This window comes from Amycolatopsis sp. GM8 (assembly GCF_021653975.1).
Taxonomy (GTDB): Bacteria; Actinomycetota; Actinomycetes; order Mycobacteriales; family Pseudonocardiaceae; genus Amycolatopsis_E.
Window position 1 is genome coordinate 464,530 of the sequence record NZ_JAJKFK010000004.1, and the last position, 446,358, is coordinate 910,887.

The 446,358-nt window shown below is 70.5% G+C and carries 444 protein-coding genes, 1 tRNA gene, 6 pseudogenes and 1 riboswitch (2 of these 452 cut by a window edge); of the genes and pseudogenes, 176 read left to right on the forward strand and 275 right to left on the reverse strand.

The features are described 5' to 3' along the window. The 6 genes from LOZ83_RS20725 to LOZ83_RS20750 form a co-directional block, all read left to right on the forward strand. Positions 1–187, forward strand: partial view of an ABC transporter permease gene (locus LOZ83_RS20725; protein WP_236792535.1) — the end only. The gene continues 827 nt to the left of window position 1, outside the view; 187 of the gene's 1,014 nt are visible here — the last part of the coding sequence; its start codon lies off the left edge, out of view; the stop codon is at positions 185–187. Next, on the forward strand, positions 184–1,188 hold the full coding sequence (locus LOZ83_RS20730; RefSeq protein WP_236792536.1) for an ABC transporter ATP-binding protein: 1,005 nt from the start codon (positions 184–186) through the stop codon (positions 1,186–1,188). Before LOZ83_RS20725 ends, LOZ83_RS20730 begins: the two co-directional genes overlap by 4 nt. Positions 1,189–1,217: 29 nt before the next feature. After that, entirely contained in the window at positions 1,218–2,213 is a 996-nt protein-coding gene (locus tag LOZ83_RS20735; RefSeq protein ID WP_236792540.1) for an ABC transporter ATP-binding protein, read from the forward strand. A 40-nt stretch (positions 2,214–2,253) separates the two neighbouring features. After that, positions 2,254–3,747, forward strand: coding sequence for a CYTH and CHAD domain-containing protein (locus LOZ83_RS20740; RefSeq protein WP_236792542.1), 1,494 nt, complete (start codon positions 2,254–2,256; stop codon positions 3,745–3,747). A gap of 12 nt (positions 3,748–3,759) precedes the next feature. Then, entirely contained in the window at positions 3,760–4,143 is a 384-nt protein-coding gene (locus LOZ83_RS20745) for a hypothetical protein (RefSeq protein ID WP_236792544.1), read from the forward strand. Between the two features lie 340 nt (positions 4,144–4,483). Beyond that, positions 4,484–4,804, forward strand: coding sequence for a nuclear transport factor 2 family protein (locus LOZ83_RS20750; RefSeq protein WP_236792551.1), 321 nt, complete (start codon positions 4,484–4,486; stop codon positions 4,802–4,804). On the opposite strand, the gene LOZ83_RS20755 is transcribed toward LOZ83_RS20750, so the two are convergent. Together LOZ83_RS20755 and LOZ83_RS20760 are read right to left on the reverse strand one after the other, a co-directional pair. Further along, positions 4,794–5,276 (reverse strand): hypothetical protein, encoded by a 483-nt coding sequence (locus LOZ83_RS20755; protein ID WP_236792552.1) that lies wholly within the window; start codon positions 5,274–5,276, stop codon positions 4,794–4,796. The genes LOZ83_RS20750 and LOZ83_RS20755 overlap by 11 nt on opposite strands. 32 nt (positions 5,277–5,308) lie before the next feature. Continuing rightward, complete coding sequence (locus LOZ83_RS20760) at positions 5,309–5,572, reverse strand: hypothetical protein (RefSeq protein ID WP_236792560.1); 264 nt, start codon at positions 5,570–5,572, stop codon at positions 5,309–5,311. Between the two features lie 37 nt (positions 5,573–5,609). Between LOZ83_RS20760 and LOZ83_RS20765 the strand changes: the two genes are divergently transcribed. After that, on the forward strand, positions 5,610–6,572 hold the full coding sequence (locus tag LOZ83_RS20765; RefSeq protein ID WP_236792562.1) for a DNA polymerase domain-containing protein: 963 nt from the start codon (positions 5,610–5,612) through the stop codon (positions 6,570–6,572). A 51-nt stretch (positions 6,573–6,623) separates the two neighbouring features. Here the strand turns inward: LOZ83_RS20765 and LOZ83_RS20770 are convergent, their stop codons facing one another. Next, positions 6,624–8,546, reverse strand: coding sequence for a glycoside hydrolase family 3 protein (locus LOZ83_RS20770; protein WP_374202681.1), 1,923 nt, complete (start codon positions 8,544–8,546; stop codon positions 6,624–6,626). A 132-nt stretch (positions 8,547–8,678) separates the two neighbouring features. Next, complete coding sequence (locus tag LOZ83_RS20775) at positions 8,679–10,892, reverse strand: FUSC family protein (RefSeq protein WP_236792566.1); 2,214 nt, start codon at positions 10,890–10,892, stop codon at positions 8,679–8,681. Positions 10,893–10,958: 66 nt separating this feature from the next. Here LOZ83_RS20775 and LOZ83_RS20780 point away from each other — a divergent pair, with 66 nt between their 5' ends. Both LOZ83_RS20780 and LOZ83_RS20785 read left to right on the forward strand, forming a co-directional pair. After that, a complete protein-coding gene (locus LOZ83_RS20780; protein WP_236792567.1) occupies positions 10,959–11,993 on the forward strand; it encodes an LLM class flavin-dependent oxidoreductase in 1,035 nt (344 codons plus the stop codon). 54 nt (positions 11,994–12,047) lie between these two features. Next, positions 12,048–13,535 (forward strand): alkaline phosphatase, encoded by a 1,488-nt coding sequence (locus LOZ83_RS20785; RefSeq protein ID WP_236792568.1) that lies wholly within the window; start codon positions 12,048–12,050, stop codon positions 13,533–13,535. Between the two features lie 4 nt (positions 13,536–13,539). Here LOZ83_RS20785 and LOZ83_RS20790 read toward each other — a convergent pair whose 3' ends face one another. Both LOZ83_RS20790 and ribA read right to left on the reverse strand, forming a co-directional pair. Then, positions 13,540–14,343: an inositol monophosphatase family protein gene (locus tag LOZ83_RS20790; protein ID WP_236792569.1), complete on the reverse strand. Its 804-nt coding sequence runs from the start codon at positions 14,341–14,343 to the stop codon at positions 13,540–13,542. Further along, positions 14,336–14,974 carry a GTP cyclohydrolase II gene (gene ribA / locus LOZ83_RS20795; protein ID WP_236792570.1) on the reverse strand — a complete coding sequence of 213 codons (639 nt, stop codon included), beginning with the start codon at positions 14,972–14,974 and terminating at the stop codon, positions 14,336–14,338. Before ribA ends, LOZ83_RS20790 begins: the two co-directional genes overlap by 8 nt. A 53-nt stretch (positions 14,975–15,027) precedes the next feature. On the opposite strand from ribA, the gene LOZ83_RS20800 reads away from it, so the two are divergent. Next, positions 15,028–15,723, forward strand: a complete 696-nt coding sequence (locus LOZ83_RS20800) for a creatininase family protein (protein WP_236792571.1) — start codon at positions 15,028–15,030, stop codon at positions 15,721–15,723. 84 nt (positions 15,724–15,807) lie between these two features. Here the strand turns inward: LOZ83_RS20800 and LOZ83_RS20805 are convergent. The 5 genes and pseudogenes from LOZ83_RS20805 to LOZ83_RS20825 form a co-directional block, all read right to left on the reverse strand. Then, positions 15,808–16,557 (reverse strand): annotated as a pseudogene (locus tag LOZ83_RS20805) (YbhN family protein); the annotation flags it as partial. Between the two features lie 44 nt (positions 16,558–16,601). After that, positions 16,602–17,399: a class I SAM-dependent methyltransferase gene (locus LOZ83_RS20810; RefSeq protein WP_236792573.1), complete on the reverse strand. Its 798-nt coding sequence runs from the start codon at positions 17,397–17,399 to the stop codon at positions 16,602–16,604. Continuing rightward, entirely contained in the window at positions 17,396–18,424 is a 1,029-nt protein-coding gene (locus LOZ83_RS20815; RefSeq protein WP_236792575.1) for a glycosyltransferase family 4 protein, read from the reverse strand. The genes LOZ83_RS20810 and LOZ83_RS20815 overlap by 4 nt, the downstream gene beginning before the upstream one ends. Continuing rightward, on the reverse strand, positions 18,421–18,819 hold the full coding sequence (locus tag LOZ83_RS20820; RefSeq protein ID WP_236792577.1) for a 6-carboxytetrahydropterin synthase: 399 nt from the start codon (positions 18,817–18,819) through the stop codon (positions 18,421–18,423). Before LOZ83_RS20820 ends, LOZ83_RS20815 begins: the two co-directional genes overlap by 4 nt. Before the next feature lies 1 nt (position 18,820). Next, on the reverse strand, positions 18,821–19,798 hold the full coding sequence (locus LOZ83_RS20825; RefSeq protein WP_236792579.1) for a zinc-binding alcohol dehydrogenase: 978 nt from the start codon (positions 19,796–19,798) through the stop codon (positions 18,821–18,823). A gap of 37 nt (positions 19,799–19,835) precedes the next feature. Between LOZ83_RS20825 and LOZ83_RS20830 the strand changes: the two genes are divergently transcribed. The 4 genes from LOZ83_RS20830 (at position 19,836) to LOZ83_RS20845 (ending at position 23,557) form a co-directional block, all read left to right on the forward strand. Beyond that, a complete protein-coding gene (locus LOZ83_RS20830; protein WP_236792581.1) occupies positions 19,836–20,579 on the forward strand; it encodes a CDP-alcohol phosphatidyltransferase family protein in 744 nt (247 codons plus the stop codon). Positions 20,580–20,684: 105 nt separating this feature from the next. Next, positions 20,685–21,824: an alanine racemase gene (alr, locus tag LOZ83_RS20835; protein WP_236792582.1), complete on the forward strand. Its 1,140-nt coding sequence runs from the start codon at positions 20,685–20,687 to the stop codon at positions 21,822–21,824. Beyond that, a complete protein-coding gene (locus LOZ83_RS20840; RefSeq protein WP_236792584.1) occupies positions 21,824–22,903 on the forward strand; it encodes a D-alanine--D-alanine ligase family protein in 1,080 nt (359 codons plus the stop codon). Before alr ends, LOZ83_RS20840 begins: the two co-directional genes overlap by 1 nt. 69 nt (positions 22,904–22,972) lie before the next feature. Beyond that, complete coding sequence (locus tag LOZ83_RS20845) at positions 22,973–23,557, forward strand: hypothetical protein (protein ID WP_236792586.1); 585 nt, start codon at positions 22,973–22,975, stop codon at positions 23,555–23,557. Between the two features lie 77 nt (positions 23,558–23,634). Here LOZ83_RS20845 and LOZ83_RS20850 read toward each other — a convergent pair whose 3' ends face one another. After that, positions 23,635–24,060, reverse strand: a complete 426-nt coding sequence (locus tag LOZ83_RS20850) for a DUF5709 domain-containing protein (RefSeq protein ID WP_236792588.1) — start codon at positions 24,058–24,060, stop codon at positions 23,635–23,637. Between the two features lie 121 nt (positions 24,061–24,181). Between LOZ83_RS20850 and LOZ83_RS20855 the strand changes: the two genes are divergently transcribed. Further along, a complete protein-coding gene (locus tag LOZ83_RS20855) occupies positions 24,182–24,691 on the forward strand; it encodes a hypothetical protein (RefSeq protein WP_236792590.1) in 510 nt (169 codons plus the stop codon). Between the two features lie 6 nt (positions 24,692–24,697). On the opposite strand, the gene LOZ83_RS20860 is transcribed toward LOZ83_RS20855, so the two are convergent. From LOZ83_RS20860 to LOZ83_RS20870, 3 genes are all read right to left on the reverse strand, one after another. Further along, complete coding sequence (locus tag LOZ83_RS20860; RefSeq protein WP_236792592.1) at positions 24,698–25,909, reverse strand: lytic transglycosylase domain-containing protein; 1,212 nt, start codon at positions 25,907–25,909, stop codon at positions 24,698–24,700. Positions 25,910–26,053: 144 nt separating this feature from the next. Further along, positions 26,054–26,719, reverse strand: coding sequence for a hypothetical protein (locus LOZ83_RS20865; RefSeq protein WP_236792594.1), 666 nt, complete (start codon positions 26,717–26,719; stop codon positions 26,054–26,056). Positions 26,720–26,787: 68 nt separating this feature from the next. Next, entirely contained in the window at positions 26,788–27,624 is an 837-nt protein-coding gene (locus LOZ83_RS20870; RefSeq protein ID WP_236792596.1) for an alpha/beta hydrolase, read from the reverse strand. A gap of 260 nt (positions 27,625–27,884) precedes the next feature. Here LOZ83_RS20870 and LOZ83_RS20875 point away from each other — a divergent pair, with 260 nt between their 5' ends. Beyond that, positions 27,885–29,162, forward strand: a complete 1,278-nt coding sequence (locus LOZ83_RS20875) for an AI-2E family transporter (protein ID WP_236792598.1) — start codon at positions 27,885–27,887, stop codon at positions 29,160–29,162. On the opposite strand, the gene LOZ83_RS20880 is transcribed toward LOZ83_RS20875, so the two are convergent. Genes LOZ83_RS20880 through LOZ83_RS20905 form a run of 6 tightly spaced genes read right to left on the reverse strand, consistent with a single transcriptional unit; the run spans position 29,159 to position 36,046 of the window. Beyond that, positions 29,159–30,178 (reverse strand): Gfo/Idh/MocA family oxidoreductase, encoded by a 1,020-nt coding sequence (locus tag LOZ83_RS20880; RefSeq protein WP_236792600.1) that lies wholly within the window; start codon positions 30,176–30,178, stop codon positions 29,159–29,161. The two genes, LOZ83_RS20875 and LOZ83_RS20880, sit on opposite strands and share 4 nt — an antisense overlap. A gap of 10 nt (positions 30,179–30,188) precedes the next feature. Then, positions 30,189–31,193 (reverse strand): amidohydrolase family protein, encoded by a 1,005-nt coding sequence (locus tag LOZ83_RS20885; protein WP_236792602.1) that lies wholly within the window; start codon positions 31,191–31,193, stop codon positions 30,189–30,191. Between the two features lie 13 nt (positions 31,194–31,206). Then, on the reverse strand, positions 31,207–32,304 hold the full coding sequence (locus LOZ83_RS20890; protein ID WP_236792603.1) for a zinc-binding dehydrogenase: 1,098 nt from the start codon (positions 32,302–32,304) through the stop codon (positions 31,207–31,209). 18 nt (positions 32,305–32,322) lie between these two features. Beyond that, entirely contained in the window at positions 32,323–33,606 is a 1,284-nt protein-coding gene (locus tag LOZ83_RS20895; RefSeq protein ID WP_236792605.1) for a phenylacetate--CoA ligase family protein, read from the reverse strand. A 15-nt stretch (positions 33,607–33,621) separates the two neighbouring features. Further along, on the reverse strand, positions 33,622–34,587 hold the full coding sequence (locus LOZ83_RS20900; protein ID WP_236792607.1) for an LLM class F420-dependent oxidoreductase: 966 nt from the start codon (positions 34,585–34,587) through the stop codon (positions 33,622–33,624). Beyond that, the gene (locus tag LOZ83_RS20905) at positions 34,574–36,046 is read right to left on the reverse strand and encodes an aldehyde dehydrogenase (protein ID WP_236792608.1); all 1,473 of its coding nucleotides are present in this window, start codon (positions 36,044–36,046) and stop codon (positions 34,574–34,576) included. The genes LOZ83_RS20900 and LOZ83_RS20905 overlap by 14 nt, the downstream gene beginning before the upstream one ends. Positions 36,047–36,180: 134 nt before the next feature. Between LOZ83_RS20905 and mdlC the strand changes: the two genes are divergently transcribed. The 5 genes from mdlC to LOZ83_RS20930 all read left to right on the forward strand — a co-directional run bounded on the left by mdlC (position 36,181) and on the right by LOZ83_RS20930 (position 40,485). After that, positions 36,181–37,749: a benzoylformate decarboxylase gene (mdlC, locus tag LOZ83_RS20910; RefSeq protein ID WP_236792613.1), complete on the forward strand. Its 1,569-nt coding sequence runs from the start codon at positions 36,181–36,183 to the stop codon at positions 37,747–37,749. 44 nt (positions 37,750–37,793) lie between these two features. After that, positions 37,794–38,225 carry a MarR family winged helix-turn-helix transcriptional regulator gene (locus LOZ83_RS20915; RefSeq protein WP_236792615.1) on the forward strand — a complete coding sequence of 144 codons (432 nt, stop codon included), beginning with the start codon at positions 37,794–37,796 and terminating at the stop codon, positions 38,223–38,225. 13 nt (positions 38,226–38,238) lie between these two features. Then, a complete protein-coding gene (locus tag LOZ83_RS20920; RefSeq protein ID WP_236792617.1) occupies positions 38,239–38,820 on the forward strand; it encodes a cysteine hydrolase family protein in 582 nt (193 codons plus the stop codon). An 88-nt stretch (positions 38,821–38,908) separates the two neighbouring features. Next, complete coding sequence (locus LOZ83_RS20925) at positions 38,909–39,457, forward strand: UGSC family (seleno)protein (RefSeq protein WP_236792620.1); 549 nt, start codon at positions 38,909–38,911, stop codon at positions 39,455–39,457. Continuing rightward, complete coding sequence (locus LOZ83_RS20930; RefSeq protein ID WP_236792622.1) at positions 39,454–40,485, forward strand: hypothetical protein; 1,032 nt, start codon at positions 39,454–39,456, stop codon at positions 40,483–40,485. The genes LOZ83_RS20925 and LOZ83_RS20930 overlap by 4 nt, the downstream gene beginning before the upstream one ends. A gap of 150 nt (positions 40,486–40,635) precedes the next feature. Here the strand turns inward: LOZ83_RS20930 and LOZ83_RS20935 are convergent, their stop codons facing one another. The 7 genes from LOZ83_RS20935 to LOZ83_RS20965 are packed head-to-tail and all read right to left on the reverse strand — an operon-like array spanning position 40,636 to position 47,684. After that, positions 40,636–41,547: an SDR family NAD(P)-dependent oxidoreductase gene (locus tag LOZ83_RS20935; protein WP_236792623.1), complete on the reverse strand. Its 912-nt coding sequence runs from the start codon at positions 41,545–41,547 to the stop codon at positions 40,636–40,638. A gap of 8 nt (positions 41,548–41,555) precedes the next feature. Continuing rightward, positions 41,556–42,530: an ABC transporter ATP-binding protein gene (locus tag LOZ83_RS20940; protein WP_236792627.1), complete on the reverse strand. Its 975-nt coding sequence runs from the start codon at positions 42,528–42,530 to the stop codon at positions 41,556–41,558. Continuing rightward, positions 42,527–43,549 (reverse strand): ABC transporter ATP-binding protein, encoded by a 1,023-nt coding sequence (locus LOZ83_RS20945; RefSeq protein WP_236792629.1) that lies wholly within the window; start codon positions 43,547–43,549, stop codon positions 42,527–42,529. The genes LOZ83_RS20940 and LOZ83_RS20945 overlap by 4 nt, the downstream gene beginning before the upstream one ends. Beyond that, positions 43,546–44,418: an ABC transporter permease gene (locus LOZ83_RS20950; protein WP_236792631.1), complete on the reverse strand. Its 873-nt coding sequence runs from the start codon at positions 44,416–44,418 to the stop codon at positions 43,546–43,548. The genes LOZ83_RS20945 and LOZ83_RS20950 overlap by 4 nt, the downstream gene beginning before the upstream one ends. Next, positions 44,405–45,409 (reverse strand): ABC transporter permease, encoded by a 1,005-nt coding sequence (locus LOZ83_RS20955; RefSeq protein ID WP_236792633.1) that lies wholly within the window; start codon positions 45,407–45,409, stop codon positions 44,405–44,407. Before LOZ83_RS20955 ends, LOZ83_RS20950 begins: the two co-directional genes overlap by 14 nt. Before the next feature lie 38 nt (positions 45,410–45,447). After that, positions 45,448–46,566: an NDMA-dependent alcohol dehydrogenase gene (locus LOZ83_RS20960; protein ID WP_236792635.1), complete on the reverse strand. Its 1,119-nt coding sequence runs from the start codon at positions 46,564–46,566 to the stop codon at positions 45,448–45,450. Positions 46,567–46,577: 11 nt separating this feature from the next. Further along, complete coding sequence (locus LOZ83_RS20965) at positions 46,578–47,684, reverse strand: NDMA-dependent alcohol dehydrogenase (RefSeq protein WP_236792637.1); 1,107 nt, start codon at positions 47,682–47,684, stop codon at positions 46,578–46,580. Positions 47,685–47,870: 186 nt separating this feature from the next. On the opposite strand from LOZ83_RS20965, the gene LOZ83_RS20970 reads away from it, so the two are divergent. After that, the gene (locus LOZ83_RS20970) at positions 47,871–48,182 is read left to right on the forward strand and encodes a hypothetical protein (RefSeq protein WP_236792640.1); all 312 of its coding nucleotides are present in this window, start codon (positions 47,871–47,873) and stop codon (positions 48,180–48,182) included. 6 nt (positions 48,183–48,188) lie between these two features. On the opposite strand, the gene LOZ83_RS20975 is transcribed toward LOZ83_RS20970, so the two are convergent. Beyond that, positions 48,189–49,679 (reverse strand): metallophosphoesterase family protein, encoded by a 1,491-nt coding sequence (locus LOZ83_RS20975; protein ID WP_236792642.1) that lies wholly within the window; start codon positions 49,677–49,679, stop codon positions 48,189–48,191. A gap of 161 nt (positions 49,680–49,840) precedes the next feature. Here LOZ83_RS20975 and LOZ83_RS20980 point away from each other — a divergent pair, with 161 nt between their 5' ends. Then, positions 49,841–50,224 (forward strand): ribonuclease domain-containing protein, encoded by a 384-nt coding sequence (locus LOZ83_RS20980; protein WP_236792645.1) that lies wholly within the window; start codon positions 49,841–49,843, stop codon positions 50,222–50,224. Between the two features lie 20 nt (positions 50,225–50,244). Here the strand turns inward: LOZ83_RS20980 and LOZ83_RS20985 are convergent, their stop codons facing one another. Genes LOZ83_RS20985 through LOZ83_RS21010 form a run of 6 tightly spaced genes read right to left on the reverse strand, consistent with a single transcriptional unit; the run spans position 50,245 to position 56,343 of the window. Continuing rightward, positions 50,245–50,592 (reverse strand): VOC family protein, encoded by a 348-nt coding sequence (locus LOZ83_RS20985; RefSeq protein WP_236792651.1) that lies wholly within the window; start codon positions 50,590–50,592, stop codon positions 50,245–50,247. Positions 50,593–50,608: 16 nt separating this feature from the next. Beyond that, positions 50,609–51,574, reverse strand: coding sequence for an ABC transporter substrate-binding protein (locus tag LOZ83_RS20990; RefSeq protein ID WP_236792653.1), 966 nt, complete (start codon positions 51,572–51,574; stop codon positions 50,609–50,611). A gap of 18 nt (positions 51,575–51,592) precedes the next feature. After that, positions 51,593–52,582: an ABC transporter permease gene (locus LOZ83_RS20995; protein ID WP_236792654.1), complete on the reverse strand. Its 990-nt coding sequence runs from the start codon at positions 52,580–52,582 to the stop codon at positions 51,593–51,595. Continuing rightward, a complete protein-coding gene (locus LOZ83_RS21000; RefSeq protein WP_236792655.1) occupies positions 52,579–54,135 on the reverse strand; it encodes a sugar ABC transporter ATP-binding protein in 1,557 nt (518 codons plus the stop codon). Before LOZ83_RS21000 ends, LOZ83_RS20995 begins: the two co-directional genes overlap by 4 nt. Beyond that, positions 54,132–55,073 (reverse strand): aldo/keto reductase, encoded by a 942-nt coding sequence (locus tag LOZ83_RS21005; protein WP_236792656.1) that lies wholly within the window; start codon positions 55,071–55,073, stop codon positions 54,132–54,134. The genes LOZ83_RS21000 and LOZ83_RS21005 overlap by 4 nt, the downstream gene beginning before the upstream one ends. Then, positions 55,066–56,343: an L-fuconate dehydratase gene (locus LOZ83_RS21010; RefSeq protein WP_236792657.1), complete on the reverse strand. Its 1,278-nt coding sequence runs from the start codon at positions 56,341–56,343 to the stop codon at positions 55,066–55,068. The genes LOZ83_RS21005 and LOZ83_RS21010 overlap by 8 nt, the downstream gene beginning before the upstream one ends. Positions 56,344–56,472: 129 nt before the next feature. Between LOZ83_RS21010 and LOZ83_RS21015 the strand changes: the two genes are divergently transcribed. After that, on the forward strand, positions 56,473–57,222 hold the full coding sequence (locus tag LOZ83_RS21015) for an SDR family NAD(P)-dependent oxidoreductase (RefSeq protein ID WP_236792658.1): 750 nt from the start codon (positions 56,473–56,475) through the stop codon (positions 57,220–57,222). 10 nt (positions 57,223–57,232) lie between these two features. Here the strand turns inward: LOZ83_RS21015 and LOZ83_RS21020 are convergent, their stop codons facing one another. From LOZ83_RS21020 to LOZ83_RS21045, 6 genes are all read right to left on the reverse strand, one after another. Further along, the gene (locus LOZ83_RS21020; RefSeq protein WP_236792659.1) at positions 57,233–57,916 is read right to left on the reverse strand and encodes a FadR/GntR family transcriptional regulator; all 684 of its coding nucleotides are present in this window, start codon (positions 57,914–57,916) and stop codon (positions 57,233–57,235) included. Positions 57,917–58,029: 113 nt separating this feature from the next. Continuing rightward, complete coding sequence (locus LOZ83_RS21025; RefSeq protein WP_236792661.1) at positions 58,030–58,656, reverse strand: response regulator transcription factor; 627 nt, start codon at positions 58,654–58,656, stop codon at positions 58,030–58,032. Beyond that, positions 58,653–59,813 (reverse strand): sensor histidine kinase, encoded by a 1,161-nt coding sequence (locus LOZ83_RS40470; RefSeq protein WP_236792663.1) that lies wholly within the window; start codon positions 59,811–59,813, stop codon positions 58,653–58,655. The genes LOZ83_RS21025 and LOZ83_RS40470 overlap by 4 nt, the downstream gene beginning before the upstream one ends. A gap of 11 nt (positions 59,814–59,824) precedes the next feature. Next, complete coding sequence (locus LOZ83_RS21035) at positions 59,825–60,247, reverse strand: hypothetical protein (protein WP_236792665.1); 423 nt, start codon at positions 60,245–60,247, stop codon at positions 59,825–59,827. Between the two features lie 101 nt (positions 60,248–60,348). Further along, positions 60,349–60,792 carry a hypothetical protein gene (locus LOZ83_RS21040; RefSeq protein ID WP_236792666.1) on the reverse strand — a complete coding sequence of 148 codons (444 nt, stop codon included), beginning with the start codon at positions 60,790–60,792 and terminating at the stop codon, positions 60,349–60,351. Between the two features lie 131 nt (positions 60,793–60,923). After that, entirely contained in the window at positions 60,924–62,384 is a 1,461-nt protein-coding gene (locus tag LOZ83_RS21045; RefSeq protein ID WP_236792668.1) for an MFS transporter, read from the reverse strand. 85 nt (positions 62,385–62,469) lie between these two features. On the opposite strand from LOZ83_RS21045, the gene LOZ83_RS21050 reads away from it, so the two are divergent. The 3 genes from LOZ83_RS21050 (at position 62,470) to LOZ83_RS21060 (ending at position 64,803) form a co-directional block, all read left to right on the forward strand. Beyond that, the gene (locus tag LOZ83_RS21050; protein WP_236792670.1) at positions 62,470–62,874 is read left to right on the forward strand and encodes a MarR family winged helix-turn-helix transcriptional regulator; all 405 of its coding nucleotides are present in this window, start codon (positions 62,470–62,472) and stop codon (positions 62,872–62,874) included. Between the two features lie 64 nt (positions 62,875–62,938). Further along, positions 62,939–64,162, forward strand: a complete 1,224-nt coding sequence (locus LOZ83_RS21055) for a threonine synthase (protein WP_236792671.1) — start codon at positions 62,939–62,941, stop codon at positions 64,160–64,162. Continuing rightward, on the forward strand, positions 64,159–64,803 hold the full coding sequence (locus tag LOZ83_RS21060; RefSeq protein ID WP_236792672.1) for a GntR family transcriptional regulator: 645 nt from the start codon (positions 64,159–64,161) through the stop codon (positions 64,801–64,803). The genes LOZ83_RS21055 and LOZ83_RS21060 overlap by 4 nt, the downstream gene beginning before the upstream one ends. Here LOZ83_RS21060 and LOZ83_RS21065 read toward each other — a convergent pair. The 7 genes from LOZ83_RS21065 to LOZ83_RS21095 form a co-directional block, all read right to left on the reverse strand. Next, positions 64,800–65,012 (reverse strand): hypothetical protein, encoded by a 213-nt coding sequence (locus tag LOZ83_RS21065; RefSeq protein ID WP_236792674.1) that lies wholly within the window; start codon positions 65,010–65,012, stop codon positions 64,800–64,802. The genes LOZ83_RS21060 and LOZ83_RS21065 overlap by 4 nt on opposite strands. 319 nt (positions 65,013–65,331) lie before the next feature. Beyond that, positions 65,332–66,534 carry an MFS transporter gene (locus LOZ83_RS21070; protein ID WP_308190254.1) on the reverse strand — a complete coding sequence of 401 codons (1,203 nt, stop codon included), beginning with the start codon at positions 66,532–66,534 and terminating at the stop codon, positions 65,332–65,334. Between the two features lie 240 nt (positions 66,535–66,774). After that, complete coding sequence (locus tag LOZ83_RS40475; protein WP_236792676.1) at positions 66,775–68,439, reverse strand: helix-turn-helix domain-containing protein; 1,665 nt, start codon at positions 68,437–68,439, stop codon at positions 66,775–66,777. Positions 68,440–68,500: 61 nt separating this feature from the next. Beyond that, on the reverse strand, positions 68,501–69,577 hold the full coding sequence (locus LOZ83_RS21080; RefSeq protein WP_236792678.1) for an LLM class flavin-dependent oxidoreductase: 1,077 nt from the start codon (positions 69,575–69,577) through the stop codon (positions 68,501–68,503). Between the two features lie 12 nt (positions 69,578–69,589). Then, positions 69,590–71,215 carry a CocE/NonD family hydrolase gene (locus LOZ83_RS21085; RefSeq protein ID WP_236792680.1) on the reverse strand — a complete coding sequence of 542 codons (1,626 nt, stop codon included), beginning with the start codon at positions 71,213–71,215 and terminating at the stop codon, positions 69,590–69,592. 51 nt (positions 71,216–71,266) lie between these two features. Beyond that, complete coding sequence (locus LOZ83_RS21090) at positions 71,267–72,265, reverse strand: LLM class flavin-dependent oxidoreductase (protein WP_236792682.1); 999 nt, start codon at positions 72,263–72,265, stop codon at positions 71,267–71,269. A gap of 2 nt (positions 72,266–72,267) precedes the next feature. Continuing rightward, entirely contained in the window at positions 72,268–72,570 is a 303-nt protein-coding gene (locus tag LOZ83_RS21095) for a helix-turn-helix transcriptional regulator (protein WP_236792683.1), read from the reverse strand. A gap of 93 nt (positions 72,571–72,663) precedes the next feature. On the opposite strand from LOZ83_RS21095, the gene LOZ83_RS21100 reads away from it, so the two are divergent. Then, positions 72,664–73,272, forward strand: coding sequence for a class I SAM-dependent methyltransferase (locus tag LOZ83_RS21100; RefSeq protein WP_236792685.1), 609 nt, complete (start codon positions 72,664–72,666; stop codon positions 73,270–73,272). Here LOZ83_RS21100 and LOZ83_RS21105 read toward each other — a convergent pair. Then, positions 73,258–73,827: a TetR/AcrR family transcriptional regulator gene (locus LOZ83_RS21105; RefSeq protein ID WP_236792688.1), complete on the reverse strand. Its 570-nt coding sequence runs from the start codon at positions 73,825–73,827 to the stop codon at positions 73,258–73,260. The genes LOZ83_RS21100 and LOZ83_RS21105 overlap by 15 nt on opposite strands. A gap of 98 nt (positions 73,828–73,925) precedes the next feature. Between LOZ83_RS21105 and LOZ83_RS21110 the strand changes: the two genes are divergently transcribed. Both LOZ83_RS21110 and LOZ83_RS21115 read left to right on the forward strand, forming a co-directional pair. Further along, on the forward strand, positions 73,926–74,945 hold the full coding sequence (locus tag LOZ83_RS21110) for an aldo/keto reductase (RefSeq protein ID WP_236792691.1): 1,020 nt from the start codon (positions 73,926–73,928) through the stop codon (positions 74,943–74,945). A gap of 16 nt (positions 74,946–74,961) precedes the next feature. Beyond that, on the forward strand, positions 74,962–75,831 hold the full coding sequence (locus LOZ83_RS21115; protein WP_236792693.1) for an LLM class flavin-dependent oxidoreductase: 870 nt from the start codon (positions 74,962–74,964) through the stop codon (positions 75,829–75,831). Here the strand turns inward: LOZ83_RS21115 and LOZ83_RS21120 are convergent. Continuing rightward, the gene (locus LOZ83_RS21120; protein ID WP_236792695.1) at positions 75,828–76,487 is read right to left on the reverse strand and encodes a TetR/AcrR family transcriptional regulator; all 660 of its coding nucleotides are present in this window, start codon (positions 76,485–76,487) and stop codon (positions 75,828–75,830) included. The genes LOZ83_RS21115 and LOZ83_RS21120 overlap by 4 nt on opposite strands. Before the next feature lie 78 nt (positions 76,488–76,565). Here LOZ83_RS21120 and LOZ83_RS21125 point away from each other — a divergent pair, with 78 nt between their 5' ends. Beyond that, positions 76,566–76,964 carry a nuclear transport factor 2 family protein gene (locus tag LOZ83_RS21125; RefSeq protein ID WP_236792696.1) on the forward strand — a complete coding sequence of 133 codons (399 nt, stop codon included), beginning with the start codon at positions 76,566–76,568 and terminating at the stop codon, positions 76,962–76,964. A 13-nt stretch (positions 76,965–76,977) separates the two neighbouring features. Continuing rightward, on the forward strand, positions 76,978–77,355 hold the full coding sequence (locus tag LOZ83_RS21130; protein ID WP_236792698.1) for a VOC family protein: 378 nt from the start codon (positions 76,978–76,980) through the stop codon (positions 77,353–77,355). An 18-nt stretch (positions 77,356–77,373) separates the two neighbouring features. Here LOZ83_RS21130 and LOZ83_RS21135 read toward each other — a convergent pair whose 3' ends face one another. Continuing rightward, complete coding sequence (locus tag LOZ83_RS21135) at positions 77,374–82,014, reverse strand: RHS repeat-associated core domain-containing protein (protein ID WP_236792700.1); 4,641 nt, start codon at positions 82,012–82,014, stop codon at positions 77,374–77,376. A gap of 232 nt (positions 82,015–82,246) precedes the next feature. Continuing rightward, entirely contained in the window at positions 82,247–82,621 is a 375-nt protein-coding gene (locus LOZ83_RS21140) for a DUF5997 family protein (RefSeq protein WP_236792702.1), read from the reverse strand. A 45-nt stretch (positions 82,622–82,666) separates the two neighbouring features. Between LOZ83_RS21140 and LOZ83_RS21145 the strand changes: the two genes are divergently transcribed. Beyond that, positions 82,667–83,350 (forward strand): LysR substrate-binding domain-containing protein, encoded by a 684-nt coding sequence (locus LOZ83_RS21145; RefSeq protein ID WP_236792704.1) that lies wholly within the window; start codon positions 82,667–82,669, stop codon positions 83,348–83,350. Between the two features lie 60 nt (positions 83,351–83,410). On the opposite strand, the gene LOZ83_RS21150 is transcribed toward LOZ83_RS21145, so the two are convergent. The 10 genes from LOZ83_RS21150 to LOZ83_RS21195 all read right to left on the reverse strand — a co-directional run bounded on the left by LOZ83_RS21150 (position 83,411) and on the right by LOZ83_RS21195 (position 100,766). Continuing rightward, positions 83,411–83,839: a hypothetical protein gene (locus LOZ83_RS21150; RefSeq protein WP_236792705.1), complete on the reverse strand. Its 429-nt coding sequence runs from the start codon at positions 83,837–83,839 to the stop codon at positions 83,411–83,413. Between the two features lie 23 nt (positions 83,840–83,862). Beyond that, positions 83,863–86,973 (reverse strand): WXG100 family type VII secretion target, encoded by a 3,111-nt coding sequence (locus LOZ83_RS40285; RefSeq protein ID WP_304512157.1) that lies wholly within the window; start codon positions 86,971–86,973, stop codon positions 83,863–83,865. Continuing rightward, entirely contained in the window at positions 86,973–87,290 is a 318-nt protein-coding gene (locus LOZ83_RS21160; RefSeq protein ID WP_236792707.1) for a hypothetical protein, read from the reverse strand. Before LOZ83_RS21160 ends, LOZ83_RS40285 begins: the two co-directional genes overlap by 1 nt. Before the next feature lie 177 nt (positions 87,291–87,467). Further along, positions 87,468–93,002, reverse strand: a complete 5,535-nt coding sequence (locus LOZ83_RS21165; protein WP_236792709.1) for a carboxyl transferase domain-containing protein — start codon at positions 93,000–93,002, stop codon at positions 87,468–87,470. 162 nt (positions 93,003–93,164) lie between these two features. Beyond that, positions 93,165–95,180 carry a glycosyltransferase gene (locus tag LOZ83_RS21170; RefSeq protein ID WP_236792710.1) on the reverse strand — a complete coding sequence of 672 codons (2,016 nt, stop codon included), beginning with the start codon at positions 95,178–95,180 and terminating at the stop codon, positions 93,165–93,167. After that, the gene (locus LOZ83_RS21175) at positions 95,177–95,788 is read right to left on the reverse strand and encodes a DUF998 domain-containing protein (RefSeq protein WP_236792712.1); all 612 of its coding nucleotides are present in this window, start codon (positions 95,786–95,788) and stop codon (positions 95,177–95,179) included. The genes LOZ83_RS21170 and LOZ83_RS21175 overlap by 4 nt, the downstream gene beginning before the upstream one ends. Positions 95,789–95,948: 160 nt before the next feature. Continuing rightward, the gene (locus tag LOZ83_RS21180) at positions 95,949–97,862 is read right to left on the reverse strand and encodes a potassium transporter Kup (protein WP_236792715.1); all 1,914 of its coding nucleotides are present in this window, start codon (positions 97,860–97,862) and stop codon (positions 95,949–95,951) included. A gap of 21 nt (positions 97,863–97,883) precedes the next feature. Then, positions 97,884–98,855, reverse strand: coding sequence for a magnesium transporter CorA family protein (locus LOZ83_RS21185; RefSeq protein WP_236792717.1), 972 nt, complete (start codon positions 98,853–98,855; stop codon positions 97,884–97,886). A gap of 21 nt (positions 98,856–98,876) precedes the next feature. After that, positions 98,877–100,298 (reverse strand): NAD(P)-dependent oxidoreductase, encoded by a 1,422-nt coding sequence (locus LOZ83_RS21190; RefSeq protein ID WP_236792718.1) that lies wholly within the window; start codon positions 100,296–100,298, stop codon positions 98,877–98,879. A 39-nt stretch (positions 100,299–100,337) separates the two neighbouring features. Continuing rightward, entirely contained in the window at positions 100,338–100,766 is a 429-nt protein-coding gene (locus tag LOZ83_RS21195; protein WP_236792720.1) for a hypothetical protein, read from the reverse strand. 229 nt (positions 100,767–100,995) lie between these two features. Between LOZ83_RS21195 and LOZ83_RS21200 the strand changes: the two are divergent. Beyond that, positions 100,996–102,620 (forward strand): annotated as a pseudogene (locus LOZ83_RS21200) (HAD-IC family P-type ATPase). A gap of 233 nt (positions 102,621–102,853) precedes the next feature. Here the strand turns inward: LOZ83_RS21200 and LOZ83_RS21210 are convergent. From LOZ83_RS21210 to LOZ83_RS21230, 5 genes are read right to left on the reverse strand one after another with little or no spacing between them, the layout of a single operon-like run. After that, complete coding sequence (locus tag LOZ83_RS21210) at positions 102,854–103,858, reverse strand: sugar phosphate isomerase/epimerase (protein WP_236792722.1); 1,005 nt, start codon at positions 103,856–103,858, stop codon at positions 102,854–102,856. A gap of 17 nt (positions 103,859–103,875) precedes the next feature. Continuing rightward, the gene (locus tag LOZ83_RS21215; RefSeq protein WP_236792723.1) at positions 103,876–105,021 is read right to left on the reverse strand and encodes a Gfo/Idh/MocA family protein; all 1,146 of its coding nucleotides are present in this window, start codon (positions 105,019–105,021) and stop codon (positions 103,876–103,878) included. A gap of 27 nt (positions 105,022–105,048) precedes the next feature. After that, positions 105,049–106,098, reverse strand: coding sequence for a substrate-binding domain-containing protein (locus tag LOZ83_RS21220; protein WP_236792724.1), 1,050 nt, complete (start codon positions 106,096–106,098; stop codon positions 105,049–105,051). A 36-nt stretch (positions 106,099–106,134) separates the two neighbouring features. Further along, positions 106,135–107,097 carry an ABC transporter permease gene (locus LOZ83_RS21225; RefSeq protein WP_236793513.1) on the reverse strand — a complete coding sequence of 321 codons (963 nt, stop codon included), beginning with the start codon at positions 107,095–107,097 and terminating at the stop codon, positions 106,135–106,137. 59 nt (positions 107,098–107,156) lie between these two features. Next, positions 107,157–108,668, reverse strand: a complete 1,512-nt coding sequence (locus tag LOZ83_RS21230) for a sugar ABC transporter ATP-binding protein (RefSeq protein WP_236792725.1) — start codon at positions 108,666–108,668, stop codon at positions 107,157–107,159. A gap of 131 nt (positions 108,669–108,799) precedes the next feature. Here LOZ83_RS21230 and LOZ83_RS21235 point away from each other — a divergent pair, with 131 nt between their 5' ends. Continuing rightward, entirely contained in the window at positions 108,800–109,975 is a 1,176-nt protein-coding gene (locus LOZ83_RS21235; protein ID WP_236792726.1) for an ROK family transcriptional regulator, read from the forward strand. Between the two features lie 134 nt (positions 109,976–110,109). On the opposite strand, the gene LOZ83_RS21240 is transcribed toward LOZ83_RS21235, so the two are convergent. From LOZ83_RS21240 to LOZ83_RS21300, 13 genes are all read right to left on the reverse strand, one after another. Beyond that, on the reverse strand, positions 110,110–110,898 hold the full coding sequence (locus LOZ83_RS21240; RefSeq protein ID WP_236792727.1) for an inositol monophosphatase family protein: 789 nt from the start codon (positions 110,896–110,898) through the stop codon (positions 110,110–110,112). Continuing rightward, positions 110,895–112,073 (reverse strand): alpha-D-ribose 1-methylphosphonate 5-triphosphate diphosphatase, encoded by a 1,179-nt coding sequence (locus LOZ83_RS21245; RefSeq protein ID WP_236792728.1) that lies wholly within the window; start codon positions 112,071–112,073, stop codon positions 110,895–110,897. The genes LOZ83_RS21240 and LOZ83_RS21245 overlap by 4 nt, the downstream gene beginning before the upstream one ends. After that, positions 112,070–112,819 (reverse strand): ATP-binding cassette domain-containing protein, encoded by a 750-nt coding sequence (locus LOZ83_RS21250; protein WP_236792734.1) that lies wholly within the window; start codon positions 112,817–112,819, stop codon positions 112,070–112,072. The genes LOZ83_RS21245 and LOZ83_RS21250 overlap by 4 nt, the downstream gene beginning before the upstream one ends. A gap of 2 nt (positions 112,820–112,821) precedes the next feature. After that, on the reverse strand, positions 112,822–114,624 hold the full coding sequence (locus tag LOZ83_RS21255) for an alpha-D-ribose 1-methylphosphonate 5-phosphate C-P-lyase PhnJ (protein ID WP_236792736.1): 1,803 nt from the start codon (positions 114,622–114,624) through the stop codon (positions 112,822–112,824). Continuing rightward, positions 114,624–115,736: a carbon-phosphorus lyase complex subunit PhnI gene (locus tag LOZ83_RS21260; RefSeq protein WP_236792737.1), complete on the reverse strand. Its 1,113-nt coding sequence runs from the start codon at positions 115,734–115,736 to the stop codon at positions 114,624–114,626. Before LOZ83_RS21260 ends, LOZ83_RS21255 begins: the two co-directional genes overlap by 1 nt. Then, entirely contained in the window at positions 115,736–116,308 is a 573-nt protein-coding gene (phnH, locus tag LOZ83_RS21265) for a phosphonate C-P lyase system protein PhnH (RefSeq protein ID WP_236792739.1), read from the reverse strand. Before phnH ends, LOZ83_RS21260 begins: the two co-directional genes overlap by 1 nt. After that, positions 116,305–116,739, reverse strand: coding sequence for a phosphonate C-P lyase system protein PhnG (locus LOZ83_RS21270; RefSeq protein ID WP_236792742.1), 435 nt, complete (start codon positions 116,737–116,739; stop codon positions 116,305–116,307). The genes phnH and LOZ83_RS21270 overlap by 4 nt, the downstream gene beginning before the upstream one ends. Next, positions 116,736–117,461, reverse strand: coding sequence for a GntR family transcriptional regulator (locus LOZ83_RS21275; protein ID WP_236792744.1), 726 nt, complete (start codon positions 117,459–117,461; stop codon positions 116,736–116,738). Before LOZ83_RS21275 ends, LOZ83_RS21270 begins: the two co-directional genes overlap by 4 nt. Before the next feature lie 108 nt (positions 117,462–117,569). Further along, positions 117,570–118,100, reverse strand: coding sequence for an HD domain-containing protein (locus tag LOZ83_RS21280; protein WP_236792746.1), 531 nt, complete (start codon positions 118,098–118,100; stop codon positions 117,570–117,572). Positions 118,101–118,114: 14 nt separating this feature from the next. Continuing rightward, on the reverse strand, positions 118,115–119,701 hold the full coding sequence (gene phnE / locus LOZ83_RS21285) for a phosphonate ABC transporter, permease protein PhnE (protein ID WP_236792747.1): 1,587 nt from the start codon (positions 119,699–119,701) through the stop codon (positions 118,115–118,117). Further along, on the reverse strand, positions 119,698–120,456 hold the full coding sequence (gene phnC / locus LOZ83_RS21290) for a phosphonate ABC transporter ATP-binding protein (RefSeq protein WP_236792748.1): 759 nt from the start codon (positions 120,454–120,456) through the stop codon (positions 119,698–119,700). Before phnC ends, phnE begins: the two co-directional genes overlap by 4 nt. Further along, positions 120,453–121,391 (reverse strand): phosphate/phosphite/phosphonate ABC transporter substrate-binding protein, encoded by a 939-nt coding sequence (locus LOZ83_RS21295; RefSeq protein WP_236792749.1) that lies wholly within the window; start codon positions 121,389–121,391, stop codon positions 120,453–120,455. The genes phnC and LOZ83_RS21295 overlap by 4 nt, the downstream gene beginning before the upstream one ends. A 128-nt stretch (positions 121,392–121,519) precedes the next feature. Further along, complete coding sequence (locus LOZ83_RS21300; protein ID WP_236792755.1) at positions 121,520–122,632, reverse strand: CapA family protein; 1,113 nt, start codon at positions 122,630–122,632, stop codon at positions 121,520–121,522. A gap of 168 nt (positions 122,633–122,800) precedes the next feature. Here LOZ83_RS21300 and hypF point away from each other — a divergent pair, with 168 nt between their 5' ends. Then, on the forward strand, positions 122,801–125,029 hold the full coding sequence (gene hypF / locus LOZ83_RS21305) for a carbamoyltransferase HypF (protein ID WP_236792756.1): 2,229 nt from the start codon (positions 122,801–122,803) through the stop codon (positions 125,027–125,029). Here hypF and hypB read toward each other — a convergent pair. The 16 genes from hypB to LOZ83_RS21385 form a co-directional block, all read right to left on the reverse strand. Beyond that, positions 124,992–125,699: a hydrogenase nickel incorporation protein HypB gene (gene hypB / locus LOZ83_RS21310; RefSeq protein ID WP_236792757.1), complete on the reverse strand. Its 708-nt coding sequence runs from the start codon at positions 125,697–125,699 to the stop codon at positions 124,992–124,994. The genes hypF and hypB overlap by 38 nt on opposite strands. 1 nt (position 125,700) lies before the next feature. After that, positions 125,701–126,030: a hydrogenase maturation nickel metallochaperone HypA gene (locus tag LOZ83_RS21315; RefSeq protein WP_236792758.1), complete on the reverse strand. Its 330-nt coding sequence runs from the start codon at positions 126,028–126,030 to the stop codon at positions 125,701–125,703. Continuing rightward, complete coding sequence (hypE, locus tag LOZ83_RS21320) at positions 126,030–127,097, reverse strand: hydrogenase expression/formation protein HypE (protein ID WP_236792759.1); 1,068 nt, start codon at positions 127,095–127,097, stop codon at positions 126,030–126,032. The genes LOZ83_RS21315 and hypE overlap by 1 nt, the downstream gene beginning before the upstream one ends. Then, the gene (gene hypD, locus LOZ83_RS21325) at positions 127,094–128,221 is read right to left on the reverse strand and encodes a hydrogenase formation protein HypD (RefSeq protein WP_236792766.1); all 1,128 of its coding nucleotides are present in this window, start codon (positions 128,219–128,221) and stop codon (positions 127,094–127,096) included. Before hypD ends, hypE begins: the two co-directional genes overlap by 4 nt. Positions 128,222–128,231: 10 nt before the next feature. Continuing rightward, positions 128,232–128,504 (reverse strand): HypC/HybG/HupF family hydrogenase formation chaperone, encoded by a 273-nt coding sequence (locus LOZ83_RS21330; protein ID WP_236792774.1) that lies wholly within the window; start codon positions 128,502–128,504, stop codon positions 128,232–128,234. A 93-nt stretch (positions 128,505–128,597) separates the two neighbouring features. Further along, a complete protein-coding gene (locus tag LOZ83_RS21335; protein WP_236792776.1) occupies positions 128,598–129,077 on the reverse strand; it encodes a hydrogenase maturation protease in 480 nt (159 codons plus the stop codon). Next, the gene (locus LOZ83_RS21340; RefSeq protein ID WP_236792778.1) at positions 129,074–130,165 is read right to left on the reverse strand and encodes a hypothetical protein; all 1,092 of its coding nucleotides are present in this window, start codon (positions 130,163–130,165) and stop codon (positions 129,074–129,076) included. Before LOZ83_RS21340 ends, LOZ83_RS21335 begins: the two co-directional genes overlap by 4 nt. Continuing rightward, positions 130,162–130,800 carry a DUF6084 family protein gene (locus LOZ83_RS21345; protein ID WP_236792780.1) on the reverse strand — a complete coding sequence of 213 codons (639 nt, stop codon included), beginning with the start codon at positions 130,798–130,800 and terminating at the stop codon, positions 130,162–130,164. Before LOZ83_RS21345 ends, LOZ83_RS21340 begins: the two co-directional genes overlap by 4 nt. Next, complete coding sequence (locus LOZ83_RS21350) at positions 130,793–131,383, reverse strand: DUF5947 family protein (RefSeq protein ID WP_236792782.1); 591 nt, start codon at positions 131,381–131,383, stop codon at positions 130,793–130,795. The genes LOZ83_RS21345 and LOZ83_RS21350 overlap by 8 nt, the downstream gene beginning before the upstream one ends. Next, positions 131,380–131,877, reverse strand: a complete 498-nt coding sequence (locus LOZ83_RS21355; RefSeq protein ID WP_236792783.1) for a NifU family protein — start codon at positions 131,875–131,877, stop codon at positions 131,380–131,382. Before LOZ83_RS21355 ends, LOZ83_RS21350 begins: the two co-directional genes overlap by 4 nt. Before the next feature lie 4 nt (positions 131,878–131,881). After that, on the reverse strand, positions 131,882–133,672 hold the full coding sequence (locus LOZ83_RS21360) for a nickel-dependent hydrogenase large subunit (RefSeq protein ID WP_236792790.1): 1,791 nt from the start codon (positions 133,670–133,672) through the stop codon (positions 131,882–131,884). A gap of 21 nt (positions 133,673–133,693) precedes the next feature. Next, a complete protein-coding gene (locus LOZ83_RS21365) occupies positions 133,694–134,731 on the reverse strand; it encodes a hydrogenase expression protein HypE (RefSeq protein WP_236792791.1) in 1,038 nt (345 codons plus the stop codon). Next, positions 134,728–135,375, reverse strand: coding sequence for an SIS domain-containing protein (locus LOZ83_RS21370; protein ID WP_236792793.1), 648 nt, complete (start codon positions 135,373–135,375; stop codon positions 134,728–134,730). Before LOZ83_RS21370 ends, LOZ83_RS21365 begins: the two co-directional genes overlap by 4 nt. 5 nt (positions 135,376–135,380) lie before the next feature. Next, positions 135,381–135,605 (reverse strand): HypC/HybG/HupF family hydrogenase formation chaperone, encoded by a 225-nt coding sequence (locus tag LOZ83_RS21375; protein WP_236792795.1) that lies wholly within the window; start codon positions 135,603–135,605, stop codon positions 135,381–135,383. Next, a complete protein-coding gene (locus tag LOZ83_RS21380; protein WP_374202682.1) occupies positions 135,602–136,222 on the reverse strand; it encodes an SIS domain-containing protein in 621 nt (206 codons plus the stop codon). Before LOZ83_RS21380 ends, LOZ83_RS21375 begins: the two co-directional genes overlap by 4 nt. Before the next feature lie 69 nt (positions 136,223–136,291). Further along, the gene (locus LOZ83_RS21385; RefSeq protein WP_236792796.1) at positions 136,292–137,356 is read right to left on the reverse strand and encodes an aldo/keto reductase; all 1,065 of its coding nucleotides are present in this window, start codon (positions 137,354–137,356) and stop codon (positions 136,292–136,294) included. A gap of 117 nt (positions 137,357–137,473) precedes the next feature. Between LOZ83_RS21385 and LOZ83_RS21390 the strand changes: the two genes are divergently transcribed. Continuing rightward, positions 137,474–138,307 carry a helix-turn-helix domain-containing protein gene (locus tag LOZ83_RS21390; RefSeq protein ID WP_236792798.1) on the forward strand — a complete coding sequence of 278 codons (834 nt, stop codon included), beginning with the start codon at positions 137,474–137,476 and terminating at the stop codon, positions 138,305–138,307. A 6-nt stretch (positions 138,308–138,313) separates the two neighbouring features. Here the strand turns inward: LOZ83_RS21390 and LOZ83_RS21395 are convergent, their stop codons facing one another. Beyond that, positions 138,314–139,315 carry a YbhB/YbcL family Raf kinase inhibitor-like protein gene (locus LOZ83_RS21395; RefSeq protein WP_236792800.1) on the reverse strand — a complete coding sequence of 334 codons (1,002 nt, stop codon included), beginning with the start codon at positions 139,313–139,315 and terminating at the stop codon, positions 138,314–138,316. 114 nt (positions 139,316–139,429) lie between these two features. On the opposite strand from LOZ83_RS21395, the gene LOZ83_RS21400 reads away from it, so the two are divergent. Beyond that, positions 139,430–140,059 carry a GntR family transcriptional regulator gene (locus LOZ83_RS21400; RefSeq protein WP_236793517.1) on the forward strand — a complete coding sequence of 210 codons (630 nt, stop codon included), beginning with the start codon at positions 139,430–139,432 and terminating at the stop codon, positions 140,057–140,059. Between the two features lie 64 nt (positions 140,060–140,123). Beyond that, the gene (locus tag LOZ83_RS21405; protein ID WP_236792802.1) at positions 140,124–140,600 is read left to right on the forward strand and encodes a cupin domain-containing protein; all 477 of its coding nucleotides are present in this window, start codon (positions 140,124–140,126) and stop codon (positions 140,598–140,600) included. 3 nt (positions 140,601–140,603) lie between these two features. Here the strand turns inward: LOZ83_RS21405 and LOZ83_RS21410 are convergent, their stop codons facing one another. Together LOZ83_RS21410 and LOZ83_RS21415 are read right to left on the reverse strand one after the other, a co-directional pair. Then, positions 140,604–141,827, reverse strand: a complete 1,224-nt coding sequence (locus LOZ83_RS21410; RefSeq protein WP_236792803.1) for a flavin-dependent oxidoreductase — start codon at positions 141,825–141,827, stop codon at positions 140,604–140,606. A gap of 104 nt (positions 141,828–141,931) precedes the next feature. Continuing rightward, complete coding sequence (locus LOZ83_RS21415; RefSeq protein ID WP_236792805.1) at positions 141,932–142,756, reverse strand: endonuclease/exonuclease/phosphatase family protein; 825 nt, start codon at positions 142,754–142,756, stop codon at positions 141,932–141,934. A gap of 95 nt (positions 142,757–142,851) precedes the next feature. Here LOZ83_RS21415 and LOZ83_RS21420 point away from each other — a divergent pair, with 95 nt between their 5' ends. The 3 genes from LOZ83_RS21420 (at position 142,852) to LOZ83_RS21430 (ending at position 145,650) form a co-directional block, all read left to right on the forward strand. Further along, positions 142,852–143,856, forward strand: a complete 1,005-nt coding sequence (locus tag LOZ83_RS21420; protein ID WP_236792807.1) for an alpha/beta fold hydrolase — start codon at positions 142,852–142,854, stop codon at positions 143,854–143,856. Between the two features lie 112 nt (positions 143,857–143,968). Beyond that, complete coding sequence (locus LOZ83_RS21425) at positions 143,969–144,685, forward strand: hypothetical protein (protein ID WP_236792809.1); 717 nt, start codon at positions 143,969–143,971, stop codon at positions 144,683–144,685. After that, positions 144,682–145,650, forward strand: coding sequence for an LLM class flavin-dependent oxidoreductase (locus LOZ83_RS21430; RefSeq protein WP_236792811.1), 969 nt, complete (start codon positions 144,682–144,684; stop codon positions 145,648–145,650). The genes LOZ83_RS21425 and LOZ83_RS21430 overlap by 4 nt, the downstream gene beginning before the upstream one ends. On the opposite strand, the gene LOZ83_RS21435 is transcribed toward LOZ83_RS21430, so the two are convergent. Continuing rightward, complete coding sequence (locus LOZ83_RS21435; RefSeq protein WP_236792813.1) at positions 145,647–146,570, reverse strand: patatin family protein; 924 nt, start codon at positions 146,568–146,570, stop codon at positions 145,647–145,649. The two genes, LOZ83_RS21430 and LOZ83_RS21435, sit on opposite strands and share 4 nt — an antisense overlap. A gap of 37 nt (positions 146,571–146,607) precedes the next feature. On the opposite strand from LOZ83_RS21435, the gene LOZ83_RS21440 reads away from it, so the two are divergent. Beyond that, entirely contained in the window at positions 146,608–147,972 is a 1,365-nt protein-coding gene (locus LOZ83_RS21440) for an aminotransferase class V-fold PLP-dependent enzyme (protein ID WP_236792815.1), read from the forward strand. A gap of 7 nt (positions 147,973–147,979) precedes the next feature. Here the strand turns inward: LOZ83_RS21440 and LOZ83_RS21445 are convergent, their stop codons facing one another. From LOZ83_RS21445 to LOZ83_RS21455, 3 genes are all read right to left on the reverse strand, one after another. Further along, the gene (locus LOZ83_RS21445) at positions 147,980–148,978 is read right to left on the reverse strand and encodes an alpha/beta fold hydrolase (RefSeq protein ID WP_236792816.1); all 999 of its coding nucleotides are present in this window, start codon (positions 148,976–148,978) and stop codon (positions 147,980–147,982) included. Positions 148,979–149,075: 97 nt separating this feature from the next. Next, on the reverse strand, positions 149,076–152,969 hold the full coding sequence (locus LOZ83_RS21450; RefSeq protein ID WP_236792817.1) for an NB-ARC domain-containing protein: 3,894 nt from the start codon (positions 152,967–152,969) through the stop codon (positions 149,076–149,078). Positions 152,970–153,031: 62 nt separating this feature from the next. Then, positions 153,032–153,709 (reverse strand): GPR1/FUN34/YaaH family transporter, encoded by a 678-nt coding sequence (locus LOZ83_RS21455; protein WP_236792818.1) that lies wholly within the window; start codon positions 153,707–153,709, stop codon positions 153,032–153,034. Between the two features lie 156 nt (positions 153,710–153,865). Between LOZ83_RS21455 and LOZ83_RS21460 the strand changes: the two genes are divergently transcribed. The 5 genes from LOZ83_RS21460 to LOZ83_RS21480 all read left to right on the forward strand — a co-directional run bounded on the left by LOZ83_RS21460 (position 153,866) and on the right by LOZ83_RS21480 (position 158,251). Beyond that, complete coding sequence (locus LOZ83_RS21460) at positions 153,866–154,216, forward strand: YciI family protein (RefSeq protein WP_236792819.1); 351 nt, start codon at positions 153,866–153,868, stop codon at positions 154,214–154,216. 130 nt (positions 154,217–154,346) lie between these two features. Then, complete coding sequence (locus tag LOZ83_RS21465) at positions 154,347–155,549, forward strand: RNA polymerase sigma factor (RefSeq protein WP_236792820.1); 1,203 nt, start codon at positions 154,347–154,349, stop codon at positions 155,547–155,549. Between the two features lie 201 nt (positions 155,550–155,750). After that, positions 155,751–156,455, forward strand: coding sequence for a FadR/GntR family transcriptional regulator (locus LOZ83_RS21470; protein WP_236792821.1), 705 nt, complete (start codon positions 155,751–155,753; stop codon positions 156,453–156,455). 76 nt (positions 156,456–156,531) lie between these two features. Further along, positions 156,532–157,449, forward strand: a complete 918-nt coding sequence (locus LOZ83_RS21475; RefSeq protein WP_236792822.1) for an acetamidase/formamidase family protein — start codon at positions 156,532–156,534, stop codon at positions 157,447–157,449. Between the two features lie 19 nt (positions 157,450–157,468). Next, positions 157,469–158,251: a hypothetical protein gene (locus LOZ83_RS21480; protein WP_236792824.1), complete on the forward strand. Its 783-nt coding sequence runs from the start codon at positions 157,469–157,471 to the stop codon at positions 158,249–158,251. Positions 158,252–158,356: 105 nt separating this feature from the next. Here the strand turns inward: LOZ83_RS21480 and LOZ83_RS21485 are convergent, their stop codons facing one another. After that, positions 158,357–160,594, reverse strand: coding sequence for a transglycosylase domain-containing protein (locus LOZ83_RS21485; RefSeq protein WP_236792826.1), 2,238 nt, complete (start codon positions 160,592–160,594; stop codon positions 158,357–158,359). A 113-nt stretch (positions 160,595–160,707) separates the two neighbouring features. Next, positions 160,708–161,928 carry a formaldehyde dehydrogenase, glutathione-independent gene (gene fdhA, locus LOZ83_RS21490; protein WP_236792828.1) on the reverse strand — a complete coding sequence of 407 codons (1,221 nt, stop codon included), beginning with the start codon at positions 161,926–161,928 and terminating at the stop codon, positions 160,708–160,710. A gap of 182 nt (positions 161,929–162,110) precedes the next feature. On the opposite strand from fdhA, the gene LOZ83_RS21495 reads away from it, so the two are divergent. The 5 genes and pseudogenes from LOZ83_RS21495 (at position 162,111) to LOZ83_RS21515 (ending at position 167,009) form a co-directional block, all read left to right on the forward strand. Then, positions 162,111–162,560: a DoxX family protein gene (locus tag LOZ83_RS21495; RefSeq protein WP_236792830.1), complete on the forward strand. Its 450-nt coding sequence runs from the start codon at positions 162,111–162,113 to the stop codon at positions 162,558–162,560. A gap of 74 nt (positions 162,561–162,634) precedes the next feature. Continuing rightward, a pseudogene (locus tag LOZ83_RS21500) lies at positions 162,635–163,221 on the forward strand (nitroreductase family protein). A 25-nt stretch (positions 163,222–163,246) separates the two neighbouring features. Further along, entirely contained in the window at positions 163,247–165,532 is a 2,286-nt protein-coding gene (locus tag LOZ83_RS21505) for an MMPL family transporter (protein WP_374202683.1), read from the forward strand. Positions 165,533–165,619: 87 nt separating this feature from the next. Further along, complete coding sequence (locus LOZ83_RS21510) at positions 165,620–166,111, forward strand: hypothetical protein (RefSeq protein WP_236792832.1); 492 nt, start codon at positions 165,620–165,622, stop codon at positions 166,109–166,111. Beyond that, positions 166,098–167,009 (forward strand): hypothetical protein, encoded by a 912-nt coding sequence (locus LOZ83_RS21515; protein ID WP_236792834.1) that lies wholly within the window; start codon positions 166,098–166,100, stop codon positions 167,007–167,009. Before LOZ83_RS21510 ends, LOZ83_RS21515 begins: the two co-directional genes overlap by 14 nt. Before the next feature lie 9 nt (positions 167,010–167,018). Here LOZ83_RS21515 and groL read toward each other — a convergent pair whose 3' ends face one another. The 9 genes from groL to LOZ83_RS21560 all read right to left on the reverse strand — a co-directional run bounded on the left by groL (position 167,019) and on the right by LOZ83_RS21560 (position 176,227). Further along, positions 167,019–168,710 (reverse strand): chaperonin GroEL, encoded by a 1,692-nt coding sequence (gene groL, locus LOZ83_RS21520; RefSeq protein ID WP_236792836.1) that lies wholly within the window; start codon positions 168,708–168,710, stop codon positions 167,019–167,021. A 14-nt stretch (positions 168,711–168,724) separates the two neighbouring features. Beyond that, positions 168,725–169,750, reverse strand: a complete 1,026-nt coding sequence (locus LOZ83_RS21525) for an NAD(P)-dependent alcohol dehydrogenase (RefSeq protein ID WP_236792838.1) — start codon at positions 169,748–169,750, stop codon at positions 168,725–168,727. Next, positions 169,747–170,469, reverse strand: coding sequence for an iron-sulfur cluster assembly protein (locus tag LOZ83_RS21530; protein WP_236792840.1), 723 nt, complete (start codon positions 170,467–170,469; stop codon positions 169,747–169,749). The genes LOZ83_RS21525 and LOZ83_RS21530 overlap by 4 nt, the downstream gene beginning before the upstream one ends. Beyond that, the gene (locus tag LOZ83_RS21535) at positions 170,466–171,503 is read right to left on the reverse strand and encodes an amidohydrolase family protein (protein WP_236792842.1); all 1,038 of its coding nucleotides are present in this window, start codon (positions 171,501–171,503) and stop codon (positions 170,466–170,468) included. Before LOZ83_RS21535 ends, LOZ83_RS21530 begins: the two co-directional genes overlap by 4 nt. 15 nt (positions 171,504–171,518) lie before the next feature. Next, complete coding sequence (gene mimD / locus LOZ83_RS21540) at positions 171,519–171,890, reverse strand: propane 2-monooxygenase effector subunit MimD (protein ID WP_236792843.1); 372 nt, start codon at positions 171,888–171,890, stop codon at positions 171,519–171,521. Continuing rightward, on the reverse strand, positions 171,887–173,074 hold the full coding sequence (locus tag LOZ83_RS21545) for a toluene hydroxylase (protein WP_236792845.1): 1,188 nt from the start codon (positions 173,072–173,074) through the stop codon (positions 171,887–171,889). The genes mimD and LOZ83_RS21545 overlap by 4 nt, the downstream gene beginning before the upstream one ends. Positions 173,075–173,078: 4 nt before the next feature. Then, positions 173,079–174,116, reverse strand: a complete 1,038-nt coding sequence (locus LOZ83_RS21550) for an NADH:ubiquinone reductase (Na(+)-transporting) subunit F (protein WP_236792847.1) — start codon at positions 174,114–174,116, stop codon at positions 173,079–173,081. 109 nt (positions 174,117–174,225) lie between these two features. Continuing rightward, entirely contained in the window at positions 174,226–175,878 is a 1,653-nt protein-coding gene (locus tag LOZ83_RS21555) for a methane monooxygenase (protein WP_236792849.1), read from the reverse strand. A gap of 118 nt (positions 175,879–175,996) precedes the next feature. Continuing rightward, positions 175,997–176,227 carry a hypothetical protein gene (locus tag LOZ83_RS21560; protein ID WP_236792851.1) on the reverse strand — a complete coding sequence of 77 codons (231 nt, stop codon included), beginning with the start codon at positions 176,225–176,227 and terminating at the stop codon, positions 175,997–175,999. A gap of 126 nt (positions 176,228–176,353) precedes the next feature. Between LOZ83_RS21560 and LOZ83_RS21565 the strand changes: the two genes are divergently transcribed. From LOZ83_RS21565 to LOZ83_RS21575, 3 genes are all read left to right on the forward strand, one after another. Next, the gene (locus LOZ83_RS21565) at positions 176,354–178,129 is read left to right on the forward strand and encodes a sigma-54-dependent Fis family transcriptional regulator (RefSeq protein WP_236792853.1); all 1,776 of its coding nucleotides are present in this window, start codon (positions 176,354–176,356) and stop codon (positions 178,127–178,129) included. Between the two features lie 184 nt (positions 178,130–178,313). After that, complete coding sequence (locus tag LOZ83_RS21570) at positions 178,314–179,510, forward strand: MFS transporter (protein WP_236792855.1); 1,197 nt, start codon at positions 178,314–178,316, stop codon at positions 179,508–179,510. A gap of 66 nt (positions 179,511–179,576) precedes the next feature. Then, positions 179,577–180,425 carry an SAM-dependent methyltransferase gene (locus tag LOZ83_RS21575; RefSeq protein ID WP_236792857.1) on the forward strand — a complete coding sequence of 283 codons (849 nt, stop codon included), beginning with the start codon at positions 179,577–179,579 and terminating at the stop codon, positions 180,423–180,425. A 15-nt stretch (positions 180,426–180,440) separates the two neighbouring features. Here LOZ83_RS21575 and dinB read toward each other — a convergent pair whose 3' ends face one another. Continuing rightward, positions 180,441–181,637 carry a DNA polymerase IV gene (gene dinB, locus LOZ83_RS21580; RefSeq protein ID WP_236792859.1) on the reverse strand — a complete coding sequence of 399 codons (1,197 nt, stop codon included), beginning with the start codon at positions 181,635–181,637 and terminating at the stop codon, positions 180,441–180,443. A gap of 266 nt (positions 181,638–181,903) precedes the next feature. Between dinB and LOZ83_RS39915 the strand changes: the two genes are divergently transcribed. The 5 genes from LOZ83_RS39915 (at position 181,904) to ligD (ending at position 185,163) form a co-directional block, all read left to right on the forward strand. Continuing rightward, positions 181,904–182,029, forward strand: a complete 126-nt coding sequence (locus LOZ83_RS39915) for a hypothetical protein (RefSeq protein WP_255824513.1) — start codon at positions 181,904–181,906, stop codon at positions 182,027–182,029. Between the two features lie 65 nt (positions 182,030–182,094). Continuing rightward, positions 182,095–182,565: a GNAT family N-acetyltransferase gene (locus tag LOZ83_RS21585; protein WP_236792861.1), complete on the forward strand. Its 471-nt coding sequence runs from the start codon at positions 182,095–182,097 to the stop codon at positions 182,563–182,565. Next, positions 182,565–183,146, forward strand: coding sequence for a TetR/AcrR family transcriptional regulator (locus LOZ83_RS21590; protein ID WP_236792862.1), 582 nt, complete (start codon positions 182,565–182,567; stop codon positions 183,144–183,146). Before LOZ83_RS21585 ends, LOZ83_RS21590 begins: the two co-directional genes overlap by 1 nt. A gap of 77 nt (positions 183,147–183,223) precedes the next feature. Beyond that, positions 183,224–184,162, forward strand: coding sequence for an RNA polymerase sigma factor RpoD/SigA (locus LOZ83_RS21595; protein WP_236792864.1), 939 nt, complete (start codon positions 183,224–183,226; stop codon positions 184,160–184,162). A gap of 71 nt (positions 184,163–184,233) precedes the next feature. Next, positions 184,234–185,163, forward strand: a complete 930-nt coding sequence (gene ligD / locus LOZ83_RS21600) for a non-homologous end-joining DNA ligase (RefSeq protein ID WP_236792866.1) — start codon at positions 184,234–184,236, stop codon at positions 185,161–185,163. Between the two features lie 27 nt (positions 185,164–185,190). Here ligD and LOZ83_RS21605 read toward each other — a convergent pair whose 3' ends face one another. The 4 genes from LOZ83_RS21605 to LOZ83_RS21620 all read right to left on the reverse strand — a co-directional run bounded on the left by LOZ83_RS21605 (position 185,191) and on the right by LOZ83_RS21620 (position 191,063). Then, positions 185,191–187,200: an AMP-binding protein gene (locus LOZ83_RS21605; RefSeq protein ID WP_308190257.1), complete on the reverse strand. Its 2,010-nt coding sequence runs from the start codon at positions 187,198–187,200 to the stop codon at positions 185,191–185,193. A gap of 69 nt (positions 187,201–187,269) precedes the next feature. After that, a complete protein-coding gene (locus tag LOZ83_RS21610; protein ID WP_236792869.1) occupies positions 187,270–188,745 on the reverse strand; it encodes an NAD(P)/FAD-dependent oxidoreductase in 1,476 nt (491 codons plus the stop codon). 60 nt (positions 188,746–188,805) lie between these two features. Then, positions 188,806–189,378 (reverse strand): hypothetical protein, encoded by a 573-nt coding sequence (locus tag LOZ83_RS21615; protein ID WP_236792871.1) that lies wholly within the window; start codon positions 189,376–189,378, stop codon positions 188,806–188,808. After that, complete coding sequence (locus tag LOZ83_RS21620) at positions 189,375–191,063, reverse strand: PHP domain-containing protein (protein WP_236792872.1); 1,689 nt, start codon at positions 191,061–191,063, stop codon at positions 189,375–189,377. The genes LOZ83_RS21615 and LOZ83_RS21620 overlap by 4 nt, the downstream gene beginning before the upstream one ends. 52 nt (positions 191,064–191,115) lie before the next feature. Here LOZ83_RS21620 and LOZ83_RS21625 point away from each other — a divergent pair, with 52 nt between their 5' ends. Continuing rightward, positions 191,116–191,436 carry a helix-turn-helix transcriptional regulator gene (locus LOZ83_RS21625; RefSeq protein WP_236792874.1) on the forward strand — a complete coding sequence of 107 codons (321 nt, stop codon included), beginning with the start codon at positions 191,116–191,118 and terminating at the stop codon, positions 191,434–191,436. Beyond that, positions 191,433–191,933 (forward strand): SRPBCC domain-containing protein, encoded by a 501-nt coding sequence (locus LOZ83_RS21630; RefSeq protein WP_236792876.1) that lies wholly within the window; start codon positions 191,433–191,435, stop codon positions 191,931–191,933. The genes LOZ83_RS21625 and LOZ83_RS21630 overlap by 4 nt, the downstream gene beginning before the upstream one ends. Positions 191,934–192,029: 96 nt before the next feature. Here the strand turns inward: LOZ83_RS21630 and LOZ83_RS21635 are convergent, their stop codons facing one another. Beyond that, positions 192,030–192,857 (reverse strand): hypothetical protein, encoded by an 828-nt coding sequence (locus LOZ83_RS21635; protein WP_236792878.1) that lies wholly within the window; start codon positions 192,855–192,857, stop codon positions 192,030–192,032. A 140-nt stretch (positions 192,858–192,997) separates the two neighbouring features. Between LOZ83_RS21635 and LOZ83_RS21640 the strand changes: the two genes are divergently transcribed. From LOZ83_RS21640 to LOZ83_RS21660, 5 genes and pseudogenes are all read left to right on the forward strand, one after another. After that, positions 192,998–193,915, forward strand: a complete 918-nt coding sequence (locus tag LOZ83_RS21640) for a phytoene/squalene synthase family protein (RefSeq protein WP_236792880.1) — start codon at positions 192,998–193,000, stop codon at positions 193,913–193,915. Positions 193,916–193,928: 13 nt separating this feature from the next. Beyond that, positions 193,929–194,234 carry a lycopene cyclase domain-containing protein gene (locus LOZ83_RS21645; RefSeq protein WP_236792883.1) on the forward strand — a complete coding sequence of 102 codons (306 nt, stop codon included), beginning with the start codon at positions 193,929–193,931 and terminating at the stop codon, positions 194,232–194,234. Further along, positions 194,231–194,536 (forward strand): lycopene cyclase domain-containing protein, encoded by a 306-nt coding sequence (locus LOZ83_RS21650; protein WP_236792885.1) that lies wholly within the window; start codon positions 194,231–194,233, stop codon positions 194,534–194,536. Before LOZ83_RS21645 ends, LOZ83_RS21650 begins: the two co-directional genes overlap by 4 nt. Next, positions 194,533–195,205, forward strand: a pseudogene (locus tag LOZ83_RS40805) (class I SAM-dependent methyltransferase). The gene LOZ83_RS21650 and the pseudogene LOZ83_RS40805 overlap by 4 nt, the downstream one beginning before the upstream one ends. After that, entirely contained in the window at positions 195,202–196,689 is a 1,488-nt protein-coding gene (locus tag LOZ83_RS21660) for an FAD-dependent oxidoreductase (protein ID WP_236792887.1), read from the forward strand. Before LOZ83_RS40805 ends, LOZ83_RS21660 begins: the two are co-directional and overlap by 4 nt. Before the next feature lie 75 nt (positions 196,690–196,764). Here the strand turns inward: LOZ83_RS21660 and LOZ83_RS21665 are convergent, their stop codons facing one another. Further along, on the reverse strand, positions 196,765–197,721 hold the full coding sequence (locus tag LOZ83_RS21665) for a DUF5914 domain-containing protein (RefSeq protein WP_236792889.1): 957 nt from the start codon (positions 197,719–197,721) through the stop codon (positions 196,765–196,767). Positions 197,722–197,779: 58 nt separating this feature from the next. Between LOZ83_RS21665 and LOZ83_RS21670 the strand changes: the two genes are divergently transcribed. Both LOZ83_RS21670 and LOZ83_RS21675 read left to right on the forward strand, forming a co-directional pair. Then, entirely contained in the window at positions 197,780–198,100 is a 321-nt protein-coding gene (locus tag LOZ83_RS21670; RefSeq protein ID WP_236792891.1) for a putative quinol monooxygenase, read from the forward strand. Next, a complete protein-coding gene (locus tag LOZ83_RS21675; protein WP_236792893.1) occupies positions 198,101–199,096 on the forward strand; it encodes a glycoside hydrolase family 172 protein in 996 nt (331 codons plus the stop codon). 4 nt (positions 199,097–199,100) lie between these two features. Here the strand turns inward: LOZ83_RS21675 and LOZ83_RS21680 are convergent, their stop codons facing one another. Beyond that, entirely contained in the window at positions 199,101–200,018 is a 918-nt protein-coding gene (locus tag LOZ83_RS21680) for a TauD/TfdA family dioxygenase (protein WP_236792895.1), read from the reverse strand. A gap of 209 nt (positions 200,019–200,227) precedes the next feature. On the opposite strand from LOZ83_RS21680, the gene LOZ83_RS21685 reads away from it, so the two are divergent. Continuing rightward, entirely contained in the window at positions 200,228–200,635 is a 408-nt protein-coding gene (locus LOZ83_RS21685; protein ID WP_236792897.1) for a hypothetical protein, read from the forward strand. A gap of 7 nt (positions 200,636–200,642) precedes the next feature. Here LOZ83_RS21685 and LOZ83_RS21690 read toward each other — a convergent pair whose 3' ends face one another. Continuing rightward, positions 200,643–201,482: a universal stress protein gene (locus tag LOZ83_RS21690; protein ID WP_236792898.1), complete on the reverse strand. Its 840-nt coding sequence runs from the start codon at positions 201,480–201,482 to the stop codon at positions 200,643–200,645. Between the two features lie 127 nt (positions 201,483–201,609). Here LOZ83_RS21690 and LOZ83_RS21695 point away from each other — a divergent pair, with 127 nt between their 5' ends. After that, positions 201,610–201,909 (forward strand): hypothetical protein, encoded by a 300-nt coding sequence (locus tag LOZ83_RS21695; RefSeq protein ID WP_236792899.1) that lies wholly within the window; start codon positions 201,610–201,612, stop codon positions 201,907–201,909. Here the strand turns inward: LOZ83_RS21695 and LOZ83_RS21700 are convergent. Further along, positions 201,861–202,745, reverse strand: a complete 885-nt coding sequence (locus tag LOZ83_RS21700) for a universal stress protein (RefSeq protein ID WP_236792900.1) — start codon at positions 202,743–202,745, stop codon at positions 201,861–201,863. The genes LOZ83_RS21695 and LOZ83_RS21700 overlap by 49 nt on opposite strands. A gap of 181 nt (positions 202,746–202,926) precedes the next feature. Here LOZ83_RS21700 and LOZ83_RS21705 point away from each other — a divergent pair, with 181 nt between their 5' ends. Next, positions 202,927–203,355, forward strand: a complete 429-nt coding sequence (locus tag LOZ83_RS21705) for a pyridoxamine 5'-phosphate oxidase family protein (RefSeq protein ID WP_236792901.1) — start codon at positions 202,927–202,929, stop codon at positions 203,353–203,355. A gap of 87 nt (positions 203,356–203,442) precedes the next feature. Here the strand turns inward: LOZ83_RS21705 and LOZ83_RS21710 are convergent. Then, positions 203,443–203,704: pseudogene (locus tag LOZ83_RS21710) on the reverse strand (hypothetical protein); the annotation flags it as partial. 221 nt (positions 203,705–203,925) lie between these two features. Here LOZ83_RS21710 and LOZ83_RS21715 point away from each other — a divergent pair. Next, positions 203,926–205,257: a hypothetical protein gene (locus LOZ83_RS21715; RefSeq protein ID WP_236792903.1), complete on the forward strand. Its 1,332-nt coding sequence runs from the start codon at positions 203,926–203,928 to the stop codon at positions 205,255–205,257. A gap of 8 nt (positions 205,258–205,265) precedes the next feature. Here the strand turns inward: LOZ83_RS21715 and LOZ83_RS21720 are convergent, their stop codons facing one another. The 4 genes from LOZ83_RS21720 to LOZ83_RS21735 all read right to left on the reverse strand — a co-directional run bounded on the left by LOZ83_RS21720 (position 205,266) and on the right by LOZ83_RS21735 (position 208,549). Continuing rightward, positions 205,266–205,685 (reverse strand): WGxxGxxG-CTERM domain-containing protein, encoded by a 420-nt coding sequence (locus LOZ83_RS21720; RefSeq protein WP_236792904.1) that lies wholly within the window; start codon positions 205,683–205,685, stop codon positions 205,266–205,268. Between the two features lie 91 nt (positions 205,686–205,776). Beyond that, complete coding sequence (gene glgC / locus LOZ83_RS21725) at positions 205,777–206,988, reverse strand: glucose-1-phosphate adenylyltransferase (protein WP_236792906.1); 1,212 nt, start codon at positions 206,986–206,988, stop codon at positions 205,777–205,779. Beyond that, complete coding sequence (gene glgA / locus LOZ83_RS21730; protein WP_236792907.1) at positions 206,985–208,139, reverse strand: glycogen synthase; 1,155 nt, start codon at positions 208,137–208,139, stop codon at positions 206,985–206,987. Before glgA ends, glgC begins: the two co-directional genes overlap by 4 nt. A gap of 80 nt (positions 208,140–208,219) precedes the next feature. Continuing rightward, positions 208,220–208,549 carry a putative quinol monooxygenase gene (locus LOZ83_RS21735; RefSeq protein WP_236792910.1) on the reverse strand — a complete coding sequence of 110 codons (330 nt, stop codon included), beginning with the start codon at positions 208,547–208,549 and terminating at the stop codon, positions 208,220–208,222. 236 nt (positions 208,550–208,785) lie between these two features. Here LOZ83_RS21735 and LOZ83_RS21740 point away from each other — a divergent pair, with 236 nt between their 5' ends. The 8 genes from LOZ83_RS21740 to LOZ83_RS21775 all read left to right on the forward strand — a co-directional run bounded on the left by LOZ83_RS21740 (position 208,786) and on the right by LOZ83_RS21775 (position 222,845). Continuing rightward, positions 208,786–209,613, forward strand: a complete 828-nt coding sequence (locus LOZ83_RS21740) for a M55 family metallopeptidase (RefSeq protein ID WP_236792912.1) — start codon at positions 208,786–208,788, stop codon at positions 209,611–209,613. Further along, the gene (locus LOZ83_RS21745) at positions 209,606–210,895 is read left to right on the forward strand and encodes a M20/M25/M40 family metallo-hydrolase (protein WP_236792914.1); all 1,290 of its coding nucleotides are present in this window, start codon (positions 209,606–209,608) and stop codon (positions 210,893–210,895) included. The genes LOZ83_RS21740 and LOZ83_RS21745 overlap by 8 nt, the downstream gene beginning before the upstream one ends. Positions 210,896–210,939: 44 nt before the next feature. Continuing rightward, positions 210,940–211,539, forward strand: a complete 600-nt coding sequence (locus LOZ83_RS21750; RefSeq protein WP_236792916.1) for a TetR/AcrR family transcriptional regulator — start codon at positions 210,940–210,942, stop codon at positions 211,537–211,539. 32 nt (positions 211,540–211,571) lie between these two features. After that, positions 211,572–212,780, forward strand: a complete 1,209-nt coding sequence (locus tag LOZ83_RS21755) for a cytochrome P450 (RefSeq protein WP_236792918.1) — start codon at positions 211,572–211,574, stop codon at positions 212,778–212,780. Positions 212,781–212,855: 75 nt separating this feature from the next. After that, the gene (locus tag LOZ83_RS21760; RefSeq protein WP_236792920.1) at positions 212,856–216,623 is read left to right on the forward strand and encodes a GH92 family glycosyl hydrolase; all 3,768 of its coding nucleotides are present in this window, start codon (positions 212,856–212,858) and stop codon (positions 216,621–216,623) included. Positions 216,624–216,733: 110 nt separating this feature from the next. Continuing rightward, positions 216,734–219,700, forward strand: a complete 2,967-nt coding sequence (locus LOZ83_RS21765; protein ID WP_236792921.1) for a GH92 family glycosyl hydrolase — start codon at positions 216,734–216,736, stop codon at positions 219,698–219,700. After that, the gene (locus tag LOZ83_RS21770) at positions 219,700–221,859 is read left to right on the forward strand and encodes an FUSC family protein (RefSeq protein ID WP_236792922.1); all 2,160 of its coding nucleotides are present in this window, start codon (positions 219,700–219,702) and stop codon (positions 221,857–221,859) included. Before LOZ83_RS21765 ends, LOZ83_RS21770 begins: the two co-directional genes overlap by 1 nt. After that, positions 221,856–222,845 carry a malate dehydrogenase gene (locus tag LOZ83_RS21775; protein ID WP_236792923.1) on the forward strand — a complete coding sequence of 330 codons (990 nt, stop codon included), beginning with the start codon at positions 221,856–221,858 and terminating at the stop codon, positions 222,843–222,845. Before LOZ83_RS21770 ends, LOZ83_RS21775 begins: the two co-directional genes overlap by 4 nt. A 429-nt stretch (positions 222,846–223,274) precedes the next feature. Here the strand turns inward: LOZ83_RS21775 and LOZ83_RS21780 are convergent, their stop codons facing one another. From LOZ83_RS21780 to LOZ83_RS21790, 3 genes are read right to left on the reverse strand one after another with little or no spacing between them, the layout of a single operon-like run. Continuing rightward, positions 223,275–225,329, reverse strand: a complete 2,055-nt coding sequence (locus LOZ83_RS21780) for a M3 family metallopeptidase (RefSeq protein WP_236792924.1) — start codon at positions 225,327–225,329, stop codon at positions 223,275–223,277. Then, on the reverse strand, positions 225,326–226,036 hold the full coding sequence (locus LOZ83_RS21785; RefSeq protein ID WP_236792925.1) for a histidine phosphatase family protein: 711 nt from the start codon (positions 226,034–226,036) through the stop codon (positions 225,326–225,328). Before LOZ83_RS21785 ends, LOZ83_RS21780 begins: the two co-directional genes overlap by 4 nt. Before the next feature lie 22 nt (positions 226,037–226,058). Then, on the reverse strand, positions 226,059–226,895 hold the full coding sequence (locus LOZ83_RS21790) for an undecaprenyl-diphosphate phosphatase (RefSeq protein ID WP_236792926.1): 837 nt from the start codon (positions 226,893–226,895) through the stop codon (positions 226,059–226,061). Positions 226,896–227,010: 115 nt separating this feature from the next. Here LOZ83_RS21790 and LOZ83_RS21795 point away from each other — a divergent pair, with 115 nt between their 5' ends. The 3 genes from LOZ83_RS21795 to LOZ83_RS21805 all read left to right on the forward strand — a co-directional run bounded on the left by LOZ83_RS21795 (position 227,011) and on the right by LOZ83_RS21805 (position 229,271). Continuing rightward, a complete protein-coding gene (locus tag LOZ83_RS21795; RefSeq protein ID WP_236792927.1) occupies positions 227,011–227,970 on the forward strand; it encodes an aldo/keto reductase in 960 nt (319 codons plus the stop codon). Between the two features lie 90 nt (positions 227,971–228,060). Then, positions 228,061–229,053, forward strand: coding sequence for a YncE family protein (locus tag LOZ83_RS21800; protein WP_236792928.1), 993 nt, complete (start codon positions 228,061–228,063; stop codon positions 229,051–229,053). Then, entirely contained in the window at positions 229,050–229,271 is a 222-nt protein-coding gene (locus LOZ83_RS21805; protein WP_236792929.1) for a DUF5703 family protein, read from the forward strand. Before LOZ83_RS21800 ends, LOZ83_RS21805 begins: the two co-directional genes overlap by 4 nt. Positions 229,272–229,950: 679 nt before the next feature. Here the strand turns inward: LOZ83_RS21805 and LOZ83_RS21810 are convergent. Both LOZ83_RS21810 and LOZ83_RS21815 read right to left on the reverse strand, forming a co-directional pair. After that, a complete protein-coding gene (locus tag LOZ83_RS21810) occupies positions 229,951–231,264 on the reverse strand; it encodes a M20/M25/M40 family metallo-hydrolase (protein ID WP_236792930.1) in 1,314 nt (437 codons plus the stop codon). Positions 231,265–231,287: 23 nt separating this feature from the next. Continuing rightward, entirely contained in the window at positions 231,288–231,962 is a 675-nt protein-coding gene (locus tag LOZ83_RS21815; RefSeq protein WP_236792931.1) for a hypothetical protein, read from the reverse strand. Between the two features lie 174 nt (positions 231,963–232,136). Here LOZ83_RS21815 and LOZ83_RS21820 point away from each other — a divergent pair, with 174 nt between their 5' ends. The 8 genes from LOZ83_RS21820 (at position 232,137) to LOZ83_RS21855 (ending at position 237,110) form a co-directional block, all read left to right on the forward strand. Then, the gene (locus tag LOZ83_RS21820) at positions 232,137–232,535 is read left to right on the forward strand and encodes a pyridoxamine 5'-phosphate oxidase family protein (protein ID WP_236792932.1); all 399 of its coding nucleotides are present in this window, start codon (positions 232,137–232,139) and stop codon (positions 232,533–232,535) included. Positions 232,536–232,570: 35 nt separating this feature from the next. Continuing rightward, positions 232,571–234,100, forward strand: coding sequence for a GAF domain-containing sensor histidine kinase (locus LOZ83_RS21825; protein ID WP_236792933.1), 1,530 nt, complete (start codon positions 232,571–232,573; stop codon positions 234,098–234,100). Then, positions 234,097–234,729, forward strand: coding sequence for a response regulator transcription factor (locus LOZ83_RS21830; protein ID WP_236792934.1), 633 nt, complete (start codon positions 234,097–234,099; stop codon positions 234,727–234,729). The genes LOZ83_RS21825 and LOZ83_RS21830 overlap by 4 nt, the downstream gene beginning before the upstream one ends. Next, positions 234,730–235,254, forward strand: a complete 525-nt coding sequence (locus LOZ83_RS21835; protein WP_236792935.1) for a GNAT family N-acetyltransferase — start codon at positions 234,730–234,732, stop codon at positions 235,252–235,254. A 25-nt stretch (positions 235,255–235,279) separates the two neighbouring features. Next, positions 235,280–235,789: a GNAT family N-acetyltransferase gene (locus tag LOZ83_RS21840; protein ID WP_236792937.1), complete on the forward strand. Its 510-nt coding sequence runs from the start codon at positions 235,280–235,282 to the stop codon at positions 235,787–235,789. Then, complete coding sequence (locus LOZ83_RS21845; protein WP_236792939.1) at positions 235,786–236,169, forward strand: PPOX class F420-dependent oxidoreductase; 384 nt, start codon at positions 235,786–235,788, stop codon at positions 236,167–236,169. The genes LOZ83_RS21840 and LOZ83_RS21845 overlap by 4 nt, the downstream gene beginning before the upstream one ends. Before the next feature lie 78 nt (positions 236,170–236,247). After that, the gene (locus LOZ83_RS21850; protein ID WP_236792940.1) at positions 236,248–236,583 is read left to right on the forward strand and encodes an STAS domain-containing protein; all 336 of its coding nucleotides are present in this window, start codon (positions 236,248–236,250) and stop codon (positions 236,581–236,583) included. 101 nt (positions 236,584–236,684) lie between these two features. Then, complete coding sequence (locus tag LOZ83_RS21855; protein ID WP_236792942.1) at positions 236,685–237,110, forward strand: Hsp20/alpha crystallin family protein; 426 nt, start codon at positions 236,685–236,687, stop codon at positions 237,108–237,110. Between the two features lie 49 nt (positions 237,111–237,159). Here LOZ83_RS21855 and LOZ83_RS21860 read toward each other — a convergent pair whose 3' ends face one another. Next, entirely contained in the window at positions 237,160–238,158 is a 999-nt protein-coding gene (locus tag LOZ83_RS21860) for a nitroreductase (protein WP_236792944.1), read from the reverse strand. A 107-nt stretch (positions 238,159–238,265) separates the two neighbouring features. Continuing rightward, positions 238,266–238,661, reverse strand: coding sequence for a pyridoxamine 5'-phosphate oxidase family protein (locus LOZ83_RS21865; RefSeq protein WP_236792946.1), 396 nt, complete (start codon positions 238,659–238,661; stop codon positions 238,266–238,268). A gap of 170 nt (positions 238,662–238,831) precedes the next feature. On the opposite strand from LOZ83_RS21865, the gene LOZ83_RS21870 reads away from it, so the two are divergent. The 5 genes from LOZ83_RS21870 to LOZ83_RS21890 all read left to right on the forward strand — a co-directional run bounded on the left by LOZ83_RS21870 (position 238,832) and on the right by LOZ83_RS21890 (position 242,946). Beyond that, positions 238,832–239,479, forward strand: a complete 648-nt coding sequence (locus LOZ83_RS21870; RefSeq protein WP_236792948.1) for a response regulator transcription factor — start codon at positions 238,832–238,834, stop codon at positions 239,477–239,479. Between the two features lie 84 nt (positions 239,480–239,563). Further along, entirely contained in the window at positions 239,564–239,842 is a 279-nt protein-coding gene (locus LOZ83_RS21875; RefSeq protein ID WP_236792949.1) for a dsRBD fold-containing protein, read from the forward strand. A 61-nt stretch (positions 239,843–239,903) separates the two neighbouring features. Then, positions 239,904–240,515: a phosphoribosyltransferase gene (locus LOZ83_RS21880; protein WP_236792951.1), complete on the forward strand. Its 612-nt coding sequence runs from the start codon at positions 239,904–239,906 to the stop codon at positions 240,513–240,515. Next, positions 240,512–242,260: an acetate--CoA ligase gene (acsA, locus tag LOZ83_RS21885; RefSeq protein ID WP_236792954.1), complete on the forward strand. Its 1,749-nt coding sequence runs from the start codon at positions 240,512–240,514 to the stop codon at positions 242,258–242,260. The genes LOZ83_RS21880 and acsA overlap by 4 nt, the downstream gene beginning before the upstream one ends. Next, the gene (locus LOZ83_RS21890; RefSeq protein ID WP_236792955.1) at positions 242,260–242,946 is read left to right on the forward strand and encodes a thiamine pyrophosphate-dependent enzyme; all 687 of its coding nucleotides are present in this window, start codon (positions 242,260–242,262) and stop codon (positions 242,944–242,946) included. The genes acsA and LOZ83_RS21890 overlap by 1 nt, the downstream gene beginning before the upstream one ends. Before the next feature lie 233 nt (positions 242,947–243,179). Here LOZ83_RS21890 and LOZ83_RS21895 read toward each other — a convergent pair whose 3' ends face one another. Continuing rightward, positions 243,180–245,555: a tetratricopeptide repeat protein gene (locus LOZ83_RS21895; RefSeq protein ID WP_236792956.1), complete on the reverse strand. Its 2,376-nt coding sequence runs from the start codon at positions 245,553–245,555 to the stop codon at positions 243,180–243,182. A 100-nt stretch (positions 245,556–245,655) separates the two neighbouring features. On the opposite strand from LOZ83_RS21895, the gene LOZ83_RS21900 reads away from it, so the two are divergent. From LOZ83_RS21900 to LOZ83_RS21910, 3 genes are all read left to right on the forward strand, one after another. Further along, the gene (locus LOZ83_RS21900; RefSeq protein ID WP_236792957.1) at positions 245,656–246,345 is read left to right on the forward strand and encodes a response regulator transcription factor; all 690 of its coding nucleotides are present in this window, start codon (positions 245,656–245,658) and stop codon (positions 246,343–246,345) included. Between the two features lie 168 nt (positions 246,346–246,513). Further along, complete coding sequence (locus LOZ83_RS21905; RefSeq protein ID WP_236792958.1) at positions 246,514–247,674, forward strand: glycoside hydrolase family 64 protein; 1,161 nt, start codon at positions 246,514–246,516, stop codon at positions 247,672–247,674. Positions 247,675–247,689: 15 nt separating this feature from the next. Then, entirely contained in the window at positions 247,690–248,385 is a 696-nt protein-coding gene (locus LOZ83_RS21910) for a haloacid dehalogenase type II (protein WP_236792959.1), read from the forward strand. A gap of 4 nt (positions 248,386–248,389) precedes the next feature. On the opposite strand, the gene LOZ83_RS21915 is transcribed toward LOZ83_RS21910, so the two are convergent. Genes LOZ83_RS21915 through LOZ83_RS21925 form a run of 3 tightly spaced genes read right to left on the reverse strand, consistent with a single transcriptional unit; the run spans position 248,390 to position 253,271 of the window. Further along, positions 248,390–249,568 (reverse strand): amidohydrolase family protein, encoded by a 1,179-nt coding sequence (locus LOZ83_RS21915; RefSeq protein WP_236792960.1) that lies wholly within the window; start codon positions 249,566–249,568, stop codon positions 248,390–248,392. Then, positions 249,565–251,277 (reverse strand): hydantoinase B/oxoprolinase family protein, encoded by a 1,713-nt coding sequence (locus LOZ83_RS21920; RefSeq protein ID WP_236792962.1) that lies wholly within the window; start codon positions 251,275–251,277, stop codon positions 249,565–249,567. The genes LOZ83_RS21915 and LOZ83_RS21920 overlap by 4 nt, the downstream gene beginning before the upstream one ends. Continuing rightward, a complete protein-coding gene (locus tag LOZ83_RS21925) occupies positions 251,274–253,271 on the reverse strand; it encodes a hydantoinase/oxoprolinase family protein (protein WP_236792963.1) in 1,998 nt (665 codons plus the stop codon). Before LOZ83_RS21925 ends, LOZ83_RS21920 begins: the two co-directional genes overlap by 4 nt. Before the next feature lie 152 nt (positions 253,272–253,423). Between LOZ83_RS21925 and LOZ83_RS21930 the strand changes: the two genes are divergently transcribed. The 10 genes from LOZ83_RS21930 (at position 253,424) to LOZ83_RS21975 (ending at position 264,977) form a co-directional block, all read left to right on the forward strand. Then, complete coding sequence (locus LOZ83_RS21930; RefSeq protein WP_236792964.1) at positions 253,424–254,437, forward strand: sugar ABC transporter substrate-binding protein; 1,014 nt, start codon at positions 253,424–253,426, stop codon at positions 254,435–254,437. Positions 254,438–254,440: 3 nt separating this feature from the next. After that, a complete protein-coding gene (locus LOZ83_RS21935) occupies positions 254,441–255,940 on the forward strand; it encodes a sugar ABC transporter ATP-binding protein (RefSeq protein ID WP_236792965.1) in 1,500 nt (499 codons plus the stop codon). Then, a complete protein-coding gene (locus LOZ83_RS21940) occupies positions 255,937–256,932 on the forward strand; it encodes an ABC transporter permease (RefSeq protein WP_236792966.1) in 996 nt (331 codons plus the stop codon). Before LOZ83_RS21935 ends, LOZ83_RS21940 begins: the two co-directional genes overlap by 4 nt. 9 nt (positions 256,933–256,941) lie before the next feature. Then, positions 256,942–258,150: a hydantoinase/oxoprolinase N-terminal domain-containing protein gene (locus LOZ83_RS21945; RefSeq protein ID WP_236792967.1), complete on the forward strand. Its 1,209-nt coding sequence runs from the start codon at positions 256,942–256,944 to the stop codon at positions 258,148–258,150. Beyond that, on the forward strand, positions 258,147–259,247 hold the full coding sequence (locus tag LOZ83_RS21950) for a DUF917 domain-containing protein (RefSeq protein ID WP_236792968.1): 1,101 nt from the start codon (positions 258,147–258,149) through the stop codon (positions 259,245–259,247). Before LOZ83_RS21945 ends, LOZ83_RS21950 begins: the two co-directional genes overlap by 4 nt. Then, the gene (locus LOZ83_RS21955; protein ID WP_236792969.1) at positions 259,244–260,767 is read left to right on the forward strand and encodes a CdaR family transcriptional regulator; all 1,524 of its coding nucleotides are present in this window, start codon (positions 259,244–259,246) and stop codon (positions 260,765–260,767) included. Before LOZ83_RS21950 ends, LOZ83_RS21955 begins: the two co-directional genes overlap by 4 nt. 303 nt (positions 260,768–261,070) lie before the next feature. Next, positions 261,071–263,494 (forward strand): nitrate- and nitrite sensing domain-containing protein, encoded by a 2,424-nt coding sequence (locus tag LOZ83_RS21960; RefSeq protein ID WP_374202684.1) that lies wholly within the window; start codon positions 261,071–261,073, stop codon positions 263,492–263,494. Next, positions 263,491–263,904: a roadblock/LC7 domain-containing protein gene (locus tag LOZ83_RS21965; protein WP_236792971.1), complete on the forward strand. Its 414-nt coding sequence runs from the start codon at positions 263,491–263,493 to the stop codon at positions 263,902–263,904. The genes LOZ83_RS21960 and LOZ83_RS21965 overlap by 4 nt, the downstream gene beginning before the upstream one ends. A 40-nt stretch (positions 263,905–263,944) precedes the next feature. Beyond that, the gene (locus LOZ83_RS21970) at positions 263,945–264,316 is read left to right on the forward strand and encodes a DUF742 domain-containing protein (protein ID WP_236792973.1); all 372 of its coding nucleotides are present in this window, start codon (positions 263,945–263,947) and stop codon (positions 264,314–264,316) included. 97 nt (positions 264,317–264,413) lie between these two features. Beyond that, positions 264,414–264,977, forward strand: a complete 564-nt coding sequence (locus LOZ83_RS21975; RefSeq protein ID WP_236793521.1) for an ATP/GTP-binding protein — start codon at positions 264,414–264,416, stop codon at positions 264,975–264,977. Positions 264,978–265,062: 85 nt separating this feature from the next. On the opposite strand, the gene LOZ83_RS21980 is transcribed toward LOZ83_RS21975, so the two are convergent. The 6 genes from LOZ83_RS21980 to LOZ83_RS22005 form a co-directional block, all read right to left on the reverse strand. Continuing rightward, a complete protein-coding gene (locus tag LOZ83_RS21980) occupies positions 265,063–266,742 on the reverse strand; it encodes a hydantoinase B/oxoprolinase family protein (protein WP_236792975.1) in 1,680 nt (559 codons plus the stop codon). Next, positions 266,739–268,784, reverse strand: coding sequence for a hydantoinase/oxoprolinase family protein (locus tag LOZ83_RS21985; RefSeq protein ID WP_236792977.1), 2,046 nt, complete (start codon positions 268,782–268,784; stop codon positions 266,739–266,741). Before LOZ83_RS21985 ends, LOZ83_RS21980 begins: the two co-directional genes overlap by 4 nt. Before the next feature lie 285 nt (positions 268,785–269,069). After that, positions 269,070–269,735 (reverse strand): GntR family transcriptional regulator, encoded by a 666-nt coding sequence (locus LOZ83_RS21990; protein ID WP_236792979.1) that lies wholly within the window; start codon positions 269,733–269,735, stop codon positions 269,070–269,072. Beyond that, positions 269,725–270,603 carry an ornithine cyclodeaminase family protein gene (locus LOZ83_RS21995; protein WP_236792981.1) on the reverse strand — a complete coding sequence of 293 codons (879 nt, stop codon included), beginning with the start codon at positions 270,601–270,603 and terminating at the stop codon, positions 269,725–269,727. Before LOZ83_RS21995 ends, LOZ83_RS21990 begins: the two co-directional genes overlap by 11 nt. Continuing rightward, positions 270,600–271,601, reverse strand: coding sequence for a proline racemase family protein (locus LOZ83_RS22000; protein WP_236792983.1), 1,002 nt, complete (start codon positions 271,599–271,601; stop codon positions 270,600–270,602). Before LOZ83_RS22000 ends, LOZ83_RS21995 begins: the two co-directional genes overlap by 4 nt. 5 nt (positions 271,602–271,606) lie before the next feature. Further along, positions 271,607–272,494, reverse strand: coding sequence for a dihydrodipicolinate synthase family protein (locus tag LOZ83_RS22005; protein ID WP_236792985.1), 888 nt, complete (start codon positions 272,492–272,494; stop codon positions 271,607–271,609). Positions 272,495–272,587: 93 nt separating this feature from the next. Between LOZ83_RS22005 and LOZ83_RS22010 the strand changes: the two genes are divergently transcribed. Together LOZ83_RS22010 and LOZ83_RS22015 are read left to right on the forward strand one after the other, a co-directional pair. Next, the gene (locus LOZ83_RS22010; protein ID WP_236792986.1) at positions 272,588–273,985 is read left to right on the forward strand and encodes an MFS transporter; all 1,398 of its coding nucleotides are present in this window, start codon (positions 272,588–272,590) and stop codon (positions 273,983–273,985) included. After that, positions 273,982–274,419 (forward strand): thioesterase family protein, encoded by a 438-nt coding sequence (locus LOZ83_RS22015; RefSeq protein WP_236792988.1) that lies wholly within the window; start codon positions 273,982–273,984, stop codon positions 274,417–274,419. Before LOZ83_RS22010 ends, LOZ83_RS22015 begins: the two co-directional genes overlap by 4 nt. Here the strand turns inward: LOZ83_RS22015 and LOZ83_RS22020 are convergent. The 6 genes from LOZ83_RS22020 to LOZ83_RS22045 are packed head-to-tail and all read right to left on the reverse strand — an operon-like array spanning position 274,409 to position 279,194. Continuing rightward, positions 274,409–274,819: an aconitase X swivel domain-containing protein gene (locus LOZ83_RS22020; protein WP_236792990.1), complete on the reverse strand. Its 411-nt coding sequence runs from the start codon at positions 274,817–274,819 to the stop codon at positions 274,409–274,411. The genes LOZ83_RS22015 and LOZ83_RS22020 overlap by 11 nt on opposite strands. Further along, positions 274,807–276,018 carry an aconitase X catalytic domain-containing protein gene (locus LOZ83_RS22025; protein WP_236792992.1) on the reverse strand — a complete coding sequence of 404 codons (1,212 nt, stop codon included), beginning with the start codon at positions 276,016–276,018 and terminating at the stop codon, positions 274,807–274,809. The genes LOZ83_RS22020 and LOZ83_RS22025 overlap by 13 nt, the downstream gene beginning before the upstream one ends. Before the next feature lie 22 nt (positions 276,019–276,040). Then, on the reverse strand, positions 276,041–277,402 hold the full coding sequence (locus LOZ83_RS40480) for an FAD-dependent oxidoreductase (RefSeq protein ID WP_236792994.1): 1,362 nt from the start codon (positions 277,400–277,402) through the stop codon (positions 276,041–276,043). Beyond that, the gene (locus tag LOZ83_RS22035) at positions 277,383–277,649 is read right to left on the reverse strand and encodes a (2Fe-2S)-binding protein (RefSeq protein WP_236792996.1); all 267 of its coding nucleotides are present in this window, start codon (positions 277,647–277,649) and stop codon (positions 277,383–277,385) included. The genes LOZ83_RS40480 and LOZ83_RS22035 overlap by 20 nt, the downstream gene beginning before the upstream one ends. After that, a complete protein-coding gene (locus tag LOZ83_RS22040; protein WP_236792998.1) occupies positions 277,646–278,788 on the reverse strand; it encodes an FAD-binding oxidoreductase in 1,143 nt (380 codons plus the stop codon). The genes LOZ83_RS22035 and LOZ83_RS22040 overlap by 4 nt, the downstream gene beginning before the upstream one ends. A 22-nt stretch (positions 278,789–278,810) precedes the next feature. Next, entirely contained in the window at positions 278,811–279,194 is a 384-nt protein-coding gene (locus LOZ83_RS22045; RefSeq protein WP_236793000.1) for a class I SAM-dependent methyltransferase, read from the reverse strand. 28 nt (positions 279,195–279,222) lie between these two features. Between LOZ83_RS22045 and LOZ83_RS22050 the strand changes: the two genes are divergently transcribed. Next, the gene (locus tag LOZ83_RS22050; protein ID WP_236793002.1) at positions 279,223–280,164 is read left to right on the forward strand and encodes a 5'-3' exonuclease; all 942 of its coding nucleotides are present in this window, start codon (positions 279,223–279,225) and stop codon (positions 280,162–280,164) included. Here LOZ83_RS22050 and LOZ83_RS22055 read toward each other — a convergent pair. The 3 genes from LOZ83_RS22055 to LOZ83_RS22065 are packed head-to-tail and all read right to left on the reverse strand — an operon-like array spanning position 280,153 to position 281,886. Beyond that, positions 280,153–280,788, reverse strand: a complete 636-nt coding sequence (locus LOZ83_RS22055; RefSeq protein ID WP_236793004.1) for a GPP34 family phosphoprotein — start codon at positions 280,786–280,788, stop codon at positions 280,153–280,155. The two genes, LOZ83_RS22050 and LOZ83_RS22055, sit on opposite strands and share 12 nt — an antisense overlap. Beyond that, entirely contained in the window at positions 280,775–280,993 is a 219-nt protein-coding gene (locus LOZ83_RS22060) for a hypothetical protein (RefSeq protein WP_236793006.1), read from the reverse strand. The genes LOZ83_RS22055 and LOZ83_RS22060 overlap by 14 nt, the downstream gene beginning before the upstream one ends. A 2-nt stretch (positions 280,994–280,995) precedes the next feature. Then, the gene (locus LOZ83_RS22065; protein ID WP_236793008.1) at positions 280,996–281,886 is read right to left on the reverse strand and encodes an SPFH domain-containing protein; all 891 of its coding nucleotides are present in this window, start codon (positions 281,884–281,886) and stop codon (positions 280,996–280,998) included. 90 nt (positions 281,887–281,976) lie between these two features. Here LOZ83_RS22065 and LOZ83_RS22070 point away from each other — a divergent pair, with 90 nt between their 5' ends. After that, positions 281,977–282,888 carry an ABC transporter ATP-binding protein gene (locus LOZ83_RS22070; protein WP_236793010.1) on the forward strand — a complete coding sequence of 304 codons (912 nt, stop codon included), beginning with the start codon at positions 281,977–281,979 and terminating at the stop codon, positions 282,886–282,888. Next, positions 282,885–284,075, forward strand: a complete 1,191-nt coding sequence (locus LOZ83_RS22075) for an ABC transporter permease (protein WP_236793012.1) — start codon at positions 282,885–282,887, stop codon at positions 284,073–284,075. Before LOZ83_RS22070 ends, LOZ83_RS22075 begins: the two co-directional genes overlap by 4 nt. Here LOZ83_RS22075 and LOZ83_RS22080 read toward each other — a convergent pair. From LOZ83_RS22080 to LOZ83_RS22130, 11 genes are all read right to left on the reverse strand, one after another. Then, a complete protein-coding gene (locus tag LOZ83_RS22080) occupies positions 284,072–285,286 on the reverse strand; it encodes a GNAT family N-acetyltransferase (protein ID WP_236793014.1) in 1,215 nt (404 codons plus the stop codon). The genes LOZ83_RS22075 and LOZ83_RS22080 overlap by 4 nt on opposite strands. A 26-nt stretch (positions 285,287–285,312) precedes the next feature. Next, positions 285,313–285,687 carry a DUF4333 domain-containing protein gene (locus LOZ83_RS22085; protein ID WP_236793016.1) on the reverse strand — a complete coding sequence of 125 codons (375 nt, stop codon included), beginning with the start codon at positions 285,685–285,687 and terminating at the stop codon, positions 285,313–285,315. A 35-nt stretch (positions 285,688–285,722) separates the two neighbouring features. Then, on the reverse strand, positions 285,723–286,922 hold the full coding sequence (locus tag LOZ83_RS22090; RefSeq protein WP_236793018.1) for a GNAT family N-acetyltransferase: 1,200 nt from the start codon (positions 286,920–286,922) through the stop codon (positions 285,723–285,725). A 41-nt stretch (positions 286,923–286,963) separates the two neighbouring features. Next, positions 286,964–287,608, reverse strand: coding sequence for a DUF4333 domain-containing protein (locus LOZ83_RS22095; protein ID WP_236793020.1), 645 nt, complete (start codon positions 287,606–287,608; stop codon positions 286,964–286,966). 66 nt (positions 287,609–287,674) lie between these two features. After that, entirely contained in the window at positions 287,675–290,428 is a 2,754-nt protein-coding gene (locus tag LOZ83_RS22100) for an RNA helicase (protein ID WP_236793021.1), read from the reverse strand. 77 nt (positions 290,429–290,505) lie between these two features. Continuing rightward, the gene (gene tatC, locus LOZ83_RS22105; RefSeq protein ID WP_236793023.1) at positions 290,506–291,474 is read right to left on the reverse strand and encodes a twin-arginine translocase subunit TatC; all 969 of its coding nucleotides are present in this window, start codon (positions 291,472–291,474) and stop codon (positions 290,506–290,508) included. Between the two features lie 17 nt (positions 291,475–291,491). Then, on the reverse strand, positions 291,492–291,791 hold the full coding sequence (gene tatA, locus LOZ83_RS22110; RefSeq protein WP_236793025.1) for a Sec-independent protein translocase subunit TatA: 300 nt from the start codon (positions 291,789–291,791) through the stop codon (positions 291,492–291,494). Positions 291,792–291,822: 31 nt separating this feature from the next. Continuing rightward, on the reverse strand, positions 291,823–292,035 hold the full coding sequence (locus tag LOZ83_RS22115) for a bacteriophage holin (RefSeq protein ID WP_236793027.1): 213 nt from the start codon (positions 292,033–292,035) through the stop codon (positions 291,823–291,825). 9 nt (positions 292,036–292,044) lie between these two features. Then, complete coding sequence (locus tag LOZ83_RS22120; RefSeq protein ID WP_236793029.1) at positions 292,045–293,025, reverse strand: YafY family protein; 981 nt, start codon at positions 293,023–293,025, stop codon at positions 292,045–292,047. Then, a complete protein-coding gene (locus tag LOZ83_RS22125) occupies positions 293,022–293,999 on the reverse strand; it encodes a YafY family protein (protein WP_236793031.1) in 978 nt (325 codons plus the stop codon). The genes LOZ83_RS22120 and LOZ83_RS22125 overlap by 4 nt, the downstream gene beginning before the upstream one ends. A gap of 107 nt (positions 294,000–294,106) precedes the next feature. Then, the gene (locus tag LOZ83_RS22130) at positions 294,107–294,775 is read right to left on the reverse strand and encodes a TetR/AcrR family transcriptional regulator (protein ID WP_236793033.1); all 669 of its coding nucleotides are present in this window, start codon (positions 294,773–294,775) and stop codon (positions 294,107–294,109) included. Between the two features lie 80 nt (positions 294,776–294,855). On the opposite strand from LOZ83_RS22130, the gene LOZ83_RS22135 reads away from it, so the two are divergent. Beyond that, a complete protein-coding gene (locus tag LOZ83_RS22135) occupies positions 294,856–297,027 on the forward strand; it encodes an MMPL family transporter (RefSeq protein ID WP_236793035.1) in 2,172 nt (723 codons plus the stop codon). On the opposite strand, the gene LOZ83_RS22140 is transcribed toward LOZ83_RS22135, so the two are convergent. From LOZ83_RS22140 to dop, 6 genes are all read right to left on the reverse strand, one after another. Further along, on the reverse strand, positions 297,011–297,571 hold the full coding sequence (locus LOZ83_RS22140) for a DUF4232 domain-containing protein (RefSeq protein WP_236793037.1): 561 nt from the start codon (positions 297,569–297,571) through the stop codon (positions 297,011–297,013). The two genes, LOZ83_RS22135 and LOZ83_RS22140, sit on opposite strands and share 17 nt — an antisense overlap. 75 nt (positions 297,572–297,646) lie before the next feature. Then, positions 297,647–299,005, reverse strand: coding sequence for a Pup--protein ligase (pafA, locus tag LOZ83_RS22145; RefSeq protein ID WP_236793039.1), 1,359 nt, complete (start codon positions 299,003–299,005; stop codon positions 297,647–297,649). Between the two features lie 153 nt (positions 299,006–299,158). Continuing rightward, complete coding sequence (prcA, locus tag LOZ83_RS22150; protein WP_236793041.1) at positions 299,159–299,926, reverse strand: proteasome subunit alpha; 768 nt, start codon at positions 299,924–299,926, stop codon at positions 299,159–299,161. Positions 299,927–299,974: 48 nt separating this feature from the next. Further along, positions 299,975–300,835: a proteasome subunit beta gene (prcB, locus tag LOZ83_RS22155; protein ID WP_236793043.1), complete on the reverse strand. Its 861-nt coding sequence runs from the start codon at positions 300,833–300,835 to the stop codon at positions 299,975–299,977. A 71-nt stretch (positions 300,836–300,906) separates the two neighbouring features. Continuing rightward, the gene (locus tag LOZ83_RS22160; protein WP_005150863.1) at positions 300,907–301,101 is read right to left on the reverse strand and encodes a ubiquitin-like protein Pup; all 195 of its coding nucleotides are present in this window, start codon (positions 301,099–301,101) and stop codon (positions 300,907–300,909) included. An 84-nt stretch (positions 301,102–301,185) separates the two neighbouring features. After that, positions 301,186–302,688: a depupylase/deamidase Dop gene (gene dop / locus LOZ83_RS22165; protein WP_236793045.1), complete on the reverse strand. Its 1,503-nt coding sequence runs from the start codon at positions 302,686–302,688 to the stop codon at positions 301,186–301,188. A gap of 89 nt (positions 302,689–302,777) precedes the next feature. Between dop and LOZ83_RS22170 the strand changes: the two genes are divergently transcribed. Beyond that, positions 302,778–303,284: an NUDIX hydrolase gene (locus tag LOZ83_RS22170; protein WP_236793047.1), complete on the forward strand. Its 507-nt coding sequence runs from the start codon at positions 302,778–302,780 to the stop codon at positions 303,282–303,284. Between the two features lie 13 nt (positions 303,285–303,297). Here LOZ83_RS22170 and LOZ83_RS22175 read toward each other — a convergent pair whose 3' ends face one another. The 4 genes from LOZ83_RS22175 to arc all read right to left on the reverse strand — a co-directional run bounded on the left by LOZ83_RS22175 (position 303,298) and on the right by arc (position 307,317). Then, on the reverse strand, positions 303,298–303,912 hold the full coding sequence (locus LOZ83_RS22175) for a hypothetical protein (RefSeq protein WP_236793048.1): 615 nt from the start codon (positions 303,910–303,912) through the stop codon (positions 303,298–303,300). 72 nt (positions 303,913–303,984) lie between these two features. Then, on the reverse strand, positions 303,985–304,911 hold the full coding sequence (locus LOZ83_RS22180) for an aldo/keto reductase (protein ID WP_374202694.1): 927 nt from the start codon (positions 304,909–304,911) through the stop codon (positions 303,985–303,987). 61 nt (positions 304,912–304,972) lie between these two features. Next, positions 304,973–305,311 carry a hypothetical protein gene (locus tag LOZ83_RS22185; protein ID WP_236793050.1) on the reverse strand — a complete coding sequence of 113 codons (339 nt, stop codon included), beginning with the start codon at positions 305,309–305,311 and terminating at the stop codon, positions 304,973–304,975. A gap of 197 nt (positions 305,312–305,508) precedes the next feature. Further along, on the reverse strand, positions 305,509–307,317 hold the full coding sequence (gene arc / locus LOZ83_RS22190) for a proteasome ATPase (protein WP_236793052.1): 1,809 nt from the start codon (positions 307,315–307,317) through the stop codon (positions 305,509–305,511). 553 nt (positions 307,318–307,870) lie between these two features. Between arc and LOZ83_RS22195 the strand changes: the two genes are divergently transcribed. Then, positions 307,871–308,467: a hypothetical protein gene (locus tag LOZ83_RS22195; protein WP_236793054.1), complete on the forward strand. Its 597-nt coding sequence runs from the start codon at positions 307,871–307,873 to the stop codon at positions 308,465–308,467. Between the two features lie 57 nt (positions 308,468–308,524). Next, positions 308,525–309,355: a hypothetical protein gene (locus tag LOZ83_RS22200; protein WP_236793056.1), complete on the forward strand. Its 831-nt coding sequence runs from the start codon at positions 308,525–308,527 to the stop codon at positions 309,353–309,355. Positions 309,356–309,409: 54 nt separating this feature from the next. On the opposite strand, the gene LOZ83_RS22205 is transcribed toward LOZ83_RS22200, so the two are convergent. Further along, on the reverse strand, positions 309,410–310,231 hold the full coding sequence (locus LOZ83_RS22205; RefSeq protein WP_236793057.1) for a tRNA (adenine-N1)-methyltransferase: 822 nt from the start codon (positions 310,229–310,231) through the stop codon (positions 309,410–309,412). Positions 310,232–310,293: 62 nt separating this feature from the next. Next, the gene (locus LOZ83_RS22210; RefSeq protein WP_236793059.1) at positions 310,294–311,448 is read right to left on the reverse strand and encodes a M50 family metallopeptidase; all 1,155 of its coding nucleotides are present in this window, start codon (positions 311,446–311,448) and stop codon (positions 310,294–310,296) included. Positions 311,449–311,563: 115 nt separating this feature from the next. On the opposite strand from LOZ83_RS22210, the gene LOZ83_RS22215 reads away from it, so the two are divergent. From LOZ83_RS22215 to LOZ83_RS22225, 3 genes are all read left to right on the forward strand, one after another. After that, the gene (locus LOZ83_RS22215; protein WP_236793061.1) at positions 311,564–312,451 is read left to right on the forward strand and encodes a RecB family exonuclease; all 888 of its coding nucleotides are present in this window, start codon (positions 311,564–311,566) and stop codon (positions 312,449–312,451) included. Between the two features lie 2 nt (positions 312,452–312,453). Next, entirely contained in the window at positions 312,454–313,233 is a 780-nt protein-coding gene (locus LOZ83_RS22220; protein ID WP_236793063.1) for a thioesterase family protein, read from the forward strand. A gap of 186 nt (positions 313,234–313,419) precedes the next feature. Then, positions 313,420–314,349, forward strand: a complete 930-nt coding sequence (locus LOZ83_RS22225) for a ParA family protein (protein ID WP_236793065.1) — start codon at positions 313,420–313,422, stop codon at positions 314,347–314,349. A 406-nt stretch (positions 314,350–314,755) separates the two neighbouring features. On the opposite strand, the gene hisG is transcribed toward LOZ83_RS22225, so the two are convergent. The 7 genes from hisG to metH form a co-directional block, all read right to left on the reverse strand. Continuing rightward, complete coding sequence (gene hisG, locus LOZ83_RS22230) at positions 314,756–315,598, reverse strand: ATP phosphoribosyltransferase (RefSeq protein ID WP_236793525.1); 843 nt, start codon at positions 315,596–315,598, stop codon at positions 314,756–314,758. A gap of 18 nt (positions 315,599–315,616) precedes the next feature. Further along, positions 315,617–315,880, reverse strand: a complete 264-nt coding sequence (locus tag LOZ83_RS22235) for a phosphoribosyl-ATP diphosphatase (protein ID WP_236793067.1) — start codon at positions 315,878–315,880, stop codon at positions 315,617–315,619. Between the two features lie 81 nt (positions 315,881–315,961). Then, positions 315,962–317,032 (reverse strand): S1C family serine protease, encoded by a 1,071-nt coding sequence (locus LOZ83_RS22240; RefSeq protein WP_236793069.1) that lies wholly within the window; start codon positions 317,030–317,032, stop codon positions 315,962–315,964. Between the two features lie 5 nt (positions 317,033–317,037). Beyond that, positions 317,038–318,057 carry a glutaminase A gene (glsA, locus tag LOZ83_RS22245; protein ID WP_236793071.1) on the reverse strand — a complete coding sequence of 340 codons (1,020 nt, stop codon included), beginning with the start codon at positions 318,055–318,057 and terminating at the stop codon, positions 317,038–317,040. Further along, a complete protein-coding gene (locus tag LOZ83_RS22250; protein WP_236793073.1) occupies positions 318,054–318,437 on the reverse strand; it encodes an SHOCT domain-containing protein in 384 nt (127 codons plus the stop codon). The genes glsA and LOZ83_RS22250 overlap by 4 nt, the downstream gene beginning before the upstream one ends. A 209-nt stretch (positions 318,438–318,646) precedes the next feature. Then, positions 318,647–319,342 (reverse strand): HAD family phosphatase, encoded by a 696-nt coding sequence (locus tag LOZ83_RS22255; RefSeq protein ID WP_236793075.1) that lies wholly within the window; start codon positions 319,340–319,342, stop codon positions 318,647–318,649. Positions 319,343–319,350: 8 nt separating this feature from the next. Further along, positions 319,351–322,851, reverse strand: coding sequence for a methionine synthase (gene metH / locus LOZ83_RS22260; protein WP_236793077.1), 3,501 nt, complete (start codon positions 322,849–322,851; stop codon positions 319,351–319,353). A gap of 51 nt (positions 322,852–322,902) precedes the next feature. Between metH and LOZ83_RS22265 the strand changes: the two genes are divergently transcribed. Next, positions 322,903–323,817 carry a PAC2 family protein gene (locus tag LOZ83_RS22265; RefSeq protein ID WP_308190266.1) on the forward strand — a complete coding sequence of 305 codons (915 nt, stop codon included), beginning with the start codon at positions 322,903–322,905 and terminating at the stop codon, positions 323,815–323,817. Beyond that, positions 323,814–324,953 (forward strand): MFS transporter, encoded by a 1,140-nt coding sequence (locus LOZ83_RS22270; RefSeq protein WP_308190267.1) that lies wholly within the window; start codon positions 323,814–323,816, stop codon positions 324,951–324,953. The genes LOZ83_RS22265 and LOZ83_RS22270 overlap by 4 nt, the downstream gene beginning before the upstream one ends. On the opposite strand, the gene LOZ83_RS22275 is transcribed toward LOZ83_RS22270, so the two are convergent. The 4 genes from LOZ83_RS22275 to LOZ83_RS22290 form a co-directional block, all read right to left on the reverse strand. Further along, entirely contained in the window at positions 324,893–325,717 is an 825-nt protein-coding gene (locus LOZ83_RS22275) for a metallophosphoesterase (protein WP_236793078.1), read from the reverse strand. The two genes, LOZ83_RS22270 and LOZ83_RS22275, sit on opposite strands and share 61 nt — an antisense overlap. Further along, positions 325,681–326,667: an MFS transporter gene (locus LOZ83_RS22280; protein ID WP_308190268.1), complete on the reverse strand. Its 987-nt coding sequence runs from the start codon at positions 326,665–326,667 to the stop codon at positions 325,681–325,683. Before LOZ83_RS22280 ends, LOZ83_RS22275 begins: the two co-directional genes overlap by 37 nt. Further along, on the reverse strand, positions 326,601–326,903 hold the full coding sequence (locus tag LOZ83_RS40485; RefSeq protein WP_308190269.1) for an MFS transporter: 303 nt from the start codon (positions 326,901–326,903) through the stop codon (positions 326,601–326,603). The genes LOZ83_RS22280 and LOZ83_RS40485 overlap by 67 nt, the downstream gene beginning before the upstream one ends. A 136-nt stretch (positions 326,904–327,039) precedes the next feature. Beyond that, positions 327,040–327,615: a helix-turn-helix transcriptional regulator gene (locus LOZ83_RS22290; RefSeq protein ID WP_236793080.1), complete on the reverse strand. Its 576-nt coding sequence runs from the start codon at positions 327,613–327,615 to the stop codon at positions 327,040–327,042. Between the two features lie 193 nt (positions 327,616–327,808). Between LOZ83_RS22290 and LOZ83_RS22295 the strand changes: the two genes are divergently transcribed. Next, positions 327,809–329,386, forward strand: a complete 1,578-nt coding sequence (locus LOZ83_RS22295; RefSeq protein ID WP_236793082.1) for an ABC-F family ATP-binding cassette domain-containing protein — start codon at positions 327,809–327,811, stop codon at positions 329,384–329,386. On the opposite strand, the gene LOZ83_RS22300 is transcribed toward LOZ83_RS22295, so the two are convergent. Genes LOZ83_RS22300 through LOZ83_RS22315 form a run of 4 tightly spaced genes read right to left on the reverse strand, consistent with a single transcriptional unit; the run spans position 329,387 to position 332,518 of the window. Continuing rightward, complete coding sequence (locus tag LOZ83_RS22300; protein ID WP_236793084.1) at positions 329,387–329,857, reverse strand: hypothetical protein; 471 nt, start codon at positions 329,855–329,857, stop codon at positions 329,387–329,389. It abuts the gene before it with no gap. Between the two features lies 1 nt (position 329,858). Next, the gene (mshC, locus tag LOZ83_RS22305; protein ID WP_236793086.1) at positions 329,859–331,097 is read right to left on the reverse strand and encodes a cysteine--1-D-myo-inosityl 2-amino-2-deoxy-alpha-D-glucopyranoside ligase; all 1,239 of its coding nucleotides are present in this window, start codon (positions 331,095–331,097) and stop codon (positions 329,859–329,861) included. A 58-nt stretch (positions 331,098–331,155) separates the two neighbouring features. After that, on the reverse strand, positions 331,156–331,866 hold the full coding sequence (locus tag LOZ83_RS22310) for a GH25 family lysozyme (RefSeq protein WP_236793530.1): 711 nt from the start codon (positions 331,864–331,866) through the stop codon (positions 331,156–331,158). A 55-nt stretch (positions 331,867–331,921) separates the two neighbouring features. Next, positions 331,922–332,518 carry a TetR/AcrR family transcriptional regulator gene (locus tag LOZ83_RS22315; protein ID WP_236793088.1) on the reverse strand — a complete coding sequence of 199 codons (597 nt, stop codon included), beginning with the start codon at positions 332,516–332,518 and terminating at the stop codon, positions 331,922–331,924. Between the two features lie 79 nt (positions 332,519–332,597). Between LOZ83_RS22315 and LOZ83_RS22320 the strand changes: the two genes are divergently transcribed. Together LOZ83_RS22320 and LOZ83_RS22325 are read left to right on the forward strand one after the other, a co-directional pair. Next, positions 332,598–333,914, forward strand: coding sequence for a cytochrome P450 (locus LOZ83_RS22320; protein ID WP_236793089.1), 1,317 nt, complete (start codon positions 332,598–332,600; stop codon positions 333,912–333,914). Between the two features lie 169 nt (positions 333,915–334,083). Further along, the gene (locus tag LOZ83_RS22325) at positions 334,084–335,229 is read left to right on the forward strand and encodes a hypothetical protein (RefSeq protein ID WP_236793091.1); all 1,146 of its coding nucleotides are present in this window, start codon (positions 334,084–334,086) and stop codon (positions 335,227–335,229) included. A 12-nt stretch (positions 335,230–335,241) separates the two neighbouring features. Here the strand turns inward: LOZ83_RS22325 and LOZ83_RS22330 are convergent, their stop codons facing one another. Next, positions 335,242–337,200, reverse strand: a complete 1,959-nt coding sequence (locus tag LOZ83_RS22330) for a VWA domain-containing protein (RefSeq protein ID WP_236793093.1) — start codon at positions 337,198–337,200, stop codon at positions 335,242–335,244. Between the two features lie 34 nt (positions 337,201–337,234). Continuing rightward, on the reverse strand, positions 337,235–338,632 hold the full coding sequence (locus LOZ83_RS22335) for a sigma 54-interacting transcriptional regulator (protein ID WP_236793095.1): 1,398 nt from the start codon (positions 338,630–338,632) through the stop codon (positions 337,235–337,237). 79 nt (positions 338,633–338,711) lie between these two features. Between LOZ83_RS22335 and LOZ83_RS22340 the strand changes: the two genes are divergently transcribed. Further along, positions 338,712–339,509, forward strand: coding sequence for a hypothetical protein (locus LOZ83_RS22340; protein WP_236793097.1), 798 nt, complete (start codon positions 338,712–338,714; stop codon positions 339,507–339,509). Here the strand turns inward: LOZ83_RS22340 and LOZ83_RS22345 are convergent. The 4 genes from LOZ83_RS22345 to LOZ83_RS40810 all read right to left on the reverse strand — a co-directional run bounded on the left by LOZ83_RS22345 (position 339,481) and on the right by LOZ83_RS40810 (position 342,966). After that, positions 339,481–340,518, reverse strand: coding sequence for a ferrochelatase (locus tag LOZ83_RS22345; RefSeq protein WP_236793532.1), 1,038 nt, complete (start codon positions 340,516–340,518; stop codon positions 339,481–339,483). The two genes, LOZ83_RS22340 and LOZ83_RS22345, sit on opposite strands and share 29 nt — an antisense overlap. An 11-nt stretch (positions 340,519–340,529) precedes the next feature. After that, entirely contained in the window at positions 340,530–341,297 is a 768-nt protein-coding gene (gene fabI / locus LOZ83_RS22350) for an enoyl-ACP reductase FabI (protein WP_236793098.1), read from the reverse strand. 37 nt (positions 341,298–341,334) lie between these two features. Then, the gene (fabG, locus tag LOZ83_RS22355; RefSeq protein WP_236793100.1) at positions 341,335–342,039 is read right to left on the reverse strand and encodes a beta-ketoacyl-ACP reductase; all 705 of its coding nucleotides are present in this window, start codon (positions 342,037–342,039) and stop codon (positions 341,335–341,337) included. 501 nt (positions 342,040–342,540) lie between these two features. Then, complete coding sequence (locus tag LOZ83_RS40810; protein WP_374202687.1) at positions 342,541–342,966, reverse strand: DoxX family protein; 426 nt, start codon at positions 342,964–342,966, stop codon at positions 342,541–342,543. A 68-nt stretch (positions 342,967–343,034) separates the two neighbouring features. Here LOZ83_RS40810 and LOZ83_RS22360 point away from each other — a divergent pair, with 68 nt between their 5' ends. After that, positions 343,035–343,493 carry a nitroreductase family deazaflavin-dependent oxidoreductase gene (locus LOZ83_RS22360; protein ID WP_236793102.1) on the forward strand — a complete coding sequence of 153 codons (459 nt, stop codon included), beginning with the start codon at positions 343,035–343,037 and terminating at the stop codon, positions 343,491–343,493. A 248-nt stretch (positions 343,494–343,741) separates the two neighbouring features. Here the strand turns inward: LOZ83_RS22360 and LOZ83_RS22365 are convergent, their stop codons facing one another. After that, positions 343,742–344,227: a MarR family transcriptional regulator gene (locus tag LOZ83_RS22365; protein WP_236793104.1), complete on the reverse strand. Its 486-nt coding sequence runs from the start codon at positions 344,225–344,227 to the stop codon at positions 343,742–343,744. A gap of 239 nt (positions 344,228–344,466) precedes the next feature. Here LOZ83_RS22365 and LOZ83_RS22370 point away from each other — a divergent pair, with 239 nt between their 5' ends. From LOZ83_RS22370 to LOZ83_RS22380, 3 genes are all read left to right on the forward strand, one after another. Then, complete coding sequence (locus LOZ83_RS22370) at positions 344,467–345,081, forward strand: hypothetical protein (RefSeq protein ID WP_236793106.1); 615 nt, start codon at positions 344,467–344,469, stop codon at positions 345,079–345,081. 502 nt (positions 345,082–345,583) lie between these two features. Further along, a complete protein-coding gene (locus LOZ83_RS22375) occupies positions 345,584–346,048 on the forward strand; it encodes a tRNA (cytidine(34)-2'-O)-methyltransferase (protein WP_236793108.1) in 465 nt (154 codons plus the stop codon). Positions 346,049–346,143: 95 nt separating this feature from the next. After that, complete coding sequence (locus LOZ83_RS22380; protein WP_236793110.1) at positions 346,144–346,473, forward strand: antibiotic biosynthesis monooxygenase; 330 nt, start codon at positions 346,144–346,146, stop codon at positions 346,471–346,473. A 6-nt stretch (positions 346,474–346,479) separates the two neighbouring features. Here LOZ83_RS22380 and LOZ83_RS22385 read toward each other — a convergent pair whose 3' ends face one another. From LOZ83_RS22385 to LOZ83_RS22405, 5 genes are all read right to left on the reverse strand, one after another. Next, positions 346,480–347,460 carry a VWA domain-containing protein gene (locus tag LOZ83_RS22385; RefSeq protein ID WP_236793112.1) on the reverse strand — a complete coding sequence of 327 codons (981 nt, stop codon included), beginning with the start codon at positions 347,458–347,460 and terminating at the stop codon, positions 346,480–346,482. Next, a complete protein-coding gene (locus tag LOZ83_RS22390; protein ID WP_236793114.1) occupies positions 347,457–348,407 on the reverse strand; it encodes a DUF58 domain-containing protein in 951 nt (316 codons plus the stop codon). Before LOZ83_RS22390 ends, LOZ83_RS22385 begins: the two co-directional genes overlap by 4 nt. Then, positions 348,407–349,468, reverse strand: coding sequence for a MoxR family ATPase (locus tag LOZ83_RS22395; RefSeq protein WP_236793533.1), 1,062 nt, complete (start codon positions 349,466–349,468; stop codon positions 348,407–348,409). Before LOZ83_RS22395 ends, LOZ83_RS22390 begins: the two co-directional genes overlap by 1 nt. A gap of 83 nt (positions 349,469–349,551) precedes the next feature. Next, entirely contained in the window at positions 349,552–350,097 is a 546-nt protein-coding gene (locus LOZ83_RS22400; protein ID WP_236793116.1) for a molybdenum cofactor guanylyltransferase, read from the reverse strand. 9 nt (positions 350,098–350,106) lie between these two features. Then, positions 350,107–351,444, reverse strand: coding sequence for an NlpC/P60 family protein (locus tag LOZ83_RS22405; RefSeq protein WP_374202688.1), 1,338 nt, complete (start codon positions 351,442–351,444; stop codon positions 350,107–350,109). A gap of 168 nt (positions 351,445–351,612) precedes the next feature. Between LOZ83_RS22405 and LOZ83_RS22410 the strand changes: the two genes are divergently transcribed. From LOZ83_RS22410 to LOZ83_RS22425, 4 genes are all read left to right on the forward strand, one after another. Continuing rightward, complete coding sequence (locus LOZ83_RS22410; protein ID WP_236793117.1) at positions 351,613–352,047, forward strand: hypothetical protein; 435 nt, start codon at positions 351,613–351,615, stop codon at positions 352,045–352,047. Next, positions 352,044–353,345, forward strand: coding sequence for a flagellar basal body protein FliL (locus LOZ83_RS22415; RefSeq protein WP_236793119.1), 1,302 nt, complete (start codon positions 352,044–352,046; stop codon positions 353,343–353,345). Before LOZ83_RS22410 ends, LOZ83_RS22415 begins: the two co-directional genes overlap by 4 nt. Before the next feature lie 188 nt (positions 353,346–353,533). Continuing rightward, a complete protein-coding gene (locus tag LOZ83_RS22420; protein WP_236793121.1) occupies positions 353,534–356,344 on the forward strand; it encodes an aconitate hydratase in 2,811 nt (936 codons plus the stop codon). Positions 356,345–356,445: 101 nt separating this feature from the next. After that, positions 356,446–357,666, forward strand: coding sequence for a S9 family peptidase (locus LOZ83_RS22425; RefSeq protein WP_236793123.1), 1,221 nt, complete (start codon positions 356,446–356,448; stop codon positions 357,664–357,666). Between the two features lie 51 nt (positions 357,667–357,717). Here the strand turns inward: LOZ83_RS22425 and LOZ83_RS22430 are convergent, their stop codons facing one another. From LOZ83_RS22430 to LOZ83_RS22465, 8 genes are all read right to left on the reverse strand, one after another. Next, positions 357,718–359,364, reverse strand: a complete 1,647-nt coding sequence (locus tag LOZ83_RS22430; protein ID WP_236793125.1) for a phospholipase C — start codon at positions 359,362–359,364, stop codon at positions 357,718–357,720. 40 nt (positions 359,365–359,404) lie between these two features. Continuing rightward, a complete protein-coding gene (locus tag LOZ83_RS22435) occupies positions 359,405–360,595 on the reverse strand; it encodes a Dyp-type peroxidase (RefSeq protein ID WP_236793127.1) in 1,191 nt (396 codons plus the stop codon). Beyond that, positions 360,592–361,755 carry an EfeM/EfeO family lipoprotein gene (locus LOZ83_RS22440; RefSeq protein WP_236793129.1) on the reverse strand — a complete coding sequence of 388 codons (1,164 nt, stop codon included), beginning with the start codon at positions 361,753–361,755 and terminating at the stop codon, positions 360,592–360,594. The genes LOZ83_RS22435 and LOZ83_RS22440 overlap by 4 nt, the downstream gene beginning before the upstream one ends. A 162-nt stretch (positions 361,756–361,917) precedes the next feature. Then, positions 361,918–362,334, reverse strand: a complete 417-nt coding sequence (locus tag LOZ83_RS22445; protein WP_236793537.1) for a nitroreductase family deazaflavin-dependent oxidoreductase — start codon at positions 362,332–362,334, stop codon at positions 361,918–361,920. Positions 362,335–362,397: 63 nt separating this feature from the next. Next, complete coding sequence (gene egtD, locus LOZ83_RS22450) at positions 362,398–363,366, reverse strand: L-histidine N(alpha)-methyltransferase (RefSeq protein WP_236793130.1); 969 nt, start codon at positions 363,364–363,366, stop codon at positions 362,398–362,400. Further along, positions 363,363–364,121: an ergothioneine biosynthesis protein EgtC gene (egtC, locus tag LOZ83_RS22455; protein WP_236793132.1), complete on the reverse strand. Its 759-nt coding sequence runs from the start codon at positions 364,119–364,121 to the stop codon at positions 363,363–363,365. The genes egtD and egtC overlap by 4 nt, the downstream gene beginning before the upstream one ends. Beyond that, positions 364,114–365,460 carry an ergothioneine biosynthesis protein EgtB gene (gene egtB, locus LOZ83_RS22460; RefSeq protein WP_236793134.1) on the reverse strand — a complete coding sequence of 449 codons (1,347 nt, stop codon included), beginning with the start codon at positions 365,458–365,460 and terminating at the stop codon, positions 364,114–364,116. The genes egtC and egtB overlap by 8 nt, the downstream gene beginning before the upstream one ends. A gap of 5 nt (positions 365,461–365,465) precedes the next feature. Continuing rightward, positions 365,466–366,719, reverse strand: a complete 1,254-nt coding sequence (locus LOZ83_RS22465; RefSeq protein WP_236793136.1) for a glutamate-cysteine ligase family protein — start codon at positions 366,717–366,719, stop codon at positions 365,466–365,468. 138 nt (positions 366,720–366,857) lie between these two features. Between LOZ83_RS22465 and LOZ83_RS22470 the strand changes: the two genes are divergently transcribed. The 6 genes from LOZ83_RS22470 to LOZ83_RS22495 all read left to right on the forward strand — a co-directional run bounded on the left by LOZ83_RS22470 (position 366,858) and on the right by LOZ83_RS22495 (position 373,109). Then, positions 366,858–367,448 carry a TetR/AcrR family transcriptional regulator gene (locus tag LOZ83_RS22470; RefSeq protein ID WP_236793138.1) on the forward strand — a complete coding sequence of 197 codons (591 nt, stop codon included), beginning with the start codon at positions 366,858–366,860 and terminating at the stop codon, positions 367,446–367,448. Positions 367,449–367,457: 9 nt separating this feature from the next. Then, on the forward strand, positions 367,458–368,033 hold the full coding sequence (locus LOZ83_RS22475) for a TIGR03086 family metal-binding protein (protein ID WP_236793140.1): 576 nt from the start codon (positions 367,458–367,460) through the stop codon (positions 368,031–368,033). A gap of 188 nt (positions 368,034–368,221) precedes the next feature. Further along, a complete protein-coding gene (locus LOZ83_RS22480) occupies positions 368,222–369,556 on the forward strand; it encodes a hemolysin family protein (protein WP_255824517.1) in 1,335 nt (444 codons plus the stop codon). Continuing rightward, positions 369,553–370,596 carry a hemolysin family protein gene (locus LOZ83_RS22485; protein ID WP_236793144.1) on the forward strand — a complete coding sequence of 348 codons (1,044 nt, stop codon included), beginning with the start codon at positions 369,553–369,555 and terminating at the stop codon, positions 370,594–370,596. The genes LOZ83_RS22480 and LOZ83_RS22485 overlap by 4 nt, the downstream gene beginning before the upstream one ends. 6 nt (positions 370,597–370,602) lie before the next feature. Next, positions 370,603–371,475, forward strand: a complete 873-nt coding sequence (locus tag LOZ83_RS22490) for a 3-methyladenine DNA glycosylase (RefSeq protein WP_236793539.1) — start codon at positions 370,603–370,605, stop codon at positions 371,473–371,475. A gap of 263 nt (positions 371,476–371,738) precedes the next feature. Further along, entirely contained in the window at positions 371,739–373,109 is a 1,371-nt protein-coding gene (locus tag LOZ83_RS22495) for a substrate-binding domain-containing protein (protein WP_236793146.1), read from the forward strand. Here the strand turns inward: LOZ83_RS22495 and LOZ83_RS22500 are convergent. Next, positions 373,106–373,930: an aldo/keto reductase gene (locus LOZ83_RS22500; RefSeq protein ID WP_236793148.1), complete on the reverse strand. Its 825-nt coding sequence runs from the start codon at positions 373,928–373,930 to the stop codon at positions 373,106–373,108. The two genes, LOZ83_RS22495 and LOZ83_RS22500, sit on opposite strands and share 4 nt — an antisense overlap. Further along, on the reverse strand, positions 373,927–374,733 hold the full coding sequence (locus LOZ83_RS22505) for a helix-turn-helix domain-containing protein (protein ID WP_236793150.1): 807 nt from the start codon (positions 374,731–374,733) through the stop codon (positions 373,927–373,929). The genes LOZ83_RS22500 and LOZ83_RS22505 overlap by 4 nt, the downstream gene beginning before the upstream one ends. Before the next feature lie 119 nt (positions 374,734–374,852). Here LOZ83_RS22505 and LOZ83_RS22510 point away from each other — a divergent pair, with 119 nt between their 5' ends. Beyond that, positions 374,853–375,215: a nuclear transport factor 2 family protein gene (locus LOZ83_RS22510; protein ID WP_236793152.1), complete on the forward strand. Its 363-nt coding sequence runs from the start codon at positions 374,853–374,855 to the stop codon at positions 375,213–375,215. A gap of 150 nt (positions 375,216–375,365) precedes the next feature. Continuing rightward, positions 375,366–375,463, reverse strand: a riboswitch (glycine riboswitch). 63 nt (positions 375,464–375,526) lie between these two features. Here LOZ83_RS22510 and LOZ83_RS22515 read toward each other — a convergent pair. From LOZ83_RS22515 to LOZ83_RS22545, 7 genes are all read right to left on the reverse strand, one after another. Beyond that, positions 375,527–376,093: a MerR family transcriptional regulator gene (locus tag LOZ83_RS22515; protein ID WP_308190270.1), complete on the reverse strand. Its 567-nt coding sequence runs from the start codon at positions 376,091–376,093 to the stop codon at positions 375,527–375,529. 321 nt (positions 376,094–376,414) lie between these two features. Then, on the reverse strand, positions 376,415–376,888 hold the full coding sequence (locus LOZ83_RS22520) for a bifunctional nuclease family protein (RefSeq protein ID WP_236793154.1): 474 nt from the start codon (positions 376,886–376,888) through the stop codon (positions 376,415–376,417). A 228-nt stretch (positions 376,889–377,116) separates the two neighbouring features. Beyond that, positions 377,117–377,860: a MerR family transcriptional regulator gene (locus LOZ83_RS22525; RefSeq protein ID WP_236793157.1), complete on the reverse strand. Its 744-nt coding sequence runs from the start codon at positions 377,858–377,860 to the stop codon at positions 377,117–377,119. Beyond that, the gene (gene garA / locus LOZ83_RS22530; RefSeq protein ID WP_236793159.1) at positions 377,857–378,312 is read right to left on the reverse strand and encodes a glycogen accumulation regulator GarA; all 456 of its coding nucleotides are present in this window, start codon (positions 378,310–378,312) and stop codon (positions 377,857–377,859) included. The genes LOZ83_RS22525 and garA overlap by 4 nt, the downstream gene beginning before the upstream one ends. A 113-nt stretch (positions 378,313–378,425) precedes the next feature. Then, positions 378,426–378,809: a glycine cleavage system protein GcvH gene (gene gcvH, locus LOZ83_RS22535; RefSeq protein WP_236793161.1), complete on the reverse strand. Its 384-nt coding sequence runs from the start codon at positions 378,807–378,809 to the stop codon at positions 378,426–378,428. Between the two features lie 57 nt (positions 378,810–378,866). Then, positions 378,867–379,469, reverse strand: a complete 603-nt coding sequence (locus tag LOZ83_RS22540; RefSeq protein ID WP_236793543.1) for a CDP-alcohol phosphatidyltransferase family protein — start codon at positions 379,467–379,469, stop codon at positions 378,867–378,869. Positions 379,470–379,541: 72 nt separating this feature from the next. Beyond that, positions 379,542–379,733 carry a hypothetical protein gene (locus LOZ83_RS22545; RefSeq protein ID WP_236793162.1) on the reverse strand — a complete coding sequence of 64 codons (192 nt, stop codon included), beginning with the start codon at positions 379,731–379,733 and terminating at the stop codon, positions 379,542–379,544. A gap of 222 nt (positions 379,734–379,955) precedes the next feature. Between LOZ83_RS22545 and LOZ83_RS22550 the strand changes: the two genes are divergently transcribed. Both LOZ83_RS22550 and LOZ83_RS22555 read left to right on the forward strand, forming a co-directional pair. Next, positions 379,956–380,456: a hypothetical protein gene (locus LOZ83_RS22550; protein WP_236793164.1), complete on the forward strand. Its 501-nt coding sequence runs from the start codon at positions 379,956–379,958 to the stop codon at positions 380,454–380,456. A 30-nt stretch (positions 380,457–380,486) separates the two neighbouring features. After that, on the forward strand, positions 380,487–380,897 hold the full coding sequence (locus LOZ83_RS22555) for a hypothetical protein (protein WP_236793166.1): 411 nt from the start codon (positions 380,487–380,489) through the stop codon (positions 380,895–380,897). 359 nt (positions 380,898–381,256) lie between these two features. Here the strand turns inward: LOZ83_RS22555 and LOZ83_RS22560 are convergent, their stop codons facing one another. Beyond that, on the reverse strand, positions 381,257–382,954 hold the full coding sequence (locus tag LOZ83_RS22560; RefSeq protein ID WP_374202695.1) for an AMP-binding protein: 1,698 nt from the start codon (positions 382,952–382,954) through the stop codon (positions 381,257–381,259). Further along, positions 382,951–383,781 (reverse strand): crotonase/enoyl-CoA hydratase family protein, encoded by an 831-nt coding sequence (locus LOZ83_RS22565; RefSeq protein WP_236793170.1) that lies wholly within the window; start codon positions 383,779–383,781, stop codon positions 382,951–382,953. The genes LOZ83_RS22560 and LOZ83_RS22565 overlap by 4 nt, the downstream gene beginning before the upstream one ends. A gap of 91 nt (positions 383,782–383,872) precedes the next feature. On the opposite strand from LOZ83_RS22565, the gene LOZ83_RS22570 reads away from it, so the two are divergent. Then, on the forward strand, positions 383,873–384,691 hold the full coding sequence (locus LOZ83_RS22570) for an alpha/beta fold hydrolase (protein WP_236793172.1): 819 nt from the start codon (positions 383,873–383,875) through the stop codon (positions 384,689–384,691). Here LOZ83_RS22570 and cobA read toward each other — a convergent pair. The 4 genes and pseudogenes from cobA to rpmG all read right to left on the reverse strand — a co-directional run bounded on the left by cobA (position 384,679) and on the right by rpmG (position 386,776). Then, complete coding sequence (gene cobA / locus LOZ83_RS22575; RefSeq protein ID WP_236793174.1) at positions 384,679–385,899, reverse strand: uroporphyrinogen-III C-methyltransferase; 1,221 nt, start codon at positions 385,897–385,899, stop codon at positions 384,679–384,681. The two genes, LOZ83_RS22570 and cobA, sit on opposite strands and share 13 nt — an antisense overlap. A 198-nt stretch (positions 385,900–386,097) precedes the next feature. Beyond that, positions 386,098–386,313, reverse strand: a pseudogene (gene rpsR, locus LOZ83_RS22580) (30S ribosomal protein S18); the annotation flags it as partial. Beyond that, positions 386,307–386,612, reverse strand: coding sequence for a 30S ribosomal protein S14 (rpsN, locus tag LOZ83_RS22585; RefSeq protein WP_236793176.1), 306 nt, complete (start codon positions 386,610–386,612; stop codon positions 386,307–386,309). The gene rpsN and the pseudogene rpsR, both read right to left, overlap by 7 nt. Further along, the gene (gene rpmG, locus LOZ83_RS22590; protein ID WP_236793178.1) at positions 386,612–386,776 is read right to left on the reverse strand and encodes a 50S ribosomal protein L33; all 165 of its coding nucleotides are present in this window, start codon (positions 386,774–386,776) and stop codon (positions 386,612–386,614) included. Before rpmG ends, rpsN begins: the two co-directional genes overlap by 1 nt. A 94-nt stretch (positions 386,777–386,870) precedes the next feature. Here rpmG and LOZ83_RS22595 point away from each other — a divergent pair, with 94 nt between their 5' ends. Then, complete coding sequence (locus LOZ83_RS22595) at positions 386,871–387,134, forward strand: hypothetical protein (RefSeq protein WP_236793180.1); 264 nt, start codon at positions 386,871–386,873, stop codon at positions 387,132–387,134. A gap of 22 nt (positions 387,135–387,156) precedes the next feature. On the opposite strand, the gene LOZ83_RS22600 is transcribed toward LOZ83_RS22595, so the two are convergent. Both LOZ83_RS22600 and LOZ83_RS22605 read right to left on the reverse strand, forming a co-directional pair. After that, positions 387,157–388,461, reverse strand: coding sequence for an MFS transporter (locus LOZ83_RS22600; protein ID WP_236793182.1), 1,305 nt, complete (start codon positions 388,459–388,461; stop codon positions 387,157–387,159). A 100-nt stretch (positions 388,462–388,561) separates the two neighbouring features. Continuing rightward, complete coding sequence (locus tag LOZ83_RS22605; protein WP_236793184.1) at positions 388,562–389,587, reverse strand: LLM class F420-dependent oxidoreductase; 1,026 nt, start codon at positions 389,585–389,587, stop codon at positions 388,562–388,564. A 76-nt stretch (positions 389,588–389,663) separates the two neighbouring features. Here LOZ83_RS22605 and LOZ83_RS22610 point away from each other — a divergent pair, with 76 nt between their 5' ends. Continuing rightward, positions 389,664–390,254: a TetR/AcrR family transcriptional regulator gene (locus LOZ83_RS22610; protein WP_236793186.1), complete on the forward strand. Its 591-nt coding sequence runs from the start codon at positions 389,664–389,666 to the stop codon at positions 390,252–390,254. Here LOZ83_RS22610 and dmpG read toward each other — a convergent pair. Together dmpG and LOZ83_RS22620 are read right to left on the reverse strand one after the other, a co-directional pair. Next, positions 390,251–391,285 (reverse strand): 4-hydroxy-2-oxovalerate aldolase, encoded by a 1,035-nt coding sequence (dmpG, locus tag LOZ83_RS22615; RefSeq protein WP_236793188.1) that lies wholly within the window; start codon positions 391,283–391,285, stop codon positions 390,251–390,253. The two genes, LOZ83_RS22610 and dmpG, sit on opposite strands and share 4 nt — an antisense overlap. Further along, positions 391,282–392,178, reverse strand: a complete 897-nt coding sequence (locus LOZ83_RS22620) for an acetaldehyde dehydrogenase (acetylating) (RefSeq protein ID WP_236793190.1) — start codon at positions 392,176–392,178, stop codon at positions 391,282–391,284. Before LOZ83_RS22620 ends, dmpG begins: the two co-directional genes overlap by 4 nt. A 39-nt stretch (positions 392,179–392,217) precedes the next feature. Here LOZ83_RS22620 and LOZ83_RS22625 point away from each other — a divergent pair, with 39 nt between their 5' ends. Together LOZ83_RS22625 and LOZ83_RS22630 are read left to right on the forward strand one after the other, a co-directional pair. Then, complete coding sequence (locus tag LOZ83_RS22625; RefSeq protein ID WP_236793192.1) at positions 392,218–392,976, forward strand: IclR family transcriptional regulator; 759 nt, start codon at positions 392,218–392,220, stop codon at positions 392,974–392,976. An 82-nt stretch (positions 392,977–393,058) separates the two neighbouring features. Continuing rightward, a complete protein-coding gene (locus LOZ83_RS22630; protein WP_236793194.1) occupies positions 393,059–393,574 on the forward strand; it encodes a hypothetical protein in 516 nt (171 codons plus the stop codon). Between the two features lie 24 nt (positions 393,575–393,598). Here the strand turns inward: LOZ83_RS22630 and folP are convergent, their stop codons facing one another. Further along, entirely contained in the window at positions 393,599–394,411 is an 813-nt protein-coding gene (gene folP / locus LOZ83_RS22635; protein ID WP_236793545.1) for a dihydropteroate synthase, read from the reverse strand. A 147-nt stretch (positions 394,412–394,558) separates the two neighbouring features. On the opposite strand from folP, the gene LOZ83_RS22640 reads away from it, so the two are divergent. Continuing rightward, positions 394,559–395,191: a TetR/AcrR family transcriptional regulator gene (locus LOZ83_RS22640; RefSeq protein WP_236793196.1), complete on the forward strand. Its 633-nt coding sequence runs from the start codon at positions 394,559–394,561 to the stop codon at positions 395,189–395,191. Positions 395,192–395,430: 239 nt separating this feature from the next. Here the strand turns inward: LOZ83_RS22640 and rpsA are convergent, their stop codons facing one another. Next, the gene (rpsA, locus tag LOZ83_RS22645; RefSeq protein ID WP_236793198.1) at positions 395,431–396,936 is read right to left on the reverse strand and encodes a 30S ribosomal protein S1; all 1,506 of its coding nucleotides are present in this window, start codon (positions 396,934–396,936) and stop codon (positions 395,431–395,433) included. Positions 396,937–397,229: 293 nt separating this feature from the next. Between rpsA and LOZ83_RS22650 the strand changes: the two genes are divergently transcribed. From LOZ83_RS22650 to LOZ83_RS22670, 5 genes are all read left to right on the forward strand, one after another. Next, on the forward strand, positions 397,230–398,057 hold the full coding sequence (locus LOZ83_RS22650) for a class I SAM-dependent methyltransferase (protein ID WP_236793547.1): 828 nt from the start codon (positions 397,230–397,232) through the stop codon (positions 398,055–398,057). After that, positions 398,054–398,974 (forward strand): GNAT family N-acetyltransferase, encoded by a 921-nt coding sequence (locus LOZ83_RS22655; protein ID WP_236793200.1) that lies wholly within the window; start codon positions 398,054–398,056, stop codon positions 398,972–398,974. The genes LOZ83_RS22650 and LOZ83_RS22655 overlap by 4 nt, the downstream gene beginning before the upstream one ends. 85 nt (positions 398,975–399,059) lie before the next feature. Further along, the gene (locus LOZ83_RS22660) at positions 399,060–399,677 is read left to right on the forward strand and encodes an ABC transporter ATP-binding protein (RefSeq protein ID WP_236793201.1); all 618 of its coding nucleotides are present in this window, start codon (positions 399,060–399,062) and stop codon (positions 399,675–399,677) included. After that, positions 399,674–401,554 carry a YhgE/Pip family protein gene (locus LOZ83_RS22665; RefSeq protein WP_236793203.1) on the forward strand — a complete coding sequence of 627 codons (1,881 nt, stop codon included), beginning with the start codon at positions 399,674–399,676 and terminating at the stop codon, positions 401,552–401,554. Before LOZ83_RS22660 ends, LOZ83_RS22665 begins: the two co-directional genes overlap by 4 nt. Beyond that, positions 401,551–402,129, forward strand: a complete 579-nt coding sequence (locus LOZ83_RS22670; protein WP_236793205.1) for a TetR/AcrR family transcriptional regulator — start codon at positions 401,551–401,553, stop codon at positions 402,127–402,129. The genes LOZ83_RS22665 and LOZ83_RS22670 overlap by 4 nt, the downstream gene beginning before the upstream one ends. Position 402,130: 1 nt before the next feature. Here LOZ83_RS22670 and LOZ83_RS22675 read toward each other — a convergent pair whose 3' ends face one another. The 4 genes from LOZ83_RS22675 to polA form a co-directional block, all read right to left on the reverse strand. After that, on the reverse strand, positions 402,131–402,745 hold the full coding sequence (locus LOZ83_RS22675) for a hypothetical protein (RefSeq protein ID WP_236793558.1): 615 nt from the start codon (positions 402,743–402,745) through the stop codon (positions 402,131–402,133). A gap of 110 nt (positions 402,746–402,855) precedes the next feature. Beyond that, positions 402,856–403,287 (reverse strand): VOC family protein, encoded by a 432-nt coding sequence (locus LOZ83_RS22680; protein ID WP_236793207.1) that lies wholly within the window; start codon positions 403,285–403,287, stop codon positions 402,856–402,858. A 34-nt stretch (positions 403,288–403,321) separates the two neighbouring features. Further along, positions 403,322–403,666: a helix-turn-helix transcriptional regulator gene (locus tag LOZ83_RS22685; RefSeq protein WP_236793549.1), complete on the reverse strand. Its 345-nt coding sequence runs from the start codon at positions 403,664–403,666 to the stop codon at positions 403,322–403,324. A gap of 155 nt (positions 403,667–403,821) precedes the next feature. Beyond that, positions 403,822–406,557: a DNA polymerase I gene (gene polA, locus LOZ83_RS22690; protein WP_236793208.1), complete on the reverse strand. Its 2,736-nt coding sequence runs from the start codon at positions 406,555–406,557 to the stop codon at positions 403,822–403,824. 142 nt (positions 406,558–406,699) lie between these two features. On the opposite strand from polA, the gene LOZ83_RS22695 reads away from it, so the two are divergent. Both LOZ83_RS22695 and LOZ83_RS22700 read left to right on the forward strand, forming a co-directional pair. Continuing rightward, the gene (locus LOZ83_RS22695) at positions 406,700–407,137 is read left to right on the forward strand and encodes a hotdog fold thioesterase (RefSeq protein ID WP_236793211.1); all 438 of its coding nucleotides are present in this window, start codon (positions 406,700–406,702) and stop codon (positions 407,135–407,137) included. A 114-nt stretch (positions 407,138–407,251) separates the two neighbouring features. Further along, entirely contained in the window at positions 407,252–408,100 is an 849-nt protein-coding gene (locus LOZ83_RS22700; RefSeq protein ID WP_236793212.1) for an SGNH/GDSL hydrolase family protein, read from the forward strand. Between the two features lie 61 nt (positions 408,101–408,161). Here the strand turns inward: LOZ83_RS22700 and LOZ83_RS22705 are convergent, their stop codons facing one another. The 6 genes from LOZ83_RS22705 to LOZ83_RS22730 form a co-directional block, all read right to left on the reverse strand. Further along, positions 408,162–408,875, reverse strand: coding sequence for an ABC transporter ATP-binding protein (locus LOZ83_RS22705; protein WP_236793214.1), 714 nt, complete (start codon positions 408,873–408,875; stop codon positions 408,162–408,164). Next, a complete protein-coding gene (locus LOZ83_RS22710) occupies positions 408,862–409,779 on the reverse strand; it encodes an ABC transporter ATP-binding protein (RefSeq protein WP_236793216.1) in 918 nt (305 codons plus the stop codon). Before LOZ83_RS22710 ends, LOZ83_RS22705 begins: the two co-directional genes overlap by 14 nt. Further along, positions 409,776–410,846: a branched-chain amino acid ABC transporter permease gene (locus tag LOZ83_RS22715; protein ID WP_236793218.1), complete on the reverse strand. Its 1,071-nt coding sequence runs from the start codon at positions 410,844–410,846 to the stop codon at positions 409,776–409,778. The genes LOZ83_RS22710 and LOZ83_RS22715 overlap by 4 nt, the downstream gene beginning before the upstream one ends. Further along, positions 410,843–411,850: a branched-chain amino acid ABC transporter permease gene (locus LOZ83_RS22720; protein WP_236793220.1), complete on the reverse strand. Its 1,008-nt coding sequence runs from the start codon at positions 411,848–411,850 to the stop codon at positions 410,843–410,845. The genes LOZ83_RS22715 and LOZ83_RS22720 overlap by 4 nt, the downstream gene beginning before the upstream one ends. A gap of 81 nt (positions 411,851–411,931) precedes the next feature. Then, positions 411,932–413,104: a branched-chain amino acid ABC transporter substrate-binding protein gene (locus LOZ83_RS22725; protein WP_236793550.1), complete on the reverse strand. Its 1,173-nt coding sequence runs from the start codon at positions 413,102–413,104 to the stop codon at positions 411,932–411,934. 272 nt (positions 413,105–413,376) lie between these two features. Further along, positions 413,377–413,994 carry an ANTAR domain-containing response regulator gene (locus tag LOZ83_RS22730; protein WP_236793222.1) on the reverse strand — a complete coding sequence of 206 codons (618 nt, stop codon included), beginning with the start codon at positions 413,992–413,994 and terminating at the stop codon, positions 413,377–413,379. A 194-nt stretch (positions 413,995–414,188) separates the two neighbouring features. Here LOZ83_RS22730 and LOZ83_RS22735 point away from each other — a divergent pair. Then, positions 414,189–414,262 (forward strand) — tRNA-Leu (locus LOZ83_RS22735). Positions 414,263–414,326: 64 nt separating this feature from the next. Here the strand turns inward: LOZ83_RS22735 and LOZ83_RS22740 are convergent. The 22 genes from LOZ83_RS22740 to LOZ83_RS22845 all read right to left on the reverse strand — a co-directional run bounded on the left by LOZ83_RS22740 (position 414,327) and on the right by LOZ83_RS22845 (position 428,018). Further along, a complete protein-coding gene (locus LOZ83_RS22740; RefSeq protein ID WP_236793224.1) occupies positions 414,327–415,808 on the reverse strand; it encodes a tyrosine-type recombinase/integrase in 1,482 nt (493 codons plus the stop codon). Continuing rightward, a complete protein-coding gene (locus LOZ83_RS22745) occupies positions 415,808–415,996 on the reverse strand; it encodes an AlpA family transcriptional regulator (RefSeq protein WP_236793226.1) in 189 nt (62 codons plus the stop codon). Before LOZ83_RS22745 ends, LOZ83_RS22740 begins: the two co-directional genes overlap by 1 nt. A gap of 173 nt (positions 415,997–416,169) precedes the next feature. Continuing rightward, positions 416,170–417,546 (reverse strand): DUF3631 domain-containing protein, encoded by a 1,377-nt coding sequence (locus LOZ83_RS22750; RefSeq protein WP_236793228.1) that lies wholly within the window; start codon positions 417,544–417,546, stop codon positions 416,170–416,172. After that, positions 417,546–418,844: a DNA cytosine methyltransferase gene (locus LOZ83_RS22755; protein WP_236793230.1), complete on the reverse strand. Its 1,299-nt coding sequence runs from the start codon at positions 418,842–418,844 to the stop codon at positions 417,546–417,548. Before LOZ83_RS22755 ends, LOZ83_RS22750 begins: the two co-directional genes overlap by 1 nt. Beyond that, positions 418,844–419,728, reverse strand: a complete 885-nt coding sequence (locus LOZ83_RS22760; RefSeq protein ID WP_236793232.1) for a bifunctional DNA primase/polymerase — start codon at positions 419,726–419,728, stop codon at positions 418,844–418,846. Before LOZ83_RS22760 ends, LOZ83_RS22755 begins: the two co-directional genes overlap by 1 nt. A gap of 184 nt (positions 419,729–419,912) precedes the next feature. After that, positions 419,913–420,557 (reverse strand): hypothetical protein, encoded by a 645-nt coding sequence (locus LOZ83_RS22765; RefSeq protein WP_236793234.1) that lies wholly within the window; start codon positions 420,555–420,557, stop codon positions 419,913–419,915. A gap of 107 nt (positions 420,558–420,664) precedes the next feature. Continuing rightward, entirely contained in the window at positions 420,665–420,856 is a 192-nt protein-coding gene (locus tag LOZ83_RS22770; RefSeq protein ID WP_236793236.1) for a hypothetical protein, read from the reverse strand. 210 nt (positions 420,857–421,066) lie between these two features. Next, positions 421,067–423,283: an ATP-binding protein gene (locus LOZ83_RS22775; RefSeq protein ID WP_236793238.1), complete on the reverse strand. Its 2,217-nt coding sequence runs from the start codon at positions 423,281–423,283 to the stop codon at positions 421,067–421,069. Further along, the gene (locus tag LOZ83_RS22780) at positions 423,280–424,443 is read right to left on the reverse strand and encodes a hypothetical protein (protein WP_236793240.1); all 1,164 of its coding nucleotides are present in this window, start codon (positions 424,441–424,443) and stop codon (positions 423,280–423,282) included. Before LOZ83_RS22780 ends, LOZ83_RS22775 begins: the two co-directional genes overlap by 4 nt. Further along, a complete protein-coding gene (locus LOZ83_RS22785) occupies positions 424,440–424,655 on the reverse strand; it encodes a hypothetical protein (RefSeq protein ID WP_236793242.1) in 216 nt (71 codons plus the stop codon). The genes LOZ83_RS22780 and LOZ83_RS22785 overlap by 4 nt, the downstream gene beginning before the upstream one ends. Further along, positions 424,652–424,867, reverse strand: a complete 216-nt coding sequence (locus LOZ83_RS22790) for a hypothetical protein (RefSeq protein WP_236793244.1) — start codon at positions 424,865–424,867, stop codon at positions 424,652–424,654. The genes LOZ83_RS22785 and LOZ83_RS22790 overlap by 4 nt, the downstream gene beginning before the upstream one ends. Further along, on the reverse strand, positions 424,867–425,229 hold the full coding sequence (locus tag LOZ83_RS22795; protein WP_236793246.1) for a hypothetical protein: 363 nt from the start codon (positions 425,227–425,229) through the stop codon (positions 424,867–424,869). Before LOZ83_RS22795 ends, LOZ83_RS22790 begins: the two co-directional genes overlap by 1 nt. Further along, positions 425,216–425,467: a hypothetical protein gene (locus tag LOZ83_RS22800; RefSeq protein WP_236793248.1), complete on the reverse strand. Its 252-nt coding sequence runs from the start codon at positions 425,465–425,467 to the stop codon at positions 425,216–425,218. The genes LOZ83_RS22795 and LOZ83_RS22800 overlap by 14 nt, the downstream gene beginning before the upstream one ends. Positions 425,468–425,474: 7 nt before the next feature. Further along, positions 425,475–425,648, reverse strand: coding sequence for a hypothetical protein (locus LOZ83_RS22805; protein WP_236793250.1), 174 nt, complete (start codon positions 425,646–425,648; stop codon positions 425,475–425,477). Next, positions 425,645–426,007, reverse strand: coding sequence for an RRQRL motif-containing zinc-binding protein (locus LOZ83_RS22810; protein WP_236793252.1), 363 nt, complete (start codon positions 426,005–426,007; stop codon positions 425,645–425,647). Before LOZ83_RS22810 ends, LOZ83_RS22805 begins: the two co-directional genes overlap by 4 nt. Positions 426,008–426,126: 119 nt before the next feature. Beyond that, a complete protein-coding gene (locus LOZ83_RS22815) occupies positions 426,127–426,315 on the reverse strand; it encodes a hypothetical protein (protein WP_236793254.1) in 189 nt (62 codons plus the stop codon). Between the two features lie 21 nt (positions 426,316–426,336). Next, positions 426,337–426,543, reverse strand: a complete 207-nt coding sequence (locus LOZ83_RS22820) for a hypothetical protein (RefSeq protein ID WP_236793256.1) — start codon at positions 426,541–426,543, stop codon at positions 426,337–426,339. After that, positions 426,543–426,878, reverse strand: a complete 336-nt coding sequence (locus LOZ83_RS22825) for a hypothetical protein (protein WP_236793257.1) — start codon at positions 426,876–426,878, stop codon at positions 426,543–426,545. Before LOZ83_RS22825 ends, LOZ83_RS22820 begins: the two co-directional genes overlap by 1 nt. Before the next feature lie 159 nt (positions 426,879–427,037). Next, entirely contained in the window at positions 427,038–427,214 is a 177-nt protein-coding gene (locus tag LOZ83_RS22830; protein WP_236793259.1) for a hypothetical protein, read from the reverse strand. Beyond that, positions 427,211–427,381 carry a hypothetical protein gene (locus LOZ83_RS22835; RefSeq protein WP_236793261.1) on the reverse strand — a complete coding sequence of 57 codons (171 nt, stop codon included), beginning with the start codon at positions 427,379–427,381 and terminating at the stop codon, positions 427,211–427,213. Before LOZ83_RS22835 ends, LOZ83_RS22830 begins: the two co-directional genes overlap by 4 nt. Then, a complete protein-coding gene (locus tag LOZ83_RS22840; RefSeq protein ID WP_236793263.1) occupies positions 427,378–427,719 on the reverse strand; it encodes a hypothetical protein in 342 nt (113 codons plus the stop codon). Before LOZ83_RS22840 ends, LOZ83_RS22835 begins: the two co-directional genes overlap by 4 nt. Further along, positions 427,719–428,018: a hypothetical protein gene (locus tag LOZ83_RS22845; protein ID WP_236793265.1), complete on the reverse strand. Its 300-nt coding sequence runs from the start codon at positions 428,016–428,018 to the stop codon at positions 427,719–427,721. The genes LOZ83_RS22840 and LOZ83_RS22845 overlap by 1 nt, the downstream gene beginning before the upstream one ends. A 30-nt stretch (positions 428,019–428,048) precedes the next feature. On the opposite strand from LOZ83_RS22845, the gene LOZ83_RS22850 reads away from it, so the two are divergent. The 4 genes from LOZ83_RS22850 to LOZ83_RS22865 all read left to right on the forward strand — a co-directional run bounded on the left by LOZ83_RS22850 (position 428,049) and on the right by LOZ83_RS22865 (position 431,953). Beyond that, a complete protein-coding gene (locus LOZ83_RS22850) occupies positions 428,049–428,204 on the forward strand; it encodes a hypothetical protein (RefSeq protein ID WP_236793267.1) in 156 nt (51 codons plus the stop codon). A 288-nt stretch (positions 428,205–428,492) separates the two neighbouring features. Next, positions 428,493–429,344 (forward strand): GntR family transcriptional regulator, encoded by an 852-nt coding sequence (locus LOZ83_RS22855; RefSeq protein ID WP_236793268.1) that lies wholly within the window; start codon positions 428,493–428,495, stop codon positions 429,342–429,344. A gap of 19 nt (positions 429,345–429,363) precedes the next feature. Continuing rightward, the gene (locus tag LOZ83_RS22860) at positions 429,364–430,302 is read left to right on the forward strand and encodes an NAD(P)-dependent oxidoreductase (protein ID WP_236793270.1); all 939 of its coding nucleotides are present in this window, start codon (positions 429,364–429,366) and stop codon (positions 430,300–430,302) included. 277 nt (positions 430,303–430,579) lie between these two features. Then, positions 430,580–431,953 carry an asparagine synthase-related protein gene (locus LOZ83_RS22865; protein WP_236793272.1) on the forward strand — a complete coding sequence of 458 codons (1,374 nt, stop codon included), beginning with the start codon at positions 430,580–430,582 and terminating at the stop codon, positions 431,951–431,953. Here the strand turns inward: LOZ83_RS22865 and LOZ83_RS22870 are convergent. After that, complete coding sequence (locus tag LOZ83_RS22870; RefSeq protein WP_236793274.1) at positions 431,935–432,795, reverse strand: GNAT family N-acetyltransferase; 861 nt, start codon at positions 432,793–432,795, stop codon at positions 431,935–431,937. The genes LOZ83_RS22865 and LOZ83_RS22870 overlap by 19 nt on opposite strands. Positions 432,796–433,011: 216 nt before the next feature. On the opposite strand from LOZ83_RS22870, the gene LOZ83_RS22875 reads away from it, so the two are divergent. Next, positions 433,012–433,758, forward strand: coding sequence for a DUF4145 domain-containing protein (locus LOZ83_RS22875; protein WP_236793276.1), 747 nt, complete (start codon positions 433,012–433,014; stop codon positions 433,756–433,758). Between the two features lie 314 nt (positions 433,759–434,072). Here LOZ83_RS22875 and LOZ83_RS22880 read toward each other — a convergent pair whose 3' ends face one another. From LOZ83_RS22880 to LOZ83_RS22910, 7 genes are all read right to left on the reverse strand, one after another. Then, on the reverse strand, positions 434,073–434,618 hold the full coding sequence (locus LOZ83_RS22880) for an HD domain-containing protein (protein ID WP_236793278.1): 546 nt from the start codon (positions 434,616–434,618) through the stop codon (positions 434,073–434,075). A 470-nt stretch (positions 434,619–435,088) separates the two neighbouring features. Further along, positions 435,089–435,352 carry a type II toxin-antitoxin system RelE/ParE family toxin gene (locus tag LOZ83_RS22885; RefSeq protein ID WP_236793280.1) on the reverse strand — a complete coding sequence of 88 codons (264 nt, stop codon included), beginning with the start codon at positions 435,350–435,352 and terminating at the stop codon, positions 435,089–435,091. Beyond that, complete coding sequence (locus tag LOZ83_RS22890) at positions 435,349–435,642, reverse strand: type II toxin-antitoxin system Phd/YefM family antitoxin (protein ID WP_236793282.1); 294 nt, start codon at positions 435,640–435,642, stop codon at positions 435,349–435,351. The genes LOZ83_RS22885 and LOZ83_RS22890 overlap by 4 nt, the downstream gene beginning before the upstream one ends. Next, positions 435,581–437,692, reverse strand: a complete 2,112-nt coding sequence (locus tag LOZ83_RS22895; protein ID WP_236793284.1) for a recombinase family protein — start codon at positions 437,690–437,692, stop codon at positions 435,581–435,583. The genes LOZ83_RS22890 and LOZ83_RS22895 overlap by 62 nt, the downstream gene beginning before the upstream one ends. Positions 437,693–437,820: 128 nt before the next feature. Further along, positions 437,821–438,204: a hypothetical protein gene (locus tag LOZ83_RS22900; protein WP_236793286.1), complete on the reverse strand. Its 384-nt coding sequence runs from the start codon at positions 438,202–438,204 to the stop codon at positions 437,821–437,823. Positions 438,205–438,587: 383 nt separating this feature from the next. Further along, positions 438,588–439,631 (reverse strand): replication-relaxation family protein, encoded by a 1,044-nt coding sequence (locus LOZ83_RS22905; protein WP_255824796.1) that lies wholly within the window; start codon positions 439,629–439,631, stop codon positions 438,588–438,590. Positions 439,632–439,702: 71 nt separating this feature from the next. Continuing rightward, on the reverse strand, positions 439,703–439,879 hold the full coding sequence (locus LOZ83_RS22910) for a hypothetical protein (protein ID WP_236793291.1): 177 nt from the start codon (positions 439,877–439,879) through the stop codon (positions 439,703–439,705). A 485-nt stretch (positions 439,880–440,364) separates the two neighbouring features. Here LOZ83_RS22910 and LOZ83_RS22915 point away from each other — a divergent pair, with 485 nt between their 5' ends. Beyond that, the gene (locus LOZ83_RS22915) at positions 440,365–441,255 is read left to right on the forward strand and encodes a 1-aminocyclopropane-1-carboxylate deaminase/D-cysteine desulfhydrase (protein WP_236793293.1); all 891 of its coding nucleotides are present in this window, start codon (positions 440,365–440,367) and stop codon (positions 441,253–441,255) included. Between the two features lie 4 nt (positions 441,256–441,259). Here LOZ83_RS22915 and LOZ83_RS22920 read toward each other — a convergent pair whose 3' ends face one another. Further along, a complete protein-coding gene (locus LOZ83_RS22920) occupies positions 441,260–442,285 on the reverse strand; it encodes a hypothetical protein (protein WP_236793295.1) in 1,026 nt (341 codons plus the stop codon). A 552-nt stretch (positions 442,286–442,837) separates the two neighbouring features. On the opposite strand from LOZ83_RS22920, the gene LOZ83_RS22925 reads away from it, so the two are divergent. The 10 genes from LOZ83_RS22925 to LOZ83_RS22970 all read left to right on the forward strand — a co-directional run. Beyond that, a complete protein-coding gene (locus LOZ83_RS22925) occupies positions 442,838–443,092 on the forward strand; it encodes a hypothetical protein (RefSeq protein ID WP_236793297.1) in 255 nt (84 codons plus the stop codon). Positions 443,093–443,374: 282 nt separating this feature from the next. Then, the gene (locus LOZ83_RS22930) at positions 443,375–443,836 is read left to right on the forward strand and encodes a winged helix-turn-helix domain-containing protein (RefSeq protein WP_236793299.1); all 462 of its coding nucleotides are present in this window, start codon (positions 443,375–443,377) and stop codon (positions 443,834–443,836) included. After that, positions 443,833–444,132 carry a hypothetical protein gene (locus LOZ83_RS22935; protein WP_236793300.1) on the forward strand — a complete coding sequence of 100 codons (300 nt, stop codon included), beginning with the start codon at positions 443,833–443,835 and terminating at the stop codon, positions 444,130–444,132. The genes LOZ83_RS22930 and LOZ83_RS22935 overlap by 4 nt, the downstream gene beginning before the upstream one ends. Positions 444,133–444,139: 7 nt before the next feature. Next, positions 444,140–444,433, forward strand: a complete 294-nt coding sequence (locus LOZ83_RS22940; RefSeq protein ID WP_236793302.1) for a winged helix-turn-helix domain-containing protein — start codon at positions 444,140–444,142, stop codon at positions 444,431–444,433. Further along, positions 444,430–444,783: a hypothetical protein gene (locus LOZ83_RS22945; protein WP_236793304.1), complete on the forward strand. Its 354-nt coding sequence runs from the start codon at positions 444,430–444,432 to the stop codon at positions 444,781–444,783. Before LOZ83_RS22940 ends, LOZ83_RS22945 begins: the two co-directional genes overlap by 4 nt. Further along, positions 444,780–445,103, forward strand: coding sequence for a hypothetical protein (locus tag LOZ83_RS22950; protein ID WP_236793306.1), 324 nt, complete (start codon positions 444,780–444,782; stop codon positions 445,101–445,103). Before LOZ83_RS22945 ends, LOZ83_RS22950 begins: the two co-directional genes overlap by 4 nt. Continuing rightward, complete coding sequence (locus LOZ83_RS22955; RefSeq protein ID WP_236793308.1) at positions 445,093–445,362, forward strand: GntR family transcriptional regulator; 270 nt, start codon at positions 445,093–445,095, stop codon at positions 445,360–445,362. Before LOZ83_RS22950 ends, LOZ83_RS22955 begins: the two co-directional genes overlap by 11 nt. Positions 445,363–445,453: 91 nt before the next feature. Further along, positions 445,454–445,714, forward strand: a complete 261-nt coding sequence (locus LOZ83_RS22960) for a hypothetical protein (protein WP_236793310.1) — start codon at positions 445,454–445,456, stop codon at positions 445,712–445,714. A gap of 120 nt (positions 445,715–445,834) precedes the next feature. Further along, positions 445,835–446,194: a DddA-like double-stranded DNA deaminase toxin gene (locus tag LOZ83_RS22965; RefSeq protein WP_236793312.1), complete on the forward strand. Its 360-nt coding sequence runs from the start codon at positions 445,835–445,837 to the stop codon at positions 446,192–446,194. After that, on the forward strand, positions 446,191–446,358 hold the start of the coding sequence (locus LOZ83_RS22970) for an Imm1 family immunity protein (RefSeq protein ID WP_236793313.1). The gene runs 300 nt beyond the window's last position; 168 of the gene's 468 nt are visible here — the first part of the coding sequence; the start codon lies at positions 446,191–446,193; the stop codon falls past the right edge of the window. The genes LOZ83_RS22965 and LOZ83_RS22970 overlap by 4 nt, the downstream gene beginning before the upstream one ends.

A 446,358-nucleotide genomic window follows, 5' to 3' on the forward strand; every position in this document is an offset into this window, starting at 1 on the left:
CGCTGTCCTCACGGAAACCGCTTTCTCGTTACCGGGGCTGGGACATTTCGCGATCCTGGCGATCCAGAACAACGACCTGCCGGAGATCCTGGGCGTCACCATGCTGGCCGGTTTCTTCATCGTGCTGGCGAACCTGGTGGTCGACATCGGGTACGCCGTCGTGGACCCGAGGGTGCGGTACTCATGAGCTTCCTGGAACTGAAGGACCTGCGGGTGCACTTCCCCACCGCGGACGGGCTGGTGAAGTCCGTGGACGGGCTGTCGTTCTCCCTCGAACGGGGGCGGACGCTCGGCATCGTCGGCGAGTCCGGGTCGGGCAAGAGTGTCACCAGCCTCGCGATCATGGGGCTGCACAAGGGGGCCGAGGTGTCCGGCGAGATCCGGCTCGGCGGGCAGGAGCTGGTCGGCGCGAGCGCCGAGGAGGTGCGGCGGCTGCGCGGCAAGCGGATGGCGATGATCTTCCAGGACCCGCTGTCGTCGCTGCACCCGTACTACACGATCGGGCAGCAGATCGTGGAGGCGTACCGGCTGCACAACAAGGTCACCAAGCAGGTGGCGCGCAAGCACGCGATCGATCTGCTCGCCAGGGTGGGCATCCCGCAGCCACGGTCGCGTGTGGACGATTACCCGCACCAGTTCTCCGGCGGGATGCGGCAGCGGGCGATGATCGCGATGGCGCTCTCGTGCGACCCCGAGCTGCTGATCGCGGACGAGCCGACCACCGCGCTCGACGTGACCGTGCAGGCGCAGATCCTGGACCTGATCAGGGATCTGCAGGAGGAGTTCCACTCCGCGGTCGTCATCATCACGCACGATCTCGGCGTGGTCGCCGAACTGGCCGACGACATCCTGGTGATGTACGCGGGCCGGGTCGCCGAGTACGGTCCGGCGGCCGAACTGTTCGACCAGCCACGGCATCCCTACACCTGGGGCCTGCTCGGGTCGATGCCGCGGCTGGACCGCGACCGCGCCGACCGGCTGCGGCCGATCCCCGGCACTCCCCCGAGCCTGATCAACCCGCCGCCCGGCTGCCCGTTCCATCCGCGCTGCGCGTTCGCCGACCGCACCGGTGGCGCGAGCCAGAGCATCGTGCCGGAGCTGACCGGGGACGGGCACCGGGTCGCCTGTCACCTGCCCGCGGACACCCGGCGGGAGCTGTGGGAGACCGAGGTCAGGCCGAACCTGTGACCGAACTACGTGAGACTGCGAGCACCGCGATGACCGACCCGACCACCATGCTCGAGGTTTCCGGGCTGCGGAAGCACTTCCCGGTCCGCCGCGGGCTGCTGCAGCGCACGGTCGGTGCCGTGCGGGCCGTGGACGGCCTGGACTTCACCGTCCACAAAGGAGAGACCCTGTCGCTCGTCGGCGAGTCCGGCTGCGGCAAGACCACCACCGGCCGGCTGCTGACCCGGCTGCTGGAGCCCACCGCCGGGCAGATCCTGTTGGAGGGCAACGACATCACGCATCTGTCGGCGGCGCGGATGCGGCCGCTGCGGCGTGACGTGCAGATGGTGTTCCAGGACCCGTACTCCTCGCTCAACCCGCGGCACACCGTCGGCGCGATCATCGGGGCGGCGTTCAAACTGCAGAAGATGCCCACCGAGCAGGGCGTCAAGCGGGCCGTGCAGGAGCTGCTGGAACTCGTCGGCCTGAACCCGGAACACTACAACCGGTACCCGCACGAGTTTTCCGGCGGGCAGCGGCAGCGCATCGGCATCGCACGGACGCTCGCGCTGCGCCCCAAGCTGATCGTCGCGGACGAACCGGTGTCCGCGCTCGACGTGTCCATCCAGGCGCAGGTGATCAACCTGCTGGAGGACCTGCGGCACGAGCTGGGCCTGACCTACGTGATGATCGCGCACGACCTGTCCGTGGTGCGGCACGTGTCCGACCGGGTCGCGGTGATGTACCTCGGCAAGATCGTCGAGCTGGCGGACGCGGACCGGTTATACGCGAACCCGCACCACCCCTACACGGTCGCACTGCTTTCGGCTGTCCCCCGGCCCGATCCGAAACGCCGCGCGAAACGCGACCGCATCCGGCTCACCGGCGAGACCCCGAGCCCGCTGTCACCGCCGCCGGGCTGCCGGTTCAGCACGCGATGCTGGAAGGCGCAGGACATCTGCCGGGTCCAGGAACCGCCGCTGGCAGCGCTGCCGGGCGGGTCCGAGGTGGCCTGTCATTTCCCGGAGAACCCGCCGGTGGCCTGAGGACCGTTTCCGTCCGGGCCGAGTGGGGCACCCGGTGCGGATGAGCGACGACCGAGTGGCACCGCTGATGGTGCGAGAGCGAGAGCGGAAGTTCGATCTTGATTCCGGCCGGCCGGTGCCCGGGCTGGACGACACCGGTCCGGTGGCCGCGCAGCGCGGGCCGGAACGGGTGGTGCTGGACGCCGCCTATTTCGACACCGACGATCACCGCCTGCTGCGACACGGCATCACCCTGCGCAGACGCACAGGCGGCGCGGATGCCGGCTGGCATCTGAAACTGCCGGCGGGTTCGGGCGTCCGTGACGAGGTTCAGCTGCCGCTGGACGCCGGTGACGGCACCGTTCCGGGTGAGCTGGCCGACCGGGTCCAGGCCGAGACCGGCGGGCGCGACCTCGTCGAGATCGCGCACCTGCGGACGGAGCGCTACAACTACGACCTGACGAACCAGGCGGGCGGGCGGCTCGCGGTGCTGTCGGACGACCACGTCAGCGCCGAAATGGCGGGACGCGTGCTGCGTCTGGACGGCTGGCGTGAGCTGGAGGTCGAGCTCGAACCCAGCGCCGACCCGGATCTGCTCGACGTCCTCGGCGACGCGCTGACCCGGGCGGGTGCCCGGCCTGCGCACTGGCCGTCGAAGCTGCGCCGGCTGCTGGCCGGCGTGCTGCCCGACGAGACCGAAATCGGGTCCACCGCCGGGGATGTGGTCATGGCCTACGTGCGGGCGCAGGTCGAGGCCGTGCGGCGGCAGGACCTCGCGGTGCGCGGCGACGAGGACGACGCGGTGCACAAGCTGCGCGTCGCGATGCGGCGGCTGCGCAGCACGCTCTCCAGCTTCCGGCGGGTGCTCGACCGCTCGCGCACCAAGGCGATCTCCGACGAGCTGAGGTGGGCGGGGCTGGTGTTGTCCGATGCCCGCAGCACCGAGGTGATGCGTGGCCTGTTCGCCGACGAGTTGTCCACGCTGGACGCCGACGTCACCGCGGCGAGGCTCGCCCTGAACCGGCACTTCGACCGCGCGGCGGCGGACGCCCGGGCCGCCATCCTCGACACCCTCAACGGTCAGCGCTATGCGACGCTGCTGGGATCGCTGGAGGCCCTGATCGCCGATCCCCCGTTCACCGCACACGCCGACGAGCCTGCGCGAACGGAACTGCGGCACGCGCTCAGGCGTGCGCATCGCCGGCTCGCCGAGGCGGTCGAGCATCTCGACGACGCCGAGGACATCGACGCGGGACTGCACGAGGCGCGGAAGAAAGCCAAGCAGGCCCGGTACGCGGCCGATGCGGTGGCGCCCGCGTCCGGCCGGCGGGTGCGGCGATGGGGCAAGGCCGCGAAGGGAATCCAAGCCACGCTCGGGGATTATCACGATCTCGTCGAAGTGCGCGCATTGCTGTACCAGCTGCGCCGGCAGGGCACGGTGAGTTCGCAGGCCGCGTTCGTGTTCGGCATCTTGCATGAACGCGCGACCACACATGGGACGGCGCTGCACGAGCGCTTCACGCGGCAGTGGCGGGAATTCGAGCGGCTCGGCTAGGAGCGATGCACATTGTCGGCCGTCCGGTTACCGGATGAGGAAATCGCCACTGCCGGACCGCGTGCCGTGCTCGCGGGCGCACCGGCCGAGGCGGCCGCTCCGGCCGCGCCACAATTCGACTGCGGGCGGGACTATTCGTATAACAACGGCTCACTCGGTGTGGAGGTCGTCACCATCGGCATTCTCGACTCCGGTGGCGTGTACGGCCACCTGCAATTCTTCGGCCCGCACGGAACGATCGGCAATTCGGCCGACTCGAGCGCCGACAGCGCCGATATCCGGATCAATCCGTCCCAGTCGACCAAGGACGGCGACCTGTGGTGCGACCGGTTCTGGCGCCGCAACAGCAATGGGACCTACACGCAGATCGGCCCGGACACCTGCGTCACCGTTTGACGGATTCACCGGTGCCGGGCGAGGTATGGTCCTCCAGCCCGGCACCGGGCGGCCCGCGGTAGCAACGGGCCCGCGTGCCCGCCCTCCCCCAGGAGGCGGGCGTGGTCTGCGCATATCTGTCCACTCAGGACACCGGTGGCACAAAAAAGCCGCCCTGTCCGGAGCATCCGTGGGCGGCCGACGTCAGACGTAGGTCAGCACAGCCACCGAAGCCGCCGCGAACAGGCTCGCCACTCGTATGTCATGCGGCTATTTTCGCGGCCGGCGGGCAACGGCGTCAAAGCATTTTCCGAAGCCACGGCCGTACCCACGTACCCCCGTACCGGGGCAGAATGGGCCCATGACCGACGTACCCGCCCCTGTTCAGCGGATCCTCGACGCCATCGACGCCGGGGACACCGCGGCATTCGTGCGCGCCTTTGACGCCGACGGCGTGGTCGACGACTGGGGCCGGGAGTTCCGCGGCCACGATCGGATCCGTGCCTGGAGCGACAAGGAGTTCATCGGCGTGCAGGTCAGCTTCAGCGACCTCACCGTGGCGGAGCCGGGCAACCCGGTGACGATCCGGGTCCAGGTGGGCGGCAACGGGTTCAACGGCCCGTCCGGGTTCACGTTCGACGTCCGGGGCGATCACGTGCACCGGATGACGATCACGGCCTGACTTCGAGGTCGTCGATCCAGATCCGCAGCGCCGACCGGGTCTCGCGCAGCGTGCGGGCCGGCTCGCCGAGGCCCGTGAGCGCCCGGCGGCGGCGTTCCAGCTTCGCCGAGCGGTACCGCGGGAACGCCAGTTTCAGGCTCATGTCGAGCATTTCCGTGTGATACGACAGCAGTTCGCCGATCCGGCGCGGCAGCGACCACGGTTCGTCGCCCTCGCACAGGTCGAGCACCCAGCCCTGGATGCGGGCGTACTCGGCGGCGACCTGGCGGCCGCGGCGCGCCACCGAACCGGGCGTCTCCCCCGGCCGGCCGCACGCGATGATCACCGCGTCCGCTTCCTCCTGCAGCGCCACCGCCCGGTCGACGAGCTGGAGCAGCGTGCCCAGGCGCAACAACCGGGCCGCGGCCGGATCGAGCTGGACGGAGCCCGGGCCGTCACGGCGAACAGCGAACCCGCGCCATCGCAAGCGCATGGCTTACGATAGCGCGCTTCCGGGCAATCCGGTCAGCCCTCGTGCGGTGGCCGGTGACCCGCCGGGTCGTGGTGCAGCACGTGGTGCGCGATCTCCAGCGCCGCGTCGGCGGCATGCCGCTCGAGTGGCCGCCCCATGCCGATCGACCGGCCGAGCGAGTCGAGCAGCCGCGACACGACGAACAGCACGTACTCGACGTTCACCTCGACCTCGTCCTGGGCGTTCATCCGGCGGCGCAGCTCCTGCGCCGCCTCGTGCAGCGTCTTCGCCGTGTCCTCGGGAGCGATCTCCGTCATGCGTCCAACTTAGGCCGCACCGTGGTTAGGTGGGCCCATGAGTGCTGACGAGGTGCGCGACGGTGTCTCGCTGACCCACCTGGACCAGTCCCTGTTCGACGGGGCCGAGGCGGTCAAGCGCGATCTCGTGGACTATCTCGACGCGGTCTCCGGCCGGATGATCCCGCGGCTGCGCGGCCGGCCGCTGTCGGTGATCCGGGTGCTGCGCGGCCAGGACGCGTTCATGCAGAAGAACCTGCCGAAGTACACCCCGGACTGGGTGCCGCGCACCACGATCTGGGCCGAAAGCTCGCAGCGCCGGGTCACCTACGCCCTGTGCGACGACCGGCGCACGCTGCTGTGGTTCGGGAACCAGCGGGCGATCGAGTACCACCCGACGCTGTCGCACGCCGAGCAGCCGGCCCACCCGACGCATCTGGTGCTCGACCTCGACCCGCCGGAAGGCAGTGACTCGTTCGCGCTCGCGGTCCGCGCCGCGCATCTGGTCCGCCAGGCGCTGGCCGACGCCGGACTCGCGGGCGCGGTGAAAACCAGTGGCGCCAAGGGAGTTCACGTCTTCGTGCCGCTCGAGGAGAACGTGGACGCCGAGCAGGCCGCCGCGGCGGGGCGTGCACTGGCCGCGCGAGCCGAGCGGATCGATCCGGTGCTCGCGACGACAGCGTTCATCCGGGAAGACCGCGGTGGCAAGGTTTTCCTCGACTCCACGCGGGCCGGCAGCGCGACCGTGGTCTCGGTGTACAGCCCGCGGGCGCGGCCCGGCCTGCCGGTGTCCTTCCCGCTGCCGTGGGACCAGCTCGACTCGGTCACGCCACGCGATTTCACCGTGCACACGGCGCTTGGCGCGCTCGCCGACCGCGACCCGTGGACCGAGCTCATGCCACCGCCACAACGGATTCCCGACGACGTACTCGAAGAGGGCCGGGCCATCCCGGTGGCCCGGGTGCAGGCGATGCACGAGGGCAAGCGCCGCGCCCGGGCCCGCCGGGAAGCCGGAGAGTGACCCGGTGCCCGCCGTGAGCGGGAGTGGGGCGAGCACCGGATCAGCGACGGGTCACCGCGTGGTGAGCCCGTAGCCGTAAGGGAACAGCGGGTGGTAGTCGCGGTCCCCGATGTTGATCGGCTCCTGGTCCTCGCTGCGCGGCCAGGTGACCGACAGCTTGCCGCTGAACTGCTTCCGGCCGAACAGCACGTCCGCCACCCCGGCGCCCTCGCTGCCCGGCAGCCAGGACATCACGAAAGCGTCCATCTTGGACAGTTCGTCGGTGACGATCTGCGGGCGCCCCGCCACATCCAGCACGACGCACGTCTTGATCGCGCCGCACACCTTGTCGATGTTCGCCCGGTCGGCCGCCGAGATGTTCAGCGTGTGACCGTTGCCCACGTCGCCGACCCCCTCGGCGTACGGGGTCTCGCCGATGACCACAACACCCACATCGGAGCCGGCGGTGGGCGCCGACGCGTCGGCGCTGTAGGTCACGTTCTTCGCGACCTGCTGGATGCCCTGCAGGATCGTGGTGCCGGGGATCGTGTTCCCCGACATGCCCTGCCAGGTGACGGTCCAGCCGCCGGCCTGGTTGCCGATGTCGTTCGCGTTGACGCCGGCCACGTAGATCTTCTGCGAAGGCCTCAGCGGCAGCGCCTTGTCCGAGTTCTTCAGCAGCACCTGCGACTCCGCGACCGCCTGGCGGGCGACCGCGCGGTGCTGCGGCGAGCCGACCGTGCCGATGTTCGTGCGGTCGGTGTAGGGGTGCTCGAACAGGCCCAGTTCGAACTTCGAGGTGAGGATCCGGCTCACCGCGTCGTTGATCCGGGAAATCGGCACCCGGCCGGCCTGTACCTCGCCGGTCAGCGCCTGCTCGAACTGCGGCGCGGTGTTGGGTTCCATGAACATGTCGATGCCCGCGTTGACCGCGGTCCGCACCTGCGTGGCGTAGTCGCCGGGCAGCTGGTGGATGGCCTCCCAGTCACTGATCAGGAACCCGTCGAAGCCGATCTTCTGCTTCAGCACGTCCGTCAGCAGTTCCTTGTTGGCGGTCATCTTCACCGGGGTGCTGCCGGGCCGGTCGGTCCACTGCACGCTGGAGAACGACGGCATGATGCTGGACGCGTTGTGCTCGCGCACCGCGGTCACGTACGGGGCGAGGTCGATCTTGGCGAAATGGTCCCAGTCGGTGATCGTCACGCCCTGGTCGATCGTGTACGTGCCGCTGGTCGACGTGCCGTAGGTGGTGTCACCGTCACCGGCGAAGTGTTTCGGCGTGGCCAGCACCCGGTCCCGCTTGGCCAGGTCCGAGCCCCCGTTGCCCTGGAAACCGTCGATCGCGGTTTCCATCTGCTGCACCAGCTGCGGGTCCTCGCCGAAGCTCTCGTAGGTGCGGCCCCAGCGCTCGTCACGGGTGACACAGACACAGGGCGCGAACACCCACTGCGGGCCGGTCGCCCGCGTCTCGGTCGCGGTGATCTGCTCGACTTGGCGCACCAGGCCGGGGTCGCGGGTTGCGCCGAGGCCGACGTTGTGCGGGAAGATCGTGGCGCCGACGAGGTTGCCGTCGCCGTGCACGGAGTCGATGCCGTACAGGATCGGGATGTGCAGCCGGGTCGCCAGCGCGTGGGACTGGTAGCCGTCGACCATGTCCGCCCAGGCCTGCGGCGTGTTCTGCGCCGGGGTCGAACCGCCGCCGGAAAGGACTGAACCAAGGGCCAGCGAGGTGATCTGGGTCTGGTCGGCGTCGATGGCGCCGCGCTCGGCCTGGGTCATCTGGCCGATCTTCTCGGCCACCGTCATCCGCCCGAGCAGGTCGGAAACCCGCTGCGCGACGGGCAGCCGGGCGTTGAGGTAGGCGGGGGTTCGTTCGGCGGTGTCCGGTGCTGCGGCCGCCGGCACCGCGGTCGCGGTCAACGCCGCGATCGCGACCACCACACCGGCGAAGCGGGCACGTCTGGGTATGTGCGTTCTCACGCGGTCCTCCTTCATCGCAGGACAAATGCGTAATGTTGCGGCTCACAACATATTCCAGAACCGAGCACGGGGGAATACGCCGAAAGTCGCATTCGAGAGGACTCAGCGGGTGAAGGTCCAGTCCATTCGATCATCCACAGTGGACGGTCAGCGCCACCAGGGGCGGTGCCGCTGCCGCGCCACGACGGCCGCTGGTTCGACCAATTCGGTCAGCCGCGGCGTCAGGTGCTTGAGATGCTCGCTCACCCATAGTGCGCAGGTCAGGTCCGCCGCCGTGGCCCCCTCGGCGAGCGGGTCCCGGAACGCCGGCGGCGCGAGCACCGGCACCGCGCTGCGATCGGCCCGGCCGAGCCGTGAGCCGAGGTAGTCCATCCAGGCCGCGATCTGGCCCGCCTGCTCGCTGAGCGCCTTGCGCACCGGGTCATTGCCGACGTCCGGGCTCGGCAGTCCCGCGAGCGAGTGCCCGGTCAGCCGCGCCCGGGTCGTACCGGAGGTCAGCCGCCACAGGTCTTCCTTCGGCACCCGCTTCGCGCCCTGCTCGGCGAGGAACCCGCGCAGCGCGTCGTCGAGCCGCACACCGGCGGTGATCGCGTCCGAGGCGTCGGGCTCGGTGTGGCGCAGGCCGAGCGCCCAGTCCACCGCGTGCGCCAGGTACACGCTGCTGCTGCGCAGCGCGTCCGCGAGATCGTCCGCCACCAGCGTCGCGGCCCCGCGCGGCCAGAACACGGCACCGACCAGGATGCTGACCGCGCAGCCGAGCGCGACGTCCTCGATCCGCAGCACACCGATCTGCCAGCCCGCCGGCGCGAGCAGATTGAACAGCAGCGAGATCACCACCGTGAACGCCGCCTGCCCCGCGGTGAACGGCAGCGCCCCCGGCGCGTACGCCGCGACGAGCACCGCGACCGGCAGCGCGATCCAGAGCGCCGTGGCGCCGGTGCCGATCGCGAGCAGCAGCGCGGCGCCGAGCACGAACCCGATCGCGGTGCCCAACAGCGCCCGCAGCGCTGTCGCCCCGGTCGACGAGGCGGTCGTGCGCAGCACCGAGAGGGTGCCGAGCACGACCCAGAACCCGTGCTGCACCCCCGTCAGGTCGGCGACCGCCACGGCGGCGGCCAGCGCCAGCGCGCCGCGGACACTGTTGAGGAACCACACCGAACGCAGGCTCGCGTGCCGCGAAACGACGCCGGCCACCCCGGCGAGCCGGCGCTCGCTCATGGCCGCGTCCTGGAAGTTCTGGCCGAACCAGCGCCGGCGCCCGTCGGCCACCACGCCGGGCTCGGCCCGGTCCACCGCGATCAGCGCGTCGGCCGCCGCGGTGTGCGCGGCGACGGCCGTCGTCCGCGCGTGGAACGACAGGTGCAGGGCGTCGTGGTAGCCGTCGCCGTCGGTGCGCAGCCCGCGCAGGTAGTCGACACTCGCGGCGAGACTCCGTTCGAGCCGCTCCAGTTCGACATTGGCCGGCTGGCCGTCCATCAGCGCGCCGATCGTGCGCAGCAACTCACTTGTGTCCGCCAGCAGTTGCCGTTCCACGTCGGCGACGCGGGACAGGTCGCGAAACTCCCGCAGGCTGTCGGTGATGACGAACGTGCACCATTCCAGCAGTCCGACGAGGCTGTCGAGCGCCTGGTCCGCCGTCGCCAGCCCGGTCGGCCGGTACGGGGTCGCGGTGAACGCGCCCATCAGCTCGTGCTTCGCGTCGATCGCCGCCTCGCGGTACTTCGGGTCCGTGTCCCCGCGCAGCGCGGCGTCGAGCAGGTCGGCGAGCGCCCGGGCGCTGCGCGCGGCCCCGTCCCGCAACGCGAAACCCGGCGACCGCGGGGAGAACACGAGCACCGCGATCGTGCCGGCGATCGAGGCCAGCCACCAGCCTTCGAGCCGGGCGGGCACCATGCTCATCTCCCCCGGCGACGCCGCGGGAAGCACGTACGCGAGCAACGCGGCCGTGCCGCCCGAAGCCGCGTTCGGCCCGCCGATCCCCGCGAACAGCACGGCGAACGCGACCGGGATGGTGATCAGCGAAGCCAGCAGGACCGACGAGTTCACCGCGGTGCCGATGACGAGCAGCGCGCTGCCGGTGAGCGCGAGCCCGGCGTGCGCGCGCAGCTTGTCCCGCCACCCGCCGCCGAACGACGCCAGCACCAGCGTGGCGAACCCGCCGAACGCGGCGAACGTCGCGACCTGCAGGTCACCGATCACCTCGTAGCCCAGGGCGAACAGCCCCGGCACCACGACCGTGGCCCGCACGGCGCGCATCGCCGCGGGTTTCGACCACACCGGCAACCAGGGCGGCCGCGCCCGGGCCGGCGCGGGAGATCCCTGCTGGGACTGGGTTTCGACGGTCGTCGAACCGCTCGTCACCGCCCGATGATAGAGCCGCGCGCCGAGCGCCGGTAACATAGATGACGCGTCAACGAATGAGGAGTCATGGAACTCGGCATCTACAGCTTCGGCGACCGCGCACCCGATCCGCTCACCGGTGAGCAGGTCCCGGTCGCGGACAAGCTCGCGCAGACCCTGGAGCGGATCAAGCTCGCCGACGAGCTCGGCCTGTCCTTCTACGGGCTCGGCGAGCACCACTTGGACCAGTACGCGATCTCCAACCCCGGCACGGTGCTGGCCGCCGCCGCGAGCGTCACGAGCCAGATCACGCTCTCCAGCGCGGTGACCGTGCTGTCCACCGAGGACCCGGTGCGGCTGTACCAGCAGTTCACCACGCTCGACCAGCTCAGCCGCGGCCGCGCCGAGCTGCTCGCCGGGCGCGGCTCGTTCACCGAGTCCTTCCCGCTCTACGGCGCCGATCTCGGCGAGTACGACGAGCTGTTCGAGGAGAAGCTCGCGCTGCTGCTGCGCATCGACCGCGAGGACCCGATCACCTGGTCCGGCAAGTACCGGCCGCCGCTGGAGAACGCGCACATCCTCCCCCGCCCGTATCGCGACCACCTGCGCATCTCGGTCGGCACCGGCGGCCACCCCGAGTCCTCGGTCAGGGCCGGGCTGCTCGGGCTGCCCGTGGTGTACGCGGTGATCGGCGGCGAGCCCGAGCGGTTCGGGCCGCTGGTCGACCTCTACCGGCGCGCCGGCGAATCCGGCGGCCACACCCGCGACGAGCTGCACGTGACGATGGGCGCCATCGGGTTCATCGCGCGCGACTCGCAGGACGCGAAGGACACGTTCTTCCCGTATTGGCTCGAGACGATGAAGTACGGCGCCCGCGCCCGCGGCTGGACCGTGCCGACCCGGGCGCACTACGACGCGTGGACCCGGGACGCGCAGTCGATCTTCGCCGGCAGCCCGCGCGAGATCGCGGATCGGCTGATCAGCATCGGCCGGCTGACCGGCGCGAACCGGTACGCGATGCAGATGGACTGGTCGGGCGTGCCGCACGACAAGGTGATGACCGCGATCGAGCTGCTGGGCACCGAGGTGGCGCCGTTGGTGCGCAAGGAACTCGGCGACTGAAACGTTCGCCGCCGCGGGCCGTGTGATGGGTACCCTTCGCCAGAGAGGTGCCGCATGCCGCCCGAACCCTCGTCCACTCGCCGCCGGGTCCTCATCGGTGGCACGGCCGCCCTCGGGGTCGCCGCGCTGACCGGGGTCGCCACCCCCACCGAACCTCGCGACGGCCTGTTCTCGCTGGGTGTCGCCTCCGGGGACCCGTGGCCGGACGGCGTCGTCCTGTGGACCCGGCTCGCCCCGGAACCCTTCGCGCCCGACGGCGGGATGCCCGATCGCGGCGTGCCGGTCGAATGGCAGGTCGCCGCGGACGACCGGTTCGCGACGGTGGTGCGGTCCGGGGTCGCCGTGGCGCAGAGCTCCGAGGCACACTCGGTGCACGTCGAGGTGTCCGGGCTGCGCCCGAGGGCGGACTATTTCTACCGGTTCCGAGTCGGCGGCGAACTGAGCGCAGTGGGCCGTACGCGCACGGCGCCCGCGCCGGACGCCCGGGTGGAGCGGTTCGCTTTCGCGTTCGCCAGCTGCCAGCGGTATACGGACGGGTTCTACACCGCGTACGGGCACCTGGCGCGGGAAGATCTCGATCTCGTCGTGTTCCTCGGCGACTACATCTACGAGGGCGGGTCGCAGGGCCGGATCGGGCGCGGGCACCGGCCGGCACGCGATGTCTTCTCCCTCGCGGACTACCGGATCCGGTTCGCGCAGTACAAATCCGACCCCGATCTGCGGGCGGCACACGCGGCATTTCCGTGGGTGGCGGTGTACGACGACCACGAGGTGGAGAACAACTGGGCCGGCGACAATTCCGACAGCGGGATGCCGCCGCCCGCGTTCCGGTCGCGGCGCGCGAACGCCTTCCAGGCATATTGGGAACATCTCCCGTTGCGGACCCGGCCATCCGGGTCCGCTTGGCGTATTCACCGGCGGCTCGCGTTCGGTGATCTGATCGATTTCCAGGTGCTCGACACCCGGCAGTACCGCAGCGACCAGGTCCCCGAGGCACAGCGCGAAAATCCGGGTCGCACGATGCTCGGCGCCGAGCAGAAGGCGTGGCTGTTCGGGAACCTCGCCGCGGGCCGTGCGCGGTGGAATGTGCTGGCGCAGCAGGTATTCTTCTCGCAGCTGAACCCACCGCCCGGGGCCGGGACGCACAGCGATGACGCGTGGGACAACTACGCCGCCGAGCGGAACGAGGTCCGGGACCGCCTCGCCTCGGTGCGAAATCCGGTGGTGATCACCGGGGACGCGCATTCGAGTTTTGTGTGCGATATCAAGGCGGATTTCGATGAACCGCAGTCGCGCACGGTCGGCACCGAATTCGTGGGAACCTCGATCACGTCCGACGGCGACGGAGGCGATCACGCCCCCGGAGATGAGGCGCTGTTAGGGGTCAACCCGCATATCCGGTTCGTCAACCGGAAACGGGGATATGTGAGCTGCACGGTGACCCCCGATTCCTGGGTCGCCGTGTACCGAACGCTCGACTTCGTTTCCCGGCTGGGTTCACCGGTATGTGACCAGGCGCGCTTTGAAATCGGCGCTGTATAGGTCGTTATACAGAGCACTCACCAAGCGAACGCCGCAAGGCGGCCATGATCTCCGGGCGCAGGCCCGGGCAAACGGCGATCGTGGCCGCCGAGTCCACGGTGTGCTGGGCATCATCGGCGTCGAGGACCAGCCCGCCGGCCTCGCGCACGAGCAGCACGCCGGCGAGGGTGTCCCACGGCAGGTTCGCCAGGATCACCGCCGCCTCGAGCTTTCCTTCCGCCACCCAGGCCAGGTCGATCGCGGCGGTACCGAGCATCCGGATCCGTTGCGCGCGGGCACCCAGCTCGCCCAGCAACGCCAGCCGCGCCCGGTTCTTCACTTCCGCGCCCGCGCCGACCGCGAAGTCGCCGATCGCGATCACCGCGTCCGCGAGGTCCGTCGCGGCAGACGCCTGGATCCGCGACTCCCCCGCGTACGCACCGAACCCTTCGACCGCGGCGTACCGCGCGCCGAGGAACGGCAGGTCGATCGCGGCGACCACCGCGCGCCGCCCGTCGACGAGGCCGAGCGACACCCCGCACAACGGGATCCCGCGGGCGAAGTTCGCGGTACCGTCCACCGGGTCCAGCGCCCACCACAACCCGCCCGGCGGGCCGGTGCGGCCGTGCTCCTCGCCGAGGATCCCGATCTCCGGCGTCTCCCGGGTCAGGAACTCCCGCACCGCTTCCTCGACGGCAATGTCCACATTGGTCACCAGGTCCCGCTCTCCCTTGCTGGAGAACGAAACCGGGGACCGGTCGAGCACGATGCGGCGCGCGATGGCGACCGCTTCCCGCGCGACGGGCAGCAGCGAGGAGTGCTCAGCCATGCCGTTCCCGCACCGCGAACTGGTCCAGCTGCGGCAGATCGTGGCCCAGCCGGTCGCGTTTGGCCCGCAGGTACGCGATGTTGTTGGCGTTGGGCGGCATCAGCAGCGGCACCCGCGCGGTCACCTTGATCCCGTGCTCCTCCAGCGACGCGATCTTGTCGGGGTTGTTGGACATCAGCCGCACCGACCGGACGCCGAGGTGGCTCAGGATGCGCGCCGCCGGGGTGTAGTCGCGGGTGTCCACCGGCAGGCCGAGGCTCGTCGCGGAGTCCACCGTGTCCAGTCCCTGCTCGTCCTGCAGCACATGGGTCCGGACCTTCGCGACCAGGCCGATGCCGCGGCCTTCCTGACCGCGCAGGTACACCAGGATCCCGCGGCCCTCACGTACGATCGTGTCCAGCGCCGCGCCCAGCTGTTCCCCGCACTCGCACCGCATCGCGCCGAAGATGTCCCCGGTCAGGCATTCCGAGTGCACCCGCACGAGCACGTCCTCGCGCAGCGGCCGCCGGCCGTGCACCAGTGCCATGTGCTCGTGGCCGCCGTCGGCGAAGGCGACCGCGCGGAACTTTCCGCGGCGGGTCACCAGTTCGGACTCCGCGACGTCTTCGTCAGCGATGATCGGCTGAGGCATCCGCTCCCCCTGCTTTCATGGTTAGGCCCGCGCTTTCCCGGTATACACGACAAATGGAGTTGTTGCCGTTCGCCACCACCGCCGAAATCGCCGAAAGCGAAGCGCGAGTGGCCGTGCTGCCGGTCGGGAGTTTCGAGCAGCACGGTGCTTTTCTGCCGCTGGCCACCGACACGATCATCGCCGGCACACTGGCCACGGAGCTCGCGGCCGCGTATCCGGTGCGCGTGCTGCCGCCGATCACGATCTCGTGTTCGCATGAGCACGCGGCGTGGCCGGGAACGGTCAGCATTTCCGCGAGAACACTGTATTCGGTCATCACCGACATCGCCGATTCCCTTCGTCAGGGCGGAATCCGCCGTCTGGTCCTGATCAACGGTCACGGCGGCAACTACGTGCTCGCCAATGTGGTGCAGGAAAGCCGTGGCGCCATGGCCCTTTTCCCGGGTCTCGCCGAATGGGACGAAGCACGGGCCGCCGCCGGGCTGGAGACGTCCAGTGAAACCGATATGCACGCCGGCGAACTGGAGACGTCGATCCTGCTGCACGCCCACCCGAAACTGGTGCGGCCCGGCTTCGAAACGGCCGACTCAGTCCACGACGACCGGCGCCATCTGCTGACGACGGGTCTGGAGGGCTACACGTCCTCGGGTGTTCTCGGCCGCCCATCGCTCGCGTCGGCCCGCAAGGGTGCGGACGTCCTCGCGGCGCTCGTCCGCGCGTTCGGCGGGCACCTGGCGCTGCTGCGGTGACCGGCGCAGGAACAGCACGGCGACCCCGGGCAGCGCCGCGACCAGCGACAGCACCCCGTACACGACGGCGGCGGTGACGCCTTGGGCCGCCCCGAGCCCGGCGGCGGCGAACGCGACCGCGGAGAACGCCTCGCGCGGGCCGTACCCGCCGATGTTCACCGGCAGGCCCATCACCAGCAGGGTCAGCACGATCAGCGGGATCAGCGTGGGCACCGGCGCGTCCAGGCCGACCGCCCGGATCGCGACCACGTACATGGTCACGTGGCCGACGATCGTGACCGCGGACAGCACGGTCACGCCCGGCAATGTGGCTCGGCTGAGCAGGCCCTGGCGCGCGTCGGTCAGCGTGGTCGTGATCGCATCGCGCACCTTCGGCGCGCCGCGGCCCCACCTCGCCCAGACCACCAGCGCGATCATCGTGGCGACCACGGCGAGGACACCGAGCACGACCCCCTCGCCCGGGATCACCGTGCCGGCGAGACCCGGGTCGGCCAGCAGCACCACGACGGCGATCGCGATCAGCACCATCTGGCCCGCGAACCGCTCGAGGGCCACCGCCCGCACGCCGCGCCCGACGTTCCCGGTCTGCTGGCCGTGGCTGACCGCGCGGTGCACGTCACCGAGCACGCCCGCCGGCAGGGTGGCGTTGAGCAGCAGGGACCGGTAGTAGTCCGCGGTCGCGTCGCCGAGGCGCAGCGGCAGCCCGAGCCGGCGGGCCACCAGGCACCACCGCCAGGCGCTGGCCACCGTCGTGACCAGGCCGATGGCCAGCGCCCAGACCAGCGCCGGCGCGTCGATCACGCGCAGGCCGTCGAGGAAGGCGCCGGTGCCCACCCGCCAGACCAGGACGCCGAGGATGCCGAAGGCCAGTGACGTCTTCAGCCAGGGCCAGAGTCTGTTGAGCAAGGCGCACCACCGATCGCGAGCAGGTCCACGTGGCCGACCGCGACGGTGCTGAACTCACCGCGCAGCCGGCGACATTGGTAGTCCGCGGCGTGCGCCACCAGCTCTGGCTGGTGTTCGCACGCCGCCTGTACCCATCCACGGAGCCACTGCCGGAAAAGTTCATCCGGGCCAAGCCACCACGGGCTGCGGCGGCTGTGCACGACCGCGCCACGCCGCACGAACGCCTCGGTCGCGGCCTCGGCCGCGTCCGGGCCGAGCAGCCTCCGGCCACCGGTCACCCGCCGCTGGTGCGCGTTGAACGCGGCGGTGAAGTCCTCGTCGAGGGGGTCCGCCGGGGTGAACTCGACCTCGCCCACGACGGACAGGGTGAACAGCGCGGGGCAGCCCGCCCCGGTGCACGCCTCGGCGAGCGCGTCGACCTCCTCCAGCGTGAGCAGGTCGAGCAGCGCCGACCCGGTGACGAGCGACGCACCGGCGAGATCATCCGCCGTCAGTCCGGCTAGGTCCGCGGCGCGGGTCTCCGCCGGGGCGGGGATGCTCGCCGCGGCGAGCTCGAGCAGGTCCGGGTCGCGGTCGTGCAGGATCCAGCGCTGGGGCCGCGGCAGCAGGGGCGCGAGCCAGCGGCCCATCGATCCGGTGCCGCAGCCGAGGTCGTGGATGACGAGCGGCGCGTCGGGCAGCACCGCGCGCAGCGGCTCCAGGAGTTCGGCGGCGCGGGCGGTCGCGTCGGCTTTTTCGCGCAGGGCCAGCCAGTCCGGGCTGAACGTCACAGCCGGGCCAGCACCGCCGCCATCATTTCGGAGGTCTCGATCCACGGCGCCAGCTTGCCACGGCGGACGCGTGCCTCGCCGCGAAGCGCGTCCCGCTTGACCGGATCGGCAAACCACGACACGAGTCCTCGTACCAGCGCGGGAATGTTTCCCGGTGGCACCACGATCCCCGCCGCGCCAAGGGTTTCCGCGATCCCGGCGACGTCGGTGGCGAGCAGCGGGATGCCGCGGGCGAGCGCTTCGGTGATCACCATGCCGTAGGTTTCGGCCAGCGAGGGGAGAATCACGAGATCCGCCGCGGCGTAGGCGTTTTCCAGTGCGTCGCCGGTCAGTGGTCCGGCCAGTTCGACGCGCTCTCCGAGCCCGTGCCGGCCGATCAGCCGCCGGACCTCGTCCACATAGGCCGGGTCACGCCGCAGTGGCCCGGCGAGCGTGCAGTGCCACGGTTCATCGAGCCGCGCCAGGGCCTGGACCAGCAGGTCCTGCCCTTTGCGCGGGGTGATCGAGGCGACGCACAGCAGCCCGGAAACCCCGTCGGTGCCGGGCGCGAGCGGCGCGGGATCGGTGCCCGGCGGGACGACGTGAACCTTTTCCGGCGGCAGCCCGTGATGATCGGTGAGACGGCGCGCGGCCCACGGACTGGTCGCGATGACCGCGTGCGCGGCGTGCAGCGTCTCGCGCTCCCGTGTGTCCAAATCGGACGCTTCGGCGGGTTCGAGACCCGTCTCGTCGGCGAGCGGCAGATGGACGAGCACCGCGAGCCGGAGCCGTCGTGCCTGTGGCACAACGACTTCCGGCACTCCACACGCGACAAGCCCGTCCAGCAGCACGATGTCGCCATCCGGGATCGCGGCCAGCGCCGAGGCCAGTCCGGCTACGGACGCCGGGCGCGGCCAGGTCTCGGAAAGCGCTGTCTCGCGCACGCCGGGCAGCCCCGCGCACACCCGGCGGTCGTAGCTGTTGCCACCGCTGGGCACAGTCGGGTCGTCGACGTCACCGGGCAGCACGACGTGCACGACGGTCACAGCTCGCGTTCGTAGCTCGCCGACGCGACATGCGATTCCTGTAGCGACACCGTGATCCCGGCCAGGCCGCGGGCGCCTTCGCCGAGCGCGCCGGCGTGCACGCGGTCGGCGAGCCGGTCGGCGATGTAGCGGGCCAGGAACTCGGTCGAGGTGTTGATGCCCGCGAACACCGGCTCGTCGTCGAGGTTGCGGTAGTCGAGATCCGCGAGCACGGCCTTGAGTTCGGTGGTCGCGAGTCCGATGTCGACGACGATGTTGTCCTCGTCCAGCTCGGCGCGGCGGAACGTGGCGTCCACCACGAAGGTCGCGCCGTGCAGGCGCTGCGCCGGGCCGAAGACCTCGCCGCGGAAACTGTGGGCGACCATGATGTGGTCGCGGACGGTGATACTGAACATGTCACGAACCGTAACGAATTCTTTGGCACAGCGCGGGAATCGACCCGTCCGCGAGCCGGGGCAGCACCTCCGGCAGCTCGTCGAACGTGCTTTCGCCGGTGATCAGCACGTCGAACGCCGGGTTCGCCAGCAGGTCGAGCGCGAGCGCGAGCCGGTCGCAGTAGGTCCGGCGGGCGCGCCGCGCGGGCGAGACCATCCCGACCTGGCTGCCGCGCACCGCGAGCCGCCGCGAGTGGAAGAACTCCCCCAGCGCGACGCTGACCTTCCGGTCCCCGTACCAGCTCAGCTCGATCACCTCGCCCTCGGTCCCGAGCAGCTCGAGTGACCGCGCGAGCCCGGCCTCGGTCGCGCTCGCGTGGACGACGAGATCACAGTCGCCCGCCGCGTCTTCCGGTGCGGTGAAAGGGATCCCGAACGCGTCCGCGATCTCCCGGCGCGCCGGGTCGGCGTCGACCAGCTGCACCCGCGCCCCCGGAAAGCCGGCGAGCACCCCCGCGACGCTGCCGCCGACCATGCCCGCGCCGACCACCGCGATCCGGTCGCCGACCAGCGGCGCGGCATCCCACAGCGCGTTCACCGCGGTCTCCACCGTGCCCGCCAGGATCGCCCGGTTCGCCGGGACCGAATCGGGCACCACGGTCACCGCGGACATCGGCACCACGAACCGGGTCTGGTGCGGATACAGGCAGAACACGGTGCGCCCCACCAGTTCCGGCTCACCCTCCTCGACCACGCCGACGTTGAGGTAGCCGTACTTGACCGGTCCGGGGAACTCCCCCTCCTGGAAGGGCGCACGCATGATGTCGTACTGGCTCGCCGGCACCCCGCCGCGCAGCACCAGCGACTCGGTGCCACGGCTCACACCGGTGAACAGCGTGCGGACCAGCACCTCACCCGCTTCCGGAGCACGCAGGGTGACCGCCCGGATCTCACCCCCGTGGGGCGGATTGAACCAGAACGCCCTTCCCTGTCGTGTCATCGATGTTCCTCCAAAACGGGTTCTCTCAAGGGGCACGATGATCACACGAGTTCAGTACAGCACGGTTCCGGTCGGCCAGGAGCTGGCGGCCGGGATGGTCACCCAGTTCCTGCTGCTGGCCGGCGTCGGCGCGGTGGCTGGGCTCGGGCCGGTCGGCTGGCTGACCGGGGCCGCGTTCGCCGTGGCGCTGTGGACGCTGCTCACGTCGGCGATGCGGCGGACCCGGGTCTACGCGCTGGGCCCGGCGGATCTGGTCACGCTCGCCAGGGCGACGCTGGTCGGCGGCGTCGCGGCGCTGGTCGCCGACCGGCTCGGCACGGCGCAGCCGGTGGCGCTGTTCGTCGCGCTGGCCGCGGTCGCGCTGGCGCTCGACGCGGTGGACGGGCAGGTCGCCCGGCGCACCGGCACCGTCTCGGCGCTGGGTGCGCGGTTCGACATGGAGGTCGACGCGTTCCTGATCCTCGTGCTGAGCGTTCAGGTGGCGCTCGCCCAGGGGCTGTGGGTGCTCGCGATCGGCGCGATGCGGTACGTCTTCGTCGCCGTCGCACGGGTGCTCCCCTGGCTGCGCGCGGCCCTGCCGGTGAGCATGGCCCGCAAAACGGTCGCCGCGCTGCAGGGCATCGTGCTGGTGGTCGCGAGTTCCGGCGTCCTCCCCGCCGTCGCCGCGATCGCGGTTACGGCAGGCGCGCTCGCGCTGCTGGCCTGGTCTTTCGGGCGGGACGTGAACTGGCTGTGGCGCCAGCGTGAACGCGATCTGTCCCGGTATGTTCCGGCGGGCTGACCCATTCGGGCGAACTCTGCCCGTACGCTTACGGCATGATCCCGAACGGACATCCTTCGGCGCTTTTCCTTGCCCTCATGAACGGTTGGCACGACCCTCGGCCCCGTGCGGCGTGACGTGATCACCGAGGCGACCATCGATCTCGGTGCCATCGCGCACAACACCGCCGTGTTCGCGGCCAGCACCACGGCCGAGGTGATGGCGGTGGTCAAGGCCAACGGCTTCGGCCACGGCGCGCTCGCGACGGCCGAGGCCGCGCTGGCCGGCGGCGCCACCTGGCTCGGCGTGGCGACCGGCGCCGAGGCGCTGGAACTGCGCGCCGCCGGGGTCACCGCGCCGATCCTGAGCTGGATCCACCCGCACGACGGGGATCTCGCCGAAGCGGTCGCGGCCGATGTGGACGTCTCGGTGTCCTCTGTGGACCATCTCGCCTCCGTCGCTTCGTCCGGCTTGACACCGAATGTGCACCTCAAGGCCGACACCGGCCTGCACCGCAACGGTTCCGTCGCCAGCGACTGGCCCGAGCTGGTCCGCCGCGCCCGCGAGTTCGAGCAGTACGGCCGGATCCGGGTTCGCGCCGTGTGGTCCCATCTGATCAGCGGTGAGGACTCCGAAGCCGAGGCCACCCGCCTGCAGGTGACCCGGTTCGAGACCGCGCTCGCCCTCGCGCGGGACGCGGGCCTGCGCCCGCGGCTGCGTCACCTCGCGAACTCCGTGGCGGCGCTGGGCACCCCGGTCACCCACTACGACCTCGTCCGCCCGGGAATCGGGCTCTACGGTGTCGAACCCGACCTCCGGCGCACCTACGGACTTCGCGCCGCGATGACCCTGCGTGCCCGGCTGGTGCTGGTGAAGCACGTGCCGGCGGGGAGCGGTGTGTCGTACGAGCACGACTACGTCACGACCCGGCCGACCACGCTCGGGCTGGTGCCGCTCGGCTTCGCCGACGGGGTGCCCCGCACGGCCGGCCCGTTCGCGCAGGTATGGTGCGCGGGCCGGCGGTTCCCGGTCGCCGGGCGGATCGCGATGGACCAGTTCGTGGTCGATTTCGGCGAATTCACCCCGGCCGCCGGCGAAGATGTCGTACTGTTCGGCTCCGGTGCCGACGGCGAACCGACGGTCGGCGACTGGGCGGACTGGGCGGGCACGATCCCGCACGAGATCTTCACCGGTATCGGCGCGCGGGTACGCCGCGAGCACGTCGGACTGCCAGTGCCGGCCAACCAACAGCGGGGAGAAGCGTAGTGGCGGACCGGATCACCCTGGCCGTGCTGTTCGGTGGGCGCAGCGGGGAGCACGACATCTCGTGCCAGTCCGCGGCGAGCATCTTCGCCAACCTCGACCGGGACCGGTACGACGTGCTGCCGGTGAAGATCCTGCCGACCGGACACTGGGCAGTCGGCACCGATGAGCCCGCCCTGTTCGGCCGCGACTCCGAGGAGGCGCTGGGCTGGCTGCGCACGGCGTTCCCCGAACGGGACTCCGCACCGACGCCGGTCGCGAGCATCGCCGCCGCGTTCACCCGGGTCGCGGAAGCCGACCTAGTCTTCCCCGCGCTGCACGGGCCCTACGGCGAGGACGGCACGGTGCAGGCGCTGCTCGACATGACCGGCGCCGCGTTCATCGGCAACGGGGTGCTGGCCAGCGCGCTCGGCATGGACAAGGAGTTCACCAAGAAGATCCTGTCCGGCGCGGGCCTCGAAGTGGCAGCCGGCGTGGTCCTCGGTCCCGGTGACGACGTGACCGCCGAAGACCGCGAACGGCTGGGGCTGCCGGTGTTCGTGAAACCCGCCCGCGCCGGGTCGAGTCTCGGTGTGTCCAAAGTGGACGACTGGGCGGCACTGCCCGCGGCACTGGCGGAAGCGCGCCGCGCCGACGGCAAGGTGCTCGTCGAAGCCGCCGTGCCGGGCCGGGAGATCGACATCGGGGTGCTCGAGATGCCCGGCGGCGAGCTGCGGGTGAGCCCGCCGCTGGAGATCCTCACCGGCGAGACTTTCTTCGACTACCAAGCGAAGTACGCCGACGAGACGACCGTGCTCGACGTGCCCGCGAAGGTCGGCCCGGACGTCGAAGCCGGTCTCGCCGACCAGGCCGTGCGCGCATTCCAGGCGCTCGACTGCCGTGGGCTGCTGCGCGTGGACTTCTTCGTGGCCGACGACGGCGGCCTGGTCGTCAACGAGGTCAACACGTTTCCCGGCTTCACCAGCCACTCCCAGTACCCCGCGATGTGGGGCGCGACCGGGCTGAGCTACCCCCGGCTGATCGACGCGCTCGTCGACACGGCGCTGTGGCACGCGAGCGCCCGGCGCGAGCTGACGAGCTGACCTTCAACCGAACGGGCGGTTCCCGCGATCCGGTTTGCCGGCCCCCGGCGGGCCGCCCAGGATCGGGGCATGGTATCGGATGAGAACACACCCACTTTCTCGGTGACCCTGCGCGGCTACAACCGGCAGGAGGTCGACGAGTTCGTCCGCTCGGCGCGGGTGAAGGCCGACCGCCAGGCCACCGCGCTGGCCGAGGCCGAGCAGCGGCTGGAGGACCTGGGCTCCGACCCGGCCGTGCCGCTGGAGGTGCCCGGCTCCGGCACCATCGGGGCGCGGGTCGAGCGGATCGTCGCGCTGGCCGAGCGGGAGGCCCGGGAGCTCCGCGAGCAGGCCGCGCGCGAGGTCGCCGAGCTGCGGGCCGACTTGGAACGCGAGGCCGACCAGGCGCGGCGGTTCCGGGAGCAGGCCGCGAAGGCGTCCGCCGAGGAGTCGCGCCGGATGATCGCGCGGGCCGAGGACGAGGTCGCGAAGCTGCGCGAGACCCGGGCGGACCTGCTGGACCAGCTGGTCCGGATCGGCCAGACCGTCGACCTGGTGACCGAGCGGCTGGAACAGAAGACGGCCACACCGAAGCCACGCGAACCGGCCGTCGACGCGAAGCCGGCGGCCCCGCTCACGGACGCGAAGACACGGCTGGCCAAGGCGGCCGGCTGACCCAGCCCGCCGCGGAGTGAACCGGCGCCCCGATCACCGATTCGCTCCGCGGCGGGTTTCCCCGGTGCTCGCGGTGGCTAGCCTTCGTCGGCCTCCGGGACGAGGTGGACCGCGGCCTCTTCGGCCGAGGCGGCCGCGCCGTCGACGCCGATGTCGGTCGCGTACAGCTCCTCGTCACCGCCGTCGCCCTCGACGAGACGCCCGGCACGCAGGTCGCCGACCTCGTCGTCGATCAGCTCGCCGTCGGTGTCGGTCTCGTCGCCGAGGTCGTCACCGTCGTCTTCGTCGGCGTCGTCGGGCAGTTCGCGCGCCAGGCGGCCGTCGAGGCTCTCGCCCTCCCGCTCCTCGCGCGGTGTGGTGCCCCAGTCGTCGGTGGCCCAGGGACGTTCGGCGGCGCTGTAGCCCTCGTCGAGCGGGTCCTCGGGGCGCCCGGTTTCGAGCGTGTCGTCGCCGTCGAGCTGCTCGAAGACGTCGTCATCGTTGTCATCCGGCCAGTCGGCCATGGTCCTGCTCCCTCTTCCGTGCCCAGCCGGAAAAGCGTACGACATTCCGGGCCGGGTAACGATTTCGCGCGCCACGCTAATAGCTCAGCGCGACACGCCGCCGTGCTCTAGGTTTCCCGGCATGACCGACTCACCAGGGCCTTACGAGGCCTACCCGTCCGGCGGGAACGACACTTCCTCCGCGCCGGCCAAACCCCCTGTCCCGCAGACGATCACCGTCGCGTTCTACTGCTACCTGCTCTCGACCGTCGTCGGCATCGTGTCCGCGCTGCTGTCGCTGGGCAACAAGGACCAGATCGCGGACGCGCTGCGGAGGTCCAACACCAGCAACCTCACCGAGAGCCAGATCCAGGACGCCGCCAGCGTCGCGCTCGTCGTGGCCGTCGTGATCGCGGCGCTGATCGCGCTGATCTACCTGTGGCTGGCGTTCAAGCTGCGCGCCGGGCGCAACTGGGCCCGGATCGTGCTCACCGTCATCACCGCGCTGCAGGTGATCTCGCTGGCCACCGGCCGCACCAACGACGTCGTCGGGTACATCGCCCTGGTCATCGCCGTGATCGGGCTCGTCTTCGCCTGGCTCGGCGCGTCCAACGAGTACATCCAGGCCGTGAAGCGGTCACGCACCGTGTAGACCGCGTCAGCAGGAAGGCGGCGTCGTCGAATCGGTGGTCGACGGCGCCGTCGACTCGCTCGGCGGGGGTGGCGTCGTCGTGCTGGTGCTGTCCGATGTGGACGGTGGCGTGGTGCAGGTCGGCGGCGGTGGTGTCGTGGTGTCGCCCGGCGGTGTCGTGGTCGTCGTGGTGGTGGTCGTCGTCGTGCTGGTCGTGGTGCTGCTGGACGACGTGGTGGTCGTGGTCGACGACGAACCGGACGTCGCGGTCCTCGACGGCGAGATGGTCGCCGACCCGGGCGGCGTGGTCGTCGTCGACGGCGGTAGCGGCGCGGGCGCCCCGGGCACCGTCATGGGCGGCGGCGGCGCGGCCACGAACGGCCCGGGCAGGCCGGCGGACCCGGCGACCGGGCCCATCCCGAGCGTCCCGTCCGGGACCGAGCTGGCGCCCCGCTCGTAGGCGTCCGCCCACAGCAGGACCGTGCGCACGTAGGTGTCGGAGTGGTTGTAGCGGAACACCGCCTCCGCGCGCTGCCGCGGATCCCGCAGGTCCCCACCGCCGGAGCACAGGTACTTCCCGGCGGCCAGCGCCGCGTCGTAGATATTGTTCGGGTTGGCCCCGTCCGAGGCGTAGCGGACCCAGGTGCTGGGGATGAACTGCATCGGGCCGACCGCGCGATCCCAGGTGGTGTCGCCGTCGTAGCGGCCGCCGTCGGTGTCCGGGATCGCGGCGACCCCGACGCCGTCGAGGATCGGGCCCAGGATCGGCGTCACCGTCGTCCCATTGACGTCGACCCGGCCGCCGCGGGCGTGGTTCGACTCGATCCGGCCGATGGCGGCCAGCAGGGACCAGCTGATGTGGCAGTTCGGTGCCTGCCGTGCGAGCTCCTGCTCGGCGCGGTGGTAGGCGCTCAGCGCGGACTCGGGGATGCCGAGCGCGCTGACGACCGGCGCGCCGAGCGGGGTGAGCGGAACCTGGGCGAACGAGGGCAGTTGCTGGAGCAGCAGCAGCGGGCTGTTGGCGGCGTCGAGCACGTCCGGGCTGAGCGACCCCTGCGCGGCCGGCTGGCCGTCGGCCCCCACCGCCGGACTGTCCACTGTGGACGTCAGAGCGACCGGAACGCCACCGCCGGAAAGGAACGGGACGAGCGCGAGCGAAGCGGCGGCCAAGGCGCCGGCTTTCGACTTCGGTCCGGTGAATCTTCGGCTCTTCCGTTCGGTGCCGTCCGCACGTCGCACTCCACGCTCCCAGTTCGCTCGTCGGCCGGCAGCCCCTCGCCCCCGGCGTCGCCGATGATATCGCCACGATCGAGTGACCCGCACGCGATGACGGAGGTGGTTCGTCGCGCCTTTCCCCGTCCTTAACCTGCTTATGCGGGACCCTCAGCGCGCCATCGCGGCGGCCAGTATGGACACGAGCGTGCCGAAATCCTGGCCGGCCTTGGAAATCACCGCGGCCGCGGTGCCCCCGGAGACATCCAACGTGGCCTCAGTGACCATATCTCCGTGAGCGAGCACGACGACAGAGTTCTGCTCGAAGAAAGGACTTTCGCCCTTGGCGGCGAACGCGATCCCGGCGTCCACTCCGGGCGCCGGCGAAATCGCGATCGCCTTGCTGGGGCCGAGCGTGCTGAGCATGCCCGCCAGGCACCCGCCGGCCGCCCGCAGCTCGTCGATGACCTGCGTGCCCGGCACACCGGCGTACTGGGCGCTCTCCTGGTGCAGGCTGACCGCGACCTTCGTCGGATCCCCGGTGTACCAGTCCTTCGTCTGGGCCTGCTCGATCCGCGCGTCCGACGGCAACGGGGTCTTGCACGCGCCGATCAGCTGGCGCGCGGACCCGGTGACCGCCTGCGCCGCCGGATCGGTGGTGAAGCCCAGCTTCGCGGCGTCCGCCGCCGTGAGCAGCGTCCGGATGACCGGGGCACTGTCGAAGAGCTTGGCCGTGACCGACGGCGGAGGGGGCGCGCTCGACGGTGCTGGAGCCGGGGCGGCGGCGCAACTCGCCAGCAGCAGAGCAGCCGGAATCGCGACGAGCAGACGGCGCACGAGGTTCCTCCGCGAGAGTCTCCGCGACCCTCGCGGACGAACCTTGATCGTTCCGGTGGCGCGCTTCGTTACGCGAAGCGGCGGACGAACGCGAGCGCGGTGTCGGCGACCTCCCGCCAGCCGCTGTCGATGGTCAGGGCGTGGCCCCGGCCCTTGATCTCCACGATCTCCGTCACGCCCGGGTTGTACTCCTGCTTCTTGAACGACGCGTTGGCGATCGCCCACGGGACGGTGTTGTCGTGCTCCCCCGAGATGATCAGCAGCGGGCCGCGGTCGGGGTTGCCGGTGTCGACCTTCGCCTCGGTCCACGGGTTCAGGTTCGCCGTCGCGGCCTGGAACAGCGGGGCGCCCGGCGCCGGCACCGCGTAGGTCTCGTACAGTTCCTTCGCCTCCTCCTCGCTCACGGCGTTGGCGAACCCGTACCGGAACTGGTCGTACGTCAGCGGCACCGCCCGATGCCGGTTGGCCGGGTTGGTCAGCACCGGCGCCGCCGAGCGCAGCGCGGAGACCGGCAGCGGCAGCACCCCGCGGAACGGCGCCGGGTCGACCGCGACCGCCGCCGCCGACAGCCCCCGCCCGGCGAGGATCTGCGTCAGCAGCCCGCCGAACGAGTGCCCGACGATGGCCGGTTCCTGCTCCAGCTGCCGGATCAGCCCGTCGAGATGGTCCGCGACCTGGCCGACGGTCTTACCCGCGAACACCTCGGGATGCGCTTTCGCCTCGACCGTGGTGTCCGGGTCGTCCGGCCAGGACAGCGCTACCGGCGCGTAGCCGGCCTCTTCGAACACCGTGCCCCAGCGGTCCCAGCTGCTCGGCAGCAACCACAGACCGTGCACGAACACCACCGGCCGCCGCCCCGAAGCGTTGGCCGCCTTGATCCGGTCGAGATCGGATGCGTCCGACATGAGCCCTCCTTCTCGTCAGAGGGCCGAAAGTCTCAAATCACGCCCCTTGGGCGGAAGTGCTGTGCCTGCACAGTTCTCGGCTGAGAGTGCAGGTGCCGTTACGCATCGCGGACCTGCGCAGGTGGGGACGGCCATCGCGTGGTTCGATCATCACATGGGGGATGCACAACCGTTGAGCCGCGCCGCGCCTGGGTACCCGGAGTTACGGACCAAACCGGGCGCGGGACACTGCGAGTAGCGCGGGCGAGCGGAGGTGCACGATGGGTGACGGCCAGGCACAGGACAGGCCGGAGCGTCCTCCTGCCGAGGGGAACGACGAAACGGTGCGCGTGATGGCGAGCGGCCGCCACCGGGCGGCGGCCGGGGACGGTGGCGCGGAGCGTAACGCGGCGCATTCGGTGCCCTGGCGGGTTCGCGTCGCCGCGGCGCTGAGCTGGCGGTTCCTGCTCATCATCGCGAGTGTCGGGGTGATCGCGTGGATCCTCGGCTACCTGTCCGCCGTCGCCATCCCGGTGGGGATCGCGCTGCTCGTCTCGGCGCTGTTCGCCCCGCTGGTGGACCGGCTGGTGCGGTGGAAGGTGCCGCGCTCGCTGGCGACGGTCATCGCGATCGTGGTGGGGCTGATCGTGGTCGGCGGGATCCTGACGCTCGTCATCACGACGATCGCCGCGAGCCTGCCCCAGCTGCAGCAGCAGATCTCGGCGAGCCTCGGCAACATCAACAGCTGGCTGCAGCGCGGCCCGCTGCACCTGTCGCCCGAGCAGCTCCAGCAGTTCGTCAACCGGACCGTCGGGTCCATCAGCGGCAACTCGAGCGAGTGGTTCAACCGCGCGCTCAGCACCGCGACCACCATCGGCGGCGTGCTGACGCAGGCCCTGCTCGCGCTGTTCACGCTGATCTTCTTCCTCTACAGCGGTTCGCAGGTGTGGCGGTTCACGCTGCGCATCGTCCCGCATGACGTGCGGGACCAGGTGGACGTCGCCGGCCGGCGCGGGTTCGCCTCGCTGGTCAGCTACGTCCGCGCGACCGTCGCCGTGGCCTGCGTGGACGCCGTGTGCATCGGGATCGGGATCTGGCTGGTCGGCGTGCCGCTCGCGGTGCCACTCGCCGCGATCATCTTCGTCGGCGCGTTCATCCCGATCATCGGCGCGGTCGCGGCCGGCGCGGTCGCCGTGCTGGTCGCGCTGGTCGCCAACGGGTTCGTCGCGGCACTGATCGTGCTGGCCATCCTGGTCGGCGTGATGCAGCTGGAAAGCCATGTGCTGCAACCGTTCCTGCTGGGCCGCGCGGTCCGGCTGCATCCGCTCGCCGTGGTGCTGGCCATCGCGGTGGGGGTCGAGGTCTCGGGTATCACCGGGGCGCTGCTCGCGGTGCCGATCCTGTCGGTGATCAAGTCGGCGGTCGGGTCGCTGCTGCGGGACCCCTCGATGGATCCGACCGGGGTCAACGCGCTCCGGCCGAAGAGCGCCCGGCCGTTACCCGATCAGGTCGAGGACGAGAAAGAGGACGCCCCCGACGACGAGCAGGCCCCGGCCTAGCCGAACTCCTGGTGGATCCGTTCGATCAGCGCGATGACGCGGACGGCATCGGCGGGGTCCACCGGGAGGGGGTCGCCGGCCGTCAGGGCCTTGGCCAGTTGGGCGTAGAAGCCCGCGTAGTTGCCTGGTTTCGTGGGCAGCAGGCGGGTGCCGCCGTCGATGCCGAGGGTGCCCCAGGCCGATTCCGGCTCGTGGCCGAACTCCGGGTCGGCCGGGCTGGCGCCTGACTTCAGCGCGTCCTCCTGGGGGTCCAAGCCGTACTTGGTGTACCCGGCGCTCGAGCCCAGGACCCGGAACCGCGGGCCGGACTGGGCGGCGACGCCGCTCATCCACAGCTGCGACCGGACGCCGGACTCGTGCGCCAGCACGACGAACGCGTCGTCGTCGGCCGCCGCGTGCGGGCCGCGCCGGACGACCTCGGCGTACACCGGTTCGGCGGCGCCGAACAGGTACACGGCCTGGTCGATCAGGTGCGTGCCCAGGTCGTACAGGATCCCGCCGCCGTCGGTGCTCTTCGTCGACGTCTTCCAGGACGCGGGCCGCGAGAGCCGCCACCGTTCGAAGCGGGACTCGAACCGCCACACGTCGCCCAGCGCGCCCTCGGACAGCAGTTCCCGCACGGTCAGGAAGTCGCCATCCCACCGCCGGTTCTGGAACACCGTGAGCGGGACCTCCGTACGCGCGGCCTTCTCGACGAGCGCCCGGCCCTCCTCGGAGGTGACGACGAACGGCTTGTCCACCACGACCGCCACGCCCGCGTCGAGGAACGTGTGCGCCAGTTCGGCATGCGTCGCCGGCGGCGTGCCGATGACGACGAGATCCAGGTCGAGGCCGAGCAAGTCGTCCGCAGTGGACACCACGCGCGCCGCCGGGTAGCGCGCCTCGACCTCGGCACGGCGTGTCTCGTCGCGGGTGACCACGGCTTCCGGCGAGTAGGCCGGGTCGGCGTCGACGAACGGCGCGTGAAAGATCCGGCCCGAGGTGCCGAAGCCGATGATGCCCGTACGCAGAGTCATGCCCCTCAAGTTACCCGGGCGGCGCCATCCCCAGGAAACGGAAGGCGTTGTGCCACTGGATGGCGTCCACATCGGACTCGGCGAGGCCGATCGAGCGCAGCGTACGGCCCGCGGGCTCCTCGCGCGGCATCGCCGGGAAGTCCGAGCCGACCAGCAGCCGGTCCGCGCCCAGCAGGTCGACCAGGTACCGCAGCGCGCGGGCGTCGAACACCATCGAGTCGTAGTAGAACCGCCGCGCGTACTCCAGCGGTGACGGGCCGTCGTCGTGCTGGACGGCGCGCTCCGGGACCGGCGACTCCTCGTTCCAGGTCCCGCTCCAGAAGTACTGCGCGCGCGGCACCATCAGGCCGAACCCGCCGGCCGCGTGACTGAACGAGATCCGCAGGTCCGGGCACTTCGCGGCGATCCCGCCGGTGATGATCGAGGCCGCGGCCATCGCGCCTTCCAGCCCGACGACGTAGGTGCCCATCGCCGACCGTGGCAGCCGGTCGGTCGCGCTCGGCATCGCGTGCACGAAGATCGCCAGGCCGAGCCGCTCGGCTTCGGCGAAGAACGGGAGGAACCGCTCGTCGCCGATCGAGACACCCAGCACGTTCGACGCGACCTCCACGCCACGCAGGCCCGTGTCCTGGATAGCGGCCAGCTCCTTCGCCGCGATTTCGGGATCCTGCAAGGGAACCATGCCCAGGCCCGCGAACCGCGCGGGGTCCGACGCACACAACGTCGCGGTGAACTCGTTGACATGCCGGGCCAGCGACAGCCCGTCCGCGACCGGCAGGTCGTACTTCAACAGCGGCGGCATCGGGCTGAGTACTTCGAAGTCCACTGTGGACGCGTTCATCTCCTCGATCCGCCGCTCGGCGTCGAAGAACGCGTCCTTCGCCCGGAACCGGGTCGCGCCGAAGAGCAGCAGCCGCGCGGTCTCCCCGTCGATCACCTCCATCCGCGGGAAGCATTCCGGCGCGTCGGCGGGATAGTCGCGGGGCAGCAGGTGAGCATGGGCGTCGGCGAGCACGCGGGCCTCCTCCTCAGTTGTTCGGGTGGACGGAGACGTGCACCGCGGTCTCGCCGGGCACCTCACCGGCGAGCGTCTCGATCGCCGTGACGACGTCGTCGAGGCCGAACGTGTGGGTGTGCAGCTTCTCCAGCGGGAACCGGCCGGACTCGATGAGGGCGATCGCCTGCTCGTTGGCCGACGCGTCGACCCCGAACGCGCCGAAGACCTGCAGCGCGCGCTGGATGATCAGGTCGGTGCGCAGCGGGATCTCCTTGCCGCCCTTGAGTCCCGCCAGCACGACACGCCCGCCGTGCCGCGCCGACTGCAGCGCGTCGGTCACCGGGGCGGCGGCCATCGGGGTCAGTTCCAGCACCACGTCGGCCATCGCGCCGCCGGTGATCTCCCGGACGCGCTCCACCGTGTTCTCCGCGTCGGCGAAGATCGTGTGGTCGGCGCCGAACTCGCGGGCGAGGTCGAGCTTGTGCCCGTCGGACTCGAGCCCCGTCACGATGATCGTGCCGGCCCCGGCCGCCTTCGCGGCGATCACGCACGCGATGCCCCGCTGCCCGGAGCCGAGCACGACGACCGTGTCGCCGAGCTTGATCCCGCCCAGCTGCGCCGCCCACCGCACGCCCGCGCCGAGCGGGTTGACCATTGCCGCCACCTCGACCGGGACGGACCGGTCGACCGGGTGCACGATGGTGCCCGGGGAAAGGTAGAGGTATTCGGCGAAACCGCCCCAGATCGCGGGTTCCACGTCGATGCCGGTGACCCCGTGCCCGTACTTGCGGTTGGGGCACGACTGGTAACGGCCGCTGAGGCAGTGCTGGCACGCGTGACACGGCACGATGACCTCCAGGGCCACCCGATCGCCGGGTGCGACGCCCCACCGTTCCGCCGCCCGTTCGCCGATGTCCTCGATGATGCCGAGCGGTTCGTGTCCGGGAATGAACGGGCCACGATCGGGGTTTCCCAGGTGCCCCTTGAAGGTTTCCACGTCGCTGCCGCAGATCCCGTTGGCCTCGACGCGCAGCAGCCCGTCGTCGGGCCCGATCTCCGGCCGGGGGAACTCACGGATTTCGATCGCGCGCGGTCCTGTTTGGACGGCCGCGCGGACGGTGTCTGCCATGCTGGATGCCCTTTCTGGCTAGCCGGCGGGCCGGACGAGGCGGGACTTCATTTCGGAGCGTTCGAGCGTGCCGGGCGGTACCAGGGTGACCTCGGCCCGCACCGAAAGCCGTGCCCGGATGAGGTTTTCCAGCTCCTCACGCAGTTGTGCGCGGTCGCCGGGCGCCTCACCCCATTCGGCCTCGACCCGCAACGGTGGTTCGACCCGCGGGCCGGTGCCGGGCACCACGATCTGCACGGCGCCGGTCGTGCGGGGATGGCGGGTCTGCACGAGATCCCGGACCGCGGACGGGAAGACGTTGACGCCCAGCACGATCAGCATGTCGTCGGTGCGGCCCACGCAGCGGATCAGCGGCGCGCCGTCCCGGCTCGCCCCGGTGACGACGACCCGGTCGCGGGTGCGGAACCGGACCAGCGGACAGCATTCGCGATCGACAGAGGTATAGACCAGCTCGCCCGACGCGCCGGGCTCGGCCGCGATGGGGTCGCCGCTGTCCGGGTCGATCAGCTCCACCACGACGTGGCGGCCGCCGGTGAACCGCATGCCGCCGGACTCCGGCGCCTCACCGAACAGAACCGGTGCCATGTCGGCGTTTCCCAGCCCTTCGGCGACCGGGGCGCCCCATTCCCGCCGGACGTACTGGCGGAACGCGGGCTCTCCCCCGCCGGGCTCACCACCGACGAACACCTTGCGGATGCCGAACTCCCGCGGGTCCCGGCCCAGTCCGCGCACGTACTCGGCGAGGTAGCGCACGTAGGACGGGGTCGAGTGCAGCGCGGTGACCCCGAGGGTTTCCATGGCCAGCAAGGCTTTCTCGCTGGCGCCGGTGCCGATCGGGACGAGCGTCGAGCCGATGGTCTCCAGCGCGTCCCGGATCGGCAGGCCGCCGACGAACAGCGTCAGGCCGGCACCGTGCAGCACGACGTCCTCGCGGGTGGCGCCCATGGTGCGGAACGCACGGGCGACCATCTCCGTCCACGCGTCGGCGTCGCGGCGGGTGACGCCGACCCAGCTCGGTTTCCCGGTGGTGCCGGTGGAGGCGTGCACCCGGACGACCTCGGTCAGGCTCACCCCGGCGTGCCGGCCCAGCGGCGGTGCGGCGGCCTGCGACTCGCGCAGCATTTGCTTGCTGGTGAAGGGAAATCCGGTCAGGTCGTCGAGTGTCTCGAACTTCGGATCACCGTGCTCGGCGAACAGGTCCCGGTAGAACGGCGAGCGCGCGGGCAGCCGGTGCAGCTGCTCGCGCAGCATGGCGCCGACGGCCTCCCGGTCCTCCACTGCGACGAAGCCAGGTGTGACCACGGCAGGACCTTCCCGTCAGTCTCGTTGTGCCGCGGCGAGCGGTGGTGCCACGTGATGGGGCAGCACCTCGGCGCCGAGCAGCGCGATGTGCTCGAGGTCGTGGATGTCGTAGATGTGGAAGTACACGGTGTCGGCCCCCGCCTCGCGCAGCGTCCCGACCCGGTCGGTCACCTCGGCCGGAGTCCCGATCAGCGCGTTGGCGCGGATGAGCGCCGAGCCCATCACCTCGCCGCGGCGTTCAGACTCCGCAGGAGTCCGTCCACATGCGACAGGCAGCACCGCCGAGCGCCTTGCCTCGTCAGGATCGCGCCCGATCGCTTCGCAGGCGCGGGCGAACACGGCGTACCGCTCGCGCAGGTCGCCGCCGAGCGCGCCGTTGAACTCGTCCGCGAACCGCGCGGCGATCGCGGGAGTCCTTTTCGGACCGGAGCCGCCGACGATGACCGGCGGGTGCGGCCGCTGCGTGGTGCGCGGCGTCGCGGCATTGGCGTCGATGCGATAGTGCTTGCCCTGGAAGGAGTATTCCTCGCCTTCGCCCGCGCGCCACAGTCCGGTGATGATCTCCAGCTGCTCCTCGAACCGGTCGAACCGCTCGCCGCGCGGCGGGAACGGGATGCCGAACGCGTCGTGCTCGCGCTCGTACCAGGCGGTGCCCAGGCCCAGCTCCACCCGGCCACCGCTCATCTCGTCGACCGACGCGACGATCGTGGCGAGCAGGCCGGGCGCGCGGAAGGTCGCGGCGCCCACCAGCGCGCCGAGGCGCACCCGGGACGTGTCGCGGGCGAGCCCGCCGAGCGTGGTCCAGCAGTCGGTCGGCCGGTAGGTCCGGTCCTGGGCATCCACGCCGAGCAGGTGGTCGGAGCGGAAGAACGCGTCGAACCCGGCGTCCTCGGCCGCGCGGGCGAGCGCGAGGATCTCGTCGTAGCTCGCCCCGTGGCGGGGCTCCATGAGCACCCGCAGGCGGAAGTCAGTTCGTGCCACGCAGGGACACCGCCTTCACCTGGGTGTAGTCGAGCACGGCGTCCGCGCCCATGGTGCGGCCGAAGCCGCTGCGCTTGTAGCCGCCGAACGGCGCGCCGACCAGTCCCGCGCCGAGCGCGGCGTTCACCGCGACCTGCCCGGCCTGCAGCCGCTTCGACATCCGCACGGCGCGCCCGACGTCGCGGGTCCACACCGACGCGACGAGCCCGTAATCGGTGCCGTTCGCGACTTCCAGTGCCTCGTCCTCGCCGTCCACCGGGATCACCGACAGCACCGGGCCGAAGATCTCCTCCCGCGCGATCCGCATGCCGGGGTCGACGCGGTCGAAAAGTGTTGCCTGGACGAAGAATCCGCGTTCGAACCGCTCGCCGTCCGGCACTCCGCCGCCGACGACCAGCTCGGCGCCTTCCTCGCGGCCGGCCTTGACGTAGCCCAGTACGCGGTCGTGCTGCTTCTCGTTGATCAGCGGGCCCATCTGGACCTTTTCGTGCCACGCGCCGACCCGGACCTGGCCGAGGTGCTCGGCCAGCCGCCGCACAACCTCCGCGTGCACCGAGCGGTCCACCACGACACGGGAACCCGCTGCGCAGATCTGCCCGGTGTTGAGGGTGATGCCGGTCGCGATCGCCGGGATCGCCGCGCCGAGATCGGCGTCGCCGAAGATCACCTGCGGGGACTTGCCGCCGAGTTCGAGGTGCAGCGGGGTCAGGTTCTTCGCGCAGGCCGCCATCACGAGCGAACCCGTCTCGGGCGAGCCGGTGAAGCTCATCCGGCGGATGCCGGGGTGGGCCGGGATCGCCGCGCCCGCTTCGTGCCCGTAGCCGGTGACGACGTTGACCACGCCGGGCGGGATGCCCGCCTCGACCGCCAGCCGCGCCAGCGCGAGTGGGGTCAGCGGCGCGTCCTCAGCGGGTTTGATGACGATCGTGTTGCCCGCGGCGATCGCGGCGCCGACGTCGTTGGCGAACATCGGGCCCGGCGCGTTCCACGGGATGACGCTGCCGACCACGCCGTACGGTTCGCGCAGGGTCAACCCGAGCACGTCCGGGCTCCCCACCGGGAGCGACAGGCCTTGCACCTTGTCGGCCTGGCCCGCGATGAACGTCAGGATCCGCGCCATCGGCGGCGGTCCCCAGCTCGGGCGCCCGACCTCCTGGGATTCCAGGCTGTCGAGTTCGGCGTCGTGCTCGCGGATCAGCTGCGCCCAGCGCAGCACGAGCGCACCGCGCTCGGTCGGGCTGGTGTCGCGCCAGGCCGGGAAGGCGGCGGAGGCGGCTCGCACCGCGGCGTCGACGTCCACGGTGTCACCGCGCGGTATCCGGGCGACGACCTCCCGTGTCGCCGGGTTGATCACGTCGATGGTCTCGCCGCTCTTCGCCGGCACCCATTCGCCGCCGATGAGCTGGGCGTTGTCGACGAGGAGGGCGCCGAGCTCCGGGCTGGGCAGGACGGTGGTCATGGCTGCTCCCCTCCGGTTCACGATGGAACGGACTATGCCGGGGTGGCCGTACCCGCCGCGATACGCCTTTCGCGACGCGGAAAACCTGCGCGAACGCCGTCCCGGCCCGGACGGCGGGGCGAAAGCTGGTGGTCATGACGACGGTGCGCGAAACGGTCCACGAGCTGCTGCGCGGCTGGGGCCTCACGACGGTGTTCGGCAATCCCGGTTCGAACGAACTGCCGTTCCTGGACCGGTTTCCCGGCGACTTCCGGTACGTCCTCGGGCTGCACGAGGGTGCCGTGCTCGCGATGGCGGACGGCTACGCGCAGGCGACCGGCGCTCCCGCACTGGTCAACCTGCACGCCGCCGCGGGGCTCGGGAACGCGATGGGCAACCTGGCGAACGCGCGGCAAATGCACACGCCGCTGATCGTGACCGCGGGCCAGCAGGCGCGGAACATGGTCGGCCTCGGCGCGATGCTGTCGGAACCGGAGCTGACCACGGTGCCGCGCCCGCACGTCAAGGCCGCGCTGGAACCGTTGCGGGCGCAGGACGTGCCGCGCGCCCTCGCGGAGGCGTATCACCTCGCGACCCTGCCACCGAGCGGTCCGGTGTTCGTGTCGCTGCCGCTGGACGATTGGGCGGCCGAGGTGGAACCGTACGAAGTGGAGCATCTCGGGCGCCGCCGGGTCACCGCTTCGGCCGCACCCGCCGAGGGTGCGGTCGAACGGCTCGCGGCCCGGCTGGCGGCAGCGCGCACGCCGGTACTCGTCGTCGGGCCGGAGCTGGACCGTGAATCGGTGTCCGACAGCGTCGTGAAGCTCGCGGAGACGGCGAACCTGCCGGTCTGGCTGCCGCCCGGCCCGCCGCACTGCCCGTTCCCGACGACGCACCCGCACTACCGGGGCGTGCTGCCCAACAGCGTCGCCGGGATCAGTGAAACCCTTGCGGGACATGACTTCGTGCTCGTGCTCGGCGCGCCGGTGTTCCGCTACCACGTCAACAAGCCCGGTCCTTACCTGCCGCCGGGCGCCGAACTCGTCGCAGTCACCGCGGATCCCGCGGCCGCGGCCCGGTCGCCGATGGGCGACGCGCTCGTCGGCGACGTCGGGGAGGTCGTCGTCCGGCTCGCGAGTCTGGTGACGGCGTCCGACCGCCCGGCGGTCGAGCCACGGCCCGCGCCGCCTCTCGTCCCCGCCGCCAACGCGCCGTTCCCCGCCGCGGCCGTGTTCGACGTGCTCGCTTCGGTGTTGCCTCGGGATGCCGTGCTGGTCAACGAATCCACGTCCAACACCGGCGATTTCTGGGCGCGGGTGCCGATCCGGCGCGCGGGCAGCCTGTACTTCCCGGCGGCGGGCGGGCTCGGCTTCGGGCTGCCCGCGGCGGTCGGGGTCGCGCTGGCCGACCCGGAGCGGCGCGTGTTCGCCGTCCTCGGCGACGGCGCCGCGCAGTACGGGATCCAGGGTCTGTGGACCGCCGCCCAGCACCGGCTGCCGGTCACGTTCCTGGTGCTGCGCAACGACGACTACGGCGCGTTGCGCTGGTTCACCGGCCCGCTCGGCGTGTCCGAAGTGCCCGGTCTGGACCTGCCCGGCCTCGACGTGGTCGCGATCGCCCGTGGCTACGGGCTGGAAGCGCGGCGGGTCGGAGACGTCGGCGAGCTACGCGACGCGCTGGCCGTCACGGACGGGCCGCTGCTGCTGGAAGTCCCGATCACCTGACCCCCGGTTTCGTCAGCCTGAATTGATCAGTCTAGGTTGATGACATGCGCTCGCAGGTGGACGAACTCGCCGCGAGGTTGTACGGCGGAATGGGCCTGACCGCCCGGCGGCTGCGGCAGTTGCACGCGCCGGGCGACCTCACGCTGCCCGAACGTGCGGTGCTGGCCCGGCTGGACCGGGGTGGCCCGGCGACGGCGGCGGAACTGGCGCGTGCCGAGCAGATCACCCCGCAGGCCATGGGAACCACGCTCGGTGGCCTGGAGGAACGCGGGTTCGTCGAACGCCGTGCCGATCCGCACGACGGGCGCCGGATCATCCTGTCGCTCACCCGATCCGGCCGCGAAGTGCTGCGCCACAAGCGCGACGCCCGCGTCCGCCAGTTCGCGAAGGCCCTGAGTGAGCACTTCACGCCCGCCGAACTGGAGGCCCTGCGGACGGTGGCACCACTGATCGAGCGCCTGGCCGAACACCTCTGAGGAAGGAAGTCCCGTGTCCGACACGATCGACCCCCGCCAGACCGCGTTGCTGGTGATGGACTACCAGAACGGCATCGTCGGCTCCTACGACGTGGCCGAAGAAATGAAGCGCACCGCCGACGCCATCACGACAGTCCGGGCCCGGGGCGGCCGGATCGGCTACGTCCGGGTCGGGTTCACCGACGCCGACTTCGACGCGGTCCCGGCCACGAGCCAGTTCGCCGCCATGCTGACGCCCGAGCGGCGCCCGGCCATGCACGCCGACTCCCCGGGCACCGCCGTGCACGACGACCTCGCCCCCGAGCCCGGTGACATCGTCGTCCGCAAGTCGCGGGTCGGCGCCTTCTCCACCACCGACCTGGACGAGCAACTCCGCGCAGCGGGGGTCACGACGCTGATCCTGGCCGGGATCTCCACCAGCGGCGTCGTGCTGTCCACCGTCCGCGACGGCGCGGACCGCGACTACCGGCTCGTGGTGCTCGCCGACGCGTGCGCCGACCCCGCGCCGGGCGTGCACGAGTTCCTGGTGGAGAAGGTCTTCCCGCGCCAGGCACAGGTCACCACGACCGCGCAGCTGTCCGAACTGCTCGGCTGAGCTGTTCCCCTTCCGGGGTATGAAAAGGACGTGGCCGGGGCGGCGACGGCGACCGTAGCGTCGGGTGGGAAACTACCTGAGGAGCGCCATGTTCGAGGCGATGATCGATCCGACCGCCCGCCCCGCCACCTCTGCCACGGGAGCCGCGCTCGCACCACGCCCGGCGCGGCTGGCCGGGCTGACCGTGGGCCTGCTGGCCAACACCAAGAAGAACGCCGAACCCTTCCTCGACGAGGTCGGCGAGCTGCTGACCGCCGAGTACGGCGTGCGGAACCTGGTGCGGCGCAAGAAGCTCGACATCGCCAAGACCGCGCCGGCCGAAATGCGCGCCGAGCTGGCCGACGCGTGCGACGTGGTGGTGGTCGGCGTCGGCGACTGCGGTTCGTGCAGCGCGTCGGCCGTCGCCGACGGTCTGGAACTGGAGGCCGCGGGCGTACCCGCGGTCGTGATCTGCAGCGAGGCGTTCGCCGCGACCGCCGACGCGATGGCGGATCTCAAGGGCGCCAAGGGATACGGCTACACGCGGACGCCGCATCCGGTGGCACCGCTGGAACGCGGCGAGGTCCGCGAACGTGCCCGCCGGATCCTGCCGGACCTGGTCGGCATCCTGACGGGTCGCGCGACGGCCGCCGCATGACGGACGTCGCCGCCGACACCGAGCGGCTGGACTACGCGCGGGCCGCGGTCGAGCACGCTTACGACGAGGGCTGGACCGATGGGCTGCCGATCGTGCCGGCGACGGCCGGGCTGGTCGAGGAGTTCCTCGCCGCCACGCCGCGTCCGCCGGAAGAGGTGATCGCCGCCGCGCCGCAGCTGGACCGGGAGTGCACCGTCGAGCAGGCCGCGGTGAACGCCGCGATGGCCGGCTGCCGCCCGGAGTACTTCCCGGTGGTGCTGGCCGCGTGGGACGCGCTGATGGCGCAGCCGGTGGTCACCGGCGGCGGCTGGCAGAGCACGAGTGGCCCGGCGCCGCTGATCATCGTCAACGGCCCGATTCGCGCGGAGCTGGGCATCAACTCGACCGGCGGTGTGCTCGGGCCCGGTTTCCGCGCCAACGCGACGATCGCCCGGTCGATCGGGCTGGTGGTGCGCAACGTTCTCGGTATCCGGCCGCACGAACTGGAGCAGGCGACGCAGGGGCTCCCCGGGCGCTGGACGTTGTGCGTCGGGGAGAACGAGGAAGAGAGCCCGTGGGAACCGCTGTCGGTCGAGCTGGGGCTGGCGCCCGGGACCAACGCGGTGTCGGCGTTGTTGCTGCGGACCTGTGAGTTCGTGGACAACCGGCACACCACGGATCCCGAAGAGTTGCTGTGGGATTTCTGTGACACGGCGGCCAGGACGGGTACGGCGATCGGGCGATTCTCGTCGGCCGGGCTCGTGCTGGGCGTGGAGCACGCGCAACTGTTCGCCGGCAACGGGTTCTCGAAGGCCGACGTCCAGCAGTGGCTGTACGACCACGCGATCCGCAGCCACGCCGATCTCGAACGCGCCGGCAAGGGCCTCGAGGACCGCGACGCGCCCGGCATCGACGAGTACGGCCTGCACATGACGCCGAGCCCCGAGCAGATCCCGGTCATCGTCGCGGGCGCCCGCAACGCCGCGATGTCCATGGTGGTCCGCCCCTTCGGCTTCCGCGGCTGGACCCGCACCGCCCACCCCCTCTGACGCGAGTCGTACCTTCGCGACGCCGAGTCCGACGCTCGCGACCGCGAGTCCGACGTTCAAGACGCCGAGTCCGACATTTGGGCTGGCGTGACTGTCGAACTCGCTGTCGCCAATGTCGGACTCGGCGTTCTCGGTGTCGGACTCGCGGGGTCAGGGCGCGGGGTCCAGGGGGATGAGGGGGGCTGGGCCGGCCAGGTCCGAGGGCGCGGCGGGGGCGTAGGCGAAGTTCTTGGCGCGGGCGCCGCCGTCGACGACGAAGTCGCAGCCGGTGATGAGCCGGGCGTAGTCCGAGCACATCCACGCCACGCAGTGCCCGATGTCGGTCGGCGTACCCGTCGTGCCCATGGGCACCAGCGGCATCCGGTCCCCCGACCACCGCGACGGCCGGCGCCACGGCTCCTCGCCGGTCGCGCCACCGAGACCACCCGGGCGCGGGCGGTCCAGCACGCCGCCCGGGCCCTGCGACGCGATCAGGTCCGGGTTGTCCGGGGTCGGCGCTGTCGGGGTGAAGCTGTTGACCCGGATCCCGTACGGCGCCAGGTCCATCGCCGCGGCCCGCACGAAGTTGTTGACCCCGCCCTTGTGGAACGCGTAGGCGATCACACCGGCTGTGCCCGACCAGCCGTTGGACGACGAGATCGCCACGATCGACCCGCGGATCCCGCGCTCGGCCATGTGCCGGCCGACATACTTGGTGTTGAGGAAGTTCCCCATCGCCGCGACCTGCACCGCGCGCGAGAAGAACTCGGCGCTCTCGTCCAGCACGCCACGCCCGCCGAGCACGGCCGCGTTGTTCACGAGAATGTCGATCTGCCCGAAGGTCTCGATCACAGTGTCCAAATAGGACAGTACCTGCCGCTCGTCGGTGACGTCGCCGGGGATCGCGACCGCGGTGCCGCCGTTGCGTTCGATCCGCTCGACCGATTTCTTCGCGGCGGTGGCGTCGAGGTCGTTGCAGGCGACCTTCGCCCCGTAACGGGCCAGCGCGAGCGAAATCCCGCTGCCGATGTTCGGCCCCGCCCCGGTGACCACGGCAACCTTGCCCTCGAGAGAGATGTCCATCCTGCCCCTTAGCTGTTGTTTGCCAACGGGAAATGACACGCGACCTGGTGCCCCGGCGCCAGCTCCCGCAGCTGCGGTGCGTCGGTCGCGCAGCGGTCCTGGGCGAACGGGCACCGGGTGCGGAACCGGCAGCCGCTCGGCGGTGAGATCGGCGACGGCGGCTCGCCCTCGAGCGTCACCTTTTCCGTGCTGTGCCGGGCGCCCGGGTCGAGCTTCGGGATCGACGACAGCAGCGCGACCGTGTACGGGTGCATCGGCGCCCGATACAACGCCTCGGCGGGCCCGATCTCGCACAGCTGCCCGAGGTGCATCACCGCGACCCGGTCGCTGACCTGTTTCACCAGCGCCAGGTCGTGCGAGATGAACAGGTACGACAGGCCCAGCTCCCGGCGCAACCGCTCGAACAGGTTCAGCACCTGCGCCTGGATCAGCACGTCCAAAGAGGACACCGCCTCGTCGCAGACCACGAGTGCCGGGTCGAGCGCGATGGCGCGGGCGATCGCGACCCGCTGGCATTGCCCGCCGGACAGTTCGTGCGGTCGCCGCCGCGCATAGGTGTCCGGGTTGAGGCCCACCAGGTCCAGCAGCTCCCGCACGCGCGAGTCCCGGTTGGGCGCGCGGTAGCCGATGAGCGGTTCCTCGACGATCTCCGACACCCGCCAACGCGGGTTCAGCGAGCCGTACGGATCCTGGAACACCATCTGCAGCTGCCGCCGCGCCTGGGTCAGCGCGCGGCTGCGATGGCGCATCAGGTCCTGGCCGAGAAAGTGCACCTCACCCGACTTCGGCCGGGGCGCCTGCAGGATCGATCTGGCCAAAGTGGACTTTCCCGAACCGGTCTCCCCCACCACACCGAGGGTTTCACCCTTCTCCAGATCGAAGGACACATCGGACACCGCGTGCACGACACCGCCCTTGACCCCACCGCGCCCGCGCGCGGTGAACTCCTGGACGACGTTGCGGACGCTCAGCAGCACGCTCATGACGAAACCCCACACGGGTGCCAGCAGGCCCACCAGTGCCCGGGCTCGTGTTCGGCGAACGGCGGGATCTGCACGTGACACTCGTCCGTCGCACGGGAACAGCGCGGCGCGAACGGGCACCCCGGCGGAAGCCGGGTGAGATCCGGCGGTTGCCCCGGTGTCACGGGAAGTTCCGCGTGCGGCGGCCGTTCCAGCCGCGGGATCGCGCCCAGCAACGCTTCCGTGTAAGGCATCCGGACCCGCGCGAACAGCGTGCTCGCGGGCGCGTACTCCACCGCCCGGCCCGCGTACATCACCACCACGTCGTCGGCGTAGCTCGCGGCCAGCCCGAGATCGTGGCTGATCAGCACGATCGCGGTGCCGAGCCGTTCCTGCAGTTCCGCCAGCAGCCGCATGATCTGCGCCTGCGTGGTCACGTCGAGCGCCGTGGTCGCCTCGTCGGCGATCAGCAGCTTCGGCTCCCCCGCGAGCGCGATCGCGATCATCACACGCTGCCGCATCCCGCCGGAGAGCTGGTGCGGGTACTCGTGGAACCGCCGCGCCGGCGCGGGCAGCCGCACCAGCCGCAGCAGTTCCATGGCCCGTTCGTGCGCGGCCTTGCGGTCCACTTTTCCGTGTGCCCGCACGGCTTCGGTGATCTGCACGCCGATCCGCATGGTCGGGTTCAGCGAGCGCGACGGGTCCTGGAAGACCATCGCGATATCGGCGCCGCGGATCCGGCGCATCTGCCGGTCCGACCGGCCGAGGAGTTCCCTCCCGTCGAACCGGGCCGAGCCGGTGACCGTCGCGGTCGGCGGCAGCAGGCCCATCAGCGCGCGGGAGCTGACACTCTTGCCCGAGCCGGATTCGCCGATGACGGCGAGTGTCCGCCCGGCGCACAGCCGGTAGGACAACCCGTTCACGGCGTGCACACGGCGCCCGCGCCCGGTGAACCGCACCCGCAGGTCCTCGACCTCCAGCAGCGGCTCCGCCGGTCCACTTCGGACGGACACGGCCTGCGCGGCTTCTTCGATACTCATCGGCCACTCCAGCGCGAACGCAGCGTCTCGCCCAGCAGGTTGAATCCCAGCACGGTCAGGAAGAGCGCGAGGCACGGCCAGACCACGAGCATCGGCGTCGCCGACAGGCTCTGCTGCCCCTGCGAGATCATGTTGCCCCAGCTCGGCGCGGGCGGCGGGATACCGAGGCCGAGGAAACTCAGCGCGCCTTCGATGACGATCACGATGCCCATCCCCAGCATCGAGAACGTCACCAGCTGCGGCACGATGTTCGGCGCGATGTGCCGGAACAGCATCCGCGAAGTCCTTGTCCCGCACAGGTCCGCGGCCACCATGAACGGCTGTTCCCGCAGCCGCAGGGTCGCCGCCCGCGAGATCCGGGCGAACGCCGGGATCGAGAAGAACGCGAGCGCGAAGATCGTGTTGAGCTGGCTGGGCCCGAGGCTCTGCGCGACGGCCAGGGTCAGCACGAGCGACGGGAACGCGATCAGCACGTCGAGCACGCGCATGATCACCGCGTCCAGCGCGCCGCCCAGGTAGGCGCTGACCGCGCCGAGGGTGCCGCCGATGAACAGGCCCAGCAGGTTCACCGACACGCCGACGATGAGCGAGGACCGGCCGCCGTAGAGCAGCCGCGACCACACGTCGTTGCCGTTCGGGTCGGTGCCCAGCAGGTGGCCCGGGGACAGCGCGGGCAGGTTCGACGAGAGCACGTCGCCGCCGGTCGGGTCCGGCACCGAACCGATCAGCGGCCACAGGAAGCAGCCGCCGATCACCAGCACCAGCAGCACGATCGGGAAGACGAGTTCGAGATGCCGCAGCCACCCCCGGCCGAACCCGCTGTCCTCGGACAGCAGCACACCAGAGGCGCCGGCCTCAACTGTCGCCATAGCGGATCCTCGGGTCGAGTACGGCGTAGAGCAGGTCGGTGACGAGGTTGGCGAGCACCGCGACGATCGCGAACACCACCACGCAGGCCTGCACCACCACGTAGTCGCGGGTGTTGATCGCCTGCAGCAGGAGCTGCCCGATGCCCGGCAGCGCGAAGATCTGCTCGATGATCACGGTCGCGCCGATCAGCGTGCCCAGGTTCAGGCCCACCACGGTGATCAGCCCGAACGAGGAGTTGCGGAACGCGTGCCGCAGCAGCACCTGCCACGGCCCGATGCCTTTGGCCCGCGCGGTCGTGATGTAGTCCTCGCCCTGCAGCTGGTCGACGAGATCGCTGCGCAGGAACCGGGTGTAGAAGCAGAACAGCGGGAACGCGATCGCGAGCGCGGGCAGGAACAGCGACCGCAGGTTCTCCCCCAGCCCCTGGCTGACCGGCACGTACCCGATCGCCGGGAACACGGTCAGCCGCACCGCGAACAGCAGCACCAGCAGCAGCGCGAACACATAGTTCGCGACCGACAGCCCGGTGATGGAGACGAGCATGCTGACCCGGTCGAGGAGCTTGTTCGGCTTGTAGGCGGCGAGCAGCGCGACCGGGATCGCGAGCCCGAGCGAGATCACGAAGGCCAGGCCCACCAGCTCGCCGCTGACCGCCAGCCGCGCGCCGAGCTCGCCGGTCACCGGCTGTCCGCTCACCAGCGAGTTGCCGAGATCGCCCTGGACCGCGCCGGCCAGCCAGTTCAGGTACCGCAGGACGGCGGGCTGGTCGAGGCCCATCTGGTGGTTCAGCGCGTCGATCTGCTGCGGGGTCGCCTCGGGACCGAGCAGGAGCTGCGCGGCGTTGCCGGGGATCAGGCTCAGCACCGCGAAGGTGAGGATGCTGACGCCGAGCACGATCGGGATCGCCATCAGCAGCCGCCGCCCGATCAGCCGCAGGCTCGGCGAACGCAGCACGTGCGTGACCGCGCTGGGGGCTTCGACCGCGGTCATCCGATCCCTCCCATGTGGACTCCGTTGTCTACTGTGGACTAGTACTCGTGGATGATCACGCCGCGGATGTTCTTGCCGTCGAGCATGTCCTGGTAACCCTGGTTGACCTCCTCCAGGCGGTACTTGCGGGTGACGAGCTCGTCCAGCTTCAAGTCACCGGCGCGGTAGAGGTCCAGCAGCCGCGGCACGTCGTAGAGCGGGTTGCTGTCGCCGAACAGCGCGCCCCGGATCTGCCGCTGGTACCCGATCAGCATGCCGCCGGGGAAGTGGATCGGGTGCTCGCCGAGCTTCCCGACCGCGGTGATGGTGACCTTGCCGGTCTTGCCAGTGATCCGCACCGCGGAGTTCACGATTTCCTCGGTGAGCACGCCCGGCGTGCAGATCGCGCGGTCGGCCAGCTGACCCCAGGTGGTCTGGACCACAAACTCGTGGGCCGTCTCGGCGTCGGCGAACGTGTGCGTCGCACCGAACACCTTCGCCATGTCCCGCTTGAACTCCACCGGATCCACCACCACCACGTTCTTCGCCCCCGCATACCGCGCACCCTGCACAGCGTTACTACCCACCCCACCCGCGCCGTAGATCACCACGGTCTGTCCCGCCCGCACCCCGGCGGCGTGCACGGCCGAGCCCCAGCCGGTCGGCACGCCGCAGCCGACGAGCGCCGCGATCTCGAACGGGATGTCGTCGGCCAGCGGGATGCAGGCCCACTCGGACACCACCGCGTACTGCGAAAAGGTGCCGAGCGTGCAGAACCCCCCGAGATCCTCGCCGTCGAGATGGAAGCGGAACGTGCCGTCGAGGAACATGCCGGTCCCCGCGTTCAGCCCCTTCTCGCACATGTTCTGGTGACCGGTCGCGCACGGCCGGCAGGCGCCGCAGGCGGGGATGTAGGAGCAGACGATCCGGTCGCCCGGCTTGACCCGGCGCACGTGCGGGCCGACCGACTCGACGATCCCGGCGCCCTCGTGCCCCCCGACGACCGGCAGCCGGACGGGCGCGTCGCCGCGAGTGATGTGGTCGTCGGAGTGGCACAGCCCGGAAGCGGCGAACTGAACCCGGACCTCGTGGTCCTTCGGCTCGTCCAGCCGCAGGTCGACGATCTCCCACGGAGTGTGGGCCTCGCGGGTGATGGCGGCGCGCGTCGTGATCGGCATGGCGGGCTCCCTCAGTGTTCGTGGACGATGACGCCGCGGATGTTCTTGCCGTCGAGCATGTCCCGGTAGCCCTGGTTGACCTCCTCCAGCGGGTACCGCCGGGTGATCAGCTCGTCGAGCTTGAGGTCGCCGGAGCGGTAGAGGCTCAGCAGCCGCGGCACGTCGTAGAGCGGGTTGCAGGCGCCGAACACCGCGCCCTGCACCCGCCGCTGGTAGCCGATGAGCATGCCGCCGGGGAGATCGAGCTGCCCGGGGCCGACCGCGGTGATGGTGACCTTGCCGGACTTGCCGACGACTCCGACCGCGGACGTGATCACCTCGTCGGACAGGACGCCGACGGTGATCAGCGCGTGGTCGGCCAGCTGACCCCACGTGGTCTGGACCACAAACTCGTGCGCTTCTTCGGCGTCGGCGAACGTGTGCGTCGCGCCGAACACCTTCGCCATGTCCCGCTTGAACTCCACCGGATCCACCACGACGACGTTCTTCGCCCCGGCATACCGCGCGCCCTGCACGGCGTTACTGCCCACGCCGCCCGCGCCGTAGACGACGACCGTCTCCCCCGGCCGCACGCCGCCGGCGTAGACCGCCGTACCCCAGCCGGTCGGCACTCCGCAGCTGACCAGGGCCGCGACGTCGAACGGGATGTCGTCGGGGATCTTGATGCAGGAGAACTCGTGCAGCACCGCGTACTGCGAGAAGGTGCCGAGCACGCAGAGACCGCCGAAGTCCTCGCCGCCGGCGTGGAAGCGAAAGGTGCCGTCGGGAAACTCGCCGGTCGAGGCGTTCTTGCCCTCGTCACACATGTTCTGGTGCCCGGTCGAGCAGTATCGGCACTTCCCGCAGGCAGGAATGAACGAGCACACCACGTGATCGCCCACCGCCACGCGCGTGACATCGGCGCCCACCGCTTCCACCACGCCGGCGCCTTCGTGCCCGCCGACCACGGGAAACCGCATCCCCGAGTCGCCCTTCTGGATGTGGTCGTCGGAGTGGCACATCCCGGCCGCGTGGAACCGGACGCGCACCTCGTCCGCTTTCGGTTCGTCCAGCTCGAGGTCGATGATTTCCCAGGGGCGCCGGGGTTCCCGGCAGATCGCGGCGCGCGTGGTGACCATCTGCATCCCCGTTCTTCGGCAGTGGCTCCACGATCCGCCGCCGCCGGAGCGGCAGCCAGAGCCATTCCACCGGACGAAAGAGGCGCTGCCCGGCCGTCTTCGCCCGACGGGCCCCTTCCCGCCGGAAGACAGCTATATTGCGTGCAGAAGAACGCAATCTGAACTTGGCGTGTCGTGGGGTGGGGAATGCAGGGCGAACGGGCAGCAGAAACACCGAGATCGGTAGCGGACCTGGCGGGTGATCCGGGCTGGCAGGTCCGCAGGGCGACGACCGGCAAGTGGATCACCGCGGAAGCGGCGTTCCAGCAGGGCGGCCGCAACTGGCGGATCGGGCTCACCCCCGGCCCACCCGGCGTGACCGCGCTGATCCTGTGGGCCGACGGCACGGTCGTCGACCACGCCCGCGGTTCGGAGTCGGCGATGTGCGCGCGGGCACACCGGTGGCGGGCGAACCTCGCCGCGCACCGCCCCTGGCACGAGGCGATGCGGGCGGGCTGAGCCGGGTCAGACCGCGGCGGCGAGCCCCTGGTGGTGCGGGCGGCGCAGGCCGGACAGGTCGCGCTGGACGGCGGTGTTGCGGTCGGCGACGGTGTTGCCGAAGGCGAACTGCGGCCAGTAGCCGAGGATCTCCTGGCGGCTGCGCTCGCTCCAGCGGCGGGCCAATTCGCTGCGCGACTTGTAGAAGTTGAGCGCGTATCCCTTGGTGTGCAAGCGAAGGACCGAGAACCCGCCCGGGTACTCCTTGGCGGCGGCGATCTCCTGCATCGTCACCCGCGGCGCGAGCGGGCTGACCGTGCGGTGGTTGCGGTGCGTGTGCCCGGCGTGATGCAGGAACAGCCCGGGCGTCTTCGAGTACCAGTCGAGGATCTGCGCGGCCTGTACCGCGTCGACCGAGTTGCTCGGGGTGATCGGGAACGCCGAGTCCTGCACGACGAGCGGGTGGTGGCCGAACACCAACGTCGGCTGGTCGCGGTGGGCTTCGAGGTCCCGCCGGAACCAGTCGAGCTGGGCCGGGGACAACCCGCCGGCGTCACCGCCGTTGCCTGCCTTGTCGTAGGTGTCGAGGCCGATGACGTGCAGGCCGGAGAGGTCCTTCGAGAAGTAGGTCAGCTCGTCGCGCGGGAAGTACGCGTCGTGGAAGCAGTCGTTGCCCTGCCACTGCCCGGCGCGGCACGCCGAGTACGCGTCGCCGAGGTGCGCGCGGTCATGGTTTCCGCGGGTGACGAAGTAGTCCTCGCGATACCGGCCGAAGCGGGACAGCAACTGCCCGGCGCGGCTGAGGTCGTTCGGCAGCGCCTCGGCGGAGATGTCGCCCGCCGCGAGCAGGTAGGCCGGGTCGAACCGGCGCACGTCGTCGACGAGTGAGGAGAGCATGACCTCGGGGTAGGGCGGCAGGCCCGGTTCCTGCGTGATGCCGATGTACTGCGGCTGGCCGCCGACGAGGCCCGCCTGCGTCTCCCCCAGGTGCAGGTCGTTGCAGAGGATCACGGAGAACAGGTGGCTGCCCTGCGGCGGTTGCGGGGTGGTGAACTCATACGGGCCGCCGGTGCCCAGGCCGTGGTCCGAGGTGCCGACCGCGTTGCCCGCGATGAGCGTGAACTGCGAGGGCGCCGCGGCTTTGCCGTTCGAATACGCCTGGTAGTAGTAGGTCTGCCCCGGTTCGAGGTGGGTCAGCTCGACGTAGTGGTACGGCGTGTGCCCGGAGATCCCGTACGCGACGCGGTTGAGGCGCGTGGGGTTCGTGCCGTAGCGGACGAGCCCGTCGGCCGCGGCGGGGACCATCCGGCCGAGCCCGTCGTCGGTGCCGGACTGGCCGGTGTACCAGGTGATGACGGCGTGGTCCTCGGCGAGCGTGACCAGTTCGAGGTTGACCGGGGCGATGGTGCCCGCAGTTCCGGTGTCGGCGTAGGCGGTCCCGGCGCCCAGCGGCGCGATCGCGGCAGCGGCGGCCGACCAGCGGAGCAGGTCCCGGCGCGTGAAGTCACAACCTGGCATGTGCCCGAAGCTAGGGGCCGCTCGTGAACGCCGGTGGCGAGTTGCTCCCTGAGTGGATGTCGCGCAGGTGAAGAAAGTTCACACACAAGCGGTTGTCCGTGTTGGTCGGCACGCTCGATGCTCGGACGGTCGATTTCCCCCGATTCCGGAGGTCTGCCGTGGTGAAGAAGTCCCTTGCGGTCGTCGCGCTCCTGTTCTCGTTGCTCGGCACGGTTCTCGTCGTCCCGGCCGAGGCGTCCGTGTACGACAGCTGCTCCGTTTCCGGCTGCTCGGCCGCCCGCACCGCCTACAACGGCTGGAACCAGCTCGGTTTCCCGCGCTCGGCGGGCTGGTACTCGTGGCCCTACGGTCAGTACAACTACACCGGTGGCCGGTTCCAGAACCGCGAGGGCGAACTGCCCGCGGGCGACACGTTCTACGAGTACGACGTCAACCCGCGTGCCCGTGGTGCCGCCCGCGACGCGGCGCGCATCGTGCGGGACGTGACCACCGGCGTCGTGTGGTTCACCCCCGACCACTACGTGAACTTCTACCGGATCCACTAGCTACCGGGGAATCCAGCTCCTCACAGATCGGTGGCGCGCTGGTGCCGCGGCTCGTACAACCCGACCTCGCCACCGCCCGGCAGGTGGAGCCGGGTGACGCGGCCCCAGCGTTCCTCGGTGACCGGCCCCGCGAACGACACCCCGCGGCCGGACAGCTCCGCCATGGTCACGTCCAGGTCGTCGCACATGAAGTACAGCTCCGACGACGGCGCACCGGCCGGGTGCACGGCGGCCTCGGCGGGCGGCAGTTTGAAGATCAGCCAGCCACCGCCCGCGTCGACGTGCGGGAAACCCAGCACGTCCCGCAGGAACTCCCGGTCCGCCTCGGCGTCCCGGCTGTACAGGATCACGTGCGCGCCATCGATCATGCGGAAAGAGTAACGGTTACTGGTACAGCGCCGCCTGGATCTTCGGGTCGGTGATGTTCGACTTGTCGTACCAGTAGTACGCGGTATCGATCCGCTTCGGCAGCTGCTCGTGATTGATGGCCTTCAGCGCCGCGTCCACCAGTTGCCGCCCGATGTCGACCGGGTCCTGCGTGATGGCACCCGACTCGACGCCGCTGTTGATCGCGTCGATCTGCGCCTTGCCCGAGTCGAACCCGGCGATCGTGAGCCCGGTCTTCCCGGCCTCCTGCACGCCCTTGATCACGCCGATCGCCGAGCCCTCGTTCGAGCCGTAGATGCCCTTGAGGTCCGGGTTCGCCTGCAGGATCGACTTCGTGATGTTCGCGGACTGCAGCTGGTCGCCGCCACCGTACTGGGGCGGCAGCACCGTGATGCCCGGCGCGTTCTGCTTCATCCAGTCCAGGAACCCGTCGCGACGGTCCTTTCCGGACAGACTGGTCTGGTCGTGCACGACCATCGCCACCTTGCCCTGACCGCCGATCTGGTCCGCCAGGTGCTTGGCCGCGTCGGCGGCCGCGGCCTTGTTGTCGGTGGCCACCGTGGTCGCCGGGATGTCACTGTCCACACCGGAGTCGAACGCGATCACCGGAATGTTCTGCGCCTTGGCCTGCTGCAGCAGCGGTGCCGCGGCCCGCGAGTCGAGTGCCGCGAAACCCAGTGCCTGCGGGGATTTCGCCAGCTCGTTGGTCAGCATGTTGACCTGCTGCTCGACATCCTGTTCCGTGGCCGGGCCGACGAACGTGATCCGCGCGCCCTTCGCCGAAGCTTCGTCTTCGGCGCCCTTCTTCACCGACTGCCAGAACTGGTGCTGGAATCCCTTCGAGACGATCGCGATCAGCGGGCCATTCCCGCCGGCGCCGGAGGTGCCGCCCTGACCGCACGCGGCCAGGCTCACCGCGAGCGCGGCCGCCGCGAGCGTAGCCGTGATCTTCGGAATCTTCATGGGCCGAACTCCCTTGTTCTACGCTTCCTTCTTGCGGATACGGTCGGTGTAGACGGCGACGAGGATGACCGCGCCGAGGATGACGTTCTGCCATTCCTGCGGGATCGACATGATCTGCAGGCCGTTGTTGAGCACCGAGATGATCAGCGCGCCGATCAGGGTGCCGATGATCGAGCCCTTGCCTCCGGACAGCGAAGTGCCGCCGATGACGACGGCCGCGATCGCCTGCAACTCGTAGCCCATCCCGGTGGCCGGTTGCGCCGAGCCCAGCCGCGCCGAGATCATCACCCCGGCGAGTCCGGTGAACAGCCCGGCGAACGCGTAGATCCCGAGCTTCCACCGGCGCACGTCGATCCCGGACAGCGCGGTCACTTCCTCGTTGCTGCCGATCGAATAGGTGTACCGGCCGAGCACGCTCTTGGTCAGCAGCACACCCGCGATGATCGCGATGACGAGCAGGATCAGCACCGCGTTCGGCAGGTTCGGGATCAGGAACCCGGACGAGAGATCCGTGTAACCGGCGATATCGGTGAAGTAGATCGGCGTGCTGTGCGACAGAACCAGCGCGAGCCCGCCGGCGGCGAGCATCATCGCGAGCGTCGCGATGAACGGCGGGATCCGCAACACCGCCACGTTGACGCCGTTGACCAGTCCCATGAACCCGCCGAACAGGATCGTCAGCGGCACGCCGAGCGCGAGTGGCAGGTGCAGGTTCACGATGAACACGCCCGACATCACCGCGCACAGCGCCATCCCGGTGCCGATGGACAGGTCGATCCCGGCGGAGATGATCACGAACGTGGTGCCGATGGCGAGGGTCCCGATCACCACCGTAGAGAACAGGATCGCGATGAAGTTGCCGTAGGAGAAGAAGAATGGGCTGACGATGGAGAAGAACGCGTAGATCACCACGAGGCTGGCGAACGCGAGCAGCTGCTGCAACCTGCTCTTGACCGCCCCGGTGAGCCCGCCGGCCTGCTCCCCCGCGGGTGTCTTCACGGTGGTCATGTGTGTCCCGCCTTCTGTTCGCCGAGGCCGAGTTCCGCGGCGTCGTCCGGATTCTCGTCGGGCCGCAACGTCGCGTAGTGCATGATGTTCTCCTGGCTCGCCTCCGCCGCGCCGAGCACGTGGGTGACCCGTCCCTCGCTCATCACCACGACGCGGTGTGCCATGCGCAGGATCTCCGGCAGCTCCGAGGAGATCATGATGATCGATTTCCCTTGTGCCGCCAGCTCGTTCAGCAGCTGGTAGATCTCTTCCTTGGCGCCGACGTCGATACCGCGGGTCGGCTCGTCGAAAATGAGGATGTCACAGGCCTTCGCGATCCACTTCGCGATGACGACCTTCTGCTGGTTCCCGCCGGACAGCAACTTTGTGGTCTGGTCCACCGAAGGTGTTTTGATGTGGAGCGAGCCCGCACGCTCGGCGGCGTCGGTGCGCAACGCGCCGTCGCGGACGAATCCGGCCTGGGTGAAGCGGTCTCTCAGCGCCGAAAGGGCGATGTTCGCTTTGACGTCCTGCTCCAGCAGGAGCCCGTAGCGCTTGCGGTCCTCCGACAGGTACCCGATGCCGAGCCGAGCCGCATCGGCCGGATTGCCGATGTGGACGCGTTTTCCGTGCAGGGTCACGGTTCCCTTGTCGATCTTGTCCGCGCCGACGAGCGCGCGGGCGACCTCGGTGCGGCCCGCGCCCATCAGTCCGGCGAAGCCGAGGATCTCACCGCGCCGCAGCTCGAACGACACGTCGGTGAGCAAAGCCTTGGTGGACAGCCCTTCCACGCCGAGCACGACGTCACGATCGGCGCGGACACCCTCGGGTCGCGCACCGGTGTCGATCGCGCGGCCGACCATCAGCGCGATGATGTCCGAAGTGGACGCCGTGCCCGCGTCGAGGGTGTCGATGTATTCGCCGTCGCGGATCACCGTGACCCGGTCGGCGATCCGCTTGATCTCCTCCATCCGGTGGGAGATGTAGATGACGCCGGTGCCGGGCCGGACGAACCGGCGGATCAGTTCGTGCAGCGTTCCGACCTCGGCGTCGTTGAGCGCCGCGGTCGGCTCGTCCATGATGAGCACGCGGGGTTCGTAGGAAAGCGCTTTCGCGATCTCGACCATCTGCTGGTTCGCGACCGTCAGCTGGCCTGCGACCGTGCGCGGGTCGAGCCGCAGGGACAAGCGGTCCAGCAGTGCGGCGGCGTCGGCGTTGAGCCTCCGTTCGTCGAGCAGCACCCGCGCCCGGCGCGGTTCCCGGCCGATGAAGATGTTCTGCGCGACGGTCAGATGCGGCACCAGGTTGAACTCCTGGTGGATGATGCTGATGCCGAGCGTGAGTGCGTGCCGCGGACCGGAGGGCTGGTACGGCTCACCGCCGAGCGTGAAGCGGCCGGAATCCGCGGTGTGGATACCGGACAGCAGCTTCATCAGCGTCGACTTGCCCGCTCCGTTCTCGCCGACCAGCGCGAGCACCTCCCCGGAACGCAGGTCGAGCCGCATCTCGTGCAACGCCCGCACGCCGGGGAAACTCTTGTTCACCCCTTCGACTTCGAGCAGGTTCTCGGTCATCGCACCGGCCACCGGATCAACCCCTTGTCCCGTAAGGACGTCCACAGCTCGCCGGGCACGACCGCGTACAGCCGCCCGTAGTTCTGCCAGACGTGCTCCGGGGTCACCGCACCGATGACCACCGCGCGGACAGTGGACTCCAGCAAGGGAAAATGGAGCGCGGCCGTGGGCAGCTCGACGCCGAATTCGGCACAGACCGCGGCGATTTCCCGCGCCTTGACCAGCACGTCGTGCGGTATCGGCGCATAGTCGTAGTACGCCGACTCCGCCGGTGCGGAAGTCGAGAGCACGCCCGAGTTGAACACCCCAGCGACGAGTACCTCCAGGGATTCGGGCGGGGCAAAGCTCTGGTCCAGCAAGGTGAATCGCCCGGCGACCATGAGCACGTCCAGCATCCCGGACCGGGCACCGGCCTCCAGCGCCTCGGCCGACTTCGACCCGAGCCCAACGGCCGACACGACACCCTCGTCCCGCAACGCCACGACCGCGGGCAGGCCTTCCGCGAGCGCCGCCCGGAGGTCGTACTCGTCCGGGTCGTGCAGGTACACGATGTCCACCGAGTCCAGTCCCAGCCGGATCAGGGACTCCTCGAGCCCGCGGCGCACGCCGCCGGCGGAGAAGTCCCATACCCGCCGCTGATCGGCGGGCACATGGAACAGGTTCGCGTCGTCGAGGCCGGTGCCGCCCGGATCGGGCACGAGCCGCCTGCCGACCTTTGTGGACACCACGAACTCTTCGCGTGGCTTGCCGGCGAGGAAAGCGCCGAGCCGCCGTTCGGACAAGCCGAGCCCGTAGTGCGGTGCCGTGTCGAAATGGCGGATCCCGCAGCCCCAGGCCGCGTCCAGGATCGCGTGCGCCTGCTCGTCGGACATCGGTGCGAACATGTTGCCGAGGTTCGCGCCACCGAGCGCGAGCCGGCCGGGCAACGTGCTAACCATGGCTGTACTCCACAATGGACTCTCGTCGCATTTCCGTGCCGGCGCCCGGAGTCTTCGGCGGGTAGTACCGCCCGCCGCGCACGTCGACCGGGGTCACGAAATGCTCGTGCAGGTGGTCGACGAACTCGATCACCCGGTTCTCGGCGGTCCCGGACACCGCCACGTAGTCGAACATCGACAGGTGCTGCACGGCCTCGCACAGCCCGACCCCACCGGCGTGCGGGCAGACCCGGACGCCGAACTTGGCCGCCAGCAACAGGATCGCGAGGTTCTCGTTGACACCGGCCACCCGCGTCGCGTCGAGTTGCAGCACGGAAAGCGCTTTCGCCTGCAGGAACTGCTTGAACATCACGCGGTTCGCGATGTGCTCGCCGGTGGCGACCGGGATCGGCGCGACCGCCTTCGCGATCGCCGCGTGCCCGAGCACGTCGTCGGGGCTGGTGGGCTCCTCGATCCAGGCGAGGTCGAACGGGCGCAGCGCGGTGCACCACGCGATCGCGTCGGCGACGTCCCAGCGCTGGTTCGCGTCGACGGCGATCCGGACGTCCGGCCCGCACGCCGCGCGCGCGATGCCGAGGCGGCGCCGGTCGTCGTCCAGGTCGTTGCCGACCTTGAGCTTGATCTGGGTGAACCCGTCGGCGACCGCCTCGCGGCAGAGCCGGGCGAGCTTGTCGTCGTCGTAGCCGAGCCAGCCCGGCGTCGTCGTGTACGCGGGATACCCCTCGGCGACCAGCCGCGCCTCGCGCTCCTCGCGACCCGGCTGCGCGGCACGCAGAATGTCGAGCGCCTCATCACGGGTGAGCGCGTCAGTCAGATAGCGGAAGTCGACGAGGTCGACGAGTTCCTCGGGCGAAAGCGACGCGAGCAGCTGCCACAGCGGTTTGCCTTCGCGCTTGGCTCGCAGGTCCCACAGCGCGTTGACCACCGCGCCGATGGCCATGTGCATGATCCCCTTCTCGGGGCCGAGCCAGCGCAGGTGCGAGTCGTGCACCAGCTCCCGCCACATACCGCCGAGATCGGCCAGGGTCTCTTCGACGTCGCGGCCGGCGAGGTGATCTTCGAGCGCGCGCAGGGCCGCGACCTGAACGTCGTTGCCGCGGCCGATGGTGAAGACGAAACCGTGACCTTCGAGCCCGTCGTCCGCGTCGGTGACGAGGCGGACGTACGCGGCCGAGTAGTCCGGGTCGGGGTTCATCGCGTCGGAGCCGTCGAGCGTCCGGGAGGTGGGAAACCGCACGTCGTGGGTCTGCAGGGCGATGATCCGGGCCACGAACACACTCCCTCGTATGACCGCTGTCACGCCGACCATAGACATCGGATGTCTCGGCCGTCAAGGCTCGCGGAGCTGCCGGGTTCTCCCTAGTATTCGGGCGCAGACACCCGACGTAGAGGGAGCAGGATGAGCGAGTTCGAGGGCCTGGTCGCGGCGGTGACAGGGGGTGCGTCCGGGATCGGCGCGGCGGTGGTCACGGCACTCGCCGAGCGGGGTGCGCACGTCGCCGCGCTCGACGTGCAGCCGGTGTCCGAAAAGGACGGTGTGCTGGGCCTGCGGGCCGACGTGACCGACGACGCGTCGGTGCGGCAAGCGATCGAGACCACGGTGGACCGCTTGGGCGGCCTCGACATCCTGGTGAACAACGCGGGCATCGGCGCGCAGGGCACCGTCGCCGACAACGACGACGACGAGTGGCTGCGGGTGCTCGACGTGAACCTGCTCGGGATGATGCGCACGAGCCGCGCCGCGCTGCCACACCTGCGCCGGTCCCGGGCGGCCGCGATCGTGAACATCGGTTCGATCGCGGCCACCGCGGGTCTGCCGCAGCGCGCGCTCTACAGCGCGTCGAAGGGTGGGGTCGTGGCGCTGACCAGGGCGATGGCCGCCGACCATCTGACCGAAGGCATCCGGGTGAACTGCGTGAACCCGGGCACCGCGGACACCCCGTGGGTCGGCAGGCTGCTGGCACGGGCCGGCGATCCGGCCGGCGAACGCGCCGCCCTCGAAGCCCGGCAACCACACGGCCGCCTCGTCTCTCCCGAGGAGATCGCGCACGCGGTGGTGTACCTCGCGAGCCCGCTGGCCGGTTCCACGGCGGGCACCGGCCTCGCCGTCGACGGCGGCATGCAGGACCTCCGCCTCCGCCCCCGCTGAACTCGCGCGGTCAGGTGCCGTCGACGAGGGTTTGGCGGAGCCATTGTTCGACACCGGCCACGTGCATGGTCGCGACGGCGCGGGCCAGGTCGACCTGCCGCCGGGACAGCGCCTGCTGGATCGCGCGGTGCTCGGCGAGCGTCTGCGCCACCACGCCTTCCTGCGTGATCCCACGCCAGGTCCGCGCGCGCTGCGTCCGGCCGGACACGCTTTCCAGCAGTGACACCAGCACCGCGTTCCCCGATCCGGCCGCGATCCGGCGGTGGAACTCCAGGTCGTTGTCCACCAGCTGTTCCACCGTGGGCTCGCCGCCCAGGGAATCCAGCAGCACGGCCAGCCCCTCGATGTCCTCTGTGGACATTCGCAGCGCGGCCAGCTCGGTGACGGCGGGCTCCAGCGCGCGCCGCGCCTCCAGGAACTGGAGCACGGTGTCGTCGCGGTGGAAGTCCACGACGAACCCCATCGCGTCCATCAGCAGTGACGGTTCGAGGCTCGTGACGTAGGTGCCGTCGCCGCGCCGGACGTCGAGGACGTGGATAAGCGACAGCGCGCGCACCGCTTCGCGCAGCGAGTTCCGGGACAGCCCGAGCCGCTCGGCGAGATCGGGTTCGCGCGGGAGCCGGTCGCCGGGCTCGAGCTCACCGTCCACGATCATCTGTTTGATCGCCTCGATGGCGTCGTCGGTCACCGACATCGCCCGCTCCTTCCTGCTCGCTCCACGGCAGGATACATCGGATCTTTTCGGGAACCATTGCCGTCCGGTCCGCTCATTCGGTGAGATCTTGGCGGGACAGGTCGGATGAATGCCTACGGAAGCAGGCCGCGCTGGTAGGCCGTGGCGACCGCCGCCGCGCGGTCACGGACGCCGAGCTTGGTGTAGATGTGCAGCAGATGCGTCTTGATCGTCGTCTCGCTGACCAGCAGCCGCCGGGCCGCGACCTGGTTCGTCGCCCCCTCGGCGACCAGGCGCAGCACCTCCAGCTCGCGCGGGCTGAGCGTGCCGGGCGCGCCACCCCCGACGAGCCCGATCAGCGTGCTCGCCACCGACGGCGCGAGCACCGACTTCCCGGCGTGCGCGGCCCGCACCGCGCGCAGCAGTTCGTCACGCGGCGCGTCCTTCAGCAGGTAGCCGGTGGCGCCCGCGTCGATCGCGGGCAGCACGTCGCGGTCGGTGTCGTACGTCGTCAGGATGAGCACCCGCGCGGGATGCCCGAGCTCGCGCAGCCGTGTGATCGCCTCGACGCCGCCCATCCCGGGCATCCGCAGGTCCATCAGGATCACGTCGACGTCGCACCGCTGCGCGAGGCGGACAGCTTCGCCGCCGTCGCCCGCCTCCCCCACCACGTCGAACTCGTCGTCGCCGCTGAACAGCCCGCGCAGCCCGTCGCGCAGGATGGGGTGGTCGTCGACGATCAGCAGCCGGATGGGCGTCATCGCAGCGGCACCGCGGCGTTGAGCGTCGTGCCGTAACCGGCCGCCGATTCGATCGTCAACGTCCCCTCCACTCCGGCCAGCCGTTTCCGCATCCCCGCCAGACCGTAGCCGTCGACCGGGGTCTCGGGATCGAAGCCGTGCCCGTCGTCGTGCACGTCGAGCAGCAGCGCGTCCTCGAGATAGGTCAGCGTCAGCGTGACCTTCCCGGCCTGCGCGTGCTTCGCGACGTTGGAAAGCGCTTCCTGGGCCACCCGGAACAGCACGTCCTCGACCTCCGCGGCGGCACGCGCGGGCGCGCCGGTCGTGCTCAGCTCCGCCGGGACACCGGACTGTTCGGACCATTCGCGGGTCAGCGTCCCGATCGCCTCGGGCAGGCTCGCGCTCTCGAGCTGCTCCGGGCGCAAGGCGCGGACCGACCGCCGCGCCTCGGTGAGGCTGGCCCGCGCCAGCGAGCGCGCCAGGTCCAGATGCCGCGACAGCTGCTCGGGATCGTCGCGGACGTGGTCGGCGGCGGCGAGCTGAGCGATGATGCCAGTGAGGCCCTGCGCCAGGGTGTCGTGGATTTCGCCGGCCAGGCGCTGCCGTTCCTCGACGATCCCGGCGTCGCGCGCCTGCGCCAGGAGTTGCTCGTGCAGCCGGGCGTTCTCGGCGATGATGCGGCCGCGTTCGGTGTTCTGCTCCATGACGTGGTTGGTGATGCTGACGGAGTTGAACACGAGCCCCAGCATCACCGCCGCGACGATCAGGTAGATGACGCTGTGCCCGGTCACCCCGGTCGGGTAGCCGCCGGACAGCGACGCCGACACGATCAGCGCGGTGACGCCGAACCCGGCCGTCCGCCAAGTTTTTCCCAGCGGGTAGGCGAAAAGGAAGCCCGAGTAGGCGAAAATGCCGAACGACAGGTCGATCCCGACCAGCACCGCCGCGAGCGCGGAGTGCACCGCGAACGCCACCACCCGCCACGGGGTGGCCGGGCGCGGGCGGGCGAGCACGACCGACCAGATCGCCGCGGCCGCCACGAAAATCCCTTCCACGGCGGTGGGCTGGTTCCCGGGCGCGATGAACGACAAGGCCGTGGAGACGGCCAGCAGCGGCAGCGGCAGGATCCGTCTGAGCCGGTTCAGCCGCGCCTGCCACGGGTCTTCGAGGGCGGTCACACTCTCGATTGTCACCCCGTGGCGAACAATTCGCGCAGTTCACGGCTGTTGGCGAGGACCGCGACGCCGACCATGACCACGCCGCACACGCCCTGTTCGATCTTCATCCACAGCGGGAACGTGCCGGGCAGGGCGATGATCACGGCGATCGCGACGGGCGTGACGATCGAGACGATCCGCAGCCGCCAGTACGCGCCGCGCGAGCCGCGGGCCGCGCGCCCGGCGAACAGCAGGAGCAGGACCGCGGTGATGACGACGATGATCGCGCGGGTCCAGACCGCCGAGTTGACCGCCGCCGCGTCGTCGCGCAGCAGCACGATGGCGATCAGCGCGAGCACGCCGATCGTGAGGTAGCCGGTGACGAGCAGGCGCAGGTTCCGGAATGTCCGCACGGTGCCGGGATGCCGGAGTCGTTCCTCCGTTGGGGTTTTCATGATCCCCACTGTGCGGTACGGACCCGCTGCCGCGCGTCGATCACGCGGGCCCGGTCACCCGCCGGTTCGGGCGAGGCCCGCATCCACCGATCGGTGGATGGTCAGTACCCGTGGCCGTGGAAGCCGTGGGGCCGTTCGGCGCCGAACCGGTGCTGGCTGGTGCCGCCGTGGTCGGCGGTGGCGTGCCCGATGGCGAACCCGCCGGCCCCGCCCGCGACGAACACCGCCAGCGCCACCCCGCCGATGGCGAACCCGCGCCGGAGCCGGTTCGGCTTCGCGGGCGGCGGCATCGGATACTGCGGCGGCACCTGACCGGCCACAGGCGGGACCGGCCCGGCCGCCGCCGGTTGTTCATTCGCCACCGCGGGCTGCTGTTCGTTCGCCGCGGCGGATTGCGCGGGCTGCTGCTGGGTCTGCTCGTTCGCCACCGCCGGCGGGACCGGCCCGGCCACCGCCGGTTGCTCGTTCGGCGCCGCGGGCTGCGGGGGTAGCTGCTGCGTCTCCTCCGGGGTCCGGTCGCCGGGGGGCTTGTCGTCGTCCTGCACGGGTCGCTCCTTCGTCCACCTCCGATGATGGGCGCCGAGGCTGAAACCGGGCCGTGCGGACGCTGAACGTTTCCCCAGAAAACATGCCGCCGGAGCCCGCACCCGGGCCCCGGCGGCACACCCCCGGCTGGTCAGACCATTTCGTCGACCGACGATGCCGCCACCGCCGGTTCGGGCTCCTCCTGGCGGCGCAGGCGGATCACCCCGGACAGAGCGATCAGCAGGCCGATCGTGGCGAGCGCGGCGACCACGATCAGCGTGGGCCGCAGCCCGGTGAGCAGCGCCGCCGCGGAGGCGTCCTCGCCGCCGTTCGCGGTGAGCACGGCCGTCGTGATCGCCAGCCCGATCGCGCCGCCGACCTGCAGCGACGTGTTCAGCAGGCCACCGGCCAAGCCCTGCTCCTCGTCACTGATCCCGGTCGTCGCCTGGATGTTGAGCGACGAGAACGCCAGCGTGAAGCCGATGCCGAGCAGGATCATGCTCGGCAGCACCGAGCCGGCGTACCCGGAATGCTCGTCCACCCGCAGGAACAGCAGGTACGCCAGGACATGGGCGACCACACCCGCGAGGATCGTGCGCGGGGTACCGATGCGGTCGATGAGCGGCTCGATCCGCGGCGAGCCGATGGCCACGATCAGCGCCGCCGGCAGGAAACCGAGCGCCGTCTGCAGCGCCGACCAGTGCAGCACCGACTGCAGGTAGAGCATCACCACGAACTGGAACCCGATGTACGGGCCGAAGAACAGCGCGCCCCCGAGGTTCGCCCTGGCGAGCGGGCCCGAACGCAGGATTCCCAGTCGCAGCAACGGATGCGGGCTGCGTTTCTCGATGAAGACGAACCCCACCAACAATGCGGCGGCCACCACGAACGAGATCAGCGTGCGCGGCGAGCCCCAGCCGATCTGGGGCGCTTCGACGACCGCGAACACGAGCAGCAGCGCGCCGAGGGCACCGGTGACAGCGCCGGGCAGGTCGTACCCGCGGCCGCGATCGCGCTGGTAGGCCGGGATCAGCCGGTAGCCGAAGGCCAGCGCGGCGAGCGCGATCGGCACCGGCAGCAGGAACGTCCAGCGCCAGCCCACCTGGGTCAGCAGGCCGGAGAACACCAGCCCCGCGGAGTAGCCGCTCGCGCCGAACACGGCGAAAATGCTGATCGCGCGGTTGCGCGCGGGACCTTCCTTGAAGGTCGTGGTGATGATCGAGAGGGCCGCCGGCGCGGTGAACGCCGCGGCGAGGCCCTTGATGAAACGGCTCGCGATGAGCAGCGTGCCGCTGTCGACGAGGCCGCCGAGCAGGGACGCGAGGGCGAACACGGTGACGGCCACGAGGAACACGCGGCGCCGGCCGAGCAGGTCGGCCGCGCGGCCGCCGAGCAGCAGCAGGCCGCCGTAGCCGAGCACGTAGCCGCTGACGACCCATTGCAGCGCGCTGGTGGAGAGCCCCAGGTCGGCGCGGATGGACGGGAGCGCGACCCCGACCATGGACACGTCGAGCGCATCGAGGCCGATGACGGTGGAAACGGTCAGCAGGACGCCCCAGAGCCGGGCGTCCCAGTGGGTTGAGGTGGTTGACAGAGGTCCCGTTGGGCTCATGCGTGCCACACTACATGCATGTGCATCTAATGCAAGAGGATTAAATTCGTTGGCATTAAATTCATGTGCATGTTAAGCTGCCGTCGTGAGCGACGTAGCCGAACAGGGCCTGGTGCGGCAATGGCACGATCTGCTGGCACTCCACGCGGCCGTGTCCGGCACGCTCGAGACCCGTCTCCAGGAAGAGCACGGCCTCGGCGTCACCGAGTTCGAGGCGCTGGAGGCGCTGGCCTGCAACCACGCGGGGCAGTGCCGTGGCGCGGTACTGACCGAGGTCGTGCACCTGAGCCAGAGCGCGACCTCCCGGCTCGTGGCCCGGCTGGAACGCGAGGGCCTGGTCGAGCGCTCGATGTGCGTGGACGACCGGCGCGGCATCTTCGTGTCTCTGACCGACGACGGGTGGCAGCGCTACGAGCAGGCGAAACCGACGCATCGCGCGGTACTCGCTGAGGTCCTGGCACGGCCGGAGTCCGCCGCGAAGGTCAAGTAGACCGCCGATCCCACCAGCAGGGAATCGTTGACGCCTGTCGTCTTTTGGATCCAAACTGGGCGGCATGGCGTTCTCGTTCCTCACCCACCTCGAATGCTCCCGCACCGGTGACCAGTTCGACGCCGGCCAGGTGTCCGGCACGTCGCCCGCCGGCGCCCCGCTGCTCGTCCGGTACGACCTCGAACGGGTCCGGGAAACCGTGACACCGCAGGACATCGCGAGCCGCGAGAACACCCTGTGGCGTTACCACGAAGTGCTTCCGGTGAGCGCGCCCGAGCACATCGTGAGCCTGGGCGAGGGCATGACGCCGCTCCTGCCGGTGCCGGGCTACGGCAAGCGCGCCGGGGTCCCCCGCCTGCTGATGAAGGACGAGGGCCTGGTGCCCACCGGCTCGTTCAAGGCGCGCGGCGCCGCGGTCGGCGTGTCCCGCGCGGCGGAGCTCGGGGTGCGCGGAATCGCCATGCCCACCAACGGAAATGCGGGCGCGGCGTGGGCGCTCTACGCGGCACGGGCGGGGCTCGGCGCGCTGATCGCGATGCCCGCCGACGCGCCGGAGATCACGATGAAGGAGTGCCAGGCCGCGGGCGCCGAACTTTACCGTGTCGACGGTCTGATCGGCGACGCCGGGAAGCTCGTCGCGGCCGCCGTTTCCGGGCGCGAGGGTTACCAGGAGGTCTCGACGCTCAAGGAGCCCTACCGGTTGGAGGGCAAGAAGACCATGGGGTACGAGATCGTCGAACAGCTCGGCTGGCGGGTACCCGACGTGATCCTCTACCCCACCGGCGGGGGCGTCGGCATCATCGGCATCCACAAGGCGCTGCAAGAGATGCGGGAGCTGGGCTGGATCTCCGGGAAGCTGCCCCGCCTGGTCGCGGTGCAGGCCGCGGGCTGCGCGCCGATCGTCGAGGCGTTTCACCGTGGTGCCCGCGAGAGCGAGCCGTTCCCGGACGCGCACACCATCGCGTTCGGCATCACGGTGCCCAAGGCACTGGGCGATTTCCTCGTGCTGGACGCGGTTTACGCCACGGAAGGCACGGCGGTGTCCGTCACGGACGAGGAGCTCCTTGCCGCGCAACGAAATCTCGCGTCGCTCGACGGGACGTTCATCTGCCCGGAGGGCGCGGCCTGCTTCGCCGCTGTCGACCGGCTCCGCGAGTCCGGCTGGCTCACCGGCGACGAGGAGGTCGTCGTGCTGAACACGGGTGCCGGCATCAAGTACCCGGAGACCATGACGGTCGACGCTCCCCTGCTCCCGAAGAACGGGCACATTGGATCTGATCTGGCGTGACCGACGAAGGCAGCCTGGTCCGCGCGGCGTATGAGTCGGTCCGCGAGGCCGTGCTCACCAGGCGGCTGCGGCCCGGCGAGCGGGTCACCGTGCGCCCGCTCGCCGAGCGGCTCGGCATCTCGCCGACACCCGTGAAAGCCGCGCTGGCCATCCTCGAACGCGAGGGATTCCTGGTGGCGCGCAAGCATTCCGGGTTCTTCGTCGCCAAGCTGACCGCGGCCGACATGCGGGACGTCTACGAGCTGCGCTCCGCCGTGGACGCGCTCGCCGCCCGCGAGGTCGCCCGCACTCGCCCACCGGACCTGCTCGACCGCCTTCGCGAGCTACTCGAACGACAACGCGCCGCCGTCGAAGCCGGGGACATCACGCGCTACGCGGAGCTCGACCGCGCGTTCCACGCCACGATCTGGCAGGGCTCGCCCAACCGCCGCCTGCCGGCCATCGCCGACCTGCTGGGCGCGCAGCTGCAGCTCGGGCAGAACCTGACGATCACCGTGCCCGGCCGCCCCGAAGCGAGCCTCGACGAGCACGCGGAAATCCTGGAGGCCCTGGCGGCCGGGGACACCGCCGCCGCCGAACAGGCCACCCGGCGGCATGTCGCGCGCGTGATCCGTGCCCTCGAATCCGCTTTGGACGGTTAGATCCTGCGTGCCTGCTCCAGCAACGCCTCGCCGAGCGCGGCGGCTTCGGCACCCGACAGGGTCACCCACTCCTCGCCGCCGTCACCGAGGCCGGACGAGATCCGGAGCGTGATCCAGCCCAGCCGCACGTTGGGCAGTGTCGTCTGCCCCACGCAGATCTCGCGACCGCACCGCGTCTCGACCGTACGACGCGGACCGGAGCCCTCCATCTCGCACCTCCGTGCACTTTTCCAGTGACCCCTACAGCGCGGAAGGGAAGCGACCTATTCCCGCCTATTCCCGCGCGGCGGGCGCGTCAGGGTCTCCAGTCATGGCACCACCGGCGTCGACTACGCGGGCTGGCACCTGATGAAGGCGCTCGCCATCTCGGCGCGCGATGGTCTGAACCGGTTCGTGACCCAGCAGGTCTACTACTCGCTGCAGGCCCACGAGCTGATCCCGATCGCCCTCGGCCAGGGGCTCGGTGTGCTGGTCTGGGGCCCGCTCGCGGGTGGCGTGCTGTCGGGCAGGTACCGGCGTCCGACCGGCTCAGCCCGGCGGACCTGTCGCTGCTGGGCCCGCACCTGTAACCGCCAGCTCGGCGTCGTGGAACGCGGACGGCGAGAGCGCCAGCCACACGACCACAGCGCCGACGGCGTGCAGCACGGCGGCCACCACGTACACGCCGCGCAGGCTCCAGTGCGCCGCGATCAGGCCGCCGGCGAGCGCGCCGATCGGGTTCATCCCCCAGGCCAGCGCCCGGTGGCTGGTCAGCACGCGGCCGAGCAGGCCCGCCGGGGTGAACCGCTGCCGGCTCGACTGCGAGCATACGTTCCACACCAGGACGATGGCGGTCGTCGCGAGCAGCACCGCGCCGACCAGCACCGGCCACGGCGGCACCACCGCGATCAGCAGCGCGGTCAGCACCCCCAGGGTCTGCGCGATCCGCATCGACCACGAGTAGCCGAGCCGCGTCACGATCCGGCTCACCACGAACGAGCACAGGATCCAGCCGGCGGCTTCGCAGGCCAGCAGCGCGCCATAGCCGACGGACCCGAGGTGTAGCACCTGCGTCGTGTACAGCACCAGCATCGCGGTCTCCGCGCTGGACGCGAACGAGCCGAGCGCGACGGTGACCGTGATCCACCGCAGTAGCGGCGTGTGCACCAGGAACCGCAGCCCCTGGCCGAGATCGCGCAGCGGATGCTGGTCGGATGGCGTGACCGCGGCGGAGGAGATCCGGCGCGCGAGCACCAGCGCGACGATCGCCGCCACGCCCGCGACCCACGCTGGCGCGCCCGCGCTCACCGCGACGAGCCAGCCGGTGAACGGCGGCACGATGAACTGCACGACGCCGCGGTCGATGAGCTGCAGCCGGGTGTTGGCCGCGGCGAACCGTTCGGGCGGCACGACTTCCGGGACGAGGGTGCCGCTCGCGCCGTCGCCGAGCACCTGCGCCGACGTCACCACGAACGCCACGACCACCAGCAGCGGCAGGCTCAGCAGCCCCGCCGTGCCGGCCACGGCGAGTCCGGCGGCCGCGACCACCTGGATCGCGTACGCCCAGGCCAGCACCGTCGTGCGGCGGACCCGATCGATCAGCACCCCGGCGAACAGCGAGAACAGCAGCCACGGCGACTGCCCGGCCACGTTGACCCACGACACCTCGCGGGGATCGGTCGTGATCGACACCGCGAGCAAAGGGAGCACCGCCAGCATCAGTCCCTCGGCGGTCGATCCCGAGATCGCCACCGCCTGCAGGCGCCTCCAGCCACTCTTTGTATGTATATGGTCATCCCCAGTCACGGAACCCCATACTGCCTGGTCTTTCGCGTACGCGCCGCCGAATTTCGCGCCCGCCGCGCCCCGGCAGCCGTGTTTGCCCGCTGCGTCAGTGAATTTGCCGGCTGCGTCGGTGAGTTTGCGCGCCACGAGCCAACTCACCGACGTGAGCGGCAAACACGCGCGCGTGGCGGGCAAAGACGCGCTGCGTCAGTGCAGTTCGTAGCGCTTGAGCTTGCGGTACACGGTCGCCCGGGAGATGCCGAGCCGGTCGGCGACGGCGTTGCGGTCGCCACCGGTGTCGCGCAGGGCCGCCATCAGCACCCGCCGCTCGGCCGCCCGCACCTCGTCCAGCGGCCGGTGCCGCGCCGGCAGGTCGCGCAGATCGACCGGACCGGTCGCGTGGATCCCCGCGCTGGCCAGGACTTGCCGCAACTGCCGGAGGTTGCCCGGCCAGTCCCGCGCCGCCAGCGCGGCGATCGCCCGTGACGTGATCGGCTGGTCGCCGAGCAGGCGCGCGCACAGCGCTTCGAACTCGGTCCGGCGCTCTCGCAGCGGTGGCATGGTCAGCAGGACGGGAAACCCTTCGCGGACCAGGCCGCTGTCCTCGATCGTCGTCCCGACGACCGGGCCGCTGGCGTTCGCGATCAGCGCGGTGACGATCGCCGACAGCTCCGGCGGCAGCTCGGTGACATGCGCCAGCAGCACGGGTTTTCCGTTGCGCAGGGCGGATTCCAGGTTGTGCAGCCAGGCGCGCGGGCGGAGTTGTGCGACACGGCCGTCCAGCTCGACCGGTGACCGCAGCGCCACTCGGGCCTCGAATCGCTTTCCGGTGCCGCGTTCGCCGCTGACCAGGACCGGATGCTCCCCCACCGCACGGGTCAGGCGGCGCCGGAACTCGCCCACCGGGTCCACGGGAATCGGGCCAGGCACGGCGAGCCGGCGTGGCTCAACCGAGTGCAGCACGAGCACCGCCGCGAAGTCGCCCTGGGGCTGGCGCACGGGCAGGATCTCGATCGTCACGGTCGCGCCGGAGCTGAGGTTCCGTCGCACGCTGCGCCGCCGCGACCCGGTTTCCTCCGCCAGCCGGCGAAGCAGCTCCTCGTCCGCTTCGTGCACGAGGGCGCGCGCCCGGGTGCTGACCACGCACAGCTGACGGCTCACTCCGACGACCGGGCCGCGATATCGCCGTTGTGCGGCGGAGAACTCGTCGAACAGCTCGCGCTCCCCGTATGCGCGGCTGCCCAGCAGCTGCGCCTCGATGGACCGCCCGATCTCGATCACCAGCGGCAGCACCGCGGCCGAGCCGTACTCGCGCAGGCAGTGCACGCCCAGCGTCCCCGCGTACCGCTTGGTGCAAGGATCGCGGATGATCACGCCGGTCGTCGTCAGGATCTCGGCGTCACCACGGAAGTGCTCGGTGCCGGAGATGAGGAAGGCCTGCCGCGTCTCGTGCGCGCAGCCCAGGCCGTTGGTGCCCATCAGGTCCTCGCCGAAACACATACCCGGGACCAAGTTCTGCCGGTGCACGCGCCCGGCCTGCGGGAAATCCCCGACGACCACGGTGATCAGCCGGCAGGCGCGGTCGGCGAGGAACCCCCACGAGTTCAGGCCGGAGATCTCGTCCTTGAGCCGGTTCATGATCGGCTGCGCGACGGCGGCGAGGCGCGTGCGGGGCCGGAAGTCCGCGTCGGATACGTACTCGCGTGCTTCGGGATCGACCCCGGCGAGCATCGACCGCCGCCAGGACGCGACGACTTCCGGCCGCACGCCGGGATAGTCCGCCGGATCCACCGAGAACGGGTTGCGGGACAAGACATCCTGCTTGGCCCGCCGGACCCGCTCCCACTCGGCCGTGGTGCGCGGGATGGTCACCGCTCGACGGTACCCGGCCAGTCCCCCGTGGCCTGAGGACTCTTCCGCCCGGCGAAACGGCTCAGGCCGCGACGCGCAACCCGCGCGCTTTCGGCAGCACGTCGCGGGCGAACAGTTCGAGACTCGCCCGCGCCTGGTCGTAGGGCATCCCGCCGAACGCCGGTGCGAGGGTCAGCTCGAAATCGCCGAGCACGTCGCGGATCTCCTCGATCTGGCCGAGGATCCGCCGCGGGTTGCCCCACAACGCGGTGGCGGCGTAGTCGTCGGCGGCCTTGTCCACCCCGATCTCCCGGAAGTACGCCGCGTTCGCCGCGTATCGCTCGTGGCCCTTGATCCCGGCGAAATGCTCGCCGGCCATCTCGTAGTGCTCCACATTGGACAGGAAGAACCGGTTGACGTACCGGAAATGCCGTTCCCGCGCGAGTTCGTCGTCCTCGTGGCAGTACATGTTGACGTTGAGCGCGATCGCCGGGGCGCGCTCGCCGTGCTCGGTCTCGTACAGCTCGCGGTACCGGGTGAACGTCGGCATGAGGTCCGGCACCGGGCGCACGATGAACGACATCATGCTCGCCCGCAACCTCGCCGCCATCACCACGGACTCCGGCGAACCCGCGACGAGGTACCGGCGGCCGAGGAACGAACCGCGCGGGCGGGGCCGCAACTGCGCCCGCGGCTGCGGGTAGAACGGGCCGTCGCCTTCGATGAACCCCGTCTCCAGCGCCTCGAAGATCATCGGCGCGGCCTCGTCGAACCGGTCGCGCGTTTCGCCGAGCGGGATGCGGAACGGTTCGTACTCGGTGCGGGACAGGCCGCGGCCGAAGCCGAGCAGCAGCCGGCCGTCCGAGATCGTGTCGACCATCAGCGCTTTCTCCGCCACCCGCAGCGGATCGTTCCACGGCAGGATGACCGCCGCGGTGCCGAGTTTGATCCGCGACGTCCGCCCGGCCAGGTGCGCCAGCAGCACCAGGTTGTCGGGACACGCCGAATAGTCCGAGAAATGGTGCTCGACGACCCACACCGCGTCGTAGCCAAGGCGTTCCGCTTCGACCGCGACGTCCAGTTCGCCCTGGTACATCTGCTGGTCGGTCAGGTCCGGGTGGAGTTTGCCGAACCCCAGATTGATCCCGATGCTCAGCATCGCTGTTCCTCCCTATTCGGCGGGAATGACCGGGAGCCGGATCGCGCTCGGATACGGCTCGCCGAAGAAGACGCGCTGGGTGGCGCGGACGAAATCGTCCTCGGTGACCTCTCCGGCCGGCTTACCGCTGCCGGAATTTCGGTCGAAGCACGGGTAGTTCGAACTCGCGATGTCGACGCGGATCCGGTGTCCCGCCGCGAAAACCTGGCTCGTGGCGCCGACGTCGACGGTGTACTCGTACACCTCGCCGGGCTCGATCGCTTGTGGACTGTCCATTCCGGACCGATAGCGGGCGCGCACGATCCCGTCGGCGACGGCGAGGGCACGGCCGCCGGGGTGGACGTCAACGAGCTTCGCGGTGAAATCGGTGTCGGCGGCCGAGGTCGAGGCGAAGAGCCGCACGCTGAGCGGGCCGGTGACCTCCAGATCGTGGTCGAGCACCGGGCCGGTGAACCGCAGGATGTCCGGCCGTCCATCGAGGACCTGCTGGTCACGCGAGCCCGGCTGGAAACCCATCGGACCGGGGGCCAGCACGATCGCACCACCGACCGTGGGCACCGGATCACGCGGGTCGTGCACGTATTCCGCGCTACCGGACGGAGGAAGCGAGCGGCCGAGCGTGCCGCCGGTGCCATCAGTGCCGAGAAACCAGTCCTGCCAAGCGGTCCGGGCGAGCGGCCACTCGTTCTCGGTGCGCCAGCCCGCGCCCATCACGTAGATCCGCACGGGCGGCAGCGATCCCGGCACGCCGTCCGTGCTCTCCTGGAGGAACCGCACCTGTTGCTGTTCCAGGCGGATCGCCTGCTCACTGCCGCCGGGATAGACCACTTCGCCCAGGACGCCGGTGCGATCGGTGTGCGACCACGGCCCGACGATCAGATGCCCGCGCATGGTGGTGAAGTTGCCGAGCGTGCCACGCAGGAACAGGTCGAACCAGCCGCCGACGTGCAGCGCCGGCGCCGCGGTGTCCGCGCGCCGCGAGGCGTAGCTGATGCCGCGCCAGTAATCCGGGTCGTTCTCCCTGGCCAGCCAGGTGTGCCAGCTCGGCAGGATTTCGGCGAGGTTCGGGCGGTCGATCAGCGGCAAGGTGTCGTAGGCGGCTTCGCGGCCCGCCGGCATCCCGCCCAGCTGCGCCGACGTGAGCAGATGCCAGCCGAGCGCCTGGCCGAGCTGGAACGCGCCCTGCCGGTAGGCGAGCCCGTCGCGGTAGTCGTCCGGCGTGACCGTGAGCGCCAGCGCGACGAGCCCGTCCGGCCGGTGACCACTGACTGCCAGCTGCGTCATGCCGAGATAGGACGCGCCGAACATCGCGATCCGGCCGTCGCACCACTCCTGCTCACGCAGCCAGGCCAAGGTGTCGAGACCGTCGGCGGTCTCGTTCTCGAACGTGCGCAGCCGCCCCTCGGAGCGGCCGACGCCGCGGCAACTCTGCACCAGCACCGTGAATCCCGCGTCCAGCGCCGGAAACACGGGCAGTGTTCGCGAAAACGGCTCCGCGTAAGGGGTTCGGACGAGCAGCACCGGCCGCGGCCGCCCCGGCGGGCGGTACAGCAGGCCCGCGAGCCGCACGCCGTCGCGCACCGGTATCCGCACCCGCTCGACGACGTGTGTGTCCAGGCCTTCCAGCGTCCCCGTCACGGGAACTCACGCTACGGGCCGATCAGCGCGAGGCCGTCTCACTTGTGAGACTCAGACGGTGGCCTCCGCCATCGCCTCGGCGGTCAGCTCCACCGACCGCACCCGGTCCTCGATCCGCTCGGCGTGGTGCGCGGTGATCAGCTCGTCGGCCTGGATCGGCGCCGCGAACTCCTCCAGGAACGCGCGGACCTCGGCCGGGGTGCCGGTGGCGGTGTACTTGGTCATCGTCGACAGGTGCCGCCCGTTCGGCGACGCGAGGAACGCCTCGATCTCGGCGTCGGTGAAGTTCCGGCCGCCGGAGCCGCGCGAGATGAACGACCGCGCCCGGTTGCGGTACGAGATCGTCTGCTGTGCCACGGCTTCGTCGTGGTCTTCGGCGGCGAACACGTTCACCCCGGCGATCACGTACGGCTCGGCCAGCTGCTCGGAGGGCTTGAAGGTGTCGCGGTAGACGGCGACGGCCTGGTGCAGCGCGTCCGGCGCGAAGTGGGACGCGAACCCGTAGGGCAGGCCCAGCTGCGCGGCGAGCTGCGCGCCGAACAGCGACGAGCCGAGAATGTACAGCGGCACCTCGCCGTCGGGGCGCGGCACGGCCTGTACCCCGGAGATCCGCGACTTGCCGCGCAGGTAGCCCTGCAGTTCGAGCACATCCTGCGGGAACGTGTCGGCGGAGAGGTGGTCGCGCCGCATGGCGAGCATCGTGTTCTGGTCGGTGCCGGGCGCCCGGCCGAGCCCGAGGTCGATCCGCCCGGGGAAGAGCGCCCCCAGCGTGCCGAACTGCTCCGCGATCACCAGCGGCGAGTGGTTGGGCAGCATGACCCCGCCCGAGCCGAGCCGGATCGTTTCGGTGTGCTCGGCGACGTGCCCGATCACGATGCTCGTGGCGCTCGACGCGATGGTCGCCATGTTGTGGTGCTCGGCGTACCAGACCCGCCGGTAGCCGCCGCGCTCGGCGGCCTGGGCGAGCTTGACGCTGGCGGCGAAGCTGTCGCGCGCCGACTGGCCGGGCGCGATCGGTGCCAGGTCGAGGATCGACAGGGCGAGGGGCATGGTCAACTGCCTTTCTGCAGAGCGCTGTGCAGCTCGTCGGTGAACGCGCGGATGCGGTCCTCGTCGCGCCGGTAGTAGATCCACTGGCCGCGGCGGGTGGCGCGCAGGAACCCGGCCCGTTGCAGGGTCGCCAGGTGCGCGGACATGGTCGACGCCGAGGTCCCGGCCTTCTGCTGGATCAAACCGGCGCACACCCCCAGCTCGGCCGCTTCCCCCGCGCACGCGAAGTTCGCGACCGGGTCCTTGAGCCATTCGAGGATGCGCAGCCGCGTCTCGTTGGCCAGGGCCTTGCACTCGTCGAGCACCGCACCCGTCCTTCGGTATTTCGCTAATTTCCGAAGTTAGTCCTCGTCCGGACGCGCGGCACCATGACCCCCGTCACGACTACTGTGCCGTTCATGAGCGGTGACCTCGCGGCGACACGCGCGTTCTTCGGCCCACGGGCGGCCGGCTGGGAGATCAAGTTCCCGGACGACGGCCCGCGGTACCGGCAGGCGGTCGCCGACCTCGCGCCACCCGCCGGCGGGGCCGTCGCCGACGTGGCCTGCGGCACCGGGCGCGCGCTGCCGGAACTACGCGACGCGGTCGGCCCGAACGGCACGGTGCTCGGCATCGACGTGACCGCCGAGATGCTCGCTGAAGCCGTCGCATGCGGGCGGGACGAGATCGCCACCCTCGTGCTCGCCGACGCGACGCGCCTGCCGTTGCCCACCGGACGTTTGGACGCCGTGTTCGCCGCCGGGCTGCTCGCCCATCTCGCCGACCCGGACGCCGGGCTCGCGGAACTGGCCCGGGTGTGCCGCCCCGGCGGGCGGCTCGCGGTGTTCCACCCGATCGGCCGCGCCGCACTGGCCCGCAGGCACGGGCACGAACTGTCCACAGAGGACCTTCGCGCGGAACCGAACATCCGCGCCGCGCTGGGCCGGACCGGCTGGCACTGCGATTCCGTCGACGACGGCGAGGACCGTTACCTCGTGCTGGCGACCCGGGAGCTACCGCACGCGTAACCCGGCGATCAGGAGCTCGACCAGCGGGCGTGGGTCGTAGCCGGAATCGGCGCCGATACAGAGGTTCCCCACGCCGCGCATCAGTTCGAGGGCCTGCACACCGGACCGGATCTCGCCGGCGGCGGCCGCGGCGTCGAGCAGCCGGCCGCACACGGGCACGAGGCGGTCGAGGAAGTAGGCGTGCAACGTGTCGAAGCCGGCTTTGTCGGACCGCAGCGCGGCGGCGAGCCCGTGCTTCGTGACCAGGAAGTCCACGAAGCGGTCGATCCACTGCCCCAGCGCCGCGTAGGGACTCGCGCTCGACTCCAGGAGCGCGGGCCCGGCTTCGGCGCAGGCCTCCACCTGGTGCCGGTAGACGGCGATGACGAGGTCCGAGCGCGTCGGGAAGTGCCGGTAGATGGTGCCCATCCCGACGCCGGCCTTGGCCGCGATGTCCCGCACCGGCGCGTCCACGCCGGACGCGACGAACACCGCGGCGGCCGCGTCGAGCAGCGTCTTCTCGTTGCGCCGGGCGTCCGCCCGCTTGGACCGGCCCGCGGTCTCGTCGTCGGCCACGCCATTCCTCCCGCCACCCGCAGTTGTCAAGCGGAACAATGCTCCGTATCGTTAGCGGAGCATTGTTCCGATTGCTCATGATGCCACGGAGGACAACCATGCGGTACCGCACCCTGGGCCGGACCGGTATCCAGGTCAGCACCCTCGCGCTCGGCGCGATGAACTTCGGCCCGATCGGGCACACCACGCAGGACGAGGCCACGGCCATCGTCGACGCCGCGCTCGAAGCCGGGATCAACGTCGTCGACACCGCCGACATGTACGGCGACGGCGAGTCCGAGCAGATGGTCGGCCGGGCGATCGCCGGCCGCCGGGACGACATCGTGCTGGCCACGAAGGCGACCATGCCCATCGGCGACGAGCGCAACCACCAGGGCAGCTCGCGCCGCTGGCTGGTCACCGCGCTGGAGAACAGCCTGCGCCGCCTCGGCGTGGACCACGTCGACCTCTACCAGATGCACCGCTGGGACCCGAACACCAGCGACGAGGAGACGCTGTCGGCCTTGACCGACCTGCAGCGCGCCGGCAAGATCCGGCACTTCGGCTCCTCGACCTTCCCCGCCTACCGGATCGTGCAGGCCCAGTGGGCGGCCCGCGAGTACAACCTGAGCCGCTACGTCACCGAGCAGCCCAGCTACTCCATCCTGCAGCGCGGGATCGAGAGCCAGGTACTGCCCGTGACCGAGCAGTACGGGCTCGGCGTGCTGGTGTGGAGCCCGCTGGCGTCGGGCTGGCTGTCCGGCGCGGTCCGCCAGGGCCGGGAGGTCACCACGCACCGCTCGGCGCTCATGCCGGCGCTCTTCGACACCGCCATCCCCGCCAACCAGGCCCGGCTCGACGCCGTCGGGCGGCTGGCGAAGCTCGCCGACCAAGCCGGTCTGACCATGATCCAGCTCGCGCTCGGCTTCGTCACCGCACACCCGGCCGTGACCAGCGCGCTCCTCGGCCCCCGCACGCTCGACCACCTGCGATCGCAGCTCGCCGCCGCGGACACCGTGCTCTCCGCCGATGTGCTCGACGAGATCGACGCCATCGTCGCCCCCGGTGTCGATCTCGCCGCGCACGAGAAGTTCGACACCCCACCCGCGCTGCTCGACCCGTCGCTGCGGCGCCGGTGACAGGAAGGAGATGACCATGCCCGGCACAACCAGTTTCGGGATCATGACCGCGCCGTCGCAGGTCGGCTACGACGACCTGCTGCGGGTCTGGCGCGAAGCGGACACGATCCCGGAGATCACGCACGCGTGGCTGTTCGACCACCTGATGCCGATCTTCGGCGACCCGGACGGACCCACCTTCGAGGGCTGGACGCTGCTGTCCGCGCTCGCCGCGCAGACCCGCCGGCTGCGCGTCGGCGTGCTCGTGACCAGCAACCGGTTCCGGCCACCCGCGCTGCTGGCCAAGATCGCCACGACCGCCGACATCGTCTCCGGCGGCCGGCTCGACTTCGGGATCGGCGCCGGCTCACGCCCCAGCCACCCGCTGGCCCGGCGCGAGTACGCGGCACACGGCCTGCCCTTCCACGATGCCGCGCACGCAGTCGGCGCGCTCGCCGAAGCCTGCACGGTGATCCGCCGGCTGTGGACCGCGACCGAGCCGTTCGACTTCGACGGCGAATACGTGCGGCTCACCGGCGCGTTCGGCAACCCGAAGCCGGTGCAGCGCCCCCATCCGCCGATCGTCATCGGCGGGCGCTCGTCCGGCACGCTGCGCGTCGTCGCCGAGCACGCCGACGTGTGGAACATCCCCGGTGGCGACCTTGGCGACGTGATCGAACGCAGCGCCCTGCTGGACCGCTACTGCGCCGAGATCGGGCGTGATCCCGCCGCGATCGTCCGCTCGATCCACCTGCCCGTCTCCTACGAGCAGCCGGACGGCACTCGCGCCGCGATCCGCGAAGCGAGGGACGCCGGGTTCGGCCATTTCGTGCTCAGCCTGCCGTCGCCCTACCCCGCCGGCGTCGCGCGCTGGGTCGCGGACGAGCTCGTCACGAAGTCCATTTAGGACTGTCGCGGGCCCGGGGTTCCTAGCTGGGCCCCGAGCCCGCGTTCGAGGACGTCCAGCGCGCGGTGCGCGTCGGCGAGCACGCGGTCGGCGACCCGCTTGCCGCCGCGCCCGGCGAGCGCCGCCCGGTGCACCGACTCCTTCATCGCCCGGTTCACGCCCATCAGCGCGTTGGCAACGACCCACGCTTCCAGGTCGTCCGGCCGGGCCCCCGCCTCGTCCGCGACCAGTTCCGCCAGCTCGGCCGTGAACTCGTCGAAGTTCTGCCGTTCGCGGGCACGCAACGCGCCGCTGCCCGCCGTGATCCGGGCCGCCGTCGCGACCCGGCCCATCGCCGCGGGATCGCGGTCGGCCAGCGCCCCCCGCGGCCGTACCAGGAAGTCCCGGAACGCGTCGAACACCGAGACGCCCGGCTCGCGCTCGCGGACCGCGTCGAGCAGCGACGCCTCGAACGCCACCATCCCGTCGTAGACGAGGTCCTCTTTCGCCGGGAAGTAGTTGAAGACCGTCGCCTCCGAGACCTCCGCCCGGCGCGCGATCTCCGCGACCGGCACGTGGTCGAATCCCCGTTCGGCGAACAACCCGATCGCGGTGTCCGCGATCCGCCGCCGTGTCTGCTGCTTCTTGCGCTCGCGCAGCCCTGGCTCCGTCTTCATGCGCCGAGGATAGCACTTGACTTGGTGTCGCTATAAATTTAGAGTTACACCAAAATTCAAGCCGGAAGGGGAACCGAGATGACGCAGGAGAAGGAAGTCCTCGAACTGGTCGACCGGTGGGCGCGGGCGGAGCTGGCCGGGGATGTGGCCGCTTACCCCTCGCTGCTCGACGAGCGGTTCATCGGGGTGGGGCCGGTCGGGTTCGTGCTCGACCGCGAGCAGTGGGCGGGCCGGCACAACGGCGCCCTGGAGAACCATGAGTTCGAGGTTCTCGAGCCGCACGTGCGTTCTTACGAAAACACGGCCATCGTGGAAGGTGTGCAGCGGCAGCGGACCACCGCCCGCGGCCACGATACGAGCGGGGAGTTCCGGCTCGTGCTGGTGGCCGTGCACGACGGCGAGCAGTGGCGGATCGCGAACCTGCAGCTCAGCGGCCCGCTGATCGCGCCAGGGGAAATACCCGCGTTCGCACGCTGATGAGGAGGCAACGATGACGGTACAGCTCAACCACACGATCATCGAAGCGCACGACAAGAAGGAGACCGCCGCGTTCCTGACGGAGGTCCTCGGTCTGGGCGAACCGGTGAGCTACGGCCCGTTCGCGGTCGTCCAAGCCGCGAACGGGGTGTCGCTCGACGTCATGCGGACCGACGCGCCCGTGCACCCGCAGCACTACGCGTTCCTGGTCTCCGAGGACGAGTTCGACCAGATCTTCGGCCGGATCACCGAGCGGGGCCTGGAGTACTGGGCCGACCCGTACGGCCGCGAACCCGGCCGGATCAACCACAACGACGGTGGCCGCGGGGTCTACTGGAACGACCCCAACGGGCACCGGCTCGAGATCATCACCCGGCCCTACGGCGGCTGACCGGCACAGCCAGGGCGATCAGTAGTTCGGCGCGCCGAACGGGTAGGCCGTGATGACCTCGTTCTTGCCCTCCACCACGAGCTGCATGTCGGTGAGCGGCCGGTACTGCCGCACCGGCTGGCCGTTCGCGTCCATCTCCCAGCGCGGGTTGCCGCCGTTGTCGCGCAGCACCTGGCCGTCCGGGCCCCGCTGCGGGACCCGTTCGAAGGTGTAGCCGACCTGCTTGTCCATCGGGATGGTGTACACGGTCCGGCCGCCCTGCTGGTGCTGGACCTGCACGTTCGGGTCGCCGGACTTGACCTTCTCCCAGCCCTTGTCGATCTGGTTCACCAGCTTCCCGGTGTCCCACTGGTTGCCACCGGTCGTCCCCCACACGCCGTGCTCGGGCTTGGCCCGGCCGCCCCGCGCGGGGATCGGGTTGTCGTTGTCCGCGTGCAGCAGGATGTGTTCGAGCCGGTTTTTCTCCTGCCGGTTGGCGCCCGCCCCGACCCCCTGGTTGGGGTACCGGCTCTGCAGGTCGTAGTGCAGGCCCGACGGTGACGTCCCGCCCTTGCCACCCTTGTCCGGGGTCAGCCCGTTGCCGTCGAGCGACGACTTGCCGTTGCCCTTCCCGGTCTTGCAGCCGCCCTTGAGGCCCAGCGGGTCGCTCCAGGTGAGCGGGTTCGGCACGTAGGAGTGCGGGTCGAGCCCGCCGGACAGGCCGATCGGGTCGGCGCTCAGGTACCGGGCCGTGCGCGGGTCGTAGTACCGGTGGTGGTTGTAGTGCAGTCCGGTCTCGGCGTCGAGATACTGCCCGGGGAACCGCAGCGGCGTGTGCGGACCGGTCGCCGCGGTCCGCGGCGCGCCCCACAGCGTTTCGTCGCGGTGCCAGGCGACCTGCCCGGACTCGTCGACCAGTTCCGTTGGCGTGCCGACGAAATCCGTGACGATCGCGTAGAACCGCTCGTCCACGCACTGGCCCCCGGCGTACACGCGGTCGGTCTGCCCGACCGGCACACCGTCGGCCGGGCTCCACTCCCAGGTGCTGCCGCGGACCTCGCCACCGGCCGTGGTCTCCAGCTGCTCGGCGAGCACCTCACCGTCCCAGACGAACCGCGTCTCGGCGACGACGGCGTCGCCCGTCATCCGCTGCTTCGCCACCCGGCGCCCGAGCGCGTCGTAGCGGTAACGCCACCGCTGCCCGTCCGGCGTGGTGACAGCGACGAGGCGATCCTCGCCGTTCCACTCGTAACTCCAGCCGGCCCGCGCGACCAGCCGGCCCTGCGCGTCGTGCTGCTCGGAAAACCGTTGCGGCGCAACGACATTACCCGACCGGTCGTAGGAATACCGCTCGGACACCCCCGCGCCGCGCACCCCGGTGACCCGGCCGATCCGGCCGATCCGGTCGACGCTCAGCTCCCGCTGACCGCCGATCAGCTCGTCGATACCGGTCATCCCGCTGCCCGCGCGCAGGCTGTAGACGCGGCGCTGCGCCACGGTCTGGCCGGTGGTCAGCGTCTGCGCGCGCAACCTGTCCCGGCCGTCCCACTCCTGGCTCAGGGCCGCCGCGCCCAGCGCGCGCCGGATCTCCCGGCCCGCCGCGTCGTAGCCGAAGCCGATCCGGTGCCGTCCGGCGGCGAGCCCGGTCGGCGCGCCGCGCCCGTCGTAGTCCCACCGGCTCTCCGCGCCCGACGGGGTGCGCCGGAACACGCGGCGCCCGGCGAGGTCGTAGCCGGAGGTGACGGTGCGCCCGTCGCAGGTCTCCGACACCACCCGGCCCAGCTCGTCGTAGCCGAAGCTGACGTCGGCGTCGGCGTTGACCGCCCGCACGAGCCGGTCGAGCGGGTCGTAGGCGAACCGGCTGACCTGCTCCCCCGACCGCTTCTCGACGACGTTTCCCCTTACGTCGTAAGAGAAAGTGGTGGTTGCGCCGAGTGCGTCGGTGCGCGCGACCAGCTGGCCGGCCGCGTCGTAGACATAGCTGAGCACCCGGCCGTCGAAGTCCTGCTCGCGCACCTTCCGGCCCGCGGCGTCGTAGTCGAAGGTCCAGGTGCGGCCCTCGGCGTTCGTCGCGGCGACCATCCGCAGCTCGGTGTCGTACCGCACGCGCACCCGGCTGCCGTCCGGCGCGATCTCGGTGACCGGCAGGTCGAACGCCCCGTAGTCGGTGCGGGTGACCTCGCCCTGCTCGTCGGTCTCTTCGAGCACGTTGCCCTCGCCGTCGAACACCCGCCGCAGCACGGTGCCGTCCGGCGCGATCCGGTGCCAGCCGCCACCTTCGATCGTCCACGAGTACCGTGTCGTGCCGCCGATCCCGTTCGTCTCGCTGGTCAGCCGGCCGAGCGCGTCGTAGGTCAGGCGCGTGGTCACGCCGAGCGGGTCGGTCGTCGCGACCGGCCGGCCGAAGCCGTCGCACTCGATGGTGGTGCGGTTGCCCATCTCGTCGGCGAACTCGCGCAGCAGCCCGTCTTCGCCGTAGGAGTAGCGGGTGGTCGCGCCGAGCGGGCCGATGCTGGCCGACAGGTGACCGTTGCCGTCGTACTCTTGGCGCCATACCGCGCCGTCGGGCTCCACAATGGACACCACGCGGTTGTTCTCGTCGTATTCGGTGAGCCGGCGGGCGCCATCGGGCAAGGTCACCGCCACCTGGTTGCCGCGCCCGTCGTACTCGTACCGCGTCGTGCGGCCCAGCTCGTCGGTCGTGGCCAGCAGCCGGTCGTGGCGGTCCCATTCGAAGCGCGTCTCGCCGCCGAGCGGGTCCACCTGCCGCACGATCTGGAAGTCGGCGTTGACGTGATACTCGGTGGTGTTGCCGAGCGAGTCCGTGGCGGTGTTGACGCGGTTTTCGCGGTCGTAGGTGAAGGTGTACGCCAGATGCCCGTCGGCGCCGCGGCCGGCGACACACCGGCTCAGCTCGTCGTATTCGAACTCGTACTCCCGGCCGTTGCGGTCGATCCAGCGCGTCAGCCGGCCCTGGTCGTCGTAGCCGTAGCGCATCGGCAGCCCGGAGGAGTTGATCACCTCGGCCAGCCGCAGGTTCTGGTCGTAGCGGTAGCGGACGAGTTCCGTGCGGTCGTTCTCGTCCTCGCCCAGCAGCGTCAGCGCCGTGACGAAGCCGGCGCTGGTCTCGACCGCGATCCGGATACCGCCGGAGTGCCGGATCTGGGTCAGGTTGCCGAGCGAGTCGTGCGCGAAGTTGATGACGTTGCCGTCGTTGTCGAAGATCGCGGTGAGCGGCAGCCGCCCGGCGCCGTCCGGCGCGAAGTACAGCATCCGCTCCAGGTCCGGCTGCTCGATGACGTACCCGCCTTCGGGCGAGCGCTTGAGCGGCCAGTACGGGCCCTCGACCGGCAGCGCCGTGCCGTCGACGACCGGGTACGACAGCAGGGTGCCGTCCTCGGCGGCGAAGCCGATCTGCCCGTCCTCGATCTCCAGGCGCTGGTCCACTGTGGACGCCCAGGTGCGGCCGAACCGGAAACCGGCGCGGTAGGTGGAGAAATGGGTACGCCGCAGGACCAGCGGCAGCGCGCCGGGAACCTCCACATCGGACTCTTCGAGCATCATCCGCCCGGTGGTCATGTCGATCGGGTCACCGCTACCCGGCCGGCAGTCCGTCGGGGTGGAGTTCTCCTTCGGGCTGCCGTTGTTGTCCTTGATGGAACTCGGGCCGGTGCCGTCGTCCTTGGGCCCGGACTTCGGTGTGCCGGAGTCGCCGTCCCTGGGCGGCGGCGTCCCGTCCGGGCCGTCTCCCTTGGTACCCGAAGGCGTGGTCCCGTCGTCGCCCGTCTTCGGCGGCGGATCGACCTTCTCGCCGCCCGGGCCGTCCCCCTTCGCACCCGACGGCGTGGTCTTGCCGCCGCCGGCCGGGTCGACGTTCTTCCCCCCGGACGGCAGGCTGTCCACTTTGGACGGTGTGGTCTTCGAACCCGGCTTGAGACCCTTCAGTCCCTTCGAGGCGCTCTTGAACAGGTCACCGGCCTTGCCCAGCAGCTTGGCCAGATCCCCCAGCGCCTTGGTCAGGTTCTTCATCAGGCTCGCGAGGTCCTTGGCCGTCTTCGCGACCAGGTTCACCACCTGCGGGACCACCCAGGCGAGCCCGATCCCGAGGGTGAACAGCACCTGCAGCGCCCACGAGATCATGTGCCCGACGACCTGCGCGATCGTGTCGCGGACCAGCATCCGCACGGCCGCGACCACCTCACCGGCGGTCTTCACCCCGCTCGCGGCGCCGTCACACGCCTGCCCCGCGCCTTCGAGCATCTTCGCCAGGTCGTCGGCCTGCTGGCGGTACGCGTCCGCGCCCGGCCCGGTCCACGACTGGATGTCGGTCTTGACCTGGTTCCCCAGGTCCGTCGACACCGCGCCGAGTTCCTTGGCGATGTTCTTCCAGGTCTCCGAATGCGCGGTGATCTGGTCCGGGTCGCCCGCCAGCTTGTCCAGCGCCTCCTTGAGCGGCCCGACGTGCTCGATCAGCCAGCCGACCCCCGCGGCGAGGATCGCGCCGAACGGGTCGGCCACGAACGCCAGCGCCTCCATCGCCGTGCCCGCGACACCCAGCACCGTGGCGGCCCAGTCACCACTCTCGATCCCGTCCTTCACGGACTTGCCGGCTTCGAGTATGCCGATCCCCGAGATCGCCGAGGTCGAATCCTGCTTCTGCGCAACCAGCGGGTTCGTCATAGTGGTTACTTTCCCCCATCGTCGATGGCCGCCGAGCTTCGATCACTCTAAGGAGACGCGAACCCCTGTCACGTTCCAGCCCCGGACCAAGTCGGCACGTTCGACCCTCCGCCGATGACCGTTCGGACATCCCGCCTCGCCCGAACGTCGAACTCGCCGTCGCCGACGTCGGACTCGCCGCCACCCCGCGAGTCCGACGTTCGGGACGGCGAGTTCTGCGTTGCGTGGGGGGTCAGCTCGGGTTGGTGTTCTTGAGGCGCGCGGCTTCGCGGCGGACCTCGGCCTGGGTGGCGCGTTCGCGCTCCAGCCAGTCGGGGGCCTCGGCCTTGAGCGCGTCGATCTGCTCGGTGGTCAGTGCCTCGGTGATCCCGCCGCGGGCGAGGCCACTGATGGAGATGCCGAGCTTCGCGGCGACGACCGGCCGCGGGTGCGGCCCACTGCGGCGAAGCTCGCGCAGCCACTCGGGCGGGTCAGCCTGCAACGCGTTCAACTCGTCGCGCGAGACGACGCCGTCCTGGAACTCCGCGGGCGTGGCCTCGAGGTACACCCCCAGCTTCTTGGCCGCGGTCGCGGGCTTCATCGTCTGCGGGGTCTTCTGCGACGTCATGGGCTCCAGGATAGAGCGCCGGTCACGGGCAGTAACCTTGGCCGTATGACAGCCCCGTCGTTCCGGCTCGCCTACGTCCCGGGCGTCACGCCCGCGAAGTGGGTCCGGGTCTGGGGCGAACGGGTGCCGGACGTCCCGCTCACCCTCGTCCCGGTGCCCGCAGCCGACGCCGCCGCCCTGGTCCGGGACCACGAGGCGGACGCCGTCCTGCTGCGGTTGCCGACCGACCGGTCCGGGCTGCACGCCATCCCGCTCTACACCGAAACCACCGTCGTCGTGGTGCCCAAGGACCACGTCGTCGCCGCGGCCGACGAGGTGACGCCCGCCGACCTGGCCGAGGACGTCGTGCTGCACCCCGTCGACGACACCCTCGGCTGGGAGCAGCCGCCCGGCCGGCCCGCGATCGAACGCCCCGCCACGACGGCCGGCGCGATCGAACTCGTCGCGGCGGGGGTCGGCCTGCTCGTCGTTCCGCAGTCACTCGCCCGGCTGCACCACCGGCGGGACCTCACTTACCGGCCCCTCGTGGACTCTCCGCAGTCCCGCGTCGCGCTGTCGTGGCCCGAGGAGGAGACGACGGATCTGATGGAGCAGTTCATCGGCATCGTCCGCGGGCGCACGGTCAACAGCACCCGCGGGCGCCCCGCCCCGGCCCCGGTCCCGGTCAAACGCAAGCCGGCCGCGAAGACCCCGCCGCGCAAACAGCAGCGGAAACCGCGCCGCCGGTGAACAACCGAGCCGGGCAGGCCCGGCTCGGTTGTCTACAGAGGACAGTCCGTTGTGGACCGGCTAATCGCGCCACCGGTTGTTCAGGAAGGCATCATCGTCGTCGTCATCCTCGACGTCCGAGCGGGGACGCCGCCGGGTCGGCGCCGGCGCCGCGGGAGGTATCGGCGCCGGGGGTGGCGGAGGCGCCACCGGGGGTGCGGGCGGGGCCGGCGGCGCCGCGTCCTGTTCGGCCTCCTCGGCGAAACCGTCCGGCTCGAAGTCGTGCTCCTTGATCCGGTCCGGCCGCTCCTCCTCTTCGTTCTCCCGCCGCCCCAGCTCGCGCCGGTGCTCCACGTACCGCTCGGCCGCCTGGACCTGCTTGGTCATGTACTCGTGCGCCTGGGCGTTGACCTCCGCGACCTTCCGCTGGTGCAGCGCGCGCCGGTCGGCCTGCTCGCGGATCAGGCCGTCCATTTTGGCCTGCAATTGCTGGATGTCGTCCGTGACCATCTGTTCCTCCTGGGGACGGCGGCTCACCGCCGGCGGGCGGGCCGGTCCCCTTCCTCGTCTTCCAGCGAACCGATGATCGGGCTGCTCGCCCTCGGCGGGTTCTCGAAGATCCCGCCGTCGACACGGTAGGCCCGCGAGTTGCGTTCCTGGTTCTCACCGCCGCCCGCACCGGCACCCATGCCGCCCATCCCGGCCATACCGCCCATCCCGCCGGCCGCCATGGACGGCGCCCCGGCCGGGACGCCCGAGGGCACGGCCCCGAGCGGGGACACCGGCTGAGCCGGCACCCCGGTGGCGGAACCGGTCTGCACGCCGGTGCCGAGTGAGGCCGGGTCGCCCGCCGGCACACCCGCGCCGGCGTAGCCGGAGCCACCGGTCGGCAGGGCCGTGTCGGCGCCACCCCCGCCACCACCACCGCCGAAGTCGGCTCCCGAACCGCCGCCTGCGGGCAGGTCGGCACTGGGCACGTCATGCGAGACCGTGCCGGGCAGGTCCGCCCCGATCGACGCCGGGACCCCGATGTGGTCCGGTGTGCCACTCGACAGCGGGGAGAAACCGTCGTCCAGGCTGTGCGCCGGCGAGTCCTTGCTGTCCCCGTCATCGAGGGTGTACGTCGTGGGCGTACCGCTGCCGTCGTCGACCGTGACCTTCGTCGGGCCGTCGGGCCCGTCGGGGCGCTCGGCGGTGATCTTCAGGTCGCCGTCCTGGATGTGGATCTTGCCGTCGGGCCCGGGGTGGTACGCGCCGTCCGGGCCGGGCTTGTTCGGGTCGTCCGTCCCTTGTGGACCGAACCCGGGGTCGGCCGGGTCGCCGGCCGCCTTGTCGTCGGGCCAGTCGAGCTTGAAGTCCTTGAGGTGCCCGGTCCCGTCGTCGACCTTGATGTCCATCTTGCCGTCTTGGTCCGGCGAGGTCATCTCGAACGTCTTGCCGCCCTGCTCGACCTTGAGCGTGTCGGGCGTGTCGCCGTCGAGACCGTGGTGGGAGTCGCCGTCGCCCTTGAAGCCGTCCGGGGAGCCGGGGTCGCCCGATCCCGGTTCGCTGCCGAGGCCGCCGGTGCCGGGGTCGGTCTTGATCGGCTCGCCGTCGTACGAGTCCAGCCCGCTGCCGCCACTCCCGGAGGGGTCGGGAAGCCCGCCGCCGCCCGAACCGCCGAGGCCACCGGAGGAGGAGCCGAGGCCGCCATCGCCGGAAGGCGGTGTCAGCCCGGGGATGTTCGGGATCGACGGCATCGAACCGCCGCCGCCCGAACCGGAACCGCTGCCCGAACCCGAACCGCCGCCGGAGCCGAAACCGCCACCCGCGCCGGAACCGTCCGAGCCGGAACCCTCGAGGCCCGACCCGCCGAGGCTCGATCCACTGTCCCCCTCCGGTGAGGTCAGCCCCGGGATGCTCGGCATCGACCCGCCGCCCGAGCCACCGGCGCCAGAGCCGGAGCCACCGGTGCCGGGGTCCGTCTTGATCGGGTCGCCGTTGTACGAGTCCAGCCCGCCGCCGCCACCCCCGGTGGGGTCGCCCGGCAGGCCGCCGCCAGCACCGCCGCCCGAACCACTACCTGAACCACTGCCCGAGCCGAGGCCGGTGTCCCCCTGCGGGATCTTGATGTCGGGAATCGGCGGTGGCGGCGGTGGCGTGCTCGAACCACCGCCCGAACCGGAGCCACCAGTGCCCGAACCACTGCCGGAACCGCCACCCGAGTCGAAACCGCCGCCCGCACCCGAACCACTGCCCGAGCCGCCGTCGGACCCACCGCCGCCGGAACCGCCGCCGCTGTCGAAGGAGCTGGGCACGTCCGAACCAGAGCCACCACCCGAACCGCTGCCACCGCCCGGGGAACCGGGAAGGTCCGAACCCGAACCACCGCCGGAACCGCCGCCGTACCCCGACCCGGAGCCGCCCGGGATCGAACCCGGGCCACCCGAACCAGAACCGCCAGAGCCCGAACCCGAACCACCGGAGCCGCCCGAGCCGGAACCCGAACCACCGCTGCCGGAGCCGCTACCGCCCGCGGGCTGTTCGCCGTCCCCGAACTCGTTCTTGACCTTGCCCATGTAGTCGTCGAGCGTGTCGTACGCCTGGTCGACCAGGTCCTTCGCGTCCTTGCAGGCCTTGTCGAACCCCAGGTAGATGTTGTCCCACATATCGGGGTTGAACTGGTTCTGGATCCACTGCTTGGCCAGGTCCTGGCCGTGTTTCTGGATTTCGTCGTCGTCGCAGCAGCCGTCGTCGTCGAGCGTCTTCACCAGGTTGGTGCCGAAGTTCAGGTCCATCCAGCCGGCGATCTGCGCGAGGTCGTTCTTGCTGCCGTGCTCACCGCTGGCGACCGCGACGACCTTCTGCGCCATCACGTAGTCGGCCTTGCCGACCTGGTCCCGGTACAGCTCGATGACCGCGTCGGCTTTTCCCTTGCACAGCTCGAAAACCGTGTTCACCGCCGTGGTGGTCGCGGTGCTCGCGCCCTCCAGCGTCTCGACCAGCTTGTTGGCCTTGGGCAGGAACTTGTCGTTGAAGTAGTCGTTGGCGGCGTCCGCGCCGGCCCCGCTCCAGGTCTGGAACAGCGTGTTCAGCGCGGTGCCGGTGTCCTGATTGGTCTGGTCCACCGTCTCCGAGCCGGTCTTCATGTGATCGGCGTCGTCGATGAAGTTCTGGAAGTTGATGCCGCGCTGCTCGTCGAAGCGCTTCCGGATGTCGTTGTCCAGGTCGAGCGCGCGGGTGTTGCCCTTGCAGTCGTCGGGGGTCTTCGCCAGCAGCGAGCCGAACGTCTCGAACACCTTCAGTGCGGGCGCCGCCGCGTCGAACAGCTCGTCGGAGGTCTTGGTCCCGGCGCCACCGGTGGCCGGCTGCTTCTTGTCGTCGAGCTGGGTCTTGCCGTCGTCGACGGACTTCTTCAGCTGCTGCTCGTTGTAACCGGCCTGGTCGCCGGCCTTCTTGGCTTCGTCGTAGACGGAATCGACGGAGCCGCCGGCCGCGAAGGGCTGCCCGTTGTAGGCCTGCACATACTTCGAGACCTCGTCCCGGTTCTGCTGCGCCGCGTCCGAGTCGTGCACGATGAAGGTGCTGATCAGGGCCGTCTTCTTGTCGGCGGGCACGCTCGGGTCGTCGAGGATCGCCTTGACGTCCGCCCAGGTCTTGGCCATCAGAGGGTCCCCTGGTCCGTGTTGAGGATCGCGCCCGACTGCGACGACTCGTTGTCGCCGTACATGCTGCCGCTCGTCCCGATGTTCGCGCCGAGCGAGTTGAGGGTGGTCCCGTACCCGGTGACCGCGGCCACCAGCTTCTGCACACCGTCGGTGTACTTCTGCGCGTGGGCACCGTGGGCCCGGCCGAACCCCTCCGCCGTGATCGGGGAGTTCTGCAGATCGGGATTCTTGTCCGGCAGGTCCTCCGCCAGCTGGGTGATCGACTTCGACGCGGTTTTCATCGCGTCGGTGCTCGCGGTGTACCCGCCGCTCATCTTCCGGGCTCCCTCATCGAGATCGTTTCAGTCACACACGTTGGACCATAACGCGCTCGGACGCAGGGCGGTTGGCGCTCCCCCAAGTGTGCCCGTTCGGTCGAGGGAGCGTCGCCGCCCGCGCCGGTGCGATACGGCTGCGTCGATGAGACGGAGCCGGCGCCCGTCGAGTTCCGATCAATCGTGCGTCCGGTTCAGACCACGCTCCACCGCGGCGATGATCTCCGGTCGCAGCCGCTCGGGCCGGATGATCGCGTCGACCGAACCCACCCGCTGCGCCCGCTGGATCGAGTGCACACCGTCGAACTCGGCCGCGACCTCGCCCAGTTTCTCGGCCCGCACCGACGTCCGCACGTCCGCGAGCCGGGTGACGAGCGCGGCCCGTTCCGCGCCCTGAGCCGACGCGATCCGCGCTTCCAGTTCGGTGACCCGTGGGTCGCCCGCGGTGCGCGCGTTGACGTCCGCAGCGAACACCACCGCGGCCGCGGGCGCGCCGCCCAGCACGGACGCGTACGAGCCGTCCACGGCGAGCACCGTCATGTTCGGGTTGAGCGTCTTGGAGAACACCACGAACGCGCCGCCGTGGTAGCGCGAGATCACGCAGAACACGATGGGGCCACGGAAGTTCACGATCGCGCGGCCGATCTCGGCGCCGTACTCCAGCTGCAGCTCGCGCATCGACTCCGGCGACCCGTCGAACCCGGACAGGTTCGCCAGCACCACCAGCGGCCGGTTCCCGCTCGCCGCGTTGATCGCCCGCGCGACCTTCTTCGACGAGCGCGGGAACAGCGTGCCCGCGGTGTAGGTGTCCGGGCCGTCGGTGGGCGGGAACCCGCGCCGCGGCACCGACCGCGACTCGATGCCCACCAGGCACACCGGCAGGCCGCCGAGGTGCACGTCCTGCACGACGGAGGTCTCCGCGTCGGCCATCCCGGCCCAGCGCTCCAGCACCGGGTGGTCCTGGTCGGCCAGCGCCCGCATCACCGTGCGGATGTCGAACGGCTTCTTGCGGTCCGGGTTGGTGTCGCGGGAGAAGATCTGGCCGACGGTGGTGAAATCGCTGTCCACCACGGCGTGCGGGAAGTCGGAGACGTCCCGGTCGACCGGGTCGGAGCTCGGCGCCCGGCGGGGACCGTCCTCGCCCGGCGCCACGTAGCTGTGGTCGTAGTGCGAGAGCAGCACGCGGTGGGCGGCCCGCAGGTCCGGCGCCCAGTACTGGGCCTGGCCGTTCGGGCCCATCACCCGGTCGTAGCCGCCGATGCCGAAGTTGTCCTCGGCCGACACGCCACCGGAGAAGTCCAGCGACTGCTTGCCGGTCAGCACCATCGCCGAGTCCGGCGTCATCACCAGGATTCCCTTGGTGTGCATGAGCATCGTGGCCTCGGCGTTCCAGTACGGCTGGGCGCCGACGTTGATCCCGGCGACCACGACGTTGATCTCGCCGCCGCCCTGGGTGAACTCGACGATCCGCTTGAGCGCCGCCGCGATCCAGTCCATGTTCTCGGTGCCCGAGTCCATCGCGATGCGCGCGCCCGCGGACAGCGCGTACCACTCGACCGGCACCCGCAGCCGTTCCGCGAGATCGAGGGCGGCGATCACCCGGGCACATTCCGGTTCGGACAGTGCGCCCAGCGCCTTGGTCGGGTCGCCGAGCAGCACGACCCGGGTCATGCCCTCGGGGTACCGCGCGGTCGGGGTGGTCGCGACCCCGGCGACGATTCCGGCTTTGTTGAGCCCCTTCGGCCGGTCCACGGGTGCGAGCGCGCCCACGCCCGAGGTACTTTTCCCCGCCGAGGGCGCATCAGCGCTGTCGCCGAGGTCGAGCTCGGTGAACGTGCCGCCCGCGCCGCCGATCATGCCGGTCAGCTCGTACGGGTAGACCGTGCCGCGGCGCCGGGCGCGCAGCACCTTCTGGCCGTAGTCGTCCAGCGGCTGGATCGGCTCGGTCGGCGGTTCGGTGGCCTCCAGCCGGACGCCGGTCGCGACGTCGTAGGAGACCCGGACCGCGATCGGCCGCAGCTGCCGCGCCTCCGGGTCGCGGCGGCGGCCGAGGATGAGCACCTCCTCGACCCCGGCGCCGGCCGTGGTGGGCACGACGCGCCGGGCGACCGCCTTGAAGTCGTCCGGGGTGAGGTCGCTCGGCGGCCACACGTAGAGCACGATCCTGTTGGTGTCCAAGCGTTTCTTCGCCGGTCGGGCGGCCTGGACCTTGCGGATCGCGTCGAGGCAGGCGCCGAGCGCGCCCTCCACCGCGGGCAGCGCGAGCACGCGGCCCGCGTCGTCGCGCAGCGGGGTGAGGTCACGGACCTGCGCCATGGCCACCAGCCGCTCGTCCGACGGGTTCTCCGGCGCGACGCAGCGCAGCAGGTAGACGTCCTCGTCGGCCGAGGGCAGCCGGGTCAGGTCGAACTCCCGCAGGCGCCAGACCTGCAGCCGCTGCCCGATGAGCGGGTGCAGGCCACGGATCAGCCGGTCCTCGACCGGTCCTGCCGCGGAGGGCTGGAACGTGAAGTGGTGGTGCAGCACGGCTCCGCTGCTCCCGGCGACCGTGGTGGTGATCCGGCGCAGCCGTTCGGGCAGCGCCGCCGCGGCCAGCGCCGCGTGCAGTTCGGCGGCCATCGCGTCGGCGTCGGCGGGCTGCCCGGCCCAGGTGAGGTAGACGTCGGCGACGAGATCGGTCTCGTCCGGTTCCGCCGCCGCCACTTCGGCGACCGTCGCCAGTGCGGCCGGCAGGTCGGCGAAGTCGGTGACCGTCGACAGCAGCCGCTGCGGGCTGCCGTCGACCTCGAAGCCGCCGGTGACGAACGGCCGGCCGCCGGCCTGGCCGCAGCGCACCCCGGACAGCCGGTGCTCGCGGTAGTAGCGGCGGCTGATCACTTCGAGCAGCGCGCCCGCGTCGGCGCCGGGGCGGTCGATCCGCCGGCCCAGCAGCCGCACGAGCGGCTCCGGGCTGGCGACCATCTCGGCGATCCGCTCGTCGCGGTCGGCCGCGTCCGGGTGTTCGTCGAGGTAGCGCAGCTGGCGGCGCACCCGGGTGTAGACCTCGGCGCGGGTGCGGCGCAGCAGCGGCTGCGCGAACCAGCGGAACACGAGGCTGCGGGCGAGGTCCCCGATCACCGGGAACCGCAGCTGGGTGGCCACGATCAGCCGCTCCAGCGCCTGCCCGACGGTCTGGCGCAACCCGTTGTGCGGCGGCGCTTCGGTCAGCCACTGCTGCAGCACCGAGGTGATCGCCGCGGCGTCGGCACCGGCCCGCTGCTGCGCGAGGAAGATCCGGAACACGGCCTCCTCCAGCGCGGGCGTGCGGTCCAGCCCGTCCACGCCGTAGTGGCCGAGCACCCGGAGCAGGCGGCCCTGGAAGGTTTCGGAGAGCCCGGCGCGCTCGGCGTCGAGGCTCCGCAGGTACGTGTGGAAGTGCTCGCGCGGGCTGTGTACCCGCGTGTCGGCCTTCGTCTCCTCGCCCTTGGGCTTGTTCCGGGACAGCTCGGACAGGTCGGCGAAGATGTCGAGCAGTCCGACCTCGGCCGCCAGCGGCCGCTGGCCCGATTCCGCCCGCGCGGCAAGGTAATTCGCCAGCGTGCCGCCGCCGTCGCCCGGGTCGGCGTCGAAGCCGAGCAGCATGCTGCGCAGGTCCGCGAGCCCCCGCTCGACCCGGTGCGCCGCATCGGACCCGTTCGCCTCGACCGGCAGGTCCAGGTCGACCGCGTCGGCGCCTTGCGCGGATTCGTCGTCCGCGTCGCCGAGCGGTTCCAGGCGCAGCAGGGGCGCGCCGGTGCCGACCTGGCTGCCGACGGACACCACGCATTCGCGCAGCAGGGCGCGGAACGGCGCCCGCAGCACCGTCTCCATCTTCATGCTCTCCAGGACCAGCAGCGGCGCGCCGGCTTCGACCTCGTCGCCGGCCGCGACCGGGGTGGCGACCACCAGCGCCGGCGCCGGGGAGCGCACGACGCCGCCTTCGTCCCGGCTGATCCGGTGCGTGACGCCGTCGACCTCGACCAGGTGGATCGGCCCGTGCGTGCCGGTGACCAGGCGGAACCGGTGCCCGTTGAGCCGGATCTGCCCGGTGTGCTCGTCGAACCGGTCGAGCACCGCGTCGACGGTGCGCACCTCGTCGCCGGTGACGAACCCGACGCGGTAACGGCCGGGACCGGTTTCGGCGACGGTGAGCCGGTAGCCCGCGCCGCGCAGCTTCAGGTCGACCGGGCGGCCGCTCTCGTGCTGCACCTGCGGGCGGCCGCCGTGCGCGGTGGACAGCAGCCGCTGCAGTTCGACCCGCTTCTCGTCCTGGTACGCGTCGATCGCGGCGGCGGCCAGCGCGACGCCGGAATGTTGCTGGGACACAAGGCGTCCCTCGGCGCGGACGCGGTCGATCCAGCCGGTGTCGGCGCTGCCGTCGATCACCTCGGGCTCGTCGAGCAGGTCGAGCACGAAGCTCTTGTTCGTGGTGCCGCCCTCGATGAGCACGGTGGTCTCGCGCATCGCGCGGCGCAGCCGGGACAGCGCCTCCGCGCGGGTGCGGCCGTAGGCGATGATCTTCGCGATCATCGAGTCGAAGTCGGCGGGGATCTCGTCGCCTTCGCTGACGCCGGTGTCGACCCGGATCCCGGGCCCTGCGGGCAGGTCGAGCAGCGCGATCCGCCCCGGCGCGGGCGCGAAATCACGGTCGGGATCCTCGGCGTTGAGCCGCGCCTCGACCGCGTGCCCCAGTTCCGCGGGCTGCTCGCCGGTCAGCTTGCCGCCCGCCGCCACGTGCAGCTGGGCCTTGACCAGGTCCATCCCGGTGGTGGCCTCGGTGATCGGGTGCTCGACCTGCAGCCGGGTGTTCACCTCGAGGAACGCGAACAGCTGGTCCTTCGGGTGGTACAGGAACTCGACCGTCGCCGCGCCGCGATAGCCGACCGCGACCGCGAGCCTCTCCGCCGACGCCTTCAGCTCGGCCGCCTGCTCCGGGGACAGCACCGGCGAGGACGACTCCTCGATGATCTTCTGGTTGCGCCGCTGCACGGAACAGTCGCGCACGCCGAGCGCCCACGCGGTGCCCTGGCCGTCGGCGATCACCTGCACCTCGACATGCCGGGCGCCGGTGACCAGGCGCTCCAGGAAGACGACGCCGCTGCCGAACGCGCGCTCGGCCTCCAGGCTGGTGCGTTCGTAGGCGTCGGTGAGGTCTCCGGGATTGGTGACCACGCGGATACCGCGGCCGCCGCCGCCCGCGGTCGCCTTGAGCATCAGCGGATAACCGATCCGCTCCGCCGCGCGCAGTGCCGCGTCGAGGTCCTCGACCGGGCCGCGGCTCCACGGCGCGACCGGCACGCCGACCTCTTCGGCGATCAGCTTGGCACCGATCTTGTCGCCCAGTTTGCGCATCGCGTCCGGGGAGGGGCCGATGAACGTCACGCCCAGCTTTTCGCACAGCTCCGCGAACGCCGGGTCCTCGGCGACGAAGCCCCAGCCGACCCACGCGGCGTCGGCACCGGTCTCGACCAGCGCGCGTTCCAGCACGGCGAGGTCGAGGTACGGGCGCGCCGCGGCCGGGCCGAGGTCGTAGGTGAGGTCCGCCTCCCGCACGAACGTCGCCGCGGCGTCGGCGTCGGTGTAGAGGGCCACCGTTTCGATCCGCGGCCCGCCCTCCGCGTTGAGCTCACCGACGGCGTGGATGAGCCGCATCGCGGCTTCACCTCGGTTGACGATCGCGACACGACTGAACACCGAATCGATCCTCACAAAAATCGACGACGAAACCCGGCCCGCTGGCCGTCGTCCAGCATCCCGCTTACCGGCCGGTATGTGCTCGTCCGCCGTGTTGCGTGCCGGAGCACGATCTTTGTAGGAACCCTCCAAAGGCGAGGGCTGACCTCGACCTTCGCCTGATCATCGTCGGCGGTGCCCGATGAGAGTCTGGTCACCCGGGATCACCGCCGGGACCCCGGCGACCTCGCGATAGAGGTCTTCGAACGTGTCGAGCGTGGTGCCGATGGCGTGCGCGGCGATCAGTTCACTGCTGGCGGCGCCCATCCGGGCGGTCACCGCCGGGTCGGCGACGACCGAACGCAGCCGGTCCGCCAGCTCCCGGACGTCGCCCGGGGTGAACAGCCAGCCGTTGTGGCCGGGGCGGCACAGGTGCGGCAGCGCCATCGCGTCCGCGGCGACGACCGGCCTGCCGGCGGCCATCGCTTCCATCGTCGCCAGGCTCTGCAGTTCCGCGACGCCGGGCATGCAGAACACATCGGCGGCCGCGTAGGAGTCCAGCAGGTCGTCCTCGCCGACGAAGCCCCGGAACCGCACGCGCGCGGTGATGCCGAGCCGGTCCGCCAGCTGCTCCCACGCGGCCCGGCACGATCCGTCACCGACGATCTCGGCGTGCAGCCCCGGTATCAGGGCCACCGCGCGCAGCAGCTCGTCGACGCGCTTCTCCTCGTCCAGGCGGCCGACGAACAGAACCGTCGGGGCTTCGGTGTGCCGCACGGGTTCGCGCAGGCGGTACCGGTCGATGTCGATGCCGCACGAGACCGCGATCGCGCGGGCCGGGAAACCGTTGTCGTGCAAGAGTTTCACCGCGCGCGGGGTGGGTGCGGTGACGACGTCGGCCTCGTCGAAGACGTTCCGCAGGTCCCGCCATGCCCACCGGGACGCCGCGCGCTGAAGCCAGGCCGGGACGTGCAGGTGGCCGAAGAGGTTCTCCGGCATGAAGTGATTCGTTGCCACGGTGGGAATTCCGCGTGCCGACGCATGCCGCAGCACGTAGCGGCCGACCACGAAATGGGCTTGCACGTGGACCAGGTCGGGCGCCAGCCCGGTGAGCAAGGTCCGGACGTCTTTGCTGACCTCCCAAGGCAATCCGATGCGGAACGTCCGGTGGAACGGCGTCCGGTGCGAGCGCAGGCGGTGCACGGTGATCCCGTCGACGTACTCGGTGCGGGCCTCCCCCGCCGGGTCCACCGTGATCACGTGCACGTCATGGCCCCGACCGGCCAGACCGGTGGCCAGGCGGTGCGCGAAGCGCGCGGCGCCGTTCACGTCCGGCGGGAACGTCTCCGCCGCGAGCACGACACGCTGGACGCTTCCGGTGACGCGAGTCGCCGGTGCGGGCTCGGCGGGCTTGCGGGTCAGGGCCACCACGCCACCGATCGCCACGGCGGCGAAGGTCAGCTCGGCGAAAGCGGTCGGGCCGCTGAGATTGCCGGCCTCGCCGAGCAACCCGGCGCCGATGGCCACCGCGAACAGCGGGTCCACGACGGTCAGGCAGGCGACGGTCAGGTGCGGCGGCCCGGCGGCGTAGGCGTGCTGCACGAACCACCCGCCGACAAGCAGCGCGGCGACCATGCCCGCCACCGAGAAGACGGCCGCCCAGCCGACCGTGCCGTGCAGGGCGTCCTGCGAGACGGCCCGCATGAGGACCGAGACGTAGCCGTACGCGATCCCACCTGCCGCGCCGTAGGCGAGGGTGCGCAGCGCCGGCCGGGTGCCGAGCAGACCGAGGACCGCGATCAGCCCCAGCACGATCAGCCCGGCGTGGAATTCGGCGGTGGGCGTCACCGTGGTCGAGGCGGCGCTGCGGGCGGCGACGAACACGAACGCACCGACCCCGAACGTCGTCACCGCGACCAGCGGCAGCTCGCGCCGCCGGCCGTCGAGGAGCGCGGTGATCCCGATGGCGACCACGCCGACCGGTTGCACGACGGTCAGCGGCGCGATCCCCAGCGCCACCGCGTGCGCGCCCGCGCCGACCGCGCACAGCGCCAGGCCCGCGAGCCAGCGCGGGCGGCGCGGGAGATCGAGGACGCGCAGGGCCCCGGCCCCGGCGTGCACCGCGCCGTGCTGCCAGCGCGCACCGAGCGCGAACAGGACCGCGGCCACTACCGCGAGCAGGATGGCGAACGCCGTCATCGCGTCACCTCGCGGGTCGCGGCCGCCATCGCGAACAGCAGGCCGTAGAGCAGCGCGTACAGCACCCGCTCGAAAAGGCCCAGCAGCACCAGATCCGTGCCGATCGTCAGGTGCGTGAGCAGGAACGCGAACGACGCGAACCCCGCGGCGACGGCCAGCCGGTGCACCGCCGGGCTGGGCAGGAACCCGCGGGAGACCAGCCACCCCGCGAGCGGGAGGCTGATGAACATCGCCGCGCCCGCATACCGGTGCACGACACCGGAAAACGATGTCGGCACGCTCGCCGGGTCGGTCGGGAAGGCCGTCGCGATGAGCAGACCCGCCGACCACACCCCGAGTAGCACCGCCGCCGGACCGGACCGGGGCAGGCCACGCCTGATCAACATCAGCAGCAGCGCCACGGACGCGGCGGCGAGGCTCAGCGAGCCGACCGCCAGCAGCGCCGTCCCACCGGGGACGAAGACGTAATCGCTGACGACGGCGCTGACCGGGCTGAGCCGGCCGATCGCCGTGAGATGCAGGTAAAGAATGGGGATCAGGGAAAGGACGAGACCTGCGACGACCAGCACCGGCAGCGTGGACCGGGTTCTTTCCTGAATGGGGGTCACCAGGATCATCCTGCCGCCGGAATCCCGCGCGGAGATCGGGGAAATCCCTGAGGCGGACCCGGAGATATCCCGGCCCCATCGCTGAGAAAGGCTCAGGAACCCATTTGGCGGTAGGGATTTCCCTACCCCCGGGGTCCACTGTGGACGACGGTCCGGGAATTCACACCTCGATGTGCGAACCCATGATCACCGTGCGCTCGCGCGGCAGGTTGAAATACTCGGCGGCGTCCACGGCGATGTACGAGGTCGCGATGAACAACCGCTTGCGCCACCGCGCCATCGTCGGCTCGGTGCCGGTGCGCAGCTCGATCGTCGACAGGAAGTAGGACGCGTCGTCCAGGTCGAGCCTGCCCTCGGTCTGGGCCGGTTCGAGATGGCGCAGCGCCCGCGGCACGTCCGGGGTCTCCATGTACCCGAAGCGCGCGGTGACGTGGGTGATCCCGTCGTCGCCGTAACCGAGATCGTCGACGACCACCCGCCGGTTCACCGGTACCCGCGGCACCGGCTCGGTCTCGATGGACACGATCACCAGATGCTCGTGCCGCACATGGTTGTGGTCCACGTTGGCCCGCAGTGCGAGCGGCGCGGTTTCCTTGCCACGGTTGAGGAACACGGCCGTGCCCGGCACCCGGCGGATCAGCGCCGCCTTGTTCCGCAGCCGTTCCACGAACTCGTTCAGGGTCCCCTCGCGCCGCTCGCGTTCCGCGGTCACCACGATCCGGCCGCGCTGCCAGGTGATCATGATCGTGAACACCGTGACGCCGATCAGCAGCGGCAGCCACGCGCCGTGCAGCAGCTTCGTGAAGTTCGCCGCGAGGAACAGCAGGTCCACCACGAGCAGCACGGTCGCGCCGATGCCGACCAGCCAGGCCGGGGTGCCCCACTTGGCGCGGGCGATGAAGAAGAACAGGATGGTGGTGATGGTGATCGTGCCGGTCACCGCCATCCCGAAGGCGTAGGCCAGCGCGGCGGAGCTGCGGAACGCGAACACCAGCGTCAGCACCGAGACCAGCAGCAGCCAGTTGACCCACGGCACGTAGATCTGGCCGCGTTCGGTCGCCGAGGTGTGCGCGACCCGCAGCCGCGGCAGGTAGCCCAGCTGCGCGGCCTGCGACGTCACCGAGTACGCCCCGGTGATGACCGCCTGGGACGCGATCACGGTCGCCGCGGTCGCGAGCACGATCATCAGGATCCGGCCCCAGCCCGGCACCAGCAGGAAGAACGGGCTGGAGATGTTGGCCGGGTCGTCCAGGATCAGCGCGCCCTGGCCGAGATAGCTGAGCGTGCACGCGGGGAACACCAGGAAGATCCAGCCGCGGGTGATCGCCTTGCGGCCGAAATGCCCCATGTCGGCGTACAGCGCTTCGGCGCCGGTCACCGCGAGCACGATCCCGGCCAGCGCGAAGAACGCGATCCCGAAGTGGCCGGCCATGAACCCGATCGCGTAGGTCGGGGAAAGCGCTTCCAGGATCCCAGGGTGCCGCACGATGCCACCGACACCGGCGGCGCCGATGGCGGTGAACCACAGGATCATCACCGGCCCGAACACCCGCCCCACCGCGGCGGTGCCCCGGCGCTGGACCAGGAACAGCAGCACGATGATCACCGCGGTGATCGGCACGATCAGCTCTTCCAGCGACGGCTCGACCACCTTCAGGCCTTCGACCGCGGACAGCACCGAGATCGCCGGGGTGATCATGCTGTCGCCGAAGAACAGCGACGCGCCGAAGATCCCGGCCGCGGCGAGCACGAGCGCGGCGCGGCGGCCCCGCTGCCCGCTCCACCGGCGCAGCAGCGTGATCAGGGCCATGATGCCGCCCTCACCCTCGTTGTCGGCGCGCATCGCCAGCAGCACATAGGTGACCGTCACGATGATCATCACCGACCAGAACACCAGTGACACCACGCCGAACACGTTGTCCGTGCTCACCGGCACCGGATGCGGGTCGGCCGGGTTGAACACCGTCTGCAGGGTGTAGATCGGGCTCGTCCCGATGTCCCCGAACACCACGCCCAGCGCACCGATGACCAGTGCCAGCCGGACCGTGTCAGGCGCTTTTTCCGCTGTCGTCACGGTCGCGAACAGTACCGGCCGCTACAGCCAGTCGCGGCGGCGGAACATCACATACAGCCCGATGGAGAACACGACGATGGCGACTGTGGAGGTCCAGAAGCCCCAGTGCTGCTCGAGCCCGGGATACGGGATGTTCTGGCCGTAGAAGCCGGTGATGGCGGTGGGCACCGCGATGATCGCGGCCCAGCTGGTGACCTTCTTCATGATCGTGTTGAGCCGGTTGCCCTGCAGGCTCAGCTGGGTCTCGCGGATCGTGGTGACCAGGTCGCGCAGCGACTCGGTCCACTCACCGGCACGCAGCACGTGATCGTAGACGTCCTGGTAGTACGGCATCATCGTGTCGTCGACGACGTGCAGGTCGCGGCGCATCAGGGAGTTCACGACCTCGCGCATCGGCAGCACCACGCGGCGCAACGCGACCATGCTCTTGCGCAGGTGCAGCGAGCGGCGCTGCATCTCCTTGTAGTCGGCGTTGTCCGCGAACACGAGATCCTCCAGGCCCTCGATCTCCTCGTCCAGGGCCTGCACGGCGTCGAAGTGGCTGTCGACGATGTAGTCCAGCAGGCCGTGCACGAGGAACCCGACGCCGCTCTTGGCCAGCTCCGGCTCGCCGTCCCAGCGCGCGACGACCTCGTCGATCTCGAAGCCCTCGTCCTTGCGGACCGTGACCAGCGCCCGCTCGGTGAGGAACGCGGCCACCTCGCACTTGGCCAGCACCCCGGTCGCGGTGTCCAGCCGCACGGCGTAGGCGGTGAGGAAGGAGTGCGTGTCGTAGCGGTCGAGCTTCGGCCGCTGGTGCTCGTGCACCGCGTCCTCCACCGCGAGCCGGTGCAGGCTCAGCTCCTCGGCGATCGAGGCCAGGTCCTCCTCCGTGGGGCGGCACATGTCGAGCCACACCGTGGCACCCGGGTCGGCCAGGTGATCGGAGACGTCGGCGACCGGGAAGTTCTCCGCTTCCAGGACGCCGTTGCGGTAGAGCCTGGTACGCGCCATGGACGTCACAGTAGTGGGCGGTTATCCGACCTGGGCGAGGAACTCGTTGCGGCCGGCTTCTTCGCGGTAGTGCCAGGTGTCGCGGACGCACACGGGGCACCAGTGCCCGGCGGTGAGCACGAGTCTCGGGCTGCCGGTGAACTCGTGGCCGAACGCGCACCGCCAGGCCAGCGGCGTGGCGATGTCGCCGCGCCGCGCGTCGGTGCTCAGCAGCGCACCGCCGCGGAACCGGGCCACCGCGGTGTAGTCCACAGTGGACCAGTCTTCGTCCGGTTTGGACTCGTCGTAGCCGTGGTCGAGCAGTTTCGGGATCCGGTCGGGGGCCGGCGGGGTGAAAGTCGACCAGTCGCCGATGGCCTCCCACTCCGCGCGGGAGCCGAAATAGGCCCGGATCCGCTCGTCGTCGCCGTCGCGGACGAACGACATCGTGCCGCGCGGCTTCCCGGCGAGCGGTTTCATCACGAAGCGCTTGACCAGCCACGCCGGCACCCTGCCCGCCAGCCGGATCGACCGCGGCGCCGCGGCCAGGATGCGGGCCAGCGCGCCGTCGAACGTGTCCTCGCGGAACGGCACCAACTGCTGCAGGCGGTCGGAGTCGGTGTACCACTGGCCGTGGAAGTTCCTGGTGGCGAACCAGTTCCGGTCGTACCAGGCGCGCACGTCCGGGACGCCGACAGCGGCGGCCAGCCGGCTCTGCAGGTCCCAGTGTGTCAGCCGCCATTCCTCGCCGCCGCCGATGTTGTAGATGCCGCCCCACAGTCCGGCGGGCGTGTCGTCCTCGCAGATACCGGCCATGAGCCGGGCCGCGTCCTGTACGGACACCCATTCCATAGCGCCTTCCAGCGGGGTGTGCGTGATGATCGGGTCGCGGATCTCGAGCACGCCGGGATGGAAGATGCCGGTCTGGCGCAACCACACCCATTTCGGCAGACCGGAGTCGACCAGCGCCCGCTCGGCGATGATCTTGCTCTGCCCGTACTCGTCGTAGTGCGAAACCCGCAGCGGGTCGCCGATCCGGCCCCAGTGGTGCGGCGGGTTGCGGTCGCCGGTCTCGGCGATCGAACCGACCCCGACGACCCCGATCGCGCCCGGATCCGGCTGGGCCCGCACCGCCTCGATGATGTTGCGCATGCTGCCCACGTTGACCCGGTGGGCGAGCTCCGGGTGGTCGTCGGCGAACGGCGAGACCACCGCGCCCAGGTGCAGCACGAAATCCGCGCCACGGACACAGGTCTCGACCGCGGCGTAGTCGGTCAGGTCTCCGAAATGGACGGTCAGGTTGGGCATGGCGGCGAACTCAGCGATCGCCGCGCGCTCGGCGGGCAGCACGAGCGCCACGACGTCGAACCGCCCGGCCCGGCCGGCGAACTCACGCAGGATGTAGCGACCCCAGTTGCCGGTGGCACCAGTGAGGAAGACCCGCTTGCGGGTGCGCTGGCTCATGCCACCACGCTAGGCGATTACGGCGTTTACTTCAGGCGCTCAGTCGTGCAGGTGTTCCAGGTTCTCCAGGGCCGGCCGCGGCCGCGGCACGATCGTCGCAGGCGGCACCTCGGCGGTTTCCCGCACCAGACGGGCGAAGGCCGCCATGGCGAGCGCCCCGAGCGCGACCCCGGTCAGGATCACCGCCGCCAGGCCGCTCGCGGGCGTGAACACCAGGTTCCCGTGCCGCCCGAGCACGAACCCGTCGTGCAGGCACCAGCAGATGACCACCGTGCCGAGCGCGGCGGCGGGCGTGGTGACCGCGGCGACCCCGGCCACCGTGACCGTCAGCACGGCCACCGACCAGTCCGGATGTGCCGTCACCCCCGCCGCGACCGCGACGAGCGTGACCACGATGCCCGCCACGAAACCGAGCGGGAGCCCGTACCCGCCGAGTACCGGTGGCGCCGGCCAGCGTGATGTGCGCATACCCCCATCACACCGGCGGATCCGGCGCTCGGGCCGGTCCTTGCCACACCTCCTGCGCTCCGGCCGCCGGTTTTGACGCCGCCTTGACGCGGGTCCCGGCACCTGTCAACGCGGCGTCAAGGAATCCCGGATCGGTGTCGCCGGGTAGTCGAGGCCCGTTGGCCAGTCCCGGGGCCGTGGCGTGTCATTTCGCAGCCGGGCCGGACGACGCCCGAGGACGAAGGACCTGATGACCGACTTGGCTCTCCCCGGCGGGCGCGCGACGCGCTCCTCCCGCGTTCGCGGCGGGCTGCTCGACCCCGCGCTGCTGTGGCGAGCGCTGCCCGGCGCGCTGCGCAAGCTCAACCCGTTCACGTTGTGGCACAACCCGGTCATGTTCGGGGTCGAGGCCGGTTCGGTGCTCACCACCGTGCTGGCGGTCCTCGGGCCGGGCGTCTTCGCCTGGCTGATGACGGTGTGGCTGTGGCTGACCGTCGTGTTCGCGAACCTCGCCGAGGCGGTCGCCGAAGGCCGCGGCAAGGCACAGGCCGACAGCCTGCGCCGCACCCGCCGGCAGACCACCGCGCGGCGCCTTGCCGGGCCCGGCTGGCCGGTCGAGGAGACCGTCGCCGCCGCGGATCTCGCCCTCGGCGACCTGGTGGTCGTCACGGCGGGCGAGATCGTGCCCGGTGACGGCGACGGCGTCGAGGGCATCGCGAGCATCGACGAGTCGGCCATCACCGGCGAGTCCGCGCCCGTGATCCGCGAGGCGGGCGGCGATCGCAGCGCGGTCACCGGTGGCACCACCGTGCTGTCGGACCGGATCGTCGTGCGGATCCGGCAGCAGCCGAGGCAGAGCTTCCTGGACCGGATGATCCGCCTCGTCGAAGGCGCCAACCGGCAGCGGACGCCGAACGAGATCGCGCTGACGATCCTGCTCGTCGCGCTGACCGTGGTGTTCCTGGTGGCCGTGGTGACGCTGCAGCCGCTCGCGATCTTCTCGAAGCAGTTCCAGGCCGCCGCCCCGGACACGCAGGCGATCACCGGCGCCGGGGTCAGCGGGATCGTGCTGGTGTCGCTGCTGGTGTGCCTGATCCCGACGACGATCGGCGGGCTACTGTCCGCGATCGGCATCGCCGGGATGGACCGGATGGTGCAGCGCAACGTGCTCGCGATGTCCGGTCGCGCCGTCGAGGCCGCGGGCGACGTGCACACCCTGCTGCTGGACAAGACCGGCACCATCACCTTCGGCAACCGGCGCGCCACCGGGTTCCTGCCGGTCCCAGGTGTCGGTGAACTCGTGCTCGCCCGCGCGGCACGGCTGGCGAGCCGCCGGAAGGCCGGTCCGTCGTCGCGCACGCCAAGGACCACTACGACATCCGCCTCCAGTCCGAGGCGGAGCTGGCGCACGCGCGGTGGGTCGAGTTCAGTGCCCAGACCCGGATGTCCGGTGTGGACACCGGCGAACGCGCACTGCGCGAGGGCGCGGCGGCATCGGTCGCCGAGTGGGTACGCGAACGGGGCGGCATCGTTCCCTCCACTTTGGATGGTCTGGTCGAGAAGATCTCCGCCGCGGGCGGCACCCCGCTCGTCGTCGCGCCGACGCTGATCCTCGTGTTCACCGCGATCGCGATGGCGATCCCGTCGGCGCGCGCGTCGATGGGCAACGGCGGGCCGCACGGCCGGTATCTGCCGATCCTGCTTGTGCTCGCGCTGGCCGGGAGCCTCGCCACCCAGTCCCCCGGCGCCACCACCGCCGGCACGCTGCGGGCGAGCGGCGCGAACTTCATCGTGCTGACCACCGGAGCCGCGTTGATCCTGGCGCTGCTGAACTTCCTGCCCGCCCTGTCACTAGGACCGCTCGCCGGCGGCTGACACGGCCGTGGCCCCACCGCCGAGTTGGCCCGCCATGTCGCCGTGTTTGCCCGCCACGTCAGTGAGTTGGCCACCTGCGTCGGTGACTTTGCCCGCCACGTCACTCAGTTGGCCCGCCGCGCCGCCGTGTTGGCCCGCCACGTCGGTGACTTTGCCGCCCGCGCGGCCAACTCACCGACGCCACCGGCCAACACGCGCGCGCCACCGGCCAACACGGCTGTGGGGCTGGGCGGCTAGTGGCCGAAGGCGGAGTCGAACGACGCCGCCGGGGGTTCGATTGAGGCGAGCCGGCGGATGAAGGCCAGCGCGTCCGGGGCGCCGGCGAGGCGGTCCATGCCGGCGTCTTCCCATTCGATCGAGATCGGGCCGTGGTAGCCGATCGCATTCAGGGCGCGGAAGCAGTCCTCCCACGGTACCTCGCCGTGGCCGGTGGACACGAAGTCCCAGCCGCGCCGCAGATCGCCCCACGGCAGGTGCGAGCCCAGCCGTCCGTTGCGGCCGTTGCCCACCCGGCGCCGCGCGTCCTTGCAGTCCACGTGGTAGATCCGGTCGGCGAAATCGAGCAGGAACGACACCGGATCCAGGTCCTGCCACAGGAAATGGCTCGGATCCCAGTTCAGGCCGAACGCCTCGCGGTGCCCGATCGCATCGAGGGTGCGCACCGTGGTCCAGTAGTCATAGGCGATCTCCGTCGGGTGCACCTCGTGCGCGAACCGCACGCCGGAATCGTCGAACACGTCGAGGATCGGGTTCCACCGGTCGGCGAAATCGGTGTAGCCGCGCTCGATCATGGACTCGGGCACCGGCGGGAACATCGCGACGGTGTGCCAGATCGACGAACCGGTGAACCCGATCACCGTGTCCACGCCCAGCTTCGCGGCCGCACGGGCGGTGTCCTTCATCTCCTCCGCCGCGCGCCGCCGCACTCCCTCGGGCTCGCCGTCGCCCCAGATCCGCGCGGGCAGGATCGCCTGGTGCCGCTCGTCGAGCGGGTGGTCACACACCGCTTGGCCGAGCAGGTGGTTCGAGATCGCCCACACCTTGAGATCGTACTTTTCCAGCAGGTCAAGCCTTCCGCGGACATACGAGTCGTCAGCGACCGCTCTGTCCACTTCGAAATGATCCCCCCAGCAGGCGATCTCCAAACCGTCGTAGCCCCATTCGGAAGCCAGCTTGCAGACCTGTTCGAACGGCAGGTCGGCCCACTGGCCGGTGAACAGGGTGATCGGGCGCGGCATCGTCACTCCCCTCCGGTTTACCATGGACTGTCCACTGTGGTCCAGATACTGGATTCCGCGGAACTGCGCTCGACGGCGTCCAGCACCCGTTGTACCGCCAGTCCGTCTACAAAGGACGGCTCCGGATCGGTCCCTTCACCAATCGCGATCAGCAGGTCGAGCGCCTGGTGGGTGAACCCGTGCTCGTAACCGAGTCCGTGCCCCGGCGGCCACCAGCCGCGCAGGTACGGGTGGTCCGGCTCGGTCACCACGACGCGGGTGAAGCCACGCAGGTCCGGGGGCGCCGTGCCGTCGTGGAACCACAGCACGTTCATGTCCTCGAAGTCGAACGCTAGGCTGCCGGCCGAACCGTTCAGCTCGATCCGGATGGAGTTCTTGCGCCCCAACGCGAACCGGGTCGCTTCGAACGTCGCGAGGGCGCCGCCGGTGAACCGGCCGAGGAACACCGCGGCGTCGTCCACGGTGACGATCCCGGTCCCGTCCCCGTCCGGCCGTTCCTTGACGAAGGTCTCCAGCGTCGCGCTCACCCCGGTCAGCCGCTCCCCCGTCAGGAACTGGGTGAGGTCGACGATGTGCGCGCCGATGTCGCCGAGCGCGCCCGACCCGGCGCGGTCCTTCTCCAGCCGCCAGCTCATCGGCGCCCGCGGATCGGACAGCCAGTCCTGCAGGTACTGCGCCCGCACATGCCGGACGGTGCCGATGCGGCCTTCCGCAACGAACCGCCGGGCGAGCGCGATCGCCGGCACGCGGCGGTAGGTGAAGCCGACCATCGACCGCACGCCGCGCGCCCGGGCCCGCTCGGCGGCCTCGGCCATCACCTCCGCCTCGGCCACCGAGTTGGCGAGTGGTTTCTCGCACAGCACATGCTTTCCCGCGTCCAGCGCGGCGATCGCGATCTCCGCGTGCGTGTCGCCGGGCGTGCAGATGTCGATCAGGCCGATGTCGTCCCGGTCGATCAGCGCACGCCAGTCGGTTTCCACCGACTCCCAGCCGAACCTCTCGGCGGTGTCGCGGGCGGCCTGCTCGTCGCGCCCGGCGAGCGCGACGAGCCGTGGTGCGAGTGGCGGGTCGAAGAAGCTACGGGCACCGCGCCAGCCCTGGGAATGCGCCCTTCCCATGAACGCGTAGCCGATCATGCCGATGCCCAGTGTCCCGTGGCTCATCGCTCCCCTTCCGATCGCGGTTTCCGGTCAGGACTCGAAACCCAGTGGCAGGTACTTGTCCACATTGGACTTGGTGACGACCGGGGCGTTGAGCACGATCCGGCGCGGCACCTCGACCTGCACCAGATCGGACAGTCCCTTGTTCTGCACCAGGAGCCGGGCCAGCCGGATCCCGTCGGCGGCCTGGGTCGGCGGGTAGAGCACGGTCGCCTCCATCGAGCCTTCCTGGATCCAGCGCATCGCGTTCTTCGAGCCCGCGCCGCCGATGAAGGCGAACTCGTGCCGGTTGGCGTTGTCGAACGCGGCCTTGACGCCGACGCCCTGGTCGTCGTCGTGGTTCCAGATGATGTCGATCCGCGGCGCGGCCTGCAGCAGGTTCGACGCGGCGGCCTCGCCGGACTCGACGGTGAACTGCGCCGCGACCCGGTTGTCGACCGTCTGCCCGCACGCCCGCAGCGCGTCCGCGAACCCGCGCGAACGGTCCTGGGTCAGCGGCAGCGAGTCGATACCGGCGATCTCCGCGATCACCGGGTTGCCCAGGTTCTTGCTCCGCACCAAACCACAGGCGTAGGTGCCGGCCGAGATGCCCATCCCGTAGTTGTCGCCGAGGATCGTGACCCGGGAGGCGAAATCGCTGGAGAACTCGCGGTCCACGTTGACCACCGGGATCCCGGCGTTCATCGCCTTGCGCGCGACCTCGGTCAGCGCCGCCCCGTCGATCGGCAGCAGCACGATCGCGTCCACGTGATCGTTGATGAACGTCTCGATCTGGCTGATCTGCAGGCTCGCGTCGTTGGTGCCTTCGGCGACCCGCAGGTCGATGTCGGGGTATTTCTTCGCCTCCGCCTGCGCGGTCGAGTTGATCGCGCCGAGCCAGCCGTGATCGGCCTGCGGGCCGGAGAAGCCGATCACCACCTTCTCGCCCGGCGTGTCGTTGGAACTGCCCGCGTTCACGGGCGCGTCCGCGGCCGGCTGCGGTTCGGAGTTGCTGGTGCAGCCCGCCACGAGCGTGCCCGCGGCGGCGAGTATTCCCAGTGCGGTCAACAGTTTCCGGGCAGGACGAACTGACCAGGACATGGTTTCTCCTCCGTTGCGGTACTGATCGGTGGGTTGTCAGGTGCGCTCGCGCGTGGCGAAGCGGCGCTGGATGAGGACGGCGACCACGATGATCGCGCCCTTCGCGACCGCCTGGGTCGAGGTGTCGAGGTTGTTCAGCGTGAACACGTTGGTGAGCGTGGTGAAGATCAGCACCCCGAAGACGGTGCCGACGATCGTGCCCCGGCCGCCCGACAGCAGCGTGCCGCCGATCACCACCGCCGCGATCGCGTCCAGTTCGTACAGGCTGCCGTGCGTCGAGGTGCCCGCGGTGGTGCGCGCCATCAGCATCACGGCGGCGATCCCGCACGCGACACCCAGCAGCACGTAGAGCAATGCGGTGTGCCGCTTGACTTTCATGCCCGCCAAGCGCGCGGCCTCGGCGTTGCCGCCGACGGCGATCGTGCGGCGGCCGAACGTCGTCCGGTTGAGCACGATCCAGCCGGTCACGGCGACGAGCGCGAAGATGATCACGAGCACCGGGATGCCCGCGACATCACCGCCGAAAAAGTCGACGAACCCGCGTTCGCGCACGATCTGGGTCTTCTTCTGCGAGATGATCTCGGCGAGTCCGCGCGCGGCGGCGAGCATCGCCAGCGTGGCGATGAACGCGGTGATCCGGCCGTAGGCGATGAGGATCCCGTTGACCAGCCCGCACCCCGCGCCGACCAGGATCGCGGTGAACACCATGACGATCCAGTGGAAGTCGGTCGCCAGTTTCTGGGTGGCAAGGGTGGTCGCCCACACCGAGGACAGCGCGACGATCGCGCCGACGGACAGGTCGATGCCGCCGCCGATGATCACGAACGTCATGCCGACGCTGACCACGCCGATCACGGACGCGAGCCGCAGGATCGTGGTCAGGTTTTCGATGCTGCCGAACCGGTCCCCCGCCGTGACGATCCCGATCACGCACAGCAGGGCGAGTGCCACCACCAGCCCGAGGTTGCGGCCGATCGGTCCGGAAAGGACGGTCGTCACCCGGCTCGCCGGTTTCGGCGCGGGCGGCGAGCCGGGTTTCGCCGTGGTTTCGTGCGTGGTCACGCGACCTCCCCTTCCAGCACCAGGTCGAGCACGCGGTGTTCGTCGATCGACTCGGCCGGCCCGTCGAGCACCACGGCGCCGTCGGAGATCACCAGCACCCGGGTGGACAGGCCGATGACCTCCTCGATCTCGCTCGAGACCACGACCACGGCGAGCCCCCCTGCGGCCAGCCGGTGGATGAGCGCGTAGATCTCCGAGCGGGCGCCGATGTCGACACCGCGGGTCGGTTCGTCCAGCAGCAGCACCTTGCAGCCGCGCAGCAGCCAGCGCGCGAGCACGACCTTCTGCTGGTTCCCGCCGGACAGCGTGCGTGCCTCTCTGTCCACATCGGATGGACGGATGTCGAGTTCGCGCACCAGGTTCTCGGCGCTGCGACGTTCGGCGCCGAGCCGGACGAACCCGCCGCGCGCGAACCGGCCGAGGCTGGCGGCGATGATGTTGCGGCTGACCGGTTCGCCGAGGAACAACGCCTGGCTCTTGCGTTCCTCCGGGCACAGCCCGATTCCGGCCGCGACCGCGGCGCCGACGCCGCCCGGCCGGACCCGCTTCCCGCCGACCTTCACGGTGCCCGTGCCGGGCGCGCGGGCACCGTAGATCGTCTCCAGGATCTCCGAGCGCCCGGACCCGACCAGCCCCGCGAGCCCGACGACCTCACCGGGCCGCACCTGGAAGCTCACGCCGGAGAACTCGCCGTCGCGCGACAGGTTCTCGACTTCCAGCAGCGGCTCGGCGTAAGTCGTCTCGCCGCGCGGCGGGAAGACGTACTCGATCGCGCGGCCCGTCATGAGCCGGATGATCTCGCTGGTCGGGGTGTCGGCGACTGGGAGGCCGGTGGCGACCGTGCGACCGTCCTTGAGCACCGTGACGCGGGTGCCGATCTGCCGGATCTCGTCGAGCCGGTGCGAGATGTAGACAACCGCGACCTCCTCCTCGGTGAGGTCGCGGATGACCCGGAACAGCCGCTGGACCTCTTCCTGGTCGAGCACGGCGGACGGCTCGTCCATGATGATCAGCCGCACGTCGTGGGACAGGGCGCGCGCCATGCTGACGATCTGCTTGCCGGCCGCGGGCAGCCCGCCGACGTCGGTAGTCGGCCGGATTTCGGGATGCCCAAGGCGTTTCAGCAAGGCGGCGGCCGCGCGGTTGGCCTCGGTGCGACGGCTGAAGCCGAGGTGCGCGTGCTCGTGGCCGAGGAAGATGTTCTCCGCGACCGAAAGCCCGTCGACGAGGTCGAGTTCCTGGTAGATCGTGGCGATGCCCAGCCGCATCGCGGCCTGCGGGTCGGGCAGCCGCACCGGCTCGCCGCGCCAGGCGATCTCGCCCCCGTCCGGCTGGTGCGCCCCGGAGAGCACCTTGATCAGGGTCGACTTGCCCGCGCCGTTCTGCCCGAGCAGGCAGTGCACCTCGCCCGCCGTGACGTCGAGGTCGATGCCGTCCAGCGCGCGTACTCCGGGGAACAGCTTGACGATTCCCCGCATCGACAGGAGCTTCCCCGATCCTGTGTCCATGCCGGTGAGGGTAAAGATACTTTTGCCTTCCGGTCAAGCAAAAGTATGCTGGCATCCATTAAAAGATGAAGCTGTTCTAGACTCGTTACGACAAAAGACGTACACGGGTCGACAGAAAGGAACCGTCGAGCATGCCGGTGCGTGAAGGACCGCCCGAAGGCCGGGGAGCGCTGTTCCAGCTGCTCCGGGACGGGAAGCCGCGCACGCGCGCCGAGCTTTCGGCGGAGACCGGGCTCGCGCGCTCGACGATCGCGGAGCGGATCGAGTCGCTGCTCGCGATCGGCTTGCTGCGGCACGCCGAGAAGGCGGGCTCGACCGGCGGGCGGCCGCCGAGCATGTTCGCGTTCAACCCCGGCGCGCGCGTGGTACTGGCCGCGGACATCGGTGCCACGCACGTGAAGCTCGCGGTCGCGGACCTGTCCGGCGCGATCATCGAGGAGCAGGACCACCCGCTCGACATCGCGTCGGGCCCGGAGATCGTGCTCGACTACGTGGCGACCGCCGGGCTGGAGCTGCTGACGAAGACCGGACGTTCGGCGAAGGAGCTGGCCGGGATCGGGGTCGGGCTGCCCGGGCCGGTCGAACACGCGAGCGGCCGGCCGGTGAACCCGCCGATCATGCCGGGCTGGAACGAGTTCGACGTGCGGGCGTACCTCGTGGCGCGGCTGGGCACCGAGGTCGCGCTCGTGGACAACGACGTGAACCTGATGGCGCTCGGCGAGTACCGGACGCACTGGCCGGACAAGCCCAACATGATGTTCGTCAAGGTGGCGACCGGCATCGGGTGCGGGCTGATCAGCGACGGGCGGCTGCACCGCGGATCGCGCGGCGCGGCGGGCGACATGGGGCACGTGCAGGTGCCCCGTGGGGTCGATGTTCCTTGCCGCTGCGGCAATATCGGCTGTCTGGAAGCGGTCGCGAGCGGTGGCGCCATCGCCGCGCAGCTGACCGAACTGGGCACGAAAGCCGTGGGCAGCAAGGATGTCGTGGAGCTGGCGCGTGGCGGTTCGGTGCCGGCGCTGCGGATGCTGCGCCAGGCCGGGCGGGATATCGGCGAGGTGCTGGCCACGGCGGTGAGCCTGTTCAACCCGTCGGTGATCGTCGTCGGCGGTGCGCTGTCGCAGGCCGGAGAGCACCTGATCGCCGGCGTGCGAGAGGTGGTCTACCGCCGTTCGCTGCCGCTGGCGACCGAGGAGTTGCGGATCGTCCAGTCCCGCGGCGGTCACCAGGCGGGTGTGCTGGGCGCGGCGGCGATGGTCATCGACCACGCGTTGTCGCCCGAGCAGCTGGATGCCCTGGTGTCCTGACCGGATGGTTCGGCGATGTCTGCCGGTGGCGTTCTCCCCGCCGCGCCGCGGGCGTCGAACTCGGCGTCGTGGGGGTCGAACTCGCCGTCCCGGGCGTCGGACTCGGCGTTCTGGGTGTCGGACTCGCGCGTGGGTCAGGCGCGGATGGTGGCTGCCAGTTCGTCGGCGAGTTCGGGGGTCGCGGCGACGACGCCGGACCAGCGGCGGCTCAGGTCGGGGTCGATCTCGACGGGACGGCCGAACGCGTCGATCACCACGCCACCCGCCGCGGGCAGCAGCACCGCGGCCGCGGCGATGTCCATGATGCGGTGCGTGTCGGAACCCGCGTCGGCGAAGGCATCCGTACTGCCTTGAGCCACGAGCGCCGCCTCGAGGCAGCTGCTGGAGAGGATCCGCACCCGCGCGGCGCGGCGGCTCACCCGCAGCCACGCCGCCTCGTTCTTCCGGTGCGGACGCAGCAGGCTCACCGCGGCGCCGTCCAGCTCCCGGCGGCCACTGGTGCGGTACGGGCCCGGCTCCCCGGCCTTGGCGTGCCAGCTGCGGCCGGTGTCGAGCCAGGTGGTGAGCGACTCGACCGCCTTCCCGTCGATGGCGACCACCCCGGCGAACGCGGCGAACGGCACCCCGGCGACGGCGTTCGCGGTGCCGTCGACCGGATCCACGACGAGGGTGACGGCGGAACCGTTGTCCACCACCCCGATCTCCTCGCTGATCAGGTTGACCCGTTGCGCCGCGGCGGTTTCCGCGACCGCGGTGTCGACCAGCAGGTCCAGGCGCGTGGTGGGGGTGCCGTCCGCGCCGATCTCGACCTTCTCGGCGAGGGCGGCACGATCATGCGCGCGCCGCGCGTCGTGGAAGGCCGTCATCGCCGCGCGGGCCACGGCGGCCAGCGCGGGATGGGTACCGTCCGGGATCTCGATCATCGTGCCCCCCATAGTACGGATCGCACCATCGGCCAGGGCTCTCGTGGTTCGACGAGCGCCAGGTCCGCCCGCAGGCCCGGCGCGAGCCGGCCGCGGTCGGTCAGGCCCGCGACCTCCGCCGGGCCGCTGGTGACGAGGGCGATGGCGGCGGGCAGCGTGGCGATGCCCTCCTTGGCGAGCAGCATCGCCGCGGCCAGCAAACCCGAGGGCAGGTAGTCCGAGGCCACCGCCGTCACCAGGCCCCGCTCGATCAGGTCCCGCCCGGACGCGTTGCCGTTGTGCGACCGCCCGCGCAGCACGTTCGGGGCACCGACCACCACCGGCAGACCCTGTTCCCGCGCCGCTTCCGCCGCTTCGAGGGTGGTCGGGAACTCGGCCACCGCTCCCCCGCGTTCGATCAGCTCGCCGATTTCCCCGGCAGAGCTCGGATCGTGGCCCAGCAACCGGATCCGCTCGGACCGCGCGCCGAGCCAGGAAAGCGCTTCCTCGCGCACGTCCAGCAGGCCGTCCCGGTCCACGATGAGCTGATCGACGTGGCGGCGAGCCTCCACTTCGGACATTCCGCGGCGACCCACCAGATACCGCTCGTAGTATTCGCGGTCGGCGTACTGACCCTGACCCGGCGTGTGGTCCTCATGCGACACCAGCGCCCCGTCGGGCACCTGCTCCAGCCGCTCCCGCAATGCGGCCAGCCCCTCGGGGCTGCGCACGTCGAGCCGGTACAGGATCCGGTGGTCGACCAGCCCGCCCGGGTAGGTATCGACCGCCTCGCAGACCTTCTCCGCCTGCTCCACGGTCCGCCGGATACCGCGGCCGTGGCTCTCCTCGAACCCGATGCCGTGGAACACCGTCGTCACACCCGCGGCGTGCAGCTTGCCCTCGAAGGACAGGATCGCGAACTCGACCGGCAGCTCGGCGCCGGGCCGCGGCATCCGCTCGTTCTCCAGCCCGTCGCTGTGCGTGTCAACGAGGCCGGGCACGCACAGCAGGCCCTGACCGTCCACATCGGACGACGATCCGGCCGGATGCGGCTCCACCGCGGCGATCCGGCCGTCACGGACGACGATGCGCGAATCGTCGAGCAGCCGGTCCGGCAATACCGCCCGCACGTGCCCGAGCACGTAGTCCGCGGGCGGCGCGGCCAGTGTCCAGGATTCGGCGACCGGGGTGGTCATGCGACACCTTCCAGAATCTCGTCGGGTTTCCCCGTGCGGTCGACCAGCCCGCCCGACATCAGCACGACCCGGGACGCGAGCCGGCGCATCGCGTCCAGGTCGTGGAACACGGCGAGCACCGCGACCCCTTGCCCGGCAAGGGATCCGACCAGCTCCAGCGCGGCCTCCCGGTTCGCCGGGTCCAAAGCGGACACCGGCTCGTCGAGCAGGAGCAGCCGCGGCGGGCGGACGGTACCGGCCGCGAGGTTGACGCGCTGGCGTTCGCCGCCCGAGAGCACTCCGCAGTCGACGTCCCACAGCGCCTCGTCGAGGTTGAGCCGCCGCAGGGCGGCCGCAGCCGCCTCCTTCGACGCTTCCCGGTCCAGACCACGTCGACGGGCGGCCGCCGCGACGACCTCCCACGGCCCGGTCCGCGGCGGCGCGGCGAGGAACTGGGAAACGTATCCGATTTCGCGGCCGCGCAGCCGCGCCATCGCCCGGTCGGCGAGGCCGGTCAGCTCGACGTCCTCGGTGCCGGTGCACAGCACGACCGTGCCGGAGTCGGGCAGATAGGTGCGGTAGACACAGCGCAGCAGCGACGACTTGCCGGCGCCACTGGGCCCAGCGAGCGCTACGTGCTCACCGGCGTGCACGTCGAGGTCGACGCCGTGCAGGGATTCGACGGTCCGCCCGTCGATCGTGTGCAGCACGAAGGACTTGCGCAGCCCGCGCACACTCAGCACAGGTTCGGTAGCGGATTTCACCACGGTTATCTCCTGGCCGCGGCGACGAGCCGCTGGGTGTAGGGATGGTGCGGATCGTGGAACAGCTGGTCGGTCAGGCCGCGCTCGACGACCCGCCCGAGCTGCATGACCACGGTGCGGTCGGTGAGCGCCTCGATCACCGCGAAGTCATGGCTGACCACCACCGCCGCGACGTCCCGTTCGGCGAGCAGGCCGCGCAGCAGGTCGAGCACCCCGGCGGCGACCGAGGCGTCGAGACCGGTGGTGGGCTCGTCGAGCAGCAGCACCGGCGGATCGGTGGCGAGCGCCTTGGCGATCTGCACGCGCTGGCGCATCCCACCGGAGAAGGTACGCACCGGATCGTCCATTCGCGACAGTGGCACCTCGACCCGGTCGAGCAGCTCCGCGGCCCGGCGGCGGATCGCGTGGTAGCCGCGCCAGCCCGCGGCGGTCAGCCGCTCGGCGATGTTCCCGCCCGCCGTGACGCCGAGATCGAGCCCCGCGGCCGGGTCCTGGTGCACCACGGCCATCTCAGCGATGCGCAGCCGCCGCCGCTCGTCGGCGGGCAGCCGCAGCACATCCGTGCGCCCGCCGTCGACCGCGGCCAGGTGCACCTGACCGGCCGTGGCGTCCACGTCGCCGATCACGCAACCGAGCACAGTGGACTTCCCGGATCCTGATTCGCCGATGACACCAAGGGCTTCACCGGGAGCGACGTCGAACGACACGTCCCATGCGGCGACGATCGCGCCGGTCGCCGGGCTGATCGCGGTCCCGTTCTCAGGACCGGTGCCCGGAACGGCTCCGGCCCCGCCCCGCCCGTGCACCTTCCCGATGCCCGACACGCGCAACGACCATTCCTGCTCACCGGACACCCGCGCCGGAGCGACGTACGGCTCGATCGTGGCGGCGCCTGCCATCCGGGTCCGCGGGTCGGGCAGCAGGTGCAACGGCGCGCGCTCGCGATGACCGGCCACGTCCGCGTCCCGGTCCCGTACCCGCGAGCACCATTCGGTGTCGCTGCACAGGTATCCGCCGTCGGCACCGGCTTCCACCAGGAACACGTCGTCGCTGCCGCACAGCCGGCACCGCGCGCCGGGCGCGTGCTCGACCTCGAACGGCACGTCGTCGAAGGCCAGCGGCCGGACGTCGGTGTGTGGCGGCACCGCGTAGATCTTCTTCTCCCGCCCGGCGCCGAACAGGTTCAGGTGCTCGCACTGGTGCAGCCGCGGCACATCCCAGCGCGGGATCGGGCTGGAGGCCATCACGAACCGGCCGCCGACGAGCACCGGATATCCGCTGCCCCGGGTGATCACTCCATTTCGGACCAGATCCTCGTACAGACTCACCCAGATCTTCGAGTAATCGTCCTCGGCATGCATGCGGGCGCACTCGGCGACGGACTTTTCCACGCCGCGCAACGGTTCCGGCACCGGCACCTGGTAGACGAGCACATGCTCGTCGCCGAGCTTCTCCTCCGGAATCCGGTGCCGCGTCTGGATGACTGTGGCCTCGCGAGTGTCGGCGGACTCGGCACAACCGGTGGTCGAGGCGATCATCCGGCGCAGGTTGGTCGCGTTCACCCCGGCGTCGTCGCCCTGGTCGATCACCTTGACCGTGTCGCCGGGGCCGATCACCGCGAGCGTCACCTGCAGCCCGCCCGAACCCCAGCCGCGGGCGACGGGCATCTCGCGGGAGCCGAACGGCACCTGGTAGCCGGGCACGCAGACCGCGGTGAGCACCGCGCGGCGGATCTCGCGTTTGGCGCCCTCGTCCAGGATCCCCTGCTCGCGTTCCAGCTCGTCGACAAGGTCCATTGTGGACGTCATCAGCATTCCTTCCCGGCCGGGTCGGCCGGCCGCTCGGCCGGTCCCTCGCCGGCTTCGGCGGCCACGCGCATGGCCTGCTTGCGTTCCACGATGGAGCGGAACGTCACGTAGTGCGGCAGCTTCAAGTGTTCGAGGAAACCGGCGGAGTCCAGCCCATCGACGGTCAGCAGCAACAGCTGCTCCAGCGGGCCCTTCCGGCCGAAGCGCCGGTTCGCGATGTCCAGATTGGACATCGCGATCGCCTTGCGCTCGTTGTGCCCGAAGCAGAGTCCGTAGCCGACGTCGAGCCGGGTGCGGTCCTCGTCGGCGCCGTCGAGGTTCTCGATCGCCTCGGCCTCGGTGACCCGGAACTCGCCCAGTGTCACCGGGTTTCCGGTGTGCGGGTGCCGCACGCGCAGCGGGACGCGGCCGTGCCGGACCTCGCCGAGCGTCACCTCGTGCACATCGCCGTCCGGGCCGAGGATCGAGCGGTACCACAGCGAAACGAGGCCACCGGTCTCGGCGCGCGCCATCGACGCGAGCACCGCTGACCGGGGCGCCGGCGGACGGGCGGGCTTGCGGGTGATGTCGACCGGCTCCGGGTCGTCCCCGCGGCGCTGGTCGGCGACCAGATCCAGTTTCCGCAGCAGGTCGAGGAACCGGCGGGGGCGGCGATGCTCCTCGGAGCGCTCGCGCGCCGGGCGATCCTGCACGGTGCCCGGCTCCGGCGGGCCGTCGGGCTGTTCGAGCAGGCGGCCGGTGTAGTCGGTGGTGCGGCCGAGCAGCTGCGGGCCGTCCGGCTCGCGGAACGCGGGCACGATCCGGCGCAGCACGGTCATCTCGTCGGGATCGACCGGTTCGCTGACGGCCAGCCGCGGCAGCGTGGACCGGTGCGCCCGCACCAGATGCGAGGCCTCCAGCGGGTCACCCTCGGCCTGGCGCAGCGCGGCCGCCGCCGTCGGCTCATGGTACAGACCACCTTCGCCCATCACCCGGTCCACGGCGAGCCGGAACCGCGCGGTGATCTGCTCCGTCGACGCCCACGGCGCCGGGGCGTGATCCCGCGCGCGCCGCACCAGGTCCTCGGCGGCGAGGATGGCCTCCAGCCCGCCGCGTGCTCCCGAGTACCCCATCAGCGCTCGCTCCCTTCGATGACGGTCGTGCGCGGGATCCCGGCCATCCGGCCGTCCGGCGCGATCAGCAGCAGGTCGATGCCGGCCGGGTACCCCGCCACCGCTTCGGCTCGGGCCGCGAGCAGACCGTCCACTCCGGACAGCCGCACCGTGCCGGGGATGCCGGGCCCGGACAGCTCCCAGTCCTCACCATCCACTTCGGACACGGCAAGACACACGAGCGCGCCTTCCTCGGGCGCGAAAGCGCTTCCCCGGCCCACGGCGCGCAGCTCGTCACCGGTCATCGGCCGGGTCGCCGCGACGAACCGTGCCGAACCTGTCTCCGCGGCGGGCGCCGAGGTGACCACGCCGACCGCGTCGGCCCAATCCTCGCCCTCGTCCAGCACCGCCACGGTGGTCCCCAGGTCGGCCAGTGCCAGCACCGGCAGCAGCACCGCGGGCACACCGGGACGTTCTGGCAGGCGGACGATCCGTCCGGGCCGCGACAACGCGTCCAGCACCGCGCGGAACACCTGCCGCGACTCGTCCGGCCGCAGCGTGGCCGCGGCGATCCGGTCCAGGATGGCCGTCACGTCAGCTCCTCGAATTCGACGATGGTGGGCGCCAGTTCGGCCCATTCCGCGGCCTCGCGTTCCACGCGCCGCCGGGCGACCGCGTGGCACAGCTCTTCGACGCGTGCCGAGCGGGGTCGCGCGGCTTCGGCCTCCGCGTCGAGTACCGCGGCGGCCAGCGTGGCGGCCCGGTCGTCGCCGAGGCGCATCGACCAGCCGCGCTGCCCCGCCAGCTCGACCTCGGCGCGGCAGGCGAGCACATCCCCGAGCAGGAACCGTTCCGCCAGCACGGGTTCGCGCACCTGCGCGGCGACCGCCCCCACCTCCGGCCCGGTCAGCACGCGCACGGCGGCGCCGTCGGCGAGACACTCGTCGGCCAGCGCGACCAGCTCGTCCCGCTCGGCCTCCGCGAGCAGCGCGCACCGCTGCTCGCGGCTCAACACGTCGGTCACTGCACCACCTCCGGAATCGTTTCGGTCAGTTCGACGATCACGCGGACCGCGTCGGCCCTGGTCCACGCCGCACTGCACATAAGCACCCGCCCGCTCCCGGCGTCCCGGCTGAGGCTCTCCCCGAGATAGACCGGGCAGCTCGCCTCGATGCCCAGCTCCCGCAGCACATGCGCCGGCGGCATCTCCAGGCTCACCCGGTACCACGCGCGCACCGGCCGGACCCGGCCCATCTGCCGCAGCACCACGTCGATCGAGTCGACCACCTGCAGCGCCATGTCCAGATCGGGCACGACGTCGACCGGGATCCACTCCTCGGTCCAGGTCGCCAGCAGCTCGTCGATGTAGAACTCGCGCACGACGTGGTGCGCCAGCGACCCCGGCTCGCGTTCCAGCCGGGCGGCCTCCGTCTCGGGCAGACCGGCCCGGTCGACGGCCTTGACCATCGCGCGCGGGGTCGCGCCCGACGCCTCCACCGTCGCGTGCCACGACGGCGGGCGGCTGCGGGAGATCACGTAGTCGATGCGGGAGTTGACGAACGTGCCCGCCCCCTGCACCCGGCGCACCAGCAGTCGGCGCTCCAGCTCCTGCAGCGCGGACCGGGCCGCCGCCCGTCCCACCCCGAACCGGCTGGCCAGCTCGGGTTCGCTCGCGACCCGGGTCCCGGGCGCGCACCCGGCCAGCTCGCCCGCGAGCCGGTCGGCGATCTCGAGATACCTCGTCATGCCCCCGACACTGCTCGCCCGCCTTGTCCGGACAACTGCGCGGCGTGAAACCCGCCGGACACCGGAAGTGAACATCCGAGACAGTTGTTTCTCGCCTCCACGTAGGTATCAGCGCCAGAGCTGGTGCAGGAGCGGCTCGAAGGACTCCAGTGGGCGCGTGGGGACGCCCGGGACCTTCGCGGCGTCGTCCCAGCGCCGCAACTCGGCGGCCTCCCGCGCCCACGGGTGCGCCTCGAACTCGGCGACCTCTTCGGGTGTCATCGGCCCGCCTTGCCGCACCAGCGACCGCTGCGAGACGGGGCTGAGCGACTCCGCGTACCCGGCGTCCACCACCACGAGGTACCGCTTGGCCGGGACATGCTGCCCGACCAGGAACGCGGCGCGCTCCCCACAGTGCCGCAGACAGAAATCCGCCCCTGCCTGCTCGTGGGGCAGGCCGCGGTAGTGCTCGACGACCCCGGGCGCGCGGCCGACGTCGTGCAGCAGCGCCGCCACCACGACCTCGATGTCCGCCTCGGCCGTGAGCGCGTGCCCGGCGGTCTGCAGGGCGTGCTGGAGCTGGTCGACGGCCTCGCCGCCGTCGTAGTCGCCCGCCATCGCCCGGAGGACGGCGAGCGTGTCGGGCACTGAGAACCACATAGCTGAACTCCTTGCTAACGAACAACACGGCGCAGCCCGACGGCGAGCAGCTCGACGGCCATCACCACCACGAACACCAGCGCCAGAATCGCTGTGACCGCGCCGAATTCGAGCACCCGCGAGGCATTCAGCAGGTCGAACCCGATCCCACCCGCACCGACGATGCCGAGCAGCGTGGCCGACCGGATGTTCACGTCGAGCTGGTAGAGCACATGCGCGACGAACGCGGGCGCGGCCTGCGGCAGCGTCGCGGAGAAGAACACCTGCCACCGCCCGGCACCGGTCGCGCGCAACGCCTGCTCGACACCGGGATCGACCTCCTCCAGGGAGTCGGCGACGAGCTTGCCGAGCAGCCCGACGACGCCGACGGCGAGCGCGAGCGCCCCGGCGACCGGGCCGAGCCCGCTGATCACCACGAACACGATCGCGAGCACCAACTCCGGGATGCCGCGCACCCCGACGATCAGCAGCCGGAAGAACCGCGCGGCGTTCGGCGCCACGTTCCGGGCGGCCAGCGCCCCGAACGGCAACGCCAGCACCGCACCCAGCAGGGTCGCGGCGAGCGCGATCTTGACGGTCTCCCACAGGTCGCCGGCCAGCACCGGGAGGAACTCCGGCGGCCAGAACAGTGACAGCGTGTGGCCGAGGTTGCCGAGCGCGCCGAAGAACTGGCCCGCCGACAAGTGCGCGCCCCAGATCGAGGCGAGCACGATGACCAAGGTGAGCACCGCGTAACCCGTCTTCCCGATCCTCGCCATCGTCCACTGTGGACTGACCTGGCCGGCGCGGCGCGGCGGCGGCATGGTCACTTTGGGGCGCAGCAAGGCGTTCCGGATCGCGCCGGAGAGGAACTCGACGACCACGCACAGGATCAGCACGACGAGCGCGAGCGCCATGCCGCGGCGGTAGTCGAGCTCGCGCAGCGAGGTGGCGATCGCGTAGCCGAGCCCGTCGACGCCGACGAACCCGAGCACCACCGAGACCCGCAGGTTGATGTCGAGCCGGTGCAGCGCGGTCGCCACCAGCGCGGGCAGCACCTGCGGCAGCACCCCGGCGATTAGCTCCTGCCCGCCGGCCGCGCCGCCCGCGCGCACGGCCGCGCGCGGGCCCTCGTCGATCTGCTCGATCGCGTCGGCGTAGAGCTTGCCGACCATGCCGACCGAATGCAGGCCCATGGCCAGGATCCCGGCCATCGCGCCGAACCCGAACACGCGGAAGAACACGATCGCCAGCACCACGTCCGGCACCGCGCGGGCCGCGACGATGACGGCGCGCGAGGCGAACCGGGCGCCGCGGTGCGGGGTCGTGTTGCCCGCCGCGAGCACCGCCAGCACGATGCTGATCACCACCGACAGCAGCGTCGAGCAGACGACGATCGACAGCGTCTGCCCGGTCAGCTTCAGCAGCTCCCCGGCCGGTGGGAAGTCGAGCGGCAGCATCCGGCCGGCGAAGTCCGCCGCGTTGCCCGCGCTGTCGACCAGGGTCGCCACGTTGATCCGCAGGTCGCCGACCGCCCACGCGGCCAGCGCGAACAGCGCCAGCAGCGTGAGCGTCGCGGCGACCGGGCCCGTCTTGGGACGGGCGAGCGTGCGGACCGTCATGCGCTGCCCACCAGCGCGGCACCGCCGTAGATGGTGGCCGCCGCGGTGTGGTCGAGCGTGCGGGCCGGCTGGTCCAGTACGACCCGGCCCGAGCGCAGCCCGATGATGCGGTCCGCCCACGCCAGCGCCAGCTCGACCTGGTGCAGGCTGCACAGCACCGTCAGGTCCCGCTCGGCCGCGATCTCCCGGATCAGCCGCATCACCTGCGCCGAGGATTCCGGGTCCAGCGACGCGACCGGCTCGTCGGCGAGCAGGATCTCCGGGCGCTGCATGAGCGCGCGGGCGACCGCGACCCGCTGCTGCTGGCCGCCCGACAACGTGTCGGCACGCTGGAACGCTTGCGGCGCAAGGCCGACGCGCTCCAGGTGGCCCAGTGCCTCCAGCCGGACGGCCTTCGGGTAGCTGGGCAGGCCCAGCCTCGGCCCGCGTAGCCGCCCGAGCCCGCCGGTGCACACGTTCTCCAGCACCGACAGGCTGCCGACCAGGTGGAACTGCTGGAACACGAACCCGATCCGGCGGCGCAGGTCGCGCAAGCGGGCGCCGCGCGCCTGCCCGACGTCCGTGCCCAGCGCCGCCACGGTGCCGCTGGTGGCCGTGTGCAGCCCGTCGACGTGCCGCAGCAGGGTGGACTTGCCCGAACCGGACAGTCCCAGCAGGACGACCACTTCACCCGGCTCGACCCCGAACGACACGTCGTGCAGCGCGATCGTGTGCCCGAACCGCTTGGTCACGCCGTCGAACCGGACGGCGCTCATGCGGTCGTGCACTGCTTGGACTTGGTGACCTCGCAGACGTGCCGGACGGTGTCGTAGAACGCGTCGTCCACCTTGGCGTAACCCCAGTCGCCGGCGTCGTCGACCGTGCACTTGTCGTTGGTGCACAGGTTGTTCGCCTTGAAGTAGTCGCTGTTCGCGTCCTGCTGGAAGACGGTGGCGATCTTGTCCTTCAGCGCCGGGGCGAGGTCGTCGGCCAGTGCCACCGGGGAACCGGCGATGAGGTCGGACTTCCACACCGTGGTCACGTCACCCGGCTTGAGCTGCCCGCGCTGGATCAGCAGGGTGTCCACCATGACGTCCTCGGCGAACCCGACGTCGCACTGGCCGCTGGCCACGCCGAGCACGGAGGCGTCGTGCCCGCCCGTCATGACCGGGGTGATGTCGGTGTCGGGGTTCACGCCCGCGTCGAGCAGGCCGGCCCGCGGGTAGAGATAACCCGAGGTCGAGTTCGGGTCGACGAAGCAGACCTTCTTGCCCTTGAACCCGGCCAGGCCGGTCACCGGCGAGCCCGCCTTGGTGATGCCGTACGAGCGGTAGCCGGGGGTGCCGCCCTTCTGCGGCAACTGCGCCGCGATCGCGGTCGTCTTCACGCCGGTGGTCTTCGCGACCACGTACGACAGCGGTCCGTACTGGGCGATGTCGACCTTGCCGCTGCGCTGCGCCTCGATCACCGCCGCGTAGTCGGTGGCCTGCTGGAACCGGACGGTCTTGCCGGTCTCCTTCTGCAGCAGGTTGATCACGCCCTGGTAGTCCTGCTGCAGGTCGGTCGAGTTCTCGCTCGGCACCGCCGCGAACACCAGCTCACCGGGGTCGCGCGTGCTGCCGCCGCTGCCGCCCGCCGCGCTCTGCCCGCAGGCCGTGAGCAGCAGCGCCGCCCCCGTCAGCGCGGCCGCGCGCCACCACTTGTCGCCCATCCGTCCTCCTCGCTCGGTACGCCGAGAAGGCTGGTTCTCGCGCATGCCACGAGGGCGAAACCCGGGTTACCGGTCCCCGAACGAACCGGGTTTTCTCGCGGCACTCAACCGGACAACCACGCCCGGGGTCAGTTCGCCGCGCGGGCGAGCCCGGCGTCGGCGCCACCCCGGCTGAGCACCACGGAATCGGTGTCCTGCACGGCTTTCGCCGCGCGGACCGGGTCCAGCTGGGGGCTGCTCGCGGTGCGCACCCGGATCGGCGGCCCGAGGTCGATCACGGTGGGCACATACTCGGCGCGGTCGACCGTCCAGCCGGTGCCCGAAGGCACGAAGTGGAAGCGCGCGATGACGCCTTCCTCGGTGACGCCACGCGGTTCGGAGTGCCGGGCGATCGAGTTGCCGAGCCCGTAGGCGACCCATTTTCCGTTGATGTGCTCGAACGGCTGCACCACGTGCGCGTGATGGCCGATGATCAGGTCGATCGCCGGGTCGCCGAGCAGGCGTTGCGCGATCTTCTGCTGGTCGGCGGTCGGCACCTGCTGGTATTCCACGCCCCAGTGCAGGCTCGCGATCACGATCTGCGCGCCCGCGGCGCGGGCGGCCCTGGCGGCGGCGAGCACGGCGTCGACATCGAGGGTGTTGGCGACCCATGGCTTGTCGGCGGGCAGCTTCCGGCCGTTGTAGCCGAAGGTGAACGCCACGTGGCCGACCTTCACACCGTGCACGTCGAGAATGAGCGGAGTGCGCGCCTCCTGCTGCGTGCGGGCCGAGCCGGTGTGGCGGACACCCACGGAGTCCAGCGTGTCCAGGGTACGGGTGATCCCGTCGACGCCCTGGTCGAGGGTGTGGTTGGACGCGGTGGAGCAGTCGTCGTAGCCGGTCGACGCGATGGCGGTCGCGATCTCCGGCGGCGCGCTGAAGTCCGGGTAGCCTTCGAACGGCCCGGCCGGCGGCGCCAGCGGGGTTTCCAGATGGCAGATCGCCAGGTCGGCGCGGCTGATCACGTCCCGGATCCCGGCGAGCATCGGCCGGTAGTCGCGCTGCCCGTTGCCGTCCTGGGTGGCCTGGGTGGTCAGCTCGGGATGGATCAGCACGTCGCCGGTCGCGACCACGTTGATCCCCGGATCGACGGGAATTGAGACCGGCGGATTGTTCGGCAGCGGCGCGCGGTCGACGTTCGCCACGCAGGCGGCCGACAGCGGCACTGCCGCCAGTGCCGCGATCAGTCGGCGTACGCGCATGCGCCGCATGGTGCCAGTGCCCCGCCGACCACCAGCCGATCGCCCGTCCGGCCGTATTCCGGTGCCGCCGAACGGCGCAACGCCCGCACGGTTGTCCGCATCCGTGGTGGTGAGCGGGCGTGTCGTGACGAAGTGCCACCTGGCCGCGGAGCGTGCGAGACTCGTCGGGTGGGTGATCGGATCCGCCTGGCGGTGCGGGTCGACGGGATCGTGCAGGGGGTCGGCTTCCGGCCCTTCGTGCACGCGCTCGCCTGCCGGTTCGGGCTCGCCGGGCATGTCGGCAACGACGCGGCCGGGGTGTTCGCCGAGGTCGAGGGCGGGCGGCGGGCGGTCGCGGACTTCCTGGTGGCGATGCGGGACCAGGCGCCACGGCTCGCGGTGGTCGAGCGGGTGACGACACACGAGATCGCCCGGCTCGATGAGACCGGGTTCCGGATCGCGGCGAGCCCGGCCGGCGGTGACGCCCGGACGCTGATCTCCGCGGACAGCGCGACCTGCGCGGACTGCCTGCGTGAGCTGTTCGACCCGGCCGACCGGCGGTATCGCTACCCGTTCCTCAACTGCACGAACTGCGGGCCACGCTTCACCATCGTCCGGTCGGTGCCCTATGACCGGGCCTCGACGACGATGTCCCCGTTCCCGATGTGCCCGGACTGCGCCCGCGAATACCACGACCCTGCCGACCGCCGCTTCCACGCGCAGCCGACGTGCTGCCCCGCGTGTGGGCCGGCTCTCCGGCTACTCGGCACCGAAAATGATCCGATCGAGTCCACTGTGGACGCTCTGCGCGCCGGGCAGGTGGTCGCAGTCAAGGGACTCGGCGGGTATCACCTCGCGGTGGACGCGACCAGCGAAGGAGCCGCTGGGCGGCTGCGATCGCGGAAACACCGTGAGGACAAGCCGTTCGCCGTAATGGTGCCGGATCTGTCCGTCGCTTGTGGACTGTGCGAAGTGGACGATCTCGCAGCGGGCCTGCTCACCGGGCGCCGCCGTCCGGTCGTGCTGCTGCCACGGCGACCAGGCACTCGGATCGCGCATGCCGTCGCCCCGGGCAACCGCCGGCTGGGCCTCATGCTGCCGTACACGCCGCTGCATCATCTGCTGCTCGCCGCGATGGCCGGGCCGATCGTGCTGACCAGCGGCAACGTCTCCGACGAGCCGATCGTGTACCGCGACGAGGAGCTGCGGGCCCGCCTGGACGGAATCGCCGACGCGTTTCTGGTGCACGACAGGGTGATCCACCTCCGCACCGACGATTCGGTGGTCCGGCCGTTCCGTGGTCGCGAGCAGCTCATGCGGCGCTCGCGGGGATACGTGCCCGAGCCGGTGACCGGCTCGTTCCCCCGGCATATCCTGGCCTGCGGCGCGGAACTGAAGAACACCTTCTGCCTGGCCAAGGACCGGCGGGCGTTCCTGTCGCACCATATCGGCGATCTCGAAAACTACGAGACGCTGCGCTCGTTCACCGACGGCATCGAGCATTTCCAGCGCCTGTTCGACGTCCGCCCGGAGGTGGTAGCGCACGACCTGCATCCGGAGTACCTGTCGACGAAGTACGCCCTGGCCCGGGAAAACGTGGAACTCGTTGGCGTGCAACATCATCACGCGCATATCGCGGCGTGCCTGGCCGACAACGGCGAGGACGGCCCGGTGCTCGGGGTCGCGTTCGACGGGCTCGGCTACGGGCCCGACGGGACCATCTGGGGCGGCGAGTTCCTGCTCGCGGACCGCGCCGGGTTCAAGCGGGTCGGACATCTCGCGCCGGTGCCGATGCCGGGCGGGACCGCGGCGATCAGGCAGCCGTGGCGGATGGCGGCGGCCTATCTCGACGCTGCCTACGGCTCGGACATGCCGGCGCTGGAGGTGGTGCGGCGCAACGAGTCCCGGTGGTCCGGCGTGGTGTCGCTGGCCCGCCGGTCGGTCAACGCGCCCCTGACATCGAGTGCGGGCCGGCTGTTCGACGCGGTGGCCGCGATCCTTGGCACCCGGGACGCGATCAGCTACGAGGGCCAGGCGGCGATCGAACTCGAACAGCTCGCGGACCCACACGAGGAAAGCGCCTATTCAGCCGGCATCACCGATGGTGTGATCACGGGTACGGACCTGATCATGTCCACTGTGGACGACCTGCGCGCGGGTGTGCCGGTGCCGGTGATCGCCGCCCGGTTCCACAACGGGGTCGCCGGCGTGATCGCCCGGGCGTGCGTCAGGCTCCGGGACCAGACCCGAGTCGGCACGGTGGCGTTGTCGGGCGGCGTGTTCCAGAACCTCCTGTTGCTCGGGCGCACCGTCGACATGCTGGAGGACAACGGTTTCCGGGTGCTGACGCACTCGCGCGTACCGACGAACGACGGCGGGATCAGCCTGGGACAGGCTGTCGTGGCCGCGACGCGCTGAGCCACGAGTACCAGTCCGCCAAGCCGTCCCCGCGGGTCGCCGAAAGCGGTAGTACCCGCGCCGCCGGGTTCACCACGTGCACGTCCCGCTCGAACGCCGCCAGCTCGAAGTCCACATAGGACAACAGGTCGATCTTGTTCAGCAGCACCACGTCCGCGGTGGTGAACATGTGCGGGTACTTCAGCGGTTTGTCCGCGCCCTCGGTCACCGAGGCGACCACGGCGCGGGTGTGCTCACCGAGGTCGAACAGCGCCGGGCACACGAGGTTGCCGACGTTCTCGATGAACACCGTCGTGCCGGCCGCCGGATGCAGCGTGTCCAGGGCGCGGGCCACCATGCTCGCATCGAGGTGGCAGCCGGCGCCGGTGTTGACCTGCGTGACCGCCGCGCCGGTGGCCTTGATGCGGTCGGCATCCAGCACGGTCTCCTGGTCGCCTTCGATCACCGCGACCGGGCCGCCCAGCTCGGTGATGGTGCGTTCGAGCAGCGTCGTCTTGCCCGCGCCCGGCGAGCTCATCAGGTTGACCGCGAACAGCCCGTGGTGCGCGAGCCAGTCCCGGTTCCGCCCGGCCAGCCCGTCGTTCTTGGCCAGCACGTCTTGTTCCAACGTCACGGTATGGCTGTGCTCGACCTCGCCAGCGCCGGAGTCACAGCCGCAGGTGCCACACATCTCAGACCACCTCCACCGAAGTGATGCGCAGTTCGCGCCCGGTCAGCATTTCGATGTCCGCGCTGCCGCACGGGCAGAGCGGGATCAGGTCGTCCATCGTGAACTCCTCCCCGCAGGTCCGGCAGTGCGCCCGCCCGCCGGGCTCGCTGATGTGCAGCGCCGCGCCCTCCAGCGGCGTGCCCGCGCACACCAGCTCGAAGCAGAACCGCACCGAGTCCGCGACCACCCCGGACAGCTTCCCGATCTCCAGGGACACGTCGAGCACCTTGGTCTCGCCCGTCCGTTCCAGGATGGTCTCCACGACGCTGCGGGTGATGGACAGTTCGTGCATCAGCAGATCCGCGGCAGCGGGTCGCCGACGAGCAGGTCCACGATCCGGGTCCCGCCGAACGCGGTGTTCAGCAGCACCAGGCCCGGCGGGTCTTCGCCGATCCGCCCGATGATCGCGGCTTCGGCACCGAGCGGATGCGCCCGCAGCGCGGCGAGTGCGTCGCCGGCGGTGGCGCCGTCGACGATCGCCACGAACCGGCCCTCGCACGCGACGTACAGCGGGTCGATGCCGAGCAGTTCCGAAGCGCCGCGTACTTCTTCGCGCACCGGCACGGCGTCCTCATCCACCACGACCGCCACGTTCGCGGCCTGCGCGACCTCGTTGAGGATCGTCGCCACCCCACCGCGGGTCGCGTCCCGCAGCGCCCGGACACCCGGCACCCGCAGCAACGCGTCGGCGAGCTCGTGCAGCGGCGCGGTGTCCGACTCCAGGTCCGCGTCGATGTCCAGCTCACCGCGGGCGAGCATGATCGTGATCCCGTGCTCGCCGATCGGCCCCGACACCAGCACGGCATCGCCGGGGCGGGCGGTGGCGACGCCCAGCCCGGAATGCTCGATGACGCCGACCCCCGCGGTGTTGACGTAGCACCCGTCGGCCTTGCCGCGCTGCACGACCTTCGTGTCCCCGGTGACGACCTGCACGCCCGCGCGCCCGGCCGCCACCCGCATCGACTCGACGATCCGGATCAGGTCCGCGACCGGGAAACCTTCTTCGAGGATGAATCCCGCCGTCAGGTACAGCGGCCGCGCACCGGAGACGGCGAGATCGTTGACCGTCCCGTTCACCGCGAGATCACCGATGTCGCCACCGGGGAAGAACAGCGGCGACACCACGAACGAATCCGTCGTCAGCGCCAGCCGCGCGCCGTCGACGACGAGCGACGCCGCGTCTTCGAGCGGTTCGAGCAGCGGGTTGCGGAACGCGTCCAGGAACACGGCTTCGATCAACGTGTGCGTTGCCTTGCCGCCGGACCCGTGCGACAGCACGATCCGCTCCTCCCGCACCCGGGCCTTGCGGCGCCGCGCCCGCTCGATGCGTTCCAGCACACGCTCTTCCGCCGTGGTCATACCCGGCTCGCCTCCCGCACCCGGCTCCGCGTGAACCGGCCGAAGTTGTAGTACGCCGCGCACGCACCCTCGGGCGAGACCATGCAGGTGCCGATCGGGGTCTCCGGGGTGCACGCGGTGCCGAACACCTTGCACTCCCACGGTTTCAGCACACCCTTGAGTACCTCGCCGCACTGGCAGGCCTTCGGGTCCGCGACCCGCACGCCCGGCACCGAGAAGATCCGCTCGGCGTCAAAGGCGGCGAACTCCTCGCGCACCCGCATCGCGGAATGCGAGATGAACCCGAGCCCGCGCCATTCGAAGTACGGCCGCAGTTCCATCACCTCGCCGATCGCCCGCAGCGCGACCAGGTTCCCGTCCCACGGCACCACGCGGGTGTACTGGTTCTCGACTTCCGAGCGGCCCTCGGCCAGCTGCAGCATCAGCAGGTAGATCGACTGCAGGATGTCCAGCGGCTCGAATCCGGCCACCACAACGGGTTTCCCGTAGTCGCGGGCGATGAATTCGTACGGCCGGCAGCCGATCACCGTCGACACGTGGCCGGGCCCGATGAACCCGTCCAGGCGCAGGTCCGGCGAGTCCAGGATCGCCTTGATCGCCGGGATGATCGTGACGTGGTTGCAGAAGATCGAGAAGTTGTCGATCTTCTCCGCGGCGGCGCGCAGCACGGTCATCGCGGTCGAGGGCGCGGTGGTCTCGAACCCGATCGCCATGAACACGACCTGCTGGTCCGGGTTCTGCCGGGCGATCTTCAGCGAGTCCAGCGGCGAGTACACCATCCGGATGTTGGTGCCCTCGGCGTTGGAGTCGAAGAAGTTCCCGCCGCTGCCGGGCACCCGCATCATGTCCCCGAACGACGTCATCAGCACACCGGGCTGCCGCGCGATGTGGATCGCGTCGTCGACCCGGCCCATCGGGATCACGCACACCGGGCAGCCGGGCCCGTGCACGAGCGTGATACTCGGCGGCAGGTAGTCCTCCAGGCCGTGCTTGTAGATCGTGTGCGTATGCCCGCCGCACACCTCCATGAACCGGTACTCGCGCCCCGGCTCGCACAGGCTGGTGATCTTCGCGGACAGCGCCCGCGCCTTCTCCGCGTCCCGGAACTCGTCGACGAACCGCATGCTCACCTCCCTAGTCGATCCGCGAGTCCCGCAGCGCGGCGAGCTCGTCCTCGTAGGCCTTGCCGATGCTCTCCAGGAAGTCCATCGCCGCCCTGGCCTCGTCTTCGTCTATTTTGGACAGTGCGAACCCGACGTGGATGAGGATCCAGTCGCCGGGCACCGGCGGGTCGTCGGTGAGCAGGCCGATGTTGATCGTGCGCTTCACCCCGCTCACCGCGACTTTCGCCAGGTCCGGCCGGTCCTGGCTGATCTCCACGATCTCTCCGGGAATACCGAGGCACATGGCGGCCTCACATCCTGCTCAGCCGGATGTAGCGGCGGAGATCGCGGCCGACGGTGCGGACCAGCAGTACCACCAGCCCGACCAGGCTCACGATCAGCAACGTGCGGATGACCATCGCGCACCTCCTTTTTCGACGAGTTCCGTGATCAGCTCGACGGCCCGCGGCACGGCGGCCGCGACCCGCGGGCTGAGCCCGATCCGTTCGGCGACGTCCGCCGGTTCGCACCCGACGACGAGTACCCGGCGGGTGTCGCCGCCCAGCCTGCGCAGCAGCCCCAGTACGACGTCGGGCTGCATCCCGTGCGCGTCCAGCGGGCCGTCCGGCGCGTCGTCGCCCGGCTCGATGACGTAGACGGTGCCGGGCTCGCCGCCGCGCGGCGCGGCGTCGACGAGGATCGCCGTGTCGTAGCCGTCCAGCAGTTCGTACGCCAGGTGCAGGCCGCTGATCCCGTAGTCGGCGACCCGCACGGACGGCGGCAGCCCGGCATCGGCCAGCTGGCGCGCCACCTCGACGCCGAACCCGTCGTCGCCAAGGAAGATGTTGCCGATCCCGGCGACCAGCACGCCGTTCACGGTTCCTCCCGCAGTGGTTCGACCTCGTCGGGCGAGAAGTAGCGGTAGCGGCCGAACTCCTGCTGGAACTCCGCCGCCGGGTCGTCGTCGACCGTCACCGCGAGATAGCTCTTTCCATCCACATCGGACAGTACTTTGCGGACGGTCGCGATCCGGCCGTCGAGGAACATGTCCTGCGCGTCGGCCCGCCGCCGTCCGGCGTGCAGGCGGACCCGGCTGCCGGGTCCAGGGATGGTGGCCGCGCGCAGCTGCCGGATGGTGCCGTGCAACCGGTCCAGCAGTTCCGGCGGCATGCCGTCGACCCGATCGATCAGCGCCCTGGCCCGTTCGTCGGTCTCGCGCGCCTCGCGCTTCTCGTCCTCGGTCAGCGCCATCGTGCGCAGGGTGAGGATCTCGTCGATCTCCGTGCCGTCGAACAGTTCGCCGGCGCTTTCGGGGGCGACCGACGGGTAGTCGTAGAGGATGATCGGCGACGCGAGCATCGCGTCTTCGGCGATCATCACCGGCCACAACCGTTCGTTGCGGCAGGCCTGGGCGGCGGGGGCGGCCCATTCCGGCGGATCCAGCAGGGACAGGAACCGGCCCGGCTCGGCCACCAGCACGAGATGCGCGGCCAGCAGGGCGTGGCGCAGCGCCTGCTCGCGGGTGGGCTCGGGCGGGGACCACGACGTGGTGTTGGCGATCTCGGCGCGCACCCGCAGTCCGCCGTAGGGCCCGGGCAGCGCGTCGAAACGCACCCGGATCTCGCCGCGCAGACCGTCCACTGTGAACGGAACGGTGCCGGACTCCCCCACCGGCAGCACGGCGTCGATCTCGCGCTCGACCACCTCGTCGAACTCCGGGCGTTCCTTGGCCTGCAGGAACCGCAACCGCAGCCGCAGCACCGCGTCGCCGCCCGGTTCGAGCAGGCATTCGGTGTGGCAGTCCGCGTACTCGCCGTGCCCGGCGGACGCGAACGCCGGCGGCATCAGCACGCCGAACTGCCAGCGCAGCCGGTTCTTCGTCGCCGAGGCACGGTACGGGTAGAGCAGATACCCCTCGTACAGCAGCGCGTCCCCGATCGCCTTCGCCTGGTCGAACACGGTCATGACCCGGCCTCCCCGTTCGCGAGCAGCGTGGTCATGGCCGCGTCCCAGGTCGGGATGGCGTGGCGCGCCTTGAATCGCAGCAGTTCGTCGACCGTGTCCCGGTGCAGCCGGATCCACGCGGAGTTCGGGAAGTACCGGTCCATCAGCTCCCGCCACACCCGCACCGGCATCCGGTAGCTCGCCTCGCTGTGCCACGGCACCTGCTCGATCCAGAAACCCTTGTCCCCCTTGCCGAACACGGTTCCGGAGAACAGCAGCACCAGCGGCACCACGCCGTCCCGCAGGCCGTGGAAGTACTTGCCGGCGGCGACTTCCAGGTCGTAGGTGCACGGCACTTCGAGCTCCACCTCGCAGGCGCCGGTGAAGCCGGGCACCATCGCCGACACGTTCGCGAACTGGAACGGCTTGAGCGTCTGGCCCCAGCGCGACGGGTCGCCGAACAGGCTGACCAGCAGTTCCGCCTCCGCCGGCTCGTACCGGCGGCGCTGCGGCTCGATCCGGATCTGGCAGCGCAGGGCGATCGCGTGGATCTCGGTGCGGCCGATATCGGCCACGTGCAACCGGAACCGCAGGGTCGGCCCGGCGGCGTAGGCCATCGGGCGCACGTCGCTGCAGTCGAAGGTCAGCTCAGCCATCGGCGGCCTGCTCACCACGATGCCGCAGCCCGGCGAAAAACTCCTCGAGCGCCTCCCGGGCCTCGGTGCCGCCGTCGAAACCGCGCCAGTGCAGCCTGACGAGCCCGACCAGCTCGTAGCACGTGTCGATCGGCACCAAGAAGCCTTCGCCGCCGTTGAGCAGCAGCGCCTCGACGTCGGGTTCGACGCCGCCGAACGCGGTCGCCAGCTCATCGGCGGTGTCCAGTGGCAGCAGGCATTCCGTGGCGCCGGCCGGGCTCGGGTAGTACGCCACCGGCCGCGCCAGCCGGGAGTTGGTGAAGAAGAACGCCATCCGCACCGGGATCCCCGCGCCGTCCAGCAACCGTTGTCCCGCCTCGAACTCCGGGTCGTACCGGTACCGCCGCGGCACCGCGCGGTACCGGCCGGCGCCGGGACGGGTGAACAACAGGTAGCAGCCGCGGCAGGCGCACATGATCGACCGCCCGTCCAGGTCGATCACGTGCGAATGCTCTGCCGCCAGCGGCTCCGCGCACATCTCGCACCGCTCGCCCGGCCGGGCTCGCACGGGTGGTTCGCGGAACCGCCGCAGTCCCGAACTCATCGCGGCACCGGGCAATCCACGATCGGCAGCAGCGGCCGGCCGCCGGGCCCGGTCGCGCCTTCCACCTCGATCCCGGTCAGTTCCGGCGCGGCGTCGCGGACCGTCCGCTCGATCGCCTGCTGCGCGGTGACGGCCGAAGACGGGCAGCCGTCGCAGCTGCCCGTCAGGCGCAGGTGCAGCAGCCCGTCCTCGATGCCGATGAACTCCACGTCACCGGCGTGCGACCCGAGGTAGGGCCGCACCTCCTCCAGTGCCGCGGTGACCCGTTCCACTGTGGACTGTGGATGCAGGTCGTGCAGGATCAGCAGGCCCCGGACCAGCTCGTCCTTCGCCAGCCGGGCGACCATCGGCTCGTCGGCCAGCTCCAGCACCCTGGCCAGCCCCGCGCCGTAGAGCTCCATCAGCGCGTGCACCAACTCCTCGGCGACCGGGCTGCCGTCGAGCTCGTCCAGCAGCCGCTCGATCCGCTCGCCGGCCGCCTGCACCGGGTCCACGCGATCACATCCCGGCGCTGAACGCGTGCGGGGTGTGCAGCTGCTCCAGCACCTTGCCGTTGCCGGTGTACATGTGCACGCCGCACGGCAGGCACGGGTCGAAGCTGCGCACGGCCCGCATGATGTCGATGCCCTTGAAGTTGTCCTGGCTGTTCTCCTCGAAGATCGGCGTGTTCTGCACCGCGTCCTCGTACGGGCCGGGCGTGCCGTAGCTGTCGCGGACGCTGCCGTTCCACGGGGTCGGCGGGTACGGGTGGTAGTTCGCGATCTTGCCGCCCTTGATCACCATGTGGTGCGACAGCACGCCGCGCACCGCTTCGGTGAACCCGCAGCTGACGCCTTCCTCGGGGACCTTGAACGGTTCCCAGGTCTTCGTGTGCCCGGCCCGTACCTCCGCCAAAGCCTTGTCACAGAAGTACAGCGCCATCGCCGCGGCGTAGGCCTGGAAGTACGTGCGCGCCCGGTTGCGCTCGATCGCGTTGCTCCATTGTGGAATCTTCCACTCGAAGCTCACCTCGGGCTTGGTCGCCGTGCGCGGCAGGTTGATCTGCACGCTGTGCCCGGTCGCCGTGACATACCCGGTGTCCACCAGGCCCGCCAGCGCGGTCGTCCACAACCGCGCGATCGGGCCGCCACCGGTGTCCAGCGGCAGGTGATCGACACCGTCGAACCAGCGCGGCGACATCGTCCACGAGTACTGCTTGTCGAAGTCCCGCTTGGCGGGCTTCGGGATCGTGTGCTGGTTCCACGGGTGCCGCGGATCGACCGGGTTGCCCAGCGGGTCCCGGGTGACGAACAGGTCCTCGCCGTCCCAGTCCTCGTAGAAGGAACTGCCGAGCAGGATCCGGATGCCCAGGTTGATGTCGAGCAGGCTGGTGGTGACGAGCTTGCCGTCGACCACCACGCCGGGGGTCACGAACATCTTGCGGCCCCAGTCCTCCATGTGCTCGTAGGTGAAGTCGCAGTGCTCGGGATCGTTGAGGCTGCCCCAGCAGCCGAGCAGGATCCGCCGCCGCCCGACCTCCTCGTAGCCGGGGATGGCCTGGTAGAAGAAGTCGAACAGGTCGTCGTGCATCGGCAGGCAGCGCTTCATGAACTCGACGTAGCGCATCAGCCGGGTCAGGTAGTCGGTGAACAGCTGCACCGTGGCCACCGTGCCGACCCCGCCCGGGTACAAAGTGGACGGATGCACGTGCCGGCCTTCCATCAGGCAGAACATCTCCCGCGTGCTCCGGCTGACCTGCAGTGCCTCGCGGTAGAACTCGCCCTCCAGCGGGTTGAGCGAGCGCATGATGTCGCCGATGGTCCGGTAGCCGTGCTGCTCGGCGTGCGGCGCCTCGGTGCGGTTGGCCTGTTCCAGCACCCCGGGGTTGGTCTCCGCGACCATCTTCTCGCAGTAGTCCACCCCGACCAGGTTCTCCTGGAAGATGTTGTGGTCGAACATGTACTCGGCGGACTCACCGAGGTTGACGATCCACTCGGCCAGGTGCGGCGGGCGGACGCCGTAGGCCATGTTCTGGTTGTAGACCGAGCAGGTCGCGTGGTTGTCCCCGCAGATCCCGCAGATCCGGCTCGTGATGAAATGCGCGTCGCGGGGATCCTTGCCCTTCATGAAGATGCTGTAGCCGCGGAAGACCGACGAGGTGCTGTGGCACTCGACGACGCGCTTCGCGGCCCAGTCGATCTTGGTGTAGATGCCGAGGCTGCCGACGATCCGGGTGATCGGGTCCCAGGCCATCTCCACCAGCTGACTGTCCTTTGTGGTGGGAGTGCTGCGGTGTGCGGTGGTAGCCATGTTCGGGTCTCTTTTCCGTTGTCACCACGGTGCGCGGTAGCCGGTGTGCAGTTTTTCGCCCTTGGCACGCCATTTCGGCTCGGTGTCGGCCTTGTTCTCGGTGATGTGGCGCAGCCGGCGGATGACCGACCCGTAGGCGCTGCTCGCCATCGACGAGACGTGCGCGCCCGGCGGCTCGTCCATGAACGGCATGAACCGGTCCGGGAAGCCCGGCATCGTGCAGCCGATGCAGATCCCGCCCACGTTCGGGCAGCCGCCGACGCCGTTGATCCAGCCGCGTTTGGGCACGTTGCACTTGACCACCGGGCCCCAGCAGCCGATCTTCACCAGGCATTCCGGCGAGCCGTACTCCTGCGCGAACTGGCCCTGCTCGTAGTAGCCCGCGCGGTCGCAGCCCTCGTGCACGGTCGCGCCGAAGAGCCACTGCGGGCGCAGGTGCTCGTCGAGCGGGATCATCGGCGCCTGCCCGGCCGCCTGGTAGAGCAGGTACAGCAGGGTCTCGGAGAAGTTGTCGGGATGCGTCGGGCAGCCGGGGATGCAGACGATCGGGATGCCCGCGGCCGATTTCCAGTCCCAGCCGAGATAATCGGGCACACCCATCGCGCCCGTCGGGTTGCCCTCCATCGCGTGGATGCCGCCGTAGGTGGCGCAGGTGCCCGCGGCGACCACCGCGAGTGCCTTGGGCGCCAGGCGATCCAGCCACTCGCTGGTGGTCATCGGCTGGCCGGTCTCGGGGTTGTTGCCGAACCCGCACCAGTAGCCCTCGCGCTTGATCGCCTCGTTCGGGATGGACCCCTCGATCACCAGCACGAACGGTTCCAGCTCACCACGATCGGCTTTGTAGAACCATTCGATGAAGGTGTCCGCGCCCTTGTCCGGGCCGCATTCGAAATCGATCAGCGGCCAGTGCACCTCGATCTTCGGCAGTCCGGGCAGCGCGCCGAGCACGATCTCCTCGATGCTCGGCTGGGTCGCCGCGGTCAGTGCGACCGAGTCCCCGTCACAGGACAGGCCCGCGTTGATCCAGAGCAGATGGATGGGTTTTTCCGTGTCGGTCACCGCTGAACACCCCTCACAGTGAGTTCCCACAACGCGTGGTAAATCGTCGTCTGTGCTTCCTGAATCCGGTGCACCGACGAGGAAGGCACGACGAACAGGTAGTCGAGCGACTCCAGTTCGGCCATTTTCCCGCCGTCGTAGCCCGCGATCCCGATCGTGAGCATGCCCCGCCGGGCCGCTTCGTCGAACGCCCGCAGCAGGTTCGCCGAGTTGCCGCTCGTGGACAGCCCGGCCGCGATGTCACCGGCCCGGCCGAAAGCGCCGAGCTGGCGGGAGAACACGACGTCGAAGCCGACGTCGTTGGACAGCGCGGTCACCACCGCGATGTCGTTGGTGAGCCCGAACGCGGGCAGCGGCGGCGCGTCCCCGCCCGGGCTGAGGAAGAGCCCGGCCAGGTCCTGCGCGTCGGTCGAGCTGCCGCCGTTGCCGAAGGCGAACAGCCGCCCGCCGGCGTCGAACGCGGCCGCCATCCGCCCGGCGCACTCCTCGATCCGCGTACCGTCGGCCTCGGCCACCTCGGCACGCAAGGCGATGATCTCGCTTGTTTTGTCCACTGTGGACTGGCGGACCTGCGCCAGCACGGCTTGCAGGTCGCCTGCCCCGGCGTACAGGAACGGATACAGCGAAGCCAGCTCACCTGACACCTCGCTCACCTCCGGACGACGGCGATGGCCTCCCCGGCATGGACCAGAACGGTGTCGCCCACGGCCGTGGACACGAGCGCGACACTGACTTCCTCGCGGCTTTCCCCGGTGTCCACAACGGCCAGATCGAGATCGAGCAGTTCGATCACCGTCACTTCGACCGCGGTGTCGCCGCAGGTGATGCAAACCTCGTCGTGGCACTCGGGGCCGGGGGCTTCTCGGCCGCTCATGCGACCACCTCCTGGCCGAGGACGCCGGGCTGCTCGAAGAAGACGTGCACCAGTTCCCACAGCACGTGGTAGGTCGTGACGTGCACTTCCTTGACCACGCGCGGATCGGCGGAGCGGGCCAGCAGCACGTGGTCCACTTCGGCCGCGCGCGCTATCCGGCCGCCGTCGCCGCCGGTGAGCGCGACCGTCAGCATCCCACGCTCGCGCGCGGTGACGAGTCCGCGCAGGACATTGCCGTCCTCGCCGTCGGAGGAGATGCCGAGCGCGATATCGGCGGGCTCGGCGAGGATCCGGATCTGGTGCGCGAACACGTCGTCCAGGCCCGCGCGGCCGGCGACGCCGGTCAGGGTCGCCACGTCCGCGGTGAGCGAGACCGCCGGCAGCGCCCGCTTCCCCACGATCACCGGATGGACGAACTCGACGGCGACGTGCTGCGCGTCGGTGCTGGGCCCGCCGTTGCCGAATACGACGAGCTTGCCGCCCCGGTGGAACCGGGCGGCCATGGCGTGGCAGGCCAGCGCGACCTGCTCAGCCTGCCCGGCCAGGTCGCGTACGGGCGTCTCACGACGGGCGAAGATCTCGTGAGCCGCGTCCATGGAGCCGGCGAAGCCCGGCATGGCGCTCACTTCCCAGCAGTCGTCGATGTTCGTTCAACGTAAGACTGTGACGTGGCTCACGCAAGTTGATCAGCGGCGGTTTTCGACCTTCAGGTCGCCGTGGGTGACGGTGCGGATGTGGTCGCTGGCGAGCATGTCGTGCGGGTAGCCGAGGTCGATCGCGCTGACCTCGTCGAGGCGGGCCAGCTGACCGGCGGTGAGGTCGACCTCCAGCGCGCCCAGGTTCCCGACCAGCTGCTCGGGGGTGCGAGCACCGATGACGGGTGCCGTCACGCCGGGGATCCGCAGCGTCCAGGCCAGTGCGACCTGGGCGGGCGTGTGGCCCACCTCCTCGGCGATCTCCCGCACGACGTCGGCGATGGCGAGGGTGCGTTCGGTGACCATGCCCAGCGCGGCGTTGAAGCTCTTGCGGTTGCTTTCCCCGGAGTCGGCGTTCGTCGCGCTCAGGTCGGCGCGGCTGTACTTGCCGGAAAGCACGCCGCCGCCCAGCGCCGAGAACGGGGTCACGCCCAGCCCCATCGCCCGCGCCATCGGGATCAGGTCACGGTCCGCGCCCCGGTTGATGAGGCTGTATTCGACCTGCAGCGCGACCAGCGGCGACCAGCCGCGCAGGTCGGCGATCGCCTGCATGCGCGAGATCTCCCAGGCCGGGGCGTTGGACATCGCCACGTACAGGACCTTGCCCTGGCGCACCAGATCGTCCAGGCCCCGCAGGATCTCCTCGACCGGGGTCGCGAAGTCCCACACGTGCAGGAAGAGCAGATCGAGGTAGTCGGTGTTCAGCTGCCGCAGGCTGGCCTCCACCGAGGCGAACAGGCTCTTGCGGTGCGCGCCGCCCGAGTTCGGGTCGCCGGGCCGCCGCTGCGTCGTGTACTTCGTCGCCAGCACCAGGCTTTCGCGGTGGTCCCGGGTGAATTCGCCCAGCATGCGCTCGGAGCTGCCATTGGTGTAAGTGCTGGCGGTGTCGATGAAGTTGCCGCCGCGCTCGACATAGGTGTCGAACAGTTCGCGCGCGACGTCGTGCCCGGCGCCCCAGCCCCAGTCGGTGCCGAAGGTCGCCGTGCCCAGAGCCAGCGGTGAGACCCGCAGCCCGGAGCGGCCCAGCAGCCGGTAGGTGTCGAGGGTGAGCGGCATCGTGTCCTCCTGTGCTCGTGATCGTCGTCGGGCACCAGCCTGCGACCGCCGCGAGCCGGGGGTAAGGGAAAGAGGTTCCTGGGAACATCGGTCCTACCCGGGCTTGTTGGACCAGCCATGATCACCGGCACCGTGGACGTGACACAGGAGCTGGCCGCGTTCCTGCGGACCCGGCGTGAACGCCTGGATCCCAGGGATTTCGGCCTGCCGTCGCGCCGGCAGGCCCGGCGGACCCCGGGACTGCGCCGCGAAGAGGTCGCCGAACTGGCCGGGGTCAGCGTGGACTACGTCGTGCGGCTCGAACAGGCGCGCGGGCTGCGGCCTTCAGCGGAGGTGCTGGAGGCGCTGGCGCGGGCGCTGCGCCTGGCCCCGGACGAACGCGCCTACCTCTTCGGCCTGGCCCGGCAGCGGCCCCCGGACGCGGACAAGCTCGCCACCACCGCGGCGCCGGCGCTGGCCCGGCTGGTCGCCGACCTGTCGCCGCTGCCGGTCATGCTGATGAACCACCGCTACGACATCCTGGCCTGGAACAGCGAAATGGCGAGGCTGCTCCTGGATTTCGGGACCTTGCCGCCCGGGCAGCGCAACGCGATGTGGCTGTGCCTGGTGCATCCGGAGATCCGGGAGTTCTACGTCGACCGCGAACGCGTCGTGCGGGAGGGGATCGCCCACCTGCGCGCCGCGTGGGCCGCGCATCCGGAGGATCAGGCGTTGACCGATCTCATCGCCGAATGCGCGGCCGGTGACGAGGAATTCGCGCGGTTGTGGGCCGCGCGGGACGTCAAGGTCAACGGCCGCGGCCGCAAGGTGCTGCGGCATCCGGCCGCCGGTGTGCTCGCGGTCCAGTTCGAAACGCTGACCCCGCTTCAGGATCCGGACCAGCTGCTGGTGATCTACCGCGCCGCGGACGAGGAAAGCCAGGCGGCCTTGGATGCACTGTGCGCGCGGTGAATCCGTTCAGACGGCGGTGTTCCGGCGGACGGTGCGCTCCAGGATGCCGAGGGTCCCTTTGAGGGCGGACTCGGAGATCACCGGGAAATGAACGCGCTTGCGCCAGTCATCGTCGACATCCGACCAGTCGTAGTAGGAGGTGACGAGGGTGCCGTCCGGGGCCGGCTCCAGGCGGTAGCCGTAGACGTGGCGGGCATGCGGCGGGACCGGGCCCTCGACGGTCCACGCGATCTCCTCGCCCGGGACGAGCTTGGTGATCACCACCTGGACGTCGTACCTCCCCAGCGGGACGTCGCCGAGCGCTTCGCGATCCATGTGCACCACGAACCGGTCGCCGGCCCGCGTGACCGATGCCCCTTCGGCGTCCATGAGCATTCCCGACGCGTCGATGTCCACATGTCCCTTCGGATCGGTCAGGACGGCGAAGACGGCGCCGGCGGGGGCCGGGATAAGCCGGGTGACCTCAATCCGTTCCGGGCCCGGTGTTTCCGCCGTGGCCATCAGAACAGCGCGACCGAGAATGTGCGATGTCATGGTGAAGCCGAGGAGCGCCGGGGTGGCGTCGGCCGGGACGCCGAGGGACTCGACGTCGAGGGCGTGCACCACGACGAAGTAGCGGTGCGGGCCGTGTCCCGCCGGTGGCGCAGCGCCGATGAACCGCGCGAGGCGGGCATCGTTGGGAAGCTGGAAGGCACCGTCGGGCAGGCCCGAACCGGTGTCGTCGCCCGCGCCCTCGGGCAACTCGGCGCAGGTGGCGGGAAGATCGGCGACCGCCCAGTGCCAGAACCCGGACCCGGTGGGCGCGTCCGGGTCGTAGACGGTGACGGCGTAGCTCTTGGTGCCTTGGGGAGCGCCGCTCCAGGACAGCTGCGGCGAGAGGTCCTTCCCGCCGGGGACGGCGGAGGAGAACTGCTCGAGCGACCAGGTGGCACCGTCGGTGATCGTGGTGCTGGCGACGGTGAAGGTGGCCGCCTCCGGGAGACGGGCGAACGGGTCGTTAACGCTCATCGCGTCGTTCCTTCCTACTGCGGTGGTGAAGCGTCGAAACTATATCGACCATAACACAAATAATCGATTATCGACGCCTTCGTCTATACTCAGGGCATGACGTTGGGCAAGCCGATGCTCTCCGAGCAGGCCTACGAGCACCTGCGGAAGGCGATCATGCACGGCGCCCACGCACCCGGCGATGCCCTGAAACCCCAGGATCTCGCCCGGGAACAGGGGGTGAGCCTGGCGGTCGTGCGGGAGGCGCTCGTGCGCCTGGTCGGCGAGGGGCTCGCCGACCGGCTGCCGAACCGTGGCTTCGCCGTCCCCGCCTTCTCAGATCGCCGCTGGCAGGAGATCGCGGAGGCCCGGCGGACCGTCGAACCGGTTCTGCTGCGCCTGTCCATCGAGCGCGGCGACCTGGAGTGGGAAGCCCGCGTGCGAGCCGCCCATCACCGTCTCGCCGGCACCCCGCCGTTCGACCCCGCGGAAGGCCGGCACTACAGCGACGCCTGGGCCGAAGCGCACCGGATCTTCCACCGCACCCTGCTGGAGGGATGCGGCAACTCGATGCTGCTGGAGACCTTCGACCGGATGTGGACCGCGAGCGAACTCGCCCGCCGCTGGTCGGCCCACCGCAGCCCCGGCCGGGACCACCTCGGTGAACACCGCCGGCTGGAGGAGACCGCACTGGCGCGCGACGCCGACGCCGCGGCCGCGACGCTGGTGCGGCACCTCACCCTGACCGCGGCCGGACTGGTCTGACGCGCTTAAGCCCGCACCGGCTGGTCTTCGCGGTAAGGTCGGCGAACCGGACGACGGAGGTGTCATGGCGCAGGACGAGATCGTGCTCGGCCCGCTCCCGAAGGGGATCACGCTCGCGAACCAGGGAATGCGGAAGAAGACCTGGAACGTGCTCGGCCACACCTACGCCATGAAGGCGGCCAGCGACTCGAGCTTCGCGTTCGAGACCTACGACCCGCCGGGCACCGGGGTCCCGCCGCATGTGCACCCGTTGCAGGACGAGCACATCTACATCCTCGAAGGCGTGTTCACGCTCTACCTCGATGGCGCGTGGGAGACCGCGGGACCCGGCGACACCGTGCGGATGCCGCGCGGGCTGCCGCACGCGTACTACAACCGCGGCGAGGTGCCGACCCGTGGGCTGTTCTGGGTCAGCCCCGCGGGACGGCTCGCGGAACTGTTCGACAAGCTGCACAACCTGACCGACCCGGACGAGGTCGTGCGGCTGTCGGCGCTGTGCGACGTCGAGTTCCTCCCGCCGGGCTCGGTCGAAGGGGCCTGAGCCTCAGCGGTTGACCTGCTCGCGCGAAGCCCCGGTGACTTTCGCGTAACCGGCCACGATCGCCTCCATCTCCGCCGGGTCCATCACGTCCTCGATCCGGGAAAACCCGTCCGGGGCACGGCGTTCCACCTCGTCGATGACGTTCTCCGGGCCACCGACCCGGTTGCGGCGCACGACTTCGCTCGTCACCGGGAGGCGTTCGTCCTGGTACGCCAGCAACGCGTCCGCCGGATCTTCGTGCTGCGTAAGGTGAATGCTGAGGCTCGTCGCGTCCAGGATCGCTTGCCCAGCCCCGTTCGAGCCCATCGGGTACATCGGGTGCGCCGCGTCCCCCAGCAACGTGACGCGCCCCTTCGTCCAGTACGGCAACGGATCGCGGTCGCACATCGGGAACTCGAACACGTCCGCAGTCGCCGCGATCATTGCCGCGTGATCGGTGACGGGGATCCCGAAGCGCGCGGCGAGTTCGGCGAGCCCGGACGGGTCGACCCGGCGCGACCAGTCCTGGCGCTGCGGCGGCGGGTCGCCGGGACGCCCGCTCAGCACGCCGATCGCCCAGTTCGTCAGCCGCGTTTGCGGTGTTTTCCCTTCCGCGATCGGGTACAGCACGAGCTTCGCCGCGGTGCCACCCGCGATGACCATCTGGTGCCCGTCGCCGTAGCGCGGCCAGTCGACCGCGCCGCGCCACATCATGACGCCGTTCCACCGGGGCGCGCCTTCGCCGGGGAACAGCGTGGCGCGCACCGCCGAATGGATCCCGTCGGCCGCTACGAGCGCGTCCGCGCGCACCGGCTCCCCCTCGGCGAACCGGGCCTCGACGCCGTCCGCATCCTGCTCGAACCCGGTGAGCCGGCGCGAGGTGTGCACCGCGTCCTCGCCGAGGCGTTCGCGCACCGCCCGCAGCAGCACGCCCTGCAGGCGGCCGCGGTGCACGCTGAACTGCGGCCACGTGAACCCCGCGGCAAGACCGCACGGCCGCCGCATGATCTCCGGCCCGAGCCGGTGCAGGTAGACCAGCTCGTGGGTCCGGATCGCGACCTCGTCCAGCCGCTCCAGCAGGCCCAGTTCGGTCAGCTCCTTGACCGCGTGCGGCAGCGCGTTGATGCCGACGCCGAGCTCCCGGACGAGATCGCCCTGTTCGTAGATCTCGCAGTCGATCCCCTGATGGTGCAGTCGCAGGGCCGTCGTCAGCCCGCCGATCCCCGCGCCCACGATGATGATCCGCATAGCGGCCTCCAGTGTGGTCCCCAGGACGCCCAGGATGCCCGATCCGCGCGGGGCACACCACCGGTTTGGCCGTTTCGCCGGGAATCGTGGCAGCGGCTACCGGCTCAGCGCACCACCAGGTCCGCGACGACGGGCCGGTGGTCCGAGGCCTGCGTGTCGACCGTGCGGGTGCCGAGCACGCGGACGTCCGGCGAGACGGTGATCAGGTCGATGCGGCTGGTGGGCACGGCGGCCGGATACGTCGCGGGACCGCCCGGCGCCGCGTCGCGCAGCCGAGTCCACAGTGGACCGAGCTCCGGCGCGCCCGCCTCCGCGTTGAAGTCGCCGACGAGCACCTTCGGACCGCGGTCCCGGCCGAGAATCGCGAGCATGTCGATCACCTGGCGCGCGCGGACGTCCGGTTCGGACCGGTAGTCCAGGTGCGTGGCGTAGAAATGCACGAACTCGCCGCGGACCTTGACCGCCACTTCGGGGAAGCCGGGCGCGGGTGCGGGAACCGGATCAGGGTCCTGTGTGGACAGTCGGGTGATTTCGTGGTTCTCCTTGTCCAGCAAGGGGAACCGGCTCAGGATCGCGAGACCGTACTGGCGCCGCGGCGCGCCGTCGGTGAGCGGGTCCAGGTCGTAGATCGGCGCGAAGAACACGTGCATGCCCAGCTTTCCGGCAAGCTCCTGGGCCTCGTCGGCGAAGGCGCTGCGGTCGCCCCAGTGCACGTCGACCTCTTCCAGCCCGATCACATCGGCATGCAGGGAGCGGATCGCGTCCGCGGTGCGGGCGAGGTCGTAGACCGCGTCCTCCCCCGCACCCGCGTGGATGTTGTAGGTCGCGACGGTCAGGTGGGCGGGCGTGGCGTCCGCCGGGACCACCGCGAGCGCGGCGAGCGTGAGGGCGGACAGGACGGAACCGGCGATCCGGGCGGTGTTTCTCACGCCGGTGAAGCTACTGGTGAATCACCACCTTTGCCTGAACAGCGGGAAAACTCGCGAGCCTTCGCGGTTTTCGCCCGGTGTGCCAGCCTTAGCGGGTGCTGCCCAGGATCAGGTACTGCCGCACGCCGGCCGGCCAGGTCGCGTACTCGACGACGGGGACCGGCCCGCCGCTGCTGCTCGATACCGGCTGGGTCACCGATCTTCGCGGGCAACTGGAGCTGTTCTCCTTCGGCGCCTTCGTCGAGCGCCTGGCGGAACGGTTCACCGTGATCCGTTACGACAAGCCGGGCTGCGGGCTGTCCGACCGGGACGGCGCTGACCTCTCGTTCGACCGGCAGGTCGAGGCCGCGCTGGCGGTGGCCGACGCGGTGGGCGCCGACCGCCTCCGCCTGTTCGGGGCGTCGCAAGGTGGTCAGCTGGCCGCCGCGCTGGCGGCCCGGCACCCGGACCGGGTCGAAGCGCTGGTGGTGTACGGAATGTGCGCCAGCGGAAGGGATCTGGCACCCGCCGAGGTGCGGAAGTCGGTCGTGGCGCTGGTGCGGGCGCACTGGGGCCTGGGACTGAAGGCGCTCGCCGGCGCCTTTGTCGCCGACCCGACCGCCGCGGATCTGGCCGGGTTCGCCCGGTTCCAGCGGGCGAGCGCGTCAGCCACGGTGGCCGCCCGCCTGCTGGAGGTCTACTACGACACCGACATCAGGGACCTGCTTCCCGCGGTCGGCGCGCGAACGGCGGTCCTGCATCGCGGCGCGGACCGTGGCACCCCATTCGAGCTGGGCCGGGAGGTCGCCACGCTGATCCCCGGGGCGACGCTGATCCCGCTTCCGGGCGCCGCACACCTCTTCTACCACGGTGACTGGTCCGCGGTCGCGGAGGCGGCGACCGGTTTCCTGGCCGAGCAGGCCGGCACCGGGCTCACGGAGCGCGAGCTGCAGGTGGCCGGCCTGGTCGCCGAGGGGCTGACCAACCAGGCCATCGCGCGGCGGCTGTCGGTCGCACCGCGCACGGCCGAGACGCATGTGGAGAACATCCGGCGGAAGCTGGCGGTCCGCTCGCGGGCCCAGATCGCGGTATGGGTGACCCGGCACCGGCCGCACGCCTAGGCAGTTCCGCCGAGGCCGGCACCAGGTCGGCGGTCGTGGCCAGGGGAAAGGCTTCTTTCCGCAGGTAATTGACTCGATTTCGGCGCCGGGCCGACTGACTTAGCGTCAGGGCATGACGAACACTTTGACCATTCCGTCCGGGTTCAGTGGCCCGGCCGGCATCGGCAACGGCGGCTACACGAGCGGCCGCATCGCCGCGTACCTGGACGGCCCGGTGACGGTCACGCTCCGCCGCCCGCCACCGCTGGACACGCCGATGACCGTCGAACACGACGACGCCAGCTCGGTCCGTCTCCTGCACGACGGAACGCTGATCGCCGAGGCCACCCGGACACCGGACGGCCCGGGGATGGAGCTCCCGGGCACCGTGTCCCTGGCGGAGGCCGACGCGGCGGCCGGATCGGCGAAGTACTTCGCCGATCCGCTCTACCCCAGCTGTTTCGTGTGCGGGCCGAACCGAGCGCCGGGCGACGGGATGCGGATCTTTCCCGGCCCGGTGGGCGAATTGTGGGCGGCACCGTGGACACCGGATCCGTCGGTCGGCGACGCCTTCGGGCGGGTGCTGCCGGAGGCGGTCTGGGCGGCGCTCGACTGCCCCACCGGGATCGCCGCCGCCGAGGCCGCCCAGCTGACCGAGAGCATGCTGCTCGGCCGGATCACCGGCAGCGTCAGCGGGCTGCCCGCGGTCGGAGACCGATGCCGGGTACTCGCCTGGCCGGCCGCGCGGGACGGGCGCAAGCTCACCGCCGGGTCGGCCGTGCTCGGACCCGGCGGCGAAGTGCTGGCCGTGGCCACCGCGCTGTGGCTCACGACGGGGGTCGGCGCATGACCGCCCGGGGCGTGGCGCTGACGCCGATGGAGACCCGCCGCGATGTCGTCGTCCGGGCCGCGGTGCTCGCCGACGAGCTGGGCTACGAGACGTTCGCGGTGCCTGAGGGCTGGGGGTTCGACTCGACCCCGGTGCTGACCGAGATCGCGGTGCGCACCAACAGGATCCGGCTCGTCTCCGGCGTGCTGTCGGTCTGGGGACGCACTCCCGCGACGCTCGCGATGACCGCCGCGACGCTGCACCAGGTCAGCGAAGGGCGTTACGTGCTCGGCCTGGGGGCGAGTACGAAGGCCCTCGCGGAGGGGTTCCACGACGTCCCGTTCTCGCGGCCGGCTGAGCGGCTGCGCGAGGTCGTGACGGCGGTGCGGACGTTGCTGCGGGGTGAGCCCGCCCAGCTCCGCGGCACTCGGTCGGCGCGCCCTTTGCGCCTGGGGCAACCGCCTGTTCCCGAGCTGCCGATCTGGATCGCCGCGCTGGGCCCGCGCACGATGGAGGTGGCCACCGAACTCGGCGACGGCTGGATTCCCGCGCTGGTGGCCCGTGACCGCGTCGCCGGCTCGGCGGCCGAGCTGCGCGGGCGGCGTGAAAGCGCTTTCACGGTGGCGACCGGGCCGATCGCCGTCGCTGCCGAGGACCCCGGCATGGCCCGGGAGATCGCCGCGACCTGCCTCGCGTGGTACCTGAGCGCCATGGGCGACGTCTATGCCCGTTCGCTGGCCGGCCAGGGCTACGCCGACGAAGTCAGCGCTGTCATCGCCGCGAACCCGCGGCCCAGCCCGCGACACGGCACCGTCCCTGCGGCAGCCGACGGCCTCCTCGATCAGCTCGCCGTCCACGGCACGCCGGAACAGATCCAGGCGCAACTCAAACCCTGGGACGACGCCGCCGACATCGTCTCGATCATGCTGCCACCGGGCCTGCCGTGGGACACCGTCGAAGCGACGATCCGGGCCGCGGCGGGCTAGTTACCCGTGTCGAGAGCCGTCGCCATCGCGGCCGCGCCCAGATCGAACGCACGATGCAACAACGCCGGATCCACCGCGAGCCGCGACACCTCCGGCGCACCAGGCGGCACCACCACCTGCGCCAGCGAACCCGCCCCCCTCAGCCGCTCGTCGTCGGCGCGGCGGCGTTCCGGCCGGGCGCGCCAGGCGGCGAGGGCAGCGGGCGCGGTGCGGCGCAGAAAGGCCGTCACCGCAAGGTTTTCCACCCGCGGCGGTGGCCCGGCCCGCTCGTCGGCCCGCCGCGAGCGCAGCACCAGCACGTGTGTGCAGCCGTCCCGCAACGCGGTGTGGAACGGGATCGGCTCGGTCAACCCGCCGTCGAGCAGCCGCCGGCCGCCGAGCCGGACGAGAGGTCCGGCGAGCAGCGGCAGCCCGGCCGAACCGCGCAGCGCCAGCTTGAGCGACTCGGCGCCGGACAGGTCCCGGGCCAGGTCCGTGACCTCGCCCGTGTCGGCGTCAGTGGCGATCGGGTGCAACCGGACAGGACTCGCCAGCACGCCGTCGAAGTCCAGCCCCGCCCACCGCTGGTACACCTCGTTCATCAGGAACTCCAGGTCCACCACCGGTTTCCGGCGCAGCGCGGCCCGCGGCCGGATGACATTCGGCAGCACATCCGGATGCCACCAGAACGACGCGCCGTGCTCGGCCTTGCCGGACAGCAGCCACGCGCCGGTGATCGCGCCCATCGACGAGCCGTACACGTCGTCGAACAGCTGCGTGAACCCGCGCCGCTCCAGTTCGACGGCCATCCCGCTCGAATAGGTCCCCCGGCTGCCGCCGCCCTCGATCGCCAGCCCCAGCCGGTACGGATCGTCGCGCGCCCCCGGCACGCTGCCACCCTCCGCCCGCGCGCGCACCAGCTCCAGCACCGAAACGCTCACCAGCCGAGGTTATCCCGATCATCGCTAGTCTCGGGGCATGGACCTGCGTGAGTTGCTCGCCGCGACCGCGGCATCCGTCGCCGGCTACCGGGAACGGGCCGCCGAAGGCCCGGTTTTTCCCGAGACGAGCCCGGAATCCGTACGGGACGCGCTCGGCGCGCTGCCGGACGGGCCGACACCCGCGGCCGAGGTCGTCGACGTGCTGACGAAGGCCGCCGAACCGGGGCTGGTCGCCACCACGGGCCCGCGCTACTTCGGTTTCGTCATCGGCGGCGCGCTCGACTCGGCGACCGCGGCCGACCTGCTGACCACCGGCTGGGACCAGAACGGCTTCAACGCGATCAGCTCCCCCGCCGCCGCGGCCGTCGAGGACACCGCCGCCGCCTGGCTGAAGGACCTGCTCGGGTTGCCGGCCACCGCCTCGGCCGGGTTCGTGACCGGCGGGCAGGCCGCCAACACCGTGTGTCTCGCCGCCGCCCGCCAGCATGTGCTGGCACGTGCGGGCTGGGATGTCGAGCGTGACGGTCTCGCCGGCGCGCCGCGGATCCGGGTGCTCGCGGGCGCCGACCGGCACGCGACCATCGACCGCGCGCTGCGGCTGCTGGGCCTGGGCACCGGCGCGGTCGTGCCCGTGCGCACCGATGCCCAGGGCCGCACCGACATCGGCGAGCTCACCCGGCTGCTGTCCGAAGTGGACGGTCCGCGGATCGTGTGCCTGCAGGCGGGCGACGTCAACACCGGCGCGTTCGACGACTTCCCCGCCGCGATCGGCGCGGCGCACGCACACGGCGCGTGGGTGCACGTCGACGGCGCGGTCGGGCTGTGGGCGGCCGCGAGCCCGGGCCTGCGCCATCTCGTGGCGGGCGCCGAGGCCGCCGACTCGTGGTCCACCGACGGCCACAAATGGCTCAATGTGCCCTACGACAGCGGGTACGCGTTCTGCGCCCACCCGGACGCGCACGCCGCGGCGACCGCCCTCACCGCCGCGTACCTGATCGGGCAGGACGGGTTCCGCGCGCCGAGCGCGTTCGCGCTGGAGTCCTCGCGGCGCGCCCGCGGCTTCGCGACCTGGGCGGCGCTGCGGGAACTCGGCCGCTCCGGGCTCGCGGACCTGGTTGACCGGTGCTGCGCGCTGGCCCGCCGGTTCGCCACCCGGCTGGAGGACGGCGGCGTGACGATCGGCAACGACGTGGTGCTCAACCAGGTCCTCGCCGCGTTCGGCGACGACGAGCGGACCCGGCGGGTGCTGGCCGCGGTGCAGCGGTCCGGGGTGTGCTGGATGGGCGGCACGACCTGGCACGGCCGCGAGTACATGCGGATCTCGGTCTCCAGCTGGCGCACCACGGAAACCGACATCGACCGCTCCGCCGACGCGGTGCTCGCGGCGTTCCGGGCCTGCTGATGTGCTCCTAGCGCGCGGCCCCCACCTCGCGGACGGCGTCGCCGATGACCCGGGCGAGCAAACCGGGGTCGTCGTGGTTGATGTGGTGGCTGGAGTGCCGAGCCCAGATGTGTGTCGCATTCGTCGACATCGTCAGGAACTCGGCTTGCAGCTCGCACCACACGGGGTACCAGTTCTCGCGCCGGACCGGGCCGGCGGTAACCACGGTGACCGGCATATCGCCGAGGTCACGGGCTTCGTCGCGCAGAGCCTCCCGGCCCGTGAGCACGCCTGTGAACTCTTGGACGACCGCACGCCGGTTGCGAGAACTCAGGTGAGTCGCGAGGTGTGCGTCGACCAGATCGGCGGGCACCTCGGTCTCCGCATCGCGGCGCAGATCGGGCGCCAGGCCAAGGGCAAGCTTCAGCCGCTTCCAGCCCAGGACACGCAGGCACCAGCCGGCGGCACGCATCGCCAGTTCGATATCGCCGATGCTGGGGTCGACCTCGTGCAGCCGCTTGTTCTGGTCCTCATGGCTGGAGTCGACAAGGATGAGCCGGGCGACCCGATCACGATGGCGCGCCGCGTACAGCCGCGCGATGAGGCCGCCGACGGAATGGCCGGCCAGCACCACGGGGCCATCGATCCCGAGCGCGTGGACCAGCACGTCGACCTCATCGGCCATCGCGCTGATGGTGCGGGGCCACGGTCCCGGATCGCTCCAGCCGATCCCGGCCCGATCGACCACGATGGTCGTCGCGTCCGTGACGTCAGCGAGGCAACGCTGGACGCGAACCCATTCATCGGCGGGCGTGCTCAGCGCGGGCACGACGATCACCACCGGTTTCCCCGTACCGGACCGGAAAACATGCAGCCGGCGGCCACCGACGTCGACCAGCTCGCCTGGTGGCGGGAACCGGCGGGTGTCGCGCCGTTCCGCCAGCCGCTGGTAGATGGCGCTGGCCGCGGCCAATCCCACCGGAACCGCTGACAACGCGGCGAGGGCACGGCGGCTGGTCGATGTCATGTCGAGTCCCTTCCTCGGTGCGGTTGGGCACCACGAAGGAATGGTCATGGCTCACTTCGACGTTGGGAATCCACCATCGGTGGCGTTCCACCCGAACTCACTGCTCGATGAGGCGCAGCCATTCCCGTGGTGGGACGGTTCGCCAGTCGAACACGAACGGCGTGCCGTCGGCGAGCGCGGGTAGCCGGTGCTGGGCGAGATACGTGAGCACCGGCGAGCAGCGGACGGCGTCGGCGACCACGGTGTAGCTCAACGCAGGCCCGGGCACGCTCGTCCACCGGCGCACGAGCAGCGAAGTGATCTGCTGGACGGTCACCTCCCCGGTCACCCACCGGCCCAGCAGCAGGTGCTCCCCCGGCCCGAGCGGTGCGTGTTCCCGCGCCCACTCGGACGCCGCCCGCGCCACCGGGTCGTCGGGCACCCCGACCGTTTCGGCGGTCAGCCGCGGCAGCACTGCCACGCAGTCGATCCCGCCGTCGCGGCGCCGCAGCACGGTGAACGCGTCCGGCTGCGCCCGCCACCACTGTTCGGCCAGCCGCGCAGCCAGCGTGCCGGCCTCCTGGTCGATCAGCTTGAGCACGGCCCGCTCGTCCGCCGGTGTCGCCGGTTCGGCCCGGGTGTCCGGGATCGCCTCCCACGGCAGGCGCCCGCGATACCGGCTCAGGTAAAGGAAATCGAGCACCTCGCGGTCACCGGGGTCCTCCAGCAGCCGCGCCGCGACAAACCGGTAGACCCGCCGGTAGGCAAGCTCCGGCAGGTCCGCGGCGAGCGCCGCGCGCGCGACCGGATGCGGCACCAGGCCGTCCCCGCTGGTCTGCACGAACGACAGCCCGCGCAGCCATTCGAACAGCTCCTCGACGTTCGGCGGCAGCTCGGAAAGGCCGTGCCGCACCAGATCCCGCGTGGTCACCCGCGCGCACGCGAGCACCCCGAGCGCCTCGCGATGCCGGTCCGAGGGCACCTCGTCCCTCAGCTGCCGGGTCAGCGACGCGATGACGTCGGGACCGATCCGCCACTGCGGGGCGGCCCGCACCGCGAGCACGTCGGCGACGAGCCCGAGCGCGAGCGGATGGCCGCCGGTGAACGCCAGCACGTCGGGGATCTCGGGGATTCCCCGCTGCCACAACAGGTCCGCCGCCTCGGACCGCGGCAGCGCGCGCACCGGCATCGTGCGCAGCGACGTCGACCGGTCGGCCAGCCATTCCGGTGCGGGCGCCTCGCGGCCGGCGACGACCAGGATCGCGCGTTCCGGCGCGCTCAGCAGGAACGTCTCGCGCAGCCACGTCTCCAGCGAGCCGATCAGCTCGGCGGTGTCCAGCACGAGCAACCGCACCCCGACGGGCCACTCGGACGACCCGAGCGCGCCGCGGAACCCTTGCGGCGTCGGGGTGAACGTGCGGGCGTCGAGCAGCACGCACGACTCGCCGTCGGCGATCGCGTCCTCGGCGATCCGTTGCAGCAGCGTGGTCTTCCCGATCCCGCCGGACCCGTGCAGCCACAGCACCTGGAACGGCGGCTCCTGCGCCCGCCGCGCCGCCCGCAGGAACGCCAGCTCCTCGGCGCGCCCGGCGAACGCGCGGTTGCGGGCGGCCTGCAACCGGTCGGACAGCCGGGCGCCCCGCGGTTTCGGGTCGGCCAGCCGCGCGGCCAGCTCCTTCGCCCGATCGGTGCCCAGTTCCTCATACAGGGCAACGGCTTCGGCCCGGTGCTCGCGGGCACCGTCGCGATCACCTGTGTGGTCCAGCAGCGCCGCCAGCTCGGACAGCGCCTGCGCCCGGTCCCACCGGTTCGTCGCACCGGTGAACTCCGCGACGGCGAACCGCAGCGGCTCGAGCGCCATGTAGTAGCGCGCGGCCCGGCGCCACGCCATGCCCTCATGCAGCGCCGCCTCGGCTTCCTGCAGCGGCAACGGGATCGTGGCGAACAGCTCCCGCGCGGCCCCGAACGTCGTGGCCGCGCGCAGCCAGTCCTCCAGGGTCTCCAGTGCCTGCCCGATCAGCTGGATGGTGAACGACTTGAGCATCCGGTAGGAGTCGGGATGGGCCTCGTCGCGGTAGAACTCGGCGTCCACCAGCACCGCCCGGTGCACGGCCAGCCCCTCGTCGGCCCGGCCGATGGCGCCCAGGATTTCCCCCAGCGCGTTCCGGATCGTGCACTGCCCCAGCCAGAACCCGAGCTCACCGGACATCGCGACCGAGCGGCGGATGTGGTCGAGCGCCTCCTCGGGCCGCCCGAGCCGCATCAAGACCGCGCCGAGATAACCCAGCGCCCAGGTCTCTTCGCGGCGGTCACCGATCCGGGTCGCGAGCGCGAGCGCCTCGTCGAGCAGCGCGCGGCCGCCCTCGTAGTCGCCGAGGCAGTAATACCGCGCCCAGCCGACGGCGTTGAGCATCGCCGCCTCCTCGTGCCGGCAGCCCAGCGCGCGGGCCGCGGCGACGCCGAACTCGAAGACCTCGTCCCACGGCCGCTGCTGGACGCGGCTGTCGGAGTACCAGTGCATCGCCATGGCCAGGTCGAGCACTTCGCGGTGGCGCCCGGCGCGGGCGGCGGTGCCCTGGGCGGCCAGCCAGTTGCGGGCCTCGGCGTCGAGCCAGGCGCCGGCCTCCTCGCGGGTGGCGAAATGGCCGCCGGTGGCGCCGGCCGGGGCGTCCGGGAAGAACAGCCGGCCGGCTTCGGTGGCCATCGCGAGCAGATGGTCGACGACCACCTTCTCCTGCCAGTCGCCGCGGTCCTCCTCCGCCTTGAGCTGTTCCCTCGCGTAGATCCGGATCAGGTCGTGGTAGGCGTAGCGGCCCGGAACGGCCGTGGCCTGCAGGATGTTGACATCGACCAGCTCGTCCAGGTACCGCCGCACCTCGGCCTCGCCGAGCCCGGTCGCCACGGCCGCGAGCGCGACCCCGAAGTCGGGGCCGGGCGCCACGGCGGCGCGGCGGAACACCAGCCGCGCCTCCGGGCGCAGCCGCCGGTGGGAGATTTCGAACGCGGGCCGCACCCGCAGGTCCCCGGCCGAGAGGGCGGCGAGCCGGGTGCGCTCGTCGCGCAGCTGGCTCACCAGGTGCGTCAGCGACCAGTCGGGCCTGCTCGCCAGCCGGTTCCCGGCGATGCGCACCGCCAGCGGCAGGTTCCCGCACAGCTCGACGAGTTCGGCGGCGGCGGCCGGTTCGGCGGCGGTGCGTTCGGCGCCGATGATCGACGCGACGAGGGCCAGCGCGTCACCGGGCGCGAGCGAGGTGAGTCGCACGATCCGGGCGGCGTCCAGCCCGGTGAGCGCGCGCCGGCAGGTGATCACCGTGAGACAGCCCGGCACGCCCCCGAGCAGCGGCCGCACCTGGTCTTCGTCGGCGGCGTTGTCCAGCATGATCAGCAGGCGCCGCCCGGCGAGCAGCGCGCGGTAGAGCCCGGCCTGCTCCTCGACGGTCTTCGGGATCCGGGCTGCCGGCACGGTGAGCGTGCGCAGCAGCGCGTCGAGCGCGGCGCGCGGGGTGAGCGGCTGGTCGTCCATCCCGCGCAGGTCGACCGAGAGGAACCCGTGCGGGAAATGCGGGCTCAGCGCGTGCGCGGCCGCCCGCACCAGCGCGGTCTTGCCGACCCCGGGATGCCCGACCACCGACACCACGGCGCCGTCCGGCGCGTCCGCCGCGGCCTCGGCAGCTTCCCGCAGCAGCGCGAGCTCACCGGTGCGCCCGACCAGGTCCGCGACCGCCGCCGGCAGGGTGCCGATCACCTGTCCCGGTTCGCGACGGCGGCGGCCTTCCCTTGCGGCGGCGAGGAAAGCCGTCCGGTCCGGCCCGTCCAGGCCGAGCGCGTCGGCCAGGACCTCGGTGGACCGGCGCTGTGCCGTGCGGGTCCGGCCGCGTTCGAGATTGGACAGGGTGCGCACGCTGATCCCGGCGGCCTCGGCGAGCTCGCTCTGGGTCAGCGTGGCGGCACGCCGGTGCCGCCGCAGCAGCTCCCCGAACGTGGTGCCCGCCTGGTCTCCGCTCCCGTTCACTGCGGACCATTAAACCGGCACCCGGGGCCCTGCCCACGGCGGCACGGCGTGCGCCGGACCCCTCAGCTGACGAGGGCGGGACCCAGCGGCGGGAACGGCCGCTTCGCGCCCATCGCGGTCAGCGCGACGTTCACAAAAGCGCAAAAACCGAGCAGCGAGAACACCAGGATCACGTACCCGGCCGCCTTCAGGATGTTGACGTCACCGGTGCGCGCCCCGGTCGCGGCGAGCGCGAGTGCCACCACGACGAGCCCGACGACCGCCGGGTAGATCGCGGGCAGCCGCAGGGTCGGTATCAGCAGGAACAGGAACAGGGCGCCCCAGGCGATGAAGAACAGTTGCTGGGTGGCCGATACGTCCGCGGCGGCGACGCCGTACCAGTTGTGGCCGAGCCCGACCAGCAGCGCGCCGAGGCTGAGCCAGAACCCGGCGAACGTGCCGGTGATGCCGGCGACCATGGTCTGGGCGAGCAGCGCCGCCCAGATGGTCACGACCGTCAGGAACAGGCCGGTGCCGAACACGACGATCGGCACGACGGCACCGAGCGCGGTCGCCGGCACGAACCCGATCAGCGCCATCCCGAGCGCCAGGGAGCCGACGGCGAAGATCGGCAGCCCGATGATGAGCGGATCCCCGCCCGCGCCGACCACGATGCCGGTGGGTCCGGTCCGCTCGACCATGGAGCGCACCTCGCTCGCGGTGGGGGTTTGGGTGGCCTCGTTGCTCTGCAGTTGTGACATGGCGATCCACCTTCGACTGGGCAGTCCCTATCGGATCGATTAGAGACCTGCCTGCTCGCGGCGCGCGTCTCAATCTGAGACAGCGCGCCTGTCGATCCGACGGGGCCGGATTCGTGTAGGCAGTGACAAGCGGAACCGCCCACGGAGGAGCATCCGATGACCAAGTACCTGCTCAGCGTCTACCAGCCCGCCGGTGCGGGGCGCCCCGCGCCGGAAGTACTCGACGGCATCATGAAGAACGTCACCGCCTGGCGGGACGAGCTGCGGGAGGCCGGCGCCTGGGTCTTCAGCGGTGGCCTGCACGCCCCGGACACGGCGACCGGGCTGCGCCCGCACGACGGCGACGTGCTGATGACCGACGGCCCGTTCGTCGAAGGCAAGGAGTACATCGGCGGGCTCACCATCATCGACGTCCCCGACCTCGACGCGGCGCTGGACTGGGGCCGCCGCGGCGCGCTCGCCACCACCCTGCCCGTCGAGGTCCGCCCCTTCGTCGACGAGCCGTGAAGATCATGGTGAAAGTGGCTTGCGTGGCGGTGCGGGTAGCGGCCGTTCCCAGCAGCCCACCACCTTCAACAGAGTGCCGGCTGACGGCGCAGCGCAAGCGGCTCCGCCACTTAGGAAGTGCGCTCTACCAATGAAATCCGAGATCGAGCGGATCTTCCGTGCGGAGTACGGCCGCGCGGTCGCCGTCCTGGTCCGCGTCTTCGGCGACATCGACCTCGCCGAGGAGGCGGTCCAGGACGCGTTCGCCGCGGCCCTGAAGCACTGGCCGGCGGCCGGGCTCCCGCCGAGCCCGGCCGGCTGGATCATCACCACCGCCCGCAACCGCACCATCGACCGGCTGCGGCGCGAGTCCTCCCGCGAGGACCGGCACGCCGAGGCCGCGCTGCTGCACGCGGACAGCCCGGCCGAGGAGGGACCCGTGCGGGACGAACGGCTGCGCCTCATCTTCACCTGCTGCCATCCGGCGCTCGCCCCGGCCGCCCGGGTCGCGCTCACCCTGCGGCTGCTCGGCGGGCTCACCACCGCCGAGATCGCCCGCGCCTTCCTCGTGCCGGAAACCACGATGGCGCAACGGATCGTGCGCGCCAAGGCCAAGATCCGGGACGCCCGCATCCCCTACCGCGTGCCGCGCGACGCCGACCTGCCCGACCGGCTGCGCGCGGTGCTCGCGGTCGTCTACCTGATCTTCACCGAGGGCCACACCGCCAGCTCGGGCGACCGGCTGGTGCGCGACGAGCTGTGCGCGGAGGCGGTGCGGCTGGGCCGGGTGCTCGCCGAGCTGATGCCCGACGAGCCCGAGGTGCTGGGCCTGCTCGCGCTGATGCTGCTCACCGAGTCCCGGCGCGGCGCCCGGACCGGACCGGGCGGGGAGCTGATCCCGTTGGCGGCACAGGATCGCGCACGGTGGGACCGCGAGCTGATCGCGGAAGGGCAGTCCCTCGTCCGCCGCTGCCTGCGGCGCGGACAGCCCGGGCCGTACCAGCTCCAGGCCGCGATCAACGCCGTGCACAGCGACGCCCCCACCGCCGCGGACACCGGCTGGGGCCAGATCGTCCAGCTCTACGACCAGTTGCTGGCCGTCAGCCCGACACCGGTCACGGCCCTGAACCGGGCGGTCGCGGTCGCGGAGGTCGAGGGGCCGGCTGTCGCGCTGCGTCTCGTCGACGACCTGGACCTCGCGAACTACCACCTGTTCCACGCGATCCGCGCCGATCTGTTGCGGCGCCTCGGCCGCGACGCGGAAGCCGTCGAGGCGTACGAGGCCGCGATCGCCCGGACCGAGAACGCCGCCGAGCGGACCTTCCTGCGACGCCAGGCCGACCGCGGCCGGTAGCCGGTCATGGTGAACGTCATCAGCAGGTCCGCCGCGACGCCCAGCGCCCACACGATCCACGGCACGATGCCGAGCCCGATCGGTCCGGTTCCAGGTGCCCGACGGCCGCCGCCATGATCACCGGCCAAGCATCAGGGCCGCCCGCAGTCGGTGCGGTCAATATCGGGATGGCTGAGCCACTCATCCACTACGCTGGGCGGCGTGTCCGATCCGCTCCGCCCGGTCACCCGGCCGCGCCTGTACGAGCAGGTGGTGACACAGCTGCGCGAGTACGCCGACGCGGCGGGCCTCCGGTCCGGCGACCGGCTGCCGTCCGAGCGGGATCTCGCCGACCGGCTGCGGATCAGCCGCGCCTCGCTGAAGCAGGCCATCGTGGTGCTCGAAGTGCAGGGCCTGGTGGAGATCCGGCACGGCGGCGGTACGTATCTGCGCACCGACAGCCTGCACCCGGAGCCGGTGGAGAAGCTCGTCGAACGGCGGCGGCGCCTGCCCGACGTGCTCGACGCGCGCGAGGCGATCGAGACCAAACTCGCGGAGCTGGCCGCGACCCGGCGGACCGAGGCCGATCTCGACGCGATCGACGCGGCGCTCGCCGTGATGCGCGCCGAGATCGAGGGCGGGACGTTGGGTGAGGAAGGGGACCGCCGGTTCCACGCCGCGGTGACCGCCGCCGCGCACAGCGAGCTGCTCGCGGACTTCATGGGCAGGATCGCCGGCCAGATCGCCGAAACGCGGCGCGAGTCGCTGCACCAGCCCGGCCGGCCGCCGCGGTCGCTCGCCCAGCACACCGCCATCGCCGAGGCGATCCGCGCGGGCCACCCGGCCGCCGCGGCCGAGGCGATGCGGACCCATCTGGAGACCGTCCGCCGGGTGCGGCTGCTGAGCTGGAACCCGGACGAGGCATGACCGGAGGCACCGCACGCAGCGAGCGCGACCTCCGGGAGCGCCGCGAGGAGGACCGACCGGGTGCGGGGTGTCCCGCATGACACAGCGCCGTCTCGACGCCACCCCGGACACCACCGTCGACGTGTTCAGCCGCGACACCCCGGTGGCGCTCACCGTCGATCCCGGCGACACCGTCGTCGTGTCCTCTTTGGACGCACACGGCTCGCTCGAGCGGCAGCGCGTGCCCGGTGAGGACGTGCCGAAGATGTTCGAACCACGCCGCGGCCACTGTCTCACCGGGCCGATCGAGGTCCGCGGCGCCGAGCCCGGCGACGTCCTCGCGGTGCGGTTGAGGTCGATCCGGCCGGGCGAGTGGGGCTGGACGGTCGCCGCGGCGAAGGACAACTGGCTGTCCCGGCGCCTCGGCGTCGCGGACGGCCCGCCGGCCTGGCTGCTGTGGGAACTCGACGGCGAGACGGGCACGAACCAGCTGGGGCACAAGGTTTCCCTCGCCCCGTTCCTCGGCGTCATCGGCCTGCCGCCCGCGGAACCCGGCGCGCACTCGACGATCCCGCCACGCGCGGCCGGTGGCGGCAACATCGACTGCCGCGAGCTGGTCGCCGGGTCGACGCTGTACCTGCCGGTCACCGTGCCGGGCGCGCGTCTCCTGCTCGGCGACGGCCACGCCGCCCAGGGCGACGGGGAGGTCAGCGGCACCGCGATCGAATGCCCGATGACCACCGAGGCCGTGCTCGACGTGCTGCCCTCCGCGCCGGTACCGGGGATTCACGCGGAAACCCCGCGCGGGCGGGTCACGTTCGGCTTCTCGGCGGATCTCAACGAGGCCACCGGCGACGCCCTCGCCGCGATGGTGAGCTGGCTGCAGGTGCTGCACGACCTCGACCGCCCGACCGCGCTGGCGCTCGCGAGCCCGTCGGTGGACCTGCGGGTCACCCAGATCGCGAACGGCACCTGGGGGGTACACGCCGTACTCCCGCGCGACGCGATCCGCTGAAGCCTGCTAATAAGGAGGCGTGCGGGTCGGCCGGTGGGGATGTCTGGTGCTCGTCCTCGTCGTGATCGCGGGTGGCGTGACGTGGGGCTGGCTCGCGTCGCGCAAACCGCCGCCGCCGACCTGCTCGTTCGCCGACTACAGCATGGATCCCGACCAGGCACAGGCCGCAGCGACGATCGCCGCGGTCGGGGCCCGGCTCGGCGTGCCGGATCACGCCGTGACGGTCGCCCTCGCGACGGCCATGCAGGAGTCGAAGCTGCGCAACCTGACCGGCGGCGACCGGGACTCGGCGGGGCTGTTCCAGCAGCGCCCGAGCCAGGGCTGGGGGACGTATGAGCAGGTCACGAACCCGGTCTACGCGGCGACGGCGTTCTACCAGCGGCTCGAGCAGCAGAAGAACTGGACGGAGCTGACCGTCACGCAGGCCGCGCAGCTGGTGCAGCGCTCCGCGGCGCCCGACGCGTATGCCCAGTGGGAGCCCGAGGCCCGCGCGCTCGCGGGCGCGCTGACGGGCCAGGCCCCGGGCACGTTCACCTGCCGCGATCTGGTGCTCGGCAACGCGACCCCGGCGGCCCTGATCGCGGCCGCGAACGCCGAGCTGGGCACCGCGGTGTTCACCGGCTCGCACGGCCCGGCGGAGGGCTGGGCGCGGGCGACCTGGCTGGTCGCGAACGCCACCCGCTTCGCTGTCGACCGGGTCACCTTCGACGGCCAGACCTGGACCGCGTCCGGCGGCGCGTGGTCGGCCACCGCCCCCGCCGACGGCCGCCTCACCCTGCACCAGGCCGCCCCGTCGTCCTGAACGTCGAACTCGCCGTCCTGAACGTACGACTCGCGGGTCCTGAGCGTCGGACTCGCCGGCACACCCCGCGAGTCCGACGCTCGCGACGGTGAGTCCGACGGTCGGTCAGCCGGTGATGGGGCGGTGGCGGGAGGTGGGGGTCGTCGTGTCCGTGGGGGTGTCCGTGGGGCAGTCGCCCAGTTGCGGGAAGCAGGTCGGCGGCGGGCTGTTCGTGTGCCGCGGGCGGCTCCACGGAGGCGTGAACGTGTCGGTCGGCGGCGTCGTCTCCGTCGGGCTGTCCGAGGTCGGCTCCGACGAGCTCGTCGGCGGCGGGGCGGTCGTCGTCGGGGTCGTCAGGTCCGGCGCGTCCGGGAACTGCATCGCCGTCTTCCCGTGCAGGTACGTCTCCATGTACGACTGCCAGATGTAGCCCGGTTCCTCGCGCCCGTACACGTCGTAACCGTGCGCCTTGCCCTTGCCGTTGTGGTAGTTCCCGTAGATCGGCGCCGGCTGCTTCTTGTTGCCGAACCAGACCGCGGTCACCACCTGCGGCGTGAACCCGACCATCCACGCCTCCGAGTTGTGCCCGGTGTCCTTGAACTGCGCGGTGCCCGTCTTCGCCGCGACCGGCCGCGAATCCGCCAGCCCGTCACCCGAGGACGAAGCCACCGACGTCATCGACTGTGTCACGATCGACGAGATCGCCGAGTTCGTCGTCGGATCCGAGGAGAACGCCGGTTTCGGCGTGGTCGTGAAGCCGTACACCGGCTGCCCGCTGTCGTCGGTCACACGCGCCACCATGTGCAACGGCACGTACTGCCCGTTCGCCGCGAAGGTCGCATATCCCTGCGCCTGGTCGATCGGCCGCACCCCGTACTGCCCGATCGAGATGCCCAGCTCCGTCGTCCCGGTACCGGTCCCATCGGCCTTGTCGTTCTGCAGCGAGTCGTACGTCGCGCCGAGCGAGGTCGTGATCTGCTTGGGAATCCCGGCATCCCACGCCGCCTGCCGCACGTTCGACACGCCGACGTCCGCGCCCATCCGGTAGAACACCGTGTTCACCGACTGGGTCATCGCGTCCTTGACGTTGATCTGCGGCGCGCCCTCGCCGTCGGAGTTGTGCACCAGCTGGCCGGCGATGGTCTGGTTGTCGCTGCCGTCGTAGACGGTGTTCAGCCCGATCTTGTCCGGCTGCGCCCGCACCCCGGCCGCCAGCACGTACGGTTTGAACGACGAACCGGGCTGCTGCGGCGTCGTCGCGAGGTCGTACGACGTCGAACCGTCGCCGCCGTAGTAGGCGAGGATCTCGCCGGTCTGCGGGTTCGCCGACACCAGCGCGCTGCCCTCGTCGGGATATTCCTTGTCCGCGTCCATGATCTTGGTGACCGCCTGCTCGGCGGCGGCCTGCGCGTCCGGCTTGACGGTGAGGTAGATCTTCGCGCCCTTCGCGGTCAGCGACTGCTCCGAATAGCCCGCCGCCGCCAGCTCCGCGAACGTCTCGGACACGATGTACTGCCGGTCCGCGAGCCCCGACCCGCCGTTCTTCGCCGTGGTCGGCACCGGCGTCGGGAACTGCGCCGAGGCCACCTCGGCCGGCGTGATCCAGTGGTTCGCCAGCATCCGCCCCATCACGTAGGTGTAGCGGCGTTGCTGGTACGCCGGGTTGTCCGACTGGCCCGGCAGCTGGACCAGGCCCGCGAGCAGCGCCGCCTGCTCGTTGGTCAGCTGCGACACGTCCTCGTTGTAGTAGGCCTTCGCCGCCGCGCCGATCCCGTACGCGCCGCGTCCGAAGTAGACGATGTTCAGGTACGCGGTCAGGATGTCTTCCTTGGTGTAGGTCCGGGTCATCTTGTACGACTGGACCACCTCGGTGAACTTCCGCGACAGCGTCGGATCGTCGTTGCCGGTCGCCTGCTTGACGTACTCCTGCCCGATGGTCGAGCCGCCGCCGGTGCCGCCGGTGAGGCGGTTCCACACCGTGCGCAGGATCGCCTTGATGTCGAAGCCCGAGTTCGTCATGAACGTCTCGTCCTCGGCCGCGATCTGCGCGTTCTTCATCGACTGCGGGATCTGGTCCCACGTCACGACCGTGTGGCTGCTCTCCGTGGACTTCGTGTACAGCGTCGAACCGTCGGCGTAGTACAGCGTGACCGGCTGGTTCAGGCTCGCCGCGAGCGCGTTCGGGTCCGGCACGTCCACCATGAAGTACGCGACGACGAACGTCGCCACCGGGACGAACATGCCGAGCCCCAGCACGACGTACAGGGTCCGGCGCACCCGGCGCCAGAGCTTCTGGCGCCGGTGCGCCTCGGGCCACCGCGTCGCGCGGGGTGGCACGTGTCGATAGGCACCGCCGTAGTCCACGAGTCGACCTCCGCACTGTCACACGCGGCTGCCGGCGAAGTGGTTCGGCCGCACGCTGAAATTTCCGTCCGTCACTGTAATGGGCGGCGGAACACAGTGTGCCTACGGTGGTGTCAGTTCCGTGAAAGGAGGCCGTGCGGGTCGAGCACGTACTTGCGGGCGGCGCCCTCGTCGAACTCGTGGTACCCGCGCGGTGCCTCGGCGAGCGGGATCGGCGTCGCGTTGACGGCCTTCGCGATCTGCACCCTGTCGTGCAGGATCGCCATCATCAGCCGCCGGTGGTACTTCATCACCGGGCACTGACCGGTGGTGAAGGCGTGCGATTTCGCCCAGCCCAGGCCGATCCGGACCGACAGCGAACCCTCGCGCGCCGCCGCGTCCGCCGCACCCGGGTCGCCTGTGACATACAGGCCGGGGATGCCCAGCGCGCCGCCGGCCCGGGTGATGTCCATCAGCGAATTGAGTACGGTGGCCGGTTTTTCCGTTTGCGCGTCCCGGCCGTGGCCGCGGGCCTCGAACCCGACCGCGTCCACCCCGCAGTCCACCTCGGGGGTGTGCAGGATCTCGGCGATCTGGTCCTTCGGGTCGCCCAGTGACACGTCCACGGTCTCGCAGCCGAACGAACGGGCCTGGGCGAGCCGGCCCTGGTTGAGGTCGCCGACGATGACCACCGCCGCGCCCAGCAGCTGCGCCGAGGCGGCGGCCGCGAGCCCGACCGGTCCCGCGCCCGCGATGTACACCGTCGAACCGACCGTGACACCGGCGGTCACGCAGCCGTGGAACCCCGTCGGGAAGATGTCCGACAGCATCGTCAGGTCGAGGATCTTCTCCATCGCCTGGTCCTTGTCGGGGAACTTCAGCACGTTCCAGTCCGCGTACGGGACCAGCACGTAGTCCGCCTGCCCGCCGACCCAGCCGCCCATGTCCACGTACCCGTAGGCCGAGCCCGGCCGGTCCGGGTTGACGTTCAGGCAGATGCCGGTCTTGCCTTCCTTGCAGTTGCGGCACCGCCCGCACGCGATGTTGAACGGCACCGACACCAGGTCGCCCTTGTGTACGAACTCCACGTCCCGGCCCGTCTCCACCACCTCGCCGGTGATCTCGTGCCCCAGCACCAGACCCTGCGGGGCGGTCGTGCGCCCCCGCACCATGTGCTGGTCGCTGCCGCAGATGTTCGTCGCCACGCTCTTGAGGATCACACCGTGGGGGACTTCCCGCCCCACGTTCGCCTTGTTCACGCCGGGCCCGTCGTGCAGGACGAAGGTCGGATAGTCGATCTCCTGAACCTCGACGGTGCCCTTGCCGACGTACGCAACGGCCTTGTTGCCCGTCATCGTGCACCTCGTTTCGTCATCGAACGGATGTCCGACCACGGTATCGCCATCCGCGAAGGCCCGCAGTCCCTCCATTGTGGACACAAGGAGAAGTGGCCGGAAAAAATCTTGGCAGCCGTGTCGATTCCGGCCGGGTCCGGTTCGACGTACTGGCAAAGGAACCCGCTGGGAAGGAAATCGTCATGACTCAGACCACCATCGCCCCCGTCACCCGCAAGGTCACCGCCGGCAAGCCCGTCGAGTACGCGCTGACCGCGCTACGGCTGGTGTCCGGCTTCCTGTTCGCGTGCCACGGCGCGCAGGGTCTCGGCGCCTTCGGTGGCGTCGACGGCCAGGGCACCGCGGTCCCGTTCGGGATGTGGCCCGGCTGGTGGGCCAGCGTCATCGAACTGGTCGCCGGCGCGCTGATCTGCGTCGGCCTCGGCACCAGGGCCGCCGCGCTGGTGTCGTCCGGCGTGATGGCGTACGCGTATTTCAGCGTGCACCAGCCGGTCGGCCTGCTGCCGCTGCAGAACATGGGCGAGCCGGCCGCACTCTATGCGTGGATCTTCCTGCTGATCGCGGCCGCCGGCCCGGGCCGGCTCGCGCTGTCCCACCTCGTCAACCGGAAGACGTCCCGCTCGGGGAGTTGAGGCACCTGTGATCGCCCCGGCCGGGGGTGGCCTCCGCCGGCCGGGGCGGCTCGCGCGGTTGCCACAATCGCGGTATGACTCCCGAAGAGCTGCTGACCACCACCCGGACCGTTCGCAAGCGCCTCGACCTGACCCGCCCCGTGCCTCGTGAACTCGTCGAGAAGGCGCTGACGTGGGCGCTGCAGGCGCCGAGCGCGTCTAACCGCCAGTCCTGGCGCTGGATCGTGGTGACCGACGCCGGGCAGCGGGCGCGGCTCGCGGAGCTGTACCGGCGTTCGTTCGAGCCTTACCGCGCGACGAAGGTCAGCCCGGAGGAGCAGTACGCGGGCGATCACGCGCGGATCGCCGTGCAGCACCGGGTCGTCGACAGCTCGGACTACCTGTCCGAGCACATGGCCGAGGTGCCGGTGCTGGTGATCCCCGCGATCGTGGTGCCCGGCGGCGAGCCGGCGGCCGGCAGCCAGGCCGGGCTGTGGGGGTCGATCCTGCCGGCCGCATGGAGCTACACCTGGCGCACGAGAAGGAAGCCGCCGAAGTCCTCGGCCTACCGGACGACGTACGGCAGGGCGCGCTCATCCCGACGGCTTACTACACAGGCGAAACCTTCAAACCCGCCGCGCGGCAGCCGCTTTCCGAGGTGCTGCACTACGACCGCTGGTAGCGACCCGCCGGACAGTCCATTATGGATGATTGTTGCTCCTTGGCCGGAATATGCTGAGGCGCAAGAACTTCTGTCCGTCCACACCGGGGTCAACCCTGATATTCCCCTGATTCCCGCCGCCGTACCGGTTTTCCCCCATCGGCGTGGGTTAGCTTCCCCGCGACAGGGGAAAGTCCACACAGGGCACAGGGGAGCCGAAATGAACGGCGTGGGACAGCTCGCCAAACTACCGGCGGGCCGGATCATGAAGTGGGTCGTGCTGGTGGTGTGGGTCGGCGCACTCGTCGCCCTCGCACCGCTGGGCAACAAGCTCGGCGACGTCGAGGACAACCAGGCCTCGTCGTGGCTGCCGAGCAGTGCGGAGGCCACCGAGGTCCTGCAGATCACCCAGCAGTTCCGCAGCAGCAACGAAGTCCCGGCCATCGTGCTCTACGACAAGGCCGGCGGGCTGAGCCAGAACGACTTCGCGGCCATCACGGATCAGGCGAAGCAACTCGCCGGAGTCACCGGGGTCAGTGGCCAGGTCGCCGGGCCGATCCGGTCGGCCGACGGTCAGGCCGCCCAGGTGGTGATCCCGCTCGACCTCGGTACGGACGGCTGGAACAAGCTCCCCGGCATCATCGACCAGATCCACACCGTCACCGCGGCCGGCCCGGCCGGGGTCAGCGCCCATGTCACCGGCCCGGCGGGCACGGCGGCGGACAACGCCAAGGCGTTCGACGGGATCGACGGCACCCTGCTGTTCGCGGCGCTCGGCGTGGTCATCGTGATGCTGCTGCTCACCTACCGCAGCCCGGTGCTGTGGGTGCTGCCCGTGCTCTCCACCGGCACCGCGCTACTGGTCAGCCAGGGCGTGATCTACCTGTTCGCCAAGTACGCCGGGCTCACCGTGAACGGGCAGAGCGCCGGCATCCTGACGGTCCTGGTGTTCGGCGCCGGCACGGACTACGCGCTGCTGCTGGTGGCACGACATCGCGAGGAACTGCGCCGGCACGCCGACCGGCACGAGGCCATGTCGTTCGCGCTGCACCGCGCCGGGCCGGCGATCTGGGCCAGCGGCGCGACGGTCATCGCGGGCATGCTGTGCCTGCTGTTCGCCGACCTGAACTCGACCGCCGGGCTCGGGCCGGTCGCGGCCATCGGGATCGGCGTCGCGCTGCTCGCCATGGTGACGTTGCTGCCCGCGTTGCTGGCGATCTTCGGCCGCTGGGTGTTCTGGCCGGTGCGCCCGACGTTCGGCTCGGCGGACCACACCGCGACCGGTGTCTGGGCCCGCGTCGGCACCCGGATCTCGCGCCGGCCGCGGCTGACCTGGGCGATCACCGCGCTGCTGCTGGGTGTGCTCGCTCTGGGCACGCTGAACCTGAAGGCGGACGGGCTCACCAACGCCGGGTCGTTCACGAACACACCGGATTCCGTTGTGGGCGAACAGGTGCTGGAGCAGCACTTCGCCGCCGGGGCGGGCCAGCCGATCCAGGTGGTGGCCGACGCCGGGAGCGCTCAGGACGTGCGCGCGGCGTTCGCGGGCACGCCCGGGGTGATGTCGGTCAGCGAGCCGGTGACGCATGGCCAGTACACGTATCTCGAAGGCACGACGCAGGCCGCGCCGGACAGCGAAGCCGGTATCGCGACGCTGGAACGGGTGCGCGACGCGGTGCACGCGGTGCCCGGCGCGCACGCGCTCGCGGGCGGCGCGTCCGCGCTGACGCACGACGTGGCGGTGGCCAACAGGCACGACCGCGACCTGATCATCCCGATCGTGCTGGTCGTGGTGTTCGCGATCCTCGCCTTGCTGCTGCGGGCGCTGCTCGCACCGGTGATGCTGATCGCCACGGTGGTGCTGTCGTTCCTGGCGACGCTGGGCATCAGCGGGTTCTTCTTCGACCACGTCTTCCATTTCCAGGGAGCGGACGCGTCGTTCCCGCTGTTCGTGTTCGTGTTCCTGGTGGCGCTCGGGGTCGACTACAACATCTTCCTGATGACCCGGATCCACGAGGAGGCGAAACAGCACGGCACCCGGCGGGGCGCCCTGATCGGACTGTCCGCGACGGGCGGTGTGATCACGTCGGCGGGCCTGGTGCTGGCGGGCACGTTCGCGGTGCTCGGCACGCTGCCGCTGACCTTCCTGGCGGAACTGGGTTTCGCGGTCGCCCTCGGCGTCCTGATCGACACGATCATCGTCCGCGGCATCCTGGTGACCTCCCTGACCCTCGACATCGGACGGTTCCTGTGGTGGCCGCACCCGTTGATGCGCAAGCGGGACACCGCGCCCGCGGAGCGTCAGCAGGAGGTGTCGACCCTGCGGCGCTGATTTCCCTTTACGAAATCGTGCTCTTGCGCCCGGGGCGGGTCGGATAACGTCGAGCCGAGATCATCCGGCCCTGGGGGGGAGCAGGCCATGCGCAGGGGAATCGCCATCGTCGTGGCCGCCTTCGGTATCGGCGTCGTCGCCGCCTGCGGAAGCCCCACGGACAACCCTGCTCCTCCCCCACCCGTCACCGGATCCGCGTCCGATCCGGCGGGGCCGACATCCGCCTCGTCCCTGTCACGGCAACCATCGTCTGCTCGCTCGGGGCCCGCCACGAGCACGCGATCGCAGCCGTGGGTCCTCCCGGATCCCGCGCGGAAGTCGATCGAGGAAGAGACGCACGCCTCCTATACCAACCTCCAGAGCGTCATCAAAGGCTCGATCTCGGGCAGCTGCCCGAACCACACCCAGTGCGTGAACCTGGCGGTGCGCGTGGGCGATCCGGCGGAAGAGCCTGATGTCGACTGTTACGTCGAGAAGAACGTGATACCGAATCCGCTGCGCGAGCACGGCACCATCACGGTCGTCGTGAACAACCTCTGCGGCCCGGATCAGGAAACGTCGGCGAGTGCGACACCGTGAGCGGCTGAACCGGATCCGCCCGGGTCGCGGCAGTGCCCCGGAACCGGCGCCATTCCCCCGGGCCGCCAGGATTCTCGGCACCATCATCGCGCCGACGACACTGGTCACGGCACTGCTGTTCTATTTCGGTGCGAGGCACGCGAACTGGTTCTGCCGGCATTTCGGCGTCCATTACACGACTCTCGATTTCTCCCCGCAGGACTACCTCATCCGCAGTTCCGACGGTCTCTTCGTGCCGATGGCCGCGCTCGCGGTCACCGGTCTCGTCCTGCTGTGGGGTTTCCGGCTGCTTCGCAGGACACTGCGCCCACCGGCCTGGGACGCGACGCTGCGGGTGCTGACGCCGGTCACAGTGGGGCTCGGCGTCGTCCTCGCCGGTGCCGGGCTCGCCAACATCGCCGACCCGGCGCTGCTCTACGACTACCCCGGGCTGCCCGGGCTCGGGCTCGCCGCCGGGTTCGCCCTGTTCATGGTCGCCCAATGGCTGCACCGCGAACGCACCCACCAGCGGCGGCGAGCGGCCTTCGCCGCCCTCGAATCGGTGTGCACCTTCGTACTCATCAGCGTCGGCCTCTTCTGGGCCGTGAACGACTACTCCGCGGCGATCGGCGAACTCCGAGGGGCCCAGTACGAGCAGGCGTTGCCGACGATGCCCGACGCCGTGGTGCTCAGCAGTGAACCGCTGGGCATCGCGGCGCCGGGGATCACCGAAACCGCCTACCAGAGCGCCGACGGCAAGTCCCGGTTCCGCTACGACGGACTCGTCCTCGTGCTCGAGTCGGGCAACAAACTGTTCCTCCTGCCCAAAACCTGGACACCGGAGACCGGCGGGGCGATCGTGCTCGCCCGCACCGACTCCATCGAACTCGAGTTCAATCTCCCAGCGCCGGGCCGCTGACCAGGGCGTTCAGCCGACCGTGGGGCCCATGCCGAGGGACTGCGGCGTGCTCGCGTCGGGCGAGGGCTGGTGCAGGCCTTCGTCCAGGGGGCCGTATTCCGTCATCAGGGCGGGGCTGCCGCCCCATGGGGTTTGCTCCTCCGCGATCAGCGAATTGGTTGTCAGCAGCAGGCCCGCGACCGACGCGCCGTTCTGCAGGGCCGAACGGCAGACCCGCAACGGGTCGATGATGCCCATCTCGATCATGTTCCCGTAGCGGTCGAGCAGGGCGTCGAAACCGTCGTCATCGCCGAGGCGGCGAACCTGCTCGACGACCTCCTGCGCCGGGTATCCGGCGTTCATCGCGATCAGGAACGCGGGCTCGCTCAGCGCCCGCCGCACGATGTCGGCGCCCGTCGCGTAGTCGCCGTCGAGGCCATGGCCGGCGAGCACCTTTTCCGCGTGCAGCAAGGCCGCGCCACCGCCGGCGACGATGCCTTCCGCCATGGCCGCGCGGGTCGCCGACAGCGCGTCCTCGACCCGGTGCTGCAACTCCTTCAGCTCGGCCGGAGTGGCGGCGCCGACCCGGATCAGCGCGACCTTCCCGGTCAGCGCGCCGATCCGTTCGGTCAGCACGTCCTCGTCGATGCCGAACTGGGCCCGCTCGAGCTCCGCGCGCAGCTGGTTCACCCGGAACTCGATATCGGAAGACGTACCGGACCCGCCGACGATCGTGGTCATGTTCTCGGTCACCCGGACCTGCTTGGCGCGGCCGAGATGCTCCAGTGTCATCGTCTCCATGCTGAACCCGGAGTGTCGCGAAAGGACAGACCCGCCGACCACCGCGGCCAGGTCCTCCAGCTTGTGCAGCCGCCGGTCCCCGAAGCCGGGCGCGCGCACCGCGACCGACTGGAACGTGCCGTTGACGTGGTTGTGCACCAACATCGACAGCGCCGAACCCTCGACGGTCTCGGCGATCAGCACCAGCGGCCGCGGCGCCCGCATGATCTTGTCCAGCACCGGCATCAGCTGCTGGACACTCGTCACCTTCTCCGCGCACATCAGGATGTACGGGTCGTCGAGCACGGCCTCCAGCCGGCCCGGATCCGTGACCAGGTAAGGCGAAAGGTAGCCGTTGTCGAACTCGAAGCCCTCGACGAAGTCCACCCCCATCCCGATCCCCGGCGACTCCTCGACGGTCACCACACCACCGTCGCCGACGGTGTGCAGCGCCTTGGCGATCACGGCGCCGACCGCGTCGTCGTCGTTCGCGGAGATCGCGGCGACCCGCGCGTAGTCCTGTTCGGACACCACCGGGTGCGCCGCCTTCTCCAGGTGCTCCACCAGCCGGCCCACCGCGAAATCGATGCCGCGCTTGACCAGCACGGGATTCCCGCCACCGCCGATGGCTTTCATCCCCTCGCGCACGATGGCCTGTGCGATCACCGTCGCCGTGGTGGTGCCGTCACCCACGACATCATTCGTCTTGATCGCCGCTTCCTTGACCAGCTGCGCCCCCATGTTCTCGAACTGGTTCTTCAGATGGATCTCGCGCGCGATGGTGACCCCGTCATTGGTCACCACGGGCGAGCCGGTGATCTTCTCGATGATCACGTTGCGTCCCTTGGGACCCAGCGTGGACTTGACCGCCTCCGCGAGCTTGTCCACACCGGACAGCAGCAGATCGCGGGCTTCCGAGCCGAAACGCAGTTCCTTGGCCATCGTGCTCCTCCAGCTCAGGGGGTGAGAATCGCGCGGCCGCGGACGCGGCCGGCGTCGAGATCGGCCAGCGCGTCGAGCGCGGCATCCAGCGGGTACTTCCTGGTGTGCAGGGTGACCTTCCCCGCTTGCGCCAGCACCATCAGCTCGACGAGGTCGTTGTAGGTGCCGACCAGGTTCCCCACCACGTTGCGCTCGGTGGAGATGATGTCGATGGTCGGGATGTCGATGTTGCTGCCGTACCCGATCACGTAGTGCGAACCGTTCCGGCGCGTCATCGCGAACGCGTCCTGCTGCGCGCCCTGCTCGGCGACGAAGTCGAGCACGACCTCGGCCCCGTTGCCCCCGGTCAGGTCCAGCACCGCGTCGACGTGTTTGCCGTCCGCCAGCACGGTTTCGTCCGCGCCCAGCTCTTCAGCGAGCTTCAGCGCGTCCGCGTTCCGGTCCACCACCACGATCTTCGTCGCGGTAAGCGCTTTCAGGGACTGGATGCCGATGTGCCCCAGCCCGCCGGCGCCGTTCACGACACATACCGTGCCGGGGTACAGCAGCGGCACCGCCTTACGCACCGCGTGGTAGGCGGTGATGCCCGCGTCCGCGAGCGCCGCCACGTCGGCCGGCTGCGTGCTGGGGTCGAGCTTGATGCACGCCCGCGCCGAGGTGAGCAGGTACTCGGCCATCCCGCCGTCGGTGTCGATGCCGGGGAACTTGCTGCTCTCACAGTGCATGTCGTTGCCGGCCCGGCACGCGTGGCACAGCCCGCAGGTCGGCGTCGGGTGCAGGATGACCGTGTCGCCGACCTCCACATTGGACACTCCAGGGCCGACCGCGTGCACCCAGCCCGCGTTCTCGTGCCCGATCGTGTAGGGCAGCGCGACGCCGGACTTGTCGGCCCACTGCTCCTCGATGATGTGCAGGTCGGTCCGGCACACCCCGGCGCCGCCGATCTTGACGACCACGTCGAAGGGTTCCTTCGCGGCCGGCTCCGGCACCTGTTCGATCACGGGCTGCTGGTGGTACTTGTGCAGCCGGACGGCTTTCATCCCGTGCCCTCCTCCTTCTCGATCCCCGGATAGCGCACGCGCAACATCCCGCGGCACACCCCCGAGTTCGCCTCCATGCTCGTGCGGGTCAGCCGCGCGAACGCCAGGTGCCGCTTGGCGTTCCCGGCCGCCACCCCGGCGCCGCTGCCGGGGTCGATCAGCAGCGGATCACCATCGGCGGCGGGCAGGCCCAGCTCACGCCGGCGCGCGCGCAACCGCTCGATGTCCACAGTGGACGGAACTTCGCCGAGTGTCAGCCCGGGCAGGTCATCGGCGTCGAACCCGGCGGCCAGCACGGCCCGGCACACCCGGTCGGTCCCCGCCAGCACGGCTTTGCGCAGGAAGTCCGCGCGCAGCGAGTCGAGCTCGTCCGCCGCCTCGCCTTCGAACGATGCGACAAAACCGGAGCGCGCCGCGACACCCCGGTTGATGGCCTCGGCCGCGAAGTGGTCCTGCAGCACCACCTCCGTCTCCTCGATGCCGGGCACCGCGGCCACGGCGTCGTAGGCGTCGGCGACCATCAGGAACGCGAAGTTCGGCGCGCAGAAATACGTCGGCAGCCGCAACTCGACCTGGGCCCTGCCCGCGGCGACCTCGCACCGCGCGACAAAGCCCAGGTCGGTCAACGGCTCGTCCAGTTCGGGATCCCGTACGGTGGCCAGCGCCGACCACACCGAAGCGTGGTCGGCGCGGACATTCCTGTCGTGAATCGCCGTCATGAGTTCGGTACGCCGACCGGCTCGACCGCCTCCGGGGCATCCACCCGCATTTCCGGCGGGACTTCGATGTCGTACAGCCGGGCGGCGTTGAGCCCGAGGATCTTCTTCTTCTGCGCGGTCGTCAGCGGCGGGAAGTCCGACAGCTCGTCGTCGGCCGGCATGTTCCAGTCGACGAAACCCTCGACCTGCCACTTCGGTTCCCAGATCGCGTAGTCGGCGCCGAAGATCAGCTTGTCCTCGCCGAGCCAGAACATCAGCTCGCCCATGACCTTCGCGAAGAACTTCGGCCGGGCGTGCATCAGCCCGCCCACGACCACGGCGAGGCCCGCGTAGACGTTGCGCTCCTGCGTCGCCATGAAGCAGAAGTCCTCGATCCGCGGCAGGCCCACGTGCTCGACGATGAAGTTGAGCCCCTGGAAGTTGGTCGCGACGTGGTCCACATCGGACACATCGAACGCGTCCTTGTCCAGCGGCCAGATCGTCGGTCCCTTGTGGACATGGATGTTCTTGACACCCAGTTCCTCGCACTTTTCCAGGTACCGGGCCGCTTCCGGGTCCTTCAGGCTCCAGCCGCGCGAGTCGCCACGCCATTCGGCCGTGTAGAGCTTGACGCCCTTGCAGCCGTAGCGCTTGACCCGCTCCTCGAAGGCCCGCATGCCGGCGTCGCCTTCACGCGGGTCGAACGTGGTGTTCACCAGGAACTTGCCGGGATGCCGTTCGGCCATCGCGCCGTCGGTCTCGGTGGTGTTGAATCCCGTGGTGTACCACTGCCGCAGGTTCGTCGGCTGGAAGATCGCCTTGTCCACGTGCCCGACCTCGAACAGGTCGTGCATCATCAGCTCGTCGGAGTACTTCTGGAACCGGTCGATCGGCCAGTGCGTCTCCTTCGGGCCGAGCCCCTGGTAGGCATGGAAGCATTCGATCCAGCCCTTGGCGTATTCCTCTTGCCCAGGCACCCAGTTCTGCGGGCTCGCGTCCCAGAAGTGCGTGTGCGCGTCGACGACGAAGTACTTCTCGCCATCCTTTTCATACATTGAGGTTGTCCCCCTTTATCGGACGGGCTTGAGGTCGAAGTCGAGATACTCGGCCGCTTCCTCGGGATCGGCGAACATGATCGTGCGGTCGTCGAGGTGCACCATCCGGCCGTAGTGGGTGGACATGCTCTCCTCGAACTCCGCGGCGTTGAACCAGCCCTCCTCCTCGCCGGCCGCCTCGTCGACGTCGGCGTAGATGAGGTCGAAGCGCCCCTGGCCGTCGACGCGGATCATCGAGGGCAGGTGGGTGATCTTGACGTTGTCGAGACCGTCCAGCACCTCGGCGATGATGACGCCGACCTGGTTGTTCATCAGGGTGTAGCCGCACATGTGAGAGGCCGTGTTGTCGGACTTGAACGGGCTCTCGGCGGTCTTGAACGTGGTCACTGGTTCAGCTCCTTCGGTGCCTGCAGGCCGAGGTCGGACAGGATGCCGCTGAAGCGGCTCTTCACGCGGTCGAGACCGTCTTCGAACCGCGGGGGCTTGGCGTCGGGCTGCGACCACAGCGGCTGCAGCGTCCGTGCGGCGTGGATGCAGCGCGACACCCAGGTGCCCAGCCACTCGTGCAGCAGCTTCCGGTTGTGCTCGGCGAACTCCTTGTCGTCGACCAGCAGCTGGAACATCGCACGGGTGTAGCGCAGGTCCCGCTCGGCGAAGTCGAACTCCTCGGCGCCGACCAGGGTGGGTGTCACGAAGTCGCCGTTCGCCGGGGCCGCCTGCTGGACGAGGTTGCTGCGGAAAAGCTCCCCCACCAGCGGTTCGAACACGACGTTCGCGGCGAAGATCGCCTCGCACCAGTCGTCGATCCCGGTCAGCTGCTCCGCGACCTCGCGCACGCCCTGCCACGCCGGGTCGTCGTTCCACGTCGTGAGGTGCGCGGTGCCGTCGAAGTGGCTGATCTCTTCGGTCAGCGTCAGGTTGTACAGCGCCAGGTCCTGAGCCGCCCGGATCCGGTGCATGCTGTTCACCGAGATCGCGTTGTTGTGCATGTTGGTGGGCGCGCGCCGGTTGGCGTTGGCGAACAAGTACAGGCCGAGTCCGTGGTCCACGTGCATCCACGCGCCGACGTGCTGCGCGACGAAATTCGTCCAGTTGCGGTTCCACTGGTCGAACGCCTTGGACTGGCGCGCCGAGTCGATGTTCTGGTTCAGCTGGCGGACCACGTTGGCGTTGTACCGGTAGAGGGTGAGCTCCCATTCCTCGTTGGGGTCACGGAACTCGTGCCAGCCCAGCGCCGGCCAGTCGTAGCCCTTGCCGCCGGAACCGGGGAACCGCTCCGGGACCGGCCGGTCGGTGCCCCAGGCCTTGAGCTTCGTCCACTCCAGCGGGTAGCCGCCCCGGCCGTCGGAGAAGCCGTACAGCCAGCCCTGGGTGAGGTAGTGCCGCGGGTCCGGCTGGACCTCGACGGTGACGTCCTCGTAATGGCTCTGCTTGCGCTTGGCGGGGTTGAAGTAGTTGAACCGCCGTAGCTGCGAGTCCGGGAACTCCTTCGCGCCGGCTTCGGCGTCGGTGAAAACAGGCTGCGGCACGCTGCGTTGCGTGGTGGTCGACCCAGTTGTCGGAGCTGACATTTCGTTATCCCTCACCCGTTGTCGTGAACTTGTCGTAGAAGACGCGCTTGTCCGCCACGCCCAGTGCGGGCAGCAGTTCCAGCGCGGCCTCCACCATCGGTGGCGGCCCGCACACATACGCGTCGGCGCCGTCGAGATCGGCCTCACGCCGGCGCAGCACGTCGGTGATCAACCCGGTCTCGCCGTCCCAGTCCTCGCTGTCCGGTTCGGAAAGCGCAGGCACGTAACGGAAATCGGCGAGCTTCTCCTCGAGCGCGCGCAGTTCCTCCTCGAAGCAGAGGTCCTTGCGGCGGCGCGCGCCGTAGTAGAAGGTCGTCTTGCGGTCGATCCCGCGCTCGGCCATGGACCGCAGCAGCGCCAGGATCGGCGCCATCCCGGCGCCCCCGCCGACGAAGACGAGCCGCGCCTCCGGGTTGTCCCGCAAGGTGAACACCCCGAACGGCCCGGTCACCTCCAGCCGGTCCCCGGCCCGCAGCCGCGTGTCGAGGAAGTTCGAGAACAGCCCGTCCGGGTAGACCTTGATGACGAACTCGAGCCGCCCGCCTTCACGCGCGTTGGTGTTCGCCATCGAGAACGACCGGGTCTCCTCGGTGCCGGGCACCGAGAAATCGAGGTACTGGCCGGGAAAGAACTTCAGCGTTTCCGGTTCCACCAGGCGCACGACCAGATGCCGCATGTCGTGCGTGACGTGGTCGTTGGAGACCACCTCGACGACCGCCTCCTGGATCGGGAGTCCGGAATGGATCATCTCCTCGTCGTAGTTGAGCAGTTCGATGGTCAGGTCCTCGTACGCGTGCGCCCGGCACAGGAGCGTGTACCCCTCGTCCTTCTCGAAATCGGGCAACGCGAACGTGGAGTACCGGTCGTGCTCCACGTCGTCACCGTCGAGGATGAAGGACTTGCAGGAGGCGCACTGGCCCTCCTTGCATCCGTGCATGAGCATGACGCCCTGCTCGGCGGCGGCCCGCAGGATCGTCTGATCCTCGTCCACCTCGATCTCGATCCCCACGGGCTCGAACCGCACCACATGCTTGTCCGCCAACGGGATTTCCTCCATCCGCCAGGCAGCTGGGTTCAGCGGGGCGAACGCGTCGTTCGGCTCCCTCTTTCCGGCCGAACGACGCGTTCGGCTCGCTCGCGACAGTCGGCGGTTACCGGGTGGCCGGTGCCGGGCGGCCCGCCGGGCCCTGGCGGTTGTAGTCGGCGACGAAGGCGGCCCGCTCGTCGTCGCTCATCTGGTTCAGCAGCACGTTCGGGCTCTGCACCTCGGGCATGCGGCGCAGGTGGTCCAGCGTCCACATCTTCTTCGGGTTCAGGTCCAGGTGCGGCTGGGCGACCATGGTCTTGCCGTCGTCGCGGACGAAGCCCATGTCGGTCACCACGTCGGCCCAGTTCCAGCCGTGGTACAGGGTCTCCCACTCACGGGACCCGATGAGCTGGCCCATGTTCGGGGTGTTGCGGCCCTGATACGTCGGCCGGAACGCCTCGGCGTCGGTCCAGCGGCAGGCCTCGTGGCAGTAGGTCCGCCACTGCCCGTCCACCTTCTGCACGACCATGTCCTCGCGGACCAGGCACGGCACCATGCACGTCCAGCAGCGGTGCGGGTACACGTAGTCGACGTCCTCGGCGACGATCGGGTGGTGTCCATTGGGGACGGACAGCCGGTTGTAGTTCTCCCACCACTTGCCGTAGCGGTCGTACCAACCCGGGTACTTGAACTCGAACCACTCGAAGTCCTTGTCCGTCATCGGGTCGATCCGCCAGTAGTTGGCGAGCCAGCCGGTGGCGAAGAACTGGGCGACCTCGTGCACGTAGCCCTTGTTCCAGATCTGGTTCCAGGCTTCCTCGATCAGGTCGTGCGGGATGACCAGACCGTACTTCTCCAGTGGCACCAGGTAGCTGCGGTAGTAGTCGTCGTAGATCCAGCGGCGCCACATCTCCGCGTAGCTCTCGCGGTCCTTGCGGCGGTCCTTCGTGCCGTACTCGATGAAGGTGCCGATCGCGGCGTCGACCACCCGGTGGTTGTTCCACCACGCGTAGCGCAGGTCGCGCTCGAGCAACTGGTGGTTGCTCTCGTCGGACAGCGCCATCAGCAGGGTCGCGTACCCGTTGGAGATGTGCCGCGACTCGTCGGACTGCACCGAGTGGAACACCGTCGGCAGCAGGTAGTCGCCGTTGGCGGCGGCCTCGGCCGGCATCGCCACGAACAGCGTGTTCGTGAACGCGGTCTCGGCGACGATCGTCAGGTAGATGCTCGCCGCGGTGATCGCGTCACCGGTGATGAAGCCTTCCGCGAACTGGCGGCCGATGGTGCCGCAGTAGTCGTTCTGGAAGTTGCGCAGGCTCGAGTTGAAGCCCGCCGGGTCGATGTAGTTGTTCATGTACAGGCGCTTGAGGTTCTGCTGGATCGTCGAGTGGCGGACCTCGTCGATCATCTGGATCGCCTGGCCGTTGTGCAGTTCCGGGTTGGGCACCGTGCGGAACAGCAGCGGCATTGCGCGCGCGGCCGAGATCTCGGGCAGCGGGATGATCGACAGGAACAGCTTCTGCCACTCCAGCCAGCGCTCCTGCACCTGGCGGAACATGTTGCCGCGGATGGCACCGTCTTCGGCGCCGTACACGCGGTGGTCCTTCTCTTCCTGCATGGGGAAGTAGGACCGCAGGACCTGCTTCAACGGGTCCTTCTTCTTGGCCTTCTGGAACGTGTAATCCGTCCCATATTGGGATACCGGCTCGTGATAGGCCGGTTCCCAGGAAAGTTCCTGAATTTTCTGGTGGGCTTTCGCCACGCTCTGGCGGCTCATGTCGGCTCCTTACCCGTGGTCGCGGGCGAGTTCAGGTTCGGCGCGTGGGCACACGTCCTATGCCGAGAATTACAAGGCCGTACCGGCGTGACGCGGGTCTCAATATGAGACACCGTCCTCAGGGCTCGCCGAACATCCGCTCCCGCAGGTCGGCGAGCTGCTGGCGGGTGTTGTCGTGCACTCGCCCGTCCCCCTCGACGGTCGGCTGGACGCCGAGCGCGCGCAGCAGGGCGGCGGCGGGTTCACCCGGATGGCCACCGTCGCCGAGTTCGGGGTGCAGGCCCTGCTCCACCAAATGGTGAAAGACGACGTTGACGACGGTCCACGGGTTGTACGTCTCGTCGGTCATATGTCCATGAGACCGCTGCTCGCGACGGCCGGCGTGTCTCAATTTGAGACACGATCACGCGTCCGGTTGGCCTAGTGTTGTGACAGGCGACACAACGATGTGCCTGGAGGCCCAGTGGACCGTGCCATGACCGCCATCCTGCCCGATGACGAAGGCCTGGCCCTTACCCGGGAGCGGTTCCTCACCGCGGAGGCCGTGGAGCCGGACCAGGTTCGCGAGGCGATCCTGGCCTCATGGTGGCGCTCGCGCGAGTTCCACGTCCCGGCGGACCGGATCGATCTGCCCTACACCAGCGAACAGAACCTCGACACGCCGCTGATTCGTGGCGCCGCCCCTGTCCTGGAACGCCTCGGTGACCAGCTCGAAGGCCAGCCGATCAGCCTCATCCTCACCGATCCGTCCGGGATCGTGGTGAGCCAGCGGACCGGGGACACCGACCTGCACCGGCATCTGGAGCACGTCGAGCTGGTGCCCGGGTACAGCTACGGCGAGCAGTTCGTCGGCACCAACGGCATCGGCACCGCGCTGGAGGACGGCCGCCCCACCTACGTGTTCGGCCACGAGCACTACGCCGAGCACCTGGAGAACCTCGCCTGCGCCGGGGTGCCGATCCAGCACCCGATCACCGGCAAGACGATCGGCGCGGTCGACCTGACCTGCTGGCGCAAGGACGCCGGCGGGCTGCTGGTCGCGCTCGCGCGCACCACGGCCGAGCAGGTGCGCCAGGCCCTGCTGACCCACAGCAACCTGCGCGAGCTGGTGCTGTTCCAGTCGTACCTGCAGGCGTGCCGGCGCACCACGGGCATCGTGATGGCCTTCAACAAGGACATCGTGATGATGAACGACAGCGCGCGGCAGCTGCTCGCGCCGGCCGACCAGACGATGCTGCTGTCCCGGGCGAACCAGGAGCTGGCCGAGACCCGCCGCGCGACGGCGACGGTCACGATGTCCAGTGGCAACAAGGTGCGCATGGTCTGCCGCCGGGTCAAGGGGCACCGGGACGGCGACATCGCCGGCGGGGTGCTGACGGTGAAGCTCATCGATACCGACGACAACGCCCCCGCGCCCTCGTCGACGCCGATGCTGCCGATGTTCCTGCCGGGTGTGGTCGGCTCGGCGACACCGTGGCTGCAGGCGAGTCACGAGGTGGACCGCGGTTTCAGCCGGGGCGAGTGGCTCGTGCTCGCGGGTGAGCCGGGCACCGGCAAGTTCACCCTCGCGCGTGGCGTGCACCAGCGGCGCAACCCGGCCGGGCGGCTGCACGTCCTCGACGCCGCGCGGGTGACCCCGGACTGGCCGGAGGATCTGCGCCGCGAGCTGGTCGAGGACCCGGTGGACGCGCTGGTGATCCGGCACGTCGACCGCCTCGCGGGCCCCGACGTGCGGACGCTGGTCTCGGTGCTGGCAGAGGCGCCGCGCAGCACCTGGGTGACGGTCACGCTGACCGCCGACACGGACGCCGATCCCGGGCTGCTGGCGCTGTTCCCGCGCACCGTGGCCGTGCCACCGCTGCGGCGGCACGCCGAGGACGTGGCCGATCTGGTGCCGCTGTTCCTGTCCCGGCTCGCCGGCGGCGGGCAGCTGACCTGCTCCCCCGCCGCGCTGCACCTGCTGATGCGGGCGAGCTGGCCGGGCAATGTCACGCAGCTCTACCGGGTGCTCAAGCAGATCACGAAACGCCGGCGCACCGGCACGATCGTGCCGACCGACCTGCCCGCCGAGTACCACGCGCTCACCCGCCGCCCGCTGAACCGGTACGAGACGGTGGAGCGGGACGCCATCGTCCGCGGCCTGGAGGACGCCGACGGCAACAAGGTGCGCGCGGCGAAGCTGCTCGGCATCTCGCGGGCGACCATCTACCGCAAGATCCACGAGTACGGGATCGTCACCGCCGACCGCTAGCGCGTGGCGAATGTCGAACTCGGCGTCCCGAGTGTCGGACTCGACGTCGTGAGCGTCGGACTCGCGGTCCTGAACGGGGACTTGGTCCGGTTTCGGGGTGACGCGGGTTACCGTAGGTGCCCGGCGGGGAATGTGGCGTAGCCGCGGGGGCTTGGATGAGGGCATGCCGTTGTGAGGGAGGGGTATGCCCGCGGTCCGGAGTCTCCGGCTGGTGATGGTGGTGCTCGCGTTCTCGTGTGGCGCGACCGTCGCGAACCTGTACTATCCGCAGCCGCTGCTCGGCGAGATCGCCTCGGCGTTCTCGGTGAGCCAGGGCGCGGCGGCGCTCGTGGTGACCCTGACCCAGCTCGGCTACGCCGCCGGGATCGTGCTGCTGATGCCGCTCGGCGACCTGCTGGAGAACCGCAAGCTCGCCACCCGCACGCTCGTGTTCACCACGATCGCGCTCGTCATCGCCGGCGTCTCCCCGGTGTTCGGGCTGTTCCTCGCCGCGTCCGTGCTGATCGGGCTGACCTCGGTGGTCGCCCAGATCCTCATCCCGTTCGCCGCGCATCTCGCCCCGGAGGAGCAGCGCGGCCGGTTCGTCGGGACCGTGATGACCGGGCTGCTGCTGGGAATCCTGCTCGCCCGCACCGTGTCCAGCTTCGTCGCCGGCGCTGCGGGCTGGCGCACCATCTACCTCGTTTCGGCCGCCCTCATGCTGCTGGTCGCGATCGCCATCCGGCGCGTCCTGCCGCAGCGCGAGCCGCCGCACCGGGTGCGCTATCCGCATCTGATGCGGTCCGTGCTCACGCTCGCCCGCGAGGAACCGGCGCTGCGGCGGCGCGCGGTGTGCCAGGCGCTGATGTTCGGCGCGTTCAGCGCGTTCTGGACCGCGGTCGCGTTCGAGCTCGCCGGCGCGCACGGGTTGTCCCAGACCGGGATCGGCGTGTTCGCGCTCGTCGGTGCCGCCGGGGCGGCGGCCGCGCCGCTGGCGGGACGGCTCGGCGACCGCGGGTACGGGCAGATCGGCAGCGGCGCGGCGCTCGCGCTCGGTGCGGCCGCGATGGTCCTCGCGGACCTCGGCGCGCACAGCATCGTGCTGCTCGCGGTCGCCGGCGTGCTGCTGGACCTGGCCGTGCAGGGGCATCAGGTGCTGAGCCAGCAGGAGATCTACGGCCTGCGGGCCGACGCGCGCGCCCGGATCAACACCGTCTTCATGACCACGATCTTCGTCGGCGGCGCCATCGCCTCGGCCGTCGCCGGCTCGCTCTACGACTCCGTGGGCTGGACCGGCTCCAGCCTGTTCGGTGCCGCGCTTCCCTTGGCAGGGCTGGGCATCTGGGCCTACTCCCGGGTACGGGCCCGGCGCCGCGGCGTCGCCGTGCCGGCCGCACACTGATCCCCGCGGTAAACATGAAAGCGGTTCAGGTGAGTAGGATGAAGATCAACAAGGGAGGGCGCCCTGGTGATCGGTCATGACGAAGCACTGCGCGCGGTCGAGAGCAGCCTCGACCGGCCGTCCGCCGCGCGGGTCTACGACTACTTCCTCGGCGGGGACACCAACTACGCGATCGACCGCGAGTTCGCGCACAAGCTCCGCGAGCGGGTGCCGCTGATCGGGCAGTACATGCGGACCAGCCGCCAGTTCCTCGGCCGCGCCGTGCGGCACTGCGCGCAGCTGGGCGTCACGCAGTTCGTCGACATCGGCTCCGGCCTGCCGACCGCGGGCAACGTGCACGACGTCGCCGACGAGGCCCGCCCGCAGCTGGACACGCGCGTGGTCTACATCGACAACGAGCCGGTCGCGCTCGCGCACTCGACGCTGCTGCTCGCCGACAGCGCCGACCCGGACCGCCACTGCGCGATCGCCGGCGACATGCTCAAGCCGGACGAACTGTGGGAGCTCGTCCGCGGCACCGGCGTCATCGATCTGCGGCAGCCGGTGGCGCTCGTGGTGAACGCGGTGCTGCACTTCATCAAGGACGACGCCGATCCCGACTCGATCCTCGCGGCCTACCGGGAAATGCTGGCGCCGGGTTCGCTGCTCGTGCTGTCGCAGATGACGAACGAGAACCCGCGCAGCGACGAGGAACGCCAGGCGCTGACCGATCTCGTGGCCTACTACGAGCACACGACGAACCCCGGGCAGTTGCGCACGACCGACGAGTTCGCCCGCTTCTTCGGCGACTGGGAACTGCTGGAGCCGGGCCTGGTCTACGCCCCCGCATGGCACCCGGACGGGCACACGGTGTTCTCCGCCGCGCCGTCGGAATCGCGCGTGATCGGTGGCGTGGCAAGGAAACCCGCGCCCTGAGCAGTCGCCGGGCCGTCAGTCGGGCAGCAGCGGCACCGTCGGGCCTTCGGCCCGCCCGAGGAGCATAGCGCGGGTGACCGAGGTCGCGCCGAACCGGGCGCGCACCTCGTCGAGGGTCGCGTCCAGCGCGCCGGGGTCCACGTCGTCGAACGGGAGCATCAGCTGGACCGCCCCGTCATCGTCCAAATTGGACAGTGCGAGGCCGATCAGGGTGAGTCCGTCGTTCTCGATCATGGTGCGGGCGGCAGTGAGCAGACCCCGTGCGGTGGACAGGATCGTGGCGGTGTGGGCCGTCGGCTCGCGCAGCGTGCGCGACCGGGTGGCGCGGCTGAAATCGGCGAACCGCAGCCGCAGTGTGACCGTGCGGCAGACCCGTTTCGCCGCGCGCAGCCGCCGCGCCAGCCGGTCGGTCAGCCCGGCCAGCACCGCGTCCAGCTCCTCCGGCGACCGGCGGCGGCGCCCCAGCGCGCGCTGCGCGCCCATCGACCGGCGGCGCCGCCCGACCTGCACCGGGCGGGGATCCCGGTTGTGCGCCAAGGCATGCAGGTGCCGTCCGGCGCCACGGCCGAGCATCGACACCAGCGTGGCCTCCCCCAGCCGCGCGACCTCGCCGACCGTCATCACGCCGCGGCGGCGCAGCTTGCCCGCGGTCACCTGGCCGACGCCCCAGAGCCTCTCGACCGGCAGCGGGTGCAGGAACGCCAGCTCCCCGTCGTGCGGCACGACGAGCAGGCCGTCGGGCTTCGCGACACCGCTGGCCACCTTCGCCAGGAACTTGGTGCGCGCGACGCCGACCGTGATCGGCAGGCCGACCTCCTCGGCGACCGCGCGCCGCAGCGCCGCGGCGATCCGGCTGGGTGTACCGGAGATCCGGGCGAGCCCGCCGACGTCGAGGAACGCCTCGTCGATCGACAATCCCTCGACGAGCGGGCTGGTCCGCTCGAACACGCCGAACACCGCCTTGCTCGCCTCGGCGTACGCCGACATGCGCGGCGGCACCACGATCGCCTGCGGGCACAGCATGCGCGCCAGACCACCGGTCATCGCCGTGCGCACGCCGAAGGCCTTGGCCTCGTAGCTGGCGGCCAGCACCACGCCGCCGCCCACGATGACGGGGCGGCCACGCAGCGACGCGTCGTCCCGCTGCTCGACCGACGCATAGAACGAGTCGAGATCGGCGTGCAGGATCGGACCCTCATTCGACACGAACATATGTTCGCATACGCCACCGACAATCCGAGGGCTTTGGACCCTAGTCCGGTCCCCGCGCCGAAAGTCATCCTCATGTCGGTCACGACCTGAGAGGGAGGGCGCGACCTCGGCCCTACGGTCTCCCCATGGTCCGGGTTTCCGAAGGCCACCGGCCTGGTCCGCCACGTCTCGGGCGGACCATGCCGGATCGCCCCATCCGGCGGTTTTTCGCCCGGGTTGAAGGCAACCTCTTTCATCCCGGCGCGCCACGCGGGTATCACATGATCATGGACATTCTCACGCCGCGGCGACCGAGCCCACTGGAGACCGAACCCTTAGAGCCGACCGAACCCGCCGAGCCGCTCTACGAGGACACGGAGTTCGAGCCGACGATCGTGCGTGGCCGCGAGTGAGGTTATGACGATCGTCATGGCGCCCGGCCCGGGCTTGTGCTCTACTGGATTCTATGACACCTGTCATGACCGCCGCGACCCCGGACGCCGTCGAGCGGATCCTGCTGGCGTGCTCGCCGCGGAGCTTGGGCCTGCGCTTCTTCCTCGGCGGCACGCCGGACCCGGCCGACGTCTGGCGCCGCTACCGGAAGTACCTGCTCGGCGGCGAGACGCTGCTGGCCTGGGCCGGCGATGCACCGGCGGGCCTGCTCAACCTCGTGCCCGAGACGCCTGAGGTGGCCGAGCTGGGCGTGCTGGTCGCCGACCCGTGGCAGCGCAAGGGCATCGGACGCGGCCTCGTGGAGACGGTATGGCGATCCGGGCGCTGGGCCGGGCGGACGGTGCACGCCACGGTGCGGGCCGACAACCGCGCGGCGCTGGGTTTCCTGGCGCAGCAAGGGTTCCGCTACCTCTCGACCGCCGACGGCGCGCACGAGTTCGAACGGTGCCTGCCGGTCGCCGGTATCATGACAGCCGTCATGGAGGAGGTGGCCTGATGGTCAAGTCGCCGCGCGAGCGGATGGTGTTCAGCGCCGCGCAGCTGATCAGGGCGCAGGGGGTGAGCGGGACCGGGATGCGCGAGGTCGTCCAGCACGCCGAGGCGCCCCGCGGTTCGCTGCAGCACTACTTCCCCGGCGGCAAGGAGCAGCTCGTCGACGAGGCGCTCAGGTGGTCGGGGTCTTACGCGGCGCGCAAGACCCGCAGGTACGCCGAGTCCCTCGACGAGCCGAGACCCGGCGGGCTGTTCGCCGCGATGGTCGGGGGGTGGCGCGACGAGTTCACCAAGGCCGGGTACGCCGCGGGCTGCCCGCTGGTCGCCTCGACGGCCGACACCGCGGCCGCCAGCGAACGGCTGCGCGGCGCGGTCAGCGCGGCCTTCGAAACCTGGCAGGCGCCGGTCTCCGAGGAGCTGCATCGAATGGGCGTCCCGGAGCCGCGTTGCACCTCCCTCGCCCTGCTCATGATCAGCGCGCTGGAGGGCGCCATCGTGCTCGCCCGCGCCCACCACGACCTGGCCCCGCTGGACGCGGTCGCCACCGAACTCGCACCCCTGCTGGACGCGGCCGTCGCCACCTGATCGTTTCCCACTCAATGGAATTCCGGACAGTGTTCGTTCGTTGAACGAACCGGATGCACCGGAAGGGGGTGATGATCATGGCGAGAAGGATCGAACGCACCGAAGAGCCCGATTCCGTGCGCGTCTACCTGGACGCGATCGGGGCGATCCCGTTGCTGACGGCGACCGAGGAGGTCGACCTGGCCAAGAGGATCGAAGCCGGGGTGTACGCCGCGGAACTGCTGCGCCGGGCCGACGCCGGTGAGCAGGAGCCGGCCGCCGACCGGCGGGACCTGGAACTCCTCGCGCGCGACGGCGCCCGCGCGAAGGACCACATGATCAAGGCGAACCTGCGCCTCGTGGTGTCCGCCGCGCGCAAGCGGCGCGAGCGGACGATGCCACTGCTGGACCTGGTACAGGAAGGCAACCTCGGGCTGATCCGCGCGGTCGAGAAGTTCGACTACGCCAAGGGCTACAAGTTCTCGACCTACGCCATGTGGTGGATCCGTCAGGCGATGCAACGCGGGATCGCGTTCAACAGCCGCGCGATCCGGGTGCCCGAGCACGCGAGTGACCAGCTCGCGAAGCTGGAGCGGGCCGAGACGGCGCTGCGCAAGGACACCGACCACGACCCGACGGTCGAGGAGCTGGCGAAGGCCGCCGAGCTGCCGCTGGCACGGGTGGTCGAGCTGAAGAGTGTCGCGCGGGTGACGACGAGTCTCGACGTGCCGATCGGTGATGGTGAGGTCGAGCTGGGTGACCTGATCGGCAGCAGCGAGGCCGACCCGGTCGGGGACGTGATCGTGCGCGACGCGACGAGCGAACTGCTCGACGAGGCACTGGACAGCCTGCCGCCGCTGGCGAAGAAGGTGATCTCGCTGCGGTACGGGCTGGACGACGGCCGTCAGCGCACGCTGCAGCAGGCCGCCGAGCAGGTCGGGGTGACCCGGGCCCAGGCACGGCGCCTGGAGCAGGAGGCCCTGACGGAGCTGCGCGCCCCGGACCGGCGCGAAGCGCTCCTCCCGGTCGCCGGCTGAGGCCTTGTCCGGATGACGCCCGTGGTCGTGACCACGGGCGTTTTTCGTATCGAAGAACTAGATTTCGGTTCATGGCCAAGGACGAGGCGGAGTTGATCGCGGTCGGCGACCGGACGGTGCGCATCTCGAACCCGCACCGGGTGTACTTCCCGGCGCGTGGCGAGACGAAGCTCGACCTCGCGCGGTACTACCTCTCGGTGGGCGACGGCATCGTGCGCGCGCTGCGGGAACGGCCGTGCATGCTGCACCGGTTCCCGTCCGGGGTCAGCGGCGACAAGGTGCACCAGAAGCGCATCCCCGGCGGCGCGCCACCCTGGCTGGAGACCGTGCGCGTGCATTTCCCGCGCTACGACCGCTACGCCGACGAGCTGTGCGTGACCGAGCTGGCCAGCGTGATCTGGGCCGTCCAGATGTCCACTGTGGAGTTCCACCCGTGGAACTCGCGCCGCGCGGACACCGAGCGCCCGGACGAGTGGCGGATCGACCTCGACCCCGGTCCCGAGTCGGACTTCGCGCGGGTGCGCCGGGTCGCGCACGTGGCGCACGAGGTCCTGGACGAGCTGGGGGCGACCGGCTGGCCGAAGACCTCCGGCGGCGACGGGCTGCACGTGTACGTGCGGATCGAACCGCGCTGGGGTTTCCAGGAGGTGCGCCGGGCGGCGCTCGCTTTCGCGCAGGAGGTCGAGCGGCGCGCGCCGGACGACGTGACGACCACGTGGTGGCGCAAGGACCGCGATCCCGCCAAGGTTTTCGTCGACTACAACCAGAACACGCGCGATCACACGATCGCGTCGGCGTACTCCGTGCGCGGGGTGCCGGAGGCGATGGTCTCGACGCCGATCACCTGGGACGAGATCGACGACGTCGAGCCCCGCGAGTGCACGATCGCCACCGTGCCGGACCGGTTCGCGAAGCTCGGCGATCTCCACGAAGGCATCGACGACGCGGTCTACTCGCTGGAAACACTGCTGGCCTGGGCGGATCGCGACGGCCTGGACTAGCGTCCACTGTGGACACCCGAGTCCCGGTTACGTCCCGGCCAGCCAGCCGTCGTCGAGCAGCAGCCGCTTGAGCACCTTGCCGGTCTGGGTGCGCGGCAGGTCCGCGACGAACCGCACCACGCGCGGCTGCTCGAACCGCGCGACCCGGTGCCGCAGGAAGTCCCGCACGATGTGCTCGTCGAGCCCCGCGTGCGGATGCGCGACGATGTAGGCCGCGAGCCGCTGGCCGTACTCGGGGTCGGGCACGCCGAACACGGCCGCGTCGAGCACCCCGGGCAGGGTGGCCAGCGCCTCCTCGACGGGACGCGGGAAGACGTTCTCCCCGCCGGAGATGATCATGTCGTCGCTGCGGCCCGCGATGAACAGCCGGCCGTCCGCGTCGAGGTAGCCCCGGTCGCCGGTGTCCATCAGGTTGTGCCGGATATCCCGGCCGCTGCCGTCCGTGTACCCCTCGAACAGCATCTCGTTGCCGACGTAGATCCAGCCGACCTCGCCCGGCGGCAACGGCTCCCCCATCGGCCCGAGGATCGCCAGCCGCGAGCCGAGCGGCGGGTGGCCCGCCGTGGCCGGCGCGGCCCGCAGGTCCGACGGGTTCGCGATCGCCGCCGCCGACACCTCGGTCGAGCCGTAGAAGTTGTAGAGGACGTCCCCGAAGGCGTCCATGAACCCGGTGACGAGCGCGGCCGGCATCGCCGCCCCGCTGCTGATCACGATGCGCAGGCTGGACGTGTCGTAGCGGGCCCGGATCTCCGGCGGCAGCGCCATGATCCGCTGCATCATCACCGGCACGACGAACATCGCCGTGCACCGGGACTCCTCGATCATGCGCAGGCACTCTTCGGGTTCGAACCGCCGCTGCAGCACGACGGTGGCCCGCAGCGGCATCGAGATCTGCAGCGCGGCGAGACCCCAGGTGTGGAACAGCGGGGTCGAGATGAGGATGCGGTCCAGGCTGCGCAACGGAACCCGCGAAAGGAGCGCCACCACCGCGGACAGCCCCTTCGGGGTCGGCCGCCGGGCGCCCTTCGGCGCACCCGTGGTGCCCGAGGTGAGCACGACGAGCTGGCCGGTCGTCGCCGGCGGGCCCAGCCGGGGAATGGACGAATGGCGCTCGATCAGCGGGTCGAGCGCGTCGGTGGGCACCCAGGCCGTGGTCTGCGGCAGGTTCTGCAGCAGCGGGGTGAACTCGGGGTCGGCGACGACGATCCGGACGTTGTTCTCGTGCACGCCGTCGATCACCTGTGGCTCGGCGAGGCCGGTGTTGAGCAGCAGCGCGTCGACGCCGAGCTTGCCGCACGCGATGAGCGTCTGGACCATGGCGCTGGAGTTGCGGGCGAGCACGGCGACCCGGTTGTCCGGCGCGGCGCCCATCTTGCGCAGGATCGCGGCCAGCCGGTCGGTCCGGTCGGCGAGGTCCGCGAACGTCCAGCGCGGACCCTTGTCGTCGATCATGGAAAGCGCTTTCGGCGACCGGTAGGCCGCCGAGGTGTACCCACCGGCGAGGGTCGCGCCCCACTTCGCGGCCGCCCGCAGCTGCCGCACCAGCCGGTCCGGCCGGCCCGTGGTCAGAATCCCCGCCGCGACGAGCACGTTCGCCACCTGCAGGGTGCCCGGCGTCTTCTCCTCCGGCAGCGGCTCGGGTTGCTCGGCGAGCCGTCTGCTGATCCGCGTCAGCCCGTCACGCACCCACGTCTTGAGATCGGCCGCGCTCAGCCGTGGCGGCGTGTGGAAGAACATGCATTTGAGCTGCGTCCGGCCGCTCCCGGCGTCGCGCAGCTGCACCGAAACGCTGCCGGGGCCGCCGGGTTCACTGTCCATCACGAACTGCTCGCCGCGGCGGCTGAGCAGTACCCGCCACTCGTGCTCCGTGGGCGGGCCGCACAGGCCCAGCCGGATCCGGTACCGCACGCCCCGGCCTTCTTCACCGACGCGCTCGCACGCGCCGACCCCCTTGAAATATCTGGGGTACTGCTCGGGATCGGTGATGATCGGCCATAGGTCCCTACGCGGGTGCCCGACAACGAGGTCGAAGCTCACGCAATCCACCATTCCGCCGAACCTAGAGGTCTTCTTGGTCGGTGGTCAACGACGCATCCGAAAGATTGGTCAGGCGGTCACGTTTTTTGTCGCGCGAGTGAACGTGATTCCTTCGTCTTCGATCGCGCCGCGGCGAAGTAGTAGCACGTCACGCGGGTAGTTCTGGTGCAGCCGCCACGGAGCGGAGTCGCCCTGTCGCGGAAGATTATCGATGCTGCGCCGGACATAGCCGGACTTGAGATCGATGAACGGGGTGCCCGGCAGCGGCCCGGGCGGCGGGACCGGGGTGCACACCCGGTACCCGCGGGAGTCCATGTGCCCGAGCAGCCGGATCACGTAGTGCGCGACGAGATCGGCCTTGAGCGTCCAGGACGCGTTGGTGTAGCCGATGGTGGTCGCGAAGTTCGGCACCCCGGAGAGCATCATTCCCTTGTACGCGACGGTTTTGCCGACCTCGACCGGTTCGCTGTCGACGACCAGGGTGGTCCCGCCGACGGGTAGCAGGTTCAGCCCGGTCGCGGTCACCACGACATCCGCTTCGAGCTCCTGGCCCGATTCGAGCCGGATACCGCGCTCGGTGAACGTCGCGATGCGATCCGTCACGACCGACGCCGTGCCGGCCCGGATCGCACGGAACAGGTCGGCGTCACGCGCGATGCACAGGCGCTGGTCCCACGGCTCGTAGTCCGGGGCGAAGTGGGTGTCGACGTCGTAGCCCGGCGGCAACTGGCGCCGCACTCTGTCGCGCAGGATCTTCTTCACCAGCCCGGGACGGCGGCGGCTGAACTGGTACAGCAACGTCGTCAGCAGGGCGTGCTGCCAGCGGACGACTGGCGCGGCGACCTTGACGGGCAGCAGGTCGTACAGCCTCCCGGCGAGCGCGTCGGCTCCCGGCAGTGCGAGCACGTAGCTGGGCGAGCGCTGCAGCATCGTCACGTGCGCCGCCTGCCCGGCGAGCGCCGGCACGAGCGTCACGGCTGTCGCGCCGCTGCCGATCACGACGACCCGCTTGCCCGCGTAGTCGAGGTCCCGCGGCCAGTGCTGCGGGTGCACCACCGTGCCTCCGAACCGTTCCACGCCTTCGAACTTCGGCGTGTAGCCCTCGTCGTAGTTGTAGTAACCGGTGTTGCAGAACAGGAAGCCGCAGGTGAACTCGGCGGTCTCGCCGGTGTCGGAGCGCTGCGCGAACACCGTCCACTGTGCACTCTCGCTGGACCACTCGGCTCGGATCACCTTGTGCTGGAAGCGAATGTGGCGTTCGACGTCGTACTCGCGCGCGGCGTCGTGGATGTACTCGCGGATCGACGAACCGTCGACAATGGACTGTGCGCCGGTCCACGGGCGGAAGTCGTAGCCGAGGGTGAACATGTCCGAATCGGACCGGATACCCGGATAGCGGAACAGGTCCCAGGTGCCGCCGAGCGCGCCGCGCGCCTCGAGGATCAGGAACGTCTTGTCCGGCGCGTCTTCCCGCAGGTGACAGGCGGCGCCGACGCCGGTCAGCCCGGCGCCGATGATGAGGACGTCGACATGCTCGCGTGCCATGCTCACTCCCGTCTCGCCGATGGTCCGAGACGGAACTTACCGCGAGTAGGTGTGTGCGGGCTAGCCGTGGTCCGCGCGGCAGGGGGTGGGATCGGGCAGCTCGACCGGCGCGAACCGTCCATTGTGGACCGGGGCGATCTCCAGTACCAGCTCCCCCGCCTGCCATTGCGGCCGGACATGGTCGCGCGTCTCCAGCAGGTCGCCGGCCGCCGGCGGCTCGCCACCCACCACGTGCACGCGTGCGATCGCCGAGCGGGCGATCATCTCCCCCACCCGCACCGTGCCGGTCAGCTGGGTCGAGCCCGGGTAGACCACGGCCCGGCCACCCCGGCGCGACAGGTGCTCGACCGCCGCGTCCGCCGCGGCGGCGGACAGGTCCGGGCGGCCCGAGCGGCCGGTGTCCGAGGCGACGCCGGCCGTGCCGTACTTCGTGAGCCGGGTGAGTTCGTTCCACAGCCCGCCGAAACGCGGGGGCACCCAGAGCGAAAGCGCGACGTGCGGCTGCTCGCCGCGGATCAGGTGGGTGCACACGATGGCCTGCGGTGGGAGGTCGAGCAGATCCACGAGATCGCGGGCCACGCGGTCCGCTTCCCCCAGCGTGCAGGTGCCGGTGTCGATGCCGAAACAGGTCACGAGGGCAGGACCCACATCGGATTGGTGTAGAACCACAGGTCCTCCCACGGGTCGGCATCGCCGGGAGTGTCCATCGCGGGGCCGGCCGGATCGACCGCCGCGCCCCGCGGGCCCACCGCGGCGCGCTTGCCGTCCGTGCCGCGCAGCCGGACGTACAGCGGTGCGCCGATCTCGCCCAGCGGGTGGCTCAGCTCCACGCGCCCGGTCGAGCGGCCCACCTCGAAGGACTTCACGACGCGCGTGCCCGGCGCGACGAAGGTGTCGCGGTCCGACACCGGGCCGGTCACGTCGCCCTGGATCACGTCGACGCGGGCGAGTGCCGGCACGAACTGCGCCCAGTTGGGCCCGTTCGCGAGATCGATGGTGATCACCAGGTCGACCGCGGTGCCGCGGCGGACGTGCAGCATGCCGCCGAGCGGCACCGAGCCGTGCCCGTCGCGCGCCCGCAGCCGCACGTCGAGGCCGCTGATCAGGCCGCCGTGGTCGAGCCACACCCGGCCCGCGCGGATGCCGTCCATCACCGCGGAGTAGGAGAACTCGGTCGCGCCGACCGTGGTCCGGCTGTAGCAGCCGGGCCAGAAATCGGTGTCGGTGAGGTTGAGGTCGGCGCCGTGGACCGGGTCGTCGTGGCGGCCGTGGGTGTCGAAATCGGTGCCGGGGGCGTGCACCGAGTTGTCCGCGTAGACGTGGTGCGAATCGGAGTTCGCGGTGACCCACCACGGCTTTCCCTCGGCGAGCAGGCTGTCCCACAGCCCGCCGACGGTCGCGGTCATCCAGTCGAACCCACCCCAGGTGCGGTAGCTCGCCGGCGGATAGCCGGGGAACGACTCCGCGCCCGGCGTGCTGTCGTAGATGCCGCGGGCGCCGCCGGGACCGTGCGGGGCGGGGAGCCCGGCGGCCTGGTGGCCGGGCGCGCCTTCCATACCGACCGCGATCTCGGGGGCAGCGTCGCGCCAGCCGCGGATCTCGTGCGGCGAGTCGATTCCCTTGCGCGCCGGGTGGTTCGCGAGGAACAACGCGTCGGCCACCCGGCGGCGGCGCACGGCGTCGGCGAGGAAGCCGACGCCCGCGACGGCGAGCGCCTCGTTGGCCGGGCTGTCGCCGGACGCGTTGTTGACCACGCCGTCGTAGGTGTTCTCGAACTCCTTGAGCAGCGAGACTTCGCCCGCGCCGGGGTGCACGAACACGGTGCCGTGCTCGGCGGCCGGGATGTTCCACTCCAATCCCTGGAACACCAAGGTGTCCGGGATCTGCTCGCGCGCCGCGACGATGTCGGGGTTGACCTTCTCGACGCCGATCCGCGCGTGCGTCTCGCCGCCGTGATCGGTGATGACGAGCCAGCCGAGGCCGTAGGCGTTCGCGTGCCGCACCTGGTCGATGACCCGGTACTTGGCGTCCTCGCTGTACTGCGTGTGGACGTGGTGGTCACCGGCGAGCCACAGGTAGCCGCCGCGGGGTGCCCGGCCCGGCGCGGAGGTCACGCCGCCAGTGGCCAGGCCCGCGCCCAGCAGCCCGGCACTGCGGAACACCGCGCGCCGCGAGAAGTCGGCGGGGCTGAGCTCCTCGTCCGGGATCGACGTGTCGGCGGCGGGGGTCAGCCCGGCCGGCTCGTGAGGATGGCGCACGGTTCCGAGCTTCTCGGGCACCGGCGAACCCGGCATGAACGCCGGAGGTGCATGAGTCATCGGGGACATGTCGGGGTAGACATGTGACCATTAGGTCACCTATTCTCAGGGTGTGACCGACGACGACCGGGTGTTCAAGGCACTCGCCGACGCCACTCGCCGGTTCCTGCTGGACCTGCTTTTCGCGCGTGACGGCCGCACGCTCACGGAGCTGGAGTCCGAGCTGGAGATGACCCGGTTCGGCGTGATGAAGCACCTGAAGGTGCTGGAGGACGCCGATCTCGTGGTCACGCGCCGGTCCGGGCGGGAGAAGCTGCACTTTCTCAACCCGGTGCCGATCCGGTCGATCCACGACCGGTGGATCGACAAGTACACCGAGCGCCAGGCCTCGGCGCTCACCGAACTCAAGGAAGAACTGGAAGGGGAACCATGACCACGACACAGGTGCACCGGATCTACATCAAGGCCACGCCGCAGAAGGTGTGGGACGCGATCATCAAACCGGAGTGGACCGACCGGTACGGCTACGGCGGGCTCACCGACTACGACCTGACGCCCGGCGCGAAGTTCGAGACCCGGCCCAGCCAGGCGATGATCGACGCGTCGAAGGCGCAGGGCTACCCCATCCCGGACGCGATCATCGACGGCGAGGTGGTGGAGGCGAAGCCGCCGAGCAGGCTGGTGCTGAAATGGCGGATGCTGATGGACCCGGGCGTGGCCGCCGAGGGCTTCAGCACCCTGACGTACGAGATCACCGAAGCCGCCGGCGGCGCGAAGCTGACCGTGCTGCACGACCTCGAGGACATGCCGAAACTGGCCTTCATGGTCGACGGCGGCGGCGAAGACGCCACCAACGGCGGTGGGGGCTGGCCGTGGATCCTCAGCGACCTGAAGTCGTTGCTGGAGACGGGGAAGACGCTCGCGCAGTGAGCTGGCGGGTGGGCCGGTGCGCCGGCCCACCCACTCAGCCGCAGGTCGCCTTGGCTGGTGGCGCGGCGGGCTCCTCGCCGGGCTCGCCGCGGCTGATCAGCCGCCGTTCTCCTTGCCGCGGATGCCCGAGGCGACCGCCAGTGCCAGCGCCAGCAGCACCGGGACGTTGTCCGCCGGCGCGGTCAGTTCGGTCTCGATCTGGTGCAGGTCACCGGTTTCGGCGAGTCGCACGGCGCGGGCCGCCATCGCCGTCGCGCGCAACGCGTCGCCGAGCAGGCCGATCCCGTCGTGTGGCTCGACGGGGCCGCCGCAGCTGCCGGACACCAGCGCCAGCACCTTGACCGCCCGCAGGTTCGTGCCGGGCAGCTCCCGCTCGATGTGGCCGAGGACGTCATAGGCCAGCCGCGTCGCCGGGGCACCGTCCGCGCGCCAGCCCAGCGACACCAGCCCGGCCAGCGGGTCGACCAGCTCCGGGCAGTCCAGCAGCTCGGCCGCCTCGATGATCATGCCGCGCGCCACCAGGTAGTGCGAGGGCACGATGCCGTCGGGCAGCGCGCGGGCGATGGTGCCCAGCACCACCCTCGCGAACTCCGCCTGCACCGGCCACGGCCACGACGTGACCTCAGCGGCGAACCGGTCCAAGCTGGCGATGTCCCGCTGCTGCGCGTAGTCGAGGAAGTGCTCGACCGCGATCAGCCAGTGGCTGTCGTCGTGGCGCCAGAGCTGGTCGATCAGCTCGGCCGCCAGGTCCTCGGGCACGACGGTGACGAGCAGCCGCGCCCACATCGCGACCAGCTCCTCGCGGTGCGCGCTGGCCTGGATCAGCTCGTCCAGCACGGCGTACGCCGCGGCCCGCACCGCGATCGTGCACGCGTCCGCGGTCCTGGCCACTTCGAGCGCCACGGCCGCGTCCCGGTCGGTCATCCGATGCGCCTTTCTGTGTGTTCCGGCGGTCTATCTTGCAATATAGAGCGCAATATTGGTCGGCAGCACCGGCAGCTTCCCCAGTTCTGCCGCCCGCCCCGGCATCATGGGGGCCTGCACCCGGACCCCAGGAGCGGCCATTGTCCCGGCGAGAGCTCGCCGCCGCGCGGATCGATCCGCGCCTGCACGAGGCGTACACGCGCTGCCGCACCCTCAACGCCCGCCACGGGCGCACCTACTTCCTCGCGACCCGGCTGCTGCGCCCGCACCAGCGGCCCGCGATCCACGCGCTGTACGGGTTCGCCCGCTACACCGACGACCTGGTCGACCACCCATCGCCGGGCGATGTCGGCGAGCGGCTCGCGCGCGTGCAGGCCGAGCTGGCGGACGGGTTGCGCACCGGGCGCTCGGCGCATCCGGTGCTGGCCGCCCTGATCGACACGACGAAGCGCTTCGGCATCGACCCGGCGTTCTACGCGGCGTTCCTCGCGTCGATGCGGATGGACCTCACCGTCACCGGCTACCCGGACCGGGCCAGCCTGCGCCGCTACGTGCACGGCTCCGCGGAGGTGATCGGGCTGCAGCTGCTGCCGGTCCTGGGCACCGTCGGCGACCCGGCCGAGGCCGCCCCGTACGCGGCCGCGCTCGGCGAGGCCTTCCAGCTGACCAACTTCCTGCGCGATATCGCCGAGGATCTCGACCGCGGCCGGGTGTACCTGCCGGCGGACGAGCTGCGCGCGTACGACGTGGACCGGGAGCTGCTCGCCTGGTGCCGCCGAACGACCCGGCTCGACGCGCGGGTGCGGCGCGCGCTGGCCGACCAGATCGCGTTCACCCGCGCGGTCTACCGGCGCGCACGGCCGGGCATCGCGATGCTCGATCCCGTGTCGCGCCCGTGTGTGGCGACGGCGTTCAGCCTCTACGCTCGGATCCTCGACCGCATCGAGGACCACGGGCACAACGTGTTCCACGTGCGGGCGCGAGTCGGCGGCGGGGAACGGCTGGCCCTGGCCGGCGGCGCGGCGGCGCGGGCGCTGTGGGCCCGGGCTGTGGGTTGAGGGAAGGCGGAGGATGGATCACTGGCAGTACTTGCTGTTGCTGGCCGCTTGCTTGCTCGTGACGCTGCCGCTGGAGCTGACCGGGTCGCGTGTGTACCGCCAGCCGGTGCGGCTGGCGCGCGCCGTCCTGCCGGCGGCCGTGGTGTTCCTGGTGTGGGACGTGATCGCGATCGCGGCCGGGGTGTGGAACTACAACCCCCGCTACCTCGTCGGCCTCACGCTGCCGTTCGGTGTGCCGCTGGAGGAGGCGCTGTTCTTCCTCGTGGTCCCGGTGTGCGGGCTGCTGACCTTCGAGACCGTGGAGCGGATGCTGCGGTGATCGGGTACACGCTGCCGGCGGCGCTGTCCGTGCCCGCCGTGGTCGCGGTCGAGCTGTGGTGGCTGCGCACGGGTCTGTTCCGCCGCCCGGCCTACTGGATCTCGATGGTCATTGTGCTGGCGTTCCAGATCCTCGTCGACGGCTGGCTGACGAAGCTGTCCGCGCCGATCGTGCGGTACGACCCGGACCAGCTGACCGGCCTGCGGTTCCCGTTCGACATCCCGGTCGAGGATTACCTGTTCGGGTTCAGCCTCGTCACGCTGACACTGCTGCTGTGGCTTCGGGGAAGGAAAACCGCATGACGCTGGAGGCGGCGTTCGATCGCGGCGCCCGCGCGTACGACCGGCTGGTCGGCCTCAACCCCGGCTACCACGATCACCTGCGCCGCTCGGCGCTGTCGATTCCCGTTGGCGCGCAACGGGTTCTGGACGCCGGTTGCGGTACGGGCGCCTCGACCCGCGCCCTGCTCGGCGTCGTCCCGGACGCGGAGATCGTCGCGGTGGACGCGTCGGCCGGCATGCTGGACGAGGCGCGCCGGAAACCCTGGCCGGACAAGGTGAGCTTCCTGCACAGCCGGATCGAGGACGCCGCGGTCACCGGACCGTTCGACGCGATCTTCTGTGCGTACCTGATCCGGAACCTGCCCGACCCCGGCGCGACGCTCGCCGCGATGTCGCGGCTGTTGCGCCCGGGCGGGGTGCTCGTCGTGCACGACTACAGCGTCGCCGACAGCCCGCGCGCGCGGGCTGATCTGGCACGTGGTGTGCTGGTCGGTGATCATCCCGCTGGGCAAGGTGGTCTCCGGCGACGCGAGCCTGTACCGCTACCTGTGGCGCAGTGTGCTGGACTTCGACGGGGCGACCGCGTTCACCGCCCGGCTGGGCCGGGCCGGGTTCACGGGGGTGCGCGCGAGCACGATGACCGGCTGGCAGCGCGGCATCGAGCACACCTTCCGCGCGGAGAAGCTGTGAGCGACCGCAGGCGCGTCCGATTCGCCGCACCCACCGGGCAGGACCGGGTACCGGAGCGCAGGCGGGTCGCCGTGGTGGGCGGCGGGATCGCGGGGCTGACCGCCGCGACCGCACTCGCCGAGCGCGGCGTCGAGGTCGAACTGTTCGAGCGCGAATCGTACTGGGGCGGGCGGGTCGGCGGCTGGACGACGGACCTGCCGGACGGCACCACGGTCGGGATGAGCCGCGGGTTCCACGCGTTCTTCCGCCAATACTACAACCTTCGCGCGCTGCTCGGCCGCGCGGGCGTCGACCTGCGGCCGGTGCACGACTACCCGCTGCTCGACGAACACGGCCACACCGACACCTTCCGCGGCATCCCCCGCACACCGCCGTGGAACGCGATCGGCTTCGCGTTGCGCAGCCCCACCTTCACGCTTTCCGCGCTGCGTAAGGTAAACCTGCGTGCCGCACTGTCGCTTGTGGACGTTTCGGTGCCGGGCACCTACGAGCGGCTCGACACGGAGAACGCGGCCGACTTCCTGGCGCGGGTCCGGTTCCCCGAGGCCGCGCGGCATCTCGCGTTCGACGTGTTCTCGCGGAGCTTTTTCGCTTCACCGGAGCGGCTTTCCGCCGCCGAGCTCGCGGTGATGTTCCACCTCTACTTCCTGGGCTCCGCCGAGGGCCTACTGTTCGACGTGCCGCGCGAACCGTTCCACACGCTGTGGAATCCCGTTGTCGAGCGGCTGCGCGGCCTCGGCGTGACGACGCGTCTCGAAACACCGGTCACCGCGATCGAGCCGGGTTTCACCGTCCACACTGGACAGAATTCGTACGAGGTCGACGCGGTGGTACTGGCGCTGGAGATCCCGGCGCTGCGGGAACTTGTTGCCACGTCAGGGTTGGGGCCGCCGGAGTGGCGTGAGCAGATCGCCGAGCAGCAGTCGGCGCCACCGTTCCTGGTGCGCAGGCTCTGGCTGGACCGGCCGGTGCGGGCGGATCGCTCCGCTTTCCTGGCCACGGGCGGCATGCCGCCGCTGGACAACATCAGCGTGCTCGAACGCTACGACGCCGATGCGGCCGCGTGGGCGCACCGCACCGGCGGATCCGTCGTCGAACTCCACGCGTATGCGGCCACGAACCGGGAAACGACGGCGAAGGAATTGCTGTCGCGGTTGCACGCCGTCTACCCGGAGACCCGGCGCGCGCACATCGTCGGTGAACGCGAGGAGTGGCGTGCCGACTGCCCATTGCTGGCGCCGCACACGTACTTCCGGCGCCCGCCGATCGTCACCCCGGTGCCGGGCCTGGTGCTGGCGGGCGACGGTATCCGGGTCGACCTCCCGGTCGCGCTGATGGAACGCGCGGCGACGACCGGCTGGCTCGCCGCCAATCACCTGCTCGGCGGCTGGCGGACCGCCGGGCACCCGATCACGACCGTGCCCACGCGCGGCCGCTTCGCGTTGTTCCGCGCCCTGAGCCGTGTTGGCCCGCCACGACCGTGAGTTGGCCGCGCACGCGGCAAAGTCAGCGACGCAGCGGGCCAACACGCCCGCGGGGCGGGCAAACACGCCGGGAGGTCAGGAGCGCAGGGCGTAGCGGCGTTCGGCGTAGGCGAGGTCGTCGCGCCAGAGGCGGGCCGCGGCGCGGCGCATGAGGGGGCGGATCGCCGGGGCGGCCTTGCGGGCCAAGGCGAACCCGGGGCGGTCCGACGTGGCGATGGTCGCCTCGATGACCGCCGTCCGGGGCCGGCCGTCCGCGCCCGGGCCGAGCGGGGTCGCGTGGGTCTCGACGACGCTGCCTTCGCCTTCGCCTTCGGTGATCGTCATGACGACCGTGCGCGGCTCGGGGCAGGCGAACTCGGCGCGCACCGGCACCCCGATCCCGGGCGCGACCCGGAAGGTCACGTCGACCACGAACCGGTCGTCGGGCGGCTCCGGCACGGCGCGCACGGTGAGCCGGGTGAACGAATACGGGTGGAACCACGAGCCGTGCCACGGGTCGAGGCGGTTGGCGATGATGTCGCCGGGCTCGCACACGCCGTCGACCCTCGTCACGACCGCGACGCTGCCCGCGAGCGCCGGGCGCGCGGGAAGGACCGGTTCGGGCAGCGGATCTTCGGGCCCGTCGAGCCGCACCCAGGCGAGCACGCCGTCGTCGTGGCTGGGCAACGGTTCCCAGCCGAACCGGCCGTCCGCCCCGACGGGCAGACCGTGCCAGCGGCAGACGAGCGTGTCGCACACGACGCGGCCGTGCGCGAGCGGCGCGCCCAGGTGCGGGCACTCCCCCGGGCCGACCAGCAGCGTGCCGGCCCGGTCCCGCCACGCGACGAGTTCCCGGCCGTCGACCCGGGTCCCGAATGGACGGTCCGCCCGGATGTCGGTGCTGGCGGCGAAGACGAACCAGTTGCCCGACGCGCGTGCCCCGGCCCGTTTCGCGGCCGCTTCGATCAGTGCGGGTGACGCGTCGCCGAAGGTAGGCTCCTGCGCGGACCACAGCGCGCGCGGCACTCGCTGGATCGGCCACCGACGTGCCATTCCGGCCCGCTCCCTCCACACTTGACGGTTGGATGGGCCCAGACTAGAAGGGAAAGCCATGATCTTCATTACCGCCAAGTTCCGGATCAAGCCCGAAGACGCGGACCGCTGGCCCGAGATCACGCGCGAGTTCACCGCGGCCACCCGGGCCGAACCGGGCTGCCTGTGGTTCGACTGGTCGCGCAGCCTCGACAACCCGGCCGAGTACGTGCTGGTGGAGGCGTTCCACGACGACGCGGCCGCCGCGCACGTGCAGTCCGACCACTTCAAGACCGCGCAGAAGACCCTGCCGCCGCACCTGGTGGCGACGCCGAAGATCGTGAACTTCCAGGTCCCGCAGGACGACTGGTCCGAGCTGGGTGAGCTGGCCGTCGAGTAGATGGCCGAGATCTGGCGGCTGGAGCCGGGGGTCAGCGGCTCCATCAGCCCGGAGAACTTCAGCGGTGCCAAGGGTGGCGGCGCCCGCGCCACCGGCGGCACCGGCGCGGCCGCGGCCCGCGAACTGGGCCGCGGCTGGAAGGTCTCCCCGTCGATCGTGCTCGGCGACGGCGACACCGCGACGCTCGCGGACATCACCGGTCCCGGCGTCATCCAGCACATCTGGCTCACCACCGACCGCGGGCGGCTGCGCTCGCTGGCGTTGCGGATGTACTGGGACGACGACGAGACCCCGGCGGTCGACGTGCCGCTCGGCGATTTCTTCTGCAACGGCTGGGGCGAGCTGGCGCTGGTCGACTCGGAGATGATCGTGGTCGCGCCGGCGGGCGGGCTCAACAGCTACTGGCCGATGCCCTTCCGCCGCCGCGCCCGGCTGACCCTGCACAACGCGAGCGGCGCCGATGTGCCGGTGTACTACCAGGTCAGTTACCGCCTGCGGGACCTCCCGCCGGAGACGGCGTACCTGCACGCCGCGTGGCGGCACAGCGATCCGCTCGGCTCGCCCGCGGTGCACACCATCGTCGACGGCGTGCGCGGTCCCGGGCAGTACGCCGGGACCTACCTCGCGATCGCCCCGAACGCGCCCGGCTGGTGGGGCGAGGGCGAGCTGAAGTTCTACCTCGACGGCGACCGGGACTTCCCGACCATCGCCGGTACCGGCACCGAGGACTACTTCGGCGGCGCGTGGAACTTCGACTCAGGCGGCCGGTACGTGCCGTACTCGACGCGCCGGCTGGGCCTGCCGCAGGTGCTGCCGCCGGACGAGATCTACCAGGCGCACCAACGGTTCGGCATGTACCGCTGGCACACGCCGGATCCGATCGCGTTCAGCCAGGACCTGCGGGTCACGATCCAGGCGCTGGGCTGGAAGTCCGGTGGCCGGTACCGGCCGCTGGAGGGCGCCGAGATCGCGACCACGGCCTACTGGTACGCGTGAGGAGTCAGTACGGGCGGTCGCCGGCGATCGCGACGCGTTCGGCGACGCGGACCTCCGGCGCGTAGTCGTTGACGGCGTAGTGCTGGGTCGCGCGGTTGTCCCAGAACGCGACCGCGTTTTCCGTCCAGGCGAAGCGGATCTGGAACTCCGGCACGTGTGCCTGGGCGAACAGCACCCGCAGCAGGGCGTCGCTCTCGGCGCGGTCCAGGCCGACGATGTGCGTGGTGAACGCGGGGTTCACGAACAGCGTCCGCCGCCCGGTCTCCGGGTGGGTCCGCACCACGGGATGCTCGACCGGCGGGAACTCGGCTTGCCGTGCCGCGAGGAACTCCGGGTCGGTGAACCGCGCGAACCCCGGCACGAAGTCGTGCACCGCGCGCAGCCCCGTGATGCGACGGCGGACATCGGCGGGCAGGTTGTCGTACGCCGCCGCCATGTCGGCCCACATCGTGTCGCCACCGGCCGCCGGCACCCGCACCAGCCGCAGCACCGAGCCGAGCGCGGGGTTGGGCCGGAACGTGACGTCGGTGTGCCAGATGTTCTCGAACGCCGGCATCGCCGCGTCGCGGGAGAACCGGGTGACGTCGTCGGAATCGCCGGCGGGCAGCAGCGGGTTGGTCTCCAGCTCGCCCCAGTTCCGGGCGAAGGCGCGCTGCTGGGCGGGCGTGATGTCCTGGTCGCGGAAGAACAGCACCTTCCACTCGAGAAACGCGCGGTGCAGCTCGGCGCGCACCGGCTCGGTCAGCGGGCGGGCGAGGTGCACGCCCTCGATCTCCGCGCCGATCACGCGGCCGAGCGGCCGCAGGCCGAACACGTCGTAGGGTCGCGACGGCACGCCTTCGGGCAGCCGGCGCAGGACGCGCGGGCCTTCCACGATGGTGGTGTCGGGTACGTGCGCAGGGCGCAGCACAACGGTGGTCATGTCGAACTCCTTGCTGGTGTGGAGGATGCAGTGGCCGGATCAGCTCGGCGGGGAGCCGAGGCGGCCACGTCGCAGCAGGAGCACACCCACGTTCGACATGCTCGGATGATCTCCGCCGGCAGGCGTGCGGGTCAAGGGTTTCCACTGTCCGGGACCCCATCGTTGTGCTTGACTGCTCACGGTTTTGTCGAAAACAGGAAGGGGTGCGGGTGGCGACCTGGGGCGAGCTCGTGACGTTCATCAAGCAGTCGTACCGGGTGGTGCGCGAGGAGCCCGGCGAGATCCGGATCCGGCTGCACTTCCGGAAGGACCCGGACGAACCGGAGCGCACGCAGACGGTGGTCATCGCGCGGGAGGTGCTGGACAAGCGCGAGGAGTGGGTGCAGATCGCGACCCCGTTCGCGCGCATCGACGAAGTGGACCTGCGGGCGGTCCTGGAGGAGATCGGGCACACCACGGTCGTCGGCGGCTGTGTCGTGATGGGCGACTACCTGGTGCTGCGGCATTCCCTGCCACTGGTCAACCTGGACATCAACGAGTTCACCGATCCGCTGGAGCTGGTCACCGGCGCCGCCGAGATCCTCGAAGAGGACTTCACCGGCCGCGACGACTACTGATCCGCCGTCAGCCCGAGCGGGCGACCAGCACCGGGCACTCGGCATGCTGCACGAGGGCCTGGCTGGTGGAGCCCAGCAGCAGCCCGGCGAACCCGCCGCGGCCACGGCTGCCGACGACGACCAGCCGCGCCCGGCTGCTCCAGTCGAGCAGGTGCTGGCGCGGCCGGTCCCGCTCGGCGACGTGGCGCACCGATACCCCCGGGAACTCCTCCCGCCAGTGCGCGAGCGCGTCGGCGAGCACCCGGCTTTCCCTGTCCCGCAACGGTTCGGCGGACATCCGCGCGGGGTCGGTCTCATGTGAGGCGTGCACCGCGACCAGCGGTGCCGCGCGTAGTGCGGCCTCCTCGAACGCCGCCGCCAGCGCGGGCTCGGCGGCCGGGCTGGTGTCCACGCCGACGACGACCGGGCCGTCCGGCCGGTCCTCCCCGCGGATCACCGCCACCGGGCATTTGGCCTGTGCGGTCAGCGCGGACGCGGTCGAGCCGGCCAGCAGGTCACCGAGCACGCCGCGCCCGGCCGAACCGAGCACGATCATCCGGGCGTCCGCGGAACGCCGTACCAGCAACGGGATCGGAGCCTCCACAGTGGACTCCTGCACGATCTCCAGTCCCGGGTACCAGGACCCGACGCCCACCACGGCGTCACGGACGATCGCCTCCGACGCGGTCCGCCGGGCCGTCAGCCAGCCACTCGGCGGGAGGACGTCGGCGTAGAAGGCGTCCGGGAAGCCGAAAGCGTTGATGACGAAGAGCGGCTCATGCCGCAGGGCGGCCTCCGCCGCCGCCCACGCCACGGCCCGCAGTGACGCGCGGGTGCCGTCGACTCCGGCCACGATGCCCCAGCTCATGCCGTCTCCTCGCGGTGGCTCCGCAGCGAGCATGCCACGCCGGAGCGTGCGGGCGAAGGGCACTTCGTCCTGCGACCGGGGTCTTTCGGCCGGCGAGCCGACTGTCCCCGGCTGCGAGGATCGGGGCATGAACAGCCGGAACCCGATGATGCCGGAGGCCGAACGCCGCGCGCGGGCGGTCCGTGCCGTGGCCGGAAGCGCCCGGGACGCGGCGGATCTGAAGGAGCTGCTGGACATCCTCGGCCTGGCGGCCACCGACGTGCTGCCGCCGCCGTCGCGGGTGCCGCGGCAGCGGGGCGCGCACCTGTCGATCGAGGAGCTGCACGCCCTGCCGGAAACCGCGGCCCGCCCCGGCGCGCCGGAAGTCCATTGTGGACCTCAGCCGGCGTCCTGCGGGCGGACGACCAGCACCGGGCACCGCGCGTAGTGCAGCAGCGCCTGGCTCGTCGACCCCAGCAGCAGCCCCCGGAACCCACCACGCCCGCGACTACCGACCACCACCAGCTGCGCCCGGGCACTCCACTCCAGCAACTGACGCCGCGGCCGGTCCTTGACCACCACTCGTTCGACACTCACGTCGGGGTACTTCTCCTGCCACCCAGCAAGGCTTTCCGCGAGTACCCGCGCCTGCTCCTGTCCGGACGGCTCGGTCTCCAGCAAGGCGTACTCCCACGGCACGATCGTGGCGTAGTCCATGTCGCTCCACGCGTGCACCGCCACCAACGACGTGCGACGCCACGCGGCCTCGTCGAACGCCACCCCCAGCGCACTGACACTCGTCGGGCTGCCGTCGACACCGACCACCACCGGGCCGCTCTGGCCCTCATCGCCACGCACGATCACCACCGGACACGCGCCACGCGCCGCGACGGAAACCGCCGTGGAACCAGCCAGCATCCCCTCGAACCCACCACGACCCGACGCACCCAGCACGATCATGCGCGCCCGCTGCGACAGCTCGATCAGCATCGGCACCGGCGGCATCCCCACCCGCTCCGTCGTCACGGCGAGATCCGGCGCTGCTTCGCGTGCCGCGGCGCTCGCTTCGGCCAGCTGCTGCTGCACGACCCGCTCCATGGCGTCGAACGCGTCCTGCGGGATGGGCAGGGACGGGCCGTAGTAGCCGAGTGTCGGGTCGATGCCCGACACGAGGTGCAGCGGAAGGTTGCGAGGCGCCGCCTCCGCGGCGGCCCACCGGGCCGCGCGCAGTGCCTGCGCAGACCCGTCGATGCCGACGACGATCGCACCGGTGCTGTCAGTCATGGATCCTCTCCCTGTCGCTGGTGGGGCGGTCGGCCCCCACGGTATGGACCGCACCGCGTGCCCGACTGTGGCCGAGCGTCCTGGAGTTTGAGGACTTACGACCCTGAACCGCGGCCGAGCCGGGCGAGCAGACTGAAGTCCAGTGTTGAAAAAACCATCCCGACCATTTCCTGGAGCGGCCATGACCGAGATCCGGCCGTTGACACCCAGCGAATGCCTCCGGCTCCTGTCCTCGCAGCCGATCGGCAGGCTCGCGTTCTCGGAAGACGCGCTGCCGATGATCCGGCCGGTCAACTTCTTCGTGCACGAGGGCGACATCATCGTGCGCACCGGCGTGACCGGCTCGATCGGCAAGCTCACCAACGAAGTCGTCGCGTTCGAGGTGGACAGCGTCGACCCGGTGACGCACACCGGCTGGAGTGTCGTGGTGATCGGCCGGGTCGCCCTGGTCACCGATGTCGACGACCTGGTCCGGCTCGCCGATCCGAGGCACCGGCCCTGGCCCAGCGGCGAGCGCAGCCGCTTCCTGCGGCTGCCGATCGAAATCATCAGCGGCCGCAGCCTGCGGCTCGCCGAGGCGGTCCCCGACTCCGCCACCAGCCAGGTCTAGACCGCACCACCGCCGCGAACGGGGCCGGCGTCCGATCCGGACTCCGGCCCCCGTGTCCATCGTGGACGGTCAGTGGTCGACCTTGAAGTAGGTGCCGGCGCCGTGGATGTCGTTGGACGGGAACTGCCCGCCGCCGATCGAGATCATCGTGTGGCCCGCGCCGCCGTTGCTGAAGAACGCCAGCCCGCCCGCGGGAACCTCGGTGTCGCCGGCATGCTTGTACGACGCGGGAATCTGGGTCCAGTGGACCGCCCTGGGTACAGCTGTTCGGGTCACCGGTGCCCGAGGTCGAGCAGACCTGGGTGGACCCGCCGCAGTCCGGCGCGACCCGGCCGTCCGACCCGGTGTAGGCACCGCACACCGACTCGGGTGTTGCAGTGATGGTGCACTCGGCGCCGAGGACCACCGCCGCCGCGGTGGGCAGCGTCGCGGACGGGACGTCGGTGACCATCGCGTCTGGGGTGGCGGGCCCGGATACAAGGGACGTACAAACGCTGGGCCGGATGGGTGAAAGCTGTCTCAGCCACCGGTGGTCCCGCCTCTGGTCTGACAGGGAGAGGGGAGACTCCGATGAGCACCACAACCATGCCGGAAGGCCTGGGGCTCTGGCAGCGGCTCGCCCGCAACGTCGTGGCCTGGTGGATGAACGTCCTGATCGCGTTCGCGGCGGCCGCCGCGGTCGTCGTCGCCGGGTTCCTGACCGACCGCGGCTGGCCGGACACCTCGCGGTGGGGCGCCGGCGCGCCGAAGGTGTTCGCGCTGTGGTGCCTGTCGTTCCTGCCGGGCTGGCTGTACGTCCGGTTCCTCTACGTGCGGGCGCACGCGGCGTGGACCGAGTACGTGCTCACCCTGCACCGCCTGGGCTGGGACCGCCCGGCCAACCTGCCCGAACCGGCGCCGAACTCCATCTACTACGCGAAATGGCAGGAGTGCGCGGGCGAGCGGCGCAAGGACCACATCTACCGCGAGAAGTTCGAGGCCTACTACGGACCGCTGCGCGGCGACGACAAGAGACTCGCGCTGAGCACCGAGTCCCTCTTCCCCGTCTTCATGTTCACCGCGGTGCTCGCGGTGGGCTGGGCGGCGATCCTGTGGGACACCTCGTTCCTCACCACCCCGGCGGACGTGTGGGACGTGCTCAAGTACGGCTTCATCGGGGCGTACGCGTTCGTGACCGGCATGCTCGTCCGCCGGTTCTTCCAGACGGACCTGCGCCCGAGCGCCTACACCTCGGCGATCCAGCGGATCGTGCTGGTGCTGCTGATCGTGGCGGTGGTGCACCAGGTCGCACACGCGATCGCACCCGCCACGCTCGCCGCCGAGATCGCGCTCGCGTTCATGATCGGGTTCTTCCCGCTCGCCGGGCTGCAGCTGATCAACCGGGTGGCGACGAGGGTGTTCGGCACGATCGTGCGGCCGCTGCGCCAGGACTACCCGCTCGACCAGCTCGATGGTCTGAACCTGTGGTACGAGGCGCGGCTGCTCGAGGAGGGCGTCGAGGACATGCAGAACCTGACCAGCATGAACCTCGTCGACGTCATCCTGCACACCAAGGTGCCTCCGGGGCGGCTGATCGACTGGCTGGACCAGGCGTTCCTGCTGACCCACCTGGATCCGACGAACCGCAAGGAGATCGAGCGGACCCAGCGCGACGGCGTGCAGCCCGACACGGAACCGCTGAGCGGTTCACAGGCCCGGATCGCGTTGCGGCGCGCCGGGATCCGGACCGCGACGGATCTGCTGAAGGTGTTCTGGTGCGACGGAAACTTCCGGATGCCCGCCGGGGTCGGGCAGGCACCGCTACCGACCGATCAGCTGCGGCTGCTCGTCGAGGTGCTCGGCCGCGAGCCGAAGCTGAGCGTCGTCCGGAACTGGCAGCACAGCGACGACCGCGCGTTCTGAACCAGGTGCTACCGGCGCGCGAACCAGGACCGGACGCGGTCGACCGGGCCCGGGTAACCCGCCGGCGACGCGAACTGCCGCCCCGCCGCGTGCCGGGGGCGGCGGGGCTGCGGCAGGTCCGGCGGGTCCTCGTCGGGCAGCATCTCCGCGGTGGGCCACTCGCGGGCGAGGGGCAGGCCGAGCGGCGGCGTCTCCGGCTCGAAGAACTCGGCAGGCCCGGAAAACTCCGAAACCTCTTGGGGCGCCGGGGAAGGCGGCTTCGGGTGCGGCATCGGCCGCAGGTTCACGATCGGGTACCGCGCGAACGGGTCGGCGGTGACCCGGCGGCCGCGCGGCCGCCGCAGTCCGAACAGCCCGAACAGTCCCAGCAGCCCGAGCAGGCCCCACGCCCCGTTGCCCATGATCGACATCCGGTCCCCATCACGCACCCTCCCGGAGCGGCTCCCCGGGTCCTCTCATACGTACCCCGGACCGCCGCGGATCGTCGGCCGAACCACTGGATGGGGTGACGCGAACCGCTCAGATGGCCCTCTCCCCCTTGCCCAGCACGACGATCCCGGCGGGGCTGACGTGGTAGTGCTCCCGGTCCCGTGTCAGGTCGACACCGATGTGCGCGCCCGGCGGCACGACCACGTTCTTGTCCAGGATCGCCCGCCGCACCACCGCGCCCGCGCCGACCCGCGCCCCGTCCAGCAGCACCGCGCCCTGCACGACGGCGCCGTTCTCGACGTACACGTCGGGTGAGAGCACCGAGTCGATCACCTGCGCGCCCGAGATGATGCAGCCGCCCGCGACGATCGACTGCTGCGCGGTGCCGCCCTCGACGAACTTGGCCGCCGCCCGCTGGCCGGGGTGCGCCAGGATCGGCCAGCGCCGGTTGTACAGGTTGAAGATCGGGTGGGTCGAGATCAGGTCCGTGTGCGCGTCGAAGTAGTTGTCGATCGTGCCGACGTCACGCCAGTACCCGTGGTCGCGCTCGGTCTCGCCGGGCACCTCGTTCGTGGCGAAGTCGTACACCGCCGCGTCGCCCCGCTTGACGAACGCCGGGATGATGTCGCGGCCCATGTCGTGCTTGGACCGCAGGTTCTCCGCGTCCGCGTGCAGCGCGTCGATCAGCGCCTGCGTCGTGAACACGTAGTTGCCCATGGACACATAGGACTCGCCGGGCGCGTCGGGCAGGCCGGGCGGATCGGCCGGCTTCTCCAGGAACGCCTCGATCCGGGTGCCGTCGGTGGTGTCGATGACGCCGAACGCGCTCGCCTCCGCGCGCGGCACCCGGATGCCCGCGACGGTCACGCCCGCCCCGGACTTCAGGTGCGCGTCGATCATCTGCCCCGGGTCCATCCGGTAGATGTTGTCGGCGCCGAAAACCGCGATATAGGCCGGATTCTCGTCGTAGACGAGGTTCAGGCTCTGGTGGATCGCGTCCGCGCTGCCCTGGAACCAGCGCGGCCCGAGCCGCTGCTGCGCCGGCACCGGGGTGACGTACTCGCCGCTGAGCGAGGACAGCCGCCAGGTGGTGCTGACGTGCCGGTCGAGGGAGTGCGACTTGTACTGCGTCAGCACGCAGATCCGCCGGATCCCGCCGTGCACGAGGTTCGACAGCACGAAGTCGATCAGCCGGTGCACCCCGCCGAACGGCACCGCGGGCTTCGCGCGGTCGGCGGTCAGCGGCATCAGGCGCTTGCCCTCGCCACCGGCGAGCACGATGCCCAGTACATCCTCGCTCATGACGACCTCCGTATCGCTTCGTAGATCCCGACCGTCCGCGCGGCGATGGCGGCCCAGCCGAACTCCTCGACGGCCCGGGCCCTGCCCGCGGCCCCCATCGCGCTCGCGCGCTCCGGGTCCCCGGCGAGCTCGTCGACCCGCGCGGCGAGCCTGGCCTCGAACGCGGCGGGCTCGCGCTCGTCGTAGTGCACGAGCAGCCCGGTCACGCCGTCCTCCACCACCTCCGGGATACCCCCGACGTCGCTGGCCACAACCGCCGTTCCGCATGCCATCGCTTCGAGGTTCACGATGCCGAGCGGTTCGTACACCGACGGGCAGGCGAACACCGCGGCGTGCGTGAGCAGCTCGACGACCTGGTCGCGGGGCAGCATCTCCGGGATCCAGAACACGCCGTCGCGCTTGGCCTGCAGGTCGGCCACCAGCCCACGGAACTCGGCGTCGAGCTCAGGGGTGTCCGCGCCGCCGGCGCACAGCACGACCTGGATGCCGGGCGCGAACGCCGACGCCGCGCGGACGAGATGCGGCACGCCCTTCTGGCGGGTGATGCGGCCGACGAACAGCACGTACGGCCGGTCCGGGTCGATGCCGTGCGCGCGGACCGCGTCGGTGCCCGAAACCGGTTGGTACAGCTGGGGATCGATGCCGTTGTGCACCACGTGCACCCGCTCGGGCAGCACCGCGGGATAGGCGTCGAGGACGTCGCGGCGCATCCCGGCGCTGACCGCGATCACCGCGTCCGCCGATTCGTACGCGGTCCGCTCGATCCACGACGAGACCCGGTAGCCGCCGCCGAGCTGTTCGGCTTTCCACGGCCGCAACGGTTCCAGCGAGTGCGCGGTGAGCACGTGCGGGATGCCGTGGTTCAGCTTCGCCAGATGCCCGGCGAGGTTCGCGTACCAGGTGTGGCTGTGCGCGAGATCATGCCCGGCGAGCGCGTCCGCCATGGACACCGCGATGTCCATCGTGGCGAACGCCGGCTGCCGGTAGCCGTGCGGGTCGGTGTGCCCGCGCGCGCCGTCGCGGTCGGCACCCCAGCAGTGCACGTCGAGGTCGACGAGCGAGCGCAGCTCGCGGGCGAGGAACTCGACGTGCACCCCGGCACCGCCGTAGACGTCGGGCGGGTACTCGCGGGTGAGCAGGCCGACTCTCATGTCCCGACCCTAAGGGCACGGGCAAGGTTTGACCGATGGATTCGCTGTGACCACGGGAAAAACGGCGCACGAACTCCCGGTCAGACGCGGCCGGGGCGCTCGTCCCCGGCGGGCAGCGGGGTGAGCGTGCGGACCGCGAGCGGCTCGGCGAGCAGCCCGTCGAGTGCCTGGCCGAGGGCCACCAGCGCCGGGCCCTTGCCGTGGGTCCGCAGCGCGTCGGTGGACGCCCACTTCTCGATCATCACGAACGTCGAGGGCGAGCGCGGGTCGCGGTGCAGGGCGTACAGCTCGCAGCCGGGTTCGGCGTGCACGGCGGGGACCGCGGTCCGGAACGCCTGTTCCACCTGGTCTTCCTTGCCTTCGACGGCGACGGCGGTGGCCACCACGACGATGGGGTCGTTCGAGCTCATGGGACTCCTCACGCGAGACGAGAACTCGATCATGCCTCACCGGCCGCGTCACTCGATCGGGTGGTACCGCGGCACCGCTCGTCCCGATCCGGCATCCGGCCCTTCTCACACGTCGGGCAAAGGCACCAGAGGCGCCGCCACGCCTCCCGCCGCTGCCTACGGGTCGCCGGTCCGATCGCGACAGCCCCCCGAGCGATCGGACCGGCCCCTTCACCACCCGGCTAGGGTCGGAGACCATGCGCATCCTGATCTCCGCGGACATGGAGGGCGCCACCGGCGTCACCTGGACCGACGACGTCGTGCCGGGAACGCCGCAGTGGCAGCGCTTCCGGCACCTGTTCACCGGGGACGTCAACGCCACGATCGCCGGCCTGCACACCGGCGGCGCGAACGATGTGCTGGTCAACGAGGCGCATTCGTCACAGCGGAACCTGCTGCTGGAGGAGCTCGACGCCCGGGTGCGGATGCTCACCGGCCGGCACAAGCCGCTGTCGATGATGCAGGGTATCGACTCCGGTGTGGACGGTGTCGTGTTCGTCGGCTACCACGCCGGCGCCGGGGCGGACGGGGTGCTGGCCCACACGTACCTGGAGAACCAGATCACCGGCGTCTGGCTCGACGGTGTCCCCGCGAGCGAAGGCCGGCTCAACGCCGCGCTCGCCGCGGAGTACGGCGTGCCGGTGCTCATGGTCACCGGCGACGACAAGACCTGCGAGGACGCCCGCGACTACGCGCCGGACGCGATCGGTGTGGCGGTGAAGGAATGCGTGAGCCGGTACGCCGCGATCTGCACACCGCCGGAGCGGACGATGACGTCACTGCGGCTAGCGGCGGAGCGCGCGATGGAACGCGCGGGGCGGTACGAGCCCCGGCGCGCCCCCCATCGGATCGACGTCGAGTTCGACGCCACCCATCTCGCGCAGGCCGCCGCCGTGGTCCCGACGGTGGAACAGACGGCGGTGCGTAGGGTCGGTTTCGACGCACCGGACATGACCGGGGCGATGAAGGCGTTCAAGGTGGTCACCGCGATCGCCGCGGGCGCGGTACAGGGGATCTATGGCTGACGTAGTGGAGCTGTGCTCCCGGCTGGTGCGGTTCGACACCACCAACCGCGGGCTCGGGGACGCCGAGGGCGAGCGCGAGGCGGCGGAGTTCGTCGCGGGTGTGCTCTCCGGCGCCGGGATCGAGCCGAAGATCCTGGAGTCCGCGCCGCGGCGGGCGAACGTGCTCGCCCGCGTGCCCGGTACCGACCCGACGCTGCCGCCGCTGCTGGTGCAGGGACACCTCGACGTGGTGCCGGCCGACCCCGCCGACTGGTCGGTCCCGCCGTTCTCCGGCGAGGTCCGCGACGGCTACCTGTGGGGCCGCGGCTCGGTGGACATGAAGGACTTCTGCGCGATGGTGCTCTCGCTCGTCGCCGACGGGCTGCGGCCGCGCCGCGATCTCGTGCTGGCGTTCGTCGCCGACGAGGAGGACCGCGGCGAGTGGGGCGCGCACTGGCTGGTCGCCGAGCACCGCGAGTTCTTCGACGGCTGCGCCGCGGCGATCAGCGAGTCCGGCGGCTACACGTATCACGTGCCGGCCGCGGACGGGCGGACCGTGCACCTCTACCCCATCGGGACGGCCGAGCGCGGGACGGCGCACCTGCGGCTGACCGCCCGCGGCCGCGCGGGGCACGGTTCGCGGCGCAACGACGAGAACGCCGTGGTCCGGCTCGTCGGCGCGCTGCACCGCATCGCCGCGCACCGCTGGCCGGTCCGGCTCACCCCGGCCGTCGAGGCTTTCCTTGTCCGCACCGGGGAAGCGCTCGGTATCGAGGTCGATCTGTCCGATGTGGACGGTACGCTGGCGCGGCTCGGCCCGGCCGCGTCGCTGGCCGAGAACACGGTCCGCGCAAGCAGCACGCCGACCATGATCGACGCGGGTTACAAGGTCAACGTGATCCCGAGCGTCGCGCGGGCGCAGGTGGACGTCCGGACCCTGCCCGGCACCGAGGAAGACGTCCTGGCGACGATCGACACGCTGCTCGGGCCCGGCGTCGAGCGCGAGTTCGTCTCGCACATGCCGCCGGTGCAGGCGCCGGCCGACTCGCCGTGGTTCACCGCGATGGCCGGCGCGATCCGCGCCGAGGACCCGGAAGCCGTCGTGGTGCCGTACTGCATGGGCGGCGGCACCGACGCGAAGGCGTTCAGCCCGCTCGGCATCGACTGCTACGGGTTCGCACCGCTGTGGCTGCCCGCGGGTTTCCCTTACCGCGCCATGGCACACGGCGTCGACGAGCGGGTGCCGGTCGAGGGGCTCGAGTTCGGCAAGCGCGTGCTGGGACATCTTCTTTCCACCTGCTGACGGATCATGTTGCCTGCTCACTTTACAAACTGTATGGTGAGTTCATGCGGGGCGCGCGCGAGGAACAGAAACGGCTGACTCGCAACCGGATCCTCGACGCGGCGGTGACGGTGTTCCGCGAGAAGTCGTTCGTGGACGCCACGATGGACGACATCGCGCACACGTCGGGCGTCAGCAGGGTGACGATCTACGCCCACTTCAGCGGCAAGACCGAGATCATCCGGGCACTGTCGGGCCGCGTGTACGAGGTCTCCACCGCGATCTACGCCGACCTGGCCGCCCGAGAGGTCTGGACCACCGCCGCGATCCGGGAGTGGCTGGACGTCGCGGAGGCGCACTGGCAGCGGCTGGCGCCGATGATCCTGGTGCTCAGCGCGGCCGCCGACGTCGTGGTCGACGGCGGCACCCGTGATCGCTACGTCGCCGCCCGCGAGCACTACGTGGCCCTGCTCACCGAAGATCGCGGTCGCTGGCGTGACACTCCGCGCGCGGAGGCCCGGCAGCGGGCCCTGATGGCCGTGCTGCAGCTGGACTCCTTCCTCGGGGTCTACCTCGCGGTCGGCTGGAAGTTCGAGACCGCCGATCCGCTCGACCTGCTCGCGGACACCCTCTGCCACATCCTCGGCCCCGCGCTGACCCGCTGAGTCCTTTTCGGAGCGTCCACTTTGGAGGTTGCGTGACCACCACCGAACCGAAGGCCTTCCCGTTCACCGAGCTCGTGCGACTCGACGTCGACCCGTTGCTCGCACAACTACGCCGGGAAGAACCGTTGTGCCGCGTGCAAATGGCGTACGGCGAGCCGGCGTGGCTGGCCACCCGGTACGAGGACGTCAAGATCGTGCTCGGCGATCCCCGGTTCAGCCGCGCCGCGGCGACCGGCCGCGACGAACCCCGCATGCGGACCCACCGCCCGCAGGACGGCGGCATCCTGTCGCTCGACCCGCCCGACCACAGCCGGTTGCGCAGGCTGGTGTCGAAGGCGTTCACGATGCGGCGGATCGAAGCGCTGCGGCCGCGGGCGCAGCAGATCGCCGACGGACTCGTCGACGCGATGCTGGCCAAGGGCGCGCCCGCGGATCTCGTCGAGGACTTCGCGCTGCCGCTGCCGATCACCGTCATCTGCGAGCTGCTGGGGGTCCCCGTCGAGGACCGGACCGAGTTCCGGGTCTGGTCGGACGCCTTCCTGTCCACCTCGAAGTTCACCTTCGACGAGGTGGTCGAGAACGTGGGCAAGCTGCGGGCGTACATGACCGGCCTGATCGCCGAGCGCCGCGAGACCCCGCGGGACGACCTGCTCGGCGCGCTCGTGGTGGCGCGCGACGAGGAGGACCGGTTGTCCGAGGAGGAAATGCTGTCGCTGGCGGAGGGCCTGCTCGTCGCCGGGCACGAGACGACGGCCTCCCAGATCCCGAACTTCGTCTACGTGCTGCTCACCAACCCCGGCCAGCTCGCCATGCTGCGCGCCGACCTGGATCTGGCGCCGCGGGCGGTCGAGGAGCTGATGCGCTTCGTCCCGCTCGGCGCGGGCGGCGGCGTCGCCCGGTATGCCGTCGAAGACGTCGAGCTCAGTGGCGTGACCGTCCGGGCGGGCGAGCCCGTGGTGGTCAACCTGGCGTCGGCCAACCGCGACGAGTTGGTCTACACCTCTCCGGATGAGCTGGACCTGCTGCGCAAGGAGGCCTCGCACGTCGGTTTCGGGCACGGGCCGCACCACTGCCTCGGCGCCCCGCTCGCCCGGATGGAGCTGCAGGTCGCGCTGCGCACCCTGCTGGAACGGTTGCCCGGCCTGCGTTTCGCGGGGAGCGAAGGGGACGTCCGGTGGAAGTCCGGGGTGGCCACCCGCGGGCCCGAGCACCTGCCGCTGACATGGGATCCGTTCGGCTGAACGTGTTGTCCTGTTTCGGCCAGAATTCACCGGAATCCTTGACGTGCCAGGGGCCCGCGAGTTGAGCTTCCGCTCATGGTCCGAACCAGAGTCGTGTCGGTACTGGTGTCCGCCGTCGCCCTCGTGGCCGGGTTCGCGCCCGCGGCGACGGCGGCCCCGCCCGCGCTGAGCTTCTCGTCGTCCTTCGAGCCGGGCGATCCCCAGCCCGCGGTCGACACCGTCGAAAAGTCCTCCGGTGTCAACGGCGCCAACGGATCCGCCGTCCCCGGCGACATCCGCGGTAAGGTCACCGACGTCACCGCGAGCGACGAGAACACCGACGGCGGCGAGATCGCGGTCAACCTCCTCGACGCCAGCCCCGACACGAAATGGCTCGCCTGGGAGCCGACCGGCTGGGTGCGGTTCCAGCTGTCCGAGCCGGTCGCGATCACGCACTACGCGCTGACCTCGGCCAACGACGCGCCCGAGCGTGACCCGAAGGACTGGACACTGGAGGGCTCGGCCGACGGCCAGGTCTGGACCACGATCGACCAGCAGACCGGCCAGTCGTTCGGAAAGCGCTTTCAGACCACCACCTACCAGCTTCCATCGGCGGTGACGTACCAGTACTACCGGCTGAACGTCACGGCGAACGCGGGCGGCCCGATCCTGCAGCTCGCGGAACTGTTGCTGGCGAACGACGAACCGGCCCCGCCGCCTCTGCCGTACATGCGCAGCTACCCCGACAGCGGACCCGTGGGCGGCTACAGCAGCAAACCCCACGCCGGCTTCACCGGCCTGCACGCGTTCCGCTACTCGGGCACGCAGACGAGCGACGGCCACGGCTACTCCTACAACCGGATGTTCGACGTGCGGATCCCCGTGCGGCCGGACACCGAGCTGTCGTACGAGATCTTCCCCCAGTTCACCGGCTCCGACCTGCGGTACCCGAGCACGAACGTGGCGCTCGACCTGATGTTCACCGACGGCTCGCGGCTGAGTGATCTCGGTGCGACCGACCAGTACGGCTTCACCCTCTCGCCGCAGGGCCAGGGCGCCGGGAAAGCCTTGTACACCAACCAATGGAACCTGATCCGCGCCCAGCTCGGCAAGGTCGCGCGGGGCAAGACCATCTCCCGGATCCTCGTCGGCTACGACAGCACGGCCGGCCAGGCGAGCTTCGGCGGCTGGGTCGACGACGTGCGGCTCGCGCCGAACACCCAGCAGCCGGCCGCGCACCTGTCGGACAACGTCCTTACCACGCGCGGAAGTAACGCGAACGGAAACTTCTCGCGCGGAAACAACTTCCCCGCGACCGCCGTGCCGCACGGGTTCAACTTCTGGACCCCGGAGACCGACGCGGGTTCGGACAGCTGGCTGTACCGGTACCAGGAGAGCAACAATGCGCAGAACCTGCCGACACTGGAGGCGTTCGGGCTGAGCCACGAGCCGAGCCCGTGGATGGGTGACCGGCAGACGTTCCAGATCATGCCCTCGACCGCGGCGGGCGTGCCCGACGGCAACCGCACCGCCCGCGCCCTGCCGTTCAAGCACGACAACGAAACCGCGCGCCCCTACTACTACGGTGTGCGGTTCGAGAACGGGATGACCGGCGAGATCGCGCCGACCGATCACGCCGCGATGTTGCGGTTCACCTTCCCCGACGGCAACGCGAACCTGATCTTCGACAACGTCCGGAACGAGGGCGGGCTCACCCTCGACCCGGCGACGAACTCCCTCTCGGGCTACTCCGACGTGAAGAGCGGCCTGTCCGCGGGCGCCGGGCGGCTCTACGTGTACGCCAGCTTCGACCAGCCGGTGAGCACCGGCGGGATGCTGCCCGGCGACGGCCGCGACAACGTGCGCGGGTACCTGAAGTTCGGCGGCACGACCGTGACGATGCGGATCGCGACCTCGCTGATCAGCGTCGACCAGGCGAAGAAGAACCTCGGCCTGGAGATCGCGCCGCGGGCGTCGTTCGAGTCGGTGCGCGACGCGGCGCAGGCGGCCTGGGACAAGCAGCTCGGCGTGATCGAGGTACGGGGCGCGAGCCAGGACCAGCTGACGACGCTGTACTCGAACCTCTACCGCCTGTTCCTCTACCCCAACTCGGGCTTCGAGAACGTCGGCACCGCGCGGCAGCCGAAATACGCCTACGCGAGCCCGTTCACCCAGCAGGTCGTCGACGGCAAGCTGTATGTGAACAACGGGTTCTGGGACACCTACCGCACCACCTGGCCCGCCTACGACCTGCTGTCCCCGGACATGGCGGGCACCATGATCGACGGGTTCGTGCAGCAGTACCGCGACGGCGGGTGGATCGCCCGCTGGTCGTCCCCGGGTTACGCGAACCTGATGACCGGCACCAGCTCCGACGTCGCGTTTGCCGACGCCTATCTCAAGGGCATCAGGAACTTCGACATCCAGAGCGCGTACGACGCGGCGATCAAGAACGCGACCGTGACACCGCCGAACGACAGCGTCGGCCGCAAGGGCCTCGACAGCTCGATCTTCCTCGGCTACACCCCGGCCACCACGGGTGAGGGCATGTCGTGGGGAATCGAGGGCTACGTCAACGACTTCGGCATCGCGAACCTGTCGAAGAAACTCGCCGACGAGGCGAAGCCGGGCGACCCGCGCAAGCAGGAGTACCTCGACAACTACACGTACTTCCTGAACCGGGCGCAGAACTACGTGCACATGTTCGACCCGAGCGTCGGGTTCTTCCAGGGCCGCAACCCCGACGGCAGCTTCCGGACCCCGGCCGGGCAGTACGACCCGCGCAGCTGGGGCGGCGACTACACCGAGACCGATGGCTGGGGCATGGCGTTCACCGTGCCGCAGGACGGCCAGGGCCTCGCCGATCTCTACGGCGGCAAGCAGGGGCTGGCGAACAAGCTCGACCAGTTCTTCGCCACGCAGGAGACCGCGACGTTCCCCGGTGCTTACGGCGGCACGATCCACGAGATGCGCGAGGCGCGGGACGTGCGGATGGGCCAGTACGGGCATTCGAACCAGCCCTCGCACCACATCCTCTACATGTACGACTACGCGGGCCAGCCGTCGAAGACGCAGGCGAAGGTCCGGGAAGCGCTTTCCCGGCTGTATGTGGGGAGCGAGATCGGCCAGGGCTACCCGGGCGACGACGACAACGGCGAGATGTCCGCCTGGTACATCTTCAGCGCGCTGGGCTTCTACCCGCTGCAAATGGGCAGCCCCGATTATGCTGTCGGCTCGCCGCTGTTCCAGCAGGCGACGATCCATCTGCCGGGGCGGGACCTGGTGATCAACGCGCCGAAGAACTCCGCGAAGAACGTCTACGTGCAGGGGCTGCGGGTGAACGGGCGGCCGTGGACCTCGACCTCGCTGCCGCACGACCTGCTGGCCCGCGGCGGGACGCTCGACTTCGACATGGGCCCGAACCCGTCGCGCTGGGGCACCGGCCCGTTCGACGCGCCGGACTCCATCACGAAGGGCGACCAGGCCCCGGTGCCGCTCGCCGACGTCACCGGTCCCGGCAAGGGCACCGGTTCGCCCGCCGCGCTGTTCGACAACACGTCGAAGACGGAGGCGCAGGCGTCCACGGTGCAATACCAGCTCTCGGCCCCCGGCGACCCGGTTTCGTCCTACACGCTGACCTCGGGCGCCGGGCCCGGCGGGGATCCGGCGGCCTGGACGCTGAGCGGCTCGACCGACGGGCAGCACTGGTCGACCCTGGACAGCAGGCAGAACCAGACGTTCACCTGGCGCGACCAGACCCGCCCGTTCCACGTCGCCCATCCCGGCGCCTACACCTACTACCGGCTGCAGTTCACCGGGCCGGTGACGCTCTCGGAGGTGGAACTCCTCGGCAAGCCGCGCTGAGGACAGCCGCCCGCACCCACCCGGCGGCTCAGCCACCGGATGAGGGCACGTTGACCTGCCCGGACGTGTCGTCTGCCTTGCCGAGCAGCCGCGGCGGTTACGGTGGGCAGGTGACTGCCGACCGGTTCCACTCGTCCTTCGAAGAAGGGGACCCCGTCCCGCTGGCCGGTGCGGTCGGCACCGGGCCTTCGCGGTCGCCGACAGCGAAGGCCGGCGCCGGCTTCACCGGGCTGCGGGCCCTGCGGTACGAGCGACCGCGCCGGGCCCGGCTGTTCGACGTGGACGTTCCGGCCGGTGAGCACACCGAACTGTCCTATGTGGTCTTTCCGGAGGACGGCCTGTCGATCGCGGTGGACGCCGAACTCGACGACGGCAGCGGCCTGCCGGGCACGCTCGACCCCAAGACGTTGTACCCGAACCAGTGGAATCTCGTGCGGCGGCCGGTCCCGTCGGGCCGGACCGTGCGGGCGATCGTCCTCGACGGGCCGGACGCGACGGGCTGGCTCGACGACGTCCGCATCGCCGACCGGCCCCCGCGGCGGCAGGATCCTGTCGACCGGGTGCGCACCACGCGCGGCACCCATTCCAGCGGAGAGTTCTCGCGTGGCAACACTTTTCCGGCAACGGCCGTGCCGCACGGGTTCAACTTCTGGACCCCGGTGACCGACGCGTCCTCGACCACCTGGCTGTACGAGTACCACCGCCGCAACGACGACGCGAACCGGACGCGGCTGGCCGGGTTCGCGCTGAGCCACCAGCCCAGCCCGTGGATGGGCGACCGGCACACCTTCCTCATCGTGCCCGAGGGCGACCTCGCGTTCGGGCACGAGCACGAGACCGATCGCCCGTATCACTACGGCGTGCGGTTCGACGGCGGACTCGCGGTGGACCTGGCGCCGGCGGATCACGCGGCGTTGTTCCGGTTCGCCTTTCCTGACAAGGCCGTCGTGCGGTTCTCGTGCAAGAAGGGCGGTGTCCGGGTCGACGCGAAAACCGGCGAGGTCACGGGATACACGTCGGTGCGCAGCGGGCTTTCCGCCGGGGCACGGCGGATGTTCGTGTACGGCACCTTCGACCGCCCGGGCCGGCGGGACGGCAAGGGGCTCGCGTTCGACACGTCAACCGTCTCGTTGCGCATCGCGACCTCGTTGATCAGCCTGAAGCAGGCGAAACTGAACCTCGACGCGGAAATCCCCGCCGGCACGACCTTCGAGCAGGTGCGGGACAACGCCCGGCAAGCGTGGCAGGACCTGCTGGGCCGGATCGAGCTCGACGGCGCGACCGAGGACCAGCTGACCACCTTCTATTCCTGTCTGTATCGCCTTTTCCTCTACCCGAACTCCGCGCATGAGGAGACGCCGTCCGGGCGCAGGCACGCGAGCCCGGTGGTGCGCCGCCGGTGGCCGAGCACCCGGAAGCGCACCGGCGCGAAGGTCGTCGACGGGCCGATGTCGGTCAACAACGGGTTCTGGGATACGTATCGCACGACGTGGCCCGCCTACGCCCTGCTCACGCCGGGCCGGTGCGGCGAGCTGATCGAGGGATTCGTGCAGCAGTACCGCGAAGGCGGGTGGATCGCGCGGTGGTCCTCCCCCGGCTACGCGGATCTGATGACCGGCACCAGCTCGGACGTCGCCTTCGCCGACGCCTACCTGAAAGGGGTGCGCGGGTTCGATGTGCACGCCGCACACGAGGCGGCGCTGAAGAACGCGACCGTCGCTGCGCCGAACCGTGCGGTCGGCCGCAAGGGCCTGACCGAGTCGATCTTCCTCGGCTACACGCCGCTGACGACACCCGAAGGCCTTTCGTGGGCGCTGGAGGCGTGCGTCAACGACTTCGGGCTGGCGAACCTGGCGCAGGCATTGGGAAAACCCGGTGAGGCGAAGTACTTCCGCCAGCGCGCCCTGCACTACGTCCACCATTTCGACGAGCGCATCAGCTTCTTCCAGGGCCGCCACCGCGACGGCCGCTGGCGCTGGGCGCCCGACAAGTACGATCCGGCGCGCTGGGGCTCCGACTACACCGAGACCGACGGCTGGAACATGGCGTTTTCCGTGCCACACGACGGAAACGGCCTCGCGAACCTGTTCGGCGGACGCGCCGCACTCGAGTCCAAACTGGACACTTTCTTCGCCACGCCCGAGACCGGGCTCAACACCGGGTCCTACCGTGGCGTCATCCACGAGATGACCGAGGCGCGGGACGTCCGGCTCGGCCAGTACGGGCATTCGAACCAGCCCTCGCACCACATCCCGTGGATGTACGCCTTCGCGGGCGCGCCCGCGAAGGCACAGGCCGTGGTCCGCGAGGTGCTCACCCGGTGCTACCTCGGCAGCGAGATCGGGCAGGGCTACCCCGGTGACGAGGACAACGGCGAGATGTCCGCGTGGTACGTCTTCGCGTCGCTCGGCCTGTATCCCCTTTCGGTCGGCAGCCCCGTATATGTGCTGGGCGCGCCGCTCTTCCCGCGCGCGGAGATCGCGCTGGAGAACGGGAAGCGGCTGGTGATCACGGCCACCGGAAGTGGGCCGTACGTCCAGGACCTGCGCGTGAACGGCACGCCGCACGAGGAGTCCTGGATCTCCCACGACGTGCTGACCGCGGGCGCGACGCTGGAGTTCACGCTCGGCGAGCAGCCGTCCGGCTGGGGCACTCCCCCGCCCTCGCTCACCGAAGGCGAACACCCGCCGCGCCCGCTGACCGACCTCGCCGGGCACGCCCGCCCGGACCTCGCCGCGCTGTTCGATGACACCAGCCGGACCCAGATCACCTTCGACAGCGCGACCCCCGCCATCGAGTACACAGTGGACGGTCCGCCGCGGCCGGTGGAGATCTACACGCTGACCTCCGGCACCGGTGGCGCACCCACGTCGTGGATCCTCGAAGGGTCCGATGACGGGCAGCGCTGGTCCGAGCTGGACCGCCGCACGGACGAGACTTTCCCGTGGCCGCGTCAGACCAGACCGTTCGCGCTCGCCCGGCCCGCGGCGCACGCGCGCTACCGGCTGCGCTTCACCGCGTCGACCAAGCGAAAACTGTCGCTGGCGCAATGGGAACTGCTGGCCGGTGAGGGCTGATGGACACGCTGCGGACGACGTTCGAGCGGCTGCGCGACCGCCTCGTCGCGGCCGATCCCGGGCTGCTCCGGTTGCGGCTGGCGTTGCTCGCCGTCGGCGGCATCGTGCTCGCGATCGTCGTGCTCGGCCTGCTCGGCCGCCCCATCCCGACAATCCTGGTCGCCGCGATCGCGGCCATGCAGTCGGCGTTCACCGTCAACGACCGGACCGAGCGCGCGCAGGCGATCACCCTGGTGCTGGCGTTCTGCGCGGGCGCGGCGACGCTCACCGTCGCCTCGCTCGGTATCACCCGCCCGCCACTGGACAGCGTGCTGTTCATCCTGCTGATCTTCGTGGCGGTGTACGCGCAGCGGTTCGCGCCACGCGGCCCGGCGCTCGGCGCGCTCGGGTTCTTCATGTTCTTCTTCGCGATGTTCCTGCAGATCCACTTCGACCAGCTGCCGCCGTACCTGGAGGCGCTCGCGATCGGGATCGCCGCCGGCGCCGTCATGCGCTTCGTGGTGCTGCGCCGCAACCCGAGACGCGAGCTGGTGCGCATCCGCGGCGCGTTCCGGGCCAGGCTCGGCCGGCACGCGGCCGCCGCGGCCGCGTATCTCGCCAGCGGGGGCAGTGAACGGCGGCGCAACCAGCTGGCGCGCGCGGACTCCCGGTTGCACGAAGCGGTGCTGATGATCGACGACGCCATCGACGACGTGCTCGACCCGCCCGCGTCGGACCTGTTGCGGCGGCGCGCGATCGAGGTCGAGCTGGCCGCGCAGTGGCTGTCGCACATTGCCCGGCGGACCAACACCGAACAGCTGCCGGACGGGGTCCGTGACGAGCTGGTCGGCAACCTGCTGCGGTTCGAGTCGCTGATCGAGCACGACCCGCGTGAGCTGCCGGTGATCAGCGACACCGACCAGTTCAGCAGGATGCTCGTCAGCGGCAGCCGGCTCGGCGAGAAGGCCGCGCCCGGCGACGAGCTGCGGCGCGCGATCGCCGAGCTGGCGCTGGCCGACGTCAACGCGCAGCGGATCGCCGAGCACGACTACTCCGCCGAGGCCGAACAACCCGACGAGCCCGAACCGGCGAAGAAACCGTTGCTGGCGTTCGACAATCAGACGCGCGCCGCGCTGCAGGCCGTCATCGGCGGGGCGCTGGCGGTGCTCGGCGGCGAACTCGTCTCACACCAGCGCTGGTACTGGGCCGTGCTGACGGTGTTCGTCGTGTTCCTCAACACCTCGACCACCGGCGCCACCTTCGTGAAGGGCTTCCGGCGAGTCGCCGGCACGATCGCCGGGATCTTCGGCGGCCTGCTGCTCGCGCTGCTGGTCACCGGCGACCTCACGCTCACCGTCGTGCTGATCCTGGTGTGCGTGTTCTGCGTCGTCTACACCGCGCGCGTGTCGCAGCTGGTGATGTCGTTCTTCATCACCTGCATGCTCGGCCTGCTCTACAGCATGCTCGGCACGTTCACCGTCGACGTGCTGTGGCTGCGGGTCGCCGAGACCGCGGTCGGCGCCACCGCGGGCATCCTCGCCGCGATCGCGGTGCTGCCGGTGCGCACCCGCACGGTGCTGCGCGGCGACCTGGACACGGTGCTGACGAAGCTGCACGAGTTCCTCGACCAGGCCGAGGTGCTGCTGTCCGGGCACGAGAACGTCAACATCATCGAGCTGTCCCGGGAGCTGGACCGCGCGATCGAACAGGTCCGGACCACCGCCGAACCGCTGACCCACCCGATCAGCCTGTCCAGCCGCCGCAGCTACGGCTCGTACGTGCTGACCACCCTCGACCGGATGGCGTTCCGGGTCCGGCACATCGCCGCGCGCGCCGAGCCCGGCCTGCTCGCCGGCGACGAGCGGCTCACCGAACTGGTCGACCGGATCACGCACAACGTCGAGGTGCTCGGCGAGTCACTCGACGGTGGCACGCAGCAAAAACTGGACCGCGACACTGAGACACCTGTCACGGCCGGCTCCGACGGCAGCCAGGTCCGGTCCGTGCTGCGCAGCTTCGGGCGCCTTGACGAGGGCGTTATCGCGCTCGGGCGGGTTTTCGAGGTCCCGGCCGCGGAATCGGTCAAGCCGGGTGTGGGGCGACGCACCGCATCGCCGCAGGCAGCGGCCGATAGAGTCACGAACACAAGCGAAGCGAACGTCCGCAGGAGTACGCCATGACTCAAGCCCCCGTCAACGTCACCGTCACCGGCGCCGCCGGCCAGATCGGCTACGCGCTGCTGTTCCGCATCGCGTCCGGTCAGCTGCTCGGCCCGGACACCCCGGTGCGGCTGCGGTTGCTGGAGATCCCGCAGGCGGTCAAGGCGGCCGAGGGCACCGCGATGGAACTGGAGGACGGGGCGTTCCCGCTGCTGGCCGGCACCGATATCTTCGACGACCCGAAGCAGGCCTTCTCGGGCACGAACGTCGCGCTGCTGGTGGGTGCGCGGCCGCGGTCGAAGGGCATGGAGCGCGGCGATCTGCTGGAGGCCAACGGCGGGATCTTCAAGCCGCAGGGCGAGGCGATCGCGGCCGGTGCCGCCGACGACATCAAGGTGCTGGTGGTCGGGAACCCGGCCAACACCAACGCGCTCATCGCGCAGGCCAACGCGGGCGACGTGCCCGCCGAGCGGTTCACCGCGATGACCCGCCTCGACCACAACCGCGCGACCGCGCAGCTGGCGAAGAAGCTCGGGGTGGCGGTGTCCGAGATCAAGAAGCTGACCATCTGGGGCAACCACTCGGCGACCCAGTACCCGGACCTGTTCCACGCCGAGGTGTCCGGCAAGAACGCCGCCGAGGCGGTCGGCGACCAGGCGTGGCTGGAGTCGGAGTTCATCCCGACCGTGGCCAAGCGCGGTGCGGCGATCATCGAGGCCCGGGGCGCGTCCTCGGCCGCGTCCGCCGCGTCGGCCGCGATCGACCACGTGTACACCTGGGTGAACGGAACCGCCGAGGGCGACTGGACCTCGATGGCGGTGCCGTCGGACGGTTCGTACGGCGTGCCGGAGGGCCTGATCTCGTCGTTCCCGGTGACCACCCGGAACGGTAAGTGGGAGATCGTGCAGGGCCTGGAGATCGACGCCTTCTCGCGAGGCAAGATCGACGCCTCGGTGGCGGAACTGTCCGAGGAGCGCGACGCGGTCCAGCAGCTCGGCCTGATCTGAGTGCAGAACTCGCGGTCCTGAGTGTCGGACTCGCCCTTCACCCGGCGGGTCCGGCACTCCCGACCCCGAGTCCGACGTTCGGGGCGGCCCCCCCCCCCGCCCCCCCCGCCCCCCCCCACACTCCCGACCCCGAGTCCGACGTTCGTGGCGCCGAGTCCGACGTTCGTGGCGCCGAGTCCGACGTTCGTGGCGCCGAGTCCGACGTTCGTGGTGGACGGTGTCGGCTCACAGGCCCGGCTCGTGGCGGGGCCGGACCTCGTTGCGCACCGGGGGCGGGTGTAACGGCCGCACCCTTTGGGGCCGTGGCGTCGAACTCATCGTCTCCGATGCACGATTCGCCGTCCTGAGTGTCGGACTCGCGCGCGTGACTGTCGGACTCGCCGGGGTGCGCGCGAGTCCGACACTGCAGACGGCGAGTTCGACGGTCCGTCAGGCGCCGGTGAGGCCTCGGCGCGTCAGGAGCGGGGTGATCTCCGGGTCGCGGCCGCGGAAGGTCCTGAACGCGGCCATCGAGTCCAGGCTGCCGCCGCGGCTGAGCAGCTCGCGGCGGAAGTGGTCGCCGTTCGCCCTGGTCAGGCCGCCGTTCTCGCGGAACCACTCGACCGTGTCGGCGTCGAGCACCTCGCTCCAGATGTACGAGTAGTACCCCGCCGAATAGCCGCCACTGAACACATGCGCGAAGTACGTGCTGCGGTACCGCGGCGGCACCACGTGCAGCGCCACCCCGGCCTTCTCCAGCGCGGCCGACTCGAAGCGCCCCACATCACCGATGTCGTCGTCCGCCGTGAGACCGTGCCACGCCTGGTCCAGTAGCGCCGCCGCGAGGTACTCCGTCGTCGAGTAGCCCTGCCCGTACTGCGCCGACTCCTCCAGCCGCGCCACCACACGCTCCGGCAGCGGCTCCCCCGTCTCGTGGTGCTTCGCATAGTTCGCCAGCACCTCCGGCCACAGCATCCACATCTCGTTGACCTGCGACGGATATTCGACGAAGTCCCGCGGCACGTTCGCCCCCGAGAACGCCGGGTACCGCACCGCCGACATCAGCGCGTGCAGCGCGTGCCCGAACTCGTGGAACAGCGTGATGACCTCGTCGTAGCTGAGCAGCGTCGGCTCGCCCGCGGGCGGGCGCGAGATGTTGAGGTTGTTCACCACCACCGGCCACTCGCCCAGCAGTTCCGACTGGTCCACGAAGGTGTTCATCCACGCGCCGCCGCGTTTCGAGTCACGCGTGTAGTAGTCGCCGAGGAACACGCCGAGCGGCGAACCGTCCGCGTCGAACACCTCGAACACCCGCACCTCGGGGTGATAGACCGGCAGATCGTGCCGTTCGGTGAAGCTCAGCCCGTACAACCGGTTCGCGGCGAAGAAAACCCCGTCCCGCACCACCCGGTCCAGCTCGAAGTACGGCCGGAGCGTCGCCTCGTCGATGTCGTAGCGCGCCTTGCGGACCCGCTCGCCGTAGAACGCCCAGTCCCACGGCTGGAGCATCGCGCCCGGGAAGTCCTGCTCCAGATACCGTTGCAGCTCCCCGGCATCCCGCTTGGCGTTGGCGACCGCGGCGGGCGCGAGCCGTTCCAGCAGGCCGACCGCGGCCTGTGAGGTCCGCGCGGTCTCGTCGGAGATCACATAGGCCGCGTGGTGCGGATAGCCGAGCAGCGTCGCGCGCTCCGCCCGCAGCGTCGCGATCCGGGTCAGCACCGCGCTGTTGTCGTTGTCGTTGCCGCGATTCCCGCGCGCGGTCGACGCGCGGAACAGCCGCTCCCGCAGGCCACGGTTCTCCAGTGAGGTCAGCAGCGGCTGGGACGTCGGCAGGCTCAGGCTCAGCAGGTATCCGTCCACCCCGCGCGAGCCCGCGGCCTCCTTCGCCGCCGCGACGGCGTCCGCCGACAGGCCGGCCAGCTCGGCCGCATCGCCGACCACGACAGCCAGATCATTGGTGTCGCGCAACAGGTTCTCCTGGAACCGGGTGCTCAAAGTGGACAGTTCCTCGTTGAGCTCGCGCAGCCGCGCCTGCTCGGCCTCGCCCAGCCCCGCACCGGCACGCTGGAAGTCCGTGTGCACGCGCTCCAGCAGCCAGGCCGATTCGGGATCCAGCCCCAGGGATTCGCGGCTTTCGAACAGCTCCCGGATCCTCGCGTACAGGCGAGGGTTCAGGTGGATCGCGTCGTGGTGCGCGGCGAGTTTCGGCGCGATCCCGGCCTGCAGGTCCTGCAGCACCGGATTGGTGTCGGACGAGGTGAGGTTGAAGAACACCGAAGCCACCCGCGAAAGCAGGCGGCCGGACCGTTCCAGAGCGACCACGGTGTTGTCGAACGTCGCGGGCTCGGGGTTGGCCGCGATGGCCTCGACCTCGCGCGTGTGCTCGGCCAGGCCGGTCTCGAACGCCGGCGCGTAGTGCTCGTCGGAGACGCGGTCGAACGGCGGCAGCCCGTAGGGCAGTTCGCTCGGCGTCGCGAACGGGTTGTCCGGTGCAAGCTCAGTCACGCGCGGCCCTTTCGTCCAGTCGATCCGCCGACCTCGGCATCGGAGGATGACTTCTTCCTACCGCGCTTCGGCGGTTCGGGCACCACTCCGCGGAAATCCGAGCCGTGGTCGTTGACGCGTACCACGAATGGCCGAGTCTCGGTGTAGCGCACGACCGAGATCGACGCCGGGTCCACCACGATCCGCTGGAACGCGTCGAGGTGCTGGCCCAGCGCGTCGGCGAGGATCGACTTGAGCACGTCGCCGTGGCTGCACAGCAACCACACGGCGTGCTCGCCGTGCGCCGCGGTGATCCGCGCGTCGTGCTCGCGGACGGCGGTGACCGCTCGCGCCTGCATCGCCGCGAGCCCCTCGCCGCCGGGGAACACCGCCGCGGACGGGTGCGCCTGCACCACCCGCCACAGCGGTTCCTTGAACAGGGTCTTGAGCTCCCTGCCGGTCCACTCGCCATAGTCCACTTCGGACAGCCGGGGCTCGACCGTGCGGCCGAGCCCCCGTGCGTCCAGCAGCGGCGCCACGGTCTGCTTGCAGCGCAGCATGGGCGACACGACGGCCTCGGCCAGCGGCACGCCGGCGAGCCGCTCGGTCAGCGCCTGTGCCTGGCCGCGGCCGGTTTCGTCGAGTCCCACCTTGGGGGTCCGGCCGGCCAGCACACCCGAACCGTTGGCGGTCGAGCGGCCGTGCCGCAGGAGGATCACTGTTGCCACGGCCGCCACATTACGTGACCGGCTAGAAGGCCGGTCCCGCCTTGGGATCGAGCGTCCCGGTGCCGATGAGCACGAACAGCGCGATACCCAGCGCGATGCGGTAGATCACGAACGGCAGGTAGCTGCGCGTCTTGATGAACCGCATCAGCCAGGCGATCACCGCGTAGCCGACGCCGAACGACACGATCGTCGCCAGGATCGTCGGGCCCCACTGGGGGCTGTTCTCGCCGCCGATCTTGCTGACCTCGTAGAAGCCCGAGCCGAGCACGGCGGGCACCGCCAGCAGGAACGAGTACTCGGTGGCGTCGGCGCGGGTGTAGCCGAGGAAGAGGCCGCCGGTGATCGTCCCGCCCGAGCGCGACACGCCCGGCACCAGCGCCAGCGCCTGCGCGAACCCGTAACCGAGGCCGTGCGGCACGGTCAGCTGGTCCAGGGTGCGCTGCTGGGTGCCGATCCGGTCCGCGATCGCCAGGATGATGCCGAACACGATCAGCACGGTCGCGGTGATCCGCAGGTCGCGGAACGTCGTGTGGATGTCGTCCTGGAACAGCAGGCCCAGCACGATGATCGGGATCGAGCCGATGATCACCAGCCAGCCCATCCGCGCGTCCGGGTCGGCCCGCCACTCGCTGCGGAAGATCGAGAAGAACCAGGCCCGGATGATGCGGCCGATCTTGCCGGCGAAGTAGATGATCACCGCCAGCTCGGTGCCGATCTGGATGACCGCGGTGAACGCGGCGCCGGGATCCTCCCAGCCGGCCAGTGCCGCCGTGATGCGCAGGTGCGCGCTCGAGGAGATCGGGAGGAACTCGGTCAGGCCTTGGACGAGGCCGAGGACGAGCGCTTCGAACCAGCTCATGATCACCGGCCCCTTGGCGCTATAAGTCTGTTTTGCACGGTGCGGAAGGGTATCGGTCGCGATGATCGCGGAGGCGTCGGGCCGACTCCCGCGGCCGGCGGTTACTCTCTGTGGCATGGAGAAGCGGCAACTGGGCAGGTCGGGACTCCGCGTCTCCCGGATGGCGCTGGGCACCATGAGCTGGGGCGGCGAGACGGACGCCGAGGAGGCCGCGAGCCAGCTGGTCGCGTTCGTCGACGCCGGGGGCACCCTCGTGGACACCGCGGACGTCTACGCCGACGGCGAGGCCGAGCGGATCCTCGGCGGGCTGCTCGCCGATCTGGTGCCGCGGGACGACGTCGTGCTCGCGACGAAGGCGGTGGCCCGGCGCACCGACGGCCCGTTCGGCGGCGGCGCCTCCCGGGGCGCGCTCCTGTCGGCGCTCGACGGCTCGCTGCGGCGGCTCGGCGTCGACCACCTCGACCTGTGGCAGCTGCACTCCTGGGACCAGACCGTGCCGCTGGAGGAGACGCTCTCGACGGTCGAGTACGCGATCAACACCGGCAAGGTCCGCTATGCCGGGATGTCGAACTACTGCGGCTGGCAGCTCGCGACCGCCGCCGCGACGAGCGGTTCGCTGGTCTCCGCGCAGGCCGAGTACTCCCTGGTCGAGCGCAGGATCGAGCGCGAGGTCATGCCGGCCGCCGCGCATCACGGGATCGGGTTGCTTCCGTGGGCGCCGCTCGGCCGCGGTGTGCTGACCGGCAAGTACCGCACCGGCACCCCCGCCGACTCGCGCGGCGCGTCCCCCGCGTACGCCGGATACGTGGAGCAGCACCGCACCGAGCGGGCGGCCCGGATCGTCGAAGCCGTCTCGACCGCGGCGGACGGTCTCGGCACGTCGCCGCTCGCGGTCGCGCTCGCGTGGGTGCGGGACCGTCCCGGGGTGATCGCGCCGGTGGTCGGCGCACGCGACACCGGGCAGCTCACGGGCTCGCTGGCGGCCGAGGAGATCGTGCTGCCCAGTGCCATCAAAGCCGCGCTCGACGATGTGAGCGCGGTCCAGTTCGGTTACCCGGAGCGGTGGCCCAAATGACGAGCAGGTGACACACACGTGACGTGGCGGGCATTGTGGAGGATGCTGGGGCCGGTCGGGAAGTCCGGAGGTCGGGTGCGGAGGTCCACAATGGCGGTGGCGTTGCCGGTGGCGTGCACGCTGCTGGTGAGCGCCTGCTCGTCCGACTCCGGCAAGGGTGACGACGCGCTGCAGATCGTCGCCGATCCGGTGGCCGCGACCGCGGCCCTGTCCCCCGCGCCCACGGCTTCACCTGCGGGAACGGTCCTGCCCGCCGGCCACGTGACGGCGCTGGCGGCCGACCCGGCGAGCCGGGTGCTGGCCGTCGCGCTGGACGAGCCGCCCGCGGTGCTGCTGTACCGGCTCGACGATCCTTCCGGCACGCCCGGGCGTGTGAGCGTGCCGGGCCCGGTCGAGCACCTGAGCATCGGCGGCGGCACGGTGTTGGCGAGCATGCCCGGAAAGGGTGAAGTCGCGAGCATTTCGTTGGCGGGCGGGCAAACCACGGTCGCTGTGCCCGGTCAGCCGGCGGACGCGATCGGCGACGGTGGGCGGACCGTGGTCGCGGTGCGGGACCGCAAGGCTGTCGACGTGTATCAGGACGGGAAGCTGCTCAGGTCCATCAGCGGCGGTTTGTACAGCGCGGACGAGCTCGCGCGCAGCGGGAGCAAGACGGTGCTGCTGGACCGGCTGCGCAATGCGGTTTTCCTGGTCGACGTGGACGGCGGTTCTGTCGACGAAGGCCTGCGCGCGGGTGACGGGGCCACGAACCTCGTCGCTGACTCGTTCGGGCGTGTGCTGGTGACGGACACGCGGGGCGGTGCGCTGCTGGCGTTCTCCACGGATCCGTTGCTGCTGCGGCAGATGTATCCGGTGCCGGGTGGGATCTACGGCATCGCCTATGACGCGCCGCGCCATCTGGCGTGGGTGACACTGACTGGAAGTAACGAGGTCGTGGCTTTCGACGTACGCGGCGGTGAGCCGGTCGAGAAGTTCCGGTTCCCCACCGTGCGCCAGCCGAACTCGGTGGCCGTCGACGACCGGACCGGCAAGGTCTATGTCGGGTCGGCCACGGGAGAAGGAATCCAGGTGATCCAACCATGATCAACACACCCGAGGCGGTGGTCGACGCAGACTGGGAGTACCGGCGGCTGCAATTGCCGCCGGGCCTGTCCCGGCGCGCGGCCGCGACCCAGCTGTCCATCCACGCCGAGTTCGCGGGCTGGGAGCTTTCCACGGTGCGCCTGTACTCCGACGGCTCGAGGCGCGTCTGGCTCCGCCGCAAACGCCGCCCGGCTGACGTCGGATACCTGGCGTCGTAACGCTCGCGCCCCACACACACCCCACGCGCCGCAGGCCAACTCGGGCGCGCCACGGGCAAACTCACCCGCGCAGCGGGCAAACTCACCGACACAGCGGGCAAACACACCGACGCAGCCAGCAAACACGCCCGCGCGACAAGCAAACACGCCGATCACCTGGCACCCGGCAGCCGAAACCCGGCAACGAAACGTAACCACCAGAGCAGCCCACCCACCTCCCCCCAACCCCGATAGAAAGCCGCCCTAGCGGTTGGCACGTCGTGTCAAGGGTGGACGAAGTCCATCGCGAAGCGACGCCGAAGGCGCCCTTGATACGGCGTGCCAACCGTTAGACACTCGGCCATCGGGGTGGGCCCGGCGACAACCCCGGCGCGAAGCGCCGGAACCCCTCGCGCGGAGCGCGAGGGGAAAGAGAAAAAGATGTCCTCGCCGGACGGGCAGGCTCCAGGATGACCGCCCCCAAGGGATCTCACCTTGAGTGGGTGGTTGAGTTGGGTGGTCATCCCGTCGCCTGCGGTTTTCGAATATCACTTTTCGCCAGAGCCGCAAGCTTTGGTCTCTCGGCCGCAAGCCGGGCAAAAAGGTTGCGGCCCTGACGAAAAGTGATCGTTCCTGTGACAGGCGACGGGATGACCACCCAACTCGCCCCATGTGCTTTGCGCTCTGCCTTGCGCCCCGGCTAGGCCATCCGAAAGAACCGGTCCAACACCCGGACCCCGAACTTCAGTGCCTCGACCGGCACCCGCTCATCCACCCCGTGGAAAAGCCCCGAGAAGTCGAGATCCGCGGGCAGTTGCAGCGGTGCGAAGCCGAAGTTCCGGATTCCAAGTGATTGGAAGGACTTCGCGTCCGTCCCGCCCGAGAGCATGTACGGCAGAACGCGGGCGGCCGGATCTTCCGCGATCACCGAAGCCGTCATGGCGTCGACGAGGGCACCGTCGAAAGTCGTCTCGACCGGGGGGAGTTCCATCCACTCCTTCTCGATGTCCGGGCCGAGGATCTCGTCCAGTTCACGATCGAACGCCTCCAGCCGCCCGGGCAGGATGCGGCAGTCCACCGCCGCCTCGGCGACCGACGGGATCACGTTCGATTTGTAGCCGGCGGTCAGCATCGTCGGGTTCGCGGTGTCGCGCAGGGTCGCGCCGATCATCCGCGAAATGCTGCCGAGCTTCGCGACCGCGCCGTCGATGTCGTCTTCGGGGAAATCCCAGCCCGTGATTTCCGTTACACCGGCCAGGAATTCGCGCACCGAGTCGGTCAGGACGAGCGGGAACCGGTGGTTGCCCAGCCGCGCGACAGCGTCCGCCAGCTTCGTGACGGCGTTGTCGCGGTGGATCATCGAGCCGTGCCCGGCCGTGCCGCGCACCCGCAGTTTCATCCAGCGGATACCCTTCTCCGCCGTCTCGATGACGTACGCGCGCACGTCGTCCTTCAACGTGATCGAGAACCCGCCGACCTCGCTGATCGCCTCGGTCACGCCTTCGAACAGCTCCGGCCGATTCTCCACCAGCCATTGTGCGCCGAACTTGCCGCCGGCCTCCTCGTCGGCGAGGAAGGCGAACACCATGTCGCGCGGCGGCACGATCCCCTCACGTTTGTAGTGGCGCGCCAGCGCGAGCGTCATGCCGACCATGTCCTTCATGTCGATCGCGCCCCGGCCCCAGACGTAACCGTCCTGGATCGCGCCCGAGAAGGGGTGCACCGACCATTCGCCCGGATCGGCGGGAACCACGTCGAGATGCCCGTGCACCAGCAGCGCCCCTCGCGAAGGGTCCGCGCCGGGCAGCCGGGTGATCACGTTGTGCCGGTTCTTGCCACCGGACTCGACGTAGGAGATCTCGTAACCGACTTCGGTGAGCTTCTCCGCCACGTACTCCGCGGCGGCCCGCTCCCCCACCAGTGTCGCCGGATCCCCGGTGTTGGTGGTGTCGATGCGGATGAGCTCGCTGGTCAGCGTGACGGCTTCGTCGGCCGCGGTCTCGATGGTGCGCACCCGGCATTCCTACCAGGCCAGAGTCACGCCCGCGGCAGCCCAGGGGTGCCACCGTCGATCGCCTGCCGCGCGGGCCGCGGCACCCGCCAGTCGATCCGGGTACCGGCACTGCGCTCCAGTTTCGCCAGCACCCCGCGGGCGGCGGCGAGCGCCGCCTCCTGCTCGGCCGGGGTCGCCCCGCCCTGGGCGAGCTCCAGCAGTTTGATGCCCTGCGCGATCAGCGCACGCTCGTCCGCGGTGAACCGGGACGAGCGCAGTTTCTCCGCCGCCTCGCGCGCGGCAGCCCACGCCTTCTCCGCGGTCGCGGTCGCTTCGACGAACTTCCGCGCCATCGCCTCCGGCGGGAACTCCTCCGTGTGCAGGGCCATCGCTTCGTGGAACGCGTCGATGAACCGGCTCGTCGAGGGCACCGCGGGATCCGCGAGCGCGGGCAGCCGCAGCACCTGCAGCGGGTCGGACTCGTACCCGCCGTACTCCTGCGCGACCTTGGCGTAGCGCTGGCGCGCCTCGCCCCACCGCAACCGCAGCGACTTCGGCTGCGCGGGTGCGCCGGCCCGCACCGGTGGGCGACGCTGCGCGGGCTCGGACCGCGCCCGCCACCGCCGGTGCAGCGCCGCCCGGGAGTACATCGAGACGACGAGCCACAGCAGCACGATGAAGGGCCACACCAGCGGCTCGAAATCCTGTACGGGATTCATGACGGCTCCTCAGCCACAGGGCTTTTCCTCCATGATGCGCCCGGAATTGTGTGTCGTGCGTTGCGCGTTGCGGGTGGAAAAGCACCGGGCCGAATGGCCCTACCCGGCCGGCCGCGCCCTGGCGCATGGTGAGGGCCGCATTTCACCCCGCACCGCCCAGAAGGAAATACCGCGATGCTGGACCCGTCCGGACTGGAGATCCTCGACCGGGACGAGTGCCTCGCCCTGCTCGCCACCGTCCGGATCGGCCGGATCGTGTTCACCGCCCGCGGCCTGCCGGCGGTGGAGCCGGTGAAGGTCGTCTACGACCGGGGCGCCCTGTGGTTCCCGGTGCCCGTGCACACCGACCTGTTCGGTGCCACCAGGGACGGGGTGGTCGCGTTCGAGGCGGACGAGTTCGACGCGGTGCTCGAAACCGGCTGGTGGGTGACGGTGCTGGGCCGGGCGGGCACGGCGGACGAATGCGATCTCCCCCGGCAGCGGCCGGACCTGTCGTGGCACCAGTTCGCCGGCGACGCTCGCTGTGTGCGAATCCCGATCGAGGTCGTTTCCGGGCGGCGGGTGAAGAGGTAATCTACTGAGCCTCGCCTCCGGCAGGGGAGAGCCAGTTGATCGAAGCCAGCGCCCGGGCGCTGTTGAACGCTGTGGTGGGAGTGGCGGCGGAGCTGCGGCTGCCCGACGTACTGCGCCGTACCGTCGAGGCCGCGCGCGAACTCACCGACGCCGACCACGGCGTGCTCGCCGAGGTGCTGCCCGGTGACCGGCTCGGCAAACTCGTCGAGGCCGGCGCCCCGCGCGGCTACCGGTGCCCGGCCGAGCTGCCCACCGGTCCCGGCACCCTCACCGTGCCGATCCGGTTGCCGGACAACGACTTCGGCCGGTTGTCGGTGACCGGCGAGGCGTTCACCGAGCGGGACCGGGAGTGGCTGGAGGCGCTCGCCGCCGCGGCGGGCATCGCGATCCAGAACGCCGACCGCTACGAGCGGACGCTGCGCCGCGAGCGGTGGCGTGAGGCGTCGCACGAGGTGACGGTCGCGCTGCTGAACGGCGAGGACACCACCACCACGCTGCACACGGTCGCCGACCGCGCCCGCGTCGTCGCGAACGCGTCCGGTGGTGCCGTCGCACTGCCCAGCGAAACCGACCCGGACGCGCTGGTCTTCGAAGTGATCGCGTCGCCGTATCCCGAGTACTTCCGGCTGATCGGCGCGACCGTGCCGCTGCGCGGCACCGCGTCCGGTGAGGCGTACACGACGGGCAAGCCGGTGGTGGTCAGCCAGTACGGCGGGCACGCCGCCGTCCAGCAGGCGAACTCCGGGCTCGACATCCCGCCGACGATCGAGGACCTCGACTCGGCGATCGCGGTCCCGCTGATCGCCGGCACCGAGAAGCTCGGTGTGCTGCTGGTGGTCAAGTTCCGCGACCAGGAACCGTTCACCGACGCCGAAGTGGAGCTCGTCCGTGACTTCGCCGCGCACGCCGCGCTGGCCATCGCGTTCGCGCACGCCGAAGACGACCGGCGGCGGCTGGTCGTGTTCGAGGAGCGGGACCGGATCGCGCGGGACCTGCACGATCTGGTGATCCAGCGGCTGTTCGCGATCGGGCTCGGCCTGGAGGGGCTCGGCAAGCTGACGACACAACCGGAGGTGGCCGAGCAGGTGACGGGGTTCGTGCGTGATCTCGACCGCACGATCCGCGACGTGCGCAACAGCATCTTCTCCCTGCAGGAGCCGGCGGAGGCGCACGGCGGGGTCCGCTCGGACCTGCTGCGGATGGCGCAGGACAGCACCGGGATGCTCGGCTTCGAGCCGCGGGTCAGCTTCGACGGGCCGCTGGACGCCGTCGTCACCGGGCCGGTGCGCGGCGACCTGCTGGCGACCGTCCGGGAGGCCCTGTCGAACGTGGCCCGGCACGCGGGGGCGAGTTCGGCGTCGATCGAGGTGGACGTCGACCGCGACGGTCGCCGGCTGTCGCTGACGGTCACCGACGACGGGGTCGGCGTGACGGAGGGCTCCGCGCGCGCGGACGGGCTCGGCGTGTTGCGGCAGCGGGCCGAGCGCTGGCACGGCACGCTCACGGTCGAGGCGCGGCCGGAAGGCGGCACGAAACTGGCGTGGACGGCGGTACTCGGCAAATGACGATCTCGGTGTTCCTGCTCGACGACCACGAGGTGGTGCGCGCCGGCCTGCGCACCCTGCTGGACTCGGAGCCGGACCTGGACGTGGTGGGCGAGGCGGGTACGGCGGCGCAGGCGCTCGCCCAGATCCCCGGGGTGCGGCCCGACGTGGCGATCCTGGACGTGCGGCTACCGGACGGCGAAGGCGTGTCGGTGTGCCGCGAGATCCGCGGGCTGATCGATCCCCCGCCGGCGTGCCTGATGCTGACGTCCTATTCGGACGACGAGGCCCTGTTCGGCGCGATCATGGCGGGGGCGGCGGGTTACCTGCTGAAACAGGTGTCGGGGATGAACATCGTGGAAGCTGTCCGCACGGCCGCCGCGGGCGGCTCGCTGCTGGACCCCGAGCTGGCGGCGGCGGTGACGAACCGGATGCGCTCGGACGACCCGCAGTACGAGTCGCTCAGCCCGCAGGAGCGGCGGGTACTGGAGCTGATCGCGGCGGGGCTGACGAACCGGCAGATCGCGGAACGGCTGTTCCTGGCGGAGAAGACGGTGAAGAACTACGTGTCGTCGCTGCTGCACAAGCTGGGCTTCGAGCGCCGCACCGAAGCGGCGGTCTACCTGGCGAAACGCAAGCGGCGGTTCTAGGTGATCGAGGTTCGGCACACGTCCGGGCTGGGCTTGGCGGAGCTGGCCGCCGCGCGGGCGCTGTTGTTCGCGGTGTTCGACGACATGACCGACGCGGACTGGGAGCACGCGCTGGGCGGGCTGCACGCGCTCGCCTGGGACGGGCCGGATCTCGTCGGGCATGCCTCGGTCGTGCAGCGGCGGCTCCTGCACGGCGGCCGGGCGCTGCGCGCCGGGTATGTCGAGGCGGTCGGCGTCCGGCCCGGCCGGCAGCGGCAGGGATACGGCGCGGCGATGATGGCCGAGCTGGAACGCGTGATCGGCGCCGCCTACGACCTCGGCGCCCTCGGCGCGACCGACGAAGGCGCGGCCTTCTACCGGTCCCGGGGCTGGCAGCCGTGGCGCGGCCCATCGTCCGCGCTGACCCCAGACGGCATCCGCCCCACCCCGGACGACGACGGCGCGATCTTCGTGCTGCCCGGCGCGGTGCCGCTGAACCTCGACGCCCCCCTGACCTGCGACTGGCGCGACGGCGACGTCTGGTGAGGCGGCTTCCTGGCAGGCTCGGCTCATGCACGATTTCGAAATCCGCCCGGCCCGGGACGACGAACTGACCGCGGTGGCGGCACTCCGCTGGCAATGGGTGATCGGCAACGGCAACCGCCCGGCCGTTTCCCAGGACACGTTCATCGCGGATTTCGTCGCCTGGGCAAGGGAAAATGCCAGCACGCACCGCTGCTTCATCGCGGCGGACGGCGGCACGCTCGTCGGCATGGCCTGGCTCGCGACGATCCACCGAGTACCCACGCCGCGGTCGTCGAACCGGAAGTCCGGCGACGTGCAGAGCGTGTACGTCGTCCCCGGTGAGCGGGACAACGGCCTCGGCGGCCGGCTCATCGACACCGTGCTGGCCACGGCCGCGGAACTCGGGTTCGAGCCCGTGACCGTGCACTCCAGCGAGCGGGCGATCACCACCTACAAGCGGCACGGGTTCGCCACCTCGCCGCGTCTTCTCCAGGCTGTCACAAGCCGCGGCGTTGTGTCGTCTCCTCGGCAGGACCGAAGGGAAGACACGCCATGACCACCGCACTCGCCCCGTTCACAGCGCAGCGCACGATCCTGCTCACCACGTTCCGCCGCGACGGGACGCCCGTCGGCACGGCGGTCAGCATCGCCGTCGAGGGGGACCACGCGTACGTCCGCAGCTACGCCCAGGCCGGGAAAGCCAAGCGGCTGCGCAACAATCCCGACGCCGAGATCGCACCGTCCACTGTGACCGGTAAGCCCACCGGCGACGCCATGCCCGCCCGGCTGACCCTGCTCGACGGCGCGGCCGCCGCGCACGCGGCCCGGCTGCTCACCCGCAAACACCCGTTCCTGCACGGGTTCCTGGTCCCGATCGCGCACCGGATCAAGCACTACCAGACCCTGCACTACGAGCTGCGCCCGCGAGACCGGTGACCGATGCCCGCGCGCCGCGAACGCGGTAGCGTCCGCCGGGTATCCGTTGTGGGGGGCCGCAGAGAAAGGGCACTGCCCGTGAGAAAGGACGAGGACATCCATCCCGGCGCACCGGTGCGGACCGAGCTCAGCGGCGACGTCGGCCGCATCCGGCTGTTCGGCGAGATCGACCACACCGCCGTGGAACAGCTCGACCGCGCCGTGTCCGAACTGCTCGACAAGGGGGTCGCCACGCTGGTGGTGGACTTCGCGGACCTGTCGTTCTTCGACTCCGCCTGCATCAGCGCGCTGGTCCGCGCCCGCGGGTTCGCCGAGGACCGCGGCACCGGCATCACACTCGCCAATGTCAACCGCTACGCCCGCCGCATCCTGGACCTGACCGGGCTCTCGGCCGCGTTCCAGATCGAACCTTGAGCGTGATGCGCTCAACTTTGGGAACAAACCTCGACTCAACTTCGTAGTAGTGAGTGAGCGGCCCGATGGGCGGGCCGAGAAGTTCCCAGGAGGTGAGCGTCATGGCGCTGCCTGCCATGCGATCCGCCAGCACAGTCAGCCGTTGGGACCCGTTCCGGGACTTCGGCGAGCTGACCCGTTGGTTCGACTCGGCTGTGCCGCAGCCGTGGTCCCCGAGTGCCGACGTGGCCGAGACGGACACCGAGTACCTCTTCGACGTCGAGCTGCCCGGCATCAACCGCGACGACATCGCGGTGGACCTGACCGGCAACCGCCTCGCCATCACCGGCGAGGTCAAGGAGCAGGAGCGGGAGGGCCGGTTCCACCGCCGCACCCGCCGCACCGGCAAGTTCTCCTACCGTGTGCTGCTGCCCCGCGGGGTCGACGGTGACAAGGTCGAGGCCACCCTCGACAACGGCGTGCTGACCGTGCGCGTGCCCAAGACCGAGACGGCGCAGCCGCGCCGGATCGAGATCAGCGGCAAGTAACCGGACAACGGCAGAGGGCCCCGGACTTCCCCGACGAAGTCCGGGGCCCTCAGCGTGTGGCGCCTTCCGCCTGCGGACGGCGCGGCCGCATCACGAGTTCGGGCCTGCGGCGCGGCGTCGCGGGCGCGGCGAATCCGTAACCGAAGCGCAGCACCACCTGCGGGTAGGCCTGCCCACCGAGCAGCTCACGCAGCGCCTCCCGGGTGGAGCCGACTTCCACCGGCTGCGCGAGAAACGACGCGCTGACCCCGGCGGTGGTGCCGGTGAGCAAAACTCGCTGCATCGCCTGGCCGGTGCGCAGCTGCGCCAGCGGCGTGTCGGTGAACGAGCTGAGCACGGTGACCAGCGGTTCGCGTTCGTACGGGCGTTCCTGCCGCCGTTCGGCGCCCGGGTACGCGCGCAGCGCGAGCAGGCTGCCCGGCGCCTGGCGCGGGCCGCCCGCCGACGCCGGCACGCCGTCGTCGCGATGCCGGTTCTCCGAGGTCCAGCGCCGCAGCTCGGCCTGGAACGCCGGATCCTCGCTCTGCAGATGTTCGGCGTGCCGCAACAGGTTCGCCAGCCCGTCGAGCACGGCCGGATGATCGAGCAGGGCCAGCGAGGCGCCCTCCAGGCTCGCCGCCCGCACCAGCGCGTGCCGGATCCACATCGGCACCGGGCGGTCGGTGAACGGCCGCCGGTTGCTGCGGCGGAACGTGATCGCCCTGGCGAACGCGCGGTCCTCGGGCGTGACCTGGCACGGGCCGCGCAGCCAGACGGTGGCCAGGTGCGTGGGCCGGGTGCGGTCGGGCAGCAGGTGCACCGCGGACGCGTGGCCGGCGGCCCGCAGCGCGAGCTGCAGGTTGAGAATGGCCGCACCACAGGAAAGCCGGGCCTCGCGGCCGTCGGGATCCGCGACGGGCAGCACCCGGTCCGGGTCGAGCAGCACGTCGATCCGGTCACCGGACACCTCGAACCGCCACGGCTGGGTGTTGTGCGGCGACGGGGCGCGCACCGCGGCTTCGAGTGCCGGCAGGACGAGGCTGACGGCTCTCGCGGAGAGGACGGTCATGATCGGGCTCCCGGGTGCTGAGGTTCCTCCCCCAGGGTCATCGCGCGCCCCCTCGTCCGGCAGAGCCGGGCGTCCCGAAGATGCGGGGTCTTTCGGCCCTGGTGAGATCACCCGGTCAGGCCGAACCCGCTGACCAGCTCGGGACGGATCCGGATCAGGTACCCCGGGTCGTCGTTCGCCCAGGGGTCGGCCAGCTGGCGGTAGCGGTCGGCGGGCTCGCCGGGGGCGAGCTTGCGCGCCACCCCGGTCACGACGACGCTCCAGCCGATCGTCTCATCGCCCGCGACCGAATCCGCTTCGTAGGCCACGACGGTGTCCAGTGCGGAGAGCACCACGCCGCCGGCATGGCCGCGGATGATCACCTGCCCGTCGTCGACGACGTGGTGGACCGGCCGGATCGCCGGCAGGGCCTGGTGGGTGAACACGAGCCGGCCCACCCCGACGCTCGCCAGGCGGCGCAGCGACTCCTCCCGCGAAAGCTCGTGGAACCTTCCGGGCTTCATGCTTCACTCCATCGGCGGTCCGGAGGCAGGGACGACCCATTTTCCGGTCCCGCGCCCGCGCCGGAAAAGGGCACAAAGTCCTTCCGATGATCACGGGCGCCGAACCGAAACGTTTCGCCTGCCCACGGCAACCCTTAGCCTGGAACGACACCGGCCGGAAGGGGCGAACCGTGATCAAGGTGTTCCTGGTCGACGACCACGAAGTGGTCCGCCGCGGCGTGGCCGATCTCCTCGAAGCCGATCCCGAGCTGACCGTCGTCGGCGAGGCCCCGACCGCCGCGCAGGCGCTGGCCCGCATTCCCGCGGCGCAGCCCGACGTCGCGGTGCTCGACGTGCGGCTGCCCGACGGCAACGGCATCGAGCTGTGCCGGGACCTGCGGTCGAAGCTGCCCGACCTGAACGTGCTGATGCTGACGTCCTACACCGACGAGGAGGCCATGCTCAACGCGATCCTCGCCGGCGCCGGCGGTTACGTGATCAAGGACATCCAAGGGCTGCAACTGGTTTCGGCCGTCCGCGAGGTGGGCTCCGGCCGCTCGCTGCTGGACAACCGCGCCGCCGCGACGCTGATGGCGAAGCTGCGCGCGGACTCGACCGACGCCGGGCCGCTGGCCGCGCTCAGCGCGCGCGAGCGCACCCTGCTGGACCTGATCGGCGAGGGCCTGACCAACCGGCAGATCTCGGAGCGGATGTTCCTCGCGGAGAAGACCGTCAAGAACTACGTGTCCCGGCTGCTCACCAAGCTCGGGCTGGAGCGCCGCACCCAGGCCGCCGTGCTCGCCGCCAAGCTCCACGACAAGCGGGAAGGGCAGGAATGATTGACCGCCGCCGGTTTTTGGGGCCTTTCGACTCTACGACGGGACACGCCCGGTCAGCACGCTGAAGGCAACAGAAGGAGTGTCATGGCACGACCGGCGACATGGACGATGGAAGTCGCGCTCGACGAAACCGGTGGTACCACCCGCGCCCAGGTCCGGCTGGCCGCGGCGGGCGGCACCTCGTTCCTCGGCATCGGGCTCGTCCGCGGCGGACCGCGCGGGGTGCACCTCCCGGAGATCGCCGCGGAGCTGGCGATGGCGCGCGCGTTCAGCGATCTGACCGAAGAACTGCTCGAAGCGGTCGCGTCCGATATCGAAGCGGCGGCACCGGGACCGGTGATCTCCGTGCCGGCGCGGGCCTGAGCCCGCGACAAGACCAGAGTCCACATCGGACTCCGCGAGCGCGCGAGGGAGCGACCCGAACATGGTGGACGACCGCACGAGCGCGGGCAAGGAGCTCGGCACCCGGCTCGCCGACCTCCGCTACGCCCGGCCCGTTGTGCTCGGCCTGCCACGCGGCGGCGTCGCGGTCGCCGCGCCGATCGCCACGGCCCTGCGCGCGCCGCTCGACGTCGTGCTGGTGCGCAAGGTCGGCGACCCCGGGCATCCCGAGCTGGCCGTCGGCGCGGTCGGTGAGGACGGCGTGGTCGTCGGCGGCGGCGGGGTCTCCCCCGAGCTGCTGCGGGCCGAACAGCGGATACTGCTGCGCCGGATGGTGGCCTACCGCTCGGTCCGGCCCTCGGTGCCGCTCGTCGGGCGGGTGGCGGTGCTCGCCGATGACGGCATCGCGACCGGCGCGACCATGCGCGCCGCGATCCGGGTCGTCCGCGCCCGCGGCGCCGCGCGGGTCATCCTCGCGGTCCCGGTCGCCGCACCGGAAGCGCTGGCGGCGCTGACCCCGCTCGCGGACCGGGTCGAATGCCTGGTCGTGCCCAAGCGGATGCGCGCGGTCAGCCGGTGGTACCTCGACTTCAGCGAGGTCAGCGACGACGAGGTGGTGCGCCTGCTGACGGAGAGCGCCGGGGTGCCGACATGACCTGGCCGCCCATCCGCAAGCCTGCTCCGCTCCGCGCGGCGGCGACGCTGCGGGACTACCGGTGGGCGGTCGAGAACTTCAGCTGGGACACCGAACGGCTTGCCCTGTCAGGACTTCCGGACGGGGGCGGGCTCAACATCGGGTACGAGGCCGTGGACCGCTACGCCGCCGGCCCGCGTCGTGACCACGTCGCGCTGCGCTGGGTGGACCGCTACGACCGCGCCGAGGAGTTCACCTACGCCGAACTCGCCGAGCGCAGCAACCGGTTCGCGAACCTGCTGGGCCGGCTCGGCGTGCCGCGCGGCGAACGCGTCTTCACCTTGCTGGGCCGGGTGCCGGAGCTGTACATCGCGGTGCTCGGCACGCTGAAGGCCGAGTGCGTGCTCTCCCCGCTGTTCACCACGTACGGGACGGAGCCCATCCGTGAGCGGCTGCGGCTGGGCGAGGCGGGCGTGCTGGTGACCAGCCCGGAGATCTACCGCCGCAAGGTCCGCGGGATCCGCGAGTCGGTGCCGTCGCTGCGCGAGGTCCTGGTGACCGGTGACGTGAGCGAACCGGACACGCTCGCCCTCGGCCCGGCACTCGGCGAGTCGTCGCCGGAGTACGAGATCGCGCCCGGCGAACCGGAGAACCCGGCGTTCCTGCACTTCACCAGCGGCGCCGCGGGCCCGCCGAAGGGCGTGCTGCAGGCGCACGAAGCGGTGCTGAGCCAGTACGTCAGCGCCCGCTACGCCCTGGACCTGCACGCGTCCGACGTGCTGTGGTGCAGCGCCGACCCGGGCGGGCCGGCCGGCCTGACCTACGCCGTGGTCGCACCACTGACCGCCGGGGTGACGACGGTGAGCGCCGACGGCGGGTTCGACGCGAGGCGCTGGTTCTCCGTGCTGGCCGCGAACGAGGTTTCCGTCTGGTACACCGAGCCCGCCGTGCTGCGCACCCTGATGCGGCTGGGCACCGAGCCCCCCGCCGGGTACGACCTGTCCGCGCTGCGGTTCGTGGCCAGCGGCGGCGAACCGCTCGGCCCGGAGATCGTGGTGTGGGGCCAGGACGCGCTCGGTACACCGGTGCACGACACGTGGTGGCAGGCCGAGACCGGCGCCATCACCATCGCGAACTTCGCGGCGGAGGAGGTCCGGCCCGGTTCGATCGGGCGCCCGCTGCCGGGGATCGAGGCGGGACTGGTGGAACGCGGCGAGAACGGCAAGGTCCGCGAGCTGGCGCCGGCCGAGCGGCAGGCCGGGGAGCTGGCGCTGCGCCGGGACTGGCCGTCGATGTTCCGCGGCTACTGGCGCGATCCCGGCCGGTACGACGAGTCCTTTTCGGACGGTTGGTACCTGACCGGCGACATCGCGCGCCGGGACGCCGACGGGTACTTCTGGTTCGTCGGCCGCACCGGTGACGTGATCTCCGCCGGCGGCCACCTGGTGAGCCCGTTCGAGGTGGAGAACGCGCTGCTCGCCCACCCGGCGGTGCGCGAGGCCGGCGTCATCGGCAAGCCCGACCCGCACGACGGGGAGCGGGTGAAGGCGTTCGTCGTGCCGCACGCGGGATACGAGCCGGACGAGCAGCTGCGGCTCGAACTGCTGTCGTTCGGCCGCCGCGCGCTCGGCGCCTTGGCGCCACGGGAGATCGCGTTCGAGCCACGGCTGCCGCGGACCCGCGGCGGCAAGGTGCTGCGGCGCGTGCTCAAGGCCGGAGAACTGGGTCTCGCCGAAGGAGATCCGCCTACAGGGGAGGAAATGTGATGGACCCGCGCGCGTACGAGCGGCAGGAGCTGCTCCGCCAGATGATCCGCGCCCGGCGTGCCGAGGAGCGCCGCGTGGGTGAGCCGGTCATCGGCAACGAGGCGGTGGTGGCCGGGATCGCCCACGGCATCGGCCCGCAGGACACCGTCGTCGAGGGCGGCGGGGTGCCGCTCGCGATCGGGCTCGGCGTGTCGACTGCGCTGGAGGGCCCGCCGCTGGTCACCGTGTTCGTGCTGGACGCGGACAGCGGCAGTGCCCAGGAGCTGCGCGAGGCGCTGGAACTGGCGGCGCACTGGCGGCTGCCGGTGCTGTTCTGCCGCGAGAACAACCTCCATCCCCTCGGCGGGCTGGCGTCGGAGACCGGTTTCGCGGCGGAGCACGGCATCCCGGCGTGGTCGGTGGACGGGATGGACGTGCTCGCGGTCGCGGAGGCGATCGACGAAGCCGTGGAGGCGATCCGCGGCGGCGAGGGACCGTACCTGCTGGAGCTGAGCACCTGCCGGTTCCGCGGCCGGGCGGAGGTCGCGCACTGGCGCGAGTTCGACCCGGTGCGCCTGCTGGCCGACCGGATGCGCGCGGAAGACGCTTTCACCGACGCCGACCTGACCCGCCTGCTGTCCGAAGTGGACGCCGACCTCGAGGCCGAGGTGGCGGCCGGGGTGGCCACCTTCGAACCCGCCCGCTAGGCGTGTCCGCCCGGCGTGTTGGCCCGCCGCGTCGGTGAGTTTGCTTGCTGCGTCGGCGTGTTGGCCCGCCACGTCGGCGACTTGGCCCGCCACGCCGGCGAGTTGGCCGCCCACGCCGGCGAGTTGGCTCGCCACGTCGGCGTGTTGCCCGCCACGTCGGCGAGTTGGCCTCCGACGTCGGCGTGTTGGCCCGCCGCGCCGGTGAGTTGGCCGCGGGCGGCGCCAACTCGGCGTCATGAGCGGCCGACACGCCCGGCGGACAGGTCGGCGGCCAGGGTCCTGGCCTCTTCCGTGCCCAGCTCCTCGCACAGCGCGAGCGCCTGGAGCCGGTGCACGTGGGCGGCCCGCGGGTCACCGGTGGCGAGGTCGAGCGTGGCCAGTTCCGCCAGCGTGCGGGCCCGTTCCCAGCGCAGCGGGACGCCGGTGAACGCCATCAGCGCCAGCTGCAGGCACACCCGCGCGAACGCGTGCTGCCCGACCTCGCGCCGCGCCCGGCCCTCGTTCAGCGCGACCTGCGCCTCCTCCAGCCGGAACCCGCCCTGCCGGAACAGCGACCGCGCCTCCCGGAAGGTGCTCGCCGCGCGCTGCCACCCGCCGCTCGCGTTGAGGTCAACGCCGAGGTTGAACAGGGTCGTCGCGTGGAAGAACCGCCGTGCCTCGGGATTCGCCTCGCCGTACCGGGATTCGACGTCGGCCAGCACCGCGCGGTGCACCGCCAGCGCCTCATCCAGCCGGCCGTGCACCCGCAGGATCGCGCCGAGCGTGTTGCGGATCGTGCCCTGACCGAGCCAGAACTCCAACTCCCGCGCCAGGCCCACGGCGTGCCGGGCACGCGCGAGCGCCTCGTCGAGCCGGCCGATCCGCATCAGCACCGACGCGAGGTACGCGAGCGCCCACGCCTGCTCCCGCCGGTCCCCCGTCTCCCCCGCGATCCGCAGCGCGTCCTGGTGCGCCTCGAGCCCGCCTTCGTTGTCGCCCAGGCAGAAATACCGCGCCCAGCCGACGAAATCGAGCAGCACGGCCTCCTCCCGGCGGCGGCCCAGCGCCCGCGCCGCGGCGAGGCCGAGGGTGAAGATCTCGTGCCACGGCCGCTGCTGCGTGCGCCCGTCGGAGTACCAGTGCATCGCCAGCGCCAGTTCGAGCACCTCGCGGTGGCGGCCCTGCTGCGCGGCGGCGCGATCCGCGGCCAGCCAGTTCGACGCCTCGGTGTCCAGCCAGGCGGCGGCTTCGCGGCGCGACCCGAACGGTTCCGGGGTCAGCACGTCCGGGAAGAACACGCGCGCCGCCGCGGACGCCGTGCCGAGCAGATGGCTCAGCGTGGCGTCGGCCAGCGCCTCCCGGTCCTCCGGTTTCTCCTCGGCGGCCAGCCGCTCCGCCGCGAAGATCCGGAGCAGGTCGTGCAGCTGGTAGCGGCCCGGTGCGCCGGCCGCCTGCACGAGGTTCGCGTCGACCAGTTCGTCCAGGTACGCCCGGACGTCGTCCTCGGCCAGGTCCGCGGCGACCGCGGCGAGATCCGCCGCGAAGTCGCTGCCGGGGATCACGGCGAGGCGGCGGAACGCCAGGCGCGCGGCCGGGGAGAGCCGGCGGTAGGACAGCTCGAACGCCGACCGCACCTGCAGGTCGCCCGCGGCCAGCGAGCTGAGCCGGGTGCTGACGTCCCGCAACTGGCCGGCCAGGTACGCGATCGACCACTGCGGCCGGGTCGCCAGCCGGTTGCCGGCGATGCGCACGGCGAGCGGCAGGTTTCCGCACAGTGCCACCAGTTCCGCCGCGGCCTCGGGCTCGCCGCCGACCCGCTCGGCACCGACGATCGTGCCCAGCAGTGCCGTCGCGCCGGCCGGCTCGAGCGGTTCCAGCCAGACCCAGCGGCCCGTCTCCAGGCCGGCCAGCGCGCGCCGGCAGGTGATCAGGGTGAGGCAGCCGGGGCTCGCCGCGAGCAGCGGGCGGACCTGCGCCTCGTCGGCGGCGTTGTCCAGCAGCAGGAGCACCCGGCGCCCGGTCAGCAGCGACCGGAACAGGTGCTGCTGCTCGACACCTGAGGGCGGGACCTGTTGCGCCGGCACGCCGAGGGCGCGTAACAGCTGTTCGAGCGCGGCCCGCGAGGTGACCGGCTGGTCGTCCATCCCGCGCAGGTCGACGGCGAAGGCGCCGTCCGGGAAGCGGTCGGCGAGCGCGTGCGCGGCCGCCACGGCGAGCGTCGTCTTGCCGATCCCGGGATGCCCGATGATCGACAGCACCACGCCGCTCGGCGAGTCGGCGGCCGCGGCCTCCCGCACCAGCTTCAGCTCGGCGTCGCGGCCGAGCAGGTCCGCCACCGCGGGCGGCAGCCGGCAGGACGGGTCGTCGTCCGCCTTGGGGGTCCGGCGGCGGCCGTCGCGGGCCGCGGCGAGGAACCGGGTGCGGTCCTCCCCGGCCAGGTCCATCGCCTCGGCGAGCGCCGCCGCGGACCGCCGCTGCGCCGCCTGCGCCCGGCCCCGCTCCAGGTCACGCAGGGCGCGCACGCTCACGCCCGAGGCCGCCGCCAGCTCCGCCTGGGTCAGGCCCGCGGCCCGCCGGTGACGCAGCAGCAGGCGCCCGAACGCCGACGCGTCTTCTCCGTTGTCGTTCACACCGTTCACCAACGTCTATTCAACCGGCAGAATTGCCGTGGCGGAAACCTGCCGGTGGTTCCGCCTCCTCCCGGCACGTGATATCCGGTTTGCTGTCCGCATGTCATCGCGTATCGCGTGGGCCGAGGGTGCCGGGCGGGACGACGGCAGGCCGAAGCTGCACGCCGTCACGCCACGCCGCCCCGCCGTCCGGGTCGTGGTGCTCGCGGCCGACCGTTTCGTCCGCACCGGCATCCTGACCGAGCTGCGGGACAAACCGGGCGTGCAGCTGCTCTCCTCGCGTGAGGACGCCGAACCCGAAGTCGTGGTCGCGGTCGCCGAGCCGGGTCCCGAGCTGGTGGAGCTGCTCACGCCCGTGCCGAGAGCGAAGCTGGTGCTGGTGGCCGACGAGGCACGCCCCGCCGAGCTGTGGACCGCCGTCGAGCACGGGCTCGCTGTCCTGGTACCCCGCGCCGAGGCCACCACCGCGCGCCTGCTGCAGGCGATCACGGACGCGCACGCCGGCCGCGGCGACCTGCCGCCCGACCAGCTCGGGCCGCTGCTGCAGGGACTGTCCCGGCTGCACCACGACGTGCTGGCGCCGCGCGACCTGACGCTGAGCGGGCTGTCGCGGCGGGAGGCCGACGTGCTGCGGCTGCTGGCCGAAGGCATGGACACCGCCGAGATCGCCGCGGAGATGACCTACTCCGAGCGCACGGTGAAGAACATCCTGCACAACCTGCTGTCCCGCCTCGGCCTGCGCAACCGCACCCACGCGGTCGCGTACGCCCTGCGCGAAGGCATGATCTGACCATCCCCGGCGTGGGGCTCGCCAGGTACGGGCGAGTCCCACGTTTTCCTTTTCCGTCATGTTGTCTGGACCTTTGTTGGAAAGGTCCAGACAACCGACGATAGTTGGTTGACGGTCGCGGCGCGGGCTCCCTAACGTCGGAATCCTCCTACCGAAGGGGGCTTCCCGGTGTTCTCCCGCCGTACCTTCCTGGGCCTGTCCGCCGCCGCACTCACCGCGCCCGCCTGGCCGGGCTTCGCGACCGCCGCCGCCACCCCGGCCACGTTCACCCTGAACCTGGCCAACAACTCCGGCTCCGGCACCGTCTACGCGTACGTCACGGGCACCACGCCCGACAACCGGCTGGTGCTCATCGCCGCCGACGGCACGCCGTACTACCCGCCCTCGCCCTCGGCCACGCTGACCCCGCTGCCGGTCGACTGCGCGATCAACGTCGGCTCGGGCCGCCAGGTCAGCGTGCCGAAGATGGCGGGCGCGCGGATCTATCTCGTCACCGGCTCGAAGCTGGACTTCTTCCTCAACCCCGGCCCCGCACTCGTGCATCCCAGTTTCCTCAACACCGCCGACCCGAACTTCGGCCGGACCTGGTCGTTCGCGGAGTTCACGTTCAACGACGCGCAGCTGTTCGCGAACATCAGCTACGTCGACTTCGTCGGGCTGCCGCTGAGCATCGCGCTGTCGACCACCTCCTCGGGCAGCCAGTCGGTGCAGGGCCTCCCGTCGGGCTCCGCGGCCGCGGTCGCGAGCGAGCTGTCCGGGCAGGGCTCGAACTGGGGCCAACTGGTCCAGACCGATTCGGGCGGACGTGTGCTGCGCGTGCTTTCCGCGCAGCACAAGGCGGACCAGTTCGCCGGCTACCTCGAGGGCTACATCGACCAGGTGTGGCAGAAGTACGCGTCGCAGCCGCTGACCGTCGACTCGCAGAACCCCGGGGTGGGCGTGTTCACCGGCACGGTCTCGGGTAACACGCTCACGTTCAACAACGGCGAGAGCTTCAGCAAGCCCGTCACCGCCGACGTGTGGAGCTGCAACAGCGGGCCGTTCACGAACGCGGGGAGCCCGGCCCGGCTGGCGATCATCCCGCGGCTGGCCGCCGCGCTGAACCGGACCACGTTGCTGGCCAACGCGAACCAGCCCACCGGCGAGGACCCGGCGCAGTTCTACCGCAACGCCCAGACCAACCACTACGCCCGGATCGTGCACAGCAAGCTGCCGGACAACCGCGGTTACGCCTTCCCGTACGACGACGTCACCCCCGGCCCGGACTTCAGCGGCTCGGTGTTCGCGGGCGACCCGGACGTGCTCACCGTGACGGCCCACGCGATGTGATCCACACTGGCCGGTATGACCGAGATACGGGTACTGACCTTCGACATCTTCGGCACGACCGTCGACTGGTACACCGGGGTGGCCCGGCAGGCGGCCGAGATCCTGGGCGACCGGCTCGACGCGGGCACCTTCGCCAGAGAGTGGCGTGACCGCTACCTCCCGTCGATGACGCGCGTCATCAGCGGCGAGCGGGACTGGGTGTACCTCGACACGCTGCACCGCGAGTCGCTCGACGATCTGTTGCGGCAGCACGGAATCGACCTCGACGAGGCGAGCCGGCGGCAGCTGGTGCACGCGTGGCACCGGCTGCCGGCATGGGACGACGTCGTCGAGGGCCTGACGCGGCTGCGGGAGAACTACACCATCGCCGCGTTGTCGAACGGCGGGTTCGCGCTGATGACCGCCCTGATCAAGGCCGCGAACCTGCCGTTCGACTGCGTGCTGTCGGCCGAACTGGCCCGCACCTACAAACCCGACGCGCGCGTCTACCACACCGCGGCGAGCCTGCTCGACGTCCGGCCGGACGAGGTGCTGATGGTCGCCGCGCACAAGTGGGACCTGGTGGGCGCGGCCACGGCGGGCCTGCGCACGGCGTTCGTCGAACGGCCACTGGAGAAGGGCCCGGACGGCACTGCCGACCGGGCCGCCGACGTCGAAGCTGATTTTCATGTCACGGACTTCCAGGATCTCGCCGAGAGACTCGCTGTATAGGTCGTTATACGACTGTCCCGGCCTGGATGACCGTGCGCTCGCCGGACCACAGCAGCGCCGGGTCCGCGAACGGGTCGCCGTCGAGGAGCAGGAAGTCCGCCACGCACCCGACGGCGACCCGGCCGAGATCCGGGCGCCGCACCAGGTCCGCGTTGACCGACGTCGCCGACTGGAGAGTCCGAAGTAGACCCTCCACTTCGGACTGCAGCCGCAGGCCGGCGAGCTGCTCGTCTTCGAGCACGCCCATCAGGTCCGTGCCGAAGCCGATCCGCACCCCGACCGCCCGCGCCAGTTCGACCGCCTCGCGCCCGGATGCCAGCACCTCGCGGTTCTTCTCCTGTGACACGGCCGCCATGCCGAGCGGGGCGCCGCGGCGGTCCATGGCGTCGTAGGCGGCGAGCGTCGGCACCAGGAACGCATCGTGCGCGGCCATCAGCTCGGCGGTCTCGGCGTCGATCAGGTTGCCGTGCTCGACCGAGCGCACCCCGTTCTCGACCGCGTGCCGGACGGCCTCCGGCGAGTACGCGTGCGCGGCCACGTAACTGCCGCGGCGCGCCGCTTCGTCCGTCACCGCGCGGATTTCCTCCGGCGAGTACTGCGGGACCCGGATCGGGTCGGTCAGCGACACCACCCCGCCCGAGGCCATGATCTTGATCGCGTGCGCGCCACGGCGGAACCGGTCGCGCACCGCCTGCCGCAGCGCGTCCACCCCGTCCACGACTTCGTTCAGGAACTCGTGGCAGCCGCAGAAATCGCTGTCCGTGCCGCGGGGGTCGCCGTGCCCGCCGGTCTGGCTGAGCGCGGGCCCGGTGTAGAGATACCGCGGCCCGGCGATGAGTCCCTCGCCCAGCGCGCGGGTGATACCGGGGTCGCCGCCCGCCACATCCCGCACCGTCGTGAACCCGCGCCGCAGCGCGTTTTCCAGCCGCCGCGCGCCCGCGTAGGCCAGGTAGCTCGCGGATCCGGACTCGATCGCGACGAGGTCCAGCGCGATGCCGTACGCGTGGAAATGCGCGTCGATCAGGCCTGGCAGCACGGTCTTGCCGCGGGCGTCGAGGACGCGGTCCGCGGTGAACGTACCGCCGATCTGCACGATCCTGCCGTCCTCGACATGCACCGGCTCCTCGACGAGTTCCGCGGAGACACCGTCGAACACCGTTCCGTTGACGATCGAAAGGCTCATGCCGCACTCCTCAGCCGCTCGGTTTCCTTGCTGTCCACAGCGAACGTGACCGGGTCGACGGCCACGCCGTACTCGCGCGCCGCGGCCTCGGCGGAAACGAAACCGTTGCGCACATCGCGCGCGACGCGCTCGGGTTCCCGTGAGAACGGGTCGCCGTACCCGCCGCCGCCCCCGGTGTCGTTGACCAGCACCTCGCCGGTATCGAGATGGTTGTAGCTACCGCCCTGCACGACCTCGTGCCCGGTGCCGGGGTTGAGCACGATCCGATTGTTCTCCCCCGGCCGCCCGCCGCCGATGGCCCACGGCTTGGTTTTCGTCTTGTACACCAGGCAGATTCCCGTCGAGGGCGCGGTGAACCGGTACACCCGGCTCACCCCGACGCCGCCGCGGTGCCGGCCCGCGCCGCCGGTGTCGGGCCGGTAGCCATAGGACTCGATGAACATCGGCGACTTGGTTTCCAGCACCTCCACCGGGTTGTTGCGGCACCCCGGTTCGGACAGGTGCATGATCCCGTCGGCGCCGTCGCCGCCCGCGTGCCCGCCGAACCCGACGGCCTCGTTCGTCGCCTCGAGCCAGGACTCGCCGGTGCGCGGGTTGACGCCGAGGCCCATCATCGAACACACGTCGCCGCCCGAACAGGCCGGCACCCGGTCCGGCATGCCCTGGGAAAGCGCTTTCAGCACCACTTCGCCGGCGAGCAGCCCGGTCCACAGCGTGAACGTCGGCATCGGCGGCACGGCGTGCATCACCGAACCCGGTTCGGTCACCACCCGCAGCGGCCGGAAGTTCCCCGCCACCACCGACGAATCCGGCGTCGTGAGCGCCTTGAACACGAGGCTGCACAACGCTTCGGTCTGGCCGAGCGGGAGGTTGATCGGGCCGCGCACGCCATGCTCGCTGCCGCTCCAGTCGATCACCATTTCCGCGTCGGTGACGGTAACCGTGGCGCGCAGCTTGATCATCCGGTCCAGATCGACGCCGTCGGAGTCGACGAAGTCCTCGGCGCTCCAGGTGCCCTTCGGCAGCTTCGCGAGCGCGAGCCGGGCGAGCCGCTCGCCGTGGTCGTTGATCGCGTCCATCGCGGCGACGAGCGTGTCCGCGCCGTACTTCGCGGCGATCTCCTGGGTGCGCCGGACCCCGGTGACACAGGCGGAGACCTGCGCCTGCAGGTCGCCGATCGTGCGCTCCGGCAGCCGGCTGTTGAACCGGATGAGGTTGAAGACGTCGTCGTCCTGCACGCCTTCGCGGTAGAGCCGGATCGCCGGGAAGAACAGCCCTTCCTGGTGCATGTCGGTCGAATCGAGGACGTAACCCGGGTCCTTCTGCTTGAGGTCGAGCACGTGGATGCGGCACGAGGCGAACCCGATCAGCCTGCCCCCGGCGTGCACCGGCGCGAACACGAGCGGGTCGAGGGTGTGCGCCGAGGACCAGTACGGGTAGTTCAGCACGAACACGTCCCCTGGCCGCATCGCTTCCACGCCAAGGAACTTCACGGCCTCCTTGATGCCGTGATCGTTGCCGCGGGTGAAGATCGCGATGCCCGGCGCGTCGGCGACCACGTCCCCGCTCGCGTCGTGGATGCCGATGCCGTAGTCGTGGATCTCGTAGACGACGGTGTTGTACGCGGTGCGGCACAGGTTTCGCGCCATTTCCTCGGCCGAGGCCAGGAGGCCGTGCCGGATGATTTCGGTGGTGATGGAGTCGTTCATCGCTCCCCTACGGTGATCACGAGTTCGCCATAGGGGCCGACCCGCAGGTGGTCCCCGGCGTGGACGACGGTGGTCGCGGTGTGCTCGGCGATGACGGCCGGCCCGTCGAGCTCGTCCCCGGCGAGCAGGTTTTCCCTGGTGTACAACGAATACTCGGTGCCGGACACCTCCCGCGCCCCGTCCGACTCCGGACCGCCGGACTCGCGGGAGGGCAGCAGTGGCAGCCGCGGCTTGTCCACCGCGCCGGTCGCGCGCAGGCGCAACGTGGTGACCTCGACGGGATCGGTCATCGTGTGCCCGTATTGCCGTTCGTGCAGCCGCGCGAAGGAGTCCTCCACGCCTGCCAGATCCTCGAACGCGACGGTCACCGAGTGCTCCTGCCCGGCGTACCGGACGTCGAGGCTGCGGCTCATCGACGCCGGGAAGCCTTCCGCGGCAAGGGTTTCCGCCGCCTCGCGGGCCATCTCGGCGTAGGCCGCCTCGACCTCGGCGGCGTCCAGGTCGGCGAGCGGCGCGACGACGGTGCGCGCGAAGTCGTGCTGCACGTCGGCCATCAGCATGCCGAACGCGGAGAACGCGCCCTGCCCCGGCGGCACCAGCACGGTCGGGATGCCCAGCTCGGCCGCGACGTCCACGGCCACCAGCCCGCCCCCGCCGCCGAACGACAGCAGCGCGAAGTCCTTCGGGTCGCGGCCGACCTCGACGGTGATCGCCCGGACGGCGCCCATGATCTTGGTCGTGGAGATCCGCACGATGCCGCGGGCCAGCGCGGGCACGGTCATCCCGAGCCGTTGCGCGACGGGTGAAAGCGCTTTCTCCGCGAGCACCCGGTCCAGCACGAGCTTCCCGCCGAGCGGAACCTCGGTGCCGAGATAGCCGATCGCGAGCACGGCGTCGGTGAACGTGGGCACCGTCCCGCCGCGGCCGTACGACGCCGGTCCCGGCTCGGCGCCCGCGCTGCGCGGGCCGACCTGCAGCGCGCCCGCCTCGTCGAGATACGCGATCGACCCGCCGCCCGCGCCGATCGTATGGATGTAGAGCGACGGCGTGTTGATCGGCAGCCCTTCGAACTCCGCGCCCTGGTGCAGCACCGGTTCGCCGTCGAGGATCAGCGACGCGTCGAGGCTCGTGCCGCCCATGTCGATGGTGATCAGGTTGGGCTCGCCGACCAGCTCCGCGAACGCGGCCGCGCCGATCACCCCGCCCGCCGGGCCGGACAGGATGAGGCTCACCGGCTGTTCGCGCGCGGTGCCGACGGTCATCGCGCCGCCGCCGGAGCGGGTCATCAGGAAGCGTCCGCCGAACCCGCGGCGGGCCAGCTCGCCTTCGAGATCTTCCAGGTACCGGCGGACGATCGGCTTCACGTACGCGTCGAGCACGGCGGTGCTGGTGCGCTCGTACTCGCGGTACTCACGGGAAAGCTCGTGCGACAACGTCACCGCGACGCCAGGCGCGACCTCCGCGAGCACGTCCCGCATCGCGAGTTCGTGCGCGGGATTCGCGTAGGCGTGCAGGAAAGCGACCGCCACCGAGTCGTAGCCGCGCGAAGCGATCACCTCGGCGACCCGGCGGGCATCGTCCACATCGAACGGTGTGTGCACGCTCCCGTCGAACCGGCTGCGCTCGGTCACTTCGAACGTGTCGAAGCGTTCCAGCAGCGGTTCCGGCGGGCGGTAGGTGATGTCGTAGTTGGTGCGCCGGTCGGTGCGGCCGAGCAGGTACACGTCGCGGAACCCGCGGGTGCCGATCACCGCGGTCCGCGCGCCGGTCCGCGTGAGCAGCGCGTTGAGGCCCAGCGTCGTGCCGTGCGTGAACATCGCGATCTCGCCGAATTCCGCGCCGGCGGCGGCGAACGCGTCGAGCACGCCGGTGGTGGGCGAATCAGGCGTGGTCGCGACCTTGCCGAAACGCAGTTCGCCGGTGTCCGGCAGCAGCTCCACGACGTCGGTGAACGTCCCGCCGACGTCGATCGCCAGCCGGGTGGTGTTTGTCATGCGGCGCAGTATCAAAGTTTCGCCGAGAGCACGACTGGATGACGGAGCACAGCGCGGCCCGCCCGCGTTGTGCTGCGCGCACATCGGCGCGATCTGCACCACAGTCAGCATTCCCCCACCTCGACCACTGGAGAAAGGCGGAGGCGGGCCTGATGAAAACCTCGCTTCGACTCGTGGCACTCGCGGGCGCGGCGGCACTGACGGTGTCGCTGGCCGCGTGCAGCCGGCCCAGCACCGAAGCCGCGACCACCACGTCGGCGGCCCCGGCGGACAAGACCCTTTCCATCGGCTTCTTCGGCTTCGCGAAGGCCAACTCCTTCGCGCAGGCGACGTGGGCCGGTGTCCAGGAGTACGCGGCGGCGCACAACGCGAACGCCACCTTCCTCGACTCGAACTTCGACGGCCCCACGCAGGTCAACCAGCTGCAGGACGCCGTCACGTCCAAGCGCTACGACATCGTCATCGTGCAGGCCAACGACGGCACCGCGATCGTGAACGCGGTCAAGCAGGCGGTGGCCGCCGGGATCACCGTGGTCATCGAGTTCACCCCCGTCGGCGGTGACTACTCGACCACCAACCCGCAGATCCCCGGCACGGTCAGCATCGTGGACGCGCCCACGCTCAACGGCCAGGGGCTCGCCACGCTCGGCCTCGGCGCGTGCAAGGAGGCCGGCGCGGCCCCGTGCAAGGTGGCCTACCTGCAGGGTTTCGCGAACTACCCGCTCGACACCGCGCGCACCAACGCGACCGTGGACGCGCTCAAGGCGGGCGGCGCCGACGTCGTGGCGAGCGTGGTCGGCGGCTACACCCAGGACTCGGGGCGCGCGGCGTTCCAGAACGTGCTGCAGGCGCACCCCGACGTCAACGTCGTGATCGGCTCCTCGCAGGCGGTCGAGGGCGCGGCCCCGCTGGCCGCCGGGAAGCCCATCAAGTTCGTCGGCAACGGCGGGTCGACCCAGGCGTTCGACGGCGTGAAGTCCGGTACCTGGTACGGCGTGTACGTCATCCCGGAGAAGACCGACGGCGCGAAGGCCGCCGAACTCGGCCTGTCCAAGGCACGCGGGCAGCAGGTGCCGGTCTCGACCGACGCCCGCACGCTGACCCCGTACCAGGCACTGGGCACGAAGGGCACCCTCGCCGGGCAGACCGCGGACTACTCGGACTGATCGATGCGAGCACCCGCCATCTCCGTCCGCGGAGCCGGAAAGAGCTACAGCGGGGTCTCGGTCCTGCGGGACATCGACCTGGACATCGCCCCCGGCGAGATCCACAGCCTCGTCGGGGAGAACGGCGCCGGCAAGAGCACGCTGCTGAAGATCCTCGGCGGCGCGATCCGGGCCGACGCGGGCACGGTCGGCTTCGACGGCGTCCCGGCGACGATCCACAACCCGCGCGACGCGATCCGGCACGGCATCAGCCTCATCTCCCAGGAGGGCGCGCTGGTGCCGGCCAGAACGGTGCTGGAGAACGTGTTCCTCGCCCGGTGGTCGAACCGGGCGGGGTTCGCCCGCACCCGCGACGACCGCCGCGCGTTCGACGAACTCCTTGCCAGCACAGGGTTCGTGGTCGACCCGCAGGCGCGGGTGGCCGAACTGCCGACCGGCCTCCAGCAGCAGGTCGAGATCCTCCGGTCGCTCGCGCGCGGCGCCCGGGTGCTGGCGATGGACGAGCCGACCGCGGTACTGACCGAGCACGAGAAGGAGAACCTGCTCGGCCTGATCCGGCGTCTCGCGGCCGAGGGCACCACGGTGATCCTCGTTTCGCATTTCCTCGACGAGGTCCTCGGCGTCGCCGACCGGGTCACCGTGCTGCGCGACGGGAACCTCGTGATCAGCGATGAGGCCGCGAAGCACACGCCGGCGACGCTGGTGCGGCACATGGTCGGGCGGCAGATCGACGTGCCGCATCCCGATCCGCCACCGCTGCCCGCCGACGCTCCGGTGCGGCTCGCCGCGAAAGGCCTGCGCCGCGGCATGGTCGACGGCATCGACCTGACCGTGCGCGCGGGCGAGATCCTGGGCATCGCGGGTCTCGTCGGCAGCGGCCGCACCGAGACGCTGCGGCTGTTGTTCGGCGCGGACCGGGCCACCGAAGGCGTCGTCGAGGTCGACGGGAAAGCGCTGTCGAGGCTGACCCCGCGGCGCGCGATGGCCGCGGGGATCGCCATGGTGCCCGAGTCCCGCAAGGAACAGGGCCTGGTGATGGCCCGTTCGGTCCGGGAGAACGTCGCGCTCGCGTCGTTGGGCGGGCGCCGGTTCGGGCCGTTCGTGCGCCGGGGCGGTGAGCGTGACGCGGTCGGGCGGGCCTCGGACGCGGTCGACATCCGCGCGGCCGGGACGGACGCCGCGATCGAGACGCTGTCCGGTGGCAATCAGCAGAAAGCCTTGTTCGCCAAGTGGTTGCTGCGCCGGCCGCGGGTGCTGCTGATCGACGAACCGACCCGCGGCGTCGACGTCGCCGCGAAGACCCAGATCCACCAGCTGATCGTCGGGCTGGCCGCCGAGGGGATCGCGGTCGTCGTGGTGTCCTCGGAGATCGAGGAGGTGCTCGGGCTCGCCCACCGGGTGCTGGTGCTGCGGCACGGCCGGATCGCCGGCGAGTTCACCCGGGGCGCGCCCCGCGAAGACGTCATCGCCGTCGCCTTTGGACAGGAAGGAAAACCAGCATGAGTGTGAGCACGGCACCCGAGACCGCGAGCAGGACCGCCGGGACCAGAGCCGTGCGGCGCGGCGCGCGGGTGCGCGACTACGGGATCCTGGTCGCGCTGCTCGCCATCGTGCTCGCGCTTTCCTTGAGCACCAGCACGTTCCTGAGCACCTCGAACATGATCAACCTGCTCGACCAGTGCTCGGTCGTGGGCCTGCTCGCGGCCGGCGCGACCGTGTGCATCATGAGCGGCGTCTTCGACCTCACCGCGAGCGCGTCGCTCGCGGTGTCGGCGATAGTCGGTGTCCAGGTCGGGCGGCAGCTCGGGGTGTTGCCCGGGTTCGCCGCGGCGATCGTCGCCGGGGCGCTGCTCGGGCTCGTCACCGGCACCATCGTGGTCCGCAGCGGCGTGCACTCGTTCATCGCGACACTCGCGACCAGCATCATCTACCGCGGCCTCGCGGTGATCGTCACCGCCGGGTCGATCGTCTACCCGCTGGCGAGCCAGCAGGCGGACTTCGGCATGCTGACCTGGCCGTCGATCGGCGGGCTCACCTCGGCGACGATCGTGTTCGTCGTGGTGGTCGGCGCGATCTGGGTGCTGATCTCGGCCACCACGTTCGGCCGCCGCGTCTACGCGGTGGGCGGAAACGCCGAAGCCGCAAGGCTTTCCGGCATCCGAGTCGGCCAGGTCCAGATCGCGGCGTACGTGGTGAGCGGGATCTGCTCGGCGCTCGCCGGGCTGATCCTGGCCTCGCGCGCGGGGTCGGCGCAGTCGAGCATGGCCACCGGCATGGAGCTGTCCGCGATCGCCGCCGCGGTCATCGGCGGCACCAGCATCCTCGGCGGCGAGGGCGCGATCTGGCGCGGCGCGGTCGGCGCGCTGCTGCTGACGCTCATCGGCAACGGCTTCAACCTGCTCGGCTGGGACACCATCTACCAGCAGGTCGTGCAGGGCATCCTGATCCTGCTCGCCGTCGCCGTCGACCGTTACCTGCGGAAAAGGAGCAGGTAGCCTTCGCGAATGGCGGTCCGGATCGGCGTGAGCCTCGGCCCGGGACGGTCCCGCGCGGCGGCCGTCCGGGACCGCGCCGTGCTGGCCATCGCCACCGGGACCGACCCGGCGAAGCTGCTCGCCGAGATCGTCCGCGCCGGTCCCGAACCGCCGCGCGGCATCGTGCTCGACCTGAGCGGGCTGCTGGCCGACCGGGTGCTGAACCGGCACGACGAGCTCGCCCCGGTGGTGACGATCCGCGTCGTGCCCCGCGCGGCGAGCGATCCCGCGCTGGCCCGGCATCCGGACGACGTGATCGAGCGGCTCGTCGCCCACCGGCACACCGTGCCCGGCGGCCACGACCTGTTCGGGAACGAGCTGCGCCCGCTCGACCGTGCCACGCTTCGCCTGGTGTGCAAGGAAATCGAGCAGGGCCCGGCGCGCGACATCGCGATCGTGGCGGCCGGCTCGCCCGCCCAGCCGCGCCACGAGCGCGAGGTCGCGGACGCGCTGCAGTCGGCGATGCCGGACGCGCGGATCTCCGCCGCCCACGAGTTCGGCGGCCACGGGCTCGCCGCCCGCGAGGCGACGGTCGTGCTGAACGCCGCGCTGGCGGGCGCCGCCGGGCGGATCCTCGACGCGTGCGAAAGGGGCGCCCGCGGTATCCCGTTCCAGGTCTCGCGCGGCGACGGCGGCTGGGTCAGCCCCGCCCGGCTGCGCACGCTGCCGGTGCTCGGTATCGGCGCCGCCGGTGCGCTGCGGCTGCAGGGCGCGGCGCACCTGGCCGGTGCCGGGGACTGCCGGGTGCTGCTGGACTCCGGCCCGCACCCGATGGTCGGGGACGTGCGGCACGGCCTCGCCGTGGTCCGCCCGCAGGCGGTCGCCGGGCTCGGCACCGTGCTGGTCACCCCGACCGCCACACTGACCCGCGCGGACACCTCCCGCGTCGGCGATGTCGCGCTGGTGAAGGCCGATGACGACGCGGGCGAGCTCACCTGCGTCGGCGCCGCGGCCAGCCGCCCGACGGCGTGGCTGGACGAGATCGCGTTCATCGAGTCGACCGCCGAACTGGAGCGCGTCCGCCGTGACGCACAGGCCCGCGCGACGGCGATCGCGACCGCCAACGGCGCCACACCGGGCAGCGCGGCCGTCGTCGAAGTGTCCACAGTGGCCGTCCCGTACAGCCCGTCGGGCACCGTGCGGGTGCGCGTGCGCGTCGCGGGGGAGGCCGAAGCATGACCACCCGCTACATCGGTGCCGCCACGACGATCCGCGCCGACGACGTGCCCGCGCTCTACGAGGGCGGCAAGTTCTACTCACCGGCCGTCGCGCCGGAGCGGACCACCTTGCTGTCGTGGACGGAGAGCCTGCTCGAGCGCAACGGGCCCGTCACCCTCGTGCGGCCCGACGCGGTCGCCCCGGAGACCCGCTGCGTCGCGATCTGCGTGATCGGTTCCGGGGCCGCGCTGGCGGACCTGCCGCCCTCAGGCGACGAGTTCGCGCTCGCCGTGCGCGAGCTGGAACGCCTGACGCGGCACCGGTTCGACGCCGTGTACCCGCTGGCCGCCGCGACGGTCAGCGGGATCGCGCCGCTGGCCGCGGCGTCCCAGCTGGACGTGCCGCTGATCGACGCGGACGGGATGGGCCGCACCTTCGCGCTGATCCACCACACCGCGATGCACCTGGGCGGGCTCTCCCCCACCCCGCTGGTGATCCGCGGCGTCACCGGGGAGAACGTCGCGATCACCGTGCCCGGCCCCGCCCGCGCCGACACCCTACTCCGGTCCAATGTGGACGTTCTCGGCGGCTGGGCGGCGCTCGCCGCGTATCCCACGACCGCCGGTGACCTGCGCCGGGCCGCGCTCACCGGCACGGTGTCCCGGCTGATCAACGTGGGCCGGCTGCTGCTGGAGTCGAGCGATCCCGACGTGCTGGTGGCCCGGCTCGCCGCGGTCACCGGCTGCCGCCGGATCGGCCGCGGCCGGATCGTCGAGCTGGAACACCTCAGCCGCCCCACGGACTTCACGATCCCCACCCACCCGTCCAGCGTGGTGATCGACGAGATCGGCGGGCAGGGCCGGCAGCTGCGGCTGGAACTGCGCAGCGAGGTGGTAGCGGTGTTCGCCGACGGGGCGCTGGCCGCGGCCGCGCCGGACCTGATCTGCCTCGTCGACGTGCTGCACGGCGAGGTGTCCACATTGGACAGCCTGGAGCCGGGCGACCTGGTGGACGTGCTGGTGATGCCGGCGGACGCGGTCTGGTACTCGGCCGAGGGGCTGGCCATGGTGGGCCCGGCGTCGCACGGTATCCCGCTCGAGCACCCGAGGCACCGATGAGTAAACAACCGTTGGCGCCGCTGGATCTCGCGGAGCTCCTGCGCGTCGAACCGCTCTCGCGGGCCAGCGCCGTGCACCTGCCGGACCCCGCCCGCCACGTGCACGAGGTGGTGCTCGCCGAGACCTTCGACCGGCTGCACCACGCCGCGCCGCATTCGCTGGTGGTGCTGCACCACGAGGCCGCGACCGGCGGCTGGGCGCTGGCCGCGGCGCTGCACGCCGGCTGGGAGCGCAACGTCTCCGCGATCGTGGTGCCCCGGCCCGCGATGAGCTCGTCGAGCGCGGTGCTGGCCGAACGGCTGGGCATCGCGCTGCTGGTGATCGAAGACGAGCCGGTCGACGTCGCGCTCACGCTCGCCGGCCAGGTCAGCGCCCCGCAGGCGGCCCGCGCGCTGCGGGTCGCGCTGTGCGCCGAACGGCTCGCCGAGCAGTCGAGCATCCGCGGCGTGCTGGGCGTGCTGAACAGCGAACTGGCCCCGGTGCCGGTCGCGCTGACGGTCGGCGGCACGGTCACGGCGGGGCGTGCGGCGGGTGCGGCGGAGAAACCCGGCGGTACCACGGTGTGCGTCGAGATCAACGCCGCCGGGCGGCCGTGGGCCGAGCTGGTGGCGGCGGTGCCGGCGAAGAACACCGCCGCGGCCGGGCATGTCGAGTCGGTGCTGCGGCTGGCCCGGCTGCCGCTGCTCGCCGCGTGGGCGCAGACCCGGGTGCACAGCTCCGCCCAGGCGGCACGGGAACAAGCGGCGTTCGGCCTGCTGCGGCGCCTGGTGGCCGAACCGGCGGCCGCGGCCGAGCCCGCCGACGTCGAAGTGCCGCCGTGGACCGGCGAACTGGGCTGGCGGGTCGAGGGCCGCAACCGCGCGGTGTGGATCTCGCCGCTGACCGCCACGGACGGCGCCCCGGCCGAGGAGCTGACCCAGCTGGTCCGCGCGGCGTGGCAGCGGCACCGGCCGGACTGGCCGCTGGTCGCCGACTCGGACGGCTGGATCTCGTGGCAGAACCTCCCCGACAGCACCGAAAACAACGACGAGGCGGGCATGCGGCGGGCGCTCGGCGCGGTGACCCACGCGGCCGAAAGTCACGCGCTGGTGCTCGGCGTCGGCGACGCACACCGTGGCGTCCCCGGCCTGATGAGGTCGGTCACCGAGGCGCGGCTGGCCGCGCACGTCGCCCGCGACGGCGGTCCCGGTTCGGTGCAGTGGTTCGACCAGGTCGGCGCCCGCGCCGCGCTCGCCTGGCTGCCGCGCGGGCAGATCGCCGAGGTCGCCGACCTGTGCCTGGCCGGCCTGATGGCCGCCCGGGACCGCGAGGCACTCGTCGACACCGTGCTGGCGGTGCTCGACTGCGGCGGTTCGCTGAGCCAGGCCTCGGCGCGGCTCGGGGTGCACCGCAACACCGTGCTGTCCCGCGTCGCCCGCGCGAAGGAGCTCGGCCTGGTGTTCGACGACCCGGCGCGGAGGCTCGCGCTGCACGTGCTCTGCTACTCGCTCGCGTCGGTCTGGTTGCCCGGACGGTCCTGAGTTGTTTCCCGTTGGGGCAGAAGAGTTTTTCTACTTCTGGTGGTTGGAAACTTCTTGCCTCACCCTGTCAAGGTCTCCCTTCGGATGAACAAGAACGTGAAGTTGACTCACAGTTGCCGACCCGATTAATCTGCGCAGGCGCTGCAGGAGCCACCTGGCTTGACCGCGCCACCTTTCACCTAGGTGCGGGGGCCCTGGCCAGTCACAACGAGTGCGGGAAGGCCCTCAGGAGCCTTGAAGAAGAATTCCGGGACACGTGACCGACGTGCTTCGATCCGGACGAGGGTGCTTGCGATCGCCTTCGTGCCCAGCATCGCGCTGTTGCTGGCCGGCGTAGCACTGGCGGGATATCTGCTTTACACCGCGATCGCGGCGCGTTCGTTCATCACCAAGGTGCACGACTCCGCGCCCATCGCGGTCCAGTTCTTCGCCTCGGTGCAGCAGGAACGTCAGCTCACCCTGACCGACCTCGCGACGCGCGGGTCGCTGCAGGCGCAGCTGGCACAGGTGCGCACGAAGACCGACGCCACCGGCGCGGGCCAGGCGCAGAACCTGGCCGGCCTCTACGACCAGGCGCCCGCCCGCGTGCAGGTGAGCATCCAGAAGACCGCGGCACAGCTGGCGGCGCTGCCCGCGTTCCGGGCCAGGGTCGACGCCGGCCAGGTTTCCCTGCTGGAGGCGTACGCCTTCTACAACCAGATCCTGGACACCTACACCGACGGCCTGCTGGGCGTCGCCGAAGGCACGCCGAGCGCGCAGAGCGCGTACCTGCGCGCGACCGCGATGCCGCTGTTCGCGGCCGCCGACCAGATGGCCCGCAGTGTCGCGCTCGCCTCCGGCGGGATCGCGCACGGCGGCCTGAACCCCGACGAGTTCAACGCGTTCATCGGGAACGTCGGCGCCTACCACACCGGGTTCGACAGCCAGGTGCCCGAGATGATCCCGTCGGTGGCGCAGGCGTACAACGCGCTCAAGGCGAGCCCCGCCTGGGCCGCGGTGACCAGCGTCGAGCAGTCGGTGCTGAACGGGAACCACACCACGCTGCCGCCGGGCATCACCCCGCAGCAGTGGCAGGCCAGCGCGACGCAGGTCGCCGGCTCGCTGATCAACCTCTACATCCAGCAGAGCACCAACGCCACCAACATCGAGATCGACACCGGTAACCGGGACCTGATCACCGCGATCGCGGCCGGTGCGGCGGCGATCGTGCTCGCGGTCATCGTGACGATCGTCGCGTGGCGGATGTCCAGCAGGCTCGTGCGGCGGCTCACCCGGCTGCGCGAGGAGACCCTGGAGATGGCCGAGGTCCGGCTGCCCCGGCTGGTCGACCGGGTACGGAACGGCGAGGACGTCGACCTCGAGCGCGACATGTCCACCCTGGACCACGGCACTGACGAGATCGGCCAGGTCGCCGACGCGTTCAACAAGGCGCAGCAAACCGCCGTCGCGGCCGCGGTGGACGAGGCGAAGACCCGTGAGGGCACCAGCAAGGTGTTCCTCAACATCGCCCACCGCAGCCAGGTGCTGGTGCACCGGCAGCTCAAGGCGCTCGACGAGGCCGAGCGCAAGCAGGAGGACCCCGACCAGCTGGACCTGCTGTTCAAGCTCGACCACCTGTCCACCCGCGCCCGCCGCAACGCGGAGAACCTGATCATCCTCGGCGGCGAGCGGCCCGGCCGCCAGTGGCGCAACCCGGTGGCGCTGGCCGACCTCATCCGCGGCGCGACCGCCGAAACCGAGGACTACGCGCGGGTCAACGTCGGCAAGATGCCCGGGCTCGCCGTCAACGGCCCGGTCGTCGCCGACCTCATCCACTTGCTCGCCGAGCTGATCGACAACGCCACGTCGTTCTCGCCGCCGCAGTCGCGCGTCGAGGTATGGGGCGATGTCGTCGGGCGCGGCGTGGTGCTGGAGATCGAGGACCAGGGCGTCGGCATGGAGCCCGAGCAGAGCGAAGAGGTCAACGGGATGCTCGCCGACCCGCCGGACTTCAGCGTGATGGCGCTGTCGCACGAGCCGCGCCTGGGCCTGTTCGTGGTGGCACAGCTGGCTTCCCGGCACGGCATCTCGGTCACGCTGCGGGACTCGGCCTACGGCGGCACCCGCGCGATCGTGCTGGTCCGGTCCGAGCTGCTGACCCCGGTTCCGCTGGCCGAGGAGCCGGAGCCGGTGTCCCCGCACGCGCCGGTGCCGGCCCAGCAGGGACCAGGTAACCACCAGGGCCCGCCGCAGGCCGGTAACCACCCGAGCCTGCCGACCCGGCGCTCCCAGCCGGTACCGCCGCCCGAGGACACGCAACGGCACAATGGGACGCTCAGCCCGCCCGAGCCGGGCGGCACGCCCATCGACCTGTTCCGTCCCCAGCGGGAGCCCATGCCACCCCAGCAGCCGCAACAGCCACCGCAGCATTCGCAGCCGCCCCGCCCGCCGCGGCAGAACCGCCCGCCGGCGGACAACCGGCCGCACGACACCCGGTCGCCGCAACCGCCCGGCCCGCTGTCGCCGGACCGGCCCCAGCTGCCCCGGCGGCGACGCCAGCAGAACCTGGCGCCGCAACTGCGTTCCGAAGAGACACCCGCCGGCTACCCGCCGGCGGACACCACGATGGAGCCAAGGGACGACCCAGACCAAGCCCGTAGCCGGCTCGCCTCGTTCCAGCAGGGAACCCGGCGTGCCCGCAGCCAGGACCCCGCCGCCACCGACTTCTTTGGAGAGCACAGACGATGACCAATCCGGGTATCAACGAGCTGGACTGGTTGCTCGACGATCTGCTGCAGCAGGTCAACGGCGCGGACCGGGCCGTGGTGCTGTCCGCGGACGGGCTGCTCGTCGGCCGGTCCACCAACCTGACCGAGGAGGACGGCGAGCACCTGTCGGCCGTCGCCTCCGCGTTCCAGAGCCTGGCCAAGGGCACCGGGCGCCACTTCGGCGGCGGCCAGGTCCGCCAGACCGTGGTGGAGATGGACCACGCGTTCCTCTTCGTCACCGCGGCCGGGTACGGCGCCTGCCTGGCCCTGCTCACCAGCGAGGAGGCCGACATGGGGCTGGTCGCGTACGCGATGAACATGATGGTGAAGCGCGTCGGCACGGTGCTCAGCACGGCACCGCGCGTCGAGCACGCCGGTGGTCACGCATGAGCAGCCGCGCGCCGAGAACCGGACGCGGGTTCGCGGTGCCATGACGGCCGAGGAAGAGACCTGGTTCGACGCCGACGCGGGGCCACTGGCGCGGCCCTACACGGTCACCGGCGGCCGGACCCGCACCGACACCATCGGCCTCGACCTGCTCACCCTGGTCGTCGCGGTGACCACGATCATGGAGGCGGCGATCCTGCCGCAGGAGTACGCCCGCGTCGTGCGCCTGTGCCAGCAGCCGTTGTCCGTGGCCGAGGTCGCCGCGTACCTCGAGCTGCCGCTGCCGGTCGTGAAGGTGCTGCTCGCCGACCTGATCGAGCAGAACCACGTCATCTTCCGCAGTGCCACCTCGATGGCCGCGGCCCCGGACGAACGCATCCTCCAGGCGGTGCTCGATGGCATCCGCAGACTCTGATAGGGCGGCAACAACAGTGGACTCCCCCGTTCGAGGGCAGCTCTCGAACCCCGGTGCCCAGCAAGGCATCCCGCATTACCGGCGCAACCTCAACGCGATGACGCTGAAGCTGCTCGTCGCGGGCGGGTTCGGCGTCGGCAAGACGACGATGGTCGGCTCGGTCAGCGAGGTGCCCCCGCTGCACACCGAGGAAGCGCTGACCGCGGCGTCCGCGAGCGTCGACGACCTGACCGGCGTGGAGAAGAAGACGACCACGACGGTCGCGCTCGACTTCGGGCGCATCACGATCAACCCCGAGCTGATCCTGTACCTGTTCGGCACGCCGGGGCAGGACCGGTTCTGGTTCATGTGGGACGAGCTCGCCGTCGGCGCGCTGGGCGCGGTGATCCTCGCCGACACGCGCCGGCTGGAGAGCTGCTTCCCGGCGGTGGACTTCTTCGAGCGGCGCGGCGTGCCGTTCGTGGTCGGGGTGAACTGCTTCGACGACGCGTACCGCTACGGCACCGAAGAGGTCCGGGACGCCCTGGAACTCGACCGGGGCATCCCGGTGCTGCTGTGCGACGCGCGCGAGAAGGAGTCGACCAAGCAGGTCCTGATCACCCTCATCGAACACGTGATGGGCACCAAGAAAACCCTGACCTCCGCCTACCGCCTCTCCTGACCCCCGCGAGTCCGACCCTCAGGACGCCGAGTCCGACACTCGCGACAGCGAGTCCGACGCTCAGGACGGCGAGTCCGACGCTCGGCTACGACTCGCCGATGCCGTACCGGCTCAGCGCCCGGTCCGCGGTGATGTTCCGGTCGGCGACGTCGGCCCGCACGTCCTGCGCCGCGCGCTCGACCGGGTCGCCGTAGCCGCCGCCCCCGCCGGTCGCACAGCGGATCACGTCGCCCTGGCGGATCGCGGTGCCGTTGACCTTCAGCATCCGCCGCTCGTCGGCCCGCCCGGGGTTGATCACGACCTCGGGCCCGGCCGCGTCCTCGCCACCGAACAGGCCCCACGCGGGTTGCCGCGACCGTTCGAACCACAGCGACAGCGAGCAGTCGGTCTGCGCCTCGTACTCCCGTACGACCCCGTTGCCGCCGCGCCACCGGCCGGCCCCGCCGGAGTCGGGACGGATGCGATATTCGGTGATACGGAAGGGATAACGCGTCTCCAGTACCTCGATCGGGATGTCTTTCAGCGACCCGTTCACGTTGTTGATGAGAGCGCTTTCCCCGTCCGACCCCGACCACGCGCCCCAGCCGCCGACGGTGGCCTCCAGGCTGACGAACTCGCGGTCGAACCGGGGGTCCAGACCGGACGTGAGCACGATCATCGAGTCGCCGTGGCTCGCGCCGGCGACCCGGTCCGGCATCGCGGGCGCGAGCGCGCGGGCGACCATGTCGATCAGCAGGCCCAGATGCGAGAAGTACCACTGGCACGCGGCGGGCGCGGTCGCTCCCAGCACCGAGCCTTCCCGGACCTGGGTGGTCATCGTGCGGAACGAGCCGCCGTTGCCCGGCAGATCGGGGCTCACCAGCAGCTTGTAGCCCACTCGCAGCGCCGAAATCGCTTGTGGCACACCACAGTTGACCGGGCCGGTGGTCTGGTCGGCGGACTCGGTGACATCGAAGTCGATCGTGTCCCCGGTCACGGTGATCCGCAGCCGGATCGGGATCGGTGTCTCGATCGCGACGCCGTCGTTGTCCAGCACGCCTTCGGCCGCGTAGACACCGTCGGGGATGGCGGCGATGGTCTCGCGTTCCAGCAGCTCGGTCTGGCGGAAGATCTCGTCGCGCGCCCGTTCCAGGGTCTCGAGCCCGAACCGGTCGACGATTTCGCGCAGCCGCTGCTCCCCCATCGTGATGCAGGCGATCATCGCGTGCATGTCACCCGTTGTGGGATAAGGGAAACGCACGTTACGCGCGATCGTGTCCATCAGCGCGGCCTCGTCCCGGCCACCGCTGACGAGCTTCTGCGGACCGAGCCGCAGGCCCTCCTGGAAGATCGACACGGAGTCCATCGAACCGCCGGGATCCTTGGAACCGACGTCGATCCAGTGCGCGCGGGACGCGGTGAAACCGATCAGCGTGTCCCCGGCGAACACCGGGCCGAAGATCGTGACGTCGTTGAGGTGCGTGCCGCCGAGGTAGCTGTCGTTGAGGATCCACACATCGCCCGGCTGCCACACTTGGCGGCCGAACTGCTCTTCCGTTGCCCTGGTACAGGTTTCCAGGTTTCCCAGGAAGATCGGCAGTCCCGCGGACTGGCCGAGCACCTGGTGCCGGGCGTCGAGCAGCGCGACCACGCAGTCGCCGCATTCGTAGATGATGGGCGTGTACGCCGAGCGGATCAGCGTGGCGTTCATGTCGTCCGCGGCGGAGTTGAGCGCGTTGCGGATGATCTCGACGGTCACCGGGTCGACGCCGGTCGTGGCGGTCACTGGGCCTCCTTGGCTCGGATGATGAGCGAACCGATCTCGTCCACCGACACCGAGTACTCCGGCGGGACGACGGTGGTGGCGGTGTCCTCGAGGATCACCGCGGGTCCTTGGAAGGCATGTCCCGCAAGGAGATCGTCGCGGCGCACCACGACCGAGTCCCGCGGTGTGCCACCGAAGACGACCGGTTTGGTCTCGTACGGGAACTCTGACGACTGCGCCTGCGGCCACTTCTGCGGTTCCGGGCGGCCGAGGTCACCGAACGCGGCGCTGCGCACGGTGACGAACTCGATGGGCGCGCCGAGGTTCGCGTGCCCGTAGCGGCTCTGGTGCATCTCGGCGAACCGCTCGGCGATGGTCTTCAGGAAGTCCGGTGTGGACGGTTCGTCCTTACCGATCAGCGGCACGGTGAGGGTGTATTCCTGTGCGGCGTAACGGATGTCGACCGAGTGCGCCACCGATCGGTGATCCCGCCCCACTCCCTCTTCGCCCAAAGTGGACAGTCCGTGGTCTTCGAGCCGGGTGAGCACCGCGCTCAGGTCCGCGCCGTCGAGGTCCTCGTCGAGGAAGAAGTACGGTTCGGTGAAGTCCTTGCGGATCTTCGTCTGCAGCATGCCCCAGGCGGAGAACGCGCCGGGGAACCGCGGCACGATCGTCTCGGCGATACCCAGTTCGCGGGCGAGGAACACGGCGTGCATCGGGCCGGCGCCGCCGAACGCGACCAGGCTCGAGTCGCGCGGCTCGATCCCACGGGACACCGTGATCGTCCGGATCGCCTGTGCCATCTTGGAGTTCGCCACGTCGCAGATGCCCTCGGCCATCGCGACCGCGTCCAGATCGAAGGTCCGGCCCAGTTCCCGGACCGCGGTGAAAGCGCTTTCCGGGTCGAGGGTCAGCTGCCCGCCCGCGAAACCCTCCGGGTCGATCCGGCCGAGCACGAGGTTCGCGTCGGTCACGGTCGGCTCGGTGCCGCCGCGCCCGTAGCAGGCCGGCCCGGGCCGTGCCCCGGCCGAGCGCGGGCCGACGCGCAGGCCGCCGGCCTCGACCCAGGCCACCGAACCGCCGCCGGCGCCGACGGTGTGGATGTTGACCACGCTCATCAGCATCGGCAGCCCTTCCAGGTGTGCCTCGGCCGACACGTCGGGCTCGCCGTCGACGATGAGCGAGACGTCGAACGAGGTGCCACCCATGTCGATGCCGATCAGGTGCGGGCGGTCGCTGATCCGGGACAGCTCGGCGCCCGCGATCGCCCCGCCGACCGGGCCCGAGAGCAGGGTCTGCAGCGGCCGGGCGCGGGCGGAGTCGGCGGTGAGGATGCCCCCGGAGGACTGCATGACGTGCAGCGGGACGTCCAGGCCGCCGTCACGCAGCCGGACTTCGAGGTGGCTCAGGTAGTTGCGGACGATCGGGCCCGTGTACGCCTCGATGACCGCCGAGGACGTGCGTTCGTACTCGCGCCATTCCTTCGCGGCCTCGTGCGAGAGCGACACGGTGAAGTCCTCGCCCAGCTCGTCGAGCACGATCTCGCGGGCGCGCAGCTCGTGCGCGGGGTTGGCGTAGCTGAACAGCAGGGCGATCGCGATCGCGCCGTGGCCGCGTCCCCGGGCGGTTTTCGCCGCGTCGCGCACGGCTTCTTCGTCCAGCGGCGTCAACTCGGTGCCGTCAGGCGCGATGCGGCCGCCGATGCCGACCACGTCGCGGCGCGGCACGAGCGGCTCCGGCTTGCGGTAGTGCAGGTCGTACAGGCGGGTCCGGGGGCCGCGCGCGATGTGGTAGCTGTCCTCGACGCCGGCCGTGCCGAGCAGGAGGACGGGCACGCCGCGGCGTTCGAGGAAGGCGTTGAGGCCCTGGGTGGTGCCGTGCACGAGGAAGCCGATGTCGCCCGGCGAGTCGACGATCGAGGTCAGGCCGGCGAGCACGCCCTCGCTCAGGTCGTCGGGGGTGGTGGACGCCTTGCTCGCCGCGAACACCCCGGCTTCGTCGTCGTAGGTGACCACATCGGTGAAGGTGCCCCCGATGTCCATCGACACGCGGTACCGCGCCATGACGAACTCCAATCCAGCAGACGTGCCTGGAAAGTTAGAAGTCCGCCGGTGCCGCGCGGTGTGCTGCCCGCACCCGCACGCGGCGCGCGACTATGCGCCGCGCACGGCGCACCTCCACGACGGCGAGTCCGACGTTCCAGACGCCGAGTTCGACGTTCAGGACGCTGACTTCGACACTGGCGATGGCCGGACGGTGGCCCGCCGTCGAACTCGCCGTCGTGGGCGTCGAACTCGGCGTCGCGAGCGTCGGACTCGGCGTCGTGGGGGTCGGACTCGCGGTGGGGGTCAGTGGGCCCAGATGCCGCGGACGTGGCGGATGTGGCGGCGCATCAGGGCCTCCGCGCCGTCGGCGTCGCCCGCGGCGACCAGGTCCAGCAGTTCCGCGTGCTCGTGCGACGAGGGCACCAGTTCGCCCGCGTCGGCGAGCGAGCGCAGGCCGTAGATGCGGGATCGCGCGCGCAGCGACCGGACCGTCTCCACCAGGTGCGAGTTGCCGGCCTCGGCGAGCAGGCCCAGGTGGAACTCCAGGTCCGCCTTGACGTGGGTGATCAGGTTGCCCGCCGCCGCGGCCTCCTCGATCGCCGTCGCCAGCGGGCGCAGCCGCTCGATGACCGCCGGGTCCACCCCGGCCTCGGTGATCCGCCGGACCGTCGGCACCTCGATCAGCGCGCGCAGCTCGCTGAGGTCGTCGAGGTCCTTTTCGGACAGTTCGGTGACCCGGAAACCCTTGTTCCGCACCGTTTCGATGAGGCCTTCCTTGGCCAGGTCGAGCATCGCCTCGCGGACCGGGGTGGCCGACACGCCGAACTGCGCGGCCAGGCTCGGCGCCGAGTACACGACCCCGGGCCGCAGCTCGCCGGAGATGACAGCCGCGCGCAGGGTCTGGATGATCTCGTCACGCAGGTTCGCGCGCGTCCGGAACGACGGCAGCGCCGGGTGTTCAATGGTCACGATCTCTCCCGGCTTGGTAGTCCGTCGCGGCGACCACCAGATCTTCCCACGCCATCCCCACGCTCTTGAAAAACCGCGGCCGGCCCGGCGCGGCTTTCGCTTCTCCGCGCACGACGGCGGCCAGGCCGAGCAGCTCGTCCGCCGGGCACGCGCCCGCACGCACCGCCTGCACGATGTCGCCCGCCTCACGCAGCGCCGTCTCCCGCGACTCCACCACGACCGTCGAGCGGCGCACGGTCTCGTCGTCGACCTCGCGGGCCTCCGGTTCGTGCGACCCCACCGCGACGACCGTCGTATCGGGCCCCAGCAAAGCACCATCGAACAGCGGCGTGCGTGACGTCGTGCAGCACGCCACGAGGCCCGCGCCCGCCACGTCTGACGGCGAACCCACCCGGCCGCCGACCGCCGCTGCCAGCGCTTCCGCACGCGCGGGATCCCGCCCGACCACGACGACTTCCGACGCCGGCCGCACCGCCCGCAGCGCCTCGACATGGCCGCGTGCCTGCGGTCCCGCGCCGAACACCACGAGCCGCGCCGCGTCCGGTTCGGCGAGCGCGTCCACCGCGACCGCGGATACCGCCGCCGTCCGCACCAACGTCAGCTCGACCGCGTCCAATACGTTCAGCACCGCCAGCGTTTCCGCGTCCAGCAACAGGTACTGGCCCTGGATGCGCGGGAGCCCGCGCGCGGGATTGCCGGGCGCGACCGTCGCCACCTTCACCCCGGCGTACCGCCCCCATTCGGCGGGCATCAGCAGCAACTGCCCCTGCCGCACCGGCACCGCCGACCGCGGCGAGTCCGCCTCGGGGTCGAGTCCACCCCGCAGCGCCGCGGCCAGCGCGTCGACGGCCGCCCGCAGCCCGATCACAGTTCGAAACCCGCGGGGAACGGGTCGGCGGGGTCGAGGAAGTACTGCGCCGTGCCGGTCACCCAGGCCCGGCCGGTGATCGTCGGGACGACCGCGGGCACGCCCGCGACCTCGGTCTCCTCGACGAGCCGGCCGATGAACTGGGTACCGATGAACGACTCGTTGCGGAAGTCGGTGTGCAACGGCAGCTCGCCGCGCGCGTGCAGCTGCGCCATCCGCGCGCTGGTGCCGGTGCCGCACGGCGACCGGTCGAACCAGCCGGGGTGGATGGCCATCGCGTGCCGCGAATGCCGCGCGTCGGACCCGGGCGCGGCGAGGTACACGTGGTGGCATCCGGCGATCTCCGGGTTCACCGGGTGCACCGGCCGGTCGTGCGAGTTGATCGCCGCCATGACGGCGAGCCCGGCGTCGAGCAGCTTCTGCTTCTGGGCACGGTCGAACGGCAGGCCCAGCTCCGCCAGCTCGACGATCGCGTAGAAGTTGCCGCCGAACGCCAGGTCGTAGCGCACCTGGCCGAGCCCGGGGACCTCCACCTTGCGGTCCAGCCCGACCGAGAACGACGGCACATTCCGGATCGTCACCGCGCGCGCCGCCCCGTCCTCGACGGCGACCTCGGCCACGACCAGGCCGGCCGGGGTGTCGAGCCGGACGGTGGTGACCGGCTCGGTGACCTCGACCATGCCGGTCTCGACGAGCACGGTGGCGACGCCGATGGTGCCGTGCCCGCACATCGGCAGGCAGCCGGAGACCTCGATGAACAGCACGCCCCAGTCGGCGTCCGCGCGGGCCGGCGGCTGCAGGATCGCGCCGCTCATCGCGGAGTGCCCGCGCGGCTCGTTCATCAGCAGCTGCCGCAGGTGGTCGAGATGCTCGATGAAGTACCGCCGCCGGTCGGACATCGTCTCGCCGGGGACCACGCCGACGCCGCCGGTGATGACGCGCGTCGGCATGCCCTCGGTGTGTGAGTCCACCGCGTGGAAAACCCGTTCGGTGCGCATGATCCCTAGCCGAGCCCTTCCGCCAGCGCCTTTTCCGTCGCCTCGCGGACCAGCTTCGCGTGCTCCTCCGTGAGCGGCACCCGCGGGTGCCGGCACCGGCCGCCGTAGCGGCCGGCGAGGTCCATGCTCAGCTTGATCGCCTGGACGAACTCGGTGCGCGAGTCCCAGCGCAGCAACGGGTGCAGCTGCCGGTACAGCGGGACGGCCGTCTCCAGGTCGCCCGCGGTCGCCGCGCGCCACAGCTGGACGCAGGCCTTCGGGAACGCGTTGGGATAACCGGAAACCCAGCCGGGCGCGCCCGCGATCGCGAGTTCCAGCGTGACGTCGTCCGCTCCACAAAGGACATCGAGCCCCGGGGCCAGCTCGGCGATCCGGTACGGGCGCCGGACGTCGCCGGAGAACTCCTTGACCCCGACGATGAGCCCTTCCGCGTGCAGCTCCGCGAGCAGTTCCGGGACGAGATCGACCTTGGTGTCGAACGGGTTGTTGTACGCGACGATCGGCAGTCCGGCCTTCGCGACCTCCCGGTAGTGCGCGATCACCGCGCGCTCGTCGGCGCGATAAGCGTTGGGCGGCAACAACATCACGGCCGGACAGCCCAGCTCGGCGGCATGCTCGGCCCACCTGCGTGACTCCGCCGCGCCGTAAGCGGCGACGCCGGGCATCACGGTGAAGCCCTCGGGCGCGGCCTCGAGCGCGGTGGCGACGACGCGCGAGCGCTCCTCGGGGGTCAGCGTCTGGTACTCCCCCAGCGAGCCGTTCGGGGTCGCGCCGTCGCAGCCTTCGGCGGCGAGCCAGGCGATGTGCTCGCCGTACTTGTCGAAGTCGACCGCGAGGGTCTCCGTGAGCGGCAACGCGGTCGCCACCAGAACTCCGTGCCATGCAGCGGTCATGGGCCCTCCCAAGTCGGCCTTACACAACTGTAACCATCGTGCCATGTGCTATGTGACATTGTACAGAGAACCTCGTCCCCGCTGGAGGAACTCATGACCGAGACCGGAGCGTCGAGCACCCTGACTTCCCGGGCCCTCGCGGCCCGCCTGGAACGCCTGCCCATCTCCCGTTTCCACTACAAGCTGCTCTTCGCGGGCGGCCTCGGCTACACGTTCGACGCGATGGACGGCGCGATCGTCGCGTTCATCCTGCCGTCGGTCACCAAGGAATGGGGCCTGTCCAGCGGCGCCACCGGCGTCCTGGGCAGCAGCCTGCTGATCGGGTTCCTGTTCGGCGCGCTGGCCGCCGGCATCCTGGGCGACCGGATCGGCCGCCGCTCGGTCATGATCAGCGCGCTGATCCTCTACGCCGCGGCCAGCATCGTCGCGGCGGTCGCACCCAACTTCGCGGTGCTGTTCATCGCGCGGGTAGTCGCCGGGATGGGCACCGGGGCGGAGAGCGCGATCATCGCGCCGTACCTCTCGGAGTTCGTGCCCTCGCGCGTGCGCGGCCGGTACGTCGGTTCGCTCGCCGGGTTCTTCGCGTTCGGTTACGTGTTCGCGAGCCTGCTCGGCTACTTCGTGGTGAACGACGTCCCGCACGGCTGGCGGTGGGTGCAGGTGATCACCGCGGTGCCGATCCTGATGCTGCTGTGGTGGCGGCGCGCGCTGCCGGAGTCGCCGCGGTTCCTGCACGTCCACGGGCGGGTCCAGGAGGCGGAGCAGGTGGTGTCGAAGATCGAGGCCGAGGTCTCCGGCGGGCGGCCGCTGCCGCCGGTGCAGCACGACGACGCGGTGCCCGACGTGCAGGTGTCCTCGGGCAGCGTGCTGGACAACCTGAAAGCCTTGGTGGGCCCCGGTTTGCGCAAGACTTCGGTCACGTCGTGGATCTACTGGTTCGTCGCGATCTTCACCTACTACGGCTTCTTCACCTGGATCCCGTCGCTGCTGGTCAAGCAGGGGTTCGACATCTCGAAGAGCTTCCTGTTCTCGATCCTGATCTACCTGGCGCAGATCCCCGGCTACTACTCGGCGGCGTTCATCAGCGAATACCTCGAGCGCAAGTGGACGATCGTGCTGTACCTGACCGGCGGCGCGGTGGGCGCGCTCGGGCTCGCCTTCTCCGGCAGCAGCGCGGAAATCCTGATCTGGGGCTGCGTGCTGTCGTTCTTCATGAACGGCAACGCGGCGCTGGAGTACTCCTACACCTCGGAGATCTACCCGACGATGATCCGCACCACCGGGCTCGGTGTCGCGTCGGCGTTCGGCCGGGTCGGGGGCATCCTGGCGCCGATCATCATCGGCTACTCGTACTCGGGCGTCGGGTTCGGCGGCGTGTTCACGATGCTGCTGATCCTGCTCCTGCTCGGGGCCGCGGTGATCGCGGTGTTCGGGCAGCGCACCACCGGCCGTTCGCTGGAGCTGATCGGGCAGGACACCGTGCGTTCATGATGGCCGCCTACGGTGCCGTGGTGAGCGAGCACAAGAGCCGGACCGAGCGGGTCGAGGTCTTCTACGACGATTTCGACCTGCTCGGGATGCTGTACCACGGCAAGTACGCCGCCCTCGTCGAGCGCGGACTCACCTACTACTTCGTCAAGTCCGGCCTGACCTTCGGGCACGAGGACTTCACCCTCGTCGTGCGCGAGCTGGCCGTCACCTACGAGCAGCCGATCACCCGCATCGGCCTGGTCGACGTGGAGTTCTGGGCCGACCAGCTGGGCACCACGAGCCTCGCGTTCGGTTTCCGGGTCCGCACGGGCGAAACGGTGCACGCGCACGGGCGGCGGGTGGTCGTCAAGATCGACCCCGGCACCGGGAAACCGGCACCGTGGACGGATCAGATCCGGCGCGTCGTCGAGGAGAGCCTGCTGGTCACCACGTGATCGTCGCCCGCTCCGGGCCTGCCGACACCGTCACCGGGCCCGGGTGGTGGCACAGCTCCTGGTAGTCCTTTGTGGACACCACGACGATCGGGATACGCAGGCCGTACAGTTCGGCGGCGACCCACCCGCCGAGCATCAGGATCGCGTCGGGCTCGGTCAGGATGAGGGCGGCGGGCGCGGTCCCGGCCCGGATCTGCTCGGCCAGCACGGAGGACGACGAGCTGGAGCCACGCGCGGACGGCAGGGCGACGACCCGGCCGGTCAGACTGGCACCGCGTTGTGGATGGTGTTCGTCCACAATGGAGCCGTGCTCGTCGGTGCCGCCCCAGAACGACAGCGGCGCGTCGAGCACGAGCAGGTCCGCCGTCGCCTCGCCGGGATGGATCGTCAGCGCGTCCACAGTGCCTCGTCTCGCACGAGGTGCCCGGCGCGGGCCGAAGCGGCGCATTCGCCCAGCGAGCCCAGCACCGTGTCCACGCCGATGTTGCCCGGCGCGTACCAGGCCCACTTGCCGGAGCTGGTCATCACGGTGCGCAGGCCCGGGTCGAGGATCGGGGTGATGTAGGTGCACGTGTCCACCACGATCCGCGCCCCGGCGTCACGGATCTTTGCGGCGAAACCGAGCCGCTCGGCCTCCGCCAGTACCGCACGGCTCGTCGTGACGTAGACCGGGATGCGGAACTCACCGTCCACAAGCGACGCGAATCGCTCGAACTCGGTGAGTGAAAAGTGCGGCGTGCCAAGGCAGACGGCGTCCAAACGGGACTCTCGCGCGGTGCTCAGCTCGTCTCGCATCGGCCGGAGGTCGTCGATGCTGATGGTGTCGATCCCTTGTCCAGCAACGGCTTCGAGGGTCGGCGCTTCCGGGGTGACGCCGACGACGTGGAACAACCCCACTCCCCCGCTCGAGGCCGCGGCCGCCCCGAACGCCTTCAGCTGGTCCTCGGTCACGTCCTCGCCGGTACCGGTCAGCACCGGCACGCCGCTTCCGGCCGCGCGCCCGGCGAGGTGGCCGAGCACACCCCACGCGGCGTCCTCGGCCAGGAGCCTGCGCGGCAGCCCCGAACAGTCGAGCCGGATCGTCGCCTTACGGTTGGCATCCCGGTGCAGACCGCCGTCCGGGACGCGGCCGGTGATCGCGGCACCGATGTCGAGGAAGTCGCCGTAGCGGTCGGTGCGTGCGCCCAGCACGGAGTTGACGAACACGATCGCGTTCGACTCCGCCCACGCGACATGCGTGCCGAACGCCGGCCGGTGTGTCAGCTGGTACGGCGCGCAGGTCCACGTCGGACTGCAGCCCAGCTGGGTGTACGCGGTCATCAGTTTCCGCGCGCCGGCCGTGGTTTCAGGGTCGGCGCGCACGTTCTCCGGATGCCGCAGGTCCAGGGATCCCACGTTCAGCGTGGTCGGCACGGCGACCTTGCCGCCCAGTTCGACGAGCCGTTCGGCGAAGTCCAGCCCGGCCCGGCCGTGGTACAGGCAGCCGTCGACATGCGCGGACTCGACGTCCAGCAGCCGCCGGGCACCCCGCACCCCGGCGAGCGCCACGATCATCCGCAGGCACAGCTGGGCCGCCGGTCCGGCTTCACCGGCGAGCATCGCTCTGTCCTCTTCGGATAGTTCAATCACGGGCGAGCTCGCCCAGCGTGACGGGCTGCGCGATCGGCCGCGCGGCGACACCGAGCAGATCCTGTTCGGTCGGCTGCCGTCCGCAGGCGTCGGCGACGAAACACGAGGTGGCGTACCCGCAGACACGCCCTTGGCACAACCCCATTCCCGGCCGCGCCAGCAGCTTCACCGCACGGGTGTCCGTCGCACCGAGATCCACAATGGACTCCCGGACCCGGTCGACGGTCACCTCCTCGCAACGGCACAGCTGGGTCTGCCCGTCGAGCCACGTCAGCCAGCCCGGCCGGACCGGATGCGCGTCGTGCAGTGCCGCCGCGAACGCCCGGTTCGCCCGCCGTCGCCGCAGCAACCGGCCGACCCGCGCGTTGTCCGGCGCCGCACCGATCGTCGTCCACGCCGCGTGCAACCCGGCCAGCTCACCCTCCACAAGGGACAGTGGCGCGCCGCCGACCCCGCACACCTCCCCCGCCAGGTACACCCCGGGCACGGTGGCGCGCTGCTGGTCGTCGGCGCGGGCGACGAGGCTGCCGTCGGCGTCGAGCCGGGTCGCGCAGCCCAGTTGCAGCGGGATCTCCAGCTGTGGCGTGAACCCGTAGCCGACCGCGATCGCGTCGCACTCGACCTCGCGCCGGCGCAGCACCCGCCAGTCCGCGTCGAGCGTCGCGACGGTCGCCGAGGAAACGCTTTCCGTGCCGTGCGCGGCCGCCACCGTCGTCCGGGTCCGGTACGGAATCCGATGGCGCATCAGCGTGCGCAGATACCCGGCGCCCTCCCCGAGCTTCCCGGGATTGGCGAGCAGCGCGCCGGGATGCCGAACGAAACCCCTGGGAGACCCCGCTTCGAACACACCTACGACGTGCGCGCCCGCGTCGGCGAGACCGGCGGCGACCGGCAGCAGGAACGGTCCGGTGCCGGCGACGACGATCCGCCGCCCCGCGGTCACGCCGTGCCCCTTGAGCAGGGCCTGCGCGCCGCCGGCAGTGAACACGCCGGGCAGCGTCCAGCCGGGGAACGGCAGCTGCCGGTCGTAGGCGCCGGTGGCGACGATCAGCGCCCGGCACCGCACCTCGCCGCCGGATGTGTGCACGGCGAACCCGTCGCCGATGCGTTCGACATGCCAGACCTGGTGCCCGCCAAGGAATTCCGGCACCGCCGCACGGAGCCCCGTCAGCACGGACCAGTGGTGATGTCCGCGGCCGGTGTCGCCGTCGCGATGCCGCCAGTACTGCCCGCCGACGCGGCTGTTCCCGTCGATCACCACGACGTTCGCGCCCGCGCGCGAGGCGGCGGCCGCGGCGGCGAGCCCGGCCGGTCCCGCGCCGAGCACCGCGAGGTCAGCAGGCGAGGCCGGCACGCCCGGCTCCTTCCTGCGGCTCGATCCGGTCCCCCGGGCGCGCGTCGGTGAGGCACGCGCGCTGGTTCGGCCGCCCGTTGACGACGACCAGACAGTCGAAGCACACCCCGATCCCGCAGAACACCCCGCGCGGGGCGCCTTCGCCACGGGTCGTGCGCCACGACCGGTACCCGGCCGCGATCAGCGCCGCGCCGATACTCTGCCCCGGCTCGACCTCGATCTCCCTGTCACCAAAGGAAAACCTCACGCGACCTCCTCCGCGAAACGGTCCGGCCGGAACGGGCCGAGATCGAGATCCGGCGTCGTGCCGGAGACGACCTGTGCGATGAGCTTGCCGGTTCCGGCGGCCAGCCCGATCCCCGCGCCCTCGTGCCCGCAGGCGTGCACCAGCCCCGGCACGCGCGGGTCCTCCCCGATCACCGGCAGATGATCGGGACAGTACGGCCGGAACCCGAGGTAGCTCCGCAGCAGCGAAACGTCGGCCAGGAAAGGGAAAACACCGATCGCCTGCGCGGCGAGCTTGCGGACCACCGGCAGCGAGAACGTCCGGTCAAACCCGACGCGTTCGCGGCTCGCGCCGATCAGCACGGTGCCCGCCTGGGTGCCCTCGACGACGACCGACGTCTCCAGCCCCTCGTCGCCACTCGCCACATTCGCCACGTAGTCGGCCGTGTAGACCTTGTGCCGCACCACGATCGGCAGCGGCTCGGTGACCAGCACGAACCCGCGCCGCGGCAGCACCGGCACGGGCGCACCGGCCAGCGCGGAGATCTCGCCGCCCCACGTGCCGGCGGCGTTGATCACCCAGCGCGCCGGGATCGGCCCCGCGCTCGTCTCGACCTCCGCGATCCGGCCGCCGGATTGGCGGAACCCCAGCACTTCCGTTCCACTGTGGACGGTCGTGCCACGGCGGCGGGCCTGGCGCAGCAGCTCGGCGGCCGCGAGCATCGGCTGGACCTGCATGTCCTGCGGGTAATACGCGCCACCGGACACCTCGCGCGTGAGGTTCGGCTCCAGCTCGGCCAGTTCGGCGGCGGAGACGTCGGTCGCGCCGATGCCGTTCTCCCGCTGCCGCGCGGCGAACTTCGCGAGCCCCGCCGCGGCCTCGGGGGTCTGCGCGACCACCACGCCACCCTTGTGCTGCAGCTCCAGGCTTTCCGCGCCGAACCGCTCGCCGAGTTCCGTCCACAACCGCACCGAGTACAGCGCCAGGTCCAGCTCAGCGCCCGGCTCCTTGTCCGAGACGAGGATGTTGCCCTCGCCGCCGCTGGTGGTCCCGCCGGCGACGGCGCCCCGGTCGACCACCGCGACGTCCAGCCCAGCCTCGGCGCAGAAGTACGCACAGGCCGCCCCGACCATCCCGGCACCGACGACGACCACATCCATGTCAGTAGTATGTCACATTGCACTAAGTGTTCTGGCGAGCCCGAGAATCCGCGAGCGCGGCCGCCGGATCCGGCACGGAACACAGCAGGCCCGACACGACGACGGCGTCCTGCGACCCGTCCCCGACCGGCAGCGCGTCGGCGAACGCGGCCACGATCCGGACCGGCACCGGCGCCCGTGCGGCGGCTTCGGCCGCGTTCTGCCGCATCGTGGGCTCCGGCTCGGCGGCGATGAGCTGCTCGACCGTGGCCGGATAGTGCGCCAGGTTCAGCCCGGTGCCGACGCCGACCTCGAGCACCCGGCCGGCCGCGCCGGCGAGCAGTTCCGTGCGCAACTGTGCGTTGCCGCGAGCCTCGTTCCGGGCACCGTAGCGGGCGAACCACCAGGCGCACAGGCGGTTCTCCATGCCGTCACCTCCCCTGTTCTGGCAGGCTGTGACCGTGACGTTAGCCCTGCTGGACTCCGCGAGCCTGTACTTCCGGTCGTACTACGCGCTGCCGGACTCGATGACCGCGCCGGACGGCACGCCGGTCAACGCGGTGCGCGGGTTCGCCGACACGATCGCGCGCATCCTCACCGACCGGCGGCCGGCGCGGCTGGTCGCCTGCCTCGACGCCGACTGGCGGCCGCGGTTCCGGACCGACCTGCTGCCCAGCTACAAGGCGCACCGCGTCGCCGATCCCGATGCCAACCGCGAGGAAGTGCCCGACACGCTGACGCCGCAGGTGCCGGTCATCCTCGACCTGCTGGCCGCGGTCGGCCTCGCCACCGCGGAGGCCGACGGCTACGAGGCCGACGACGTCATCGGCGCGCTCACCGCCCGCGAGAAGACCGACCCGGTCGAGGTGATCACCGGCGACCGCGACCTGTTCCAGCTGGTCCGCACCGAGCCGACACCCGCGTCGGTGATCTACGTCGGCAAGGGCTGGGCCAAGGCCGAGGTGCTCAGCCCGGCCGAGATCGCCGAGCGCTACGGCGTGCCGGTCGCCAACGCCGGCCCCGGCTACGCGGCGATGGCCGCGCTGCGCGGCGACCCGTCCGACGGGCTGCCCGGGGTCGCCGGTGTCGGCGAGAAGACCGCCGCGAAGCTGATCACCCAGTTCGGTTCGGTGGAAGCGCTGCTGGACGCGGCGAAGTCCGGACACAAGGACCTGCCGCTGAAGATGCGGCTCAAGCTCACCGCCGCCGAGGACTACCTGAGCGTGGCGCCGACCGTGGTGAACGTGGCGGTGGACGCGCCGGTCTCGATCTCGGGCCCGGACATCGTGCCGTCCGCACCGAAGGATCCGGCCCGGGTCGCGGAGCTGGCCGAACGCTGGAACCTCGGCGGCTCGGTGAACCGGCTCCTCGCCGCCCTCGAACGGTCAGCCTCCTGACGCGGCGGCCCGTTTCGTCCTGATGGCCCGCTGCAGCGCGTGCACCACCGGTTGGATCGGCTCACCGAAGCGGTCCAGCCGGGTGCGGTACTGGTGGCGGTCGCGGCCGTTCAGCACGACCCGCATCTGCCCCGCCGCCGCGAGCGCGGCCAGCGCGGCCACCTCCTGGCCGACCCGGCTCGCGGCCTGCCCACCGCGGATCGCGCGCGAGACCTCGTCGGCGACGCGACGCGCCGTCCTGGTGTCGCGCACCGTGAACCGGGTGTACGGGAAGAGGCCCAGGAACCGTTCCCGCTCCGCCTTGATCACGTGGGCATTCAGGTGCTGATCGCGCACGGCGTCGAAGGTCTGCTTGCGGCCGCGCTCCACCCAGCGCCGCCACGAGCGCGACGGATCGGCCTCGATCGCGTGCCACAGTTCGTCCAGCACGGGATCGGTGTCCGGCGGCTTCCCGGCGACCGCGGCCTTGCCGTCCTCGTCGCGCAACTGTCCATTGAGGACCAGCGCGGCGAGCGCCGCCGCGCGCAGGGTGTAGCCCAGCTCGTCGCGCGCGGGCAGCCGCTGGTGCGGCAGGTCGAAGGCCAGCAGGAACATCTTGGCCGGCAGCGACTCAGGCGGGTTCATCTTCTTCTCCGTCCGTTTTGCGCGGCCGCCCCGGCGGCCACATCCGTCCGACGCCGCGCGGCAGCCGCCCGGCGTCGGACAAGGCCTTGCGCAGCAAGAACTCGATCTGCGCGTTCGTGCTGCGCAGCTCGTCGGCCGCCCAGCGCGCGAGCGCGTCGTGCACAGCCGGGTCGAGCCGCAGCAGCAGCTTCTTCCGCTCGGCCACGGTTACGAGTAGAGCGTCCCGGCGTTCACCACGGGCTGCGTGTCGCGGTCGCCGACGAGCACCACCATCAGGTTGCTGACCATGCTGGCCTTCCGCTCCTCGTCCAGGTCCACGACGTCCTGCTCGGCGAGCCGCTCCAGCGCCATCTGGACCATGCCCACCGCGCCCTCGACGATGCGCTCGCGCGCCGCGACGATCGCACCCGCCTGCTGGCGGCGCAGCATCGCCTGCGCGATCTCCGGGGCATACGCCAGATGCGTGATCCGCGACTCGATCACCTTGACCCCGGCGGACGCGACCCGCGCGCCGATCTCCTCGCTGAGCTTCTCGGTGATCTCGTCCGCGTTGTCCCGCAAGGAAAGCGTGCCCTCGTCATGCGTGTCGTACGGGTAGGCGTTGGCGATGTGGCGCACCGCGGTCTCGGTCTGGATGGCCACGAACTCGACGAAATCGTCCACTTCGAACAGTGCCTGCGCGGTGTCGCGCACCTGCCACACCACCACCGCGGCCATCTCGATCGGGTTGCCGTCGGCGTCGTTCACCTTCGCCACGTCGGTCTCGTGGTTGCGGATCCGGGTGGACACCCGGCGCCGCGCGGCGATCGGGTTGACCCACTGCAGCCCGGCCACCCGCAGTGTTCCCGCGTACCGGCCGAGCACCTGCACGACCCTCGCCTCGCCAGGCGCGACCGCGGTCAGCCCGCGCAGCAGCACGAGTCCGGCGACCACCAGCACGATCCCCACCGCACGGAGCCCGCCGTCACCGATGACGAGCACCACGACGCCACCGGCCACCACCAGCACGCTCACCAGGAACATCAGGGCCCCCGGCGCGGTCAGCGCCCTGCGCTCCTCGATCCGCGGAGCCGGCATCTCCACAGGTGTCTCGGTCATCTCTGCCCCCTTGGCAAATCGGGCTTGACGTCCTCGCTCAAGGACTAGCATAGTGATATCACATTTTCCGCCACCGAGGGGAGGGTCACCATGAGTGACCGGCGTCTGGAAATCGAAGGACTTTCGAAGCGATACGGGGAAACCGTCGCCCTGCGCGAGATGACGTTCGACGTGCGCGCGGGCGAGCTGTTCGGTTTCGTCGGCAGCAACGGAGCCGGCAAGACCACGACCATGCGCATCGTGCTGGGGGTGCTGAGCGCGGACGCCGGGACCGTCCGCTGGGACGGCGAGCCCGTGACGCTCGAAACCCGCCGCCTGATCGGCTACATGCCGGAGGAGCGCGGGCTGTACCCGAAGATGAAGGTCGGCGAGCAGCTGACCTATCTCGCGCAGCTGCACGGGATGGGTGCGGCCGCGGCGCGGCGCGCCACCGAGGAGTGGACCGAGCGGCTCGGCGTGGCCCCGCGCCGCGACGACGAGGTGCAGAAGCTCAGCCTCGGCAACCAGCAGCGCGTGCAGCTCGCGGCCGCGCTCGTGCACGATCCGCGGATCCTCGTGCTCGACGAACCGTTCTCCGGGCTCGACCCGGTCGCGGTCGACGTGATGAGCGAAGTCCTGCGGGAGAAGGCTTCCCACGGGGTGCCGGTCGTGTTCTCCAGCCACCAGCTGGATCTCGTGCAGCGGCTGTGCGACCGGGTCGGCATCGTCCGAAGTGGACACATGGAGGCCTGCGGCACCGTGGACGAGCTGCGCACCGGCGGCGCCGACCGGCTCGTCGTCGACGCCCCGCAGGCGCCGTCGGGCTGGACCGAGTCGGTGCCCGGCGTCAAGCTGCTCGGCCGCCACGGCACCCGCACCGAACTGGAGCTCCTCGACGGAACCGATGACCAGGCGGTGCTCAAGGCCGCGCTCGCGACCGGGCCGGTGCACGAGTTCGCCCGGCGGCGGCCCTCTTTGACCGAGTTGTTCCGCAGCGTCGTCACGGAAGGAGCGCGGCGATGAACCTGTCCGGCTGGGGCGCGATCCGCCTCGTCGCGAACCGCGAGATCACCACCCGACTGCAGTCCAAGGCGTTCCGGATCAGCACCGCGGTGATGATCCTGCTGCTCATCGCGCTCACCGTGGTCATCAAACTGATCGGCAGCAACGGTTCCGACGCGACCGTCGGGTACACCGCGCCGAACGCGGCACTGGCGGCACCGCTGCAGGTGAGCGCGAAGGCGCTGGGCCAGAACGTGAACACGCGGCAGGTCACCGAGGCACAGGCGCAGCAGGCGGTGCGCGACGGCTCGCTCGACGCGGTGCTCGTCGGCGACGGCACACACGTGCAGGTCGTGGTGAAGAAGGACCTGGACTCCGACCTGCGCAACGCGCTCACCGTGCTGGCGAACCGGCTGGCGCTCGACCAGCAGATCGCCACGCTCGGCGGCAACCCGGCGCAGGTGAACGCCGCGGTGGCGAGCGCGCACGTCGAGGTCCAGCCGCTGGAACAGCCCAAGCAGTACAACAGCCAGCAGCTCGTGCTCGGCATCATCGCCGGGGTGCTGATCTACCTGTCGCTGATGATCAACGGCCAGTCGGTGGCGCAGGGCGTGGTCGAGGAGAAGACCAGCCGCGTGGTCGAGCTGCTGCTGGCGACGATCCGGCCGTGGCAGCTGATGGCGGGCAAGGTGCTCGGCATCGGCGCGGTCGGGCTGCTGCAGATCCTCGCGATCGCCATCGTCGGCGTGATAGCGGCGCTCACGACCGGCGTGCTGACGATCTCGGTGTCGGCGGCCGCGGGCACGGTGATCTGGCTCATCGTGTGGTACCTGGCCGGATTCCTGATGTACTCCATCGTGTTCGCCGGCCTGGGCGCGCTGGTCTCCCGGCAGGAGGACGTCGGCGGCGCGGTGACCCCGGCGCTGATGTTCGTCATCGCCGGGTACGTCGTCGGCGTCTCGGTGCTGCCCTCGAACCCGGGCAGCGGTCTCGTCGAGATACTGTCGATCATCCCGGTGTTCGCCCCGACCCTGATGCCGATGCGCCTGGCGATGGGCGGCGTGCCGGTCTGGGAGGCCATCGTGTCACTGGGGCTCGTGATCGCGCTGATCCCGGTGCTGATCTGGCTCACCGGCCGCATCTACCGCAACGCGGTACTGCGCACCGGCGCCAAGGTCAAGCTCCGGGAAGCGCTTTCAGCGAGCTAGAAGCGGGTCCCGCAGTGCGGGGCGACCGCCGTCGTGAACAGCCTGTCCGCCGCCTCGACCGCGATCGGGTTCAGCACCTCGATCCGGTTGAGCGCGGCGAGCAGGCTCGGCGCGCGGTCGCCCAGGTACAGCATGCCGAGTTCCTCGGGGCCGAGCTTCAGATCGGCCGGCGAGCCGACCCGCTCGGCCCCGCCGGGCGAGATGCGGTACCGGCCGGAGTTGTTCTCCAGCAACGGATCCACGAGTTCGAGGACCACCGGCTCGGCGTCGCCGTAGGCGCGCGCGGCCAGCGCCGCGGGGGCGTCGGTCACCCGCAGCCAGGTGTTGTCGGCAAGGTCGACCACCTCGCACGCCCGCGGATCGGTCAGCATCAGGCCGAGCGGATCGTCGAGCGGGCGGGACGCCCAGATCTCCGCGACGAGGTCGACGCTCAGCAGGTACCGCCACAGCCCGGCGAGCGTTTCGATATTCGCCGCCTGCAGGTCGATCACATCGAGCCCCTCGCCCGGCTCGGACCCACCGCGCTCTTCCGGTTTGTACACCACGAAACCGTCGTCACCATCGGGTCCACTGTGGACGGCGACGTGGTACTCCTCGGCCACCCGGGCGGCGCTCCAGGCCCACCACTGCTCAGGCCGGGCGATCATGCCGTGCCGGTACAGCCCGATCCGCTGGTACAGCCCGGGCAAGAGCTCAGCCGCCGCGCCGGGCTCCACCAGCCGCACCTGCCCACCGGCGGGCGCGTCCGGACGGAACCGTGCCCGGGACTTGTGGACCCGCAACGACTTCCGGCGGGCCGAGACGCCGTAGCCGAACCGGCCGTAGATCGTGGCCTCGCTCGCCCGCAGGTACGCCGCCGCCTCGCCCCGGTCGGCACAGTCGCGCAACTGCTCGGCCATCAGCGCCGTCACCACCCCGCGGCGGGTGCGGTCGGCCCGGACCCCGACCGCCTCGACGGCCGCCGCCGGCACCGCTTTTCCGCCCGGGACGGCCAGTTCCGTGCCGAACGAGCTGGCGACGCCGATCAGCGCGCCATCGCCGAACGCGCCGAACTTGCGCTCCGCCGGGAAGCCGGGCGCCAGCTTCTCCCATTCCTCGTCGGTCGACCGCTTGGTGTGGAAGGCGCGGTTGAGCAGTTCGTGGGCGGCCCGCCGGTCGCCGTCGGTCAGGGGGCGGATCTCGAAGTCGGTCGCACGAGTGATCCTGCCCACTCCCCCGCGTCCGGCCTACCGATTTTTCACTTCGGCCCGGACACCTCGTAGGTGCCGTCGACGTTGCGCACGGTCAGCGTGACGGCCTTCTGCTCGCCGCGCAGCGTCACCGCGCAGTCGAACGAGACGCCCACCTGCACGGTCTGGCCGGACGGGCAGCGCACCTGCGTGACGTCCGCGATCCCGTACGACTCGGTGAGCACCTGCCGCACCCCGCTTTCCAGCGCGGCAGGGTCGAACACGCGCGGCACCGGCGCCAGGCCACGGGACGACGACGTGCCGCCGCCGGAGGTGATGCTCTGCGGGCTCGGCGCGGGCTTTTCACCGCCGGGCCCCGCGCAGCCGGCGAGCAGCAGGAGGCCCGCGGCACTACCGGCCCAGAATCGGGCACGCCGAGACAACGCTCCTACCCCCGAAAATCCCGAGTCCAGTGTGGTCAGAAGTGTGTACCACACCAAGCTTGCGGGCGAGTGGTGAACAGCCGGTCCGCCCGGGCCGCCGCGCCGTCGCCGGCCACCTGGATCCGGCCCACCGTGACCAGTGCGGACGCCTGCCAGGCGCCGAAGTACAGCATCGCGAGCGCGTCCACGCCGAGCCGCAGCTGCGCGGGCAGGTCCGTGCGCGCCACCCCGTCGGGGCCCACCCGGTAGCGGCCGGAGTTCGCCTCCAGCACCGGGTCGGTCACCTCCAGCACCACCGGCTCGCCCTCGTACTCGCGCGCGGCGAGCGCCGCCGGGACGTCGACCAGGCGCAGCCACAGGTCATCACCGCCGCCGGTCAGCTTGGCCGCGCGCGGGTCGGTGAACAGCAGCGGGACGGGCTCGTCGAGCGGGCGGTTGGTCATCTCGACGGTGTCGACGAGGTCGACGGCCAGCAGGTACCGCCACAGCCCGGCGAACGCCTCGGCGGTCGTGGCGTGCAGGTCCCAGACCTCCAAAGTGGACGGATCGCGCCAGCTCTTGCGCTGCACGGTGTAGATCGCGAAGCCGTCCGGCCCATCGGGTCCATTGTGGACGATGATGAGCGGGCGCCCTTCCTCCCGCGTGACGTTCCGCTCGAACCCGGCCCACCAGTAGGCCGGGCGGGTCATCATGCCCGGCCGAGCGTGCGGCAGCTGGGCGTACAGCGCGGGCAGCCGCTCCACGGCGGCTTCGACCTGCAGCAGCTCGACCTCGCCGCCGGCCGGGAGGTCCGGCCGCAGCACGGCCCGGTGCCGGTCGACCTGGAACTGGTGGTCGACGGTCGCGACGCCGTAGCCGTACCGGCCGTAGATCGGCCCTTCCGAGGCGTACAGGGCGGCGAACGGGACGCCGCGCGCGGCGAGATCGGACAGCTGCGCGCGCATCATGCGGCTCAGCACACCGCGGCGCGTCCGGTCCGCGCGCACCCCCACCCCGGTCACCGCACCGAGCGGCACCTGCTTCCCGCCGGGCACGGTCAGCTCGGCGTCGAAGGACCGGACGGTGCCGATCAGCTCGGTGTCGAACGCGCCGAAGGCACGCCCCGGCTGGTACATCCGCTCGACATAGGGCACCTCGTCGTCCTTGAGGTGCGGCGAGTGCAGGGCGGCACGGAAGAGGTTGGCGGCCGCGCGGGTCTCATCAGGCCGCAGGGCGCGCACGGTGTAGTCGCTCACACCACCGATACTCGCGAAGATCGGCGCGCGCGGCCAGTGGATTACCCCTGTGGGCGGCCCACCTGGTAGTTGCCGTCGGTGTCCAGCACGGTGACGCTGATCTGCTCCTGCTTGCCGCCCACGGTGGCCGTGCAGGTGAAGGTGTTGCCCGCCTTGACCGCCTGTTTCGCCGGGCAGCTCACGCTGTCCGCGGTGACGCCGTAGGTCGAGAGCATCTGCTTGACGCCGTCCTGCACCGCAGACTGGTCGAGCACCTTCGTGACGAAAAACCCCGGCATCCAGAAGCCGGTGATGCCGAGCGCCGCGACCACGACGATCACCACGCCCGCGACGATCCACAGCAGCTTCATCCCGCCCTTGCGCGGCTCGACCGGCGCGCCGAAGCCGGGCGGCTGCTGGCCGTAGTACGGCTGCTGCTGCCCGTACTGGGGCTGCGGGTACTGCTGTCCGTACGGCTGCTGCTGGGGCGGATACCCGGGCTGCTGACCGTACTGGGGCTGCTGCGGATACTGCCCGTACTGCGGCGGCTGCTGCGGATAGCCCTGCGCCGGGAACCCACCCGAGGGTGGCGGATAGCCCTGCGCCGGGAACCCGCCGGACGGGGGCTGCTGCGGGTAGCCGGCGGGCGGCTGCTGGGGTGCCTGCCCCCACTGCTGGGGGTCGTTGCCGCCGTACGGCGTGCTCATCGCCACTCCAATCCGCCCGTGCTGCTCTGCGCGATCCAACCACACCCCGCCGTGCGCCGGAAAGCGCTACTGGGCTCCGGCCGCGACCACGCCCCGGCGCAGCGCCTTCACCGCCTTCGCGGCGGTCGCGCCGACCTGGTCCTCGCGGCCCAGCACGGTCCTGATCTGGTCGAGCAGGTCGATGACTTGGCGCGCCCAGCGCACGAAGTCACCCGCGGACAGTTCCTGCCCGGCCGACTCCGCGCTGGTCAGCACCTGTTCCAGCGACTCGCCGCGGGCCCACCGGTAGATGGGCCAGGCGAACCCGGGGTCGGGCTCGCGGGTGCGGTCCAGCCGGTGGCGGCGCTCGTCCTCGGCCAGCTCGCTCCACAGCCGCGCGATGTCCTGCCAGGCGCGCGGCACCGCGCCGGACGGCAGCCGCGGCTCGGCCGCGGAGTCCCGGCGTGCCTCGAACACCAGCGTCGACACGACCGCGGCCAGCTCCGCCGGGTTGAGCCCCTTCCACACCTCGTGCCGGATGCATTCCGCGGCAAGGAGATCCGACTCGCTGTAGAGCCGGGCGAGGCATTCGCCGTACTCGGTGACGCGCTTCTCGCCGTCGTCGAGGTAGCCGCGCTCGGCGAGCAGGTCACGGATGCGGTCGAAGGCACGGGCGAGCGAGTGGGTCGTCGCGGCGACCTTGCGCTCCAGCTGCCCGGTCTCCTCCTCGAGCCGCTGGTACCGCTCGATCCAGCGCAGGTTCGCCTCGCGCTCGGCGAGCCCGTGGCACGGGTGCGAGCGCAGCTCACGGCGCAGCGCCGACAGCTCGGCGTCGTCGTTCACCCCGGAGCGGCGGCGCTGGCGCGACGGCAGCGAGATGCCCGCGTTGCGCAGGCTGGAGGCGATGTCCCGCCGGGTCTTCGGCGACCGCAGCTCGATGTGCTTGGGCAACTTGATGTGCCCCAGCGATTCCACCGGCGCGGGAAAGTCCGAAAGGGACAGTTGGCCGGACCACCGGTCCTCGGTGACCACCACCGGGCGCGGTTCGCGGATCGGGTCGAGCCCCGGGTCGATCACCACCGCGAGCCCGGCCCGCCGCCCGCCGGGCACCGCGATCACGTCGCCCTTGCGCAGTTTCTCCAGCGACTCCGCGGTACTGGCCCGCCGCGCGGCACCGTTCTGCTTCGCGAGCGCCTTCTCCCGGTCCGAGATCTTCTTGCGCAGCGCGACATATTCGAGCATCTCGTCGAACTCGCCGGTGATGGCCTCGGTGTAGCCGCGCAGCGCTTCCTTGTTCTTCTCGATCCGCCGGGCGAGGCCGACCACCGAGCGATCGGCCTGGAACTGCGCGAAGGACTGCTCCAGCAGCTCCCGCGCCTGCGCCGGGCCGAGCTGGGCGACCAGGTTGATCGCCATGTTGTAGCCGGGCCGGAACGACGAGCGCAGCGGGTACGTCCGGGTCGAGGCCAGGCCCGCGACCTGTTTCGGGTCCACCCCGGGCTGCCAGACGACGACCGCGTGCCCCTCGACGTCGATACCGCGCCGCCCGGCCCGGCCGGTCAGCTGCGTGTACTCCCCCGGCGTCAGGTCGACGTGCGCCTCGCCGTTGTACTTCACGAGGCGTTCGAGGACGACCGTGCGGGCCGGCATGTTGATGCCCAGCGCCAGCGTCTCGGTCGCGAACACGACCTTCACCAGCCCGCGGACGAACAGCTCCTCGACGGTCTCCTTGAACGCCGGCAGCAGGCCCGCGTGGTGGGCGGCGATCCCGCTCTCCAGCGCCTCACGCCACTCCCAGTAGCCCAGCACGCCGAGATCGCCCTCGGGCAGGTCACCGGTGTGCCCGGCGATGATCTTCCGGACCTCGGCGCTCTCCTCGGGCGAGTTGAGCCGCACGCCCGCGCGGGTGAACTGGGCGACCGCCGCGTCGCAGCCGGCGCGGGAGAAGATGAACACGATCGCGGGCAGCAGGCCGGCCGCGTCGAGCCGGTGCGCGATGTCCACACGCGACGGTGGCCGGAAGCGGGGGCCGCGAAACTGCTGGCGGCCGCCGCGGGTACGCGGCCCGCGGGCCCCCGCGGGCGCGTGCAGCCGCCCGACCTCCTCGACCCGGCGCAGCAGGCCCGGGTTGATGGACAGTTCGACCCCGTCGTCCGCCTTGAACAGGTCCAGCAGCCGGTTGCCCACGATCATGTGCTGCCACAACGGAACCGGGCGGTGCTCGTCGACCACGACCGTCGTGTCGCCGCGCACCTCGACGAGCCACTCGCCGAACTCCTCGGCGTTGCTCACGGTCGCGGACAGGCCCACCACCCGCACGTACTCCGGCAGGTGCAGGATGACCTCTTCCCACACCGCGCCGCGGAACCGGTCGGCGAGGTAGTGGATCTCGTCCATCACCACGTAGCCGAGATCGGTCAGCGCCGAGGAGCCCGCGTACAGCATGTTGCGCAGCACCTCGGTGGTCATCACGACCACCTGAGCGCTGCCGTTGATCGCGGTGTCCCCGGTGAGCAGGCCGACCGCGTCCGTGCCGTAGCGGTCCACCAGGTCGTTGTACTTCTGGTTCGACAGCGCCTTGATCGGCGTGGTGTAGAAGCACTTCCGGCCCTCGGCGAGCGCGAGGTGCACGGCGAACTCGCCGACGACGGTCTTGCCGGCGCCGGTCGGCGCGCAGACCAGCACGCCGTGCCCGTCCTCCAGCGCTTCACAGCCGCGCACCTGGAAGTCGTCGAACTCGAACGACGCCTCGGCCGCGAAACGGGTCAGTTGAGGATGTTTTCCCCGGCGCTTGGCGGCCTGATAGGCCTCGGCCGGGGAGGAAGAAGGGCTAGCGGCCACCCTCTCAGGGTGTCACATCCGCGCCCGGCCTCGCATGCGGTGGTGCGGAGATCACGCGACCGGCGCGACCCCCGCCCCTACGTGATGTCGTCGGTGCTGCTCTTGCCCGCCTTCTCGACGGATTCCGGCTCGTCGACGGTGCTCGGCGTGTAGTCGAACGGGGCGGCCTGGTCGTCGGGGACGTCGTCCCAGCCCTCGTCCTTGCGCTGCCGCTCCTTGCGCTTGTCGTGCACCCGGGCGATCTGGATGGCGATCTCGAACAGCAGCGTGAGCGCGCCGGCCAGGCCGATCATCGAGAACGGGTCCGAGCCCGGCGTGGCGAACGCCGCGAAGACGAACAGCGCGAAGATGATGCCGCGGCGCCACTTCTTCAGCTGGGCGTACTTGACCACGCCCACCATGTTGAGCATGACCACCAGCAGTGGCAGCTCGAAGCTCACCCCGAAGATCACCAGCAGCGACAGCACGAACGAGATGTACTTGTCGGCCGTCAGCGCGGTGGTGAAGAAATCGCCGCCGAAGCTCATCAGCGCCTTGAACGCGTGCGGCACCAGCAGGTAGGCCAGCACCGCGCCGGACGCGAACAGCGCGCTCGCGAAGCCGACGAAGATCAGCGCGTACTTGCGCTCCTTCGTGTACAGGCCCGGCGCGATGAACGCCCAGATCTGGTACAGCCAGAACGGCGAGGTGAGCACCGCGCCGCCGGCGAGACCCACCTTCAGCTGGATCATGATGCCTTCGAACGGCGTCGTCTGCAGCAGCCGGCAGGTGCCGTCCGGCGCGATCGTGCCGGGCAGCAGCCGGTCGGCCGGGATCCCGCAGTACGGGGCGTTCATCAGCTGGCCGAGCGACTCGACCGGGCCCAGCCTGGTCTGGAACCAGATGAAACCGAAGATCCCGCCGGCGATCAGCGCGAGCAGCGCCCAGCCGAGCCGCCTGCGGAACTCGTAGATGTGCTCGATCAGCGTCATGGTGCCGTCGGGATTGTGCCGACGGCTGCGCTTGCGCCGCCGGGTCCGGCGGCTGGAGGGGACGGCGTCCGCCACGGAAGGCTCCGCTCGCCTCAGCTGGCGTGCTTCTGGGACTGGTCCTGCTGCTTCTTCAGCTCGTCGAGCTGACGCTGCAGGTCAGCGACCTGCTGGTCGGCGCCGGCCGGCTGTACCTTGCCCGCGGTGAGCTCCTTCTTCTCCGGCTCGCTCGCGGACTCCTCGTCCTCGCCACGCATGTCCTTGGTCTCGGCCTTGAAGATCTTCATGGACTTGCCGATCGAGCGGGCGGCGTCGGGAAGCCGCTTGGCACCGAACAGCAGAACCACGATCAGCACCAAGATGATCAAGTGCCACGGCTGCAACCCGTTCAGCATGAGTGGCCTCCTTTTCGTTTCATGCCCAATGCTACTGGTTTTCCATTACGCGTCGACGCTGCTGCAACGCCACGCGGACACCGGCCGAGCGCGCGCGGATGAGGCCGGCGCGATCGTTCGTGCTCGTCACGACCATGCTCAACGCCGAACGGAACCGGCGCAAGCCCCTGACCACAGCAATCAGCAGAACGCCCAGCAGGATCAGGCCCACGGCGGCGAGCAGGATGCTCGGCAGGTACGACACGCGGTAACCCTACTGGCCCAAGGTTGACGGTAGGTGACGCGCCCGGGCCAGCGCGTCGGCCGCCCGGCGACCAACCGCGGCGACCAGCTCGGGCGGGCTTTCCACGCGCGCGTCCCCGCCGAGGCTGAGCGCCAGCCGGGCGATCCAGGACTCGTCGCCGTAGCGCATCCGCACCCGCAGCCGCCCGCCCGGCAGCTCGGCGAGCTCCTCGCACGGGTAGTACTCGGCGACCCAGCGGGCGTCGGGGTCGAGCACCAGCTCCGCGACCGGCTGCTCCGGCTTGACCCGGAACACGCCGTCGGAGATGTCGGTCGGCCGCGCGGTCGGCGGCGGGGCGGCGGGCTCGTCGAGGACGCGCACGTCGTCGACGCGGTCGAGCCGGAACAGCCGGACCCCCTCGGCGCGGCGGCACCACGCCTCCAGGTAGCCGACGGCCTGCACGATCAGCAGCCGCATCGGGTCCACCGTGCGCTCGGTGATCGCGTCCCGGGACGCGGTGTAGTAGCGGATGCGCAGCGCCCGGCGGGCCTGCAACGCCCGCTGCACGACACCCCGGGTCTGCGCGGTGCGCTCGCCCTCACGCACCCCGAGCCCGACGACCACCCCGGCCGGCTGGGCCTGCCCGGCGGCGGCCTCGATCTTCGCGATCGCGCGGCGGACCGCGTCGGTGTCGAGCAGTCCCGGCGTCTCGGCCAGCGCGCGCAGCGCGACCAGCAGCGCTGTCGCCTCCGCACCGGTCAGCCGCAGCGGCCGGTTCATCCCGGCGTCGAAGGTGACCGTGACGGTGTCCCCGGCGAAGGACAGGTCGATCAGGTCACCGGGCCCGTAGCCCGGCAGCCCGCACATCCACAGCAGCTCCAGGTCACGGCGCAGCTGCTTCGGGGTGACGTCGAAATCCCGGGCCGCGTCGTCGATCTTGATCCCGGGCCGGGCCAGCAGATACGGGACCAGCGCGAGCAGCCGCGGCATCCGGTCGGTCGAACTGGTCACGCGCTTTCCCCCGCCACCGCCCGCAGCCGCTCCTGCACCGCTTTCGCCAGCACGTCCGGTTCGAGCACCAGCACGTCCGGGCCGTGCCCGGCGATCCAGTCGGCCGCGCTCTCCGGGTAGTACAGCTCCAGCTCCGCCAGGTCGCCCTCGACGCCGTCGACGGTCAGCCGCCCGACCGGCTTCGCCCGGCGCCGCACCCCGGCGGCACGGCGGTCGGCGATCCACAGCTTCGCCGTCGCGACCGGCGCCGGCTCTTTGCTCCCGCTGCTGCCCGCGACGAACTCGAGCAGGTTCACGTCCGCGGGCCGGTCCACCTCTCCGGGCGCACCGATCGGGCCGACCTCGCCCACGATCCGGGACAGCCGGAAGCACCGCGGCGCACCGCGATCGCGGTCGTGCCCGACGACGTACCAGCGGGCCCGCCACGACACCACGCCCCACGGTTCGAGCGTGCGGGTCATCAGCTCGGGCGAACCCGAGCGGCGGTAGTCGAACCGGACAGCCCGGCGGCACTGCACGGCGGCCAGCAGCGGGGAGAACGCCGGCTCGGTGCGCACCCGGGACTCGACGACCGGCGGCGCGGTGTGGTCGACCTCGACCCCGGCCGCGCGCAGTTTCACCAGCGCGCCCTGCGCCTGCCCGGTCAGTTCGGGGGAATCCCACAGCCGCACGGCGAGCCCGACCGCGGCCGCCTCGTCGGGCGCCAGCTCGATCTCGCCGAGCTCGTAGTCGCGCCGCGCGATGCGGTAGCCGTCCTGGGAGTCGAACACCGAGTTGCGGCCGGTCTCCAGCGGGATGCCCAGCTCCCGCAGCTCCGTCTTGTCCCGCTCGAACATCCGGGAGAACGCCTCGTCGCTCGTGGCGTCGGTGTATCCGGGCACGATCCCGCGAATCCGGTCAGCAGTCAGGTACTGCCGGGTGGACAGCAGGGCGAGCACGAGGTTGACCAGGCGCTCGGCGCGGGCGGTGGACACCCGAACACAGTAGCTCCTTTCCCCGGGCCCCGAACGGAGATCCGGCATTACACGCCGGAAATTCGAACCCATGACCGAACGCGCGCCGCCGATTACCGAACGACAGCTCAGCTCGCGAATTTCTGGATGTCCGCGCGGAGTTCGGGCGTCAGCGCGTGACCGCCCAGGCCTTCGACGATGATCTCGACCAGACGCTCCATCGCCTGCCTGCGCTCCGGCGCGCCGACCGCCCGCAGCGGGCCGTCGAGGGTCAGCATCGCCAGGCCGTGCACCGAGGACCACGCTGCGATCTCGGCCATCGGCCGCCGCTGTGCGGGCAGGAAACCGGCCGCGGTCAGCTCGTCGAGCGCCTCGACCAGCCGGCGGAACGGGGCGGTCTCCGCGAAGGCCGGCACTTCGGCCTTCGCCGCGAACGCGGTGCGGAACAGGCCCGGCTCGGCGTGCGCGAAGTCCAGGTAGCCACGGCCGATCGCGGCGACCGCGCACACCGCGCGGCGCACCCGGTCGCCGGTGTCCGGCACCCGCGTCAGCGCCTCGCTCATCGTCTCGCTCAGCCGCTCCATCGCCCGCTCCTTGGCCGCGTGCAGCAACTCCTCGTGCCCGGCGAAATGCCGGTACGCGGCGGTCGGGGTGACGCCGACGGCGCGGGCGGCGGCGCGGATCGTCACCGAGCCGGGGCCGCCGGACTGGGCCAGGTCGGCGGCCGCCTGGATGAGGGCGTTGCGCAGATCGCCGTGGTGGTAGCCGCCGGTGCGCGCGGGTGCTGAGGAACTCACAGCTTGATGTTGACACCCGTACACATGCATGGCAAGTTAACAGCCGTCAAGTTTACGACTGCCAACATTACGGGGATCCCATGTTCGCTCGCATCGGGCGGTTCGCCGCCGATCACGCACGAGCCGTCCTCGCCATCGCCGTCCTGCTCATGATCGGCGCCGGGGCACTCGGTATGACCGCCTTCGGCAAGCTCCAGTCGCAGGGGTTCACCGACCCCGGCGCGGAGTCCAGCCAGGCCCAGGACCTCATCCAGCGCGACTTCGGCGGCGGCGCCAACTTCCTGCTGCTGGTCCAGGCGAAGACCGGCACAGTCGACGACGCGGCCGCCCGCGCCGCCGGCACGGAGCTCGCCACCCGCGTCGCCGCCGACCGCGACCTGACCGGCGCCGCCTCCTACTGGCAGACCGGCGCGCCCGCGCTGAAATCGGCCGACGGCCGCTCGGCGCTCATCGTCGCGCACGCCGCCGACCAGGACAGCGTCGCCGGCATCGCCGACCGCTACGCAGGAAACGACGGGCCCGTCACCATCACCGCGGGCGGTGGCGCCGTCGCCAACGCGAACGTCAGCGACCAGGTCGGCAAGGACCTGCTGCGCGCGGAGATGATCGCCGTGCCGATCATCGCGATCCTGCTGGTGATCGTGTTCGGCAGCCTCGTCGCCGCGCTGCTGCCCCTCGTCGTCGGCGGGATCGCCGTTCTGGGCACGTTCGCGGAGCTGTCCATCCTCGGCTCGGTCACCGATGTGTCGGTGTTCGCGATCAACCTGACCACCGCGCTCGGCCTCGGACTCGGCATCGACTACGCGCTGCTGACCGTGAACCGGTTCCGGGAGGAACTGGCCGCGAACCCTGACGTGCGCACCGCGGTGACCCGGACGGTGTCCAGCGCCGGGCGCACCATCGCGTTCAGCGCCGCCACGGTCGCCGTCGCGCTCGCCGCGCTGCTGCTGTTCCCGCTGTACTTCCTGCGCTCGTTCGCCTACGCCGGGATCGGGGTGATCGTGATCGCGATGCTCGGCGCGGTCGTCGTGCTGCCCGCCCTGCTCAAGGTGCTCGGCCCGCGGGTCAACGCCGGACGGCTGCCGTGGGGACGCTCGATGAGCACCGTCTCGCCGTGGTGGGCGCGGCTCGCCGGCGCCACGCTGCGCCGTCCGGTGCGCGCCGCGCTGCCCGTGCTGGTGCTGCTCGTGCTGGCCGCGATCCCGCTGTTCACCGTGCAGTTCGGCACCCCCGACGAGCGCGTGCTGCAGCCGCCCGCCCCCAGCCGGGTGGTCGGCGACGTACTGCGCGCCGATTTCCCGCAGAACGACAGCCGCGCGATCCAGGTGGTGACCGTCGGCGAGCCCGGTGCCGCGCTGGGCGGCTACGCGCAACGCCTGTCCGAGCTGCCCGGCGTCACGCGCGTGGCGTCCAGTGCGGGCGAGTACAGCCAGGGCCGCGCGCTGGGCCTCTCCCCCGCCGACGCGACACTCGCGGCCCGTGACAGCCAGCGGCTCACCGTGCTGCTGGACACCACGGACTCCCGCTCGGCCGAAGCGCAGAACCTGGTCCAGCAGATCCGGCGGACCCCGGCGCCGGCCGAGGTCAAGGTCGGCGGTGACGCCGCAGTGCTGGTGGACTCGAAGCACGCGATCGCGAGCCGGCTGCCGCTGGCCGGTGGGCTGATCGCGGTGACCACGTTCATCCTGCTGTTCCTGTTCACCGGCAGCGTGCTGCAGCCGCTGCGGGCGCTGCTGTTCAACCTGCTGAGCCTGTCGGCGACGCTCGGGCTGATGGTGCTGGTGTTCCAGCACGGGTTCCTGTCCGGCACGCTCGGCTTCACCCCGCTGCCGCTGGACACGAGCATGCTGATGTTGTTGTTCTGCATCGCGTTCGGGCTGTCGATGGACTACGAGGTGTTCGTGATCAGCCGGATCAAGGAGGCGCACGACCACGGCGCCGGCCCGCGCGAGGCCGTGATCCACGGCCTGTCCCGGTCCGGGCGGATCGTGACCGCCGCCGCAGTGCTGCTGTCGGTCAGCCTGTTCGCGTTCGGCACCAGCGGGGTCAGCTTCATCCAGATGTTCGGCATCGGCACCGGCCTCGCCGTGCTGCTCGACGCCACGCTGGTGCGCGGCGTGCTGCTGCCCGCCGGGATGCGGCTGCTCGGCCGGCACGCGTGGTGGGCACCGGGTCCCTTGCGGCGCCTGCACTCCCGGGTCGGTCTGACCGAGGCGGAGGCGCCGCGGGAGCCGGTCAGTTCAGCGCCGTGATGCCGTACACGTAGGTGCCCGGATGCGTCGCCGCGTCTTGGCGCAGCACACCGAACCTGAAGGGCCAGGCCACCCGCAGCGGGGTGGTCTGGCCCGGCGGGATGCTGACGATCTCGTTCGGCACCCAGCCGCCGTCCTGCAGCAGGAACAGCATCGCCGCGCCGCGCTCGCCCGGTGCGAGCACGATGCTCCGCGGACCGTCGTCGACGCGGGGCAGCGAGTAGGTGGGCCCGAAGGCCGGATCGTTGGGTCCGGCCAGGTCGACGCCCGGCGCGCCGTGCAGATCGCACGGGTGGCTGGAGACGTTCTGGTAGACCAGCGGCACCTGGTCCTGGCCGGCCGCGGTCTGGGTCATCGTGCCCAGGCTCAGCGCGAGATCACCCGTGGCGCAGCGCGGCGTGCTCGCCGGCGTGGCCGTGGTGACCGCCGCGACGGCCTGTGCGGTCGCCGGCGAGGGCGCCTGGGCACCCGTCGTCGTGCCGCACGCGCTCAAGGCCAGCGCCGCGGCGGCCAGCGTCACAGCAGTCGTCTTGCCCCGATTCATGGTCCTCCCCCGATCTTGCTTACAAGAGGAGGACGCACGACCCCGCCCGCGGGTGCAGTCACGGACGGGGGAAGATCACAACGAGCTGATCAGCCTGTCCACCCGCTCGTCCACCGCGCGGAACGGGTCCTTGCACAGCACGGTCCGCTGCGCCTGGTCGTTGAGCTTCAGGTGCACCCAGTCGACGGTGAAGTCGCGGCCCGCGGCCTGGGCGGCGGCGATGAAGTCACCGCGCAGCTTGGCCCGCGTCGTCTGCGGCGGGGTGTCCTTCGCCAGCTCGATCTCGCCGTCGTCGGTGATCCGGCGGACCAAACCCTTGCGCTGCAACAGGTCGAAGATCCCCCGGCCACGCCGGATGTCGTGGTAGGCCAGATCCAGCTGCGCCACCCGCGGGCTGGAGAGGTCCAGGTTGTGCTTCGCGCGGTAGCGCTCCACCAGCCGGTGCTTGATGGCCCAGTCGATCTCGGTGTCGATCATCGAGAAGTCCTGCTGCTCCACCGCGTCCAGCGCGCGGCCCCACAGCTCGATGACGCGGCGCGCGGTCGGGCCCGAGTCGTTCGCCTTCACGTGCTGCACGGCGCGGCCGTAGTACTCGCGCTGGATGTCCAGCGCCGAGGCCTCCCGCCCGCCGGCGAGGCGCACCGGGCGCCGGCCGGTCAGGTCGTGGCTGATCTCGCGGATCGCGCGGATCGGGTTGTCCAGGGTGAAGTCGCGGAACTGCACGCCCTGCTCGATCATCTCCAGCACCAGGTGCGCGGTGCCGACCTTGAGCAGGGTCGTCGGCTCGGCCATGTTCGAATCGCCCACGATGACGTGCAGCCGCCGGTAGCGCTCGGCGTCGGCGTGCGGCTCGTCGCGGGTGTTGATGATCGGCCGCGACCGCGTGGTGGCGCTCGACACGCCTTCCCAGATGTGTTCCGCCCGCTGGGAAAGGCAGTACACCGCGCCCCGCGGGGTCTGCAGGACCTTGCCCGCGCCGCAGATCAGCTGCCGGGTGACGAGAAAGGGCAGCAGCACGTCCGCGATCCGCGAGAACTCCCCCGCACGGGTGACGAGATAGTTCTCGTGGCAGCCGTAGGAGTTACCCGCGGAGTCGGTGTTGTTCTTGAACAGGAAGATGTCGCCGCCGATGCCCTCGTCGGCCAGCCGGCGCTCGGCGTCCACCAGCAGATCCTCGAGGATCCGCTCACCGGCCTTGTCGTGCGTGACCAGCTGGACGAGGTCGTCGCACTCCGCGGTCGCGTACTCCGGGTGCGAGCCCACGTCGAGGTAGAGCCTCGAGCCGTTGGACAGGAACACGTTCGACGAGCGTCCCCAGGACACGACTCGCCGGAACAGGTACCGGGCGACCTCGTCCGGCGAGAGCCGACGCTGGCCGTGAAAGGTGCACGTGACCCCGAACTCGGTCTCGATGCCAAAAATCCGCCGCTGCATTACTCAATGCTAGGCGCTTTCCCGTGTGCGGAGGTGCGCCGATCGGGCGGCGACACGCCGATAATCCGTGACCGGCCGGTTCACCTGCGGTTTCGCCGGGCGCGACGAACGAGCCCCGGGGGTCACCCGGGGCTCGTTCGCGATCTCGTGCGATCAGCCGGCGGAGTCGCCGTTCGACGAAGCCTCGCCGCCCTCCGCCGGCTTCTCCTCGCCGTCGGTGGCGGGCTCCGGCTCCGCGGGCAGCAGCGCGTCGAGCGCCGCGCCCGTGATGCGCCGGAACGCGCGCCGCGGCCGGTTGCGGTCCAGCACGGCCACCTCGAGCTTCACCGGCTCGGTCTCGCCGTTGTTCGGGGAGGTCGAGCGCAGCGTGCGCACCGCCATCGGCAGCACCTGCTCCAGCTCGGCGTCCTCCTCGAACTCCTCCTTGAGCTTGTTGATGATCGGCTCGGTCTGCCCGCCCATCACCACGAACTGCGGCTCGTCGAAGATCGACCCGTCGTAGGTCAGCCGGAACAGCTGGTCGTCCGCCGAGGTGGCGCCGACCTCGGCCACGCAGATCTCCACCTCGTACGGCTTGAGCTGCTCGGTGAAGATGCTGCCCAGGGTGGCCGCGTACGCGTTCGCCAGCGCGCGGGCGCTGACGTCGCGGCGGTCGTACTGGTAGCCCTTGAGGTCCGCGTGCCGGATGCCGGCCACCCGCAGGTTCTCGAACTCGCTGTACCGGCCGACCGCGGCGAACCCGATGCGGTCGTAGATCTCGGAGAACTTGTGCAGCGTCGTCGACGGGTTCTCGGCGACGAACAGCACGCCACCCGCGTACTTCAGCACCACGACACTGCGCCCGCGCGCGATGCCCTTGCGAGCGAGCTCCGAGCGCTCGCGCATCAACTGCTCGGGCGAGGCGTACAGCGGCATCGTCACGGTGTCGGCTCCAAAGTGCGCTCGAAGGTTCGGTGGGACAACGGAAACTCAGCTGCGGCCCGAGGCGGCCTGTTCGCGGCGGCCCTCGACGACCGCCTCGGCGATCGCCGCGGCCTGGTCGGCGGGCAGCAGCTCGGCGCCGCGCTCGGCGGTGATCGTGACGACCGTGGGGAAGATCCGGCGCACCAGGTCCGGCCCGCCGGTCGCCGTGTCGTCGTCGGCCGCGTCGTACAGCGATTCGATGGCGCTGCGGATCGCGGCCTCTTCCGAGGCGTCGGGGTCGTAGAGCTTCTTCAGCGCGGATTTCGCGAACAGGGAACCGGAACCGATCGCGTGGTAGCCCGCGCTCTCCTCGTACCGGCCGCCGGTCACGTCGTAGGACACGATCCGCCCGGCGCGCTTCGGGTCGTCGGCCTCGATGTCGTAGCCGACGAACAGCGGCAGCACCGCCAGGCCCGCCATCGCGACCTCGAGGTTGCCCTTGACCATCGTCGCGAGCTTGTTCGTCTTGCCGTCCAGCGACAGCGAGACGCCCTCGATCTTCTCGTAGTGCGCGAGCTCGACGGCGTAGAGCCGGACCAGCTCGATCGCCAGCCCCGCGGTGCCCGCGATCCCGACCGCCGAGTACTCGTCGGTCACCGACACCTTGTCCATGTCGCGCGACGCGATCAGGTTGCCCGAGGTCGCCCGCCGGTCACCGGCGATCAGCACGCCGCCGGAGAAGGTCACCGCGACGATCGTGGTGCCGTGCGGCGCTTCCAGGTCCTTCGCGGACGCGGCCAGGCCGCCCCGGCGCCCCGGGAGCAGGTCAGGCGCCTGCATCTTCAGGAACTCGGCGAACGACGAGGTCGTGGTCGAGAAGTAGGCCGCGGGCAGCGAAGAACCCGAGGAGCCCGAGGTGTTGTCCATGCGTGCTCGTGATTCCCATCAGGTCGGTGGGGCTGGCGGTGTGCTGAGCCTAGTGGCCGGGCGGCGTGTCTTTACTCGCCGCCCTTTTGCACGTAGGCGCGCACGAAGTCCTCGGCGTTCTCCTCCAGCACGTCGTCGATCTCGTCGAGGATCGTGTCGACGTCCTCGCCGAGCTTCTCCCGGCGTTCCTGGCCGGCCGGACCGCCGCCCTCGAACTCCTCGTCCGAGTCGCCGCCGCCGTGCTTTTCGATCTTTTCCTGAGCCATCTCGCCTCCCGGTGAGCTGTTGGTTCCAGACTACCCAGTGGGAACGACAATCGGGGTACGTGAACGGATACGGGTCGACGTCGGTCAGTCGCTGCCGGTGAGGGCCTCGACCAGCTCCTCCGCCGTCGCCGAGCTGTCCAAGAGCTTCCCGACGTGGGCTTTCGTGCCCCGCAGCGGTTCGAGGGTCGGGATCCGCACGAGCGATTCCTTGCCCACGTCGAAGATGACCGAATCCCAGGACGCCGCCGCGATCGACGCCGCGTACTTCTCCAGCGTGCGGCCGCGGAAGTAGGCCCGGGTGTCCTCCGGCGGGTTCGTGATCGCGTGCCGCACCTCGTCCTCGGACACCAGCCGCTTCATCGAACCCCGGGTGACCAGCCGGTTGTACAGGCCCTTGTCCAGGCGCACGTCGGAGTACTGCAGGTCGACCAGGTGCAGCCGCGGCGCGCCCCAGGCGAGCTGGTCACGCTGGCGGTAGCCCTCCAGCAGGCGCAGCTTCGCGACCCAGTCCAGCCGGTCGGCGCACTCCTGCGGGTCGCGGGCGAGCGCGTCGAGCACCTCGCCCCAGACCCGCAGCACCTCTTTCTCCTGCTCGTCGCCGCCCTCGCGCTCGAGGTGCGCAGCCGCCAGCTCGTGGTAGGCGAACTGGATCTCCAGGCCGGTGTACTTCTTGCCGCCGGCGAGCGGGACCTTCGTCTTGAGCGTCGGGTCGTGGCTGATCTGGTGCACCGAGCGGACCGGCTCGTCCAGCTTCAGCTCGTCGAACCGCTGGCCGGTCTCGATCATGTCCAGCACCAGCGCGGTGGTGCCGACCTTGAGGTACGTGGAGTACTCGGCCAGGTTCGCGTCGCCGATGATGACGTGCAGCCTGCGGTACTTGTCGGCGTCGGCGTGCGGCTCGTCGCGGGTGTTGATGATGCCGCGCTTGAGCGTGGTCTCCAGGCCGACCTCGACCTCGATGTAGTCCGAGCGCTGGGACAGCTGGAAGCCGGCCTCCTCGCCCTGCGGGCCGACGCCGACCCGGCCGGAGCCGGTGACGACCTGGCGCGAGACGAAGAACGGGGTGAGCCCGCCGATGACCGAGGTGAACGGCGTCGAGCGGGACATCAGGTAGTTCTCGTGGGTGCCGTAGCTGGCGCCCTTGCCGTCGACGTTGTTCTTGTACAGCTGCAGGGGCGGCTGGCCGGGCACGGTGGCGGCCTTGAGCGCGGCCTCCTCCATCACCCGCTCGCCCGCCTTGTCCCAGATCACCGCGTCGCGCGCGTTGGTGACCTCGGGCGCGGAGTACTCGGGGTGCGCGTGGTCGACGTAGAGCCGCGCCCCGTTGGTGAGGATGACGTTGGCCGCGCCGAGGTCCTCGACGTCGGGATCGTGCCCCGGCCCGCCGGGGCCGGCCAGGTCGAACCCGCGGGCGTCCCGCAACGGGGACTCCACCTCGTAGTCCCATCTGGCCCGGCGCGCCCGGGGGATGTCGGCCGCGGCCGCGTAGGCCAGAACCACCTGTGTCGAGGTGAGCACCGGGTTCGCGGTCGCGTCGCCCGGCACCGCGATGCCGTACTCGACCTCGGTTCCCATGATCCGCCGCATGTCCCAAGCCTACGGGTCGCCCCCGCGGCGGGTGCGTGGCGGCCACGTTGCGGCGCGGTAAACCACCCGGCCGCCCTAAGGTCGAGGCCGTGCACGACGAACTCGTCGCGATCTACGACGCCACTGGCACCGTCACCGGCAGCGCCACCAGGGCGGACATGCGGGCGCGCGGCCTGTGGCACGCCGCCGGTGAGGTGCTGGTGCGCTCGGGCGACGGTGAAAGCGCTTACATTCACCGCCGGTCACCGGACAAGGACGTGTTTCCCGGACTGTGGGACTGCTGGGCGGGCGGTGTGGTCGCCGCGGGCGAGACCCCCGCCGAATGCGCTTTCCGGGAACTGGGCGAGGAACTGGGCATCCACACCGCGGAACTGGCGCCGTTGTTCACGCACGTCTTCGAGCGACCGCCGTACCGGTGCCACAACTTCACCTTCGAGACCCGCTGGCACGGCCCGATCGTGCACCAGCCCGAGGAGATCACCGAAGGCCGCTGGATGCCGCTGCGCGAACTACGGGTGTGGGCCGAAGACCCGGGCAGCCCGATGATCCCCGACGGGCGCGCCGGGATCCTGGAATGGTTCCGCCGCTACCGCTAGGAGGTTCCTGGCGTCAGGGCTGGGCCGGGAGTTTGCGGGCGGCCAGCGGGACGAGGCTCTTCACCGCGTCCGAGGCACGCGTCGTCGTGGTGGCCGTGACCTGCAGGCCCGACAGCACGTGCCCGGTCGCCAGCAGCACCGTGCAGGTGCCGTTCGCGCACCAGCCGCGCGCCGAATCGGCCCCGGCGGGCAGCGGGAAGCTGAGCTTCTGCCCGTCGCACTGCACCCGGCTCAGCACGTCGGTCGCGTTCTGGTCGAGGTAGCCGGTGACCTGCTGGATCAGCGTGGAACCACTGGTATAGGTCCAGCTCGCGCCGCGCGGATCGCCCGCCGGCACCGAGTTGAAGCAGGGGCCCTTGTCCGGCCGCTCGGCCGCGGCGCGCACCCCCTCGCTCGCGAGATCGTCCTTGGTGAGCACCGCGGCGGCGACCTCGTCGGCGATCGCGTGCCGGGCGCTGCTCGACGCGGCGACAGCGGGATCCGGTGTGGCGGAAGAGGAAGGGGCCAGCGCGGGCGACGCGCTCGTCGTCGCGGCCGAGTTGCCCGGCGTGTTGTAGTAGGTCTCCAGGTCGTTGGGCCGGTCGGCGCAACCGGCGAGTCCGGCCAGCAGCACCACACTCAGGACCACTACCCGTCCGTGACGCACCGAGTCGCCCCCCTTACTGATCCGTAGCTGGGGCGCCGAGACTAGCGGAAGCATTCATCTCCAATGCAAAGAGGATCGCCGACCCCAGTACTCCCGCGGCGCTTCGGCCAGCGTCGCGAGCGCACGCAACTCGCCGTCGGCGAGATTCACCCTGGTAGCGGCCAGATTGGCGGCCAGCTGCGCCGGGCTGGCGGGCCCGACGAGCACCGTGGAAGCCCATGGCCGGGCGAGCACCGCCGCGACCGCGACCGCGTCCGGCCCGACCTTGTGCCGCGCCGCGATCCGCGCCAGCACCGGCGGCGGGGACACCACGAGCCTGCCGTTGGCGAGGGTTTCCTTGACCAGCACGAGGTTTCCGGCCGCGTGCGCGTCCGCGAGCGCGCGCCCGGCGGAGGGTTCAAGCAGGTTCCAGGTCGACTGCACCGCGGTGAAGATGGGTTTGCCGGCGACCTCCAGGTCGAACGCCCGCCGGATCACCTCGCTCTGCCGGGGGCCGGATGTGGAGAACCCGACGCGCACGCCGTCGTCGCTGAGCGCGGAAAGCGCTCTCAGCAACGGCTCGTCACGGAACAGCGGGCTGTCCGTGGTGAGCGAATGCACCTGGTAGAGATTGATGGCCGAACCGAGCAGCGCGCGGCTTTCCGACCACTGGCGGGAAAAACTGCTCGCCGAGTGCTCCTTGACCTCGTGCATCGCCGCGTCCATCCGCCACGCGCCGACGTAGGTGTAGCCCCATTTGCTCGACACCGTCACGTCACCGTGGTTACGCCGGCCGAGCCAGCCGGCCAGGAACTCCTCGGCGCGGCCGTACGAGCGCGCGACGTCGAACCAGCGGACCCCGGCCTGGTAGGCGGCGTCGAGCACGGCATAGCTCGCCCGCCGCATCGTCTCGACATCGCGAGTCGCCGGAAGCTCCTCCACCCTGCCCAGATTGATGTACGCGGGCCGGCCCAACGCGGCCAAGCCGAGTCCGATACGCAGGGCCCTCCCCTTTCCTCCCGGTCAGCTGGACATAACGAGCCTCTATGTCCCGCCGAGGTTGTTATACACCGTCGGCACGCTGGCGGAGGATGTCCAGCCACTGCCGCGAGTTCAGTGCCTGGCGGTGCAGCTTCTCCAGCCGCGCGGCGGGCGCCCGCACATACCCCTTGCCGAACACCGGCGCGATCTGCCGCAGGCTCGCCCCTTCCTCGCGGGCAGCGAGCAGGGCCCAGTCGGACGCGTCCGCGCAGGCCGCCGAGGCACGCCGCAACTCGCCGAGGACGGCGATCAGGTCGTCCGCGGCGACCTGCCCGGTCTGGACGGCGGCAGCGGTTTCTTCCAGCCACGCCAGCACATCCGCGGCGGTGACCGGGGCGTGGGGACGGAAAGGCTCACTCACGAGCCGAAGTATAGGACGTTATACACCGCGCAGGGCGCGCGACACACGAAACGGGGCCGCCGACACCGCGCGGGGGTCCAGGGGGCTTGCCCCCGGCGGGGGTCTGGGGGTTCGACCCCCAGAAGACACGGTGACGGGATCGGGGCGAGCGCTCTCCGCGAGCACACCGCCCCGATCCCGTCACCCCCGCCTTGCGCTCAAAGATATTGACCGGTGTTGGTGGCCGTGTCGATGACGCGGCCGGAATCCTGGTTCTTGCCGGTGACGAGCGTGCGGATGTACACGATCCGCTCGCCCTTCTTGCCGGAGATCCGGGCCCAGTCGTCGGGGTTGGTGGTGTTGGGCAGGTCCTCGTTCTCCGCGAACTCGTCCACGATCGCGTCGAGCAGGTGCTGCACCCGCAGGCCGGGCTGCTTGGTCTCGAGCACCGACTTGATCGCCGACTTCTTCGCCCGGTCCACGATGTTCTGGATCATCGCGCCCGAGTTGAAGTCACGGAAGTAGAGGATCTCCTTGTCGCCGTTCGCGTAGGTGACCTCGAGGAACCGGTTCTCGTCGGTCTCCTCGTACATCCGCTCGACCGTGTGCTGGATCATCGCCTCGAGCGTGGCCGGCACGTCGCCGCCGAACTCGGCGAGGTCGTCACTGTGGATCGGCAGTCCGGCGGTCAGGTACTTGGAGAAGATGTCCTTCGCACCCTCGGCGTCCGGCCGCTCGATCTTGATCTTGACGTCCAGCCGGCCCGGCCGCAGGATCGCCGGGTCGATCATGTCCTCACGGTTGGAGGCGCCGATCACGATGACGTTCTCCAGCCCCTCCACACCGTCGATCTCGGCCAGCAGCTGCGGCACGATCGTGGTCTCCACGTCGGAGGAGACACCGCTGCCACGGGTCCGGAAGATCGACTCCATCTCGTCGAAGAAGACGATGACAGGAGTGCCGCCGGACGCCTTCTCCCGGGCCCGCTGGAAGATCAGGCGGATGCTCCGCTCGGTCTCGCCGACGAACTTGTTCAGCAGCTCCGGGCCCTTGATGTTGAGGAAGTAGGACTTGGCGTCCGCCGCCGTGCCGTCACCCCGGGCCTCGGCGACCTTCTTGGCCAGCGAGTTGGCCACCGCCTTGGCGATCAGGGTCTTGCCGCAGCCGGGCGGCCCGTAGAGCAGGACACCCTTCGGCGGCCGCAGCTCGTACTCGCGGTAGAGGTCGGCGTGCAGGAACGGCAGCTCGACCGCGTCGCGGATCTGCTCGATCTGCCGGCTCAGGCCACCGATGTCCTCGTACCGGACATCCGGGACCTCTTCCAGCACGAGGTCCTCGACCTCGGCCTTGGGCACGCGCTCGTAGGCGTAGCCCGCCTTCGAGTCCACCAGCAGCGAGTCGCCCGGCTTGAGCGGCTGCGCGGCCAGCGGATCCGAGAGCCAGACCACCCGTTCCTCGTCGGCGTGGCCCACGACCAGCGCGCGGTGCGCACCGGTCTCGAGTTCGGGCGCGAGCACCTCGCGGAGCGCGCACACCTCACCGGTACGCTCGAAATCGCCACCCTCGACCACGGTGAGCGCTTCGTTGAGCCGCAGTGCCTGGCCGCGCTGCAGCGAGTCGATCTCCACCGCCGGCGACACGGACACCCGCATCTTCCGTCCCGCGGTGAAAACGTCGACCGTACCGTCCTCGTACGACTCGACGAAGACGCCATAACCACTGGGCGGCTGGGCGAGCCGGTCGACCTCTTCGCGCAACGCGAGCAGCTGCCCGCGCGCCTCGCGCAAGGTCTCGACCAGTTTGCTGTTCCGCTCTGTGAGCTGGGCCACACGCTCCGACGCTTCGGCCAAGCGCTGTTCCAGCACACGGTTCTGGCGGGGTGAATCAGTCAGTTTCCTCCGCAGCAGCGCGACTTCCTCCTCGAGGAAACGCATCTGCCGCGCGTACTCGTCCGGCGTCGTTCCAGCTCCAGTCGTCTCTGAAGGGTCGGCTTCTTCATGCCGACCTCCGGGAAGGTCGTGTTGCATGTCGGCACCTCCTCGGAGTGCTTTTCATCCACGGTACCGGCGATCACCGACAAGAAAAGGTCTATCCGCATCACAGGATCGGCGCGTCGAACCGGATACACGTAACAACGGCCCAGGCAAGCGCCCGTCACGGTGCATCGTGAACCGGCCCGGGAACTACTCTCCGTACAGCCGAGGCGACGGACGGCGTCCGACCGGGCTGTGCGCGATTCACCCATGTCACGACCACCCAACCAAGGCTTAACAGGACGTTCATTTTAGCGAATCCCCGGGCCAAATCCGTTCGAACCAACGGAAAACCGGTGCGCCGCTCCCCCGCGCGGGCGGGGGGCGGGGAGGCTGCGAGCGCTTTCCGGGCGGGGACATCTGGTGAGACTCCCACCGGATGTGACTCAGGGCGCTGACCGGGACCGCGGCCGTACCCGGCGCTACGATCACGCCAGCATGCGGGATTTTGCCGGGCATCGGCGAATTTCGCCACGGGGCGAACCGGAACGGGCTCCGGCGCGTCGGAGACAACGTTGAGGGCGCAGCGACAGGGAACGAGGAGCTCATGACCCACCCGCCGAGCGGGCCTTACGGCCGGCCCGGACCGTACGGCCCACCCGGCGGCGCCGGACCGTACGCCCAGCCCGCGCCGCCGCAGCAGGCGTTCGACCCGTGGGGCCAGGCGCCGGGCGCCTTCGACGCGTTCGGCAGCCTCGAGGGCCCGGTGGCCAAGCCGCCGGAGAAGAAGCGCACCGGCCTGATCGCCGGCATCATCGCGGCCGTGGTCGTCGTACTCGGCGGTGGCGTGACCGCGATCGTGCTGCTCAGCGGATCCGGCGACGACACGGGCAAGCCGGTGGCGGCGCCCGGCGACCCCGCCACCCCGGCCGGGGTGGCGCAGCTGGCCGTCGACGCGTTCAACGCCCGCGACGCGAGCCGCTACGCCGCGCTGGTGTGCACGCCGCCGAAGCAGGCCGACATCGCGAGCCTGCAGCAGCAGTGGACGACAGCGTCCGACGTGCACGGCACCGTCAGCGCTGCGCCGCGGATCACCGGCGCCAGCGCGACCGCGCAGGTCACCGTGACCTATAACGGGAGCACACAGAACACGACCATCCCGATGAAGCAGCAGGGACAGAAGTGGTGCATCGATGAGTCCTGAGAGGGATGCTGAGCCGAGCACGACGCTGTTCTCGTCCGAACGAGGGGGCACCGCCCGATGACCTATCCGCCACAGCAGCCAGGGCAGTGGGGGCAGGATCCCTACGGCCAGCAGGGCCAGGGCCAGCAGGGCCAGCCCGGCCAGTGGGGCCAGCAGCCCGGCGGCGCCTACCCGCCCAGCGGTCCCCAGCAGCAACCCGGGTACGGCCAGCAGCCCGGCTATCCGCAGAGCGGTCCCCAGCAGCAGCCGGGCTACGGCCAGCAGCCCGGGTACGGGCAGCAGCAGCCCGGCTACCCCGGTGGCCCGCAGGAGGGCTATCCGGGCGGGCCGACGCAGCAGTTCGGGTACGGGCAGTTCCCCGGTGGTCCCGGTGGCGAGCCGCCGAAGAAGAAGACCGGCATGATCATCGCCATCATCGCGGCCGTGGTGGTCGTGGTCGGTGGCGGGGTGACCGCACTGGTCCTGCTGACCGGCAAGGACGACAAGGGCACCAGCGCCGCGCCGCCGCCCAGCCAGGTCGCGCCCGCGCCGACGAGCAAGAGCAAGTCGTCCAGCTCCAGCCGGGCGCCCACCTCGTCGTCCTCGTCGTCCGGGACGCCGGCGGTCGGCGGAAAGTCGACGCCGGACGAGACCGCGCAGGCGGTCGCGCAGGCCTACGGCAACGCCGACCGGCAGGCGCTGCAGGACACCGTGTGCGTGAGCACCGGCCAGAAGGCGCCGGACATCCCGCCGGGCATCTCGGTCACCATCAACGGCCCGGCCCAGAAGGACGGCGACACCGCGCTCGTCCCGGCGACGGCGAAGGGTCCCGGTGGCACCAAGGACTTCGAGATCGGCGAGAAGTTCGAGGGTGGCGTGTGGTGCTACGCCGGGGACAAGACCAGCTGACGTTCCCTGTCAAATGGAGCCCCGGCCGCGAAAGTGGCCGGGGCTCCGTCGTCTTCAGCGGTTGCGGGTCGGCCGTCGCTGGGGCCGGGGCGGCGTGACCCCGTCGGCGAGCCGGCGGGTGGTGAGCAGGAACGCGGTGTGCGCGACCATCCGGTGCTCGGGCCGCACGGCGAGGCCGACCACGTGCCACGGCCGCAGCAGCGTCTCCCACGACTCGGGCTCGGTCCAGCCCTGCTGTTCCCGCAGCGCCTCGGTGACCGTGGACAGCTGCGTCACCGTCGCGACGTAGACCACGAGCACCCCGCCCGGCACGAGGTTCTCGCGCACGGTCGGCAGGACTTCCCACGGCGCCAGCATGTCCAGCACGACCCGGTCGACCTCGCCGGTGTGCGTCGCGAGGTCGGCGATCGTCAGGTGCCAGTTGTCCGGGCGGCCGCCGAAGAACCGTTCGACGTTCTTGACCGCGTGCTCGGCGTGGTCGTCACGCACCTCGTACGACGTGACGCTGCCTTCCGGCCCGACCGCGCGCAGCAAAGAGCAGGTGAGCGCCCCCGAGCCCGCACCGGCTTCGAGCACCCGCGCGCCCGGGAAGATGTCGCCCCACATCACAATCTGCGCCGCGTCCTTGGGGTAGATCACCTGCGCGCCGCGCGGCATCGACAGCACGTAGTCCGCCAGCAGCGGCCGCATCGCGAGGTACGACGTGCCGCCGGCCGAGGTGATCACCGAACCTTCCGGGAGGCCGATCAGGTCGTCGTGCCGCAGCGCGCCGCGATGGGTGTGGTACTCCTCACCCTCGGCCAGCACCAGTGTGTAGTGCCGCCCCTTCGGATCGGTCAACCGCACCCGGTCACCGGGACTGAACGGCCCGCTCACTGAACCTCCACCATCGTCTGCGTATCGAGCGACCGATCTTCGCAGATCACGCGCGCCGTGGTTCAGTGGGCACGGCGGGCGAACGCGACCCGGAGATCCTCACGGCGCAGCACTCCCGCGGGCCGGCCCTCGTCGTCGACGACGAGGAACTGCCACGCGGCCGTCTCGCGCACGCGCTCCGCGATCTCCTCCCCCGGTTCGGAAGCCAGCAGCACCGTCTCCGCGCGGATCGGTTCCGCCGCAAGCTCCGCGGGCGCCTGCGGCGACGTCGCGGCCAGGCGCTGCGCCTCGCCCTCGTCGAGCAGGCCCGCGGCCACCCCGTCCGCGCGCACCAGCACCACGCCGCGCCCCGCCGACGCGGAAAGGGCGTCGGACACCGGGCTCTCGGCGGGCAGCTGCAGCACCGGGCGGACGAGATCGGTCACCACGAGCCCGTCTGGCCAGCTGCGGTTGTTCTCCGCGGCCAGCTCGCCGCCCGCGCCCATCGCCACGAACCACGCCGTCACCACGCACACGCCCAGCCGCAGCCAGCGGTCCTCGCTGCCGGCGGCCATCCCGAAGATCGCCCACAGCAGCAGCGCCGCCGCGACCACGCCGCCACCGACCACGGCCGCCTTGGTGCCGCGCGCCCGTGTCCCGGTCAGCGCCCACACCCCGGCCCGCAGCATCCGCCCGCCGTCGAGCGGCAGCCCGGGCAGCAGGTTGAACAGGCCGACGGCCAGGTTCGCGACCGCGCACTGGGCGACCAGCAGCCAGGCCGCGGTGTCCGAGGGCACCGCGAGCAGCAGCAGCCCGCAGAACAGCGCGAGCAGCACCGAAACGATGGGACCGGCCGCGGCGACGAGCCCCTCCTGCCGGGGTTCGCGCGGGGTTCTGGCCACTTCGGACAGTCCACCGAGGAGGAACAGCCGCAGCCGCCGCACCGGGATCCCCAGCCGCAGCGCGACGACGACGTGCCCCAGTTCGTGCAGCAGCACGGAAAGCCCGAGCAGCAGCGCGAACGCGGCGGAGAGCACCCAGGACGTGGCGGCGCTCGCGCCCGGCAGCAGCCGGTCGACCATCGGCGCGTAGAGCACGATCACCACGAGCGAGCCGATCCACCAGGACGGCGCCAGCAGCACCGGCACGTCCTGGACGCGGAACAGCAGGAGGCCGCCGTCGGCGACGGTGAAGTATCGCCTCGGCCGGCTCCGCGGCTGCTCGCTGGTGGCGGACATGAGCCCAGCGTAGAGCCCCGGGTGTGGGGGCACGGTGACGGCGTTCGTGACACGGGGTGATCGCCATGGGTGGCGGGACACCAAAATGTCATACCCCTGTCTTAGAGTGCGGGGCATGACACAGACGGCAACAGAGGACCAGGAGACTGCACCGGCGACCGCCGTGCGGCGGCCGGCGCTGTCGCCGTCGCGCGCCAGCGACTTCAAACAGTGCCCGCTGCTCTACCGGTTCCGCGCGGTGGACCGGCTGCCCGAGACCCCGACCAAGGCGCAGCTGCGCGGCACGCTCGTGCATTCGGTGCTGGAACGGCTGTTCGCGCTGCCGCAGTCCGAACGGCTGCCCGAGCGGGCCAAGGAGCTGCTCGAACCGGCGTGGAGCGAGCTGTCCGCGGACCGTACCGAGTGGACCGAACTGTTCGCCGAGGACGACCAGAGCCAGGTCGCCGACTGGCTCACCAGCGCCGGAAAGCTGCTCGACAGCTACTTCGCGCTGGAGGACCCGCGGCGCCTGGAGCCCGAGGCGTGCGAGCTGCACGTGGAGACCGAACTGGATTCGGGTGTGCTGCTGCGCGGCTACGTCGACCGGCTCGATGTGGCGCCCACCGGCGAGATCCGGGTCGTGGACTACAAGACCGGCACCGCGCCGCGCGAGATCGGCGAGGCGAAGGCCATGTTCCAGATGAAGTTCTACGCGGTGGTGCTGTGGCGGCTGCGCGGGATCGTGCCGCGGCAGCTGAAGCTGATGTACCTCACCGACGGGCAGTCGCTGGCGTACACGCCGGACGAGCCCGAGCTGCGCCGGTTCGAGCGCACCCTGGAGGCGATCTGGCAGGCGATCCTCAAGGCCGGCAAGACCGGGGACTTCCGGCCGAACCCGGGCAAGCTGTGCGACTGGTGCGCGCACCAGTCGCGGTGCCCGTCCTTCGGCGGCACGCCGCCGGAGTACCCGGGCTGGCCGGAGCCCGACCCGGGCGAGGAAACCCCGTTGGACCGAGCGGACTGAGGATGTCTGAAAGCGCTTACTACCTGCCACTGGGCGAAAACCGCTACCAGCCGACCGTGCACACCCGCGGCCCGTGGACGCCCGACGCGCAGCACTTCGGGCCGCCGTCGTCGCTGCTCGCCCGCGCGCTGGAAGCGCTTCCCCGGCCACGGGAAAGCCAGCTCGCGCGGGTCACGGTCGAGATACTCGGCCCCGCGCCGCTCACCGAGCTGTCCGTGACCTCGCGGGTGGAACGGCCGGGCCGCTCGGTCGAACTGCTGGTCGCCGAGCTGGGCGCGGGCGGCCGGGTGGTCGCCCGCGCGGCCGCGTGGCGGGTGATCTCCACCGACACCACCGAGGTCGCGAACCTGGCCAGCGGCGGCTGGCCCAAGCCCGAGGACTGCGCGGTCCTGTCGTGGCCGAAGAGCTGGGTGGACGGATACCTCGGCTCCGTCGAATGGCGGTCGGTATCCGGCGGCCTCGTCGAACCGGGCCCCGCGGCGGTCTGGGGGCGGCAGCAGGTGGCTCTCGTGGACGGCGAGGAACCCACGCCGCTGCAACGGTTGTTCGCGGTCGCGGACTCGGGCAACGGGGCGTCGAACTTCCTCGACGCGCGGGAATGGTGGTACATCAACAGCGAGCTGACGGTCCACCTGCAGCGCCCGCCGGAGGGCGAATGGATCGGCCTGGACGCGGCCACCACGGTCGGCCCGGGCGGCATCGGCACGGCGGCGAGTACGCTTCGCGATCTCGAAGGACCCGTCGGGTTCGGCGCGCAGGCGCTGATGGTCCGGCCACGGTGAACCGGACACACGGCGGGTGGGTCCCCCGACCGGCTACCGAGATCCACTACTGTGCTGTTCGTTACTAATCCGACTACAGTCACGGCGGAAATGGGTTTCTACCAGCAGGTCGGCTGCGGAGTCGTATCCGCCTACTTCCGGTCGGATCAGTAACCTGGCCGCAACGACGATCCTGGGAGCGCTCGAGTGCAGATCACCTCGGTGGTCAACCAGAAAGGCGGCGTCGGCAAGACCGCGCTGACCGTCGGCGCCGCGGCGGCACTCGCCGAACGGGGCCGGCGGGTGCTCTTGATCGACCTCGACCCCCAGGGGCACGCCACCACCGAGATGCTCGGCCTGCCCGAAGCGTCCGCGCAGGCACCGAGCCTGGCCAAGGCGCTGACGAAGACGTGGAAGGGCCCGGTCGAAGACCTCGTCGTCTCGCACCCGCGCAGCAACCTCGGCCCCGGCGGCGCGCTCGACGTCATCCCCACCTCGCCCGGCATGTTCGACCTGATCCGCCGGCTCGACGGCTTCCGGGTGCCCGGCTGGCAGCTCGCCCGGGTGATCCAGTTCGCCAACTACGACCATGTCCTCATCGACTGCCCGCCGGCGCTGGACGTGCTGACCAACAACGCGCTCGCCACGACGCACGGGATCCTGGTGCCGGTGCAGCCCGACCGCACCAGCATCCGGGCGCTGCGCCTGCTCAACGACCAGCTCGCGTACGTGCAGAACGCGGTCAACCGCGACCCCATCCCGTACTTCGGCGTGGTGCCCGGGCTGTACCGCCGGCCGATGTCGACCTATGCCAGCGCGGCACTCGTGGAGCTGGAGAACTTCGGCTACCCGCTGCTGTCACACGTCCCGCTGGGCGTCGTGATGAACGAGGCCGCCGCGCACGGCACGCCCGTCACCACGTTCGCGCCGGAGACCACGCAGGCGGTCGCGTTCCGGCAGATCGCCGAAGTGCTCGACGGCTACTTCGCGAGCCGCCCGGCGCCCGCCCCGGTGCCGATCGCGGACGAGTTCGTGTTCGAGGACTTCATCACGTCCGTCGCACGGACCCGCAACGAGAACGACAACGGCGCCCGCAAGAAGCTCTACGACCTGATGCCGAAGAAGCCACGCGCGTAGGCATTCCCCGCCGGGTGGGTGAGCCACGGGGGTTCGGTCGCGAGTGGACGGTTACCACGCTCGATGTCGTCGCGAACAACGCGAGGCTACGGCCAGTTCGGGCTGATCGAGCAGCTCAGCGAGGCTGAGGCTCGCGCGCAGTTCGAGACGAACCTGTTCGGCGCACTGTGGGTGACGCAGGCGGCGCTGCCAATCAGGCCCAGCGGTCGGGCACATCCCGCAGGTGTCGTCGATCGGCGGCGTCTCGGCGTTCCCGGACATTCGGCATCTGCAACGCCTCCAAGTGGGCGCTCGAAGAGTTGAGCCAGTCGCTCGCGGAATGGCGTGCCTGGGAACACCTGTCGATCGCCGTGTACGGCGAGCGTGACAGAGCCGGGCCGAACGCCGGCCCGGCTCTGTCATCGGTTCACAGGCGGCACGAACGGATGTCGGACGCGAGGATCGCCTTCGCGCCGGTGTCGGCGAGCTCGTCCATGATCCGGTTGGCGTCCTTGCGCGGCACCATCGCCCGCACCGCGACCCAGTCCGGGTCGGCGAGCGGGGCGACCGTCGGCGACTCCAGGCCGGGCGTGATGGCGATCGCGGTGTCCAGGAGCTGCCGCGGGCAGTCGTAGTCCAGCATCATGTACTGCTGCGCGAACACCACGCCCTGCAATCGCGCGGCGAGCTGCGACCTGGGCTTCGACGCGGGCGCGCCGGCACGCTGCACGAGCACCGCCTCCGACGCGCAGATCGGGTCGCCGAAGGCCACCAGGTTGTGCTGGCGCAGCGACCGTCCGGTCTCCACCACGTCGGCGATCGCGTCGGCAACACCGAGCTGCACCGAGATCTCCACGGCGCCGTCGAGCCGGATCACCTCGGCCTCGACCCCGTGCCCGGCCAGGTCGGCGCGCACCAGGTTCGGGAACGACGTGGCCACCCGCTTGCCGGCCAGGTCCGCCGGCTTCCAGTCCTGCCCGGCCGGGGCGGCGTAACGGAACGTCGAGGCGCCGAAGCCGAGCGCGAGCGTCTCCTCGACCTGCGCGCCCGAGTCGATCGCGAGGTCCCGGCCGGTGATGCCGAGATCCAGCTCGCCGCTGCCCACGTAGATCGGGATGTCCTTGGGGCGCAGGAAGAAGAACTCCACCTCGTTGGCGTGGTCGAGCACGGTCAGATCGCGGTCATGCCGGCGCCGGTAGCCCGCCTCGCCGAGCATCTCCGACGCCGGCTCCGCCAGCGCGCCCTTGTTCGGCACCGCGACCCGCAACATGCCCATCAACCCCGTCCTCTACAAGTAGCGGTAGACGTCCTCGGTGCTCAGCCCACGGCCGAGCATCAGTACCTGCACCCGGTACAGCAGCTGGGAGATCTCCTCCGCGAGCCGGTCATCCGATTCGTGCTCCGCCGCGATCCAGACCTCACCGGCCTCTTCGAGCACCTTCTTGCCCTGTGCGTGTACGCCGTCGTCGAGTGCGGTGACGGTGCCCGACCCGGCCGGCCGGGTCCGCGCGCGCTCGGTCAGCTCCGCGAACAGCTCATCGAAGGTCTTCACGATCTGTAGATCCTTCCATCCACCGGCACGCGCGGGCGATCCGGCTCCCGCGGGCGGGAGCCGGATCACAGGACGGGAGGCTCAGGGACTCTCGCGGGTCGGCACGATGCTCGCGGTGGCCTGGTTTCCCGCGCGCGCGAACGTCACGTCGACGGTCCGGCCGTTGCGGGCGCCGAGTTCGGCGATGGTGAGCTGTTCCGCGCTCGTCGCGAGTTCGGAGTTGATCGTCGTCAGCACGTCACCGGGCGACAAGCCGGCTCGGGCGGCGCCCCCGGCTGGATCGACGGAGACGACGAGGAGCCCCCCGGGCAGCGAGGCACGGCTGGCGAGTGCCGCCGGCAGCGCCTGCACCGACATGCCGGTGGTGTAGTGGGTGACGTTCCCGTCGGCGATCAGCTCCGTCACGATCGGCATCGCCACGTCCACGGCGACCGCGAAGCCGAGTCCGACGCTGCCGCCGCCGGACTGCCCGCTCTCCCCGGGCACGGTGGCGATGGCCGTGTTCACCCCGACGAGCCGGGCCTGGCAGTCGACCAGCGCGCCGCCGCTGTTACCCGGGTTGATGGAGGCGTCGGTCTGGATGGCGCCGACCAGGTGCGCCTGCCCGCCGCCGGCGGCGGGCAGCGCCACGTCGCGATCCAGGGCGCTGACGATGCCGGAGGTCACCGTGCCGTACAGCCCCAGCGGCGCCCCGAGGGCGATGACCGGTTGCCCGACGACGAGAGCCCGCGACGAGCCCTGTCGCATCAGCGGGACATCAGGGGCGCCGTCGGTGGCCCTGATCACCGCGAGGTCGGTCAGCGGGTCGCGGCCGACGATGGTGGCGGCGCTGGAACGGCCGTCGTGGTAACGCACCTGGAGCGCGCCGCCGCCCGCGGCCGGGGCGATCACGTGGTCGTTGGTGAGGATCACGCCACCCGGTTCGACCACCTCGCCCGATCCGGTACTGCCCTGGGCGGCGATCGTCACCACGGACGGCAGGCCGGTGGTCGAGACCGCCGCGGCGTCGCAGGTGGCTGCGGGCGTCGTGGTGGCGCGCGGAACCGCCAGCCAGACCACGAAACCACCGACGAGACCACCGATGATCGCCGTCACCAGCGGGACGAGCAACGCTCGCCATCGTCCCCGCACGCGGGTGGGTGTTTGGCTCATACCTGTCACCGACCGGATCGATGCACGTCGGACGCGAACAGGTTCAGCCCGATCGTGCGGGACAGATACGCCGTGGCCCGTTGCCCGCGCACGCTGTTCCCGGCGGAGTCCAGGCGTGGCGAGAACGTGCCGATCCCGCCCTTGCCGGGGGCGATCGCGGTGATTCCCCCGGACACCCCCGACTTGGCGGGCAACCCGATCTCGAACAGCCATTCCCCGGACCGTTCGTACATTCCGGTCGAGGCCAGCACAGCCAGCGTGTCACGGCAGACGCCCGGCGAGACGACGCGTTCCCCGCTGACCGGGTTGACGCCGCCGTCGGCGAGCGTGGCACCCATGATCGCGAGGTCGCGGGTGCTCACGTTCAGCGCACACTGTCGCGTGTAGACGTCGACCACGTCGAGCGGGTCGAGGTCGATCCGGCCGTAGCTCTCCAGCAACCGGGCGATGGCGCGGTTGCGCTGGTTGGTGACCACCTCGCCGTGGTAGACGACCCCGTCGAGCGCCAGCTGCCGGCCGGCGAACCCGGACAGGCCGGTGCGGATCCGCTCCCACTGTTCGGCCGGCGTCGCCCCCGGTACCAGTGCGGTGGTGGCCAGCGCGCCGGCGTTGACCATCGGGTTCATCGGGTGCCCGCCGTTGAGCTCGATGGCCATCACCGAGTTGTACGCCAGGCCCGTGTTGTTCACCCCGACCCGGTCACGGACGATCTCGTGCCCGTGGGCCTCGCACACGAGCGCGTACACGAACGCCTTCGAGATCGACTGGATCGAGAACTCCACGTCCGCGTCCCCGGCGGTGTGGACCGCCCCGCCCGTCTCCGCCACCGCCACGCCGAACAGGCCGGGGTTCGCGTCGGCGAGCACCGGGTAGCGCGCGACCAGGCCGTCGTCGTGGCCGCGGTAACGCTCGTACGCGGCCGCGACGTACGCCTCGACCTGGCCGGGTTCCGGCAGTGAACCCGTCGATACCGCCTGGTCCACACCCTCGACATCGGTTTCCATGGCCCCCGGCCGCACGCTCACGCCAGCGCGTGGGCTTTGAGCCGCTGGTACTCCTCGGGGGTGATGGCGCCCGAGTCGAGCAGCTGCTTGCCCTTGGCGATCTCGTCGGCGGCGCCGCCCGCGACGTCACGGATGTAGCTGTCCATCTCCTCCTGCTGCCGCCGCGCGGCCGCCTGGGACCGCCTGGCCATCCCGGGCCCGCGGAACACCAGGTACGCGAGCGCGGTGATGAATGGCAGGAAGAACAGGAAAATCAGCCACAACGCCTTCCAGCCGCCACTGAGTTCGCGGTCCCGGAAAAGATCGGTGATGATATTGAACAGCGCGAACAAATAGGCTATCAGCGCGAAAATCCAGAAGAGAGACCAGAAGAAGCTTCCCACGTTGTGCAGAAAATCCATGACAGCTCACTTTCGGATCGCGGGGGCGAACCGGGCTGTCGCCGGCGGGGAGCGAGTACGCGAACACTCCCGGCCGGTCAAAGGTGTGTGCGTGACCCCGGCTCGACTACCGGCCAGGCGTGCGCACGAGAGGCCGACTCGAACTCAGTATGCGCCGGCACCACCGAATGCGCATGCCGTGCCGCCATTCCGCGGAAAGGCCCGGCCGATCAGTGCGCCCGGAAGATTCCGGCGAGCCCGGCGGCATCGATTCCGGCCAGCGAATCCCGGAACACCCGCCGCGCACCGGCTTCGACCGGCACGTCGTTCGGCACGACGAGCACGACGCACCCGGCGGCCACCGCGGACGCGGTGCCGGTGCGGGAGTCCTCCACCGCGACGCAGCGCGACGGGTCGACGCCCAGCAGCCGGGCGGCGCGCAGGTAGGGCTCGGGATGCGGCTTGTTCAGCCCACCGACCTCGTCCCCGCACACGGTGACGTCGAAGAACTCGCGGCCGATCGTGTTGAGCGCGAGCTCGGTCAGCGACCGCTCGGTGGAGGTCACCAGGGCCGAGGGCAGCCCGGCGGCCCGGACCGAGGCGAGCGCTTCCCGCGCGCCCGGGCGCCACGGCAACGTGTCGTCGAACAGCCGCGCGGTGCGCTCACGGATCCACACCCCGGTGGACGCGACCTTCGCCGCGGTCGGCTCGTGGCCGGTGACTTCCAGCAGGTACGCCGAAGTGGCGTCCATGTTGGAGCCGACCAGGGTGAGCCGCTGCCGCTCGGTGAGCGTGCCGCCGAGCCACTCCGCCGCTTCGTACAGCGCGACGTCCCACAGCTTCTCCGAGTCCACCAGCGTGCCGTCCATGTCCCACAGCACACCGGCAGGGGCGTCGCTGCCGTCCACAGTGGACGGTGTAGTCATGGGTCTCCTCAGGTGTTGAAGTACTTCGCCTCGGGGTGGTGGCAGACGATCGCGTCGGTGGACTGTTCGGGATGGAGCTGGAACTCCTCGGACAGCTTGACCCCGATCCGCTCGGGCTCCAGCAGGTCGATGATCTTGGCCCGGTCCTCCAGATCGGGGCAGGCGCCGTAGCCGAGGGAGAACCGGGCGCCACGGTAGCCGAGCTTGAAGTAGTCCTCGATCGCCGCCGGGTCCTGGTCGGCGATGGCGAGTTCCTCACGGATGCGGCGGTGCCAGTACTCGGCGAGCGCCTCGGTGAGCTGCACGGACAGACCGTGCACCTCGAGGTAGTCGCGGTAGGCGTTCGCGGCGAACAGCTCGTTGGCGTAGTCCGCGATCGGCTGGCCCATGGTGACCAGCGTGAGCGGCAGGACGTCGGTCTCACCGGACTCGCGCGGCCGGTAGAAGTCGGCCAGGCACAGGTGCCGGTCGCGTTTCTGGCGCGGGAAGGTGAACCGGGTGCGCTCGCCGCCGTCCCCGGTCAGCACGACCAGGTCGTCGCCCTCGGCCACCGCCGGGAAGTAGCCGTACACGAGTGCCGCGTGGGCCAGGATCCCGTCCGTGGCAAGGCGATCCAGCCAGTACCGCAGCCGCGGGCGGCCCTCGGTCTCGACCAGTTCCTCGTACGACGGGCCCTCACCGCCCTTGGCGCCGCGCAGGCCCCACTGGCCGAGGAAGGTCGCACGTTCGTCCAAATAGGACACATAGTCGGCGACCGGGATGCCCTTGACCACGCGGGTTCCCCAGAACGGCGGCGCCGGCAACGGCACGTCGGTCGCGACGTCCGAGCGAGCCGGCATCACGACCGGCTCGGCGGTGGCCTTGCGGGCTTCGGCGATGCGCAGAGACCGCTCGCGGCGGGCCTTCCGCTCGGCGCGCTTCGCCTCCGCCTCCGGATCCACTGCCGGGGCCTCGCCGCGGCGGACGGCCATGATGGAGTCCATCAGGTGCAGGCCTTCGAACGCGTCCCGGGCGTAGTGCACGTCGCCGTGGTAGACGTCGGTGAGATCGTTCTCCACATAGGACCGGGTCAGCGCGGCGCCACCCAGCAGCACGGGCCACTTCTCGGCGACACCCCGGGAGTTCATCTCCTCCAGGTTCTCCTTCATGATCACCGTGGACTTCACCAGCAGCCCGGACATGCCGATCGCGTCCGCCCGCTTCTCCTCGGCGGCGTCGAGGATCGTGGTGATGGGCTGTTTGATGCCGAGGTTGACGACCTCGTAGCCGTTGTTGGACAGGATGATGTCCACGAGGTTCTTGCCGATGTCGTGCACGTCGCCCTTCACGGTCGCGAGCACGATGCGGCCCTTGCCGCCGGAGTCGTCCTTCTCCATGTGCGGCTCAAGGTAGGCGACGGCGGCCTTCATCACCTCGGCGGACTGCAGCACGAACGGCAGCTGCATCTGCCCCGACCCGAACAGCTCGCCGACCGTCTTCATACCGGACAGCAGGGTCTCGTTGATGATCTCCAGCGGCGGCTTCTCCCCCATCGCCGACTCCAGGTCCGGTTCGAGCCCGGACCGCTCGCCGTCGACGATCCGCCGCTCCAGCCGCTCGAACAGCGGCAGCCGCGCCAACTCCTCCGCGCGGGACGCCTTCGACGAGGCCGCCGACACGCCCTCGAACAGCTCCATCAGCTTCTGCAGCGGATCGTAGCCCTCGCGGCGCCGGTCGTAGACCAGGTCGAGGGCGACTTCCCTTTGCTCGTCGGGAATCCGTGCCATCGGCAGGATCTTCGACGCGTGCACGATCGCCGTCGTCAGCCCGGCTTCGACGCATTCGTGCAGGAACACGGAGTTGAGCACCTGCCGCGCGGCCGCGTTCAACCCGAAGGACACATTGGACACCCCCAATGTGGTCTGGACCTCCGGGTAGCGGCGCTTCAGCTCGCGGATCGCGGCGATCGTCTCCAGCGCGTCGCGACGGGTCTCCTCCTGACCGGTGGACACCGGGAACGTCAGGCAGTCCACGATGATGTCGGCGACCCGCATCCCCCAGTTCGTGGTGAGATCCTCGATCAGCCGGGTGGCGACGCGGACCTTCCACTCGGCGGTGCGGGCCTGGCCTTCCTCGTCGATGCACAGCGCGACCACCGACGCGCCGTGCTCACGCGCGAGCCGCATCACCCGCTGGAACCGGGAATCCGGGCCGTCGCCGTCCTCGTAGTTCACCGAGTTGATCGCGCACCGCCCGCCGAGCCGCTCCAGCCCGGCCTGGATCACCGCGGGCTCGGTGGAGTCCAGCATGATCGGCAGCGTCGACGCCGTCGCCAGCCGCCCGGCCAGCTCCGCCATGTCCGCGGCACCGTCACGGCCGACGTAGTCGATGCACAGGTCCAGCATGTGCGCGCCGTCGCGGGTCTGCTCGCGCGCGATCTCCACACAGTCCTCGTAGCGGCCTTCGAGCATCGCGTCGCGGAACTTCTTCGACCCGTTCGCGTTCGTCCGCTCCCCGACCATCAGCACCGACGCGTCCTGCGCGAACGGCACCGCCTGGTAGAGCGACGAAACCCCGGGCTCCGGCCGCGGCTCCCGGCGGGTCCGCTCGACCTCCCGCACCGCGTCCGCGACCTGCCGGATGTGCTCGCCCGTCGTGCCGCAGCAGCCGCCGACCAGGCCGACGCCGAACTCCCGCACGAACCCCGACAGCGCCTCCGCCAGTCCCTCCGGCGACAGCGGGTACACCGCGCCGTTCGGGCCCAGCTCAGGCAGCCCCGCGTTCGGCATCACCGACAACGGCACCCGCGCGGACTTCGACAGCGTCCGCAGGTGCTCGCTCATCTCCGCCGGCCCGGTCGCGCAGTTCATCCCGATCAGGTCGATACCCAGCGGCTCCAGCGCGGCCAGCGCCGCCCCGACCTCGGTGCCCAGCAGCATCGTGCCCGTGGTCTCCACGGTGATCGACGCGATCACCGGCACCCGGCGGCCGGCCAGCTCCATCGCCCGGTGCGCCGCCACGATCGACGCCTTGGTCTGCAGGATGTCCTGGGTGGTCTCGACGATCACCGCGTCCACGCCGCCTTCGAGCAGGCCGCGGACCTGTTCGAGGTAGGCGTCCCGCAGCAGCTCGTAGGGCGCATGCCCCAGGGTCGGCAGCTTCGTGCCGGGGCCGATCGAGCCGAGCACGAACCGTTCCCCGAACTCGTCCGCCGTCTCGCGCGCCAGGCGGGCGCCGGCCTCGGCCAGTTCGAAGATCCGGTCGGCGATCCCGTACTCGGCGAGGTTCGCCCAGTTGGCCCCGAACGTATTGGTCTCGACCGCGTCCGAACCGGACTCAAGATAGCTCCGGTGGATCCCGCGGACGACGTCCGGGCGGGTCACGTTGAGGATCTCGTTGCAGCCCTCCAGCCCGGCGAAATCATCGAGCGAGAGGTCGTGCGCTTGCAGGGCGGTACCCATGGCGCCGTCGGCCACCACGACGCGGGTGGCGAGGGCATCCAGCAGTGGCGACGTCAGACGATCCGGCATGTCGTCCAGGCTACGGTCTCGGGGAGCTCGCGTGGGTCGTAGGCTGGTCGGGTGAGTGACCCAGCCGACCCCCAACAGCAACCGGCACGACCCGCTGAAGACCTGGACGACCCCACCCGCCCGGTGATGGTGGTCGCCTTCGAAGGCTGGAACGACGCAGGTGACGCGGCCAGCACGGCGCTGGAGCACCTTCAGCTGAGCTGGGACGCCAAGCCGCTGGCGGAAGTCAGCCCCGATGATTATTACGATTTTCAGGTGAGCCGCCCGACGGTCCGGATGGTGGACGGTGTAACGCGCCGCGTCGAATGGCCGACCACCCGCCTGTCCATCTGCCGCCCGCCCGGCTACGACCGGGACGTGGTGCTCGTCCAGGGCCCGGAGCCGAACATGCGGTGGCGCAAGTTCTGCGAGGAGCTGCTGGAACACATCATGCAGCTCGACGTCGCGACCGTGGTGACGCTCGGCGCGCTGCTCGCCGACACCCCGCACACCCGGCCGGTACCGGTGACCGGTACGGCGTACGACGCGGAGGCCGCCGAGCGGTTCGGCCTCGAGCGCAGCCGCTACCAGGGCCCGACCGGGATCACCGGCATCCTGCAGGACTTCTGCGTGCAGGCCGGTATCCCGGCGATCTCCATCTGGGCCGCCGTCCCGCACTACGTCTCGCACCCGCCGTCACCGAAGGCGAGCCTGGCGCTGCTGCACAAGCTCGAAGACGTGCTCGACGTCGAGGTGCCGCTCGGCGCCCTGCCCGAGCAGGCCGAGGAGTGGCAGCGCACGGTGTCGGAGATGGCCGAGGAGGACGAGGAGATCTCGGACTACGTCCGCACGCTGGAGGAACGCGGGGACGCCGAGGTGGAGATGTCGGTCGACGAGTCCAGCGGCGACAAGATCGCGGCCGAGTTCGAGCGCTATCTGCGCCGCCGGCGGCCCGGCCAGGAAGGTCCGGGACCGGGACCTCGGTGAGGACGGCCGCCCTCTACGTCGGCGGCCTGCTCGGCCCGTTCGGGGCCGGCGTGGTGGCGTCGATGCTCCCCGAACTGGCCACGACCTTCGGCGTCTCGCAGAGCACCGCCGCGACCTCGCTGACCGCTTTACTGCTGCCGTTCGCGCTGGTCATGCTCGTGTCCGGGACGCTCGGCGAGCGGTGGGGCCCGATGCGCACCATCCGCGTCGCCTACGCCGGGTACTTCGTGGTGGCGGTGCTCGCCGCGATCGCGCCGTGGTTCTGGCTGTTCCAGGTGAGCCGCGGGCTGCAGGGCGTCGCGAACGCGTTCACCACGCCGCTCCTGCTCACGAAGCTCGCGTCGATCACCCCGAAGGAGCGACTCGGCCGCACGCTCGGGCTGTACGGGGCGGTGCAGGCGCTCGGCCAGACCTCCGCGCCGCTGATCGGCGGCCTGGCCGCGGAAAGCTCGTGGCGCTGGGCGTTCGTGGGGATCGCGGCGCTCGCGGCGGTGCTGACGGTGAGCCCGCTGCCGGCCGACCAGCGCGGCGCCGAAGCACGGCCGAGGCTGCGGGACGCGTGGCAGCCGGTCGTGGTGTGGTCCGGGATCGTGGTCTTCGTGGCCTGGGCGTGCCTCGGCGGACTGCCGTTCCTGGTCGCGTTCCGGGTGGACGACGCGTTCTCGCTTGGCCCGGGCGCGCGCGGGCTGGTGCTGACGGCGTTCGGGCTGGCCGGGTTCGCCTCGGCGCGACTGGTGGGCACCGTGTCGGACCGGTTCGGGTCGCGGCTCGCGGTGTTCCTGGGGTTGCTGCTCGGCGCGGTGGCGGTGGGCGTGATCGGGGTCGTGGGCTCACTGCCGCTGGTGGTCGTGGCGTGGGCGGCCGGCGGGGTGTGCGCGCAGCTCGTGCTGGTCGGCATCAACGCGCTGGTGCTGCGCGACGACGGCCGCGGCGGCGCGATCTCGGTGGTGACGGCGTTGCGGTTCCTCGGCATGTCCGTCTCCCCGGCGGCCTTCACCGGGCTCTACCGGCACGATCCGGCGCTGGGCTTCCTGCTGCCGGGCGCGCTGCTCGTGGCCACGACTCCCTTGCTGGCTCAGAGGATCTTCCGCAGCGGCACCGGTCCGCGGGCGCGCTTGGACCACTCGCGCGGGTAGCCGAGCGACACTTCCTCGAACCGCACGCCGTCCGCGTGGGTGGTGCGCGGGATGTGCAGGTGCCCGAAGACGGCGACCTCGGCGCGGTAGCGCAGATGCCAGTCGGCGGTGCGTGTGGTGCCGCACCACATCGCGAACTCCGGCCAGTACAGCGGCGCCGTCGGATGCCGGTGCAGCGGCCAGTGCGAGACGAGGACCGTCCCGTGGTCCTCGGGGATCGCGGCGAGGCGCTCCTCGGTGATCTTGACCCGGTGCGCGCACCAGTCCTGCCGGGTCGGGTACGGGTCGGGGTGCAGGTAGAACTCGTCGGTGCAGACCACGCCGGCTTCGCGGGCCTGGTCCAGCGCGGCTTCCAGGGACACGTCCTCGGCCTGTGGCGTGCGCCAGCTGTAGTCGTACAGCAGGAACATCGGGGCGATCGTGAGCGGCCGGGCGGCGTGCCGCCACACCGGGTACTCGTCCTCGGGGGTCAGCACGTCGAGCTCGCGGCACCGCTCGACGAGGTGCAGGTAGCGCTCCTCGCCGCGCAGCGGCACGTCGTCGCGGCCGGTGGTCCAGAGGTCGTGGTTTCCGGGCACCCACACGACTTTCGCGAACCGTTCCCGCAGCGTCTTGAGGGTCTCGATGATCGGCTCGACCCGCTCCGCGACGTCACCGGCGACCAGGAGCCAGTCGTCGCGGGAATCGGAGCGGACCCGGTCGAGCATCGGTTCGTTGCCGCGGTGGGTCACGTGGAGGTCGCTGGTGGCGTAGAGGCTGGGCACACCTCCACGGTAGCGATCCGCCGCCGGAGGCCGAGCATGGTGACCAGACCGGCAGCCACGTACAGGGCCGCCTGGCCGTCGAGCAGTGCCGGCAACCCGATCCGCCCGGCCAGCGCACCCGCCACGAGCATGCCCAGCGCCTGGCACGCCGCCATGCCCGCGAAGAACGTGCTCGACACGCGACCCAGCCGGTCCGGCCCGACTTCCTGCTGCAGCAACGAGAAAAGCCCCGCCCCGGTCGCCACACCCGGTGCCCCAACCACGATGAACAGTCCGATGTAGACGGCCAGGATGGTGGTCACGGCGGGCCCGTTCCAGATGACCACGGACAACAGGCCGAGCACGATGGTGCCCCAGCCGAGCAGGTGCGCGGGCAGCACCCGGCGCGCGATCGTCGCGACCGCGACCCCGGCGGCGAACCCGCCGATCGCCTGCACCCCGCGCAGCAGGCCGACCTCGGCTTCGCCGCCGCCGAGCGGGCCGGTCACGAACACCACGAACAGCACCAGGAACATGCCCTGCGCCACGGACATCAGCACGGTCGTGGCCGCGGTCACCCGCAGCACCGGGCTCCGGCGGATGTCGGTGAGCCCATCGAGCCAGCCGCTCCACCCAGCGACCTGACCGCGCGAGCGGACGGCGAACCGCGGCACGAGCAGGACTCCCGCGAGCACGAGCAGCGCGAGGTAGCCCGCGACCACCCAGCCGAGCCCGGCGAAGCCCAGCACCAGGCCGCCGAGCGAGCTGCCGGCCAGCCGCGCGACGCTGCTGTTCATGCCCATCAGCCCGTTCGCCGCGGTCACCCGGTCGTCGCCGACGAGCGAGGGCACCAGCGCGTTGCGCGCCGGCTCGAACAGCGACGCCAGGGCCGACTGCGCCATCATCACCAGGTACACGAGCGCGCCGCCGGTGAACAGCAGGGGATCGCGACGGCGGCCTGCGCGAAGCACACGGCGCACAGCAGCAGGCGGCGGTCGTACCGGTCGGCGGCGAGTCCGGCGACCGGGCTGAGCACCACAATGGGCAGGATCCCAGCGATCATGGTGAGCGCGGTGGAGGCGGCCGAACCGGTGGCCTGGTAGATGAACACGGGCAGCGCGACCTGAAGCATCCACTCGGCGGTCTCGGCGAACAACCCGGCGATCCACAGCCTCGCGAATGCCTTGTCCCGCAAGGGACTTCTCATGCACCCGGCCTCCCGTCCGCCTCGATCCGCAGAAACGCCCGCCAACTCGCATGCACTGGCTTCGCCCCCGGCGGCGCATCCTTCCGGATCGGCGCGACATACGGCCGGACGAGCGCCTTGTCCCGCAAGGGACTTCTCATCCGCCCGGCCTCCCGTCCGCCTCGATCCGGAGGAACGCCCGCCAGCCCGCATGCACCGGCTTCGCCTCCGGCGGCGCGTCCTTCCGGATCGGCGCGACGTACGGCCGGACGAGTGCGTCGATCTGCTCGCTGAGCTTGTCCAGCTCGTCCGGGGTGATCCGCAGGGCGTAGGTGCTCATGGCGGCCGCCTGCCGCCAGGCCGGATCGACGTCGTCGACGGTGTCGAGGTAGCGCTGCGCGAGGATTTCCTCCTCCCGAAGCCACGTCCCGGCCAGCGCCTTGCGCTCGTGAGACTCCCCAGGCTCGCCGAAGTCGAGCCCGACCGGCACCGCGCGCCAGGGCCGTTCCCGGCCGTCGGTCGCCTCGACCCGCTCGACCAGGCCCCACTGCGCGAGTTGCCGCAGATGCCAGCTGCAGTTCGACGCCGACGAGTCGACCGCCGTCGCGCATTCGCTGGCGGTGCGCGGACCGGCCGAAAGCAAGTAGCTCAGCAGGGCCGCGCGCAACGGGTGCGCGAGGGCACGCATCAGCTCCGCGTCCCGGATCCGCCGGCGCGGCGGCAGCTCGGCCATGAACTTCCCCAACTCTGAAAGAACTCTTTCGAAAGACTTCTTTCATAGTTGCGGACCGAGGCGATCCGGTCAAGCGCGGAAATCCGGTTGCGGCCGGTCGTAGCCTGGGAGGCACCATGAAGAACTGACATCCCGCCCTCCCCGCGCCCGAGGCACCGCCCGGCGGGGTCCCGCGCTACCCCGGGATGTCTTCATGCACGCACACGACCTCGTGTTCTCCTACCGCGACCGCGTCGTCTTCGACGGGCTGTCACTCACCGCCAGCCCCGGCCGCCGGATCGGGCTGGTCGGTGAGAACGGCGCCGGCAAGACCACGTTGCTGCGCCTGCTCGCCGGGCTGGAGGAACCCCTGTCCGGCAGCGTCGAGCGCGGCCCGGACCTCGGGTTCCTCTTCCAGGAACTGCCTTTTCCCCCTGGCGCCACGGTTTCCGACGTCGTCGACGACGCGCTCGCCGAGATCCGGGCCGCGGCGGCGCGGCTCGACACGCTCGCCCGGCAGGCCGAAGATCCCGCCGCGCTGGCCGAGTACGGGCAGGTACTGGAGTGGGCGCAGACACACGACCTGTGGGACGCCGACCGGCGGGCGAAGCTGGTGTTAGCCGGGCTGGGGCTGGCGGAAATCGACCCGGACCGACCGCTGAAAACGCTTTCCGGCGGCGAGCGATCCCGGCTCGGGCTCGCCGCTCTCCTTGTCCGGCAACCGGAAACGCTCCTGCTCGACGAGCCGACCAACCACCTCGACGACGCGGGGATGCACTTCCTCGAACGGCATCTGTCGGCGCTGGACGGAATCGTCGTGCTGTCCTCGCACGACCGCGTGTTCCTCGACGCCGTGTGCACCGACATCCTCGATCTCGACCCGGCGCTCGGTGGGCCGGCCCGCTACGGCGGCGCGTACTCGCAGTACCTGGTGCAGAAACGCGCGGAGCGGGCACGCTGGGACCAGCGTCACGCCGAGGAACAGGACGAGCTGAAGCAGCTGCGCGAGTCCGTCGCGGTGACCGCCCGGGACGTCGCGCACAACCGGGCGCCGCGCGACAACGCGAAGATGCTGTACGACTTCAAGGGCGGCCGGGTGCAGAAGCAGATTTCGCGGCGGGTGCGCAACGCGCAGCAGCGCCTGGACGAGCTGACCCGCACGCAGGTCCGCAAGCCGCCCGCTCCCCTGCGCTTCGCCGGGACGCTCACCGGGCGGCCCCGCACCGGCGAACTGGCCTTGTCGCTGCGGGACGTGCACGTGCCGGGGAGACTCCACATCGGACACCTGGACGTGCCGGACACCGCGCGGTTACTGGTCACCGGCGGCAACGGCGCCGGAAAGTCCACTTTGCTCAGTCTGCTCGCCGGTGCGCTGGCCCCCGCGAAAGGTGCGGTGCGCCGACGCAGGGGCGTCCGGGTCGGGCTGCTGGAACAGGACGTCGTGCTGACAGACCCGGCGAAGTCCCCGCGCCAGCTCTACGCCTCCGCCGGCGCCGAAGTCCCGCTCACCGAGCTCGGCCTGCTGCAGCCGCGGGACCTCGACCGGCCGGCGGGTTCGCTGTCCGTCGGGCAGCGGCGGCGCCTGGCGCTGGCGATCCTCATCGCCAGCCCGCCGGACGTGCTGCTGCTGGACGAGCCGACGAACCACATCTCGCTCACGCTGGCCGAGGAGCTGTTCAGCGCGCTGGACTCGGCGCCCGGCGCGGTGGTCGTCGCCTCGCACGACCGCTGGCTCCGCCGCGAGTGGCACGGCACCCGCCTGAGCCTGGACCACGGCGAGGTCACCGGCTGATCAGCCCGGCGTGTCCCGGAGGATGCGTACCGCGCGGGGGCCGACGCCGTGCAGCGCCAGGAGTTCGGCGTCGGTGCGCGCGAGGGCCTGGGCGAGCGTGGTGATCCCGGCGCCGGTGAGGGCACGGGTCGCGGGGGCACCGATGGCCTTGGGCAGGTCGCCGACGGGCGCGGCGGACACTTGCGCCGCAAGGGTTTTCGGTGCCCGCGCGAGCCACGCGCGGCGCACCCAGTGATTGAGCCGCTGACCGTTGATGTCCCCGATCGGCACCGTGACCGCCCCGGCCCGGCGCGCCGCGGCCGGATGCGCGGCCAGCACCTCGTCCGCGTCCGCCGCGGGGAGGCACAGCTCCACCAGCCGGTCCTCGCCCAGCGCGGCGAATTTCTTGCCGCGCACCGAGAAAACGCCGTCGTCCTCGGCCGTCTCGGGATACGACAACGCGGCCTTCCGCAGCTGGGCGAGGGTCGTCATGTCAGAGCTCGACGCCGAGCAACGCGTCCGCAGCGGTCCGCACCAGCCCCGGCGCGCTGGGATCGGTTCCGTTGCCCCGCAACGCTTCCGCGACCCACGCGTCCACCGCCGCGAGCGCCGCCGGGGTGTCGAGATCGTCCGAGAGGTGATCCCGCAGCCGCGCCACGGTGTCCTCCGCCGCGGGCCCGGCGGACCGCGAAACGGCCTCCCGCCACCGCGCCAGCCGCTCCTGCGCCTCGGTCAGCAGCGAGTCCGTCCACGCCCGGTCGGTACGGTAGTGCCCGGCGAACAACGCGAGCCGGATCGCGGACGTGTCCACCCCGTCCGCGCGCAGCCGCGACACGAACACCAGGTTCCCGCGGGACTTCGACATCTTCTCGCCGTCGAGGCCGATCATCCCGGCGTGCACGTAGTGCCGCGCGAACGGATGCGTCCCGGCCAGCGCCTCCGCGTGCGCGGCGCTGTACTCGTGGTGCGGGAAGATCAGGTCCGAGCCGCCGCCCTGCACGTCGAACGCCATGCCGAGCCGGTTCACCGCGATCGCGCTGCACTCGATGTGCCAGCCGGGCCGCCCGGCGCCCAGCTCCGCCTCCCACGACGGCTCGCCCGGCCGCGCGCACCGCCACAGCAGCGCGTCCAGCGGGTGCCGCTTGCCCGGCCGGTCCGGGTCACCGCCGCGCTCGGCGAAGAAGCGCGCCATCGTCGGCTCGTCGTACTTCGACTCGTAGCCGAACCGGCCGGTCGCGGTGTGGTCGAAGTAGATGTCCGGGAACTCCGGGTCGTCGGCCCGGTACGCGGCTCCGGCGGCGAGCAGCTTCGCGATCACCTCGACGATCTCGGGAATGCTCTCCACCGCGCCGACGAACTCGCGCGGCGGCAGCACCCGCAGCGCCTCCATGTCCTCGCGGAACAGCGCGGTCTCGCGCAGGCCGAGCACGATCCAGTCGTCCTGGTCCCGCTCGGCGCGCTCCAGCAGCGGCTCGTCGATGTCGGTCACGTTCTGCACGTAGAACACGTCGTGCCCGTTGTCCCGCCACACCCGGTTCACCAGGTCGAAGGCCAGGTAGGTCGCCGCGTGCCCGAGGTGCGTCGCGTCGTACGGCGTGATGCCGCAGACGTACATCCGCGCGGTCTCCCCCGGTGCGGTCGGGCGGACCTGCCCGGTCGAGGTGTCGAGCAGCCGCAGGGGGCGCGGCACGCCCGGGACGTGGGGCAACGGGACCGATGACCAAGTGCGCATGCCTCCCACCCTAAGCCGCGTTTGGACGCGACGTCCCGGCTGGTGGGAAGCGCGCGGCTCAGCCGCCGGTGGTCAGGGCCCGCAGCCTGCCGAGATCACCGAAGAACGAGTCCTGGTTGCCGGGCAGCGGTCCGGCGACCGCGGACTGCCAGAAACCGGCACGCCAGCCGCCCGGCACCTCGCCCATATCGGTGTTGTAGCGGGCCAGCCAGAGGACGTGGTCGGCGGCGAACGCGGTGCTGTTCGCGGTGCACGCCTTCCACCACCGCGTGGACGTGTAGATGATCGGGGTGTGCCCGGTGCGGCGCTGAAGCGTGCTGCTGAAGTCCGCGATCCAGGCGACCATCGCCTGCGGCGGCAGGCCGTAGCAGGGCGGCGCGGAGGGCGTGTCCTCCAGGTCCAGCGCGGGCGGCAGGGTCATCCCGTCGGAGAACCACTTTCCGTCGTGCGTGTGCAGGTACACCGCCTGGTCGGCGCCACTCGACTTGTCCGGGCGGGCGTAGTGGTACGAGCCGCGGATCAGCCCGGCGGCCTTGACCGCGCGGAACTGGGTGACGTAGTTGGGGTTGACGTAGCCGACCCCCGCGGTGTCCTTGACGAAGGCGAACACGGCGCCGTGCGCCTTGGCGGCCGCGAGGTCCGGCACGCCCTGGGACGCGCTGAAGTCGAAGCCCGCGAGCGTCGCCTGGTCCGCCTGGGCCACGCAGGGCACCGCCAGTGTCGCGCCGATCGCGATCGCGACCAGCGCCGCGACCCGCTTCAAGATCATGACCACGCCGGGAACGCTAGATCAGCATCGCCCGAATGGCCGCTTGACAGCCTGATCATCGGCCGATCGGGTGATGGAACGACGCCGACCACATCGCGGCGAGCCCCTCGGTCAGCTCCTCCGACGTCGGCGCGCCGTCCGGGTCGAGCAGCCACTGCACGGACAGCCCGTCGCAGATGGCGATCACGAAGCTCGCCACCGCCTGGCAGCGGCGGTCCGCCGGATCGGTGCCGTCGCCGAGCGACTCCGCGACCAGCGTCGCGACCTTCTGCCGGCAGCGCCGGTACTGCTCGGCGAACTGCTCGCGCAGCGACACCGTCCGCTCGGCCTGCGCGAGAGCCTCCACATAGGACAGCAGCAGATCACGCGTGGCGGGCAGGTTGTCGAGCATCGCCGCCCAGGCGCGGCGGCCGCGCTCGACGGGCGTCACGGCCGGGTCGGCCATCGCGATCCGGGCCAGCTGGTCGGTCCACTGCTCGAACACCTCGCCGATCGCCGCGTTCAGCAGGCCGGCCTTGGACCCGAAGTGGTAGCCGATCGAGTGCAGGTTGGTGCCGGACTCCGCGACGAGATCGCGCGTGGTGATGTGCGCGTAGCCCTTCTCCTCCAGGAGGCGCCGCGCCGCGGTGAGCAGCTGTTCCCGATGGCCCATGGAAGGAGGTTAACGCTGGACACCATCGCTTACACGCGCGTATAAAAAGAGGCGCCCATCGCAGGCGAGGAGGTCCGGCATGACCAGCACGCTGCCCCGGGTCGCGACGACCCTGCCGCCGGGGCCGAAGCTGCCGCCGATCGTGCAGACGTTGCTGTTCGCCAACTTCCGCCACCGCCTGCTGCCGCTCCTGCGGCGCCGCTACGGCGACCTGTTCACCGTGCGGCTCTATCCCAACCGGCAGGCCGTCCAGCTGGCGAACCTCGAGCACATCAAGACGGTGTTCGCCGGCCCGGTCACCACGTTCCACGCCGGCGAGGGCAACGTCATCCTCAAGCCGATCATGGGCGAGCACTCGGTGCTGCTCACCGACGAGGACGTGCACCTGCGGGCGCGGAAGCTGCTGATGCCCGCGTTCCACGGCGCCGCGCTGCGCGGCTACCGCGACATGATCACCGAACTGGCCGAGCAGGAGGTCTCCCACTGGCCCGCCGGGCAGGTTTTCCGCTCGCACGAACGGATGCAGGCGCTGACGCTGGAGATCATCCTGCGCGTCGTGTTCGGCGTCGCCGAGGGGCCGCGGCTCGACGAGCTGCGCCGGCTGCTGACCGGCCTGGTCGACATCGGGGTGCTCGACCTGTTCGGCCTCCACAACGAGAAGCTGCGGAAGATCGGCCCGTGGAAGCGGTCGAAGCTGCTGCAGGACCGGGTGGACGAGCTGGTGTACGCGGAGATCGCCGAGCGGCGGACGGCGGCGGATCTGGCCGAGCGCGGCGACGTGCTGTCCCGCCTGCTGACCGTGTCCGCGGAGGAGGACCGGCTGACCGACGCCGAGCTGCGCGACCAGCTGATCACCCTGCTGCTGGCCGGGCACGAGACCACTGCGACGTCGCTCGCCTGGGCGTTTCACGAGCTTTCGCGTGACCCGGTCCGGCTCGGCGCCGCGCTGAAAGCCGCCGACGAGGGTGACGAGAAGTACCTCGAAGCGGTGGCGAAAGAGGCGATGCGGCTGCACCCGGTGATCTCCGAGGTGGCCCGCAAGCTCACCGAGGACGTCGAGATCGGCGGCTACCGGTTGCCGGCCGGCGCGACCGTGATGCCGTCGATCGTGCTGGTGCACTCGGATGCCGCGCACCACGACGCGCCGGACGCGTTCCGGCCCGAGCGGTTCCTCACCGACGGCGGCCCGGCGAGCGGCACCTGGTTCCCGTTCGGCGGCGGTGTGCGCCGGTGCCTCGGCGCGGGATTCTCCTTGCTGGAAGCCACGATCGTGCTGCGGGCGGTGCTGTCGCGCTACCGTCTCGCACCCGACCGCGCCCGCCCCGAAGGCTCACGCCCGCGGCACATCACCATGGTCCCCGCCCGCGGCTCCCGCATCGCCGTCACCCCGCGCTAGCCCCGCGGGATCAACCGGGTAACGCATTTCCCTGCGGGCTGGCGTGATCCGCCGCTACACTCGCCGCGCGGCATATTCGGATAAACACTGGGGGGTCGGTGTGGCGAAATGTTTTGCCCCGAGCGAGTACGTCCAGGACACGAGGCTTCTTTCGCTTTTCGGTGAGGCCGTGGAACTGCTGATCGACGCGCACTACTGCAAACAAAAGGGCGGCTGCACCCCGTTCGCGCCGACGGTGGGCGGGGCGCAGCTCGACTATTTCGATACCCGCCGGGGACCGCACCGCTGCGACGACCTCGCCGCGTATCTCAAGCTGCACAACAGCTGGGTGGACGAGCTCGCCCTTTCCGGCGACTGCCTGGCCAGGAAGACGGCGGGCCGCAAGTTCCCGGTGCCGGACATCATCACGCACACCGCGGCGGGCGAGGGCGAGTTCTACGAGATCAAACCCGCGTCGGCGAGCGGGCGGGCGGCCGGTGCGGAGAAGATCGCCTGGTTCAACAACGTGATCGGCACCTATGGCCTGCCGTATGAGGCCGGAAAGAAATACCACGCCGACGAACGCCTGCGGATCTGGGGAAACCCCTGGTTCGGGCAGCCGGTGGAGGTCTATCTCCATTGGTGGCTGGACCGGGATGGGCTGATCCTGTACGAGCTGTGTGTGGACACGATCGGCGCCGAAGAACTCTCCGAGGTGTTCCTCAAGATGCTGGTCGCGGCGCTGCTCGCCGCACTGATCCTGTTGCTGCGCGGCGCGGCCCGAAGTGGCGGTGGCGTGATCGTCGAGGGGGCGCTCGCCGACTCGGTGTCTCCGATGCGGTCGCCGCTCGGGCCGCCGGACGGCGTACCCGCCATCGATGACGTGCCGAGTCTCGCCTACGTCTATCTACTGACCGTCCAGCGGGAGGACCGCCGTGGACACTCCGTGGACCCCCTCCTCGGCCACCTGTTCAGCGCGGAGGTCGTCGGCACGGATCCGCCGGAGGGATGGGAACCCGGCGACGCCCGCCCGTGGCAGTGGAACGCACCGACGATGGCCGCGATCGCCGACATCGCCCCGGACGGGCGCTTCGAGCCCAACGGCCGGGCGGTCCGGGAACTGGAGCGAGACCAGCTGCTGTCGCTGCTGTCCGGACTGACCGCCGACGAAGGCATCGACTCCCTGAGCGGTGCGCTCGCCGGCGCCGAGGTCACCGACGAGGAGGGCGACGGCGGCCCGGTCGACGCCGCGGCACTCGCCGCCCCGGCCGTCTCGGCGTACTTCCAGGCCGTCGCCGACGAAATGCTCTACTTCCTCACCAACGCACGCTGGTGACCACCAACCGGTTCAGCGGCGGCGGGTGCGGAGGTAGTCGCCGACGACGGCGGCGCCCAGGCCGTCGAGATCCGGCGCCACCACGCGGCCGCCGGAGCGGCGCGCCAGGAGGTCGACGAACTCCTCCAGCCGCGGGTCGTCGCCGAGCCGGAACACCGTGACCGACGCGCCCAGCTTCGCCAGTCTGTCCACTTCGGACACCGTCTTGTACAGCGTCTGCGGCAGCGGCGGGTAGTCGAACACGGCCTCGCCGTCCGGCTCCAGGTGCGCGGTCGGCTCGCCGTCGGTGACCATCAGCACCACCGGCTGCGCGTCCGGGTGCCGCCGCAGGTGCCGGCCCGCGAGCAGCAGCGCGTGGTGCGCGTTCGTGCCCTGCTCCCATGCGCCTTCGAGGCCGACCAGCTCCTCCAGCTCCACTGACGCGGCGTACCGGCCGAACGTGATCAACTGCAGTGCGTCGTTGCGGAACCGGGTGGAGATCAGCTGGTGCAGCGCCAGCGCCGTGCGCTTCATCGGCAGCCACCGGTTCTCGGCGACCATCGACCACGACGTGTCCACCAGCAGCGCCACCGCGGCCCGGGACCGGTGCTCGGTCTCCACGACCTCCACATCGGACACATCGAGCTTCACGCGGCCGCCGCCCCGCACGGAAGCCGTGCGCAGCACCGCGTTCCGCACCGTGCGCGAGGTGTCCCACGGCTGCATGTCGCCGAACCGCCACTCGCGCGTCGCGCCCGTCGGCTCGCCCGCGGCACCCGCCGACTCCTGCTCACGCTGCCCGGTCTTGCCGCGCAACGCGTTCACGACATCGGCCAGCGCCGTCTCGCCGAGCCGCCGCAAAGCCTTGGGCGACAGGCGAAGCGACCCGTCGGGCGCCCGCTCGAACAGGCCCTGGCGGCGCAGTTCCCGTTCCAGCTCGGACAACCGGCGCGCGTCGACACCGGCGTCCTTGCCCAGCTGCTGTTCCAGCGCCTCCATGTCGATGTCCTCGAGGCGGGCGCCCGGATAGGACTGGCCGAGTTGCTCGGCCAGCGCGTCGAGCTCGGCGAGATCCTGCATCGCCTGCGCGCCCTCACCCATGCCCAGCGGGTTGCGCCCGCGCATCCGCGCCGACGAGGTCCAGTCCTCCCCCGGCCGCAGCGACCGCAGCTGTGAGTCCAGATTGGACAGTTGCTGGGCGATGCGCGGATCGCCGAACGCCTGTTGCGCCAGTGAAGCCAGCTCGGACCGCTGCTCCTCGGTCATCGAGTTCAGCATCCGCTGCGCCGCCGCGGCACGGGACGCGAGCGCGTCGATGAGCTCCTCGACGTTTTGCGGGTTCTCCGGGAAGAACTCGCCGTGGCGCCGCATGAACTCGTCGAACCGGTCCTGGATGTCGTCCACGTCGCGGGCGTGGGCGTCCAGCAGCGCGTTCAGGTCCGACAGCATCTGGTTGACCCGCTCGACATCCTCGGGGCTGGTGTTCTGCAGCGCCTCCTTCATGCCCTCGAACCGCGACTCGAGCATCTCGCGGCCCAGCAGGTCCTGGATCTTCTCGTAGTTCTCGCGGGCTTGCTCCGAGCGCCACTGGTAGTCCGCCAGCTCCCGCACGGCGGCCGCGGTGCCGGGCGGCAGCGCGTCCAGCTCGGCCTCGGCGAGCCGCGCGTCGTCCGACGGGTCGGGGAACAGCGTGCGCCGCTCTTCGGTCAGCGCCTCGTCCAGCAGCCGCCGGACCTCCTGCAGTGTGCCGTCGAGGTTGTTGCGCCGCTGGATCTCCGACCGCCGCTCCCACACCCGCCGGGTGAGCTCGTCGAGGCCCGCGGTGTTCCGCGTGCCGCGGCGCAGCAGTTCCTCCAGCGCCGAGCGGGGCGAGGAGCCGCCCATCACGTCCTGCCCGATCTCGTCGAGCGCGTCACGCAGATCGATGGGCGGGGCCAGCGGGTCCGGACCGTCGTGCCACGGCCCGTAGGAATAGCTTTCCGGCAGCGTCATCGCCGCCTCCGCGGGGAAAAGTACGTCGGCGGTGTCACGGCCCGTACACCGCGGTCGTGTCGTCGGAGTCCTTCGCCAGCTGCCGCGCCAGGTACAGCGACTCCAGCGCCAGCTCGACGGCCGCCGCGATCCGGCCCGGGGAATCGTCCGCGGACACGCCGGCCCGCGCCGCGACCTCGTGCAGGATCGGCAGTTCCGGCAGCGCGGCGAGCACCTCCGAGCCCGGCACCTTCTCGCCGGTGGCGACCAGGTGCCCGTCGGCGACGGCCTCCACCAGCGGCCGCAGGTTCAGCCCGCCGAACCGGTCACGCGCGGTCTCGGCGACCGCGCGGCGCAGCAGGTGCACGAGCTGTTCGTGCTCGCGGCCCTCCTCGCCGGGCTCGAACTCGACCTTGCCGCGCAGCACCGCCGGCACCGCGTCGAGGTCCACCGGGCGCGCCACCGCGGGCTCCTCGCCGGTCAGCGCCGAACGCCGCAACGCCGCCGCCGCGACGGTTTCCGCCGCCGCCACGGCAAAGCGGGCCGACACGCCCGAGCGCTGGTCGATGACGGTCGACTCGCGCAGGTTCCGGACGAACCGGGCGAGCACCTCCAGCAGCGGCTCGCCGACCTCGGCGACGAGGTGGGCCTCCTGGCGCACGACGTCGACCTCGGCGGCCACGTCGAGCGGGTAGTGCGTGCGGATCTCCGCGCCGAAGCGGTCCTTGAGCGGCGTGATGATCCGGCCGCGGTTGGTGTAGTCCTCCGGGTTCGCGGTCGCGACCATGAGCACGTCCAGCGGCAGCCGCAGCGTGTAGCCGCGGACCTGGATGTCGCGCTCCTCCATCACGTTCAGCAGCGCCACCTGGATCCGCTCGGCGAGGTCCGGCAGCTCGTTGATCGCGACGATGCCCCGGTGAGCCCGGGGCACCAGTCCGAAGTGGATCGTTTCGGGGTCGCCGAGGCTGCGCCCCTCCGCGACCTTCACCGGGTCGACGTCGCCGATCAGGTCACCGACGCTCGTGTCGGGGGTAGCCAGCTTCTCGGTGTAGCGCTCGCTGCGATGCAGCCACGCCACGGGCAGGTCGTCGCCGAGCTCGGCGGCGCGGCGGATCGACGCCGGGGTGATCGGGTCCAGCGGGTCTTCGGCCAGCTCGCTGCCCTCGATCACCGGCGTCCACTCGTCGAGCAGCCCGGCCAGCGTGCGCAGCAGCCTCGTCTTGCCCTGACCGCGTTCGCCGAGCAGCACGACGTCGTGACCGGCCAGCAGGGCGCGCTCGAACTGCGGCAGGACCGTGCGGTCGAACCCGACGATGCCCGGCCACGGGTTCCGGCCCTCGCGCAGCGCGGCGAGCAGGTTGTCGTGGATTTCGGTCTTGATCCCGCGCGGCCGGTGGCCGGCCGCACGCAGCTGTCCCGCGGTGCGGGGCAGATGTTCGGGTACGGGGTTCACCCCTACGAAGCTAACCCCCGTACGGCCGATCGTCGATGTGGAGCAGCTCCAGGACGGGACTCCAGTATTCTGAATCGCTGTGTGCTGTCCCAGTGCGACCCTGACCGTGTGGACCTCGGCCTGGCTTTCCGGTGCCGCGGCGTCGGATGACGTGCTCGACGCCCTGCTCGCCTGGGGCGAGGCGCACGAGGTCGTCGCCGCCGACGCCGAGTCCGCGGTGGGTCTCGACCTTCCCCTCGCCGGTGACTTCCCCGCGACTCCCGTGCAGCTGCTGGCGGCCCTGCGTTCGCACGCCGCCGGCGAGATGCGGCTGGTGCTGCCGGTGCCCGGCGACGCGCGCGGGCTCGGTGGCGGCGGGCCGTTCACCGAGGCGGCGCTGCGCGCGGGCGAGGCGATGGTGCTGCCCGCACTGGGTTTCGGCCTGGTGCCACAGGTGATCGCCGAGGGGCTCGTGCGGTGGTCGGTGTACAAAGTGGACACCGCGGTCGCGCCGGAGTACCTCGGGCTGGCCGAGGCGGAGCACGGCTTGACCGACGCGATCCGCGACTCCGCCGGAGCGCTGCAGGCACTCGACGTCGCGAAGGACCGGCCCGGTGTCCGCGCGGAGCTTTCGGCCTGGTTGCGGGCCCGGCCGCGGCCGGAGTGGCCGGCGGGCACACCGGGCCGGGCGTTGCGGGTGCTGCAACGCGCCGAGGAGGTCGGCGCGATCCTGGCGGTCGCGGAGATCGACGAGCCGGGCGGCGCGGTGTCCGCGTCGGCCGCGGTGCTGCGTGCCGATGCGTTACGTCCCTTGGGAAACGCCGTCCGGCTGGCCCGCTATGCCGCGGTCAACGAGGCTGTCCGCCAGTTCAGCGAGCAGGGCGACCGGCAGCAGTAGCGCAGCACCCGACCGCGCAGGGGGCGCCGTTGACGGTGCAGCCGGCGGCCGGGAAGTCCGACAGCTTCCGGGCCGGCGCGTCGCCGAGGTGCTCGCGCACCAACTCGACCACCAGCTCCGCGAACCGCGGATCTGCGCCCGCCGTGGCCGCCCGGGCGAAGCCCATGCCCAGCTCGCGGGCGCGCTCGGCGGCCTCGTTGTCCAGGTCCCAGACCACTTCGAGGTGGTCCGACACGAACCCGACCGGGCACACGACGACGGCTTCGACGCCCCGCGCGTGCAAGGTGTCGATGTGGTCGACGATGTCCGGCGCCAGCCAAAGGATCCGCGGCGGGCCGGAACGGGACTGCCACACCACGTCGTACTCGGTGATGCCGGCCTCGGCCGCGACCAGGCGTGCCGCCTCGGCGATCTGCCGTGAGTAGCGCCGGCCGCCTTCCTCCGGCGGTCCCGAGGCCTGGTCGGCACTTTCGGGCACGGAATGCGCGGTGAAGACCGTCCGGGCGTTTTCGAGGCCCTCGTGGGCGGCGCGCAGCGCGTCGGCGAAGGCGGACACGAACAGCGGGTGGTCGAAGAACTGGCGCAGTTTCGTCAGTTCCGGCGCGTTCTCCCCGGCCGCGGCGCGGACACGTTCGATGTCCTCGTCGTACTGGCGGCAGGCCGAGTACCCGCCGTACGCGCTCGTCGGGAACACCAGCGCCCGGCGGACCCCGTCGGCGGCCATCCGCGCGACGGTGTCCTCGGCCATCGGCGCCCAGTTGCGGTTGCCGAAGTAGACGGGCAGGTCGATGCCCTGCGCCCCGAGCTCCTTCTCGACCGCCGCGATGGCCTCGCGGTTGAGCCCGTTGATCGGCGAGACCCCGCCGAAGTGCTGGTAGTGCTCCGCGACCTCGGCGAGCCGCTCCGGCGGTACGCCACGGCCGCGCGTCACGTTCTCCAGGAACGGCATGACCTCGTCCGGCCCCTCCGGACCACCGAAGGACAGCCACAGCAACGCGTCGTAACCCACGGCATCCATTTTCACATGCCGAGCGCGTGCACTCCGCCGTCGACCCAGATCATCGATCCGGTGGTGGCGGGCAGCCAGTCCGACAGCACCGCGCAGATCGACTTCGCGACGGCGGTCGGGTCCTCGGCCGCCCAGCCGAGCGGCGCCCGGTCGCCCCAGCCGCCTTCGAGCTCGCCGAACCCGGGGATCGACTTCGCGGCCATCGTCTTGACCGGGCCCGCCGACACCAGGTTGACCCGGATGCCCATCGGGCCGAGCTCGCGCGCCAGGTAGCGGTTGACCGACTCCAGCGCGGCCTTCGCGACGCCCATCCAGTTGTAGGCGGGCCACGCGACGCGCGCGTCGAAGTCCAGGCCCACGATCGAGGATCCGCGCGACAGCAGCGGCAGGCACGCCACCGCGAGCGACTTGAGGGAGTACGCCGACACCTGCACCGCGACCGACACGTCGTCCTTCGGCGCGTCCAGGAAGGGCGCGCCCAAGCAGGTCTGCGGCGCGAACGCGATCGCGTGCAGCACCCCGTCGAGCCCGTCGACATGCTCGCGCACACGGTCGGCGAGGGTGTCCAGGTGCTCCTGGTTCTGCACGTCCAGCTCGATCACCGGGGCGGGCTCGGGCAGCCGCTTGGCGATGCGCTCCACGAGCGACAGCCGGCCGAACCCGGTCAGTACGACCTTCGCGCCCTGTTCCTGGGCGGCCTTCGCCGCGTGGAACGCGATGGAGGCGTCGGTGATGACACCGGTGATCAGCAGGCGCTTACCTTCGAGCAGTCCGGGCAAGACCAGTCCTTTCTACGGTGGAAATGTGGTGGCCCATTCAGTGGCCCATACCCAGGCCGCCGTCGACGGGCAGCACGGCGCCGTTGACGTAGGAGGCTTCGTCGGAGGCCAGGTAGCGCACGGCGGCGGCGATCTCGGCCGCCTGGCCGAACCGGCCGGCGGGGATCTGGCCGAGCGTCGCCTCTTGCTGCTTGTCGGTCAGCTCGTTCGTCATGTCGGTGACGATGAACCCGGGCGCGACGACGTTCGCGGTGATGTTGCGGGAACCGAGCTCACGCGCGAGTGAGCGGGCGACGCCGACCAGGCCCGCCTTGCTCGCCGCGTAGTTGACCTGGCCCGCGCTGCCGGACAACCCTACGACCGAGGAGATGAAGATGAACCGGCCCCACTTGGCGCGCAGCATCCCGCGGGAGGCGCGCTTCGCGACGCGGTAGGCGCCGGTGAGGTTCGCGTCGACGACCCGGGTGAACTGCTCCTCACTCATCCGCATCAGCAGCGTGTCATCGTTGATGCCGGCGTTGGACACGAGCACTTCGACCGGGCCCTGGTGCTCCTCGATCTGCTTGAACGCCGCGTCCAGCTGCTCGGAGTCGGTGACGTCGGCCAGCACGCCGAACAGCCCTTCCGGGGCCCCCGAGCCACGGTGCGTGACGGCCACCTTGTGCCCCTGCTCCGCCAGATCCCGGGCAATCGCCAGCCCGATACCACGGTTGCCGCCGGTGACCAGTACCGACCGTCCCACCTGTACTCCTCGTGCGTTCGTCCTCCGCTGTGCCGGCCTGAGGTTATCCGCCACCACGGCCACCGCGCGCACCCGCCACCACTACCCCCGGGTAAGGGCGACCGGTGTCACACAGCGGCTCGCGCACACGGCAGCGACGGCCGAGCCACGGCTCCCCGGCTGGCGCTAAACCACGCCACCAATCAACACACCACCACCAAGGGCCAACCAGCAAACACGACGAGGCCCGCTGCCGCTTTCCGCCTCGCTACCGGTGGTCGAGGGCAAGCTGTACGCCGGGTTCGCCACTGTCCGGACGATGCCCGGCGGTCCTCGGAGTCCTCGTCCTCCAGGACAGCGAGCTGCTCCGCGAGTCCTGTGGTCTCCAGCTAGATCGAGACCGCGGCGGGGACGTCGGCCTGCCAGAGCGCATCGATCTCGGAGCGGGCGGAATGTCGGTGTAGAGCGGCATGCGTCCCCTCCTCGGCGAGGTTCGGCGAAAACCGGGTCAGTCGGCAGGGTTCAGCGCCAAGCTGGCGACCGCCAGCGGGAGGAAGAAACAGCTGCCCAGCAAGAACTGGGGCGAGTAGTCGCCCACCCGGATATGGGTGTAAGCCGCGCACACGAAGAACAAGATGAGCCCGGCCGCGCGGACTCGCCGACCAGCGGCACCCCGGCGAGTCCGGCGACAAGGCCCACCGCGCCCGCCGTCTTCAGCACACCGATGGGAAAGACCAGCCACGACTCCGGCACGCCGGCCTTCGCCAGCGCGGGCCGCAGCGTTGCCATGATCGGCTTCCAGCGCGTCATCGAGGCGATCCCGGAAAGGTGTTCGCGGCGACGGCGGCGACCGTGACGACGAGGTAAGCGAAATACACGAGTCTCTCGATTCTCGATGGTCGACCTGTTGGACCGGACACCGTTCTGCGGCCGACACCAGTCGATCATATGGAAATCATATAATCTGTGACTGGTATCATATCGTAGCCAGTGGAAACCGGGGCTACGCTGCGGTCATGGCTGAGGAAACGTCGAAGGCGCGGAGCTACCGTCGAACCGTCAACAGGATCAACAAGGTGATCACCGGCCTGCAGCGGCTCGGGATCGCGTTCGGCCCGATGCAGCTGCTCACCGTCCCCGGGCGGCGCAGCGGCAAGCCCCGCACGTTCCCGATCGCCGTGCTCCCGCTGACCGGCGGCCGGTACATCGTGCAGGCGTTCCAGAACGCGGCATGGGTCGCCAACGCGCGTGCCGCGGACACGGCCACCCTGACCCGGGGGCGGCGCACCTCCACGGTGCGGCTGGTCGAGGTGCCGGTCGAGGAACGCCGCCCGCTGTTGCGCGAGGTGGTGGAAACGCAGCCGTCGAGCGCCGCCGAACGTTACGTCACCAACGGTTTGGCCGATGCGCCGACGCCAGAGGCCGTGGCCGCCGCGGCGGACCGGATCGCCGTCTTCCGCGTCGAGGCTGTCTGACGCGGACTGGTTCGACGTCCGGTCGCGGCCGGCGTAGGGCCGGCCTCGTCGAAGCCGTCGCCGGCTCGCTACCTCCATCACGTCGGCGAGGTACGAGCCGCTCCCGGCTCGAAACGGTCGTCGGCGAGCTCATCGAGCGGGAGGGGCGGCCGGTGCACTGCGCGACGCCCGCACCGTCGTCGACGTGTACATGATCGTCGGATCGGTCGCGGCCGTCATCCGTACCTGGGCCGGAGACTGGCGGCGCCTCAGCCGGCGGCCAGTCTTCCCGTGGCGTCGCTCCCGGCGGCCGCGGCACGGCGCAGAAAGTCGGCCAGCAGTTCGAGTTCGGCTTCGCTGTAGCCCGCGCAGATTTCGTCCATCAGGCTGTTCATTCCCGCGTACTGCCGCAACAGTTCCCCGTTGCGTTCGCGGACCGGCGTGACGAGGACGGCGCGCCGGTCGGCCTGGTCCCGTTCCCGGACCACCCAACCGCCCCGCTCGAGGCGGTCGAGGATTCCGGTCATCGTGGCGGGATGCAGCCCCGCGCGCTGCGCGATCGCGCTCGGACTGAGCGGGCCGTGCCGGTTCACCAGGTCGAGGCAGTCGAGGTCGACGTCTTTGAGGTCCACCCGGGCACCCACCCGGTGGTTCAACAGGGCCAGCTGCACGCGCAGATCCCGGAGCGACTCCTTGACGGCAGCGGCCAACCGCCGTCGCCGTCGCGCCTGCCCGACCTCCGGCTTCGACCTCACTCGTTCTTCTCCTCGTATCATACGGATCACCGATTATACGGGAGCACCCCTCAGCCCAGGTCGATCGGACGGATCTCCTTGTCTCTCATGAGATTCCGGTCCCCTCGCCTTTCCCGAGGCTGCCGGCAGCACGACCGTGGAGCACCACGTCGACTCCGTCGAGCGGCGACCAGGCCCGCACCAGCCTTCGAGTCCACTGTGTACAGGTCGGGTCCGGCGCTCCGGCTGAGGATCCACACATGCTCGAACTCTTCGGCGCGGCAGTTCAAGTTCGGGTCGCTGGCGACGAGGTCCTCGTGAAGTCGGCGGCGGCCGCAGCGCGCCCCCGCCGTCCGTCGATCGGTGGACGGCGGTGTAGACGACCGGTCGACGCGGATGACCGCGCCGGCCGCGATGCTTTCGGCATGAAACATCTCAAGGACGACGAACTGGTTCCCACGCTGTCAACCGAACTCGGTCAGGAACTGCGCGCCGCCGTGTACGCCAGGGTCAACACGGCACTGAGCCCGGCCCGGATGCTGTCCCCGCTGGGCAATTATTTCATCGCCCGGCCGGCGGCGCGGGCCGCCGCGCAGCGGATCACCGAACGCACGGACGTGCCACTGGACGCGGCGATGATCCTCGGCATCACGACGGACGCGCTGCACGTCTGGCGCGCCGACCCGATGCTGAATCGGGTCGGCGAGCACGCCGGTCAGGTCTCGCTGGACCGCATCAGCGACATCACGGTGGCCCCGGGGCGGAGCTGGCAACAGGTCACGATCGTCCTGGCCGAGGGCGAGAAGATCGAGGTCGAAGGGCGAGGAGCGGCGCACGCGCTGGCCGCCGCGTACCGGGAGCGCCGCGCCGGCTGATCCGCACACACGCCTGCCGGCGTGCCGGGCTCTGCCCGGCACGCCGGACGAGATCCGCGGCAGCGGGCGGTGTCCGATTCAATCGCGTCCATTGCGGCGAGAGTTCGGGTGACGCCCCTTCGCCGAGACCATCGAGCGACGTGCCGACGAGCGCGCCGCGTCTGAGGCAACTTCTCTGCGGAGGAGCATTCGTCCAAACATTGGCGGCGCGTCGTTCGGGCGGCGAGCCGTTCGGACAGCCCAGGTCCGGTCGGTGGACAGCTGACGACCATTCCCGTCAGCGTTTGATCGCCGCCGCCGGGATCGGCGCTGGGTACTGCGCAGCCCGGGCAACATCTCCAGCGCGGCGACGCCGCACAACACCAAGGTGGGCGTGCCGACGATCGTCTCTCCGGCCGAACTCCAGGAGTTCGCGGGTGAACACTATCCCGCTTACTGGGCGGGCCAGCAGCGTTCGTGGTGTCCGGGTTTCGCTGTCTGGTCTCCTTTGTAGTGTGTGGTGGTGTTCCGCATCCTCTTCTACCGGCCGGAGATTCCGCCCAACACCGGGAATGCGATCCGGCTGTCCGCGAACACCGGGGTCGAGTTGCATCTGGTCGAGCCGCTCGGGTTCGCGTTCGAGGACAAGCATCTGCGGCGCGCGGGGCTGGATTACCATGATCTCGCGCATGTCCGGGTGCATGCCGATCTCACCGCCGCGTGGGCCGCGCTGCTGCCGGCCAACGTGTACGCGTTCACAGCGCGTGCCGAGCACCGGTACACCGATGTCGCCTACCAGGCCGGGGACGTGCTGATGTTCGGCCCTGAATCGGTCGGGCTGCCCGACGATGTCCTCGCGGCACCGGAGATCACCGACCGGGTGCGGCTGCCGATGCGCCCCGGATCACGGTCGCTGAACCTGGCGAACACCGCGTCGATCGCGATCTACGAGGCCTGGCGCCAGCACGATTTCCAGTTCGGCGCCTAGCGTGCCCCGCGACGGCGGGCAGTCTTCGCGCACGATCGGGCCGCTTCGCGCGGCAGGCGCGCCGGGGTACGTTGGCAGGCCACTACTTTCGCACCATGAGTGCGGGTGACGGCGAGAAGTACGACGGTCCGGTGACCGTGATCGGGTTGTTCCCGGTCGCGGCAGGCCGGCAGGACGAGCTGGTGGACGCGATCAACGCGACCGCGGAGATCATGCGTGCCCGGCCGGGGTTTCTCGGGTCGGCGGTGTACGCCGGCCTCGACGGCACTCGCGTGATCAACTACTCGCGGTGGGACAGCGTCACGAGCCTCGAAGCCGCCCAGCGTGACCCCGTGGGGATCGAGCATGCGCGGCGGATGTTCGAGATCGCCAAACCCGACCCGACAGTGTGCGTTCTGCGGGCCGAGCATTTCCCGTCGGCGTAACCGCGGTCAGGGCAGCCGTTGCCCGATGAACAGCGCGCTGCCCGCCGCCGCGATGAGGCTCAGGGTGCCGAGCACCACCCAGGGCCGGCTGGCGTCGGCCTCCTTCGTCTCGTAGCCGATCTGCTCGCCGAGGTCCGCATAGACCGCCTTGAGCTGTTCCGCCGACCCCGCCTGGTAGAACTCCCCGCCGGACAGCCGGGCGACCTCCTGCAACGACCCGTCGTCGACGTCGACCGGGACCTCGCGGCCGTCGATGGTGACCGTGCCGTGGTTGGTACCGAAGGAAATCGTGGAGATCGGGACCTGCTCCTTCTTCGCCTCCTCCGCCGCGGTGAACGCGCCGCGCGGGGCGTAGAGGTCCTCGGGCACCGTCTGCTTCCCGTCGCTCATCAGCACGATCCGCGCGGGCGGCGGCCCCTCCGCGCCGCCGACGACGGCCGAGAAGCCCGAAACCGCTTGCAGCGCCGCGAAAATCCCCTCACCGGTCGCCGTCGACTGGGCCAGTTTGAGGTTGCCGATCGCGTTGGCCACGCTCTGCCGCTCGGTGGTCGGCGCGACGAGCACCGTCGCGGTACCGGCGAACGACACCAGCCCCAGGTTGATGCCCGGGGTGAGCCCCTCCGTGAACTGCGTCGCCGCGTCCTGCGCCGCCTTGATGCGCGTCGGCTTGACGTCGGTCGCCTCCATCGACAGCGAAACGTCGATCACCAGCATCACGGTCGCCCGGTTACGCGGCACCTTCTGCTCGGCGGTCGGGCCCGCGAGCGCGACCGTCAACAGCAACAGTGCCACGATCATCAGCACCGCCGGCACATGCCGCGGCCAGCCCTGCGACCGCGGCGCCACCTTCTCCAGCAGCTCCAGGTTGGAGAACCGCATCGTGCGCTTGCGCCGCGCCCGCAGCGCGAGCACATAGCCCACCGTGACGGCGACGACCACGAACAGCAGCAGGAACCACCATGGCGCGCTGAACCCGCCGAGACTCACGCGGCTCCCCCCGACCAGCGTCGTTTGCGGGCGACGACGAATCGGACGGTGTCGGCGATCCAGTCGGAATCCGTGCGCAGCACCAGATGCGCCGCCCCGGCCTGCCGCAGCGCCCGCGCCACCTCGTCACGGTGCGCCTGCGCGGCGGCGGCGAACTCGCGCCGCAGCAACGCCGACGCGTGCACCTCGCGCTGCCGTCCCGTCTCCGGGTCGGCCAGCACGATCGTGCCGACCTCCGGCAGGTCCACGTCCCGCGGGTCGATCACCTCGACCGCCATCAGCTCGTGCCGCGCCGACAGTCCGCGCAGCGGCCGCTGCCAGTCCAGCCCGCCCAGGAAGTCCGACACCACCACGGCCAGCCCGCGCCGCCGCGGCGGGCGCCGCAGCTGTTCCAAAATCGCCGCGAGGTCACCCCGGGTGCCTTCCTCGGCGCGCGGCATCTCGGCGAACCTGCGCAGCAGCCCACGCGCGTGCGCCCGGCCGCCGCGAGCCGGCACCCGGACGGTTTCGGCACCGTTGGACAGCACCGCGCCCAGCCGGTTCCCGCCGCCACCGGTGAGGTACGCGATGGCCGCGACGGCGCACAGCGCCAGGTCTCGCTTCTCGCACAACGCCGTACCGAAATCGAGGCTCGCCGACAGGTCCGCGGCCACCCAGGTCTCAAGTTCGCGGTCGGCCACCGTCTCGCGGATGTGCGGCACCGTCGTGCGCGCCGTGACGGCCCAGTCCATCCGGCGGACGTCGTCACCGGGCTGGTACGGCCGCGCCTCCCCCGGCTCCGAACCGGGCCCCGGCACGAGACCTAGGTGGTTGCCCTGCAACAACCCGTCCAGCCGGCGCCGCACGTCCAGCTCCAACGTGCGCAGGCCCGCCTCCAGCCGGTCGCCGCGCAGGATCGGCGGCGCCCACGCGGGCCGGTTCTCAGCGCCTGATGCTCCGCCTGCCACTAGTACCCCGCGGCGCCCACGGGCTGGCCCGGCCCGGGCGCCGGGCGGGCCGAGACCTGCGGCAGCGGCACGGTCTGCAGCACCCGGTTGACGATGTGGTCCAGCGGCACCGCGTCGGCGAGCGCGTCGTAGGACAGCACGAGCCGGTGCCGCAGCACATCCGGCACGACGTCGACGACGTCCTGCGGCAGCACGTAATCCCGGCCGCGGACGAGCGCGAGCGCCCGCGCGGCGGCGATGATGCCGAGGCTCGCGCGCGGCGAGGCGCCGTAGGACACCCAGCCCGCGACGTCGGTCAGGCCGTGCTCGGCGGGGGTGCGGGTGGTCAGCACCAGCCGCACCACGTAGTCGACGAGCGCGTGGTGCACGAACACCTTCGAGGCCACGCCCTGCAACCGGACCAGCTCGGCCGGGCTGAGCACCTCGTGCGGTTCGGGCGGCTCGACGCCCATCCGGTAGATGATCTCGCGTTCTTCCTCGGCCGTCGGATAGTCGACGACGATCTTGAACAGGAACCGGTCGCGCTGCGCTTCCGGCAGCGGGTAGACACCCTCGTTCTCGATCGGGTTCTGGGTGGCGAGCACGAGGAACGGGTCGGGCATCGGGAAGGTCTTGCCGCCGATGGACACGTGCCGCTCGGCCATCACCTCGAGCATCGCGGACTGCACCTTCGCGGGCGCCCGGTTGATCTCGTCGGCCAGCACGAAGTTCGCCACCACTGGACCGAGCTCGACGTCGAACCGCTCGCTGCCCTGACGGTAGATCCGGGTGCCGAGGATGTCGGCCGGGACCAGGTCGGGGGTGAACTGTACCCGCGAGAACGTGCCGCCGACGACCCGCGCGATCGTCTCCACGGCGAGGGTCTTGGCGACCCCGGGCACGCCTTCCAGCAGCAGGTGCCCCTTCGCGAGCAGGCCCACCAGCAGCCGTTCGACCAGCCTGTCCTGCCCGACGATCACCCGCTTGACCTCGAACACGGTGCGTTCGAGCAACTGGCCGTCCCGGGCCGGTGGCACGGCCTGCTGGCCGTTCGCGGGTTCGGCATAGCCGGACTCGGACACGGTTCCCTCCTCGATCACGTTCGCCTCTCCGCCTGCGACCGTATCGCGAGTCAACCGGACGGCCGGTGTGAGGGCTGTGAGCTTCACGAATGCCGTAGTCGATCTTCGGGCGTGTCGATGTCCGCGCTCTCCCCCGCGATCTCCGGCAGCACCGCGAAGTCGAGCGCGCGGAACACCTGGCGCAGCGGGACTCCGGCGGTTTCGGCGGGCAGCACGGCACGCAGCCGCGCGGTCCGCCACACGCCGAGAAGCCATTGCCGGTGGCCTTCGGCGTCGACGAGCAGGGCACCGTCGCCGGTACCCACCGCGACTCGCAGTCTGTCCACTGTGGACTGCCGGACCGCGGCGAGGTCCCCGGCCAGCACGGCCACCAGTCCGGGCTCCCCCACTACGGCCAGCCCGGCCACCAGCCCCGCTGTGGGGCCGCCGCGGGGCGGGTCCTCCCGCGTCCACCGGACGCCGGTCACCCCGGCCCGCTCCGGCCCGACGACGACCACCGGGTCAGCACCGGCGAGTGCGTCGATCGCGTGGCGCAGCAAGGGTTTCCCGCCGATCTCGAGCATCGGCTTGTCCACACCGGACAGCCGGCGCGCGGCACCACCGGCGAGCACGATGCCGGCGAAGTCCATCGCCCCAGGCTAACCGACCAGGCGAGTCGCATACGGCACGATGCCGCCGTAGCGCACCGGGGTCACCCGCACGACCATGCCCGACTCCGGCGCCTCGATCATCATCCCGTTGCCCAGGTACAGCGCCACGTGGTGGATGTCGTTGCCCCAGAACAGCAGGTCGCCGCGGCGCATCTGGGACAGCGGCACGTGCCGGCCGGCGTTGTACTGGTAACCGCTGTAGTGCGGCAGCGAGACCATGCCGCCGTAGGCGTAGATCATCAGCCCCGAGCAGTCGAACCCGATCTTGCGGTAGTCGCCGTAGGCGTCGGCGACGCCGCCGTCCCGGATCCCGCGCGTCGGGCCGCTGGCGTTGCCGCCGCCCCACGCGTACGGCATGCCCAGCTGCGACATGGCACGCGCGATGGCCCGTTCGACGGCCGAGCCGGTCGACCCGGTCGCCGGCGCGACGCCGCCACCACCGCCCCCACCACTCGAGCCGCTGCCCTTGCTCGCGGCGAGCGCCGCCTGCCGGGCCCGCTCCTCGTCCTCACGCTGCTTCTGCGCGAGCCAGTCCTGGTAGCGCTGACGCTGCCCCTGCAGGCCCGAAACACGCTGCTGCGCGTCGTAGAGCTGCTGCTCGACCGCGTTCTTGCTCGACTCCAGCGCCGCGGCCTGCGCGGCCTGGCCCTGCTGGGCCGCGACCGCGGCGGCCTGCGCGGTGTCGGCGGTGCGTTTGGCGGCCTGCGCCGCGGCCCGCTTCTGCTGGGCGAGTTCGAGCGCGGCTCGCGCGGCGGCGTCCTTGTTGGACTTGTCCGTCTGCGCCTGCTCCATCAGTTCGAGCCCGTTGAGCTGGCTGCCGCTGACCGAGGACAGCAGCTGCGCCCGGGCGAGCAGGTCCTGCGGGCTGGTCGAGCCGAGGTAGGCCGAGATCGAGCCCATCGTGCTGCCCTGCTGGTAGCTGCCCGCGACGAACCCGTCGAGCTGCTTGCGCGCGGCTTCGATCTGCTGGGCCGCGGCGTCCGACTCGCGGCGCGCCGCGTCGGCGTCGGCCTGCGCCTTGTCGGCGGCGTCCTCGGCGGCCTGCTGGTCCACCAGTGCCTTGTTGGCCTGCTCCATCTTCAGCTCGACCTGGTCCTGCAGGTCGGTGAGCCGGGACTCGGCCTCGGCGAGCTGGTTGGTGAGCTGGCCGACCTCGCCGGCCTTCGCGTTGGCCTGGGCCTGGCTGGAGCTGATCTCGTTGTCGCTCGGGTTGGGCGGCGGTGGCGGCACCGCGGCCGCCGTGCCGGTGATCCCCAAGGTGGCGGCCAGCGCCAGCGCACCGGCGGCCGCCCAGTGGGACAGGCGCTCACGCCCCGTCTTCAGCACGCACGCCACCTCCAGCTCGACACACAACTCCCCACACTTCCGCCACAGGAGTATCGCAAGCCCCACCAGGAACTTCACTCTCTCGTGAAACAAATCCCCGAATGGGGGACCCTTTTCACTGGATCCGGCGTCTCACCCCCGGTGGTCGCGAAGAAATGGGGGCAGCAGATGACCGGCGTCCGACTGGTACCACGGTGGATCGCGGCGTCAGGGCTGGTCATCGCGGTGCTCGGCACGTTCCTGCCGTGGTTCCATTCCGGCAGCGTCGAGCGGCACAGTTATCAGATCGCGGATTCCGCGGGCAGGCTGTCGCTTTTCGACAACACGTTCGCCCATGCCGCATTGCAGATCTGGGTCGCCGTCCCGCTCACCGCCGCGGTGTGCCTGGGCCTGCTCGCGCTCGGTTTCGCACGCACGGCCGCGACGGTCACCACGCTGCTCGGGCTCGCGGTGGGCACGGTCGCCGCGCTCGCCGTCGTGCAGGGCGGCGGCGGGCCGATCGGGATCACCGCCACCGGACCCCTCACCACCCTGGCCGGAGCGATCGTCGCGCTGGCCGGTGCGCTCGGCACTTTCGTCGCAAGAACAGGGAGGAACCCATGAGCACACCCGGCTGGCAGCAGCCTTACCAACCGCCGCAGCAGCCCTGGTACGGCTACCCGCCCGGTTACCCGCCGCCGCCACCGCCGCGTAGACGCCGCCGCGGGCTGATCATCGGCCTGGTGATCGCCCTGGTCGCGGCGGTCGGCGGCGGCACCACGTGGTACCTGCTGGCGAAGCGGGCCACCGGCGCGGCGACACCCACCGCTGCCGCGCTGAACCTGGCCAGTTCGATCAGCAACGGCGACCTCGTCGGCGTGCTCGACAGTCTCGCGCCCGCCGAGGCCGCGCTGTTCACCGATCCGGTGCAGGACACGACGAAGGAACTGAAGCGGCTACGGGTGCTCGACGAGAACGCCGACCCGAACGCGCTGAACGGCGTCCAGATCAAGAGCGAGCACCTGACGTTCGACGAGGCCGGTGCCGAGCAGGTCAACGACCATCTCACGATCACCAAGCTCACCGGCGGCACGCTCACCGTCACCAGCGACTTCAGCCGGCTGCCGGTGGGCAAGAAGTTCCTCGACGAGGCGCTGCCCGGCAGCGCGAGGCCGCAAGGGCCGCAGACCGAGATGATCGACATCGCGAAGGAGGTCCGCAAGACCGGCGAGCCGGTCCGGATCGCGACCGTGCGGGTCGACGGCGAGTGGTACCCGAGCCTGCTGTACACGATCGCCGACTACGCGCTGAAGGACGCGCACGAGCCGTGGCCGTCGACGTCGATACCGGCGGCGGGCGCTTCCTCAGCCAAGGAAGCCGTGCAGCAGATGGTGCAGGCGGCGTTGGACGCCGACCTCCGCCGGGTGATCGAACTGCTGCCGCCGGACGAGATGGCCGTGCTGCACGACGTGGGACCGGCGATTCTCCAAGCGGCACAAGGAGAAACGGAACCGAGCGGGGCACGGGTCACCGATTTCCAGGCCCAGACGTCGGCGGTCACCGGTGGTACCCGGGTCACGCTCACCGCCGTGCGGGTCGAGGACGGCGACGGGCGCGTGTTCGCCGCGCAGAAGATGGGCGACTGCTACGAGGTCACCGACGAGGACAGTTCGCAGCGGATGTGCGCCGACGATCTCATCGACCGGATCGGGGACGACGCGGGGTCGGTGCCCTCGGACGTGCGCGAGGTGCTGCGGCATCTGGCCACCGGGATCCTGCACCAGGGCGTCGGCGTGGTCACCACCGAAACGGGCGGCAAGTATTACGTCAGCCCGATCCGGACGCTCACCGAACAGGGCATGACGGTGCTGCGGAGCCTGCAGCCGGGCGACATCGACACACTCCTGAAGTTCGCCAGGTAGTCACGCGCGTCACGCTTGCCACCAAAAAAGGACAAGCGTACTGTTTGTCGCGTAGGGAGCCTGCGCCGTCCCCCGCGTCTGCGGACGCCGTACGGGTGCGCCAGACTCGCCTTTGAGACCCGACTGACGACCGGGACGCCGCCCAAGGCACCACACCGCGCGGCGGCGTCCGAGCCCTGGAGACAGACGTGACCGCACCTGCCAGCAAGGACAGCTTCGGCGCCCGCGACACCCTGAAGGTCGGTGACGCCTCGTACGAGGTGTTCCGCCTGAACAAGGTCGAGGGTGCGCAGCGACTGCCCTACAGCCTCAAGATCCTGCTCGAGAACCTGCTGCGCACCGAGGACGGCGCGAACATCACCGCCGGGCACATCCGCGCGCTGGCCGGGTGGGACGCCACCGCCGAACCCTCGATCGAGATCCAGTTCACCCCCGCCCGCGTCGTGATGCAGGACTTCACCGGCGTGCCGTGCGTGGTGGACCTCGCCACGATGCGCGAGGCCGTCACCGACCTCGGCGGCGACCCGGACAAGGTCAACCCGCTCGCCCCGGCCGAGCTGGTCATCGACCACTCGGTGATCATCGACGTGTTCGGCCGCGCGGACGCGTTCGAGCGCAACGTCGAGATCGAGTACGAGCGCAACCGCGAGCGCTACCAGTTCCTGCGCTGGGGCCAGAGCGCGTTCGAGGAGTTCAAGGTCGTCCCGCCGGGCACCGGCATCGTGCACCAGGTCAACATCGAGTACCTGGCGCGCACGGTGATGTCACGGGGCGGCCAGGCGTACCCGGACACCGTCGTCGGCACCGACTCGCACACCACGATGGTCAACGGCCTGGGCGTGCTGGGCTGGGGCGTCGGCGGGATCGAGGCCGAGGCCGCGATGCTCGGCCAGCCGGTGTCGATGCTCATCCCCCGCGTCGTCGGCTTCAAGCTGACCGGCGAGATCCCGGCCGGCGTGACCGCCACCGACGTGGTGCTGACGATCACCGAGATGCTGCGCAAGCACGGCGTGGTCGGCAAGTTCGTCGAGTTCTACGGCGAGAGCGTCGGCGCGGTGCCGCTGGCCAACCGCGCCACCATCGGCAACATGAGCCCGGAGTTCGGCTCCACCGCGGCGATCTTCCCGATCGACGAGGAGACCCTGCGCTACCTGAAGCTGACCGGCCGGTCGGCCGAGCAGCTCGCGCTCGTCGAGACCTACGCCAAGGAGCAGGGCCTCTGGCACGACCCGGCGCACGAGGCCACCTATTCGGAGTACCTCGAGCTGGATCTGTCCACTGTGGTCCCCTCGATCGCCGGCCCGAAGCGCCCGCAGGACCGCATCGAGCTGACCGACGCGAAGTCCTCGTTCCGCAAGTCGGTGCACGACTACGTGGAGGAGCAGTACCCGGTCCCGCACAGCAAGATCGACGAGAAGGTCGAGGAGTCCTTCCCGGCCAGCGACTCGCCGACACTGTCCTTTGCGGACGAAGACGCGGTCGCGCTGCCCTCGGCCGCGAACGGTGCCTCGGGCCGCCCGTCCAAGCCGGTCACCGTGCAGTCCGCCGAGCGCGGCGAGTTCGTGCTCGACCACGGCGCCGTGGTGATCGCGTCGATCACCTCGTGCACCAACACCTCCAACCCGTCGGTGATGCTGGGCGCGGCGCTGCTCGCCCGCAACGCCGTGGACAAGGGCCTGTCGGTCAAGCCGTGGGTGAAGACCTCGATGGCGCCGGGCTCGCAGGTCGTCACCGACTACTACGAGAAGGCCGGGCTCTGGCCGTACCTGGAGAAGCTGGGCTACCACCTGGTCGGCTACGGCTGCACCACGTGCATCGGCAACTCGGGCCCGCTGCCCGAGGAGATCTCCGCCGCCGTGCAGGAAAACGACCTCACCGTCGTGTCGGTGCTGTCGGGCAACCGGAACTTCGAGGGCCGGATCAACCCCGACGTCAAGATGAACTACCTGGCCTCGCCGCCGCTGGTGATCGCCTACGCGCTGGCCGGCACGATGGACTTCGACTTCGAGGAGCAGCCGCTCGGGCAGGACCCGGCCGGTAACGACGTCTTCCTGCGCGACATCTGGCCCTCGCCGCAGGAGATCCAGCAGACCATCGACTCGGCGATCACGCAGGAGATGTTCACGAAGGACTACGCGGACGTCTTCGACGGCGGCGAGCGCTGGAAGTCGCTGCCGACGCCGGAGGGCAAGACCTTCGCGTGGGCGGCGGACTCCACCTACGTGCGCAAGCCCCCGTACTTCGAGGGCATGGAGGCCGAGCCGGCCCCGGTCGAGGACATCGCGGACGCGCGGGTGCTGGCGAAGCTGGGCGACTCGGTGACCACCGACCACATCTCGCCCGCCGGTGCGATCAAGGCCGACACCCCGGCCGGGAAGTACCTGTCCGAGCACGGCGTGGACCGCAAGGACTTCAACTCCTACGGTTCCCGGCGCGGCAACCACGAGGTGATGATCCGCGGCACGTTCGCGAACATCCGGCTGCGCAACCAGCTGCTGGACGACGTGCAGGGCGGCTACACCCGTGACTTCACCGTCGACGGCGCCCCGCAGGCGTTCATCTACGACGCGGCGCAGAACTACGCCGACGCCGGGATCCCGCTGGTCGTGCTGGGCGGCAAGGAATACGGCTCGGGCTCGTCGCGGGACTGGGCAGCCAAGGGCACCCGGTTGCTGGGCGTGCGCGCGGTGATCGCCGAGTCGTTCGAGCGGATCCACCGGTCGAACCTGATCGGCATGGGTGTCATCCCGCTGCAGTTCCCCGAGGGCGAGTCGGCGTCGTCGCTGGGCCTGGACGGCACGGAGACGTTCGACATCGCGGGCATCACCAAGCTGAACAGCGGTGAGACCCCGCGGACGGTGCACGTCACCGCCACCAAGGACGGCGGCGAGCAGGTCGAGTTCGACGCGGTCGTGCGCATCGACACCCCCGGTGAGGCGGACTACTACCGCAACGGCGGCATCCTGCAGTACGTGCTGCGCAAGATGACGCGCGCCTGATCCGGTAACACGAAGAAGCGCCGCGGGCCCGGCCCGCGGCGCGTATTCGTGTTTAGCGCCTTCGGGCGCCGCGACAGGGTCGGGAAGGGGAAGGAGCGGCGATGCCGAACCTGACGGCCACGGTGCGGTCGCACCACCGGGTCTTCACCGACGGGTTCTTCGGTGACCAGGGGCTCGACTTCCAGACCCGGGGCGTGCTGGGCAAGACGGCGCACGGCGCCGCAGACGCCGGGGAGGTGCTGGCCACGGTGGCGCGGGTGCGCGGCCACCGCGGCTGGTTCACCGAATGGTTCGCCACCGCGGAACGCGTCGAGGCGATCGCCGTCCAGGCACGGGACCAGGGCCACCGGGTGAGCGCCGCCGAGGCATTCCTGCGCGCGGCCACGTACTGGGCGTGCGCGCTCGACGCCGCCCGGGAATCCGCGCTGCGGACCACCTTCCGGCGCCATCGCGCGTGCTGGGACGCCTTCATCGCGGAGTCGGCGGGGGCGCACCTACAGGTCGAGGTGCCGTACGAGGGCGGCACGCTGCCCGGGTACCTGCTGCGCCCGGACGCCTCGGGCCAGGCCCGGCCGACGCTGGTCGTGACCAACGGCAGCGACGGTGCGATCAGTGATCTGTGGTCAGGCGGCGGGGTCGCGGCGGCGCTGAAGCGCGGCTGGAACGCCTTCGTCTACGACGGTCCCGGGCAGCAGTCCCTGCTGTTCGAACGGGGCGTGCCGTTCCGTCCCGACTGGGAGGCGGTGCTCGGCCCGGTGCTGGACGTCGTCCTGGCGAGGCCGGATGTCGACCCGGACCGGACCGCGGGCTGCGGCGTCAGCCAGGGCGGGTACTGGTTACCGCGGGCGCTGGCCTTCGAGCACCGGCTGCGCGCCGCCGTCGTCGACCCCGGCGTCGTGGACGTTTCGGCGTCATGGCTGAAGAACCTGCCGGCGAGCATGGTGCGGCAACTCGACGACGGCGACCGCGCCGGGTTCCTCAAGGGCATGGGGGTAGCCGAACGGCTGCCGGCGCTGCGGCGGACGCTGGAGTTCCGCGGCCGCCCCTACGCGCGGGCGGACTGGTTCGACCTGTTCCGGACGGTGCGCGAGTACAAGCTCGATCCCGCCGACGCCGCGCGGATCACCACTCCCCTGCTGATCACCGACCCCGAGGGCGAACAGTTCTGGCCCGGGCAGTCCCGGCGGCTCGCCGGCCTGGTGCCGGGCGCCGAGCTGGTCGCGTTCACCGACGCCGAGGGCGCGTCCTGGCACTGCGAACCGCTGGCCCGGCTGCTGGCCGACCAGCGGATGTTCGACTGGCTCGAAGAGCGGACCGCATAACGAAAAGGTGGCCCCGCGCAAGCCGCGCGAGGCCACCTTTTCAGCGGTGTGTCAGTGCCCGTGCCCGTGACCGTCGTTGACGACGGCGCCGGTCTTCGGGTCCAGCTGGACCGCGGGCGCGGGACGCCCGTGGAAGTCCAGCATGTTCCACAGCGCGCCCGCCCGCTCGTCGAACGACGAGCCGCCGATGCGCCCGGTGAACCAGTTGTCCTCGATCAGCTTCAGCGCCGAGGTCTGGTCGGTGGTGGTGTGGTCGACGAAGTTCGTCCGCGCGAACGGCGAGACCACCAGCAGCGGCAGCCGCGGGCCGTAGCCGCAGCGGTCCTGTGCGTCGCCCAGCTTCGTCTTGTCGCTGGTGCACATGGCCGTGTCCTGCGCCGAATCGTGCGAACCGTTGACGATCTTCGAGGCCGAGTGGTCGTACCAGCCGTCGGAGTCGTCGTAGGCCAGCACGATCGCGGTGGAGTCCCAGTCCTTGGAGTGCTGGATCTTGTTGATCTCGCTCACCACGAACTGCTGCTCGTCCAGCGGGTCCGAGTAGCCCGCGTGCCCGTCCTGGTACTCCGGCGCCTTGAGGAAGCTCACCGCAGGCATGCTGCCCGCGTTCAGCGCGGCGTCGAAGTCGGTGATGTCGTACTGGTGGTTGGCCTGGTCGGTCTGCCCGATCGCGGCCACCGAGCTCGGCGGCAGGTGCTTCTCGTTCGCCGTCGACTTGTAGTACTGGAACGGCTCGTGGTGCGGGCTGTAGTCCACCGCCGGGATGCCGCCGATGTTGTTGTGCGTCTGCCCGCAGACCGCGTAGCCGTTCGCGGTGCCGGTCGGGCGGAAACCGCCCTGGAACCAGCCCCACGTGACATGCTGCTTGTTCAGCAGATCACCGACGTTCTGGCCCTGCATCTGACCGAGGTTGTCGGTCGCGGTGTGGTTCTTGTCCGAGCAGTCGTCGAAGGCCGGGTCCGGGTCGTTGATGACCGTGCCGACGCCGTTCTTGTCCGGCGACTGGACCACGTACGAGTCGCTCGTGGGCTGGTGGGTCACCGAGTTCACGGCCTGGATGCCGTGCGTCTGCCCGGAGATCAGGTTGATCGCGCCGGGGGTGGACGGGCCGAACACGGTGTTGTACGAGCTGTCGTTCAGCGCGTAGTTCTGGGCGTAGTTCCACATGCCGGTGACGGTGTTGCCGTCGTAGTAGTCCATCACCAGGCCCGGCTCGCCGAACAGGATCGGCTGCCCGGTGCACTTGTCCGTCTCGGTGTTCTCGACGAACTTGTCCATCTTGCCGCCGTCGAACGCCTTCTGCTCAGCACCGTAGTTGTGGTTCTGGTCGCAGGTCAGCGCCTGGCTCGGGGTCAGCCGCTTCGGGTCGTAGGCGTTCGGGTTGTCCTTGAGCAGCTTCGGGTTCAGCCCGTCGACGTGCGGGGTGCCCTTCGCGGCCTGGAACGGCGTGCCGTCGGTGTTGGCCGCGTTCGGGTAGGTGCCGAAGTAGTGGTCGAAGGAGATGTTCTCACCGAAGATCACCACGACGTGCTTGATGGGCGTGGCCGTGTGCATCCATTCCGCGTGCTGCGGCTGGAGCGGTTGCGCGCTCGCGCCGCCGACGGACGTGGTGACCGCGATGGCCACCCCGGCCGCGACGGCAAGCGCGCCGCCGCCGAGCAGCACCCGCTTACGGCGCCATCCGCCGAAAGCTCTGTCCACAGTGTCCTCCTGCTGGTGGTGGGAGTGGATTTCCCTTCGGTCAGGCGAGAAGCGCCCGGCCGAAGTGGTCGTCGGGCCCGGTCACCCCGGGCAGTGCGAAGAAGTACCCGCCGCCGAACGGCGAGATGTAGTCCACGAGCGGCTCGTCGATCAGCCGCGTCTGGGTGGCTTCGAACTGGCGCTCGATGTCCTGCTGGTAGCACATGAAGACCAGCCCCATGTCGAGGTTCCCGTTGCTGTCCACGCCGCGGTCGTAGTTGCAGGCGCGGCGCATGATCCGGTTGGAGTCCGTCTCGCCGGTGCGCGGGTTCGCCAGCCGGATGTGGCTGGTGAGCGGGATGACGGTGCCGGTCGGGTCCTGCGCGTACTGCGGCACGTCCTGCTCGTGCGCGCCGTCGAGCGGCGCCCCGCTGTCGCGGCGGCGGCCGAACATGTTCTCCTGCTCCGACAGCGAAACCCGGTCCCAGAACTCGACGAGCATCCGGATCAGCCGGATCACCTGGTAGCTGCCGCCGGCCGTCCACGCGGGTTCCGGTGCCCCGCCCGCAACCCAGACGAGGCGGTCCAGTTCGTCACTCGCCGGGTTGGCGATGCCGTCCTTGAACCCCATCAGGTTGCGCGGGGTGCCTTCGGGCCGCGGCGGGGAGGCGAACCCGTTGATGCGCCAGCGCGGCTGCATGCCGCCGCGGGTGGCGCGGGCGATGTCGCGCATCGCGTGCACGACGGTGTCGACGTTGTTCGCCGCCACGGTCAGGCTCAGGTCGCCGTGGCACTGGGCGGGATCGAGCGCGTCGTTGGGGAACATCTTCATCGGGGTGAGCTTCGCGGGCTTGCGGTCGGCCAGGCCGTAGCGGTCGTCGAACAGCGAAGCCCCGACCCCGAGGGTGACCGTGAGCGCGTCGGCCGGCACGTCCGGTCCGAGCACGCCCGAGTCGGCGGGCGGCGCGGTGATCCCGACCGCGGACGGCGCGCCGCCGGAGGTCAGGAACCGGGACCGGTCGGTGATGGTACGCAACAGATCCGCGAGCTCGGCGCGGTTGTCGGTGATCACGTCGAAGGAGGCCACAATGGACTGTGGCGCGGGCGCCCGCACGATGCCGGACTGGTGGGTGCCGTGGAACGGCAGGTCGCCGGTGTCCGCGGCGACGGCCGAGGTGGTGCCCGCCGCGGCGGCGGTGACACCGGCGCCGAGCACGGCGCCACGCAGGAAGGAGCGACGGCGAACGTTCACCCGACCCGCCTCGGTTCGGCGATGGCCGCGATCGGGGCCAGCCGCTCGACGAGCCCGCTGACCGTGCCGTCGATCTTCTCGCGCTGTTGCGGGGTCAGCTGTGCCACCGGGGTCCAGCTGCCGTCGGGCCGCTGCGCCGAGCGCAGCGCCTTGTCCGTGCGGTCGATCCAGCTGTCCACATCGGACAGTTGGATCCGGCTGGACAGCAACGGGCGCAACACGTTCAGCACGGCCTTGGTGCCGTCGAGGTTCGCGAGCGCGGTGGCGAGGTTGGTACCGCTGCCGTAGTCGGTGTGCCCGGTGAGTTCGAACTGCAGGGTGTTCTCCATGATCTCGTGGGCGCGCAGGCCCAGGTCGTTCGGGTCGATCTGCATGTCGTCGAAGCCGTCGCGCAGCCCGTGCACGTCGGTGTCGAGCTGGTCGGCGACCGCGCCCAGCGCGGCCATGTCTTCGTTGTGCCACAACCCGTTCTCCAGCCGGTGGAAGCCGGTGAAGTCCGCGGACGCGGTGCCGTCGGGCAGGCCGTCGGCGGTGCCGTTGATCGCGCCGTCGGAGTCGCCGAACGCGTCGTAGGCGGCGCCGAGCCGTTCGTAGGACAGGTGCGCCGTCAGCCACGCGTCCTCGCTGGCGCCCCGGTCACCGGAGTGCACGGCGTTCCGTAGCGCGTCGGTGTCCGCGGCGAGGGTCTCGATCCCGGTGCCCACATAGGTCTTGTAGTCGCGCAGCGGGTCGAGCAAATCGTTGCGGGACACCGGAACCACGGCGGGGCCGGAGCGGTCGGTGCCGCCGGTGATCGTGGCGCTGGGGCCGGTGATCGGGTCGGTCTCCTCGGGCGTGCAGCGGAAGGCGTAGGTGCCGTTGCCGAGCGTGACCTGCATCGTGCGGGTCGTGCCGGGGCCGATGCCCTCGATCTCACCGAAGATGGTGCCGGTCCGCGGGTCGACCAGGTCGGCCTCCGCGGTGACCGAGCCGGTGTTGTGCACCTGGAAGGTCTGCGGCCCCGGCTTCGGGTCCGTCCAGCCCTCCCCGCAGGAGGAGCGGCCCACCGTGATCACGGGATCGCCGCCGGCCGCTGCCGAAGTGGTGCGCCAGACCGCGATCCCAGTGCCCGCGCCCACTACCACCACGGCGATCACCACGCCCCACACCCAGCGCGACACCGTGCTCCTCGATAGCTCGAATGGATTAAGACAGCGAGCGGAGCGTAAGCGGCGTAAGTGAACTTCGGGCAGCGTCGGTGGGACCACAGGAGAGTTTCAGCGAGTGTTCACATGGAGTTACTCGCATCTGGGTCGAAAACGGATATACAGGGCGATTGGCGATCAGCGGCGGGTCAGCACGAACAGCGGCAGCTCGCGGCCCGCTTCGGCGCGCTCCATCGCGTACCCGGGCCAGAAGTCCAGGACCTCTCGCCACAGCTCCTCGTGCCGCTCCCCGGTCACCTCGGTGGCCAGCACCGGCACCGCGCGGCGGCGCACCTCGACCGTCGCTTTCGGCTGGGCGCGCAGGTTGTGCGCCCAGCCCGGGTCCCGGGTGCGACCCCAGTTCGAGCCGATCAGCACGAACTCGTCGCCGCGCGGGAAATACAGCAGGTTCACCGTGCGCGGCAGCCCGCTCTTGCGGCCGACGGTGGTCAGCCGCATCGAGGGCAGCCCGGCGATCCCGAGCAGGGACACCCGCCCGCCCGTGACGTGGTGCAGCCGCCGGTCGATCCACGGCACCGCCTTCGCGGCGCGCATGAACCAGCGGCGGGAGCCCAGCCAGCGGGCGGCACGGGAGAGGGGATGCACCGTGCTATTCGATCATTCCTCCTGAACCGCCTTGGCGAGGGACACCCCGAACCGCTGCTGCCCGTCGGTCCACCACCGCTCGAGCGCGAACCCGCTCTCGGTGAGCTCCGCCGCGACCCCGGCGGCCCGGAACTTGGCGGAGATCTCCGTGCGGATGTACTCGCCCTCCTCGAAGCGCACGTCCATGCCCGCGCCCGGGATGCGCACGACCATGTCCCGCCGCGCCCGCAGCCGCATCTCGATCCACTCGTTCTCGGCGTCCCAGTAGGACTCGTGGCCGAACCCGCCCAGGTCGAAGTCGGCGCCCAGCAGCTCGTTGACCACACTGAGCATGTTCAGGTCGAACTGCGCGGTCACGCCCGCCGCGTCGTCGTAGGCGCGCACCAGGGTGTCCGGATCCTTCACCAGATCCGTCCCCAGCAGCAACCACTCCCCCGGCGTGAGCACGTCCCGCACCGAGCGCAGGAACTTGACCCGGTCGGCGGGCAGGAAGTTGCCGATCGTGCCGCCGAGGAACGCCACCAGCCGCGGCGGCTCGCCGGGCAGCAGGCCCAGATGCTCGGTGAAGTCGCCGACGACCCCGCGCACCGAGAGCCCCGGATAGTCGGCCCGGATCGCGGCGACCGCCTCCTCCAGCGCCGACGCCGACACGTCGAGCGGCACGAACGTCTTCAGCGTGCCGTGCTCCCGCAGCCCGTCGAGCAGCAGCCGGGTCTTCTCGCTCGACCCCGAGCCCAGTTCGACCAGCGTGTGCGCCCCCGTCACGCGGGCGATCTCGCCGGCTTCCCTGGTCAGGATCTCGCGCTCGGCGCGGGTCGGGTAGTACTCGGGCAGCCTGGTGATCTCCTCGAACAGCTCGCTGCCACGGGCGTCGTAGAACCACTTGGCGGGCAACCACTTCTGCGCCGCCGAGAATCCATATCGGACATCCGCGCGCAGCGCCGCGGCCTGGTCGTCGAGGTGCACGTCGGGCTCGGTCATGACAGGGAACTCCGATCAGCGTCAAGGGGAACGACTTCGGCCGAGCCGTTTCGGGCGACGACGGCGTGCCGGTCGGGCACCGGGACCCAGCCCGGTGCCGTGTCGGTGGGTTCGGACGCGACCACCACGGCCCCGCCGCTTTCGCGGACCGACAGGGCGTGCGTCCACGCGGTGGCCACCAGGGTCTCGCCGTCGGTCAGCAGGAAGTTGAGCCGCGAACCCGGGGCGGCCGCTTCGGTCTTCGTGACCAGCTCGGCCGTCGCGCGCAGCGGGTCCTCCCCGGCGCGCAGCCGTTCGGACAGCAGCGCCCACAGCACGGCGGAGTCCGTGGGCGCTTCCAGCGTCAGCAGGTCGGTGACCGGCAGCTTCCCGGCGAGCGCGGCGAGCGAGCCGGGCCAGCCGGTCACCATCCCGTTGTGGCTGAACACCCACCGCCCGGCCACGAACGGCGCGACGGCGGCCTCGGTCGCCGGCATGCCGGGGGTGCCGTTGCGCACCGCCGCGACAAAGGCGGTGGCTCGCACCGACCCGGCGAGCACCGGCGCGTCGTGGTCCGTCCAAATAGGACTGACGCGCCGGTACCGCACCGGGGATCCGCCCGCGTACCAGGCGATCCCGAAGCCGTCGGCGTTCACCGTGCCCCCGCCGCGCATGTCCGCAGGGGCATATGACTGGTGCAGCAGCGAATGCGGCGCGCCGAACACCTGCCCGGCCGGGGACGCCGGCGGCCCCAGGTACGCGAGGTGCCTACACACCGGCGGCGTCCCGGGCGCAGCGGAACCCGGCGAAGATCTGCCGCCGGATCGGGTAGTCCCAGTTGCGGAACGTGCCGCGGATCGCCGCCGCGTCGGTGCCGAACGAGCCGCCGCGCAGCACCTTGTACTCGGGGCCGAAGAACACCTCGGAGTACTCGCGGTACGGGAACGCGACGAAACCCGGGTAGCCGTGGAAGTCCGTGCTCGTCCACTCCCACACGTCCCCGATGAGCTGGTGCACGCCCAGCGGCGACGCGCCCGCCGGGTACGCGCCCGCCGGGGCCGGGCTCAGGTGCGCCTGCCCGAGGTTCGCGTGCTCGGGCGTCGGCTCGTCGTTGCCCCACGGGTAGCGCCGCGACTGCCCGGTGGCCGGGTCGAACCGGGCGGCCTTCTCCCATTCGCGCTCGGTGGGCAGCCGCTTGCCCGCCCATTTCGCGTACGCCTCGGCCTCGTAGAACGACACGTGCACCACCGGCTGCTCGACCGGCACGCGCTCGTCGACGCCGAACCGGGTGCGCCACCATTCGCCGGCCTCGCGCCGCCAGAACCGGGGCGCGGTGATGTCGTTCGCCGTGCGGTACTCCCAGCCCTGCTCGCTCCACCACTGCTGCTGGTCGTAGCCACCGGCGTCGAGGAACTCGACGTACGCGCCGTTGGTCACCGGGGTGGTGTCGAGGTAGAACGCGTCGACCGCGACCTCGTGCGCCGGGCGCTCGTTGTCCAGCGCCCACGGCTCGACGCTGGTGCCCATCAGGAACGACCCGCCCGGCACGAGCACTTCGGCGGGCAACGCGCCGCCGCGCGCGCCCGGCGGCGCCGGGGCGTGCAGCGCCGGCTCGCCCTTGCGCAGCTGATGGGTGGCCAGCATGGTCTCGTCGTGCTGCTGCTCGTGCTGGGTGATCATGCCGAACGCGAACGCCGCCTCGGTGAGCCGGCGGCCTTCCAGCGGCGCCTTTTCCAGTACCTCGAACGCCTTCGCCCGCACCTCGCCCACGTAGCGGCGGGCTTCGGCGGGACCGAGCAGCGGCAGCGACGGCCGGTCGGCGCGCGGATGCTGGAACGCGTCGTACAGGTCGTCGATATCGGGCCGCAGCGGCTCGCGGCCGCCGACGTCCCGCACCAGCCACAGCTCTTCCTGGCTGCCGATGTGCGCGAGGTCCCACACCAGCGGCGACATGAGCTTCGAGTGCTGGCGCACCAGATCCTCGTCGTCCACCGCGTCGGTGAGCGTGGTGCTGCGCTGCCGCGCCCTGGTCAGCGCCCGGGCCGCGTGCTCACGCAGCTGCTCGGGATTCTTTTCCCCGAAGACACTCGGGGCTTCGGTCAGGAACTCCGTCATGTCGATCATCCCCTCCCGGCGTGCACGAGCTTCTGCACACCTTCGCCGATCTCATCGATCGTGCTGTCCGGCAGGCCCGTGGCCGGCAGTGCCGCGCAGCCCAGGTCCACCACTTTCCTTGCCACCGCGGCAATGCACTCGTCCTCGAGGCCGTCGCGGGCGGCGTCCTCCCACCTGTCGAGCACGGGCTCGCACGCCGCCAGCACTTCGTCCACAATGGACGGACTGGACAGCAGCGCGCTCAGCAGCGCCACCGGATGCAGCCAGCGCGCCCCGGGCTGCGCGTCGAGGTAGCGCACCTCGAGGTAGCCGTGCGGCCGCACCGGCGTGAACATCGTGGTGAGGTGGTAGGCCAGATCCGCCTCGGTGGGCGGGTCGAGCAGGCCGGCGGCACCGCGGCCGGTCACCCAGTCCGCGAACGTCAGCCCCGCCGGCGCGTCCCACGGCCCGTCCGGGCGGCGCACCAGCATCAGCGGGGTGTCCATCATCCGGCTCGCCCAGCCGGTGGCCGGGTCGGCGAACGGCTGTGCCGCGTAGGTGCGGGCGTGCTCGGTGTCGCGCACCGCGAGCCACCGTGCCGACGCGAAGCCGGTGTCGGATCCCGCGTGGTAGCGGGAGTTGGCGAACGTGGCGAGCAGTGGCGGGCCGAGGGCGTGCACCGCCGCCCACCGGGTGGCCACCTCGTCGCGTTCCCCGCTGTCCACGCACACCTGTAGCCCCGCCGTGCTGCACATCATGGTGATCCCGCCAGTACCCATCGGGGCGAACCGGCGCTCCATGGTGGCGTAACGCTCCGTGGTCAGCAGCCGGGCCGGCCTGCGATGGGGATCGATGCCCGTTTCGCCGAGGGCGAACCCGGCGCGGGCGAGAAGGTCGGACAAATAGTCGAGATCGGCGGAAACGACGCGCTCGAGCTCACGCAGGGAATCCTGCGGCAGCGCGGAGATCTCCACCTGTCCCCCCGGTTCGAGGGTCAGCGGGGAACCGGCGGGTAAAGGTTCTGCGGGACTTTCGGGAACGAGCGTGCGCGGGGCGTGCGGCCCGAGCGCGCGGGCAAGGTCTTCGGCTTGCAGTGGTCTTCGGGGGTCATCGGCGTAGTGCACGGTGTACTCCAGCTCCACGCCCAGCAGGCGTGGTGGGCCGTGCTTGAAGCACACCGACGCTACATAGGCCTCACCGGCCGCGCGATCCGAGATGACCTTCGCGGCCACCCTGCTCGCGCCCCCGGTCTGCCCCGCAACGTGGCGAACCGCTGTCATGGCAATCCTGTTCCAGTCGGTGGGAGCACTCGCATTCGGACGCTACACGCGCGGTACGACAATTTCAGGCCGCGGCGAGGGGCCACAGTACGTACGTACGGATTGCGTAAGAACTACTCGGGGTGACAGGATCAGGGAATGCCACGGGTCAGTCAGGATCATCTCGACGCGCGACGGCGCCAGATCCTCGACGGCTCACGCGTCTGCTTCGCCCGGTACGGCTACGAGGGTGCCACGGTCCGGCGTCTGGAGGAAGCGACGGGCCTTTCGCGTGGCGCGATCTTCCACCATTTCCGGGACAAGGAGTCCCTGTTCCTCGCCCTCGCGGAGGAGGACGCGTCGCGGATGGCGGACGTCGTGGCGGCGCAGGGGCTCGTGCAGGTCATGCGCGAACTGCTCGCGGGCGGCGGCGAGCAGCCGGCCGACTGGCTGGGCACCCGCCTGGAGGTGTCGCGGCGGCTGCGCACCGATCCGGAGTTCCGGGCCCGCTGGGCCGAGCGCTCGCAACAGCTGACCTTCGCGACCCGCCAGCGCCTGCTGCGCCAGCGCGAAGCCGGGATCCTCCGCGACGACGTCGATGTCGACGTGCTCACCTCGTATCTGGAGCTGGTGCTCGAAGGGCTCGTGTCGCACCTGGCGATGGGGCTGCCCGCCGACGATCTCGGGCCGGTGCTCGATCTCGTCGAGGAAAGCGTGCGCAGGCACCGGAGCCGGGCCGCCGTGGAGTAAGAAGGAACCATGAATCTGCTCGACGCCCACGGGGAAGCGCTGCGCGAGTTCGACCGCACGGTGCATCAGATCTCCGGCGGCCAGTGGGACGCGCCGACCCCGTGCTCCGAGTGGACGGTGCGGGACCTGCTCAACCACCTCGTGTCCGAGCAGCTGTGGGTGCCGCACCTGCTCGCCGGCGAGACGCTGGCCCAGGTCGGCGACCGCTACGACGGCGACGTGCTCGGCGGCGATCCCGTGGGGATCTGGGAGAAGTCGTCCATCGCGGCGCGGCAGGCGTGGACCGAACCGGGCGCGACGGACCGGCAGGTGCAGCTGTCCTTCGGTGATTCCGAAGCCACCCTGTACGGCTGGCAGATGACGATCGACCTGGCCGTGCACGCCTGGGACCTGGCGAAGGGAATCGGTGCCGCGCAACCGATCTCCGCCGAGGTGGCCGACACCCTGCTGCCGATCGTGACCCCGCAGATCGACTGGTGGCAGGGGATCGACATCGTCGCCGCGCCCGTGCCGGTGCCCGAAAGCGCGTCCGCCGCCGACCGGCTCGTCGCCCTGTGCGGCCGCAGCCCGTCGTGGCCCGCCTGACCGCGCGAAACGACGTCCCCCGGGGCACCGTCGCGGCCGGTAGTATGAATGCCACCGCAGCCGCCATTTGCCGAGGAGTGACCTGTACCCGTGCGCGACGCGCAGTCACCTGGTGACAGTACTGAGCCGGGTGACGAACCCGGCGAACCCGACCATCATCCCGCTACGGAACCGGCGGGGGCGCGGTGATGGACGTCCTGCTCGCGATTCTCGGCGTGCTGTTCTTCCTGCTGCTCACGATCGGCACCGGCCTCGCCGTCGCCGCGGAGTTCTCGCTGACCGCGCTGGAACGCAGCACGGTCGAGGCGGACGTGCGCCAGACCGGCGACCGCCGGTCGAAGATCGTCCGTAAGGCCCACCAGCACCTGTCCTACCAGCTTTCCGGCGCGCAGGTCGCGATCACGCTGACCACGCTGGTCACCGGGTATCTGGCCGAGCCGCTCATCGGGAACCTGGTCCGCCCGGTGCTCACCGCGATCGGCCTCTCCGGATCCGTCGCCTCGGGCGCGTCGCTGATCATCGCGCTGCTGCTGGCCACCACGCTGTCGATGCTGCTCGGCGAGATGGTGCCGAAGAACATCGCGGTCGCCCGGCCGCTGTGGACCGCCCGCGCGGTCATGGGCTACCACTCGCGTTTCTCCGCGATGTTCCGCTGGCTCATCACACTGATGAACAACAGCGCGAACTGGGTGGTGCGCAAGTTCGGCGTCGAGCCACAGGAGGAGCTGCGTTCGGCGCGGTCCCCGCAGGAGCTCGGCTCGATCGTGCGCACCAGCGCGGAGAGCGGCAAGCTCGACACCTCGACCGCGGAGCTGCTGGACAAGTCGCTGCGCTTCGGCGGCCGCACCGCCGACGAGCTGATGACCCCGCGGGTGCAGATCGAGTCGCTGACCGTGGACGACACCATCACCGAGCTCATCGCGCTCGCCCGCCGCACCGGGTTCTCGCGTTTTCCCGTCTACCGCGAGGATCTCGACGACGTCCAGGGCGCGGTGCACGTCAAACAGGCGTTCGTGGTGACCGCGGCCGAACGCGGCCAGGTCCCGCTCGGCTCGGTGATGCGACCGGTGCCGACCGTGCCCGAGTCGCTGCCCGGGGACGCGCTGCTGTCGCGGCTGCGCGACTCCCGGTTCCAGATCGCCATGGTCGTCGACGAGTACGGCGGCACCGCGGGCCTGGTCACCTTGGAAGACGTCGTCGAGGAGATCATCGGCGACGTCCGCGACGAGCACGACGAGGGCGAGGCGCCCGCGTCCCGGCGGCTGGACCCCGACACCTGGCTGGTGTCCGGGCAGCTGCGGCCCGACGAGGTCCGCGACATGACGGGTTTCCAGATGCCCGAAGGCGACTACGAGACGATCGCCGGCCTCGTGCTGGAACGGCTCGGCAAGATCCCGGAGCCGGGCGAGGGTATTGAGGTCGGCGGCTGGCGGCTCGCCGTCGTGACGATGGACCGGCACCGCATCGCGGAGCTGAGCGTGCGCCGGCCCGAGGAGCCCGAACCGGCGAAGGCGGCCCGATGAACGACTGGCTGGCCATCGTCCTCGTCGTCCTCCTGCTGCTGACGAACGCGTTCTTCGTCGGCGCCGAGTTCACCCTCATCTCGTCCCGGCGCGACCGGCTGGAAGCGTTGCTGGAGCAGGGAAAGGGCCGCGCGCGGATCGTCATCAACGCGAGCAGGCACGTGTCGCTGATGCTGGCCGGCGCGCAGCTGGGCATCACCATCTGCTCGCTGCTGCTGGGCCGCCTCGGCGAGCCCGCGGTGGCGCACCGGCTCGGCGGGTTCTTCGCGCTGCTGCACGTCCCCGACGTGGTCGCGCACGCGATCTCGTTCGCGATCGCGCTGGCGTTCATCACGATCCTGCACGTGCTGATCGGCGAGATGGTGCCGAAGAACCTCGCGATCGCCGATCCTGAGCGGCTGGCGCTGTGGCTGGTCCCGGTGCACGTGGCGTGGGTGAAGCTCGCCGGACCGTTCATCTGGCTGCTGAACTTCATGGCGAACTCGCTGCTGCGCCTGGTGAAGGTGCGGCCGACGGACGAGCTGGAGACCGCCTACACCTCGGCGGAGCTGGCCGAACTGCTCAGCGAGTCCCGCCGTGAGGGGCTCTTGGAGCAGTCCGAGCACGAGCGGCTGAGCCAGACGCTCTCCTCTGCCCGCAAGACCGTCGCGGATGTGCTGGTACCACTGGAAAAGCTGACCACGCTCTCCCCCGCGCCCACCGTCGGCGAGGTGGAGAAGGCGGTGTCGGAGACCGGTTTCTCGCGGTATCCGCTGTGCTCGCCGGAGTGCGAGCTGACCGGTTATCTGCATGTGAAGGACGTGCTGGACCAGATCGGCGACCCGCCCGAGACGACCATCCCGGCGGGCAAGGTCCGCACGCTGACCGACGTGCCGGTGGGCGCCCGCGTCGATGTGGCGCTGTCGGCCATGCGCAAGGACCGCACGCATCTCGCCCGCGCGCTCGACCAGGACGGCCGCGCGGTCGGTGTCGTGGCGCTGGAGGATCTCGTCGAGGAGTACGTCGGCACGGTGCGGGACGGCACGCACGTCGCCGTGTGAGTCATGATGGACGGCGTGCTGGGGCAGCAGGAATGGACCGCGCGGGAGCGTGCGCACGAGCAGCGCGTGCGCCGCTGGACCCGGCCGTACGCGGAGCGTCGCTCGCGGGGCGAGAAGCATCCGGTGCTGGATTTCCTGTTCCAGTACTACTCTTTCCGCCCCGCTCACCTCGAACGGTGGCAGCCCGGGCCAGGTGTCGTCCTGGGCGGTGACGACGCCCGCCGGTTCCTGGACCGTCCCGGCTACGTCGAGGCCGGCGGCGTCATGCTCGACCCGGCCGCGTTCACCGCGAAGAAGGCAGACACTGCCCGGTACTTCCTTGCCCTGCTGGAAAAAACGGCGAGCCGCGCGCCGCGGCTGAGCTGCTTCGGGCTGCACGAGTGGGCCATGGTGTACCGGCAGGACGCCGGTCAGGTGCGGCACAACCAGCTGCCGCTGCGCCTGGGCAGCGCCGGCACCGACACGGTCGTGGACTCGCTGGAGATCCGGTGCGGTCACTACGACGCGTTCCGGTTCTTCACCGCCCCGGCGCGCCCGCACAACACGCTGCAGCCGACCCGTGAGACCCAGCCCGAGCTGGAGCAGCCGGGCTGCCTGCACGCGAACATGGATCTCTACAAGGCTTCCTACAAGCTCGACCCGTTCGTACCGGCGGAGCTGATCGCCGACTGCTTCGAGCTGGCGGTCGAGATCCGTGAACTGGACATGTGCGCGAGCCCCTACGACCTGTCCTCATTCGGTTACCGGCCGGTGCGGATCGAAACGCCTGAGGGGCGTGCGGAATACTCTCGTCGCCAAGGTGGGTTCGCGCGCCGCGCGGCCCCGCTGCGCGACCGGTTGTCCGCGCACTGCGACTATTTACTGACGCTTCACAAGTAAAACAGTCGCAGTGCCGGTGACCGTAAGTTTTTTGGTTTTCCTGACAGCATCACATTTTCCTAACGCTGTACCCCTGTTAGGGTGAACGCGTTTGCCGAAGATCCACGTAGAGTTGAAGGGATTACCCGATGGGGCGCCACAGCCGGGACGACGATCCCGCTCCTCGCCTCCCTGAACGGCCGAGGGAACCCGGGCGCCCGAACGGTGTGGGACCCCCGACTCCCCTGCGCTACGGTCCACGGCCCCAGCCCGTCCCCGCCTCGATGTCGGCCGACGACCACACGACGGTCATCCCGCCGATCCGCGACTTCCCCGCCCCCGACAACCGCACCACCGCCGGCCTGCGCCGCCCCGCTCCCGGCGAGGACCCCGCCAACGCCCACCGGACGACCGACGGCCTCCGCCGCCCCGGCCCGAACACCGGCAGCGGCCCGTACCCCGTGGTCCCCGACAGCCGCGCCACCTCCAGCGGCGCCCACCCGGTGGTTCCGGATGGCCGCGCCACGTCCAGCGGCGCGTACCCCGTCCTCCCCGAAGGCCGCGCCACGTCCAGTGGCGCCCATCCGGTCGTCCCCGAAGGCCGTGCCGCGGCGAGCGGCACGTACCCCGTCGTCCCGGACAGCCGCGGGCCGGTGAGCGGCTCGTTCCCGGCCGTCCGCGCCGAAGACTCTTCGCCGAACAGCTTCCGAGCGTTCGCCGATGCCACCGACGATGACAGTGCCACGGGCTCGGGCGGTTCCCCCGCCGCCACGAGCCGCGCGACGTCCACCGGCACCAGCCGGCCGGTCAGCCGCGCGACCTCGACGGGCACGAACCGCCCCGTCAGCCGCACCACGTCGACCGGCAGCACCCGTGCCGTGTCCACCGGCGGGTTCCGCATCAGCGAAAGCCGCGCCACGGCCACCGGCACCAACCGCCCGGTCAGCAAGGCCACCTCGACCGGCACCCACCGGCCAGCCACGAAGACCGAAGGCCGTTCCACCGCCACCGGCGGTCAGCGCACCGCCACCGACGGCCGGTCGACCGTCACCGGCACCCACCGCGCGATGGGCAAGGTCCCCGGGCGCAAGCGGATCGCGAAGTGGCCCATCTTCGCCGGCGCGTTCGTCGTGCTGCTGGCGATCGGGCTGGTGGCGTGGGGCTGGGCCAACAACGTGGTGAACAGCCGCGCGGAGGCCCAGGCCAACGCCTGTACCGACGGCAACTCGACGCTCACCGTCGTGGTGACCCCGACCGTGCAGAAGCCGGTCAGCACAGCGGCCGACCGCTGGAACCAGGCCAACACCGTGGTGCACGCGCACTGTGTGCACGTCGACGTCCGCGCCATCCCGTCGCAGCAGGTGCTCGACGCGCTGACCGGCAAGACCGACGTGGCCACGATCGGCGGTTTCCCGGCGGCCTGGGTGCCGGAGAACTCGTTCTGGGTCAACCAGCTCGTGACGGCGAAGCCCGGGATCGTCGGCTCCCCCGCGGAGTCCGTCGCGTCGGCCCGCTCCGCGGACTACCCGTTCCTCGGCCTCGCCGGCGGCACGGTGGACGAGGTGCAGAACCGGGCCGCCCAGGTCTTCCGCGACTACCTGCGCGACCCGCAGCAGCAGGCCGACTTCGCCGCGGCGGGCCTGACCGGCGGCTAAGCGTCAATCGCGTCCGGATCAGGCCCGGTCCGGACGCCGTTGTCGAGCTCGTCGATGACGAGGACGTCGTCGGGCGCGAGCTCGAAGTCGAAGATCTCGAAGTTCTCGCGGATCCGTGAGGGCGTGGCCGATTTCGGGATCGCCACGGTGCCGATCTGCAGGTGCCAGCGCAGCACGATCTGCGCCGGGGTCTTGCCGTACTTCGCGGCGAGGCCGGTGATCGCCCGGTCCATCAGCAGCCGGCCCTTCGCGAGCGGGCTCCACGCCTCGGTCACGATGCCGTGCTCGGCGTGGAACGTCCGCAGCGCCAGCTGTGCCAGGTTCGGGTGCAGCTCGATCTGGTTGACCGCCGGCACGATGTCCGTCTCGTCGAACAGCCGCCGCAGGTGCTGGACGTGGAAGTTCGACACCCCGATCGCGCGCACCCGGCCGTCGGCATACAGCTTTTCCAGCGCACGCCAGGAATCGAGGTAGGTGCCACGCCCGGGGGTCGGCCAATGGATCAGGTACAGGTCCAGGTAGTCGAGCCCCAGCTTGCCCAGGCTCTTGTCGAACGCGCGCAGCGCCGAGTCGTAGCCCTGGTCCTGGGTCCACAGTTTCGTCGTGACGAACAGCTCCTCGCGCGAGAGCCCGGACGCCTTGATCGCGTCGCCGACACCGGCCTCGTTCCGGTACAGCACGGCGGTGTCGATGGCGCGGTAGCCGGTCTCGAGCGCGGTCTGGACCACCTTCGCGGTGTCGGCCGCCGGCACCTGGTACACGCCGAGGCCGAGCTGCGGGATCGAGACGCCGTTGTTCAGGACGATGTCAGGGGTCGTCATGCGCCGATCGTGCCACGGGCGCCGGCGAGCCGCCGGACGTGCTCCCCGGTCACGTCGTCGGCCGGGTAGAACGACTCGATCGCCAGCTCCGACAGGGTGATCGCGACCGGGGTGCCGAAGGTCGCGATGGTCGAGAAGAACGACAGCTCGGCGCCGTCGTGCGAGAGGCGCAGCGGCACGAAGATCTCGCCACGGCGCGGAAATCCGGCCTCCGGCTCGCCACCCGGGTACGCGCGGACCTCGTCGTGCAGCCGCACCAGCTCGGGGTCGGCGGTCGCCTCGACCTGCCGCCGCAACCGGCCGAGCAGGTCCGCGCGCCACTCCCCCAGGTTCTGGATCCGCGGCGCCATTCCGGCCGGGTGCAAGGCGATCCGCAGGACGTTCGCGGGCGCGGCGAGCAGTTCCGGTGCCACGCCCTCGGTGAGGATCCCGACGCTCGCGTTGCCGTCCACCAGGTTCCAGTACCGGTCGACGACGACCGCCGGGTACGGCTCGTGCCCGGCCAGCACCCGCCGCACGGCCTGCCGCGCGACCGCCAGCTCCGGGTCGTCGAGCCCGCTGTCGCGATAGGCGGGGGCGTACCCGGCGGCGAGCAGCAGCTGGTTGCGTTCCCGCAGTGGCACGTCGAGATGTTCACCGAGCCGCAACACCATGTCCCGGCTGGGGTTCGACCGCCCGGTCTCCACGAAACTGAGGTGCCGCGCGGAAATCTCGGCCGAGATCGACAGGTCGAGCTGGCTGATCCGCCGCCGCTCGCGCCACTGCCGGATGAGCTGGCCCACGGGTCGCTGAGTGGTCGTCACGGTCCCGACGCTACGAGCGCCTGTGCGGCGGCGCCATTACCTCGGGGGTAATCGACAGGGCGCACTGTCGCGGCGAGAGTTGCTCCCGTCCACTTCCGTTGCAGCACAAGGAGAACATGATGACCGAGTACACCGCCGTCGCGAGCCGCTACCTCGACGTGTGGAACGAGACCGATCCGGAGAAGCGCCGGGGTCTGGTGGAGGAGGTGTTCGCGCGGGACGCCACCTACACGGATCCGCTGGGCGCGGTCGCCGGGCACGAGGGGATCGACGGGTTCGTCGCCGGTGCGCAGCAGCAGTTCGCGGGCCTGCGGTTCGATCTGGGTGGGGTGGTCGACGGCCACCACGATCTGGCGCGGTTCACCTGGCATCTGGGCCCTGCGGGGGCGCCGGAACCGGTCGCGATCGGGTTCGACGTGGTCCGCGTGGAGGGCGGGAAGATCAAGCAGGTGCTGGGTTTTCTCGACAAGATGCCCGGTTGAACGCGGGACCTGGACACCGGGCCGGTGTCCAGGTCCTCCCCACTCTGTCCATGCCCGTAGGCGCCTGAGAGGTTCGCCCGGGCGTTGGTCCGGGTTTGCACCGTCGGCGGGGTCACCGGGTTGTGGCAGGGACCCACTTTCCAGAGGCGTCTCGTCCGTGCGGTCCGGGTGCCTGAGAGGTTCCGGGGAGGACTTGCTCCTTCGGCGCCGAACCCGGGTCAGGGTTCGGTCTCTCCCGCACGGCTTCGGCGACTGCGAGACAAGTCTACCCGACGGTAACTAGGGCACCCCCGCGGGCTGCCGGAAACCCGCTACCCGATTCGGCGGGCGTTCCTGCGCTGGGTCAGTTCGTCCGGCACGATCGCCTCGATCTCGCCGCCGTCGGCGCGTTCCGCCGGGAATTCGTGGATGGTGCCGCTGATTTCCTGCATCGGGACCTTCACCGCGATGCCGAATACGCCTTGCCCGCCTTGGAGCAGGTCGACGATCTCCTCGGGTGAGGTGCATTCGTAGACCGTGGTGCCGTCCGATACGAGCGTCACCTTGGCCAGGTCGGCGACGCCGCGGGCGCGCAGGTGGTCGACGGCGACCCGGATGTTCTGCAGTGAGACCCCGGTGTCCAGTAAGCGCTTCACGATTTTGAGCGCCAGGATGTCCTTGAACGAGTAGAGCCGTTGCGAACCTGATCCGTGTGCGGTGCGGATGCTCGGCGCGACGAGTTTCGTGCGGGCCCAGTAGTCGAGCTGCCGGTAGGTGATTCCGGCGATCTGGCAGGCCGCGGGCCCCCGGTAACCGACCAGTTCATCCGGCAGGGACGAGTCTGGGAACAGTTCACCCTGTTCTCCGTCCACCGCCTTGATCGGCCTATCGTCGACCACGCAAGCCTCCCCTCGCCCGGCCGGGCGGCCGGTCGAACCCGATGTGCTCCGACGGGGAGAATCACATCTTGGCGATTTACCGCCTTCGACGGTATGCGCGCCAGCCCCACCGGTCAACGCGACGCGCGGGGCCACGCTAGACCTGCTGTCGAGACTTGCCCCGGACAACTAGCCGAAACACACCGACCGACGCAACCACCGGAGGGGGGGTCCAGGGGGCTCGCCCCCTGGCGGGGGTCTGGGGGCTCGACCCCCAGAAGACACCGGTAAGGCGAGCCGGTCCGCGCTTTCCGCGGACACACCTCGCCCAACCCGCTCGCCTTACGTATCGGCGCCGCGGAAGTCTTCCGGTGAGACCGAGTCGAGGAACTCGCGGAACTTCTCGACCTCGTCCTCCTGCTCGTCCGGGATGATCAGCCCGGCTTCTTCGAGCACGGAGTCGACGGCGTGGATGGGTACCCCGACGCGCAGCGCGAGTGCCACCGAGTCGCTCGGCCGCGCGGACACCCGGACGTCACCGTCGAACACCAGCTCGGCGAAGAAGGTGCCTTCGCGCAGGTCCGTGATGACGACCTGTTCCAGCTCGCGGCCGAGTGCCCCGATGACCTCTTTGAGCAGGTCATGGGTCAGTGGCCGGGCCGGGCGGACGCCCTGCTGCTCGAGGGCGATGGCCGTGGCCTCGACGGATCCGATCCAGATCGGGAGGTACCGTTCGCCGTCGGTCTCCCGCAGCAACAAGATCGGCTGATTCGCGGGCAGCTCGACCCGCACGCCGACGACGCGCATCTCGCTCATCGGACTTCGCCTCCCTCTCGTGTGCGCGGGCTGCAACGCCGCCTCGACGATCCCGCGTCGATGTCGCCGACGCTACTCGTCCGCTGGGCGCTGTGCTCGCTTGTCTCGCGTACTGACTGGCGTGCGTTCGTTGTCCGGCAACCCATAACCAACCGTACGGCATCGGGGGCGATAGGCAGAGTCATGAAACTATGTCATTACGATCCGGGGAGCGGCCGGCGGGCCACCTCACCCCCCGGTCACGCCCCGGATGCCCGCTTTGACCAGCAATGTGTGCAATGTGACCGAAAGCGCCGCCAGCTCCCGGACGATCTCGTCCGCGCGGGCCTGGGCGTCGGCGTCGCGGTGCCGCGAGACGGGCGTGACGATCTGCTCCAGCAGACCCACCTCGCGGTCGGCCGACGCGCGGAACGCGCGCAGGTGCCGGGGCTCGATGCCGAACTCGGTCATCGCCCGCACCGTGCGCGCGATCAGCACCGCGTCCGGGTCGTAGAACCCGGCGGCGCCGGGCCGGACGAGCCCGTACTGCTCCAGTTCGGCGAGGGTGCCGGCGTCGATGCCGGCCTGCGTCAGCAGTTCCTCCTGGGTCAGCCGGACTTCCCGGCCCCGCGCGAAATCCTCGGCCCCGGGCAGGCCGTCGCCGCCCGAGGACGACAGCGACACGAGCTTGCGCGGCAGCCGCGTGCCGGTCACCTCGGGCCCGGCGCCGTGGTCCGCGGCGTCGAGCTGTTCCTTGATCACCTTCAGCGGCAGGTAGTGATCCCGCTGGGCGGACAGCACGAACCGCAGGCGTTCGACGTCGGCCGGGGAGAACTGGCGGTAGCCCGAAGGCGTACGCCCGGGCCGCACCAGCCCCTCCGACTCGAGGAACCTGATCTTCGAGATGGTCACGTCGGGGAAGTCGGCGCGCAGCTGCGCCAGTACGGCCCCGATGCTCAACCCATCGCGCTGTGGCCGCCCGGCAGCCGTCACTGTGCCCCCTGGCTCCCCTGCCCCGTCAGGAAGACCAGGCGGAACTTGCCGATCTGCACCTCGTCGCCGCCCGCGAGGACGGCCTGGTCCACCGGCTCGCGGTTGACGTAGGTGCCGTTGAGGCTGCCCACGTCGATCACCACGAACTCGCCGCCTTCGCGCCGGAACTCCGCGTGGCGCCGGGAAACCGTGACGTCGTCGAGGAAGATGTCACTGTCCGGGTGCCGCCCCGCGCTGGTGGTGTCGCGGTCCAGCAGGAACCGCGAGCCCGCGTTGGGGCCCCGCTTGACGACCAGCAGTGCCGAGCCGGGCGGCAGCGCGTCGATGCCGGCGACCGCGGGCTCGGGCGCCGGCTCGTGGCCTTCGGCGTCGGCCAGGAAGTCGGCCCGGAAGACCGAGGTCCGCTCCGGAGACTGCTCCGGGGGAACGCCGGGTCCGTCGTTCGTGCTCACCTGAGCTTTCTCCTCACCACTGAAGTGTTCGCCTACCCAAAAAACGTGTGCTGTCAACGTACCGTGCCGGACCGGTCGCACCCATTCCAGGGCTCCCCCAGCGCACGGGGGTCCTAACCGGCAGTGAGCGCCTGGTAGGCGTCGGAATCGAGGAGACCCCCGACCGCGGCCGGGTCGCTGATCCTGATCTCGATGAGCCAGCCCTCGCCGTACGGGTCGCTGTTGATCAGCTCCGGCGAGTCGACGACCGCGCTGTTCACCGCGGCGACCTCGCCGTCCACGGGCGCGAACAGCTCCGAGACGCTCTTGGTGGACTCGACCTCGCCGAACGGCTCGCCCGCGCCGAGCTGCTTGCCCACCTCGGGGAGGTCGACGAACACCACGTCACCCAGCTGGTCCTGCGCGTACTCGGTGATCCCCACCCGGACCGAGTCGCCGGAGCGCGTGGCGACCCACTCGTGCTCCTCGGTGTAGCGCAACTCTTCTGGAGCGGACAACTTCGGTCCCCTTTCGTGCCGGTGCGCGGGTCTCGCGCGCGTTCGCTCGCGGAAGTCTTACATCCCTTGGGGGCGCGCGGCACCCCGGACCGCCGAGATCGTCTGGATCACGTACAGCGCGCCCGACCACAGGTAGAGCACGCAGCCCCAGGCCAGGAAGGCGTAGGCGATCGGGCGGGCCACCGCGGCGACCGTGGAGCCGCCCTGGGTGAGCAGCAGGAACGGGAACGCGTACATCAGCACGAAGGTCGCGGCCTTGCCGATGTAGGTGACCTCGGGCGGGGCGAACCCGTTGCGGCGCAAGGCGAGGATGCACACGCCGACGATCAGCTCACGCAGCACGAGTGGCGCGAAAACCCACCACGGGATGATGTCGCGGACCAGGAACGCGACGAGGGTCGCGGCGATGTAGAGCCGGTCGGCGGCGGGGTCGAGCAGCCGCCCGAGCTGGCTCATCTGGTTGAGCCAGCGGGCGAGCTTGCCGTCCAGCCAGTCGGTGAGGGCGCTGAACACCAGCAGGGCGAGCGCCCAGCCGTCCTCGTGCGGCCCCAGCAGGAGCCACAGGAAGACGGGGACGCCCGCGAGCCGCAGCAGGGACAGGATGTTCGGGACGTTGAACGCCTGCTTGAGAATGCTGGGCCCGCCCGGGGGTTCGGCCATCGGACTCTCGGTGGTGACTCGCTCCGGGCTGGGCTTTCTCACGAGAGCCACCCTAGCCGGGTGCGGTGCTGGTCAGGCTGTCTGGCGGCGGTGGGTCCAGCCGCGGCGGCACAGGTCGGCGGCGGTCAGCGACTGGGGCCGGCCCCAGCCGTCGGTACCGATCCAGCGGGGGTTGCCGGGTTCGAGGACGTACGGGCGGCCGTCGCTCCACACGACGGTGCACGGGGTGGTGGGCGGGGCTTCGTGCGCGGTTTCGGTTCTCATCGCTCTCAGTGCTCGGGGATGGGTGGGCGTGCCTTGGTCATGGGCACACCAGGAATGTCGGTCGATCGGGGCGTGGCGTTAGCCGGTACCGGAGAATTCACCCGCACCGGTAAGGCTGACACACGATACGTGATTGTCCACTATGGACAGACAGCCGGTCCGGCGCGCGAGACGCGACGAGGGCGGGTAGCCTTCCGCTGCCGAATGTGGAGGGAGACCGGGATGGGCGCTGTCGCACGCCGATTCCGCCAGTGCGCCGCTGGTGGGCTGCTGCTGCTCGCGGCGGGCTGCGCGGGGACCGACGATCCCGTCGTGCAGGCCGGCACCCCGGCCGCCACCACGCCGAGTGCCCCGGGCGTGTCGAGTGCGCCGAGTCTTCCGCCGAGTGCCCCGGGTGTTCCGGCCACGACGAGCGGCCCGGCCGGGACGAGTGCGACGAGCGCCGACGCGGCGCCCGCCCAGGGCGGCTGCGGCACGGTCACCGCCGCGAGCGGGCTGACCCTGCAGGTCCTCGAATCCCCGGGCGTCCCGTGCGCCGACGCGAAACAGCTGGTCACCAAGTTCCAGGCACAGCTCGCCGGCAAGCAGCCCGCCGGCTCCAGCCAGCCCGCGAGCGCGACGGTGGACGGCTGGCTGTGCGTGTCCGGCCCGCCCGCGTCCCAGGGCGGCACCAGCTGCAGTCTCCAGGACAAGACCGTGTTCGCCGGCGTCGCCGCCGAGTAACCCCGCCGTCTCCCCGCAAGGAAAACTGAAGTGTCGCGACAGTTCCTGCTTCGCTCGATCGGACCCATCGCGGTCGGCGTCTTCACCCTCAGTGCGTGTGCCGGCCAGGCCGCGCCATCGTCCGCGCCATCGGGCGCCGCCCCGCTGCAGGCGGTGATGGGCGATGTGCCGGCGCAGAACACCCAGTGCGGCATGGTGCCGGCGCCCGGCGGGCAGCAGGCAAAGGTCACCATCCGGCAGGGTGCGGTCCAGTGCGCCGAGGCGACCGCCCTGCTGGCCCAGTACTTCGGCCGCGTCACCCCGGCGCAGGCCGCCAGCCCCGACGGCGCCGGCCCGGTCGCCCTCGACCCGTGGACCTGCGGCAGCGACGCGGGCTCGGTGCTCACCGCCACCTGCTCCACCGAAGACGGCCGCGAGATCGACGCCGAACCCGCCCGCTGACCCCCACCCGCCCGCGCCCCACCCGGCGCCCAGGTCCGCGGCGCCCCGCGCAGGCCGCGTGTTGGCCCGCCACGTCGCCGTGTTTGCCCGCCACGTCGGTGAATTGGCCCGCCACGTCACCGAGTTGGCCGCCCGCGCGGGCGTGTTTGCCCGCTGCGTCACCATATTGGCCCGCCACGTCGGTGAGTTGGCCCCGCCGCGTCACCGAGTAGCCCCGCCGCGTTGGCCCGCCACGTCGCCGTGTTGGCCCGCGGCGTTGGTGAGTTGGCCCCGCGCGCGGCCAACTCACCGACACCGGTGGCCAACACGCCCGCGCGGGCGGCCAACACGCCGGGCGCGCTAGCCGCGCGAGCCGGGCGTTACGACTTCAGGTTCGGGAAGTCTTCCTCGCGGAACTCGCCGGCCGGGCGGCCGTCGGCGTTCTGTTCCTTGCCGCGGAGCTCGACGCGGCGGATCTTGCCGGAGATCGTCTTGGGCAGCTCGGTGAACTCCAGCCGCCGGATTCGCTTGTACGGCGCCAGATGCTCGCGGCAGAACGCCAGGATGCGCTCGGCGGTCCCGGCATCCGGCTCGTGCCCGGCGGCGAGCACGACGTACGCCTTCGGCACCGCCAGCCGGATCGGGTCCGGCGCGGGCACGACCGCCGCCTCGGCGACCGCGTCGTGCTCCAGCAGCACGCTTTCCAGCTCGAACGGCGAGATCCGGTAGTCCGAGGCCTTGAACACGTCGTCCGTGCGCCCGACGTAGGTGATGTAGCCGTCCTCGTCGACCGAGCCGACGTCGCCAGTGTGGTAGTAGCCGTTCTCGAACGCCTTCGCGGTGCGCTCGTCGTCGTCGGTGTAGCCGACCATCAGGCCCACCGGCCGGTGCGCGAGGTCGAGGCAGATCTCGCCCTCTTCCCCGCGCTCCCCCGTCACCGGGTCGACGAGCGCGACGGTGAAGCCCGGCAGCGGGCGGCCCATCGACCCGGATTTCACCGGCTGGCCGGGCGTGTTCGCAATCTGCACGCTGGTCTCGGTCTGCCCGAACCCGTCGCGGATCGTGACACCCCAGGCCTTCCGGACCTGCTCGATGACCTCGGGGTTGAGCGGCTCGCCCGCGCCGACGACCTTGCGCGGCGGGGTCTGAAGCGCGGTGAGGTCGGCCTGGATCAGCATCCGCCACACGGTCGGCGGCGCGCAGAAACTCGTGACGCCACAGCGATCCATCTGTGCCATGAGCGCGATCGCGTCGAACCGGTTGTAGTTGTACAGGAACACCGTCGCCTCGGCGTTCCACGGCGCGAAGACGTTGCTCCACGCGTGTTTCGCCCAGCCGGGCGAGGAGATGTTGAGGTGGATGTCACCCGGTTCCAGCCCGATCCAGTACATTGTGGACAGATGGCCGACCGGGTACGAGACATGCGTGTGCTGCACCAGTTTCGGCTTCGCGGTGGTGCCGGAGGTGAAGTACAGCAACAGCGGATCGGTCGCGGCGGTCACGCCGTCCGGCTCGAACCCGGGCGACGCGGTGTACGCCTCGGTGAACGGAAGCCAGCCCTCGGCGCGCTCTCCCACCGCGATGCGCGTGTAGTCGCCGCCGACATCGGCGAACTTCGGCACGTCCGCCGAGCGCACCACGACATGCTTCGCCGCGCCGCGGTCCACGCGGTCGCGCAGGTCTTCAGGGCCGAGCAGCGTGGACGCCGGGATGATCACCGCACCGAGCTTGATCGAGGCCAGGATCGTCTCCCACAGCTCGACCTGGTTGCCCAGCATGAGGATCAGCCGGTCACCGCGGCGGACGCCGAGCCCGCGCAACCAGTTCGCGACCCGGTTCGAGCGGTCGGCGAGCTCGGGGAACGTCCAGCGGCCCTCGGTCCCGTCCTCCTCGACGATCCACAGCGCGTACCTTTCCGCGTTGGCCGGGTCGCGGGCGATCACGTCGAACCAGTCGAGTGCCCAGTTGAACTCGCCCAGCTCGGGCCAGTCGAACGCGCGATAGGCGGTTTCGTAGTCCTCGCGATGTGCCAGCAGATAGTCCCGCGCCTCGCGGAAAGCTTCGCCCGTCACCCTTATTCTCCTTTGAACTCCGGCTGCCGTCGCTCGAGGAACGCCTGCCCCGCCTCGTTCAGGTCCTTGCTCGGCAGGAACGCGGCGTTCCACGTCGAGACGTACCGTAACCCGTCGGCGACGCGCCGCTGGGTGTTCAGCTCCAAGACGTCCTTCACCCCCTGCACGACCAGCGGCGGGTTGGCGGCGATCTCCCCGGCGAGCGCCCGCGCGGCCGCGAACAGGGCGTCCTGGTCGGGGTACACGTCGTTGACCAGACCGATCTTCTCGGCGCGCGCGGCGTCGATGTCCTTGCCGGTCAGCGCCAGTTCCCGCAGGTGCCCTTCGCTGACGACGCCGGAGAGCCGCTGCAGGCTGCCCATGTCCGCGACGATGGCGACCTTCGCCTCGCGCACGCTGAACTTCGCGTCGGCGCTCGCGAGCCGGATGTCGGCGGCGGCGATGACGTCGACCCCGCCGCCGATGCACCAGCCCGAGACGGCGGCGATCACCGGCTTGCGGCATTCGGCCACGGCGTTGATGGAGTCCTGCATCCGCCGGATCTCCCGGAGGAACTCGGTGCGCGGCCCGGCGAGCGCGTCCCCGGCGAGCAGCGGCGCCCAGGTGCCCATCATCGCGGGCAGGTCGAGACCGTAGGAGAAATGCGCCCCGCTGCCGGCCAGCACGATTGCGCGGACCTCCGGGTCGGCGTCGAGCGCGCGGAACACCAGCGGCAGCTCACGCCAGAAGTCCGGGCCCATCGCGTTGCCCTTGGACGGGCCCAGCAGGGTCACCTCCGCCACGGCACCCGGGCGGTCGACTTTGAGTGAAACGAGGTCGGCGATGTCAGTCATGACCAGAAGCCTGCCACGCGAAGCGCCCCGCCGAGGGTGGTGGTCGGGTGAGGGGCGGGCGTATGTCGTACCGGCATGGTTTCCTGGCTGGATGACGCCGCAGCTTCTCGAGCTCGCCGGTTCCTTCGCCTTCGAAGGGCACCGGCTGGCCTACACCGAGTACGGCAGTGGTGACCGGGTGGTCGTCCTGACGCACGGGATCATGTTCACCCGGCGCATGCACGCCCCGCTGGCGCGGCGGCTCGCCGCGGACGGCTTCCGCGTCATCACGCTCGACCTGCTCGGGCACGGCGAGTCCGACCGGCCGACCGAGTCGTGGCGGTACTCGATGCCCGCGTTCGGCGTACAGGTGCTGGCGCTGCTGGACCACCTGGAGATCGACCGCGCGGTGATCGGCGGCACCTCGCTCGGCGCCAACGTGGCCCTCGAAGTGGCCGTGGCGGCGCCGGAGCGGATGCGCGGCATGATCATCGAGATGCCGGCGCTGGACAACGTGATCGTGGCCGGGCTGCTCACGTTCGCGCCGCTGCTGTTCGCGGCGCGTTTCCTGCCGTTCAGCGTGGCGTGGGTCGCGGCCGTGGCCGGCCGGGTGCCGCACGGCAGCCAGTGGGTCGACGTCATCACCGACACCCTCGAACAGCGGCCGGCGCCGATGGCCGCGCTGATCCACGGCGTCCTGTTCGGACGGATCGCGCCGTCGAAGGCCGCGCGGCGGGAGATCACCGTGCCGGCGCTGGTGATCGGGCACGAGGGTGACCCGATCCACCCGTTCGGCGACGCCGACTCGCTGGCCTCGGACCTGCCGGACGCGGAGTTCGTGCAGGCCCGCAGTCTGGTCGAGCTGCGAGCCGATCCGCAGCGGCTGACGGACGTGATCGCGGACTTCGTGCGGCGCCGCTACGAGGGCTGAGCCAGCGCCGCGACCGGGCCGATGACAGTGACCGCGGGCGGGCGGACCCCGGCGGCCTTCGCGTCGGCGGCAACGGAGTCCAAAGTGGACCGCGTGATGCGCTGGGCCGGCATGGTGCCGTCCTGCACGATCGCCACGGGCGTGTCGCCGGGGCGGCCGGCGGCGAGCAGCGCGTCGGCGAACTGGCCGAGCCGCTCGACGCCCATCATGAGCACGATCGTGCCGCGCAGCCTGCCGAGCGCCGCCCAGTCGGTGAGCGAGGCTTCGTGCCCCGGCGGCACATGCCCGGACACGACGACGACCTCGTGCGCGACCCCGCGGTGCGTCACCGGCACATCGGCGACGGCCGGCACGGCGAACGCGCTGGTGATCCCGGGGACGACGGTGACGGGCACACCGGCCTCGGCGCAGGCGAGCACCTCTTCGAACCCGCGGCCGAACACGTACGGGTCGCCACCCTTGAGCCGTACCACGAACTTGCCGGCCTTGGCGTGCTCGATCAGGGTCGCGTTGATGACCTCCTGGCTCGCGGCGCGGCCGTACGGGATCTTCGCGGCGTCCACGATCTCGACGTCCGGCCGCAGCTCGCCGAGCAGCTCGCGTGGCGCGAGCCGGTCGGCCACCACGACGTCGGCGCGGGCCAGCAGGCGGCGGCCCTTGACGGTGATCAGCTCGGGATCGCCCGGCCCGCCACCGACGAGTGCGACCCCGGGCAGCTCGCCGACCTCGGTGTGCTCGGCGCCGTCCGGGATCGCGCCGGTGTGCAGGACTTCGACGATGTGGTCGCGGACGGCGGCCGAGCGCAGCGGTTCGCCGCCGGACAGGACCCCGACCAGCAGGCCCTCGTGCCGCCCGGTCGCGGCCGTGACGGCGGTGCCGTCGGCTCCGGCGTCGGCACGCACACAGAAGATGTGGCGGCGCTCGGCGTCGGCGCAGATCTCCGCGTTGACCTGGGGATCGTTGGTGCAGGCGAGGGCGTACCAGGCGCCGTCGAGGTCGCCTTCGGTGTAGCGGCGGCGGTGCCAGACCAGCTCACCGGCGTCGGCCATCGCGCTCACGGCGGGCGTCGTGTGCGGCGAGATCAGCTCGACGGCCGCGCCCGCGCCGATCAGCCGGGGCAGCCGCCGCTGGGCGACGCTGCCGCCGCCGACCAGCACGACGCGGCGGCCGGTGAGATCGAGGCCGACGAGATAGTGGTCTTCGGGCATAGCCACCATCATGACTGGCCACGCCCGGCTTCACCGCGCCAGCCCGCCACGATGTGTCGAACTCGCCATCCCGGGTGTCCGACTCGGCGTCCCGAGCGTACGACTCGGCGTCCTGAGCGTCCGACTCGCTGGGAGCGCCGGGGCACGCTCGCGAGTCCGACGCTCGCGACGACGAGTCGTGCGTTCGCGACGGTGAGTTCGACGGTCAGCGGGTGGTGCAGGACAGCAGCGCCATCTCGCGGGCGGCATTGGTCACGATCGCCACCTGCTTCTGCTGTCGCGGGGTCAGGCCCGTCACGCGGCGGGAGCGGATCTTGCCGCGGTCGGAGATGAAGCGCCGCAGCAGTCTACGTCCTTCCAGTCCACTTCGGACACGCCGGCTGCGTGCAGCGGGTTCCGCCTGCGTTTCACCAGCTCGCTTTCGACACGCCGGGCAGCTCGCCGCGGTGCGCCATCTCACGCAGCCGCACCCGGGACAGCCCGAAGTTCCGGAAGTAGCCGCGCGGGCGGCCATCGGCGGCGTCGCGGTTGCGCACCCGGACCGGGCTCGCGTCGCGCGGCAGGGCCTGCAGCGCCGACATGGCCGCGGCCCGCTCCGCCGGCGTGGACCGCCGCGAACGGACCGTTTCCTTTAGCTCCGCCCGCCGTTGCGCGTACCGTTCGACGAGCGCACGCCGCTGCGCGTTCTTAGCGATCTTGGACTGCTTCGCCATCAGCGCTCTTCTCGGAACTCGACATGCCGGCGGACCGTCGGGTCGTACTTGCGCACGACCATGCGTTCCGGGTCGTTCCGACGGTTCTTGCGCGTGACGTAGGTGTAGCCGGTGCCCGCGGTGGACCGCAGCTTGATCACCGGACGGACGTCGTTCTTCGCCATTACAGCTTCACTCCCTTGGCCTTCAGTCCCGTGGCTTCGATGTCCCAGCATCACTTTTGATACTGGTTTTCATTTTCATCTAACGTACAGGACGGTGCGAACCTTCCCGACCGGCACCGCGCTCGTGCACATCGAGCTGCGCGAAGACCTGTTGCCACTGCCGGCGACTGGCGGGGCGGGAGGTGTGGCTCGACTACGCCGACCCGGTTCGGATCCTGGGCGACCGCCGACGGCCGATGGAGCCCGCCGCAGCGACGAGCACGGTCGAGTCGTCGATCGCGGCGGCCGTCGCCCCGGGATCGGCGCGGAAGATCGCGTCGACGGGGACGCCGGCCGCCGCGACGAGGGTGTCCTCTAGCTTACGCAGGCCGGGACGCCGGTTACGAAACGCCTTCGAGCGCGGAGCGGCGCAGCAGCGGCAGGCCGAGGGCCACCAGGATCCCCGGCAGGAGGGAGAAGCCGAGCAGGATCGCGGTCACCGCGCTCGCCGGCTGCGCGGCTGAGGCGTCCACAGTGGACACGTAACCGCCGATGGTCAGGACCAATCCGAACAGGCCCGGCCCCAGCGCCAGCCCGAGCGTCTCCGACGCCGTCCACACCCCGGCCGCCACACCCGCGCGGGTCGCGCCGGTGCGCTCCTCCTCGATGCTGATCAGGTCGGCCAGTATCGCGAGCGGGAAAACCTGGATCCCGGCATACCCGACACCCGCCAGTGCCACGAACACCAGCGCAACGCCCAGCGGCAGCACCAGCGACGCACACAGTCCCGCCGCGCCGACGGCGAAGGACAGGCACGCGACCCGGAAACCCCAGATCTTGCCCCAGCGCGCGCCGATCCGGGGCCACAGCGGCATCGTGATCAGCGCCGGGCCGACGAAACAGATGAACAGCACCGTCTGCAGCCCGGCATCGCCGAACACGTGCCGCGCCGCGTAGTTCACGCCCGCGAGCAACGTGCCGAGCCCCAGCGACTGGACGAAGTAGACACCGAGCAGCCACCGGAACCCGCGCCACTCGCGCATCGTCGCGAGCAGCTCCCGCCAGCTGACGGTCGTCGGGCGGCGGGCCCCGACCGGGGCGCCGCGAATGCCGAGCACCACGGCGATCATGCCGAGCAGCATGACGAGCCCGATCACCACGCCCATCACGCGATACCCGGCGGCACCGCCGATGCCCTCGGTGATCAGCGGCGCGCCACCGCCGGAGACGAGGATCGCCACCGCGAGGAAGCCGATCCGCAGGCTGGACAGCCGGGTCCGCTCCTGCGGATCGTCCGTCAACTCGGCCGGCAGCGCGTTGTAGGGCACCTGGAAGAGGCCGTATGCCGTGGCACACAACAGGAACGTGACCACGACGTAGGCCGCGTCGGCCGTGGTGGAGCCGAAGCCGGGGTGCGCGAAGATCGCGCCGAACAGCACGGCGACCCCGATCCCTCCGATCACCAGGAACCGCCGCCGGCTGCCGCGCCTGGCGAGATCCGCGTCGGAGAGCCGCCCGGCGAACGGGTTGAACACGACGTCCCAGGCCTTGGGCACCAGCACGATCACGCCGGCGACCGCGCCCGGTATCGCCATCGTGTCGGTCAGGTAGGGCAGCAGGAGGAGCCCCGGCACCGTGCCGAAGGGGCCGGTCGCGAAGGACCCGAGCGAGTACCCGATCCTGGTCGAAGCCGGAAGCGCGGCCACTGATCCTCCTTCAGCTGCGAACGGGGAGGATCGTGTCATCGCAACCGTGGCCCGGTGTGACCGGGGCCTCTTCAGGTGATCGTCGCCGTGGAAAACGCGGTCAGCTCAAGATCGGCGCGAGCTGGCGCAAGGCGTCGGCGTTGCCGCGCAGCAGGAGCGTGGTGACCACGGTTTCCTCCCACTTCGCCAGCTCGTCGCGGATCTTCGCGGCCGGTCCGATCAGCGCGGTGTCCTCGACGAGCGAGGTCGGGATCGCCGCCACCGCCTCGTCCTTGCGGCCGGCCAGATACAGGTCCTGCACCTTGTCCGCGACGTCCCCGTAGCCCATCCGCGCGTACACGTCGTGGTGGAAGTTGACCTCCTTCGCGCCCATCCCGCCGATGTAGAGCGCCAGCGACGGCTTGATGAAGCCCGCCGCGGTCTCGACGTCGTCGTGCACGATCACCGGAACCGACGCGGCGACCTCGAAGTCCGCCGCGCTCCGGCGCGCGCCGGGCCGCGCGAAGCCCTCGTCGAGCGCGGCGCGGTAGAAGGCGTCGCTCTTGGGCGAGAAGAACAGCGGCAGCCAGCCGTCGCCGATCTCCGCCGCGAGGGCGACGTTCTTCGGCCCCTCCGCGGCGAGATAGATCGGGATCTCCTCGCGCAGCGGATGCACCGTGGGCTTCAGCGGCTTGCCCAGTCCCATCCCGCCGTCGAGTGGCAGCGGGTAGAACGGCCCGTCGCTGGTGACGGGTTCCTTGCGTGCCACCACTTTCCGCACGATGTCGACGTACTGGCGGGTGCGCGCGAGTGGTTTCGGGTACGGCTGCCCGTACCAGCCCTCGACGACCTGCGGGCCCGAGACGCCGAGCCCGAGCACGAACCGCCCGCCCGACAGGTGGTCGAGGGTCAGCGCGCTCATACCGACGGCCGTGGGCGTGCGCGCCGACATCTGGACGATGTTCGTGCCGAGCTTGATCCGGCTCGTCGAGGCACCCCACCAGGCCAGCGGGGTCAGGGCGTCGGACCCGTAGGCCTCCGCCGACCACACGGAATCGAAGCCGAGTTCCTCCGCCGCCAGTATCGCCTCGAGCGCGCCTTCCGGCGGCCCCGACTGCCAGTATCCGAGGTGGTAGCCCAGCTTCACGTCGCCTCCAGGGATGGGTAGTGCGCCGGGGTGCACGCTACGATTGACAACACCCGTAGTCAATTGGGGGCACGCGATGACCCGCACCTGGGCCGGCACGACGCTCGACGACCGCAGGGCCGCCCGGCGCGCGCGGCTGCTCGCGGCCGGGCTCGACCTGCTGGGCACGGGCGGCAGCGGCGCGGTCAGCGTCCGGGCGGTGTGCCGGCGGGCGAAGCTCACCGAGCGGTACTTCTACGAGAGCTTCACCGACCGCGAACAGCTCGTCGTCGCGGTCTACGAGGACGTCGCCGAGCAGCTGCGCCAGGCGCTGATCGACGCGGTGCCCGACACGCGCGCCGAACCGGCCGCACGTGCCGAGGCGGCGGTGACCGCGGCCGTCGAGCTGATGGTCGACGACCCGCGCAAGGGCAGCGTGCTGCTGCTCGCCCCGGTCACCGACCCGGCGCTGTCCGCGCGCGGGGTGGCCCTGCTGCCCGCGTTCGCCGCGCTGGTCCGCGAACAGCTGCCGGCCCGGCTCGCGGCCGACGAGCGCGAGATGACCGCGCTCGGGCTCGTCGGCTCGCTGTCGAACCTGTTCACGGCTTACCTCGCGGGAACGCTGAAGGTGAGCCGGGCCAGACTCATCGCCCACTGCGTCCGGCAGCTGGCACAGGCCGGTTCCTAAGCGGCGTCGCGCTCGGCCACGATCTCCAGCGCGATGTCGATGATCATGTCCTCCTGGCCGCCGACATAACGCTTCGCGCCCACCCGGTACAGGATCTCGTGCGCCGGCACGCCGTAGCGTTCCGCGGCGCGCTCGGCGTGCAGCAGGAAGCTCGAGTACACCCCGGCGAAGCCCTGCACGATCGACGAGCGGTCCATCACCGGCAGCCGCGTGATGTACGGCTTCACCACGTTCTCCGCGGCGTCCATCAGGATGTCCTTGTCCACACCCGTTTTCACGCCGAGCCGCTCGAACACCGTCGCCAGCACCTCGGTCGGCGAGTTGCCCGCACCCGCGCCGAGCGCGACGAGCGAACCGTCGATCTGCCGGGCCCCGGCGCGGTAGGCGAGCACCGAGTTGGCCACCCCGAAGCTCATGTTCTGGTGCCCGTGATAGCCGACCTGTGCCTGGTCGCCGAACTCGGCGGCGAGTGCCTCGACGCGTTCCGAGGCATCCTCGAGGATCAGCGCGCCCGCGGAGTCCACAATGTACACACACTGGCAGCCGGCGTCGACCATGATCCGGCCCTGCTTCGCCAGCGCGTCCGGAGTGGACATATGCGACAGCATCAGGAACCCGACGGTCTCCAGCCCGAGCTTGCGCGCCTCGGTGAAGTGCTGGATCGAGATGTCGGCCTCGGTGCAGTGGGTCGCGATGCGCACCGCGCCCGCACCGAGATCGGCGGCGGCCTTCAGGTCCGCCACCGTGCCCAGGCCCGGCAGCAGCAGCACCGCGATCTTCGCGTGCTTCGCCTCGTCCACCGCGGCCGCGATCAGCTTCCGCTCGTCCACGAGCGAGAACCCGTAGTTGAAGGTCGACCCGCCGAGCCCGTCGCCGTGGGTCACCTCGATCAGCGAGACACCGGCGGAGTCCAGCGCCCGCACGGTGTCGCGCACGTTCTCCTCGGTGAACTGGTGCGCCATCGCGTGGCTGCCGTCGCGCAGGCTCGTGTCGACGATCCGGACCTCGCGCTCGACGTTGTCCCAGGTCATGCCGCCACCTTCTTCTGTGCCAACAGTTCTCCGACCCGCGCGGCCGCGGCGGTCATGATGTCGAGGTTCCCGGCGTACGGCGGCAGGTAGTCGCCGTTGCCCGCCACTTCGAGGAACACCGCGACGCGGGCCTGCCCGTTCCAGCCGGGCCGCGGTTCGTCGTACTGGGGCGCCGCCTTGAGCGCGTAGCCCGGCACGTACTCCTGCACGGTCTTGACCATCCGCTCGATCGACGCGGTGATCGCGTCGCGGTCGGCGTCCGGGGCGATCGCGCAGAACACCGTGTCCCGCATGATCATCGGCGGGTCGACCGGGTTGATGATGATGATCGCCTTACCGCGCGCCGCGCCACCCACGACCTCGATCGCGTGCCCGGTGGTCTCGGTGAACTCGTCGATGTTCGCGCGCGTGCCGGGACCCGCCGAACGCGACGAGATCGACGCGACGATCTCGGCGTAGGGCACCGGGGTCACCTGCGAGACGGCGTTCACGATCGGGATCGTGGCCTGCCCGCCGCAGGTGATCATGTTGAGGTTCGGCACGTCCAGCTGTTCGGGCAGGGTGACCGCGGGGCAGGTGAGCGGCCCGACCGCGGCCGGGGTCAGGTCGACCGCCTGGATGCCGGCCTCGGCGTAGCGCGGCGCGTTGGCCAGATGTGCCTTCGCGGACGTCGCCTCGAAGACCAGTTCGGGTTTTTCCGCCTGGGCGAGCAGCCAGTCCACCCCCTCCGCGGAGGTCTCCAGGCCCAGCCGCGCGGCGCGCGCGAGCCCCTCGGACGTCGGGTCCACCCCGACCATGTAGCGCACGTCCACGTATTCGCTGCGACGGAGCTTGGCGAGTAGGTCGGTACCGATGTTGCCCGGACCGACGATCGCCGCGATGGCTTTCCTCATGGCTTTACGGTCCGCCCGGGGATAGGGCACACTCAACTTATGTGTGCCGCTGAGCGGAACGGTGAGGACGCCGCCGGACTGACCGCCAGCCGGATCGCCGCCCTGCTGGGCGCGTTCGGACCTGGCGAGGAGTTCCTCGGCGTGTCCGAACTCGCCCGCCGGACCGGGATGCCGAAGTCATCGGCGCACCGGCTGATCGGGCATCTCGTGCACGAGAACCTGCTCGAACGGGAATCCGGCGTGGTCCGGCTGGGCATCCGGCTGTTCGAGATCGGGCAGCTCGCGGCCGCGCGGCGCGGGCTGGTCGACGCCGCCCGCCCGTACCTCGCGGACCTGCGCGAAGCCACCCGCAACACAGTGCATCTCGCGGTCCTCGAAGGAACCGAGGTGGTTTACCTGGACATCGTGCGCGGCCCGGACGCGCCCGCGCTGCCCTCGCGCATCGGTGGGCGATTTCCCGCCCATGCCACGGCCGTTGGAAAAGCGATACTCGCGCACTCTCCCGGTCCGGTGCTCCAGGCGGTAATCTCTGCGGGCCTGCCCCGTATCGGTCCGCGCACACTCACCGCGCCGGGCCTGCTGCGCAGGCAGCTGACCAAGGTGTGTGAGGAGGGCATTGCGTACGAGCGAGAGGAATCCGGTACCGGCGTCATCTGCGTCGCGAGCCCGGTGCTCGACCGGTCGGGACACGCGCGCGCGGCGGTTTCGATCTCCGGCTGGAGCAATCGGGTACGCGCCGAGCGGGTGGCTCCCGCGGTCCGGACCACTGCCCTTACGCTGTCCCGCACACTCCCTTAACAGCCAGTGCACGCATCGTCGGCCACCATCGTCGCGATACGGACACTGATCAGGTTCGCGCCAGGCGAAACGGAGGACACCCGTGATCGGCCAGACCACCCAGGTGGACGACCTGCGGCTCGTCGCGCTGCCCAGTGCCGTCAACTGTGCCGAGATGTTCGTGCGCTTCGCGCTCGCCGAGTGGCGGCTCCGCGAGCTGATCCCCGAAGCCACCCGCATCACGCGTCACCTGGTGTCGGCGTCCGTCGAGGGTTCGAGGAGTACCTCCCCCCGGTTTCTGACGGTGCGGCTGCGGCTGCACGGTGACGCGCTGGTGATCGAGCTGGACGACGATCTGCGCGGTGAGCCGCCGGAGCTGGCGGGCGCGCAGATCAACGCCGTGACCCTGCCCGGCGCTCGCCGCAACGTGTGGTCGGAGCTTCCGCTGCCGACGGGCATGTCCGCCGCGGCGGTGCCGCTGCCGCAGCGCGCCCCGAACCGCGCCCAGGCCGCTGCTCCGGCCCCGGAGTACGCCCCGGAGCAGCCGCGGGTGGACGCCGATTCCCAGATCCTGCAACGGGTTCTCTACGGCTTGAACCGCGGCAACGGCCGCGGCTGACCGAAAAGTTTCGAACGGCGATTCTCAGGCGAGGCCGCGGATCGCGCGCGCCGGCGGGCGGTCGCCGTCGATCGCGGCCACCATCTCCAGCACCCGCCTGGTCTGGCGGACCTCGTGCACCCGGAACACGCTCGCCCCGTCGCGGGCGGCGAGCGCCGTCGCGGCGAGCGTCCCGTCGAGCCGCTCGTGCAGCGGGACGCCGAGCGCCTCCCCCACGAAGTCCTTATTGGACAGTGCCATCAGCACGGGCCAGCCGGTGTCCGCGAGCGTCGCGGCGTGCCGGAGCAACGCGAGGCTGTGCCAGGTGTTCTTGCCGAAGTCGTGCGTCGGGTCGATCAGCACCCCGGCTCGCGGCACCCCGAGCGCGACGACCTTCTCCGCGCGGCGGGTGGTCTCCTCGACGACCTCGTCCACCAGATCCTCGTAGCGCACCCGGAACGGGCGCGTACGCGGCACAGCTCCCCCGGTGTGCGAGCAGACGTAGCCCGCGCCGAACTCGGCGGCCACTTCGGCGAGCTTCGGGTCGGTGCCGGCCCAGGTGTCGTTGAGCAGGTCGGCGCCGGCCTCGCAGGCGAGCCTGCCCACGTCGTGCCGCCAGGTGTCCACGCTGATCACCAGGTCCGGATGGCGGCGACGGATCTCCGCGACGAACGGCACCACCCGGCGGATCTCCTCGGCGACGTCGACGTCCGCGCCCGGACCGGCTTTCACGCCGCCCACGTCGACGAGGTCGGCGCCGTCGGCGACCGCGCGGTCCACCGCCGCGAGGGCCTTGTCGTCCGCAAAGGACGCACCCTTGTCGTAGAAGGAGTCGGGGGTACGGTTGACGATCGCCATCACCAGCGCGCGGTCACGCACCAGCGGGCGGCCACGGAATTCGAGTTCGACACGGGACACGGTCTCATCATGCCTGCCGCGCCCGGGACGCGAGAACGGCCGTTATAGCCTAAGTTCCTCAGGGAGACCCGAAGGGGGTGCGTGCGGATGGCGACTCGCCACGCGGGACCGGCGGAAACCCACAGCAGGGAACGGTTTCTCCAGGCCGCGCTGAACGTCCTCGTCGAACAGGGCGTGGCCGGACTGACCGTACGCGGGCTGGCGGGGGCGGCGGGCAGTTCCACCATCGGCGTCTACACGCGATTCGGCGGCCGGACGGGCGTGCTGGACGCGTTGTACGAGCGCACCTTCGAGCTGCTGCACGACGAGCTGGGGCAGCTGCCCCCGGTCTCCGGTGACGCGCTGCCGGATGTGCTCGCGTTCGGCCGGATGTACCGCGAGTTCGCGCTGGAGAGCCCGGCCCGGTACGCGTTCATGTTCGAGCGGGCGGTGCCCGGCTACGACCCGGATCCCGATCTGCGGATGCTCGCCCAGCGCGACACGTACGACCAGCTGGTGGCGCGGGTGCGCCCGGCGGTCCGGTCGGCCGGGGACGCCGAGCGGGCCGGGTATCTCATGTGGACGACGATGCACGGGCTGGTGAGCATGGAGCTGACCAACCGGGCGCGGACACCCCCGCCGGGCTGGTTTCTCAAGCCGGGCAACGATTCCTACGCGGAGATCTTCTACGAGGGCATCGTCGCGACCCTCACCGGCCTGTCCCCCTGCGACGACCGCTGACCACCGGCCACAACGGAAAACCCCCGGCTCCCATCAGGAACCGGGGGTTTTCCCTCAGCTGACTAGCGCGGGCTACGTCACGAACGCAACCACAGCGGGGGTCCAGGGGGCTCGCCCCCTGGCGGGGGTTTGGGGGTTCGACCCCCAAAAGACACCGTAAAGCCGGAGGCGGCGAGCTGCCTCGGGTGCGGGTGCCCCGCAAGACACTGCGCGAGCACACGCCGCCCCATCAACCGGCTTTACGCACCGCCCGAGAGCTTCTCGCGCAGGGCGGCGAGCTGCTCGTCGGAGGCGAGGGTGCCACCGCTCGGCTTGGCCGAGTTCTCCGGCGCCGAGGAGCTGTAGTTCTGCTCCCCGCTACCACCCTCGACACCGGTCGCGGCGTCGGCGGCAGCGGCGGCGTCGGCCTCCGCGGCCTTGGCGACCTGGCGCATGTGCGCCTCGTAGCGGGCCTGCGCCTCGGCGTACTGGCGCTCCCACTCCTCGCGCTGCTTCTCGAACCCGTCCTGCCACTCGTTGGTGTCGGGGTCGAAGCCCTCGGGGTAGATGTAGTTGCCCTGGTCGTCGTACTCGGCGGCCATGCCGTACTGGGTCGGGTCGAACTCGGTCTCCGCCGTCATGCCCTCGTTGGCCTGCTTCAGCGACAGCGAGATGCGGCGCCGCTCGAGGTCGATGTCGATGACCTTGACCAGGACCTCGCCGCCGACCTGCACGACCTGCTCCGGGATCTCCACGTGGCGCTCGGCCAGCTCGGAGATGTGCACCAGGCCCTCGATGCCCTCCTCGACGCGGACGAACGCGCCGAACGGGACGAGCTTGGTGACCTTGCCCGGCACGATCTGGCCGATCGCGTGGGTGCGGGCGAACTGGCGCCACGGGTCTTCCTGGGTGGCCTTCAGCGACAGGGACACGCGCTCGCGGTCCATGTCGACGTCCAGCACCTCGACGGTGACCTCCTGGCCCACCTCGACGACCTCGCTCGGGTGGTCGATGTGCTTCCAGGACAGCTCCGAGACGTGCACCAGGCCGTCGACGCCGCCGAGGTCCACGAACGCGCCGAAGTTGACGATCGAGGAGACGACACCCTTGCGGACCTGGCCCTTGGCGAGCGCGTTGAGGAACTCGCTGCGCACCTCGGACTGGGTCTGCTCCAGGTACGCCCGCCGCGACAGCACCACGTTGTTGCGGTTCTTGTCCAGCTCGATGATCTTGGCTTCGAGCTCGCGGCCGACGTACGGCTGCAGGTCGCGCACCCGGCGCATCTCGACCAGCGAGGCGGGCAGGAAGCCGCGCAGGCCGATGTCGAGGATCAGGCCGCCCTTGACGACCTCGATGACGGTGCCCTTGACGGGCTCGTCCTTCTCCTTGAGCTCTTCGATCGTGCCCCAGGCGCGCTCGTACTGCGCGCGCTTCTTGGACAGGATCAGCCGGCCTTCCTTGTCCTCCTTCTGGAGAACGAGGGCCTCGACCTCGTCACCGACGCTGACAACCTCGCCGGGATCGACATCGTGTTTGATCGACAGCTCACGCGAGGGGATCACACCCTCGGTCTTGTACCCGATGTCGAGCAGCACCTCGTCACGATCGACCTTGACGATGGTGCCTTCCACGATGTCGCCATCGTTGAAGTACTTGATCGTCTTGTCGATCGCCGCGAGGAAGTCTTCCTCCGACCCGATGTCGTTGATTGCGACCTGCTGGGCCTGCGGCTCGGTCGTCGGGACGGTGGTGGTGTCGGTGGTCATTAGGTGGGTTGCTCCGGTAACGGCTTGGGAATAGTGGGTGTGCAGTTTGCTTGGCGCGGCGAGTGCGACGACGGCAGACTGACCGGCAAACGTCCATGCGAACGGCCGCGAGCAGCACCGCCGACGGTGCGCGACCCGGAACCCGGCTTGAGCTGTGCCGGGAGGAAGGTAGCGCGAACCCACTGCGCTGGAGTTATCGTACGCGGCGGGGTGTATGCGGCACAAACAGGGTCACCTGGCCCCGGCGCGATGCCGGGCTGGGTGAGAATGCGACCGTGACGCAGGACGATCGGATGGGTGACTCGGCCGAGCACCGGCTGGGCACCGTGGGCATCGCCCACCGCGCGGTGGGTTCGCGGGAGGCCGTCGCGGCCAATCTGGCCTGGTGGGACGCCGATGCCGACGATTACCAGGCCACCCACGGCGAGTTCCTCGGGGATGCCGACTTCGTCTGGTGTCCCGAAGGGGTGCGCGAGGCCGACGCCGCCCTGCTGGGCGACGTGCGGGGCAAGCGCGTCGTGGAGATCGGCTGCGGTCAGGCCGCGTGCGCGCGCTGGCTCGCCACAACAGGCGCGTACGCAGTGGCTTTGGACCTGTCCGGTGGGATGCTTCGTCATGCGAAAGAAGCCAACGCCCGCACGGGAATCGATATTCCTTTGATACAGGCGAGCGCCGAAGAGCTGCCGCTGGCGGCCGGAACCATGGACCTGGCGTGCTCGGCGTTCGGCGCGCTGCCGTTCGTCTCCTCGCCCGAGACGGTGTTCGCCGAGCTGCACCGCGTGCTGCGCCCGGGCGGACGCTGGGTGTTCGCCGTGACCCATCCGATGCGCTGGATCTTCCCCGACGATCCCGGCCCGAACGGGCTGACCGCGACCCAGCCGTACTTCGACCGCACGCCGTACGCCGAGATCGACGCCGATGGCCGGGCCACCTACGTCGAGTACCACCGGACGCTCGGCGACTGGATACGCGCGCTGACCGCCGGCGGGTTCGTCCTGGAAGATCTCGTCGAGCCCGAGTGGCCGGCCGGGCACACGCGCGTCTGGGGGCAGTGGAGTCCCTTGCGCGGCAAGCTTTTCCCGGGCACCGCGATCTTCGTGACGCGCCGGGCGGACCCGTGATCGGCGAGCGGCTGCTCGCGGCGCAGCGCGCCCGGTTCGCCGCCGCCGACCCGCTCCTGCCGATGCCGGCGGGGCCGCCCGACGGCGAGCCGCTGACGGCCGCGACCGCGTCCGGCGAGCAGGTCGCGGGTGTCGTGCAGACCAAGACCCACGCGCCGGGCACGCTCGACCTGCTGTGGTCGGCGCAGCGGGTGTGGCAGCTCTTCCCGTTCCCCGGCGAGACCGGCACCGAGGGGATCGACGCGCTGCTGCGCGCGTGGCGGCACGCGCTGGACGCCGAGTCGCCGGGCCCGGACTCCGCCTGCACCGTGACCTGGCCGAGCCGGGACGCGCCCGCGATCCGCGCGTTCCTGCGGCACGGCCTGGTGCCGATCTCCGTGCTCGCGATCCGCACCGCACCGCCCGCGCCCGAGATCCCGCCGGCGGACCTGACCGTGCGGCTCGCCACGCCCGAGGACTTCGAAGAGGTGCTCGCGCTGACCAAGGCGACCTTCGACTACACGGCGCTGGTGACCTCGCACGAGCGGCCGGACGCCGTGGAGCTGATGACGCCGCAGCTGAAGCGGAACCTCGCGGCGCGCGCGCCGATCTGGCTCGCCGAGACCGGCGGGGTCGCGACGGCGATCGCGGACTGCGGCTGGGTGGAGTCCGCGCCCGGGACGTGGGCGGCCGAGCTGCTGCCGCTGGGACGCTGGGGCTACGTGAACAACGTGGCGACCCGGCCCGGCGCGCGCGGCAACGGGATCGGCCGCGCGCTGATGTCCACGGTGCACCGTGATTTCGCCGCCCGCGGCGCGGTGGGCACCTACCTGTACTACAACCCGACCAACCCGCTGTCCTCGGTGTTCTGGCCCCGGCAGGGCTACCGTCCACTGTGGACGTTCTGGGAGGTTCAGCCCGCGTCGGCGTTGCGCTGACCACATCCGGGCCGTCCCGAGTTGCGAGGTACCACCGCACGTCGTAGCTTTTGTACTGACCAGTCAGTTCAAAAGGGGGGTATCCGTGCGGGTGAACGCCGACCGCGTGACCATCGCCGGGCCACATGGTCCCGTACTGGCGCCGACTTCGCTCGTCGTGAAGGACGGCGCGCTGGAGTTCGTGCACGGCGAGCCCGGTCCGGGCGTGACTGCGTTCGGCCTCGCGCTGACCGGGCGGATGAAGCCGAGCACCGGCACGGTCACCGTCGACGGCGAGGCGGACGACGCCAAGCTCCGGCAGATCACCGCGGTGGTGGACGCGCCCGGGGTCAGCGAGCCCGACGAGGCACTGCCGTTGCGCGTGGTCGCCGGCGAGGAGCTGGCGCTCGGCCGGCGGCCGGCCGGGAAACGGGACATCGCCCGCTGGCTCGCCGAGCACGACGCGGCGGGGCTGGCGAACGTGCGCGTCGATCAGCTCGGCGCCGCCGTGCGCACCCGCCTGCTCACCGAACTGGCCGCGTGCCGCGACGGCGTGCGGATGCTCGTGCTCGACACCCCCGACCGGCACACCAGCGAGGTCGAGAGCTGGTCGGCGCTCGCCCGCGAGCACGCCGAGCGCGGGCTGGCGGTCGTCGTGCTGACCGCCACCACTCCCGTGGCCGTGCTGCCCGGAACCCCCACCCGGATCGGAGCGGACTCGTGACCAGCTTCCGGATCGCCGCGGGCGAGCTGCGCCGGCTCACCGCGGGCACACTGCCCAAGCTCGCGATGGCCGCACTCGTGCTGGTGCCGCTGCTGTACGCGTCGTTCTACCTCTACGCCAACTACGACCCCTACAGCCGGCTGTCCAAACTGCCCGCCGCGATCGTCGACTCCGACACCGGCGCGCAAGGCCGCGACGCCGGCCGCGAGGTGACCGGCGAGGTGGTCCGCTCCGGCACCTTCGGCTGGCACGAGGTGTCCGCAGCGGACGCCGACCGAGGCGTGCGGGACAGCAAGTACTCGTTCGCCATCACGATCCCGCCGGACTTCTCCGCCGCGCTGTTGTCGAGTGGGAACTTCACCCCGCAGCAGGCGACGATCCGGCTGACCACCAACGACGCCAACAACTACCTGTCGCACACGATCGCGAACCAGGTCGCCGAACAGATCCGCGGCACGATCGCGGAGAAGGTCGGCGCGGAGGCGGCGAACCGGTTCCTGATGGGGTTCTCGACCATCTACGGCAAAACCCAGGACGCGGCGAACGGCGCCGCGCGACTGGCCGACGGCGCCGGCAGACTCCAAAGTGGACAGGCACAGCTGGCGGACGGCGCGTCCCGGCTGGCGACGGGAAGCACCCAGCTCGCGTCCGGCCTCGGCACGCTGAAGAACAGCACGGCGGCCCTGCCGGGTCAGACCCGCCAGCTCGCGGACGGCGCCGCCGAGGTCTCGGCGGGCAACGCGCAGGTCGCCGCTCAGGGTGCCGCGATCGCCAGCGCGTCGACCGATCTGCAGAGCACGTTGAACAACGCCGACACCCAAGTCGCGCAACGACTCCGGGCCGGCGGGGCGACGGAAGACCAGGTACAGCAAGTGCTTTCGGTGCTGCACGACCTGCGCTCGCCCGTCGACCAGGCGAACACGAAGATCCAGACCGCGTCCGGGCAGCTGAACCAGCTCGCGGACGGCTCCCGCCAGGTGGCCGCCGGCGCGTCCGCCCTCGCCGCGTCCGCACCGCAGCTAACCAACGGCATCGCGCAGGCCTCCGACGGCGCGAACTCGCTGTCGTCCGGCGCGGCCCAGCTCGACAGCGGCGAAAAAACCGCGCTGGACGGCACGAACCAGCTCTCGGCGGGCGCGAACCAGTTGCGGGACGGGCTCAACGAGGGCCTGAAGCAGATCCCGAACCCGGACGACCCGCAGCGCGCCGCGACCGCGGACACGATCGCCGACCCGGTGACCGTCGACTCGGCCGGGCTCGCGTCCGCGGGCACCTACGGCGCCGGGCTCGCCCCGTTCTTCATCGCGCTGGCGACCTGGATCGGCGCGTTCGTGCTGTTCCTGTTGCTGCGCCCGCTCTCGGCCCGCGCGCTCGCCGCCGGGGTGGCGCCGCTGCGGGTCGCGATCGGCGGCTGGCTCGCGGCCGCGGTGCTCGGCATCGCGCAGGTGCTGGTGCTGTTCGGCGCGGTGACCTGGCTCGTCGGCATCCACGTCGCCCATCCGCTCGCCGCGATCGGGTTCGCGATCCTCGCCTCGCTGACGTTCACCGCCATCGTGCACGCGCTCAACGCGATGTTCGGCGCGGTCGGCAAGTTCCTGGGACTCGTCCTCCTGGTGCTCCAACTGGTCAGCGCGGGCGGTACCTTCCCATGGCAGACCCTGCCGGACGCGCTCTACCCGCTGCATCTGGTGCTGCCCATGGGCTATGTCGTCGATGGGCTGCGGCACCTGTTCTACACCGGCGCGTCGCCGCAGAGCCTGCTCGACATCGGGGTGCTGTGCGGCTGGCTGGCCGCGGCGCTCGCGGTGTCGGCGCTCGCCGCGCGCAGGCAGCGCGTGTGGACCGTGTCGAAGCTGAACCCGGAGCTGGCCCTGTGACCTCCCGAGCCGGACGCACCAAACAGCGGCTGTTCGAAGCGACGCTGAAGCTGGCGTCGAGCCGGGGCCTGGTCGGGCTCACGGTCGACGAGATCGCCGCCGAGGCCGGTGTCGCGAAAGGCACGGTGTACTACAACTTCGGCAGCAAGGACCAGCTCATCGACGCGCTCCTGCGCTACGGCGTCGGGCAGCTCGCCGACCGGCTGCGGGCACAGGCCGGGGAGCCAGACCCGGTCGCCGGGCTCGAGTCCCTTGTGGACGAAGGACTCGCGTTCATCGCGGAATACCGGGGTTTTTCGCAGATCCTGGTGAGCGAGATGTGGCGGACACCCGGCCAGTGGCACGAGACGCTGACGCTGCTGCGCGAGGAGATCATCTCGATCGTCGAAGAACAGCTGCGGCGGATCGCGGACGCGGGACGGCTGCCCGAAGGCGTCGAGATCCCGACCGCCGCGGCGGGCCTGTTCGGCACGCTGCTCGTCGTCGCCCTGGACTGGCAGGTGTTCCAGCCGCGGCGCACCCGGGCCGACGTGCGCGACGGGGTGCTCGCCCTGCTGCGCGGGTTCACTCGCTGAGTCAGCGCACCAGCGGCCGGGACAGGCCCACCTGGTGCAGCGAGGTGGGGCGGCCTTCGACGGCCCGGTTCACCGCGAACAGGATCGCGCCGGACAGCTCGGCATGCGCGAGCGGGCGGGAGTTGTCGAGCTCGGACACCGCGCCGACCATCACCAGTTGCGTCGGGTGCGCGGTGAGCAGCGGCTCGGGTTCGACCGGCGGCCCGCCCGCGCCACGCACCTCCACGACCGGCGCGTGCGGTGTCAGCAGCCGTTCGCACGCACCCAGCACCGAACGCCGGTACTGCTCGTGCACCCACGCCACCATCAGGTCCGCCGGCCCGCCGAGCGCCGCCTCCGCCTTCTTCGCCAGCTCACGCGGCCGGTCCCAGTGCGACTCGACCCACAGCGCCCGGCCCGGTTTGCGCCCGCCGCCGGTGCCGGTACCGTTGGTCGGCCGGTGGCCGCGCGGGCGCAACGCCTTGAGCGCCGCGACGCCCTGCTTCGGTTCCGGGACCGCGATCGGACTGTAGCGGCGCGACGGGAGGACGACGTGCCAGCCTTCCCGGACCAGTGTTTCCGCCACTTCGGACAGCATGCCGGTGCCCGCCAGAATCAACGCTCGCCTGCCTGCCATGTCCTGACGCTACCGCCGGACCACCCCGTTCGCAGGTCGCTATCCGGGCATTTTTCTGTTGGAAACACAGCATTCACACGACTATTTCGCGAATTGCTGACAGCAGGTGGCTAACCCCAGTCCTTGGACTCGTCGAACGCGTGGGCCTGAGTGAGGCTGAACCAGTTACCGGAATCGTCCCGGAACACGGCTTCCACCCCGTACGGCCGTTCGGCCGGTTCCTGCAGGAACGTGACACCGCGTGCGGACAGCTCTTCGAAGGTCTTGCGGCAGTCGGCGGTCGCCCACACGCCCGAACCGAGCGCACCCTTGGCGATCAGGTCGCGCACGACCTTTTCGGTTTCCGGGTCGTGCTGCGGCGGGCCCGGCCGCATCAGGATGAATTCCAGGTCCGGCTGGCCGGGCGGGCCCACGGTGAGCCAGCGGAAGTCGCCGACCTGCAGATCCTGCCGTACCTCGAAACCGAGCTTCTCGGTGTAGAACGCCTTCGCCGAATCCTGGTCCAGGACGTAGATGTTCGCGTGGGAAAGTCGTCTGATCATGCCCAGACCGTAACCGCTGCGGCGGCCCGGGCGCTTATCCGAAAGTGCTGGGCCTGGTCCACATCATCAGGTAACAGCCGGGGACCGCGGGCGCCCCGTTCGCCGCCCGGTACTGCGAGGGCGACTGCCCGGCCAGTTCGGTGAAGCGGCGGCTGAACGTGCCGAGGCTGGTGAACCCCACGGCCAGGCAGATCTCGGTGACCGTGAGGTTCGCCGAGCGCAGCAGATCCTGGGCGCGTTCGATCCGGCGCCGCGTCAGGTACGCCTTCGGCGTCTCGCCGTAGGCCGCCGCGAAGCAGCGGATGAAGTGGTAGCGGGACCACCCGGCGACCGCGGCGAGCCGCTCGATGTCGAGCGGCTCGGCGTAGTGCGCGTCCATCCAGTCCTTGGCCCGCCGCAGATGCGCGACGGACGGCTGGCCACCGCCCGCCGACGCCGCCCGGGTGCGCACGAGTGTCGAACTCGGCGTCCTGACCGTCGGACTCGCGGTCCCGAGCGTCGGACTCGGCGTCGTGGGCGTCGGACTCGCGGGCATCAATGCGCCGCGTCGTTCCAGGAGCGGCCGAAGCCGACCGAGACCTCCAGCGGCACGTTCAGCTCGGACGCGGCGCCCATCTGCTTGCGCACCAAGGCTTCCACCTCGCCGTGCTCGCCGTCCGCGACCTCGAGCACCAGTTCGTCGTGCACCTGCAGCAGCAGCCGGCTGCGCAGCCGCGACTCCTTCAGCGCGCGCTGCACACCCAGCATCGCGACCTTGATGATGTCCGCGGCGCTGCCCTGGATCGGTGCGTTGAGCGCCATCCGCTCGGCCATCTCGCGGCGCTGCCGGTTGTCGCTGTTGAGGTCGGGCAGGTACCGGCGGCGGCCGAAGATCGTCTCGGTGTAGCCGACCTTGGCCGCCTCGACGACGATGTTCTGCAGGTAGTCGCGCACGCCGCCGAACCGCTCGAAGTAGTCGTCCATCAGCTCGCGCGCCTCTTCGGTGGTGATGCGCAGCTGGTTGGACAGCCCGTAGGCGGACAGCCCGTACGCCAGGCCGTAGTTCATCGCCTTGATCTTGGCCCGCTGGGCGCCGGTGACCTCGCCCGGTTCGCACGAGAACACCTTGGCCGCGGTGGCGGCGTGGAAGTCGAAACCCGACTGGAACGCCTCGATCAGCGCGGCGTCCTCGGACAGGTGCGCCATGATCCGCATCTCGATCTGGCTGTAGTCCGCGGTCATCAGCTCGGCATAGCCCGCGCCGACGACGAACGCGTCGCGGATACGGCGGCCCTCGTCCGTGCGGATCGGGATGTTCTGCAGGTTCGGGTCCACAGAGGACAGTCGCCCGGTGGCCGCGATGGTCTGGTGCAACGTGGTGTGGATGCGCCCGTCGTCGGCGATCGACTTGATCAGGCCCTCGACGGTGACCCGCAGCCGGGTCGCGTCCCGGTGCTCCAGCAGATGCTGCAGGAACGGGTGCTCGGTCTTCTCGAACAGCGTCTGCAGCGCGTCGGCGTCCGTGGTGTAGCCGGTCTTGGTGCGCTTGGTCTTCGGCATCTGCAGCTCGTCGAACAGCACGACCTGCAACTGCTTGGGCGAACCCAGGTTGATCTGCTTGCCGATCACCCGGAACGCGTCGGCCTCGGCCTGGCGCACGCGGCTCGCGTAGTGCTCCTCGAGCTCGGTGAGCTGCTCGATGTCCACCGCGACCCCGGCGGCCTCCAGCTCGGTGATGACCTCCAGCAGCGGCAGCTCGATCTCCTGCAGCAGCCGGGTGCCGCCGATCTTGTCCAGCTCGGTGCTCAGCGCGCCGGCCAGTTCCGCCACCGCGCGCGCCTTGACCAGCTCGCCCTGGATCAGCTTCTCGTCGCCGTTCTCGCCGTCGAGCAGCGACAGCTGCCCGTCGTCCTGGTCGTCCTCCGAGCGCAGCTCGCGGTGCAGGTAGCGCAGCGCCAGGTCATCCAGCTCGAAGGAGCGCTGGCCCGGCCGGACGAGGTACGCGGCGAGCGCGGTGTCCAGGTGCAGCCCGGCGCACGTCCAGCCGCGGGCGAGCACGGCGTGCAGCGGGACCTTCAGCGAGTGGCCGACCTTGCGCATCTTCGGGTCGGCGAGCCAGGCCGCGAGCGCCTGCTCGTCCTGCTCGTCCAAAGTGGACAGATCCAGGTACGCACCCTGCCCGTCGGCGGCCGCGAACGTGATCGACTGCGCGTCCGCCGCCACCGAGGCACCGGTGACGCGGAAGGACAAACCGGTCGGTGTGCCGGGTTCGGCATGCTCGGCGAGCCAGGCCGCGAGCCCGCCGGTCGGCAGCGCCGCGCCGTCGACCTCGAAACCCTGCTCGGCCTCGGGTTCGGCGCTCTGCAGGGTCGCGAACAGCCTGTCCCGCAGCACGCGGAACTCCAGCTCGTCGAACAGGTGGTGCACCGCCTCGCGGTCCCACGCGCGCAGGCCGAGGTCCTCCGGCGTGACGTCGAGCGGGACCGTACGGACCAGCTCGGTGAGTTCACGGTTGAGCGTCACCGACGACAGGTGGGCCCGCAGCGCGTCGCCGACCTTGCCCTTCACCTCGTCGACGCGGTCGATCAGGGTGTTGAGCGAGCCGAACTGCTGGATCCACTTGGTAGCCGTCTTCTCCCCCACCCCGGGGATGCCCGGCAGGTTGTCCGACGGGTCGCCGCGCAGCGCCGCGAAGTCCGGGTACTGCTCGGGGCTCAGGCCGTACTTCTCGGTGACCCCGGCCGGGTCGTAGCGGACCAGGTCGGACACCCCCTTGCGCGGGTAGAGCACCGTGACGGAGTCGTTGACCAGCTGCAGCGCGTCCCGGTCACCGGTACAGATCAGCACGTCGAAGCTCTCTTCGACCGCCTGCGTGGTGAGCGTGGCGATGATGTCGTCGGCCTCGAAGCCCTCTTTCTCCATCGTCGGCACGCCGAGCACGCCGAGCACTTCCTTGACGAGGTCGACCTGGCCGCGGAACTCGTTCGGTGTCTCGGAGCGGCCTGCCTTGTACTCGGTGTACCGCTCGGAGCGGAACGTCTGCCGCGAGACGTCGAACGCCACCGCCAGGTGCGTGGGGTGCTCGTCGCGCAGGAGGTTGATGAGCATCGAGGTGAACCCGAAGACGGCGTTGGTGGTCTGCCCGGTCTTCGTCTTGAAGTTCTCCGCGGGCAGCGCGAAAAACGCGCGGTAGGCCATCGAATGGCCGTCGATCAGCAACAGCCGGGGCCGGTCGCCCGGCGCCAGTGTCGCTGTGGCGTTCGCTACGGATTGGTTCTGCCTGGTGCTCACGGGAGCGAGTCTAGGGTGAGGGTCTGACAGTCTCGCCTGTCGTATCGCTTTAGGCCCGCACTCAGCGAGCGCGACGGAGGAGCCTTCGCGCAGGAGGACCGACGGGGTGCGGGATCCCCCGCAAGACACAGAGGAGCCGTGCGTGACCGAACAGGTGTCGGAGGAAGTCCTCGCCCAGTTCACCGGAGTCGACCAGACGTCCGCTGAGCAGCAGCTCAACGCCAAGATCGGGCTGACCCTCGTCGAACTGAGCCCGGAGCGGGTGGTCGGCACGATGCCGGTGGACGGCAACCGCCAGCCGTACGGGCTGCTGCACGGCGGGGCGAACGCGGTGCTGGCCGAGGCGCTGGGCTCGACCGTGGCCGCGCTCAACGCCGGTCCGGACAAGATGACGCTGGGCTTCGAGCTGTCCTGCACGCACCACCGCGGTGTCCGCGACGGCATCGTCACCGGGACGGCGGTGCCGGTGCACGTCGGCCGCGGCACGATCACCGCGGAGATCGTGCTGACCGACGAGTCCGGCCGCCGCACCTGCACCGCCCGGCTGAGCTGCATCGTCCGGGGCCTGCCGAAGGACTGACGGCACCGGCCCGCACCGGACAGGAGTTGTGTCATTTCTTGACCCGGTCCCACCTACGACTGAAACTGAGTCACTGACCATGCCGGTCTAGACCATTCCGTCGTAGGAGGTCCCGTGTCGCCCCGTCGTCGTGGTGTTCTGGTGTCGTTGCTGGCGTTGCTCGCGGCGGGTGCCGTCGTCGTGCCGACCGCGGAGGCGGCCGGCACTCAGTACGTCGCGATGGGGAGTTCCTTCGCGGCCGGGCCCGGGATCCCCTCCGCGCAACCGGGCAGTCCGCCGGCGTGCGCGCGTTCCGACCACAACTACCCCAGCCTCGTCGCCGCGCGGCTCGGGCTGCCGCTCACCGACGTCAGCTGCAGCGGCGCCACCACCGCCAACGTGCTCGACACCGCGCAGGCCGGGCAGCCGCCGCAGATCCAGGCCGTCGGCGCCGACACCAGGGTCGTCACCGCGACCATCGGCGGTAACGACGTCAACTATCTCGGCAGCCTGGACACCTACTCCTGTCAGAACAGCGGCGGCACCAACTGCGGCACCGTCGACCAGGGCGCGATCAACGCGAACTTCGACGACCTGCGGCGCCGCCTCGAGAACGTCGCCAACGCCGTTCACCAGCGTGCCCCGCAAGCGAAGATGATCTTCGTGGAGTACTTCACCATCGTCCCGCCCGGCGGGGCCTGCAACGGCGTCCCCCTCACCGGCGACCAGCTGGTGTTCGAGCGCAGCATCGCGACCCGGCTCTCCGACTTCACCCGCGCCGCCGCGACGAACACCGGCTCCACGGTCGTCCAGCTCGCGGACGCGAGCCAAGGCCACGACTCCTGCGCGGCCGCCCCATGGGTGGAGAAGTACACCGCACCCCCCGGCCGCAGTTCGTACCACCCGAACGAGGCCGGCATGGCCGCGGCGGCTTCCCTGGTGGAAACCGCGTTCGGGGTCGCGGGGGTCACCGCGCGTTCCTGAGAAGCCCACCAACGAAAGGACCCCCTCGCCCACGTGGCGAGGGGGTCCGTTTCACGCCGGGTCACGCGACGCCGAGGTACGCCTCCTTGATGGAGTTGTCCGCCAGCAGTTCCTTGCCGCCACCCTGCCGCGTGATGCGCCCGGTCTCGAGCACGTACGCGCGGTGCGCGCGGGAGAGGGCCTGCTGGGCGTTCTGCTCGACGAGCAGCACCGTGGTGCCCTGCTGGTTGATCTCGGTGATGATGCGGAAGATCTGCGCGATGAACTGCGGCGCGAGCCCCATCGACGGCTCGTCCAGCAACAGCAGCTTCGGCTTCGCCATCAGCGCCCGCCCGATCGCGAGCATCTGCTGCTCACCACCCGACAGGGTGCCGCCGTGCTGCGAACGCCGCTCCTTCAACCGCGGGAACAGCTCGTACACCCGCTCCAGATCCGGACCGAGGTTCTTGCGGTCCTTGCGCGCATACGCGCCCATGTCGAGGTTCTCCGCCACCGTCATGCCGGGGAACACCCCGCGGCCTTCGGGCACCTGGGAGATCCCGCGCACCACCCGCAAATCGGCGCGCAGCTTCGTGATGTCCTCGCCGGCGAACGTGATCGAGCCCGCCGACAGCGGGCGGATCCCGGAGATCGCCCGCATCGTGGTGGACTTGCCCGCCCCGTTCGCGCCGATCAGCGCGACGATCTCGCCTTCGCCGACGGTGATGGACAGCTCCGACACCGCCTGGATCCGGCCGTAGTGCACGGAAATCCCGGACAGCTCAAGCAACGTCATCGTCAGGCACCCCCAGATACGCGGCGATCACCGCGGGGTTCTCCCGGATCTCGGCAGGCAGCCCCTCGGCGATCTTCTTCCCGAACTCCAGCACCACGATCCGGTCGGTGACGCCCATGACGAGCCTCATGTCGTGCTCGATGAGCAGGACCGTGTAGCCGTCGGCGCGGATCTTGCGGATCAGCGCCATCAGCTGCTCTTTCTCCGCCGGGTTGAACCCGGCCGCCGGCTCGTCGAGGCACAGCAGCTTCGGCTCGGTCGCCAGCGCCCGCGCGATCTCCAGCCGCCGCTGGTACCCGTAGGGCAGGTTCTTCGCCTTGTCCGCGGCCCGGTCGGCGATCCCGACGAACTCCAGCAGCGCCATCGCCCGGTCGACCGCCTGCTGCTCCTCGTGGTGGTGCCGCGGCAGCCGCAACAGCGCGCCGACCACGCTCGTCTTCGCCCGCGCGTCCGCGCCGACGACCACGTTCTCCAGCGCCGTCATCTCGCCGAACAACCGGATGTTCTGGAACGTCCGCGCGATACCGCGCTGCGTGATCTTGTGCCGGGAGGACTTGCCCAGCGGCTTGTCCTCCAGCAGCACCTGACCCGACGTCGGCCGGTACACCCCGGTCATCGCGTTGAAGCAGGTGGTCTTCCCGGCGCCGTTCGGCCCGATCAGGCCCAGGATCTCGCCGCGGCGGATCCCGAACGACACCGAGTCCAGCGCCGTCAGCCCGCCGAAGCGCAACGTCACGTCCCGCAGCTCGAGCAGGGTCTCGCCGATCTCGACCTGGATGTCGCGATCCGGCGCTACCGCGTCCGCGACCTCCGCCTCGTGCTCCGCCCGCTGCGCCGCCGACATGTGGGCGACCTCGCCGACGATGCCGCCCAGCTCCGTGGTCTGCTCGTTCGGCTCGGTCATTGGTTGCCTCCCGGCTCGGCCAGTGCGCTCTCCCCGCTGACCTGCTCCCCGCGGCCGATCAGGTGCTGGTACGCCTGCCGGCCCTTGGCGAGCAGGCGCTGGCGGGCGCCGAGCAGACCCTGCGGGCGGAAGATCATCAGGACGATCAGGGCGATCCCGAAGATCAGGTAGTTGTAGTCGGCGATCTGCACGAACCGCAGCGGCAGGTACGCCACGACGACCGCGCCGAGCAGCACCCCGACCTTGTTGCCCGCGCCGCCGAGCACGACCGCGGCGAGGAACAGCATCGAGGTGACCACGTCGAAGGACTGGTTGTTGACGAACCCGAGCCGCCCGGCGTAAAGCGCGCCGGAGAGACCACCGATCGCGGCGCCGATCACGAACGCCCAGATCTTGAACTTGTACGTCGACACGCCCATGATCTCCGCGACGTCCTCGTCCTCGCGGATCGCGACCCAGGCCCGGCCGACGCGCGACCGTTCCAGGTTCCCCACCAGCAACAGGACTATGACGATGATCGTGACGGTGAACCAGTACCACTGGGTCGCGTTCTCGAAGAACGGCTGGCCGGCGTTGTTCGTGCCGACCCGCTCGAACCCCGACTGGCCGCGCAGCGGTGTCACGTTGTCGGCCAGCAGCCGGATGATCTCCCCGAACCCGAGGGTGACGATGGCGAGATAGTCACCGCGTAATCGGAGAGTCGGCGTGCCGAGGATGATCCCGAAGATCATCGTGACGACCATCGCCAGCGGCAGCGTCCACAGGTAGGGCAGTTTGTGCAGCGACGAGTTCGGCGAAGTGAACAGCGCCGCGACATACGCGCCGACGGCGAAGAACCCGACATACCCGAGGTCCAGCAGGCCCGCCTGCCCGACCACGACGTTCAGGCCGACGGCGACCAGCGCGTAGCGGGCCACGTCGAACATCGCGGACGGGAAGTCCGTGCCGCTGGTGGCCAGGATGGGCGGGTTCAGCACCGGCAGGAAGTAGACCAGCACCACCACCGGGATGAGAAACGCCCACTGGGCCGGCCGGGACAGGTTGTTCCAGCGCTCCCTGATGTTCATACCCGTGCCTTCCCCAGCGACTCGCCGAGAATCCCGGTCGGCCGGAACATCAGCACGATGATCAGCACCACGAACGCGACGATGTCCTTCCACTCACCGCCGAACAGCGACTGGCCGTAGTTCTCCACCAGCCCGAGCACGAAACCGCCCAGCAGCGCGCCGCGCAGGTTACCGATCCCGCCGAGCACCGCGGCGGTGAAAGCCTTGATGCCCAACAGGAATCCGCCGTTGTAGATCGCGCCCTGCGGGATCTTCATCATGTAGAACAGCGCCGCCGCGCCGGCCAGCAGGCCGCCGACGAGGAACGTCACCACGATGACCCGTTCCTTGTTCACACCCATCAGCGTCGCGGTGTCCGGATCCTGTGCCACCGCACGGATCCCGCGGCCGAGGCGGGTCTTGTTCACGAAGTAGTCCGCCAGGAACCACAGCAGCACCGCGGCCACGAACAGGATGATGTCGCGATTGGTCACCACCGCGCCGAAGATCCTGAACAGCGGTTGCGGCTGCAGCAGCCGGATCTGCGGCTGCTGGTTCAGCCCGAAGATCAGCTTCAGCGCCTGCTGGATCGCGAACGACGCGCCGATCGCGGTGATCAGGAAGACCAGCCGCGGCGCGTTCCGGTTGCGCAGCGGACGGTACGCCACCCGTTCCAGGCCGACCGCGACCAGACCGGACGCCGCCATCGCGGCTATCCCGGCGAGGAGCAGGAACCCGATCACTTCGATCGTCGACAGGTGCGGGTCGGCGCCAGGTCTGAAGCCCAGCGCGTAGAAGGTGAGCCACGTGGCGAAGGTGCCGACGATGAACACCTCGGAGTGGGCGAAGTTGATGAGCTTCAGGACACCGTAGACAAGCGTGTAGCCCAGCGCGATGAGGGCGTAGATGCCGCCCTGCGCCAGGCCGTCGACGGTGTTGTTCCAGAACTGGCTCGCCAGACCGTGGACGTCGAACTGTATCCAGCTGTCGGTCTGGGTCAGGGCAGCGGTGATCGCGGGGTGCAAGGGTTCACTCTATTCCCGGGTACGGATCGGGCATGCACGCGGCGGTCGGCCGCGTGCATGCCCGTCGTCGGTCGATGACTGCTAGCTGATCTGGCCGTTGTTGACGATCTTGCCGTTCTCCACCCGGTAGCTCCACACCGGCGTGTCGGACAGCTCGCCCTTGGCGTCCCACTTGAAGTGCTTCGTCAGGCCCTGGCCATCGTAATTCTTGACGAAGTTCAGCAGCCCGGCCCGGTCCTTGATACCCGAGTCGATGCCCTTGAGCAGGATGGTCGTGACGTCGTAGCCCTCGGGCGAGTACGTCCCCGGGTCCGCGCCCTCGGTCGCCTTGAAGGCGGCCGTGAAGTCCTTGAAGTTGTCCTCAGGGACACAGGGGCAGGTGAAGAAGGCGTTGTTCGCGCCGGCGCCCGCGCCCTTGACGAACTCCGGGTCCTTCACGCCGTCCGGTCCGACGAACTTCGCGGTGACACCCTTGTCGTTGAGCTGCTGCGCGAACGGGCCGGCCTCGGGGTAGTAGCCCGAGTAGAAGACCGCGTCCGGGCTCTCCGTGGAGATCTTGTTGACCACGGCGGAGAAGTCGGTCTGGCCGGTCTTCACCTTGTCGGTGCAGCTGGCCTTCGAGCCGAGCGCCTGGGTGACCTGGGCGGCCAGGCCGGTGCCGTACTCCGAGTCGTCCTCGATGACACAGACCTTGTTGGCCTTGAGGGTGTCGGTGAGGAACTTCGCCGCGGCCGGTCCCTGCACCGCGTCGTTGCCCATGCCGCGGAAGAAGGTCTTCCAGCCGTTGTCGGCGAGCGCCGGGTTGGTGGCCGACGGGGTGACCGTGACGAGGCCGGCCTGGTTGAACAGGTTGCCCGCGGCCTTCGACTCACCCGAGAAGGGCAGGCCGACGACGCCGATGATGTCGGCCTCGCTGATCACCTGGGTGACGATGCCGGGGGCCTTGTCGGGCTTGCCCTCGGTGTCGAACTGCTTCAGGGTGACCTGGCAGCCCGGGTTGGCCTGGTTGTGCTGCTTCACCGCGAGATCGGCGCCGCGCAGGATGTTCTGTCCCAGCGCCGCGCTCGACCCGTTGATGGTGCCCGCGTACGCCAGGGAGACGCCGGAACAGACGGCCTTACCGTCGCCGGCCGGGTTCGCCGCGTTAGCCGCCTGTGACGGCGCCGCGGCGGAGCTGTTGGTGTTGCCCGACGAGCTTCCCTCGTCCCGCGCCGCGCAGGCGCCCAGGACGAGCGATGCCACCGCCGCCAGCACGATGACTCCGGTGAGTCGTGCTCTTGACACTCGTTTCCTCCCAATGCCCGGTCTGCCGCATTTGGTGTGCGGCTGTCCCCAAATGCGTGGGAACCTGACTGGCCGCAAAACGTAGCGGTCCACCGCCGGGTTGCACAGCGATACTCACCGTCTTGTATCCACATCGTGACGGTCGTCACAAGTGTTTATGCACGGTTTACACCCGGTTGCCGGAAAGCAACAACCGGGTGATAACAACCTGTAGCGACCGCTCATCCGAGCGGGTTAACGGGCTAGCGCTGGCCGATGCTTTCGACCACGGCCTGTGCGACTTCCTTCATCGTGGTGCGCCGGTCCATCGCGGTGCGCTGAATCCAGCGGAACGCGTCGGGCTCGGTCAGGCCCTGCTGGCTCATCAGCAGGCCTTTGGCGCGGTCGATGACCTTGCGGGTCTCCAGCCGGTCGGTGAGCCCCGCGACCTCGGCCTCGAGTGCCTGCAGCTCGGAGAACCGGCTGATGGCGAGCTCGATGGCCGGTACGAGGTCGCGCTTGGCGAAGGGTTTCACCAGGTAGGCCATCGTGCCCGCGTCGCGGGCGCGCTCGACCAGGTCGCGCTGGCTGAAGGCGGTGAGGATGACGACCGGGGCGACCCGGTCGCCGGTGATCTTCGAGGCCGCCTCGATGCCGTCCAGCTTGGGCATCTTGACGTCCAGGATCACCAGATCGGGCCTGAGTTCGGCGGCGAGCTTGATGGCCTCCTCGCCGTCGCCCGCCTCCCCCACCACCTGGTAGCCCTCTTCGCGCAACATCTCGACGAGGTCGAGTCGGATCAGTGCTTCGTCTTCGGCGACGAGCACCCGACGCTGCGGCTCAGTGGCGACGCCGCCTGCCTCGGCAGCCTGTTCGGTCACCGGGGTCCTCCTGCGTGCTCGACGGGACAAGAATGCGGCGTACCGCGAACCATCAGCCTACCGGGAACGATCCAGAACGTGAGGATGGTGTTCACCACGTGGCACGGACGGGCCAGGCCGGGTAAGCGCCCGTTACAGAGGGCTACCCCCGCTGGTCGAGACCCGGGCGGCGGCGCGTAGAGTCTGGCGGCGCCGCCCCCGTAGCCCAACTGGCAGAGGCAACGGATTCAAAACCCGTCCAGTGTGAGTTCGAATCTCACCGGGGGCACTCCCCCACACTAGCCAGAATCGGCCCCTCACCAGCAAGAACAGGGTGAGGGGCCGATCTTGTGTCATCCGGCCGTGTCCGGTTCTGTCCGGCCATCGTCGGCCGCCTGCGGTCTATTCGCGGTCTCGCCGGACTCCGCTCCGGACGGGAGTTCGAGCACCCGCTCGATGCGCTCACGGGCGCTGGCCTCCTGCCCCGCCAGCACCTTCGCGTAGATCCGGTGCAGCACCGCGACGGAATGCCCGGCCCATTCCGCGACCTGAGTAGAGGGCACGCCAGCCGCGAGCCACGTGGACACGCACGCGTGCCGAAGGTCGTACGGCCGCTTACCGAGCACGGATTCGTACTCGGCGTCCGTGAGCGCCGCTTTCCGAGCCTTGTCCCACACGCGCGCCACAGTCGATTCGGCGAGATCCTTTCCGAGCAGGCTCCGGAATAACCGTCCGTCGCTCGCGGTGCCGAACCGTTCCAAGTGCGCGTGCAGCAGCTCGGTCAACTGCGGCGGACACGGAACCGTCCGCACCTCTCCCCTCCCCCGCTGTTTGAGCTGCCGCCGGTCCCGTCGAGTTCCCGAATCGGTCCATGCGGCCCCAGCGATCGGCGCCGATTCCGAAAGCAGCAACTCGCCCCAACCCTTCTCCGGCAACGCGAGATCCCCTTTTCGCAGCATTGCCGCTTCCTCGGGCCGGAGACCGCCGTAGTACATCGCGCCGAAATAGGCCACGAGTCCGGGTCCGGCTGACCGCCGCGGTTGCCCCTCGACCTTCTGCGCCTCGACAGCCGCGAGAAGCTTCGTCGCGTGCGTCGGGTTGATCACCACTCGTTTGTCGATTGCCTGGTTCTGCTTCGGCGGCGTCCACTTCACATCCGGAATCCGGTTCTTGCCGAGCAACTTTTTCTCTACGGCGAGGTCTAAAGCGTTATACAAGACAGCTCGTTTCCGGGCCACGGTCTTCGCGGCGGCCGGTTTGCCGTCCATCTTCAACGCGAGCGCGTCGAGCACAGCGCGGACTGCCGAGAGATCATCGAGCCGGGAAACGCTCACCGTGTTCGCAGCAAGCCATTTCAGCGCGGCTTCGATCTCGCGCGGCTTCGCGGTGCTGCGACGGCTGGTGTTGAATGCCCAGCCGGTGAGCGCTTTCCGCAGCACCTTGTCATCCGGCTTTCCCCGGGTGGTCGCCAACATCGCCGTGGTTACGGTGGCGAGCGCGTCGGCGTTGCCCGCGCGGGACTTGGCTGCCGCGCGGGTCCACTTCTTATCCACATACTCGACGGCGAACGAAAACCAGCTCTCGTTCTTCACCTCGCGCCCCATTGAGACCGGCAGACCGTCCGACTTCCGGAAGGCTTCCCCGCGCTTCTGAGCGGACAGGAGCTGCGAGTGGAACGACTCTGCGAGTCCCTTCGTGGCGTAGGTATCCGACCAAACTTTCTTCTCAACGACCCACCGGACAGTGTAGGAAATCTTGCCGATCCGCGCTCCCTTTCGAGGCTTCCCAACCTTTTCGCGAATAGTCCAGATTTGGACGTCGAAGGTGTTTTCCATCAGGCAACCTCCTCACATGAATCGAGCCACGATTCGAGGTCGATTCGGCGGACTCGGATCTCCCCGTTCGGGAGCTTGATACAGCGCGGCGCGCGTCCCTTTGCCCGCCATTCGTAGAAGGTCGAGCGGGCTACTTCGAGTTCCTCGCAGAGTGCGGCGATGGTCAGGTGCTGGCGTGTGGTGGCCATGGGTGGCGGTGCTCCTCGCGACGGTGGTCGGTGTGGTCGGCGAGTCGCGTCATGGCTCTGCCCTCCTGGGGTAGCGGATGTGGTCGGTCGGGATTCCTCCGCTACCTGCGCTACCTGTGCTACTTCGCAGGTCAGAGGGGTAGCGGATACGGCGGGGGTAGCACTTACATGTGCTACCTACTGTCTGTGATGGGCGGTGACGCTCCGGAGGTAGCACTGAGATGTGCTACCTCCCCCGGATCCGCTACCGCGCTGACCTGGGCGGTAGCACTGGTAGCGGAGGTAGCGGCAGGAGGCAGGTAGCGCTGCCAGGCGTCGGCGAGTCCACCGGGGCCGTCGGCGCGGTAGCCCCGGCGCACGATCCCGCCGGGGAGCTTGACGTCCTTGGCCAGCACGCCGTAGGGCTTGAGGAATGCGGCCAGGCGCCGGGAGTCGAGGGCCTTGCCGTCCAACTCCGCCCAGGGGGATTCGTCCAGCTCGTGCAGGGCGGCGAGGATGTCGTCGGTGGTGAGCTTGTCGGTGTCGCGGGTGGTGTAGAGGTCGCGTAGGTCGGCGAGCAGTTGCAGGCGTTGTCCGCCGCCGTTGCGGTCAGTGTTGGCGACCTCAACGAAGTGCAGGCAGGCGGCGCGGGCGGTGTCGGGCCAGTGCCCGCCGGCGGCGTCGGCAATGGCGATCAGGGGTCGCCAGATCTCCGCGGCCCGGTCCCGCACGCCGGGCGGCATGACGGGTCGGCCGCGGCTGACCTTGTCCGTGACCGACCCGACCCACCCGGCGAGTGCCTCGCGCAGCGGCGCGGCCTCGGCTTCGACTTCTTCTTCCCAGAACTCGCCGACTTCTTCGTCGTGGCGGCGGCGTTTCATGTGGATGGTGATGGCGCGGGTGGTGATGGTGTCGGGCATGTTCCCGGCAATGCCCGCCAAAGCGGCGGGGGCGAACACGGGGAACCGTTGCACTTTCATGGCTTTGGCGTCGCCGACGCAGCGGGCGACGGTGGCGCCGCGCTTGTATCCGGCGTTGAGCAGGCCGCGCAGGTCTTCGTTGTTGCCGCCGCTTTTGCCGCCGAAGATGGTGTCGACTTCGTCGAACAGGATGGTGATCGGGCCGTCGTTGACCATCCGGAACAGGGCGGCGGTGGTCGCGGAGAACGTCATTTCCGGTGCCCGCACGAGGAACTGCGCCACCTCCAGCACACGGGTCTTGCCGGATCCGGGTTCCACGGAGGACAGGATCAGGCGGGGTGTGACGTAGAAGTGGTCCGCGGCGTGGGTGTGGGCGTACCAGAGGGCGAGCATGGGTGCACAGTGCTCGGACGGGAAGACGTTGAACCGCGCGGTGAAGTCCCGCACCCGGTCGAGTACCTCGTGCCCGGTGGCGATGACCCGGTTCGCTGCCCGCCAGATCTGCTGGCAGTTTTCCGTACAGAAGTCGTCCGATGGCGAGTCACCCAGCTCCCGGCCGCACTGGATGCACGCGCCCGGCGCGCCGGGCGGATCGTCGATCAGGTCATTGATCGCGGCCACCGTATCGGCGGTGGCGTCGGGTTGGTGCATCAGGCTGCCTCCAATCGGGTGGTCGCGGCGGGGTGCACGAGCGGGGCGAGGATCGCGGCCGCGAGCGGTGGCGGTACGGCGTCGCCGATCTGCCGGTATTGGGCGGACTTGCCGCCCTGCCACGGGTAGTCGGCCGGGAAGCCTTGCAGGACACCGGCTTCGGCGACGGTGACCCGCCGCCGACCCTGCCCGTCGACTTCGTGGAACTCCACGGTGTTGGCGCGCTGCCCGAAGAACACGGTCCCGGCGGGCTCGTCGAGGCCGCGGGCGCAGGCGTTGTCCTGGCTGCCGTTGCGCATCACCCAGTGCCCGACCTTCCCGGTGATCGTGGTCGCCGGTTCTCCCGGTTCGCGGATGGTGCGCGTGCCTAGGTCGCCCCCGTCTGAGTAGTTGGAGCGCAGCGCCCACGCCCCGACGTTGCCGGTGAGGGTGGGTGAGGGCGCCTCGCAACCCCGTTCGTAGGGCACGGTGCGGCCTCCCCCGACACGGCTGTTGTTGCCGGTGGACACGACGACTTCGTGCAGGTGCTGGCGGGCCGCGTAGTTGCCGAACACCTCGGCGCCCCCGGTGTCGGTTCCGCCGGCGGTGATGGTCCAGGCGGGTCGTGCGGGCAGGCCCCACCCGAGCGCATCGGCCATCGACACCGGCGGGGGCAACGGATCCCCGAACAAGTCCGGCTCGGTCTCGACCTCCCGCCCGGCCCGGTACTCCTGATGCGTCGCGACCGGGGGCATGACCGGGAGCCCGTCGCGGCGGGCGATGAGGATCGCCCGGCGGCGGGTCTGCGGGACCCCGTAACACTCCGCGGCCAGGACACCGCACCACACCCGATACCCGAGTTCCCGCAACAGGCTCGCGGCGTGCTCCCACAGCGGCAACACCGGCGGCACCTGCTCCAGCGCGACCCACCGGGGCCGAAGCGCATGCACGTAGCGCAGGGGTTCCGCGGTCAGCTTCGACCGCTCATCCGCCCAGGTCTCCTCGCGGGGACGGCGGCCGCGAGCGAACGCGGTCATGCGGGCGAATACCGCAGGTTTGTCCTTCTCTCCCAGCCGTTTCCCGGCCGGGGAGAACGACGTGCACGGCGGCGACTGCACCAGCCCATCCACCGGCCCCACACTCTGCAGATCCACTGTGGACACATCCGACTGGGTTCGGGCGTGCCCGGCGGCACGGGCGGTGGCGCACGCGTCGGCGTCGATCTCGAACGCGGTCACCCGGCCCCGATATCCGGCCTGCCGCAGGCCCTGGGACCAGCCACCGGGCCCGGCGAACCCTTCCACAACGTGCTCGGTCATCAGGCAGCCTCCTTGCGCTGTACGGGGTTGTTGGCGCCTTTGGTGAGCCCGGCGTCCACGACGCGGGCGACTTCACGGGCGGTGGGTGGCCAGTGCTGCGAGCCGATCAGGGTCTCTCCCGCGGCGGTCAGCTCGGCGCGGGCGGTGGCGGGGTCGATGAGACCGGCACCGACCTTGCGGCCGATGGTGTAGGCCGCGCTGGAGAGCACCTCGTTGTAGGTGCCTGGCGCGGCCTTGCGGACGCGTTCGCACTCGCCGCGTAGCGCCGCCGCCCCGTACGCGGATGGATTGGTGGAGCGGATGTGGACGGGCGCTGAGGTGGCTGTTGCGGGCCGTTCGGCGCAGGCTTGGACCAACCAGGCGGGCAACTCCGCGGGGTCGGTGTCGTCGATCAGCTCGTACGCACCCTCGGCGGTGACCGACCCGGGGGCCACCACGTATCCGCCCCCGGCGCGGGTGTCCACACAGGACGCGATCTGGCTTTGTGAGTTGCGCAGCCACACCCCGGCCGGGGCGCGGAAGTAGAGGTGCTGCCCACCGGAGGGGGTACTCACCGTGTAGGTCGTGGGGAGCGGGCCGCCGCGCTGTTCGGCGAGCGCGGCCAGCGCGTGCGCACCGCCTGGGCCGCGACCGTCCTTGTCGGTGTCGAGGTCGACGACGACCACCCGGGCCGGGCCGGTCGCGAGGCCGATGTTCCACGCGTCGGCGGACCAGCAGCGGCGGATACGGGAGGGATCGGTGGTGGCGCGGTTCTCCCAGTCCTTGACCGCGGGACGGCGCTTGGTGCCCGGGCGGAGCGGGAACACCGGCCACCCCATCGCGGCCAAATACAGGGCCCACTCCAGCAGCGCAGCAGCGGGCACGGAGGTAGCAGCGGCATCCATGGGTCTAGTCCTTCTCTCAAGTCGAAACACCCGCGGCACGGGCTCGGAACTGCGGTGACCGGGGACCAGGCGACGCTGTGGGTGGGCGGCCACCCGCGGCGCGGGTGGGGCTGCCGGGCCGCTCGGACGGTGAGCGTCGACGGGCGGCCCGGCAGCAGTCAACCGGCCCCGGCGGCGCCGGGTCTCAGGGCGCGGTGTTGGTGGTGGTGCAGCGCAGCGCGTAGGTGCGGTTTTCGGGCAGGTGGTGCACGACGAACCGGTGTTGGTGCAGCGCTGCCGCGACGCCGGTGATGGCGGGTAGTAGCCGCGGTGGGGCGAGGATGAGGACGGCGGGTTCGTGGTGGCGTTGCACGCGTCCGTCGTGCAGTGGGCGGAGTGACAGGAGCCGGGCGGGTTGCACCGTCCAGCCCCGGCCGTGGTGGGCGAGGTGGGCGCGGACTTCGCGTTCGTGGTGGGTGATCGCGTGGACGCTGTAGCCCTCGCGCAAGCCGAGTCCGACCATCACGGCGTCCCGTGGTGGGGTGGGGCAAGGTCGCCAGCCGGTCTCGTACACGAGGGCTCCCCCGGCCTGCTCGCACAGCGCCCGGTCGGGGGTGCCGTGGGTGATGCTCGGGTCCCGGGTGAGCACGACCCCGGTCACCTTCGCGGCGTCGTGGGTGAGGCAGAACGCGGTGACCGGCAGGGCGTGCTCGACGGCGAAGGCCGCGAGCCTGGTGTGCAGGGCCGGGAACGTGGTCGGCCAGTCGAAGCGGATGGTGAGGGTCCACACGCCCTCGGCGGACGCGACCTCGCGGTAGCCGCCGGAAGTATCACTGTGTGGGGTGGTCATCGAACCTCCGAATGGAAACGGCCCGTGCGGGAGGGCTGTGGGTGGTGGGCTGCCGGGCCGCCCGGAGACGCGTCGGACGGCCCGGCAGCGGTTCAAGCCGCCCCTGGTTATTCCGGGAGCTGGTAGCGCCAGAGCGTGACGCCGTCGATCTCGACGAGGTCGAGGTCAGCGCCGGTGGCGTCGGCGGGGATGCGCGCGGCTGCGGCGCCGCCGAACATGCGCATGGACCACAGTGCGCCGTCGCCGTCGCGGGCGATCGCGTAGAGATTCCCGTCGCCGAAATCGAACATGGCTGTCATCGATGTGCCTCCATTGGTTACTGCGGGTATTTGTGGGCAGGGTGGATCGCTGGGTGGCGGGGTGGGTGGATACGCGAGTGCCGGGTGAAAACCCACCCGGACATCCACCCACCCCATCCACCCGGGTTGAACTGCTGAAACACAGCCAGGGTGGATGGGGTGGACCGGGTGGATGGGACGCCGAGACCCCGGCTGGGGCCTGGTTTTCGGTTAGCTGTCCTCGTCGGTGACGTCGCGCTCGGCGAGGGCGTGGCGGACACGCTCCGTGCGCACCAGGGCGTAGCCGCCCTTGCTGCCCGGCTTGACCCCGCAGGCGTCGAGTTGCTTGGCCAGGGCCTCACCGGTGAGGTCCTGGTAGGGCTTCCACGCGGCGTCGAGACCGCGTAGCCAGCGGGCGACGTCGGCGGCGCGCGGCGCCTCCTGGTCGTGTTCCTCGCAGACCGCACGCACGTCGGTGAGCAGGTCCCGCTGGATCACGGGCCGGGCCTGGGTGCGCAGCGCCTTGGCCCGGTCGGCGATGTCGTGGCCCTGTTCGGTGGAGATGTAGTGCGTGCGCACGGTGACGTGGGTGGCGCCGCCGGGCAGGTCCATCGATTCGCCGGGGGCGAGCACGACGGTGCCGCGGTCCAGACCGGCCCGCAGGGCGTGCGGGGCGGCCCCGGTGTCCACCGGCGCCTCACCCAACGCCATTTTGGCGATGGACTCGGTGCCCACGTAGAGGCTGGCGCGGATCATGGCGCCTTCGCGGACCAGGACCGGGAGGTTGCGGTTGGTGGGGTTCTGTGCGAACTCCAGGAAGTGGATGTTCACCGCCCGGGCCTGGTCGTGCAGGGCTTGGGCGGCGCGGGCGGCGCGGGACTTCTTCCCGTCCCCGCCGATCTCCCCACCCTCGGGGTGTTCGGTGGCGCAGGTGTAGATCTTCTGCACCTCGTCGATCACCACGAACAGCGGTTCGAACCCGCTCCCGACTTGCGAGGATGTCCGGTCGATGTCGCCCTTGCGGCCCATCGCCCGCCATTTCTCGTAGCGGCGGCCCATCTCGGCGACGGCGGCTTCGAGCATGTCGCAGGTCGCGATGAAGTTCTCGTCCCCGGCGCCCTCGATCAGGGTGTCGGCGAGCCCGTCGAACATCGACCAGTCCCCGAACCCCTTCAAATCGGCGAGCCAGATCTTGCTGGTGGGGTCGAGGGAGATCCATAGCAGTAGCGCCCGGGCGGCGGCGGTCTTGCCCTGCTTCGACAACCCCGCGAGCAGTAGGTGCTGCTGCAACAGGTTCAGCTCGATCGCATCGCCCTTGAGCCCGACACCCCAGGGCATCCGGTCGCGGTAGATGTCCACCGGACCGAAGTCCTCCGCGAGCATCGGCGAGGGGGGAACGGCCTGGTCCAGGGCGCCGGAGTGCGCCACCCACAGGGTGAACACCCGCTCGGAGTCCGGGCTGCACTCGATGTGCACCTCGTGCTCCTTGCGGTCGAGGTTCCCGGCCAGCCGCTCCCGTACCCGCATCAGCTGCGAGACGGTGACCTGCGGCGGCAGGGTGATCTCCACCTGCGCACCCGGCCCGTAGGGGGTGATCATGCCCAGCATCCGGGCCCCGGAATCCGCGTCGTCCTTGATCGCGTCCCGCAACGGCTTGATCCCCAGGTCACGCAGCGCGGCGACCACGATCGAGGGGGTCAGGTTGACCACCTCACCGCGTGGGGCGAGCGGCACCGTCCACGAGGGGGCTTTGCCGGCCTTGCGGCCGACCCCGTGCAGGTAGGTCACCGCGAGCAGGCTCAACCCACCGACCAGGAACGAGAAATACCCGACGACCAGCCAATACGTCCACTTGATCACGCTGATGACCCCGGAGATCGGGGCCAGGATCAGCCCGGCGTCCCGGCTGGCGATCGCCAGCACGAACCCCAACACCAGCAGCAACACCGTCACCGTGCCGATCCCGACCGCGGCGGCCTTGGCCAGCCGGCCCGGGGCCTGCAACCAGTCCATGCGCCGCTTGTGGCGACGCTCGCGGGCCTGCTCGGCGCGGCACTCCCACTCCTCCAGCCGGTCCCACTCCCGGCTGGCCTCGAACGTGGCGATCATCCGCTCGTACCGGGCGTTCGTGCGCGACTCCCACACCCGCTTCGTCACAATCGCCGTACCACCGGCCACATAGGACACATGCCGGTAGACGGTCTTCGCGTGCTGGTGGGTCACCGCGGTGCGCACACCCCGGTAGACCGTGACCGCGTCCTTGCGATACAGCGCCAGCCGGGCCTTGGCCAGCTCCCGCTGCCGGGCGTTGTAGTCGGCGTCGGTGACGATCTCCCCCTCGATCACCTCCGCATCCGACACAGCCGGCGCGGACTCGCCCCGACGCGACGGCAGATAGTGCACCCGCGCCAACTCCCCGTCGGGTTCGTGCTCCTGGTTCGTGGTCACTTCCGGTCTCCCTCGCGGTGGTCGTCGCGCAACCGGCGGGCGTTCGCCGCCGAGCAGCGCAGGGTCTTACGGATCGACTCCGCCGAGCCCGGGTCGACGGTCCCGGCCTCGACCGCCGTCGCCAGCTCGGAGCGGAGTTGGTCGAACGAGCGGCCCGGCCGCCGGTCGATCCGCGGGGTGTTCTTCGGTGGGGTGGGGGTCGACTCGTGCAGGTCAGACCCGGTGTTCTGATCGGGATCGAGGGTGGCGACCCCGCCGTGTGCGGGCGGGGTCGAGTCGCTCTGGTCGCCCTCGACCTGCGGGGCCTGCCCGGTCGCCGTCGCGGCACCCTGCACCGCCAGGAGGTCGGCCAGTTCGCGGTCCCAGTCGGCCGACTCCCCAGCCACCGGGAGACCCGGCACGATCGCCGATTCCAGCCGCCCACGGTGGGCGAGCACATAGCGGCCGGGTGCGAAGACGAGACGGGCAGTACCGTCCGCGGCGATCTCCGCCACGGCGTGCCGCACCGCGGCCCGCCGCACACGGGTGACCTTCCGGGCGACGGCCCGTTCGATCCGCGCCGCGGTGCGTTCGGTGCGGGAGCGGAGCGGGGTGGCCAGGGTGAGTTGGTGTGCCCCGACCCCGGCCACCGACACAACGCCCATCACCACGCCGAACTCCCACCGGGACTCGAGCCCGTGCAACAGGTTCGCGGCGAACGCGACCGCGGCGAACGCCCCGACCCCGGCTTGCAACCACCCCACCGGCCGCTCCGGGTGTCGCCGCCGCGACACCAGCACGGCGATCGCGAATGCCCACATCCCGAGTTCGGTGATGCCCGGCAGGAGCACCCCGAGCCCGCTGCCGTACACATCACGCCCCCACACGGCCATGGCCGGGGCGGCGAGCACGAACGACAACAGCGCCACCGGGTAGATCAGCAGCTCCACCGTGCGTTCGGCCAGCCAGGACCGCACTGCCGACATCCGCGCCCGGCGGGTGTCGCCCCGCCGGTCTTTGTCCGCCCGGGCCTGCTCGGCACGCGCCTGCTCGTCCTCGCGGCGCTGCGCCGCGGCGGCAGCCCGCTCCGCGATCCGGACCTGCGCCGCCGCGGCGGCCTCTTCGCGTCGGATCTGCGCCTCGGTCAGCTTGTTCGCCCGGCGTTCCTCAGCCCAGCTCATCCCCACACACCCCTCTCCAGCTCGATTCGCAGGTCACGGGCGAGTACGAGGGGAAACACTCCGCGTACCAGCGCCAGCCTCGTTTGGTTGAGGTCTCGTGCCCACCCGCGGGCCTCGCCCAGGTCAGGCCAGTTCCCGGCGGCGACGGTCTCCCCGGCCGGGGTGGTCACCAGCACCGTCCACGTCCCGGCGATATCAGCGATCCGGGTCATCCGGCCCCACCTCCTGCGAGACGGCTGCAGAGGTTTTCGGCTGCCTGCTCCGGCAGGAGTCCCTTGTCGATCGCCGCCAACAGGGCATAGGCGTGCGCAACCTCCATCCGGCCGTCTTTCAAGAGAGCCGGGTAGCCCTTCCCGTTCTGCTTCTCGTTGTCGGCCGACACCTTCTCCAGCAGTTCGGCCGCCTTGGTCAGGTAGTGGCTCATCACGCATCCGCCTTTCCGTCCTCAGTGGACTCCTCGGCAACGGCCGTGCCTCGGGACTGCTGGTGGTGTTGCCGCATCTCGTTCGCCGCCCACCCCGCTGCGACCAGGACGGAGACCAGGGAGAACCAGGGCGACACTGTGGCGGCGAACCCGACCGGTGCGAGGACACCGGACAGTTCCAGGGCATGCCAGCCCAGCCACGACACCGTCCGGGTGGTGCGGGTCGGGTTCACCACACGCCCATACAGGGTGACCTCAGCCGCCTGCCGGGCCTCGACGTCAGTCGAGGGTTCGGTGTGTCCGTTGTGGCCGGTCGGCCCGGTCCCGGGGGTGTTGGTGGGCTGGTGTTCAGGTGTGGACATCGACGGCCTCCCCTCGAAAACCGGTGCTAGGCGGGAAAAACTGGTTGACCGGGCCGCGCGGTGCCGCAGTGGCCTGCCGGGCGGCGAACCCGTTGAGACGGCGCAGGGTCACCTCCAGCACCCGGGCGAGCAGCACCAGCGGAATCCGAACCAGGTGCAGCAACAGGAACACCCCCAGCGCGGCGAACTTGACCAAGACCCACGTCCCCCGCCGCTCCAACACCTCGAAAATGGACATCGGTGGTTCACCCGCCCAGGCTCGTGAGGAACACCGACACCCCGTGCACCACCGTGTGCACGGCATTCGCGGCCTGATGCGGCTGGTTGATCACCCACGCCAGCAGCGCGACCAACCCCAAGCCCAGCAGGAGCTTGCGCATAGTGTGTTTCTTCGGCAGTAGCGTGATATTCCTGCTCATGCGGCCACCTCCGTGGCGAGTTCGGTCATCGGGTCCGGGTCGGCCAGTTCGCCGCCCTCACAGCTCCAGCACTCACCCGTGGAGGTCGGCACGTAGTAGCCCACATCCACCCGGCAGGTCCGGCAGGTCCGGCGTGCCCGCAACGCCGCGGCGATCGCGGCGCGCTGCGCCGGGCTCGGCACACGCCGCTCCTTCGCTCGGTGCACCGAGAACAGCTCGGTCACCGTCTCGTGCGCATACGGCTTGAAATGCCGGAACACCAACAACGCCACCGGATCCGCCCCACCAGGACGCAACCCGGCCTCCCGCAACTGGGTACGAGTCAGCAGCGTCGACGGGGCCTCGCCCCACCCGAACACCGGTAACCCTTCCCGGTGCCCGCGGCACAGGGCGACCACAAAGGAATGTCCATCATGGATAGTCACAACCTGTTGGCGGCGTGTGCGCGGGTTCTTGCTCTCCTTGCCAGTCACGCCGATCACTTCTTCGCGCGGCGGTGCAGCCAGCGCACCGCCTCCTCGTAGGTGGTGAAGCGGGCCAACTCCTCGGCGAGTTCGTGGTTCCACACCACGGAGAACTCCCCGTACTCGTTGGCGGACAGCAGATGACCGGACTTGTCGGTGGCGTACTCGGTGCGCCAGTTACGCGAGCCAAACTTGCTTGCCATGTCTGGGTTTCCCTCCCTTGGTCAGATCAGGTCGCCGAGGTCGCGGAGGCAGGCGGTTCGGGTGCAGTGCGACACGCCGTCGGTGCGCCTGGTGGCCTTCTTGCCGCACACGGCGCACAGATGCGAGGGCATCCACCCGGTGGTCTTGACCACGCGCGGCTGGCCGACGTTCGCGCCCCAGTCGGTCGAGGCGTCCCACGCCTTCGCCAGCGTCTTCAACATCCCCATCACGCCTCACCCCGCTCGACGGCGGCAATGACCCACGCCACGAACGGGCGCTCCGTGACCTTGTTCTCCGCACCGAGCTGCCCGCGCAGATAGCCGGCGATCTGCGCGACGCTCTGCCCCTCGCGGTGCCGGCGGGCGATGATCGCCACCGGTGCTTCCAACAGCTGGGTGCGGTAGCCGGTACGCCGGGACGCGGTGGAGAGCAATGTCTGTGACACCATGGGTGTCCTTCCCTTCGAATGCTGTCGTGGCTGGTGGGGAAGTCCCGGCACGGCGAGCGCGTTCTTGGCGGTTCGGGCCGCCGCGCCGGGGTCACTGGACAGGAATCGGGTCATGGCCGCCCTCCCGGGGGCCGCTGCTGACTGGCCCGGGCCGTGAAGACCCGCTTGGGCGGGCGTTTCGGGTCCCGCGAGCGGACCTCGTCGGTCCCGCCCGGGCGCGTGTTCGGCTCGACGTTGTACTGCGCCTGTATCCGAGTACGCTTCGACATCCGCTCACCCACCCGCCGTCTGCCGGGCCGCCCGCTGGGCGAGGATCTCCTCCGCCGCGCCGCACACCCCCGCCGGATGTGTCCCCCGCACCCGCGTGCAGCGGCAATCGCAGCGCGCCAGGTACTCCTCCTCACTCAACGGCTCCACCGGACGAGGACGAACCACCTTGCGGGCCGTCACGGCTTCACCACCGTGTCGTTCGGCCCCCGGGCCCCGGACTGGCCATTGGTCAGCTCCAGCCACACCAGACCGTTGAGCCGGTAGGCGTCGCTGACCGTCGTCGCCTCGCCGTCCGCCCCGATGACCTGGTCACCGGCCTTGAGCCGCTTAGCCTTGACCTCCTTCACGCCGCCTCACCGCCCAGCACGTCCAGCCGGACCGGCAACGACCGCAACACCACGCGGCCCGCCCGCCGGGCACCCCGCCGTACCCGCACCGGATCGGTCAGGTTCCGCGACAACCGGAACGACTCCAGCTGATCCACACCGGCCCAGGTGCGTTCGGCCTGCTCGATCACCGCGTCCAGCACCGCGGCCTCCTCCCCCAACTCCATCCGGACCAGAGCGTCGATCTCGGCAACCTCAGCGGCCACCGCGTCCTCCTCTGCGACCGTCGCAATGTCCTCATCCAGCAGCAGAGACAGCGCCTCAGCGGCGTCACGGCCGGCGATACGTGCGTTCCTCATCAGGCGGCCTTCCCGTACGTCTCGGTCCAACGGGCATCCGTGCGCAGCTGCGCCACCTGCCAGCGCTCGAACGCCAACTCCGTGCGCTCCTCCGCAGTCCGGTACGCGGCCTCAGCCGCCCGCAACGCCGACCGGTAGTCCGCCCGCACCCGCTGCTCGGCAACCAGGCGGCGAACCGACGCGACCCGAGTAGCCCGGGCGACCATCTCCCGGCGCGCCGCCAAATACCCCTCAGCGGCCCGCTCCTCAGACAACCGGAAGGCCACCAAAACCGGGCCCTCCATCAAATCCTGTTCCATATGAATCCTTCGAAATAGAAACTTCGTAAAATGAATTGGGAAAACGAATTTGCCTGCGGTGGCGCGACACTCAACGCGTCGCGCCACCCGCAAGCATTCGGCCGGATGACCAGCAATAACGCCGTTTCATCAGCCGAAATCAATGCTGAACTTTGCCCAGTTGAATACATCAGGGCGACGGACTAGGCGGGTCGCTTACGGCTTAGCTACCTGTCCGCCCCTGGCTTTTCTCCGAGCCAGGCCGGGTACATGGAATTGTCAAAGAACACAAGCTGCGACGGTGAGGGATTTGCCGATTTCCTGCGCCACCCCTTGGTCAGGCCCCGTGGTGCCGGACACCACGAAGCTAACAACTGAGAGCTTCATGAGTCAACTGGTAGCGCCCAGATTTTTCGAGAGATGTACGTCTACCTGGGAAAACTTGGCTCCCATCTGGTAGCCTCTGAGAGGTAGCCGCCCCAGAGAGGACCCCGAATGACGCGCCCGCGTTCGTCTGTGAACCGCTCGGAAGCGCTCCACCTGCAGGTGGCTCGCAACATCCGGAACGACATCGAGGCCGGCGTCCTACGAGATGGTCAACGACTGCCCTCGACTCGTGAACTCGCACAGGAGTGGGGCGTCAGCACGCCGGTGATCAACGACGCGATGGGCATCCTCGCCAAGGAAGGTTTGATCGAGAGCAAGCCGCGGGCCGGGCGAGTAGTCCGAGTGCCGGAACAAGTACACGTCCGGCCCCGGTCGGCCACGCCGCATGTCGTGTTCGTCGGCGGATACGCGGGTAGCGGAAAGACCGAGCTTGGACGGATTATTTCGCGGGAAACCGGCTGGGCGCTTCTCGACAAGGACACACTGACGCGGCCGGTTGTCGAGGCCGCGCTTGAGTCGGCTGGCTACTCACCGTACGACCGGGAATCGGATCACTACCTGGCCACGATTCGACCGCGTGAATACGAGGCGCTGATCAACTCCATGACAGAGAACCTGCAATGCGGGAATGGTTCGGTTGTCACAGCGCCATTCATACGAGAGTTCGCCGATTCTGCGTGGGTAAGCCGAGTGCAGGCAACAGCTTCGGACTTCGGCGCGACGACGACATTCGTATGGCTCTACTGCGACGCAGAGACCATGCACACCTACGTGCGACACCGCGGCGCGGCGCGTGACGCCGCCAAGATCGCCGACTGGTCAGGCTACCTAGCTGGAATCGACCTCGATCTACGTCCGCCGGTTCCGCACGTCGTCGTCGACAACTCCGCGTCCAGCAGCCCGTTGCAGGAACAGGCGCGTGAGCTGATCGAACAGGTTCGGGCAAGCGAGGCCGAATAGCACAGCAGGAAGGTGACCAGTGCGCGTGCTCCTGAGCGAGGAACAGGACGACCAAGTCGGAGCCGAGTTGCTCGGCGATATCGGCGGCCTGGAAATCGTCACCTACGACCCCAATTCGACGCTGCCGCCGGAAAAGTGCAACGCCGACATCCTCATTCCACCATATCGCAGCAGCCATCGGCCGATCCAATTGCTGAAACAGCTCCGGAATTTACGCATGGTCCAATTGCTCTCGGCAGGCGCCGATGAATGGGCTGCTGAGGTTCCCGCCGACATCGTGTTGTCGACGTCACGCGGTGCGCAGGCTGGACCAGTGTCGGAGTGGGTTCTGTCGGCGATCTTGTGCCTTTACCGCCAGTGGCCGGCGCTGGTCGAGTTCAAGCGCGAGCGCACCTGGGCACATCGGCGCGTCACCGCGAACACGCTTGACGGACGCCGTGTGCTGATTCTCGGTGCCGGCGCGATCGGGTCGGTCGTCGCCGAACGACTACGGCCGTTCGGCGCCACCCCGACGCTGGTGGCCAGCCGCGCGCGCGGTGGCGTACACGGTCCGGACGAGGTGCCCGAACTGCTGCCGGACCACGACATCGTGGTGATCACGGCACCCCTCACCGAACAGACGCGTGGTTTGGTTGACAAGGCATTCCTCGCTGCGATGCCGGACGGCGCGCTAATCGTCAACGCTGGCCGCGGAAAGATCGTCGACACGGACGCACTCGTGTCCGAGTTACAGGCGGGCCGCTTGCGCGCCGCACTCGACGTCATCGACCCGGAACCACTCCCGGAAGACCACGTCCTGTGGGAATGCCCGGGCGCGATCATCAGTCCACACATGGCGCGCACGGTGCCCGGCACGAACGTGCTCTGCTACACCGTCGCGGCCGGGCAGATCAACGCCTTCCTGTCGGGTGAGATGCCCTCCAACCTGGTGACGACCCGTCCGCGTCCGCGTACATGAAGGAACCTTTCGGCCCTGGTCAACCCTGCTTTCCCGCATCACCTGGACGGTAGCCGAACACGGGCGGGATCACTGGCATGGCGGATGGCGTGGGGCAGGCCGACCGGTAATTATCGGAGGGTCGGTCGATCATGGGGGTTGTAGTGTCGGCGAAATCGCATCCTGGCGACGGGCAGCATGGGCGTGGCGTGAAGGGGCGCCTGGCTGAGTCCGATCGCCGCTCGGCGTGGGCGTTCTTGCGGGATCTCGCCCGCGGCCTGCGTGCCCTCCGGTATCGGTGAGTCCGGGTCCTGACGCGACGCTGCGGCCGCTGTACCGCTCGATCGCGGACAGACGTGTCCTGGAGTCGCCGGAGGCAGCTGCTGGGCCGCGGCCGGAGGTAGATCTGGCCGCGCTGGCCTTCTTGTTCACCGGTCCAGGGTTGCTCGGGGAGTTCGCTCCGACGCCCTGGCGCGGCGTGGAGACGGTGTGGCCCTTGCCGAAGCCGGCCGCAGCACCACTCCCGGTGCACCAGGTGTTCGCCGACGTCGTCGAGCAGTTGTGTGCCGACGCCGACGCGGTAGGGATCACGATGTCCGGCGGGCTGGATTCGTTGGCGGTCGTGCTGCACGCGGCCGCGTTGCGGCCCCGCCGACGAGTGATCGCGTTCTGTACCAACCTCGTCGACGACAGCGGCGTGCCCGCGGCAGACGTGGTTCGCCGCCTGCTCGCAGCTCTGGCGCCGGACGTCGAACTGGTGGTGCTCGACCCGGCGGCCTGCTCCGAGACCCCGGCATGGTCGCCGCACGGACCACGGTTGGACCCCTTGCCCGCCATTAACGCTGCCGTGGCCGCGCTTGCGGCGGACGCGGGGGTCGGGGTGCTGTTGTCCGGTAATGGTGCAGACGAGCTGCTGGCGATACCTCGCTTCGCCGCCCTGCTGCTGCTCCGAGCCCGTGGGGTCCGTGCAGCAGCCCGCTACCTCGGTGACTCCCGCCGGTCCGGTCCGGGCTGGCCGGGCGAGGCCGTCGCGATGCTCGCGGGAATGTTGCCGACGCGGCAGCGGACACGCTGGTACTGGGCGGCGAACTGGCCGCAGTGGTGCGCTCCGTCGATCTCGCCGGTCGTCGCCGAACCCTGGCGACAGCCCGCGCTGGCTCGTGCCGAGCGGTGGGTGACCGGCACTCTCACCTCCCATCAGGAGCAGCGGCGTGGCTGGGCCGCGGCGGACGCCTATGACTCGTTGTGGCCTCGCAGCTACCTCCCAGCTGCTGGCACGGTGCCGGAGGCATCGCCGTTCCTGCATCCGCAGTTGGTGTCCGCCGCCCTCGCCATGCCCCTCACTGACCGCTATGACCACCGGCTGCCCACGGCCTACCAGCGGTGCAAGGCCGCAGTGGTCGGCTTACTGCCACCGGCAGCGCAGCCGATGTTGCCCACGCGCAAGCAGTACTACCGCCAGGCGCTCGCTGCTGCGGTGTCCGCACCGGTGCACGCGCCACTCGCGGTTGCAGCTGGCCTGCTCGACCCCAGTGTCCTGGCGGCGGAGGAGCTGGACACGGCGGTGCGGATGAACGTGCTGGCGGTCGAGTCCTGGCTCGTCGGCGCCTACGATGCCGGAGTGCTGATCCCTGGCCTCAAGGCCCAATTCGCTCAGCGTTCGAGCCGGTAGGAGTGCAGGCGGTCATACTCGACGAACCCGCTCTGCTCGTACAGGCGGTCCGCCGCGGTCCGGTCGCGCTCACCGCCGGGTTCGTCGTCGTCGACGAACAGGATCACCTCGCGGGCGCCCAGCTCGCCGAGCAGTTGCAATGCGGAGCCGAGCATCGCGCGCCCGTGCCCGCGACCACGCAGGTCCGGATCGCTGCTGATCCACCACAACACCCCGATACCAGCCACCGGAACGCCCACGGTGGCCTGCGCCAGCGTGCGCTCTCCGTCAAGCAGGGCCAGCTCACGGATGCCCAGCTCCGACGCCTCGATCCGCACCCCGGCCGCGGTGGGCAGCTCCGCCGGCAGGCTACGCCCCATGTACCGCCACAGGTCACTGCTGGTGAACCCGGCATCGATCAGGGCTGCGGCGGTCACTGGCCGGTGCCGCACCGGCAGGGCCTCCAACCCCAACCCGAGCGCTGTGGCGAAGCTGAACGCCTCGATCACCCGGCAGCCGTGCAGCGTGTTCAACATGTGCCGCAGCAACGCCTTGACCGCGACACGGTTCTCCCGCGCGTGCAACCACAAGATCAGCCCGGCACCGTCGCGGGCGCGCGTCGCGAATGAAGCTGCCCCAGCCACCTGGCCTGCAATGTCGGTCGCCACGACCGTGCGAGGCGCGTCCAGGTCGGCCCACCACCCGGTATCCACGGAGGAACGGCCTGCCAATGCGTCAGCCAGCATGGACTCAGTTACCTCCGGCTGCCCGGGCAACCGGTCGGCGTTGATCAGGTCGAGCGTCGCAGGCTGATCGGCGGCCTCCAGCGGCCGTACCACGAACTCAGTGACGGTGGTCCCCACATGCCCTCCCTACGTGGTTGGCCAACATGCGACAACAAACAAGCATACGGATGAGGAGGTCCGAACCGACGGTCCCGCACTGGTACCGCAGGTCAGCGAGTACCCGCGATGCGACAGATGGCGCGACACTCAGGTCAGAAACCGTGTCAGACCTCCCCCGTACCCCTTCGGCGCGCCGGGCCGAACCAGTAGGTGCCCGGGGGCTACGGTCTGCCCATGACAGAGGAGGAACGGCCGCACAAGCAAACGACACGCGATGATCATCGTCCCAGCCTAAATAAGAACGGTTTCAACTGTCCTCGATGCGGCCACTTTGCCCACCAAAAATGGTTCCCACTGGAAGCTCATGAATATAAGCGCATTCCAGTCTCAAACAGCGGGACTCAGATAGTCACCATCTGGCGCTACGCCGTCTGCCAGCAGTGTGAGCTGCCGTCGGTGTGGAGGAATGACACGATGATCTATCCCCGAGCGCAGCTCGGGGGGCCGCCTCACCCGGACATGCCAGGCGAGGTCCGGGACCTTTACGAGGAGGCTGCCTCGGTCGCTCCAGTGTCTCGCCGCGCGGGCGCTGCGCTAGCGCGCGCCACCGTCGAGCGACTAATCAAGCTTTTGGATCCGGATGCGCCAAGGAAGGCGGACAAGCTGGACCACCGTATTGAGCGGATCCGTGGCAGGGTAAGCCCTCCGGTAGCTGAAATGCTGGACGTCGTGCGAGTCACCGGAAACAAGGCCCTCCATGTCGAGGACGATCCAGCAGAACTGGTTGTGTTGGCTCTCGACGACAAAGAAGGGCCGCAGCTGCTAGAACTGCTGTTAGACACTGCAAACGACCTGGTCGACGAACTAATCACCAAGCCGAAAACTACCAGCACATACTGGGCCAAGCTGCCGCCTGGCATCCAGGCCCAACTCCAAGCCACTCGTGACGCAGCGAAGGACGGACGAAGCACCTCAAGTTAGCTCTGTTGTACTTGTCCGAAGCCTAAGGGCGTCCAACGGGCGAAGGCAATTCCGGCCCTCACTCGGCTGCCCTCCGCACGCACTAACTCGCGCCAGCCACCTCATGAGCTCCGGCCGACGTTCTTCACGGCCTCCGCGCGGCCTCGCGTGGGCAGGCTGGCGCATATGCCCAGGTCACTGGACGGTTCCCGGATCCGTTCAAAACGAAAGCGGTTCGTTGGATCGAGCCGGGCGAGATTGGTGAACTGAACATGCATCCGTCAATGCGCTTACGGATATCGCACGCTCTGGATAGAGAGCGAACCGAACCATATTTAGGCTGATGCCCGCGCAAGCCTCTCTTCAGCTCGGTTGATCGCCTCACGCATTACGGAGGCCGCCTTCAGCCACGTTTGGTGGACTGGATCGCTTTCGGGGTACCGCTCAAGAATCTCCGAGATGCGATCCTCAAATAAAAGGGGCTGACCACTTGGCCCGGTCAAGTCGGCCCATACGAGGGCGTCGAGAACCGGATTGTCTTCGAACGGGAATTCGGCGAGTTCGGAGCTGAGGCCGCGCTCAACGGCTTCAAAACGAGCACCCGAATGGTGTGCAACGAGATTAACGATCTGCCTCGACCACCCTTCGTCTCGCAGATAGCGGGCACCGTCCAACGGATGGAAACGCGTGTGCCCAATCTCGGGTGAGTATCCGATGTCATGCAGCCACGCAGCTTGCACGAGTGCCTCCCGATCCGGCGATGGCACAGCTCGCGCCAACTCACTCGCCCGCGCTGCGACAGCTTGCACGTGGTGCCAGCGCCTACCGAGAGGGCTAACCAGTCGTTCGGCCGCCACGCGTGCGTCTTCGATCGAGGCCATACCCAGCAACGTACCGTCTCCTGTCTGTGGATCCTGCGTCGTTGAACTTGCGCAATCGCGTCGGTGTGTGCGGTCGAGACTCGTCCGCCACCTGCGCGACTTCGCAGCTCAAACGGGCAGCGGATACGGTGGGGGTAGCGCTTACATCCGCTATCCCACTGCGTGCGATGGGTGGTGACGCTCCGGAGGTAGCGCTTGTATCCGCTACCTCCCCCGTATCCGCTACCGCGCTGACCTGCGAGGTAGCGGAGGTAGCGGCAGGAGACAGGTAGCGCTGCCAGGCGTCAGCGAGCCCGTCCTGTGACGTTCGGCCGGCCACGTCGCCGAGAGCTTCGGCGGATCCGGTTTCTGCGAGGTCGTATGTCGTGATCCCTACGGTCGCCCCTGTCCATCAGGGTGCGGTTCGGTATGACCTGAACGTGCAGGTAAGGGGACGCCCCTCGGTGGATCGCGTTCGGCATTGCTGCTGTTCAGGGGTTGCGGTAAATCTCGCGTCGGTGTCCGAGGTCGACGATGACCACGATCAGGCGGCCGTCGTCGATCGTGTAAACGATGCGGTAGTCGCCAACGCGCACCCGATACGCACCCTTGAGCCCTTGTAAGGCCCGCGCCCCGTGGGGCCGTGGCTCGCTACCGAGTTTGTCGATCGCTGCTTGCAGGCGACGGCGGATCGGCTTGTCGAGCTTTGCGAGTGCCCGCAGTGCCTCGCGGGTAATTTCGATCGAGTAGCTCACTCGTCGATAGCCCCAGTCTCCAGCAGCCGCACGGCTTCATCCCACGGCACGGTGGGTTCGCCGGACTCCATCACGCGCCCAGCGCGCGTACCCCAGTACGCATCTTCTTCGGCCTCGGAACGCTCGGCATCCGCGACCGGCACCAGCGCGCCGACACGGCGACCTCGCTTGGTCACGTACACCCGGCGACCGGTGCGATCCACGAGGTCCAGCAGGTCTGCCAGGTGTTCACGCACGTCGCTGACCGGGACCTCGGTCGCGTCGTCCCCCAGCTCGTATGCAGCAGTCATACCTCAATAGTACGGCTTGTACGAGACGTACAAAAGCCTCTCGATATGCCCTCGTAACACCGACGGCGATTGGTCTGCGAGGTGTGGTTACGGGCCGGCGCGAGCTTGCCACGAACACGGTCTGTACGCCCTCGACGTCGGAACGCGGTCTCCTCACGGCCTCGCTGGCAAGGCAGGACGGATTTACCCTGGTCACTGGACGGTTCATGGATCCGTTCAAAACCCGTCCAGTGTGAGTTCGAATCTCACCGGGGGCACGTACAGCATCTACACAAGCCCCGCCTGCCGTCTGAGCAGGCGTTTCTTGTGTAGTGGTCATGGTTTGGTTGATCCTTTCTGCCGCGTGGGTGATTTCGGGTAGTTGGTCGGCGGGCAGCTTGATGGTGATGGTCACGTGATCACTGTCCTCGTGCAAACGGACGGTGAGCTGCGTGATCTCGAACAACCTGCGGAGCAGGGGCTCGGGTGCAGCGGCGAGGTTGAACGCCAGGTACGGGAGCGCGTCCAGCAGCGCAACGTCGGTCTCGCTGGGACGGCCCGGTTCGGTTTCGTCGGCGGTATCAAGTTGGGCGGTGGCGGCGAGCGCGGCGGATCGTTCGGCTTCGAGGTCGTTGTAGGTGCCGCGCAGGGCTTTGGTGAATGGATCGTCGGGGTCGCCGTCCTGGGCCTGGCGCAGGATCGTGTTCTGCCGCCGTGCCACGTCGGCGATCACGCGCTGCAGGCGTTCCCGTTCGGCCTGGCGCTCGCGGGCGGCGCGGTGATCGAGTCCGGCGAGATCGGCAGCCAAGGTCTCGCGGCGTTGGGGACCGAACACTCGGTCGGCGAAGAACCTCGACACCGCGTCGAGCAAGGCATCTTCGCGGAGGTAGACCGTCTTCGGGTGGCCGGCGTGTTTGTCGGGCCGGCCGCGGTTGTTGTTGCGTGGCCAGCACAGGTAGTAGGCGGCGTTGTGACGTTCGCCGCCGAACATCCGGCGTCCGCATCCGCAGAACACCATGCCTCGCAGCACGTAGGTGCGGTTGGTCTGCGGGTGGGTGTTCTTGGCGTTGCCGTCGCGCGAGCCGCGCCGCGCTTGGCGGCGGGCGGTCATCTCGTCGTACATCCACTTCGGGATCAGCGGTTCGTGGGCGGGCTCGGTGGACCATACCCACTTCACCGGGTCGTTGACCTTGCCGTGGCGGGACCGCGAAGCGCGACGGTTGAATACCTGGTAACCGGTGTATTTCGGGTTCTTCAGCACCTCGTACACGCTCGTCTTACCCCACGCCCCGCGCGCCCGCTTCTTGCCGGGTGGCTCCGGCGGCGGGTACTTGACCAGATCGGCGTTGAGCCGCTCGACGATCGTGTCGTAGCCGAGTTCTTCGTGGTAGCGCCAGAGCGCGATCTGGGTGACCGTCTCACCGCGGACACCGTCGGGTTCCAGCCGGGTCTTGGTCTGTCCCTTGGCCGCCTTCGTCGGGTTGGGGTGCCGGAAGGTCTTGGCCTTGTAGCCATACGGGGGTTTGCCGATGTTCCAGCCCTCGCGCACGTGAGTGCACAGCCCGCCCCAGGATTGTTCGAGGGTGTTGAGGACTTCGTACTCGGCCACCGACTGGTTGATCCGCCGCTGCAAAATCCGCTGCGCTCGGCTGCCGGTCAGAGTGATCGGCTCATTGGCGGCGAACAACGGCACCTCGGCGCGCTCCAACTGCCGCTCGATCGACAGTCCCTCGAAGGCGCGGCGAGCCACACGGGCCACGGACTCGGCGACCACCACGTCGAACCGGCGGCCGGGATGCGGGGCCTCGTCGAGGAGGTCCGCAACACCGCCATCGCGGGCGACCGGGATGGCGAACCGTTCGTAATTCTCCCCGTGGCCACGCGCTTCCAGTTCCATCCGACCGGACTCGACATCGTAGAAGTGCGCGACGATCACCCACGATTCCGGGATCGCGGTCTTGCAGTTCCCGAGTTGCCGCAGCAGGGATTGCCGCGGGTCTTGCTGGTCCTCAGTGGACGTACGGCCGAGGAACGCTACCCGGACTTCGTCCCGGAGCAACGCGACCGGCATCCCCAGCGGCGAGACCGCATAGTCGGACAACCCGGACGGCCCAGACACCGGTACCGTCGCCGACAGCGACGTGGCCCGTCGTGTCAACGCGGGCGGTGCTGGATTGACGGTCACCTCGTCATCCGAGGTCATGCAGCGTCACCATCCTCAATGGACTGATCATCGGCGTGTTGGCGGGCGGACCAGTCGAGAAGTTCACGGATCACGGCCGCAAGTTCGCCACGCACCCGATCAGCTTCCGCACCGTAGACATACTTGATATGGCCCGAATAGGTACGATTATTGTTGCGTTTCCTTCTCTGATCATACCACCAAACCTGCTGGTCAGCGCCGGTCTTCCGCTGGCTTTCGATGTTCTCGCCGAGGTATTTCCGTGGTAGTGGAATTACTATCGCGTTTTGTTCATTCTCGGCGTTTTCCGGGGTGCTGTCGTGGGCGTGCATGGCTGCCTCCGGCAGCCCGCGAGCCAGCTCACGGCTGGCGTCACGGGCACGGTCGCGGTCATCGGACAACCGTCGATCAGCAGATCCTTCTCCAGCCGTGGACACACCCGAGGGTGCGCTGTTGGACACTGGAAAGGATCGGCTGCCGCAACCACCTGCCGCTTCGACTCCCCGACTGCCGTAGCACCTGCCAGGGCCAGCGATCACCGGTTGACTGGACCCGTTCACTGTCCATCCGAGACTGGCCGAGACCGTCACGAGACGAGCGAGACAGGTCGTCTCGGTGGTCTCGCCGGGAGTCTCGGTGCTGCGCATGGACAGCTCGACGAGTCAGGTCCAGATTTCTTTGCTATGCATAGCCGACCGCATCTTCTCCTGCGAAGGTCGGCGGGCCGTGGTCGGTGTCTGTCGTGGTTAGGTCGTCATCGTTTGCCTCCCAACGGTCGCAGGATTCAAGCGCTCCAGCGCAGGTCTGGTGAAGCGCCGTACACGTCATCGGAGTCGTCATAAAGGGCGACGTCGTCGTCAGCGGGCGCAGGCGCGACAGGTTCGGGCAGGCTCATGCCGAGGCGACCCAAGATCGTCCGATCGTTGGGAGCGAAGGCTGCATCGTTGTACGGCTGCTCAGTACCAGCTGCGCCGTAGTCGACCTGGGGACCGCGCTCGGGCAATTCAGCTAACCGATAACGGTGCGGAACGCTGCCGCTGTCACGTGGCGTCCACAGCGCCCAGATCACCCCAGCAGGACCGTCCGGATGGCCGTGGTCGCGGGCCGCGGTAGCGATCACCAACCGCGGATCGTTCCCCGCCACCGCGCGGCGTAGCGCCGTCCGCAGCGCGAGTTCCCGTTTGGCTGAATGCACCGAGAACAGCACGATGCCGAACTGGTCGGTGGGAAAGTCGCTGTAGTCGCCGATCTTGCTGGTGACCTTCGAGAGGGACTCGGTACCGGTGTCGTGTTCCAGGAAGAACCGCACCGCACGGCCGTGCTCCTCCCAGCAACCGTAGCCATCAGGACGCAGCACGGTCTCATGGGTCCCGGTCCAGAAGAACTCCGTGCATCGTTTCTCCGACCACCAGTGTGTCAACCGGCCTACCGCGTCACGGCCGATGTCGCCGCGGGCCGGATTGCGGTGCTCGGCCAGGGCACAAAAGAAGTCGTTCACGCCCAGTTGGTGGTCCAGCTTCGGCCAGAACGCAAGCCGTTCCAGGCGCTCAGTGTGCGCCTTTGGCGTCGGCGGCTTCTCCGACCGCTGTGCCGCGATCAGCCGAGCACCGAGGTAGCCCAGCGCGTAGCGGGTCTGGCTCGTCCCACCGTTCACATAGGACTCCCGGAACGCGAACACCACGCCCAGCTCGCGCAACCGCCGTAGCCGGTCCTGCGCGCGCCGCACGGAGGCGAACTCGATCGCAGCGATCTGGTTGGTGGTCAGCACCTTGTGCTCGGCTAGCAGCGCCAGCAGTCGCCGGTCCCGGTCGACCAGGCGGAACCACAGCGCTGCGTCCGGCTCCCCTGCCCGCCGGCCACTGCGCGCCTGACGATGTGTAGATGTGTGAGGATCATTCCTCAGTCGGCCTTCGGTCCGCTCCCGCCGATACCATCGCTGACCAGCAGCTTTAGTATCCGCGGCTTCGGCGTTTGGGCCGGCGGATTCAGAACGCCGAGGCCGCGCCACCCCAGACGCCATACCAACTGCCAGGTCAGACGCAGCTTCCACGCGACCGCCACCAGCACGGTTGCCACCGTCCACCATGATCACCACCGCTTTCCGTGTAGAGGAGCCGGGAGATCCCAGGCACCCCTCAACTCCGGATTTCGCGCCCAAATTTGACAGCGGCGATCGAAAGTTGATGGAAACGTGCTATCCCTGTGACCAGCTGGGTGCTGATAACACCTCGTCGGTATCCGGCCAGCGATGACCATGATCGACCTTCCTCTCCATCATGCCGGGAAACACCTGCACGACAGAAGGCCGATTTTTTTGCCCGATTTTCGACACCAACCCAGCCAGCCGTGACCAGGTCGTGATCTCCTGCCGTACTGCACATGACCGCCCCCTCGACCGCACCGGGAGGCACCTACATGGCAAGAAGCCGATTTACGGCTCGATTTTCGACACCAACCGACCGCTTGTGACCAGGTTGTGACCCGACTTGCCCCGCCGTCAGGGGTCGACGAGCGATGGCGCTGGGCCGTTGGTCCCGTGGCCTCGTTACTACGCTGGGTTCATGGAGACGAGTGACCGGGATGGCGAGGCGCTCGCGATTGTCCTGCCGTCACCGCTGTGCGAGGTCCGCGACGACCGCCTGCAGGCCCATGGCGTTCGGCTTTACCTCAAGCGCGACGACTTGATCCATCCGGAGATCCCGGGCAACAAGTGGCGCAAGCTCAAATACAACCTGGCGGCCGCGAAAGACCAGGGTCACACGCGGCTACTGACGTTCGGCGGGGCGTACTCCAACCACCTGCGGGCGGTAGCGGCGGCCGGTCGCTACTTCGGCTTCGAGACGATCGGGGTCATCCGTGGCGAGGAACATAGGCGGCTCAACGACTCGCTGGCTTACGCCGTCAGCCGGGGGATGCAGCTGACGTACCTGGACCGGGCGACGTACCGACGCAAGGCCGAGCGCGACGTCCTGGCCAAGCTCACCGACGAATTCGGCCCCTGTTACGTGGTGCCGGAGGGTGGCAGCAACGGCCCCGGCGTGCAGGGCTGCGCCGAGTTGCCCGGCGAGATCGAGACGGAGTTCGACGTCATCTGCTGCGCCTGCGGCACGGGCACCACGGTGGCCGGGATCGCGGCCGGGCTGACCGGAGGCCAGCGGGCACTCGGCTTCGCTGTCCTCAAGGGCGGCCGGTTCCTGGACGACGAGGTGCGGCGGCTCCAGCACGAGGCGTTCAGCCACGAGACCGACAACTGGGCCATCGACTACGAATTCCACTTCGGCGGCTACGCCAAGCGCACGCCTGAGCTGGACGCTTTCATTAGCGATTTCGAGGCTCGTGACGCCATCACGCTCGACTGGGTGTATGAGGCGAAGATGATGTACGGCCTCTTCGATCGCATCGCCTCCGGCGCGTTCGCGCCTGGCACGACCATCGTGGCAGTGCTGAGCTGACGGCTTAAGCCTTGTCGTAGTAGGCCCGCTGGGCCGTCTTCGATGCGCCCGCCTCGCACCAGCTCAGCGACCATTCGCCGCTGTTAATGGTGAAGTCACGGCCGAAGCCCAGCCACATGCCACTCATGCGGCGGCCGGCCGGATCGACCACCATCTGCACCGTGCCGTGGTAGGTCGCGCCCTTGTAGTAGCCGGTCGGCGAGGTCTGCTCCCGCCAAGTGCCAGTCGCCACCGACTTGTCCACGGCCAGCTCCAGCCGCAGCCGCGAGCCGAGCGAGTGCGGCAGGCTCTGGCCAATCAGCCGCGTGCCCTGCTGGCGGAGCACGACGTAGTGCTCGCCCGCGAATGTCTTGCCGCGGCCGGTGCTGGGGTAGACGTAGCGGCTGTGCCAGATGCCGGAGAAGTCGTCGGCGGGACGCGCCGCCCGCGTTGCGGCGTCGGCCTCGGTGTCGTCGGCCAGGGCAGGACTGGCCGAGGCAAGCGACAACGCCGCGCTGACCTTCAGCAGCAGCGACCGGCGGCTGACCCCGTGGCGGTTGCCCTGCGCCCAGGCCGTCGCCATCTGCGCGAGTTCGTGCACGTCGATGTGGTCGAGCTGAGCCACGAAGTCACGCATCGCATGGTCGCCTGTCGCGTCGTCGAGCACGGCCAGTTGCTGGCTCTGCCGGTGCGCGCTGTCGGCTGGGCGGAAATCGGCTCCGTCGCTGACGAGATCGGCCACACGGCACTCGTACAGCTCGGCCAGCTTGCCCAAAACCTCGAGGGACGGGGCGTGGCCGGTGTCGGCCGGCCACAGCTCCCAGTAGGAGAAGTTCTTGAACGTCTTGGCATCAGCAGGCCAGCGCTCGTTCCACTCGTCGGCCGCCTGGCGCTGGCTCCAGCCCCGAGCCAGCCGCAAGGCGGTCCTCATGTTGACGCGGTAACGCTCGCCGAAGACGTGCGCCACCTCCACCCATGTCTTTGACTGGTTGCGCAGCTCGGCCGACAATTGCCGCTGTTCCTGGCGGACGCTCCGTGTCGCGGTGGGCATGGCATCCCCTCCTTTGCCGCCCGTGGATCGCGCGGACGATACCCGCCCGCCAGCATCGCACAATTCCTCCCTGTCCAACAGGGATACTTTGTCTGCCAAGATCACGGCTGCGCGGGGTGGTTTGGCCGCTTGACCTGCTGTTTTCTGGTCTCAGGCGCTCGGCACCGGGTCGTACCGCGCCCGTTCGAGAAGAGCCACGGATCGGGGCCTCCTTTCCCGCATTGCCCCAAGCCCGATGGTGGCTCGTCCTCCCCGGTGCCGGGCGCTGCTCCAACCAACCCGCCAGACCGAAAAGCGAGCGGACCCATGACCGTACGACCGGCCGAACGCCGGCCACTCCCCGTCCCGCCGTGCTGGCACCGAGGCCGCAATCGGCTGACGCCTCGGGCCGAGCCCCGCGTGCCGGAACCAGCTCAGCTCTACCGCCTCGCCATCCTCTACCTCGTGATCCACGCCGCCCGACGGGGCACCGAAACCTGCGAGAGCTGTGGGGCGGCGTGGCCGTGCGAGCCGGTGCGCTTGGCGTATCGGTTACGGGAGGGCTTCTGACCCATGTCCGAACCGACGCCCGACACCGTCGTGAGCGCGCTGGCACGCCTGGCTGGACACCTGCCCATCGCCGCCCTGCAAGTGCGCGAGGACGAACTGACATCGACGCAGTTGCACGCCTTGGGAGCGGAGCTGACCCAGCTGGGCGAACTCGTGCACCGTCACGCCGACACCCGCAGCGAACCGGCCGACCAGATCCGCCGCCGATCGCTCTGGTCGCCCCAAGCGCCCGGCGGGAGCTGCTTACCGCCGCCGTGATCCGGCTGGTTCTGCTGGCCGTCGTTCTCCTCGGTCCGGTGGTCGCATACCTCGCGTTGCTCGGCCTCCGCGCTCGGTTTCAGCACCGACGCGCCCACCGTGCCCGCCCCAAGGTCTCGGTGGCCGAGCTGACCGCCCGCCTAGAACGAGAACGGGCCGCCGAAGCAGATCGCACGGACCGGATGAGAAAACGCCAACCTGGCTTGCCATCCAGCTGGGTCTGGCCCAGCCGCGACCCCGACGACGAACCTCCAACCCTCGCCCCGATCCGATCCAGGCGCTATGTCCACCCCGAATATGCGAGAGACGCAGATGGAAAACCCCAAGTACCACTTATTTAAAGACACCGAGTTATTGATCTGGGCGCAACTGGCTGACCACATCTCAACCAGGATTGAGCAATGCGAGTTCAGCTTTGGCGATTCCTTGCCCTCGAAGAAGATGTTAGCCAGCGAATACGCCGTCTCGCCGACGACCGTGCGACGGGCCATAGCGGACTTGCTCAGGCGAAACGTGGTGACACGGACACCCGGCGGACGTCTTTTTCCCGTAATCACGGGCGAAGCGGAGTCCATGAAGCTCACCCGTCGTTGGTGGCGCAAGCTCGCCTGGCAGATTCACGACAACCCGGACGCTATGGACAGCCTCGAACTCTACTCACCCCGCGCGTGGGTGCATGGATTCCGGGCCGACGTGCGCCGCAAGGCAATGGCTGAAGAACATCAGGCAGGAGCCACCGCATGAGCGACCGAGCCGACTACTACAAGAAGCTCCGGACCCGGGCGAGCAACTTGCGGACCGAGCTTGACGACGGCATCCAGGCCTTTATGACGGTAGACAGGCGGGTGGACGAAATCGGCAAGGCCGACTTTGACGAGCCCGGGGAACTGAGCACGACCGATTACGACGACCTCAAAACATGCGTCGAAAAGGTACTCTTCTACGCCCGCATGGCGGAGAAAGCTAGTAACGACCACATCAGTGAGCTTGACCGCGAACTGCGCAACCTCGGCCTTGAGCCGCTGTCGGGCAACGCTTGATGGACCGATGAGCCAGCCACCCCCGTTTGATCCCGACGCGACACCCGGCTACCGCTACCTACACATGGCGAATCATCTGGCCGGCCGCATTGAATCCGGCGAGCTGGCACCGAACACGCCGCTGCCGTCGGAGCGGCGGCTAGCCGAGGACTACGGCGTGTCGCTGGGCACCGCCCGTCACGCCACCCGGCTGCTGCGCTACCGCGGCCTGGTCGTGACCATCCGGTCTAAAGGCACCTATATCGCCAACCGCTCCCCGAAACATCCAAGCAGTCCAACGGAAAGTGAGGCCCAGCTGTGAATATCTGGCGACAGCAACTCCGTCATCTCGACCGCGCGCTCGAGACAGAAACGGTCCCGCTGTTCGAGCGCAAAGACGACGGCGAGATCGCCGTCAACGAACTGGCCGGGATCGCCTTGTGCTTGCTGGAAATGGGCATGGAGATGCTCAGCGCCGTTCCCGAGTTCGACAGCGCCGAACTGGATGCGGCCGTGCTCGATGCCGTGACCGTCCTGAACGACCGGGTACGCGAACCGCCCGACGCTCCCGCCAAGCCCCAATACGACACCCACGTCCTGCGTGTCGGCGGGCTCGTGCTCACCGTCTCCACCGAACGCACCGACAGCGCTGAGAAGCAGGAGCAGCGATGACTACCACCGATGAACTGCCCGCCGACGACGGCCCGACGCGGCAGGAGATTGAGCGTGAACGCGCCCGAGCGCGGCGACTGCTCAAGCGCCTGGAGTCGTTACGCAACACCTGCGAACGGGTCTCATCCCAAGCCCGGATGTTCGAGTGCACCCACCCAGGGCAGCTTGATCTGTCCGAAGAAGGACAGCTTGAGCTACGACACCGGCTGAACTGGGCGGAAGAGGCCGCGCATGACGCGGTGCGCGTGCTCAAGGTCCACCTCTTCGATCTGAGCGAGCTGGAATCAGCACCGGAAGAACCGAAAGAGAATGATCAGTGAACATACAGACGGACACCCCGACCGGTTCGAGCCAGATCCCGACAGCCCGGTCTACGTCTACGTCCAGGTTGCCAACCGTCTGGCCGAGCGCATCAAGGCCAGGGACCTGCCACCCGGAGCACGCCTCCCGGCTGAACGCGACCTGGCCGTTGACTACGGCGTCTCGGTGTGCACTGCACGCCGTGCTGTCGCCGAACTGCGCGACCGAGGCCTCGTCCAGACAGTTCCCGTGAAAGGCACGTTCGTTGTCAAGCGTTGACCCGGCAGATAACGCCGGTGCCAGCTCCCGGGCGATCTCGTGCAGGGCTTGAGTCAGCCAAAAAGACAAGAAAAAGAAGCGAGGATTCATCGTGTCCGGCCACTTGGACGAAGCCGCTGGGGTATTCAATGCCGCCGCCGAACAAGTTCCTGTGGAACTGGCCCAAGGCGCTGACCAGCAGCTCACCACCGTCGTTCAGTACATCCAGCAAGCCGGCGGCCCGATTGGCGAAGAGCTGACCGGCCTTACCCAAGCCATTCAGCAGGACTTGCAGGGCTTTCTCGGCCGTCTGGTCGATCTGCGTAACCGGCTCGGTGAAGCCACCCAACGGGTACTGCAAGGCGGCAGTTGAAGAGCCGAAGGGCAACCCGCGCAGGCTGGTCCGGGGCCGCCACGTCGGAGCGGGAAACCGAAGGGTCAGCGGCTGGACCGCGAGCAAGCCGACGCGCTGCGGGCAACGCTGCCACCGACCGTGCCGAGCCCAAACCCGGGCGGCGCGAAGACGCACGGCCGGTGGATTGACGAGCACGGCAAGGCGCACCCGATCGTCAGCGGCAACGACGACGACGCGGCCGAAGCGTGGCGGCTCATGCGGGCCCGCGGAATCCATATGCCGATCGAGCCGCTCAGCACCACCCACGTCGAGACCAAACTCGCCGCCCGAATGGTCCGCGAGCAGCGGCAGCACCTCGATGTGGTCATCAACAACGTGCCGTGCAGCGGGCGACTGAGCTGCGACCGGCTCCTGCCGATCCTCCTCCCCGAGGGCTCTAGCCTGACCGTGCACGGCCCGAACTACCGCAAGACCTACACCGGAGGAGCCAAGGCGTGAAGCTCGAAGTCTGGTACAACCAGCGCCCAGCCAACGACCTCAGCGACGGCGACCCCGCGATCTACCTGGAAACAGCCGAACAACTGGCCGCGTTCCTCGACCACATCGTGGCCGCCAGCCAACCCGGACCGGTCTGGCCAGTCATCGAGGTCTCCCTCGCCGAC

What these genes read in the sequence shown, in the direction of transcription:
- LOZ83_RS22015 (WP_236792988.1), top strand. Translation starts at nt 273,982, where the DNA reads ATGATGGCCGCCTACGGTGCCGTGGTGAGCGAGCACAAGAGCCGGACC.
- LOZ83_RS21855 (WP_236792942.1), top strand. Translation starts at nt 236,685, where the DNA reads ATGGCGCTGCCTGCCATGCGATCCGCCAGCACAGTCAGCCGTTGGGAC.
- LOZ83_RS21455 (WP_236792818.1), bottom strand. Translation starts at nt 153,709, where the DNA reads ATGTCACAACTGCAGAGCAACGAGGCCACCCAAACCCCCACCGCGAGC.
- LOZ83_RS22255 (WP_236793075.1), bottom strand. Translation starts at nt 319,342, where the DNA reads ATGACTACACCGTCCACTGTGGACGGCAGCGACGCCCCTGCCGGTGTG.
- LOZ83_RS21230 (WP_236792725.1), bottom strand. Translation starts at nt 108,668, where the DNA reads ATGGACACAGGATCGGGGAAGCTCCTGTCGATGCGGGGAATCGTCAAG.
- LOZ83_RS21135 (WP_236792700.1), bottom strand. Translation starts at nt 82,014, where the DNA reads ATGACGAACCCGCTGGTTGCGCAGAAGCAGGATTCGACCTCGGCGATC.
- LOZ83_RS22625 (WP_236793192.1), top strand. Translation starts at nt 392,218, where the DNA reads ATGTGTGCCGCTGAGCGGAACGGTGAGGACGCCGCCGGACTGACCGCC.
- LOZ83_RS20850 (WP_236792588.1), bottom strand. Translation starts at nt 24,060, where the DNA reads ATGGCCGACTGGCCGGATGACAACGATGACGACGTCTTCGAGCAGCTC.
- LOZ83_RS22710 (WP_236793216.1), bottom strand. Translation starts at nt 409,779, where the DNA reads ATGACCGAGCCGAACGAGCAGACCACGGAGCTGGGCGGCATCGTCGGC.
- LOZ83_RS22380 (WP_236793110.1), top strand. Translation starts at nt 346,144, where the DNA reads ATGAGTGCGGGTGACGGCGAGAAGTACGACGGTCCGGTGACCGTGATC.
- LOZ83_RS20800 (WP_236792571.1), top strand. Translation starts at nt 15,028, where the DNA reads ATGGAGTTGTTGCCGTTCGCCACCACCGCCGAAATCGCCGAAAGCGAA.
- LOZ83_RS20960 (WP_236792635.1), bottom strand. Translation starts at nt 46,566, where the DNA reads ATGCCGATCACGACGCGCGCCGCCATCACCCGCGAGGCCCACACTCCG.
- LOZ83_RS21430 (WP_236792811.1), top strand. Translation starts at nt 144,682, where the DNA reads ATGACCGCCCGGGGCGTGGCGCTGACGCCGATGGAGACCCGCCGCGAT.
- LOZ83_RS22135 (WP_236793035.1), top strand. Translation starts at nt 294,856, where the DNA reads ATGTTCGCTCGCATCGGGCGGTTCGCCGCCGATCACGCACGAGCCGTC.
- LOZ83_RS21925 (WP_236792963.1), bottom strand. Translation starts at nt 253,271, where the DNA reads ATGACAAACACCACCCGGCTGGCGATCGACGTCGGCGGGACGTTCACC.
- LOZ83_RS22055 (WP_236793004.1), bottom strand. Translation starts at nt 280,788, where the DNA reads ATGAACCCGCCTGAGTCGCTGCCGGCCAAGATGTTCCTGCTGGCCTTC.
- LOZ83_RS22760 (WP_236793232.1), bottom strand. Translation starts at nt 419,728, where the DNA reads ATGGATGCCGCTGCTACCTCCGTGCCCGCTGCTGCGCTGCTGGAGTGG.
- groL (WP_236792836.1), bottom strand. Translation starts at nt 168,710, where the DNA reads ATGGCCAAGGAACTGCGTTTCGGCTCGGAAGCCCGCGATCTGCTGCTG.
- LOZ83_RS20945 (WP_236792629.1), bottom strand. Translation starts at nt 43,549, where the DNA reads ATGAGTATCGAAGAAGCCGCGCAGGCCGTGTCCGTCCGAAGTGGACCG.
- LOZ83_RS21830 (WP_236792934.1), top strand. Translation starts at nt 234,097, where the DNA reads ATGACGATCTCGGTGTTCCTGCTCGACGACCACGAGGTGGTGCGCGCC.
- LOZ83_RS22500 (WP_236793148.1), bottom strand. Translation starts at nt 373,930, where the DNA reads ATGACGACCCCTGACATCGTCCTGAACAACGGCGTCTCGATCCCGCAG.
- LOZ83_RS21700 (WP_236792900.1), bottom strand. Translation starts at nt 202,745, where the DNA reads ATGACTGACAGCACCGGTGCGATCGTCGTCGGCATCGACGGGTCTGCG.
- LOZ83_RS21345 (WP_236792780.1), bottom strand. Translation starts at nt 130,800, where the DNA reads ATGGCTGAGCTGACCTTCGACTGCAGCGACGTGCGCCCGATGGCCTAC.
- LOZ83_RS21800 (WP_236792928.1), top strand. Translation starts at nt 228,061, where the DNA reads ATGGCGGTGGCGTTGCCGGTGGCGTGCACGCTGCTGGTGAGCGCCTGC.
- LOZ83_RS21005 (WP_236792656.1), bottom strand. Translation starts at nt 55,073, where the DNA reads ATGGTTAGCACGTTGCCCGGCCGGCTCGCGCTCGGTGGCGCGAACCTC.
- LOZ83_RS20935 (WP_236792623.1), bottom strand. Translation starts at nt 41,547, where the DNA reads ATGGACATCTCTCTCGAGGGCAAGGTTGCCGTGGTCACCGGGGCGGGG.
- LOZ83_RS21875 (WP_236792949.1), top strand. Translation starts at nt 239,564, where the DNA reads ATGGCACGACCGGCGACATGGACGATGGAAGTCGCGCTCGACGAAACC.
- prcB (WP_236793043.1), bottom strand. Translation starts at nt 300,835, where the DNA reads ATGGACAACACCTCGGGCTCCTCGGGTTCTTCGCTGCCCGCGGCCTAC.
- LOZ83_RS22065 (WP_236793008.1), bottom strand. Translation starts at nt 281,886, where the DNA reads ATGACCGAGACACCTGTGGAGATGCCGGCTCCGCGGATCGAGGAGCGC.
- LOZ83_RS20855 (WP_236792590.1), top strand. Translation starts at nt 24,182, where the DNA reads ATGACCGACTCACCAGGGCCTTACGAGGCCTACCCGTCCGGCGGGAAC.
- LOZ83_RS21210 (WP_236792722.1), bottom strand. Translation starts at nt 103,858, where the DNA reads ATGCCGCGCCCGATCACCCTGTTCACCGGCCAGTGGGCCGACCTGCCG.
- LOZ83_RS20880 (WP_236792600.1), bottom strand. Translation starts at nt 30,178, where the DNA reads ATGACTCTGCGTACGGGCATCATCGGCTTCGGCACCTCGGGCCGGATC.
- LOZ83_RS21025 (WP_236792661.1), bottom strand. Translation starts at nt 58,656, where the DNA reads ATGACGCCCATCCGGCTGCTGATCGTCGACGACCACCCCATCCTGCGC.
- LOZ83_RS22895 (WP_236793284.1), bottom strand. Translation starts at nt 437,692, where the DNA reads ATGCCGGTCGCGTTGCTCCGGGACGAAGTCCGGGTAGCGTTCCTCGGC.
- LOZ83_RS21275 (WP_236792744.1), bottom strand. Translation starts at nt 117,461, where the DNA reads ATGACGAGGTATCTCGAGATCGCCGACCGGCTCGCGGGCGAGCTGGCC.
- LOZ83_RS22890 (WP_236793282.1), bottom strand. Translation starts at nt 435,642, where the DNA reads ATGACTGCTGCATACGAGCTGGGGGACGACGCGACCGAGGTCCCGGTC.
- LOZ83_RS20925 (WP_236792620.1), top strand. Translation starts at nt 38,909, where the DNA reads ATGTTCGAGGCGATGATCGATCCGACCGCCCGCCCCGCCACCTCTGCC.
- LOZ83_RS21035 (WP_236792665.1), bottom strand. Translation starts at nt 60,247, where the DNA reads ATGAAAACCCCAACGGAGGAACGACTCCGGCATCCCGGCACCGTGCGG.
- LOZ83_RS20890 (WP_236792603.1), bottom strand. Translation starts at nt 32,304, where the DNA reads ATGGCAGACACCGTCCGCGCGGCCGTCCAAACAGGACCGCGCGCGATC.
- LOZ83_RS21670 (WP_236792891.1), top strand. Translation starts at nt 197,780, where the DNA reads ATGATCTTCATTACCGCCAAGTTCCGGATCAAGCCCGAAGACGCGGAC.
- LOZ83_RS22490 (WP_236793539.1), top strand. Translation starts at nt 370,603, where the DNA reads ATGGACGGCGTGCTGGGGCAGCAGGAATGGACCGCGCGGGAGCGTGCG.
- LOZ83_RS22240 (WP_236793069.1), bottom strand. Translation starts at nt 317,032, where the DNA reads ATGAGCCAAACACCCACCCGCGTGCGGGGACGATGGCGAGCGTTGCTC.
- LOZ83_RS21635 (WP_236792878.1), bottom strand. Translation starts at nt 192,857, where the DNA reads ATGACCGACCGGGACGCGGCCGTGGCGCTCGAAGTGGCCAGGACCGCG.
- LOZ83_RS21235 (WP_236792726.1), top strand. Translation starts at nt 108,800, where the DNA reads ATGCCGGTGCGTGAAGGACCGCCCGAAGGCCGGGGAGCGCTGTTCCAG.
- LOZ83_RS21645 (WP_236792883.1), top strand. Translation starts at nt 193,929, where the DNA reads ATGGATCACTGGCAGTACTTGCTGTTGCTGGCCGCTTGCTTGCTCGTG.
- LOZ83_RS40485 (WP_308190269.1), bottom strand. Translation starts at nt 326,903, where the DNA reads ATGAGAAGTCCCTTGCGGGACAAGGCATTCGCGAGGCTGTGGATCGCC.
- LOZ83_RS22290 (WP_236793080.1), bottom strand. Translation starts at nt 327,615, where the DNA reads ATGGCCGAGCTGCCGCCGCGCCGGCGGATCCGGGACGCGGAGCTGATG.
- LOZ83_RS20870 (WP_236792596.1), bottom strand. Translation starts at nt 27,624, where the DNA reads ATGTCGGACGCATCCGATCTCGACCGGATCAAGGCGGCCAACGCTTCG.
- LOZ83_RS21375 (WP_236792795.1), bottom strand. Translation starts at nt 135,605, where the DNA reads ATGAGCGGCCGAGAAGCCCCCGGCCCCGAGTGCCACGACGAGGTTTGC.
- LOZ83_RS20740 (WP_236792542.1), top strand. Translation starts at nt 2,254, where the DNA reads ATGAGCGACGACCGAGTGGCACCGCTGATGGTGCGAGAGCGAGAGCGG.
- LOZ83_RS21055 (WP_236792671.1), top strand. Translation starts at nt 62,939, where the DNA reads ATGGCGTTCTCGTTCCTCACCCACCTCGAATGCTCCCGCACCGGTGAC.
- LOZ83_RS22000 (WP_236792983.1), bottom strand. Translation starts at nt 271,601, where the DNA reads ATGCGCACCGAACGGGTTTTCCACGCGGTGGACTCACACACCGAGGGC.
- LOZ83_RS21000 (WP_236792655.1), bottom strand. Translation starts at nt 54,135, where the DNA reads ATGACCGAGAACCTGCTCGAAGTCGAAGGGGTGAACAAGAGTTTCCCC.
- LOZ83_RS21945 (WP_236792967.1), top strand. Translation starts at nt 256,942, where the DNA reads ATGGCGGTCCGGATCGGCGTGAGCCTCGGCCCGGGACGGTCCCGCGCG.
- LOZ83_RS21125 (WP_236792696.1), top strand. Translation starts at nt 76,566, where the DNA reads ATGACGCAGGAGAAGGAAGTCCTCGAACTGGTCGACCGGTGGGCGCGG.
- LOZ83_RS21865 (WP_236792946.1), bottom strand. Translation starts at nt 238,661, where the DNA reads ATGAAGCCCGGAAGGTTCCACGAGCTTTCGCGGGAGGAGTCGCTGCGC.
- LOZ83_RS22780 (WP_236793240.1), bottom strand. Translation starts at nt 424,443, where the DNA reads ATGAGCTGGGCTGAGGAACGCCGGGCGAACAAGCTGACCGAGGCGCAG.
- LOZ83_RS21405 (WP_236792802.1), top strand. Translation starts at nt 140,124, where the DNA reads ATGGCGCAGGACGAGATCGTGCTCGGCCCGCTCCCGAAGGGGATCACG.
- LOZ83_RS21350 (WP_236792782.1), bottom strand. Translation starts at nt 131,383, where the DNA reads ATGAGTTCGGGACTGCGGCGGTTCCGCGAACCACCCGTGCGAGCCCGG.
- LOZ83_RS22485 (WP_236793144.1), top strand. Translation starts at nt 369,553, where the DNA reads ATGAACGACTGGCTGGCCATCGTCCTCGTCGTCCTCCTGCTGCTGACG.
- LOZ83_RS39915 (WP_255824513.1), top strand. Translation starts at nt 181,904, where the DNA reads ATGGACATTCTCACGCCGCGGCGACCGAGCCCACTGGAGACCGAACCC.
- LOZ83_RS20915 (WP_236792615.1), top strand. Translation starts at nt 37,794, where the DNA reads ATGCGCTCGCAGGTGGACGAACTCGCCGCGAGGTTGTACGGCGGAATG.
- LOZ83_RS22510 (WP_236793152.1), top strand. Translation starts at nt 374,853, where the DNA reads ATGACCGAGTACACCGCCGTCGCGAGCCGCTACCTCGACGTGTGGAAC.
- LOZ83_RS21100 (WP_236792685.1), top strand. Translation starts at nt 72,664, where the DNA reads ATGAGCGGTGACCTCGCGGCGACACGCGCGTTCTTCGGCCCACGGGCG.
- LOZ83_RS21340 (WP_236792778.1), bottom strand. Translation starts at nt 130,165, where the DNA reads ATGACCGTGTTCGACCAGGCGAAGGCGATCGGGGACGCGCTGCTGTAC.
- LOZ83_RS20940 (WP_236792627.1), bottom strand. Translation starts at nt 42,530, where the DNA reads ATGAGCGTGCTGCTGAGCGTCCGCAACGTCGTCCAGGAGTTCACCGCG.
- LOZ83_RS21715 (WP_236792903.1), top strand. Translation starts at nt 203,926, where the DNA reads ATGAGCACCACAACCATGCCGGAAGGCCTGGGGCTCTGGCAGCGGCTC.
- LOZ83_RS22495 (WP_236793146.1), top strand. Translation starts at nt 371,739, where the DNA reads ATGTCGGCCGACGACCACACGACGGTCATCCCGCCGATCCGCGACTTC.
- LOZ83_RS22940 (WP_236793302.1), top strand. Translation starts at nt 444,140, where the DNA reads ATGAGCCAGCCACCCCCGTTTGATCCCGACGCGACACCCGGCTACCGC.
- LOZ83_RS21695 (WP_236792899.1), top strand. Translation starts at nt 201,610, where the DNA reads ATGAACAGCCGGAACCCGATGATGCCGGAGGCCGAACGCCGCGCGCGG.
- LOZ83_RS20975 (WP_236792642.1), bottom strand. Translation starts at nt 49,679, where the DNA reads ATGCCAGGTTGTGACTTCACGCGCCGGGACCTGCTCCGCTGGTCGGCC.
- LOZ83_RS22930 (WP_236793299.1), top strand. Translation starts at nt 443,375, where the DNA reads ATGTCCACCCCGAATATGCGAGAGACGCAGATGGAAAACCCCAAGTAC.
- LOZ83_RS21890 (WP_236792955.1), top strand. Translation starts at nt 242,260, where the DNA reads ATGGACCCGCGCGCGTACGAGCGGCAGGAGCTGCTCCGCCAGATGATC.
- LOZ83_RS22475 (WP_236793140.1), top strand. Translation starts at nt 367,458, where the DNA reads ATGAATCTGCTCGACGCCCACGGGGAAGCGCTGCGCGAGTTCGACCGC.
- LOZ83_RS40810 (WP_374202687.1), bottom strand. Translation starts at nt 342,966, where the DNA reads ATGATCGACTGGTGTCGGCCGCAGAACGGTGTCCGGTCCAACAGGTCG.
- LOZ83_RS22370 (WP_236793106.1), top strand. Translation starts at nt 344,467, where the DNA reads ATGCTCGAACTCTTCGGCGCGGCAGTTCAAGTTCGGGTCGCTGGCGAC.
- LOZ83_RS21845 (WP_236792939.1), top strand. Translation starts at nt 235,786, where the DNA reads ATGACCACCGCACTCGCCCCGTTCACAGCGCAGCGCACGATCCTGCTC.
- LOZ83_RS21425 (WP_236792809.1), top strand. Translation starts at nt 143,969, where the DNA reads ATGACGAACACTTTGACCATTCCGTCCGGGTTCAGTGGCCCGGCCGGC.
- LOZ83_RS21590 (WP_236792862.1), top strand. Translation starts at nt 182,565, where the DNA reads ATGGTCAAGTCGCCGCGCGAGCGGATGGTGTTCAGCGCCGCGCAGCTG.
- LOZ83_RS21380 (WP_374202682.1), bottom strand. Translation starts at nt 136,222, where the DNA reads ATGCCGGGCTTCGCCGGCTCCATGGACGCGGCTCACGAGATCTTCGCC.
- LOZ83_RS22770 (WP_236793236.1), bottom strand. Translation starts at nt 420,856, where the DNA reads ATGACAGCCATGTTCGATTTCGGCGACGGGAATCTCTACGCGATCGCC.
- LOZ83_RS22470 (WP_236793138.1), top strand. Translation starts at nt 366,858, where the DNA reads ATGCCACGGGTCAGTCAGGATCATCTCGACGCGCGACGGCGCCAGATC.
- LOZ83_RS22415 (WP_236793119.1), top strand. Translation starts at nt 352,044, where the DNA reads ATGAGCACACCCGGCTGGCAGCAGCCTTACCAACCGCCGCAGCAGCCC.
- LOZ83_RS21820 (WP_236792932.1), top strand. Translation starts at nt 232,137, where the DNA reads ATGCTGGACCCGTCCGGACTGGAGATCCTCGACCGGGACGAGTGCCTC.
- LOZ83_RS20955 (WP_236792633.1), bottom strand. Translation starts at nt 45,409, where the DNA reads ATGACCGCGGTCGAAGCCCCCAGCGCGGTCACGCACGTGCTGCGTTCG.
- LOZ83_RS22540 (WP_236793543.1), bottom strand. Translation starts at nt 379,469, where the DNA reads ATGGCCGAACCCCCGGGCGGGCCCAGCATTCTCAAGCAGGCGTTCAAC.
- LOZ83_RS21930 (WP_236792964.1), top strand. Translation starts at nt 253,424, where the DNA reads ATGAAAACCTCGCTTCGACTCGTGGCACTCGCGGGCGCGGCGGCACTG.
- LOZ83_RS22210 (WP_236793059.1), bottom strand. Translation starts at nt 311,448, where the DNA reads ATGTCCGCCACCAGCGAGCAGCCGCGGAGCCGGCCGAGGCGATACTTC.
- LOZ83_RS21400 (WP_236793517.1), top strand. Translation starts at nt 139,430, where the DNA reads ATGCTCTCCGAGCAGGCCTACGAGCACCTGCGGAAGGCGATCATGCAC.
- LOZ83_RS21920 (WP_236792962.1), bottom strand. Translation starts at nt 251,277, where the DNA reads ATGAACGACTCCATCACCACCGAAATCATCCGGCACGGCCTCCTGGCC.
- LOZ83_RS21900 (WP_236792957.1), top strand. Translation starts at nt 245,656, where the DNA reads ATGTCATCGCGTATCGCGTGGGCCGAGGGTGCCGGGCGGGACGACGGC.
- LOZ83_RS21065 (WP_236792674.1), bottom strand. Translation starts at nt 65,012, where the DNA reads ATGGAGGGCTCCGGTCCGCGTCGTACGGTCGAGACGCGGTGCGGTCGC.
- LOZ83_RS21955 (WP_236792969.1), top strand. Translation starts at nt 259,244, where the DNA reads ATGAGTAAACAACCGTTGGCGCCGCTGGATCTCGCGGAGCTCCTGCGC.
- LOZ83_RS20905 (WP_236792608.1), bottom strand. Translation starts at nt 36,046, where the DNA reads ATGACCACCGTCCTGCCCAGCCCGGAGCTCGGCGCCCTCCTCGTCGAC.
- LOZ83_RS21675 (WP_236792893.1), top strand. Translation starts at nt 198,101, where the DNA reads ATGGCCGAGATCTGGCGGCTGGAGCCGGGGGTCAGCGGCTCCATCAGC.
- glgC (WP_236792906.1), bottom strand. Translation starts at nt 206,988, where the DNA reads ATGAGCGAGGATGTACTGGGCATCGTGCTCGCCGGTGGCGAGGGCAAG.
- LOZ83_RS22915 (WP_236793293.1), top strand. Translation starts at nt 440,365, where the DNA reads ATGGAGACGAGTGACCGGGATGGCGAGGCGCTCGCGATTGTCCTGCCG.
- LOZ83_RS22680 (WP_236793207.1), bottom strand. Translation starts at nt 403,287, where the DNA reads ATGATCAGACGACTTTCCCACGCGAACATCTACGTCCTGGACCAGGAT.
- LOZ83_RS21440 (WP_236792815.1), top strand. Translation starts at nt 146,608, where the DNA reads ATGGACCTGCGTGAGTTGCTCGCCGCGACCGCGGCATCCGTCGCCGGC.
- LOZ83_RS22465 (WP_236793136.1), bottom strand. Translation starts at nt 366,719, where the DNA reads ATGACAGCGGTTCGCCACGTTGCGGGGCAGACCGGGGGCGCGAGCAGG.
- LOZ83_RS22445 (WP_236793537.1), bottom strand. Translation starts at nt 362,334, where the DNA reads ATGCGCGCCGCGAAGGCGGTGCCGTGGATCGACCGGCGGCTGCACCAC.
- arc (WP_236793052.1), bottom strand. Translation starts at nt 307,317, where the DNA reads ATGCAACACGACCTTCCCGGAGGTCGGCATGAAGAAGCCGACCCTTCA.
- LOZ83_RS21255 (WP_236792736.1), bottom strand. Translation starts at nt 114,624, where the DNA reads ATGACGTCCACAATGGACCTTGTCGACGAGCTGGAACGCGAGCAGGGG.
- LOZ83_RS21495 (WP_236792830.1), top strand. Translation starts at nt 162,111, where the DNA reads ATGACTCAGACCACCATCGCCCCCGTCACCCGCAAGGTCACCGCCGGC.
- acsA (WP_236792954.1), top strand. Translation starts at nt 240,512, where the DNA reads ATGACCTGGCCGCCCATCCGCAAGCCTGCTCCGCTCCGCGCGGCGGCG.
- LOZ83_RS21585 (WP_236792861.1), top strand. Translation starts at nt 182,095, where the DNA reads ATGACCGCCGCGACCCCGGACGCCGTCGAGCGGATCCTGCTGGCGTGC.
- LOZ83_RS21935 (WP_236792965.1), top strand. Translation starts at nt 254,441, where the DNA reads ATGCGAGCACCCGCCATCTCCGTCCGCGGAGCCGGAAAGAGCTACAGC.
- LOZ83_RS21140 (WP_236792702.1), bottom strand. Translation starts at nt 82,621, where the DNA reads ATGACGTCGCAGAAGACCCCGCAGACGATGAAGCCCGCGACCGCGGCC.
- LOZ83_RS21445 (WP_236792816.1), bottom strand. Translation starts at nt 148,978, where the DNA reads ATGACATCGACCAGCCGCCGTGCCCTCGCCGCGTTGTCAGCGGTTCCG.
- rpsN (WP_236793176.1), bottom strand. Translation starts at nt 386,612, where the DNA reads ATGGCGAAGCAGTCCAAGATCGCTAAGAACGCGCAGCGGCGTGCGCTC.
- LOZ83_RS21535 (WP_236792842.1), bottom strand. Translation starts at nt 171,503, where the DNA reads ATGTATGAAAAGGATGGCGAGAAGTACTTCGTCGTCGACGCGCACACG.
- LOZ83_RS22715 (WP_236793218.1), bottom strand. Translation starts at nt 410,846, where the DNA reads ATGAACATCAGGGAGCGCTGGAACAACCTGTCCCGGCCGGCCCAGTGG.
- LOZ83_RS22040 (WP_236792998.1), bottom strand. Translation starts at nt 278,788, where the DNA reads ATGGATGTGGTCGTCGTCGGTGCCGGGATGGTCGGGGCGGCCTGTGCG.
- LOZ83_RS22010 (WP_236792986.1), top strand. Translation starts at nt 272,588, where the DNA reads ATGACCGAGACCGGAGCGTCGAGCACCCTGACTTCCCGGGCCCTCGCG.
- LOZ83_RS20930 (WP_236792622.1), top strand. Translation starts at nt 39,454, where the DNA reads ATGACGGACGTCGCCGCCGACACCGAGCGGCTGGACTACGCGCGGGCC.
- LOZ83_RS22875 (WP_236793276.1), top strand. Translation starts at nt 433,012, where the DNA reads ATGACAGAGGAGGAACGGCCGCACAAGCAAACGACACGCGATGATCAT.
- LOZ83_RS21915 (WP_236792960.1), bottom strand. Translation starts at nt 249,568, where the DNA reads ATGAGCCTTTCGATCGTCAACGGAACGGTGTTCGACGGTGTCTCCGCG.
- LOZ83_RS21705 (WP_236792901.1), top strand. Translation starts at nt 202,927, where the DNA reads ATGACCGAGATCCGGCCGTTGACACCCAGCGAATGCCTCCGGCTCCTG.
- LOZ83_RS21665 (WP_236792889.1), bottom strand. Translation starts at nt 197,721, where the DNA reads ATGGCACGTCGGTGGCCGATCCAGCGAGTGCCGCGCGCGCTGTGGTCC.
- LOZ83_RS22215 (WP_236793061.1), top strand. Translation starts at nt 311,564, where the DNA reads ATGACACAGACGGCAACAGAGGACCAGGAGACTGCACCGGCGACCGCC.
- ligD (WP_236792866.1), top strand. Translation starts at nt 184,234, where the DNA reads ATGGCCAAGGACGAGGCGGAGTTGATCGCGGTCGGCGACCGGACGGTG.
- LOZ83_RS22745 (WP_236793226.1), bottom strand. Translation starts at nt 415,996, where the DNA reads ATGGCCACCACACGCCAGCACCTGACCATCGCCGCACTCTGCGAGGAA.
- LOZ83_RS22250 (WP_236793073.1), bottom strand. Translation starts at nt 318,437, where the DNA reads ATGGATTTTCTGCACAACGTGGGAAGCTTCTTCTGGTCTCTCTTCTGG.
- LOZ83_RS22845 (WP_236793265.1), bottom strand. Translation starts at nt 428,018, where the DNA reads ATGGAACAGGATTTGATGGAGGGCCCGGTTTTGGTGGCCTTCCGGTTG.
- LOZ83_RS22820 (WP_236793256.1), bottom strand. Translation starts at nt 426,543, where the DNA reads ATGGGGATGTTGAAGACGCTGGCGAAGGCGTGGGACGCCTCGACCGAC.
- LOZ83_RS21080 (WP_236792678.1), bottom strand. Translation starts at nt 69,577, where the DNA reads ATGCTGAGCATCGGGATCAATCTGGGGTTCGGCAAACTCCACCCGGAC.
- LOZ83_RS22840 (WP_236793263.1), bottom strand. Translation starts at nt 427,719, where the DNA reads ATGAGGAACGCACGTATCGCCGGCCGTGACGCCGCTGAGGCGCTGTCT.
- hisG (WP_236793525.1), bottom strand. Translation starts at nt 315,598, where the DNA reads ATGTTGCGGGTCGCGGTGCCGAACAAGGGCGCGCTGGCGGAGCCGGCG.
- LOZ83_RS21160 (WP_236792707.1), bottom strand. Translation starts at nt 87,290, where the DNA reads ATGAGCGGCGGGTACACCGCGAGCACCGACGCGATGAAAACCGCGTCG.
- fdhA (WP_236792828.1), bottom strand. Translation starts at nt 161,928, where the DNA reads ATGACGGGCAACAAGGCCGTTGCGTACGTCGGCAAGGGCACCGTCGAG.
- LOZ83_RS21130 (WP_236792698.1), top strand. Translation starts at nt 76,978, where the DNA reads ATGACGGTACAGCTCAACCACACGATCATCGAAGCGCACGACAAGAAG.
- LOZ83_RS22825 (WP_236793257.1), bottom strand. Translation starts at nt 426,878, where the DNA reads ATGACCCGATTCCTGTCCAGTGACCCCGGCGCGGCGGCCCGAACCGCC.
- LOZ83_RS21330 (WP_236792774.1), bottom strand. Translation starts at nt 128,504, where the DNA reads ATGTGCCTCGGTATTCCCGGAGAGATCGTGGAGATCAGCCAGGACCGG.
- LOZ83_RS21465 (WP_236792820.1), top strand. Translation starts at nt 154,347, where the DNA reads ATGAAATCCGAGATCGAGCGGATCTTCCGTGCGGAGTACGGCCGCGCG.
- LOZ83_RS21790 (WP_236792926.1), bottom strand. Translation starts at nt 226,895, where the DNA reads ATGAGCTGGTTCGAAGCGCTCGTCCTCGGCCTCGTCCAAGGCCTGACC.
- LOZ83_RS20790 (WP_236792569.1), bottom strand. Translation starts at nt 14,343, where the DNA reads ATGGCTGAGCACTCCTCGCTGCTGCCCGTCGCGCGGGAAGCGGTCGCC.
- LOZ83_RS22800 (WP_236793248.1), bottom strand. Translation starts at nt 425,467, where the DNA reads ATGTCCATTTTCGAGGTGTTGGAGCGGCGGGGGACGTGGGTCTTGGTC.
- LOZ83_RS21505 (WP_374202683.1), top strand. Translation starts at nt 163,247, where the DNA reads ATGATTGTTGCTCCTTGGCCGGAATATGCTGAGGCGCAAGAACTTCTG.
- LOZ83_RS21795 (WP_236792927.1), top strand. Translation starts at nt 227,011, where the DNA reads ATGGAGAAGCGGCAACTGGGCAGGTCGGGACTCCGCGTCTCCCGGATG.
- LOZ83_RS21970 (WP_236792973.1), top strand. Translation starts at nt 263,945, where the DNA reads ATGACGGCCGAGGAAGAGACCTGGTTCGACGCCGACGCGGGGCCACTG.
- LOZ83_RS20820 (WP_236792577.1), bottom strand. Translation starts at nt 18,819, where the DNA reads ATGTTCAGTATCACCGTCCGCGACCACATCATGGTCGCCCACAGTTTC.
- dop (WP_236793045.1), bottom strand. Translation starts at nt 302,688, where the DNA reads ATGCGGCGGATCATGGGAACCGAGGTCGAGTACGGCATCGCGGTGCCG.
- LOZ83_RS21680 (WP_236792895.1), bottom strand. Translation starts at nt 200,018, where the DNA reads ATGACCACCGTTGTGCTGCGCCCTGCGCACGTACCCGACACCACCATC.
- LOZ83_RS21110 (WP_236792691.1), top strand. Translation starts at nt 73,926, where the DNA reads ATGCGGTACCGCACCCTGGGCCGGACCGGTATCCAGGTCAGCACCCTC.
- LOZ83_RS21545 (WP_236792845.1), bottom strand. Translation starts at nt 173,074, where the DNA reads ATGTCAGCTCCGACAACTGGGTCGACCACCACGCAACGCAGCGTGCCG.
- mdlC (WP_236792613.1), top strand. Translation starts at nt 36,181, where the DNA reads ATGACGACGGTGCGCGAAACGGTCCACGAGCTGCTGCGCGGCTGGGGC.
- phnC (WP_236792748.1), bottom strand. Translation starts at nt 120,456, where the DNA reads ATGAGCGCCGTCCGGTTCGACGGCGTGACCAAGCGGTTCGGGCACACG.
- LOZ83_RS21610 (WP_236792869.1), bottom strand. Translation starts at nt 188,745, where the DNA reads ATGGCACGCGAGCATGTCGACGTCCTCATCATCGGCGCCGGGCTGACC.
- LOZ83_RS20985 (WP_236792651.1), bottom strand. Translation starts at nt 50,592, where the DNA reads ATGATCGATGGCGCGCACGTGATCCTGTACAGCCGGGACGCCGAGGCG.
- LOZ83_RS20765 (WP_236792562.1), top strand. Translation starts at nt 5,610, where the DNA reads ATGAGTGCTGACGAGGTGCGCGACGGTGTCTCGCTGACCCACCTGGAC.
- LOZ83_RS21190 (WP_236792718.1), bottom strand. Translation starts at nt 100,298, where the DNA reads ATGAGCCAGCGCACCCGCAAGCGGGTCTTCCTCACTGGTGCCACCGGC.
- LOZ83_RS20965 (WP_236792637.1), bottom strand. Translation starts at nt 47,684, where the DNA reads ATGGTCACCACGCGCGCCGCGATCTGCCGGGAACCCCGGCGCCCCTGG.
- LOZ83_RS20995 (WP_236792654.1), bottom strand. Translation starts at nt 52,582, where the DNA reads ATGACCACCGTGAAGACACCCGCGGGGGAGCAGGCCGGCGGGCTCACC.
- LOZ83_RS22850 (WP_236793267.1), top strand. Translation starts at nt 428,049, where the DNA reads ATGAATTGGGAAAACGAATTTGCCTGCGGTGGCGCGACACTCAACGCG.
- LOZ83_RS20825 (WP_236792579.1), bottom strand. Translation starts at nt 19,798, where the DNA reads ATGACACGACAGGGAAGGGCGTTCTGGTTCAATCCGCCCCACGGGGGT.
- mshC (WP_236793086.1), bottom strand. Translation starts at nt 331,097, where the DNA reads ATGCGCACTTGGTCATCGGTCCCGTTGCCCCACGTCCCGGGCGTGCCG.
- dinB (WP_236792859.1), bottom strand. Translation starts at nt 181,637, where the DNA reads ATGTTCGTGTCGAATGAGGGTCCGATCCTGCACGCCGATCTCGACTCG.
- ribA (WP_236792570.1), bottom strand. Translation starts at nt 14,974, where the DNA reads ATGCCTCAGCCGATCATCGCTGACGAAGACGTCGCGGAGTCCGAACTG.
- metH (WP_236793077.1), bottom strand. Translation starts at nt 322,851, where the DNA reads ATGCCGGATCGTCTGACGTCGCCACTGCTGGATGCCCTCGCCACCCGC.
- LOZ83_RS21880 (WP_236792951.1), top strand. Translation starts at nt 239,904, where the DNA reads ATGGTGGACGACCGCACGAGCGCGGGCAAGGAGCTCGGCACCCGGCTC.
- LOZ83_RS21360 (WP_236792790.1), bottom strand. Translation starts at nt 133,672, where the DNA reads ATGGCTACCACCGCACACCGCAGCACTCCCACCACAAAGGACAGTCAG.
- LOZ83_RS21395 (WP_236792800.1), bottom strand. Translation starts at nt 139,315, where the DNA reads ATGAGCGTTAACGACCCGTTCGCCCGTCTCCCGGAGGCGGCCACCTTC.
- LOZ83_RS21410 (WP_236792803.1), bottom strand. Translation starts at nt 141,827, where the DNA reads ATGCGGATCATCATCGTGGGCGCGGGGATCGGCGGGCTGACGACGGCC.
- LOZ83_RS21475 (WP_236792822.1), top strand. Translation starts at nt 156,532, where the DNA reads ATGACACAGCGCCGTCTCGACGCCACCCCGGACACCACCGTCGACGTG.
- LOZ83_RS21300 (WP_236792755.1), bottom strand. Translation starts at nt 122,632, where the DNA reads ATGCGCGTACGCCGACTGATCGCGGCACTGGCGGCAGTGCCGCTGTCG.
- hypD (WP_236792766.1), bottom strand. Translation starts at nt 128,221, where the DNA reads ATGCGGTTCGTCGACGAGTTCCGGGACGCGGAGAAGGCGCGGGCGCTG.
- LOZ83_RS21245 (WP_236792728.1), bottom strand. Translation starts at nt 112,073, where the DNA reads ATGACCACCCCGGTCGCCGAATCCTGGACACTGGCCGCGCCGCCCGCG.
- LOZ83_RS21115 (WP_236792693.1), top strand. Translation starts at nt 74,962, where the DNA reads ATGCCCGGCACAACCAGTTTCGGGATCATGACCGCGCCGTCGCAGGTC.
- LOZ83_RS21555 (WP_236792849.1), bottom strand. Translation starts at nt 175,878, where the DNA reads ATGAGCCGCCAGAGCGTGGCGAAAGCCCACCAGAAAATTCAGGAACTT.
- LOZ83_RS22785 (WP_236793242.1), bottom strand. Translation starts at nt 424,655, where the DNA reads ATGACCCGGATCGCTGATATCGCCGGGACGTGGACGGTGCTGGTGACC.
- LOZ83_RS22295 (WP_236793082.1), top strand. Translation starts at nt 327,809, where the DNA reads ATGCACGCACACGACCTCGTGTTCTCCTACCGCGACCGCGTCGTCTTC.
- LOZ83_RS21745 (WP_236792914.1), top strand. Translation starts at nt 209,606, where the DNA reads ATGGCTGACGTAGTGGAGCTGTGCTCCCGGCTGGTGCGGTTCGACACC.
- LOZ83_RS20830 (WP_236792581.1), top strand. Translation starts at nt 19,836, where the DNA reads ATGATCACACGAGTTCAGTACAGCACGGTTCCGGTCGGCCAGGAGCTG.
- LOZ83_RS22750 (WP_236793228.1), bottom strand. Translation starts at nt 417,546, where the DNA reads ATGCACCAACCCGACGCCACCGCCGATACGGTGGCCGCGATCAATGAC.
- LOZ83_RS22480 (WP_255824517.1), top strand. Translation starts at nt 368,222, where the DNA reads ATGGACGTCCTGCTCGCGATTCTCGGCGTGCTGTTCTTCCTGCTGCTC.
- LOZ83_RS22705 (WP_236793214.1), bottom strand. Translation starts at nt 408,875, where the DNA reads ATGACGTTGCTTGAGCTGTCCGGGATTTCCGTGCACTACGGCCGGATC.
- LOZ83_RS22925 (WP_236793297.1), top strand. Translation starts at nt 442,838, where the DNA reads ATGTCCGAACCGACGCCCGACACCGTCGTGAGCGCGCTGGCACGCCTG.
- rpsA (WP_236793198.1), bottom strand. Translation starts at nt 396,936, where the DNA reads ATGACCACCGACACCACCACCGTCCCGACGACCGAGCCGCAGGCCCAG.
- LOZ83_RS22570 (WP_236793172.1), top strand. Translation starts at nt 383,873, where the DNA reads ATGACGCCGCAGCTTCTCGAGCTCGCCGGTTCCTTCGCCTTCGAAGGG.
- LOZ83_RS21950 (WP_236792968.1), top strand. Translation starts at nt 258,147, where the DNA reads ATGACCACCCGCTACATCGGTGCCGCCACGACGATCCGCGCCGACGAC.
- LOZ83_RS22855 (WP_236793268.1), top strand. Translation starts at nt 428,493, where the DNA reads ATGACGCGCCCGCGTTCGTCTGTGAACCGCTCGGAAGCGCTCCACCTG.
- LOZ83_RS22310 (WP_236793530.1), bottom strand. Translation starts at nt 331,866, where the DNA reads ATGATCTTGAAGCGGGTCGCGGCGCTGGTCGCGATCGCGATCGGCGCG.
- LOZ83_RS21750 (WP_236792916.1), top strand. Translation starts at nt 210,940, where the DNA reads ATGCGGGGCGCGCGCGAGGAACAGAAACGGCTGACTCGCAACCGGATC.
- cobA (WP_236793174.1), bottom strand. Translation starts at nt 385,899, where the DNA reads ATGCCCGAAGACCACTATCTCGTCGGCCTCGATCTCACCGGCCGCCGC.
- LOZ83_RS22300 (WP_236793084.1), bottom strand. Translation starts at nt 329,857, where the DNA reads ATGACGACCCTCGCCCAGCTGCGGAAGGCCGCGTTGTCGTATCCCGAG.
- LOZ83_RS22755 (WP_236793230.1), bottom strand. Translation starts at nt 418,844, where the DNA reads ATGACCGAGCACGTTGTGGAAGGGTTCGCCGGGCCCGGTGGCTGGTCC.
- LOZ83_RS21565 (WP_236792853.1), top strand. Translation starts at nt 176,354, where the DNA reads ATGACCGCCATCCTGCCCGATGACGAAGGCCTGGCCCTTACCCGGGAG.
- LOZ83_RS21315 (WP_236792758.1), bottom strand. Translation starts at nt 126,030, where the DNA reads ATGCACGAACTGTCCATCACCCGCAGCGTCGTGGAGACCATCCTGGAA.
- LOZ83_RS21690 (WP_236792898.1), bottom strand. Translation starts at nt 201,482, where the DNA reads ATGAGCTGGGGCATCGTGGCCGGAGTCGACGGCACCCGCGCGTCACTG.
- LOZ83_RS22200 (WP_236793056.1), top strand. Translation starts at nt 308,525, where the DNA reads ATGACCTATCCGCCACAGCAGCCAGGGCAGTGGGGGCAGGATCCCTAC.
- phnE (WP_236792747.1), bottom strand. Translation starts at nt 119,701, where the DNA reads ATGACGGTCCGCACGCTCGCCCGTCCCAAGACGGGCCCGGTCGCCGCG.
- LOZ83_RS21185 (WP_236792717.1), bottom strand. Translation starts at nt 98,855, where the DNA reads ATGGCGCGTACCAGGCTCTACCGCAACGGCGTCCTGGAAGCGGAGAAC.
- LOZ83_RS21045 (WP_236792668.1), bottom strand. Translation starts at nt 62,384, where the DNA reads ATGAGCCCAACGGGACCTCTGTCAACCACCTCAACCCACTGGGACGCC.
- LOZ83_RS21860 (WP_236792944.1), bottom strand. Translation starts at nt 238,158, where the DNA reads ATGACCGTCCTCTCCGCGAGAGCCGTCAGCCTCGTCCTGCCGGCACTC.
- dmpG (WP_236793188.1), bottom strand. Translation starts at nt 391,285, where the DNA reads ATGACCTGGGACAACGTCGAGCGCGAGGTCCGGATCGTCGACACGAGC.
- LOZ83_RS20970 (WP_236792640.1), top strand. Translation starts at nt 47,871, where the DNA reads ATGCAGGGCGAACGGGCAGCAGAAACACCGAGATCGGTAGCGGACCTG.
- LOZ83_RS21220 (WP_236792724.1), bottom strand. Translation starts at nt 106,098, where the DNA reads ATGTCCTGGTCAGTTCGTCCTGCCCGGAAACTGTTGACCGCACTGGGA.
- LOZ83_RS21965 (WP_236792971.1), top strand. Translation starts at nt 263,491, where the DNA reads ATGACCAATCCGGGTATCAACGAGCTGGACTGGTTGCTCGACGATCTG.
- LOZ83_RS21910 (WP_236792959.1), top strand. Translation starts at nt 247,690, where the DNA reads ATGACCGAGATACGGGTACTGACCTTCGACATCTTCGGCACGACCGTC.
- LOZ83_RS21240 (WP_236792727.1), bottom strand. Translation starts at nt 110,898, where the DNA reads ATGATCGAGATCCCGGACGGTACCCATCCCGCGCTGGCCGCCGTGGCC.
- LOZ83_RS22520 (WP_236793154.1), bottom strand. Translation starts at nt 376,888, where the DNA reads ATGAGCGAGATGCGCGTCGTCGGCGTGCGGGTCGAGCTGCCCGCGAAT.
- LOZ83_RS22765 (WP_236793234.1), bottom strand. Translation starts at nt 420,557, where the DNA reads ATGACCACCCCACACAGTGATACTTCCGGCGGCTACCGCGAGGTCGCG.
- LOZ83_RS22330 (WP_236793093.1), bottom strand. Translation starts at nt 337,200, where the DNA reads ATGACGCTGCCGGAAAGCTATTCCTACGGGCCGTGGCACGACGGTCCG.
- LOZ83_RS22070 (WP_236793010.1), top strand. Translation starts at nt 281,977, where the DNA reads ATGAGTGACCGGCGTCTGGAAATCGAAGGACTTTCGAAGCGATACGGG.
- LOZ83_RS22790 (WP_236793244.1), bottom strand. Translation starts at nt 424,867, where the DNA reads ATGAGCCACTACCTGACCAAGGCGGCCGAACTGCTGGAGAAGGTGTCG.
- LOZ83_RS21840 (WP_236792937.1), top strand. Translation starts at nt 235,280, where the DNA reads ATGCACGATTTCGAAATCCGCCCGGCCCGGGACGACGAACTGACCGCG.
- LOZ83_RS21460 (WP_236792819.1), top strand. Translation starts at nt 153,866, where the DNA reads ATGACCAAGTACCTGCTCAGCGTCTACCAGCCCGCCGGTGCGGGGCGC.
- LOZ83_RS21630 (WP_236792876.1), top strand. Translation starts at nt 191,433, where the DNA reads ATGACCACGACACAGGTGCACCGGATCTACATCAAGGCCACGCCGCAG.
- tatA (WP_236793025.1), bottom strand. Translation starts at nt 291,791, where the DNA reads ATGCTGAACGGGTTGCAGCCGTGGCACTTGATCATCTTGGTGCTGATC.
- LOZ83_RS22950 (WP_236793306.1), top strand. Translation starts at nt 444,780, where the DNA reads ATGACTACCACCGATGAACTGCCCGCCGACGACGGCCCGACGCGGCAG.
- LOZ83_RS20770 (WP_374202681.1), bottom strand. Translation starts at nt 8,546, where the DNA reads ATGAAGGAGGACCGCGTGAGAACGCACATACCCAGACGTGCCCGCTTC.
- LOZ83_RS21760 (WP_236792920.1), top strand. Translation starts at nt 212,856, where the DNA reads ATGGTCCGAACCAGAGTCGTGTCGGTACTGGTGTCCGCCGTCGCCCTC.
- LOZ83_RS21940 (WP_236792966.1), top strand. Translation starts at nt 255,937, where the DNA reads ATGAGTGTGAGCACGGCACCCGAGACCGCGAGCAGGACCGCCGGGACC.
- LOZ83_RS22315 (WP_236793088.1), bottom strand. Translation starts at nt 332,518, where the DNA reads ATGGGCCATCGGGAACAGCTGCTCACCGCGGCGCGGCGCCTCCTGGAG.
- rpmG (WP_236793178.1), bottom strand. Translation starts at nt 386,776, where the DNA reads ATGGCGAAGAACGACGTCCGTCCGGTGATCAAGCTGCGGTCCACCGCG.
- LOZ83_RS21020 (WP_236792659.1), bottom strand. Translation starts at nt 57,916, where the DNA reads ATGTCGGTGACCGACGACGCCATCGAGGCGATCAAACAGATGATCGTG.
- LOZ83_RS21560 (WP_236792851.1), bottom strand. Translation starts at nt 176,227, where the DNA reads ATGACCGACGAGACGTACAACCCGTGGACCGTCGTCAACGTCGTCTTT.
- LOZ83_RS21195 (WP_236792720.1), bottom strand. Translation starts at nt 100,766, where the DNA reads ATGCGCACATCACGCTGGCCGGCGCCACCGGTACTCGGCGGGTACGGG.
- egtD (WP_236793130.1), bottom strand. Translation starts at nt 363,366, where the DNA reads ATGACCGAGCCCGACGTGCACCTCGACGACCAGGCCGCGGCGCTGCGC.
- LOZ83_RS22095 (WP_236793020.1), bottom strand. Translation starts at nt 287,608, where the DNA reads ATGAGCACGCCGTACGGCGGCAACGACCCCCAGCAGTGGGGGCAGGCA.
- LOZ83_RS21090 (WP_236792682.1), bottom strand. Translation starts at nt 72,265, where the DNA reads ATGCCCCTCGCCCTGTCGATCCTCGACCTGGCACCGATCGCGCCCGGC.
- LOZ83_RS22545 (WP_236793162.1), bottom strand. Translation starts at nt 379,733, where the DNA reads ATGAGAACCGAAACCGCGCACGAAGCCCCGCCCACCACCCCGTGCACC.
- LOZ83_RS21385 (WP_236792796.1), bottom strand. Translation starts at nt 137,356, where the DNA reads ATGCCGCTCACCCTCGACACCTACCGGCTGCTGGGCCGCTCCGGGCTG.
- LOZ83_RS22620 (WP_236793190.1), bottom strand. Translation starts at nt 392,178, where the DNA reads ATGAGGAAAGCCATCGCGGCGATCGTCGGTCCGGGCAACATCGGTACC.
- LOZ83_RS21985 (WP_236792977.1), bottom strand. Translation starts at nt 268,784, where the DNA reads ATGGCGCGGTACCGCGTGTCGATGGACATCGGGGGCACCTTCACCGAT.
- LOZ83_RS22140 (WP_236793037.1), bottom strand. Translation starts at nt 297,571, where the DNA reads ATGAATCGGGGCAAGACGACTGCTGTGACGCTGGCCGCCGCGGCGCTG.
- LOZ83_RS22935 (WP_236793300.1), top strand. Translation starts at nt 443,833, where the DNA reads ATGAGCGACCGAGCCGACTACTACAAGAAGCTCCGGACCCGGGCGAGC.
- LOZ83_RS22650 (WP_236793547.1), top strand. Translation starts at nt 397,230, where the DNA reads ATGGGTGACTCGGCCGAGCACCGGCTGGGCACCGTGGGCATCGCCCAC.
- LOZ83_RS22640 (WP_236793196.1), top strand. Translation starts at nt 394,559, where the DNA reads ATGGCGACTCGCCACGCGGGACCGGCGGAAACCCACAGCAGGGAACGG.
- LOZ83_RS22220 (WP_236793063.1), top strand. Translation starts at nt 312,454, where the DNA reads ATGTCTGAAAGCGCTTACTACCTGCCACTGGGCGAAAACCGCTACCAG.
- LOZ83_RS21740 (WP_236792912.1), top strand. Translation starts at nt 208,786, where the DNA reads ATGCGCATCCTGATCTCCGCGGACATGGAGGGCGCCACCGGCGTCACC.
- folP (WP_236793545.1), bottom strand. Translation starts at nt 394,411, where the DNA reads ATGGCGATCGTCAACCGTACCCCCGACTCCTTCTACGACAAGGGTGCG.
- LOZ83_RS21390 (WP_236792798.1), top strand. Translation starts at nt 137,474, where the DNA reads ATGATCACCGGCACCGTGGACGTGACACAGGAGCTGGCCGCGTTCCTG.
- LOZ83_RS22195 (WP_236793054.1), top strand. Translation starts at nt 307,871, where the DNA reads ATGACCCACCCGCCGAGCGGGCCTTACGGCCGGCCCGGACCGTACGGC.
- LOZ83_RS22685 (WP_236793549.1), bottom strand. Translation starts at nt 403,666, where the DNA reads ATGGACGCGCACTACGCCGAGCCGCTCGACATCGAGCGGCTCGCCGCG.
- LOZ83_RS22005 (WP_236792985.1), bottom strand. Translation starts at nt 272,494, where the DNA reads ATGACCGCTGCATGGCACGGAGTTCTGGTGGCGACCGCGTTGCCGCTC.
- LOZ83_RS22955 (WP_236793308.1), top strand. Translation starts at nt 445,093, where the DNA reads ATGATCAGTGAACATACAGACGGACACCCCGACCGGTTCGAGCCAGAT.
- LOZ83_RS40285 (WP_304512157.1), bottom strand. Translation starts at nt 86,973, where the DNA reads ATGGCCAAGACCTGGGCGGACGTCAAGGCGATCCTCGACGACCCGAGC.
- LOZ83_RS22400 (WP_236793116.1), bottom strand. Translation starts at nt 350,097, where the DNA reads ATGGACTTCGCCGGCATCGTGCTCGCCGGTGGTGCCGCGCGCCGGCTG.
- LOZ83_RS20780 (WP_236792567.1), top strand. Translation starts at nt 10,959, where the DNA reads ATGGAACTCGGCATCTACAGCTTCGGCGACCGCGCACCCGATCCGCTC.
- LOZ83_RS21570 (WP_236792855.1), top strand. Translation starts at nt 178,314, where the DNA reads ATGCCCGCGGTCCGGAGTCTCCGGCTGGTGATGGTGGTGCTCGCGTTC.
- LOZ83_RS22025 (WP_236792992.1), bottom strand. Translation starts at nt 276,018, where the DNA reads ATGCTCGCCGGTGAAGCCGGACCGGCGGCCCAGCTGTGCCTGCGGATG.
- LOZ83_RS22320 (WP_236793089.1), top strand. Translation starts at nt 332,598, where the DNA reads ATGACCAGCACGCTGCCCCGGGTCGCGACGACCCTGCCGCCGGGGCCG.
- LOZ83_RS21120 (WP_236792695.1), bottom strand. Translation starts at nt 76,487, where the DNA reads ATGAAGACGGAGCCAGGGCTGCGCGAGCGCAAGAAGCAGCAGACACGG.
- LOZ83_RS21735 (WP_236792910.1), bottom strand. Translation starts at nt 208,549, where the DNA reads ATGAGCTCGAACGACCCCATCGTCGTGGTGGCCACCGCCGTCGCCGTC.
- LOZ83_RS22550 (WP_236793164.1), top strand. Translation starts at nt 379,956, where the DNA reads ATGGGCGCTGTCGCACGCCGATTCCGCCAGTGCGCCGCTGGTGGGCTG.
- LOZ83_RS22740 (WP_236793224.1), bottom strand. Translation starts at nt 415,808, where the DNA reads ATGGAAAACACCTTCGACGTCCAAATCTGGACTATTCGCGAAAAGGTT.
- LOZ83_RS22075 (WP_236793012.1), top strand. Translation starts at nt 282,885, where the DNA reads ATGAACCTGTCCGGCTGGGGCGCGATCCGCCTCGTCGCGAACCGCGAG.
- LOZ83_RS21145 (WP_236792704.1), top strand. Translation starts at nt 82,667, where the DNA reads ATGACAGCCCCGTCGTTCCGGCTCGCCTACGTCCCGGGCGTCACGCCC.
- LOZ83_RS20845 (WP_236792586.1), top strand. Translation starts at nt 22,973, where the DNA reads ATGGTATCGGATGAGAACACACCCACTTTCTCGGTGACCCTGCGCGGC.
- LOZ83_RS21260 (WP_236792737.1), bottom strand. Translation starts at nt 115,736, where the DNA reads ATGGGGTACTCGGGAGCACGCGGCGGGCTGGAGGCCATCCTCGCCGCC.
- LOZ83_RS21295 (WP_236792749.1), bottom strand. Translation starts at nt 121,391, where the DNA reads ATGGGCGACAAGTGGTGGCGCGCGGCCGCGCTGACGGGGGCGGCGCTG.
- LOZ83_RS20755 (WP_236792552.1), bottom strand. Translation starts at nt 5,276, where the DNA reads ATGCGCTTGCGATGGCGCGGGTTCGCTGTTCGCCGTGACGGCCCGGGC.
- LOZ83_RS21150 (WP_236792705.1), bottom strand. Translation starts at nt 83,839, where the DNA reads ATGGTCACGGACGACATCCAGCAATTGCAGGCCAAAATGGACGGCCTG.
- LOZ83_RS22920 (WP_236793295.1), bottom strand. Translation starts at nt 442,285, where the DNA reads ATGCCCACCGCGACACGGAGCGTCCGCCAGGAACAGCGGCAATTGTCG.
- LOZ83_RS22045 (WP_236793000.1), bottom strand. Translation starts at nt 279,194, where the DNA reads ATGGAGAACCGCCTGTGCGCCTGGTGGTTCGCCCGCTACGGTGCCCGG.
- LOZ83_RS20990 (WP_236792653.1), bottom strand. Translation starts at nt 51,574, where the DNA reads ATGAAGATTCCGAAGATCACGGCTACGCTCGCGGCGGCCGCGCTCGCG.
- LOZ83_RS21215 (WP_236792723.1), bottom strand. Translation starts at nt 105,021, where the DNA reads ATGAGCCACGGGACACTGGGCATCGGCATGATCGGCTACGCGTTCATG.
- LOZ83_RS22410 (WP_236793117.1), top strand. Translation starts at nt 351,613, where the DNA reads ATGACCGGCGTCCGACTGGTACCACGGTGGATCGCGGCGTCAGGGCTG.
- LOZ83_RS22815 (WP_236793254.1), bottom strand. Translation starts at nt 426,315, where the DNA reads ATGGCAAGCAAGTTTGGCTCGCGTAACTGGCGCACCGAGTACGCCACC.
- LOZ83_RS22805 (WP_236793250.1), bottom strand. Translation starts at nt 425,648, where the DNA reads ATGAGCAGGAATATCACGCTACTGCCGAAGAAACACACTATGCGCAAG.
- LOZ83_RS21595 (WP_236792864.1), top strand. Translation starts at nt 183,224, where the DNA reads ATGGCGAGAAGGATCGAACGCACCGAAGAGCCCGATTCCGTGCGCGTC.
- glgA (WP_236792907.1), bottom strand. Translation starts at nt 208,139, where the DNA reads ATGAGAGTCGGCCTGCTCACCCGCGAGTACCCGCCCGACGTCTACGGC.
- LOZ83_RS22565 (WP_236793170.1), bottom strand. Translation starts at nt 383,781, where the DNA reads ATGACTGACATCGCCGACCTCGTTTCACTCAAAGTCGACCGCCCGGGT.
- LOZ83_RS22425 (WP_236793123.1), top strand. Translation starts at nt 356,446, where the DNA reads ATGCCGAACCTGACGGCCACGGTGCGGTCGCACCACCGGGTCTTCACC.
- LOZ83_RS20875 (WP_236792598.1), top strand. Translation starts at nt 27,885, where the DNA reads ATGGGTGACGGCCAGGCACAGGACAGGCCGGAGCGTCCTCCTGCCGAG.
- egtB (WP_236793134.1), bottom strand. Translation starts at nt 365,460, where the DNA reads ATGACGGAGTTCCTGACCGAAGCCCCGAGTGTCTTCGGGGAAAAGAAT.
- LOZ83_RS22795 (WP_236793246.1), bottom strand. Translation starts at nt 425,229, where the DNA reads ATGTCCACACCTGAACACCAGCCCACCAACACCCCCGGGACCGGGCCG.
- LOZ83_RS21525 (WP_236792838.1), bottom strand. Translation starts at nt 169,750, where the DNA reads ATGAAAGCCGTCCGGCTGCACAAGTACCACCAGCAGCCCGTGATCGAA.
- LOZ83_RS21530 (WP_236792840.1), bottom strand. Translation starts at nt 170,469, where the DNA reads ATGACGGCGATTCACGACAGGAATGTCCGCGCCGACCACGCTTCGGTG.
- LOZ83_RS22675 (WP_236793558.1), bottom strand. Translation starts at nt 402,745, where the DNA reads ATGGCAGGCAGGCGAGCGTTGATTCTGGCGGGCACCGGCATGCTGTCC.
- pafA (WP_236793039.1), bottom strand. Translation starts at nt 299,005, where the DNA reads ATGCAGCGGCGGATTTTTGGCATCGAGACCGAGTTCGGGGTCACGTGC.
- LOZ83_RS21170 (WP_236792710.1), bottom strand. Translation starts at nt 95,180, where the DNA reads ATGACGGCGTTCGCCATCCTGCTCGCGGTAGTGGCCGCGGTCCTGTTC.
- LOZ83_RS20750 (WP_236792551.1), top strand. Translation starts at nt 4,484, where the DNA reads ATGACCGACGTACCCGCCCCTGTTCAGCGGATCCTCGACGCCATCGAC.
- LOZ83_RS21510 (WP_236792832.1), top strand. Translation starts at nt 165,620, where the DNA reads ATGCGCAGGGGAATCGCCATCGTCGTGGCCGCCTTCGGTATCGGCGTC.
- LOZ83_RS21620 (WP_236792872.1), bottom strand. Translation starts at nt 191,063, where the DNA reads ATGACTCATGCACCTCCGGCGTTCATGCCGGGTTCGCCGGTGCCCGAG.
- hypB (WP_236792757.1), bottom strand. Translation starts at nt 125,699, where the DNA reads ATGTGTGGCACCTGCGGCTGTGACTCCGGCGCTGGCGAGGTCGAGCAC.
- LOZ83_RS20785 (WP_236792568.1), top strand. Translation starts at nt 12,048, where the DNA reads ATGCCGCCCGAACCCTCGTCCACTCGCCGCCGGGTCCTCATCGGTGGC.
- LOZ83_RS21775 (WP_236792923.1), top strand. Translation starts at nt 221,856, where the DNA reads ATGACTCAAGCCCCCGTCAACGTCACCGTCACCGGCGCCGCCGGCCAG.
- LOZ83_RS20950 (WP_236792631.1), bottom strand. Translation starts at nt 44,418, where the DNA reads ATGGCGACAGTTGAGGCCGGCGCCTCTGGTGTGCTGCTGTCCGAGGAC.
- LOZ83_RS21770 (WP_236792922.1), top strand. Translation starts at nt 219,700, where the DNA reads ATGGACACGCTGCGGACGACGTTCGAGCGGCTGCGCGACCGCCTCGTC.
- LOZ83_RS22880 (WP_236793278.1), bottom strand. Translation starts at nt 434,618, where the DNA reads ATGGCCTCGATCGAAGACGCACGCGTGGCGGCCGAACGACTGGTTAGC.
- hypE (WP_236792759.1), bottom strand. Translation starts at nt 127,097, where the DNA reads ATGACCACGGCGGAAGAGCGTGTGCTGGAACGCATCGAGCGGGCGCGG.
- LOZ83_RS21015 (WP_236792658.1), top strand. Translation starts at nt 56,473, where the DNA reads ATGAGCGAGTTCGAGGGCCTGGTCGCGGCGGTGACAGGGGGTGCGTCC.
- LOZ83_RS21280 (WP_236792746.1), bottom strand. Translation starts at nt 118,100, where the DNA reads ATGTGGTTCTCAGTGCCCGACACGCTCGCCGTCCTCCGGGCGATGGCG.
- LOZ83_RS20760 (WP_236792560.1), bottom strand. Translation starts at nt 5,572, where the DNA reads ATGACGGAGATCGCTCCCGAGGACACGGCGAAGACGCTGCACGAGGCG.
- LOZ83_RS21975 (WP_236793521.1), top strand. Translation starts at nt 264,414, where the DNA reads ATGACGCTGAAGCTGCTCGTCGCGGGCGGGTTCGGCGTCGGCAAGACG.
- LOZ83_RS21805 (WP_236792929.1), top strand. Translation starts at nt 229,050, where the DNA reads ATGATCAACACACCCGAGGCGGTGGTCGACGCAGACTGGGAGTACCGG.
- LOZ83_RS21815 (WP_236792931.1), bottom strand. Translation starts at nt 231,962, where the DNA reads ATGAATCCCGTACAGGATTTCGAGCCGCTGGTGTGGCCCTTCATCGTG.
- LOZ83_RS22610 (WP_236793186.1), top strand. Translation starts at nt 389,664, where the DNA reads ATGACCCGCACCTGGGCCGGCACGACGCTCGACGACCGCAGGGCCGCC.
- LOZ83_RS20730 (WP_236792536.1), top strand. Translation starts at nt 184, where the DNA reads ATGAGCTTCCTGGAACTGAAGGACCTGCGGGTGCACTTCCCCACCGCG.
- LOZ83_RS22360 (WP_236793102.1), top strand. Translation starts at nt 343,035, where the DNA reads ATGGCTGAGGAAACGTCGAAGGCGCGGAGCTACCGTCGAACCGTCAAC.
- LOZ83_RS20735 (WP_236792540.1), top strand. Translation starts at nt 1,218, where the DNA reads ATGACCGACCCGACCACCATGCTCGAGGTTTCCGGGCTGCGGAAGCAC.
- LOZ83_RS22160 (WP_005150863.1), bottom strand. Translation starts at nt 301,101, where the DNA reads ATGGCTCAGGAAAAGATCGAAAAGCACGGCGGCGGCGACTCGGACGAG.